Raw genomic sequence first — 458082 nt, forward strand, 5'->3', positions numbered from 1 at the left:
GTCGCCTCGAGGGCGTGCTTGTCGATCACCTGCGCCTGCGAGTAGGCGTCGAGCGGGCCGTTCACCTGCTTGCCGCCGAACCACTCGGCGTCCTCGGAGACGGTGATGTTCTGGGCCTTCAGCTGGTCGGTGACGACCCACCACGTGGCGGCCCCGGCTGCGACGAGGACGATGCCGGCGATGATCGACAGCAGTCCGACGGTGCGGACGCCTCGCGGACTGGTGGTGTGGGCGTAGGTCGGTTCGGACATGACGACTCCTCCTCCGTCGGGGTCTCGATGACCCGTTGGGCCGAGAGTAGGACGGCGAGGGGTTCGCCCGTGCCGGTCGCGTCAGCGGCGCGTGGCGATGATGAGGCTGGCGTCGGGGTCGATCAGCATCTCGACGGCGGCGAAGCGCTCGTCGGTGAGCCACTGCTCGCGGATCGTGTCGACCTGGCCGTCGACGATCGGCGGCCAGAACGCCGAGGGGACGAAGTCGTCGAGCACGGCGATGCCGCCGGGCTCGAGGAGGTCGGCCATCACGTCGATGCTGGCCATGACGTCGCGCACGTCCACGAACAGCAGGGAGAACGGCGCGTACTGCTCCAGCACGGTCCAGTCGCCGCACGTGACCTCGACGTTCGAGGCGTCGTGGAAGATGCCCTGCACGTCCTCGGCGAGGCCGGGATCGAGCTCGGCGGTGACGATGTGGGCGCCCTTCGGGGCTCCGCTGGACAGCCAGGCCGAGCCCACGCCGCAGCCGGTGCCGAGCTCGGCGAGGGTGCCGTGGCGCGAGGCGGCCAAGGTCGCCAGCAGTCGGCCCGTCTCGCTGCGGGTGGAGGTGATGAAGCCGCGGCGCCGGGACAGGTCCAGGGCGCGGGCGACCAGATCAGGGACCTCAGCCGGAGCGCTCATGAGGCCAGTGTTCCACGTGGCGGGCACGAAGGCGCCCGGGCTCACCCGCTGAGATCTGCGTGGGGTGCAGACGGCGGCCCGGACCCTGGTGTACAGTCGCGGCCATGCGGAAGCAGCTCGTACTCATCGCTTGCCGCGGCAGGACCTCCTAGGGCCACACCTGCCGCGGAGTTTCGGCGTTGGCTCGACGACTCTGCAGCAGATGTTCTGGACCAGGACCTGGTTCTCCTCCTCTGAAACGCTGACCGACGTCACCCGTCGCAGCACGTGGCCCCGCAGGGTCGTCGGTCCCGTCGGATCCCGCACCGACCACCACTGCCACTTCAGAGGAGCACTCATGTTCGACCCGATCATCGCCATGGAATGGGGACCCGCGCACCTGCGCGACGACGCCGATTTCGACGAGACGCCCGAAGACAACTGACGACCGGATAGCGAGACCCGAGTTTCAACATCTGAGATCGACGGTTCTAGGATGGACTCATGACCAGCACCTATTCCCTCGCGGTCGTCGCCGGCGACGGCATCGGCCCGGAAGTCACCGAGCAGGCCCTGAAGGTTCTCGACGTCGTCGCGCAGGGGTCCGGACTCACGTTCGACCGCACGGCCTACGACCTGGGCGCGCGCCGCTGGCACGCGACCGGCGAGACGCTGCCCGACAGCGTCCTCGAGGAGATCCGTGGGCACGACGCGATCCTGCTCGGCGCGGTCGGCGACCCGTCGGTCCCGTCCGGGGTGCTGGAGCGCGGACTGCTGCTGCGGCTGCGGTTCGAGCTCGACCACTACGTGAACCTGCGTCCCTCGAAGCTGTTCCCGGGCGTCCCCACGCCGCTGGCCGACCCGGGCGACATCGACTTCGTCGTCGTCCGTGAGGGCACCGAGGGACCGTACGTCGGCAATGGCGGCGCGATCCGCGTCGGCACGCCGCACGAGGTCGCCACCGAGGTCAGCCTCAACACGGCCTTCGGCGTCGAGCGTGTGGTCCGCGACGCGTTCGCCCGTGCGCAGGCGCGCCCGCGTCGCAAGCTGACGCTCGTGCACAAGAACAACGTGCTCGTCCACGCCGGCCACCTGTGGAGCCGCACGGTCGACGCCGTCGCGGCGGAGTTCCCCGACGTCACGGTCGACTACCTGCACGTCGACGCCGCCACGATCTTCCTGGCGACCGACCCGGCGCGCTTCGACGTGATCGTCACGGACAACCTGTTCGGCGACATCCTCACCGACCTGGCCGCCGCCGTCACCGGTGGCATCGGCCTGGCCGCGAGCGGCAACGTCAACCCCGACCGCACCGCCCCGAGCATGTTCGAGCCGGTCCACGGCTCGGCGCCCGACATCGCCGGCCAGTCCAAGGCCGACCCGACCGCCGCGATCCTCTCGGCCGGCCTGCTGCTCGACCACCTCGGCCACGCCGCCGAGGCGGCGCGCATCACCGCCGCCGTCGAGGCCGACATCGCCGCGCGCGACGGGCAGCCGCGATCCACGCAGGAGGTGGGGGAGGCCATCGCGGCGCGCGTGGCCGCGGAGGTATCGGTCGCCTGACGACCCCTCCCACCACTCCCGAAAGGACTATCGTGTCCGCCATGACCACCCCTGCGTTCACCCCCCGGATCGAGACCAACGCGAACGCACGCAGCGACGCCGAGCGCTCGGAGATCCTCGCCGATCCCGGGTTCGGCAACCACTTCACCGACCACATGTTCCTGACCGAGTGGACGCCGGACCGCGACTGGCACGACCCCCGCGTCGTGCCGTACGGCCCGCTGTCGCTCGACCCGGCCACGGCGGTGCTGCACTACGCCCAGGAGATCTTCGAGGGCCTCAAGGCCTACGCCCACGCCGACGGCTCGGTGTGGCTGTTCCGTCCCGAGGCCAACGCGGCCCGGATGCAGCGGTCGGCGCACCGCCTGGCGCTGCCCGAGCTGCCGGTCGAGTGGTTCATCGGCTCGGTGCGGTCGCTGATCGAGACCGACCGCGCGTGGGTGCCCACGGGCGAGGAGCGCAGCCTCTACCTGCGCCCCTTCATGTTCGCGTCCGAGGTCTTCCTGGGCGTCCGGCCCAGCCAGCACGTCACGTACTCGGTGATCGCGTCGCCCGCCGGCGCCTACTTCTCCGAGGGCATCAAGCCGGTCGACATCTGGCTCTCCAGCGAGTACAGCCGGGCGGGCGCCGGTGGCACGGGCGCCGCGAAGTGCGGCGGCAACTACGCCGCCAGCCTGCTGCCCCAGCAGGAGGCCGCGACGCACGGCTGCGCGCAGGTCGCGTTCCTGGACTCGGTGGAGCACCGCTGGGTCGAGGAGCTCGGTGGCATGAACCTGTACTTCGTCCACTCCGACGGCTCGATCGTCACGCCCGAGCTCAGTGGTTCGATCCTCGAGGGCATCACCCGCGACTCGATCCTGGCCATCGCTAAGGACCTGGGCCACGACGTCATCGAGCGCAAGGTCTCGATCGACGACTGGCGCGACGGCGTCGCCGACGGCACGATCACCGAGGTCTTCGCCTGCGGGACCGCCGCGGTGGTCACTCCGGTGGGCAAGCTCAAGTGGGACGGTGGCGAGGTCGTCAGCGCCGAGGGCGAGCCGGGCAAGGTCACGGCCGACATCCGCTCGGCACTGGTCGACATCCAGTACGGCCGCGCCGAGGACCGCCACGGCTGGATGACCCGCGCGGTCTGACCTCGGCCGAGCACGAGATGTGCTCCCTTTTCGACCTTTCAGCCCGGCTCAAACGTCGAAGGGGGAGCACATCTCGTTGCGGGGTCAGAACTGGACGGTGGGAGGAGCGTCCTGGCCGGCGGGAGCGTCGTAGAAGGTGCGCTCCTTCACGCCGGAGACGCCCGTGAAGAACATCCACGGGATCGTGCGCACCAGCTGGTTGAGCGCCCGCACGGCGTCGTTGTAGTACTGGCGCGCGAACGACAGCTTGTCCTCGGTGTCGCTCAGCTCGGTCTGCAGGTGCTGGAAGTTCGCCGAGGCCTTGAGGTCGGGGTACGCCTCGGCGACGGCCATCACGTCGACGAGCGCGCGCTCGAGGCGGGCCTCGGCGGCGGCGCGCTGCTCGACCGAGCCCGAGCGGGCGGCCTCGGTGACGCCGGCGCGGGCGGCGGTGACCTCCTCGAAGACGCCGCGCTCGTGGGCGGCGTAGCCCTTCACGGCGTTCACGAGGTTCGGGATGAGGTCGGCGCGACGGGTCAGCTGCACGTCGATCCCGCCGAGCGCCTCCTGGGCGGCGATGTCGGCCGTGCGCAGCCGGTTGAAGGCGACGACGCCGAACAGCACGAGGGCGACGACGATCGCGACGATGATCCAGATCAGCACGGGAACCTCCAGGAACGGGAACTGGTCGAAACTCTAGTGCGGCCGGGCCGCGGGGCGGAGGGGATCACCACGAGCCGCCCCCGCCTCCGCCGCCCCCGCCACCGCTGAAGCCGCCGCCTCCACCGCCTCCGCTCGACGAGGAGGAGACGCTCGCGGTGTAGGCGCCGATCGAGCTCGAGAGGGCGCTCTCGAAGCTGCTGAAGGCGGCCGCGCCGCTGGCGCCGACGACGCCGCCGCCGGTCGTGCCGCCGTACCAGATCGGAACGGGAGCGGGCAGGCCCGTCGCGGTCTCGTACTTGCGGGCCCACAGGTCGGCGACGCCAAACGCGACGGCGTAGGGGATGTAGGCGGTGTAGAGGTCCTCGCGCCCGCTGAAGTCGAAGCGGTCCTTGGCCCCGTCGGTGCTGAGGAAGCGCTCGAAGCCGCCGGCGCGCGACCACAGCTCTCGGCCCTCGCGGGTGCGCCGCCGGCCGACGCCGGGCAGCAGCACGCCGACCGAGCCGATCGCGAAGGCGGCGAAGGGCATCAGGTAGAGCCCGGTGATCCCGACGAACGTGCCGCCGAGCACCACGAGGATCGCGACCACGAACAGCACCCGCCACAGCCACTCGTGCGAGGCCGGGACGACGGTGCGGCTCGTGGTGCCCCAGGCGCGGGCGACGCCGGGCAGTGCGGTCTTGACGGCGGACAGGCGCTTTCCCGACTCGATCGAGCCGTCGGCCGTGAACGTGCGGCCCTCGCCGCGCAGGTCGAGCCCGGAGACGACCTCGCGGGCGACCGGGTCGAGCCGGTCCCACGTGGCGGGATCGACGTGACTCGTGACGGTCCAATCCTTGCCGTGCTGCCGCAGGTCGACGTGCTGCTGCTCGGCCAGGTGCAGCAGCGTGGCGGTCAGGGCGTGGCGGGGCACCCGCTCGTCGGTGACGTAGGCCGTCTGCACCGGACCGAGTCCTTCGGGCGGTTCGAACAGCACGGGGAGGCCGGGCACGCGCTCCCGCGTGGTGCGCTCCAGGAGGTAGCCCACGAGCAGGGCGACCGCGGAGATCAGCACGACGACGGCGAGGGCGGACAGCGACGAGCCCAGCATCCGATCCCAGCCGATCGACCAGGGGACGTGCGCGCGGTCGGGGGCGGGGGAGTCCATCGCGGCGCGCACCACCACGGCGGTGTGGGGCGCGAGGTCGGTGGCCGTGATGCGCAGCTCGCGGGAGCCCTCGCCCTCGACGGTGCACGGGCGCCCGTCGCCGATCGAGCACTCCAGGCGGTCGGTCGGCTGCGGCAGGGAGACGCGCAGGTCGGCCACGCTGATCGGCATGCTCCAGCCCGCGGCCACGACCTGCCAGACGAGCTCGGCGCGGTCGGACTCGCCGCCGGTCCAGCTGGCGCTCGAGTCGGCCAGGCTCTCGGGATTCGGACCCAGCACGCCGTCGATCCGGTAGTCGATCGTGTAGGTGTGGGTGCCGGCCGCCAGGTAGGTGTTCGGGTCGCCGATCTTGGCCACGCGGAAGCGCCGGCCCTGCTCCCAGGAGCGGCTGACGGGCACGGGCTCGCCGTCGAGGCGGATGCGCACGTCCTTCGGGTGGTACCGGACGGTGTGGTCGCCCTGGTCCGAGCGGTCCCAGTAGCGGAAGATGCCGTGGCGTCCCCACGGGAAGTCGGCGGTGATGGTCTCGCTCGCGTGCAGGGTGCCGTCCGCGTCGACGTCGTACGTCGCGCGGTACGACGTGATCGTCACGGGATCGGCGACACCGGTGCTGGAGGAGCCTCCCATCGTCGCGAGCGCGGGGACGAGCAGCAGTCCGGCGAGGATCACCGCGGTGACCAACCGGAGCACGAGACGGGCCATGGCGGGATACTAGGCGGAGCGGACCCCACCCCGAATGCAAAGTCTTGCAGTGCTGTGCAAGAATGTTCCCCATGTCCAAGGTCCTCACCACTCTTCCCGTCGGCGAGCGCGTCGGCATCGCCTTCTCCGGCGGACTCGACACGTCCGTCGCCGTCGCCTGGATGCGCGACAAGGGCGCCGTGCCCTGCACGTACACCGCCGACCTCGGCCAGTACGACGAGCCGGACATCTCCGGCGTCCCCGGACGCGCGATGGAGTACGGCGCCGAGCTGGCCCGGGCCATCGACTGCAAGCGCCCCCTCGTCGACGAGGGCCTGGCCGCCCTCGCGTGCGGCGCCTTCCACATCAAGTCGGCGGGCCGCACCTACTTCAACACCACCCCGCTGGGCCGCGCCGTCACCGGCACGCTGCTCGTGCGCGCGATGCACGAGGACGGCGTCAACATCTGGGGCGACGGCTCGACCTTCAAGGGCAACGACATCGAGCGGTTCTACCGCTACGGCCTGCTGGCCAACCCCGAGCTGCGCGTCTACAAGCCGTGGCTCGACGCCGACTTCGTCCACGAGCTGGGCGGCCGCACCGAGATGAGCCAGTGGCTCGTCGAGCACGGCCTGCCGTACCGGGACAGCCAGGAGAAGGCGTACTCGACCGACGCCAACATCTGGGGCGCCACGCACGAGGCCAAGACGCTGGAGCACCTCGACGTCTCGCTGGAGACCGTCGACCCGATCATGGGCGTGAAGTTCTGGGACCCGTCGGTGGACATCGACGCCGAGGACGTCACGATCTCGTTCGAGGAGGGTCGCCCCGTCGCCATCAACGGCACCCGGTTCGACGACCCGGTCGCGCTCGTCCACGAGGCCAACGTGATCGGCGGCCGGCACGGACTGGGCATGTCCGACCAGATCGAGAACCGCATCATCGAGGCCAAGAGCCGGGGCATCTACGAGGCGCCGGGCATGGCGCTGCTGTGGATCGCCTACGAGCGGCTGGTCAACGCGGTGCACAACGAGGACACCATCGCGAACTACCACGCGCACGGCCGCCGCCTCGGCCGGCTGATGTACGAGGGCCGGTGGCTCGACCCGCAGGCGATGATGCTGCGCGAGTCGATCCAGCGCTGGATCGCGTCGCTCGTGCACGGCTCGGTCACGCTGCGGCTGCGGCGGGGCGAGGACTACTCGATCCTCGACACCCAGGGCTCGCACTTCTCCTACCACCCCGAGAAGCTCTCGATGGAGCGCACCGAGAACGCCGTCTTCGGACCCACCGACCGGATCGGCCAGCTCACGATGCGCAATCTCGACATCGCCGACTCGCGCGCCAAGCTCGAGATGTACGCCTCGCAGCCGCTCGACCAGGGCCAGGTCCTGGTCGAGAACGGCACGCTGTTCGGCGATCTGCCTGCCGGTGGAGCCATGCGGATCGAGGCGAACCCCTCGGTCGAGGGTGACGAGGAGGTGGCTCTCGAGGCCGCCGCCATGGAGTTCGGGACGGACTGATCGCCATGATCAAGGTCGCCGTCACCGGTGCCACCGGGTACGCCGGCGGAGAAGTGCTGCGGCTGCTGCTGTCGCACCCCGAGGTCGAGGTGGGCGCGCTGACCGCGGCGTCCACCGCGGGCTCGCGGTTCGGCCAGCACCAGCCCCACCTGCTCCCGCTGGCCGACCGGATCGTCGCCGAGACCACCCCCGAGACCCTCGCCGGCCACGACGTCGTGTTCCTGGCGCTGCCGCACGGCGCGTCGGGCGCCGTCGCCGCGCAGTTACCCGATGACGTCCTCGTGATCGACTGCGGGGCCGACCACCGGCTCGAGAGCTCGCAGGACTGGGCCGACTACTACGGCGGCGAGCACGCGGGCACCTGGCCGTACGGCATGCCCGAGCTCATCACGGGCTCCTCGCGTCAGCGCGCGGCGCTGGCCGGCGCGCGGCGCGTCGCCGTGCCGGGCTGCAACGTCACCGCCGTGACGCTGGGCCTGCAGCCGGCGGTCGCCGCGGGTCTGGTCGAGACCACCGACCTCGTCGCCGTGCTGGCGAACGGGTACTCCGGCGCGGGCAAGTCGCTCAAGACGCACCTGCTGGCGTCCGAGGGCCTGGGCGCCGCGCTGCCGTACGCGGTCGGCGGCAGCCACCGCCACATCCCCGAGATCGCGCAGAACCTCACGAAGGCCGGTGCGCCCGAGGTGACGATCTCCTTCACGCCCACGCTGGTGCCGATGGCGCGGGGCATCCTGGCCACCGCCACCGCGCGGCTGGCCGAGGGCATCGACGAGGCGCAGGTGCGCGCCGCCTACGAGGACGCGTACGGCGACGAGCCGTTCCTGCACCTGCTGCCCGAGGACCAGTGGCCCACCACGGCCGCCACGCTGGGCGCCAACACGGCCCAGATCCAGGTCGCGGTCGACGAGCGCGCGGGTCGCCTCGTCACGGTCACGGCCATCGACAACCTCGTCAAGGGCACGGCCGGCGCGGCCGTCCAGTCGATGAACCTCGCGCTGGGTCTGCCCGAGACCACCGGACTCACCACGATCGGAGTGGCGCCATGAACGAGAACAGCACGGGCGTGACCGCTGCGCAGGGCTTCCGGGCCGCGGGCGTCACCGCCGGCCTCAAGGACTCGGGCAAGCCCGACATCGCGCTCGTCGTCAACGACGGTCCGTCGTCGGCCGCGGCCGCCGTGTTCACCTCGAACCGCTGCAAGGCGCACCCGGTGATCTGGAGCGAGCAGGCGATCAAGGGCGGCAGCGCCCGCTCGATCGTGCTCAACTCCGGCGGCGCCAACTGCTACACGGGACCCGAGGGATTCGCGGCCACGCACCGCACGGCCGAGCGCGTCGCCGAGCACCTCGGCATCGGTGCGATCGACGTCCAGGTCTGCTCGACGGGCCTCATCGGGCGCCTGCTCGACGAGCCCAAGGTGCTGGCCGGGGTCGACGCGGCCGTCGTCGCGCTCTCGCCCGAGGGCGGCGCCGACGCAGCGACGGCGATCATGACCACCGACACCGTCATGAAGCAGTCCGTCGCGCAGGGCGACGGCTGGGTCATCGGCGGCATGGCGAAGGGCGCGGGCATGCTCGCCCCGGCGCTGGCCACGATGCTCGTCGTCGTCACGACCGACGCCGACCTCGACGCGGCCACGCTCGACACCGCCCTGCGGACCGCCACGGCCCAGACGTTCGACCGGCTCGACTCCGACGGCTGCCAGTCCACCAACGACACCGTGCTGCTGATGGCGTCCGGTGCCTCGGGCGTCGCGCCGGAGGTCGCCGCGTTCACCGAGGCGCTCACCACCGTGTGCCGCGACCTCGCGCTGCAGCTGCTGGCCGACGCCGAGGGCGCCGACCACGAGATCGCGATCACCACGGTCAACGCCGCGAGCGAGCAGGACGCGCTCGAGGTCGGCCGGTCCGTCGCGCGCAGCAACCTGTTCAAGACGGCGATCTACGGCAAGGACCCCAACTGGGGCCGCATCCTGGCCTCGGCCGGCACCACGACCGCGGAGTTCGACCCGCTCGACCTCGACGTCGCGGTCAACGACGTGTGGGTGTGCCGCAACTCCGGCGTGGGGGAGTCGATCGACCTGGTCGACCTCGAGCCGCGCTCGGTCACGGTCACGATCGACCTCAAGGCAGGCGACCACAGCGCCACGATCTGGACCAACGACCTGACGCACGCCTACGTCCACGAGAACTCCGCCTACTCGACCTGAGGAAGCACCGATGAGTGACAACGAGATGAAGCAGTGGGCGCCCGAGGACTGGGCGGCCGCCACCACGAAGGCGGCCACGCTGGCGCACGCCCTGCCGTGGCTGAAGGCCTACCACGGCAAGATCGTCGTGGTGAAGTACGGCGGCAACGCCATGACCGACGAGCGCCTCAAGCGCGCGTTCGCGGAGGACATCGTCTTCCTGCGGCTGGCCGGCTTCAAGCCGGTGGTCGTGCACGGCGGCGGGCCGCAGATCAGCGCCATGCTCGACCGCCTCCAGATCGAGTCGGAGTTCCGCGGCGGCCTGCGGGTCACCACACCCGAGGCCGTCGAGGTCGTCCGGATGGTGCTCAAGGGCCAGGTCGGCCCCGAGCTGGTCGGCCTGCTCAACCAGCACGGCGACCTCGCCGTCGGTCTGTCCGGTGAGGACGGCGGCCTGTTCCGTGCCCAGCGCACCCAGCCGGTCGTCGACGGCGAGCCGGTCGACGTGGGCCTCGTGGGCGAGGTCGTCGGGGTGCGTCCCGAGGCCGTCATCGACCTCATCGACGCCGGTCGCATCCCGGTGGTCTCCACCGTCGCGCCCGACGCCGACGGCCAGGTGCTCAACGTCAACGCCGACACGGCCGCCTCGGCCCTCGCCGTGGCGCTCGGGGCCGAGAAGCTGCTGGTCCTCACCGACGTCGAGGGCCTCTACGCCGACTGGCCGAACAGCAGTGACGTCATCGGCGAGATCAGCCCCGAGTCGCTCGAGGCGATCCTGCCCGAGCTGGCCAGCGGCATGATCCCCAAGATGACCGCGTGCCTCAACGCCGTCCGTGGCGGCGTCAAGCGCGCCACCGTCGTCGACGGTCGCGAGGAGCACGCCGTGCTGCTGGAGATCTTCACCGACGAGGGCGTCGGCACCCAGGTGCTCGCCGGCGCACGGACCAAGATCCGCACCGCGATGTACACGACCAGTGCGAAGGAGAAGTCGTGAGTCTTCCTGAAGGAGTCGTGATCCACGGCCGCGAGCCCCGGCTCGGCGGCGCCGAGTGGACCGAGCGCTACCGCGGCGCGGTGATGAACACGTTCGGCGACCCGCAGCGCGTGCTCGTGCGCGGCGAGGGCTCCCACGTGTGGGACGCCGACGGCAACCGCTACCTCGACCTGCTCGGCGGCATCGCCGTCAACGTGCTCGGCCACGGGCACCCCGCGATCCTCGAGGCCGTCACGCAGCAGCTGCAGACGCTCGGCCACATCAGCAACTTCTTCGCGTCGGCGCCCCAGATCGAGCTCGCCGAGAAGCTGCTCGAGCTGCTCGGCTCCGACGGCCGCGTCTTCTTCGCGAACTCGGGCACCGAGGCCAACGAGGCCGCGCTCAAGGCCACCCGCCGCACGGGCCGCACCACGGTCGTCGCTGCCGAGGGCTCGTTCCACGGCCGCTCGATGGGCGCGCTCGCGCTGACCTCGAAGGCGGCCTACCGCGAGCCGTTCGAGCCGCTGCCGGGCGACGTCCGCTGGGTGCCGTTCGGCGACGCCGAGGCACTGGCCGCGGCCGTCGACGAGACCGTGGCCGCCGTGATCCTCGAGCCCATCCAGGGGGAGGCCGGCGTCATCGTGCCGCCGGAGGACTACCTCGCGGCCGCCCGCCGGATCACGTCCGAGCACGGCGCGCTGCTGTGGCTCGACGAGGTCCAGACCGGCATCGGCCGCACCGGCGACTGGTTCGGGCACACGCCGTCGGGGGTCACGCCCGACCTGGTGACCTTCGCCAAGGGCCTCGGCGGCGGCATCCCGATCGGTGCGTGCGTCGCGCTCGGGGAGGCCGCCACGCTGCTCGGCCCGGGCAACCACGGCACCACGTTCGGCGGCAACCCGGTCGCGGCCGCCGCCGGCCTGGCCGTCATCTCCACGATCGAGTCGCAGGGCCTGCTCGCGGCCACGCAGGCGCGCGGCGACCAGCTCGCCGACGGCCTCACCCGCCACGCGCGGGTCGAGGGCGTCACGGGTCGAGGCCTGCTGCGGGGCGTCGTGCTCAGCGAGCCGCGCGCGGCCGACGTGCAGAAGGCCGCGCTCGACGCCGGGCTCATCGTGAACGCCCCCACGCCCGACCGGCTGCGCCTCGCGCCGCCGCTCGTGCTGACCGAGGACGAGGCCGCCCACGCCGTGTCCACCCTCGGCGCGATCCTCGACGAGGTGCTCTCATGAGCGAGCGCCAGCGAGCGAGCATCGGCACGGGCATGGTGCCGCCGACGTACCCTGCACTTTCCACGGAGGTGGGATCATGACCCGGCATTTCCTGCGGGACGACGACCTGACTCCCGAAGAACAGGCTGAAGTGCTGGCGCTCGCCGCCGAGCTGAAGGCCGAGCCGTACTCGCGCCGCCCGCTCGCGGGACCCCAGTCGGTGGTCGTGCTGTTCGACAAGTCGTCCACCCGCACGCGCGTGTCGTTCGCGGTGGGCATCGCCGACCTCGGTGGCAATCCCGTCGTGATGGACACGGGCGTCACGCAGGTGGGTCGCGGCGAGCCGATCGCCGACACGGCGCGCGTCCTGGGCCGCATGGCCAGCGCCGTCGTGTGGCGCACCTACGCCCAGGACGGCCTCGAGCAGATGGCCGAGCACGCGGGCGTCCCGGTGGTCAACGCGCTCTCGGACGACTTCCACCCGTGTCAGATCCTCGCGGACTGGCTGACGGTGATCGAGCACAAGGGCGCGCTCGCCGGGCTCACGGTCGCCTACGTGGGCGACGGGGCCAACAACATGGGCCACTCGTACCTCCTCGGCGGCGCCACGGCGGGCATGCACGTCCGCGTCGGCGCACCCGAGGGCTTTCAGCCCGATCCCGCGATCGTCGCCGACGCCGAGCGGATCGCCGCCGGCACGGGCGGCTCCGTCGCGGTCACTGCCGACCCGGCCGCCGCCGTGGCCGGAGCCGACGTCGTCATCACCGACACGTGGGTCTCGATGGGCCAGGAGGACGAGAAGGCCGAGCGCGTCGCGCTGTTCGGCGCCTACTCGGTCACCGCGGACCTCATGGCCAAGGCCGACCCCGAGGCGATCGTGCTCCACTGCCTCCCGGCGTACCGGGGGCTCGAGATCGCCGCCGACGTCATCGACGGACCGCAGTCCGTGGTGTGGGACGAGGCCGAGAACCGCGTCCACGCCCAGAAGGCGGTCCTGACCTGGCTGCTGGAACGGTCATGATCCCCGGCACCAAGGCGTCCCGGCAGGCGCTCATCGTCGACCTGCTCGGCACGTGCGACGTGCGGTCGCAGGGCGAGCTCGTCGACCTGCTGCGCGAGCGCGGGGTCACCGCGACGGCGTCCACGGTGTCGCGCGACCTCGACGAGCTCGACGCCGTCCGCGTCCGCCAGGGCGACGGCAGCCTCGTGTACGCGGTTCCGGCCGAGGGCGGCGACCGCAGCGCCCGGGCCGCCTCCGACTCGTCCGCGGCGCAGGTCCGGCTGCAGCGCCTGCTGCGCGAGCTGCTCGTCTCGGCGCAGTCGTCCGCGAACCTCGTGGTGCTGCGCACCCCGCCCGGTGCCGCGCAGTTCCTGGCCTCCGCGATCGACCACGTGCAGATGAGCGAGACGCTCGGCACGATCGCCGGCGACGACACGGTCATGCTGATCTCGCGCGACCCGGCCGGCGGCGAGGCCCTCGCCGCCCACCTGAACTCCCTCGCCCGTAAGGTGCCCACCGATGACTGACTCCTCCGACCTCACGCCCGCCGTGCCCGGCTCCACCGACGTCGAGGCCGCCGACTCGCGACTCTGGGGCGGGCGCTTCGCGTCCGGACCCTCGCCCGAGCTGACCGAGCTCTCGCGCTCGACGCACTTCGACTGGCGGCTCGCGCCCTACGACCTGGCCGGCTCGCGCGCCCACGCGCGCGTGCTGCACTCCGCGGGCCTGCTGACCGACGACGACCTCGCGGCCATGATGGACGGCATCGCGTCGCTCGACGGCGACGTCCGCTCGGGCGCCTTCCGCCCCGAGCCGGGCGACGAGGACGTCCACTCCGCGCTCGAGCGAGGCCTGATGGAGCGCCTCGGCGCCGACCTCGGGGGCCGGCTGCGGGCCGGCCGCTCGCGCAACGACCAGGTCGCCACGCTCTTCCGCGCCTACCTGCGTGACCACGCGCGCCAGGTCGCCTCGCTCGTGCGCGAGCTCGTCGAGGCCATCGCCGGGCAGGCCGAGCGCCACCTCGGCGCGCCGATGCCCGGCCGCACACACCTCCAGCACGCCCAGCCCGTCCTGCTCTCGCACCACCTGCTGGCCCACGCCTGGCCGCTCGTGCGCGACCTCGACCGACTGCGCGAATGGGACGCCCGCGTCGGCTCCGAGTCGCCCTACGGCTCGGGCGCGCTCGCGGGCTCCTCGCTGGGCCTCGACCCCGAGGCGGTCGCGGCCGACCTCGGCTTCACCGGCTCGGCCGCGAACTCGATCGACGGCACGGCGGCGCGCGACTTCGTCGCCGAGTTCGCCTTCGTGGCGGCGCAGATCGGCGTCGACGTCTCCCGGCTCGCCGAGGAGATCATCCTGTGGAACACGAAGGAGTTCGACTTCGTCACGCTGCACGACGGGTACTCCACCGGGTCGAGCATCATGCCGCAGAAGAAGAACCCCGACATCGCCGAGCTCGCCCGCGGCAAGGCCGGCCGCCTGATCGGCAACGTGTCGGGCCTGCTGGCCACGCTCAAGGCGCTGCCGCTGGCCTACAACCGCGACCTGCAGGAGGACAAGGAGCCGGTCTTCGACTCGATCGACACGCTCGAGGTCCTGCTGCCCGCGTTCACCGGCATGGTGGCCACGCTCGAGTTCAACACCACGCGGATGGCCGAGCTCGCGCCGCAGGGCTTCGCGCTGGCCACCGACGTGGCCGAGTGGCTCGTCCGCCAGGGCGTGCCGTTCCGCGTCGCGCACGAGCTCTCGGGCGCGTGCGTCCGTGCGTGCGAGGAGCGCGGCATCGAGCTGTGGGACCTCAGCGACGACGACTTCGCGCAGATCTCGCCGCACCTGTCGGGCGCGTCCGAGCCCGGGGGAGTGCGCGAGGTGCTGACGCTCGCCGGCTCGATCGCCTCGCGCGACGGCCGCGGCGGCACCGCCCAGGCCCGCGTCACCGAGCAGCTCGCGGAGCTCCGCTCGCGGCTCTGAGGGTGGAGGATTCCCCTGTTGACAGGGGAATCCCTCACCTTGCGGGGAAACTTCCCCGCATCGTGACGGAAAACCCCGCACGGTCCGCTCACCAGCGGTTGCGCGCCTCCTCGGCCCAGCCGACCAGGCCGTCGAGCCGGTGCTCCACGCCCTTGCCTCCGCGGGCCCAGCCCGACCAGCGGCCGATGGCCTGGTGGGTACGCGACGCGATCACGCCCAGCTGGGTCGTGGCGACGCGGCGGTGGAACGGCGTCAGGGTGGCCTCGACGTCGGGTCCTGTGACGGTCCACGGCGATGCGGGGTCCTCGAGGTCGTACGACCACTGGAGGTCGTCGATCCAGTGGTGCAGGCGGCCGTCGACGAACAGGCCGTTCTCGGTCTGGCCGGTCCCGTCGGTCCACTTCCCACCGAGCTGCAGGCCCAGGCGCCGGCCGCCCACGTCGCCGCTCCCGGCACCCCAGTTCCACGTCATCCGGTAGGGCCAGACGCCGCGGCCGCGGTCGAGGACGCCCCAGCCGGCCACGACGGCCTCGCGCTCGCCGTCGACCTCGATCGTGCCGCTCAGCGGCCGGGCGGGGTCCTTCAGCGTGTACTGGAATCGCCGCGGGCTCCACGGCACGACCACCCCGAGCGCGTCGTCGCCGCCCTCGGCCTCCAACGCGACCGTGACCCGCTCGGATTGCACGCTGATGCGCGTGCCCCGGCCGTGGTCGGCGAAGGTCAGCGGTCCGCTCGACACGGTGATCGGCGGGAGGTCGTCGGACAGGCCCGGGCGCAGCGGCCCAAGCTTCGTCGTGTCGAGGCTGACCTCGTGCCGGCGCAGCCGGTCATACGCGTAGACCTGCGTGAGGTTCGCGTAGTCGAGGTCGGCGATCGTCAGGCCCAGCACGAACCGGCGGGTGACGATGCCCCAGTACTCCCAGCGCTTCGCCCGGCCGGTCCAGGGCAGGGCCGTGCGGTGCAGCGGGCGTCGCGTCCAGCCGACGGCGTCGGGGTTGAGGCGGCGGCCGACGGCGAGGTCGACGGGCTCGGCGATCTCGGACATGCCCCGAAGCCTAGGGGCAGCAGGGCGGGCCGGGAGCGGGACTCCGTTCAGTCGAGGAGGTAGCGCCGCTCGGGCCGTCCGGCGGTGCCGTAGCGGAGCCTGACGGTGGCGCGACCGGTGCTCACGAAGTGCTCGAGGTAGCGCCGCGCGCTGACCCTCGAGAGCCCGATCAGCTCGGCGGCCTCGGCCGCCGAGACCTCGCCCGCACCCTCCAGCGCAGCCAGCACCGACGCCGCCGTCTCGGCGCTCAGGCCCTTCGCCAGCGGCGCCGGACCGCCCGGCCCACCCCCGAACGCCCGGTCGATCGCCGACTGGTCCGGCTCGGACTCGGTGTGCAGCGACCGGATCGACTTCGCGACGGCGCGCAGGCGGTCGGCCAGCTCGGGGTACTCGAACGGCTTCACGAGGTACTGCTGCGCGCCACCCAGCAGCGCCGCGCGGACCACGTCGGCGTCGCGCTCGGCGGTCACCATGATGACGCCGACCTCGTGCCCCGAGGCGCGCAGCGCGCGCAGCACCTCGATGCCGTCCATGTCGGGCAGGTGGACGTCGAGCAGCACCAGGTCGGGGCGGAGCTCGGCCACCGCGCTCAGCGCGTCCGCTCCCGTGCCGGCGGTCCCGGCGATCTCGAACCCGTCGGTGCGCTCGACGAACCGCTGGTGGATCCGCGCCACCATGAAGTCGTCGTCGACGACGAGCACGCGGATCATGCGGCGCCGCCCACGAGGGGGAGACGCACCCGGAACGTGGCGCCCGGCCCGCCGGGGTCGAGGGTGGCCGAGCCCCCGCGACGCGTGGCGATGAGGCGCACGAGCGGCAGCCCGATGCCGCGGCCGCCGAGGACCTCGGGCTTCGTCGAGAAGCCGCGCGAGAAGATCGATCCGGCGATATCGTCCGGCACGCCGGGTCCGTCGTCGCTCACCACGACCTCGATCGTGCCATCGATCTCGGTCAGGCGGACGGCCACCTCGCGCCCGGCGCCGCCGCGGCAGGCGTCCACGGCGTTGTCGACGAGGTTGCCCAGCACGGTGGTGAGGTCGGCGGCCAGGCCCGGCTCCAGGGCTGGCACGTGCGAGGACGGGTCGATCCGCAGGTCCAGTCCGGCCTCGGCCGCCTGGCTGACCTTGGCGGCCAGCAGCGCGGCGACGGCCGGGTCGCGCACCGCGTCGCGCAGACTCGCGTCCAGCACCGCCCGCTCGCGCGTCAGCGTGCCCAGCAGGCTCGCCAGCTCGTCGTACTCGCCCAGCTCGACGAGGCCGGAGATCGTGTGGAGACGGTTCGCGAACTCGTGCGTCTGGGCGCGCAGCGCATCGGTGATCGAGAGGTTCGAGCTGAGCTGCTGTTCGACCTCGACGACGTCGGTGCGGTCGCGCATCGTCGTGACGCCGCCGATGCCCAGGCCCCGGCTGGACGCCGCGCGCCGGTTGACCACCAGCACCCGGTCGCCCGTGAGGACGACGGCGTCGCGGGTCTCGGCGTCGCCCCCGATCACCTCGGTCAGCGCGGCGTCGAGTCCCAGCGCGTCGAGCGGCTGCCCGACCGGGTCCCCCGTGACGCCGAGCAGCCGCCGGGCGGCGTCGTTCATGACGGTCACGACGCCGGAGTTGTCCACGGCGACGACGCCCTCGCGGATGCTGTGCAGCAGGGCGTAGCGGTGGTCGGCGAGCGTGGCGATCTCGTCGCCGGCGAGGCCGCGGGTGCGACGCTTCAGCAGCCGCGAGACGGCCCACGTGCCGAGTCCGCCCAGCAAGGCCCCGAGACCGAGGTACGGCGCGAGGTCGGTGGAGGAGTCCGCGATCCGGTCCCACCACGACGGGTAGGCCTGCTCGGCGACCGCGATGCCCACGAGCGTGCCGTCGTCGGCGATCACGGGCGCGTGCGCCGTCACGTAGGTCCGGCCGTCGTGCTCGACGTCGCCGCTCCAGCCGCGTCCCTCGCCCACGCGGCTCTCGCCGAGGTCGAGCGTGGTGCCCACCTCCGACGGCTCGGCCGCGGCGATCACGGTGCCGTCGGGGTCGGTCACCAGCACGTCGGTGGCGCCCGACAGCGCGACGGCCCGCTCGACGAACGGCGCGAGCGTCCGGGTGGCGGAGGGCTCGTCGATCGCGGTGCGGACGACCTCGCCGCCCGCGAGGTACTCCGCGACCGACCGCATCGCGCTGCCGCGCTCGTCGGTGAAGGCCGCCGTGCTCTGCCGGAACGAGATCACCGCCACGACGAGCAGCACGGCGGCGACGACCGCCAGCTGCAGCAGCAGCACCTGCCCGGCGAGCGTCAGCCGGCGCCGTCCGGGCGACACGTTCCGCATGACCACAATGACCAGAACCTCCTTTGGTTCCGCAATCGTGACCCACGCCACAAGGGCCCGCATGATCGGGGTGGAGCACGACGAGGAGGACCGATGATCAGGTGGGGAACGAGCGGCCGCCGTGGCCGCGCGCTGGGCGTGGGACTCGTGGCGACGCTGGTGCTGGCGATGCTCGCCGGCTGCGGGGTCACGCGAGCCGACGACGAGGACGCGTCCAACCGGCGCCTGCGCATGATGATCCCGAACAGCCCGGGTGGCGGCTACGACCTCACGGGTCGCGCCGGTGTGCGGGCGATGGAGGAGAACGAGCTCACCGGACGCTTCGAGGTCACCAACGTCATCGGCGCCGGCGGCACCGTCGCGATGCAGCGACTCATGAACGAGCGCGGCGCCGACGACCTGCTGATGACCATGGGTCTCGGCGTCGTCGGGTCGGTCTTCACGAACGGCTCCGACGCCACCGTCGACAAGGCCACGCCGATCGCGCAGCTGGTGTCCGAGCCCGAGGGCATCCTCGTGCCGAAGGACTCGCCGTTCCGCACGGTCCAGGACTTCGTCGACGCCTGGAAGAAGGACCCCGGCAGCGTCACGATCGGCGGCGGCTCGTCGCCGGGCGGACCCGACCACCTCTTCCCGATGCAGCTCGCGGACGAGCTCGGCATCGACGCGAAGGACGTCAACTACATCACGTACGACGGCGGCGGACCGCTCACGACGGCGCTCCTCGGCTCCAAGATCGAGGTCGGCATGTCCGGCCTCGGCGAGTTCGAGGGCCAGATCGAGGACGGCTCCCTGCGCGTGCTCGCCGTCTCCGGCGAGGAGCCGCTCGAGACCGTCGACGCGCCCACCCTCAAGGAGGAGGGCATCGACTTCAGCTTCATCAACTGGCGCGGCGTGCTCGCGCCGCCGGGGATCTCCGAGGAGACCCGCGCCGAGTACATCGAGCTGCTGACCGCCATGCACGAGACGCCCGAGTGGCAGGAGGCCCTCGAGCGCAACGGCTGGATCGACGACTTCACGACGGGCGACGAGTTCGGCACCTTCCTGGAGGAGCAGAACGACCGCGTCGCCTCGACCCTCGAGGAGCTGGGACTCGCATGACCGCCACCACGAACCCACCGGCACGCACGGTGGACCGGGCCCAGTACGGGCTCGCTGTCTTCGTCACCCTCGTCGGCATCGTCGTCCTCGTCGACGCGCTCGGGCTCGACGCCGGCTTCGCCGACCAGCCCGTCCAGCCGTACGCGTTCTCCTACGCGATCGGCAGCGTGCTCGTCGTCCTGGGCGTCCTGATGGCCGTCGCCACGTGGCGCGGTGACGTCGCCCAGCCCGAGGAGGGCGAGGACGTCGACCTCTCCGGCGGTCTCGACTGGACCACGCTGCTGCAGCTGGTCGCCGTGATCGTCGTCGTCGTGGCGCTGATCAACTGGCTCGGCTGGGCGATCATGGGCGCCTTCCTCTTCGCCGCCTCGGCGCGCATCCTCGGCAGCCGGCGCCTGCTGCTCGACGTCGGCGTGGGCATCGCCCTGTCCCTGCTGACCTGGTACGGCTTCTACGTCGGCCTCGGCATCCCGATCCCCGCGGGCGTCCTGGACGGAGTGCTCTGATGGAGCTGCTGCTGGAGGGCTTCGCGAACGCCCTGACCCCCGAGAACCTGCTGTACGCCGTCATCGGCGTGCTGCTGGGCACGGCCGTCGGCGTGCTGCCGGGCATCGGCCCGGCGATGACGGTGGCGCTGCTGCTGCCGATCACCTACAACGTCGAACCGGCGGGCGCGCTCATCATGTTCGCCGGCATCTACTACGGCGGCATGTACGGCGGCTCGACGACGTCGATCCTGCTGAACACCCCCGGAGAGTCCTCATCGGTCGTCACGGCGCTCGAGGGCAACAAGATGGCCAAGCGCGGGCGTGCGGCACAGGCCCTCGCCACCGCGGCGATCGGCTCGTTCGTCGCCGGCACGATCGGCTCGATCCTGCTCGTCGTCCTGATGCCCAGGATCGCCGACGTCGTGGTCGAGCTCGGTGCGCCGTCGTACTTCGCGATCATGCTGTTCGCGCTCTTCACGGTCACGGCCGTGCTGGGCTCCTCGAAGCTGCGCGGCTTCACCTCGCTCTTCCTCGGCCTGACGATCGCGCTGGTCGGCTCCCAGACGGGTCAGGCCCGGCTCACGTTCGGCCGGCCCGAGCTCGCCGACGGCATCGACGTCGTGGTCGTCGCGGTCGCGATCTTCGCCATCGGCGAGGCGCTGTGGGTCGCGGCCCACCTGCGCCGCCGCCCGCTGGAGATCATCCCCGTCGGGCAGCCCTGGATGAGCCGGGCCGACTGGGGCCGCTCGTGGAAGCCGTGGCTGCGCGGCACGGCGTACGGCTTCCCGTTCGGCGCCCTGCCCGCCGGCGGCGCCGAGGTCCCGACGTTCCTGTCGTACATCACCGAGCGTCGCCTCACGAAGCACCCCGAGGAGTTCGGCCAGGGCGCCATCGAGGGCGTCGCCGGCCCGGAGGCGGCGAACAACGCGTCGGCCGCGGGCACGCTCGTGCCGCTGCTGGCGATCGGTCTGCCGACCACCGCGACCGCCGCGGTCATGCTGCTGGCGATCCAGAGCTACGGCATCCAGCCCGGCCCGCAGCTGATGGACGCCGAGCCCGAGCTCGTGTGGGCCCTGCTGGCCAGCTTGTTCATCGCCAACGTGCTGCTGCTGGTGCTGAACCTGCCGATGGCGCCCATCTGGGCGAAGCTGCTGCAGATCCCGCGGCCGTACCTCTACGCCGGCATCCTGTTCTTCGCCGCGCTCGGTGCGTACAGCGTGAACTTCCAGGCGTTCGACCTCGGCATCCTGCTGGTGCTGGGCCTGCTCGGCTTCGCGATGCGGCGCTTCGGGCTCCCGGTGCTGCCGCTCATCATCGGTGTGATCCTCGGGCCGCGCCTGGAGGAGCAGCTGACCACCGCCCTGGCCATCTCGCAGGGTGACCTGAGCACCCTGTGGAGCGAGCCGGTGGCCGTCCTGGTCTACGTCCTCATGGCGGCGATCGCCGTGGTCATGGGGGTCGTGGCGTGGCGTCGCCGCGGGCACGACACGGACGAGATCGACCGCATGCTCGACCGCGCGGCGGTCACCGACCGCGACGACATCTGAGAGGAACGACGACATGACGATCGTGGTGGCCTACAGCCCCGACCAGTACGGACGAGCCGCGCTCGCCCACGGCGCCGCCGAGGCGACGCTGCGCAGCGAGGGCCTGCTCGTGATCAACGACACCCGCGGCGACTCGCTCGTGGACACGCGATTCGCGCACGAGGACGAGATCACGCAGGTGCGCGTGCGGCTGGCGACGCTCGGCCTCCGGGCCGAGGTGCGCCAGGAGGTCGTGCGCGACGTCGCCGAGAGCGTCGTCCGCGCGGCGACCGAGTCGGGCGCCAGCCTCATCGTGGTCGGCGTCCGGCACCGCAGCCCGGTGGGCAAGGCGCTGATGGGCAGCGTCGCCCAGCGGGTGATCCTCGACGCGCCGTGCCCCGTCCTGGCGGTCAAGCCGGACGAGGAGTCCGACGCGGTCTGAACCGGTTCGGGGTGGCTCGCGGCGGCGTGCCTACGATGACGCCGTCCCTGTTCCCGTCCCGGAAGCGAGATCCACGACCCATGGCCGAGGTCACCCTGCGCGCCCGCGACCTGTTGGGCCGCCTGCTGCACGGGCACGGCGTGGTCGCGCGGATCACCGAGGTCGAGGCCTACGGCGGCATCGAGGACCCCGCCTCCCACGCGTACGTCCGCACGCCGCGCTCGGAGATCATGTACGGACCGGCGTGGCGGCTCTACGTGTACCGGATCCACGGCCATCACGCGGCCAACGTCGTCACGGGACCCACCGAGAAGGCGGCCGCCGTGCTCATCCGCGCCGCCGAGATCGTCGAGGGGATCGAGCTCGCCCGCGAGCGCCGCGGTCCCGTGGCCGACGTCGCCCTGGCGCGCGGCCCCGGCAACCTCACGAAGGCGCTCGGGATCACCAGCGCCGATCTCGGCACCGACCTGCTCGATCCCGAGCCGGTGTCACTGGGGGAGCGGGTCGAGGATCCCGAGATCGTCGCCGGCCCTCGCGTGGGCGTCCGGCTCAACGCCGACGCGCCGTGGCGCTTCTGGGTCGCGGGCGACCCGACGGTGTCGGCCTATCGCCGGCACCCCCGGGCCTGACCCGCTCGTCTGCTCAGCGCAGGCACTTCGGCGTGCTGGTGGCCAGGTCTGTCGTGCGGACGACGCTGCCGTGCCGCAAGGTCACCTGGGCGCGCACCGGGCCCCGGTGGGCGTGGCCGCGCAGCGACGCGGCCGACCGGGTGAGCGCGAAGGGCGCGCGGGTGTCGGTGCCGACCACGCGGCTCCCGATGCCGAACGTGGTGGACGTGGCGAGGCCCTGCCCGCCGGTCACCCGCAGGGTCACCCGCGCCTTGCGCGCCGGTCCCTGACAGACGGCGTGCAGCCGCAGGGTGCCGGCCGCGCGACCGAGGCGGCGCCGCGAGTCGTGACGACCCGCCACGAGCGGCTCGATCGTCTCGAGGGCCTGGTCGGCCATCTGGGCCATGCCGGCGGTCGACGGGTGCAGCGGAGCGCCGTCGCCGTAGGCCTCGAGGCCACGGATCCACTGGTCGGCCGGGGCGGCGCAGGCCGAGTGCTCCTGCCAGCCCTCGATGTCGCGCATGTCGACGAAGGCGACCTTCTGCTCCTTCGCCACGCGTCCGACGGTGTCGCTGAGTCGGTCGATCATCGACTGCAGGTACGCGAGGTCGGCGTTGGTCGCGCGGAAGAGCGCGGGGCACGTCTCGGTCGGCACGTAGGTCCCGTACCCGACCGCGACGATCTGCGCCTTCGGTGAGCGCTTGCGGACGTCGGCGATGACGCGCCGATAGGTGTCGGCGAGCCCGTCGATCGCATCGTGGTACGGCTGCGTGGGCAGGGTGCTGCAGCCCTGGATCAGGCACGTCTGGGCCAGGCCGACCAGGCCCACGTCGTTGCCGCCCATGGTGCCGATCGTCACGAGCGTGGTGTCGCGGGTGAGCGCGTCGAGCTGGGGCGGCACGTCGCCGGCGGGCGTCGTCTGTGGGCTCCAGTAGTGCGCCGTCGTGGCCGAGCTGCAGCTCACGTCGGTGAAGCTCCTCGCGCCGATCTCGGCGGCGACGAGGCTGGGGAAGTTGTGGTCGCTGCGGGCACAGCCGCCGGGAACCTGCTCGGGGATGCCGGGGCCGGCGACGAACGAGTCGCCCATCGCGACGTACTTCTCGCCGGTCGCGGGATGGTGCCACGCAGGAGCGCGCTCGCCGGCGGAGGCGGGCAGCGCGCTGGCCAGGCCGGCCAGGAGGGCGAGGGAGGCGGCGACGGCCGACGAGCGACGGAAGGACTTCACGGGGGACTCCTCGAGGACGATGTGACCTGCGTCACGCGAACTCCGCGACGGTATCACCGTCCCCCGTCAGATCCAGCGGCGCAGCGGCTTCACGAGGTCGAGCGCCCAGGAGACGCCCACCGAGATCACGACGGTGGCGACGTAGATGACCGGGAGCCCCACGATGGGGCGGTCCTCGACGAGCGGGCCGAGGTCGGTCGTGACCCGCAGGGTGTGCAGGACGAGCGCGTGCACGAGGTAGATCCGGAAGCTCAGCTCGGAGAGCCGGCGGACGGCCGGCCACGCGGGTCCGGGTCCCCAGCTGCGCGTGGCGAAGAGCGCGAAGACGCCGATCGAGTACATCAGCACCGGCGGCTTGAGATTGTCGTAGGCGGCGAACACGTCGGGATCGCCGTGGCTGGCCGCCTGCCACACGGCGACGAAGGTCCACCCGAGGCCGGCCACCGCCAGCGCGAGCCACGCGAGGTACGGCACCCGCAGCCGGTCGCGGTAGTGGCTGATCACGAAGCCGAGGACGAACAGGCCGACGTAGCCCGTCGGCAGGGCCGCGAACGGTGACGGGTAGAGCGCGGGAAAGCGGTCGCCGAGGAACCAGGCGCCCCACCGCGGCAGCAGGTCGGCGACGAGCCACAGCACGAGGAACCACGTCAGCAGCTGGCGGCGCTGGGGCTCGGGACGGTCCGTCAGGGCCCGCAGCAGCGGCACCGTGAGGTAGATCCCGAGCAGGACGTAGACGAACCACAGGTGGTACGCGGCCGGGCCGCCCAGGAGCGCCCGCACGAGACCGGTCAGTCCCATCTCCCCGGGGTCGGTGAGGGTGCCGTTGACGCCGCGCGCGCCGTCCTCGCGCAGCAGCGCGTTCGCGAGGCCGTAGATCACGATCCACGTCAGCGTCGGGAGCGCGACGCGCAGGAACTGCGGCCGCAGCACGAAGCGGCGGACGGGGTCGAGCAGCAGCGCCCCCGACGTCATGAAGAAGCAGTTGACCGCGAAGCGCCCCAGCGAGTCGGCCAGGTTGCCGACGTTGAAGGCCGAGACCAGCTCGGGCGCCGAGTCGCGCCACACCACCACGACGATCGCCCCGGTGTGCAGCAGGATGACCGCGAAGGTCGCCAGCACCCGCAGGTGGTCCAGCTCGTGCCGGCGCGCGACTCTCGTGGCCGTGGTGCTCATGGCGGCACCTTAGAGGCCGGGCTCCGCCTGCTCCTCGGGTGCCCCGTCGCTCGCCTGCGGGATCTCGCAGACGCCGTCGACGCACACGGGCGCGTCGTCGTCGCCCACGATCTCGAACGGTCCGGTCACGCCGAGGCCTCCGCGACGGCCCGGTCGAGGACCTGGCGGAACGTCTCGGGGGCCTGCGCGCCCGACACGCCGAGGCGGCCGTCGAACACGAAGAAGGGGACGCCCGAGATGCCGTAGGCACGCGCCTGGGCGATGTCGGCCTCGACGTCGTCGGCGTGACGACCCGACTCGAGGGCCTCACGCAGCGCGTCGGCGTCCAGTCCCACCTCGGCGCCCAGCGCGACGAGCTCATCCACGCGGCCGACGTGGCGACCCTGCTCGAAGTACGCCGACAGCAGGCGCTCCTTGAGCTCGATCTGCTTGCCGTGCTCCTTGGCGAAGTGCAGCGCCTGGTGCGCGAGCAGCGTCTTGGTGTGGCGCAGCGCCTCGAAGTCGTACGACAGGCCCTCGTCGGCGGCCAGCGCGGTCATCTGCGTCAGCATCTGCTCGACCTGGCCGGCGTCCATGCCCTTGTGGTGCGCGAGGAAGTCGACCTCGCTGCCCTCGAAGTCGACCGGCGTGTCCGGGGCCAGCTCGAAGCTGTGGAACTCGACCTCGACCTCGCCGTCGAAGTCCTGCAGGGCGGACTCGAAGCGGCGCTTGCCGATGAAGCACCAGGGGCAGGCGATGTCGGACCAGATGTCGACCTTGACGGGACGTGCAGCGTTGTCGTTCACGTCGGTCCCAACGCCGGGGAGCCGTCGCGGCATTCCCGACGCGGGTGCGCGATACGCTCGGACCATGACCATCGCCGTCGCCTACCGACCCGACGACTACGGGCGCGCTGCGGTCCGCTGGGCCGCAGCCAAGGCCGAGGCCAACGACGAGAAGCTCGTCATCATCACGGTCAGCGAGATCGACCCCGAGTTCGACGAGCCCGAGGAGATCGACCTCTCGGAGTTCACCGAGCGGTTCGACCTCGAGGGCATCGACTACGAGGTCCGCCGCGCGGCCTCGCTCTCGGTCTCGGACGTCGTGATCGACGAGGCCGTCGACGCCGGCGCCGAGCGCCTCGTCATCGGCATCCGCAAGCGCACGCCCGTCGGCAAGATGCTCATGGGCCGCGTCACCCAGATGATCCTGCTCGACGCCCCGATGCCCGTCATCGCCGTCAAGCCCTGACGCGACCCCGCCACGTCACGGCGGCCACCCCGAGGCTGAACAGCCCGTCGACCGCGAAGTAGATGGCCACGACCCAGCGGATCGGCGCCCACAGGCCCCAGTCCGCGGCGACGGTGAGGAACACCACCGCCAGCGCGAGCTCGGTCAGGCCGTAGACGAAGCACGCGCCGGGGTGCTCGATCAGGAACCGGCGAAGGCCGCCGAGCGGCCCCTTCGTGATCTCCTCCCGCGAGAGCTCGGTGCGCAGGTCGCCCGCGGCGCCTCTCAGCCCGCGCGCGAGCATCTCGCGCTTCGAGAGGGGGCCGACGACCGTGACGGCCGGGGGTGGAGCCTCCTCCTCCAGCCACAGCGCCGCGGAGAGCGGGACGCCGACGGCGTCGGCGACGTCGGCCGCGAAGGACTTCTCGCCCGTCCCGGCGGCCTTGAGGCGCGCCACGAGCGCGTCGTCGAATCGGCGTCGCCGCGAGGGGAACCACAGGGTCACCCCACCCCGCAGCAGGGCGCGCGTCTCGGGATCGTGGAGCCCCGCGGTCAGCTCAGGAGGGACGCCCCGGTCCACGTGACACACGACGGTGCGACCGCCGTGCCGGACACGGATGATCGCGCCACGGCCGTCTCCCTCCCGGCTGAAGGACACGGCAGGCAGCTGCGACCGCAGCGTCACGTCCACGACGACCCCGGGGTCTGTGCTGAGCGTGTCGTGGATCAGCGTGAACCCGTCGACCTCGGCGACCTCCACGGTCGCGTCGCCGCGGTTGGCGATCGACTGGGCCTCCCCGCCGAGGTCCGGGTCGGTGCGGACGACGTGGACCAGCGTGAGCGGCAGGGAGTGGGTCTCGGCCTCCCACACGGTGCCCATGAGCTCATCGAGCTCCTCCGGAAGGTCGCCACCCGTGTGGTGCCGGCCGTCGCGATCCACCACGCCGTCGTCCACCAGCGCCACGGTGTCGAACCGGTGCACCAGTGAGCGGACCAGTCCCTGCCAGGGCAGGCTCGGCGGCAGGTCGTCGCTGCGCAGGACGAGCTCGTCCGCGTCGAGCGCCAGGCGAACCGTGTGCACCTCCGGCTGGCCTAGACGGGCCCCGTCGATCACGCCGCCTGCGATGCGCACGGAGTCCAGGTAGTCCAGGAGGTCGCGCGCGTCGATGGTCGAGCCGTCCGCGCGGACGGCCACGATCCCGACCTCGTGCGTCTCGGCAGGGGTGTTCACGCCCGAAGCCTAGTGAGGCCCCGGCGTTCCGCGCCGATAGCCTTGAACGCGTGACTACACACGTGATCGACGACCTGCAGGCGCGCGGCCTCATCGCGCACTCCACCGACCTCGACGCCCTCCGGGCCGAGATCGACGCGGGCCCGATCACCTACTACGTGGGCTTCGACCCGACCGCGCCGAGCCTCCACGTCGGCAACCTGCTCCAGCTCCTGACCGCGCGTCGCCTCCAGCTCGCGGGCAACCGGCCGCTGATCCTCGTCGGCGGCTCCACGGGCCTCATCGGCGACCCGAAGGAGTCGGGGGAGCGGATCATGAACTCCAAGGAGACGGTCGCCGACTGGGTCGAGCGGATCCGTGGCCAGGTCTCGCGCTTCGTCGAGTTCGGCGGGGACAACGGCGCCACGGTGGTCAACAACCTCGACTGGACGCAGCCGATGTCCGTGCTCGACTTCCTGCGCGACATCGGCAAGCACTTCCCGGTGAACCGGATGCTGGCCCGCGACGTCGTCGCCAGCAGGCTCGAGTCGGGCATCAGCTACACCGAGTTCAGCTACGTGCTGCTGCAGTCGATGGACTACCTCGAGCTGTTCCGCCGCCACGGCGCGGTGCTGCAGACGGGCGGCAGCGACCAGTGGGGCAACCTCACCGGTGGCGTCGAGCTGATCCGCCGTGCCGAGGGCGCCAGGGTGCACGCACTGTCGACGCCGCTCATCACCAAGGCCGACGGCACGAAGTTCGGCAAGACCGAGAGCGGCACGATCTGGCTCGATCCCGAGCTGATGAGCCCCTACGCCTTCTACCAGTCCTGGATCCAGGCCGAGGACTCCAAGGTGGGGGAGTACCTCAAGCAGTTCACGTTCTTGCCCGTCGAGGAGATCGACGCGCTGATGGCGGAGCACTCCGAGCGCCCGGGTGCCCGCGCCGCGCAGCGCCGGCTCGCGGCCGAGCTCACGACGCTCGTGCACGGGGAGGACGAGACCCGAGCCGCCGAGCTGGCCTCGGGCGCGCTCTTCGGGCGGGGTGACCTGGGGGACCTGCCCGAGTCCACGCTCGCGGCCGCGCTGCGTGAGGCAGGAGCCGTCGAGGTCCCGTCCGGCACCCCGCTGGTGGAGGCGCTGATCTCGTCCGGCCTCGCCGATTCCAAGTCGGCGGCTCGTCGCGCGATCGGCGACGGTGGCGCCTACGTGAACAACCAGCGGGTCGACGACCCCGAGCTGGAGCTGGGGGCCGAGCACCTGCTCCACGGGTCGTGGGTGGTGCTGCGCAAGGGCAAGCGGTCGGTTTCGGGGGTCCAGGTCGTGTGACCGCCCGAAACGACTGGAATTGCAGGTGTGACCCGGCACACCCACCCCCCGGTTTGCGCCCACGGGAGACGTGTGTGTAATGTTCTTCTTGTTGCTCCGCACGGCGGGGGAACGGGAAGCGCAGACCGAAGCGGTTAACGCCAGGAGCCCTGTGGGGAGCCGGAAACTGGCCGCGGGAAAACGTTGCGCTGGCATCGTGACCGAGCTGGGTTTGACGTGGTGGAAAACGGCGATGTAATGTGGATGAGCCCCTGTGGTTGTGCCGGTGACGGTGTGGTTGTGGGTGCGCGTCTGATCCTTGAGAACTCAACAGTGTGTCAAAAGTCGACGAATTTTTTTATCAGTACCCCGGCGACTCTGAAGGATTCCGGCTTCGGTTGGTTTCGCGCAGGGTTGCAGGGACAATTCCGACAATTAATGACTGTCCAGCAGTCAGATCTTGTCAGTGTTGAACTGTCTAGTTGTTGACCGTGATCTCTTCGGAGGTTGTGGGATTTTTTCAACGGAGAGTTTGATCCTGGCTCAGGACGAACGCTGGCGGCGTGCTTAACACATGCAAGTCGAGCGGTAAGGCCCCTTCGGGGGTACACGAGCGGCGAACGGGTGAGTAACACGTGAGTAACCTGCCCCATTCTTCGGAATAACCAGTGGAAACGCTGGCTAATGCCGAATATGACCATCGAAGGCATCTTCTGGTGGTGGAAAGCTCCGGCGGAGTGGGATGGACTCGCGGCCTATCAGCTTGTTGGTGAGGTAACGGCTCACCAAGGCGACGACGGGTAGCCGGCCTGAGAGGGTGATCGGCCACACTGGGACTGAGACACGGCCCAGACTCCTACGGGAGGCAGCAGTGGGGAATATTGGACAATGGGCGAAAGCCTGATCCAGCAACGCCGCGTGAGGGATGACGGCCTTCGGGTTGTAAACCTCTTTCAGCAGGGACGAAGCGAAAGTGACGGTACCTGCAGAAGAAGGACCGGCCAACTACGTGCCAGCAGCCGCGGTAATACGTAGGGTCCGAGCGTTGTCCGGAATTATTGGGCGTAAAGGGCTCGTAGGCGGTTTGTCGCGTCGGGAGTGAAAACTCAGGGCTCAACCCTGAGCGTGCTTACGATACGGGCAAACTAGAGGTATGCAGGGGAGAACGGAATTCCTGGTGTAGCGGTGGAATGCGCAGATATCAGGAGGAACACCGGTGGCGAAGGCGGTTCTCTGGGCATTACCTGACGCTGAGGAGCGAAAGCATGGGGAGCGAACAGGATTAGATACCCTGGTAGTCCATGCCGTAAACGTTGGGCGCTAGGTGTGGGGACCTTCCACGGTCTCCGTGCCGCAGCTAACGCATTAAGCGCCCCGCCTGGGGAGTACGGCCGCAAGGCTAAAACTCAAAGGAATTGACGGGGGCCCGCACAAGCGGCGGAGCATGCTGATTAATTCGATGCAACGCGAAGAACCTTACCTGGGTTTGACATATGCCGGAAACGCCTAGAGATAGGCGCCCCCTTGTGGTCGGTATACAGGTGGTGCATGGCTGTCGTCAGCTCGTGTCGTGAGATGTTGGGTTAAGTCCCGCAACGAGCGCAACCCTCGTCCTATGTTGCCAGCACGTCATGGTGGGGACTCATAGGAGACTGCCGGGGTCAACTCGGAGGAAGGTGGGGATGACGTCAAGTCTTCATGCCCCTTATGTCCAGGGCTTCAAGCATGCTACAATGGCCGGTACAAAGGGCTGCGAAACCGCGAGGTGGAGCGAATCCCAAAAAGCCGGTCTCAGTTCGGATTGGGGTCTGCAACTCGACCCCATGAAGTCGGAGTCGCTAGTAATCGCAGATCAGCAACGCTGCGGTGAATACGTTCCCGGGCCTTGTACACACCGCCCGTCACGTCATGAAAGTCGGCAACACCCGAAGCCGGTGGCCCAACCCTTGTGGAGGGAGCCGTCGAAGGTGGGGCTGGCGATTGGGACGAAGTCGTAACAAGGTAGCCGTACCGGAAGGTGCGGCTGGATCACCTCCTTTCTAAGGAGCATCTGGCCAGCTTTGTCTGGTCCAGGCGGACACCGTTCGTCAGCGAATGTCTGACGCGGGTCCAGCTCACTAGTGGATCGTCGATTATTTGACTTGCTGCCCGTCTCGGGCCGTCAGTACTGCTCTCCTTTTGGGGTGGGCGTGGAACCTCGGTCCTGGTGGTGGGTGGCAGCTCAGGCACACTGTTGGGTCCTGAGGGATCAGCATCTCTTGCTGGATCTCTCGGACCGTACATCTCCTCGAACCATCCGACCCTGTGGGGTGGGGCAGGCGGGGAACCGGGTACGGGACCGATCGTATTTTGAGAACTTCACAGTGGACGCGAGCATCTTTGTAGTAACAACAAGCTACTAAGTGCACATGGTGGATGCCTTGGCATCGAGAGCCGATGAAGGACGTTGGAGTCTGCGAAAAGCCCCGGGGAGTTGACAACCGAGCTGTGATCCGGGGATGTCCGAATGGGGAAACCCACTCAGAGGAAAGTCTGAGTACCTGCGCCTGAACACATAGGGCGTTTGGAGGGAACGTGGGGAAGTGAAACATCTCAGTACCCACAGGAAGAGAAAACAACAGTGATTCCGGTAGTAGTGGCGAGCGAAACCGGAAGAGGCCAAACCTTGGGTGTGTGATAGCCGGCGGGCGTTGCATCCAGGGGGTTGTGGGACCGCACTGACTGTTCTGCCGGACAGTCGAAGAGTCATAAACCATGAGTGAAGGTGAAGCTGACTGGAAAGTCGCGACACAGAGGGTGAGATCCCCGTAACCGTAAGCTCATGGCTCTTGTGCGTCATCCCGAGTAACACCGAACCCCTGAAATTCGGTGTGAATCTGGCGGGACCACCCGCTAAGCCTAAATACTCCTCGATGACCGATAGCGGACTAGTACCGTGAGGGAAAGGTGAAAAGTACCCCGGGAGGGGAGTGAAATAGTACCTGAAACCGTGTGCATACAATCCGTTGGAGCGGTTCCTTGTGAACTGTGACAGCGTGCCTTTTGAAGAATGAGCCTGCGAGTTAGCGTTGTGTAGCAAGGTTAAGGCGAGTGCCGTAGCCGTAGCGAAAGCGAGTCCGAATAGGGCGCTTGAGTTGCACGATCTAGACCCGAAGCGGAGTGATCTATCCATGGCCAGGTTGAAGCGCGGGTAAGACCGCGTGGAGGACCGAACCCACCTAGGTTAAAAACTGGGGGGATGAGCTGTGGATAGGGGTGAAAGGCCAATCAAACTCCGTGATAGCTGGTTCTCCCCGAAATGCATTTAGGTGCAGCGTTGCGTGTTTCTTGCCGGAGGTAGAGCACTGGATGGGCTAGGGGGCCTACAAGCTTACTGAACTCAACCAAACTCCGAATGCCGGTAAGTGAGAGCGCAGCAGTGAGACTGCGGGGGATAAGCTCCGTAGTCGAGAGGGAAACAGCCCAGACCATCAGCTAAGGTCCCAAAGCGATTGCTAAGTGGAAAAGGATGTGGAGTCGCAGAGACAACCAGGAGGTTGGCTTAGAAGCAGCCACCCTTGAAAGAGTGCGTAATAGCTCACTGGTCAAGTAATTCCGCGCCGACAATTTAGCGGGGCTCAAGCAATCCACCGAAGCTATGGGATTCACACATGAGGTAGGCCTTCGTGGTCCAGCCGTGTGGATCGGTAGGGGAGCGTCGTGTCGCGAGCGAAGCGGCGGGGTAACCCAGCCGTGGATGCGACACGAGTGAGAATGCAGGCATGAGTAGCGAATGAAGAGTGAGAAACTCTTCCACCGAATGACCAAGGGTTCCAGGGTCAAGCTAATCTTCCCTGGGTAAGTCGGGACCTAAGGCGAGGCCGACAGGCGTAGTCGATGGACAACGGGTTGATATTCCCGTACCGGCGTTGAATCGCCCATGCTGAATCCAGTGATGCTAAGTGCCCGAAACCGTACCTACCGTCTCTTCGGAGACCACGGTGCGGCAGAGCGCATGACCCGATCTGGTAGTAGGCAAGCAATGGTGTGACGCAGGAAGGTAGCTCAACCGTGGCGATGGTAGTCCACGGGTAAGGTCGTAGGGCGAGTGATAGGCAAATCCGTCACTCATATGCCTGAGAGCCGATGCCACCCACGTAGTGGAGTGTGAGTGATCCTATGCTGCCGAGAAAAGCATCTAGCGAGATTCAGAGCCGCCCGTACCCCAAACCGACTCAGGTGGTCAAGTAGAGAATACTAAGGTGATCGAGAGAATCATGGTTAAGGAACTCGGCAAAATGCCCCCGTAACTTCGGGAGAAGGGGGGCCGGATGCGTCATCGGACTTGCTCCGAGAAGCGTTGAAGGCCGCAGAGACCAGGCCCAAGCGACTGTTTACTAAAAACACAGGTCCATGCTAAGTCGAAAGACGCCGTATATGGACTGACTCCTGCCCGGTGCTGGAAGGTTAAGGGGACGTGTTAGCGCAAGCGAAGCACAGAACTTAAGCCCCAGTAAACGGCGGTGGTAACTATAACCATCCTAAGGTAGCGAAATTCCTTGTCGGGTAAGTTCCGACCTGCACGAATGGAGTAACGACTTGGGCGCTGTCTCAACCATGAACTCGGCGAAATTGCACTACGAGTAAAGATGCTCGTTACGCGCGGCAGGACGGAAAGACCCCGGGACCTTTACTATAGTTTGGTATTGGTGTTTGGTTCGACTTGTGTAGGATAGGTGGGAGACTGTGAAGCTCGGACGCCAGTTCGAGTGGAGTCATCGTTGAAATACCACTCTGGTCGTACTAGATATCTAACCTAGGTCCGTTATCCGGATCAGGGACAGTGCCTGATGGGTAGTTTAACTGGGGCGGTTGCCTCCTAAAATGTAACGGAGGCGCTCAAAGGTTCCCTCAGCCTGGTTGGCAATCAGGTTTCGAGTGTAAGTGCACAAGGGAGCTTGACTGTGAGAGTGACAGCTCGAGCAGGGACGAAAGTCGGAACTAGTGATCCGGCGCTGGCATGTGGAAGCGGCGTCGCTCAACGGATAAAAGGTACCCCGGGGATAACAGGCTGATCTTCCCCAAGAGTCCATATCGACGGGATGGTTTGGCACCTCGATGTCGGCTCGTCGCATCCTGGGGCCGTAGCAGGTCCCAAGGGTTGGGCTGTTCGCCCATTAAAGCGGCACGCGAGCTGGGTTTAGAACGTCGTGAGACAGTTCGGTCCCTATCCGCCGCGCGCGTAGGAAACTTGAGAAAGGCTGCCCCTAGTACGAGAGGACCGGGGTGGACGAACCTCTGGTGTGCCAGTTGTTCTGCCAAGAGCACGGCTGGTTGGCTACGTTCGGAAGTGATAACCGCTGAAAGCATCTAAGCGGGAAGCATGTTTCAAGATGAGGTTTCCCACTCCCTCGAGGAGGTAAGGCCCCCAGCAGACCACTGGGTTGATAGGCCGGAAGTAGAAGTGCAGCAATGCATGGAGCTGACCGGTACTAATAGGCCGAGGGCTTGTTTCTTACAAAGACCGCCACGCGTCCACTGTGAGGTTCCCGAGATATGATCGGGAACCACGAAGAACACGAGAGTGTTCTCCAAGGTTTGTTGATATCTCCATAGAGTTTCGGCGACCATGGCGAAGGGGAAATACCCGGCTACATTCCGAACCCGGAAGTCAAGCCCTTCAGCGCCGATGGTACTGCACTGGAGACGGTGTGGGAGAGTAGGACGTCGCCGGACAACCATTGATGCGCGAGGCCGCTCCCAACAGGGAGCGGCCTTGCTGCATTTCACCCCCCGACCACCCCCAACGAGCGGGTGGTCCTGCTGGCGCACGGGCCCCGACCCCGCCACAGTGGAGGGGCACACGAACACCCACCCAGCCGGGCGCCAGGCCAGGCACCCGAGAGGAACCCGCACCATGGCCCAGGACCGAAACCCCCGCAACGGCGGCAACAACCGCGGCGGCAAGCCCGGCAACAAGCCCGGCAACACCCGCGGCAAGCCCACCAGCAGCGGCCGCAACAGCGGCAAGCCCAGCTCCCGCGACGGCAAGCCCAGCTCCCGCGACGGCAAGCCCACCAGCGGCCCCCGCTCCGGCCCCGGCGGCCAGCGCTCCGGCCCCGGCCAGCGCTCCGGCCCCGGCTCGCGCTCCGGCGCCCCGCGCTCCGGCGGCCGCCCCAGCGCCCCCGAGCGCACCGCCGAGCAGAAGATCTACGACGGACCCCCCATCCCCGACGACGTCTCCGCCAAGGACCTGGACAAGCACGCCCGCCAAGAGCTCTCCGGCCTGCCCGACAAGCTCGCCGACAAGGTCGCCCGCCACCTCGTCATGGCCGGCACCCTCCTGCACACCGACCCCGAGACCGCCCACAAGCACGCCCTCGCCGCCCGCGCCCGCGCCATGCGCGTCGGCCTCGTCCGCGAAGCCACCGGCGAAACCGCCTACGCCCTGGGCAACTGGGCCGAAGCCCTCGCCGAATTCCGCGCCGCCCGCCGCATGACCGGCCGCCACATCTACGCCCCGATGATGGCCGACGCCGAACGCGCCCTCGGCCGCCCCGAGAAAGCCCTCGAATACGACAACCCCACCACCCGCGCCCACCTCGACGAACCCGGCAACACCGAACTGTCCATCGTCATCGCCGGCGCCCGCCGCGACCTCGGACACCTCGACGCCGCCCTCCACATCCTCGAAACCGAACCCCTCCACACCACCAACCGCTCCGACTGGGTCACCCGCCTCCGATACGCCTACGCCGACACCCTCCTCGCCACCGGCAACACCCAAGACGCCATCACCTGGTTCCACCGCACCGCCGGCACCGACACCCACCACACCACCGACGTCCACGACCGCCTCAAACAACTCGAAAACTAACCCGTCCACAGACGTCGCAGGGCCCACGCACGCCGTCCACAGGCAGTGCGTGGGCCCTGTCGTCGTTCCTCGTCGCCACGCGAGGCTGGGCGTCATGAACGACACCGACAACCAGGTCCTGCTCCGCGGGCGGGTGGCTGACGCCGCCGAGCCGCGGACCCTGCCCAGCGGGGACGAGCTCGTCTCGTTCCGCCTCATCGTCGAGCGCAGCGCGGCGGCCAAGCGTCGCTCGCGTCAGCTCGTCGACACCTTTGACTGCTCGGCGTGGACGTCGCGGCTGCGCACCAAGGCGCTGAAGCTGAAGCCGGGGGACCGGATCGAGGTCGAGGGCGAGCTCCGACGCCTGTTCTCCAGCCGGTCCGGAGGCGTCTCGAGCCGGGTGTACGTCGACCTCGGGTCGCTGACCCGGTTGCCCGAGACCCCGGTAGCCTCGACGGCATGACGCTGGCCGCGACCGACCGCCCGCTCGTCGCCTCCCACGACGCGGTACTGCTGGACCTCGACGGTGTCGTCTACCGCGGCGGGCATGCCGTCCCCGGCGCCGTGGAGGCACTGAACCAGGCGCGTGACGTGCGCCTGGCCTACCTGACCAACAACGCGAACCGGCCACCCGAGGCGGTCGCCGAGCACCTGCGCGAGCTGGGCCTGCATCCTGCGGTCGAGGACATCGTCACCTCGGCCCAGGCGATCGCCGGCGTCATCGCGCACGACGTCCCGCCGGGCTCCCGGGTGCTGGTGATCGGGGGAGAGGGGTTGCGCAGCGCGCTGCGTGCCCGCGGCCTGGAACCCGTCGACGATCGCCACGCCCCGGGACTGGCCGCGGTGGTCCAGGGCTACATGCCCGACCTCGGCTGGCGCGATCTCGCCGAGGCGGCCTACGCCGTGCAGGCCGGAGCGCCCTGGTACGCCAGCAACACCGACCTGACGATCCCGACCGCCGAGGGCATCGCGCCGGGCAACGGCGCCCTCGTCCACGCCGTCCGACTCGCCACGGGTCGTGAGCCCGTCGTGGCCGGCAAGCCGTACGCGCCCCTGTTCGAGGAGACGATGGAGCGCATCGCGCCCTCGTCCCCGCTGATGGTGGGCGACCGCCTCGACACCGACATCCGCGGCGCCAGGCAGGCGGGCATCGCCTCGCTGTTCGTCCTCACCGGAGTCAACACGCTGGTCGACGTCGTGAACGCCGACCCGCAGGAGCGCCCTGACCTCGTCGGGGCCGGCCTCGCCTCGCTCCACGAGCCGCACCCGGCCGTCGCCGTCGAGCGTGGGGCCGCCCGTTGCGGCGAGGCCGTCGCCGAGATCCACGACGGCGCGATCCGCGTGGCCCGGGAAGGGGCCGAGACGGAGACGCTCCGCGCGATCGTCGGACTCGGCTGGGCGTGCCGCGACGAATCGGGGCTCGACGTGACCGTCGATGAGAGGATCGACGCATGACGACCGAACCCACCGGCGACGGATCCGTGGAGGGCGTCGGCCCCGCGATCGACGAGGCCGTCGCGATGCTGGACACGCTCGGCGACCTCGAGGTGGCCCAGCACCCGCCGGTGTTCGAGGCCGTGCACCGCGTCCTGCGCGACCAGCTGGCCGGCTCGTCGGGGACCCGCGGGTGAGCCGGTGAGCCGCCGGGTGCGGCTCGACGCCGAGCTCGTCCGGCGCGGACTGGCGCGATCGCGCGACCAGGCGGCGTCGCTCATCGAGCAGGGCCGCGTGCTGGTGGGCGGGAACGCCGCCAGCAAGCCGGCCACGCAGGTGACCACCGACCAGGCGATCGTCGTGCGTGAGGGTGACGACCCGGGCTGGGCATCGCGCGGTGCCCACAAGCTGCTCGGCGCGCTGGAGGTCTTCGAGCCCCAGGGTCTGAGCGTCGCCGGCCGCCGCGCTCTCGACGCCGGTGCGTCGACCGGGGGATTCACCGACGTCCTGCTGAGGCGCGACGTCGCCGAGGTCGTCGCCGTCGACGTCGGCTACGGCCAGCTGGTGTGGTCGCTGCAGTCCGACCCGCGGGTTCACGTCTTCGACCGCACGAACATCCGCTCGATCGATGCCGAGCTCATCGGCGGGCCGGTGGACCTCGTCGTCTCCGACCTGTCCTTCATCTCGCTCACGCTCGTGATCCCGGCGCTGGCCTCGGTCTGCCGGGCCGAGGGGGACATGGTCCTCATGGTCAAGCCGCAGTTCGAGGTCGGGCGCGAGAACCTCGGCAAGAACGGCGTCGTCCGCGACCCCGAGCTGCATGCGAGCGCCGTCCACGGCGTGACGACCACGGCCTGGGCCAACGGCTGGGGGACCCGCGCGCTCGCACCGAGTCCGTTGCCGGGCCCCGCCGGGAATGTCGAGTACTTTTGTTGGCTGAGGACCGACGCCCCGGCGCCGGACGAGGAGATGGCGCGCGCAGCCGTCGCGGCCGGGCCTCTCGCGGCCCGGCACCCGAAGGAAGGAAGCGGATCATGAGGAGCGTGCTGCTCGCGGTCCACACCCAGCGGAACGGGGCCCCGAAGATCGCGGCCGACTTCGCCGCCTCCCTCCAGGAGGCCGGTCTCCAGGTCCGCGCCCTCGAGGGCGAGGCCGAAGCCCTGGAGGCGGCCGGCGCGGTCGACCTGGCGGTCGTTCCCGCCGCGTCCGGTGCCGCCCAGGACTGCGAGCTGACCGTGGTGTTCGGCGGTGACGGCACGATCCTGCGCGCGGCCGAGCTGTGCCGCGGCACCGGCACCCCGCTGCTGGGCGTCAACCTGGGTCACGTCGGGTTCCTCGCCGAGGCGGACGAGGAGGACCTCGCCGAGGTCGCCCAGCGTGTCATCGCCGGCGACCTCACCGTGGAGGAGCGCCTCACCGTCGACGTCCTGGTCCTGCAGGACGGAGAGGTGGTCGCCACCAACTGGGCTCTCAACGAGGCCTCGGTCGAGAAGGCGTCCCGCGAGCGCATGCTCGAGGTCGTCGTCGAGATCGACGGGCGTCCCGTCTCGCGGATGGGTTGCGACGGTGTCGTCTGCGCGACTCCGACCGGCTCGACCGCCTACAACTTCAGCGCCGGCGGTCCCGTGGTGTGGCCCGAGGTGTCGGCGCTGCTCATGGTCCCGATCAGCGCGCACGCCCTCTTCGCGCGGCCCATGGTCGTGTCGCCGGAGTCCACCCTCGCGGTCGAGGTCGTGGGACAGTCCGCCACCGGCGTGCTCTGGTGCGACGGCCGTCGCGCGTCCGACCTGCCGATCGGCGCGCGCGTCGAGGTCCGCCGCGGCGTCGAGACGGTGCGGCTCGCGCGCGTGCACCCGGCCTCGTTCGCCGACCGCCTCGTGCGCAAGTTCGAGCTCCCGGTCTCGGGGTGGCGCGGGTCCTCCGAGGCCTCCCGACGAGCCGCGGGAGAGCGCTGATGTGGCAGTCGCTGCGGCTGGCGTCCCTGGGCGTCATCGAGGAGGCCGAGCTCGACCTGGGCCCCGGCTTCACCGTGATCACGGGTGAGACCGGCGCCGGCAAGACGATGGTCGTGACGGCGCTCGGACTGCTGCGTGGCGAGCGTGCCGACTCCGCTCTCGTCCGTCGTGGAGCCGACCGCGCCCGCATCGAGGCCTCCGTCGTCGCGACGCCCGAGGTCGCCGCGCTCGTCGAGGAGGCCGGGGGCCAGGTCGACGACGACCTCGTACTGGCCCGCGTGCTCACGAGCCAGGGCCGCAGCCGCGCCCTCGCGGGCGGGTCGACCGTGCCGGCCGGACTCCTGTCGCGGCTCGCGGACTCGCTCGTCGCGGTGCACGGTCAGTCCGACCAGCAGCGACTCGTGCGGCCACAGGAGCAGCGCGGCGCCCTCGACCGGTACGCCGGGTCCGAGGTGTCCGACCTGCTCGCGCAGTACCAGCCCGACTACGAGCGCCTCCGCGAGCTGAAGGCGCGCCTGCACGACCTGCGAACGCACGCGGGGGAGCGCCTGCAGCGCCTCGACCTGCTGCGCCACGGCCTCGACGAGATCGACGCGGTCGACCCGCAGCCCGGCGAGGACGAGGAGCTCGTGCAGCGCGAGAACCGGCTCGCGCACGCCGAGGCGCTCGCGGCGGCCGCTGCCGGTGCGTCCGTCGCCCTGTCCGAGGACGAGCACTCCGCCGCTGCCGCGCTCGCCGCCGCGAAGTCCGTCGTCGACCCCGTCGCCGGGAACGACCCTCGGCTCGAGGCGCTTGCCGAGCGGCTGCGCCGCGCCGCGATCGACCTCACCGACATCGCGTCCGAGCTGGCTGCCTACGCCGCCGACGTGGACCTCGACCCCGCCGGCCTGGCCACCGTGCAGGAGCGACGCGCGTCGCTCACCGCGCTGCAGCGTCGGTACGGTCCGGGCCTCGACGACGTCATCGCCTGGGCGGACCGGGCCCGCGCCGAGGTGCTCGAGCTCGACCTCGACGACACCGCGATCGAACGACTCGAGACCGAGGCCGACGCCGCGCGCGATCGGGTGGTGGAGCTCGCCGGCCGGCTCACGCAGGCCCGCACCCGCGCTGCCGAGCAGCTGGCGGAGGAGGTCGGCCGCGAGCTCGCCGACCTCGCCCTGCCATCGGCGCGACTCGAGGTCCGCGTCCTGCCAGGCGAACCCGGACCGCACGGTGCGGACGACGTCGAGATCTGGTTCGCGGCCAACAGCGGCGCCGAGCCGCGCCCCCTCGCCCGCGCCGCGAGCGGCGGCGAACTGTCGCGCCTCATGCTCGCGATCGAGGTCGTGCTCGCGGGTCGCGACCCGGTGCCCACGCTCGTGTTCGACGAGGTGGACGCCGGCATCGGCGGCCGCACGGCCGTCGAGGTCGGCCGCCGCCTCGCCCGCCTCGCGCAGCACGCCCAGGTCATCGCGGTGACCCACCTGCCGCAGGTGGCCGCCTTCGCCGACTCCCACTTCGTGGTGAGCAAGTCCGACGACGGCACGGTCACCAGCAGCAGCGTGCTGCGCCTGGAGCACGACTCCCGGGTGGACGAGCTGGCGCGGATGCTTGCCGGGCTGGACGACTCGGCCGCGGCGCAGGAGCACGCCCGGGAGCTGCTCGAGCTCGCCCGCACTGCCTGAGGGTCACGTCACTTTCGAGGCCCGGATCGGCGTGTCGGGTGTGAACTCTCATGGAACGCGGGTTCCATGGAGGGCATCATGCCCATCTTGAAGCGCAGCAAGCGCGCCCTTCCCGACGGTCCCGGCGTGGTCGGCCCGGCGCGGCTGTGCCGCAATGCCGCCGACCTGTCCTCGGTGCGCTCGGGAGACGTCGTCGTCATCGACGTGGCCGACCTCGGCGCCGACACGGCCCAGTCGCTGGTCGAGCGCGGCGTCGCCGCCGTCCTCAACGTGTCCTCGTCCTCGTCGGGTCGCTACCCGAACCTCGGCCCGCAGGTGCTGGCCGCCGCGGGCATCCCGCTCGTCGACCGCGTGGGGGAGGTCGTCTGGCAGACGCTCCGCAGCGGCGACGTCGTGCGTGTGGACGAAGGCGCCGTCCACCTCGGTGAGACCACCGTGGCCACCGGCGTCGAGATGACCGAGTCGCGGGTCCGCGACCAGCTGGACGAGGCGTCCTCGGGGCTGTCCAGCCAGCTCGACTCGATCGTCACCAACGCGGCCGACACGCTGCGCCGCGACCGCGCGATGCTCCTCGAGGGTGCCGGCATCCCCGAGGTCTCCACCCCGATCAAGGGTCGCCCCGTGGTCGTCGTCACCGACGGTCCCGACGCGGCGAAGGACCTCAAGTCGATCCGCTCGTTCGTCCGCGACCACGACCCCGTGCTGATCGGCGTCGGCGACGGCGCCGGGCTGCTCATCGATGCGGGCCTGCGGCCGCACCTGCTGGTCGGGCGCGGTGACGAGCTCTCCGGCCGCATGATCGAGCGCTCGGGCGAGGTCGTCATCGTGTCGGCCTCGGGCCGGCTCGACCGTCCCGAGCAGTTCGAGGCCCACGGCCGTCAGCCGGTGGTCTTCACCGCGGCGGGGACGCCCGAGAACCTCGCCCTGCTGCTCGCCGACCAGAACGAGGCCGCGGTCATCGTGCAGGTCGGCGGGCCCTCGCGCCTCGTCGACATCGTCGACGGCGACACCGCCGACGCGGCCGGCACGTTCATCGCCCGGCTCCGCGCCGGCTCGCGCGTCGTCGACGCCCAGTCCGTGGCGTGGTTCGCGCGCCAGCGGCTGAGCTGGTTCGTCCCGCTGCTGCTCCTGCTGGCCGGCGTCATCGCCGTCGTGGCGGCCGTGGCCACCACCCCTCTCGGTCATGAGTGGCTCTCGCCCGTGACCGACCGTGTCTCCTCCTGGACCGAAGGACTCGTCTCGTGATCAACCTGCGCTACCACGTCATCTCCCTCGCGGCCGTGCTGCTCGCGCTCGCCGCCGGCATCGCGGTCGGGGCGGGGCTGCTCGACGAGAGCGACGCCGCCACGACGACGACCTCGTCCGACACCGCCGAGATCAGCCCTGCGCTGGCCGGCTTCGACGCGGGCTACGCGTCGATGACGGCTCCGGGCCAGCTGCGCGACAAGCTCAAGAACCGCACGGTGCTGCTGCTCACCACGCCCGGCGCGCGCGACAACGAGATCGACTCGCTCATCGAGAACCTCACCACCGCGGGCGCCCGGGTGACGGGCCAGGTCGAGCTCACCAGCAAGCTGCTGTCGCCGGCCAACCGCCAGTTCGCCGAGGGCGTCGCGGCCCAGTCCGACCCGGACGCGGCCTCCGAGGCGACCGACTACGGCAAGGTCGGCGCGGCGATCGCACGCGGCTACCTGACGAAGGGCGACGGCTCCCTGGACGAGACCGCCCGCACGATCCGCTCGGCGTTCACCGAGGGCGACCTGCTCGCCGTCGAGCAGGACCCCGAGGTCTCGGCCCAGCTGGCGCTCGTGGTGTCCGGACCCGCCGGATCGTCGTCCGGGGGAGAGGGCACGGTCGTGTCCAGCATGGTCGCCGGCCTCGACGCCGGCAGCCAGGGCGTGGCGGTCGTCGGGCCGGTCTCCTCGGGCGAGAACGGCGTCGTGAACGCCGTCCGCGGCAGCGACGCCGCTGCCAACGTCTCGACGATCGACGTCACCGACACGGGCACCGGCCGCGTCGCCTCGGTGCTCGGACTCGTGCGCGAGGCCGCCGGCCAGTCGGGTGCGTGGGGCACGTCACGGGCGGCCGACGGGCCCGTTCCGAACTGAGGCAGGATCAGGGGCTCGGGACCGTGGCGTTCGGCGCGGATGGTCCCGGGCCTCGGTCGGCGATGGTAGGCTGGAGTTCCGTGGAACCCAGAGTCGAACCCAGCCCCCGAGGCGGTTCCTCCACCCCCGGACGTTGCCGCAGGCACCGCCCGGTTCCGCATCCGAACCGGACCCACGGGAGTCATGTTGGCAACTAACGCCGTCACCAAGCACGTATTCGTCACCGGTGGAGTCGTGTCCTCCCTCGGCAAGGGCCTGACCGCCTCCAGCCTGGGGCGTCTGCTCAAGTCACGCGGCCTGCGCGTCACGATGCAGAAGCTCGATCCGTACCTCAACGTCGACCCGGGCACGATGAACCCGTTCCAGCACGGTGAGGTCTTCGTGACCGACGACGGCGCCGAGACCGACCTCGACATCGGCCACTACGAGCGCTTCCTCGACGAGGACCTCGTCGGCCGCGCCAACGTCACGACCGGTCAGGTCTACTCCGACGTCATCGCCCGCGAGCGCCGCGGCGACTACCTCGGGGACACCGTGCAGGTCATCCCGCACATCACGAACGAGATCAAGGACCGGATGCTGTCGATGGGCGGCCCCGACGTCGACGTGGTGATCCACGAGATCGGCGGCACGGTGGGTGACATCGAGAGCCAGCCGTTCCTGGAGTCCGCGCGCCAGGTCCGCCAGGAGGTGGGCCGCTCCAACGTCTTCTTCCTGCACGTCTCGCTGATCCCGTTCATCGGTCCCTCGGGCGAGCTCAAGACCAAGCCCACGCAGCACTCGGTCGCCGCGCTGCGCTCGATCGGCATCCAGCCCGACGCGATCGTCTGCCGGTCCGACCGTCCCGTGCCCGCGGGCGTGAAGCGCAAGATCTCGCTCATGTGCGACGTGGACGAGGACGCCGTCGTCACGGCGGTCGACTCGCCGTCCATCTACGACATCCCGAAGGTGCTGCACTCCGAGGGCCTCGACGCCTACGTCGTGCGCCGTCTCGACCTGCCGTTCCGCGACGTCGACTGGAGCGAGTGGGACGCGCTGCTGCGCCGTGTGCACCACTCCGAGGAGGAGGTCACGATCGCGCTGGTCGGCAAGTACATCGACCTGCCCGACGCCTACCTCTCGGTCGCCGAGGCCCTGCGCGCCGGCGGCTTCGCGAACGACGCCAAGGTGCGCCTGCGCTGGGTGCCGTCGGACGACTGCGCCACCGAGGCCGGGGCCGCCGAGCAGCTCGGCGACGTCGACGGCATCTGCGTGCCCGGCGGCTTCGGCATCCGCGGCATCGAGGGCAAGCTCGGCGCGCTGTCCTACGCGCGCAAGCAGCAGATCCCCGTCCTGGGCCTGTGCCTGGGCCTGCAGTGCATGGTGATCGAGTACGCCCGCACCGAGCTGGGCATCGAGGACGCGAGCTCGTCGGAGTTCGACCCCGCCACCGAGCACCCGGTCATCGCCACGATGGCCGAGCAGCACGAGTTCGTCGAGGGTGCGGGCGACCTGGGCGGCACGATGCGCCTGGGCCTGTACCCGGCCAGCCTCAAGGCCGGCAGCATCGTCCGCGAGCTCTACGGCTCGGACAAGGTCGACGAGCGTCACCGCCACCGCTACGAGGTCAACAACGCCTACCGCGACGACCTGGAGAAGGCCGGCCTGGTGTTCTCGGGCACGTCGCCGGACTCGACCCTGGTCGAGTTCGTCGAGCTGCCCCGCGAGGTGCACCCGTTCTACGTGGCCACCCAGGCGCACCCCGAGCTGCGCTCGCGTCCCACGCGCTCGCACCCGCTGTTCTCGGGCCTCATCGCGGCCTCGCTCAAGCGCAAGCTGGAGATGCGGCTGCCCGTCGAGGAATCGTGACCTCGCACCCCCGGCTGCCGGGGCGGATCGCCGCACCGGTCGAGGCCGGAGACGGCACGTGGCCGCAGGTGGGGTCCGAGGTCGGGTTCCAGAACCCGTACCTGACGCTGACGGTCGACACCATCGAGGCGCCGGACGGCTCGACCCATCCGCGCGTCGTGGTGCGGCCGCGGCGTGCCGTGGGCGTGGCCGCGGTCGACGAGGACGGTCGCATCCTGCTCGTCGAGCAGTACCGTCACCCGATGGGCCGCCGCATGCTCGAGATCCCCGCGGGGCTGATGGACGTCGAGGGGGAGGAGCCGCAGCAGACCGCGGCCCGCGAGCTGGCGGAGGAGACCGACCTGGTCGCCGGCACGTGGCGCGAGCTGATGCGGATCGCCCCCACGGTGGGCTACTCCACCGAGACGATCACCCTGTTCCACGCCTCGGAGCTGGTGCCGGTCGCCGAGGCCGAGCGCACCGAGCGCGAGGCCGAGGAGGCCGACATGGCGCACTGGTGGGTCGACCTCGACGAGGCCGTGGCAGCCTGCCTCGACGGTCGCATCTTCGACGCCAAGACCGTCGTGGCGATCCTGGCGGTGGCACGGGCGTGACCGACGGCGGTGCGGTCGAGCGGGTCGTGGCCGAGTACCTGTCCCACCTCGCGGTGGAGCGCGGCCTCGCCGAGAACACGCTGGCCTCGTATCGCCGCGACCTGCGTCGCTACACCGAGTTCCTGACGGGCGCCGGCGTCACGGAGCCCGCGGACATCGCCGAGGACCACGTCACGGCGTTCGCCGCCGCACTGCGCGAGGGCGACGAGGACCATCCCGCGCTCGGCACGTCGAGCGTCGCGCGCACGGTCGTCGCGGTCCGCGGCTTCCACCGCTTCTGCCTGCGCGAGCAGATCGTCGCCAACGACGTGACGGCCGCCGTGCGGCCGCCCAGGCCCGCGTCCCGGCTGCCGAAGGCGCTGCCGCTGGAGGACGTCGAGGCGCTGCTGACGGCGGCGGGGGAGCCCGGCACCGCCCTGTCGATGCGCGACCGTGCGCTGCTGGAGATCCTCTACGGCACCGGCGCGCGCATCTCCGAGGCCGTCGGTCTCGACGTGGACGACGTGGACCTCGAGCAGTCGTCCGTGCTGCTCACCGGCAAGGGCTCCAAGCAGCGCATCGTGCCGCTCGGGTCCTTCGCACGCGACGCCCTCGAGACGTACCTCACGAAGGCCCGTCCGCACCTCACCGCGACCGCCGGCAGCGGGCCCGCCGTGTTCCTCAACGCGCGCGGCGGCAGGCTGTCGCGGCAGAGCGCGTGGACGGTGCTGACGAAGACCGCGCGACGCGCCGGGATCGACGCCGACGTGTCGCCGCACACCCTGCGCCACTCGTTCGCCACGCACCTGCTCGACGGCGGTGCGGACGTTCGCGTGGTGCAGGAACTGCTGGGCCACGCGTCGGTGACGACCACCCAGATCTACACCCTCGTGACGATCGACAAGTTGCGCGAGACGTACGCGGCGTCCCATCCCCGGGCGCTGCGGTGAGCGGTACAGTGGCCGACATGCCCAGCACGGATCTCGGACCCACCGGTCGCCCGATGCCCGACCTCCCCGAGCCCGGACCGCGCACCACGCAGGGCCCCGCCGTCGTCATCTCGATGTGCAACCAGAAGGGCGGCGTCGGCAAGACCACGACCACGATCAACCTCGGCGCCGCGCTGGCCGAGACCGGCCGTCGCGTGCTGCTGGTCGACTTCGATCCGCAGGGCTCGATGACCGTCGGACTGGGCTACAACGCCCACGAGATCGAGCAGAGCATCTACCACGTGCTGATGGACCGCGAGCTCTCGATGAAGGAGATCATCCTCGGCACGTCGGTCGACAACCTCGACCTCGTCCCGGCCAACATCGACCTGTCGGCGGCCGAGATGCGTCTCGTCACCGAGGTGGGCCGCGAGCAGGTGCTCGCGCGCACCCTGCGCGACGTGCGCCACGACTACGACGTCATCCTCATCGACTGCCAGCCCTCGCTGGGCCTGCTCACCGTCAACGCCCTCACGGCCTCCGACGGCGTCATCGTGCCGCTGGAGTGCGAGTACTTCGCGCTGCGCGGCGTGGCGTTGCTCAACGAGACCATCGAGAAGGTGCGTGACCGCACCAACTTCGACCTGCGCGTCATCGGTCTGCTGGGCACGATGTTCGACAGCCGCACCCTGCACGGTCGGGAGGTCCTGCAGACGCTGGTCGACGGCTGGGGCGACGCCGTGTTCCACACCGTCATCCGCCGCACCGTGAAGTTCTCCGACTCCACGGTCGCCGGCGAGCCGATCACCGAGTACGCGTCCACGTCGCCGGGTGCCGAGGCCTACCGCCAGCTGGCGAGGGAAGTGCTGCAGCGGTGTCCCGACGCGTGAACCTGCCCGGTGCGGACGAGCTCTTCCGGCCGACCGCACCCAGTGGGCCCCGATCCGAGGAGACGCCTGCCGTGCCGCCGTCCGGCAGCGGCCGGGTCAAGCACGACGAGAAGATGACCGTCTACCTCACCAGCGACGAGCTGCTCGCCATCGAGCAGGCGCGCCTCGAGCTGCGCTCGGTGCTGGGTCGCAAGGTCGACCGCGGTCGTCTCGTGCGCGCCGCGATCGCCGGTGCGCTCGCCGACCTCGAGACCCGTGGGGCCGAAAGCGAGCTCGCCCGCCGGCTCGGCGAGGAATGAGCGCCGCGGTGTCCGTGACGGATCCGGCACCCGCGCAGGCGTCCGAGACGGGCTTCTCGGTCTCGCTCGGCAACTTCGAGGGGCCGTTCGACCTGCTGCTGCAGCTGATCTCCAAGCACCAGCTCGACATCACCGAGGTCGCGCTCTCGGTGGTCACGTCGGACTTCATCGCGTACACGCGCGAGCTCGAGGACGACCTCGAGCAGACCACGCACTTCCTGCTGATCGCGGCCACCCTGCTCGACCTGAAGACCGCGCGGCTGCTGCCGCAGGCCGAGGTCGAGGACGAGGAGGACCTCGCCCTGCTGGAGGCCCGCGACCTGTTGTTCGCCCGTCTCATGCAGTACCGCGCGTTCAAGGCCGTGGCGGCGATCCTCCAGGAGCGCTTCGAGAACCAGCTGCTGCGTCACCCACGCGCCGTCACGCTCGAGCCACGCTTCGCGACGCTGCTGCCCGAGGTGGAGATCCGCGCGACCCCGAAGGACCTCGCCGAGCTGGCCGCCGCCGCCCTCGCGCCGAAGGCGCCGCCGCTCGTGTCACTGGCGCACCTGCACGCCCCGGCGGTCAGCGTGCGCGAGCAGGCCCACCTCGTCGTCGACCGGCTCCGGCGCGAGCGCTCGCTGACGTTCCGCGCGATCGTCGCGGACGCGCCGGACGGCCAGACCAAGGTCGCGCGCTTCCTCTCGCTGCTGGAGCTGTTCCGTGAGGGAATGCTGTCGTTCGAGCAGGCCGTGCCGCTGGGCGAGCTGACCGTGCGCTGGACCGGCACCGACGACGGCGACATCGACGTGGGCGACGAGTTCGACGAGCCGACCCTGCCCGAGGAGGGCGACGCCGGGGACCCCGAGGTCCCGCCGGCCCCGACGACCGGAAGTGACGATGACCGAAACTGACGACCACGTGCCCGCCGAGGTGCCCGAGCAGGGTGTGACGGAGGAGAGCGTGACCGACGGGCGCCCGCCGGTCGAGCTGCGCCCCGCCCTCGAGGCCGTGCTGATGATCGCCGACGAGCCGCTCGACCACCTCGTGCTCGCGCAGGCCGTCGGCCACCCGCCCGCCGATGTCGAGCAGGCGCTGCGCGGGCTCGCCGCCGAGTACGCCGAGCAGGGGCGCGGCTTCGAGCTGCGCGAGCTGGCCGGCGGCTGGCGCTTCTACAGCCGTGAGGAGTTCGCCGACGTCGTCTCGGCGTTCGTGCTGGAGGGCCAGCAGGCCAAGCTGAGCCAGGCGGCGCTGGAGACCCTCGCGGTCGTCGCGTACCGCCAGCCGATCAGCCGCTCGCGGATCTCGGCGATCCGTGGCGTCAACGTCGACGGCGTGGTCCGCACGCTGGTGACGCGCGGTCTGATCGTCGAGCTGGGCAACGACGCCGAGTCCGGCGCGATCCTCTACGGGACGACGAACTACTTCCTCGAGCGGATGGGGCTGAGCGGGCTGGACGAGCTGCCCGAGCTCGCGCCGATGCTGCCCGACCTGGAGGACCTCGACGGCGAGCTGGAGCGCGTGGCGCAGCAGACCGCCGAGCGCGAGGCCGTGCCCGCCGAGGACGCTCCCTCCGTGGAGACCTCCGAGACCCCGGGAGGCGTCGGTGGCTGAGCCGATCCGTCTGCAGAAGGTGCTGGCCCAGGCCGGCGTCGCCAGCCGTCGGCGCAGCGAGGAGCTGATGGCCACGGGCCGCGTCGAGGTCAACGGCGAGGTCGTCACGCAGCTCGGCGCCCGCGTCGACCCCACCACCGATGTCGTGCGCGTCGACGGCGTGCGCATCCCGCCGCCGTCCGAGCACGCCTACGTGATCCTCAACAAGCCGCGGGGCATCGTCAGCTCGATGGCCGACGAGCAGGGCCGACCCGACCTGTCCGGTCTGCTGGCAGATCGCACCGACCGGCTGTTCCACGTGGGCCGGCTCGACACCGACACCTCGGGCCTGCTGATCCTGACCAACGACGGCGACCTGGCGCACCAGCTGGCGCATCCGTCGTTCGAGGTCACCAAGACCTACGTCGCCCTCGTCGACGGCAACGTCGCGGCCTCGATCGGTCGACGGCTGCTCGCGGGCGTGGAGCTGGAGGACGGCGTCACGGCCGTCGACCGCTTCGTGGTGCGCGACCGCAGCCGCGGCCGCAGCCTCGTCGAGCTCGACCTGCACAGCGGCAAGAACCGCATCGTCCGGCGCCTGCTCGACGCCGTCGGCCACCCCGTCGTGGAGCTCACGCGCACGGCGTTCGGGCCGCTGCGGCTGGGCGACCTGCGCGTGGGCGCGATGCGCGACCTGTCGCGCGACGAGCTCGGAGCGCTCTTCGATAGCGTGGAGGCATGAGTGCCGATCTGCCCGAACCCGTCGTGCCCGGACCGGTTCTGGTCATCGGCTGCGGCCTGATCGGCACCTCGGTCGCGCTCGGTCTGAGCGATCTCGGCGTCCGGGTGCACCTGCGCGACGCGCGACCCGCGAACGTCGAGCTGGCCGCCTCGCTGGGCGCCGGCACGCCCGATTCGGTGCAGGATCCGGCCCTCGTCGTGGTCGCCGTGCCTCCCGCCGCGGTCGTCGAGACCGCTCTGGCGGCGCTCGAGGAGTTCCCGTCGGCCGTGGTCACCGACGTCGCCAGCGTCAAGACCCACGTCTGCGCGGGCGTCACCGACCCGCGATTCGTCGGCGGCCACCCCATGGCTGGCAAGGAGCGCTCGGGCCCGATGGCCGGCTCCGGCCTGCTGTTCGAGGGTCGTGCCTGGGCCGTCGTCCCCACCGAGGGCACCGACCCCGAGGCCGTCGCGGTCGTCGAACGGGTCGCCACGGCGCTCGGCTCGGTCGTGCGGCGGATGGACGCGGCCTCCCACGACCGCGCGGTCGCCCTCGTCTCGCACGTGCCCCACCTCGTCTCCGCCCTGACCGCGGGCCTGCTCACCGAGGCCGAGGGCGATGACCTCCTGCTCGCCGGTCAGGGACTGCGCGACGTCATCCGCATCGCCGGCAGCGACCGGGGCCTCTGGGTCGACATCATCGGCAGCAACGCGGGCCAGGTCGGCGCGATCCTCGACGACCTCGCCGTCCGCCTCGACGACCTGCGCGCCGCCGTTCGCACCGCCGACGGCTCGGTGGGGGAGCACCTCGACCGCGGGCGGGCCGGGGTCGCCCGGGTGCCGGGCAAGCACGGCGCCCACCCGATCGCGCTCGCCGGCGTCTTCGTCTCGATCGACGACACCCCGGGCGAGCTCTCGCGACTCTTCGCCGACATCGGCGACGCGGGCATCAACATCGAGGACATGCGCATCGACCACGAGCTCGGCCGCCTCGTCGGCGTCGTCGAGGTCGTGGTGCAGGCCGGCGCCGCCGAGGACCTGCACACCGCCCTGATCGAACGCGGCTGGGCCGCCTTCCGCTGAGGAGACCAATGACCGACGTCATCGCCATCGACGGACCCTCCGGGTCCGGCAAGTCGAGCACCTCCCGTGGGGTGGCCTCACGGCTGGGCTACGCCTACCTCGACACCGGCGCGATGTACCGCGCGATGACGTGGGCGCTGCTTGAGCGGGGCGTCGACGTGCACGACCCCGCGGCGGTCGCCGCGGCCGCCCGGGAGGTCGTGCTGACCTCGGGCACCGATCCCGAGGCACCCACGATCGCCGCCGACGGCATCGATGTCTCCGAGCCGATCCGCGGCGACGCCGTCACTGCCGCCGTGAGCCCGGTCGCCACCGTCCCGCAGGTCCGCGAGCAGCTCGTGTCGCTGCAGCGCCAGGCGATCGCCGGGGCCACCGGCGGCATCGTGGTGGAGGGACGCGACATCGGCACCGTGGTGGCGCCCGACGCGACCCTGAAGATCTACCTCGTCGCCGACCCGGTCGCCCGCGCGAAGCGCCGTGCGCTCGAGCTCGGTGTGGAGGACGCGGAGGCGATGCGTGAGGCGCTGGCCCGTCGCGACGCGATCGACTCCAACCGCGCCGCGTCCCCGCTGGCGCAGGCCGACGACGCCGTCGTCGTGGACGGCACGGACCTCACGCTGGACGAGGTCATCGACCACATCGTGGGGCTCGCGCGCCGCTGAGTCCGGGGGAGCGAGGCGGATTGGAACGCGGCTGCTCGTTCTGGCAGAATGGGCGCTTGCGTCCGGATTCGGTGCGGCCCTCTCTCCCGCCGAGCCCGGCCCTCGATGAAGACCGGGCCTGCCCCACACGCCGGGTCGCCGTCACCACAGTTCGATTTCACAAGGAGACACCACACTCGTGGCAGTCAAGATTCGCCTCAAGCGGATGGGCAAGATCCGCACGCCGTTCTACCGCATCGTCGTCGCCGACAGCCGCACCAAGCGTGACGGTCGCGTGATCGAGGAGATCGGCACGTACAACCCGAAGACCGATCCGTCGACCATCAACGTCGACTCCGATCGCGCCCAGTACTGGCTCGGCGTCGGCGCGCAGCCGACCGAGGCCGTCGCGGCGATCCTCAAGCTCACCGGCGACATCGGTGGCGAGTCCACGCTCAAGCAGCCCGAGCCGAAGGCCGACAAGGCCGCGCTGTTCGACGCCGCCCTGAAGGACCTGCACGCCGAGCCCAAGAAGTCGGCCACCACCAAGGCCAAGAAGGCCGAGGCGAAGTCCGAGGACGAGCCGAAGGCCGAGGAGACCCCGGCCGAGGAGCCGAAGGCCGAGGAGACCCCGGCCGACGACGCGAAGGCCGACGAGGCCTGATCGTGTCCGCTCCCATGCAGGAGGTCGTCGAGCACCTCGTCGCCGGCATCGTCGACAACCCCGACGAGGTGACGGTCCGCGCGAAGCAGACCCGCCGCGGCGAGCTGTTCGAGGTGCGCGTGAACCCGAGCGACCTCGGCAAGGTCATCGGTCGCCAGGGTCGCACGGCCACGGCGATCCGCACCGTCGCATCGGCCATCGCCGGTGCCGACGGCGCGCGGATCGACTTCGTGGACGTCGACCGGCGCCGCTGAGCTCCAGCATGCGCGTCGTCGTCGGCCGGATCGGCCGTGCCCACGGCATCCGTGGCGACCTCGCCGTCGAGACCAGGACCGACGATCCCGAACGGCGTTTCGCCGTGGGCTCGTCGGTCCTGTGTCGTGACCGGGAGCTGACGATCACCGCCAGCCGTCCCCACTCGGGCAAGCTGCTCGTGACGTTCGCCGAGGTCCCCGACCGCACGGCGGCCGAGCAGCTGCACGGCGCCCTGCTCGAGGTCGAGATCGACCCCGACGAGGTCCCCGAGGACGACGACGCCTTCTACGACCACCAGCTGATCGGACTGGCGGTGCAGGTCGACGGAGCATCGCGCGGGCGCGTGCTCGACGTGCTCCACCTGCCGGCGCACGACACCCTGCTGGTCGAGGTCGACGGCCGCCGCGTCCAGGTGCCCTTCGTCGAGGCCCTCGTGCCCGAGGTCGACCTCGACGCCGGCACGGTCACGGTCGTCGACCGTCCGGGCCTGCTGAACCCCGAGGAAGCCGACGAGGTGCGCTAGTGCGCATCGACGCCCTCTCGATCTTCCCCGACTACTTCGCGCCGCTCGACCTGTCCCTGCCGGGCAAGGCCCGCCGCGCCGGACTGGTCGACTTCCACGCGCACGACCTGCGCGACTGGGCCCACGACCGTCACCGCACGGTGGACGACACGCCGTACGGCGGTGGCGCCGGCATGGTGATGAAGCCCGAGCCGTGGGGCGAGGCGCTCGACGCCGTCGCCACCGATCGGGCCGTTGTCGTCGTGCCCACGCCGTCGGGCGCGCCCTTCACCCACGCCGAGGCGGTCCGCCTCTCCACGGCCGAGCAGCTGGTGTTCGCGTGCGGGCGCTACGAGGGCATCGACCAACGTGTCCTCGACCACGCCGCCACCCGCTGGGACGTCCGCGAGATCTCCCTGGGCGACTTCGTCGTCAATGGGGGAGAGGTCGCCGCGCTCGCCATCATCGAGGCCGTCGTGCGCCTGCTGCCCGGCTTCATGGGCAACCCCGAGTCGCTCACGGAGGAGTCGCACGCCGACGGCCTCCTCGAGTACCCCGTGTACACCAAGCCCGCCACGTGGCGCGGTCTGGACGTCCCGCCGATCCTGCTGTCGGGGGACCACGGACGCATCGCCGCCTGGCGCAGGGACCAGTCCCGCCTGCGCACCGAGCAGCGTCGTCCCGATTTAACACGCGATCTCGGCGAGTAACACGCTCGTAACGACGCTGGAGGCCCCGCGTAATCGGGCCGCAGCAGGATCGGGTGCAGCGCCGCGGCAAGGGAGCTCCGGCCGCTGCTCACGTGTTACCTACTGCAAAGAGGTTGATATGGAACCCGGGACCATCTGGCTGCTGATCTGCGCGGCCCTTGTTCTCTTCATGACGCCCGGACTGGCGTTCTTCTACGGCGGACTCGTCAAGGCACAGAGCGTCATCTCGATGATGATGCTGAGCTTCGGCGCGATGGGCCTGGTCTTCGTGCTGTGGATCCTCTACGGCTACAACATGGGCTCGGCCGGCTCGGCCGACCTCATCGACGGCTGGCTGGCCAACCCGTTCTCGGACTTCGCCCTGCAGGACCTGGCGACCGGTGACGGTGCGTCCGGCTTGGCCGGCGTCGCGTTCGGCTCGACGTTCGCCGTCATCACGACCGCCCTGATCTCCGGCGCCGTCGCCGACCGTGCGCGCTTCTTCCCCTGGATGCTCTTCGCGGGCCTGTGGGCCACGATCGTCTACTTCCCCTCCCAGGGCTGGGTGTGGGGCTTCGACGACGAGGGCCTGACGGGTTGGATCGGCACCCTCGAGATCGGTGACGCGGTCCCGATCGACTGGGCCGGAGGCACGGTCGTCCACATCAGCGCCGGTGCCGCGGCCTTCGCCCTGGCGCTCGTGCTCGGCAAGCGCACCGTCGGCTTCGCCAAGGAGTCCGCCGAGCCGCACAACGTCCCGCTCGTGCTCATCGGCGCCGCGATCCTGTGGTTCGGCTGGTTCGGCTTCAACACCGGTGCCGCGGTCGACGTCAACACCGCTGCGATCATCTTCCTCAACACGATCGCCGCTCCCGCGGCGGGCGTCCTGGGCTACATCGTCGTCGAGCACTTCAAGGACGGGAAGCCGACCGCCGTCGGCGCCGCCTCGGGCATCGTCGCCGGCCTGGTCGCCATCACCCCGGCCGCGGCCAACCTGACGCCGTTCTGGGCGATCGTCCTCGGCCTGCTGGCCGGCGCGGTCTGCTGCTTCGCGATCGACCTCAAGTACAAGCTCGGCTACGACGACTCTCTCGACGTGGTGGGCCTGCACCTGGTCGCCGGCTTCATCGGCTGCCTGTACCTGGGCTTCTTCGCCACCGACACGGGCCTGTTCACGGGCGGCGACTTCGACCAGCTGATCGCGCAGATCATCCCGTCGGTGTTCGTCGCGGTCTTCTCCTTCGCGGTGGCCTTCGGCCTCGGCAAGGCGATCGACGCCACGATCGGCTTCCGCGTCACCGAGGACGAGGAGGTCGCCGGCCTGGACAACGTCCTGCACGGCGGCGCCGCGTACAAGTTCGACTGAGCACCCTCTGCTGCACCGCGGCGCCCCGTCCCCGATTTCCTCGGGGGCGGGGCGCTGTGGCATCATGGACTGCTGGTGCCGGACGGCTCTGCCATGAGGGAGTCCCCACGGCGCACCACACCCAACTTTTCGGCAACACGACATCCGCAGGTGACTTGTGGCACCGGCGAGGAGAGATCATGACGAACGTCATCGACCAGATCGCAGCGCAGAGCAAGCGCGACGACGTCCCCGACTTCCGCGCGGGCGACACCCTGAAGGTCCACGTCAACATCGTCGAGGGCAACCGCTCGCGTGTGCAGCTGTTCCAGGGCGTCTGCATCAAGGTGCAGGGCTCGGGCATCGGCCGGACCTTCACCGTCCGCAAGGTGAGCTTCGGCGTCGGCGTCGAGCGCACGTTCCCGGTTCACTCGCCCGTGATCGAGAAGATCGAGGTCGCCACCCGTGGTGACGTCCGTCGCGCCAAGCTGTACTACCTGCGCAACCTGCGCGGCAAGGCCGCCAAGATCAAGGAGAAGCGCGAGATCTGATCTCTCCCGCCGCTCGACGACCCCGTTCCCGTCAGGGAGCGGGGTCGTCGCCGTTCCGGGCTACGATCTGCGGGTGACCGAGCAGCCGAGGACGCGACGGCGCCGGCTGCCCCGGTGGCTCGACGCGCTCGTGCTGGTCGCCGGCACCCTGGCGCTGGCACTGCTGGTGCGAACCTTCGCGTTCCAGGTCTTCGTCATCCCGTCGTCGTCGATGGTCCCCACGCTGACGAAGGACGACCGCATCGCCGTGCAGAAGTGGTCCTACCGCGTGGGCGAGCCGCAGCGTGGTGACGTGGTGGTGTTCCGCGACCCGGGCGACTGGCTCGGGCCCCTCGAGCCGCCGGCCCCGTGGCAGCGCGGGCTGCAGGCCGTGGGGCTGTTCCCGCAGGGCGGGCACCTCGTGAAGCGCGTGGTGGGCGTCGCCGGTGACGAGGTCCGCTGCTGTGACGAGGCCGGGCGCCTGATGGTCAACGGCGAGCCGGTCGACGAGCCCTACCTGGCCGACCCGGCGGCCAACGTCGCGCAGCCGTTCCAGGTCACGGTGCCGCGGGGCAGGCTGTGGGTCCAGGGCGACAACCGGGCCGCGTCGAAGGACTCGCGGGCCCACCTCGACGAGGCCGGCGGAGGCTTCGTGGACACCGATCTCGTGGTGGGCCGGGTCGGCACGCGGATCTGGCCGCTCGACCGCATCGGGCGGGTCGCGCCGACCGACGCGTTCGACGACGTTCCGGCCCCGTGACGCGACCGACCGATGCGCGGTTCGCCCGGGACCAGCCGGTAGGCTCATCGAGTGCCTGAGGAGAAACGCCAGCTGCCGCTGTGGCAGGAGTCGATCCTCCTCGTCGCCACCGCCCTCGTCCTGGCCCTGATCGTCAAGACCTTCTTCTTCCAGGCCTTCTACATCCCGTCGGACTCGATGGTCCCGACGATGGTGAAGAACGACAAGCTGCTCGTGCAGAAGTGGTCGTACTGGAGCGGCGGACCCGAGCGGGGGGACATCGTCGTCTTCCGCGACCCGGGCAACTGGCTCGCGGGCGACGTCGACGAGTCCGCCAACGTCGTGCAGCGCGGCCTCGAGGTCGTCGGCCTGTTCCCGTCCGGCGGTCACCTCATCAAGCGCGTCATCGGCGTGGGCGGCGACCGGGTGGTCTGCTGCGACGCCGAGGGACGCACCACGGTCAACGGCGAGCCGATCGACGAGCCCTACCTGGCCGACCAGGACGTCAACGCCGACCAGACCTTCGACGTGAAGGTGCCGAAGGGCTACCTGTGGGTGCAGGGCGACAACCGGGGCAACTCGGCCGACTCGCGCGCGCACCTCGGCGAGCCCGGAGGTGGCTTCATCGCTGACGAGGACGTGGTCGGCAAGGCATGGTTGAGGGTGTGGCCGCTGAACCGCTTCGGGACGATCCCCGGGACCGACGCCTTCGACGAGGTCCCGTGAGCCCCGCGCCGTCGCTGCGCCACGAGCGCCGCCTGCTGCGCGAGGGCCGCACGGCGCTGGCCTGCAGCGACGAGGTCGGCCGCGGCGCCCTCTCCGGACCCGTCACGATCGGCATGGTCGTGGTCACCGAGCAGACCCGCACCGCGCCCCAGGGCGTGCGCGACAGCAAGCTGCTCACCCCGGCAGCCCGCGAGGCGCTGGTGCCGAAGATCCGCCGCTGGGCGCCCGCTCACGGCGTCGGTCACGCGACCCCCACCGAGATCGACGAGTACGGGATCATCGCCGCGATGCGGCTCGCCGGTCACCGGGCCCTCGCCCAGCTGGCCGTGCGGCCCGACGCGGTCCTGCTCGACGGCAACCACGACTACCTCAGCATCCCGGAGCAGGCTGCGCTGTTCGGCCCGCCCGGCCTCGCCGACGAGGTCCCGCCGGTCACCACGATGATCAAGGCCGACATGCGGTGTGCCGCGGTCGCGGCCGCCAGCATCCTGGCCAAGACCGCGCGCGACGCGATCATGGTGCAGCTGGCCACCGAGCACCCCGAGTACGGCTGGGAGCTCAACAAGGGCTACTCCGCGCCCGAGCACATCGCTGCGCTGGCGCAGCACGGTCCCACGCTGCACCACCGTCGCTCGTGGTCCCTGCCGGGCTGCGGTCCGGCTCCCGACGTGGCGGTGGCGATGACGGAGGCGGTGGTCTGATGAGCGCTGAGGATCTCGAGCGGTACGAGAACGAGATGGAGCTCTCGCTCTACCGCGAGTACCGCGACGTCGTCGGCATCTTCAAGTACGTCGTCGAGACCGATCGCCGGCTGTACCTGTGCAACGCCGTCGACGTGAAGGTCCGCTCCGAGTCCGGCGACGCCTACTTCGAGGTCACGATGGCCGACGCCTGGGTGTGGGACATCTACCGCCCCGCGCGCTTCGCCAAGCACGTGAAGGTGCTGACCTTCAAGGACGTCAACGTCGAGGAGCTGCAGGACTCCGACGTCAAGCTGCCTCCGGCCTGAGCGACCCATGACGACCGATCCCACCGCGCCTCCCGACGGGGCGCGGACCTTCGCCCACGTCCTGACGAACACGCTGGTCGCCAACGTGACGACGAGCTTCCTGTGGTTCGCGCTGACGTTCTGGGTCTACCTCGAGACGCGCTCGGTGCTCGCCACCGGCGTCGTCGGCGGCGCCTACATGTTGATGCTCGCCCTGTTCGCGATGCTCTTCGGCACGCTCGTCGACCGCCACCGCAAGCGCGACGTCCTGGTGGGCTCGAGCCTGGTCACGATGGCGGCCTTCCTCGCGGCGGGCGTGCTCTACGCCTGGGTCGGTCCCGAGGCGATCGTCGACATGACCGGTCCCTGGTTCTGGCTGTTCTCCGGCATCGTGCTCTTCGGCTCGGTCGTGGAGAGCATGCGCAACATCGCGCTCTCCACCCTGGTGACCCTGCTGATCCCCGCCGACCGGCGCGATCGCGCGAACGGCCTGGTCGGCACGGTGCAGGGGATCGCCTTCATCGTCACGAGCGTCTTCAGCGGTCTGGCGATCGGCCAGCTCGGCATGGGCTGGACGCTGGTGATCGCGAACGTCCTCACGGTGGCCACGGTCGTGCACCTGGCCTTCGTGCGGATCGCCGAGGCGCACCCGTCGACCTCCGGCGAGCCGACGCCGAAGGTCGACGTCCGGGGCGCGCTCGCGGCGATCGCGCTGGTCCCGGGCCTGTTCGCGCTGATCGTCCTCACGACGTTCAACAACCTCGTCTCGGGCGTCTTCATGGCGCTCATGGACCCGTACGGTCTGACCCTGTTCTCGGTGGAGGAGTGGGGCCTGGTCTTCGGCTTCGCCTCGACGGGCTTCATCGCGGGCGGGCTCGTGATCGCGCGCTGGGGACTCGGCTCGAACCCGTTGCGCACGATGCTGTGGGTGCTGGTCGCGATGGGCGTGCTCAACGCCACGTTCACGCTGCGCGAGTGGCCCTGGCTGTGCATCGCCGGCATCTGGCTGTTCCTGCTGATCGTGCCGGCGGTCGAGGCGGCCGAGCAGACCGTGATCCAGCGCGTGGTGCCCTTCACGAGTCAGGGCCGGGTGTTCGGCTTCGCGCAGGCCTTCGAGTCGGCTGCGGCTCCCGTCACGGCCTTCCTGGTCGCGCCGCTCGCCGAGTTCTGGATCATCCCGCTGCTGGAGTCCGAGGAGGGCGCCCGCCAGTGGGAGTGGCTCGTCGGCACGGGTGACGCGCGCGGGATCGCTCTGATCTTCTTCTTCGCGGGGCTGACCATGGTGGCGCTCGCGCTCGCCGCGTTCGGCACGCGCTCGTACCGGCTGCTCTCCGAGCGCTACCGGGAGGAGGCGGCGGCCGACGCGGCCGACGCCCGTCCACAGGCCTGACGGACCCCGCCGGGCTCGTCCACAGGCCCCGCGAGGGGCCTTCTCCGAGGCGTGCCGGACCGGAAGGCTCGGCGCATGACCTACGCACGGAACCAGGCGCTCGGCGCCTACGGCGAGCGCGTCGCCGCCGACCACCTGCGCCGCCTGGGCATGGTGATCCTCGCCCGGAACTGGACATGCCAGCACGGCGAGATCGACATCGTGGCGCGCGACGGCGACACACTCGTGGTGTGCGAGGTCAAGACGCGCACCACGGCCAGTCACGGCACGCCGCTCGAGTCGGTCTCCGACCGCAAGATCACGATGCTGCGGCGGTCCCTCTCGCGCTGGCTCGACGTGCACGAGGTCAGCCCCGACGGCGTCCGCATCGACGTGGTCACGGTGTGGGTCCCGCGCAGCGGCGGACCACGCGTCGAGCGGATCGCTGGGGTGGCGTGATGGCGGCCGTCCACTCGATCGCCCTCGACGGACTCGCCGGCCGTCCCGTCGAGGTGGAGGTCGACATCGCGTCCGGCCTGTCGGCCACGGTCGTCGTGGGCCTGGCCGACGTCACCGTGAGCGAGGCGCGCAACCGCGTGCGCTCCGCCGTGGTGAACTCCGGCACCTCATGGCCCGACACCAGGGTGACGATCAACCTCGCTCCGTCCAGCCTGCCCAAGAGTGGACCGCACTACGACCTCGCGATGGGGCTCGGGGTGTTCGCCGCGAAGGCCGTCGTCCCGCCCGAGACGCTCGCCGGAACGGTCTTCCTCGGCGAGCTCGCACTCGACGGGCGGCTGCGGCCCGTCCGTGGTGTCCTTCCGGCCACGCTCGCGGCCGCCGACGCCGGTTTCGAGAAGGTGGTCGTCCCGGAGTCGAACGTCAACGAGGCACGACTCGTCCCCTCGATCACGGTCGTCGGCGTGCGCTCCCTGCGACAGGTCGTGGCGATGCTGCGCGGTGACGAGGAGCCCGAGGACCCGCCCGTCCCACCCCTGAGCGAGGCCGGCGACGGCTGGAGCGGCGTCGCGCCGACCGGCGAGCTCGACCTCACCGACGTCGTCGGGCAGGACGACGCCTGCCTGGCCACGGTGATCGCCGCCAGCGGTGGTCATCACCTGCTGCTCACCGGGCCGCCCGGGGTCGGCAAGACGATGCTCGCGCAGCGGCTCCCGGCGCTGCTGCCCGACCTCGACCCGAACGACTCCCTCGAGGTCAGCGCGCTCCACTCGCTCGCAGGCGTCCTGCCGTCGGACCTGCCCATGCTGGTGCGACCGCCATTCCTCGAGCCGCACCACACGGCGAGCGCGGCGGCCGTGGTCGGTGGCGGCAGCCGGGTCGTCCGGCCGGGCGCCATGTCGCTGGCCCACCACGGGGTCCTCTTCCTGGACGAGGCGCCCGAGTTCGCCAGCAACGTCCTCGAGGCGCTGCGGCAGCCGCTCGAGAGCGGTCAGGTGGTGGTGTCGCGTGCGGCGCAGACGGCGGTCTTCCCGGCACGATTCCAGCTCGTGCTCGCCACCAACCCGTGCCCGTGCGGCCATGCCGGCTCGGTCATGCAGCGGTGCGAGTGCCCGGCCGCGACGCGACGCCGGTACGCCGACCGCCTGTCCGGGCCGATCCGGGACCGCATCGACATCCACCGCACGCTCGTCGAGCCCACGCGGCGCGACCTCGTCTCGGGCCTGGTGACCCGCCCCACGACCGCCGAGCTCGCCGGCCGGGTCGCCGAGGCCCGCCTCCGGCAGCGGACGCGACTCGCCGGCACGCCATGGCGCGTCAACGCGGCGGTCCCCGGCGTCGAGCTGCGCAAGGCCTGGCCCGCCGCGACCGACGCGACACGTCTGCTCGAGCAGCAGGTGCGGGGGCACAAGGTGACGCCCCGGTCGGCCGATCGGGTCCTGCGGCTCGCCTGGAGCATCGCCGACCTGTGCGAGCACTCTCAGCCGACGATCGAGGACGTCCAAGCGGCGCTCGACCTGCGGCGCGGGAGTGCCATCGGCGGCGAGCTCCTCGGACTGCTGGAGGCGGCATGACGAGGAGCCAGTCCCGCACCCGACTGATGCTGTCGCTCGTGGCGGAATCGGGTGACCCGCGGCTCGTCGCCTGGCGGGAGCGCTGCGACCCGGTCGAGCTGTGGCATGCGGTCGTCCGTGGCGCCCCGGAGATCCCCGATCGCTGGCACGCCGGCGCTGCGGACGCCGCCAGTCGCGTGGACGGGGTGCTGCGGCGCGCCGACGAGGTCGGCGCCCGCTGGGTGGTCCCGGGCTCGCCCGCGTGGCCGGTCGCGCTCGACGACCTCGACCAGGTCGAAGGCATCGGGCAGGTCACCGGTGCGCCACTGGGGCTGTGGGTGCGCGGCGGGGGAGACCTGACCTCGATCGCCGCGGCTCCGGTGGCGGTGGTGGGGGCTCGCGGCTCCACCACCTACGGCGCGGAGGTCGCCAGCGACATCGCGGCCGACTGCGCCGACCAGGGGCACGCCGTCGTGAGCGGAGCCGCGTTCGGCATCGACGCCTGCGCCCACCGCGGGGCGCTGCTCGGCGGCGGGCCGACGGTGGCCGTGATGGCGTGCGGCGTGGACGTCGAGTACCCGCGCACGCACGCGGCCCTCCTGCGCCGCATCGCCGAGGAGGGGCTCGTCATCAGCGAGTTCCCACCCGGCGCCGAGCCGCAGCGCCACCGCTTCCTCGTGCGGAACCGGATCATCGCGGCGCTCAGCGTGGGCGTGGTGGTCGTCGAGGCCGCACGACGCAGCGGCTCGCTCAACACCCTGCACTGGGCCGACCTCCTCGGCCGGACGACGATGGTCGTCCCCGGACCGATCACGTCGCAGGCCTCGTGCGGCACCCATCTCGCGGTGCGCGACGGCAAGGCGCTGCTCGTGACGTCGGGGCACGACGTCCTCGCGGACACCTTCGGGATCGTCGACGCCGATCTGCCCGCGATCGGTCCGGGAGCGCGCAGGGTGTGGCTCCGGCTCGGTGCCGAGCCCCAGCCCGTCGAGCAGCTGGCTCGGGCGCTGCGCCTCGGCACCGTCCCGGTCCTGCGGGCCCTGCGCGAGCTCGAGCACCACGACGTGGTGGCACGGGACGAGCGCGGATGGCGACGCGAGACGAGGGTGACGAACCGTGAGGGAGGGGTAGGTTGAACGGCGTGAACGACTCCCACGCGATGGATCCCGCCCGAGCCGACGAGGTCTTCGCCCACTGGGAGGAGAAGTACGGGTCGAGCGAGGGCGTCTGGTCCGGTCACGTCAACGCGGCCCTGGCCCACGTGGTCGCCGACCTGCCCGCGGGCACGGCGCTCGACCTCGGCGCGGGGGAGGGCGGCGACGCCCTCTGGCTCGCCGAGCGGGGCTGGGAGGTCACCGGCATCGACATCTCGCCCACCGCGCTCTCGCGAGCCGAGAGCGCGGCCGAACGGGCCGGCCTGAGCGAGCGGGTCACCTGGGTGGCTGCCGACCTCGAAACCTGGTCCTGCACCCGAGAGTTCGACCTCGTCACGGCCTCGTTCCTGCAGTCGGCCGTGGCGCTCGACCGCGGCCGGATCCTGCGGACCGGGGCCGACCGGGTCGCGGTCGGCGGCCACCTGCTCGTGGTCGCGCACGCCGAGGCGCCGCCGTGGGCTCACGACGGCGACCATGACCACCACGCGCGGATGCACTTCCCGACGCCCGAGGACGACCTGAAGGTGCTCGACCTGCCGGCCGACGAGTGGACCACGGTCGTCGCCGACGTCCGGGAGCGCACGGCGTTCGCCCCCAGCGGCGAGGAGGTCGTGCTGCGCGACGGCGTGCTGCTGCTCCGACGCAGCGCCTGACGCGCTCGACCTCAGGTGTGCAGGGGCGGGTCGTGGGGTCGCCCGTGCCCGAGCTGCTCGAGGGCATGGTCGACGATCTCGGACAGCACCTCGAGCCCTTCGCGCACCGCCCCGGTCGATCCGGCGAGGTTCACCAGGAGGGTGTGCCCGCTGATCCCGGCCGTGCCGCGCGACAGCGCCGCGTGCGGGGTCGTGCTCAGCCCGCGGGCGCGGATCGCCTCGGCGATGCCCGGCGCGGGCCGGTCGACGAGCGCGGCGGTCACCTCGGGCGTGTGGTCGTCGTCGGTGAACCCGGTGCCGCCCGTGGTGAGCACGAGGGCGCAGCCCTGGTCCACGAGGCGGCGCAGGACGTCACCGACCTCGGGACCGTCGGGGACGACGTGCGGACCCGAGACCTCGAAGCCGTGGGCCCGGCCCCACTCGGCGATCCGGGGGCCGGTGAGGTCCTCGCGCCGGCCGTCGGCGGCACGCGTGGACGAGACGACCACGCCGAGCAGGCGGGGCCGGGTGTCACTCATCGCGGGTCCAGTCGTGGGTGCCGCCAGTCTTGGCCTCGACGCGCACCTGGTCGATCACGGCGGTGTGGTCGACGGCCTTCACCATGTCGAACAGCGTCAGCGCCGCCACGCTGACGGCCGTGAGCGCCTCCATCTCGACGCCGGTGGGTGCCGTCGTGGCGACGGTCGCCTCGACCCGCACGCCCGACTCGAGGGCGCGGAAGTCGAGCGTGATCGCCGCCAGGGGGAGCGGGTGGCACATCGGCACGAGGTGCGGGGTCTGCTTCGCGGCCAGGATGCCGGCGATCCGCGCGGTGGCGAGGGCCTCGCCCTTCGGCAGGTCACCGCTCATGATCCGCTCGACGACGTCGGGCCGGGTGCGCAGCACGCCCGAGGCCGTGGCCTCGCGCCGCGTCGTGGCCTTGCCCGACACGTCGACCATGTGCGCGCTGCCGTCCTCGCGGTAGTGCGACAGCTCGTCCCCGGACCCGCTCGTGCTCATGCGATCCTCCACCACTCCACGGTATCGCCGGCGTCGAGCTCGGTGGTGTGCTCGGGGACCAGCACCAGCACGTCGGCCCGCGCGTAGGAGACCGCGAGGTGCGACCCCGCCTCGCCGACGAGGCTCACGCGACCGTCGTCGCCGAGCCGTCCCCGGCGTACCTGCAGTCGGCCGGGCGGCGACGTCAGCGGCTCGGCGAGGGCGGACGTGCCCGACGGGCGCCAGGCGACCCGGCCCGCCGCCTGGGCCAGCGCCGGGCGCAGGAACAGCTCGAACGACACCAGGACGCTGACCGGGTTCCCCGGCAGGCAGATGATCGGCACGTCGCGGTCGCCACTGCGGACCGTGCCGAGGCCCTGTGGTCCGCCGGGCTGGATGGCGACGTGGCCGAACCACGAGCCGGGCGTGCCCTCCACCACCTGCCGCACGACCTCGCGCGTTCCGGCGCTGACGCCACCGGTCGTGACGATGACGTCGTGCTCCACCGCGAGGCGGTCGAGCAGCTCACGCAGCAGCGCGGGGTCGTCGGGGACGACGTGCGTCGTGACCGGGAGGCCGAGGCTCACGGCGTGGGCGGCCAGGACGGAGGAGTTCGAGTCGGGGACGGCGCCCGTGACGAGCTCGGCCCCGGTGGCGACCACGGCGAGGCGCAGCAGCGGCGCGACCTCGACCTCCGCGACACCTGACACGACGAGCGCCCCGATCGCGGCGGGCGTCAGTGGCGCGCCGGCGTCGAGCACGGTCGCGCCGGCCTCGACGTCCGACCCGGCTCGCCGCAGGAAGGTGCCGGGCTCGACCGCCTCGCCGAACTCGACCAGGCCACCGCCCTCGACCGGACCGAAGTCGCCGGGGCGGGTGCGCTCGACGGGCACGACCGCGTCGGCGCCGGGCGGGAGGGGAGCGCCCGTCATGATCGGCGCCGCGGTGCCGGGATCGAGGCGGGGCGGAACGGCGTCGCCGGCCACGACGTGGGCGACCGTGGGCAGGGTGACCGGGGTGACGCCGGCACGGGCGAGGTCCTCGGCGTGGACGGCGAATCCGTCCATCTGGCTGTTGTCGAAGCCCGGCACGTCGAGCCGTGATCGCACCGGGGTGGCGAGCCGCCCGGCGAGGGCGGCAGAGACCGCGACCGTCTCGGGCGGGTCCGTGGCTCGACGCTGAGCGGCCGCGCGGACGAGGGTCGCCACCTCCCGGACGTGCTCGTCGACGGATCTGCCCATGGTTCCTCCGGTCCGATGACGCATCTGAGCCGCTATCGTGGCAGTCATGTCTCAGGTGCGCGTCTCTGATGCCGCTGACTTCTTGGGAGTCAGCACCGACACCGTACGACGTCTGATCGCCGCGGGCCGTCTGGCCGCGGCGAAGGACGACGCCGGCCGGACCGTCGTGGACGGCCGTGGGCTGGCCGAGTACGTCAGGAGCGAGGGCCGATCGGTCGCCGATCCGACGTCGGTCTCCCGCTCCGCCCGCAACCGCTTCGTCGGCATCGTGACGGAGGTGGTGAGCGACCGGGTGATGTCCCAGGTCGAGCTGCAGTGCGGCCCGCACCGGGTCGTCTCGCTCATCAGCACGGAGTCCGTCCGCGAGCTCGGTCTCGAGCCGGGAGTCGTGGCAGTGGCCGTCGTGAAGGCGACGAACGTCGCCCTCGAGACGCCGGGTGAGGGTCGATGAGGCGGCTCGGGGCCGTGCTGGTCGCGATCGCGGCGACGGGGTCCGCGTGCACGTCGAGCACGGACGCCGTTCAGGAGCGCACGCTCACCGTGTTCGCGGCCGCCTCCCTCGACCAGACCTTCACCGAGATCGCCGACCGGTTCGAGGGCGAGCACGACGGCGTCGAGGTCCGGCTGTCCTTCGGCGGCTCGTCCGACCTCGCCGCGCAGATCCTCGAGGGTGCGCCGTCCGACGTCTTCGCGGCGGCCGACGAGCGCACGATGGCACGGGTCACGGGGGCCTCCGAGGACGCGCTGGCGCCCGAGATCGTCGCGACCAACACGCTCCAGATCGCCGCGAGCCCCGACGGGAGCGTCGCGTCCGCGGACGATCTCACCGATCCAGGCACCAAGGTCGTCGTCTGCGCGCCCCAGGTGCCGTGTGGCGCGGCCACCCGGGTGCTGCTCGCGAAGAACGGCCTGAGGATCTCGGCCGTCAGCGAGGAGCAGTCGGTCACCGACGTGCTGGGCAAGGTCACCAGCGGCGAGGCGGATGCCGGGATCGTCTACCGCACGGACGTGGTCGCCGCGGGCTCCTCCGTGCGTGGCGTCGACGTGCCCGGAGCCGACGAGGTCGTCAACCGCTACCCGGCCGCGGCGCTCGATCCGGGCGACGACCTGGCGGCCGAGTTCGTCGCCTTCGCCTCCGGCCCGGAGGGTCGGCGCATCCTGTCCGAGGCGGGCTTCGGGGCACCGTGACGACCCGCACCGACGTCCCGCGCTGGACCGCGATCCCGGCCGCGATCGCCGTGGCGCTGCTCGGGCTGCCGCTCGTCGGCCTCGTGCTGCGGGTCGAGTGGGCCGACTTCCTGTCCCTCGTGACGACGGAGTCCTCGCGCGCGGCGCTGGCGCTCAGCCTGCGGACCGCGGCCGCCAGCACGGTGCTGTGCGTGCTGCTCGGGGTGCCGCTCGCGCTGCTGCTCGCGCGCAGCTCGGGACGCTGGGCGGCCGCTGTGCGCGCCGTGGTCCTGGTGCCGCTCGTCCTCCCGCCGGTCGTCGGGGGCATCGCCCTGCTGGCGACCTTCGGGCGGCGCGGGTGGCTCGGGGAGCACCTCGAGGCGCTCGGGATCGAGATCGCCTTCAGCACGCTGGCGGTCGTGCTGGCCCAGACGTTCGTGTCGCTGCCCTTCCTCGTGATCACGCTCGAGGGCGCGCTCCGGGCGGCGGATCCCGGATTCGCCGACGTGGCCGCGACGCTCGGTGCCTCGCCCGGACGGGTGCTGCGCCGGGTGACCCTGCCGCTCGTGGCGCCCGGTCTCGTCGCCGGCGCCGTGCTCTCGTTCGCGCGCGCCCTCGGCGAGTTCGGCGCCACGGTCACCTTCGCCGGCAGCCTGCAGGGCGTCACGCGCGCCCTGCCGACCGAGATCTACCTGCAGCGCGAGGTCGATCCCGACGCCGCGACCGCGCTCGCGTTCCTGCTCGTCGCCGTCGCGGTGGTCGTGATCGCCGTCGTTCACCGGCCCGGGCGGTCGCCGTGGTGAGCCTCGGCGTGCGCTTGCGAGATCCGGTGCGCGACGTCGACCTGGAGGTCGAGGTGGCGGCGGGGGAGACGCTCGCGGTCATGGGGCCGAACGGCGCGGGCAAGTCCACCCTGCTCGCCACCATCGCGGGCCTGCTGAGGCCGGCGGAGGCGGAGGTCGTCGTGGGCGACCGCGTGCTCGCGGGGGACGGCACGTGGGTGCGTCCGCACCTGCGCTCCGTGGCGCTGCTCGGTCAGCAGCCACGGCTGTTCCCCCACCTGACGGTCCGGCAGAACGTCGCCTTCGGGCTGCGCGGCGACCCCGAGGACGTCGAGCACTGGCTCGGGCTGGTCGGCGCGCGGGAGTTGGGCGACCGGCGCTCTCGCGAGCTGTCCGGGGGACAGGCCCAGCGCGTCGCCATCGCCCGCGCCCTGGCCGTGCGCCCGGACGTGGTGCTGCTGGACGAGCCCCTCGCGGCTCTCGACGTGGAGGCGGTCCCCGAGATCCGTCGTCTGCTGCGCCACGTCCTGGAAGGGAGCACGGCCGTGCTGGTGACCCACGATCCGCTGGACGCGCTGGCGCTCGCGGATCGAGCAGTCATCGTGGAGCGCGGCCGTGTGATGCACGAGGGGCCGGTCCGCGACGTGCTGGCCCATCCGCGCAGCGCGTTCGGCGCGGCCCTCGCCGGGGTGAACCTCGTGGACGGAGTCGCCCTCGCGGCCGACCGGATGAGGACGGCGGACGGCCGCGAGCTCACCGGCACGCCCACGGGTGGCCTTCTCGCCGGCGCGGGCGCCACGGCCACCTTCTCTCCGTCGGCGGTGGCCGTACACCGCGAGCATCCGAGCGGCAGCCCGCGGAACGTGCTGACCGGCACGGTCCTCGGCGTCGAGGTCCGGGGCACGACGTGCCGCGTCGAGATCTCGGGATGGCTCGCCGATGTCACCACCGCGGCCGTGGCCGAGCTCGAGCTCGAGCCGGGCCGCGAGGTCTGGCTGAGCATCAAGGCCACCGAGGTCCACCTCCACCCCGCCTGACCGCGCCTCCCGACGATCGCGCGACGCCGGTGCGAGAGTGGGGGAGTGAGTGACTTCTCCGAGGCCTGGGCGCGCACGCTGGCCGACTACGAGCGTCACCTCGTGCAGGAGCGCGACCTGTCCGACCACACCGTGCGGGCCTACCTGACCGACCTCGCGAGCCTCGCCGAGCACGCGACGCTGATGCGGGTGGACGACCCGTCAGGCATGACGATCCGGACCCTGCGCAGCTGGCTCGCGAACCTGCAGACGCGTGGCAAGGCGCGCACGACGATGGCCCGACGCTCGACCGCGGCGCGGGTGTTCACCGCGTGGATGGAGCGCACCGGCCGTGCCGCGACGGACGCCGGGGCCCTGCTCGCGGCGCCCAAGGCGCACCGGTCGCTGCCGCCCGCGCTCAGCCAGGCCGACATGCGCGGCGTGGTGGACGCGATCGTCGAGTCGATCGACGACGACAGCCCGGTGGGCCTGCGGGACCTCGCGGTGATCGAGCTGCTGTGGGCGACGGGCATCCGCGTGGGCGAGCTGGTCGGCGCGGACGTCGACGACCTGGACACGTCACGACGCGTCCTGCGCGTCATGGGCAAGGGCTCGAAGGAGCGGATGGTGCCGTACGGCGTTCCCGCGCAGGACGCCGTCGCCGCGTGGCTGGAACGAGGACGGCCCGCGCTCGCGGTGCCCGGCAGCGGACCCGCCCTCTTCCTCGGGGCTCGCGGCGGCCGCGTCGACGCGCGCGTGGTGCGCCGCATCGTGCACGACCGCGTGGCCGCCGTTCCCGACGCGCCGGACGTCGGTCCACACGGGCTGCGGCACACGGCCGCCACGCACCTCCTCGAGGGTGGGGCGGACCTGCGCTCCGTGCAGGAGTTGCTCGGGCACGCGTCCCTCGGGACGACGCAGATCTACACGCACGTCAGCGCCGACCGACTGCGCGCCGCGTACGCCCAGGCGCACCCGCGAGCCTGACTCACCGCGCGGCGAGCGGGTCGACGGGCCGCCCGTCGACGAGTCTCATGAAGTGCAGGTGGCAGCCCGTCGAGTACCCGGTCGAGCCGACGCGCCCCACGACGGTGCCGGCGCCGACGCGCTGGCCCGGGCGCACCGTGACCGACCCGAGGTGGGAGTAGGAGGTCGCGACGCCCCCGGCGTGCTCGACCTGCACCTGCAGGCCGTACCCGCCGCGGAACCCGGCGTGGCCGACCTCGCCCGCCGCCACCGCGGGGACGGGGGTCCCGCACGGCGCCCCGACGTCCACCCCGTCGTGCAGTTTCCGCACGCCCGTGACGGGGTGCACCCGCATCCCGAACGCGGACGTCACGGGACCGTCGATCGGCAGGTCGCCGGTGCCGACGTCCGGCGGCTCGGGGACCTCGCCGTCGGGGTCGATGAGACGGTAGGCGCCGGCGGTGGCGAGGAGGTCGGCCGGGTCGAGGTACTCGTCGCCGCGCAGCCGCCCCAGGTTCAGGCACGTGCGACGGCACGACGGGTGGTCGCCGAGGAGCCGCCCGATGGGCTGGCCCGCGGTGACCGCGTCGCCGACGCGCACGGACGGCGCGACGGGCTGGTAGGTGGAGCGCTCCCCGCCGTGCTCGATCGTGATCGTCCAGATCCCGGCGACGCGTCCCGCGAACGCCACCCGACCCACGGCGACGGCCCGGACCGTCTGACCGACGCGTCCGGGGATGTCGACACCGCGGTGCCCGGCCCCGTACTCGGACGACGGTGGGTCGAAGGGCCGCTCGATCGTGTGGTCGCCCAGCGGCCACGTCCACGGGGCGGCCACGGCGGGCGACGCGAGCACGAGGGTGAGCAGGAGCGGGGCGAGGAGGAGGGCACGGCGCATGCCCCGAGCCAACCGATCCGGGAGCCTGGGCGGAACCGCCGGCGTGGACCCTGTGGACCGCGCAACCCGGGCCGCACGACCCTGTGGAGATCGCCGCTTCGGCCCACCGTGGCACCGATTTCCTCGGGAGAGGGGCCGTGGACTAGACTTGGTTCGATCCGTCCACCGGACGGAAATTCGCGTGTCCTCTCCCGTGACGTGAGCAACCGAACGGGGCGCGATCCAGGTCCCATCCGTCGATGGGTGGCCCGCGTCGGACACCAGGGCGTCGCCGACCGGCGATGCGACAACTTGGTTTGAAAGGAAGTACGGCCATGGCCGTCGTCACCATGCGTCAGCTGCTCGAGAGCGGCGTCCACTTCGGGCACCAGACCCGTCGCTGGAACCCCAAGATGAAGCGATTCATCATGACCGAGCGCAACGGCATCTACATCATCGACCTCCAGCAGTCGCTGTCGTACATCGACTCGGCGTACGAGTTCGTCAAGAGCACCGTCGCCCGCGGCGGCACGATCCTGTTCGTCGGCACGAAGCGCCAGGCGCAGGAGCCCGTCGAGGAGCAGGCCAAGCGCGTCGGCATGCCCTACGTCAACCAGCGTTGGCTCGGCGGCATGCTCACCAACTACTCCACGATGTCCGCGCGCCTCCAGCGCATGAAGGAGCTCGAGGAGATCGACTTCGACGACGTGGCGGGCTCGAACCGCACGAAGAAGGAACTCCTTCAGATGCGTCGCGAGTACACCAAGCTCAACCGCACCCTCGGCGGCATCCGCGACATGGGCCGCGTGCCCAACGCCGTGTGGATCGTCGACACCAAGAAGGAGCACCTCGCGGTCGACGAGGCCAAGAAGCTCAACATCCCGATCGTCGCGATCCTGGACACCAACTGCGACCCGGACGACGTCGACTACCCGATCCCGGGCAACGACGACGCCATCCGCTCGGTGGGCCTGCTGACCCGCGTCATCGCCGACGCGGTCGCCGACGGCCTCATGTCGCGCGGTGGCGCCAAGACGGGCGAGGAGGCCCCGGGCCAGGAGCTCGGTGCCGAGGAGCCCATGGCCGACTGGGAGAAGGAGCTGCTCGCCTCGAAGGCCGAGCAGCCCGCCGAGGCCGCTGCCGCTGAGGCGCCCGCCGCCGAGGCCCCCGCCGCCGACGCGCCGGCCGCCGAGACCGCCGAGGCGCCCGCCGCCGACGCGGCCGAGGCTCCCGCCGAGTCCTGAGTCACTCCGACCATCTGCCGGCCCGACGCGATCCGTCGGGCGGGCACCACCAGAACCGAGGTTGAACATGGCAATCACTGCTGCCGATGTGAAGAAGCTCCGCGACGCCACGGGCGCGGGCATGATGGACGCCAAGAAGGCCCTCACCGAGGCTGACGGCGACTTCGACAAGGCCGTCGAGGTCCTGCGGATCTCGGGCGCGGCCAAGGCCGCCAAGCGCGGCGCCGAGCGCGAGGCCTCCTCGGGCCTCGTCGCCAACGCCGGCTCGGCCCTGGTCGAGCTCAACTCCGAGACCGACTTCGTCGCGAAGAACGACCAGTTCATCGCGCTGGCCGAGCGCCTGGCCACCGCGGCCGACGCCGCCAAGCCGGCGAACGCCGAGGAGTTCGCGCAGGTCACCCTCGACGACGGCAAGACCGTCGCCGAGACGATCAGCGCCCTCGCCGCCGTCATCGGCGAGAAGCTCGAGCTCGGTCGCGTCAGCGCCCTCTCGGGTCAGGTCGCCACCTACATGCACCGTCGCGCCAGCGACCTGCCGCCGGCCGTCGGCGTGCTCGTCGAGTACGAGGGCGACAACGTCGACGCCGCCCGCGGTGTCGCGATGCAGATCGCGGCCATGCGCCCGCGCTGGCTGACCCGTGAGGACGTCCCCGCCGACCTCGTCGCCAAGGAGCGCGAGATCGCCGAGGCCACGGCCAAGGAGGAGGGCAAGCCCGAGCAGGCCCTGCCCAAGATCGTCGAGGGTCGCGTCAACGGCTTCTTCAAGGAGAACGTCCTCCTGGAGCAGTCCAGCGTCACCGACAACAAGAAGACCGTGAAGGCCGTCGCCGACGAGGCCGGCATCACCGTCAAGGGCTTCAGCCACATCGAGGTCGGCGCCTGAGTCGCACCACGATCGTCGAGGGCCCCGCGGAGCGATCCGCGGGGCCCTCGTGCGTCTGCGGCGCGCGTCACAGCCCTCGCGCGATGCCCATGTCGGCTGCGCTCCGGGGCCGGTCATCGGATAATCTCGTACCCATGGCTCGCCGCGTACTCCTCAAGCTCTCCGGTGAGGTCTTTGGAGGAGGTGCGATCGGCATCGACCCCGACGTCGTCAACGACGCGGCCGCCCAGGTCGCCGCCGCCGTCCGTGACGGCGTGCAGGTCGCGATCGTCGTCGGTGGCGGCAACTTCTTCCGCGGGGCCGAGCTCAGCCAGCGGGGCATGGAACGTGCCCGCGCCGACTACATCGGCATGCTCGGCACCGTCATGAACGCGCTCGCGCTGCAGGACTTCATCGAGAAGCAGGGCGTCGAGACGCGCGTGCAGTCCGCCATCGCGATGGCCCAGGTGGCCGAGCCCTACATCCCGCGCCGCGCCATCCGCCACATGGAGAAGGGCCGGGTCGTGATCTTCGGCGCCGGCGCCGGCATGCCGTACTTCTCCACCGACACGGTCTCGGCCCAGCGCGCGCTGGAGATCAAGGCCGACGTCGTGCTGATGAGCAAGAACGGCGTCGACGGGGTCTACGACTCCGACCCGCGCCGCAACCCCGAGGCCCAGCGCTTCGACAGCCTGACCTTCAACGAAGCCCTCCAGCGCAATCTCCAGGTCGTCGACGCGGCCGCGTTCGCGCTGTGCATGGAGAACGAACTGCCCATGATGGTGTTCAACATGAACGACGAGGGCGCGGTCACCCGCGCCCTGCGTGGTGAGATGATCGGAACACTCGTCCACGCCTGAGGCATGGACACCCCCGACGATGCAACGGAGCATGACGTGATCGACGAGACACTGCGCGATGCCGAGACCCGGATGAAGAAGGCGGTCGAGCACACTCGCGACGAGTTCGAGGCCATCCGGACCGGACGCGCCCACCCGGCGATGTTCGCCCAGATCACCGCCGACTACTACGGCACGCCCACGCCGCTGCAGCAGCTGGCGGGCTTCCAGGTGCCCGAGGCGCGCACCGTCATCATCGCCCCCTACGACCTCGGCGCGAAGTCGGCCATCGAGAAGGCCATCCGCGACTCCGACCTCGGCGTCAATCCGTCCGACGACGGCAAGGTGCTGCGCGTGACGCTGCCCGAGCTCACCGAGGAGCGCCGCAAGGAGTACATCAAGCTCGCGCGCTCCAAGGCCGAGGACGGCCGCATCGCCGTGCGCGGCGTGCGTCGCAGCGCCAAGCAGGCGCTCGACAAGGCCGAGAAGGACTCCGAGATCAGCAAGGACGACAACACCGGGGCCGAGAAGCGTCTCGACGGTCTGACGAAGAAGCACGTCGACGAGATCGACGACGCGCTGAAGGCCAAAGAGGCAGAGCTCCTTGACGTCTGAGGGCCCGACTCCCGACTCGGCCGCCGCCAAGAAGACCGGGAGGGCCGGCCGCGACCTGCGCGCGGCCATCACGGTCGGCGTCAGCCTGGTCGCCCTGGTCCTGCTGTCCCTGTTCTGGGTCAAGGATCTGTTCGGCGTCGTCGCCGCTGTCGCGCTCGTCGTGGCGGCGCTCGAGATCGCCCGTGCGCTCGGCACGGCCGGCATCCGGGTGCCGCTGCCGCCGGTGCTCGTGGGCGGCGTCGCCATGCTCGTGGTGGCGTTCTACGACGACATGGACACCGCCGCGGCGGTCATGGCGCTCACCGTGATCGCGACGATGGCCTGGCGGCTGCGCTCGGGCAGCGACGGCTTCGTCCGCGACGCGACGGCGGGCGTCTTCCTGCTGTCCTACCTGTTCCTCATGGGCACGTTCGTCATGCGCATGCTCGCCGCCGACGACGGCCCGTGGCGCGTCGTGGCGTTCATCCTGGTGACGATCGCCTCCGACATCGGCGGCTACGCCGCGGGCGTCCTGTTCGGCAAGCACCCGATGGCGCCGACGATCTCGCCGAAGAAGTCCTGGGAGGGCTTCGCCGGCTCGCTGCTCGCGGGCATCGCGTGCGGCATCCTCGTGGTCGTCTACGCGCTCGAGGGCCCGTGGTGGGCCGGCCTGCTGCTCGGCGTCGCCGGAGTCTGCTTCGCCACTCTCGGCGACCTGTGCGAGTCGCTCATCAAGCGGGACCTCGGCATCAAGGACATGGGCGACCTGCTGCCCGGCCACGGTGGACTGATGGACCGGCTCGACTCGCTCATCGCCGTCGCGCCCGTCGCGTACCTGGTGATGTACCTGCTGGTCTGACCCATGACCGTCCTGCGTGACTACGCCGCCTCGGTGATCCAGCCGGCGCTGGGTCAGACGGCCGCCCTCTACGACGAGGTGGCCAGCCCCGACGGCACGCTGCGCACGTCGTGGAAGCGGCTCGCCGCCGAGGCCGTCGACCTGACCCTGCCCGAGCTCAACCGGGTGGGCGACGAGATCGCGCGGCTGCTCGCCGACGAGGGCGTGGTCTACACGCCCCCGGGCGCCGACCAGCAGGCGTGGCGACTCGACCCCGTGCCGCTCGTCATCGCGCCCGAGGAGTGGTCGGTCCTGGAGAAGGGCCTGGCACAGCGCGCCGAGCTGCTGAACGCGATCTCGCGCGACCTCTACGGCCCGCAGGAGCTGCTCGCGAGCGGCACGCTGCCCGCGAGCATCGTGTTCGGTCACAGCGGCTTCCTGCGCGTGGTGGCGCGGGCCAGCGCCGACCACCGCCGCCAGCTCGTCGTCACGGGCACCGACCTCGGGCGCACGCCGTCGGGGGAGTGGCAGGTCATCGCCGACCGCACGCAGGCGCCGTCCGGGATCGGCTTCGCGATGGAGAACCGCCGTGTCCTGTCGCGCGTGCTGCCCGTCGCCTACCGCGAGGCCGGCCTGCACCGGCTCGCCCCCTTCTTCCAGGCGCTGCGCGTGGCGCTGACGCAGGTGGCGCCCGACGGGCGAGAGCACCCGCGGGTCGTGGTGCTCTCGCCCGGTCCCACGTCCGAGACGGCCTACGACCAGGCGTTCCTCGCCACCACGCTCGGCTTCCCGCTCGTGGAGGGCAGCGACCTCGTCGCGCGCGACGGCGCGATCTGGATGCGCGTACTCGGCCGGCTGGAGCAGGTCGACGTGATCCTGCGTCGTGTGGACGCCGAGTGGAGCGACCCGCTCGAGCTGCGCGGCGAGTCGCAGCTGGGTGTCACGGGCCTCACGGAGGCGGTTCGGCGCGGAACCGTGACGGTCGTCAACGGGCTCGGCTCCGGTGTGCTGGAGAACGCGGCCCTGCTGCCGTTCATGTCCGCGATGTGCGAGCGCCTGCTGGACGAGCCGCTGCGGCTCTCCAACGTGCCCACGGTCTGGGCCGGCACCCCCGAGGGACGCGACCAGGTGCTCGACCGGCTCGAGGAGCTCGTGGTCCGCCGGATCGATCCGCCCTTCGTGCCCGAGGCGCTGACGCGCGAGCAGCTCGTCACCGCGATCCTCGCCGAGCCGTACCGCTACGTGGGCCAGGAGCGCGCGGCCGTGTCGGTCTCGCCCACGCTCGACCGCGGCCGCCTGCAGCCGCACGCGCTCACCCTGCGCGCGTTCACGCTGCGGCACGGCTCCAGCTACCGCCCGATGATCGGCGGCCTCGCCACGGCGGCACCCGTGGGCACCGAGTCCGACGAGGTCGGCGTCAGCAAGGACGTCTGGGTGCTCAAGGAGTCGCCGGACGAGCCCGACCAGGGACTGCTCGACTCGCTGCAGGTCGCCCATGTGCGGGCTCCCGTCACGCCGGTGCCGCGCGTCCTCGACGACCTGTTCTGGCTGGGCCGCTACGCCGAGCGCGTCGAGGACCTGCTGCGGCTCGCGATCGTCACGCACGAGCTCGCCGAGGACTTCCAGGGGCGCGCGCACTCCAGTGGCGGCCGCACCCTGTCCGTCGTCGCGCAGGTCCTGCGCTCGCTCAGCCCGTCGCCGTTCGACGCACAGGACTTCGAGGGCGACCTGCGGTCGCTGCTGCTCGACACCCGACGCCCCGGCTCCGTGGCCCAGACCGTGGCACGCCTCAAGGAGATCGCCCAGAGCGTCCGCGACCAGGTCTCGCCCGACCTCTTCCGCGTGTTCGGCGCGATGGACCGCGCCCGCGGCGCGCTGGCGGCCAACCCGCACGGCTGGCAGATCGGCGAGAGCGCGGGCCGCATGCTCACCGACGTGCTCGCCCTGCACGGCGTCACGGGCAACATGGTGCGCGACGAGGGCTGGCACCTCATGGAGATCGGGCGCGGCATCGAGCGCAGCCTCCAGCTGTGCCACCTCGTCGGCCCCACCCTGTCGGTGCGGCGCGGGATCGACGTCGATCGCGACGTGCACCTGGCGGTGCTGCAGGCGGCCGAGAGCGCGATCACGCACCGACGGCGTCACCGCGGGGTGGTCCGTGGCGCCTCGGTGCTCGACCTGCTGCTCCTCGACGAGACGAATCCCCGGTCGCTCGCCTTCAACCTGCGCGCCATCGACGCCTCGCTCGCGACCCTGCCGGGCTCCAGCGGGGCGAGCCGTCCTGAGCGGCTCGTGGACGACCTGCTCGAGGAGCTCGAGCGTCTCGACGTCGCGGCGCTCATGTCGATCGAGGGCGAGAGCCGGCCGAACTTCGTGCGGTTCGCGCAGGCCACCGCGCAGCAGCTGATGCGTCTGTCCGACGCGGTTGCCGAGGTGCACTTCGCGGCCGCGCCCACGCCGCGGGCGTTGGCGCTGTCGGCGGGAGGTGGCGCATGAGGTACCGGGTCTGGCACCGCACCACCTACACGTACGACGAGGACGTCTCGAACAGCTACGGCATCGCCCACGTCGTGCCGCGCTCCACGTCGTGGCAGCGAGTGGACGACGTCGACGTGCGGATCGAGCCGACCCCGGGCGACGCGTCGCGAGACACCGACTTCTACGGCAACGCGGTGACGTACTTCCAGGTCACCGAGCCGCACCGCACGCTCGTCGTCGACGCCACGAGCGAGGTCGAGGTGCAGGTGCCCACGTACGACGCCAACGCCCTCGCGACGCCGTGGGAGCTGGCGCGTCCGGGGGAGCGGCCCGACGTGCCCGACGCGTGGCGCGCGGTGGACTTCGCGCTCCCGTCGACCCTCGTCGACCAGACCGAGCAGGCCCGCGCGTACGCGGCCGAGTCGCTCACGGCCGGACGCCCGGTGGGCGAGGCCGTCACCGAGCTGATGCACCGCATCCATGCCGACTTCCGCTACGACAAGACCGCCACCACCGTCACCAGCAGGATCGACGACGTCTTCGAGCAGCGCGCCGGCGTCTGCCAGGACTTCGCCCACCTCACGCTCTCGTGCCTGCGCTCGCACGGGCTCGCCGTCGCCTACGTGAGCGGCTACCTGGCCACCACGCCGCCGCCGGGGCGCGAGCGGGTCGTCGGCGCCGACGCCTCGCACGCCTGGGCCGCCGTCTGGCTGCCCGACGGCAGCTGGCTCGCGCTGGATCCCACCAACGACCACTGGGCCGACGACCGCTACGTCACGGTGGCGCGGGGTCGCGACTACAAGGACGTGCCGCCGGTGAAGGGCATCATCTACACCGACGCGCGCTCGTCCTCGCTCGACGTCCAGGTGGACGTGGCACCGCTCGTGTGACCCACGCCCTGTGGGCTCGAAGTGGCGCGCCCGCGGCTGTCGGGGTTGGGTGGTTCCGTGCGTGCGTTCGAGTGTCGTCGGTGCGGCAACCCCCTGTACTTCGAGAACACCGCGTGCGTCTCGTGCGGTGCCGAGCTCGGGTTCTCCCGCGAGGAGCGGGCGATCGTCCCCGTCGACGAGCAGGGCCGCTACGTCGATGCCGAAGGACTCGTGTGGTGGCGCTGCTCCAACCGCGAGCTGGCCGCGTGCACGTGGCTGACACGCTTCGAGGGCACGCTGTGCTTCAACTGTGTGCTCACGCGGACCCGCCCGAACGACCATGACCCCGAGGGCATGCGGGCGTTCCCCGGGGCCGAGTCGGCCAAGCGACGGCTCATCGTCGAGCTCGACGCGCTGGAGCTTCCGATCGTCACGCGCGCGGAGGATCCCGAGAACGGGCTCGCCTTCGACCTGCTGTCCAGCGCGAACGAGCCGGTGACCACGGGACACCAGAACGGCATCGTCACGATCGACCTCGCCGAGGGCGACAGCGTGCACCGCGAGCGGCTGCGCCGTGACCTCGACGAGCCCTACCGCACGCTGCTGGGGCACTTCCGGCACGAGACCGGCCACTACTACGAGTCCCAGCTGGTTCAGGGCGACCTCATCGAGGCCGCGCGCGACCTCTTCGGCGACGAGCGCGCGGACTACCAGGAGGCCCTCGACCGGCACTACGCCGACGGCCCGCCGGCCGGCTGGACCGATCGCTACATCAGCGCCTACGCCACGATGCACCCGTTCGAGGACTTCGCCGAGACGTTCGCGCACGTGCTGCACATCGCCGACACGATCGACACGGCGCAGTCGTTCGGGCTGACGTCGGTGGACGTGGGCGCGTTCCGCTCGTTCCGCGACCTCGTCACGGGCGTCTGGATCCCGCTCTCGGTGGCCCTCAACCAGATCAACCGCTCGATGGGCAAGGACCCGCTCTACCCGTTCGTCATCGCCGGACCCGTGCTGGACAAGCTCGAGTTCGTCGCCGCGCTGTCGCCGCGCTTCCGCGCGCTCTGAGCCGTCCTCGCGCGGATTCGTTCCCGGTGGGCGCCGTCTGGGACACTGGGGACATGGCGAACGAGGTGAACGTTGCGGACGTGAATCCCAAGCCGTTGCCTCTCGTGATGGCACCGGCGCGTGGACGGGGCAAGCCCCCGCGGCACCTCGCCGACCTCTCGGGCGACGAGCGCAAGGCCGCCGCCGAGGAGCTCGGCCTCAAGCCGTTCCGGGTCAAGCAGGTGGCGCACCACTACTTCGCCCGCCACGAGCGCGATCCCGAGCACATGACCGACCTCCCGGCGAAGGAGCGCGACGCGATCGTCGGCGCCCTGCTGCCGCAGCTGCTGTCGCAGGTCCGCGTGCTCGAGGCCGACAAGGGCACCACTCGCAAGACGCTGTGGCGCCTGTTCGACAACGCGCTCGTCGAGTCGGTGCTGATGCGCTACCCCGACCGCGCCACCATCTGCGTCTCCAGCCAGGCCGGCTGTGGCATGGCGTGCCCGTTCTGCGCAACCGGCCAGGGCGGCCTGCAGCGGAACATGAGCACCGCGGAGATCATCGACCAGGTCGTCGACGCCGCGCACCAGATGGAGTCGGGCGCCGTCCCCGGCGGCCCCGGCCGCCTCTCGAACGTCGTGTTCATGGGCATGGGCGAGCCGATGGCCAACTACAAGGCCGTCATCGGTGCCGTCCGTCGCATGGTGGCGCCCGCGCCCGACGGCCTCGGCATGAGCGCCCGCAACATCACGGTCTCCACCGTCGGCCTCGTCCCGCGCATGCGCCAGCTCGCCGAGGAGGGCATCCCGGTCACCCTCGCGCTCAGCCTGCACGCGCCCGACGACGAGCTGCGCAACGAGCTGGTGCCGATCAACAACCGCTCCAGCGTCGCCGAGACGGTCGAGGCCGCGTGGAACTACGCGAGGACCACCAAGCGTCGCGTCTCGATCGAGTACGCGATGATGCGCGACATCAACGACCAGGCATGGCGCGCCGACCTGCTGGGCGATGTGCTCAACTCGTACGGCGACTGGGGCTGGGTGCACGTCAACCTCATCCCGCTCAACCCGACGCCCGGCTCGATGTGGACCGCCTCGCGCCGCGAGGACGAGCGCGAGTTCGTCCGCCGCCTCGAGGCCAAGGGCATCCCCACCACGGTCCGGGACACCCGCGGCTCCGACATCGACGGCGCCTGCGGCCAGCTCGCCGCCGCCGAGTAGGCACGTTCGCCGCGCGATGATCGGCGGTGACGACTGGCCGAAGGACCCGCGTCTTCATCCCTTCCGTGAGGCTGTCTGGGAGCTGTCCCGCGATGGCGTCATCGTCGGACACCTGATCTCGGACATCTGGCCGATGAGATCGCTTCCCCTCTTCTGGAAGCGCCAGGAGCACATGTGGTTCGCCCTCGTCTGGGCTGATGGGAAGGTCGACCGACCGAACGAGGACTACGGACCCGACTGGTGCACGGTGAGTGAGCTCGAGCAGGGCTTCCTCGACGAGGGTGGTGATCGGTTCGAGGCCCGCCCGCTTGAGGGTCAGGACCGTGACGCGTTATGGGATCGGCACAAGGACCTCATCTAGCAAGGTAGGTGCTTCGCGCTCGCGGGGATGGCCGCACCGTTCCAGCGTGCACGTGCGTTCCAGACATGGGTGGCGCAGCCGAGTGACCGAACGCCTTGGCGCCGTCGGGACCACACGGCATACTGGTGGTGTCTGGCGCGCTCTGCGTCAGGAAGTGAACCCGAGACCCGTCCGGACGGACGCGGCGCTCGGGCTTCGCGTTTCTCAGACGTCGCGCTTCTCGCTGATCACCGGCTGCACGCGCCGTCGCCAGTCGCCGCCGCGGGCCCAGCACCACGCGATGACGTCCGGAAGAGCCAGCAGCGGTTGCGACGCCAGCGTCTGGTGGCTGTAGGTGATCCCGGTGGCACGCCGCTCTTGAAGGGTCGAGGCGAGGACGCGGGCATCACGCGAGCGCAACGTCTCGTCCAGGTCGAGGGTCAGGTTCGCGGGGTGCCGCCGGCCGTCGCCAGTGCGACGATGCCGCGCAGCGCTCGCTCGCGCCGTGCGATCTCGGGCTCCGGCCCGCGACCCGCGTCCAGCACCACCGCGCTGACGCCGCTCTGGGTCAGTCCGCAGACTGCGCCAGCGATGTGGGTCCGACGCCTTGGACTCTCGTTCTTCCTGTGAATGGTTCGCTGACCGGGCAGTACCAGGGCATCGACGGTTCTGCGCGCCGCTGCGAGAGCAGAGGCAGGACATGCGACCGCGACGACGACATAGCCCTTGGCCTTGGTCTCGTCGATGAAGTACTGCGTGGTCACGGCACGAGCATGGCGAAGAGTGCCGACGGCTCTCGTCCGCCACGGCCCGCGTAGCCGACCCTCAGAGGCGGCCGGCGTCGTGCATCGTGATGGCGACCTGGACGCGGTTCGAGGCGTCGAGCTTGGCGAAGATGCGCGAGATGTGCGCCTTCACGGTGGCGAGGCTCATGAAGAGCTCGGCCGCGATCTCGGCGTTCGAGCGGCCCTGGCCGACGGCATGGGCGACGTCGAGCTCGCGCTCGGTGAGGGTGGCGACGAGGCGCTCCGCGGCGGTGCGTCGCTGGTCGGCACCGTCCGCCGTGATCTGGCGGATGAGGTTGGCGGTGACGGCCGGCGACAGGATCGGCTCGCCCGCCATGACTGACTGGATCGCTTGGACGATGCGCGGGGGAGGCGTGTCCTTCAGGAGGAACCCGGCGGCACCGGCGGCGAGGGCGCGCACGATGTGGTCGTCGGCGTCGAAGGTGGTCAGGACCACGACCTTCGGGGGAGAGGGCTCGGTGGTGATCACGCGGGTGGCCTCGATGCCGTCCATCACGGGCATCCGCAGGTCCATCAGCACGAGGTCGACGGGACGCTCGCGCACGGTGGCCACGGCCTCGCGCCCGTCGGACGCCTCGGCCACGACCTCGATGCCGGGGGCGCCGCCCAGGATGAGGCCCAGACCCGCGCGCACGAGCGGGTCGTCGTCGGTGAGCAGCACTCGAGTCACGCGATCCACGGCAACCACACTCTCAGGACGTGATGGCCGGCCACGACGGCGTGGTGCAGGCGGCCGCCGGCGAGCTCGGCTCGCTCGGCCAGACCCACGAGCCCGAGGCCCGAGGCGGGCAGGTCGGGAGCACGCCCTCCGGCCGGCAGCGGGTTCGACACCTCGATGACCAGGCCGTCGTCCGGACCGCCGGTGATCGCGAGGGCGACCCGCGCGTGCGGGGCGTGCTTGGACGCGTTGGTCAGGCCCTCCTGGACCGCACGGAAGGCGGTGCGACCGATGGACTCCGGCACGGTCGAGAGGTCGACCGACAGGTTGGAGTCGAGGTTCATCCCCGAGGCGCGGAAGTGCTCGACGAGGCCGTCGATGCCAGCGGCCGTGGGCTGTGGCGGCTCGGGGGCGCCGTCGCCCACGTCGTCGCGCAGGACGCCGAGCACCTCGCGCAGCTCCACGAGGGCCAGGCGCGAGCTCTGCTCGATGATGCCGGCGGTTTGGCGGATCTCCTCGGCGCCGAGGTCCTCACGGAAGGTGAGCGCCCCGGCGTGCATCGTGACCATCGAGATCCGGTGGGCCAGCACGTCGTGCATCTCCCGCGCGATGCGAGCCCGCTCGGCCGTGCGCGCCTGCGACACCCGGGCGGCCTGCTCGGCCTCGGCGCGCTCGGCGCGCTCCTGCAGCGTGGCCATCAGCTCGCGGCGCGAACCCACGTAGAGGCCCCAGCCGATCGTGAACCCGATGATCGTGATGACGAAGCCGACGTTGAGCAGCCACAGGCCCCGGTCGGTGGTGGGGTCGACGACCACGAAGACGAACGCCGAGACGAGGGTGGCGATGCTCACCGGGACGATCTCGCGCCACTGGCGCCGGGTGGACAGCGAGAACAGCGCCAGCGTGGCCGGACCGCCCGCCGTGGCCGCGAAGGCGCTGGCGACGTTCGTGACGAGGGCCACCGTGACCGGAAAGCGCCGGCGCCAGAACACCAGGACGAAGCACGCGAGTCCGACGAGGACGTCGAGCCACCACCACCAGCGCGCGTTCTCCCACTGCCAGGGGAACAGCGCCGACCACGCCACCGCGGAGATCGCGACAGCGACCAGGGTGCGCCACACGTGCCCCCAGAGGGACAGGGGAGGGGGCGGGGGCGTCACCGCCTCAGGATAGGCGCGACCCTCGGCGCGGCACCTCGGGCGAGGGGATGGCGCGCCCCCTACTTTCGGCTACCAGAACGAGCGTGTCGGCGTCTGTTGCGAGACCTCGGCACACGGCAGGGTGGAGTCATGATCGAAGTCCAGAACCTGTCCAAGTCGTACGGCGACTTCCGCGCCGTCGACGACGTCTCGTTCGTGTGCCGGCCCGGACGCGTCACCGGGTTCCTCGGGCCCAACGGCGCCGGCAAGTCCACGGCGATGCGGATGATCACCGGCCTGACCCGCCCCTCGGGCGGCACCGCCACCATCGGCGGCGCGAACTACGCCGACATCCCCAACCCCGGCACGCAGGTCGGCGTCCTGCTCGACGCCTCGGCCCAGCACGGCGGCCGCACCGGTCGCGAGGTGCTCGTGATCGGCGCCCGCGCGATGGGCCTGCCGATGTCGCGCGTCGACGAGATGCTCGCCCTCGTGGGTCTCACGCCCAAGGAGGCCAAGCGCCGCGTCCGCAACTACTCGCTCGGCATGCGCCAGCGCCTCGGCATCGCGCACGCGCTGCTCGGCGACCCGAAGGTGCTCATCCTCGACGAGCCCGCCAACGGCCTCGACCCGGCCGGCATCCACTGGATGCGCCAGCTGCTGCGCGAGTACGCGAACCGCGGCGGCACCGTCATGCTCTCGTCGCACCTGCTGCACGAGATCCAGATCATCGCCGACGACCTCATCGTCATCGGCCACGGCCGCATCGTGGCCAGCGGCACGAAGGACGAGCTGCTCCGCGCCGCCGGCACGCGGGTGCGGGCGCGCGACCAGGTCGCCCTGATCGGGGCGCTCGAGGCCGCCGGCCTCGAGGCGTCGGTCGCCTCCGACGCCGTCACCTCGACCGCGTCGCCCGAGGAGGTCGGCCTGGCCGCCGCGAAGGCGGGCGTGGCCCTGCTCGAGCTGCGCGAGGCCGACGGGGCGGGCCTCGAGGCCATGTTCCTGCAGCTCACCGCCGACGACCAGCGCGATGCCCTCGCCACCGAAGGAGCCCAGTCATGAGCACGACCACCACGAGCGGTTCGACGATCGACCTGTCGCGTCCCGCCATCCCCTTCTCCCGCGAAGTCAGGGTCGAGCTGCGCAAGATGTTCGACACCCGCGGAGGTCTGTGGCTGTTCATCATCACCGGTGGGCTGCTGCTGCTGGCCATGGTGCTCACGCTGCTCGTGCTGGCCCTGAACGACGACGTGACGATCACGGCGTCGGGCTTCTCCCAGATCATGACCATCCCGCTGTCGATCCTGCTGCCGGTGTTCGCGATCCTCTCCGTGAGCAGCGAGTGGAGCCAGCGCACGCACCTGACCACCTTCAGCCTGCAGCCCCACCGCGGCCGCGTCATCGGTGCGAAGTTCGCAGCCGTCACGCTGCTCGCCCTCGGTACGCTCGTCCTGGCGGCCGTCTTCGGTGCTCTCGGCAACGTCCTCTACGGCATGCTGACCGACCACGACGTCGTCTGGAACCTCACGGGCAAGGAACTACTCTGGACGGTCGTGCTGCAGCTGGCGTTCTTCTGGATGGCCTTCGCGTTCGCAATGCTGCTGTTGAACACGCCGGCGGCTGTGGCCAGCTTCTACGTCGTCGCGCTGATCCTGCCGCTCGTGGCGTACCCCATCCTGATGGCCCTGTTCGGCTGGGCGCGCGATCTGCTGCCGTGGCTGGACTTCAACTACGCGGCCACGCCTCTCATCGCAGGCGAGGACGTCATGGGCAACTCGGTCGACGTCGGGGCGCTGGAGTACCTGCGCTTCGCGTTCACGTTCTGCCTCTGGGTCGTCGTGCCCGGCGTGCTGGGCTACCTGCGGGTCCAGCGCACCGAAGTCAAGTGACGCGGAGCCGTCCGCGCGATGGTCGCTCGCTAGGTTGGGTCGCATGCCCGACCTGCTGACCATCGCGCGCGACGGCGACGTCGTCGTCCTCACCCTCCGCCGTCCCGACCGGCGCAACGCGCTCAACCTCGCGCTGTGCCGCGAGCTGCACGAGGCCGCCACCGAGGCCTTCGAGCAGGGAGCCCGCGTGCTCGTCGTGACGGGGGAGGGCTCGGCGTTCTGCGCCGGTGCCGACCTCGACGGCGTCTACGGCGACGAGTTCATCGAGGCCCTGTACCGGATGCTGCACCACCTCGCGCAGGTCCCCGTGCCGGTGATCGCGGCCGTCAACGGCCCCGCGATCGGCGCCGGCACCCAGCTCGCGATCGCGTGCGACCTGCGCGTGGTCGACGAGCGTGCCCGGTTCGCGGTCCCCACGGCGCGCAACGGCATGGCCGTCGACGCGTGGACGATCCGCACCCTGGCCGACCTCGCCGGCAGCGGCCGTGCCCGCCGGGTCATGCTCGCCGCCGACACGATCGACCGCGACGAGGCCCTCGCGTGCGGGCTGGCCGACCGGGCCGGCACCCTCGACGACGCGATCGCCTGGGCCCACGAGATCGCCCGGCTCGCGCCGCTCACGCTGGCGCACAACAAGCTCGTCCTCAACGGCTCGAGCCGCGACGACGAGCGCATCGAGCAGAGCTTCCGCGACGTCTGGGCCAGCCAGGACGTCAAGGAGGCGGCCCTCGCCCGCACCGAGAAGCGCGACCCGATCTTCAGGGGAAACTGATGGCACGCGTGCAGAGCATCGCCTTCCGCGCCCTCGACCGCCACGTGGTCGAGGGCCGCGCCGACGAGCTCGCGCTCGTCACGCCCTCCGGCTCGCTGTCCTACGCCCAACTGCTCCACGAGAGCGCCTCGCTCGCCGGCGGCCTGCGCGACCTCGGCCTGCGCGCCGGCGCGCCCGTGGCGCTGTCCGTCCCCGACCGCCACACCTGGGTCGTGAGCGTGCTCGCGATCGTGCGACTGGGCGCCGAGCCCGACCGTGAGGCCGGCTTCCGGATCGAGGGCGACCCGGCCACGATCCACACCGGTGACGAGAAGTACGAGCTCGAGCTCGTGCTGCGCGCCGGACGGGTCGATCCCGCTCGCGCCGAGATGCATGACGTCGGCGACTACGGCGAGCGCATGGAGCGCACGTACGGCGACGTGCTCGCCACGCTCCTGCACGGCGGCACCCTCACCTGACCGGCTCGCAGGGCTCGGCCCCGGGTTCGCCGGCCGGTGCCACAATGGACCCCATGAGTTCGCGGGTGGTCGTCCTGGGCTCGACCGGGTCGATCGGCACGCAGGCGCTCGACGTCGTGCGAGCCAATCCGGACCGGTTCGACGTGGTGGCGCTGGCCGCCGGAGGCGCCGATCCGGCGGCCCTGGCATCCCAGGCGCTGGAGTTCGGCGTGGAGCTGGTCGCCGTGGCCAATGCCACCGCCGCGCAGGACGTGCAGCTCGCGCTGTACGCCGAGGCGCAGCGGCGGGGCTGGTCGGCGGGGGAGTACCGGCTGCCGCGGCTCGTGGCCGGTCCCGATGCGGCCGTCGAGGCTGCGCGGGTGCCCGCCGACACCGTCCTGAACGGTATGACCGGCGCCGTGGGCCTGATGCCCACCCTGGCTGCCCTGGAGACGGGCGCCACGCTCGCGCTGGCCAACAAGGAGTCGCTCATCATTGGCGGCGAGCTCGTGCTCGACGCCGCCAAGCCGGGCCAGCTCGTGCCCGTCGACTCCGAGCACTCCGCGCTCGCGCAGGCGCTGCGCGGCGAGGACCCCGAGGACGTGCGCCGACTCGTGCTCACCGCGAGCGGCGGACCGTTCCGCGGTCGCTCGCGCGACGAGCTGCTCGACGTCACCCCTGAACAGGCGTCCGCGCACCCCACGTGGGACATGGGCCCCGTCATCACGATCAATTCCGCCACACTGGTGAACAAGGGCCTCGAGGTCATCGAGGCGCATCTGCTGTTCGGGATCGAGTACGACCGCATCGACGTCGTCGTGCACCCGACCTCGGTCGTGCACTCGATGGTCGAGTTCGTCGACGGCTCCACGATGGCCCAGGCCTCGCCGCCCGACATGCGCCTGCCGATCGCGCTCGGGCTCTCGTGGCCGCGGCGCGTCCCCGGCGCCGTGCCCGCCTGCGACTGGACGTCGCCCACCGCCTGGGAGTTCTTCCCACTCGACGACGAGGCGTTCCCCGCGATCCGCGTCGCCCGTCGTGCCGGAGCCTTCGGACGCACCGCCCCCGCCGTGTTCAACGCCGCGAACGAGGTCTGCGTCGACGCGTTCATGGCCGGCGACCTCGACTTCCTCGGCATCGTCGACACGGTGGCCGAGATCGTGGACGACCACCTCGCCGACCCGGAAGCGGCCACGGGTGACCTCTCCGTCGAGCGCGTCCTCGAGGCCGACGCGCGCGCCCGTGAGCGCGCCCGCGAGGTCGTCGCCGCCCGAGCAGGGGCGGCCCGCCGATGATGTACGCGCTCGGGGTCATCGTCTTCCTGATCGGCGTCGCGGTCTCGATCGCACTGCACGAGGTCGGGCACATGTGGCCCGCGAAGAAGTTCGGCGTCAAGGTCACGCAGTTCTTCGTCGGCTTCGGCCGCACCGTGTGGTCGGTCAAGCGCGGCGAGACCGAGTACGGCCTCAAGGCCATCCCGCTCGGTGGCTTCGTCAAGCTCGTCGGCATGCTCCCGCCCGAGCGCGAGGAGCGCGACCACGACGGCCACCTCGTCGTCCGCTCGTCCAACACCGGCCTGTTCACCCAGATGGCCACCGACGCCCGCGCCGCGGAGTACGAGGACGTCGATCCCGCCGACGAGGACCGCCTGTTCTACCGCAAGCCCTGGTGGCAGAAGGTCATCGTGATGGCCGGTGGGCCCACCGTGAACCTGCTCATCGCCACGGTGCTGTTCGCGATCTCGTTCATGGCGTTCGGCGTCCCCACCCCGACCACCACCGTCGGTCAGGTCTCGGACTGCGCCATCACCGACGCCGAGGTCGGCCGCGCGTGCACCGACGCCGACCCGGTCACCCCCGCGCGGCAGGCCGGCCTCGAGACGGGCGACGTGCTCACCACGTTCAACGGCGAGCCGCTCGACGACTGGACCGAGGTCACCACGCTGATCCGCCGCAACGGCGACCGCGAGGCCACGATCGGCTTCGAGCGCGACGGTGCCGAGCGCGAGGTCACCGTGAACACGTCGGTGCTGGCGCGCGCCTCGGTCGACGACCCGGAGCGGGTCGAGAACGTCGGCTTCCTGGGCGTCTCGCCCACCTTCGTCAACGAGCGCCAGGGACCCGTCTTCGTCATCGACCAGATGGGGGAGATGATCGGCGCCACGGCGAACGCCCTGGTGCACCTGCCCGCCCGCATGGTCGACGTCGCGAAGGCTGCCCTCGGTGCCGAGCGCGATGCCGAGGGTCCCGTCAGCGTCGTCGGCGCCAGCCGCGTGGCCGGCGAGCTCGTCACGTACAACGACCCCACGTGGGGCGAGCGCGCGCAGCGCATCATCGGATTGCTGGCGAGCCTCAACCTCTTCCTGTGGCTGTTCAACCTCATCCCCCTGCTGCCGCTCGACGGCGGGCACATCGCGGGGGCGCTGTGGGAGCAGCTGCGGCGCGTGTTCGCCCGCCTGCGGGGCAAGCCGGATCCCGGTTTCGTGGACGTCGCGAAGATGCTGCCGGTCGCCTATGGGGTTGGGCTCGTCCTTATAGTCATGGGTGTGGTCTTGATCTACGCGGACATCGTCAATCCGGTGAGGCTCTCGTGAGCGGGGTCGACCTCGGGATGCCCGAGGCGCCGCCGCCAGTGCTGGCTCCTCGCCGGCCCACACGCAAGATCAAGGTCGGCACCGTCGACGTCGGCGGCGACGCCCCGATCTCGGTGCAGTCCATGACCACCACGCTGACCTCCGACGTGAACTCCACGCTCCAGCAGATCGCCGAGCTCACCGCCGCCGGCTGCGACATCGTGCGCGTCGCGTGCCCCAGCCAGGACGACGCCGACGCGCTGCCCGCCATCGCGCGCAAGTCGCAGATCCCGGTCATCGCCGACATCCACTTCCAGCCGAAGTACGTCTTCGCCGCGATCGACGCCGGCTGCGCCGCGGTGCGCGTGAACCCGGGCAACATCCGCAAGTTCGACGACCAGGTCGGCGCGATCGCCAAGGCGGCCAAGGACGCGGGCGTCTCGCTGCGCATCGGCGTCAACGCGGGCTCGCTCGACAAGCGCCTGCTCGAGAAGTACGGCAAGGCCACGCCCGAGGCGCTCGTCGAGTCCGCCGTCTGGGAGGCCTCGCTGTTCGAGGAGCACGACTTCCACGACTTCAAGATCTCGGTCAAGCACAACGACCCCGTCGTCATGGTGCGCGCGTACGAGCTGCTCGCCGAGCGCGGCGACTGGCCGCTGCACCTGGGCGTCACCGAGGCCGGCCCCGCCTTCCAGGGCACGATCAAGAGCGCCACGGCGTTCGGCGCGCTGCTCAGCAAGGGCATCGGCGACACGATCCGGGTCTCCCTCTCGGCCCCGCCGGTCGAGGAGGTCAAGGTCGGCATCCAGATCCTGCAGTCGCTCAACCTGCGCCCCCGCAAGCTCGAGATCGTCTCGTGCCCGTCCTGCGGCCGCGCCCAGGTCGACGTCTACACGCTCGCCGAGCAGGTCACTGCGGGCCTCGACGGCCTCGAGGTCCCGCTGCGCGTCGCTGTCATGGGCTGCGTCGTGAACGGACCGGGGGAGGCCCGCGAGGCCGACCTCGGCGTGGCGTCGGGCAACGGCAAGGGCCAGATCTTCGTCAAGGGCGAGGTCATCAAGACGGTCCCCGAGAGCCAGATCGTCGAGACCCTCATCGACGAGGCGATGCGCATCGCCGAGACGATGGAGCCGGTCGAGGGCGGTTCGGCCTCGGTCTCCGTGTCCTGACAGCGAGTTGCAGCCGAAGTCCCGCGGGTAGTCTGGGTCACATGACCGAGGTGTGCGACCCGCCTGCCGCGACGTCCTCCTACGTGAGGCCGCTCGGTCGCGCCGACCTCGAGCTCATCCACGAGGTGCTCGACCGCGAGCCGCTCGTCGACATGTTCGTCCGCCACCGCGTGGACTCCACGCGCCTCGACCGCCGCTGGTTCGGCGCCGAGCTGTGGGGCTACTTCGAGGACGGCCAGGCGGTCTCGCTGCTGCACGTGGGCGCCAATGTCGTCCCGGCCCAGGCCACGCCCGCTGCCATCGAGGCCTTCAGCGAGCGACTGCTGACCCACGGCCACAAGCCGAGCTCGCTCGTCGGGACCGCCGCCACGGTGCTGCCGCTGTGGGACCGCGTGAAGGACGAGTGGGGCCCGGCGCGCTCACCGCGCCCGTCGCAGCCGTTCATGGTCCTCAAGCACGACAGCGACGTGCCGCTCGACCCGCGCGTGCGCCCGGTCCGGATCGACCAGGTCGACACGCTCTACCCGGCGTGCGTCGCGATGTTCACCGAGGAGGTCGGGGTCCATCCCGAGTCGGTGGGCTCGCCCAGCGGGTACCGCGCCCGCGTCACGCAGCTGGTGTCGATGGGCTGGTCGTACGCGATCATCGAGGACGACACGGTGCTGTTCAAGACCGAGGTCGGCGCCTCGACCGACACCGGCTGCCAGCTGCAGGGCGTGTGGGTGCACCCCGAGCTGCGCGGCACGGGCGTGGCCGCCCCGGCCCTCGCCTCCGTGATCCGTCAGGTGCGCCGCGCAGTGGCGCCCGCGGTCACCCTCTACGTCAACGAGCACAACACTCCCGCCCGCCGCACGTACGAGCGTGTCGGCTTCCGCCAGGTCGAGACGTTCGCCTCGATCCTGCTCTGAGAGGCACCATGTCCCGTCGCACCGATCTGGCGCTCGTCGCCGTCCCGTTCGCCGTCTCCGGCGTCATCCACCTCGTCCGTCCGCAGGTCTTCGAGCGGATCGTGCCGCGCTTCCTGCCGCGCCACCGCGAGATCGTCCTCGCGTCGGGCGTCGCCGAGCTGGTCTGCGCGGCCGCGGTGATCGCACCGCCCACGCGCCGCGTCGGCGCCATCGCGTCCGCCGGCCTGCTGGCGGCGGTGTTCCCGGCGAACGTGCAGATGGCGGTCGACGTCGTCGGCAGCCGCCGGACGTCCCCGGCGTTCAAGGCCGGAGTCCTGGCGCGCCTGCCGCTGCAGTGGCCGCTGATCCGCGCCGCGCTCCACCTCGCGCGCTCCTCCTGAGCCCGTCGGGCGGTCACGTCGCCCGTCGCGCCAGCCGATAGCCTCGTGCCATGCGCATGAGCCAGCTGTTCCTCCGTACCCTGCGCGACGATCCCGCCGATGCCGAGGTCCCGAGCCACAAGCTGCTCGTCCGCGCCGGCTACGTGCGTCGCGTCGCGCCCGGCATCTACTCGTGGCTGCCGCTGGGCCTGCGGGTGCTGGCGAAGGTCGAGGCGATCGTCCGTGAGGAGATGGCCTCCATCGGTGGCCAGGAGGTGCGCTTCCCGGCGTTGCTGCCGCGCGATCCCTACGAGGCCACCGACCGCTGGACCGAGTACGGCGACAACCTCTTCCGGCTCAAGGACCGTCGCGGCAACGACATGCTGCTCGGCCCCACGCACGAGGAGATGTTCACGCTGCTGGTGAAGGACACGTTCTCGTCCTACAAGGACCTGCCCGCGATCCTCTTCCAGGTCCAGACGAAGTACCGCGACGAGGCGCGTCCCCGCGCGGGCATCCTGCGCGGCCGCGAGTTCATCATGAAGGACTCGTACTCCTTCGACGTGAGCGACGAGGGCCTCGAGGCGGCCTACCAGGCGCACCGCGCCGCCTACATCCGCATCTTCGACCGCCTCGGCTTCGACTACGTCATCGTCCAGGCCGACTCCGGCGCCATGGGCGGCTCGGCGAGCGAGGAGTTCCTCGTGGTCTCCGAGACCGGTGAGGACACGTTCGTGCGCTCGCCCGGTGGCTATGCGGCCAACGTGGAGGCCGTCACGACGGTCGTGCCCGACGCGATCGCGTTCGAGGGCCTGCCCGCGGCGCACGTCGAGGACACGCCCGACACCCCGACGATCGAGACGCTCGTCGCCCACGCCAACGAGAAGCACCCGCGCCAGGACCGCCCGTGGACCGCGGCCGACACGCTCAAGAACGTCCTCGTCATGCTGCGCCACCCCGACGGCTCCACCGAGCCGCTCGCGATCGGCCTCCCCGGCGACCGCGAGGTCGACGCGAAGCGCCTCGAGACGCAGGTGGCGCCCGCCGAGGTCGAGCCGTTCGACGAGGCCGCGTTCGCGCAACACCCGGGCCTCGTGAAGGGCTACATCGGTCCCGCGGCGCTGGGCGCCGAGAGCACCACGGGCATCCGCTACCTGACGGACCCCCGCGTCGTCGACGGCACCAGCTGGATCACCGGCGCCAACGAGCAGGGCCGGCACGTGTTCGACCTCGTCGCGGGCCGTGACTTCGCGTCCGACGGCACGATCGAGGCCGCCGAGGTGCGCGCCGGCGATCCCGCACCCGACGGCTCGGGTCCGCTCGAGCTGGCGCGCGGCATGGAGATGGGCCACATCTTCCAGCTCGGCCGCAAGTACGCCGAGCGGCTCGGCCTGCAGGTGCTCGACGAGAACGGCAAGCTCGTCACGGTCACGATGGGCTCGTACGGCGTCGGCGTCTCGCGCGCCGTGGCGGCGGTCGTCGAGGGCTCGTACGACGACGCCGGCATCGTGTGGCCGAAGGAGGTCGCGCCCTTCGACGTCCACCTCGTGGTGGCCGGCAAGGATCCCGCCCTGTTCGAGGCCGCCGACGGCCTCGTCGCCGAGCTCGAGACGGCCGGCTTCGACGTCCTCTACGACGACCGCCCGAAGATGTCGCCCGGCGTGAAGTTCAAGGACGCCGAGCTGATCGGCGTCCCGACGATCGTCGTCGTGGGCAAGGGCCTGGCCGACGGCGTCGTCGAGGTGAAGGACCGCGCCACCGGCGAGCGTCGCGACGTGCCCGTCGGCGAGCTCGTCACGGTGCTCGCCGACCACGCCTGAGTCGCGCCTCCGCGCCGGCGCATCCCGGCGACGCGCCGGCCGGTGAGGCGTCTCGACAACACGTGTGCCGACCGACATGATCGCCTCCGACGCGCGAGGCCTTCGCGCCGGAGGAAGGGCACCGATGCGAGGCTCGATCATCTCGACAATGGCCGCTGGGTCCGTCCTGCTCGCTGCGGTGCTGGCCGGCTGCTCCGGCGCGTCCGAGCCCGACGGGCCGACGGTGATCGTGGTGGGCGACGTGGTGCCCGTGATGTCCGAGGACGACTACCGCGTCACGGGTTCGATCGCCGCGCAGCTGGACGGACGCGCCGCGACCTTCCAGGGCTGGGCTGCCGGGGGTGAGGAGATCTACGTCCGCCACGCTCACGCAGCCGACGGAGGTCCCGGGTACGACCCCTACGCCGTCGCCCTGATCGCGCGGGACTCGGGCACGGGCCGCGCCGAGGTGCTGTCCGACCGCGCCCGGCGCCAGGGGCCCGTCGACCGCGGCACCATCCCCGGCAGCGCGCTTCAGCTCGGTCCTGTCACGATCGACGGGGACCGGCTCCTCTGGGTCGAGTCGCCCAGCCGTGACCACGGCGACCTCCACGTGCTCGACCTGGGCGACGGCACGGACCGGCTCCTCGCGACGCGTTCGGTCAGCGTGCTCTCGCGTCCGGTCGTGGTGGGTGACGACGCCTGGTTCATCGCGTCGGACGCGAAGGACCCGGAGAGCATCCCGCGCATGAGCTCGCTCTACCGGGTGCCGCTCGACGCGAGTGCCCCGCCGCAGCGCGTCGCCGAGGACGCGACCGACGTCTTCGCCGACGTCGGAGGCAAAGTGCGCGTGTTGATCGGCGACCGGCTGATCGGCTGGGATCCTTCCCTCGGAGCCGAGGGACGGCTGCCCGGCGATGGCCTCGCGGGCACCTCGTTCGCGGCGAGCGAGGGCGTGTCGGCCGTGCTCGACCCGGAGGCGCACGAGATCCGCATCGACTCCGACCTCGGTGACCATCGGATCGACGCCGGCGACAGGAGCCTCGGCGCGCTCAACGCCACGGATCGCTGGGTCGCCTTCTCCGTCGAGCGCAACGGCGAGCAGCAGGCCCACCTGCTCGACCTGCGCCGGGGAGAGCTGAGGCGACTCGCCGACGCGCCCGTGCCGTCAAGTGCCAGGTTCGAGGACCACCAGTACGCCCTCGTGACCGCGTCCGGCCGTCTGCCCACGACCTTCCCGCTGATCGAGCTCGGCCCGGCCGACTGACCACCGCTCCGCGGCGCCAGATGTGTAGCGGTATCCACAGTTTTTCGGCCTGAACGCCGGGAGAACGGTGGATGCCGCTACAGATCCTGCTCGCCGGAGGCGAGAGAGTCAGTCGAGGCCGGGGAAGGGCTCGGGGTCGGCGCCCCAGCGGACCTGGGCGAGGGCGGCGGCGCGCAGGCCGCGGACGGCGCGGTCGCGAGCCCGGTCGCTCGTGGGGCCGACGAGTCGCACGCAGGCGGCGGCGATGCGGGTCTCCACGTCGCGCACCAGCGCTCGAGCGGCGCTCGCGTCGCGCGGATCGGTGACGTCGTAGGAGGGCTGGGTCGCCACGGGCGTCCCGCCGAGGTCCGTGACGGCGTCGGCCAGCCGGTCGCGCGTGGTCTCGTGGGCCGGCAGCGCGTCCTGCGCGGCCTCCTCGAGCGCGGGGAACCGCGCCCCGACGAGGGCGAGCACCCAGATCGCCTCGTGCTCGAGGGCCAGCCACTGCTGCGTCAGGCGCAGCTCGGTCGCGGTGCTCACGCCAGCGTCACCGCCTGCGCGAGCCCGGCCGACATCGACGCCAGCACCTGGGCGAAGTCGGGGGAGATCGCGGCGCGCGCGTCGGTGGCGCGGTGGCCCACGGCCGTGCGCAGCACCTCGGCGAGGTCGCCGTCTTCGGTGCCCGTGCCGGGCGTCGTGCCGAGCTGCTCCAGCTGGGCCGAGACCAGCGTCACGACCTCGGGGTTCCCGGCGCCTCGCGCGACCGCAAGCACGCGCTGCTGGTCCTCGACGACGGCCCGCATGAGCGAGGTGTCCTCGGGGCGGGGGAGAGGCTTGGGCGTGGCGCCCACGGCCCGCAGCGCGTCGTCGAAGGTGTCGGTGACGAACAGTCCTGCGAGGCCCACCGCGGCTCCGCCGGCGGCGGCGATGACGACGCGTCGGCTGCTCACGACCGCAGACTACCGACCTCGACCTCTTCGGTAGGGTGGGGCAGTACGGATGACAACTGAACAGGAGCACCCGATGACCACCCCCACCCCGGAAGGGATCTCGAGTCTCCTCGAACCCGTCACCACCTCCCTCGGCCTGGACCTCGACGAGGTCGAGCTGCTGGGCAAGGGCGAGCGTCGCCGCCTCCTGGTCGCCGTCGACCGCGACGGCGGCGTCGACATCGACACCATCGCCGCGGCCACGCGCGCCATCTCCGCCGCGCTCGACGACTCCGACGTCATGGGCGAGAGCCCGTACACGCTCGAGGTCGCGTCGCGTGGCGTCGACCGGCCCCTCGTCGAGGCCCGCCACTGGCGTCGCAACGCCGGTCGTGTCGTGGCCGTCGAGCTGACCGATGGCGAGCGCTTCGAGGCCCGCGTGGGCGAGAGCGATGCCACGGGCGTCGACCTGGCCGTCAAGGGCGACACCACCCGCTTCCCGTACGACGAGATCGTCAAGGCCGTCGTGCAGATCGAGCTGAACCGGAAGGACGTCTGATGGACATCGACATGTCCGCGCTGCGGATGCTGGAGCGCGAGAAGGGCATCAGCTTCGACCTCGTCGTCGACGCGATCGAGACCGCCCTGCTCTCGGCGTACCACAAGACCTCGGGCGCCCAGCAGCACGCGCGCGTCGAGCTGGACCGCAAGAGCGGCCACGTCACGGTGTGGGCGCGCGAGCGTCTGGAGACCCCGCCGTCCGAGGACGGCGAGACGCCCCCCGCCACGTTCACCGAGGAGTTCGACGACACCCCCGAGGACTTCGGCCGCTTCGCCGCCTCCGTCGCGCGCCAGCTGATCATGCAGCGCATCCGCGACGTCGAGGACGAGCGCAAGTTCGGCGAGTTCTCCGGCAAGGTCGGCGACATCGTCTCCGGCGTGATCCAGCAGGGTCGCTCGCCGGGCGACGTCTACATCGACCTCGGCTCGATCGAGGCCGTGCTGCCACTGAACGAGCGGGTACCCGAGGAGCGCTACGCCCACGGCGAGCGCATCAAGGCCTACGTCTACGAGGTCGAGCGCGGCCTGCGCGGTCCTCGCGTCAAGGTCTCGCGCACCCACCCGAACCTGGTGAAGCTGCTGTTCGCGCTCGAGTCGCCCGAGATCGCCGACGGCTCGGTCGAGATCGCGGCCATCGCGCGCGAGGCCGGTCACCGCACGAAGATCGCGGTGCGCGCCACCGCCGCCGGCGTGAACCCCAAGGGCGCCTGCATCGGCCCGATGGGCCAGCGCGTCCGCGCCGTGATGACCGAGCTGCACGGCGAGAAGATCGACATCGTCGACTTCAGCGAGAACCCCGCCGAGTTCATCGCCTACGCGCTGTCGCCCGCGCAGGTGAAGGGCGTCACGATCGTCGACGAGGCCACGCGCTCCGCGCGCGTGGTCGTGCCCGACTTCCAGCTCTCGCTGGCGATCGGCAAGGAGGGCCAGAACGCCCGTCTCGCAGCGAAGCTGACGGGTTGGCGCATCGACATCCGACCCGACACGGCACCCACGCCGGGTGGCGATTCGGCGTCGCCTCGGTAGAGCCGCTAGACTTGACGATGGTGATTCGTACGTGCGTCGGCTGCCGGCAGCGTGCGGAGAAGTCCACTCTGGTGAGAGTCGTCGCCGGACGGAGTGCCACGGGAGTCACCGTGGAGCCCGACCCAGACGGCACTCGACCGGGCCGCGGAGCGCATCTGCACCCCGCGGAACGGTGCCTGCAGCTCGCCCTCGACCGGCGGGCGTTCGTCAGGGCCCTTCGACTCGAAGGATCCCCGGACACCGACGCCCTGACCGATTGGGTGCGGAACCAGGCCCAGCGCAGAGCCTGACCACTGCGGCACCGACCGGTGTCGCTCGAAACGGAAATCGGAGCACACGCTCATGAGCACTCGATGAGTACTGCGCAATGAAGATGCACCGCGCAATGAGCCTGTACGTCTACAACTGATCCGTGCCTCCTTCGGGGCCGGATCCCTGAAGGAGAAGAGTGGCCGTAAGAGTCCACGAGCTCGCCCGCGAGCTCGGTGTTGAGAGCAAGGTCGTCCTGTCCACCCTCAAGGAGATGGGCGAGTACGTGAAGTCGGCGTCCTCCACCGTCGAGGCGCCGGTCGTGCGCCGTCTGAAGGAGGAGCACGGCGACCGCCTGCGCGAGCAGGGTTCGAAGAAGGCTGCCAAGAAGGCCGCCCCGGCGAAGAAGCCGGAGGCCCAGAAGGCGCCCGAGAGCACCACCCCCGAGTCCACGCCCGCCGAGGTCGCCGCATCGCCGGCCGCCCCGGCGGCGCCTGCTGCGCCGAAGCCGGGTCCGGCTCCGGCGCCCAAGCCGGCGGCACCCGCCCCGGCCGCGAAGCCCACCCCGGCACCCCAGCAGCCGTCGGCCCCCGAGGCCCCGGCCGCTGCTGCCGCGGAGGCTCCCGCCCCCGCGCCGTCGCGCACCCCCGGTCCCCGTCCGGGACCGGCCCCGCGCCCCGGCCAGGCCGGCGGCCTGCCCACCAGCGGTGGTCCCCGTCCGGGTCCGCGCACGCCGGCGGCCCGTCCGGGCAACAACCCGTTCTCGTCCAAGCAGGGCATGCAGCAGGAGCGGGCGCCGCGTCCGCCTGCGGCCCGTGAGGGCGGCGGCGCCCCGGCTCGTCCGGGCATGCCCCGTCCCAACCCGGCGATGATGCCCAAGCAGTCCGCGGTCGGTCCCGCCCGTCCCGGCGCTCGTCCCGGTCCCGGCGGTCGCGCCGGCGGTCCCGGTCGTCCCGGTGGCGGCGGTCGTCCCGGTGGCGGTGGCGGCGGAGCCCGTCCCGGCGGCTTCAGCGGTCCTCCCGGTGGCGGTCGCCCCGGCGGCCCCGGCCGCAACCAGCGCGGCGGCACCCAGGGTGCCTTCGGTCGCGCCGGTGGCCCGGTCCGTCGTGGACGCAAGAGCAAGCGCGCGAAGCGTCAAGAGTTCGACCAGATGCAGGCGCCGTCGATCGGCGGCGTGCGCGTCCGCAAGGGCGACGGGCAGGTCGTGCGCCTGGCCCGTGGCGCCTCGCTGACGGACTTCGCCGACAAGGTCGGCGTCGACGCGGCATCGCTCGTCCAGGTGCTGTTCCACATGGGCGAGATGGTCACCGCGACGCAGTCGGTCAACGACGAGACGCTGCAGCTGCTCGGCGAGGAGCTGAACTACGACGTCCAGGTCGTCTCGCCCGAGGACGAGGACCGCGAGCTGCTCGAGTCCTTCTCGCTGGAGTTCGGCGAGGACGCCGGCGACGAGAGCGATCTGGCGGCCCGTCCGCCGGTCGTCACCGTCATGGGTCACGTCGACCACGGCAAGACGAAGCTGCTCGACGCGCTGCGCAAGGCCAACGTCGCGGCCAAGGAGGCCGGCGGCATCACGCAGTCGATCGGTGCCTACCAGGTCACGACCGAGGTCGACGGCGCCGAGCGTGCGATCACGTTCATCGACACCCCGGGCCACGAGGCGTTCACCGCCATGCGTGCCCGTGGTGCCCAGGCCACCGACATCGCGATCCTCGTGGTCGCGGCTGACGACGGCGTCATGCCACAGACGGTCGAGGCGCTCAACCACGCCAAGGCCGCCGGTGTGCCGATCGTCGTCGCGGTCAACAAGATCGACAAGCCGGGTGCGGACCCGTCCAAGGTCCGTGGCCAGCTGACCGAGTACGGCCTGGTGCCCGAGGAGTACGGCGGCGACACGATGTTCGTCGACGTCTCGGCCAAGGCCGAGCAGGGCCTCGACACCCTGCTCGAGTCGATCGTGCTGACCGCCGACGCCGAGCTCGACCTGCGCGCCAACCCGGCGCAGAAGGCCGAGGGCCTGGCGATCGAGGCGCACCTCGACCGTGGTCGTGGCCCCGTGGCCACCGTCCTCGTCCAGCGCGGCACCCTGCGTGTCGGCGACTCGCTCGTGGCGGGTCCGGCCTTCGGCCGCGTCCGCGCCATGCTCGACGAGTTCGGCGACAACATCGAGGAGGCGACCCCGTCGCGTCCGGCGCTCGTGCTCGGCCTCACGGCCGTGCCCGGCGCGGGTGACAACTTCATGGTGGTCGAGGACGACCGCATCGCCCGTCAGATCGCCGAGAAGCGTGAGGCGCGCGAGCGCAACGCGCTGCTGGCCAAGCGCTCGGGTCGCCGCACCCTCGAGGACTTCATGTCCTCCATGGAGAAGGGCGAGACGGACGAGCTCCTGCTCATCCTCAAGGGCGACGGCGCCGGCTCGGTGGAGGCCCTCGAGGACTCGCTGGCCGGCATCGAGATCGGCGACGAGGTCGCACTGCGGGTCATCGACCGCGGTGTCGGCGCGATCACCGAGACCGACGTCAACCTGGCGGCGGCGTCCAACGCGGTCATCATCGGCTACAACGTCCGGCCCCAGGGCAAGGCGACCGAGCTGGCCGACCGCGAGGGTGTCGAGATCAAGTACTACTCGGTCATCTACCAGGCCATCGAGGAGATCGAGAGCGCGCTCAAGGGCATGCTCAAGCCGATCTACGAGGAGCAGCAACTCGGCACCGCCGAGATCCGCGACATCTTCCGGTCCTCGAAGGTCAAGGGCGGCAACATCGCCGGCTGCATGGTCACCAGTGGCTCGATCCGACGCAACGCCAAGGTGCGCATCGTCCGCGACGGGTCCGTCGTGGCCGACAACCTCGACGTGCTGTCGCTGCGCCGTGAGAAGGACGACGCGTCCGAGGTCCGCGAGGGCTTCGAGTGCGGTGTCGTGGTCTCGTACTCCGACATCAAGCTCGGCGACGTGATCGAGGCCTTCGAGCTGGTCGAGAAGAAGCGGGACTGACGATGGCGAGTCCTCGTCAGGCCAAGAAGTCCGATCGGATCAAGGAGATCGTGGCGACGATGCTCGAGCGGCGGGTCAAGGACCCGCGGCTCGGCTTCGTCACCATCACCGACGTGCGGCTGACCGGCGACGGTCAGCACGCCTCGATCTTCTACACCGTGATGGGCGACGAGACCGCTCGTGCGGAGACGGCCGCGGCGCTGGTCAGCGCCACCGGCCTGATCCGCTCCGAGGTCGGCAAGCAGCTCGGCGCGCGGCACACGCCGTCGCTGGAGTTCTTCCTGGACTCCGTTCCCGAGACGGCCCGCGAGATCGAGGACCTGCTGGCGAAGGCCCGCGAGTCCGACGCGCGGGTCGCAGAGCAGGCCCAGGGCGCCACGTACGCCGGCGACGCCGACCCGTACAAGCAGCGCGAGGACGAGGACGAGTCCACTGAGCAGTGAGGTTCCGCGGTCGCGGCACGGCTCGCCCCAGGGCGAGAGGCGTGCCGCGACCACGGAGTCCGGTCTCGTGGTCGTCGACAAGCCGATCGACTGGACGTCGCACGACGTCGTCGGTCGCACCCGCCGGCTCGCCGGCACGCGCAAGGTCGGCCACGCCGGCACCCTCGACCCGATGGCGACGGGCGTCCTCGTGCTCGGCGTCAACCGCGCCACGCGCCTGCTCGGGCACGTGGCGGGTGCCGACAAGGAGTACCTCGCCACGATCTCGCTCGGCGCGACCACCGTCACCGACGACGCGCAGGGTGAGGAGACCTCCGTCGCCGACGCCTCGGCGCTCGCGATCGACGACGTCCGCGCGGCCATGGAGCCGCTGACGGGCGCGATCGAGCAGGTGCCGTCGTCGGTCTCGGCGATCAAGGTCGACGGCCAGCGCGCCTACGCGCGCGTGCGGTCGGGCGAACAGGTCGAGCTCAAGGCGCGACCCGTCGTCGTCTCGACGTTCGAGCTGCTCGAGTTCGAGCCGGGGGAGCGTGCCGTCGCCCGTGTCCGCGTGGAGTGCTCGAGCGGCACCTACGTCCGCGCGCTCGCGCGCGACCTCGGTGCCGCACTCGGCGTGGGCGGTCACCTCACCAGCCTGCGTCGCACCCGCGTCGGCGGCTTCACGCTCGACCAGGCGCGCACCCTGGACCAGCTGGGGGAGCACTTCGAGATGGTCGGCCTCGACGACGCGGCGCGTGCCGCGTTCACCGCGGTCGAGCTCGACGAGGACCAGGCTCGCGACGTGCGGTACGGCCGCGCGCTGCCCGGGCTCTCGGTCCCGTCGGGCAAGCCGGTGGCGATGTTCGCGCCCGATGGCTCCTTCCTCGCGCTGTACGAGGCCGCGGGCTCCGGGGCGCGCCCGGTCGCGGTCTTCGTGTGAGACCACCTAGGCTGAGCGCCATGTCGCTCCGGTCGTCCCACCCCCGCGGTTGGCTCCGCCGGTTCCTCCTCGGCGCCCTCCTCGTGCAGGTCGGCGCCGTCGTCTCGCTGATGACGGCGACGTCGGTGCGCAAGCGCCTGCGCGGCAAGGGCACCGAGCCGCTGCCGCGCATCGAGGCCGACCACTTCACCATCGGCGGCGGCAACGAGGTCCAGGTCTACGTCTCCGGCGAGGCCCTCTACGACGACATGCTGACGGCGATCGCCGGCGCCCGGAAGCGGATCCTGCTGGAGTCCTACATCATCAAGGCCGACGCGATGGGGCGCCGCTTCCGTGCGGCGCTGCGCGAGGCGGCCGGCCGCGGCGTCGAGGTCTGCGTGGTCTACGACGGCTTCGCGAACCTCGTGGTCCCGCCGAGCTTCTTCCGCTTCGGCCACGGCGTGCGGATGATGCGCTACCCGATCCTGCCGCACCGGCTCGCGTTCTTCAGCCCTCGCGCGTGGGGCCGCAACCACCGCAAGATCCTCGTCGTCGACGACACGATCGGCTTTGTCGGCGGGTACAACATCGGCAGCCTCTACGCCGACGAGTGGCGCGACACGCACGTGGCGGTCACCGGGCCCGCGGTGTGGGACCTGGAGAACGCGTTCATCGACTTCTGGAACGACGTCCGGCCGCACGAGAGCATGACCGCGCTGTCGGAGTCCACGTGGGACCCGCACGTGCGCGCGCACCGCAACGTGCCGCGGCAGCTGATCTACCCGATCCGTGGGATGTACCTCGAGGCGATCGACCGGGCGACCGAGACGATCGAGATCACGCAGGCGTACTTCATCCCCGACCAGAACATCCTGCAGGCGCTCATCGACGCCAGCCGTCGCGGCGTGCAGGTGCGCATCCTCGTGCCGAAGGTCTCGAACCACGTGGTCGCCGACTTCGTCGCCCGTGGCTACTTCGGCCCCCTGCTCGACGCCGGCGTGGAGATCCTGCGCTACAGCGACCACATGGTGCACGCGAAGACGATGACGGTCGACGGCGAGTGGTCCACGATCGGCACCGCCAACATCGACCGGCTCAGCCTCACGGGCAACTACGAGATCAACCTCGAGATCCTCGACGAGGGCCTGGCGAAGGGGATGCGCCGCATCTTCGAGCGCGACGCCGAGAGCGCGCAGGTCCTCGACGCCGAGACGTGGCGCGAGCGCCCCACGATCGCCCGCCTCTACGAGCGCCTCATGCGCCCCTGGCGGCCGCTCGTCTGACCGTGCGGCGTTCATGAGAGTCCTCTCACGAACGTCTCACGGAGGCTTCACGGCCGGGCCCGAGAGTGGAGGCAACGACACTCGAGGAGGATGCATGAACAACCTAGTGCGCACCGGCATCGCGACCCTGGCCGGAACGATCGCCCTGACGACCGGAGGCGTCGTCGTGGCGCAGGCGGCCGTGGGCGGGCAGACCGACCCGGCCAAGCGCGAGGACGCCACCAGCAGCGTGGTGACCACGGTGGACGACGAGCCCACGCCGGATCCCGATCCGACGGCCGACCCCACCGCCGACCCGACGCAGAACACGCTGAAGACGACGGTGTCGGCGCAGACGACCTCGGCGACCGCCGGGGCCGACGACCCGACGGCCAACACGGTGCAGTCGCGTCAGACGGTGCAGACCCGCCCGAGCGCCCCGTCGCGCCAGACGGTGCAGACGAAGCAGTCGCGCCCGAGCGCCCCGTCGAAGCAGACGGCGCCGAGCAAGCAGACCGCCGCGTCGAAGCAGTCCGCCAACACGCGCGGCACCAACTGATGCCCACCCCCGCAGCGTCCGGCACCCCGGCGGCAGACCTGCCGCCGGGGCTCGTCGGGCTCTCCGAGCTCGGCGGCGGCGTCCACCACGAGGTGTGGCTCGCGTACGACGAGTCGCGCCTGGCGCCCGTCGTCGTGAAGATCCTGCGGCCCGAGCTGGTCCGCGACGCCGACGCGGTGGCGAGCACCCTGCGCGAGATCGAGGTGCTGTCGCAGCTGGCGCACCCGTCGATCGTGCGGCTCTACGACTTCGACGACGGCGCCGAGCGCCCGTACCTCGTCCAGGAGCATCTCGACGGCCCCACGCTGTCGGCCCTCATCTTCCGCGACGGTCCCGTGCAGCTGCACCAGCTGCTGCCGCTCGCGCTCGAGCTCGCCGGGGGAGTGCACTACCTGCACGCCCGTGGCCTGCTGCACCTCGACGTGAAGCCCAGCAACGTCATCATGGGCGCGCCGGCGAAGCTCATCGACCTGAGCCTCACGCTGGACCTCGACACCGCCGCCGCGCTGGACTACCCGGTCGGCAGCGACGAGTACATGCCGCCCGAGCAGTGCGACCCGGTCACGCACGGGCCGATCGGTCCGGCTGCCGACGTCTGGTCGATCGGCGCGACGCTGTACCGCGCGGCGGTCGGCCACCGCGCCTGGCGCTTCGGCGGCGACGACCGCTGGCCCCAGCTGAGCACGCCGCCCGCGCCGATGCCGGAGTTCGTCCCCGCGCCGGTGCGCGATCTCGTGATGGAGTGCCTCGCGTTCGACCCCGCCGACCGGCCCACGACGGTCGAGGTCGTGGAGCGGATCGAGCCCCTGCTCGCGGCGCTGCCCTCGGCGCGTCTCGCGGGCTTCAGCCTGCGTCGCTGAGCGCGCTCAGCCGGCCCGGTAGCCGACGCCTCGCACCGTGGTGACGAGCTCCGGGCCGAGCTTCTTGCGCAGGTACCCGACGTAGACGTCGACGATGTTCGAGCCCGGGTCGAAGTCGTACCCCCACACGTGCGAGAGCAGCTGCTCGCGCGACAGGGCCTGGCCGCGGTGGCGCAGCAGCACCTCGGCGAGGGCGAACTCACGGGCCGACAGATCGACCTCGCGGTCGCCGACGAACGCGCGTCGGCTGCGGACGTCGAGTCGCACGTCTCCGGCCGACAGGTCCTCGCTCACGACCGTCTCGGTGGTGGTGCGCAGCCGCAGGCGCACCCGCGCGACCAGCTCGGCGAAGCGGAACGGCTTGCTCATGTAGTCGGCCGCGCCGCCTTCGAGCGCCGCGACCGTGTCGGTGACGGAGTCGCGCGCCGTGAGGACGATGACCGGGAGCGTCGAGCGCTCCTCGCGCAGCCGCCGCAGGACCGTGTAGCCGTCCATGCCGGGCAGGCCGATGTCGAGCACGATGAGGTCGAACTCGCCGCTGAGCGCGTAGTCGAGCCCCGTGATCCCGTCGGCGACGACGGTGGGCGTGAAGCCCTCGGAGCGCAGGCCCTTGGCGACGAAGGAGGCGATGCGCTCCTCGTCCTCGACCACCAGGATCCGGCTCATGTCACCGATCCTGCACCCTCGGCAGGCGCAGCCGGAACACGGCCCCCGAGCCGGTGGGCGGATCGTCGAGGACGACCGTGCCGCCGTGCGCCTCGGCGATCGCGCTCACGATCGACAGGCCGAGGCCGAAGCCGTCGTGCGAGCCGGTGGTGGTGAAGCGGTCGAAGATCTCGTCGCGCAGCTCGGTCGGCACGCCGGGGCCCGTGTCGGCCACCCAGAGCTCGATCGAGCTCGAGGTCGCGCCGGAGCCGATCGTGATCGTGTCGCCGTCCTGCGTGTGCCGCACGGCGTTGTCGGCGAACTGGAGCAGCGCCTGCGTGATGCGCTGGCCGTCGAGCATGGCCTCGCCCACCGCGGACAGATCGGTGCGCCAGTCCCGGTCGGCGAGCGCTCGTGAGCGGGCGGCGACGCCCTCGCCCAAGGTCTGGAGGTCGACCGGCTCGAGCCGGATGAAGTCGGGACGTCGTGCCTTGGCCAGCACGAGCAGCTCGTCCACGAGGCGCGACATGCGGTCGATCTCGTCGAGCAGCAGCGCCTTCGTCTCGTCGACCTCGGCCGGGTCGTCCGGGTCCATGAGCTCGATGTGGCCGCGCAGGACGGTCAGTGGCGTGCGCAGCTCGTGGCCGGCGTCGTCGAGCATCTGCCTCTGGGTGGAGAAGGCGGCCTCCAGCCGGTCGAGCATGTCGTTGAAGGTGACCTGGAGGTCCGTGAGGTCGTCGTGTCCGGTGACCTCGAGCCGTTCGTCCAGGGAGCCCGCGCTGATGTCGCGGGCCGTGTCGCGCAGCCGGCTGAGGGGCTGCAGCAGGCGTCCGGCGAGCCAGGACGACGCGGCCAGCACCACCACGAGCGCGAGCAGGCCGACGAGCGCGTACGTGATGAGCAGGTCGTTGAGCTGCTCCGTGGCCTCGGTCCGGTCGCGGGTCACGACGAGCGCCGCGGCGGCATCACCCTGCTGCACCGGCAGCACACCCACCCGGTAGCGCTCGCCACCCGCGGTGAAGTCGCGCAGGCCGCCCGTCGCGCGCAGGTCCTCGACGAGCGCGGAGAACCGGGGCGAGTCGAGCAGGTTGCGGTCGGCGTCGCCGATGTACGACGGGCCACCCGTCGTGGGGAACATCCAGACGATCTCGCCGTCGTCGGGCAGCGTGCGTGCCAGGAACTCCGACAGCCGCGCGTCGGCCCCGACGGTCGGCTCGGTGGCGAACGCCGTGCGGAACTCGGCGAACTCCTGGCTGATGGCGGCGTCGATGCTCTGGTCGATCCGGCGCGACTCCACGACCCACATCGAGACGCCGGCGGCCAGCAGCGCGGCTCCGACGAGCAGCCCGATCGCGGCGATCAGGCGACTGCGGACGGAGAACGAGGGCCGGCCCGGCCTCACCACGCCCGGCTCCGCCGGCGCGACTCAGTCGTCGTCATCGGGGTCGTCACGGTCGTCGAGGTCATCGTCGTCATCATCATCGTCGTCGTCCACCCGGCGCGGCGAGGGCTTCACCTGGCTGGGCTCGGGCTGCGTCGGCGTCGCGGTGGTCGGCGTGGGGCTGGGGGTCGGGCTGGGCGTGGGCGTCGGGTCGACGGTCTCGCTCACGGCGGAGGGGTCGATGACGACCGGCTCGACCGTGCCGTCGGATCCCTGCGCCGGGCTCAGCCGGCCGACGAGCACGCCCCCGAGGACGAGGACGACGGCGCCGAGCAGGCCGGCGACGAGCAGGGAGCGGGGGGACATGCTCCCATTCTCGCGGTTCCGGCGCCGATGCGAATGAGGTCTCGATGAGAGTCCGTGCCCGCTCACCGGAACGCCGGCGCGCGCGGCGGCGGATCGACGGCACCCTTGCGCAGCATCGGCAGCACGCGGGCGGGCACCAGCTCGGACAGCACGATCACGCTGCTGGTGCGGGCCACGGAGCCCGAGCCGCTGATGTGCAGCAGCGTGTCCTTGAGGTCCTCGTGCGAGGTGGCGGCGATCTTGCAGACGATGTCGGCGTCGCCGCTGGTGATGAACGCCTCCAGCACGTTGGGCAGCGACTCGAGCTCCTCGGTGACGTCGGCGATCGAGCCCTGCACGATCTGCAGGGTCACGAAGGCCTGCACGGGGTGGCCGGCGGCGGCGAGGTCGATGTCGGGGGCGTAGCCGGTGATGACGCCGGCCTCCTCCATCTTGCGCAGCCGGGACTGCACGGTCGCTCGGGCGACGCCGAGGAGGCGCGACAGCTCGAGGTCGCCGACACGGGGGTGGGTGTGCATCGCGTCGATCAGGGCGACGTCCAATCGGTCCAACATGACCTGAGCCTAGCAATCTGACCAGTTCACGACCGTCCTTCCTGCGCGGAATGACAGGTATGACCACCTCCACGTGAGCCGGTTGCCCACTCGGCACCGTGGGTGTGTCCTGAGTCACATGAGCCTCGACCTCACGGATGCCGAACGCCTCGCCCACCTCGACCTCGAGCAGCTCCAGCAGCTCGTCGGACTCGTCGAGCACGACCCCTCGACCGATCCCTTCCCGGTGACCGGCTGGGACGCGATCGTGTGGAACGTCGGCAACGCGACGCAGTCGGCGCACTTCTTCATGTCGGCCTACCGGATGGACCTCGTGGCCTACTCCGGCCCCGAGACCGGCAACCGCGACCACCACGCCTTCGTGCTGGCCAGCGGCGCGGTCCGCTTCGTCCTGAAGGGCGGCGTCGACCCCGAGAGTCCGGTGCTGGACCACCACCGCCGACACGGCGACGGCATCGTCGACATCGCCCTCGAGGTGCCCGACGTGGACACGTGCGTCGAGCAGGCGCGGCGGCAGGGCGCGACGATCCTCGAGGAGCCCCACGACGTCAGCGACGAGCACGGCACCGTGCGGATGGCTGCGATCGCCGCCTATGGCGAGACTCGCCACTCGCTGGTCGACCGCAGCCGCTACTCGGGCCCCTACCTGCCCGGCTACGTCGAGCGGACGTCCACGATGAAGCGTCCCGAGGGCGCGCCGAAGCGCATCTTCCAGGCGCTCGACCACGTCGTCGGCAACGTCGAGCTGGGCCACATGGACGAGTGGGTCGACTTCTACAACCGGGTCATGGGCTTCACCAACATGGCCGAGTTCGTCGGCGACGACATCGCCACGGAGTACAGCGCCCTGATGAGCAAGGTGGTCGCCAGCGGCAACCACCGCGTGAAGTTCCCGCTCAACGAGCCCGCGATGGGCAAGAAGAAGTCGCAGATCGACGAGTACCTGGAGTTCTACGGCGGCCCGGGCGCCCAGCACCTGGCGCTGGCCACGAACGACATCCTCGCGACGGTCGACTGGCTGCGTGACGCCGGCGTCCAGTTCCTCGACACGCCCGACTCGTACTACACCGACCCCGCGCTGCGGGAGCGGATCGGCGAGGTCCGCGTGCCCATCGAGGAGCTGCAGCGTCGCGGCATCCTCGTCGACCGCGACGAGGACGGCTACCTGCTGCAGATCTTCACCAAGCCCGTCGGCGACCGGCCCACGGTCTTCTTCGAGCTCATCGAGCGCCACGGGTCGCTGGGCTTCGGCAAGGGCAACTTCCAGGCGCTGTTCGAGGCGATCGAGCGCGAGCAGGCCCGGCGAGGGAACTTCTAGGACGGTCGGACATGGCCCACTACCGCAGCGCGGGGCTGGTCCCGCCGAAGCGCCACACCCAGCACCGGGCGCCCGACGGCTCGCTCTACCGCGAGGAGCTGATGGGGGAGGAGGGCTTCAGCTCGGACTCCTCCCTGCTCTACCACGTGGGCGTGCCCTCGGCGATCGTCGAGGCGCGCACGTGGCAGCTGCCCGACCAGGCGACGACGCCGAACGAGCCCCTGCTCCCGCGGCACCTCAAGCTGCACGACCTGTTCACCGACGCCGAGCGCGACCTCGTGCGCGGCCGGCGGCTCGTGCTGGGCAACGGCGACGTGCGGATCTCGTACGCCGTGGGCGCCGAGGCCTCACCGCTCTACCGCAACGCCACGGGGGACGAGTGCGTCTTCGTCGAGGCCGGCAGCGGCGTGCTCGAGACCGTGTTCGGGCACCTCGCGTTCGGGCCGGGCGACTACCTGCTGGTGCCGCGCGCGACGACGCACCGCTGGGTGCCCGACGGCCCCGTCCGCGCCTACTGCATCGAGGCGAACAGCCACATCGGTCCGCCGAAGCGCTACCTCTCGCGCTACGGCCAGCTGCTGGAGCACGCGCCCTACTGCGAGCGCGACCTGCGTGGACCCGGCCAGCCGGAGGTGCGCGACGAGACCGACGTCGAGGTCTACGTGAAGCACCGTGGCTCGGGCCCGGGCGGGCTCTCGGGGTCGGTGCACGTCGTGCCCCGGCACCCGTTCGACGTCGTCGGGTGGGACGGCTGCCTGTACCCCTACGCGTTCAACGTCGCCGACTTCGAGCCGATCACCGGCCGTGTCCACCAGCCGCCGCCGGTGCACCAGGTGTTCGAGGGGAACAACTTCGTCATCTGCAACTTCGTGCCGCGCAAGGTCGACTACCACCCGCTGGCGATCCCGGTGCCGTACTACCACTCGAACGTCGACTCCGACGAGATCATGTTCTACGTCGACGGCGACTACGAGGCGCGCAAGGGCTCGGGCATCGGCAAGGGCTCGATCTCGGTGCACCCGGGCGGGCACTCGCACGGCCCGCAGCCCTCGGCGATCGAGGCGAGCCTGGGTGCCGAATCCTTCGACGAGCTGGCCGTCATGGTCGACACGTTCCGACCGCTCGAACTGGGCGAGGGCGGCCGCGCGGTGGACGACGGCGTCTACCACCTGTCGTGGGGGCGCTCGTGACGGCGGCGTTCGACGCGTTCTTCGACGACGCCGCGATCTTCCCGCCGGGCGACGCGCCCGTGGACGTCGCGGTCAAGGACCACCTGGCGCGCGCCGGAGCCGGGGACGGCGTGCACGTGGGACCGCTCGTGTGCGACGTCCCACGCCTGCCCGCGCTCCTCGACGCGGCGGTCCGTCCGGTGCGCGTCTCGGTGGTGGGCACCGCGGAGGAGCTCGCACCGGCGCTCCGCGCGCTGATGGGCACGCCCGTCGAGCCGGTCGCGGCCGAGGTGCGCGGACCGATCCACCTCCTGCCCGACCTGCCGGTGCACCAGATCGCGGTCGAGATGCCCTGGGGAGCGGGGTTCCGTGTTCCTCCGGGGGCGGTGCTGAAGCTGCGCTGCGGGGGCGCGTACGTGCCGACCCCGGAGGAGCTCGGGACCGCGATCGTCCACTGCGTCGAGCACGGCCGGCCGTTCAAGCTGACGGCCGGCCTGCACGCGGCGATCGCGCACGACGGCGCCCACGGCTTCGTCAACGTCATGGCGGCGGTCGTCGCGGCGCACCACGGCCAGGACCCCGTCCCGGTGCTCACGGCGGCGGCGGACGACCTCGACCTCGAGTCCCTGGGCGAGGCGCGCCGGCTGTTCCGCTCGGTGGGCACGTGCAGCATCGACGAGCCGCTGGGCCACCTGCGCGCGCTGGGCCTGCTGCGATGACGGACTTCGGGACGACGACGCTGCCGTACTGCAGCTTCACCGCCGACGATCTCGACGGACCGCGGGTGGGCGTGGGCGTCGGCGAGGGCGTGCTGGACCTGACCGGGCTCGCCCCGGCGCTGCTGCCGGACCTGGCCCCCCTGTTCGCCGACGGCACCCTCGATGCGCTGCTGGCGACCGACCGCGAGACGTGGTCGGTCGTCCGGACCGCCCTCCTCGAGCACGTCTCGGGCTCCCCGGAGGTGCGCGACGCGTCGGGCGTCGAGCTCCGCCTGCCCTTCACCGTGGCCGACTACGTGGACTTCTACGCCTCGCGCCACCACGCGACGAACGTCGGCCGGATCTTCCGTCCCGACGGCGAGCCGCTGACGCCGAACTGGAACCACCTGCCGATCGGCTACCACGGCCGCGCGGGCACGGTCGTCGTCTCGGGCACGCCCGTCCGGAGGCCCTCGGGCCAGGTGCGGTCCGCTGACGGCACGATCTCGTTCGGGCCGAGCGCGAGGCTCGACATCGAGGCCGAGGTCGGCTTCGTCGTCGGCACCGGCACGGCCCTGGGCGAGTCGGTGCCGATCGGCCGCGCCGAGGACCACCTGTTCGGCGTCTGCCTCGTCAACGACTGGTCGGCGCGCGACATCCAGGCGTGGGAGTACGTGCCGCTCGGCCCGTTCCTGGGCAAGTCGTTCGCGACGTCGGTCTCTCCGTGGATCGTGCCCTGGGAGGCGCTCGCGGACGCGCGGATCGATCCACCACGACCCGAGGCGGACCTTCAGGACTACCTGCTGCCGGCGGGACACGGACTGGACCTCGAGCTCGAGGTCGCCGTCAACGGGACGGTCGTGGCGCGACCACCGTTCCGGACGATGGGCTGGACGCCGGCGCAGATGCTGGCGCACCTGACCGTGAACGGCGCGTCGCTGCGCCCGGGCGACCTGTTCGCCTCGGGGACGGTGAGCGGACCCGAGCGCGACCAGGTGGGCTCGCTGCTCGAGCTGACCTGGAACGGGACCGAGCCGCTGCGGCTCGACGACGGCTCCGAGCGCGGCTTCCTGCGCGACGGCGACCGCGTCGTCATCGCTGCGGTGGCCCGCACACACGACGGCCGAACCCTGCAGCTGGGCGAGGTCGAGGGGATCGTGGCCTGACGGCCACGGGGAGGAGCGAGATGTTCGAGGAAGGGCAGTACTTCGCACCCGTCGTCAAGAAGGGCGACGGCAGCGTGTCCGTGGAGCTGGGGGAGGGCCACCCCGGCCTCGACGACCCGGTCTACCGGGAGCGGCGCGACCGCATCGCCACCGCCGCCGCGCAGTGGCAGCCCGGCGATCCGGCGCCGCTCATCGACTACACCGACGAGGAGCACGAGGTGTGGCGCGTGGTCTGCGCGGACCTGCACGCGAAGCACCGCACCTACGCGTGCCGTGAGTACCTCGACGGCAAGGAGGCGTTCGGCCTGCCCGAGGACCACGTGCCGCAGCTGCACGAGCTGTCGGAGGCCCTCGCGCCGCTGACCGGCTTCGCGTACCAGCCCGCGGCCGGCCTGGTGCCGCTGCGCGACTTCTACGGCGCGCTGGCCGACAAGAGGTTCTGGGCGACGCAGTACGTGCGGCACCACTCGGTCCCGCTCTACACGCCCGAGCCCGACGTGCTGCACGAGGTCGTGGGCCACGGCAACACGCTCGCCGACCGCCGCTTCACCGACCTCTACGAGGCCGCCGGCGCCGCCGCTCGACGGGTGGAGTCCGACGAGGCGCTCGAGTTCGTCAGCAAGGTCTTCTGGTTCACGCTCGAGTTCGGCGTCGTGCACGAGACCGACGGGCTGAAGGCGTACGGCGCGGGCATCCTGTCGAGCCCCGGCGAGATCGAGGAGTTCCGCCAGATGACGATCCGGCCGCTCGACCTGGCCGACATGGGCACCACCGACTACGACATCACGCACTACCAGGAGGTGCTGTTCGCGGCGTCGTCCTTCGGGCAGGTGGAGGACGTGGTGGGCGGCTTCTGGGACACGTGCACCGACGACTCGATCGCCGCGCTGAGGCTCGCTGCCTGAGAACGCCGAGGCGCCATGTGGCAAAGTGACGCCGTGGCGATCTGGAAGGCGGTCGAGGGAGCTCCCGACACCTCGGTGTCCGAGCCGACGGCCGTGACGATCGGCAACTTCGACGGCGTGCACCGCGGACACCAGTCCCTGCTGGCCGCCACGCGCGCGGTCGCCGGCGACGTCGCCACCCTCGCCATCACGTTCGACCCGCACCCGGTCGCGATCTTCGCGCCCGACCGCGCGCCGGCCCGGCTGACCACCCTGGAGCGCCGGATCGAGCTGCTGCACGAGCACGGCGCCGACCACGTGCGCGTCCTGGACTTCTCACGGGAGATGGCCGCCTGGTCGCCCGACGAGTTCGTGCGGGCCGTCGTGCTCGACCAGTGCCACGCCCGGGCGGTCGTCGTGGGGGAGGGCTTCCGCTACGGCAGCCGGGCCTCCGGCTCGATCGAGTCGCTCGCGGAGTCCGGGCGCGCCCACGGCTTCACCGCGCAGGCGTCCGCCCTGGCGGGCGACGACGAGGCCTTCTCCTCCACGCGCGTGCGCGCCGCCGTCGCCGCGGGTGACGTCGAGCAGGCCACGGTGCTGCTGGGCCGCCCGCACGAGGTCGAAGGGGTCGTCGTCGAGGGAGACCGCCGCGGTCGCGAGCTGGGGTTCCCCACGGCCAACGTGCCGGTCGACGACACCTACGCGGTCCCGCCGGACGGCGTCTACGCCACGCGACTGCTGCTGCCCGACGGCACGCGCCTGCCCGGCGCCACCTCGGTCGGCACCAACCCCACCTTCGAGGGGGTCCGCGGACGCCGCGTGGAGACCTACGTGCTCGACCGCGAGGACCTCGACCTCTACGGCTCGCGCGTGCGCGTGGAATTCGTCGCGCGGCTGCGCGAGATGGTGGCGTACACGACGCTCGAGGCGCTCGTGGAGCAGATGCACCGCGACGTCGCGGACGCCCGCGTGGCCCTGCGCTCCTGACCGTGTGGCGATTGGCACCCGTCGTGCCCGCGCTGGTACCCTGATGGTTGCCGTCGAACGGCCACGGACAGAGAGTGCCCCGGTGAACAGGCCCGGGCGCGCCGTGCAACGGACACTCCAAGGAGAAACGTGTCGAAGAAGACCGCTGCCCCCACGGTGGCAAACATGTCGAAGCAGGACATCATCGCCGAGTACGCGACCGCTGAGGGCGACACCGGATCCCCCGAGGTCCAGATCGCGCTGCTCACGGGCCGCATCTCGCACCTGACCGAGCACCTCAAGGAGCACAAGCACGACCACCACAGCCGTCGTGGCCTGCTCCTGCTGGTCGGCCAGCGTCGCCGCCTGCTGAACTACCTGCAGAACAACGACATCGAGCGCTACCGCTCGCTCATCGAGCGTCTCGGTCTGCGCCGCTGAGGACGCGGGCGGTCATCCCCACGGGGATGGCCGCCCGTTCCGCATGCACCACAACTGAAGAAGAACCCACGACGAGGCCGGCGACTGCTCGGTCCTCGGTAGTGGCCCTCGGAGCCTCGGGCGCCGCGGGCCTCGATCGAAGACCGGCACCGGCCCGGGTCCTGTATGCGGACCGCTCCGGCGCAGCCGTCCTCGTCCCGACGAGCAGGGGAGCACCCCTGCAGAAGGGACACACATGTCCGACATCACCTCCGTGGAGACCGTGATCGACAACGGTCGATTCGGTACCCGCACCATCCGTCTCGAGACGGGTCTGCTGGCCCAGCAGGCCGCCGGCTCGGTCTCGGCGTTCCTCGACGACGACACGATGCTGCTCTCGGCCACCACGGCCGGCAAGCACCCCAAGGACCACTTCGACTTCTTCCCGCTGACGATCGACGTCGAGGAGCGCATGTACGCCGCGGGTCGCATCCCCGGCTCGTTCTTCCGCCGTGAGGGCCGCCCCAGCGAGGACGCGATCCTCACGTGCCGCCTGATCGACCGTCCGCTGCGCCCGACCTTCAAGAAGGGCCTGCGCAACGAGGTCCAGGTCGTCATCACGGTCCTGGCCCTCAACCCCGACACCCCCTACGACGTCCTGGCGATCAACGCCGCCTCGGCGTCCACGCAGATCTCGGGCCTGCCGTTCACCGGTCCCGTCGGCGCCACGCGCGTCGCGCTGATCGACGGCCAGTGGGTCGCGTTCCCGACGCACAGCCAGCTCGAGGAGGCCGTGTTCGACATGGTCGTCGCGGGCCGCATCGCGGGCGACGACGTCGCGATCATGATGGTCGAGGCCGAGTCCACCGAGAACACGTGGGAGCTCGTCCAGTCGGGCGTCCAGGCGCCCACCGAGACGATCGTCGCCGGTGGCCTCGAGGCCGCCAAGGTGGCCATCCGTCAGCTGTGCGAGGCCCAGGTCGAGCTCGCGTCCGCGGCCGCCAAGCCGGTCCAGGACTTCCCGGTCTTCCTCGACTACGAGGACGACGCGTACGAGGCCGTCCGCGAGATCGCGACCGCCGACCTCACCGAGGCCCTGACGATCGTCCGCAAGGCCGACCGCGAGGAGCGCGAGTCCGAGATCAAGGCAAACGTCGTCGAGCAGCTCGGCGAGCGCTTCGAGGGTCGCGAGAAGGAGCTCGGCGCCGCGCTGCGCTCGCTGACCAAGTCCCTCGTGCGCGAGCGCGTCCTGCGCGACAAGGTGCGCATCGACGGCCGCGGTCTGGCCGACATCCGCGCCCTGTCCGCCGAGGTCGGCGTGGTCCCGCGCGTGCACGGCTCGGCGCTGTTCCAGCGTGGCGAGACCCAGATCATGGGCATCACGACGCTGAACATGCTCGACCTGGAGCAGAAGCTCGACACGCTCTCGCCCGAGACGACGCGTCGCTACATGCACAACTACAACTTCCCGCCGTTCTCCACCGGTGAGACCGGACGCGTGGGCTCGCCCAAGCGTCGCGAGATCGGCCACGGCGCGCTCGCCGGCCGGGCCCTGCTGCCCGTCCTGCCGTCGCGCGAGGAGTTCCCGTACGCGATCCGTCAGGTCTCCGAGGCGCTGAGCTCCAACGGCTCCACCTCGATGGGCTCGGTCTGCGCGTCCACCCTGGGCCTGCTGAACGCGGGTGTGCCGCTGCGCGCCCCGGTCGCCGGCATCGCCATGGGCCTGATCTCCGGTGAGGTCGACGGCGAGCAGCAGTTCGTCACGCTGACCGACATCCTCGGAGCCGAGGACGCCTACGGCGACATGGACTTCAAGGTCGCCGGCACGCGTGACTTCGTCACCGCCCTGCAGCTGGACACCAAGCTCGACGGCATCCCCGCCGACGTGCTGGCCGGTGCCCTGCAGCAGGCGCACGACGCGCGGCAGACGATCCTCGACGTCATGGCCGAGGCCATCAGCGAGCCCGACGAGATGAGCCCCTACGCTCCGCGGATCATCACGGTGAAGGTCCCGGTCGACAAGATCGGCGAGGTCATCGGCCCGAAGGGCAAGATGATCAACCAGATCCAGGACGACACCGGCGCGAAGATCTCGATCGACGACGACGGCACCGTCTTCATCGGCGCCGAGGGTGGCGACGCGGCCGAGGCCGCGAAGGCCGCGATCAACGCGATCGCCAACCCGACGATGCCCGAGGTCGGCGAGCGCTACCTCGGCACGGTCGTCAAGACGGTCGACTTCGGCGCGTTCGTCTCGCTGCTGCCGGGCAAGGACGGCCTGCTGCACATCAGCAAGCTGCGTGAGCTCAACGGCGGCCAGCGCGTCAACAACGTCGACGACGTCGTCAAGGTCGGCGACAAGATCCAGGTCCAGATCGCCGAGGTCGGCGATCGCGGCAAGCTGTCGCTGGTCCCGGTCGTGGAGAAGGCCGACGAGCCCGCCGAGGAGGCGCAGGAGTCCACCGACGCCTGATCGTCACCGCTCGACCCCGCGAGGCCCCGCACCGAGAGGTGCGGGGCCTCGTCCCGTTCGGGGGACCCCTCGTCGCCCCATCGGCCCCTGTGGTCGCGAGTTTGGGAGCGCTCCCAAAATTCTCTTGACAGCGGCGTGTGACGCGGACCACACTGCATGGGAGCGCTCCCATGACGGGTGGGGGACTGACGGAAGGCACGACGTTGAATCGCACACGACGGATCGCCGCCTCCCTTGCCGCTGTCGTCGCCCTGGGTGGCCTGGCCGCCTGCGGCGGGAGCGACTCGGGCGAGGACGGGGACGACATCACCTTGCGGGTGAACCTGTTCGGCAAGTTCGGCTACACCGAGGCGTACAAGAAGTTCGAAGAGGCCCACCCGGGCGTCAAGATCGTGGAGACGGCCGAGGGAGACCTCGGCAAGTACAACACCAAGCTCACGCAGCAGATCGCCGCCGGCGGCGACGCGGGCGACGTGGTCGCGATCGAGGAGGGCCAGACGGTCGCCTTCCTCGCGGCCACCGACAAGTTCGTGAACCTGCAGGAGAAGGGCGGCAACGACCTCAAGGACCGCTGGCTGCCGTGGGTGTGGGACAAGGCCACGACCGGCGACGGCAAGACCACGATCGGCTACGGGACCGACGTCGGCGGCCTGGCCATGTGCTACCGCCGTGACCTGTTCGAGAAGGCGGGACTGCCCACCGACCGCGAGGAGGTCGGCAAGCTCTGGCCCACATGGGACGACTTCATCGCCACGGGCAAGAAGTTCCAGTCCGGCATCGGCGACGACAAGGTCGGGTTCATCGACTCCTCGACGAACACCTACAACTCGATCCTCATGCAGCAGGGCGACCACACCTACTTCGACCGCGAGGAGAACCTGGTGTTCGACACCAACCCGGCGGTGAAGACGGCGTGGGACTACGCGGTGGAGATCACCGAGGCCGACCTGTCCGCGCAGCTCAAGGCGTTCAGCGACGAGTGGAACGCGGGCTTCAAGAACGGCTCGTTCGCCACCGTGGCCTGCCCCGCCTGGATGACCGGCTACATCAAGGACCAGTCGGGCGAGGAGAACGCCGGCAAGTGGGACATCGCCACGGTGCCCGGCGGCGGGGGCAACTGGGGCGGCTCGTGGCTCGCGGTGCCCCAGACCAGCAAGCACCAGGAGATGGCGCTCGAGCTGATCGAGTACCTCAGCGACGAGGAGGGCCAGATGCTCGCCTTCGAGGCCGAGGGACGCCTGCCCTCCCTGCCGGCCCTGTACGACCAGCCCGAGCTGAAGGACGCCACCAACGCGTACTTCAACGAGGCGCCCATCGGCCAGCTGTTCGTGGCCGGTGCCGAGCAGCTCGAGCCGGTCTTCCTCGGCACCAAGAACGTCCCCGTCCGCGACGCGGTCGAGAACGCCCTGCGCAGTGTCGAGAACGGAGAGGTCCCGCCCGCCCAGGGCTGGGACGACGCCTCAGCCGCAGCCGAGAAGGCCGCACGCTGACGCACCCCTGACGCGGCCGGTGTCCGCGCGTTCCTCCAAGGCGCGGACACCGGCTGCCCCTGTTCGGACACCGAGATCGGAGAGGATCAGCCATGGCAACCAAGCGACTCGCACGGCAGCAGGGCGCCGGCCTCGCGTTCGTCTCGCCCTACTTCGTCGTCTTCGCGGTGTTCGGCCTGTTCCCGCTCGTCTACACCGCCTGGGTGTCGATGCACGAGTGGACGCTGCTGGCCGGCAAGGTCGAGTTCATCGGCCTGGACAACTACCGCGAGCTGATGGGCGACACCGCCTTCTGGCGGGCCCTGGTCAACACCTTCGGCATCTTCGTGCTCGCCACCGTGCCCCAGCTGGTGCTGGCCACGGTGCTGGCCCAGATGCTCAACACGCGGCTGCGGGCGCGCACCTTCTGGCGGATGGGCGTGCTGCTGCCGAACGTGGCCTCGGTCGCCGCCGTCGGCATCATCTTCGGCCTGATCTTCGCCCGCGACTACGGCATCGCCAACTGGTTCCTGGGTCTGTTCGGTGTCGAGAACATCGACTGGCGGGCCCACCGCTGGTCGTCGTGGCTCGCGATCGCGACGATGGTCGACTGGCGCTGGACCGGCTACAACGCGCTGATCCTGCTCGCGGCCCTGCAGTCGGTGCCGAAGGAGCTCTACGAGGCGGCCCGGATCGACGGTGCCTCGGCGTGGCGGCAGTTCTGGTCGGTCACCGTGCCGATGCTGCGGCCCACCCTGATCTTCGTGACGATCATCGCCACGATCGGCGGCATCCAGCTGTTCACCGAGCCCTTGCTGTTCAACTCCGGTGCCAACGCCATCTCCGGCGGCAACCGCGGCCAGTTCCAGACCCTGGCGATGTACCTGGTCCAGCAGGCCTTCACCGGCCAGCGGTTCGGCTACGCGTCCACCATCGCCTGGGTCCTGTTCCTCATCATCGCCGTCGTGGCGGCGATCAACCTGCTGCTCCTGCGGCGCATCCGATCGGCGGACTGACATGAGCCTGAGCACGCGCGCCGGCGCCTCCACCCTGGTCATCCCGCCGGCGGACCGACCGCCCGTGACCTCCCGCGTCACCGGCGCCTCGCCGCTGATGTACGTGGCGCTCGCGTTCGTGGTGCTGCTGTCCGCCGCGCCGCTGTACTTCATGGTCGTCATGGCCTCGCGCGCCAACAGCGACATCCTGGGCATCCCGCCGCCGCTGCTGCCCGGCGACCAGCTGGCGACGAACATCGAGCGGGTCTTCGCCAACGCCGACGTCCAGTTCGCCGAGGCGCTGCTCAACACGCTGCTGGTGGCGACGGTCGCGACGATCTCGGTCGTGGTGACCTCCGCGCTCGCGGGCTTCGCGTTCGCCAAGCTGCGCTTCCGCGGCCGCAACGTCCTGCTCGTGATCGTCGTGGCCACGATGATGGTGCCGGTGCAGCTGGGCCTGATCCCGCTGTACATGCTCATGACGAGGCTCGGCCTCGCCGGCGGGCTGGCCTCGGTCACGCTGCCCTTCCTGGTGAGCGGCTTCGGTGTGTTCTTCATGCGCCAGTACGCCTCGCAGGCGATCCCCGACGAGCTGATCGAGGCCGCGCGCGTCGACGGCGCCTCCACGTTCCGGATCTTCTGGTCGATCGTGTTCCCGGCGCTGCGTCCGGCCGCGGCGGTGCTGGGCCTGCTGACCTTCATGGAGCGCTGGAACGACTTCCTGTGGCCGTACATCTCCCTCGACATCGACCACCCCACGGTGCAGGTCGCGCTCTCGCGCCTGTCCGGCGGGTACTACACCGACCAGGCGCTGGTCATGGCCGGGACGCTCATGGGCACCCTGCCGCTCGTCCTGGTGTTCATCGTGTTCGGCCGCCAGATCGTCGGCGGCATCATGGAAGGCGGACTGAAGTCATGAGCGCTCTGAGCCAGCGGTTCGACCCCGGGTTCGTGTGGGGCGCGGCCACCTCGGCGTACCAGATCGAGGGGGCCGTGAAGGAGGACGGACGCGGTCCGTCGATCTGGGACACGTTCGCCGCGCAGCCCGGTCGCACGTTCGACGGGCACACCGGCGAGGTCGCCGTCGATCACTACCACCGGTGGCCCGAGGACGTCGCACTCGTGCGCGAGCTCGGCCTCGACGCCTACCGCTTCTCGATCTCGTGGTCGCGCGTCCAGCCCGAGGGCAGCGGACGCGTCGAGCCGCGCGGCCTGGCGTTCTACGACCGGCTCGTCGACGGCCTGCTCGAGGCCGGGCTCGAGCCGTGGCCGACCCTGTTCCACTGGGACCTCCCGCAGGCGCTCGAGGACGCCGGCGGCTGGCCCGTGCGCGACACCGCCGAGCGCTTCGCGGACTACGCGCAGATCGTGGCCGACGCGCTGGGCGACCGCGTGCGGAGCTGGACCACGACGAACGAGCCCTGGTGCGCGGCCTTCCTCGGCTACGGCGCCGGGATCCACGCGCCGGGTCGCACCGAGCCCGCCGCGGCGCTCGCCGCGTCGCACCACCTGCACCTGGCGCACGGACTGGCCGTGCCGCGGCTGCGCGAGGGGCGTCCCGAGGCGCGCGTCGGGGTCACGCTGAACCTCTACGCGGTGTCCCCGGCCGACGACACGGGCCGCCACGACGACGCCGCGCGGCGCATCGACGGGCTCATGAACCGCTGGTTCCTCGACCCCGTGCTGCTCGGTCGCTACCCGCAGGACGTGCTGGAGGACGTCGCGGGCGTCGGTGGCACCGAGGCGATCCGTGCCGAGGACCTCGCCGTGATCGCGGCGCCGCTGGACTTCCTCGGCATCAACTACTACTCGCGGCACGTCGTGGCGGCGTCGCCGTGGCCCGGTGCCTCGGAGGTCGACTTCGTGAACCGCGAGTGGCCCAAGACCGCGTCCGGCTGGGACATCGACCCCGCAGGGCTCGGCGAGGTGCTGCGACAGGTGCACCGCGACTACCCGTCGATCCCGATCTACATCACCGAGAACGGCGCGGCCTTCGACGACCTCGAGGTCCGTGACGGCACGATCGACGACCAGGACCGCATCGACTTCGTCGCCGGTCACCTCGAGGCGCTCGCGGACGCGGTCGACGACGGCGTCGACGTCCGGGGATACTTCGCGTGGTCGCTGTTGGACAACTTCGAGTGGGCCGAGGGGTACGCGAAGCGGTTCGGCATCGTCCACGTCGACTTCGACACCCTGGTCCGCACCCCCAAGGCCAGCGCACGCTGGTTCGCCGAGCTCGCGCGGGCGAGCAGCACGAAGGAGAGGGCATGACTGACAGCCGCCAGCCGACGCTGGAGGAAGTGGCCCGGCTCGCCGGGGTCGGGCGCGGCACCGCGTCCCGGGTCGTGAACGGCTCGGAGCACGTGTCGCCCCACACCCGCGACGCCGTGGAGCGCGCCGTCCGCGAGCTCGGCTACGTGCCGAACCAAGCCGCGCGCGCCCTGAAGACCCGACGCACCGACACGGTCGCGCTGGTCATCGCCGAGGACGAGGAGCGCGTGTTCGCCGAGCCGTTCTTCGCCGGCCTGGTGCGAGGCATCTCGCGCTCGGTCGACGAGACCTCGCGGCGCCTCGTGCTCTCGATGGTCCCCGACGAGTCCCACCTCGCACGGCTCGGCCAGTTCCTCACGCCCCAGCACGTCGACGGGGTCATGGTGGTCTCGATGCACGACGCGCTGAGCCTGCCCGAGAGCCCCGACCTGCCGATCGTGCACGTCGGCCGGCCGCGCGACCCGCGTGCGTGCTTCGTCGACGTCGACAACGTCGGCGGTGCGCGTCAGGCCGTGGACCACATCGCCTCGCGCGGGCGGCGCCGCATCGCCACGATCACCGGCCCCCAGGACCTCGCATCGGGCCGCGACCGCCTCGCCGGCTACCGCGAGGCGCTCGAGGCCGCCGGACTGCCGTTCGACGACGAGCTCGTCGAGGCGGGCGACTTCAGCGACGCCAGCGGCGTGAGCGGCGCGGCCGCCCTGGTGGAGCGGCGCCCCGACGTGGACGCGATCTTCGCCGCGAACGACGTCATGGCGCTCGGCGCGCTGCGCGAGCTGGGTCGGCGGGGCCTGCGGGTCCCCGAGGACGTCGCGATCGTCGGCTTCGACGGATCGCCGGCCGCGGCCGCCTCGACGCCGGTGCTGACCACCGTGCACCAGCCGCTCGCCGAGCTCGGTGCGACGGCGGTCGACGTGCTGGCCCGCCGGATCGACGACCCCTCGGCCGAGCCGCGGTCGGTCGTCCTCCCGGCCGTGCTGCAGGCGGGTGAGACCGCATGAGCGCCGTGGTCTTCGACGGGGCCACCCGGGTGTACCCGGGCCAGGAGCGGCCCGCGGTCGACCACATCGATCTCGAGGTCAAGGACGGGGAGTTCCTCGTCCTGGTCGGGCCCTCGGGCTGTGGCAAGTCCACGACCCTGCGCATGCTGGCGGGGCTGGAGGACGTCGACGCGGGCAGCATCCTGATCGGCGACCGCGACGTCACGCGGGTGCCGCCCAAGGAGCGCGACATCGCGATGGTGTTCCAGAACTACGCCCTCTACCCGCACATGACGGTCGCTGAGAACATGGGCTTCGCCCTGCGGATCGCGAAGGTCTCCAAGGCCGACATCCGCAGCCGCGTGGCCGAGGCCGCCGACCTGCTCGGGCTCACCGACTTCCTCGACCGCAAGCCGAAGGCGCTCTCCGGCGGCCAGCGCCAGCGGGTGGCGATGGGGCGCGCGATCGTCCGGTCGCCGCAGGTGTTCCTGATGGACGAGCCCCTGTCGAACCTCGACGCGAAGCTGCGCGTGCAGACCCGCACCCAGGTCGCCGCCCTGCAACGACGACTCGGGACCACCACCGTCTACGTCACCCACGACCAGGTCGAGGCGATGACGATGGGCGATCGCGTCGCGGTGCTCAAGGACGGCGTCCTGCAACAGGTGGCGGCCCCGCGCGAGCTGTACGACCGTCCGGTGAACCTCTTCGTCGCGGGCTTCATGGGCTCGCCCGCGATGAACCTGCTCGAGCTGCCGATCAGCGACGGGGGAGTGGCCTTCGGCACGACGCACCTCGCGGTGCCGCGGCAGGCGCTGCTCGGCGCCAGCGGCAGCTCGATCGTCGTCGGCGTGCGCCCCGAGAACCTCGCGATCTCGGACCAGGGCCTGCCGATCGTCGTCGACGTCGTCGAGGAGCTGGGCTCGGACGCCTACCTCTACGGGCGTGCCGACGGCGTCAGCACTCCGGTGGTGGCACGCACCGACTGGCGCAACCCTCCGGTGAAGGGCACGCCCTCGCACCTGGCGGTCCTCGACCCCGAGCAGGTCCACCACTTCGACCCCCGAACGGGCCTGCGGATCGGTCGATAGCATCGGGGCCATGACACGCGTGGCGGTGCTGGGTGCGAAGGGCCGGATGGGATCGACGTCGGCGGCGGCGATCGAGGCGGCCGAAGGGCTCGACCTGGTGGCCGGCATCGACGTGGGCGACGACCTCGAGACCGTCGTCGAGGCGGACGCGGAGGCCGTGCTCGTCTTCACGACGCCCGACGTCGCCTTCGACCAGGCGCGCTGGTGCCTCGAGCGCGGCATCCACGTCGTCATCGGCACCTCGGGCTTTGGCGACGACCAGGTGGCACGGCTGCGCGAGCTCGTCGACGGGCGGTCGGGCGTCGGCGTCATCGTCGTCCCGAACTTCTCGATCGGCGCCGTGCTGATGATGCGCTTCGCGGCGCAGGCGGCGCCCTTCTTCGAGTCGGTCGAGGTCATCGAGATGCACCACCCCGACAAGGTCGACGCGCCGTCGGGCACGGCGGTCCGCACGGCCGAGGTCATCGCGCAGGCGCGACGCGAGGCCGGGTCGGACCCGCTGCCCGACGCCACCACCACCGACCCCGACGGGGCCCGCGGCGCCAAGGTCGAGGGCATTCCCGTGCACGCGGTCCGCGCGCGGGGCTTCATCGCGTCGCAGGAGGTCGTGCTGGGCGACCCCGGCGAGATCTTCAGCATCCGCCACGACTCGTCGAGCCGTGAGTCGTTCATGCCCGGCGTGGTCGCTGCGCTCCGCTGGATCCCGTCGCACCCCGGCGTCACGGTGGGGCTCGACGAGGTGCTCGGCCTGGAGTGAGGCCGCTCAGCCGGCGACGAGTCGCACGAGCGCGGTCGCCGCGGCCGCGGCGATGAGCATCGGCAGGAACGGCACCTTGCGCCACAGCAGCACGGCGGCGACGCCGAGACCGACGACGCGGGCGTCCACCACGACCTCGGAGCCCGTGCTGAACCCCTGCACGGCGACCAGTGCCGCGAGCAGCCCCACCGGGATGAACGCCGCCGCGCGCACGGTGAGCGGGTGCTCCAGCACGCGCTCGGGAACCGAGAGGCCCAGCAGCTTCAGCGCGTAACAGCCGACGGCGACGGCCAGCACGCCCCACCAGATCTCAGTCATCGGCGCCTCGCGCGGTGGTGGGGACGAACGTCAGGCCGACGAGCACGGCGACGACGCCGCCGATGATGATCGGGGCGCCCGGAGGGGTGAAGGGCACGAGCCCGAGGGCCACGGCGGCGGCCAGCAGCGCCAGCAGCCGGGCGGCCGTGGAGTCCAGTCGCGGCCACAGCAGGCCCAGGAACGCGGCGGCGACCGCGGCGTCGAGTCCGATGGCGCGTGGGTCGCCGATCCGCTCGCCCGCCACGGCGCCGACGAGAGTCATGAGGTTCCAGACCGCGAAGATCGACAGTCCGGTCCAGTAGAAGCCCAGCCGGGCCTGGCGCGGGTCGTCGCGCACGACCGACATCGCGGTGGACTCGTCGATCACCACGTGGGCCGTGCCCAGCCGTCTCAGGCCCTTGACCCGCAGGATCGGCGCCAGCGTGATGCCGTAGAAGGTGTTGCGCACGCCCAGCAGCACCGCGGTCAGCGCGCCCGTCAGCGGGGCGCCGCCCGCCGCGACCACGCCGAGGAAGGCGAACTGCGACGCGCCCGTGAACGCCAGCAGCGACAGCGCACACGCCTGCAGCACGGACAGGCCGCTCGTGGTGGCGAGCGCGCCGAAGGAGACGCCGTAGAGCCCGACGCCGATCCCCACGCCGAGGGAGTCGGCGACGACCTGCCGGTCGCTGGTCTCGTCGCTCACGTCAGCGTGGTGTGGAGTCGAACCTGCTTGAGTGGGCCGGTGGCGCCGGCGAACTCGCGATGGGCTCCGTCGGCGGCCCACCCGGCGTCGAGCAGCCACGCCCGCAGGGCGTCGTCGGCGGGGGAGACCCACCACACCGCGCGGCTGAAGCCGTCGGCGCGCACGGTGTCGACGCACGCGTGCAGGAGGCGCGAGCCGTGGCCCTGGCCGAGGTGCTCGGCGTCGACGACGAACTCGCCGATCTCGGCGTCGCGCACCTGGTCGGCGTCGGGATCGTGGCACGGGTGCACCAGGGCGAAGCCGCGCACCGTGGCGCGCTCCAGCGCGACGAGGGTGCGCATGCGCGCGTCACGGGGCGCGGTGATGAGCTGCGCCCACCGCTGCGCCATCTCATCGGTGTCGAGCGCGTCGAGCTCGGCCGGGTCGACGACCTCGCCGTACGCGCGCTCCCAGTGGGCGCGCTGGACCGCCGCGATCCGCGCCGCGTCGTCCGGCCACGCCAGCCGCACGGAGACGTCAGCACTCATCGAGCCACCGCCTTGGACAAGCCACGGTAGGGCGATGGCCCGACTCGACGCATGGAATGGTCCGCTCGCTGGCGCTCGCTCATCGCGAGAACGCCTCTCGCAGTCCGGAGGAGGCGCCGCCCTGCTCGAGGGCCGCGGCGAAGCGGTCGACGTTGCGACGGGTGGGCCAGGTGCCGAAGACGAGGGCGGCGAGCGCCGCGACGACGGTGACGAGCATGACGCCGCCCCCGATCAGCCCGGCGAGGCCGAGCACGGCCGAGATGACCAGCGGGACCTCGAGGACGAGGAACGCGCGGGCGATGTGCGAGGACAGCCGGCGCAGCGCGGTGTCGCGCGGATCGGGGTCGTCGGCGGCCAACGGCGCCGGACGCGACCACGAGCGGGCCACCCAGGCGCCCGCCACGAGGACCAGCGCGAACAGTGCCAGCGCGACCCACCAGCGGGCCGCCGGCTCGTCACCGCCACCGAAGACGACGAGCACGAGGGCGGCGAACAGGGCGGTGACACCGAGCTGGAGGGCGACGAATCGCCTCACGTCCGTGGGACTTGACGCAGTGGGTTCCGGCACGCGGGTCAGTATCTCACGGCGTTCGGACGGAACGTCGGCGCGCGTTGCTAGTCTGCCGACATGCAGGCCTACCTCGATCTCGTCCGCCGGATCCTCGACGAGGGAGTGGCCAAGGGCGACCGCACCGGCACCGGCACCCGCAGCGTCTTCGGGCACCAGATGCGCTTCGACCTCGCCGAGGGCTTCCCGGTCGTCACCACCAAGAAGGTGCACCTCAAGAGCGTCGTGGCCGAGCTCCTGTGGTTCATCGCCGGCGACACCAACACCCAGTACCTGCGCGACAACGGCGTCACCATCTGGGACGAGTGGGCCGACGACAACGGCGACCTCGGCCCGATCTACGGCTACCAGTGGCGATCCTGGCCCGCGCCGGACGGCCGCCACCTCGACCAGCTGCAGGCGGTCATCGCCGCGCTGAAGGCCGACCCGAACTCGCGCCGCCACATCGTCAGCGCCTGGAACGTGGCCGACCTCGACGCGATGGCCCTCGCCCCGTGCCACGCGTTCTTCCAGTTCTACGTCGCCGACGGCAGGCTCAGCTGCCAGCTCTACCAGCGCTCGGCCGACGTCTTCCTCGGCGTCCCGTTCAACATCGCCTCCTACGCGCTGCTCACGCAGATGGTCGCCCAGGTCACCGGCCTCGAGGTCGGCGAGTTCATCTGGACCGGTGGCGACTGCCACCTCTACGTCAATCACCTCGACCAGGCGCGCGAGCAGCTCACCCGTGATCCGCTGCCGCTGCCCACGCTGCGGCTCGACCCGTCCGTCACGGACATCGACGACTTCACGCTCGACTCGATCACGATCGAGGGCTACCGGTCGCACCCCGCCATCAAGGCGCCGATCGCGGTCTGACGCATGGCGGTCACGGTGGCGGTGGCGGTCGGGGAGAACGGCGTCATCGGGTTCGAGGGCGGCATGCCCTGGCCCCGCACGGGCGACATGCGCCAGTTCAAGGAGCTCACGTGGGGGCACCCGATCGTCATGGGTCGCGCCACGTACGAGTCGATCGGGCGGCCACTGCCGGGTCGCACCTCGATCGTGCTCACCCGTCGTGCGGGCTGGGACCCGGGCGACCCCGGCGTGATCGTCGCGGGCGACCTCGACACCGCGCTGGCGCGGGCGCGCGAGCTCGACGACCACGTGTTCCTCATCGGCGGTGCGGCCGTCTTCGGCGAGGCCCTCGAGCGCGACCTGGTCGACTCGATGGTGGTCACGCACGTGCCGCTGAGCCCGCCCGGTGACACGTTCTTCGCGCCGATCGACCCCGACCGCTGGACCGAGGTCGAACGCGAGCGGCACGCCGGCACGCCCGACTACGAGATCGCCACGTACGCCCGTCGCTGACCCCTTGTCGTGAGCCCGTCGCCGTCCGACACTGGCCGGGAGGACAGGAGTCAGCCATGGCACACGGCGACATCACGCACATCGACATCCCCGCGTCCGACCACGAGCGCGCGAAGGAGTTCTACGGCGCCCTCTTCGGCTGGAAGTTCCAGGAGTACCCGGGCTACGAGGGCTACCCCATGTGGCAGGCCCCCAACGAGATCAGCGGCGGGGGACTGGCGCCCCGCTCCGACGGCTTCACCCAGCCCCGCTCGTACGTCGAGGTCGACTCGATCGACGAGGTGCTGGCCACGGCGCGCAAGCACGGCGCCCGCGTGGTGATGGAGCGCCAGCCGATCTCCGAGACGAGCTGGTGGGCCATCTTCGAGGACCCCGACGGGAACGTCATCGGTCTCTACGAGGGCACCACCGACACCTCCGGCGGCTGACGGGTCAGAGCAGGATCGCGAGCTGACGCGACTGGGCCACGAGCCGGCCCTGGTCGTCCCACAGCTCGCCGTCCTCCTCGTGGAACCCGTCGGCGAGGTGACGGGTGCTGAACCGCGACGCCACCCAGGATCCGGGCTCGGGCAGCCGGTGGAAGTGCACCGTGAGCTGCACGGTCATCGACACGAGCGGGCCGAGCTCCATGACGGGCGGGGGACAGGCGTCGACCAGCAGGCCGAGGGCGGGCCAGTCGATCTCGGTGCCGCCGTCGAGGCGCTGCCAGACGTCGGTGGTGGGGTCGCCCGACGGCTGGCCGACCGACCAGCCCGGCGCCTGCGCCATCCGGTACTCGACGCGCCCGAACAGGCCGTCGCGCGGCATGCCGACCTCGCGCGGGTCGGGCAGCGTGCCGGGGTCGGGCAGCTCGGGAGCGGCGCCCAGCTCCTGCGTGGGACCGTGGTGGTCGCGCGCGAAGCTCGCGGTCATCCGGGCCAGCGGTCGCCCGTCGCAGGCCAGGTCGACGTCGACCGTCTGCACGCGGCGGCCCAGCTTCACCGGGGTGACCGTGAGGTCGGCGATCGTGCCGGCCTCGGGGGAGGCGAAGTAGGTGATGGCCGCCACCACGGGGCGGCCGACGTCGGCGTGGTCCATCGCCGTGCGCAGCATCGAGGCCAGGACCCACCCGCCGTTGGGCTTGCCGAGCGGGGTGTTCCAGCGATCGGTGACCTCCAGGGTCAGCCGTCCGGTGCCGTCGGGGGTCGCGATGGTGTCCTGCGGGTAGAAGTCGGTCACGGCCTCATCCTGCACGAGGGCACCGGCGCCGTGACGGTAACCTCGGAGCATGACGTCTCCGCTGGCGACCGAGGCCGCGCCGTTCGGCCGGCTCCTCACTGCGATGGCCACCCCGTTCACCCCGGACGGTGGCCTCGACCTCGATGCCGCCGCGGCGCTCGCGACGCACCTGGTCGAGATCGGCAACGACGGCATCGTCGTCTCCGGCACCACCGGCGAGTCGCCCACCACGACGGGTGAGGAGGACGGCCGCCTGCTGGCCGCCGTGCTCGAGGCGGTCGGCGACCGCGCCACGATCGTGGCCGGCGTCGGCACGAACGACACCCGCCACACCGTCGAGCTGGCCGAGCAGGCCGTCCGCATCGGCGCCCACGGCCTGCTGGTCGTGTCGCCGTACTACAGCAAGCCGCCGCAGGCGGGGCTGCTCGCGAACATCGACGCGGTCGCGGCCGCGGCCGGTGACACGCCGATCATGCTCTACGACATCCCCGGTCGCACCGGCGTCGAGATCTCCGAGGAGACGTACGTCGAGCTCGAGTCGCGACGCACCGTTCTGGCCGTGAAGGACGCCACCGGCGACCTCGCGCGCGCGGCGCGCCTGCGCGCGACCTCGCGCCTCGCCCTCTACTCGGGCGACGACGCGGTCAACCTGCCGTGGTTCTCCATCGGCGCCGCCGGCGTCGTCAGCGTCATCGCCCACGTGGCGGGCGCTCGCATCAAGGCGATGATCGAGGCCGTCGACGCCGGCGACCTCGTCCGGGCGCGCCAGCTCGACGACGAGCTGCTGCCGATCGTCGACGCGATCATGGGGCAGACCCAGGGCGCCATCGCCACCAAGGTCGCCCTGACCGAGATGGGGATCATCCCCCACGCAGGCGTGCGACTGCCGCTCACGCCCGCGACGGACGCCCAGGGCCAGGTCATCCGCACGGCACTGAAGGACGCAGGCCTCCTGGCGTGAGCCGGAGCAGCGTGCGCAACCGAAGGAATCCCATGACATCACCGAAGAACGCCGCTCTCCGCCCGGAGGTCGCGTCGTGACCCACATGCACACCGAGCTGCCCACCCCGCCGCCGCTCGCCCCGGGCGCCATGCGCGTCGTCCCCCTCGGAGGACTGGGCGAGATCGGCCGCAACATGACGGTCTTCGAGTTCGACGGCAAGCTGCTCATCGTCGACTGCGGCGTGCTGTTCCCCGAGGAGCACCACCCGGGCGTCGACCTGATCCTCCCGGACTTCACGCCGATCCGTGACCGCCTCGACGACATCGTCGGCCTCGTCCTGACCCACGGTCACGAGGACCACATCGGCGGCGTCCCGTACCTGCTGCGCGAGCGCGGGAACATCCCGGTCATCGGCTCGAAGCTGACGCTGGCCCTGCTGGCGCCCAAGCTCAAGGAGCACCGCCTCAAGGACGTGCCCACCCACGTCGTGTCCGAGGGCGACGTCGAGCAGTTCGGCCCGTTCGCGTGTGAGTTCGTCGCGGTGAATCACTCGATCCCCGACGCCCTCGCGGTGGCGATCAAGACCGCCGCCGGCGTCGCGCTGCACACCGGCGACTTCAAGATGGACCAGCTGCCGCTCGACGGCCGCATCACCGACCTGCGCGCGTTCGCGCGCCTCGGCGAGGCCGGCGTCGACCTGTTCCTCACCGACTCCACCAACTCGGAGGTGCCGGGCTTCACGACCGCCGAGAAGCAGATCACTCCGGCGATCGACGCCGTGTTCGCGCGCAGCAAGAAGCGCATCATCGTGGCCTCGTTCGCCTCGCACATCCACCGTGTCCAGCAGGTGCTCGACGCTGCCGTGAAGCACGACCGCAAGGTCGCCTACGTGGGCCGTTCGATGGTGCGCAACATGCAGATCGCGCGCGAGCTGGGCTACCTGAGCGTTCCGGACGGGGTCGTGGTCGACAAGATCGACGCGGCTCCGCCCGAGAAGATGGTGCTCATGTCGACCGGCTCGCAGGGCGAGCCGATGGCCGCCCTGTCACGCATCGCGAACCGCACGCACGACAAGGTGCACCTCGAGCCGGGCGACACCGTCCTGCTCGCCTCGTCGCTGATCCCGGGCAACGAGAACGCGATCTACCGCGTCATCGACGGACTGACCAAGCTCGGCGCGAACGTCGTGCACAAGGGCAACGCCCTCGTGCACGTCTCGGGCCACGCGTCCGCGGGCGAGCTGCTCTACTGCTACAACATCGTGCAGCCCTCGAACGTCATGCCGGTGCACGGCGAGATCCGGCACCTGCACGCCAACGCCGCGTTGGCGACGCAGACCGGCGTGCCGAACACGATCATCGCCGAGGACGGCTACGCGGTGGACCTCATCGACGGCCATGCCGAGATCGCCGGTGCCTACGACGTCGGCTACGTCTACGTCGACGGTTCCTCGATCGGCGACCTGACCGACTCCGAGCTCAAGGACCGCCGCACGCTCGCCGCCGAGGGCTTCATCTCGGTCATCGCGGTCGTGGACTCCGTCACGGGCAAGATCGTCAGCGGCCCCGAGATCCACGCCCGCGGTCTGGCCGAGGACGACTCGGTCTTCGACCAGATCCAGCCCAAGGTCGTGGCGGCGCTCGAGGAGTCGATCGCCGACGGCGCCCGCGACGCGGCGGCCCTGCAGCAGGTCATGCGACGGGTCATCGGCTCGTTCGCGGGTCGCCGACTGCGCCGGCGCCCGATGATCATCCCGATCGTCCTCGAGGCCTGAGGGACGGGCGAGACACCCGTTACCGAACCTCGCCCGCACCGTAACCGCGAGGAAACAGTCGCTCACGACTCTTGAGGCGTGAGGACTCGGATCATCGTGTGCAGCCACGGCACGACGTCGCACATCGGCCGGTCGGCCATCGCGTCGCTCGTCAACGCGGTCCGACGCCAGGCGCCGTCGTGCGAGGTCGTCGACGCGTTCGTCGACGTCCAGCAGCCGTCGCTGGCCGACGTCGTCGCCGAGACGTCGGGTCCGCGGATCATCGTGCCGCTGCTGCTCAACCACGACTGCGAGACGTCCCGCCTGATGAACGAGGTGGCCGCGACGGACCCGCTGGTCCGGGTGGCGCCGGCGATGGGTCCGGACTGGGTCCTGGCCGAGATCGGCGTTCGCCGGCTCATCGAGGCGGGCGCGAAGCCGTCGGACACGATCGTCATGGTGGCGCCGCACGCCGACGGCTCGCCGGCGCTCACCGACGTCTCGAAGGCGGCCCGCCTGCTGAGCGCTGTGTGGGGTGGGCCCGTGCACGTCGGCGTGGTGAACGGTGTCGGCACGCCGGTCGAGGACGCGCTCGACGTCGCCCGCGCCCACAACCGGCGGGTCGTCGTCTCGATGTACGCGCTGGCGTCGGGGGAGGGGGCCTCGGCGATCGGGCGGCTCGGCGCCGACGTCGTCACCGCACCCCTGCTGGGCGCCGGCGCCCCGGACCCGCGGCTCGTCTCGCTCGCGCTGGAGCGTGCCGACGTCCTGGAGACGCCCGGCGAGGTCGGGTCCGCGATCCGCTGACCCCGTCCCCGCTCGCGGCGTGGGTCCGTGAGAACTCTCAGGTTCTGGTTTAGCCTTGGGATCATGGCGACCCGAACGTCTTCCCCGCCGCGCAAGCGGCCGTCCGGCAGCCAGGCCCGCAAGAAGAAGCCCGCGGCGCGCAAGCCTCCTGCGCGCAAGCCGGCACCCCGCACGGGTCCTGGTCCCCTCAGTGCTGCCCTCCAGGGCGTCATGCGCGCCTCCACGGCCTTCTGGCTGGGGCTGGCGGGCGTGGTCGGCGCGATCGCGCGCAGCATCGGTCACGGTGCCCGCGAGCTCGACGCCGAGCAGCGCCGCGACGGCGTCGGCCTGGCGCTGGTCTCGCTCGCGCTCGTCACCGCCGCATCGGTCTGGTGGGACATCCCCGGAGGGGTCGGCGCCACCGTCCGCCGCATCACCACCGGCTCCGTGGGCGTGCTCGCGTGGGCCGTCCCCATCCTGCTGGCGGTGGTCGCCTGGCGCACGCTGCGCCATCCCGATCGCAACGGTCCGGCCGGCCGTCAGGCGATCGGCTGGGGAGCCATCGTGGGCGGCGTGCTGGGGCTCGTGCACCTCGCGCACGGCACTCCGCGCCCCAGCGATCCCGACATGTCCGAGGCCGGGGGAGCGGTGGGCTTCCTGTTCTCCGCGATCCTCGTCGACCTGCTCAAGACGGGCTGGGTGGTCGCGCCGATCCTCGTGCTCGTCGTGATCTTCGGCGTCCTCGTCGTCACCGCCACCCCCCTGTACGCCGTGCCCGAGCGCGTCTCGTCGCTGGTGAACCGCGCCCTCGGTCGCGACAAGGCGGTCGACCCCGAGCCCACCCCCGAGCCGGTCAAGAAGCGTCACCCGCGCACGGTCCCGGTCGTCGACGACGAGCCGTTCGAGAACCCGCTCGTCGACGGGCCCGACGAGGACCGTCAGGTGCCCGTCAGCCCGCCGCCGGTGCCCGTGCTCAGCGAGCCGGAGCCCCAGCCCGACCCGCGTCCCCTCGAGCCGCTGCCCGTCCGCGCGGAGCAGCTGGCCCTGTCGGGTGACATCGTCTACACGCTGCCGGAGCCGAACGCCCTCAAGGAGGGCACGCCGCCGAAGGCCCGCTCGGCCGCCTCCGACGAGGTCGTCGGCCGCCTCACCGAGGTGCTCGAGCAGTTCCAGATCGACGCCACCGTCACCGGCTACACCCGCGGCCCGACGGTCACCCGCTACGAGGTCGAGCTCGGCCCCGCGGTCAAGGTCGAGAAGGTCACTGCGCTGAGCAAGAACATCGCGTACGCCGTGGCCTCCAACGAGGTCCGCATCCTGTCGCCCATCCCGGGCAAGAGCGCGATCGGCGTCGAGATCCCCAACGTCGACAAGGAGATGGTCTCCCTCGGCGACGTGCTGCGCTCGAACAAGGCGCGCAGCGACCACCACCCGATGGTCATCGGCCTGGGCAAGGACGTCGAGGGCGGCTACGTCGTGGCCAACCTCGCGAAGATGCCCCACCTGCTGGTCGCCGGCGCCACCGGATCGGGCAAGTCGAGCTTCGTGAACTCGATGATCTCCTCGATCCTCATGCGCTCGACGCCCGACGAGGTCCGCATGATCCTCGTCGACCCGAAGCGCGTGGAGCTCAACGCCTACGAGGGCATCCCGCACCTCATCACGCCGATCATCACGAACCCGAAGAAGGCCGCCGAGGCCCTTCAGTGGGTCGTGCGCGAGATGGACCTGCGCTACGACGACCTCGCGAACTTCGGCTACCGGCACATCGACGACTTCAACAAGGCCGTCGCGTCGGGCAAGCTGCAGGCGCCTCCGGGCAGCGAGCGCGTCCTGACGCCGTACCCGTACCTGCTGGTGGTCGTGGACGAGCTCGCCGACCTCATGATGGTCGCCCCGCGCGACGTCGAGGACTCGATCGTCCGCATCACGCAGCTCGCCCGTGCCGCCGGCATCCACCTCGTGCTCGCCACCCAGCGACCCAGCGTCGACGTCGTCACCGGCCTCATCAAGGCCAACGTGCCGAGCCGTCTGGCCTTCGCCACCAGCTCGCTCGCCGACAGCCGCGTCATCCTCGACCAGCCCGGCGCCGAGAAGCTCGTGGGCCAGGGCGACGGCCTGTTCCTGCCGATGGGCGCGAACAAGACGATGCGCATGCAGGGGGCCTGGATCACCGAGGCCGAGATCGAGACGATCGTGACGCACTGCAAGGAGCAGCTGAAGCCCTCCTACCGCGAGGACGTCACGGCTCCGCAGCAGGCCAAGCGCGAGCTGGACGACGACATCGGCGACGACATGGACCTCGTCCTGCAGGCCGTCGAGCTGGTCGTCAACACGCAGTTCGGCTCGACCTCGATGCTGCAGCGCAAGCTGCGCGTCGGCTTCGCGAAGGCCGGACGCCTGATGGACATCCTGGAGAGTCGTGGCGTCGTCGGGCCGAGTGAGGGCTCCAAGGCGCGTGACGTGCTCGTCAAGCCCGACGACCTCGCCGACGTGTTGGCGAGCATCCAGGTCGGCTGAGCCACTAGGCTCGACGGACCAACGCGTTCACCCTCGGGGGTGAACGGTGACGCGAAAGGGAACGCTGCATGACCTACAACGCACCTCCGCCGCCTCCGTCCTCGGGGCCCTACGGCGGAGCGACGCCGCCGCCGAACAACCTCGTGTGGGCGATCCTCACGACGCTGTTCTGCTGCCTGCCGCTCGGCGTGGTCTCGATCGTCTACGCGGCGCAGGTCAACGGCAAGTTCGCCGCTGGTGACCTCGCCGGCGCCCAGGAGTCGTCGCGCAAGGCGAAGCAGTGGGCCATCTGGTCCGCCGTCGTCGGCGTCGTCGTGATCGTGATCTACATCATCGTCGTCGTGATCGCCGCGATGAGCGGCACGTCGACCTCGACGTCGAGCCTCTGATCTCGATCGACAGCCACCAGCGCCCCGCGCCCGCCGGACACGTCCGGCGGCGCGGGGCTCTGACGTTCGCGGGGGTGACCGTCGCCGGGCTCGCCGCCACGGCCGTGCTCGCCGCGGTCTCGCCCGAGGAGCCCGGGCACTACCCGACCTGCCCGTTCCTGGCCGTGTCCGGTCTCTACTGCCCCGGCTGCGGCAGCCTGCGCGCCGTCCACGCCCTCACCCGGGGCGACCTGGCGACGGCGTGGGACCGGAACCCGCTGGCCGTGCTGCTGCTCCCCGCGGTGCTGGTCGCCTGGGTCGCGTGGGGACTGCGCCTGTTGGGCCGTCGCGCGTGGCACCCCAGTCGCATCCCGGCCGCCTGGATCTGGGCGCTGCTGGGCGTCGTGCTGACCTACTGGGTCGCGCGCAACGTGCCCGGATGGACCTGGCTCTCACCTGCCTGAGCCATACTGAACCCCATGGACTCGTCTCGCCCGGCCGACAAGCCGAGCAACCTGAACGTCCCGAACGTCCTCACCGTGATCCGCATCCTCGGTGTCCCGGTGTTCGGCTGGCTGCTGCTCCACGACGGCGGGGAGTCCATCGGCTACCGCATCGCCGCGTGGGCCACGTTCGCGGTGCTGATGGCCACGGACAAGATCGACGGTGACATCGCCCGCAAGCACGACCTGATCACCGACTTCGGCAAGATGGCCGACCCGATCGCCGACAAGGCGCTCACGGGCATGGCCTTCATCGGACTGGCGATCATCTTCACCGACCAGCCGTGGGGCCCGGTGTTCTGGGCCGCCGTCATTCTCATGCTCGTGCGCGAGTGGGGGATCACCGTGATGCGCATGGTCATGGTGCGTCGTGGCTTCGTCATGCCGGCCGGACGCGGCGGCAAGCTCAAGACCGTCCTGCAGTCCTTCGCGATCGCCGGCTACTGCCTGCCGTTCGAGCTGTGGGACGGCGTCGTGCCGGCCGTGCTGCTCGCCGTCACCCACGTCCTGATGGCCGCGGCACTCGTCGTGGCCCTGGTCACCGGCGTGCAGTACGTGATCGACGCGCGCCGCCTGGCCGCCCAGCCCGCGGGCGACACCTCGCGGTGAGTCCGCTGGCCGACGCCGCGGCCGTCGTGGCCGACCTGCGCGCGGCCGGCCAGACCGTGGCCACTGCCGAGTCGCTCACCGGCGGCCTCGTGTGCGCCGCGCTCGTCGACGTCCCCGGTGCCTCCGCGGTCGTCCGCGGCTCCGTCGTGGCCTACCAGCCCGACGTGAAGGTCGAGGTCCTCGGCGTCGACGCGGCTCTCGTGGCCGAGCACGGCACCGTGAACGCCGCGGTCGCCGAGCAGCTGGCGCGAGGCGCGCGTGTGCGCCTCGGCGCCACGTGGGGGCTGGGCACCACGGGCGTGGCCGGCCCAGGGCCGGCCGAGGGGCAGCCGGCGGGCACGGTGCACGTCGCGGTGGCGGGCCCGGACGGGGTCACCTCGCGCCTGCTGCGGATCGACGGCGACCGCGACGCGGTGAGACGTTCGGCGGTCCGCGCCGTCCTGGCGGACCTGCACTATAGGCTGGGGAAGAACGACGGCTCGACGAGCGTTGAGCTCAACAGGGAAGGGTGATGGCGATGACCGCGATGCGTGAACTCATCGGTGACGTGCTGCGCGCGCGTCGTCTCGCCGAGGGCCTGACCCTGCGCGACGTCTCCGAGCGGGCCCGGATCAGCCTCGGCTACATCTCCGAGGTCGAGCGCGGGCAGAAGGAGGCCAGCTCCGAGCTGCTCGCCGCGCTCGCCCAGGCGCTCGAGGTTCCGCTCAGCAAGGTCCTGCTCGACGTCAGCTCGCTGCTCGAGCTGGAGGAGGCGGCCGACCTGGCCACCGTGTCGTCGATCGCCCGCGACGAGGCCCAGGCCTCCGCCGCGTGAGGCACAGCGAGTTCTGGCAGCGCATGGAGGCGGCCCTCGGGCCGGCCTACGCCGCCTCGTGGGCACGCCAACAGGCGATCGCCTCGCTCGACGGGCGCACCCCGGTCGAGGCGCTGGACGCGGGCGTCGACCCGCAGCGCATCTGGCGTGCGGTGCACGCCGCGCTCGACCTGCCGGCACGCGACCGTTGAGCTAGCGTCGAGGAATGAGCGAACTTCCCGACCTGACCGGCAAGCATGTCGCGATCATCGCGACCGACCACTTCGAGGAGTCCGAGCTCACGACCCCGCGCGACGAGCTGGAGGCAGCGGGGGCGGACGTGAGGATCTTCGCCCCGCACGAGGGCACTCTCCAGGCGATGGAGGGCGACGTCGACAAGACCATCTCGGTCCGCGTCGACGGCACGCTCGACGGCTTCCACCAGCAGTGGCCCGACGTGATCGTGCTCCCCGGAGGCACGGTGAACGCCGACCACATCCGCCAGGACGAGCAGGCGCGGGGGATCGTCTCGGCCGCACTCGAGTCCGGCCTACCGGTCGCTGCGATCTGTCACGCGCCGTGGCTGCTCGTCTCGGCCGACCTCGTGAAGGGCCGGCGGCTCACCAGCTACCCGAGCCTCGAGGTGGACATCCGCAACGCCGGTGGCGAGTGGGTGGACGAGACCGTGGTGGTCGACGGCAACCTCATCACGAGCCGCAATCCCGACGATCTTCCGGCCTTCGTCAGCGCGATCGGCGAGGCCCTGACCGCCTGAGACCTCGGTGCGAACGCCCCTTCCCGCGTGTGCCATCGCGAGGGGAGGGGCGTTCGGCGTGTCGCGCTTCCGTCGAACAGGTGTTCGGTCTAGGCTCGTCCACAGGCCGACGGTGAGGTCGGGCAGCATCCACAGGCGAGTCGACGAGGCTCACGAATGTCAGTGGGTCCGCCTACCGTCGAAGATGGCCCGCCACCCGACCGCCACGGTCGACGACACGAAGGACGCAGCATGCCTCCCAAGAGCAGCACCCCCTCGAACAAGGACATCGCCAAGGAGCGAGCCAACAAGGACAAGGCGATCGAGAACGCCCTGGCGCAGATCGACCGGTCGTACGGCAAGGGTGCGGTCATGCGCCTGGGCGATCAGGCACGGGCTCCCATCGAGGTCATCCCCACCGGCGCCGTCTCGCTGGACGTCGCGCTCGGCATCGGCGGACTGCCGCGTGGCCGCGTGGTCGAGATCTACGGCCCCGAGTCCTCGGGCAAGACGACGGTCGCGCTGCACGCGGTGGCCAACGCGCAGAAGGCCGGCGGCGTGGCCGCCTTCATCGACGCCGAGCACGCGCTCGACCCCGAGTACGCCCGCAAGCTGGGCGTCGACACCGACGCCCTGCTGGTGTCCCAGCCCGACTCCGGTGAGCAGGCGCTCGAGATCGCCGACATGCTGATCCGCTCCGGCGCGCTCGACATCATCGTCATCGACTCGGTGGCCGCCCTCGTGCCGCGCGCCGAGATCGACGGCGAGATGGGCGACAGCCACGTCGGTCTCCAGGCCCGCCTCATGAGCCAGGCGCTGCGCAAGATGACCGGCGCGATCAACGGCTCGGGCACGACGGCGATCTTCATCAACCAGCTCCGCGAGAAGATCGGCGTGATGTTCGGCAGCCCCGAGACCACCACGGGCGGCAAGGCGCTGAAGTTCTACGCCTCGGTTCGCCTCGACGTGCGCCGCATCGAGACGCTCAAGGACGGCACCGACATGGTCGGCAACCGCACCCGCGTCAAGGTCGTCAAGAACAAGGTCGCGCCGCCGTTCAAGCAGGCCGAGTTCGACATCATGTACGGCCAGGGCATCAGCCGCGAGGGAAGCCTGATCGACCTCGGCGTCGACGCGGGCTTCGTCCGCAAGGCCGGCGCCTGGTACACGTACGAGGGCGACCAGCTGGGCCAGGGCAAGGAGAACGCCCGCAACTTCTTGCGCGACAACCCCGACCTCGCCGACGAGATCGACAAGCGCATCAAGGAGCACCTGGGCATCGGGCCGCAGGTCGACCAGCCGGCCGATCCTGCCGTCGTCGTCGACGACCTCGCGGGCGACCTCTCGGCCGCCGACTTCTGATGATCGACCCCACGGATCCGGACGCGGATTCTCGGGCCGTCGTCGTCGCGGGCCGGACGATCGCGATGGATCGTCTGGCCGCGCGCGACCGCAGCCGCGGTGAGCTTCTCGACGCGCTCGCGCGTCGCAAGTTCCCCGAGGACGTCGCACACGTGGTCGTCGACCAACTCGAGTCCGAGGGACTGGTCGACGACGAGCGGTTCGCCCGCTTGTGGGTCGAGCAGCGCGGTCGCGCGAAGGGTCTGGCGCGGTCGGTGCTGCGGATGGAGCTGCAGCGCAAGGGCGTCGCGCCGGAGGTCATCGACGTGGTCCTGGCCGACGTCGATCCCGACCTCGAGCGTCAGGCGGCCCACCGTCTCGTGCAGCGCAAGCTGCGTTCGGTGGGCGGCCTTGACCAGTCCGTGCAGGTTCGGAGGCTCACGGCGATGCTCGCCCGCAAGGGCTACGCGCCGCAGGTCGCCTTCGACGTGGTCCGTGCCGAGCTCGACGCCGAGCACGTGGCGATCGAGTCGACCTGACGTCGGTCGCCCTACGCTGTCCGCGTGTTCACGTTCCGCCCCCTGGTCGACGCCGACCTGGGGGCGGTCGTGTCCTGGCGGCGCGAGCCGCACGTGCTGGCGTGGTTCCCCGACCGTCTCGAGGACATCGACCACGCACGTCGTCGCTACGGTCGGCGCCTCTCCGGTGACGACCCGGTGCGGATGTGGATCGCCGAGCTCGGGGGAGTCCCGGTCGGCTACCTGCAGAGCTTCGTCGTGGCCTCCGACGACGACCTCACGGTGCGCTGCCAGGACCCCGAGGCCGTCGCGTTCGACTACCTCATCGGCGACCCCGACCTGGTCGACAAGGGCCTCGGCACCGAGATGATCGAGCGGTTCTGCCGCGACGTGCTGGTGCCGGAGTACCCGGACGCCCCGCGGTTCCTCGCGGCGCCCGACGCCCGTAACCACCGGTCGATTCGCGTGCTCAGCAAGTGCGGCTTCGTCACGGGTCTGTGGATCCAGCCCGAGGGTGCTCCGTGGGCCGACGTGGTCTGCACCGCCCAGCGCGCGACATTCGATCCTACTGTCGAGTAACATCACCGTCATGCCCTCGACCTATGCGATGTACCGCAAGCTCTCGGCCCTGCCCAAGGGGCGTGCCGTCTTCGGTCAGCTCTTCTCCCGCGCGGCGCCCTACTTCGCGAGCGCGCACCTGCGCATCGTCGACATGCGTCCCCATCACGGCGAGGTCGTCGTGCCGCTGCGTCGCTCCACGAAGAACCACATCGGGACGGTGCACGCGATCGCGGCCTGCAACGGGCTCGAGGCGGCCATGGGGCTCCTGGCCGAAGCCACGTGCCCGCCGGACCACCGCTGGCTGCCGAAGGGCATGGACGTGAAGTACCTTGCGAAGTCGGACTCCGACGTGGTCTGCACGGCCGACAGCGACGCCACCGACTGGGCGGGCGGACCGGAGGTCCCGATCGCCGTCCGCGCCACGCGCGCCGACGGCACCGTGACCGTCGAGGGCACGATCCACCTGTGGGTGACGCCCAAGAAGTAGGGCGTCAGGCCAAGCTCGGCGCCGTGTGGGTGAGGCGACCGGCGCGCATCGTGGCCTCGACGCCCACGGCGCGCAGATGGGACGCGACCGCGGCCGAGTCGCCGACGGGCGTCAGCGGGTCGCGATCCAGCAGCACGACATCAGCCGGGCTCCCGACCGCGAGGGTGTCGCGGCCGTCCACGCTGGCGGCGAGCGCCTCGGCGGCGCTCAGGGCCTCGCCGGGGTTCCACGGCGCCCGCTCGTCGGCGGAGCGGTGGACGGCAGCCGCCATGGCCCACCACGGGTCCAGTGGCGACACCGGGGCGTCCGAGCCGAAGGCGACGGTGACACCGGCGTCGAGGAGTCCACGCAGCCGGAAGCAGCGGTCGGCGCGGTCGGCCCAGAGTCGGGCGGTCACGTCGCGGTCGTCGAGCAGGTGGCCGGGCTGGACGCTCGCCGTGACGCCCAGGCGTGCCATCTCGGCGATGTCGAGTCCGGTCAGCAGCTGCGCGTGCTCGATGCTGCCGACGGCGCCGGTGGCCGCGAACGCGGCGAGCGCCTCGTGGGCGGCCGCGTCGCCGATCGCGTGCACGGCCGCTCGGAAGCCGGAGCCGTGCGCTCGGGTCAGCAGCTCGATCAGCGCGGCACGGTCGTGGTTCTGCACGCCGCGGTCGGAGCCGCCGCCGTAGGGGTCGTGGCAGAACGCCGTCAGGGTGTTCAGCGAGCCGTCGGAGATGATCTTGAGCGGACCCACCGTGACCGGGCCATCGAGCGTGACGGGGGAGCCCGTGCGGAGCCCGGCGGCGATGACGTCGTCGAGGTACTCGGGGTACACGGCCGAGCGCACCCACAGCGCGTCCAGCCCTTGCGCGATGCGCTCGCACCAGATGGCGAGGGGTTCGGCCCACTCGAAGTCGACGATGCCGACGACGCCGCGCGAGGCGGCCTGGGCGATCGCGTCCGCCACGGCGCGGCCGCCGTCCTGGGCCGCGTTGCGCTCGACGACCTCGGCCATCAGGGCGAACCACGGCGCCTCGGTCAGCGGCCCGTCGCTCGGGGGAGCGCCGAGCGCCGAGAGGGCCGCGGAGTTCAGCCACCCGGTGTGGGCGTCGCCGCTGGTGAGGACGACGGGACGGTCGCCGGTCATGGCGTCGAGCTCGGCGACGGTGGGCTCACGCTCCCAGCCCGCGAGCCGGAAGCCGAACCCGAACAGCCAGTCGCCGTCGGGGACGGACGGCAGGTGCGCGCGGACGGTCTCGACCGCCGCCGTGGGGTCGGTCGCGTCCGAGACGTCGAGCCGCGTGCGGGTCTGCGCCCACTGGGTCAGGTGCACGTGCTGGTCCCACAGCCCGGGGATCGCCCAGCGGCCCTCGGCGTCGATCACGCGATCGCCCGGCTCGGGCCCTAGGTCCGGGCCCACGGCCACGATCGTTCCGTCGGCGACGCGGAGGCAGACCGGATCGCTCGGGGCCGCCGAGTGGACCGGCACGAGGCGCACGTCGCGCCAGAACACAGGTGTCACGGCGACATTGTGACCCGGCAACGCGGCCGGTCCTGCCTCGGGTCAGCGAACGGCGAGCGTGGCGTCGTCGGCACCCGCGTCACCCTGCACGGTGCGCGACTCGGTGAGGCGTCGCTGGGCGAAGCGGCCGAGCTGCTCGAGGCACAGGTTGAGGATGATGTAGATCGCTCCGAGGACCAGCGCGACCTGCAGGTGGTTGTCGAACTCCCGCCAGATCTGGCGTCCGGCGTAGGTCAGGCCGGGGGCCACGATGATGTAGCCCAGCGAGGTGTCCTTGAGCGCGACGATGCACTGGCTGATGATCGCCGGCGTCATGATCTTGATCGCCTGGGGCAGCTGGACGATGCGCATCACGGCGCTCTTGCGCATGCCCAGCGCGTAGGCCGCCTCGACCTGTCCCTTCGGCACGGCGTTGATGCCGGCGCGGAAGGTCTCGGCGAGCACCGAGCCGTTGTAGAGGATCAGGCCGATCACCAGGGGAGCGAGCAGCTCGATCTGGAAGCGGTAGAGCGCCCACAGGTAGGTGATGAGGATGTACAGCGGGACCGCGCGGAAGAACTCGACGACGACCCAGCAGGGCCACCGCACCCAGGCGTGGTCGGACAGCTTCCCGATGCCGAACAGCATGCCGAACACGAGGGCGCCCGCGATCGCCATGACTGCCGCCAGCAGCGTGTAGTAGAGGCCCTCGAGGATGAACTCGATGTAGGCCGGGGTGACGAAGACCTCCCACAGCTCGTAGTCGAACTGACCGGTGGACGCGAAGCGCCACACCACGAGGCCGAGGAACGCCGCGACGACCACGACGGTGACCACGGAGAGGATCTTGTGGCGCCGACGGGCGCGGGGGCCGGGGACGTCGAACAGCAGCGTGCTCATCGCGACTCCACCTTCCAGCGACGCTCGGCCCAGGAGGCCACGAGGGAGATCGCTGCCACGATGATGATGTACATCGCGGCGATCGTGAGGAACGCGGCCGTGCGCGAGCTCGGGTAGTCACGCAGCAGGCCTTGGAGGCGGAACGCGAGATCCGCAAGGCCGAGCGCGGCGACGAGGGACGTGTTCTTGGCCAGGGCGATGAACACGCTGGCCATCGGCGGTACCACGAGGCGGAACGCCTGGGGCAGGATCACCTGGGTCATCGTCATGCTGAAGGGCATGCCCACGGCTCGCGCCGCCTCGGCCTGTCCCAGAGGCACGCCGTTGATGCCCGACCGAAGCGCCTCGCACACGAACGCGGCGGTGTAGAGGCCGGCCGCGAGCGAGACGTTCCAGAAGAAGCCGAAGTCGATCCCCATGGCCGGCAGGCCGTAGTAGGTGATGAACAGCAGCAGGAGCAGGGGAGTGTTGCGGAACAGCGTGACGTACGCCGTGCCCACCACCCGCATCGCCGGGACCGGGCTGACCCGGGCCACGGCGACGAACGTGCCGAGGACGAGGGCGATGAGACCGCTGGCGAGAAACACTCGCAGCGTGACCCAGAAGCCCTTCAGGATCAGCTCCCAGCTGTCCTGGAGGAACGAGAAGTCCATCTCACCACCCTCGTCGTCGGTCGGTCGTCACGTCAGGCGCACTCGTCCAGCGTGGGCGGGTCGCCGGCGTCGGCGCCGCCCTTGCCCAGGGTCGCGTCGAACGCCTCGGCCCACGTGCCGTCCTCGAAGGCCGACGTCAGGCTGTCGTTGATGAACTGGCACAGCTCGGGGCTGTCCTTGCTGTAGCCGATGCCGTAGCGCTCCTCGGAGAAGGGCTCGCCGACGACCTTGAGCTCGTCGGGGTTCTCCGCGGCGTAGCCGAGCAGGATGGCCGCGTCGGTGGTGACCGCGTCGACCGAGCCGTTCTCGAGCTGACGGACGCACTCGGAGTAGGTGTCGAAGCCGGCCGGCGTGGCGCCGAACTCCTCCTCGACGGTCTTGATCGACGTGGAGCCGGTGACCGAGCAGACCTTCTTGCCCTTGAGGTCGTCCGGACCGTTGATCGAGTCGTCGTCCTTGGCGACCAGCAGGCTCTGGCCGGTGACGTAGTACGGGCCGGCCTGGCCCACGACCTTGCGGCGGTCGTCGGTGATCGAGTACGACGCGATGACGAAGTCGACCGTGCCGTTCTGCAGGAAGGGCTCGCGGTTGGCCGAGACGGCCTCGACCCACTCGATGTCCTCGGCCTTGATGCCGAGCTTGGCCGCGAGGATCTTGCCGATCTCGGGGTCGAAGCCGGACGGGGCGTCGTCGGTGGCGGTCTTGAAGCCGACGCCGGGCTGGTCGTACTTGACGCCGATCTTGACCGAGCCGGCCTCCTGGAGCTCGGCCATGCGGGTGCCGGCCTCGAAGTCCTGCTCCTCGACCTCGACGTCCGGGCCGGAGCCCTCGTCATCGCTGTTGCCCGCGTCGCCGCAGGCGCTCAGTGCCAACAGGCCGGCGGCCAGGACGGCCGCGAACCGTGTCCTTCGTGCTCTCATCTTTCGTCCTCCCCCTTCGGGATCGATGTTGCGAGATACGTCGTGATGCAGATCAGTGCTTGAGGATCTTGCCGAGGAAGTCCTTGGCGCGATCGCTCTGCGGGTTGGTGAAGAACTCGTCGGGCGTGTTCTGCTCGACGATGCGCCCGTCGGCCATGAAGACGACGCGGTCGGCGGCGGTGCGTGCGAAGCCCATCTCGTGGGTGACCACGACCATCGTCATGCCGCCCTTGGCGAGGTCGACCATGGTGTCGAGGACTTCCTTGATCATCTCGGGGTCGAGCGCGGAGGTGGGCTCGTCGAAGAGCATCACCTTGGGGTCCATCGCCAGGGCGCGGGCGATCGCGACGCGCTGCTGCTGGCCGCCGGACAGCTGCGACGGCAGCTTGCCGGCCTGGGCGCCGACGCCGACGCGGTCGAGGAGCTCGCGGGCGCGCTGCTCGGCCTCGGACTTGGACTTGCCCAGCACCTTGATCGGTCCGAGCGTGACGTTCTCGAGGACCGTCTTGTGGCTGAACAGGTTGAACGACTGGAAGACCATGCCGACCTCGGCGCGCAGCCGGGCGAGGGCCTTGCCCTCCTCGGGCAGCGGGACGCCGTCGATCTCGATCGTTCCCTCGTTGATCGGCTCGAGCCGGTTGATGGCGCGGCACAGCGTGGACTTGCCCGAGCCCGAGGGCCCGATCACCACGACGACCTCACCGCCGGCCACCTCGAACTCGATGTCCTGCAGCACGTGCAGGTCGCCGAACCACTTCTGGACGCCGTCCATGCGGACCATCGGCGTGGTGGTGTCTCCCATGACGTACCACCCAACCGCAGCGCCTCCGCCCGCGCAACTGTTGAACCCGGTGGGCCCGAGACCGCAACCGGATCGCAACCCGGACGCACGTGTCCGCGTCCGATCGCCCCACCAATTTTCACTGGCATCACGGGTCACATGAGTCTTGTCCGACACCCCGTAGCAAACCGGCAACAAATCTCTCCTACGATCTGCCCAACGCATCGAAGAGACGTGCGTCACGTTTCAGCCCGAGTGAGGACCCCTGCCTTGAGACCCGTTTCCCTCCGTCGCACCCTCAGTGCCGCGGCCCTGATCGCCCTGGGGCTCAGCGCCCTGGCGACCCCGGCCGTCGCCGATCCGCTCGTCCCCGAGACCCGTGAGCAGGCCCGCATCCTCGGTGGCGCCAGCGCCGGCGCCGACGTCACCTCCGAGGACGAGAGCAGCGGCTCCATCGCTCCCGGCGGCGTGCCGTTCGTGCCGATGGACTTCACCGCCCCGCTGGCGTTCGGCCAGGAGAAGGCCACGCCCAACGTCGAGCTCGTGAAGAACGTCCCGCTGCAGGAGGGCCAGGCGACGATGTCGAACCTGGCGTTCAAGGGCGACTACGTCTACCAGGGCAGCTACAACGGCTTCGTCGCCTACGACGTGAGCAACCCGGAGGACCCGCAGGTCGTCTCCAACACCATCTGCCCCGGCTACCAGGGCGACCTCTCGATCGCCGGCGACCTGCTGTTCTTCTCGGTCGACCAGCCGCGCAACGGGTCGGAGTGCGGCGCAGCCGCGGTCGCCTCCTCGAACGCCGCCGCGTGGGAGGGCATCCGGATCTTCGACATCAGCAACCCGGCCTCGCCGCAGTACGTCGGCAACGTGAAGACCCGCTGCGGCTCGCACACGCACACGCTCGTCCCCAAGCCGGGCGACGACAACAGCGTCTACCTGTACAACGCCGCGTACGACGTCTCGGCCTCGGCGTTCTACTGCAAGCCCCCGCACCAGCAGCTCGAGATCATCGAGGTCGACCTCGACGATCCGGCCGGCGCGCACATCGCCAAGGAGGTCTCGCTGTGGGACGCGGAGAACCCCGCGTTCACGACGGCAGACCGTGTCGACGGCGGCGCGAGCACCTCGGCCACGAACGGCTGCCACGACCTCACCGCCTACCCGGCGAAGGGTCTGCTCGCCGCGGCGTGCATGGGCGACGGTGTGATGGTCGACATCTCCGACCCGCTGAACCCGGCGGTCACCGAGCGCGTCCGTGACGAGAACTACGCGTTCTGGCACACCGCGCAGTTCAGCGATGACGCCAGCAAGGTCGTCTTCCAGGACGAGCTCGGCGGCGGCTCCTCGGCCACCTGCCTGCCCGGCACCCCGCAGTACCGCGGCGCCAACGCGATCTTCTCGATCGAGGGCGACGACCTGACCCTGCGCAGCTACTACAAGATCCCGCGCCGCCAGTCGACGCGCGAGAACTGCGTCGGTCACGAGGGCAACATCGTCCAGGTCGGCGACCGTGACGTCATGGTCCAGGCCTGGTACCAGGGCGGCGCCTCGCTGATCGACTTCTCGAACCAGACGAAGCCGCAGGAGATCGGCTACTTCGATCGTGGCTCGCTGGGCGAGAACAGCCTGGTCCTCGGCGGCTACTGGGCCGTCTACCACCACAACGGCTACCTCTACGGCTCGGAGATCGGCCGCGGGCTCGACGTCCTCAAGCTGAAGGGCGACGAGTTCGCCGACGCCGTCCGTCACCGCCAGGACGTCCGCAACCCCGCCACGCAGGAGCCCATCACGTGGGACTGGAAGACCGCCCCGGTCGTCCCGTCGCTCGGGTCGCTCCCCGAGGCCGAGGTCTCGCCCGCGAGCTTGCGCGCCGGCACCGACCGCGACGTCACCGTCTCGGTTCCGGCCGGCACGTTCGACGAGGGCGAGTACGTGGACGTGTGGAGCACGGGCGCCGAGCCCGAGGTCCTGGCCACGGGTCGCGCCGAGGCGGACGGCTCCGCCTCGCTCTCGGTGACCGTCCCGGCCTCGGCCAAGGTCGGCACGCGATCGTTCGTCGTCCGCGGCGACTCCGAGCTGGACGAGGCCCTGTACGCGGCCTCGGTCGAGCTGACCGCGGTCAGCACCTCGACGGCCCTGTCGGTCAGCCCGAAGTCGCAGGTCTTCGGCTCGAGCCCCGCCACGCTGACCGCCACGGTCACCGGTGAGGGCGCCGAGGGCACCGTGACGTTCAGCCACGGTGGCGGCGTCATCGCGAAGGGCGTGGCGCTGTCCGGTGGCAAGGCCAGCGTGAGGCTCCCGCGCGACTTCCCTGTCGCCAAGCGTCACGCGCTGCGCGCGGCCTTCGTGCCGTCGTCGTCGGGCAGCACGGCCTCGACGTCCTCGGTCGTCTCGTTCGACGTCCTCAAGGCGACGGCGAAGGTCAAGGCGGCCTCGGTCACCAAGGTGAAGGCCTCGAAGCGCGGCAAGCTCACGGTGAAGGTGACCGCCACGGGCACCACGCCGACCGGCAAGGTCACCGTCACCGTCGGCGGCAAGAAGGCGGCCGGCGTCCTGCGCAACGGCGCCGTGACCATCACGCTGCCGAAGCTGAAGGCGGGCACGTACCGCGCCACGGTCGCCTACGGCGGCAGCGCGTCGGTCTCGGCCCAGAGCGCCAAGGTGACGATCCGGGTCACCAGGTGACCTTGGCTCGTCGTGTCGTGGCCACGGTGGGCGTCGTCCTGACGCTCACCGTGGCCTCGGCCTGTTCCGGCGAGGAGGACCAGCCCGACGGTCCCGTCGTCAACGTGCCGGGCAAGGTGGGGGAGTCCAGTCGCACGGTCGACCCGGACGACCTCACGACCCCGCAGGACGACTACAACGAGGTCGACCGCGAGTTCGTGGAGATGATGGTCCCGCACCACCAGCAGGCGGTGGAGATGTCCGCGCTGGCGGCGAAGCACGCGAAGGACCCCGAGGTCGCCGGGTTCGCGCAGCGGATCAGCGACACGCAGCGCACCGAGATCGAGACGATGCAGAACTGGCTCCGTGATCGCGACCTGCCGGAGGCGCCCCTCGAGGCCACCGGTGAGCACGCCTCGCACATGCAGGGCATGCTCACGCCCGAGCAGCTCGACGAGCTCGCCGCGGCCCGCGGCACGGCGTTCGACAAGCTCTTCGTCCGCCGCATGATCGCCCACCACGAGGGCGCTCTCGCGATGGCCGACCGGGCGCTCAGCGACGGCATCGACACGACGAACCGCGGCTTCGCCGCCGACGTCGCCGCGTCGCAGTCCGCCGAGGTCGCGCGACTCCGACAGATCCTCGCGACGCTCTGAGCCTCGTCAGCGGAAGCCGCGGAACACGCCGTCGGGTCCGACGTGCGTGGCGAAGTCCTCCCAGTCGAGGTTGGCCAGCAGCGCCACGTTGATCTCGAGGCCGGCGATCTGGTCCGCCGCGGCACGCATCTGCGCGGGCGGGGAGGCGCCGTCGGCGAGGAGGACCAGCAGCGGGTGCCCGGCCTCGGTCATGGCTCGCCGGTCCGCGACGATCACGAGGCTGAGGCCCGTCGGGACGGGGTGCAGCGCCGCGAGGTCGGAAAGGGAGAGTCCTGCGGCATCCGAGTCGTCGACGATCGCGATGTTCGCGTACTCGTCCCGCTCCTCCTGGGCGCGCGTCACCGCCTCGGCGAGGAGGCGCTGCCACGCCTCCTCGTCCTCGAACCACGTGCGGACCAGGGGCGTGGAGCCGTTCGGATACTCGACCATCGCGCCACCGTAGCGTCGGTCGGACTCGGATGACCGCGTGTCGACTCTCGCGTCCGCGGCCCACGTACCATGGGACGGTCATGACGAAGACCTATGAAGTGCGCACGTACGGCTGCCAGATGAACGTCCACGACAGCGAGCGGCTGTCGGGTCTGCTGGAGACGGCGGGCTACGCCGCGGCACCATCGGGGGAGACCCCCGACCTCGTCGTGTTCAACACGTGCGCGGTGCGCGAGAACGCCGACAACAAGCTGTACGGCAACCTCGGCCACGTCGCGAGCCTCAAGGCGAAGAAGCCCGGCATGCAGGTCGCCGTGGGCGGCTGCCTGGCGCAGAAGGACAAGGACACGATCACCACGCGTGCCCCGTGGGTCGACGTCGTCTTCGGCACCCACAACATCGGCTCGCTGCCCGTCCTGCTGGAGCGTGCGCGCATTGCCGAGGAGTCCCAGGTCGAGATCCTCGAGTCGCTCGAGGTCTTCCCGTCCACGCTCCCCACGAAGCGCGACTCCGTGTTCGCCGCGTGGGTGTCGATCAGCGTGGGCTGCAACAACACCTGCACGTTCTGCATCGTCCCGGCGCTGCGCGGCAAGGAGCGCGACCGCCGCCCCGGCGACATCCTCGCCGAGATCGAGGCGCTCGTCGCCGAGGGCGTCGTCGAGGTCACGCTGCTGGGCCAGAACGTCAACAGCTACGGGGTCGAGTTCGGCGACCGCGAGGCGTTCTCGAAGCTGCTGCGCGCGTGCGGCCAGATCGAGGGACTCGAGCGCGTGCGCTTCACCTCGCCGCACCCGGCGGCGTTCTCCGACGACGTCATCGCCGCGATGGCCGAGACCCCCAACGTCATGCCCCAGCTGCACATGCCGCTGCAGTCCGGCTCCGACCGCATCCTCAAGGCGATGCGCCGCTCCTACCGCAAGGAGCGCTTCCTGGGCATCCTCGACCGCGTGCGCACGCAGATGCCCGACGCCGCCATCACCACCGACATCATCGTGGGCTTCCCGGGCGAGACCGAGGAGGACTTCCTCGAGACGATGGACGTCGTGCGGAAGGCGCGCTTCTCCAGCGCGTTCACGTTCCAGTACTCCCAGCGTCCCGGCACGCCCGCCGCCGACCTGCCCGACCAGCTGCCGAAGGCGGTCGTGCAGGAGCGCTACGAGCGACTCGCCGCCCTCGTCTCGGAGGTCGCGTGGGCCGAGAACCAGCGCCTCGAGGGCACGGTCGTCGAGCTGCTCGTCTCCGACCAGTCGCAGGCCGGCGGCCGCAAGGACGCCGAGACCCACCGCATGAGCGGCCGAGCCCGCGACAACCGCCTCGTGCACTTCACGCCGGGCGGCCACGACGTGCGACCGGGCGACCTCGTGGTGACCACGGTGACGAAGGCGTCGCCGCACCATCTCGTCGCCGACGACGCGCCGATCGAGGTGCGCCGCACGCGCGCCGGCGACGCGTGGGAGGCGCGCCAGGGCCGCACCTCGGTCTCGCCCGGCTCGGTGGGTCTGGGCATGCCGTCGGTCGGGGTCCCCGCCCCGCTGCCGCCGGCGCCCGCCTGCGCCGCCACCTGAGCCGGCGGCCGGCGGACGGTTTCCCCGGTTACGTGGGTTTCCTGTCACTGAGCGTGGGTTGCGAACCCCGGGGAGTGCATGAGAACCCCGGAAGGTCAGCGAGGGAGTGCGGAGCCGCCGTCCAGGGCCGCAGACCGAGAGCTGCGGCGCACTGAGCGTGGTTCCTTGTCACCTCCCGGGGATCGCAAACCCCGGGACGTGACAAGGAACCCACGTAACCGGGGAACCGGTCACGTGAGCGCGCCGTCTGCAGGCCCGAGTGAGGGTGGCCTCACTGGAACGTGCGAAACGTTGAGGTAATCTGAATCCGCTGATGAGGCCAATGTCGTCCTCGCCCAGTTCTTTCCCCTTGGCACCGACGACAGGTTCTTTCGATGGATCGTCCTCTCTTCTCGGCCGCGCCCCCGGCGCAAGGCCTCTATGACCCCGCCAACGAGCACGACAACTGTGGTGTCGCCTTCGTGGCCACCCTCACCGGCGTGCCCAGCCACGAGATGGTGCAGCACGGCCTGACGGCCCTGCGCAACCTCGACCACCGTGGCGCCGTCGGCGGCGAGCCCAACACCGGCGACGGCGCCGGCATCCTCATGCAGGTGCCGGACCGGTTCCTGCGTGGCGTCGCCCCGACCGAGCTGCCCGATCTCGGCCACTACGCCGCGGGCATGGCGTTCCTGCCGCGCGAGCGCGTCACCGCCGCGAAGGCCGACGTCGAGCGCATCGCCGCCGAGGAGGGTCTCGAAGTCCTGGGCTGGCGCGAGGTTCCGGTCGAGCCGTCGATCCTCGGCTCTATGGCCTACGCCGCGATGCCGGCCTTCGAGCTGTTCTTCGTCACCACGCCCGACCGCTCGGTCGCGGGCCTGGAGCTCGACCGCCTCACCTACGCGGTCAACAAGCGCGCGCACCACGAGGCGGGCGTCTACTTCCCGTCGCTGTCGTCGCGCACGCTCGTCTACAAGGGCATGCTCACGACCGAGCAGCTCGACGTGTTCTTCCCCGACCTGCTCGACGAGCGCATGGAGTCGGCGCTGGCCATCGTGCACAGCCGCTTCTCCACCAACACGTTCCCGAGCTGGCCGCTGGCGCACCCGTTCCGCTACTTGGCGCACAACGGCGAGATCAACACCGCCCGCGGCAACCGCAACTGGATGCGCGCCCGCGAGGCGCTGCTCGAGAGCGACCTGATCCCCGGCGACCTGTCGCGCCTGTTCCCCATCTGCAGCCCCGACGGCTCGGACACGGCCTCGCTCGACGAGGTGCTCGAGCTGCTGCACCTCGGTGGTCGCTCGCTGCCGCACGCGGTGATGATGATGATCCCCGAGGCGTGGGAGAACAACGCCGAGATGGATCCCGCGCGCCGCGCGTTCTACGAGTTCCACTCCACCGTGATGGAGGCCTGGGACGGCCCCGCCGCGGTGTGCTTCACCGACGGCACCCAGATCGGCGCGGTCCTCGACCGCAACGGCCTGCGCCCCGGCCGCTACGTCATCACCGAGGACGGCCTCGTCGTGCTCGCGTCCGAGGCCGGCGTGCTCGACATCGATCCCAAGACGATCACCCGCAAGGGCCGCGTCGAGCCGGGCAAGATGTTCCTGCTCGACCTCGCCGAGCACCGTGTCGTCGAGGACCACGAGATCAAGCGCTCGCTCGCGACCGAGCACCCGTACGAGGAGTGGCTGTACTCGGGCCTCGTGCGCTTCGAGGACCTGCCCGACCTCGAGCACATCGTGCATACGCACGCCTCGGTCGCCCGTCGCCAGCAGGTGTTCGGCTACACCGAGGAGGAGGTCCGCAAGCTCGTCGCGCCGATCGCGCGCACCGGGGCGGAGGCCATCGGCTCGATGGGAACGGACACCCCGATCGCGGCGCTGTCCGACCGCCCGCGCCTGCTGTTCGACTACTTCAGCCAGCTGTTCGCGCAGGTCACGAACCCGCCGCTGGACGCCATCCGCGAGGAGGTCGTCACCTCGCTCGCCGGCACCATCGGCCCCGAGAAGAACCTGCTCGACCCCAGCCCGGCCTCGTGCCGCATGCTGCAGCTGCCGTTCCCCGTGATCGACAGCGACGAGCTGGCCAAGATCCGCCACATGAACCGTGACGGCGACATGCCCGGCTTCAGCGTGCACGTCGTCCGCGGCCTGTACGACGTGCTCGGCGGGGGAGAGGCGCTCGCGAAGCGCCTCGACGAGATCTGCGCCGAGGTGTCCGACGCGATCGTCAACCGTGGCGCGCGCATCATCGTGCTGTCGGACCGTCACTCCAACGTCGACCTCGCCCCCATCCCGTCGCTGCTGCTGACCGGCGCCGTGCACCACCACATGGTGCGCGAGAAGCTGCGCACGCAGGCCGGCCTGCTGATCGAGGCCGGCGACGTCCGCGAGGTCCACCACGTGGCCCTGCTCATCGGCTTCGGCGCCACGGCGGTCAACCCGTACCTGGCGCTCGAGACCGCCGAGGACCTGGCCCGCGAGGGCGTCTACGTCGAGGGCGTCGACCCGACGAAGGCCGCCCGCAACGTGGCCTACGGCCTGGGCAAGGGCGTCCTGAAGGTCATGAGCAAGATCGGCGTCTCGACGGTCTCGTCGTACACCGGCGCGCAGATCTTCGAGTGCGTCGGCCTGTCGAACGAGGTCGTCGACCGCTACTTCACCGGCACGTCGAGCAAGCTCGACGGCGTCGGCCTCGACGTCATCGCCGACGAGGTCCACGCGCGCCACCTCAAGGCCTACCCGACGAAGGGCATCGCCGGTCCGCGCCGCCTGCTCGAGGTCGGCGGCGAGTACCAGTGGCGCCGCCAGGGTCCGGAGCACCTCTTCGACCCCGACACCGTCTTCCGCCTGCAGCACTCCACGCGCACGGGCCGGTACGACATCTTCAAGCAGTACACGCAGAAGGTGGACGACCAGTCCGGCCGCCTGATGACCCTGCGCGGCCTGATGAAGTTCAACTCGGACCGCCAGCCCATCTCGATCGACGAGGTCGAGCCGATCTCCGAGATCGTCAAGCGCTTCTCCACCGGCGCCATGTCGTACGGCTCGATCAGCCAGGAGGCGCACGAGACCCTCGCCATCGCGATGAACCGCCTCGGCGGCAAGTCGAACACAGGCGAGGGCGGCGAGGACCCCGAGCGCCTCTACGACCCCGAGCGCCGCTCGGCGATCAAGCAGGTCGCGTCAGGCCGCTTCGGCGTCACGAGCGAGTACCTCACGAACGCCGACGACATCCAGATCAAGATGGCCCAGGGCGCCAAGCCGGGCGAGGGCGGTCAGCTGCCCGGTCCGAAGGTGTACCCGTGGGTGGCCAAGACGCGTCACTCGACGCCGGGCGTGGGCCTCATCAGCCCTCCGCCGCACCACGACATCTACTCGATCGAGGACCTCAAGCAGCTCATCCACGACCTGAAGAACGCCAACCCGTCGGCCCGCGTCCACGTGAAGCTGGTCTCCGAGGTCGGCGTCGGCACGGTCGCGGCGGGCGTCTCGAAGGCCAAGGCCGACGTCGTGCTGATCTCCGGCCACGACGGCGGCACGGGCGCGTCCCCGCTGACGAGCCTCAAGCACGCCGGTGGTCCGTGGGAGCTCGGCCTGGCCGAGACCCAGCAGACCCTGCTGCTCAACGGGCTGCGCGACCGCATCGTCGTGCAGGTCGACGGCCAGCTCAAGACGGGTCGCGACGTCGTGATCGCCGCGCTGCTCGGCGGCGAGGAGTTCGGCTTCGCCACGGCGCCGCTCGTGGTCTCGGGCTGCATCATGATGCGCGTCTGCCACCTCGACACTTGCCCCGTGGGCGTCGCCACGCAGAACCGCTCGCTGCGCGAGAAGTACTCCGGCAAGGCCGAGTACGTCGTGAACTTCTTCGAGTTCATCGCGCAGGAGGTCCGCGAGATCCTCGCCGAGCTCGGCTTCCGCAGCATCGACGAGGCCGTCGGCCACGCGGAGGTCCTCGACGTCCGCGAGGCGATCGACCACTGGAAGGCCAGCTCGCTGAACCTGGCGCCCGTGCTGTTCCGGCCCGAGCTGCCCGAGGGCGCCTCGCTCCGCCGCACGGTGGAGCAGGACCACGGCCTCGACCGCGCCCTCGACAACGAGCTCATCGCGCTCGCGGGCGACGCGCTGGAGAAGGGCGAGCCCGTCCGGGCCCAACTCGAGATCCGCAACGTCAACCGCACCGTGGGCACGATGCTCGGTCACGAGGTCACCAAGCGCTACCGCGGCGCCGGCCTGCCCGACGACACGATCGACATCACGTTCCTGGGCTCGGCCGGCCAGTCGTTCGGCGCCTTCGTGCCGCGCGGCATCACGCTGCGCCTCGAGGGCGACGGCAACGACTACGTCGGCAAGGGCCTGTCGGGCGGCCGCATCGTGGTCCGCCCGCCGCGCGAGTCGCAGTTCGCGGCCGAGGGCCAGATCGTGGCCGGCAACGTGATCGGCTTCGGCGCCACCGGCGGCGAGATCTACCTGCGCGGCAAGGTGGGCGAGCGCTTCTGCGTCCGCAACTCCGGCGCCACGGCGGTCGTCGAGGGCGTGGGCGACCACGCGCTCGAGTACATGACCGGCGGCCGCGTCGTGATCCTGGGCCCGACCGGCCGCAACGTCGCGGCCGGCATGAGCGGCGGGTCGGCCTACGTGCTCGACCTCGACCACGACGTGGTCAACCCCGAGATGGTCGAGGTGCGCCCCGTGCCCGAGGCCACCGGTGCCGAGCTGGAGGCGATCGTGCGCCGCCACTTCGAGGAGACGGGCTCGGCCGTGGCCGAGCAGCTGCTCCGCGACTGGCCCGCGAGCCTGGCTCGCATCAGCGAGATCATGCCGGTCAACTACCGGCGGGTCCTGGAAGCGAAAGCCTCGGCGGAGTCGGAAGGACTCTCCGAGGACGAGACGACTGCACGCATGATGGAGGTGGCAGCCCGTGGCTGATCCCCGAGGTTTCATGACCACGCCCCGCAAGGTGGCCGAGCGCCGCCCCGTCGAGGAGCGGGTGAACGACTGGAACGAGGTCTATCCCGGCGGTGCCGGCCGAGCCCTGCTGCCGATCATCTCGGAGCAGGCCGGACGCTGCATGGACTGCGGCATCCCGTTCTGCCACCAGGGCTGCCCGCTGGGCAACCTGATCCCCGAGTGGAACGACCTGGTCTGGCGCGACGACTGGGAGGACGCGATCGATCGCCTGCACGCGACGAACAACTTCCCCGAGTTCACCGGGCGGCTGTGCCCGGCGCCGTGCGAGACGGCCTGCGTCGTGGGCATCAACCGCGACCCGGTGACCATCAAGAACGTCGAGGTCTCGATCATCGACAAGGCCTGGGACATGCACAACGTCAAGCCCGAGACGCCCGAGTGGCTGACCGGCAAGACGGTCGCGGTCGTGGGCTCCGGCCCCGCCGGCCTGGCCACCGCGCAGCAGCTGACGCGCGCCGGCCACACGGTCGCGGTGTACGAGCGCGACGACAAGGCCGGTGGCCTGCTGCGCTACGGCATCCCCGAGTTCAAGATGGAGAAGTCGCACGTCGACCGCCGCATCAACCAGATGCAGCGCGAGGGCACGGTGTTCCGCACCGGCGTCGCCGTCGGCGAGGCGATCACGGGCCAGCAGCTGCGCGAGCGGTACGACGCCGTCGTGCTGGCGATCGGCTCCACCGTCCGTCGTGACCTCCCGGCCCCCGGCCGCGAGCTCGCGGGCATCCACCAGGCGATGGACTTCCTGCCGCAGGCCAATCGCGTCGCGCTGGGCGAGACGGTCGAGGACCAGATCGTCGCCACGGGCAAGGACGTCGTCATCATCGGTGGCGGCGACACCGGCGCCGACTGCCTCGGCACCTCGATCCGCCAGGGCGCGCGCTCGGTCACGAGCCTCGAGATCATGCCGCGTCCCAGCGAGGAGCGGGCCGACGCCCACCCCTGGCCGACCTACCCGATGATCTACCGCGTCGCCTCGGCGCACGAGGAGGGCGGCGAGCGCGTCTACGCCGTCTCCACGAAGGAGTTCGTCGGCGACGAGAACGGCCACGTCAGCGGCCTGCACATCGTCGAGGTCGAGATGATCGACGGCCGCTTCCAGGAGGTCGAGGGCAGCGAGAAGGTCATCCCGGCGCAGCTCGTGCTGTTCGCGATGGGCTTCACCGGTCCCGAGACCGACGGCGTCGTCGAGCAGCTCGGCGTCGACCTCGACGAGCGCGGCAACATCAAGCGCGACCTCGACTACATGTCCAGCGTCGAGGGCGTCTTCGTGGCCGGTGACGCCGGTCGCGGCCAGTCGCTCATCGTGTGGGCGATCGCCGAGGGCCGCGGAGCGGCCGCCGGCGTGGACGCGTGGCTGACCGGATCGACCACGCTCCCCAAGCCGATCCCGCCCACGGCGCGACCGCTCACGGTCTGACCCGTCCGCTCCGGACCCGGCCGCGTGGGCGTGTGACTCGCGGTTGGGTTCGGAGCAGGACTAGGCTGGACGACGTGCGTAGAGCCAAGATCGTCTGCACCCTCGGACCCGCGACCGACACCGCCGAACGCATCCTCGAGCTGGCGATCGCCGGCATGGATGTGGCCCGGCTCAACATGAGCCACGGAGAGCAGAGCGACCAGCTCAAGCGCCTCGAGCGCGTGCGCCAGGCCGCCGACGCCACCGGCAAGGCCATCGCGGTCCTGGCCGACCTCCAGGGTCCCAAGATCCGGCTCGGCCGGTTCGCCGACGGCCCCCACGATCTGAGCTACGGCGACCGCTTCACGATCACCACGCGTGACGTGCAGGGCGAGCGCGACCTGTGCTCGACGACGTACTCCGGCCTGCCGGGTGACGTCGAGGCGGGCGACGAGATCCTCATCGACGACGGCAAGGTCCGCCTCCGAGCCACCGAGGTCACCGACACCGACGTCGTCACCACGGTCGAGGTGCCCGGCGCCGTCAGCAACAACAAGGGCATCAACCTGCCCGGCGTGAACGTCAGCGTCCCGGCGATGAGCGAGAAGGACATCGACGACCTCCGCTGGGCCCTGCGCGCCGGCGTCGACTTCATCGCGCTGTCGTTCGTGCGCAACGCCGCGGACGCCGCCGAGGTCCGCGCGATCATGGACGAGGAGGGCGTCCACCGCCCGATCATCGCCAAGATCGAGAAGCCGCAGGCCGTGGAGAACCTCGACGAGATCGTCGACGCGTTCGACGGCTTCATGGTGGCGCGCGGCGACCTGGGCGTCGAGCTGCCGCTCGAGGACGTGCCGATCGTGCAGAAGCTCATCATCGAGAAGGCGCGCCGCAACGCCAAGCCGGTCATCGTCGCCACCCAGATGCTCGAGTCGATGATCTCGGCCCCGCGGCCCACGCGCGCCGAGGCCAGCGACGTCGCCAACGCGGTGCTCGACGGCGCCGACGCGGTGATGCTGTCGGGCGAGACCAGCGTGGGCCAGTTCCCGATCCAGACCGTGCGCATCATGGCGAGGATCGTGGGCTCCACCGAGGACCACGGCCTGCCGCGGATGGCCGCGTTCACGTGGCAGCCCAAGACCACGACGGGCATCATCTGCCGCGCCGCCTCGCAGGTGGCCGAGTCGGTCGAGGCCGACCTCATGATCGCGTTCACCACCACGGGCGACTCGGCTCGCCGCATGGCGCGCTATCGCTCGTCGATCCCGGTGCTGGCGTTCACGCCGCACACGCTCGTGCGCAACCAGCTGGCGCTCACGTGGGGCGTCGAGACGTTCCTGACGCCCGAGATCAGCCACACCGACCAGATCGCGCTCCAGGTCGACCGCGAGCTCCTCGGCCAGCAGCGCTGCGAGCAGGGCCGCCGCGTGGTCATCGTGGCCGGTGCCCCTCCGGGCATCCCCGGCTCCACCAACGCCCTGCGCGTGCACAAGATGGGCGACGCGATCAACCGCGTCGTCGCGGCCTACGACCCCGAGGAGACCCCGCCGACCATCGCCTGACGGGGCGTCAGGGTGCCGAGAGCGGGACTCGAACCCGCACGCCCTTGCGGACAGTGGTTTTTGAGACCACCGCGTCTACCATTCCGCCATCCCGGCTCACCGTCGTGCCCGATAACCTTAGTGGGTGAACGACGCAGAACGCTCGACCGCCCCCGCGCCGCGCGTGGTGATCGCCGAGGACGAAGCCCTCATCCGGATGGACCTGGCCGAGATGCTCGCCGAGCAGGGCTATGACGTCGTGGGGGAGGCCGCCGAGGGGCAGGCCGCCGTCGACCTCGCCCGCGAGCACCGGCCCGACCTGGTGATGATGGACGTCCAGATGCCCGGCGTCGACGGCATCACCGCCGCGTCGCAGATCGCCGCGGAGCGGATCGCCCCGGTCGTCATGCTCACCGCGTTCAGCCAGCGCGAGCTCGTCGAGCGGGCCCGCGAGGCCGGCGCGATGGCGTACCTCGTCAAGCCGTTCACCGCCTCCGACCTGGTGCCGGCGATCGAGATGGCCCGCAGCCGCTACGCCGAGCTCCGGGCCCTCGAGTCCGAGGTCGGCGACCTGCAGGAGCAGCTCGCCACCCGCAAGGTCGTCGAGCAGGCCAAGGCGGTGCTGCAGGAGTCCCTCGGCCTGAGCGAGCCCGCGGCCTTCCGCTGGATCCAGAAGACGGCCATGGACGTGCGGCTGTCGATGCGTCAGGTGGCCGAGGCCGTCATCGAGAACGGGCCGTCTTTGCAGGGGTGACGACACCGAGTGTGGCAACGGTTACAAGTTGGCTACGAAACCTCCCAATCACGCATCATGCGAGATTTGGAAACGTCCGGCGACTAGGTTTCTTGTCACATCGCGCCGGGCGAACCGACCCGTGCGGATTACTCACACGGAGGATTGATGAAGCGCTCCACCACGACGCTCCGTCTGGCCGCACTGGCCAGCGCCAGCGCACTCGTCCTCGCCGCCTGTGGCGGCGGCGACGAAAGCTCTGACGACAACGACAAGGATGTGGCGAAGGGCGACGGCGAGTTCGTCGTCGGCTCGCTGCTCCCGCAGACCGGCAGCCTCGCCTTCCTCGGCCCGCCGGAGTTCGCCGGTGTCGACCTGGCCGTCCAGGAGATCAACGAGGCCGGTGGCGTCCTGGGCAAGGACGCGCGCCACGTCAAGGGCGACTCGGGCGACACCGACTCGGGCATCGCTCCGGCCGAGGCCGACAAGCTGATCAAGGCCAAGTCCGACGTCATCGTCGGCGCCGCGTCGTCGGGCGTCTCGATGACCGTCATCGACAAGATCCTCGGTGCGGGCGTCGTCCAGTACTCGCCGGCCAACACGTCGACGGACTTCGACGAGGGCAAGTACGCCGAGCCCGACCTGTACTTCCGCACCGCTCCGTCCGACGTCCTGCAGGGTGCCGTCATGGCCAACCTGCTGGTCGAGGACGGTCGCCAGAACGTCGCCATCCTGGCCCGCCAGGACTCGTACGGCGAGACGCTGGCCGAGCAGGTCAAGTCCGGCCTCGAGGCCGCCGGCTCGAAGGTCGCCGTCACGTCGTTCTACGGCGAGAAGGCTCCCTCGTACGATGCCCAGGTCGACGACGTCGCCGCCGCGAAGCCCGACGCCGTCGTGCTGATCGCGTTCGACGAGACCAAGAAGATCATCCCGCAGTTGGTCGGCAAGGGCGTCGGCCCGCAGGACGTCGCGACGTACTTCGTCGACGGCAACGTGGCCGACTACTCCGCCGAGTCGTTCGCGGCCGATCTGAAGGGTGTCAAGGGCACGGTCCCCGGCGCCGAGGCCACGGGCGAGTTCCGTGAGCGTCTGCTGGCCATCGACCCGAAGCTGAAGGACTACTCCTACGCGGCGGAGTCCTACGACGCGGTCATCACCTCGGCGCTGGCGGCCATCGCGGCCGGCAACGACTCGGGTGAGGCCATCGCGTCGGAGCTGGTCGAGGTCACGAAGGGCGGCGAGAAGTGCACCACGTTCAAGCAGTGCGCTGACCTGCTGGCCGACGACAAGGACATCGACTACGACGGTGTCTCCGGTCCGATCGAGATGAGCGACACGGGCAGCCCGACGTCCGCGTCCATCGGCATCTACGAGTACGACACGAAGGGCGGCTACGAGGCCGTCAAGTACATCGCGGGCGACATCTGAGTCGACTGACTCAGTCTCCGCACTAGGAGGGCCCGGGGCGCACGCCCCGGGCCCTTCGCCTGTCCCCGGGGCGCCGGTGGCCGGGGGAGCGGTGCAGGGTCAACCTCATCGACCTCTGATCCGGTTGATGAGGCACCGGGACCCGAGCGGAAGGGTTGACAGCTCACCGCTCTCGCAGGGGCCACGCGACAGCGCCCCGAGTCCGGCGGACTCGGGGCGCTTCGTCGTGCGGTGGTGCGGGGGTCAGCCGGCCTGCTTGCCCAGCGTGCCCAGGTACAGCTCGATGACCTTGGGGTCGTTGGAGAGCTCGCGACCGGTGCCGCTGTAGGCCGTGGTGCCCTGGTCGAGCACGTAGCCGCGGTCGCAGATCTGCAGGCAGCGACGGGCATTCTGCTCGACCATGATGATCGAGACGCCCGCCTGGTTGATCTTGCGCGTCTGGACGAACACCTCGTCCTGCATGACGGGGGACAGGCCCGCGGACGGCTCGTCGAGCAGCAGCACCGACGGATCCATCATGAGGGCGCGGCCCATGGCCACCATCTGGCGCTCGCCGCCCGACAGGGAGCCCGCGCGCTGCTTCGCGCGCTGGCCCAGCGTGGGGAACAGGTCGGTCACGAAGGCGAACCGGTCCTTGAACTTCGACGGGGCCTGGTAGCAGCCCATCTCGAGGTTCTCCTCGATCGTCAGGCTCGGGAACACGTTGTTCGTCTGGGGGACGAAGCCGATGCCCTGGCTGACCAGCACGTCGGCGCGCTTGTTGGTGATCTCCTCACCCTTCAGGGTCACCGTGCCGGAGTGGATCTTCACCAGGCCGAACAGCGCCTTGAGCAGCGTGGACTTGCCCGCGCCGTTCGGGCCGATGATGCCGACCAGCTCGCCGGGCTGGCAGTAGAGGTCGGCACCGTTGAGGATGTTCACGCCCGGCAGGTAGCCCGCGATCAGGTTGTCGGCGCGCACGACGGCGCCGTCGGCGCCCTCGGCGTGCTTGCGACGCTCCGACTCGGGGGTCTGGGGAGTGGGGATGGCGTCGCTCATTGGCTCTCCTCCGCGTCGATCTCGGACTCGACCTCGTGGGCCAGCTCGTCCTCGTCGAGCTCGCTCAGGTCGCTGTCGTGGTGGGCGCCCAGGTAGGCATCGATGACGCGCTGGTCGGCCATCACGGCTTCCGGCGTGCCCTCGGCGACGATCTGGCCCTGGGCCATGACGATGACCCAGTCCGAGATGTCGCGGACCATGTCCATGTCGTGCTCGACGAACAGGACGGTGCGGCCCTCGTCGCGGAGCGACTTCACGTGCCCGAGCAGGGACTGCTTGAGCGCGGGGTTCACGCCAGCCATCGGCTCGTCGAGCATGATCAGGTCGGGATCGACCATCAGTGCGCGCGCCATCTCGAGGAGCTTGCGCTGGCCGCCCGAGAGCGAGCCGGCGAAGTCCTCGCGCTTGGCATCGAGCTTGAACCGGGTGAGCAACTCGTCGGCACGAGCGGTGATCTCGTCCTCCTGACCGCCCCACAGTGCCTTGACGATCGCGGGGAAGAACTTCTCGCCGCGCTGGCCGGTGGCGCCGAGCCGCATGTTCTCGATGACCGTGAGCTTCGAGAGCACCTTGGTCAGCTGGAACGTGCGCACCATGCCCAGGCGCGCCACCTTGTAGGCGGGCACCTTGGCCAGCGAGTGGTCCTCGAAGGACCACGAGCCGGTGTCGGGGACGTCGAATCCGGTGAGCAGGTTGAACAGCGTGGTCTTGCCGGCGCCGTTCGGCCCGATCAGGGCGGTGATGACGCCGCGCTGGATCTCGATGTGCTCCACGTCGACGGCCTTGAGACCGCCGAACGTGCGGGTGATGTCGTCGCCGACGACGATCGGGTCGGGCTTCTTCACGCCCGGATCGTTCGGCAGGGCGGCGAGCGCCTCGCGGGCGCTGGTGATGTCAACGGGCATCGATCGCGATCTCCCTTCGGTCGCCGAAGATCCCCTGGGGTCGGAAGATCATCAGCAGCATGAGGCCGAGGCCCATGAGAATAAAGCGGATGAGGCTGGCCTGCGTGTCAGTCATGATCGAGGCCGGGATCAGCGGGTCGACGCCGGAGGTGGCCTGGCTGAAGAACTCGCCGAGGCCACTGATGAGGAACCAGAAGATCATGGAGCCGACGACGGGACCCAGCACGCGGGCCGCGCCACCGATCAGCAGCGCCGTGTAGGCGAAGAACGTCAGGTTGGTGCTGTAGTCCGAGGGCACGACCGACGCCTGCTTGAGCGCGTAGAAGATGCCGCCGAGGCCGCCGATCATGCCGCCGAGCATCAGCGCCTGCATCTTGTACAGGAACACGTTCTTGCCCAGCGAGCGCACGGCGTCCTCGTCTTCGCGGATCGAGCGCAGGACGCGGCCCCAGGGGCTGCGCATGAGGGCCCAGATCAGCAGGCAGCACAGCGCCACGACGGTCCAGCCGACCGTCATGGCCCACAGGTCGTTGCGACCCCACGAGGCGATGCCGATGTCGAGTCCGCCGGTGTACGGATTGAGGTCACGCCACCCGTCGGTGAAGCCGTTGAGGCCGTTGGAGCCGCCGAAGACCTTCTTGGTCTCGACGGCACCGAACACCAGGCGCAGGATCTCGGCCGCGGCGATCGTGACGATCGCCAGGTAGTCGGCTCTCAGCCTCAGCGTGGGGACACCGAGGACGAGCGCCAGCAGCAGCGAGGCGACCAGGCCGGCGGCGACGCCGACCAGCAGGGGCAGGTCCAGGCGGACCATGGTGACGGCGAGGCCGTAGGCGCCCACCGCCATGAAGCCGGCCTGGCCGAAGTTCAGCAGGCCCGTGTAGCCGAAGTGGACGTTGAGGCCGATGGCGGCGAGCGCGAAGACGATCGCCTGGGGGCCGAAGGCGTTGGAGAACGCCGCGTCGATGATGTTGCCGATGTCCATGGGTCAGCCGATCCTCTCCGCGCGGCCCAGGATGCCCTGTGGCCTGATGAGCAGGATGAGGATGAGCACGATCAGCGCGCCCACCTCCTTGATGGAGCTGGGCACGCCCAGCAGGGGGCCGACCTCGGTGATGACGCCGATGACGAGGGAGCCGATCACGGCGCCCCAGACGGTGCCGAGGCCACCGAGAACGGTCGCGGCGAACACCATGAGCAGGAGCTGGTAGCCCATCATGAAGTTGACCTGGCTGTTGACGCCGAGCAGGACGCCGGCCAGGGCCGAGAGGGCCGCGCCCATCGTCCAGACCGAGGAGATGACGCCGTCGACGCGCATGCCGGACGAGGCCGACAGGGCCGGGTTGTCCGAGACGGCGCGCATCGCCTTGCCCAGGCGGGTGCGGGACATGATCGTCGTGGTGATGACGATGGCGACGATCGCGATGCCCATGATCGCGATCTCCTTGTCCGACAGGTCGAACAGGCCGAAGTCACGCGCTCGCTGCGAGGTGTACTCGTTGTAGGAGCGGGTGCCGGCACCGAAGAAGAACTGGAACAGGTTGCGCAGCAGCAGGCCCAGACCGATCGAGACGATCATCATCGCGATGATGCCCGTGCCGCGAGATCGCAACGGTCTCCACAGCACGCGGTCCTGGCCCCAGCCGAAGACGCCGCCGATCGCGATCGTCAGCAGGCCGGCCAGGATGAGTGGCAGCCCGAAGGTGACGTTGAGGACGTACGCCGAGATGGCGCCGAAGGTGATGAGCTCGCCGTGCGAGAAGTTCGTCAGGCCCGTGGTGCCGAAGATCAGCGACAGGCCCATCGCGGCGAGCGCGATGATGAGGCCGTACTTGAGGCCCGAGACCACGCTGTCGACGAGGCGCTCGGCGAACGGGGTGGCCTTGACGACCTTGCCGTTCAGCGGGAACGCGACGTTCTGGCCGGACGCCAGGTTGACCTTCACCGTCAGGGTCTTCTTGCCCGTCAGCTTCACGCCCGCGGGGAGCGTGGACTCGTCGATCGAGACCTCGTACGTGCCCTTGCCGGGGATCGCGACCGCGGCCACGCCCTGGTCGTTGGTGACGGCGCTGCCGAGCTCGGAGCCCGAGTCGTCCGCGACGGTCACGGTGACGCCGGGGACGGGCGGCGGATCGTCGGCCGCCTTGCCGCCTTGCTGGTCGAGCAGCCGCACGCGGATCGCAGGACCCGTGACGGGGGCATCGGAGGCCGGCGCCGAGGCACTGGGTCCGGGTGTGGGGGACGTGGTCTCAGCCATTGCCGGATTCGCGAGAAGCACGAGTCCGGCAACGATCACCGAGAGCAGCGCCGCTGTTCGCAGTCGCACGCATTCTCCTGTCGCTGTCTGCGCACCGGGGTCAGGCACGCCAGAGTCGATCCCGAAGAGCATAGCGATCCGAGCGTTTCCCCGCCGGTCTCTCGCGGGTCCCTTTGGTAACAGTTCGGTTTCGATTGCGAGGTCGGACAGCCATTCACACGAGCCGAGGCGGAGGCGTAGGCTGTCGCCCGTCCCCGTCCGTCCCCCGCCCGGAGGTGCCACGTCGATGGCATTGCGTCAGCCCGTCGAGATTCGCGATGTCGAGGTCGACGACGCTTCCGCCCTGATCGCGCTGTGGGCCGCGTGCGCGGACGCCGTGACGGACGAGGGGTCCGAGGCCTACACGCAGCAGGCGCTGTGGCGCTGCCCGACCGAGGCCGAGGCCCGCGAGGCGATCGAGTTCAACGCCCGCGAGCACCGACGCCGCTTCTTCGTGGCGCTCGTGGGCGGTGAGATCGTCGCCGCGGCGACCGCCGACCTTGCCACCTTGAACCCGATCACGATGTCCAAGGTCATGATCGTGTCCGACCTCCAGGTGCGCCCCACCCACCGCCGCCGGTCGATCGCGTCGGGTCTGCTGGCCGTCGTGGCCGCGCACGCCGAGGAGCAGGACTGCGAGCTCGTGCTCGCCTCGTCCGCCGCCCACGCGCGCGAGCCCAACCGCTACCTCACGAAGCTGGGCTTCAACCAGATCGCCGTGCTGCGCGCGATCCCGGTCGGCAAGCTCAACGCCCGGCTGGCCGCGAAGGCCGCCGGCTCCCGCGAGACGGGCCGCCTGCTGGCCGTCCGCCGCTCGCTGCGCCGCCGCGCCGCCGTCCGCGGCTGACCTGTCGGCGCGGGCGACTAGGGTCGTCCCGTGGACCGACTCCTGCTGATCGACGGACATTCGGTGGCGTACCGCGCCTTCTTCGCCCTGCCCGTCGAGAACTTCGCGACCTCGACCGGCCAGAGCACCAATGCGGTGTTCGGCTTCACCTCGATGCTGATCAACGTGCTGCGCGACGAGCAGCCCACGCACGTGTGCGTCGCGTTCGACCTGTCGCGGCAGTCGTTCCGCACCGAGGAGTACGCCGAGTACAAGGCCAACCGGTCGAAGTCGCCCGAGGAGTTCTCCGGGCAGGTCGCCCTGGTCAAGGAGGTGCTCGACGCGCTCGACATCCGCCACGTCGACAAGGCGGGCTACGAGGCCGACGACATCATCGCCACCCTGGCCACCCGGGCCGAGGCCGCGGGGATGGAGGTGCTGGTCTGCTCCGGCGACCGCGACGCCCTCCAGCTGGTCACCGAGCAGACCACGGTGCTGTACCCGCGCAAGGGCGTCTCCGACCTCGCGCGGATGACGCCCGAGGCCGTGCAGGAGAAGTACGGCGTGCTGCCCGAGTTCTACCCCGACATCGCCGCGCTCGTCGGCGAGACCAGCGACAACCTGCCAGGCGTCCCCGGCGTCGGTCCCAAGACGGCGGCGAAGTGGATCAACGGCTACGGCACCCTCGAGGCGCTCATCGGGCGCGTCGACGAGGTGCCGGGCAAGGCGGGGCAGTCCCTGCGCGAGCACCTCGACTCGGTGATCCGCAACCGCCGCCTCAACGCGCTGGTGCGCGACCTCGACCTGCCGCTCGGCCCGGCCGACCTCACGATCGACACGGCGTTCGACCGCGAGAAGGTCCATACTGTCTTCGACTCCCTCGAGTTCACCGCCCTGCGCGAGCGTCTGTTCACCACGTTCCCCGGCGTCACCGAGGAGGTGCAGCCCGAGGCCGGCTTCGACCTCGAGGGTCGCGCTCTCGCGCCCGGCGAGGTCGCGGCGTGGCTCGACCAGCACGCCGGCGGCGACGTGGGCCTGCACGTCCAGGGCTCGTGGGGCCGCGGCTCGGGCGACGTCATCGCCCTGGCCATCGCCGCCGAGGACGAGGCCGCCTGGATCGATGTCGAGCAGCTCACGCCCGAGGACGACGCCGCCCTGGCCGCCTGGCTCGGCGATGCCGGCCGCGGCAAGGTCCTGCACGACGCGAAGGGCCCGATCCTCGCGCTCGCCGACCGCGGCTGGACCCTGCGCGGGCTGCGCGCCGACACCGCCGTCTCGGCGTACCTCGTCCGCCCCGACCAGCGCTCCTACGACCTGGCCGACCTCTCCGTGCGCTACCTCAAGCGCGAGCTGCGCGACGACACCGCCGACACCGGCCAGCTCTCGCTCGACACCGACGACGACGCCGAGGTCGCGATGCTGCGGGCGCGGGCCGCCCTCGATCTCGCGGCCGCGCTGGCCACCGAGGTCGAGCAGTCCGGCGGCACGCGCCTGCTGGCCGAGGTCGAGCTGCCGCTGGTCTCCACGCTGGCGCGGATGGAGCAGGCGGGCATCGCCGTCGACGACGATGCGCTGCTCACCCTCGAGTCCGAGTTCGCCGCCCGCGCGCAGGAGGCCGCGAACGGCGCCTACGAGGCGATCGGCGGCAAGGAGATCAACCTCGGCTCGCCCAAGCAGCTGCAGGTGGTCCTGTTCGAAGACCTGGGCATGCCCAAGACCAAGCGCACCAAGACCGGCTACACGACCGACGCCGACTCGCTCCAGCAGCTCTACGCCAAGACGGGCCACCCGTTCCTCGAGCACCTGCTCGCGCACCGCGACGTCACCAAGCTGCGCCAGACCGTCGAGACGCTGCGTCGATCGATCTCCGACGACGGGCGCATCCACACCACCTATGCGCAGACGATCGCGGCCACCGGACGGCTCAGCTCGAACGACCCGAACCTGCAGAACATCCCGATCCGCACCGCGTCGGGCCGCCGCATCCGCGAGGCGTTCGTCGTCGGCGAGGGGTACGAGACCCTGCTCACCGCCGACTACAGCCAGATCGAGATGCGGATCATGGCCGACCTGTCCGAGGACGCCGACCTGATCGAGGCGTTCAACTCGGGCGAGGACTTCCACACGGTGATGGCCGCGAAGGTCTTCGAGCGCGAGCCCGACGACATCGGCACCGAGCTGCGTGCCCGGATCAAGGCGATGAACTACGGGCTCGCGTACGGCCTGTCGGCCTACGGCCTGAGCCAGCAGCTGTCGATCTCCACGGGCGAGGCGCAGGGCCTCATGGACGACTACTTCCAGCGGTTCGGCGGCGTGCGCGACTACCTGCGCGGGCTGGTCGACGAGGCTCGCCAGACCGGCTTCACCGAGACGATCATGGGGAGGCGCCGCTACCTGCCCGACCTGCAGAGCGACAATCGTCAGCGTCGCGAGATGGCCGAGCGGATGGCGCTCAACGCGCCGATCCAGGGCTCGGCCGCCGACATCATCAAGGTGGCGATGCTGAACGTCGAGCGCGCCATCGACGAGGCGGGCCTCCAGTCGCGGATGCTGCTGCAGGTGCACGACGAGCTCGTGCTCGAGACCACGGCCGGCGAGCTCGACCAGCTCACCGATCTGGTGCGTCGCGAGATGGCGGCCGCGGCCGACCTGTCAGTGCCGCTCGACGTGTCCGTCGGCGTCGGTCGCTCCTGGCACGAGGCCGGTCACTGAGCCGTCCCGCGGGGGAGTGGGCCGCAGCAGCGGCCACACCAGCAGCAGGCCGGCCACCACGGCGGCCACGCTCGCCATCGTGACCACGAGGCCCACGATGTCGATCCGCCAGAACCACGCCACGGCGAACACCGTGGCCGACGCCGCCCACAGCAGGACGGCGACGCCGGTGGAGCGGCGCGCGAGCGCGTCGAACACCAGCAGGTAGACCACGGCCAGGAACGTGCCCGAGAGCGCGAACAGCCACAGGTCGTCCGCGACCTCGCGGTACTGGTCGCCGCCGACCAGGATCAGCGCGAGCTGCGGCAGCAGGGCGCTGCCCGCCACGACGGCGAGGCCCAGCACGCCGACCAGCCCGGCGGCGCGCAGGCGCGTGCGGTGGGAGGTGTCGCGGGCCATGCTCGGGAAGAACACGACGCTGACGAACTGCGGCAGGAACAGCGTGGACTTGGTGAGGATGAGCCCCGACGCGTAGAGGCCGCTGTCGTGGGCCTCGAAGCCGCCGCGTGCGATGAGCGCGTCGACGTTGCTGAAGGCGAAGTACGCCAGCAGGGTGGCCGCCGAGGCGACGGTCTCGAAGACGAGCGGACGCCGGCTGTGCACGTCGCCCGTGCCGGTGGCCCGGAGCAGCCCGGCCCCCAGGACCACGGGCAGCCAGGCACCGATCGCCAGGCCCATCATCGCGCTGGTGGCGGAGGGCTCGATGAGCAGTCCGGCGACGCCGCCGAAGAGCCGACCGAGGCCGTTGCCGACGTAGAGCGCGGCCAGCTTGCCCCACCGTCCGGTGCCCTGCGCGACGCCCAGCTGGGCGCCCGCGAGCGTCAGCGGCACGAGCATCGCCCCGCACCACACCACGGCGAGCACCGAGTCGAAGGAGAAGGCCGGCGTCAGCACCGGGCTCGACAGCGCGACGGCGAGGCCGACCGCGAGCGAGACGGCGAGCGCCACCCGCGAGGCGGTGTGGACGATCTGGACCGTGTGGTCGGGGTGGACAGAGATCCGGCGCGCGATCGAGGCCTGGAGGGCGAGCGCCACGACGTTCGCGATGAGGATGAGGCTCAGCAGCGCGGTGAGGGCGCCGAACTCCGCAGGAACGAGCAGCCGTGCGGCGACGAGGTTGAAGCCGTACGTCGCCACGTTCATCACCATCATCGCGACGGCGACGATCGTGCCGCTCGAGAGCGTGGCGCGCGCTGCCCGGTTCACGAGCTCGCTCCCCGGGCCTCGTCGGCGAAGCGCAGCACCTGGGGCATCATCCACGCCCACACCAGCGGTGCGGACTTCACGGTGAAGTGCAGGCCGTCCTCGTACAGCGGATCGCCGCCCAGCACGGGGTTGTACCCCTCGGCGCAGAACGCGGCGAACGAGTCGACGACGGGCACCTGGTTCTCGCTGGCCCACGAGGTGACCACGGAGTTGACCCGCTCGACGCGCTCGATGTCGTTGAGCTGCTGCATCTCGGTCTTGTCGAAGGCCGGGATGTCGTGGCAGGCCAGCGTCGACAGCGCGAGCGTGCCGGCGCCGTCGGCCTTGCGGTTCACCTCGTCGAGGGCGGTGCGGATCAGCTCGTCGTGCTGGGGCGTGCCGAACGTCGCGACCTCGTCGTCGTGGACGAGGTCGGACACGAACGTCTGCGGGACGAAGAACAGCAGGACGTCGGGCTTCTCGGCCTCGACCAGGGCGGGCCACTCCTTGCGCCAGTCCAGGCAGCTGCGGGTGGGCTCGTTGGCCTCGCCGTCCACGACCTTCTGCAGGGTGAAGGGGTCGCAGCCCAGGTGCGTGGTCTGACTCATCGAGAGCTGGCGGAACTCGTGGGTGGCGACGTTCTTGTAGATGCTGAACGGGATCGAGTTGCCCAGCAGCATCGTCGAGCGGCGCGCCTCGGCGGTGTACGGCTCCGGGGTCAGCTCGAGCGGAGGCAGGTCGGAGTGGGGACCGTAGCCGGCCAGCTCGGACTGCGGCGGCTGGGAGTGCGCGACGACGAAGGCGCTCGTCAGCACGAGGGGCGCGGCCATGATCGTGATCGCTCGCGAGACGCGCCGGGCGGAGGCGAAGAAGGGTCGCCGTCCCCGGATCGGCGCCTCGATGAAGCGGTAGGTGAGCCACGCCAGTACCACCGACACGCCCACCCGGACCACGTCGAGGGCGAGCCCGTCGAGTCCGGTGGTGCCCGAGTTGAGGTAGACGATGACCGGCCAGTGCCACAGGTAGAGGGGATAGCTGATGAGGCCGATCCAGCGGGGGACCGGGCTGCCGAGCGCGCGGTTGAAGGTGCCTGCGGTGCCGCTGGCGGCCGCAAGGATCGCGACGAGCGCGGCCAGGCAGACCAGCACGAGACCACCGCGGTAGACGGCCGCGGCCGACGAATCGGTGACCACCATGGCCGCCACGATGAGCGCCAGGGCGCCCCAGGCCGTGACATCGGTCAGCACCGAGGAGCGGCGCTCGCGGAAGGCGGTCCGACCCAGCACCAGGGCGGCGCAGACGCCGATCAGCAGCTCGAACGCCCGCGTGACGGTGCTGTAGTAGAGCGAGGTGATCTCGGTGCCGTTCGCGTACCCGTTGGCCATCGCGAGGGCCGAGGCGGCAGCGAGCGCCGCGAAGACGATCGACTGCCGGCGCCGGGCCCGGACCACGGCGCTGACGAGCAGCAGCAGCAGCGGGAAGACGAGGTAGAACTGCTCCTCGATCGACAGCGACCACGTGTGGCGGACCGGCGAGGGGAGCGAGAGCTGGTCGAAGTACTGCTCGTCGCCGAGCATGAAGCGCCAGTTCGAGACGTAGAACAGCGAGGAGACGATGTCCCAGGCGACCGCGGTGCGGCGGCCGGGGAGGGTCCAGATCCACGCGGCGACCGAGACGGCCAGCAGCACCGTGATGAGCGACGGCAGCAGTCGCCGCATGCGCGCGCCCCAGAAGCGGACGACGCTGATGCGGCCCCAGCGGTCCTGCTCGGCGACGAGGAGGTTCGTGATCAGGAAGCCCGACAGGACGAAGAACAGGTCGACGCCCAGCCAGCCGCCCTGGAGGAATCGCTCGTCGAGGTGGAAGACGAGGACGCCGATGATCGCGACCGCGCGCAGGCCGTCGAGGGCGGGACGGTAGGGCAGTCGCGCACGCAGCGCGGGAGTGGGAGCCGACATGAGGTTCGAGGCGGCGGGCGGGGCCCGCGGGTCTCAGCGTCCGTCGTCGAGGAGTCGGCGCCGCGCGCCGCCGTCGGAGTGGTCGTCACGGTCGGTGCCGCGCACCGAGCCACGCTCGTCGCGGTCGCGGTCGCGGTCGGAGTACTCGTAGTCATCCGCGTAGCCGTGACGGTCGCCGCGGGCGCGCTCGACCTGGTGCGTGAAGCCGAAGAGCATCGCGCCGACTCCGGCGATGCCCACTGCGGCGACGATGGAGGCGAGCGCCCCGTAGAGGTACTGCGTGTTGATCGGACCGCACACGCCGGCCTGGAACTTGTCCGCGGGCGGCTGCAGCGCGGAGCCGCACTCGAAGATCGCGCCCGAGCTGGTCTGGATCTCGGTGATGGGCGTCAGCAGCAGGTAGATCCCGTACGCCAGGAACGGGATCGCCGCGAGGATCGCCACCTTCGTCCCGAGGTTGGGGACGGGGCGAGAACGCACATCGGAGTCGTCGAGCATGTGACGCATACTACTATGGCGAACGCCGTGCGTACGCGCGGGTAACCAAGAGTTAGGGCTGTGTCTGTGCGCCGTGGGATCGTTCTCGCCGGAGGTCTCGGGACCCGCCTGCGAGCCGCGAGCGGCGACCTGCCCAAGCCTCTCGTCGAGGTGGGCGGAGAGCCTCTCGTCGCCCACCAGATCCGTCGCCTCGTCGCCGCCGGCGTCCCGGACGTGACCGTCGCCGTCGGGTACGGCGCCGACCAGGTCGTGCAGCTGCTGGGCGCCGGCGAGGCGTGGGGCGCGCGTCTGTCGTACAGCCGCGAGGACGAGCCGCTCGGCACCGGGGGCGCGCTCGCGCTCGCCGCGCGCGGCGCCGTCGCGCCCGGGGACACCGTGGTGGTGGTGAACGGCGACCTGCTCTCGCGGCACGACCTCGCCGCCCAGGTGCGCGTGTTCGAGGAGTCCGGTGCCGCCGTTCTCCTGCACGTGCGCGAGGTGTCCGACGCCCGGGCCTACGGCGTGGTGTCGGTCGACGGCGACCGCGTCACCGGGTTCCACGAGAAGCCCGCCGAGGCCGCACCGGGTCTCGTGAACGCCGGCACCTACGTGATGCGCGGCGAGGTCCTGCTCGGCCTGCCGGACACCGTCCCGCTGTCCGTCGAGGTCGACGTGTTCCCGCGCCTGGTCACGAGTGCCGACGTCCGCGCGCACCGCGACGACGCGGAGTTCCTCGACGTGGGGACGCCCGAGGCCCTCGAGCAGGCACGGCGGGCGTGGGCGTGACGGCGGCTCCGGCACGCGCCCGGGTCGCCTCGCTCGACGGCATCCGTGGCGGCTTCATGCTCCTCTTCATGGCCTACCACTTCGGCCTGACCGTCCTGGGCGGTGCCTGGACCGGCATCAACGTGTTCTTCGTCCTCTCCGGATTCCTCATCGCCCGGCTGCTCCTGGTCGAGCGTGAGCGCTTCGGGCGGGTCGACCTGCTGGGCTTCTACCGACGCCGCGCCCGCCGACTGCTGCCGGCGCTCATCGCCCTGCTGCTCGTCCTCGCGGTGTGGGGACTGGCGTTCGCCGACGACGCCGCGCGCCGCCAGCTGCGCGGCGACCTCGTGGCCACCCTCGGCTTCGTCATGAACTGGCGGCTCATCGCGCAGGCCGACCAGTACTTCGCCGAGTTCGGCTCGGCCTCGATGCTGCGCCACGCCTGGACCCTGTCGGTCGAGGAGCAGTTCTACGTGGTCGTCCCGCTGCTGCTCGCCGTGCTGGCGTGGCTGGGATCGCGCCGGATCGCAGCCGTCGTCCTGGTGCTGCTGGCCCTCGCCTCGGCGTGGTGGACCGCACAGGTCGGCGTCGGCGACGCCACCGCGCAGGCGCACGCCTACTACGGGACGGACACCCGCGTGCAGTCCCTCCTCGTGGGTGTCCTCCTCGCGTACCTCGTGGCGGGGACCGGAGCGGTGACCCGCCGCGTCCCGTCGCGGGGAGTGCTCGAGCCGGTTGCCTGGGCGTCGCTCCTCGGTCTGCTGACCGCGCTCGTCCTGGTCGACCCGATGTCGTCGCTGTTCTTCGAGCGGGGCGGCATCCTCGTGCAGTCGGCGATCGTGGCGGTGCTCGTGTGGGCATGCGTCGCCCGGCCCGACCTCTCGGTGCACCACGTCCTCGGCTGGCGGCCGCTGGCGTGGCTCGGGGAGCGCAGCTACGGGCTGTACCTCTACCACTGGCCCGTCAAGCTCTGGATCGAGCGCGGCGTGCCCCAGATCGGCACCGCTGCCGAGATCGTGGTCGGCTGTCTCGTCACGACCCTGCTGGCGTCGCTCAGCTATCGCTACCTCGAGCGGCCCGTGCTCGACCACGGCCTGCGCGGCCTCGTGCCGCGGCTGCGCCGGCCGGGCTGGCTGGCGGTCGTCGGTCCCGCGTCGGTCGTCGTGATGGCGGTGCTCGTCGGGCAGGTCCCCGCCACCGGACAGGCCGTCGCGGCGCGCGACGTGCCGCCCCTGCGTGCCGGCCAGCCCGCCTACGAGGCGGGGGAGGAGCCCACCCGCATCGCCGTGTTCGGAGACTCCCTGCCCGACCGGTTGGCCGACGTCTTTCCCGCGGAGCAGTACGAGGACCTCTCGGTGACCTCGCTCGCCGTGCCGGGGTGTGACCTGCTCGAGTCGCGCATCGCCTACCGCGAGCTCCAGCAGGACGACGAGTGCCGGGCCGCGAAGCGCGACTTCGGCGCGAACGTGCGCGAGGCCGACGTGGACACCGTGCTCGTGATGCTGCCGACGTTCGCGGCGATCCCGCATGAGGACCCCGCCGGCGAGCCGATCTGGCTCGAGTCGCCGCAATTCCGGCGTGAGGTGCTCGACGCCCTCGACCGCCTCCGGGAGGGCGCCGCCGAGTCCGGCACCACGATGCAGGTGGCCACCCTGCCGTGCCGCGACCCGCGCCAGATGGCGACGATCCCTGGCATCTCTACGTACGTCGCCGACCATCCCGAGGTCATCGACGCCACCGCCGAGCCCTCCGTCGTCAACGACTGGGTGCGGGCGTGGGCGCGTGCGCGCTCCGTGCCGCTGGTGGACCTCTACGACGTGCTGGGCTGCGGTGACGGGCCCGTGCAGGAGATCAACGACGTGACCCTCTTCAGCGACGGCCTGCACTTCGACGACGAGGCCGCGGCGATGGTGTGGACCTGGCTGGCGCCGACGGTGCGCGACCGGGCGCGGGAGGCCACGCGATGAGCTCGGTCTTCTCCCTGAGGAACAGCCAGGGCTCGCGCAGCGCGACCCTCGACGGCGTGCGCGGCCTGGCCGTCGTCGTCCTGCTGCTCTACCACTTCGGCGTCTCGGCCCTGCAGGGCGCGTGGGTCGGCATCAGCCTGTTCTTCGTCTTCTCGGGCTACGTGATCGTCATGATCATGCTCAAGGAGCACGCGCGCCGGGGCCGGATCGACGTGGTCGACTTCTTCCGGCGTCGCGCGCGGCGCCTGCTGCCGGCCCTGACGATCATGCTGCTGGCGATCGCCACGTGGGGGGTGCTCGCGGCGGATCACGCCACGCGTCGCTCGATGCGCGGCGACATCCTCGCCACGATGGGCTTCGTCATGAACTGGCGCCTGGTCCAGCAGGCCGACCAGTACTTCGTCGAGTGGGCCAACCCCTCCTTCCTGCGCCACGTGTGGACCCTCGCGGTGGAGGAGCAGTTCTACCTCGTCGCGCCGTTCCTGGTGATGGCGCTGATCCGCCTCGTCCACCGACGCTGGGCGCGCGTGGCCGTCGTCGCGTCGCTCGCCACCGCCTCGGCCGTCTGGACGGCCATGGTGGGCGTCGGCTCCACCGAGGCGCAGGCCCACGCCTACTACGGCACCGACACCCGCGTGCAGGCGCTGCTCGCCGGCATGGCGGTCGCCTTCGCCGTCGGGCCTGACCGCGACGGCCACCGGCCCGCCGACATGCGCCCGCGGGTCGCGGCCTTCTGGGCCTGGGCGGCCACGCTCACGTCGATCGCCTGCTTCTTCGTCGTGCCGCCGCTGTCGCCGTTCATGTTCGAGTCCGGCGGCATGCTCATGCTGGCGGCGCTCACGGCCGTCGGGCTGGCGGGCGCCGTCCAGGTCGGGCCGGGTCTGTTCCGCCGCGTCTTCACGGTGGCGCCGCTGGTCTACCTCGGCATCCTCACGTACGGGCTGTACCTGTGGCACTGGCCCGTGAAGCTGTGGCTCGACCGCTACGCGCCGGCGCTGCCCGTCGAGGGCACCCTCATCCTGGGCTCGCTCGTCACGCTGGCGCTGGCGGCGCTGAGCTTCCACCTCGTCGAGGTACCAGTCATGCTCGGCGGACTCGCGCGGCTCACCGGCGGGATCGATCGCGGCCGCGTGCTGGCGGTCGGCGCCACCGCGGCGGTCGTCCTCGCTGCGGTGCGGGTGGGCGACGTGCCCACCGTCGAGGAGGACCTCGAGGCGGGCCGGGTGCCGGCGCTCGTCGACGGCACCCCGACCTACGCGCCCCAGGACGAGACCGTGCGCACCGCGCTCTACGGCGACTCCGTCGCCCACTACCTCGCGCAGGGCTTCCCCGACCGCACCTTCTCCGACCTGCAGGTCACCGACCTGGCCACCGAGGGCTGCAGCCTGCTGCCGCTCACGATCCACTGGACGCCGCGCAATCAGGAGGAGGTCTCGGACGCGTGCCGCGAGGGCCGCGAGAACCTGACCGAGAACCTGCGCGACGCCGACGCCGAGGTCCTGGTGCTCATGGTGGGCTCGGTGCTGGGCGTGCCGCACGAGCGCGAGGACGGCAGCCTGCTCGAGGTCGACGATCCCGCCTACCGCGCGGCCGTGGAGGAGCAGCTCGACGGGCTGCTCGCCGACGCCCGGGCCGCCGACGTCCAGCAGGTGCAGCTGGCCACGCTGCCGTGCCGCGCCGACTCGATCGGCGACTACCAGATCGACGCGGAGGACGAGGACTGGTTCGACGAGCGTCCCGAGATCGCCGAGACGGTGGTCGATCCGCGCCGGATCAACGGCTGGCTCACCGCGTGGGCGGAGGCGAACGGGGTGCCCGTGCTCGACCTCTACGACGCCCTCGAGTGCCAGCGCGGCTTCGCCAAGGAGCGCCACGGGATCGAGGTCTTCCGCGACCAGCTGCACTTCTCCGAGGAGGCCACGCCGATGGTCTGGACGTGGCTCGCGCCCTCGATCCGGGAGCGCTGGCAGACCCGCGCGTGAACCCGCTCGGTTCACCCCAGAATCCGGTTACCAGCAGGTAGGCTGGTCGCCGCACGAAAGGCATTCATGGACACCTCCGCATTCTTCGACCGCGCCCCGACGCTCTTCCCCGGCGATCCGCAGGACACCGATCCGATCGATCCGTACTGGGACCAGGTCAAGGCCGACGTCACGGGCTTCACGTCCTCCAACGAGCTCGCGATGCTCAACCTGGCGGCGTCCCTGATGCCCGCCGACGAGGCCTACCTCGAGGTCGGCACCTTCAAGGGCCGGTCGATGTGCGGCACGGTCCGCGACAACGCCGACAAGGTCTTCTACGCCATGGAGAACTTCCTGGAGTTCGGCATGGCCGGCCAGGAGGCCCGCGAGGAGCTGATGGCCAACCTCGCGACGTACGGCGAGGGCGCCGACGTCCGCCTCCTCGAGGGCGACTGCTTCAAGCTGATGGCCGTCCCGAACATCCTCGACCGACCGGTCGGCGTCTACTTCTACGACGGCGAGCACACGCTGCTGGCGCACTACCTCGCGCTGGCCGTCGTCGAGCCGCTGCTGGCCGACGAGGCGCTCGTGCTGATCGACGACGCCACGTGGCCGGTCGTGCAGCGCGCCCACCGCCTCTTCCTCGACCGCCACCCGGGGTGGACGATCGACGCCACGTGGGACGCGAAGTCCGACGACGACCCGCGCTGGGCCAACGGCCTGCACGCGCTGACGTTCCGTCGCACCACGCCGACGGTGCTGAAGGGCCGCGACGAGTGGCTGCGCCGCTACCAGGTGCACGTGCAGAACCGGCTCAACCGGCTCGCGTGGAAGGCCGCGACGAAGTTCCCCGGCGTCATGAAGCTGGGCGCCCGCATCGTCATGGGCCGGTCGCGCGCGATCGAGCAGAAGCAGGACTGACGACCGACGCTCCGGCGTCCCGTCAGCGCGTTCCGAGGCGGCGCGATCGGACCAGCGCCGCGGCCACGATGGCCGCGGCACCGGCCGCGCACACCCCGACCAGCTCGTACGGGGTGTCGTGGAACCACAGCACCACCAGCACGCACTGCACGCCGAGGACGAGCCACGTGAACCGGCCGAGCCAGGGGCTGTCGAGGCCCATCTCGGCGAACAGCGACACCTGCACGAGCGCCCACAGCACGCCGAGGCCGACGCACGCCACCGCGAGTCCGCCGAACTCGGCGTACTCGGCGCCGCCGGCGAGCTCGACCCAGAACGAGGGGGCGACCGCGATCACGGCGACCCCGGCCAGGCCGAGCGCCAGGATCAGCAGCAGCGACCGGCGGAACGACCGGGCCGCTCCGGGACCTTGCATCCGGGGGACCAGCAGCAACGCCACGAACTGGGTGCCCCAGCCCATCGCGCGGCCGAAGGTGGCCGCGAGGGCGTAGCCGCCGGACTGGTGATCGTCGAGGTAGGCGCGCGCCAGCGTGACGTCGACGTTCGTCAGTGCGATGAACGCGCCGAGCGACATCGTGGCGCGGATGAGCTCCGTGCCCAGGCTCTGGTCCTCGGCGAGCGTGAGGTCCTCGCGGCACAGCCACGCGCCGAGCACCGCCACGGCGGCCGCGACGAGCAGCAGGAGGGCGAAGACCTGGGCGACCGAGAGGCCGAGCGCCGCGCCGCCGGCTCCGGCGGCGAGCCGCCCTCCGGCGGTGGCGACGTAGATCGCCGAGAGGGCCGCCAGCCGGTCGCGCCCGAGCAGGATGCCCTGGAACGCGCCGGTGAGGGTCATCGGGACCAGCGTCAGGCCCAGCCAGATGGCCGACCACGCGGTGTCGAGCCGGAACGCGTCGGCCAGCAGGGGAGCGGCGAGGATCGTCGCACCGGCGAGGGCCGTGCCCACCATGAGGGCGGTGCGCAGGCCGCGCGAGTCCGACGACGCGCCGGCCACGTGACGGGCCACGATGACCTGCAGCGCGCCGGCGGGCACCGCCAGCACGATGCCGTAGGCGGAGAGCGCGGAGAAGCCGCCGAAGTCCGAAGGACCGAGCGCGCGCGACAGGACGAGGACGAAGACGTAGCTCAGGAGATTGGCGACGGCCATCGTGACGCCGAGTGCCGCCCCGGCGCCCGGACGCGTGCGTGACGAGGGGGACGGACGGGGCATGGCGACCTCAGGCTACCGGGCTTCGTGACTCGCCGGTAACAGATGTGTGACGCGGGCTATATTGGACGACGCTGTGCCCGCGGCCGACCGGCCGGACCTCGAGGGAGTTCTCTGTGCGCCTGTTCACCCACTACCGCTTCGTGGTGGGCTCGGCGATCGTCGCTCTGGCGCTGGTCATCGGTCTCAACGGCTGGGGCACCTTCTACACCGACATCAAGCCCGAGATCTACATCCGCCCGTGGGCGATGCTCGGCCAGTACATGTCGTCGTGGACCGCCTCGCCGTACCTGGGCTCGCCGAACTTCAACGTGGGCCTCGCGCCGGTGCTGCTCGTGCTGTCCGCGCTGCGGGGGATCGGGCTGTCGCCCGAGATGGCGTTCAAGGTCTTCCACTTCGTGCTCTGGCTCGTGGCCGCGTGGGGCGCGGCCCGCCTGACGCGGGTCGTCGCGCCGCGCGTCGGGCGCTGGGGCGGGCTGCTGGCGGCCGTGCTGTTCCTCGCGAACCCCTACACGATCAGCGCCGGTGCCACACTGGCCATCGCGCTGCCGATGGCGCTGCTGCCGTGGCAGCTGCTGTGCCTCATCCACGGCCTGCGCCGCCCGGCCAGCTGGGCGTGGCCGGCGCTGTTCGGCCTCACCTTCTTCGCGATGAGCGGCATGAACGTCGCGGTCGTGCCGCTGCTGCAGCTGCTCGCCGTGATCCCGGTCGTCCTGGCGATCCGCGCCAGCGAGGGACTGCGCTGGGTCGACGCGCTGCTGGTGCTCGCGAAGTGCGCGCTCTTCGTCGTCGTGCTGTCGCTCTACTGGCTCGTGCCGGCGTTCGCCGCGCTCACCACGGGTGCCCAGATCGTCGAGGGCTCCGAGTCGCTCACGGGCATCGCGAAGGTCTCGTCGCTCACCGAGGTGCTGCGCGGGCTCGGCCTGTGGCCGCTGTACGGCTCCAGCTCGACCGGGCCCTGGGTGCCCGAGCACGCGGTCTACGTCGTCAGTCCGCTCATCATGGTGCTGACCGCGCTGTGGCCGGCGCTCGGCCTCACGGCGCTGGCCTGGGCACGGACCCGCGCCCGGGTGCTCGTCACCGTGGCCGTGTTCGGCGCCGCGGTCGTCATGGTCGGCGTGTTCCCCACCGAGGACGGCCCGGCGTCTCCCTTCGGCCTCCTCCTGGCCCAGCTGCTCGAGATCCCGGCGCTCTCCGCGTTCCGCACGACCAACAAGATCGGCGCGGTGCTCGTCGTCGCGATGACGATCGGCCTGGTCGTGGCGGTCGTGCACCTCGCGCCGCGCGTCTGGCGCTTCCACCCCGCGCGCACCGTGGTCGTGGTCGTCACCGCCAGCGTGTTCGCCGCCTGGTGCCTGCCGGCGCTGTCGGGCCGCCTCTACATCTCGCCGATCGACGTCCCCGACTACTGGCACGAGGCCGCGGCCTCGGTGGACGAGAGCACGCGTCCCGGCTCGGTCCTCGTGCTGCCCGGACAGGTCCGGCCGTTCTACCGATGGACCGAGGAGCGTCCCGACGACATCGTCAACGCGCTCATCGACCGGCGCGCGGTGCTGCCCGAGACCACGCCGAACGCCTCGCCGCCCGGCGTGAACTTCCTTGCCGCGCTCGACGGCTCGCTGCAGTCCGGCACGTCCACGGGCGCCGTCGTCTCCACGATGGCGCGCTACCTCGGCGCCGGGCAGGTGCTGCTGCGCAACGACGTGGTGTGGGAGAACACCGGCGGCGCGCGCCCGTCCGAGATGAACCAGCTGGTCGCCGGCGATCCTGGTCTCTTCGGCCGCGAGAACATCGGCGTGCCCGGACAGAACACGCTCTCGCCCGCGGAGGAGGACCCCTTCTTCCACGGTGAGCACCTGCTGCCGCCCGTGCAGATCTACGACGTCGGCGGAGCACGCGAGCCGCTGCGCGCCGTGCCGCTCGACGGACAGGTGATCGTCGCGGGCGACGGCTTCTCGTTCCCGGCGATGGCCGACGCGGGCCTGCTCGACGACTCGCCGCTCGTCCGGTACGCCCAGGACCTGTCGACCGACGACTTCAGCACGGCCCTCGACACGGTCGGCCGGATGGTGCTGACCGACACCAACGCGCGCCGCAGCGTGATCGCCAACCGGCTCACCGTCGGCCAGGGCCCGCTGCTGCGCGAGGACCAGGACCCGGGCGCCACCCGCACGCTCGGCACCGATCCCGAGGACCAGACCGTGCGCGTCGACTCGGTCGTCGAGGTCACCACGTCGCGCTCGGGCGGCACGTTCTTCGACCTGCCCTACGGCACGGGCGACTTCGCCGTCGACGGCGACCTCACCACCGGCTGGCGGTTCGGCGACTTCGGCACGGCCGCCGGTCAGCGCCTCGTCGCCACGTTCGACGAGCCCGTCACCCTCGACGAGGTCCCCGTGGCGCAGCTGCCCATCGGCGACGTGCAGATCGACGAGGTCACGGTGTCCGCGGGCGGTCGGAGCGACACCATCACCCTGCCCGAGAGCGGCCTGGCCACCGCGCGACTCGGCGGCGTCGAGACCGACGAGGTCACGCTCACCATCGACTCCACCCGCGGTGAGGGCTTCAACTTCGTGGGCATCGCCGAGATCGGCCTGGGCCAGTTGGCGCACGTCGCCGGCCGCACCCCGCTCACGCTCTCGAACACGTACGACGAGCTCGACGCCGACGACCGCCTGCGCTTCTCGCGCACGCCGCTCGACGTGCTGCTGACCCGTGTGCAGAACACGCCCTCCATCAACGACGACTCCGAGCGTGCGCTGAACCGCGTCGTCACCCTGCCCGACCGCCGCACCTTCGAGACGAAGGCGGACGTCCGCGTCAACGGCCCCGTCGAGGTCATGTACGACCGCGTCGAGGGTCGCGGCAAGGAGGTCGAGGCGGAGTCGAGCGGCTTCTACTTCGACAACCCCGTCTACCGCGCCTCGCGCGCCGCCGACGGCGACGCCGACACCGGCTGGGTGCCCGGCGGCAACACCCGCGGTGCCTGGTGGGAGATCCGCGGCGACGAGCGCCGGATCGAGCGCGTCGTCATCGACCAGGAGCCCGCGAGGATCCTCGACGACCAGACCCGCCACCGCGCCTCCCGCGTCACGGTCAGCGTCGACGGCCGCGACGTCGCCGAGTCCGAGATCGGCCTGGGGGAGACCACGATCGAGCTCGACGAGCCCGTCCGTGGCTCCGCCGTCCGGGTCACGATCGACGGCATCGCCGGCGACCCCTCGGGCGTCCCGCCCACGTTCCGCTCGATCGACACGGGCCTGCAGGTTCCGGAGGCCGACGAGGACGAGCAGCAGTGCCTGCCGGTCGCGCTCGCCGACGGGACCGGCCTGCTGATGCGGCCGCAGACCAGTCTGCTGGCGCGCAAGGACCAGCAGGGCACGCCGTGGGTCGGCTGCGACACCACGCGCCTCGAGGCGGGCGAGCACACGATCGACGCCAACCCCGCGTTCATCCTCGACTCGCTCCAGCTGAGCGACACCCGGGAGTCGCTCGAGCGCTTCGGCTCGCCGATCATCTCCGAGACCACCCGCGACGGTGACGCCCACCAGACGCTCGACGTCGAGGTCACGGACGGCCCCTACGCCGTCGTCACGGGCCAGAGCTACAACCCCGACTGGCGGGCCACCGCCGACGGGAAGGACCTGGGCGCCCCCGTCACGCTCGACGGCTTCTCCACGGGCTGGATCGTCGAGGACGGTGCCGCCGCCACGATCGACATCCGCTACGCCCCGCAGACGTGGGCCAACATCGCGCTCGGCGCGAGCGGCGTCGGCCTGCTCGCGGCCCTCGCGCTGATCGTCGCCGCCCTCGTGCGCCGCCGCCTGTTCGCGCTGCCCGACGGTCCGGCCGGGCCCACCACCCTGCGCCCGCGGTGGGCCTCGGCACCCGTGCTCGCGGTGACCGGCGTCGTCGGCGCCGGACTCCTGCTGGGCTGGGGCGGCCTGGCGGGCGCGCTCGTCGCCGTCGTGCTGACGTGGCTGCGGCCGGTCGACCCGCGCCGTCTCGTGTACCTCGGGTCGGGACTGGTGTTCGCCTCGATCCTGGCGCTGCTGGTCGTGCAGGCCCGGCGCGACGGGATCGGCGAGCTGTCCGCCGACGTGATCGCGGCCAGCCTGGTGCCGCACCACCTCGCGGGCGCGGGCCTCGTGCTGGCCGTCGCCGGCAGCCTCATCCTGCTCCTGCGGAGGGACGACGATGACTGAGCCCCTGGTGTCGGTGATCGTGCCGACGCGGAACAACGCCCGCACGATCGAGCGCTGCCTGGCGTCGGTGCGCGCGCAGGACCACCCGCACGTCGAGCTGATCGTGGTGGACAACCACAGCTCCGACGGGACCGATGACATCGCGCGGGGAATCGCCGACGTGGTCATCACGGCCGGTCCCGAGCGCAGCGCCCAGCGCAACCGCGGCATCCGCGCCGCCGAGGGCGTCTGGATCCTGTGGCTCGACAGCGACATGTACCTGCCCACCGACGCGGTCAGCGCCGCCGTGCGCACGGCCGCCGTCACCGACGCCACGGGCGTCGCGCTGCCCGAGCGCACGATCGGCGACGGCTTCTGGACGGCGTGCCGCGCGCTCGAGCGCGAGTGCTACCTCGACGCGCCGTGGCTGCACAACCCGCGCCTGTTGCGCCGAGCCGACATGCTCGCCGACGGGTTCCACGAGTCGATGTCGGGCCCGGAGGACGCCGACCTGCGCTTCCGCATCCGCGATGCCGGCGGCACCGTCGAGCTCGCGCCCGTCGTGGTCGACCACGACGAGGGCCGGCTGACCCTGCGCGACATCTGGCAGAAGCGCTACTACTACGGGCTCAGCCTCCCGGCGCTGGTCGAGCGTCACGACCGCGCGATGGCCGACCAGGGCTCCGGCGTGCTGCGTGCCTACGCCCAGAGCTGGCGCCGGCTCGCCCGTCGCCCCGTCCACGCGCTCGGCATGGCCGGCATGCGCGTGATGGAGGCCGCGGGCTACCTGTGGGGCGCCCGTGCGGGTCGTCGCCGGGCGCGGGTGTGAGGATCGACGGGTGACGCGCGAACTGTTGTGGGTGTCCCTGCCCGACCAGCGGCCGCGTCGCGAGCTCTTCTACATGTCGCTCCTGGGCGACACGCACGTCACCGCCCTGGCGCGCGACGAGCCGGTGGGTGACCTGACGTGGGTGCCCAGCACCTACCGCCGCCCGATCAAGCGCTTCATCGAGGCCGGCGCGTTCGCGTGGGTCAACGAGCTCCGCGACCAGGACCCGGCCGAGTTCGACTGGGTCGCCTCGCTCGAGCTGTGCTCGCTCGTCACCGGCCAGGCGTCGCGGTGGCGACGGCGCGGCACCGGACGGCGTCCGCTCCAGGCGGTCGTGACGTGGGAGAATCTCGCGCGCCAGCCGCTCTACCGCGTGCCGCCCTACCGCCAGGCGCTCGAGTCGTGCCGCGGAGCCGAGCTGCTGCTGTGCATGGTCGACGCCGCGCGCGACCACCTGCTGGAGAACCGCTTCGACGACGCGGTCATCCGCGTCGTGAAGCCGGGCGTGGACACCGAGATCTTCACGCCGGCCCACGACATCGCCGACCGCCCGCGGGTGGCGTTCGTCAGCCCGTTGGCCGAGAACAAGGGGATCGACCGCATCCTCGAGGCCATGCGCCTCGTGCGCCGCGAGATCCCCGAGGCCGAGCTCGTCGTCGCGGGCCGCGGGCCGCTCGAGGGCCTCGTGCGGGCCGCGGCGGACGACCCCGACGGCGGCGTCACGCTGATGGGCGGCCTCGACGCCGACGGCGTCGGCGACCTGCTGCGCAGCGCCACGGTCTTCACCACGGCGCCGCGGCCCACGTGGAAGTGGGAGGAGCAGTTCGGCCTCGCCTACGTCGAGGCCCAGGCGTGCGGTCTCCCCGTGGTCACGACGCGCTGCGGCAGCAACCACGAGGCGATCGCACCGGGCAATGACCTGCTCGACGTCGAGGGGTCCGACCAGGTCGAGGCCCTCGCGGCGTCGTTGGTCGGCTGGCTGTCCGACGCCGAGCGTCGCCGCCGGCAGGGCGAGGCCAACCGCGCGTGGGTCGTCGAGCACCACGACCTGCTGACGCAGTGCCGTCGCATGGGCGAGGCGTTCGCCGAGATGGAACGTCTGCACGGGGCGCGTTGATGAGGCGCGCGACCACGCCCACCGCCGTCGGCGGTCTGGTCGGCCTGCTGGCCGCCGTGGTGATCCTCGGCCCCACGCTGGCGCCGGGCTTCCAGCTCGGCTACGACATGGTGTTCGTCCCCGACCTCGGGTTCGGGGAGCGCACCCTCGGCGTCGACGGAGCCGTGCCGCGCGCCGTCCCGAACGACCTCGTCGTGGCCGTCCTGTCCACCGTCCTGCCCGGCTGGCTGGTCCAGAAGCTGCTGCTCGTCACGGTGTTCGTGGCGGCCGGCGCGGGTGCGGGTGCGCTGCTGCCGGGGCGCCGCGCCGCGGTGGCCGGTGCGCTCGTCGCCTGCTGGAACCCGTGGATCGCCGAGCGGCTCGCGATCGGCCACTGGGGCTACCTGCTCGGCTACGCCGCGCTGTTCTGGGTCGTCCGCACCGCGGGTCGCGTCCGCCGGGGCGAGTCCGCCGGGGGGTCGCTCGGCGTGGTGATGGCGCTGGCCGGGCTCTCCGGCTCCACCGGCGCCGTGCTCGCCGTCGTCATGGCCACCGCCGTGCTGCTGGCCGGGTCGCGGTGGCCGCGGGCCTGGCGGGCGTGGGGCTGGGCGATGCTCGTCTCGGTGCTGGTCGCGGCCTCGTGGTGGTTCCCGTTCCTGCGCTCCGACGCCTCCTCGTCGGCGGACTCCGCGGGCGTCGAGGCCTTCGCCGCCCGCGGCGACACCCCCTGGGGCATGGTCGGCTCGGTGCTGACCGGGGGTGGCATCTGGAACGAGGCCAGCTGGTTCGCCGAGCGGCAGAGCCTGCTGCTGTCGGGCGTCGCGCTGGTCGGCGTCCTCGCGGCAGTCGTGATCGCGTGGTCCGACGCACGGGTCCGGTCGCGCCCCGAATATCTCGGCGCCGCCGTCGCCGGCCTTCTCGGCCTGGTCGCGGGCGTCGCGGCCGGCCTGCCCGGAGGCCGGGAGCTCGTCTCCTTCCTCGTCCTCCAGGTCTCCGGTGGCGGACTCGTCCGCGACGGGCAGAAGTTCGCCGCACTGTGGATGGTCGCGGTGTCGCTGGCGGTGGGCCTGTGCGCCGCCCGTCTCGCCGCCACGGCGTCCCGGCGCGGTGCCGGACGCTGGATCGCCGGGGGACTGGCCGCCGCCACCGGCCTCGTCACCGTCGTCACGCTGCCGGGGCTCGCCTGGGGCGCCGGCGGCCGCTGGGGCTCGGTCGACTACCCCGTGGACTTCACGTTCGTCGCCGAGCGGCTGGAGCGGGCCGAGCCCGGAGCCGTCGCCGTGCTGCCGTGGACGCAGTACCGCCGGTACGGATGGAACGACGACCGCGTCCTGCTCGACCCGTGGCCGCGCCTGCTCCAGCGCGACGTCCGGGTCAACGACGCGCTGCCGCTGCGCGACGGCGTCGTGGCGGGGGAGGACCCCCGCGCGGCGGACGTCACACGCGCCCTCGGCGCACCGGGCGGCGACGTCCTCGCGGCACTGCGCGCCGTCGGCGTGCGCCACGTGCTCATCCAGCCCGACCAGCCCGGACCCACCCTCACGGCCCTGCAGCTGGCCGACGCCGACCTGCGCGTCCGCACGGAGTCCCTCGAGTGGTGGGACCTCGGCGACGAGGGGCTCGCCCCCGTGCCGGAGGCCGAGCCGATCGACCACCTCGGTCTCGCGCTGGGCGGCCTCGGCCTGCTCCTGGCCGCGGGCGGAGCCGCCCGTGCGGTCGTCCGGAGGCCGCGCGAGCACTCCTGAGGCGCCGTATCACGCGTGTGTCGTCTGCGGGACAAGCCGCCGGCGGGCTGCTAGGGTTACCGATAAGTATTCCTCGACTACGGAAAACAGGGGCACATGAGCGAGAACGCGGTCTGGACCATCGGCGGCAGCGCTGCCGGGATCATCCTTGGAATTCTCGCGGTCCTCGGCATCGTCGCGAGCCAGACCGCGGTCAAGCAGGATCAGACGCACTCGTCCGTCATCGCGTACGACGAGTCCTGATCGAACCGGGGTGACACACCCCACCATCGACGAACCCTCAGCGACGCCCGACGTCGCGCAACGGGTCAGAATCGCCGCCAGCACCTTGCTGGTGGCGATTCTTCCGTGGGTCGTCGCACCCGGGCGCACGCAGCCCGACACCAAGCTCGACCTCACGGTCGCCCCGTGGGACTACCTCGCGCGGGCGCTGTACGCGTGGAACTCGCACGCCGGCCTCGGTGAGCTGCAGAACCAGGCCTACGGCTACCTCTTCCCCCTCGGCCCGTTCATGGGTCTGGCCGACGCGATCGGCCTTCCCGGCTGGGCCGCCCAGCGCCTCTGGTGGAGCCTGATCCTGGTCGTCGGCTTCACCGGCACCTACCTCGTCGCCCGCCGCCTGCTGCGCCTGCGGCCCGACCTCGCCCTGCTCGCCGGCGCCCTCTACGCGATCGCCCCGCGCGTGGTCACCGTCCTGCCCGAGATCTCGGTCGAGGCCTGGCCGGGCGCCGTCGCGCCGTGGCTCGTGCTGAGCGCGTGGACGATGGTCCGGCCCTCCACCGACCGTGCTGCCCTCGTCCGGGCCGCCGCGGTCACGGGACTGCTCACCTTCGCCCTCGGTGGCGTCAACGCCACCGCGTCCGCCGTCGTGCTGCTCCTGCCGCTGGTGGTGCTGCTCACCGCCCCGAGGGCCGCTCGGCGCGGGCGAGCCGTCCTCGCGTGGTCCGCCGGGGTGCTCGGCGGCGCCGCGTGGTGGGTCGTGCCCTTGCTCGTGCTCGGCCGCTACGGCTACCCGTTCCTGGACTACATCGAGACCGCCCGGATCACCACGGCCGTGACCTCGGTGCCCCACGTGCTGCGCGGCGCCGACCACTGGATCGCCTACATCCTCGACGCGGAGTCCCACCCCGTGTGGCAGTCCGGCTGGGTCCAGGCGCAGGGACTCGTGGCGATCGTCGCGGGCATGGTCGTCGCCGGCGCCGGAGTCGCGGGACTCGTCGTCCTCGGTCGCGACCGCGAGCGCCGCGACGTCTCGCGGTTCCTCGTCGGCTCGGCCCTGCTCGGCACCGTGCTCATGGCGGTGGGACACGCCGGGATCGTCGGATCGCCGGTGTCCGGGCTCGTCCGCGACTTCCTCGACGGGCCGGGCGCAGCGCTGCGCAACGTGCACAAGGCCGACCCGCTGGTCCGGCTGCCGCTCGCCCTCGGCGCGGCGGTGCTGGTCGCGCACGGCCTCGGTCGCGTGCGACGGCTGCCGCGGGCGGCCACCGTGGTGGTGCTCGTGGCGGCCCTGCTGTCGCCCATGGCCTGGTGGTCGGGCCGCGGTGGGGACGCCAACAGCTACGACGAGATCCCGGCGACGTGGCGCGAGGCCGCGGCCGACCTCGACGCCCTGCACGCGCAGGACGGTGGCTCCACGCTCGTGCTGCCCGCCGCGCGCACGGCGGAGTTCACGTGGGGCAAGACCTCGGACGAGCCACTCGTCGCGCTGGCCGAGTCGCCGATCGTCACGCGACCCGCCGCGCCGCTGGGACACCCGGGCGCGACCCGGCTGCTCGACCGGATCGACGCGGCGGCCGCGTCGGGCGTGGCCCAGCCCGGACTCGCGGACCTGCTCGAGCGGATGGGCGTGGCGCGCGTCGTCGTCCGGCACGGGGTGCTGTCACTCGTACAGGCGTTGCCGGCCGACCGGGTCGAGCGCACGCTCGCCCGCTCCCCGGGATTCGCCGAGCACCAGCGCTTCGGGGACCTCTCGGTGTGGACGGTCGGCTCCGGCCCCACTCCGGTCGTCGAGTCGATGCCGGCCGACGGCGAGGTCGTCGTCGCCGGGGGTCCCGAGGCGCTGCACGACCTCACCGCGATCGGCCTGTCGCCGTGGGCGTGGACCTCGGTCTCGCCGGCGGCCGAGGACGCCGACGTGGTCACCGACACGCCCCGCTGGCGGCAGTTCAACAGTGGCCGCCCCGCCCAGCTCGCCTTCGGGCCGACCCTCGACGTCGACGACGACGGCCCCGTCCCGATCGGGTCGCGCGACCTCCCGCCCGCGGGCGACCGCACCACCCAGCCCGTGCGCGAGTGGCTCGGTCTGGCCTCGGTCGAGGCGTCCAGCTCGGGCGCCGACCCGTTCGCCGCCACGTGGTCGGGCACGGCCTCCGGACCCGCGGCCGCCCTGGACGGTGATCCGGGCACCGCGTGGCTGACCGACGAAACCACCGAAGGACGCCTGGCGCTCACGCTCGACGAGTCCTCGCCGCTGGGGGAGGTCACGGTGGCGCCTGCCGAGTCGACGCCCGCCACGGACCCCCTCACGCTGCGAGCGGTGCGCGCCGACGGCAGCTCGCGCGCCGAGGACGTCGACGCCGGCTCGGACTGGACCGCCGACTTCGGCGCCGAGGAGTTCACCCGACTCGAGGTCCTCCTGCCCGAGGCGCCGCGACCCGTGGTGCGGGGCATCGCCGAGGTCACCAGCTCGGAGCACGAGTGGGGCTCGCGCCTGCTCCTGCCCGGCGAGATCGATCCGCGTCGCACCGGCGTCCTGCTGAGCCCGCTGGAGGAGGACGCCGCGGCGCCGCGCTGGGCCTTCCGGTCATCCGCCGAGGCGCGCGTGCCGGTCGAGGTCACCGCCCGCGCCCGCCCGGGGTCCCAGCTGGAGTCGCTGCTCGACGCCCCGGCGACGTTCGCCTCCGAGGACCGTGCCGACCCCGACGACATCGCCTCGCGACCCGGCGCGGCGTTCGACCGCGACCCGACCACGTCGTGGCAGGTCCCGGACGGGCGCGACGCCGCCACCGTCGAGGTCACGCTGCCCGAGGAGACCCCGCTCGGTCGGATCACCACGGACGGGGTGGGCATCGCGTCGATCCGCGCCACGGTCGGCGGACGCGTGACCGTGCTGCCTCCGACGGGTGGCGTCGTGGAGGGCAGGGGCGACCGCGTCACCCTCACCGTCGTGCGCACGCCGGGGGAGGGCGCCTGGGCCGTGCCCGACCTCGACTTCGAGGCGATCGGCGAACCCACGCCCGTCCGCGTGCCGTGCTCGGCCGTGACGGTCGGCGGCTCGACCGTCCGTGTCGGCGGCGAGATCGCCCGCTCGCGCCTGGTGAGCGGCGACCCGTTCACCCTCCCGGCGTGCGGGGAGGACGAGGTCTCGGTCGGTCGCGGCGTCGTCGAGGTCCGTCCCGAGCTGCCGCCGGCGCTCCAGGTCGAGAGGATCCTGCTCGGCACGGTCGACTCCGCGGCGGGGGTGGGCCGTCCGGTGCGTGCAGAGGAGCAGAGTCCGGGACGCATCGTCGCCTCGCTGAGCGGGGGAGACGACGCCGTCATCGCCCTGACCCAGGGCGCGAACGCGGGATGGCGCGCCACCACGGCCGACGGCGACGAGCTCGAGCCCGTGACGATCGACGGCTGGCGGCAGGGCTTCCGCGTCCCCGCGGCCGTCTCCGGCGACGTGGTGATCGACTTCGCCCCGTCCACGGCGCACCGCTGGGGTCTGGCCACCGCGCCCGTGGCGCTCCTGCTGCTGCTCGGGGCACTCGTCGCGACGCGGCGCCGACGGCTGCCCGACGACACCTGGCCGGCGCCCGCGGACGAGCCCGATCGCCGGCTCGGCTGGGTGGTCTCCGGGGTCGTCGGTCTGCTCTGCGGCGGACCCGCGGGGCTGGCCCTCGTGGTGGTCGCATGGCTGCTGCCGCGCCGGTTCGTCGTGCCGGCCGCGATCGTCTCGATGGGGCTCGGCGCCGTGGCCATGGCCGCTCTGGGCGTCGTCGACCGGACCTCGGCCGGCACCGTGCTGGGTCAGCTGACGGGTCTGCTCACGCTCGCGCTGCTCGGTCGCGGGCTGTTCGATCCCGGGCCAGCGTCAGGATCGGCCGCTCGACCAGCAGCCACGACAGCGACGCCAGCGCCACGCTGAAGCCGACCGCCGCGTAGAGCACCCACCAGAATCCGGTGGCGAAGAGGGTGGCGCCCGTGACCTCGAACAGCACCTGCAGCACGACCAGGTGCCACAGGAACACGCCGTAGGAGATGTTGCCGAGCCAGCGCGTGACGCCCCAGCGGGCGACCTGGGCGGCGGGGGTGCCGGGGCGGGGCTCCTGCACGCACGCCGCCAGCAGCAGGAACGCGAACAGCGCGTAGAGCGCCTCCTTGACCACGGCCTGACCGACGGTCGGGGCAGCCAGGTCGCGCGGACCGGCGATCGGCGAGGACGCCAGCACGTAGGTGACGACGGCGAGCAGGACGAGCGTGGGCCGCGACCTCCAGACGGCGAGCACGCCGGGGCGCGTGGCGAGGGGGCCGACTCCGCGGCGGTGGCCCTCGGCCAGCAGCGCCACGACGGTGCCCGCCCCGAACCACGCCAGGTGGCCAAGCACGCTGGTCGCCAGCACCCCCGCGCCGCCGTCGGAGCCCGCGCGCGTCCACGCGGTGGCCACGGCCTGCGCGACGAGGCCGACCCCGCCGACCGCCAGGGTGAGGCCGACGAGCGTGCCCACGCCGCGCGAGCCGCGCCGCCAGAGCCCGCGGGTGAGCACCGCCCCGAGCAGCGGCACGAGGACGTAGAACGTCACCTCGGTCGTGAGGCTCCAGGTCTGCGTGAAGGACTGGTAGTACTCGCCCGTGTACCCCTGCAGCACCAGGACGTGCGCGGCGACCTTCCCGGCGCCGCCGCTGCCGGACCCGACGACCCACACGGCTGCGGCGAGCACGCCGGCGAGGGCCAGCCAGTAGGCCGGCAGGATGCGCGCGGCGCGGCGCACGGCGTACCGCGAGAGGGAGCCCGGCTCGCCCGCCACGCCGTCGAGCCCCCGTGCGATGGCGGGCCGCAGCAGCAGGAACGCGGAGATCGCGAAGAACACCGCGACGCCCGCGTCGCCGCGTGCGACGAGCCCTCCGACGAGGTCGATGTTCGCCGCTCCGGTCCAGAACGCGACGTGCGAGACCAGCACGAGACCCGCCGCGACGGCACGCAGGCCGTCGACGAGACGCAGGTGACCCATGGGCCCTCCGGGATGGTCGTACATCAGGTAGGTTGACGTCGCACTGCGCCCGGCAGTGCGACGCGTCACGTCTGGAGGCTAGTACGGATGACACAGCAGTCCCACCAGGTGTCAGCCGATCCCTCCGCGGTCGACGTCCGCCGCCCGGTGCTGCGTGCCCGTGCTCCGCTGCGCATCTCGTTCGCCGGTGGCGGCACCGACGTGGCGCCGTTCCCCGAGCGTGAGGGCGGCGCGGTCCTGTCGGCCACGATCTCGGCCTACTCCTACTGCACCTTGCGCCCGCGCACCGACGGACAGGTCACCATCAAGTCGCTCGACTACGGCTACTCGGTGGGCTTCAACGTCGACGACGACCTCGAGCTCGACGGCCAGCTCGACCTGCCCAAGGCCACGATCGCGCGGCTGCGCCAGTACCCCGGCGCCGTCCAGGCCACGGGCTTCGACCTCTTCATCCACACGAACGCCCCGCCCGGGTCCGGCCTGGGCTCCTCGAGCGCGGTGATGGTCGCCGTGATCGGCGTCGTCGCCCAGCACCTCGGCGTCGACCTCACCGAGTACGAGGTGGCCGAGCTGGCCTACCGGCTCGAGCGCGAGGACCTGCAGATCCCCGGCGGTGCCCAGGACCAGTACGCCGCGGCGTTCGGCGGCTTCAACTACATCGAGTTCACCGACAAGGTCGTCGTCAACCCGCTGCGCATCCGCGACTCGACGATCCACGAGCTCGAGCACAACATGCTGCTGGCCTACACCGGCAACACCCGCGTCAGCGACCACATCATCGACGACCAGGTGTCGCGGTACGAGCGAGGCGAGGAGGAGGCCCTCGAGGGCCTGCGCGCCCAGAAGGTGCTCGCCGAGGAGATGAAGCTCGCGCTCGTGCGCGGCGAGGTCGACACGCTGGGCCGTCTGCTGGGTCGCGCATGGGACGAGAAGCGCAAGATGTCCGACCGCATCGCCACGCCGCTCATCGACCAGGCGATCGAGAAGGCCCTCACGCTCGGTGCGCTCGGCGGCAAGGTCACCGGCGCCGGCGGCGGCGGCCACCTGGTCTTCATCTGTGAGTTCGAGCGGCGCCACGTCGTGGCGGAGGAGCTGACCCGCATGGGGCTGGCGGTCTCGGAGTTCACGTTCTCGAGGGAAGGACTGGTCACGTGGAGGGGACAGAGTTGACGATCGAGCACCAGCTGCACCGCGTCTCGGACGACGCGGTCGCGCAGGTCGTCGCGCAGCGCCAGACGCTGGGCATCGACGCCTGGGCCACCTTGGCGCGCGCCCTCGAGGAGCCCGCGCTCGTCGAGGCCGTCGACGCCGCGGGCCGGGCCGTCGTCGAGACGCTCCGGGCCGGCGGCACGATCCTGGTGGCCGGCAACGGCGGCAGCGCCGCGATCGCCAGCCACGTCGCGGCCGAGTTCGTCGGCAAGTGCATCCTCGATCGCGCGCCGCTGCCCGCGGTGTGCCTCGCGGACTCGCTCACCTCGATCACGGCCGTCGGCAACGACTACGGCTTCGACGACGTGTTCGTGCGGGGCGTCCAGTCCATGGGTCGTCCGGGCGACCTGCTGATCGCGATGTCCACGAGCGGGCGCAGCGAGAGCATCCTGCGCGCGCTCGACGCGGCCCGCGAGCGCGGCATCGCCACCGTCGCGCTGACCGGTGAGGGTGGTGGCGACCTGCCGGGCCGCGCCGACCACGTGCTGCACGTGCCCTCGGACTTCACGCCGCGCATCCAGGAGGTCCACATGCTGTGGGCGCACGCCTGGTGCGAGGCGGTCGACGTGCTGTCGCAGCCGACGTCCTGACCATGTGGACCGCCGAGGCGCTGCTCGGACGCGACACCGGCGAGATCCCGCCGCCGGACCGCGACGTCCCGTGGGACCTCGTGCTGCTCGACCGCGACGGCACCCTCAACGTGCACCGGCCGGGCTACATCGCATCGCCTGCAGAGCTGCGGCTGCGCCCCGGCGCCGCCCGTGCGGTGGGGCAGTTGACCCGCGCCGGCGTGCGCACGGTGCTCGTCACGAACCAGCGGGGGATCGCCACCGGGCTGCTCTCCGAGCAGCAGCTCGTCGACGTCCACACGGCCCTCGTCCAGCGTCTCGCGCGGGCGGGCGGACGGCTCGACGGGATCGAGGTCTGCCCCCACCAGACGGGCACCTGCGACTGTCGCAAACCGCTGCCGGGGATGCTGCTGCGGGCCCTGGCGCGGGCGCCGTGGGCCCGCCCCGAACGCGTCGTGATGGTCGGCGACCAGCCCAGCGACGAGGCCGCGGCGCACGCCGCGGGGGTCGCCTGGCTGGACGCGGGACCCGCGGGCGTGGGCAGTGCTCGCATCGCGGATGTACTCATCAGTAGGGATCCGCAACAAGACGGATTCGTGGTGCTACGCTCTCGCGAGAGGTAACTCACAAATACTGTTTGCAGCACCCTTAGACCGGAGGCACTTGTGCGGAAGTTTTCTCGTGGCGCGGTGGCGTTCCTGACGCTCGGAGCGTTCCTTCTGACGCTGGGCGTCGCGATGAAGGTGTACGCCTACGACCGCCTGGCCGTGGTCCCCAAGGACCAGAACACCCAGCAGGTCCTCGGTGACGACAACGCCAACTTCTTCGACGCCGACAACGTGGCCCCCGGCTCGGGCCCGATCTCCACCGTCGCGACCGTCATCGGCGATCCCGACCTCGCGTCGGAGGCCTCCGACGAGAACGACGGCGCCGACATCGGCGTCTTCACCAAGGGCCAGAGCACCGACAACAACGACCAGGCTCCGCCGATCGACTTCCTCGAGCAGACGTTCGCGATCGATCGCTTCACCGGCGAGGCCGTCCCGTGGTCGGGCAGCTCGCAGAACGGCGAGCCCATCGAGTTCGAGGGCCAGATCATCAAGTTCCCGTTCAACACGCAGAAGAAGAGCTACGAGTACTGGGACGCGACGATCAAGGCGCCCATGACGATGGAGTACGAGGGCACCGAGAAGGTCGAGGGCACCGACGGCTCGATCGACACCTACCGCTTCTTCGGCTCGGTCCCCGAGACCGAGTTCGGCGTCCGCGAGGTCCCGCGCGGCATCTTCGGCCTGGAGGACACCAACGCCGTCGAGGCCACCCGCACGTACGCCAACGAGCGCACCATCTGGGTCGAGCCCGAGACCGGCGTCATGGTGAAGATCCAGGAGGCCCAGAAGCAGTGGCTGAAGCTGGACGAGCCCGGCGCCGAGGACGTCGTCGCGATGGACACCGTCTCGGCGTCCACCCCCGAGACGGTCCAGGCCACGATCGACGACTACGGCTCCAAGGTCGGCGTCCTCAAGGCCGTCCGCACCTGGCTGCCGCTGGCCATCGGCGGCCTCGGCATCCTGTTCATCGTGGTCGGCATCGCGCTCGCGGTCCGGTTCCGCGGCAACCGCGACGCCGACGTGAACGACGACGCCTACGCGACCGCCTGACGGTCACCGGTACCGCAAGGGCCGCCGTCCCCTCCGGGGGACGGCGGCCCTTCGTCGTGTGCGGTGAGGAGTCTCAGGAGCGCGCGACGCGCTCGACCAGGTCGGTCAGCTCGTGGCCCGTGCGGTCCCAGTCGAAGCGCAGGGCGAACTCGCGTGCGGCGGCGCCGAGCTTGGCCCGCTCGTCGGGGTCGGCCAGCAGCCGGCGCAGCCCGGCGATGAACTCGTCGTCGGTGTCGACGAGCAGGCCCGTGTGGCCGTCCTGGACCGACTCCTGCGTGCCGCCGGCGTAGCGGAACGCCACCGTCGGCACCGCGTGGTATCCGGCCTCGAGGATGGTCAGGCCCCAGCCCTCCTTGATGGAGGGCATCGCCAGCGCAGCCGCCCCGGCGAGCAGGGCGTGCTTCTCGTCGTCGCTCACGTGGCCGTGGAAGACGACGCGGTCGCTGACGCCGGCGCGGCGCGCGTGCTCCACGAGGGAGTCCATCCAGTCACCGCCGCCGATGACGTCCAGCGCGATGTCGTCGAACTCGTCCTTCAGCGCCGCGACGGTGTCGATCGCGAGCTCGACGCGCTTGTGCGGCACGAGGCGGCCCAGGCAGGCCAGTCGCGTGCCCCGCTCGGGCTCGGGCTCCTGCTCCAGCACGTGGTCGGGGGCCTCGTTGCCGCTGTAGACCACCGAGACGCGCGCGGGGTCGACGCCCACGGCCGCCAACTCGCGCCGCGAGGCCTCGGACACCGTGACGTACTGCTGACGGCGGTACACGAAGGGCGCGACGCGCGACTCGAGGAACCAGCCGATCGAGGAGATCGGGCGCGGGAAGAAGGTGAACCACTGCTCGCGGTGCACGTGGTGCACGACGGCCAGCAGCGGCTTGGCGAAGACGAGGGGCGTCCAGAAGGGCACGCCGTTCTGGACGTCGAGGACGATGTCGTAGCTGCGGCGGCGGCGCCACACGTGCCACAGGCCCCGCGGGTAGACGGTGAAGCGGCCGCCGGCCCGGGCGAGGCGGAAGCCGTGTCGCTCGGCGTGGGGCGTCCCGCCGGGGAAGGAGGAGGCGAACAGGACGACGTCGTGACCGCGCTCTGCCATGGTCGCGGCGGTCCGCTCGGCGAACACCTCCGCGCCTCCGGCCTCGGGGTGCTCGAGGTCACGCCAACTGAGGATGGCGATGCGCAATCCGCTGATAGCGTGCTCTCCTGTCCGTGCGAGGGGTGAGGTGTCCGATGTCCTGTGAGGTGTGCTCCACACCGACGACGCCCGTGACCCTGCGGGACGGCGTCTCGGTGCTCGCGACCTGTCCGAAATGCTCTCACATCGAGCGCGATCCCAAGGCCGCTCCGGCGCATCCGCGCGACGTCGCCTACGGCGGCGACCCCGGCCTCGACCGGGTGCGGCTCGCCCTCACGTCGCGCACGCTGCGGCGGGCCGCTCCGTTGCGTCACGGGGCCCGCGTCTTCGAGATCGGCTACGGCGGCGGCGCCATGCTGCGCGGCTACCTCGACGACGGCCACCCCGTGGCGGGCTGCGATCCCGACCAGCTGCACGTCGACGTCGACCCGCAGGTCCGCGCGCGCGCCGAGCTGCACGCGTGCGGGATCGAGGAGGTCCCCGAGACCGCCGAGCCGGCCGACCTCGTCTACGGCGTCCACGTCGTCGAGCACGTGCAGGACGTGCACGCCCTGGCCCGCGCCGCGCACCGGCTGCTGAGCCCGGGGGGCCGCGTGCTCTTCCTGACGCCGGCGGCCGACAGCGCCTCCCTGCGCGCCTTCTCCGACGCCTGGTGGCTGCTGGAGGACCCCACGCACGTGCGCTTCTTCTCGGCCGACTCGATCACGCGGCTGCTCGACGCGGCCGGCTTCGCCGACGTGCGCGTGTCGCGGTCGCTGACGGACAACCTGACGATGGAGGGCGCCAGCCTCGTGCGGCGCCTCCGCCCTGCCGACCGCCCCGCGGGGGTGCTGGCGTCGCGCGCCACCCGCCTGCTCGCGATGGCGCTCGCGCCGGTCGCCCTCGTGCTGCGGATCGTGCGCCCGCGCTGGCGGCCCACGCTCGTCGTGACGGCCACGAGGCCCGTCCGATGAGGGGCGAGGGCATCGGCCGCTCGGTCCATCTCTTCCGGTCCTTCCTGGTCGAGCAGACCGAGCCACACCTCTTCTACGGTGCGCTCGCGCGCGACTCGGCCGACCTCGTCGAGCACGAGATGTCGCTGCAGGGGCGGCTCGTCGTCGACGTCGGCGCTGGCCCGCTCGAGTTCGCCGAGGAGTTCCGTCGCCGCGGCGCCCGCTACGTCGCGGTCGACCTCGACCCCGACGTCCCGGCGCTCGCCGACGGGGGAGTGGCGGCCGACGCCGCGGCCCTGCCGTTCGCCGACGGCTCGGCCGACCTGGTGTTCTCCTCCAACCTGCTCGAGCACGTCCGCGACCCCGAGGTCGTCGCCCGCGAGCTGGTGCGCATCGCCAAGCCCGGCGGGCTGGTGTTCCTCTCCTACACGAACTGGTGGTCGCCGTGGGGCGGCCACGAGACGTCGCCGTGGCACTGGCTCGGCGGCCGGCGCGCGATCGACCGGTACACCCGCCGTCACGGCCACCCGCCCAAGAACCGCGTCGGAGAGACGCTCTTCAAGCTCTCGGTCGCGTGGGGGATGCGATGGGCGCACCGGGCGCCGGGCGTGCGGGTCGTGTCCGCGCGGCCGCGCTACCTGCCGCGCTGGGCCTCGTTCCTGGTGCGCGTCCCCGTCGTCCGAGAGGTCCTCTCGTGGAACCTGCTGTTGCTGTTGCGACGAGATGGGCGCGAAGCTGCCGAACCGGGCGAACTCCGAGGTACCCTGTGAGATGAGTCCTACTCGCCAGTAGAAAGCTGGCGGACTCAGGCGAAGGGAAGCACGAATGCGCGCGTTGATTGCCGGCGGCGCCGGTTTCGTCGGATCGCACCTCGTGGAGCGGCTCGTCGATGCGGGACACGAGGTCGTCGTGGTCGACGACTTCAGCACGGGCCGACGTGAGAACCTCGCCGCCGTCGCGCACCAGGTCACGATCGTCGACGCTGACATCGCCGACGCGGCCGCGGTCGACGCGATCGAGGGTCCGTTCGACCAGGTGTACAACCTCGCCTCGCCGGCCTCGCCGGTCGACTACCACCGCCTTCCGATCCACACGCTGATGACGGGCTCGATGGGCGTGAAGAACACGCTCGACCTCGCCCACGCGCACGGCGCCCGCTACCTGCTGGCCTCGACCTCCGAGGTCTACGGCGACCCGCAGGTCCACCCGCAGCCCGAGACCTACCTCGGCCACGTGAACCCCGTCGGTCCCCGCTCGGTCTACGACGAGGCCAAGCGCTTCGGCGAGGCGATGACGGCGGCGTACCGCCGCGAGTTCGGCGTCGACACCAAGATCGTGCGCATCTTCAACACGTTCGGCCCGCGCATGCGCGTCGAGGACGGCCGCGCCATCCCGAACTTCGTCCACCAGGCGCTCACCGGCCGCGAGATCACCGTCGCCGGAGACGGCCACCAGACCCGCTCGATCTGCTACGTCGACGACCTCGTCGGCGGGCTCGTCGCGATGATGCAGTCCAGCGCCACGGGCCCGGTCAACCTCGGCAACCCCGAGGAGATCTCGATGCTCGACCTCGCCACGTGGATCCGCGACCTGGCCGAGTCCTCGTCGCAGATCGTGCACGTGCCGCGTCCCGTCGACGACCCGCAGATCCGCCGTCCCGACATCACCCTCGCGGGCGAGCTGCTCGGCTGGTCGCCCTCGACCACGGCCGAGATCGGCCTCAAGGCGACGATCGAGGACTTCCGCAACCGTCGCTAGGGTGGCGCCATGCACGCTGCCGACCGCCTGATCTCCTTCATCGACGCCTCGCCGACGCCGTTCCACGCCTGCGAGACGGCGGCCGCGCGGCTGACCGAGGCCGGGTTCACCGCGGTGGACCCGCGCGACGCCTGGCCCACCGCGGCGGGACGCCACTTCATCGTCTCGGGCGGCACGCTCGTCGCGTGGTCGACCGGTCCGGAGGCGCCCGCCCATGCCGGCTTCCGCATCGTCGGCGCCCACACCGACAGCCCGAACCTGCGGCTCAAGCAGCACCACGACGGCTGGCGCGACGGTCAGGCCACGGTGGCGCTCGAGCCGTACGGCGGCCCGCTGCTGGAGTCGTGGCTCGACCTCGACCTCGGCATCGCCGGCCGCATCGCGCTCAGCGACGGCACCACCCGCACCATCCGGGTCGACGAGCCGCTGCTGCGCGTGCCGCGGCTGGCCATCCACCTCGACCGCGACGGCTCGAAGCTCGACCGCCAGCGCCACCTCGACGCGCTCGCGGGCCTGACCCGCCGTCCGTTCCTCGAGGTGGTGGGGGAGCGCGCCGGGTTCGACGGCACGGCCGTCACGGGCTTCGACCTCATGACCTTCGATCTGCGCGCCTCGGGTCGCACGGGGCCCGACGGCGAGCTCGTCGCCGCCCCGCGACTGGACAACCAGGCCACGTGCTCGGCGGCCCTCGACGCGCTGCTGGGAGCGGTCGAGGCCGGCGACCCCACAGCGCGCCACGTCATGGTGCTGTTCGACCACGAGGAGGTCGGCAGCACCTCCGAGCGCGGCGCCGACTCGCCCCTGCTGTCCTCGGTCCTCGAGCGGATCGTGCTCGCCGCCGGCGGCGAGCGCGACGACGTCTTCCGCTCGGTCGCGGCGTCGGTCTGCGTCTCGGGCGACATGGCCCACGCGACGCACCCCAACCAGGCCGACAAGCACGAGCCGCTGCACCGCATCACGCTCGGCGGTGGTCCGGTGCTGAAGGTCAACCAGAACCTCCGGTACGCCACCGACGGCGTCGGCGCCGGGATCTTCGCCGCGGCGTGCACGGCCGCGGGCGTGCCGCTGCAGCGATACGTGCACCGCGCCGACCTGCCGTGCGGCTCCACGATCGGTCCGATCAGTGCTGCCAGGACGGGTATCCTGACGATCGACGTCGGTGCGCCGCAGCTCGCGATGCACTCCGCGCGCGAGGTGATGGCCGCGGCCGACGTCGAGTCGTACGGACGGGCGCTGCGCTCGTTCTTGATCTCGGACTGAATCGGGGAAACTCTCGTGAGGTGGGCCCTGCGTGCTCTCGCCTGTGGCGTGAGTGGTCTCGTGATGGTGACGGGACTCGTCGTGGCGACCCCGGCCGAGGCCGCACCCCGGGCGACGGTCAAGGTCTCGCGCACGTCGGTGATGCCGGGCGAGCGCTTCTCCGTGGTGGTGGCGTCGGGGACCCGGGTGCGGCGCCCCGTCGTCCTGAAGTACCGCGCCGGCTCCTCGTGGCGCAGCTTGCGCGCGACAACCGATGCGAGGGGCGTCCTGCGGACGACCACCGCCACCACGCGCGCCCGGGTCGACTACCGCGCCGTCCTCCCGGCGACGACCGTGCGCGGGAAGCGCCACCGCGCGCTCTCCACGAGGACGGTGACGGTCCGCACGGTGCGTCCCGCAGCGGACACGACCGTGCGGGTCACCGGGGGACAGGTCCGCGTCGCCGCGCGTGTCACGCCCGCGCGCACCGGCCGCAAGGTCAGCCTGCAACGCCGTGACGGCTCGACCTGGCGCACCGTCGTCGCAGGGCGTCCCGGCAACGCCGCCGGACGGGTGGACTTCGGCGTCGTGGGCACCCAGCGCGACCTGACGGGACGCGCGTTCCGGGTGGTCGCCGGACGCTGGAAGGGCGCGCCCCAGGTTTCGGGCGCCGCACAGGTCGTGCCGGCCCCGCCTACCTCGTCGCCGGACCCGACCCCGGACGAGCCGCTGGAGCAGCCGACCACCGAGCCCACGACCGAGCCCACCCCCACGACCCCGCCGCGCGTGACGTCGCTGGCCGTCGAGGTCCCCGGGCCGCGTGGCCCCGACGCCTGCACGCAGATCATCACCACGAAGACCGACTACGTGAAGGGGCGGCTGACGTTCCACGACCGGCGCGACGGCCGATTCACGACGGTGGCGGCCGGACTGCGCGTGCGGGGCAACTCCACCGCGTCGATCGAGCGCAAGCGACCGTACAAGGTCAAGCTCGACGCGAAGGCCTCGCTGCTCGGCCTGCCGGAGAGTCGGGACTGGGTGCTGCTGGCCAACCACTTCGACCGCTCGCTGCTGCGCAACGACGTCGCGATGCGCGCGGCGCGGATGCTCGCCGTCCCGTGGGCGCCCCACCTCGAGTCGGTCGAGCTGCGCATCAACGGCGCCCCTTGCGGCGTCTACCAGTTCGGCGAGGGCATCGAGACGCAGGACGGGCGCGTCGAGCTCGGCGACGGCGACACCCTGCTCGAGGCCGACACGAACGACGACGACGATCCCGAGTTCCGCACGGACCGCGGGCTGCGCGTCTTCCTCAAGGACGGCGACACGAACCATCCGGCCCGCGTGCGGCAGGCGTTCCAGGAGGTCGAGGACCTCCTCTACGACGAGTCCTTCCCCGAGAACGGCTACCGCGAGCGCATCGACGTGGACTCGTTCGTCTCCCTGTACCTCGTCAACGAGCTGACCAAGAACCTCGACGCGGGCTTCCGCAACAGCGTGTACCTCGTGATGCGGGCCGACGGCACGCTCGCGATGGGCCCGCCGTGGGACTACGACGTCTCGCAGGGGCTGTACGAGCTCGGCTACGCCGGCGACTCCCACCTGCCCTCGGGCTGGTGGATCGGCCGGCACTTCCACCCGCAGTTCCCCGACGACGGCTGGCGCCAGGCGCTGCTGCCGTCGCAGCTGTGGGCCGAGCCGGGTGGTCACTACTACAACCGCCTGCTCACCGATCCCTGGTTCGTCGAGCAGGTCCGCGCCCGCTGGCGCGAGGCCGCGCCGCAGCTGGCGACTCTCGCCACGCACGTCGACGAGGAGTCCGCCCGACTGCTCGAGAGCGCCACGGCCAACTTCACCCCGGTCGCCGACGGCGGGGCCGGTCAGCTGGTCTGGGCCGCGCCGGAGGAGATCGGCACGTGGACCACCGTCCTGCGCTTCGCGAGCGACCCGGACTCCGGCGTGGAGCCGGGGGAGGGCTGGCTGCGCGAGACCGCCCGGCTGCGGGACTGGATCGCCGGTCGCACCGCCTGGATGGACGAGCAGCTCGCCGGTTCCGACGGCTGAGCCGCCGGTTTTACGCGGCACCCGTGCGTGACGTAGACTGACAGTTGCGCTGGCTCCGGCATGCCCGGAATCCGGTGCACATCCTGTCCACACTCAATTCCATCCACTCGGAGCCCAACTACATGACTTCCGGCCTCGCAACTCCTTCTGCGGCCCCGCAGGTTGCGGTCAACGACATCGGCAGCGAAGAGGACTTCCTCGCCGCGATCGACCAGACCATCAAGTACTTCAACGACGGCGACATCGTCGACGGCACCATCGTCAAGGTGGACCGCGACGAGGTCCTGCTCGACATCGGCTACAAGACCGAGGGCGTCATTCCCTCGCGTGAGCTGTCCATCAAGCACGACGTCGATCCGAACGAGGTCGTCCAGGTGGGCGACTCGGTCGAGGCCCTCGTCCTCCAGAAGGAGGACAAGGAAGGCCGTCTGATCCTGAGCAAGAAGCGCGCCCAGTACGAGCGCGCCTGGGGCGACATCGAGAAGATCAAGGAAGAGGACGGCGTCGTCGAGGGCACCGTCATCGAGGTCGTCAAGGGCGGCCTGATCATGGACATCGGCCTGCGTGGCTTCCTGCCCGCGTCGCTCGTCGAGATGCGTCGCGTCCGCGACCTCGACCCGTACATCGGCCAGAAGCTCGAGGCGAAGATCATCGAGCTCGACAAGAACCGCAACAACGTGGTCCTGTCGCGCCGTGCGTGGCTCGAGCAGACGCAGTCGGCCGTGCGCCAGAACTTCCTCAACGAGCTCAAGAAGGGCCAGGTCCGCAAGGGCGTCATCAGCTCGATCGTCAACTTCGGCGCCTTCGTCGATCTCGGCGGCGTCGACGGCCTGGTGCACGTCTCCGAGCTGTCCTGGAAGCACATCGACCACCCGAACGAGGTCGTTCAGGTCGGCGACGAGGTCACCGTCGAGGTGCTCGAGGTCGACCTGGAGCGCGAGCGCGTGTCGCTGTCGCTCAAGGCGACCCAGGAGGATCCGTGGCAGCACTTCGCCCGGACCCACCAGATCGGTCAGATCGTCCCGGGCAAGGTCACCAAGCTCGTCCCGTTCGGTGCGTTCGTGCGCGTCGAGGAGGGCATCGAGGGCCTGGTGCACATCTCCGAGCTCGCCGAGCGTCACGTCGAGATCCCCGAGCAGGTCGTCCAGATCGGCGACCAGGTCATGGTCAAGATCATCGACATCGACCTCGAGCGTCGTCGCATCTCGCTGTCGCTGAAGCAGGCCAACGAGACCGAGGTCGCCGCCGAGGCCGACAGCTTCGACCCGACCCTCTACGGCATGGCGTCGTCCTACGACGAGCAGGGCAACTACATCTACCCCGACGGCTTCGATCCGGAGACCGGCGAGTGGCAGGAGGGCTTCGAAGAGGCCCGCGCCACGTGGGAGCGTCAGTACGCCGAGGCGCACGAGCGCTGGGAGGCCCACAAGAAGCAGGTCGCCGAGGCCGAGAAGGCCAACCTCGAGGCCGGCGAGGTGGGCGAGTACACGTCCGCTCCCGCCCAGGAGGAGTCGACCGGTGGCTCGCTGGCGTCCGACGAGGCGCTGCAGGCCCTGCGTGAGAAGCTGACCGGCGGCGAGTGATCTCCCGCTGAGCACGACGAAGGCCCCCGACCAGCTGGTCGGGGGCCTTCGTCGTCCTCGGAGTCGGTGTCGTCAGGAGTCATACGACGCACCGAAGGTGTCGCGGGCGTGGCTGCGCGGGCCGGGGCGGACGCCGAGTCCGTCGTGGTTGATGGTCGACCACAGTCCGGCGGCGAGCGCGGCGGCCGTCGTGGTCATCAGCAGGAGCAGGAGGATCATCATGGCTTTAATTCTGCTATCAGTGATATCCTGCCACCAGTGGCAGGAACGCCATGACCCGTCAAGATTCCGCCACATGCGATGGAAACCCGCCAGGAGGTCCCCATGACCAAGATCGCGATGATCGTCCCCGAGCTCGCCGAGCCCTTCGGCATGGGCGTGCTCGCCGAGGTCTGGGCCGAGCCGTACCACCCCGACGACGACAACCCGGTCTTCGAGTTCGTCGCGTGCACCCCGGTGCCAGGGATCGTCACCGGCACCTCGGGATTCGACTACGTCGTGCGACACGACCTGTCGGCTGCCGACGACGCCGATCTCGTGGCGGTGGCGGCCCAGCGTCACTACCGCGACGAGGACCCGCGCATCAGCGAGGTGCTGCGAGCAGCGCACGCGCGCGGGGCGACGATCATGGCCTCGTGCTCGGCCGCGTTCCATCTTGGGCACGCCGGGCTGCTGGACGGCCGTCGCTGCACCACGCACTGGCGCTACGGTCCGGAGCTCGCGGCCACGTTCCCCGAGGCGGTCGTCGACACCGACGTGCTCTACGTCGAGCAGGACGGGATCGTCACCGGCGCGGGCTCGGCCGGCGGCATCGACGCCAACCTGCATCTCATGCGTCAGTGGTACGGCTCCCGCGTCGCGGCCACGGCGGCCCGACGGATCGTGGTGCCGCCGCACCGCGACGGCGGGCAGGCGCAGTTCGTGCGGGCGCCGATGCCCACGATCGAGGCCGAGACGCTCGCTCCCGTGCTCGACTGGGCCCAGCAGCACCTCGCCGAGCCGCTCACCGTGGCCGCACTGGCCCAGCGCGCGCACCTCTCCGAGCGCACCTTCGCCCGCCGGTTCCGCGACGAGACGGGAACGACGCCCTGGCAGTGGCTGCTGGGTCGCCGGGTGGCGATGGCCGAGGAGCTCCTCGAGACCTCCGAGCTCTCGATCGAGCAGATCGCGACCCGCGTGGGCTTCGGCAACGCCGCGACGCTGCGCCACCACTTCGGCGCGGTCCGCGGCACCAGCCCCCAGGCGTACCGGCGCTCGTTCACGTGCATCGAGTCGGCCTGAGGCTGCTCAGAGCTCGGTGCGCCTGACCTTGCCGGTGGCGGTCCGGGGGAGCGCCTCGACGCGCTCGTACTCCTTGGGCCGCTTCGGCGGGGCCAGGCGCTCGGTGGCGGCCTCGCGCAGGGCGTCCTCCGAGGCGTCGCCGACGTGCGCTGCCACGACACGCTGGCCCCAGTGCTCGTCGGGCCGACCGAAGACCGCGATCTCGACGACGCCGGGGACCTCCACCAGCGCGGCCTCCACCTCGGCGGGGTAGACGTTCACCCCGCCGCTGATGATGAGGTCGGTGCGGCGTGAGTCGAGGTACACGTAGCCGTCGTCGTCGACGCGGCCGAGATCGCCCACCGTGAACGCCGGACCGCCGGCGGTGTCGCGCCAGGCGTTCGCCGTGCGCTCCTCGTCGTTCCAGTAGGCGAAGCGTCCCCACGGCGGCACGGCGCACCACAGCTCGTCCTCGTGGTCCACCGTGATCGTGCGGCCGGGCCGGGCGCGCCCTACGGTGCCCGGGTGCTCGGCCCACTCCGGTGCCGAGCACGCCGTGAACTGTCCTTCGGTGGAGCCGTAGAACTCCCAGACCACGTCGGTGCCGAAGAGCGCGTGCGCGCCGCGGCGGATCGGGTCGGGGCAGGGCGCGCCGGCGTGCGCCACGAGACGGAACGACGAGACGTCGATCGTGGCGCCGGCCTCCAGATGCGCCAGCAGCCGTTGAAGGTGCGCCGGGACGCAGAACATCGTCGTCGGCCGCAGCCGCGCGACGGCCTCGCAGAAGCCCTCGGGGGTGAACGTGGGCAGCACGGCCACGTCGCCGCCGGCCAGCGCCGTGCCGAGCGCGAACCGCAGGGGAGCGGAGTGGTAGAGCGGCGAGACCACGAGGTTGACGTCCTCGGCCGCAAAGCCCCAGAGGTCCCGCTCCTCCAGGACGGCCTGCTCGGCGTCGGTGACGTCCCAGAAGCCCGACCAGACGCCCTTCGGGCGCCCCGTCGTGCCCGAGGTGAAGTGCATCGGGCGGCAGCGCGGGTCGGGGTCGAGGTCGACGGGCTCGGGCTCGAGCAGCTCGGCGAACCGTACGAGCGAGTCCAGCACGAGGGCGGGGGAGACGTCGTCGAGGATCGGCTCGCGCTCGTGGGGCGTCAGCCGTGGGTCGAGGGGCACGGGGATGCGCCCGGAGGCGACGCAGGCCCACACCGCCGCCAGCAGCTCGACGCTGTTCGGCAGGCTCACCACGACCCGGTCCCCGCCCCGCACGCCGGCCGTCTCGAGTCCCGCCGCGAAGCGGCCCGCCAGGCGGCGCAGGTCGGCCGCGGGCAGCGCCACGGGCTCGCCGGTTTGGTGTGACATCGCTCATTCCTCTCGCGGGGGATCGTCGAAGCCTCTGGGATCTGCGTGCTCAGTATGGTTGACTGGCAGGCGGCCGTTCCCCCGACCCGCATTGGTTTCGATGACCCAGACCCCCAAGCCCGGACACCGGCGCAAGCCCGTCGTCCGCGACCCTTGGTACGTCCGTGCCCGCAAGCACGGAGCCCTGGCGACCGGTGTGGCCTCCCTCGGAGTGGCCGCCGTCGCGGCTCTCGGCACCTCCACGGTGAGCCTGGCCGAGTCTCCCGATGCCGCCGACGCCACCCCCGTCGCCCACGGTGACATCGTCACCGAGGCCCTCAGCGGCTCCGCTCCCGCGCGCGCCAGCCGCAGCAGCGCCGAGCGCCCGCCGCTCCCGTCGGCCGTCGAGGCCGAGGCGATGGTCGAGGGCTCGCTCTACGCGCAGAAGACCGTGCCGGTCCGTGCCGACGCCTCCGACGACTCACCGGTGCTGGCCACCGTGGCGAAGGGCAAGACCCTCCAGGTCACGGGCGAGACCCGCGGCGACTGGACGCAGGTCATCCACAACGACCTCCCGCGCTGGGTCTCCACCGAGCTCGTCGACGAGGAGGAGCCCAAGCTCGGCCCCTCCGAGGGCACGATCTCCACGGCCGCCTGCGCCCGTGGCTCCGCGGTCGAGTCGGGCCTGCAGCCCGACACCGTGCGCGTCTACCGCGCCGTCTGCGCGCGCTTCCCCGAGGTCGCCAGCTACGGCGGCCTGGCCGGCCGTGGCGAGCACGCCACCGGCCACTCGCTCGACATCATGGTCCGCGGCCAGCTCGGCTGGGACATCGCCGCGTTCCTGCAGGCCAACCGCACCCAGCTGGGCGTGGACTACCTGATCTACGAGCAGCGCATCTGGACCGTCCAGCGTGGGGGCGAGGGCTGGCGTGGCATGAGCGACCGTGGTGGCGCCACCGCGAACCACTACGACCACGTCCACGTGACCACCGTCGGCAACGCCGGCACCCTCTGAGCCCCGCGCGATGACACGTCGGGTCGGCCTGACCGGAGGCATCGCCTCGGGCAAGAGCACGGTCAGCGCGCGGCTGGCCGCGCTGGGCGCCACGATCATCGACTACGACCGGCTGGCCCGCGAGGTCGTCGCGCCGGGCAGCCCCGCGCTCGACCTCATCGCCCAGCGCTTCGGCGCCGGCGTCATCACCCCCGAGGGCACGCTCGACCGGCCCGCGCTCGGCGCGCTGGTCTTCGCCGACCCGGCGGCCCTGAAGGACCTCGAGGCGATCACGCACCCCGCCATCCGCGATCTCGCAGCCGAGCGGGAGCAGCAGGCGGGTCCCGACGGCATCGTCGTGCACGACAACCCGCTCCTGGTGGAGATGGGTGCCGCGGCCGCGTGCGACGTCGTCATCGTCGTGGACGCGCCCGAAGAGCTCCAGGTCGCGCGCATGGTGGGGGACCGCGGCATGAGCGAGGCCGACGCCCGCGCCCGCATCGCCGCGCAGGCGTCCCGCGAGCAGCGCAACGCCGCCGCGGACGTCCTCATCGAGAACACCGGCACCCGGGAACAGCTGAGCGCCCGGGTCGACGAGGTCTGGAGGGACCTGGTCGAGCCGGGCGCTCGATGAGCGCGACGCCGCTGCAGTAGCGTCCGCTCGGGAGTGACCGCTTACGCGGCCAGTTCGGGATCGGCGATCTCGCGCAGTCGCGCGATCGCCTGGCGCTCCACCTGACGCACGCGCTCGGCCGAGATGCCGTGGCGCTTGCCGATGTCGGCGAGCTTCTGCTGGCGACCGTCGAGCAGGCCGTAGCGGGCCTTGACGATGTCGGCCTCGCGGGCCTCCAGTCGGTCGACGAGAGCGAGCAGCTGGTCGCGGGCATCGTGGTCGAGCATCGCCAGGTCGGGGCCGGGCGTGCTGTCGCGGGCGATCAGGTCGCCGAGGCTGGTGTCGCCGTCCTCGTCCACGGGGGAGTCGAGGCTGACGTGGTCGCGGCCCCAGGCGAGCAGGTCGATGACGCGCTCGACCTCCATCCCGAGCTCGGCGGCGATCTCGGCGGGCTCGGGGTCGTAGCCCAGCTGGCGCTCGAGGTTGCGACGGGCGCCGGAGACCTGGTTCAGCTCCTCGACGACGTGCACGGGGAGGCGCACGACGCGCGCCTGCTGCGCGACACCACGGGTGATGGCCTGACGGACCCACCACGTGGCGTAGGTCGAGAACTTGAAGCCCTTGGCGTAGTCGAACTTCTCCACGGCGCGGATCAGACCCGTGTTGCCCTCCTGGATGAGGTCGAGCATCGGCATCTGCGCGCGTCCGTACTTGCGCGCGATCGACACGACGAGGCGCAGGTTCGCCTGGACGAACTCCTGCACGGCGCGGTCGCCCTCCTCGGCGATCCACTCCAGCTCCTCGCGCGAGGCGCGCTTGGGCGCGCCGCCCTTCGCACGTCCGATGCGGCCGGTCTCGAGCAAGTGGCGGGCGTACAGCCCGGCCTCGATCGTGCGGCTCAGCTCGACCTCGCGCTCGGCGTCGAGCAGCGGGGTGCGCGCGATCTCGGACAGGTACATGCCGACGCTGTCCTTGCCCTCGAATTCACGGTCTTCCACGGTGATCCTCCTGACGGTGGCTTCACCCGGTACAACGAACGCGGCAGCGCTGGTGTTCCGTTCTCAGGAGTTTCTTGGAATGGCGCCGGTCACGCGGGTCGCGGTGTCGATGATCCACGCCAGCTCCCAGGCCCGCTGACGCCAGGCGGCGTAGCGACCGCTGACGCCGCCGTGGCCGGCGGCCATCTCGGTGCGCAGCAGGACCGATCGCTCGGCCCGGGTGACCTCGCGCAGCCGGGCGACCCACTTGGCGGGCTCGACGTAGAGGACGCGGGTGTCGTTGAGCGACGTGCCGGCCAGGATCGCGGGGTACTCGATGTCGGCCACGTTCTCATAGGGCGCGTAACCCTTCATGTAGGCGTAGACCTCGGGATCGTGCAGCGGGTCGCCCCACTCGTCCCACTCGATGACCGTGAGCGGCAGCGAGGGGTCGAGGATCGTGGTCAACGGGTCGACGAACGGCACGTCGGCGAAGATGCCCGCGAACGCGTCGGGTGCGAGGTTCGCGACGGCGCCCATCAGCAGACCGCCGGCGCTGCCGCCCTCGGCGACCAGCCGGTCGGCGGACGTCCAGCCCTCGTCGGCGAGGTGACGGGCGCAGGCGACGAAGTCGGTGAACGTGTTCTTCTTGGCCAGCTGCTTGCCCTGGTCGTACCAGGCGCGGCCGAGCTCGCCGCCGCCGCGCACGTGGGCGACGGCGTAGACGAAGCCGCGGTCGAGCAGGCTGAGGCGCGAGATCGAGAAGTCGGGGTCGAGGCTGATCTCGTACGAGCCGTAGCCGTAGATCAGGCCCGGGGCACTGCCGTCGCGCGGCGTGCCGCGACGGCACACGATCGACAGCGGGACGAGGGCGCCGTCGTCGGCGCGCACCCAGGCGCGGTGCTGCTCGTAGTCCTGCGGGTCGAAGTCGCCCAGCACGGGCGCGCGGCGGCGCAGGATCCGCTCACCGGTGGCCGGCTCGAGGTCCCAGATGGTGGCGGGCTCGACGTAGGACGTGTAGCCGATCCGCAGGTAGCGCGGGTCCCACTCGGCGTTGCCGGCGAGGCCGCACGTGAACAGCTCGGCGTCGAACTCGAGCTCCTGCGGCGCGCCGATGCCGTCGTCGCCGATGTCCATGAGGGCCAGGCGCGTGGTGGCGTCGCGCCGGTACGAGACGGCGAGGTGGCGGGCGAACGCGTCGGCCGCCTCGAGGCGGACGTCATCGGACCCGGGGATGAGCACGCGCGTGTCGGTGGGGTCCTCCAGCGGCGCCAGGACCAGCTCGAAGTTCACGGCGCCGTCGTTGTGGAGGATCGCGAGCTGGTCGCGGCCGCCGACGACGACGTGCTCGACGGAGTAGTCGACGCCCTCGCGGCGCGGCCACACGACGGAGAACTCGCCCGTGGGGTCGTGCGCGTCGAGCAGACGGACCTCGGTGGTGATCTTGGACCCGACGGCGATCACCAGGAAGCGCTCGGAGCTGGTGCGGCCCAGGCCGACGAAGTAGCGCTCGTCGGGCTCCTCGAACACGAGCACGTCGTCCTCGGTGGAGCCGAGCTCGTGGCGCCACACGCGGTGCGGGCGCCAGGCCTCGTCGACCGTGACGTAGAAGAGGTGGCGGCCGTCGGCCGACCAGGTGGCGCCGGGCGCGGCGCCCTCGACGAGGTCGGGCAGGACCTCGCCGGTGGAGAGTCGCCGGACGCGGATCGTGTAGCGCTCGTCGCCCTGGGTGTCGACCGACCAGGCCAGCAGGTCGCCGTCGTCGGAGATGCTGAACGCGCCGAGGGAGAAGAACTCGTGCCCCTCGGCCTCCTCGTTCGAGTCCAGCAGCACCTCCTCGCCGGGCAGGGTGGCGCCGGGCTCGACGACGGGCGGCTCCCAGTCGTCGGGGCCGGCCAGCGGCACCCGGCAGCGGATGCCGTACTGACGTCCCTCGACCGTGCGGGAGTAGTACCACCAGCGGTCGTGGCGCACCGGGACCGACATGTCCGTCTCGAGCGTGCGGTCCTTGATCTCGGTGAAGACCTGCTCGCGGAGGTCGGCCAGGTGCGCCGTGGTGTCCTCGGCCCACGCGTTCTCGGCCTCGAGGTAGGCGATCGTCTCGGGATCGTCCTTGTCGCGCAGCCAGTCGTAGGCGTCGACGACCGTGTCGCCGTGGTGCGTGCGCTCCACCGGACGGCGGGGCGCGGAGGGGACGGTCGGCCGCTGGTCGGTCATTCCCCGACCGTACCGGCCGGCTGCGACACCGTCCCCGCATGGCCGGGAACCAGATCGGGGTCGTCCGCGCGCAGGGTCCGCACGGGGCCGACGGGGGTGTGCCGGGTCTCGAACCGCACGGTCACCAGGCCCATGCCGCGGCCCCACACCCAGCCGTCGCCGTGCTCGGCGTGGTGGACGTCCATGCCGGGCGACCAGTCGCGACGCGGCGCGGGGGCAGGAACCTCCTCGACCGGCTCGGGCAGCACGGGCTCGTCGTCGAGGACGTCCTCGGCGAACAGGTCGTCCTGCACCCAGTCGGCCAGTCCGCTGATGCCCACGCCCAGCAGCCGCAGGCCGCCGCCGGTGTCCGTGGCATCGAGCAGGCGTCGTGCGGTCTGGACGATCAGGCGCGTCTGGTCGGTGGGCCCGGGCAGGGTGAGCGAGCGCGTGTGGGTGGTGAAGTCGTGGTAGCGGACCTTCAGCGTGACGGTGCGGCCCGAGAGCTGTGCGCGACGCAGCCGCTCGGCGGTCTTGCGCGCGAGCGAGTCGCAGATCAGCCCCAGCTCGGCGCGGTCGACGATGTCGGTCTCGAACGTGTCCTCGGTGCTGACGGACTTGTTCTCGCGGTGCGAGCTGACGGCCCGGTCGTCGATGCCGCGGGACAGCCGGTGCAGCGAGGTGCCGGAGGCCGAGCCGAGCAGGTCGACCAGTTCCGCCTCGGAGTGACGCCACACGTCGCCCACGGTCGTGACGCCGATGTGCCGCAGCCGCGCCTCGGTGGCGGGACCGACACCGGCGATGACGCCGATCGGCATCGGCTCCAGCAGGTCGCGCTCCGTGCCCGGGGCGACGATGAAGGAGCCGTCCGGCTTGTCGATCTCGCTCGCGATCTTGGCCATGAGCTTCGACGACGCAACGCCCACCGATGCCGTGAGCCCGTCGGTCAGCCGCGTGACGTCGCAGCGCAGCTCGTCGACGAGCTGGGGCAGCCGGTCGGGGTCGAAGTCCTCGCCGGCCGCGAGGTCGACGAACGCCTCGTCCAGCGAGAGCGGCTCGACGGCGGGGGAGAGGGCGCGCAGCCGGTCCATGACGATCCGCGAGGCGGCGCGGTAGGCGTCGAAGCGGCCGGAGAGGAAGGCCGCGTGAGGACAGCGAGAGCGGGCCTCGGCCATGCTCATCGCCGAACGAACGCCGAACTTCCGCGCCTCGTACGACGCGGTCGAGACGACGCCGCGCTGGCCGATCCCGCCGACGATCACGGGCTTGCCCCGTAGGGACGGCTTGTCGCGCTGCTCGACCGAGGCGAAGAAGGCGTCCAGGTCCAGGTGCAGGATCGAGGCCGTCGGACGCATGCGCCCATTGTCACGCCGACGTCACGTCTCGCGGTCGTTCCCCCGCCGACACGGGCGCGTAACGCGCGGGATACGAGAGATTTCTAGCCTGACGGCACCATGAACGGTCTGCCCGGTCCCGCGGCCCTCGAGCGAGCGATCGCCGATCCGCCCGAGGTCCCTGATGTGCGTGAGGCCTCCGACCTCGCGGGACTCGACCGCCGGTCCGTTCGTGCGGAGGACCTGCTGGCGAACTCGGTCGCCGTCATCGCGCCCGCAGCCAGCGCCCTGAGCGTCCCGTTCGTGCTCCTCGCCGTGGTCGGGCCCGGCGCCTGGCTCAGCGCGGTGCTCGGATTCGGGCTGGCGCTGCTGCTGGCCGGGGTGTTCTCGCACTACGCGACCCGCATCGCCGCGCCCGGCTCGATGTACACGTGGGTGACGCGGTCGCTCGGACCCTGCGCAGGGCTGCTCGTGGGAGCGTCGATGCTGCTCGGCTACGCGATCCTGGTGGCGTTCGGCCTGTCGCAGACGATGCGCCGGTCGACGGACGCCGTCGCGTCGGCCGCCGCCTCCGCGCCCGCGCTCGGGGCCGGCTCCCAGTGGTGCATCGGCGCCGCGGTCGTGGTGGTCTGCCTGCTGGTCTCCGTGCGTGGCGTGCGGGTCGCGACCCGCTTGGCGCTGGTGGTGGAGTCGGCGCTGGTCGTGGGTCTGCTGGTCCTCGCCGGGCTCACGTTCGCGCGGGAGGGCGCACCGTCCCTCGCGATCCTGTCGCTCGACGGCGCCGATCCGTGGCGGGTCCTGCTCGGTGCCGTCGCGGTCCTGGGCATCACGGTGGGCTTCGAGTCGTCGGCGGCGCTCGGCGGCGAGGCCGAACGACCCTTCTGGAGCGTCCCGCGCGCGATGACCGGCGCGCTGCTGGTGGCCGCGGCGCTCTACGCCGTCGCGTTCACGGCCGTCGGCACCCTGACCGCCCCCGAGGGGGAGCGCCGTGGCGGTCCCGCGCAGTGGTGGTTCCCGGAGTCGGTGGACGCCCACGTCGCCGACGCCGCGCTGAGCTCGCTGCTGGCGGTCTCGTTCCTGGCGCTGACCCTCTGCGCGTGGAACGCGCTGGCGCGGGTGATCTTCTCGTTCGCCCGCGAGGGCGTCCTGCCTGCCGTGCTGGGTCGCACGCACGACCGGTGGGGGTCGCCCGTCGGGGCGCTGCTGGTGGTCGCGCCGGTCGCGATCGCTCCCGCAACCCTCACACTCGTCACAGGACGCCAGGTGGGCGTGCTGTCGATGGCGCTGCTCCAGCACGCCGTCCTCGTCCTGTTCGTGGCCTATGCACTGGTGGCCCTCGCGCTCCCGGTCTTCCTGCACCGCATCGACGAGCTGACGCCGGGGCCGCTGGTCCTCGCGGGTCTCGCCGCGGCGCTGACGCTGCTGCTGGCAGGACTCGCCATCGTGGAGGACGTGCGCGGGGGCGACCTCGGGGGGCTGACGCTCACGCTCGGCTCGCTCGGCTCGGGCCTGCTCTGGTTCGTCGGGCTGCGGTGGCTCCGGCCCTCCTCGCTGCGGCGGATGGGCATCCACGACGAGACGATCAGCACGGACCTGCTGGGCGCATGAGCGGATCGGGTCAGTCGTCGAAGGTGCCGCCCGCGGCCTTCCGCGGCCGTGAGCCCGGTGCGGTCGACAACGCCTTCGCGATCCTCGAGGAGGTGGCCCGATCGGGAGCCGGGGTGTCCGCGCGGGAGATCGCCGAGAACCTCGGCATGCCGCGCGCGACCGCCTACCGGATCCTCAAGCACCTCGTGCAGCAGGAGTACCTCGTGCGCAGTCCCGACCTGTCGGGCTTCGCACTCGGTCAGCGGGTGCGGGACCTCGCCCGAGGGACCGACTCCCTCGGGACGACGGTCGATCCCTGACGGCCGCGAGGTCAGGGCCAGCCGCGCAGCACGCGGGCCCGGACCGCCGTCAGCGGCAGGAGGCCCGTCTGGCCCCCGCGTGCCTGCATGGCACGCGAGTCGAAGGAGCGACGGCGGTTGTCGCCGAGCACCCAGAGGTGCCCCGGGGGCACCGTGACGTCGTAGGCCACGTTCGAGACGTCGATCGGGGGCTCCGCGAGGTACGGCTCGTCGAGCACGTGCCCGTTGCGCATCAGGGCTCCACCGGGCGCGCAGCATGTGATCCGGTCGCCGGGCAGCCCGAGCACGCGCTTCACCATCGCGTCCTGCGCGCCGACCTCGTCTCCCGCGGCGCCGGAGCGGGCGCGGTGGGCCTCGCGCCAGCTGCGCGGAGCCTCGAACACGACGACCTCGCCGCGGTCGGGGTGTCGCGCCCCGAGCGACGTCGTCAGCAGGGTGCTGCCGACGTCGTGGGTGGGCGCCATCGACGGAGAGGTGACCGTCGCGTGCCCGAGCAGTCCGGTGAGGAAGGACATCGCCAGGGTCGCGGCGAGGGTCGCGCCCGCCCACCAGCCCAGGTGGCGGGGACGACGCGAGGTCAGCTCGCGGGGCACGTCCGGGGCCCGTTGGTCTCGCACCACTCCCGGACCATCCCCTCCATGTAGCGCACCTCGGTGGTCTGCTCGGCGATGATGTGCGTCGCGGTGCTGTGGACGAACGCGTTCGACTGAACGGGCAGGTAGTCCTGCGACATCGTGATGGCACCCTCGTGGTGCTCGATCATCGCTCGGAGGAACGCCACCTGGGCGTCGGGCGTGGGGAGCGTCGCGATCTCGTCCACGCGCTCGGCCGCGATCATGCCCGGCATCGTGCCCGCCGTGTGGTCGTGATCGTCGGCGGCATCGTCCACGGGCTGCTGCCAGGCGCGCAGCCACGCCTTCATGGTCGTGATCTCGTTGCGCTGGTCCTGGATGATGAACCGGGCCGAGGCGCTGACGCGCTCGTCGAGGCCCGCATGACGGCGGACGTTCTCCGAGAGCTCGATGGCCTGCCGGTGGTGCAGGATCATGTCCCGCGCGAACGCGATGTCGGCCGCCGCCGGCGGCTCCGCCTTCTGCAGTCGGGGGAAGGTCTTCACGGTGCCCCACGGGCGCTCCACCGTGGGCCGGTCCGCCGCGGTCTCGGAGGCCTGGGTGCCGCCGAGCGCCACCTGCTGGGGTTGCGATCCGCAGCCGGTGAGGGCCAGCGTCGCCACCACGAGGGCGAGGGGGCGAAGGAGAGTCGTCACGCGCATGGGTGCTCCGTCGTCGAAGGGAGGGGGAGGGGGCCGGGACGCCACCCGCGCGGATGGCGTCCCGGCCCAAGGCTCAGCCGGTTGTCACTTCCTGACCACGTACTTCACCGCGGCGGTTCCCGACTTGACCGTGCCGCTTCCGGCGTACGACGCCTTCACGACGTACCCCTTCGGCTTCTTCGGTGCCGTGAAGGTGAGGTTGGTGCGACCCTTCACCAGGGTCAGCGTCCTCACGCTGCCGTTCACCGTGAGTCGCACCTTCCCGGAGACCGGCTTGCCGGCCGCGGTCACCGTGACGGCGACCTTGTTCTTCCGGCCGGGCTTCACGGTCTTGGCCGCCAGCCGCACCGCCACGCGCGGCGTCGCCTTGGCGACGGGCCGCGTGGTGGGCGCCGTCGTCGGTGCCGTGGTGGGCGCCGTCGTCGGGGCGGTCGTCGGCTCGGTCGTCGGCTCCGGGGTGGGAGCCGTCGTGGGCGGGGTGCCCCACACGACCGCGTCGGACTCGGCGACGCTCGACGGGAAGCCGGCGGCCGATGCGTTCACCTTGACCGAGATCGACGCGTTCATGTCGGCCTCGCTCAGGGTGTAGTCCTGACCCGTCGACACGGCCTCGCCGTTGCGGAACCAGGTGTACGCGTAGGTCAGGCTCTGGGCCGCACTGCGCCACGTGCCCGCGCTCGACGTCAGGACCTTGCCCACGGCGGGAACGACGGTCGCGGTGCTGTCGGCCTTGTCGGTGATCTTCGGCTTGACCGTGTTCTCCGGCGTGCACGGCTTCGTGACCGCGTTCACCGAGGAGAACGGACCGTTGATGCACTTGCGCGCATCCTTGATCGTCGGCTTCTGGGCGAAGAAGTCACGCGGGACCAGCTGGAACTTCTGCCAGTGGATCGGCATCGGCGACTGGTCCTCGTCCTTGTCGGTGTGGTGGAACCCGACGTTCACCCACGCGACCGGGTCGGTCAGCTCGTGGGTGTCGTTCGCGACGTAGTCGAGGATGGTCTGTCCCGGGCACCCCGCGTTGAGGTTGTCCGAGGCGTACTCCTCGCACGAGCGGTAGTTCGTGAACGACACCGCCGGCGACGTGACCGGGATCAGCGCGTTGGAGGTGTTGTTGTTCACGATCTCGTACGAGCGCGCGTGCCCGTCCTTGTTCTTGCTGTTGGGGTTCAGCACGCGCCACCAGCTGAGCTGGTCGTGGTCCTCGTTCTCGACCGAGGAGAAGGCCGAGCTCTTGACCGTTCCCGTGCCCTCGACGATCGGAGCGCGCGTCCCGGACCCGGGGCTGCTGAAGTCCCACTGCTCGACCGTCTGCCGCTCGGCCTTGTCGATGCCGAAGTCCACCTTGTAGATCGCGTTGTGCCAGTGCGAGCCCGCGTACGACTGGACCTCCTTGGTGGTGGTCTGGCCGCCCTGGGTCGACGTCACGGTGGACTTGCCCGACAGGGGCCAGCCGACCTTGGGGTTGGTGCCGAAGAACGCACCGGTCTGGCTCTCGGAGGCCCAGCCGGGTGCGATGTCGCCCGTGGCGCCGAGGCCGACGTCGATCTGACCGTGGTCGTCGAAGGAGACGCGCTGCTGGTACTCGTACCAGCTGATCTTCGAGATGGACGAGACGGCGAGGGTCGTGCCCTGGTCGGCGTACAGCGTGCCGCCGCCGATCTGGGTCTCCTGGGCGTGCGTCATGAGTCCCGTGGGGTCCTCCTGAACGCAGATGCCCGGGATCGTCCGCTCCACGAGACGTCCGCTGTACGTGAACGACTGGTCCACGTCGAGCGCCTCGCCGGAGCACACCTCGGGCCCCTGCGTCATCAGGTACTGCTTGCCGAACCCGTACGAGGTGATGTCGTTGTACTGCACGTGACCGGTGTCGTACGGCACGTTCAGCTGGGCGATGTTGAGCTGGTCGAGCACGCGCTTGTAGCCCGCGTACTCGTAGTCGCCCGTGGCCGGCTTGAACTCGATCTGCTCGAGGATGAGGCCCTTGATCGGGTGGATGCGCGCGCACATCCGCCACGCGGACCCGTTCTCCAGCTCCTTCTCGATGAGGCTGTCCGCACACGCCAGGGGCGACTCGGCGGCGGTCGCCGCCGTCGAGGGCAGGACCGAGACCAGGCCTGCCGTGAGGAGTGCGGTCGCGCCGGCGGCGACGATCCGCGTCAGTGTCTTCTTTCGCATCGGACTTCTCTCCCTGCTCACTGCGTGCGGACGATCTTCTGGGTGGACAGGTTCACGACGAAGTCGAAGGTGTTGAGGTACACCCCGGACGCGGTCGAGACCATCAGCTGGGCGCAGCGGTCCTCGCCGCACTCCTTGCCCTTGGCGGTGGTCTTGTTGAAGACCCACGAGCCGGCGACGTAGTCGACCTGGTCGGGATCGATGAGCGGGACGCCCATGTTCTCCTCGAACTCGGCCTTGAACGCCAGCTTCTCCTCGGACTCGACGGCGATCCGCATGGCCAGGTCCGCCTCGGTGGCCGAGGTCGGAGGCTGGGCCTTGGCCGACTTCGTGGAGTCCACGACCTTGCCGGCGCCGAGGTCCACGACCTGGTCGTAGGCGATGTCGTGCGTGTAGTCGTACAGCGCGACCACGGCCTTGCGGCCGGTGTAGTCGTCACCCAGGTCGGGCAGGTCGGCGTAGAGGAACTCCGGCCCCGCCTTCCCCCGCACGTCGGTCGCGTCCGCGGGGATGCTCGCGTCGGTGGACGCCACGTGGATGGCGTAGCCGGTCTCCTCCGCCGAGAGCGTGGCTCGGTCGGCGCCGAGCTTCGGCTTGCTGGTGGGCAGGTCGCCGTCGCCGACGACGGTGAACTTGCTGCTCTCGCCGGAGTCGGTGCCGCTCACGTCCTGTTGCGCCATGACGTAGGTCGTCGCGGCGGCGGTCAGTCCGAGGGCGAGTGCAGCGACGGCGACTTTGCGTGTCCTCCAGGGCACGCGCTGTGACGCATTCACATGGTCTCCTTGTGGGGCTGGTTGGGTGATCGACGCCGGAGGAGCCGGAGCCGTCGGGACCGGTCGGGGGAGCCGGTCCCTCGGTCCGCCGTGGTCAGGCGGGCCGAGGTCTGGGGGGGAGCGGCGCGGCCGCGCGTGGGTCAGCGCACGGTCGTCTTCCTGGTGAGGGAGGCGCCGCTGGTGGACGCGTCTCCGGCGTAGACGACGCGCACCGTCGCGCGGCCCTTGCGCAGGCCCTTGATCGTGAGGGTGCGGCTGCCGCGGGAGAGCGTCGTGCGGACGACCTTGGTCTTGCCGCCGGACTTGACCGTGATGGTGACCCGCCCGGTGCGCGACCCCTGCGAGGTGACCTTGGCCGTGACCTTCAGCCGTCCCTTGCGCAGCGGCTTCGCCGAGGCGCTCAGGCGGGTCGTGGCCCGGGCGACCGGACGCGCGGCGCTGGTGGCGCTCGCGCCGCCCGCAGGGTTGCTCGCGGTCACCACGACCGCGATCCGGGCGCGGGCGTCGGCGGGGGTGAGACGGTGGGACCGGCCGGTCGCGCCGGAGATGGCCTTGCCGTTGCGCGTCCACCGGAAGGCGTGGGAGGCCGCGGTGCTCCACGATCCGGTCGTGGCCGTGAGCGTGCTGCCGACGCGGGCGGTGCCGGACACGGTCGGCGGAGTCACCAGGACCGGTGCGACCAGCACGGGGGCGGCGCTGGTGATCGGTCCGAAGTCGGTGGACTCGGCGACGCCGGCGGTCCAGCCGGACCTCGACGCGGTGGCCCGCACGCGCAGCACCGAGCCGATGTCCTGGGTCGCCGTGGTGTAGCTGCTTCCGGTCCCGACCACCGTGTCGCCTCGCAGCCACTGGAGGGTCACGCTCGCGTCGGCCGGCGTCCAGCTTCCCGGGGTGGCCGTGAGCACGGAGCCCACGGTCGTGGACCCCGAGATCGCGGGCTTCGCGACGTTCGCGATCGTCTCGACCGGGGCCGTCCCACCCGTGACGAGTGCGGTGGACGCGCTCGTGGCCGTCTCCGTGGCCCCCTGCACCATCGCCACGGAGCGGACGGAGATGCGGTGACCGCCGTCCGCGTCGCGCAGTCGGTAGGTGGAGGTCGTCGCGCCGGCGATGACGGCGCCGTCACGCAGCCACTGGTGGCTGAACTCGACGCCCTGCGTCGGGTACCAGGTGCCACGGCTCGCGGTCAGCACCGAGCCCACGGTGGGAGTGCCCGAGATCGTCGGCACGGCGAGGTTCTCGCTGATCTGGGTCAGGTACGCGTCGGCGACGTACGTCTGCCCGGCGCCGAGCGTGATCGGCGTGGCCTGAGGCTTGTCGGGCTGGTTGTCGTACCACTCGCTGACGGCTTCGTTCTGGTTCTCGAACCACAGGATGTAGGAGCCGGGCTCCAGTCCGGTGAAGGCGTACCCTCCTGCCGACGAGTCGGCGACCGTCGCCTGGACGAACTCTCCGCTGAGTCGGTAGAGCGACACGTCGATGCCCGGCGCGATGACGTGTCCGGTCTCCAGGACGGTGCCGCGGATGACGCCCGTCGCCTCCGCGTGCGCGACCGACGAGGTGAGGGTCGCCAGGGCCGTCGTGGCGACGGCGGCTGCGGTGAGCTGGGACAGGACGCGAGTGACAGACATGCGGGGAAGTTCCTTCTGGCCGGGGTCGATTCGGCCATCAATCTGGTGGCGACGCGTTTCGCGCGGCGGTCGCGGCGGGAACTGGCGCGTTACGAAAGCGCCGTCGATGTGAAGGAGTCGCGATCGTGAATGAGACACCGAATGGGACTGAGGGGCCGCAGGGCCGTGACGGGCGTGTAAACATCAGGTCACCGGCGTCGGGAGCGGGGACGCGTGGCCCTACGCTGACGTCATGGTCGCCCCCGCCGCTCCGGTCGCACGCGTCGTGCGTGCCGGCTCCGTGAGCCTGTGGTCGACCCTCATCGCCGTCGGCGCGCACGTCTCCGGGAGCGGTCAGCCGCCCCCGGCCGTGGTGCTCGTGCCGGTCGTCGCCGCCGGGGCCGCGCTGGCCTGGTGGGCCGCCGCGCGGCGGATCGGATTCGCCGTCGCCCTCGGGCTGCTCGCGGTCCCGCAGGTCGTCGTCCACGTGCTGACGGGCTACGTCCACGGCCACGACGTGGTCCCGGGCGTGGGCATGCTGGTCGCCCACGTGCTCGGGCTCGGAGTCGTCGCGGCGGGCATCGCGCTGGCCGAGCGCCTCTGGTGGTCGTGGTGGCGTCACGTCACCTTCGTCCTGCGCCTCGTCCGTCCCGTCACGGCGCCGGTGCCGGTCGCGCTCGCGCTCCGTGGGGCCGAGCCGCTGCATCCGTCCGCTCTGCTCGAGCACATCGTGGTGCGGAGAGGTCCGCCCTTCTCCCGGGTCGTCACCGCCCCGGTCGCCCGCATCTGCGGGTGACTCCTCTCCGCCTGACCTCAGGCGGTTACCGAACCAGGAGAAGAACCATGTCCCTTGCCCCTCGTGCTGCCCGGACGGCAGCGCTCGCCCTCACGTCCTCGGCCCTCGTGGTCCTCGGCGCCGGAGCGGCCTCGGCCCACGTCTCGGTCACGCCGTCCTCGACGGCTGCCGGCTCCTACGCCGTGCTGACCTTCTCGGTCGGCCACGGCTGCGAGGCCTCGCCGACGACGCAGCTGACCTTCCAGATCCCTGAGGAGGTCATCGCCGTGACGCCGACGGTCAACCCGAACTGGACGGTCGAGAAGAAGATCGAGAAGCTCGAGTCCGCCGTCAAGGGGAGCCATGGCAGCGAGTACACCGAGCGCGTCGCGGAAGTCGTCTACACGGCCAAGACGCCGCTGGCCGACGGTCTGCGCGACACCGTCTCGTTGCAGCTGCCGCTGCCCGAGGAGGAGGGCGAGAAGCTCGTCTTCCCCGTGATCCAGACCTGCGAGAAGGGCGAGACCGCCTGGACGCAGACCTATGAGGAGGGTCAGGACGAGCCCGAGTCCCCGGCGCCGTTCATCACGACGACGGCCGCCGAGACCGACGGTCACGGCGGTCATGGCGACGCCGACGCCGACGCGGACGCGGACGAGACGGCCGAGGCCGGCTCGGGCTCCGACGCGCTGGGCTGGGCCGGCGTCGTGCTCGGCGCGCTGGGACTCGCGGCCGGCGGACTCGCGCTGGGTCGCACGCGGAAGCGCGCGTGACCTTCGCCCCACGCGCCCGGAGAGCACGGCTCGCCGCCGTGCTCTCCGGGCTGCTCCTGCTCCTGGTGTGGCCGGCCGCCGCGTTCGGCCACGCCACGCCGATCGGGAGCAACCCCGCGGACGGGCAGGTGCTGACGTCCTCGCCGAGCGAGCTCACCGTGTCGTTCACGGAGCCGGTGACGCTCGCGGGGAACGGCAACGCCGTGCTCGACGCCACGGGCGAGGAGGAGCCGGCGGAGTTCTCCGTGCGTGACTCCGTCCTCACGATCCGTCCCGAACAGCCCCTGCCGACGGGGACCCACGTCGTGACGTGGCGCGTCGTGTCGGCCGACTCCCACCCCGTCACCGGTGGGTTCACGTTCGCGGTGGGCGAGGCGACGCCCGGCGCGATCGGCGTGCCGGATTCCGAGGCCCAGCGCGAGCTCGTCGTGGGACGGTCGGTCGTCGAGGCTCTCCGCTACGCCGGTGTGCTCGGGCTCGCCGGGCTCGTCGCCTTCTCGCTCTTCGTGGTGCCCTCCTCCGTGCGCCGGGCGCAGGACGTCGAGCGACGCACGCGCGCAGCCACGCGGCGACTCGCCGCGCTCGCCGTCATCGCCTCCGTCCTGCTCGCACCCCTCACCGCCGTGTGGGAGTCGGGGGAGGAGCTGTCCGCGGTCGCGCGTCTCGACGCCTGGCGCGACGGACTGACCTCGTCCGCCGGCGTGGCCGCACTCCTGGCGCTCCTGGGAGTGGCGGCGGCGCTGCGCGGGCGATCGCGTGAGCCCGTGCTCGCCGCGGTCGGGGTCGCGCTGATGCTCTCCTCGCTCGCGCCGGTCGGGCACACCCGCAGCTACGGTCCTTGGTGGCTCGTCGTCCCGGCCGACCTCCTGCACGTGCTCGCCGGTGCGGTCTGGTGGGGCGGACTGATCGGCCTCGCGATCGTCCTCGCGTCGGGCTCGACCCTGCGGGTGCGGGAGCGCGCTGCCACCCTCTCCCGTTTCTCCGCCGTTGCCGGGGTGTCGGTCGTCGGGCTCGTCGCGGCGGGCATCGTCCTCTACTGGCGGGTCGCGGACTCGTTCTCGGCCCTGTGGGAGACCGGGTACGGCAGGTCGGTGATGATCAAGGCGCTCCTGCTCGTCCCCGTGGTCGCGGTCGCGGCTTGGAACCGTCGGTTCGTCGTGCGCCGCGTCTCCGGACGCGGCGCCGAGGCGGGGGCGCGCGTCCTCCGGCGCACCGTGGCCTTCGAGGCCGTCGTGATCGCCGGAGTGCTGCTCGCCACCGGCGTGCTCGTCGGGCAGACCCCGCCCCCGCGGACGGACACCGTCGTCAGGGACGTGCCGACCGTCCAGCGCGCGCAGCTCGAGCTGGAGGACTCCCACCGCGTCGAGGTCGTCGTGTCGCCCACGCGCCGCGGAGTGAACGCCGTGCAGATCGAACTGACGGACGGCGCGGGCCGCGTGGTGGACCTGCCCGATCCGCCACGCCTGCAGATCTCGCTCGAGGAGGGAGACGTCGGCCCAATCAACCGGCCGCTGACCCGAACGGGCCCGGGTCACTGGGAGGGCACCGCGGACCTCCCTCTGCCGGGCGCCTGGCGGCTGCTGGTGGCCGTGCGGCTGACCCGGTTCGACGAGCCCGTCGTGTCGACGGAGGTGCTGATCCCATGAGCGATCGACCGAGACTCACCCTGGCCGCCGCGAGCGCCGCCGTCGCTCTGGTCGTCGGGGCGGCTTCGCCCGCGATCGCCGATACCTCGATCGAGGGCATCGTGCCCCAGGGCGACGGGACCACCGTCCTCGTGGTCGCCGTCGAGGACGGCTGCGGCGACGCCCCGACCACCGGGTTGGCGCTCGAGGTGCCTGACGACGTGTCGCTGATCGATGCCACGGCGCCCGACGGGTGGACGCGAGTCCTCGACGGTCCGCGCGTGGAGTTCGCCGGTACCGGCATCCCGCCAGGACAGGCGACCGAGTTCCTCGTCACGGCGCGCATCGGCGAGGAGGCGGCTCCGGAGGTCGCGGTCGTGTCCGAGCAGCAGTGCGGGGACGGACGTGTAGGCGCTCGGTCCCAGCCGGCCTTCGAGGTGACGGCGGAGTCCGTCGACCCGCGGATGACCGTCCGGGAGCCGCCGACCGTCTCCCCGGGCGCCGACAGCGCCCAGATCGCGTTGGTGGTCGGGGCGTTCGTGCTCGCCGTTGCCGCAGGCACGGTCGTGGCACGGCGGCGGAGCGACCGGGACTAGCCCTCCGTCCACAGGGGCGGATCGGAGCCCGGCATCGTCCACAGGCCGCGGGGGAGGGGTTCAGCCGAGCCCCGTTCGAGCACGAGGGTCGGCTCATGACCGAATCCGTGTTCCGCGCCCACACCCACGAGGACCTCCTCAACGCCCTGCCCACCTTCTTCGGGTTCGTGCCCCGCGAGTGCGTCATCGGCATGGCGGTCTCGGGCCCGCGCTGCCGGTTCGGCTTCCGACTGCGGCACGACCTGCCCGAGCCGGGCGAGGAGGCCGCGCTGGCCGCCGAGCTCGCGCCGCACCTGCTGCGCAACGGGGACGAGGGCTTCTTCGTCTTCGGGCTCTCCTCCGACGCCGAGCGTGCCCGGACGATGGCGTTGGCGCTGCGCGACGCCCTGCCGCCCGGTCGGGACTGGCTGACGATCTGGGCCGACGACCACCGGCTCTGGGCCGATCTCCCGGAGGTCCCGCCCGAGGGCGAGCCGTACACGCTCGACGCCCACCACGAGGCGATCGTGCGCGCCGTCGCCGAGGGCCGGGTCATCGCACGCGACCGGTCCGACCTCGCCGCCGAGGTGGCGCCGGCACGCGACCCCCGCCGCCGCTGGCTCGACGCGGCGCACGACGAGGAGCTGGGGCGCTTCATGGCTCGAGCGCTGACCACGGATCCCGACGCGTTCCTCGCGGGGGAGCGCGCGGCCGTCGCGGAGCTCACCGATCGGTTCCTGGCGGGAGCGCACCTCACGGACGGCCAGCTCGTCGAGCTCTCGGTGCGCGCCTCGGGGCGGCAGGTCCGCGACACCGCGTGGCTGCGGATCACACGGGACAACGCTGGGCCGATGTACCAGCTGTGGGCGGCGGTCGCGCGCATCGCGGCCGAGGAGTTCGCGCCGGCGTCCCTGTGCCTCGCCGGGTTCTCGGCCTGGCAGATGGGCGACGGTGTCCGCGCCCGGTTCGCGCTGGAGCGTGCCCTCGTGCTGGAGCCCCACTACCGGATGGGCCAGCTGCTCCGCGGCGCGCTGGAGGCCGGGATGCATCCCGACCTCTGGGCCACAGCGGGCGCGCGGCCCTGATCCGCCCCTAGGCTGGCGACATGGGACAGGACGTCGAGGCCCGGGAGTTCACGGGCGAGGACCGGGCTCGGTACCGCGCCAAGGTGCGTCGCAACCTCGACGTGCTCGCCGCGATGCTGGGGCAGCAGGACTTCTCGGTGCCGGATCCGCACGTCGGCATCGAGATCGAGTTCAACCTCGTCGACGACTCGGGCGACCCGGCGCTGCGGAACTCCGAGACGCTCGACGCGATCGCGACCGAGGACTTCCAGACCGAGCTCGGCCAGTTCAACGTCGAGATCAACGTGCCGCCCGCCCCCGTGGCGGGCCGCGGACTGGCCGACATGGCCGAGCGCATGCGCGAGGACCTCAACGTCGCGCAGGGCAAGGCACAGAGCGTCGGCACCGGCCTCATGATGATCGGCATCCTGCCCACGCTGGACGCGCCGCACCTGACCCGCGAGGCGATCTCGGCGAACCCGCGCTACCACCTGCTGTCCGACCAGATCCTCACGGCGCGCGGCGAGGACATCCACCTGGTCATCAACGGCGTCGAGCGGCTGCGCACGACGATCGACACGATCATCGCCGAGGCCGCCTGCACCAGCACCCAGCTGCACCTGCAGGTCGAGCCCGACGACTTCGCGCCCACGTGGAACGCCGCGCAGGCGATCGCGGGCGTCCAGATCGCCGTCGGCGCGAACTCGCCCTTCTTCCTGGGCAAGCGACTGTGGCACGAGACCCGCATCGCCCTGTTCGAGCAGGCCACCGACACGCGCACCGACGAGCTGAAGGCGCAGGGCGTCCGGCCGCGGGTGTGGTTCGGCGAGCGCTGGATCACCTCGGTCTTCGACCTGTTCGAGGAGAACTCGCGCTACTTCCCGGCGCTGCTGCCGATCGTCGAGGACGAGGACCCGGTGGCCGAGATCGAGGCCGGTCGGATCCCGGTCCTGCCCGAGCTGCGTCTCCACAACGGCACCATCTGGCGCTGGAACCGCCCCATCTACGACGTCGTCGACGGCAAGCCGCACCTGCGCGTCGAGAACCGGCTGCTGCCCGCGGGTCCCACGGTCAAGGACACGGTGGCGAACGCGGCGCTGTTCTACGGCCTCGTGACCGCGCTGACCGAGCAGGAGCGTCCCGTCTGGAGCCAGCTGTCGTTCAAGGCGGCCGAGGAGGGCTTCCACGAGGCGGCCGCGGCGGGCATCGAGGCGCAGGCCTACTGGCCGGGCATCGGCACCGTGCCGGTGCGCGAGCTCGTGCTGCGCCACCTGCTGCCCCTGGCGCACGTGGGCCTCGAGCGTCGGGGCGTGGACGGCGCGGTCATCGACGAGTTCCTCACGATCATCGAGCGACGCTGTGTCACGGGGCGGAACGGCTCGACGTGGATGACCGAGCAGTTCGACCGGATCCACGAGCGTGGGAGCGACGTCTTCGACTCGATGCGGGCCCTCACGCGCCGCTACGCCGAGCACATGCACAGCAACGAACCGGTGCACTCCTGGCCCGTCGACTGAACCGGTACTCGTCCGTCTTGGGGACCGTGGCACACTGGTGCCAGAGGTTGACCGCAGGCCTCATTGTCATGCCCCGAACGACGTTGTGAGGTTGATGATCCGGTGACTCGTGCCGCCCAGACCGCGAAGGCAGCGACCACGAAGAAGGCGCCTGCACCGGCGTCCAAGAAGGCCGCGAGCGCGTCGGAGGAGGTCACCGACGCGAGTTCCGCCGTGAAGAAGGCCCCCGCCAAGAAGGCTCCGGCGAAGAAGGCCGCCGCCAAGAAGGCGCCCGCGAAGAAGGCCGCCGCGAAGGGTGGCGAGGTCGTCCTCGGCGACCAGGTCGATCTGGCCGACGTGCTCGAGACGAAGCCCGCGGTCGACGCCGACGGCAAGAAGGTCCTCCCGGACATCGCCGACGAGGTCTTCGAGAAGGACCTGAAGGAAGACCCCACGCTGAAGGAGGACGAGGAGGCCAGCTTCACGCTCTCCTCGGCCGACGACACCGACGAGCCCGCGGTCCAGGTGACCGTGGCCGGCGCCACCGCCGACCCCGTCAAGGACTACCTCAAGCAGATCGGCAAGGTCGCGCTGCTGACCGCCGCCGAGGAGGTCGAGCTCGCCAAGCGCATCGAGGCCGGCCTGTTCGCCGAGGAGAAGCTCGCGAAGTCCAAGCGCGTCGCGGACAAGCTCCGCGAGGAGCTCGACTGGATCATCATTGACGGTCGCCGCGCCAAGAACCACCTGCTCGAGGCCAACCTGCGACTCGTCGTCTCGCTGGCCAAGCGCTACACCGGCCGCGGCATGCTCTTCCTGGACCTGATCCAGGAGGGCAACCTGGGCCTCATCCGTGCGGTCGAGAAGTTCGACTACACGAAGGGCTTCAAGTTCTCCACGTACGCCACGTGGTGGATCCGTCAGGCCATCACCCGCGCCATGGCCGACCAGGCGCGCACCATCCGCATCCCGGTGCACATGGTCGAGGTCATCAACAAGCTGGCCCGCGTCCAGCGGCAGATGCTCCAGGACCTGGGCCGCGAGCCCACCCCGGAGGAGCTGGCGGTCGAGCTGGACATGACGCCCGAGAAGGTCGTCGAGGTCCAGAAGTACGGTCGTGAGCCGATCAGCCTCCACACGCCGCTGGGCGAGGACGGCGACAGCGAGTTCGGTGACCTCATCGAGGACTCCGAGGCGATTGTCCCGGCCGACGCCGTGTCGTTCACCCTGCTCCAGGAGCAGCTGCACGCCGTGCTCGACACCCTGAGCGAGCGTGAGTCGGGCGTCGTCTCGATGCGCTTCGGCCTCACCGACGGCCAGCCCAAGACGCTCGACGAGATCGGCAAGGTCTACGGCGTCACGCGCGAGCGCATCCGCCAGATCGAGTCCAAGACGATGAGCAAGCTGCGTCACCCGTCGCGCTCGCAGGTCCTGCGCGACTACCTCGACTGAGCCTCACTCCACGGCGAACGGCCCGCGACCTCACGGTCGCGGGCCGTTCTGCGTGTGAGAGTCGCGTGCGGAACGTCGGTCAGCGGAGGCGGCGGCGTACCGCGCGGGCGAGGCGACGGGCGGGGGAGACCGGGCCGGCGTTCGACCGGACCACGGGCGGGAAGCCCGGGTCGGCGGCCACGGCCGCGACGGCGGCGTCGAAGCGCTCGACCCCGCCTGCTGGACCGAACCCGTGCCGGAGCCCGTGACGCTCGAGGAATGCCGCGTAGGTGTCCCATCGCTCGCGGTGACCGTCGACGAGCGCGGACCAGTCGGCCTGCGCGAACAGGTCCGGCACCGAGACCTCGGACGGGTCGCGCTCGTCGAGCCGCACGAACGGGATGCGGTGGTACCGCGCCAGCTCGAGGGTGCGCGAGTCGTGCGCGAGCAGGACCGCGGGCGTGCCGGAGATCAACGACACGATCGTGCCGTGGATCCGCGTGCCGAACGCGAACCGCTGCCTGCGCAGGAACTCCTGCCACGCGGGGATGTTGAGCGGGAACACCGTGCGACCGGGAGCGAAGACCGGGTGCTCGGGGGAGAGCGGCAGTCGGGGGTCGTCGCCGGACAGCGACGTCCCGCGCAGCAGCAGCCGCAGCGTGTGGACGTCCTGGCCGATGTAGGTCAGGTGCCGGTGCCGCCGCAGGCTCTGCTCGAGGATCGGCCCCATCTCGGTCACGTAGGGAGAGATGGTGATCGCGATCGGGTCGTCGGCCGCGACGGCGTCGGGGAGCCGCAGCGGCAGCTCGGGGCCGTGGAGGAACATCGAGGGACAGCCGATGACGTCGACCTCGGAGTCGTCGAAGCCCAGGCCGACGAGGTACTCCTTGGTGAAGTCGCCGCGGACGCCGATCGACGGGCCGCGCTCCAGGACCGCACGGACGAAGCGCCGGGTGGCCTTCTCGACGGCCTCGCGCTCCGCGCGGGGCGCGTTGCCGTCGAGGTCGGCCTGCGCCCCGACCCCCAGCACGGTGAAGCCGGTGGTGAGCTGCTCGATCGCGGTCGACTGGCGGTCGAGGGCCTTGAGGTTGGAGGCGCGGAAGTGGTTGGCGAGCGGGAAGACCACGTGGTCGAACTCGCGGTTCACCCGCGCGGGGTCGGCGAACCACGGGCCCGTGGGCGCTGCGGTGACGTCGTCGCCGGGGTGCGTCAGGAGCCGCTCGGAGGCGTGGCTGAAGGCCAGGTTCCCGACGTTGTTGCCGATGAGGTTGCGCTCGAGGACGGTGGCGGCGTCGGCCGGTTCCAGCGTGGGGTGGTGGACCTTCAGGAGAATGCGCGCCACCCGCCGGACTATACCGACGCGGCGCCCGGCCGCCGCGGTCCCGTGACCCCACGCGGCCATGGGTTAGGCTGTCGCGACCGCTTGTTGTCGTCTCGGGGGAGTTCCACCGTGTCCGTCAGTCATCGACTTCGACTCGCGAGTGTCGCCGCCCTCGGTGCGCTCGTGCTGCCGCTCGTCGCCGCTTCCACCACGTTCGGAGCGGACGAGACCGAGGTCGCCGACCCCGCCGCGGCCGTCGAGCCGCAGGCGGCGCCGACGGAGGAGGCGCCCCGGGTCGAGACCCAGGCGGTGACCCCGCAGGCCGTCGCGCCGGCCGCCACCACGGTCCGCGGTCGCCCCTACGGCGCGGCCTACCCGGTCGAGGTCGAGGCCAACTTCTCGCGTCCGTACTTCGACCGCGGCGCCTCGAACCGCGACTACTCCCTGCTGAACGACCTCGAGCGCCTCATCCGCGGCTCGTACAAGACCCCGCAGGGCAAGTACAAGAGCAAGAAGCAGCGCCGCGCCACCTCGGTCTACGCCGCCAACTCGCGCATGGAGGACTCGGTCCGCATCGGCCGCGAGCTCGTCCGCGCCGCGAAGGCCGGCGTCAACGTGCAGTTCATCCACCCGAACGCGCACCTGTCGGGCGCCTCGAAGAAGCTGCGCAAGCAGCTGAACGCCACGAAGTACGGCAAGTTCCGCATCTGCTCCAACGGCAAGTCGATGGCCTGCCTCTCGCGTGTCAACGGCGCGATCATGCACTCCAAGATCGTCATGGTCAGCGACACCTACACGCGCAGCAACAAGCGCGCCAAGGGCGTCGTGTGGACGGGCTCGACGAACTTCGGCGGCCGCAGCGCCGAGCGCACGTACAACAACGGCAGCACGGTCTACAACGACAAGAAGCTCTGGTACCAGATGCGCGGCGTCTGGAAGGACATGTGGGCCGAGCGCCGCATCGGCTCGGACTACGGTCGCTACATCGCCAAGCGCAGCACGCGCTACGGCTACCGCACCGCCACCCGCGACGGCTACTCCAGCGCCTACGCCAAGCGCGGCCTGCTGTACTCGAACCTCTCGAACTACACGGTGCACGTCACGCCGCTGCGCGCGACGCCCACCAACGGCCGCGACCCGATCCTCAACATGCTGAACCGCATCGTCCCCGACGAGCAGTGCCGCATCCGCGTCATGGAGAACCGCTTCAAGTACCGCCGCATCGCGCTGGCGTACAAGCTGGCGGCGCTCAACAACGGTGGCTGCCGTGTGTCGGTCGTGGCCTTCAAGGACGACCTGAAGAAGAACTACCTCGAGCACTGCCGCCAGCTGCTGCGCGTGTGCAAGCCGATCCTCGACGTGCTCAAGACCTCGCGCACCGAGGTCGACGCGGCCTACGCGCAGATCCACGACAAGGCGATCCTGGTCGACGCGAAGCTCAAGCGGAACAAGATGAACCCCGAGGAGCGCCTGCCCGGTGGCGGCGTCTGGCCCAAGTCCGGTGCGCGCGTCAAGCTCGTGCTGGCCGGCTCGGCCAACCTGACGGGCTCGAACCTGGTGGCCAGTGACGAGATCACGACCATCACGACCGACCCCGACGTGTACGACGCCTACGTCGAGCACTGGCGCTCGGTCACCCAGACGAAGTCGTACGGCGTCTTCAAGTACTGAGCGACGAGAACGGCGCCGGACCCCTCGGGGTTCGGCGCCGTCGTCGTTCTCGGCTGGGGCGGGTGCGCCTCAGACCGTGAGTCGGTCGCTCTCGTCGTGGTAGTCCACGGCGATCTCGCGCAGTCGCGTCTCGTGCAGTCGGGCGTGGTGGCCGCAGAAGACCAGGTCGGCGCCCGAGGGCAGTTCGACGCGAACCAGCGCCTGCGCACCGCAGCGGTCGCAGCGGTCGGAGGCGGTGAGGGCGGGGAACTCGGCAGTGGCCGTCACGGTGTCCTCATTTCGTCGGGTGTCGTCGAACATCACCATGAATACTCCCTCATCCGGCCAAACGCGCGTCGGACGCGCCGAGGGGGCGTGTCACGTGCGATCCGGTGGGGTCGGCTCGATACCGTGAGAGCCGGGGGAATCGATGAGGAGGAACCGGACATTTCCACGTACGACGCACGCAATCTGCTCGTCCTCGAGGGGCTCGAAGCGGTACGCAAGCGACCCGGCATGTACATCGGCTCGACGGACACGCGCGGCCTCATGCACTGCCTGTGGGAGATCATCGACAACTCCGTCGACGAGGCGCTGACCGGTCACGGCGCGCACATCGACGTCCTGCTCCACGGCGACGGCTCGGTGGAGGTCCGGGACGACGGACGCGGCGTGCCGGTCGACATCGAGCCGAAGACGGGCCTCACCGGCGTCGAGGTCGTCTACACGAAGCTGCACGCGGGCGGAAAGTTCGGCGGCGGCTCGTACAACGCCACCGGCGGTCTGCACGGCGTCGGCGCCTCCGTCGTGAACGCGCTCTCGGCGCGCCTCGACGTCGAGGTCGACAAGGGCGGCGCCACGTGGGCCATGTCCTTCCGCCGTGGCGTGCCCGGCGTGTTCGCCGGCGACGGCGCCGACGCGGACTTCACCCCCGACAACACGCTGCGCAAGATCGGCAAGGTCGCGAAGGCGCGCACGGGCACGCGCGTCCGCTACTGGGCCGACCCGCAGATCTTCATCAAGGGCGCCAAGTTCTCGTACGAGGACCTCGTCGCCCGCGCCCGCCAGACCTCGTTCCTCGTGCCCGGACTGCGCCTGCGCATCCGCGACGAGCGCGCCGACGAGCCGCGCGAGGAGGACTTCTTCCACGAGGGCGGCATCTCGGAGTTCTGCGACTTCCTGGCGCCCGACGGGCCCGTCTCGGAGGTGCTGCGCATCCAGGGCGAGGACACCTTCGTCGAGACGGTGCCGGTGCTCGACGAGAAGGGCCACATGACGCCGCAGGACGTCGAGCGCACGCTCGGCGTCGACATCGCCCTGCGCTGGGGCACCGACTACGACACGGTCGTGAAGTCGTTCGTGAACATCATCGCCACGCCCAAGGGCGGCACCCACGTGTCGGGCTTCGAGCGCGGCGTCACCAAGACGTTCAACGAGGTCCTGCGGAGCTCCCGCATGCTCAAGAACGGCGATCCCGACGTCATCAAGGACGACGTGCTCGAGGGCCTCACCGCCGTCGTCACCGTGAACCTCGCAGAGCCGCAGTTCGAGGGCCAGACGAAGGAGGTGCTCGGCACCCCGCCGGTCACCCGCATCGTCAACAAGATCGTGGCGCGTGAGCTCAAGGCGTTCCTGACCTCCACCAAGACCGCGCAGAAGGCCAAGGCGCGCCAGGTGATGGAGAAGGTCGTCGGCGCGTCCCGCACGCGCCTGGCGGCCCGTCAGCACCGCGACACGCAGCGCCGCAAGAACGCGCTCGAGTCGAGCGCCCTGCCGGCGAAGCTCGCCGACTGCCGCAGCAACGACGTCGAGCGCTCCGAGCTGTTCATCGTGGAGGGCGACTCCGCGCTCGGCACCGCGAAGTCGGCGCGCGACGCCGAGTTCCAGGCGCTGCTGCCCATCCGCGGCAAGATCCTCAACGTCCAGAAGGCCAGCATCGGCGACATGCTGAAGAACGCCGAGTGCTCGTCGATCATCCAGGTGGTGGGCGCGGGGTCGGGCCGCACGTTCGATCTCGACGCCGCGCGGTACGGCCGGATCATCTTCATGGCCGACGCCGACTCCGACGGCGCCCACATCCGCTGCCTGCTGGCGACGCTGTTCTTCCGCTACATGCGTCCGATGGTGGAGGCCGGCCGTGTCTACACCGCGGTCCCGCCGCTGCACCGGATCGAGCTCGTCTCGCCGAAGAAGGGGCAGGACAAGTACATCTACACGTACTCCGACCCCGAGCTGCAGCGGAAGCTGGCCGAGCTGAAGAAGCGCAACATCCGCTGGAAGGACGCGCCTCAGCGCTACAAGGGCCTGGGCGAGATGGACGCCGACCAGCTGGCCGAGACCACGATGGACCCGCGCCACCGCACGCTGCGCCGCCTCACCGTGGACGACGCCGAGGCCGCCGCCGACGTCTTCGAGCTGCTCATGGGCAACGAGGTCCCGCCGCGCAAGGAGTTCATCATCCAGGGCGCCTACGAGATCGACTCCGAGCTCATCGACGCCTGAGCGGGGAGGATGGGTCCGTGCGGAGCCTGAGTCTCACCTCGCCGATCATGGCGGCGCCGATGGCCGGCGGGCCGACGACGCCGGCGCTGCTGCGCGCCGTCGCTGACGCGGGATCCCTCGGGTTCGTCGCGGCGGGCTACCGGACGGCGGCGCAGCTGGCCGAGGACGTCGCCGCGTCGCGCCCCCTCTCCGGCGACTTCGGGGTGAACCTGTTCGTCCCCGAGCGGGAGCCGGTCGACCTGGACGCGGTGCGGCGCTATCGCGACCTCATCGCCGCCGAGGTCGCGGCGACGGGGGCCGAGGTCGGTCCCGTGGTCGAGGACGATGACGACGAATGGGACGCGAAGGTCGATCTCCTGACCCGGGATCCCGTCCCGTGGGTGAGCTTCACGTTCGGGCTTCCCGACGTCGGCACCGTGCAGCGACTGCGCCGGGCCGGCTCGCGACTGCTCCTGACGGTCACCGACGTGGGCGAGGCCCGCGCCGCCGCCGAGCTCGATCCCGACGGACTGGTCGTCCAGTCGGCGGCGGCCGGCGGGCACCGCGGCACCTTCGACCAGCGCCGCGAGCCGGGGACCGAGGACCTGCCGTCGCTGGTCGGCGCGGTCGTCGCCGCGACCGGTGTGCCGGTGATCGCCGCCGGGGGAGTGTCCGGCGCTGCAGCGGTCCGGTCGGCGCTCGATGCCGGTGCCGAGGCCGTGGCGGTGGGCACGGCGCTGCTGCTGGCTGACGAGGCCGGCACCCGGCCCACTCATCGAGAAGCGCTCACGGACCCCGCGTCCACGACCACCACGATGCGGGCGTTCACCGGCCGGGTGGCACGCGGGATCCGCACCTCGTTCAGCGACCGGTACGACTCCACGGCTCCGCCGGCCTACCCGGCGATCCACCACCTGACGTCGCCGATGCGACGCCGGGCGGCGCAGCACGGCGACCGTGATCACGTGCACCTCTGGGCCGGAACCGGCTTCCGTCAAGGACGGGCTCTTCCGGCGCGCGAGGTCCTGGCGGCGCTGATCCCGTGAGAGACGCCGGTGGGCGGTCAACCGAATGACGACCGCTTTCCGTTGACCACCGACCGCTCCCGGGCGGGAGCGGTTGACAGCTCACCGCTCAGGCATGAGTCAGTCGACGGGGGTCAGCAGGCCGCTGTCGACGTCGTAGAGGAAGCCGCCGACCTCGACGGAGCCGGGGACGAGCGGGTGGCTGCGGACCTTGTGCACGTCGGCGCGGATCGTGGCCTGCTGGTCCTCGATGACACCGATTGACATCCACGAGGCGTCGGTGCCGGTGAACTCCGCGACGCGCTCCTTGACCTGCTCCTCGGTGGAGGAGGCCATGGCGCAGCGGGTGTGCTCGATGACCAGGACGCGCTTGACCTGCAGCAGGCTCACGCCCAGCACGATCGCGACGAGGACCTGGTCGGTGACGCGGCCGCCGGGGTTGCGCAGGATCTTCGCGTCGCCCTCCTGGAGGCCGATCATGGCGAGGGGATCGATGCGCGAGTCCATGCAGGTCACCATGAGGACGCCCGCACGGGCGATGCCGTCGAAGCCTCCCTCGTGGTCCTGGGCGTAGCGCCGGTTCGCTTCCAGCAGGTCGTCGAAAGAGGTGGTCATGAGGAGAAACTAGCGCGCCGGCGCAGGAGCAGCAGGGCGAGGGCCGCCGCGACGAACGCCGCCACCGCGGCGCCGGTGAAGACGGCCTGCAACTGCGCGATCCCGGCGTCGCGCATCGCCCCGTTGTAGGCGCGGCACGCGGTGGCCGAGCCGTTGCAGAGCTCCTCAATGGGCGGGATCCGCTCCACCGCGGAGTGGAACGCCCGCAGACCGAGCGTGGTCAGGGCGGAGATGCCGATCAGCATGCCCACCATCCGCGCGACAACGAGCAGCGCGCTCGCCAGGCCGTGCACGTCGTCAGCCGTGTGCTCGAGCAGCGCGGCGTTCACCGGCGCGATCGCGAGGCCGAAGCCGAGGCCGCACGCCGCCAGCACGATCGTCGACGTGAACGACTCGAGCGACTTCTGGTCCCACGTCGCCATGACGAGGAAGCAGCCGCCCGAGAGGGCGAGGGCGGCACCGGTCAGCGGCCCGGCCGGCAGGTGACGCAGCAGCCAGCCGCCGAGGACCGCGCCGACGGGCAGGGCGACGAGGAACCGCAGCAGCACGAGGGCGGCCTCCAGCTGGTCGTCGGGCGCGATCGTCAGGCGCGCGAAGAACGGGATGTCGACGAGCGCGGCGATCAGCGCGGAGCCGACGAAGAACGAGACCGCGATGGAGCCCCACGCAGGAGTGGCGGTGAGTGAGCCACGGGGGATGAGCGGGTGCGCCGCGTGCCGTCCGCGCCAGACGAAGAGACCGAGCGCGATCGCCGCGACCGGCAGCAGCACGATCGCGTCCTCGGACACGACGGCCTGCTCGGGCTCCGCGCTGGCGAACGTCAGGATGACGGCTCCGAGGGCCACCGTGAGCGCGGTGGCGCCCCACAGGTCGGTCTGGCGTGCCACCTCGCCCCATGCGCGCCACGCGAGCAGCGGACGGGCTGCGGTGGCCTGGCGCACCGCGAAGGCCACGAGCAGGCCGTAGCCGACGAGGGCGAGCGGCGTGAGCCACCGCGAGTCGCCGGCCACCGGCAGGAACGCCAGCCCGCTCGTGACACCGGTGGTGAGCCGCTCGGGCTCGAGCATCACCAGCAGGAGACAGCCACCCGCCAGCAGCGCCAGGAGCAGGCCGGGCACGTCCCAGCCTCGCTCGTGCTCGGCGGGGCGGTGACGCAGGAGGGCGGCGCCGATGAGGAGACCGACCGCCGCGTTGAGCCAGAAGATGTCGTGCCACGTGCCGAAGGCGAGGATCGCCGCGCCCCAGAGCGGGCCGACGACGCTGCCGAGCTCCTGGACGGCGCCGACGATGCCCAGCGGCAGCCCGCGCCGCTCGGCGGGCCACGTGTCGGCGATGAGCGCGAGGGTCGGCGGGATGAGCCCGCCCCCGCCGATGCCCTGGATCAGCCGTCCGAGCACGATCGTGGTGAGGTCGTAGCCCGCCGCCGTGATCACCGAGCCGATCGCGAAGATCACGAGGCAGCCGATCAGCACGGGAACCCGTCCGCGCAGGTCCGAGACCCGGCCGATGAGCGGCAGGACCGCCACGTAGCCGAGCAGGAACCCCGAGATGATCGGCGCGGCCCGCTGCAGCTCGGCGACCGTGAGGCCGGCGGCCGTCATCATGTCCGGCAGCGCCAGGACGACGACGTACGTGTCCGCGGCGGCGAAGCCGATGGCCACCGCCGCGAGCGCGAGCAGCCCGCGGGACGCGAGCTCCTTCATCGCCACCGGCTCAGGGAGCCTCGATGCCGGCGGGCTCGTCGCGCGGTTCCAGCCGCAGCGTGTAGGTCACGTCCTCGCCGCCGTAGAACGGGCCCGTGATCTTGGCGTCGTGCAGCTCGTCGTCGTCGGTGAGCCGGTACGTGACGTCGAAGTCCTCGGTCTTGTCGGCCGTGGGGATCAGCTGCGCGATGCGCTCGCCGGGCAGGTCGCCGGTGATCTCGGTGAGGACGAGGTCGCCGTCGCGGGACTGGTCGCCGGCCTCGACGTCCTCGGTGGCCTTCAGCAGGCCGGCGAGTCCGGAGTCGGCGTCGGTGCCCACCAGGTCGGCCGGGTCGGGTGCGCCGAGCGAGGCGGGGTCGAGGGGCGCCCAGACGGGCGAGAAGCCGGTCTTGGCGTAGGTCTTGCCGTCGACCGAGATCACCTCGGCCGCGAGGGTGGCGCCACCGGCGACCACCTTCACGTCGCCCTGGAAGGCGGGGGACTGGTCGCCGACGCCGTCCGCCGAGAGCAGCCCGCGCTGCCCGCTGGGCAGCTCCTTCGTGCTGAGGGAGATGTCGAACGACTCGGCCTCCGCCAGCGCCTGTGAGGCGGCGTCGAGGCGCTCGGCGGGGTCGCCGGAGTCGGAGTCGTCGCCGGTGCAGGCGGTCAGCAGCAGGGCGCTGCTCAGGATCGTCGCGGTCAGCAGTCGAGGAAACACGTCGGTCAGTCTGACACGTCTCGCGCCCCCGGCAAGGAGGCCGCGGCCGATGAGACGCCCGTGATCGGCTGGCCCACCGGAGTGCCTGAGGCGTCGCGCTTCTCCACCGGCTCGGGCAGGTCGACCGGCGAGCCGCTGGCCGCGGAGGCCACCGGGGTGCCGTCGCCGACCCACGCGAACACCAGGGCGTCCTCACCGCTCAGCAGGCGCTGGCAGCGGACGCCGCCGGTGCCGCGACCCTTGCCCGGGTAGATCGCGAACGGGCTCACCTTGGCCGAGCCGGCCTGCGTGCCGGGAAGCGCGTCGGAGCTGCCGGCCACCGTGACGACGTGGGCCGACTCGACGTCGGACACCGCGCCGAACGCGACCACGTGGGCACCGCCACCGAGCTTGACGCCGGCGACGCCGCCGCCGCTGCGGCCCTGAGGGCGCACGAGCGAGGCGGGGAAGTGCAGCAGCTGGGCCTCGGAGGTGACGAACGCCAGCTCCTCCTCGCCCGTGGTCAGCGGCACCGCGCCGACCACCTTGTCGCCGTCCTCCAGCCGGATGAGCTCCCACGAGTCGCGGTTGGAGAGGTGGTCGGGCTTGACCCGCTTGACGACGCCGTCGCGGGTGCCGAGCGCGAGCCCGGGCACGTCCTCGTCGAACGTCATGAGCGTGAGCGCGTCGCCGTCGAGGCTCAGCAGCTCGCCCAGCGGGACGCCGCCCTGGAGGCGGGGGGAGTCGGCCGTGGGCGGCAGTGCCGGCAGGTCGACGACCTCGAGGCGGTGGACCGTGCCAGCGGACGTGACGATGCCGACCTGGCCGCGCGCGGTGGCGCGGACGGCGGCGACCACGGTGTCGTGCTTGGCCCGGCGGCCGTGGTCGCCCAGCGGCTCGGCATCGGACGTCCGCGCCACGAGTCCCGTGGAGGACAGCAGCACCCAGCACGGGTCGTCGGGGACCTCGAGCGAACCGCCCTTGGCGATCGGCACGGGAACGCCCGCCGACTCCAGCAGCACGGTGCGCCGCGGCGTGCCGAACTGCTGGGCCATCTGGGCGAGCTCGTCGCCGACGACCGAGCGCAGCGTGCCCTCGTCGGCGAGGATCGCGTCGAGCTCCTCGATGAGGCGGCGCAGCTCGTCGGCCTCGCGCTCGAGCTCGAGCCGCGAGAACTTCGTCAGCCGGCCCAGCTGGAGGTCCAGGATGTAGTCGGCCTGCAGCTCGGAGAGGTCGAAGACGGACATGAGGCGCTGGCGCGCCTCGCCGCGGTTCTCCGAGGAGCGGATCAGCTGGATGACCTCGTCGATGTCGAGGATCGCGATCATCAGGCCGTCGACGAGGTGCAGCCGGTCCGCCGCCTTCGTGCGGCGGAACGTGGTGCGGCGGCGGACGACGTCGATGCGGTGCTCGAGGTAGACCGTGAGCATCTCGCGCAGACCGAGCGTGCGCGGCTGGCCGTCGACGAGGGCGACGGCGTTGATGCCGAACGAGGTCTCCAGCGGCGTCTGGCGGTACAGCTGCTCGAGCAGCGCCTCGGGGACGATGCCGTTCTTGATCTCGATCACCAGCCGCAGCCCGTGGGTGCGGTCGGTGAGGTTCTTCAGGTCGGAGATGCCCTGGATCTTCTTGGCCTGGACGAGCTTCTTGATCGACTCGATGACCTTCTCGGGGCCCACGTTGTAGGGCAGCTCGGTGACGACGATGCCCTTCCTGCGCGGCGTCACGTTCTCGATGCGGGTGGTGGCGCGCATCTTGAACGAGCCGTTGCCGGTGGCGTAGGCGTCGCGGATGCCGTCGAGGCCGACGATCTTGCCGCCCGTGGGCAGGTCGGGGCCGGGCACGAACCGCATGAGCGCGTCGAGGTCGGCGTCGGGGTGGTCGATGAGGTGGCGCAGCGCCTGGACGACCTCGATGAGGTTGTGCGGGGCGATGTTCGTGGCCATGCCGACCGCGATGCCGGACGCGCCGTTGACGAGCAGCTGCGGGATCGCGGCGGGGAGCACGGTGGGCTCCTGCAGACGGCCGTCGTAGTTCGGCTTGAAGTCGACCGTGTCCTCGTCGAGCGACGCGGTCATCGCCTCGGCCGCGCGGTCCATCCGGATCTCGGTGTAGCGCATCGCGGCGGGCGGGTCGTCGGGCGAGCCGAAGTTGCCGTGGCCGTCCAGCAGCGGCAGCCGCAGCGCCCACGGCTGGACGAGACGCACGAGCGCGTCGTAGATCGCGCTGTCGCCGTGCGGGTGCAGCTTGCCCATGACCTCGCCGACGGGGCGCGCGCTCTTCACGTGCGGACGGTCGTGGCGCAGGCCCATCTCGTCCATCGTGTAGAGGATGCGGCGTTGGACGGGCTTCAGGCCGTCGCGCGCATCGGGCAGCGCCCGGGCGTAGATCACCGAGTAGGCGTACTCGAGGAAGCTGGAGCGCATCTCGTCGCCGACGTCGGTGTCGAGGATGTGCTCCTCGAAGTCCACGGTCTCGGTGCTCGATCCAGTCACGCCGGCCATTCTCCCGCCCCGGCCCGCGCGGGGTGCGCCCGACCCGCCGCGTGCGGGGTAGGTTTGTGCCCGTGAGTGGCAGCGAACCGGTCGAGACGAGCCTGATGCCCCACCCGGTCCCCGCGTGGGAGGCCGACGTCCTGCTCAAGGACGGGCGCGTCGCTCAGATCCGCCCCATCGTCCCCGAGGACGCCCCGAAGTTCGTCGAGTTCTACGACCGCGTCTCGGCCGAGTCGAAGTACTTCCGCTTCTTCGCCCCGTACCCGCGACTGTCCGACCGCGACGTGCAGCGCTTCACCACCGTCGACCACTACAAGCGCGTCGCGTTCGTGGTGACGCAGCAGGACGACATCATCGCGGTCGGCCGCTACGACGCCGTCTCCGACGACGAGGCCGAGGTCGCATTCCTCGTCGAGGACGCCCACCAGGGTCGTGGCATCGGCCAGCTGCTGCTGGAGCACCTCGCCCAGGCCGGTCGCGAGCGCGGCTTCACCGAGTTCACCGCCGAGGTCCTGCCCGAGAACGTGCGCATGCTCCAGGTGTTCCGGGAGATGGGCTACACCATCAGCGGCACCCTCGAGGACGGCGTGCAGCGCCTCACCTTCGAGATCAACCCCACCGACTCCGCGCTCGGCGTCATGCGCTCGCGCGAGCAGCGCGCCGAGGCCGCCTCGATCGCCCGCATCTTCGGCGCCCGCAGCGTCGCCGTCGTCGGCGCCAGCCGCCGTGCCGGCTCGATCGGCCAGGCCATGGTCCGCAACCTCGTGCTGGGCGACTACGGCGGCACCGTCTACGCCGTGAACTCCCAGGCCGAGGCCGTCTCGGGCCTCACGGCCTACCCGACCGTGCGCGACATCCCGGGCGAGGTCGAGATCGCGATCGTCGCGGTGCCGGCCGAGCACGTCAACGACGTCGTCCTCGACTGCGCCGCCAAGGGCGTCCACGGCCTCGTGGTGATCTCGGCAGGCTTCGCCGAGGAGGGTCCCGAGGGGCGCGCGCGCCAGCAGGAGCTGCTGCACTCGTGCCGCATCCACGGCCTGCGCCTCATCGGCCCGAACTGCCTGGGCATCATCAACACGTCCTCCGACGTCCAGCTGAACGCCTCGCTGTCGGCCACGATGCCGCCCCCCGGCCGCGCGGGCTTCTTCTGCCAGTCCGGCGCCCTCGGCACGGCGATCCTCGAGACCGTCTCCGCGCGCGGCCTGGGCCTGTCCACCTTCGTCTCGGCCGGCAACCGCGCCGACGTCTCGGGCAACGACCTCCTGCAGTACTGGCAGCAGGACGACAGCACCGACGTCGTGCTGCTGTACCTCGAGTCCATCGGCAACCCGCGCAAGTTCTCGCGGCTGGCCCGCCGCGTCTCGGAGGTCAAGCCGATCGTCGCGGTGAAGTCGGGCCGGTCCACCCAGGGTGTGCCCGTCGGCCACACGGTGCGCCGCAGCTCGGCGCCCCAGCAGGCGGTCGACGCGATGTTCCGCCAGGCGGGCGTGATCCAGGTCGACAACCTCGACGAGATGTTCGACGTCGCCCAGCTGCTGGCCCACCAGCCGCTGCCGCGCGGCAATCGCATCGCCGTGGTCGGCAACTCCGACGCCGTGGGCCTGATCGTCACCGACGCCGCGAAGTCGCAGGGCCTCCAGGTCGCCCCGCCCATCGCGCTGGGCGCCACCGCCGGCGCCGAGGAGTTCGAGGTCGCCATCGAGGCCGCGCTCGCGCGCCCCGACGTCGACGCGCTCGTCGTGGTCTACACGCCGCCCATCACCACCGACAGCGACGCGGTGGCCACCGTGCTGGCCGCGATCGGCGAGCAGTCCGACAAGCCGATCGTCTCCACGTTCCTGGCCAGCAAGGGCATCCCGGTGCTGCTGCGCGTGCCCGACCTCGAGGGCGGCTCGGCCGGCCGCGGCTCGGTGCCGTCGTACGCGGCGCCCGAAGCGGCCGTGAAGGCGCTGGCCCGTGCCACGAACTACGCCGAGTGGGCCTCGCGCGACCACGGCGAGTACCACGTCGCCGCCGAGCACCGCTCCGGCGACGCGAAGGCCCTGATCCGCGACGTGCTGACGATCGCCCCGCGCGGCGCGGTGCTGTCCACCGAGCAGGTCCACTACCTGCTGTCCTGCTACGGCATCGACCTGTGGACCTGGACCAACGTGCACAGCAAGGAGGAGGCGATCGCGGCCGGCGAGCAGCTCGGCTGGGACGTCGTCCTCAAGGCCGGCAGCGAGCACCTGCGCGCCCGTCCCGACCTCGCGCACGTCTGGCGGGGCATCCACGACGCCGAGGACATGGCCGAGGCCTGGGACGAGATGACCACGTGGAGCGGCATCCGCGCCGACACCACGTTCTTCGTCCAGCGCTCGGCGCCCGACGGAGTCCAGGTCGCGTTCCGCGCCACGGAGGACCGTCTCTTCGGCCCGCTCGTGTCGTTCGGCATCGCCGGCGCCCCCAGCGAGCTGCTGGAGGACCGCAGCTACGGCATCCCGCCGCTCACCGACGTCGACGCCCGCACGATGGTCAGCGGCATCCGCGCGGCGCCGCTGCTGTTCGGCCACCACGGCAGCGAGCCCGTCGACGTCGCGTCGCTCGAGGACATCGTGCTGCGTCTCGCGGCCCTGAAGGACGACCTGCCCGAGGTGGTGTCGCTCGACCTCGAGCCGGTGCTGGTCAATCCCGACGGCTACACGGCCCTGAGTGCCCGCGCGAAGGTGATCCCGTCGTCCGACAGCCGCGGCGACTGGTACGTGCGGCGGCTGAGTCAGCCCGATGCGGCGACGGATACGCTGGGTCGGTGACCCGAACCACGGACCGCACGAAGGACCTGTACGAGTCGATCTCCCACAGTGGCTACTACCCGGAGATCGTGGCGGGCGCCCTCGAGGACGCCCTCGCCACCGAGCCCGTCGAGTCGTTCGTCGTGCACCACGAGCCCACGTTCGACCGTGAGGAGATCCGCCGACACATGTCGGTGCTGGTCCTCACGCCCACGCGCCTGCTGCTGACGCACACCGACGAGCACCCCGGCGACACGCTGCTGCCGAAGCCCTACACCTCCACCTCGGTCGAGGCGGTGCCGCTGTCGCGCGTCTCCGGCGTCGTCGTCACCCGCATGGTCTCGGCGCAGACACAGCAGCTGGAGGAGGCGCTCCTGACGATCGGCTGGGGCGCCGTGTCCCGGGTCGAGCTCGAGCCCGCCCGCTGCGACGACCCCGAGTGCGAGGCCGACCACGGCTACACCGGCTCGATCTCCGGTGACGACTTCTCGCTGCGGCTGAGCGCCGCCGCCGAGGGCGGTGCCGCCGTCGTCGGCCTGCTCGAGTTCGCCCGCGCGCTCACGGCCGCCACGACCGTCACCGAGGCTCGATGACCACGCCCCACGCCGGCATCCACGAGATCATGACCTCGGTGGGCGGCGCCCTCGGCGCGAGCGGCTTCACCGACGTCCTGGGACTCCCGCAGGCGAAGCGCTTCGTCGTCATGGTCGTCGACGGCCTCGGCCTCGACCTCCTGCGCGAGCACGCCGAGCTGGCGCCCTTCCTGTCGTCCTGCCTGAACATCGACGGCGTCCTCGCGGGCATCCCGTCCACCACGTCCGTCAGCCTCACGTCGCTCGGCACGGGCCTTCGGCCCGGCCAGCACGGGATGGCGGGCTACACGTGTCGCATCCCGGGCACCTCGCGCTTCCTCAACACGCTGCAGTGGGACGACCGGATCGATCCCGCCGAGTGGCAGCCGTACCCCACCGTGCTGAAGCAGCTGGCCGACGAGCGCATCGCGGTCACCGTCGTCAACGACGCGCGCTTCGAGCTGAGCGGCCTCACGCAGGTCAGCCAGCGCGGCGTGCCGTTCGTCGGCGTGCGCCACGCGTGGGACCGCCTCGCGGCCGTCGTCGAGGCCGTCGAGCGCGACGACCGCGCCCTCGTCTACGCCTACGAGTCCAGCGTCGACCACACGGGCCACGGCTCGGGCGTCGACTCCGAGGAGTGGCGCAAGGCGCTCGTCCAGGTGGACCGCGACGTCGCCGACCTGCGCGCGGCGCTGCCGCCCGACGTCGTGCTGCTGGTCACCGCCGACCACGGCATGGTCGACGTCCCCAAGGACGACCGCTTCGACCTCGTCGACCACCCCGAGCTGCGCGACGACGTCGTGCTGGTGGCGGGGGAGGCGCGGTTCCGGCACGTCCACACGCGCTCCGGCGCCGAGGCCACCGTGGCCGCGCGCTGGCGCGAGGCGCTGGGTGACCGCGTCGAGGTCCGCCTGCGCGACGACGCGGAGGAGTGGTTCGGCCCGATCGACCCCGCCGTCCGCGGGCGCTTCGGCGACGTCGTCGTGGCTGCACTCGACGACTTCGCGGTGTTCGCCTCCGACGCCTTCGCCGTCGAGCTGCTGCTGGGCGGCTTCCACGGCTCCATCACGGACCGCGAGCGCCGCATCCCGGTCCTCGTGGCGGGCTGACGCCGTGGCCGAACTGGTCTTCTACTCGGGCACGATGGACTCGGGCAAGAGCACACTGGCGCTCCAGCTCGATCACAACCACCGGGCGCGCGGCCGTGTGGGCCGCATCTACTCCTCGCACGACCGCGCCGGCGAGGCCACGCTGTCGAGCCGCCTCGGGCTGTCGACGTCCGCCGTCGAGGTCACCGAGGAGCTGGACTTCTGGGACGACGTCGTCGGCCAGCTGACCAGCGGCGCCCGCGTCGACTACCTCGTGTGCGACGAGGCGCAGTTCTACACCGCGCGCCAGGTCGAGCAGCTGGCCAAGGTCGCCGACGAGCTCGACCTCGACGTGTTCTGCTTCGGCATCCTCACCGACTTCCGCACGCGGCTGTTCAGCGGCTCACAGCGACTCGTCGAGCTGGCCGACCGCGTGCTGACGCTCCAGGTCGAGGCGCTGTGCTGGTGCGGCGCCCGTGCCACGCACAACGCCCGCACCGAGGACGGCGAGATGGTCACCGAGGGCGAGGTCATCGTGGTGGGCGACGTCGAGGATCCCGACCGCCCGACCCCGCAGGTCGGGTACGAGGTGCTGTGCCGTCGCCACCACCGCAAGCGGATGACCGCCGCGCGCGCGAAGGCCGGTGCGCTCTCGCCCGACGTCCTGCCCTTCGACTGAGGGCGGTGGGTCCTCAGTCCGAGGAGCCGCCGAACATGATCTCGTCCCAGCTGGGGACCGAGCGGCGCGAGTGCTTCTTGCGGGGCTTCGGGGTGTCGGGCACGGCAATGCGCTCCTCGAGCGCCTGGTCCTCCAGGTCCTCGACGACCTCCTCGACGGGCTCCTCGAAGACGGCCTGCTCGAGGGCCCGGCGGTCGCGCGCCTCCTTGATGGAGCGCACGAGCGGGGCGTGGTCGGGCTCCTCGGCGATGGCGCCGCCGAAGGCCTCGGGCGCGTCGGTGACGAGGTCGGCCAGCGCCATGTCGTGCTGGTCCTGCGTGGCGAGGTCGCCGACCAGGCCGCGGGCGGCGTCGTCGTCGGCGATCACGTAGCGGCTCTTGGGGTCGTAGAGGAACGACGCGGCGCCGTCCTGGAGGTCGACCTGGACGGTCCAGCGACCGTCCTCGCGACGCCAGGCGTCCCACTGGGCGTTCTCGGGGGCGATGCCGCGCTCGGCCAGGGCGGTGTCCGCCAGCTCGGCCAGGGCGACGGCGGGTCCGCCGACGTGCTTGCGGCGCACCGACGTGGCGCGTGCCGACTGGGCCATCCACTCGCGCTCGGCGATGACGGGCACGGCGAAGCCCTGCACCCGCTCGACCGTGATGCCGGCGGCCTCGGCGACCTCTTCGACCGACTCGCCGCGGCGGATGCGGGTCTGGATGTCTCGGGGGGTGAGCGAACTCTCCATCGGAATCTCCATCTGTCCGGAACGACTCGACCCTACGGGAGTGCGATCGACCAGCGTGGTGAGCCGGCGATCGATGCTGAGTCGGAAGCGTTCTCCGGTGGTCGCGTCACGGGCCACGAGGAATCGTCCGTCGTCGCTGAGTCCCACGGTCGCGAGTTCCCGCATGTTCGAGCCTCCCCGTGTCGCTGCTGCCACCGACTTCAAGGCTAGTGAACGGCCGCGACGATCCCGGGAGACGCGCCGTGTCCGGATGTGTTTTCCGAGACGCCGTCGGTCACTCGGCGAGGGCGTGACGCTGGGGGAGCGGACCGCGGAACCAGAGGGCGACCGAGGTGGTCATCAGCGCCGCCACGATGGGCAGCGTGAAGCCCACCGATGCGGACCACCGGTCGACCATGAGTCCCGCGATGGCGGCCCCCGCGGCGGTGCCGGCGGACATGCCGGTGGTGGTCCAGGTGAGGGCCTCGGTGAGGCGCGACGGCGGCACGCACAGCTCGACCAGGTGCACCGCCGTGATGAGCGTCGGCGAGAGCATGAGGCCGGCCAGCAGGAAGCCGACCGCGAGCAGCGCGATGTTCGGCGCGAAGGGCAGCGGGGCGAGGAAGACGAGCAGGCCGAGGGTCGACAGGCGCAGCCGTCGGACGGGGTCGGCCGGCGGCGCCAGCGCACCGATCACGAGGCCCGCCGCGAGGCTGCCCGCGGACCAGATCGCCAGGACGAGTCCGGCCGCGCCGGGACGGCCCTGCTCCTCGGTGAACGCGACCACGAGGACCTCGGCGGCGCCGAACAGCAGGCCGAGCCCGCACGCCGCCACGACCAGCGGACCGAGCAGGAACCACGGCAGGGGCTCGCGGGAACCCTCCGCCTGACGGCGGTGCGGCGGCTGGGTGGAGCGCTGGAGTGCCAAGCCCCAGGCGCCGACGAGCGCGGCGGCGCCGGCGACGGCGAGTCCGGACCAGTCGAGGACGCTGAGCGTGAGGACGGTGACGAGGACGGGACCGACGATGAAGACGACCTCGTCGAGCACCGCCTCCAGGGCGAACGCGGTCTGCAGGCGACCGCGGTCGGAGAGGTTGTGCGTCCACCGGGCGCGGACCATGTTGCCGGCCTGCGGCGCGCCGAGGCCGGCGATCACGGCGCCGATCGCGGCCACCCACAGCGACAGGTCGACCGTCGTGAGCAGGATCGTGATGCCCGACGCGAACAGCGCGCCGGCCGTGAGGAGCACGGGCGCCTGTCCCACGCGGTCGGCGAGCCGACCCTGGACGGGCGCGCAGATCGCCGACGTGACGACGTAGACCGCCATCAGCAGTCCGGCGGGCCCGTAGTCGCCGGTGCGTCCCGAGACCAGGAGCACGATGCCGAGCCCCGTCATGGACAGGGGCAGGCGTCCGAGGGCGCCGGCCGAGGTGAAGGCGGGCGCGCCGGGCGTCGACAGGATCGAGCGGTAGGCGGAGAGCATGACGGGACTCATCTTGGACCCACTCGCCGACGAACCGGGGACCGGCTCGCCCGAAGCGTGCCCGAAGGGGCCCCGTGGAAGACTGGCGGCATGGACGCACGCCCCTACGACGCCCTCCTGCTCGTCTCCTTCGGAGGCCCCGAGAAGCCCGAGGACGTGGTCCCGTTCCTCGAGAACGTGACGCGCGGCCGGGGCATCCCGAAGGAGCGTCTGGTCGAGGTCGGGGAGCACTACTTCGGCTTCGGCGGCAAGTCGCCCATCAACGACATCAACCGCGACCTGCTGGCCGCGCTGCGGGCCGACTTCGCCGAGCAGGGACTCGACCTGCCGGTCTACTGGGGCAACCGCAACTGGGACCCGTACCTGGCCGATGCGTTCGACCAGATGGAGGCCGACGGCGTCGAGCGCGTCGCGTGCTTCATGACCAGCGCCTACTCGTCGTACTCGAGCTGCCGCCAGTACCGCGAGAACCTCTTCGAGGTGTCGCACGACCGCCCGATCCGGGTCGACCGGCTGCGTCACCACTTCAACCACCCGGTCTTCGTCGAGCTGTTCACCGAGTACACGCGCGCGGCGCTGGCCGAGGTCGGTCCGGACGCGCGCGTCGTGTTCGTCACCCACTCGGTGCCCGACCAGATGAACGAGGCGAGCGGCGGCCCCGGCTGCGGCCTGTACGAGCGTCAGCACCTCTCGGTGGCCGGCCTCGTCGCCGAGGCGCTCGACCTGCCGACCTGGTCGCTGACCTACTGCTCGCGCTCGGGCCCGCCGAGCCAGCCGTGGCTCGAGCCGGACGTCAACGACCACCTCGAGGAGCTGGCCGAGCAGGGCGTCACCTCCGTCGTGCTGGTGCCGATCGGCTTCGTCGCCGACCACATGGAGGTCGTGTACGACCTCGACACCGAGGCCAAGGCGACGGCCGAGCGCCTCGGCCTGCGCTTCGCGCGCGCCGCCAGTCCCAACGCCGACCCGCGCTACGCGGCGATGGTGCGCGAGCTCCTGCTCGAGCGTGCCGCGGCCGAGCGCGGCGAGTCGCCGGAGCGTCCGGCACTCGGCGAGTTCGGGCCGAAGGCCGACACCTGCCCGGGCGACTGCTGCGTCAACCCGCGGTCGATGCGCCCGGTGCTGGCGTGACCGAGCTGCTCGACCTCGCGCGCCGGGTCGCGGCCGAGGCGGCCGAGCACGTCGCCGCGCAGCGTCCCGCCGGCCGGGTGGGCGTGGCGGGGACGAAGTCCAGCCCCACCGACCTCGTCACGCTGATCGACCGCTCAAGTGAGGAGCTCATCCGCGAGCGCATCCTCGCCGCCCGTCCCCACGACGCCTTCGTCGGCGAGGAGGGCCAGGACGTGCCCGGGACCTCGGACGTCGAGTGGGTCGTCGACCCGATCGACGGCACGGTCAACTTCGTCTACGGCATCCCGCGGTACGCGGTGGCGATCGGCGCCAGGGTCGGTGGCATCGACCACGTGGGCGTCGTCGTCAACATCGCCACGGGCGAGTCCTACGAGGCGGTGGCGGGGGAGGGCGCCTGGCGGGTCGACGAGGCCGCGCCGCGACGCCTGACGGGCCCGCCCGTCCTGCCGCCGGCCGAGATGCTCGTGGCCACCGGCTTCAACTACGTGCCCGAGGTGCGTGAGCACCAGGCGAAGGCGGTCGGCGCGATGCTGCCCCACGTGCGCGATGTCCGCCGGATCGGCGCGGCCGCGCTCGACCTCACGGACCTCGCGGAGGGGCGCCTGGACGCCTTCGTCGAGCAGGGCCTCCAGCGGTGGGACCACGCCGCGGCGGGACTGATCGCGCGCGAGGCCGGACTCGTCGTGACGGGCCTGGACGGTCCGCCGTCCGACCGCCTCGTGGTCGCGGCTCCCGCGGGCGGGATCGAGGAGTTCCTCGCGCTCGTCCGACGCTGCGGCTTCTGAGCCGCATCGGCGCCCTCCACGACTGGCGGAACGGCGGCTGCGGTGGGAATATCGGCGCCACCGGGCGGCTTGTGTCTTCCGGGTGCGCGCGAGTTGGACCCATGTGGTTGAATCTGCGCGTTCCACAAGAACACGACCAGAGTTCCACGAGAACCAGCATGGAGAGTTGATGGCAACCGATTACGACGCGCCCCGCAAGACCGACGAGGAGCAGTCCGAGGACAGCATCGAGGAGCTGAAGGCGCGTCGCCACGAGAAGAACTCGGGCAAGGTCGACGAGGACGAGGTCGAGGCGGCAGAGTCGTTCGAGCTCCCCGGCGCCGACCTGTCGCACGAGGAGCTCGCGGTCAAGGTCGTCCCCAAGCAGTCCGACGAGTTCACCTGCATGTCCTGCTTCCTGGTGCACCACCGCAGCCAGCTGGCCACCGAGAAGAACGGCATGGCGATCTGCAAGGACTGCGCCGACTGAGGTCCGCGCCCCGACGAACGCACGACGTCCGGCGTCGCCGCTCACGCGGCGGGCCGGACGTCTTCGTGTGTCAGGGGCGACGCGTCAGCGCTTGGCGTCCTTCGTCGACTTCATGCCCGGCGGCAGGCCGCCGGTGGACTTGAGCCAGTAGCTGGCCGCGCCGCGCCGGGCCACGGTGCGCACGATCTGCACGGTGGCGCCACCGATCGCGGCCCACGCCACGGCCTCCTTCGTGCTGAGCTCGGGGCTGCGCGTGTTGCGCGGGGGCTGACGGCCGGTGACCGCGCGCCAGGCCAGGTTGGACACGTACGGGGCGAGCGTGGCCGCGAGCAGGCCGGAGCCGGTGTCGAGCGCCCGCCAGGCGCCGCGGCCGCGTCCCTTCGAGACCTTGGCCTCGGCCTTCGAGGTGGTCCCGGCGTCAGGCGTCGCCTTCGTCGCGCGCTTCCTGGCCATCGATGGTCCTTTCGTCCGTGGGGTCACCGGTGTCGGTGGGAGCACCAGTCTGGCCCACGGCGCGACTCAGCGCGTCGGGACGGCGCGTCGACACGAGCCAGTAGGGCGTGGGATCGGCCGGATCGGCCACCTCCACGCGCACGCCGCGGTCGATCCACGGGCGGGTCAGGAGGAAGGCGCGATCGGTGCCGGCGCGGTCCAGGGCGGCCCGCCAGGACGCGGGGTCGAGGGCCTCGACGGTGCCGAGGTCGGGCGCCTCGAGGTGGGCGTCGCCCGCGCGCAGCCGGCCCGGCTCGGCCGTCACCAGCAGCGACCCGTACCTCCACAGGCCGGCCCCGACGATCAGGAGGGTCAGCAGGCCCACTCCGGCGGCGACGAACGGGCTGGTGGCCACGAGGAGCAGCCAGCCGACGCTTACGGAGGCGACGACGACACCGCCCCACCACAGGCCGGGGGCGACGAGGCGCTCGCGGTGACGCTCGGGGGTGTTCTGCACGGGTCCACTGTGCCTCACCCGAGCCAACCCGCCCGACCGCGGCCGACGTGCCCGCAGGGGTCTCGCGCCAGTATCGTCGCCACGTGACCGAGGTGCAGATCCGGCGACTCGACGCCGACGTCCCCCTTCCCGCGTACGCCCATCCCGCCGACGCCGGCGCCGACCTGGTCTCCACGGTCGACGTCGTCCTCGAGCCGGGGGAGCGCGCCCTGGTCCCCACCGGCATCGCCCTCGCGCTGCCCGAGGGCTTCGCCGGCTTCATCCATCCGCGGTCGGGCCTGGCGCTGCGGCACGGTCTGTCGGTCGTGAACACGCCGGGAACGATCGACGCAGGTTACCGTGGGGAGATCAAGGTGCTGCTGGTCAACCACGACCTGCGCGAGCCCGTCCACATCGCGCGGGGCGACCGCATCGCCCAGCTCGTGGTCCAGCGCGTCGAGCACGTGCGCTTCGTCGAGGTCGACGGACTGGAGGACTCCGTACGTGGCGAGGGCGGGTACGGTTCCTCGGGTGGTCACGCCTCGATCGGGGCATCGACGGAAGGAAGTCACTGATGTTTGGTCGCAAGAACGCCGGCGCGACCGAGTCCCCGGCCGCTGCTGCCGCTGAGCCCGTCGAGGTCGCCGGGCCGCGCGCCGACGGACCCTTCGACGTCACCGAGCGCCCCATCGAGTCGCCCGACGAGTACGTCGACCTGGGCTCGCTGCTGATCCGGATGCGTCCGGACATCGAGGTCCAGCTGCCCACCGAGGACGACGTCGTCACGGCCGTCCTGGTCACCTCCGGCGGCTCGGCCGTCGAGCTGCGCCCGTTCGCCGGGGCCCGCAGCGGCGGCACGTGGGACGGCGTCCGCGCCGACCTGCGCGAGGAGGTCGACAAGCGCGGCGGCACGATCACCGAGATCGACGGCCCGTTCGGCCCCGAGATCCTGGCCCAGTTCCCCGCCACCACCGCCGACGGCACCGCGGGCGTGCAGCCCGCTCGGTTCATCGGCATCGAGGGCCCCCGCTGGGTCGTGCGTGCCACGATCCTGGGCGCTGCGGGCCTGGAGTCCACCGACGAGGGCGTGTTCGTCGAGGTGCTGCGCGACCTGCGCGTGCGCCGCGGCGAGGAGCCGCGGATGCTGCGCGAGTCGCTGCCGCTGGTGATCCCCGCCGACGCCCAGCGCGTCGAGGAGGAGTAGGTCCCGTGCCCGGTGTCGTGTCGAAGTGGCTCGACCGGTTCTCGGTCGAGAGCCAGGAGGACTCCGAGCTGCGCGGCCGCGCCACCGCCGCGGGCTGCGCCGCGATCAAGGACGCCCCCGAGCGCGAGCGCGTCGACATCCACGGCGTGCTGCACGACGTCACGCTGCGCCCCGTCGGCGACGTGACGGCGCTCGAGGCCTCGCTGTACGACGGCACCGGCACGATCACGCTGATCTGGCTGGGACGCCGTCGCATCGAGGGCATCGCCGCCGGCCGCTCGCTGACCGCCACGGGCCGCATCGGCCACCGCGGCTCCGAGCGGGTCATGTACAACCCCGCCTACCGATTGGACTCCTGAGATGTCCGAGCCCCGCGAGGCGAACGTCGCCACCGTCGAGCAGGTGGTCCGCCAGCGCCTCGCGGAGGCGTTCGGAGGCGTCCGCGGGATCGTCGAGGCGGCCGTGCCGACGATCACCTTCACGCTCTGCTACCTGACGACGCGCGAGCTCAGGATGAGCCTCATCGTGGCGTCGGCGCTGACCGCCGTGCTGCTGATCGTGCGCGTGGTGCAGCGCTCCAACCCGCAGTTCGTCATCAACGCCATGGTCGGCATCGGCATCGCGGCGCTGTTCGCGTCGCGGTCGGGGGAGGCGCGCGACGTCTTCCTGCCGGGCATCATCTACAACGCCGGCTACGCCGTGGTGCTCGTCGCCACGGTCGTGATCGGCTGGCCGGCGATCGGCGTGATGATCGGCGCCCTCGTGGGCGACCTCTCCGGCTGGCGCCGCGATCCCGGCATGCGCAGGCTCTGCAACCGCCTCACGCTGCTGTTCGCGCTGCCGTGCGTGCTGCGCGTGCTGGTGCAGTACCCGCTCTACCTGTCCGACCAGATCGGCTGGCTCGGCACCTCGAAGGTGATCATGGGCTGGCCGCTGCAGATCGCCACGCTCGCCGCGATGGTGTGGCTGCTCAGTCGCAACAGCACGCCCGTCACCGAGATCGAGGACGAGACCCCGGCCCCGTAGGCGCTCTCAGCCCCGGTGGTTGGCCAGCAGGGCCGACAGCTCGCCCTCCGCGGCGGACGGGGTGACGAACAGCAGCTCGTCGCCGGCCTCGACCGTGCGGTCGGCCTCGGGCAGCAGCGACTGCTGCTGACGCAGGATGACCACGGGGTGCACGCCGGCGGGCCAGGTGATGTCTCCCAGCCGGCGGCCCACGTAGGCCGAGTCGGCCGGCACGGTCAGCTCGACGAGGTTCGTGTCGCTCTGGCGGAACGTGAACAGGCGGACGAGGTCGCCCACCGCCACGGCCTCCTCGACGAGGGCGGCCATGATGCGCGGCGTCGACACCGCGACGTCGACGCCCCAGGACTCCCCGTACAGCCACTCGTTGCTGGGATTGTTCACGCGCGCGACGGTGCGCGGCACCGTGAACTCGGTCTTGGCCAGCAGCGACATCACGAGGTTCGCCTTGTCGTCGCCGGTGGCGGCGATGGCGACGTCGCACGTCTGCAGCTGCGCCTCCTCGAGCGTGGACATCTCGCAGGCATCGGCCAGCAGCCACTGCGCGTCGGGCACGAGATCGCTGCGGATCGAGGTGGGGGACTTGTCGATCAGCAGGACGCTGTGACCGTGGTCGAGGAGCTCCTGGGCGACGGAGCGGCCGACGGCCCCGGCTCCGGCGATCGCGACGCGCATCAGTCCGTCTCCTTCGGTCCGGCCTCGAGCGCGGCGAGCGCGGTGTCCGCCTCGTCCGACACGAGGAACATGCTGAGGTAGTCGCCCTCCTGGATCACGGTGTCGCCCGTGACCTGCTGCCCGGTGCCCAGGCGCGTGATGTAGGCGACGCGCGCGCCGGTGTGGGCCTCGAGGGAGGCGACGGTGCGACCCACCCACGCGAACGGCGCGTAGGCGTTGTCGAGCTGCAGGCGCCCCGACGGGTCGCGCCACGCGGGCTCGGACCCGGCCGGGAGCAGGCGCCTGAGCATCTGGTCGGCCGCCCAGGGGACGGTCGCGACGGTGGGGATGCCGAGCCGCTCGTAGACCTCGGCGCGGCGCGGGTCGTAGATGCGCGCCACGACGTTGCCGACGCGGAAGACCTCACGGGCCACGCGCGCGGCGATGATGTTGGAGTTGTCGCCGCTGGAGACCGCTGCGAAGGCGTCGGCGCGCTCGATGCCGGCAGCCACGAGGACCCCGCGGTCGAAGCCCATGCCGGTGACGGTGTCGCCGGCGAACGAGGGTCCGAGGCGCCGGAACGCGTCGGGATTGGAGTCGATGACGGAGGTCGAGTGCCCCCGCGACTCCAGGCTCCGGGCGAGCGACGCACCCACGCGTCCGCACCCCATGATCACGATGTGCACACCGGCGACGGTACACCGGCCCGAACGGGTCTAGCATCGACCGCGTGGGAATGACCGGTGCGCTGAAGCGCGCCCTCATCGGACGGAAGCTGCGCACCTCGCAAATGGGGGAGACCCTGTTGCCGAAGCGCGTCGCGCTGCCCGTCTTCGCGAGTGACGCGCTCTCGTCCGTGGCCTATGCGCCGGACGAGATCTTCCTGACCCTGTCGATGGGCGGGCTCACGGCCTACGCCTTCAACTGGCAGATCGGCCTGGCCGTCGTCGTCGTGATGCTCACGGTCGTGGCGTCGTACCGCCAGAACGTGCGCGCCTACCCCAGCGGAGGCGGCGACTACGAGGTCGCCACGGTGAACCTCGGCCGCAACGCGGGCCTCACGGTCGCGAGCGCGCTGATGGTCGACTACGTGCTGACCGTCGCGGTGTCGATCTCCTCGGGCGTGCAGAACGCCGCCGCCGCCCTGCCGTTCCTCAAGGGCCACGAGGCCACCGCCGCGGTCGGGCTCGTCGCACTGCTGACGGCGATGAACCTGCGCGGCACCAAGGAGTCGGGCCGGGCGTTCGCCGTGCCGACGTACCTGTTCATGATCGCGATCGCGCTCATGGCCGGTTGGGGCTACGTCGAGTTCGCGATGGGCACCCTGCCCGAGGTGGAGAGCGCGCAGTACGACATCGCCGCCGAGGAGCCGTTCACCGGGGCGGTCAGCGGCATCGCGATGGCCTACCTGCTGGCGCGCGCCTTCTCGTCGGGCTGCGCCGCGCTGACCGGCGTCGAGGCGATCAGCAACGGCGTGCCGGCCTTCCGCAAGCCCAAGAGCCGCAACGCGGCCACCACGCTGCTGCTGCTCGGCACGATCTCGATCGCGATGCTGATGAGCATCATCGTGCTGGCCGACCTGATGAACCTGCGCTACGTCGAGGACCCGGCGCACCAGCTGCTGCTCAACGGCGAGCCCGTGGGGGAGGGGTACACCCAGGAGACCGTGATCGGCCAGCTGGCCGGGGCGCTCTTCCACGACGTGCCGCCGCTGTTCTACTTCGTCATCGCGTGCACCGGCGTCATCCTGGTGCTGGCCGCGAACACGGCCTTCAACGGCTTCCCGGTGCTCGGCTCGATCCTGGCCCGCGACGGCTTCCTGCCCCGCCAGCTGCACACCCGCGGCGACCGCCTCGCGTTCAGCAACGGCATCCTGCTGCTCGCCGCCGCGGCCGCCGTGCTGATCGTCGCGTTCGACGCCGAGGTCACGAAGCTCATCCAGCTCTACATCGTGGGCGTGTTCGTCTCCTTCACGCTGAGCCAGCTGGGCATGATCCGGCACTGGACCCGGCACCTGCTCACCGAGACCGATCCCGCCGAGCGGCGTCGCATGCAGCGCTCACGCGGCGTCAACGCCTTCGGCCTGGCGATGACCGCGACGGTGCTCGTGATCGTCCTCGTGACGAAGTTCCTCGCCGGCGCGTGGATCGCGATCCTGGCGATGATCGCGGTGTTCGTGGTGATGCGGTCGATCGCCGCCCACTACGACCGGGTCGCCGCCGAGCTGGCCGTCGACGACGCCGACGTCGCCCTGCCGGCGCGGGTCCACGGCGTGGTCCTGATCAGCAAGCTGCACAAGCCGGCGATGCGCGCGATCGCCTACGCCCGGCTGGCCGGCGCGAGCTCGCTCGAGGCCGTCGTCGTCGACCTCGACCCCGACGAGACCGCCGAGCTGACCCGCCGGTGGGACGAGCTGCGCGTCCCGATCCCGCTTCGCGTGCTCGACTCGCCCTACCGCGAGGTCGTGCGGCCGGTCATGCGCTACGTCAAGAACCGCCGAACGCAGAACCCGCGCGACCTGATCACCGTCTACATCCCCGAGTACGTCGTCGGTCGCTGGTGGGAGCAGGCGCTCCACAACCAGACCGCGCTGCGCCTCAAGGCCCGCCTCCTGTTCGTGCCGGGCGTCCTCGTCGTCAGCGTGCCGTTCCAGCTGGCCTCGGCGAAGCGCGTGGCCACGGGCGACTCGCACCCCACCGCCGGAGACGTGCGACGGGGCATCCGCCGGGAGGAGCGTCGATGAGCGACGCCGTGGTCACGGTCGGACCGGTCGCGCACGGGGGCCACTGCGTCGCGCGCCTCGACGGGCAGGTGGTGTTCGTCCGCCATGCGCTGCCCGGCGAGGTCGTCGAGATCCGCGTCACCGAGCGCTCCAAGCGGTTCCTGCGCGCCGACGCGGTGCAGGTGCTCGAGCCCTCGCCCGACCGCGTCACCCCGCCGTGCCCGCTCGCGGGTCCGGGGCTGTGCGGCGGCTGCGACTTCCAGCACGTCTCCGAGGAGGGTCAGCTGACGCTGCTGACCGACGTCGTCCGCGAGCAGCTGCAGCGGCTCGCCGGGCTCGACTGGGACGGTCGCGTCGAGGCGGTCGGCCCGCTGCTGGACTGGCGCACGCGCGTGGTGTGGTCGGTCGCCGAGAACGGCATGGCCGGCCTGCGCCGTCACCGCAGCCACGACGTGATCCCCGTCGAGTCGTGCCCCATCGCGCACCCCGACATCCCCGACGTCAGCCGCCAGCTGTGGGACGAGCCGCGCGTGGAGACCATCGCGTCCTCCACCGGGCAGCGCCTGCTGGTCACCGACGCCTCGATCGAGGACGACCTCGAGGCGCAGGTCGACGGCGTCGTCGCCTCCGACGGCACCGTGCGCGCCGGCACGGGCACGCTCGTCGAGGAGGTGCGCGGCCGACGCTTCTCGGTGAGCGGATCCGGCTTCTGGCAGGTCCATCCCGCCGCGGCCACCACCCTCGTGGAGGCCGTGCTCGCCGGCGCCGACGTCCGTCCCGACGACCGGGTGCTCGACCTCTACGCGGGCGCCGGGCTGTTCTCGGCGTTCCTCGCCGAGGCGTGTGCGCCGGGCGAGCTGGTGAGCGTCGAGGGTAACCGCCGCGCCTCGGCCGACGCGCGGGGCAATCTCGCCGACCTCCCGAACGCGTCGATCGTGCACGCCCCCGTCGAGCGCGCGCTGCGTCGCGGACTGCTCGGTGCGCGTGCCGACGTCGTCGTGCTGGACCCGCCGCGCACCGGAGCGAAGGAGGCCGTCCCCGCCATCGCCGCGCTGGAGCCTCGCCGCATCGTCTACGTGGCCTGCGACCCCGCCGCCCTCGCGCGCGACCTCGCCACCTTCGCCTCGCTCGGCTACCGCCTGGAGTCGCTGCGCGGCTTCGCGCTGTTCCCGATGACGCACCACGTCGAGTGCGTCGCGGTGCTTGCGCGGGCCTGACCCGTCCGGTTGAGTCACCCCCGTGACGTACGCCGATCCCCACGCCTGTCCCGCCTGCCGAGGCCCGATCGGCGGCGTCGACACCTGCCCGCGCTGCGGCTTCGTCCTCGGCTCGCCCGAGGCGCAGCGGCTGTGGGGCCTGTTCCTCGAGGCCGACCGGCTCGTCGCGCAGGGACGCGCGCGCCAGGGAGCCACGGCGGCCGAGGTGACCGCGCCCGTCGCCGCCACGCCCGCCGCGACCCCCACCTCCTCGATGCCCGCCGCAGTCGTGCCCCCGGTCCGCACGTGGTCGACCGGCTCGCTCCTGCTCGGCCTGGGCGCCGTGTGCCTCATCGTCGCGGCGATCATCTTCGCCACCGTGGCGTGGGGCTCGCTCGGCATCCTCGGCCGCGCGCTGATCCTGCTCGCCGTCACCGCGCTCGTCGGCGCGACGGCCTCGTGGGCCACGCGACGGGGTCTCGTCGGCACGGCCGAGGCGCTCTGGACCGTGTTCCTCGGCCTCGTCACGGTCGACTTCCTGGCCGCGGTCGCCGAGGGCCTCTTCGGCCTGTCCTGGTCGGACTTCGCCCTCGTCTCGGTGATCTGGACCGCCGTGCTCGTGGGCGCCGGCGTCGCCATCGTGCGGTGGGCTCGGCCCCGGCTGGACCGTGACCTGATCACCCCGCAGCTCGCGGGCGGGTTCGCGCCCTTCGTCAGCGCGCCCGCCGTGATGATCAGGCTCGGAGATCTGGGGGAGGGCGACCACTGGTTCTGGGCGGCGGCCGCCGCCCTGGTGCTGCCGCTGGCGGTCGTCGCGGTCGCCCATCGCACGCGCCTGCGCTGGATGCTGTGGCCCAGCGCCCTGCTCGCGCTCCTGCTCACGGCAGTGCTCGTCGTGCTCGCGATCGACTCCGCCCTCGGCGGCTCCCGTGTCCTCACGCCGAGTGACGCATTGCCGGCTCTCGTGCTCGCGGCAGTGGCCGTCGCCGGAGCGCGCCTGGTCCCGCCGCTGCGCGCCTGGCTGATCGCCTTCGCGGTCGTCGCCGTCCTGTTCCTGGTGGGCGTCGCGTTCGACGGCTGGGCGTGGAGCGCCGACCTCGACACGACCGCCGCGGGGCTCGTGGCGGTCGCCGTGGCCGTCGCTGTGCTCGCCGCGCTCGTCACCCGGCCCGACTTCTGGTCGCTCGGCGTGCGGTGGGGCGCGGTCGTCGCCGGCGCGGGCGTGCTTCTCTGGTGCGGCGCGGCGAGCACGGCCACCCTGGAGCGCACCGACCGGGCCGGCTGGTTCTCCTCGCCGCGCGATCTGTGGATCCGCCCGGCCGACATGACCATCACGGAGGGCTGGTGGGTCCTCGCGGTGGCGCTGCCGTTGATCGTCGCGTGGCTCGCCACCGCCCGCTGGCCGGCCCCGCGGCTCCTGCCGGACGAGTGGCGCGTCCCGGTCGCCGAGATCGCGGCGGGCGCCGCCGTCGTCACGGCTGTCGCGGCCTCGTCCCTGCCATTCCTCGTCCACGCGATCACGCTCGTGGTGGTGGGCGTCGTGCTCGCCGTGGTCCTGCGCACCGCTCGCTGGGAGCTGTCGATCGTCCCGGTCGCGGTCGTCGCTCTCGCGATGGTGGTGGTGCCGCTCGGCGGTCCGTCGACCGCGTGGGCCTGGGGCCTGGCCGCGGTGGGCGCCCTGGCATGCGGGGCGGTCGGCCTCGACGAGGACCCGCCGGGGCCCCGTCGCCTCGTCTCCGCGGGGGCGGCAGGACTGGCGGCGTTCGCGATCGTGGCGACCGTGGCCCAGGTGGCCGACCTCGCCGACGTCGCCCCCGAGGCCTGGGGCGTCGTGGTGTTCGGCGTCGCCGCGGGCCTGCTGCTGCTCACGCTGGCGCTCGACGAGCTGCCGTGGCACCGCACCGCCGTGGAGGTCGTCGTCGCGGCGACCCTGCTCGTGTGCGTGGTCCGCGACGGCGACGACCTCGCACGGGTCGCGCTGCTGCTGACGATCGGCGCGGTCGGGACCGCGATCGTGGGGCTGCTCGACGACGACCGCACGTACCTGCGCTGGGTCGCCCTCGGCCTCACCGGCGGCGCCTGGGTGGCGCGGCTCGCGGCCAGCGAGGTCGACACGATCGAGGCCTACACGGCGCCGTTCGCCGTCGCGGTCCTCGCAGCCGGCTGGTGGCGCCTGCGCACGGATCCCGAGAGCCGCACGTGGACCGCCCTCACGCCGGGTCTCGTGCTCGCGCTGCTGCCATCGCTGCCGCAGGCGCTCGACGAGCCGACGAGCCTGAGGGCCGCACTGCTGGCCCTCGTCGCCGCCGCCGTCCTGGGCGCGGGCGTCGTGCTGCGCTGGGGCGCCCCGGTGATCGCGGGTGCAGCGGTGCTGCTGCTGCTCGTGCTGGCGAACGTCGGGCCGAGCGCGCTCGGCCTGCCGCGGTGGATCCTGATCGCCGCCGCGGGACTGGTGCTGCTGCTCGTGGGTACGACCTGGGAGAAGCGCGTCGCGGAGGGTCGCGCCCTCGTCGCGCGCCTCGGCGCGCTGAGGTGAGGGTCACCTGAGCACGGCGCGCCGGGACATCATTTGATACCGTTTATCTTGACATCAAGATATCTGGGACTTAGGTCATCCTGATCGCCCGCGGGCGCTGTCGCGGGGGCAGGATGGGAACACCAGCGAAGGAGAAGCCCATGAGCGTCGACACATTCAAGGCCAAGGACTCCCTGTCGGTCGGGGACGCGTCTTTCGACTACTACCGGCTCGATGCGGTCCAGGGCGAGGGACTCGACGTCGCCTCCCTGCCGTTCAGCCTCAAGATCCTGCTCGAGGCGCTCCTGCGCACCGAGGACGGCGCGGACATCACCGCCGACGACATCAAGGCGCTGGCCTCCTGGGACCCGAAGGCGGACCCGAGCAAGGAGATCCAGTTCACGCCCGCCCGCGTGATCATGCAGGACTTCACCGGCGTCCCGTGCGTCGTCGACCTCGCCACGATGCGCGAGGCCATGGCCGACCTCGGCGGCGACCCCGCCAAGATCAACCCGCTCGCGCCCGCCGAGATGGTCATCGACCACTCCGTGATCGCCGACGTCTTCGGCACGCCCGAGGCGTTCGAGCGCAACGTCGAGATCGAGTACGAGCGCAACGGCGAGCGCTACAAGTTCCTCCGCTGGGGCCAGGGCGCCTTCAGCGACTTCCGCGTGGTCCCGCCGGGCACCGGCATCGTCCACCAGGTCAACATCGAGAAGCTCGCCCGCGTCGTGTTCACCCGCGACGCCGACGGCGGCGTCGTGGCCTACCCCGACTCCTGCGTCGGCACCGACTCGCACACCACGATGGTCAACGGCCTGGGCGTCGTCGGCTGGGGCGTGGGTGGCATCGAGGCCGAGGCCGCGATGCTCGGCCAGCCGATCAGCATGCTGATCCCGCGCGTCGTCGGCTTCAAGCTCTCGGGCGAGCTGCCCCAGGGCGCCACCGCGACCGACCTCGTGCTGACGATCACCGAGATGCTGCGCGACCACGGCGTCGTCGGCAAGTTCGTCGAGTTCTACGGCTCGGGCGTCAGCGCCGTGCCGCTGGCCAACCGCGCCACGATCGGCAACATGAGCCCCGAGTACGGCTCCACCATCGCGGTCTTCCCGATCGACGAGGAGACCACGAAGTACCTCGAGCTCACGGGCCGCACGGCTGAGGAGATCGCCCTGGTCGAGGCCTACGCCAAGGCCCAGGGCCTGTGGCACGACGCCGACCACGAGCCGCGCTACTCCGAGTACCTCGAGCTCGACCTGTCCGAGGTCGTCCCGTCGATCGCCGGCCCGAAGCGTCCGCAGGACCGCATCGAGCTGACCGACAGCAAGACCGCGTTCCGTGCGTCGCTGCGCGACTACGTCGACCACAGCGAGCAGCAGCTCAACGGCTACGACGAGGCCGTCGAGGACTCCTTCCCGGCGTCCGACACCCCGAAGACGTCCACGTACGCCAACGGCGGCGAGGGCCCGCACGAGCACGCCACCGGCGCGCCGGGCGAGCGCGTCCGCAACCCGCAGACCGTGACCCTCGAGGACGGCACCACGTTCGAGGTCGACCACGGTGCCGTCACCATCGCGGCCATCACGTCGTGCACCAACACGTCGAACCCGTCGGTCATGATCGGCGCGGGCCTGCTGGCCAAGAAGGCCGTCGAGAAGGGCCTGCAGCGCAAGCCGTGGGTCAAGACCACGCTGGCGCCCGGCTCGAAGGTCGTCACCGACTACTACGAGAAGTCGGGCCTCAACGTCTACCTCGACAAGCTCGGCTTCAACCTCGTCGGCTACGGCTGCACCACGTGCATCGGCAACTCCGGTCCGCTGATCCCCGAGGTGAGCGCCGCCGTCAACGAGGGCGACCTGGCGGTCACCGCGGTGCTCTCGGGCAACCGCAACTTCGAGGGCCGCATCAACCCCGACATCAAGATGAACTACCTCGCGTCCCCGCCGCTGGTCATCGCGTACGCGCTCGCCGGCTCGATGGACGTCGACCTGTTCAACGACCCGCTCGGTCAGGACGAGGACGGCAACGACGTCTTCATGAAGGACATCTGGCCGTCGCCGTCGGAGGTCGAGGACGTGATCGCCAGCGCGATCGACGCCGACACCTTCAGCCGCGAGTACGCCGACGTCTTCGCCGGTGACGAGCGCTGGCAGAACCTGCCGACGCCCGAGGGCGACACGTTCGCGTGGGACGAGGACTCCACCTACGTCCGCAAGGCCCCGTACTTCGACGGCATGGGCCTGGAGCCCGACCCGGTCACCGACGTCGACGGCGCGCGCGTGCTGCTCAAGCTGGGCGACTCGGTCACCACCGACCACATCAGCCCGGCCGGTGCCATCAAGAAGGACAGCCCGGCGGGCAAGTACCTGATGGACAAGGGCGTGCAGCCCCGTGACTTCAACTCGCTCGGCTCGCGCCGTGGCAACCACGAGGTCATGATCCGCGGCACGTTCGCGAACATCCGCCTGCGCAACCAGATCGCGCCCGGCACCGAGGGCGGCTTCACGCGCGACTTCACCGCCGACGGCGAGGTCACGTCGGTGTTCGACGCCTCGCAGAACTACCAGGCCGCCGGCGTCCCGCTGGTCGTCCTGGCGGGCAAGGAGTACGGCTCGGGCTCGTCGCGCGACTGGGCCGCCAAGGGCACCGCGCTGCTGGGCGTCAAGGTCGTCATCGCCGAGTCGTACGAGCGGATCCACCGCTCGAACCTCATCGGCATGGGCGTCCTGCCGCTGCAGTTCCCCGAGGGCGAGAACGCCGACTCGCTGGGCCTGACCGGTGAGGAGACCTTCACGGTCACCGGCATCACCGAGCTCAACGACGGCACCACGCCGCGCACGGTGAAGGTCAAGGCCGACGACATCGAGTTCGACGCCGTCGTCCGCATCGACACCCCCGGTGAGGCGAACTACTACCGCAACGGCGGCATCATGCCTTACGTGCTGCGCTCGCTGCTCGACTGAGCGTGCTGCGCTCGCTGCTCGACTGAGCGAACGCTCCCGGAACCGCCCGTCACCGTCTCGGTGGCGGGCGGTTCTGCGTCCCGCCGTGATGGGATGGGGGAGTGACGATCCACTCCGAGCACCCGTTCGTGCCCGCCGACCGCGACAAGGACGCCTTCCGGCGCCTGCGGGGACGGCTGCCGTTCCCGGTCACGGTGGTGGCGACGGGCACCGGTCGCGGCCGCGCCGGTCTCACGGTGTCGTCGCTGCTGCTCGTCGACGGCGATCCTCCGCGCATCGAGGTGTTCGTCGACCCGGACTCCGAGCTGGGGGAGTCGCTCGAGGTGGGCGCCCGCGCCGCGGCCAGCGTCCTGCAGGCGGGGGACGCCTTCCTCGCCGAGGTCTTCGCCGGCCTGGCGCCGGCTCCGGGCGGCATGTTCACGGTGGGCACCTGGGTCGACTCGGACTGGGGTCCGCGCCTCGACGACCGGTCGTGGTGCGGGTTCACCGTCGACGAGATCTCCGAGCTCGGCTGGTCGCTGCGGGTCACCGGCACGGTGCGGACGGTGGCCGTCGAGGCCGCCACCGGGGCCGCCCACGCCCGGGGCCGCTTCCACGATCTCGGCTGAGCGACGCGGCACGGCTGGTCGCGGGGCCGCGCTGGTCGGTCGTCGTTACGATGGAGCAATGGCTTCAGTGCTCAGCTCCGTGTCCGGTCCCGCCGATCTGCGGCGCCTGGACGACGAGTCGCTGACGCGGCTCGCCGCGGAGGTCCGCGAGCTGCTGATCGAGTCGGTCGCGGCCAACGGCGGACACCTCGGTCCCAACCTCGGCGTCGTCGAGCTGACGATCGCGCTGCACCGCGTCTTCGACTCCCCGAACGACAAGATCGTGTGGGACACGGGCCACCAGGCGTACGTGCACAAGATGCTCACGGGCCGCGCCGACCAGTTCGGCGACCTGCGCAAGGAGGGCGGCCTCTCGGGCTACCCCAGCCACGCCGAGTCGCCCCACGACTGGGTCGAGAACTCGCACGCCTCCACGTCGCTGTCCTACGCCGACGGCCTGGCCCGCGCCAACGCGGTGCAGGGCAAGGACGACCACGTCGTCGCCGTGATCGGCGACGGCGCCCTCACCGGCGGCATGGCGTGGGAGGCCATCAACAACATCTGCGCCGACAACTGTCGCCGGGTGGTCATCGTCGTCAACGACAACGGCCGCTCCTACACGCCCACGGTCGGCGGCCTGGCCAACCGGCTCACGCAGATCCGCACGAACCCGCGCTACGAGCCCGCGTTGAGCGCGATCCGCGAGCGGATGACCACCGGTCCGAAGGTCGCCGAGGTCGCCTACGAGGCGCTGCACGCGATCAAGAAGGGCTTCAAGGACGCGCTCGCGCCCCAAGGCATGTTCGAGGACCTCGGCATCAAGTACCTCGGTCCGGTCGACGGCCACGACCGCCGCGCGATGGAGCAGGCGCTCACTGCGGCCCGCAACTTCGGCGGCCCCGTGCTGGTCCACGCGATCACCACGAAGGGCCAGGGCTACGACATCGCCGTGGCCAACGAGAACGACCAGATGCACCAGGCGCACCCGTTCGACCGCTCCACGGGCGAGGCCATCAGCATCGCCCCGGCGGGCTGGACCTCGGTCTTCCGCGACGAGATCGTGCGCATCGCCGACGACCGCCCCGACGTCGTGGGCATCACCGCCGCGATGCTGTACCCCACCGGCCTGGACGCGTTCGCCGACAAGTTCCCCGACCGCGTGCTCGACGTCGGCATCGCCGAGCAGCACGCCGTCACGAGCGCGGCCGGGATGGCGATGGGCGGCCTGCACCCCGTCGTCGCGGTCTACGCCACCTTCCTCAACCGCGCCTTCGACCAGGTCCTCATGGACGTCGCCCTGCACCGCCTGGGCGTCACCTTCGTGCTCGACCGCGCCGGCGTCACCGGCGACGACGGCGCCAGCCACAACGGCATGTGGGACCTCTCGCTGCTCCAGCTGGTCCCCGGCCTGCACCTGGCCGCCCCGCGGGACGGCAGCCGCCTGCGCGAGCTGCTGCGCGAGGCCGTCACGATCGACGACGCCCCCAGCGTGGTCCGCTTCGCCAAGGGCCCGGTCGCTCCGGACCTCGAGGCGATCGACCGCGTCGGCACGGTCGACGTCCTGCACCGCAGCGAGGGCTCCGAGGTCCTCGTCGTCGGCGTGGGCACGATGGCCGCCACGGCCGTCGACGTCGCCCAGCGCCTCGAGGCCGAGGGCGTGCCCGCCACGGCCGTCGACCCACGCTGGATCAAGCCGCTCGACCCGGCCGTCCTCGACCTCGCGGCCGAGCACCGCCTCGTCGTCACGATCGAGGACAACGGCCGCCAGGGCGGTGTGGGCTCCACGATCCTGCACGCCGTGAGCGATCGTGGCCTCGACGTCCCGGTGCGCATCCACGCCGTCGAGCAGGAGTTCCTCGACCACGCCAAGCGCGACGTCATCCTGAAGCGCCTGGGCCTGACCGCCGAGTCGATCGCCGAGGACGCGCTCGGCCGGCTCCGGGAATTCTCCGAGGGTGACCGACGTTGACGCGGAAGTGGTTTTCACGACGACGTTCCGATGAGTACGAGCGCGACCCGATCCCGCTGATCGTCGCCCTCGACGGCTTCCTCAGCGCGGGATCCTCCTCCGTCCTCGCGGCGGAGCACCTGCGCACCGCCGACGCCGAGGTGGTCCACGAGTTCGATCTCGACTCGATGCTGGACTACCGCGCGCGGCGACCCCCGATCACGTTCCGGCGCGACCACTACGTGGACTACGTCGAGCCGGTCCTGCAGATCACCCGCCACCGCGATCGCGTCGGCACGCCCTACCTGCTGCTGGCCGGCCCCGAGCCGGACTTCGGCTGGGAGGCCTTCGCGGCCGAGACGATCGACGTCATCTCCGAGCTGGGCGTCCCGTTGACGGTGGGCCTCGGGGGAGTGCCGATGGGCGTGCCCCACACGCGGCCGCCGCTGCTGACGATGCACGGCACGCGCCCTGAGCTGGTCGACCGGAAGAACTTCTGGAACGCCGAGGTCTCGGTGCCGTCGTCCGCGCAGTCGCTGCTGGAGTACCGCATGCGCGAGCACGGCCTCGACGCGATCGGTTACGTCGTGCACGTGCCGCACTACCTCGCCCAGGTCGAGTACCCCACGGCGGCGCTCGCGCTGCTCGAGGCGGTCGGCCTGCGGCTGGGGCTCGACCTCGACCTCGAGGAGCTGCGCGCCCGCCAGCCCGAGTCGATCACCGAGATCGAGCAGCAGATCGCCGAGCAGGACGGTGAGCAGGTGCTGCACGGCCTCGAGGAGCAGTACGACATCTTCAGCCGCGGCGCGGCCGAGTCGCTGCTCGCCGACGACGCCAGCCTCCCCACGGGCGACGAGCTCGCCAGCCAGCTGGAACAGTTCTTGGCCAGGCAGCGCAAGGACGACCAGGGCTGACCCTCAGACCCGTCCTGTGACCACGGTTACCGCCACCGGGGGCCGCCGGCGCCCCGGTGGCGGAGCCGATCTTCGATAGGATCGCGATCGTGCCTGCCTCCGTGAACGAACTCGTCGAACTGCTCCAGATCGAACAGCTCGAGGTGAACCTCTTCCGCGGTGGACAGCCCCGCAAGTCGCGCCTGCAGCGCGTCTTCGGCGGCCAGGTGGCCGGGCAGGCCGTGAGCGCGGCCCAGCACACCGTCACCGACGGCAAGCACCTGCACTCGCTGCACGCCTACTTCATCCTGGGCGGCGATCCGAGCATCCCGATCATCTACGACGTCGAGAGCGTCCGCGACGGTCGCTCCTTCGCGACGCGCCGGGTCTCGGCGCGCCAGCACGGCGAGGTCATCTTCTACATGACCGCGTCGTTCCAGCGCGACGAGGAGGGCTGGGACCACCAGGACGTCCTGCCGCCCACGCCGGGTCCGGAGGACGCCACGTCGATGTTCGACCTGGTGAAGTACATCAGCCCCGACGGCGCCGAGCAGTGGAAGCAGGAGTGGGGCGGCTTCGACATGCGCTACGTCGGCGATCCGCGCCCGGAGGACGATCCCACGCGCCCGTACGTCCCCGTCGTGCAGCGGATGTGGTTCAAGGCCAGCGACCGGCTGCCCGACGATCCCGAGCTGCACCGTGCCGCGTTCACGTACTACAGCGACTTCAGCCTGCTGGGCGCGTCGCTCGTGCCGCACGGCCTGGTGATCAGCTCGCCGAAGGTCCAGCCGGCCTCGCTCGACCACGTCGTGTGGTTCCACCGCCCGTTCCGCGTCGACGAGTGGCTGCTGTACGACCAGACGTCCCCGTCGGCGTCGGGTGCACGCGGACTGAGCACCGCCCGCGTGTTCACGCAGGACGGCACCCTCGTGGCCACCGTGGCCCAGGAGGGCCTGATCCGGCCGGCGAAGCCGCGCGAGCAGCGCTGACCCCGCCGGGCCGGAGGGCGGTCAGGCCGGAGTGATCCGGCCGACGAGGTGCGGGACGGACTTCCGCGCGTCGCGAACGCCGAAGGTCGTCACCTCGCCCTCGGACTCGGTGCCGAACACCACGGTGGACGGCAGCAGGACGGGCTTCTTGAACTCGACGTCCACCGTGTAGGCGTCGGGCAGCCGGTTCTGCAGCGTGGCGAGGCTGTGCGCCTTCGTCCACATGCCGTGCGCGATCTGGCGCGGGAACCCGAACGCCTTGGCGGTCCACGGGTAGAGGTGGATCGGGTTCCGGTCGCCGGAGACCGCGCCGTAGCGACGACCGAGGTCGCTGCCGAGCTTCCGGTGCACGACCCCCTCCGGGGCCTCGACGCCGGCCAGCGGCGGCACCATGGGCTCGTCGCCACCGTGACGGCTGCGGAACAGGACGGTCATCGTCTCGTCCCACACCAGCTCGCCGCCGACGTGCGCCTCGCTGACCAGCGAGATGAGCCGGCCCTTCGGGTGCGGGTCGTCGGAGGTGGCGCGCAGCGACAGCTCGTAGATCTCCTCGCGGCCGATCGGACGGTGCTGCGTGATGCGGTTGCGCAGGTGCACCGCGCCCATCGGCGGGAACGGGAACGCCGTGTCCGTCATGAGGCTCAGGTGCAGCGTGTGGGCCGCGATGTGCGGGTAGGTCGCCGGGAGCGTGTCCGCGCGCGAGAAGCCGCAGACCTCGTTGTAGCGGTCGAGGTGGGCGAGGTCGGTGGCGACCCGCGTGCGCCGCAGCGTGACGTCGGGCAGACCGCCCTTCTCGTGCTTGATGCCCGGCAGCGTGCCGACGACCGGGATCGCCGGCAGCGCCGCCTTGAGCATGAGCGGCAGGCCCGCGGGGGCCTTCTCGTAGGTGCGGGTGCTCATGTCAGGCACCGAGGAAGCCCTGGCCGCACACGCGCACGACGTTGCCCGAGATCGCGGACGAGCCGGGGTGGCAGTACCAGGCGATCGCCTCGGCGACGTCGACGGGCTGCCCGCCCTGCGACAGCGAGCTGAGGCGGCGTCCGGCCTCGCGGATGCCCAGTGGCATCGTCTTGACCATGTCGGTCTCGATGAAGCCCGGCGCGATCGCGTTGACCGTGATGCCGTCGCCGGCCACCTGCGGGGCGAGCGCCTGGACGAAGCCGATGACGCCGGCCTTGGCCGTGCCGTAGTTGGTCTGGCCGTTGTTGCCCGCGATGCCGGCGATCGACGAGATGCCGATGACGCGACCGCCGGGGCGGATGAGCTTCTGCTCGAGCAGGTGGGCCGTGATGCGCTCGGGGGCGCCGACGCTGATGTCGACGACCTTCGCCCAGTTCTCGGACTTCATGTTCTTGAGGCGCTTGTCCCGCGTGATGCCCGCGTTGTGCACCACGAGGTCGACGCCGTCGCCGAGGCCGGCTGCGATCGTCTCGGGCGCGTCGTCGGCGGTGATGTCGCAGACGATCGACGAGCCGCCGAGCTCCTCCATCAGCGCGTCGAGGTCGGCCTGCAGCGGCGGGACGTCGAGGCCGATGATCGTGGCGCCGTCGCGGTGCAGGGTGCGGGCCATCGCGGCGCCGAGGCCACGCGAGGCACCGGTGACGAGGGCGACCTTCCCGGCCAGCGGGAGCGCGGGGTCGGCGGGGGAGTCGGCCTCGACGAGGTCGGTGGTGCCGAGGCGGACGACCTGGCCGTCGACGAACGCGGACTTCGGCGAGAGCAGGAACTGCAGCGTGGAGCCGATCGCGTCCTTCGACTCGGGCGTGACGTACACGAGGTTGGCCGTGCTGCCGTTGGCGCCGATCTCCTTGCCCAGCGAGCGCACGAAGCCCTCGAGGCCGCGCTGCGCGATGGCGGCGCCGACCGAGCCGGCGCGCTCGGGCAGCACGCCGACGACGACGATCTTGGCGCTGGACGCGAGACTGCGCAGGACGGGCGTGAAGAACTCCTGCAGCGCGACGGTGCCGGCGGCGGAGTCGATGATCGAGGCGTCGAAGACGAGGCCCTTGTAGCGACGACCCTCGGCGCGCACGGTGGTGGTGTCGATGCCGGCGCCCTTGAGCAGACCCGGGAGGGACTCGGCGACCAGGCCGGCGCCACCGATCAGGACGGGACCGTCGACCAGCGCGCCGCCGCGGTAGCGCTCCAGCTCCGGCGGATTCGGCAGGCCCAGGTTCTTCACCAGGAACTGACCGATCGGGTTCTGGACCATCGACTTGTAACGGTCGCTCATCGCAGGGTGTGTCCTATCTCTCGGATCTCTCAGATACCATCGGTATCTGAACGCGTTAAGGTGACTCTAGCCTGCACGACAGCGCCACGGCAAAGGAAAGCGACGAAGGTCGCAGACGAAAGGTTCCTCATGGCTGACAAGCCCTCCACGAAGGCCTCGAAGGCCGCCTCCCAGGACGCCGCCACCATCCGCCGCGTCGCCGTCATCGGCGGCAACCGGATCCCGTTCGCGCGGTCCAACACCGTCTACACGGGCGTCTCCAACCAGGACATGCTGACCGCCGCCCTCGACGGGCTCGTCGAGCGCTTCGGCCTCGAGGGCGAGCGCGCCGGCGAGGTCGTCGCCGGAGCCGTCCTGAAGCACGCGCGCGACTTCAACCTCACCCGCGAGGTCGTCCTGGGCTCCAAGCTCTCACCCGCGACGCCCGCCACCGACATCCAGCAGGCGTGCGGCACGGGCCTGCAGGCCGCGTTCCATGTCGCGAACAAGATCGCCCTGGGCAAGATCGAGTTCGGCATCGCCGGTGGCACCGACACCACGTCCGACGCGCCGCTGGCCGTCAACGACAAGCTGCGCAAGATCCTGCTGCAGGCCAACCAGGCCAACGCCAAGGGCGACAAGAAGGCCCTGCTGAAGCTGTTCGGCAAGATCCGCCCGAGCCACCTGGCGCCCGACCAGCCGCGCAACGCCGAGCCCCGCACGGGCCTGTCGATGGGCGACCACCAGGCCCTCACCACGCACGAGTGGGGGATCACCCGCGAGGCGCAGGACGAGCTCGCCGCGCGCTCGCACCAGAACCTCGCCGCCGCGTGGGAGTCGGGCTGGCAGGACGACCTCGTCACGCCGTACAACGGCGTCGAGCGCGACAACCACCTGCGTCCCGACTCCACGGTCGAGAAGCTCGCGAAGCTGAAGCCCGTCTTCGGCAGGCAGCTGGGCGAGGCCGCCACGATGACGGCCGGCAACTCCACGCCGCTGTCCGACGGCGCGTCGGTCGCGCTGCTGGCCTCGGAGGAGGAGGCCGCGCGTCGCGGCTGGGACGTGAAGGCGTTCCTCGTCGACTACGAGACGGCGGCCGTCGACTACGTCAACGGTGGCGAGGGCCTGCTCATGGCGCCCGCCTACGCGGTGCCGCGGATGCTCGAGCGCAACGGCCTGACCCTGCAGGACTTCGACTTCTACGAGATCCACGAGGCGTTCGCCGGCCAGGTGCTGTCGACCCTCGCGGCGTGGGAGGACGCGGACTTCTGCAAGCAGCGCCTCGGCCTCGACAGCCCGCTCGGCTCGATCGACCGCGACAAGCTGAACGTCAAGGGCTCGTCGCTCGCCGCCGCGCACCCGTTCGCGGCCACGGGCGGCCGCATCATCGCCAACCTCGCGAAGCTGCTGGAGGAGAAGGGATCGGGCCGTGGCCTGATCTCGATCTGCGCCGCCGGCGGTCAGGGCGTCGTGGCGATCCTCGAGCGCTGACGCACGAACGACAGCGGGGCCGGTGGCATCAGCCACCGGCCCCGCTTCGCGTCTGGGGGAGGGTCAGTCCGGGCGCTCGACGATGGCGCGCACCGACCGCTTCGCGAGGTCGAGGACCTCGGTCGTGGGCAGGTGCTCCATCGTGGGCAGCCCCGAGTTGAGCTCGCGGATCGAGCGCTGGAAGGTCACGAGGTTCAGGATGCCCAGGCCCTGCGTGTACATGATGTTCGCGATGAGCTCGGGGTCCTTGACGTCGAACTCGCCGGTGGCGTTGCCCGCCTCGATCGCCGACGTGATGTGGTCGAAGCAGCGGTTGATCGCCGCGCCCAGCTCGGTGAGCCGCTCGAGGCTGATCTGCTCCAGCAGCTCGGAGCCGCGGTGGCGCAGCAGGGACTGCGCGCAGTCGACGAAGGCCGGGTACTCGGTGCCGTAGGAGAGGAACTCCACGGTGATGGTGTCGATCCGCTGGCCCGGGGTCAGCTCGGGGTCGTCGGACTTGGCCAGCCGCGACTCGAGCTGGTTGAGGTAGTCCACCAGCGTCATCGCGAAGAGCTCTTCCTTCGTGGTGAAGTGGCGGTAGATGATCGCGCGGTTGATGCCGACGGCCCGGGCGATGTCCTCGATCTGCGCGTCCCGCATGCGTCGCTCGTCGAAGAGCGCGCGGGTCGCATCGAGGATCTCGCGCGTGCGTTGCGCCCTGCGCTCGACGATGGCCATGACACCGACCCTATCGGTCTGGTCCGCGTTTGCACCGGCCGCGTCGGCCCGCCGAGGCAGAAACTGTGAGGCAGGACACCGCTAGGGTGACGGCATGGGGAAGTTGGACATTCGTACGAAGCGGTGCCTCGTCACGGGAGCGGCCGGGGGCATCGGCGCCGCCACCGCGGTCGCACTCGGCCGGGAGGGGGCCCACCTGGTGCTCACCGATCTCCATTCCGCGGGACTCGAGCGGACGGCTGAGGAGGTGCGTGCCGCGGGCGGACGCGTGCTCATGGTGCGTGCCGTCGACCTGACCGACGCCGACGCCGTGCGCGGCCTCGCCGCCGAGGTCGGGGCGGAGGTGGGCGCGCTCGACGTGCTGCTCAACATCGCCGGCATCTCGATCTGGGGGACCATCGACCGGCTCCAGGAGGAGCACTGGCGCCGGCTCATCGACGTGAACCTCATGGGACCGGTGCACGTGATGTCGGCGTTCCTGCCCGCCATGATCGAGGCGCGCCGGGGGGGACACGTGGTCAACGTCTCGAGCGCGGCGGGGATCTTCGGCCTGCCGTGGCACGCGGCCTACAGCGCCAGCAAGTTCGGCCTCCGGGGCGTCTCCGAGGTGCTGCGGTTCGACCTGCGCCGCCACGGGATCGGCGTGAGCCTCGTGTGCCCGGGCGCGGTGGCGACGCCGCTCGTCGAGGGCCTCGAGGTGGTCGGCGTCGACCGCTCGGCGCCGTCGATCCAAGCCGTGGAGCGCCGGTTCGTGCGGCACGCGATCAGGCCCGACGAGGCCGCGGCCGCGATCGTGAAGGGGCTCGAGCGTCGGCGCTACTGGGTCTACACCTCGCGCGACATCCGCCTCGGCCACTACGCGCAGCGCTGGTTCCCGTGGGGGTACGAGGCGGTGATGCGGCTTCTCAACCGTAGCCTCACGCGGGCCGAGGCGAAGGCCACGGCCGGAGCGGGCCGATGAGGGCGCCCCGCGTCGCCCCGGGCGGCCGCCGCCAGCTCGGGCTCGTGAACTTCCTGCTCGGCAAGGCGCTGTCCCGAGGGGCCGGCGTCCGCGAGGCCCACCTGTTCACCACGCTCGGCCGCAACCGCTCGCTGTTCCGGGCCTGGCTCCTCTACTCAGGGGCCCTCATGCTGCGCGGCCGCCTGCCGCGGCGCGAGACCGAGGTCGTGATCCTGCGCGTCGCGCACCACTGCGACAGCGACTACGAGCGCCGTCACCACGTGCGGCTCGGCCGGCGCGCCGGACTGACGACCGAGGAGATCGAGCGCACGCGTGCCGACGGCCTCGAGGGCTGGAGGCCCTCGGACGCCGTGCTGCTCGCCGCCACCGACCAGCTGATCGCGCACGAGGGCATCGACGACGCCACCTGGGCTCGGCTGCGCGCCTACTGGGACGAGGCGCAGGCGATCGAGCTCACGCTGCTCGTCGGTCAGTACCGGGGCCTGGCCACCACGATCCGCACGCTCGGGATCGCGCCCGACCCCTCGACGGACTGAGACCCGGCGTCGTACGTTCGGACGACGACGGCAGGGGAGACGCGATGCACGACGTGACGTACTCGATGGGACTGACGCTCGACGGCTACATCGTCGGGCCGGACGGCTCCTTCGACTGGGGAGCGACGGACGAGACGATCACCGAGATCATGGAGATCTCGCTCGACGAGATCGCGGGCGTCTCCACGCACCTCATGGGCCGGCGGGTCTACGAGACGATGCTCTACTGGGAGACGGCTGCTGAGGACCCCGACCTGAGCGACCTGGAGCGTCGGTGGACCGAGCGGTGGAACCCGCTGCCGAAGGTCGTCCTCTCGCGCTCGCTCACCGAGGTGCAGGGCGCCGCGCGGCTGGCCACCGGCACGCTGCAGGAGGAGATCGAGCGGCTCAAGGCCGAGCCGGGCGACGGTGACATCGCGATCGGGGGCGCCACGCTGGCCGCGCAGGCCGCCGACCTCGACCTCATCGACGAGTACCGGCTGCGGGTGAGTCCGGTCCTGGTCGGCGGGGGCATCCCCTTCTTCTCGCACGGTCGCCGGCGGGTCGACCTCGACCTCGTCGAGAGCCGCGAGTGCGCCGCCGGGCTGATGTATCTGCGGTACCGCGTCAGGCGCTGACCGGCCCTCTCTCGCCGACGCGCGAAATGTCGGACCTCGCCCGTAGGCTCGACGCATGAGACCTGTCTCCGAGCTCACGCGGCAGGTGGCGCCGTTCGAGGTCGTCTCCGAGTACCAGCCCGCCGGCGACCAGCCCGCCGCGATCGCCGAGATCACGCAGCGCATCCAGGGCGGGACGAACGACGTCGTCCTCATGGGCGCCACCGGCACCGGCAAGACCGCCACCACGGCCTGGCTGGCCGAGCAGCTCCAGCGCCCGATGCTCGTCATGCTGCCCAACAAGACCCTCGCCGCGCAGTTCGCCAACGAGCTGCGCGAGCTGCTGCCGAACAACGCCGTCGAGTACTTCGTGTCGTACTACGACTACTACCAGCCCGAGGCGTACATCGCCCAGAGCGACACCTACATCGAGAAGGACTCCTCGATCAACGAGGAGGTCGAGCGGCTGCGCCACTCGGCCACGTGGTCGCTCCTCACGCGGCGCGACGTCATCGTGGTCGCCACCGTGTCGTGCATCTACGGCCTCGGCTCGGCGCAGGAGTACCTGAACCGCATGATCGGGTTCAAGGTCGGCGACGAGATGGGTCGCGACCACCTGCTGCGCACGCTCGTCCAGGCGCAGTACGTGCGCAACGACGTCAGCTCCACCCGCGGCACGTTCCGCGTGAAGGGCGACACTGTAGAGATCTTCCCCGTCTACCAGGAGATGGCGGTGCGGGTCGAGTTCTTCGGCGACGAGATCGAGCGCCTCATGACCCTGCACCCGCTCACGGGCGAGGTGCTCAGCGACGACCAGGAGCTCTACGTCGGCGCCGCCACGCACTACGCCGCCGGCCCCGAGGTGATGGCCCGGGCGATCGAGCGGATCAAGCTCGAGCTCGAGGAGCGCCTCGAGGTGCTCGAGCGCGAGAACAAGCTGCTCGAGGCCCAGCGCCTGCGCATGCGCACCACGTACGACCTCGAGATGATGGAGCAGGTCGGCACCTGCTCCGGCATCGAGAACTACTCCCTGCACATGGACGGCCGCCCTCCGGGCTCGGCCCCGAACTGCCTCCTCGACTACTTCCCGCAGGACTTCGTGCTCGTCGTCGACGAGTCGCACGTGACGATCCCGCAGATCGGCGCGATGTACGAGGGCGACATGAGCCGCAAGCGCTCGCTCGTCGAGCACGGCTTCCGGCTGCCCAGCGCGATGGACAACCGGCCGCTGAAGTGGCCCGAGTTCCTCCAGCGGATCGGCCAGACCGTCTACCTCTCGGCCACGCCGGGCGACTACGAGATGAACAAGGTCGAGGGCGACGTCGTCGAGCAGGTCATCCGCCCCACCGGCCTGATCGACCCCGAGGTCATCGTCAAGCCCACGAAGGGCCAGATCGACGACCTCATCGGCGAGATCAACGACCGCGTCGACCGCAACGAGCGCGTCCTGGTCACCACGCTGACCAAGAAGATGTCCGAGGACCTCACCGACTACCTGCTCGAGGCCGGCATCCGCACCCGCTACCTCCACAGCGAGGTCGACACGCTGCGCCGCGTCGAGCTGCTGCGCGAGCTGCGGATGGGGGAGTACGACGTCCTCGTCGGCATCAACCTCCTGCGCGAGGGCCTCGACCTGCCCGAGGTCAGCCTCGTGGCGATCCTCGACGCCGACAAGGAGGGCTTCCTGCGGTCGGGCCGCTCGCTCATCCAGACGATCGGCCGCGCGGCGCGCAACGTGTCGGGCCAGGTCATCATGTACGCCGACCGGATCACCGACTCGATGGCCTCGGCGATCGACGAGACCAACCGCCGCCGCGAGAAGCAGGTCGCCTACAACACGGCGAACGGCATCGACCCGCAGCCGCTGCGCAAGAAGATCGGCGACATCACCGACATGCTCGCCCGCGAGGACGAGGACACCCGCGCGCTGCTCGCCGCCACCGGCGACCACAAGCGCAAGGGCGCGGCGGTGCCGCTGGGCCAGCACACCAAGGACCTCGCCGACCTGCCCTCGGGCGAGCTCGCGGCGCTCATCGACCAGCTGTCCGACCAGATGCACCAGGCCGCGGCCGACCTGCAGTTCGAGGTCGCGGCACGCCTGCGCGACGAGATCGGCGAGCTCAAGCGCGAGCTGCGCGGCATGCTCGGCGCCGGCACCTGAATTGGCGCTGTCACCACCGTGCTGCGAGACTGTTCCGGCGGAGGGGAGTATTCCCATCACCGGCGTCTCGTCAGCACGGGGGTCATCGTCGACCACCCCGGGACGCCGGACCGGCTCGCTGCACAGCCCGGTGGAAGAGACCTCCGAGTCGTAGCCGACCCGGAGAGAACAGAGGACCGCCTGTGAACGTCAGCACGCTCGAGTGGGGTGTCACCATCGGGGTGACCATCGCCATCTTGCTGTTCGACATCATCGTCATCGCCCGCAAGCCGCACGAGCCCACCACCAAGGAGTGCGCGCTCTACCTGTCGTTCTACATCGGCCTGGCCGTCGCCTTCGGCGCCTGGGTCTGGTCGTTCCACGGCCACCAGTACGGCATCGAGTTCTACGCGGGCTGGCTCACCGAGTACAGCCTGTCAATCGACAACCTGTTCATCTTCATCATCATCATGAGCAGCTTCGCCGTCCCGCGGAAGTACCAGCAGGAGGCGCTGCTCGTCGGCATCATCCTGGCGCTGGTGTTCCGTGGCATCTTCATCGCGCTCGGCGCCGTGGCGATCAACGAGTTCTCGTGGGTGTTCTACATCTTCGGCGCCTTCCTGATCTACACCGCGATCAAGCTGGCCAAGAACGACGACGAGGACGAGGACGTCGAGAACGCCGTCGTCCGCTTCGCGCGCAAGCGCTTCAACCTGAGCGACACGTGGGACGGCCTCAAGCTGGTCGTCCGCGAGAACGGCCGTCGTGCGATCACGCCGATGGCGCTGGTCATCATCGCGCTCGGCACCACCGACATCCTGTTCGCGCTCGACTCGATCCCGGCGATCTTCGGCCTCACGCAGGAGCCCTACATCGTCTTCACCGCGAACGTGTTCGCACTGATGGGTCTGCGCCAGCTGTACTTCCTGCTGGGCGACCTGCTGCAGCGCCTCGTGTTCCTGTCGTACGGCCTGGCGTTCCTGCTGTTCTACATCGGCATCAAGCTGGTGCTGCACGCGCTGCACGAGAACGAGCTGCCGTTCATCAACGGCGGCGAGCCGGTGCACCACATCGGCCCGGTCCCGGTGCCCGAGGTGCCCACGCTGCTCAGCCTGGGCGTCATCATCGCGACGCTGACGATCACGGCCGTGGCCAGCCTCTGGTACTCCAAGAAGTACCCCGAGCGCGTCGGCGGCGGCCACTAGGAAGCGAGCCAGCCGCCGAGCGGCTGGGGGTCAGGGGATGTCGTGGGGCGGCAGGTCGTCCGGCGAGCCCACCTCCAGCCGCTCGCCCCGGCGGCGGCTCAGCAGGTACATCGGCACCGACAGCACGAGGCCGATGACCAGCAGCACGCCGGCGATCTCGTACTGCTCCGCGGGACGGCCCGACAGGGGAGTCACCAGGTAGACGCAGGTGATGACGCCGAGGATGGCGATCGGCGCCGCGGTCGAGAAGTGCGAGTGCTCCACGTGGTCCTTGCGCAGCACCAGCACAGCGGTGTTCACCACTGCGAAGACGGCCAGCAGCAGCAGGCTCGTGGTGCCGCCGAGGATCGCGACGGCCTCGGTGCTGGCGTTCGAGACGTACGTGATCAGGCCCAGCGCGAGGGCCGTCGTGAGCACGATGGCGGCCCATGGGGTCTGGCGGCTGCTCACCTTGGAGATGCTGCGCGGGATGATGCCCTGCTTCGACATGCCGTACAGCAGGCGGCTGGCCATCAGCATGTTGATGAGCGCCGAGTTCGCGACGGCGAACATCGAGATGAACGGCAGGATCTGGTCGATCGGGATGTCGGGGGCGCCGCGCTCGACCACGGTGACCAGCGGGGTGTCGTTGCCGGCCAGCTCGCCCACGGGCACGATCGCCACGGCGCAGATGGACACCAGCAGGTAGATCACTCCGGTGACGCCCAGGCCGGTCAGCATGATCTTGGGGAAGATGCGGTTGGGCTCGTGGCACTCCTCGGCCATGTTCACCGCGTCCTCGAAGCCGACCATCGCGAAGAAGGCCAGCGAGGTCGCCGTGGTGACGGCGAGGAAGACGTTCTTGTCGTCGGGCGTCTCGAAGGCGACGACGCGGCCCCAGTCGGCGTCGCCACCGGCGATCGCCCACAGGCCGACGAGGATGACCAGCAGCAGGCCCGAGAGCTCGATCAGCGTCAGCACGACGTTGGTCTTGACGCCCTCGCTCACACCACGCAGGTTGATCGCGGCCACGAGCAGCATGAAGCCCAGCGCGATCAGCATGATCTCGAAGTTCGAGGCCTTCCAGTCGATGCCGACGGCGAGGTTCGAGGCGAACGCGCGGGCGGCAGTCGAGGCCGACGTGATGCCGGAGCACATGACCGTGAAGGCCACCATGAACGTGAACAGGTGGATGCCGAACGCCTTGTGGACGTAGAGCGCGGCACCGGCGGCCTGCGGGTACTTGGTGACCAGCTCGAGGTAGGACAGTGCGGTCAGCAGCGCGACGCCGAACGCGACGAGGAAGGGCAGCCACGCGGCGCCGCCGACCTCGGCCGCGACCTGTCCGGTGAGGGCGTAGACGCCCGTGCCGAGGATGTCGCCGATGATGAAGAGCAGCAGCAGCTTGGGTCCGAGGACCCTCCTGAGCTCGGTGGGCTGGTCGTCGGTGCTGGTCGCCATGTCTCCCCCTCGTAGTTCCCTACAGGGTCGACCCGTGGGCCCGATCCGGCAACCCATGCCGGATCCGGACCCCTCGACGGACTATCGTGTGCGGGTGAAGTTGCTGCGGGGAATCCGCTCCAAGGTGTTGTCGTCGGTGGCCCGACGGCACGTCGCCAAGCGCGGGATCGACCTCGCCAGCTTCTCCTTCATCCCCGAGCCCACGAAGGCGCCGCTGCAGCGCATCGGTCTGGACCCCGTGCCCGAGATGGCCCGCATCCGCCGAGAGGAGCCGCTGCACCGGCTCGACCTGCCGTTCGACTTCACCGCCTACCTCGTCACGGGCCACGAGCAGGCGCGCCAGGTGCTCACGGCGCGCGACACCTACTCCACCGACATCCGGCACCTGTTCTCCGGGGACGGCCCGGCCACGTCGGACGACATCGGGGGACTCGGCTTCACCGACCCGCCCGTGCACACGCGGCTGCGCAAGATCATCACGCCCGAGTTCACGATGCGCCGCCTCGCGCGGCTGGAGCCGCTGATCGAGCAGATCGTCGACCGCGCCCTCGACGACCTCGAAGCGGCCGGTCCCGAGGCCGACCTGGCGGAGGTCTTCGCGTTCCCGATCCCGTTCAACACGATCTGCGCCCTGCTGGGACTCGACTACGAGGACACGCAGGCGTTCTCCAAGCTCGGCAGCGCCCGCTTCGACGCCACGAACGGGGGAGCGGCGGCCTTCGGCGCCGTCTCCGAGCAGCGCGAGTTCCTGTTCGAGGCGGTGGCCCGCCAGCGCAAGGAGCCCGGCCCCGGCCTGATCGGGCAGATCATCCGCGACGAGGGCGAGCTCATCAGCGACCGCGACCTCGCGGGTCTCGCCGACGGGGTCTTCACCGGCGGCTACGAGACCACCGCCGGCATGATCGCGCTCAGCACGATCATGCTGTCGCGCGACCCGGCCTACGCCGACCTCGTCCGCTCGGGCAACCGCGAGACGCTCGACCGTGTGATCGAGGAGCTACTGCGCTACTTCTCGGTGGTCCAGGTCGCGTTCCCGCGCTTCGCGAAGCAGGACATGGAGCTGTTCGGGACGCAGGTCAAGGCCGGCGACGTGCTCCTCGTGTCGCTCAGCGCGGCCAACCGCGACGAGGCCAACGCCGGCCTGGCCCCCGACACGTTCGACCCGCTGCGGATCCCGTCGAGCGGACACCTGGCCTTCGGCCACGGCATCCACCGCTGCATCGGCGCCGAGCTGGCTCGCATGGAGCTGCGCATCGCCCTGCCGAAGCTGCTGCGGCGGTTCCCCGACCTGCGCCTCGCGGTGCCGGAGTCCGAGCTGGAGTTCCGCCAGCTCAGCTTCGTGTTCGGGATCGAGTCCCTGCCCGTCACCCTCTGACGGTCACCAGCCGCGGGCGCGCCAGTCCGGAAGGCTCGGGCGCTCGGCGCCCAGCGTGGAGTCGTCGCCGTGGCCCGGGTAGAACCACGTGTCGTCGTCGAAGCGCGCGAAGATCTTCGACTCGACGTCGCCGCACAGCCGCATGAAGTCGTCGGGGGACCACGTGCGACCGACGCCGCCGGGGAAGAGGGAGTCGCCGGTGAACAGGTGGGTCACGCCGTCGGGGTCGTCGTAGACCAGCACGATCGAGCCGGGCGTGTGGCCCACGACCTCGATGACCTCGAGCTCGCACGAGCCGACGCGAACGCGGGCGCCGGTGCGGACCCGGACGTCGACGTCGACCGGCAGCTCGTCGGCGTCGTCCTCGCCGGCCACCGTCTCGGCACCGGTCGCGCGGACGACCTCCTCGAGGGCTCCCCAGTGGTCGGCGTGCCGGTGGGTCGTGATGACGCGGGCCAGGCCACCGTCGCCGATGAGCTCCAGCAGGCGCGGCGCCTCGGCGGCGGCGTCGATCAGCACCTGCTCGCCGGTGAGCGCGCAGCGCAGCAGGTAGGCGTTGTTGGCCATCGGTCCCACGGCGATCTTCGTGATCACCAGGTCGCCGGCCTCGCGGGTGTCGGGCGCGCCGCCGACCGTGACCTCTCCCGTGTACGTCATGCTCCCGACCCTACTCGTCGAGAGGTTTCTGTCAGGGCTCCTCAGTAGGCTTGTCGGGTGACCGATCGTCTCGTTGTGAGGGGTGCGCGCGAGCACAACCTCAAGGATGTCTCCGTCGATCTGCCCCGTGACTCCCTCATCGTCTTCACGGGGCTGTCCGGCTCCGGCAAGTCGTCGCTGGCCTTCGACACCATCTTCGCGGAGGGCCAGCGCCGCTACGTCGAGTCGCTGTCCGCGTACGCGCGCCAGTTCCTCGGCCAGATGGACAAGCCCGACGTCGACTTCATCGAGGGCCTGTCCCCGGCGGTGTCGATCGACCAGAAGTCCACGTCCCGCAACCCGCGGTCCACGGTCGGCACGATCACCGAGGTCTACGACTACCTGCGCCTGCTCTACGCTCGCGCGGGCCGCCCCCACTGCCCCACGTGCGGCGAGCCGATCGCTCGGCAGACGCCGCAGCAGATCGTCGACCGCATCCAGGCCGGCGAGGAGGGCACCCGCTTCCAGGTGCTCGCGCCGGTCATCCGCGGCCGCAAGGGCGAGTACCTCGACCTGTTCCGCCAGCTGCAGCAGTCCGGCTTCAGCCGGGCGATCGTCGACGGTGAGACGATCATGCTCGCCGACGAGCCGCCCAAGCTCGCGAAGCAGAAGAAGCACACGATCGAGGTCGTCGTCGACCGCCTCACCGTGAAGCCCTCCTCGAAGCAGCGCCTCACCGAGTCGGTCGAGACCGCGCTCGGCCTGGCCGACGGCATCGTCATCATCGACTACGTCGGCCTCGAGGAGGACGACCCGGCGCGGCGTCGCCGCTTCTCCGAGCGCCTCGCCTGCCCGAACGACCACCCGCTCCAGGTCGACGAGCTCGAGCCGCGCTCGTTCTCGTTCAACGCGCCCTACGGCGCCTGCCCCGAGTGCCACGGGCTCGGCTCGCGCAAGGAGGTCGACGCCGAGCTGCTCGTGCCCGACCCTGACAAGACCCTCGCCGAGGGCGCCATCACAGCGTGGACCTACACGCAGGTCTCCGACTACTTCCTGCGTCTCATGCGCTCGCTCGGCGACGAGCTCGGCTTCAACGTCGACACGAAGTGGAGCGACCTCAAGCCCGAGTTCCAGGACGCCCTGCTGAACGGGCACTCCACGAAGGTGCACGTCCAGTACAAGAACCGCTACGGCCGGCAGCGCTCGTACTGGGCCGAGTTCGAGGGCGCCAAGGCGTTCGTCGAGCGCCGCCACTCCGAGACCGACTCCGACACCAGCCGCGACCGCCTCGAGGGCTTCATGCGCGAGGTCCCGTGCCCGACCTGCAAGGGCACCCGCCTCAAGCCGGTCATCCTGGCCGTCACGCTCGAGTCCGAGCGGTTCGGCGCGATGAACATCGCCGAGGTCTGCCACCTGTCGATCGCCGAGGCGGCCGACTTCCTGCAGGACCTCGTGATGAACGACCGCGAGCGGCAGATCGGCGAGCGCGTCCTCAAGGAGATCCACGAGCGCCTGCGCTTCCTGCTCGACGTCGGCCTCGACTACCTGGCCCTCGACCGCGCGGCCGGCTCGCTGTCCGGTGGCGAGGCCCAGCGCATCCGTCTGGCCACGCAGATCGGCGCCGGCCTCGTCGGCGTGCTCTACGTGCTCGACGAGCCCTCGATCGGCCTGCACCAGCGCGACAACCACCGCCTCATCGAGACCCTCGTGCGGCTGAAGAACCTCGGCAACACGCTCATCGTCGTCGAGCACGACGAGGACACCGTGCGCGCCTCGGACTGGGTCGTCGACATCGGCCCCGGTGCCGGGGAGCACGGCGGCCAGGTCATCGTGTCCGGTCCGGTCGAGGAGCTGCTGGCCAGCCCCGACTCGCTCACCGGCGCCTACCTGTCGGGTCGCCAGTCGATCCCCGTGCCCGAGGTCCGCCGTCCGCGTGACAAGGGCCGCCAGCTCGTCGTGAAGGGCGCCCGCGAGAACAACCTGAAGAACGTCGACGTGGCGTTCCCGCTGGGCCAGCTGGTCTCGGTCACCGGCGTCTCCGGCTCGGGCAAGTCCACGCTCGTCAACGACATCCTCTACACCTCGCTCGCGCGCCAGATCTACAAGGCGCGCACGATCCCGGGTCGTCACCGCACGATCGAGGGCACCGAGCACGTCGACAAGGTCATCCACGTCGATCAGTCGCCGATCGGCCGCACCCCGCGGTCCAACCCGGCCACGTACACGGGCGTGTTCGACCACGTCCGCAAGCTGTTCGCGCAGACGCCCGAGGCGAAGATGCGCGGCTACCAGCAGGGCCGCTTCTCGTTCAACATCAAGGGCGGCCGCTGCGAGGCGTGCCACGGCGACGGCACGATCAAGATCGAGATGAACTTCCTGCCCGACGTGTACGTGCCGTGCGAGGTCTGCCACGGCGCGCGCTACAACCGCGAGACCCTCGAGGTCCGCTACAAGGGCAAGACGATCGCCGAGGTCCTCGACATGCCGATCGAGGAGGGCGTCGAGTTCTTCGAGGCCATCCCCGCGATCGCACGGCACCTGCGCACCCTCGTCGACGTCGGCCTGGGCTACGTCCGGCTCGGCCAGCCCGCGCCCACGCTGTCGGGTGGCGAGGCGCAGCGCGTCAAGCTGGCCTCCGAGCTGCAGAAGCGGTCCACGGGTCGCACGGTCTACGTCCTCGACGAGCCCACGACGGGCCTGCACTTCGAGGACATCCGCAAGCTGCTGATCGTGCTGCAACGCCTCGTCGCCGCGGGGAACTCGGTCATCGTGATCGAGCACAACCTCGACGTCATCAAGGCCTCGGACTGGATCGTCGACATGGGTCCCGAGGGCGGCAGCGGTGGCGGAACCGTCGTCGCACAGGGCACCCCGGAGCAGATCGCGGCGCACCCCGACTCGCACACCGGCCGGTTCCTCGCGCCGCTGCTGTCGTGACGGCGGGGGAGGGCCCGAGTCATGGCTGACCCGTCCACCTACCGTCCGCGGCCCGGTGAGATCCCCACCGACCCGGGGGTCTACCGGTTCCGCGACGAGCAGGGCCGCGTCATCTACGTCGGCAAGGCCAAGAGCCTGCGGCCGCGGCTGAGCTCGTACTTCCAGGACCTCGGGAACCTCCACCCGCGCACGCACCAGATGGTCACCACGGCCGCCTCGGTCGACTGGACGGTCGTCAACACCGAGGTCGAGGCGCTCGCGCTCGAGTACTCCTGGATCAAGGAGTTCGACCCGCGGTTCAACGTCAAGTACCGCGACGACAAGTCCTACCCGTGGCTCGCGGTCACGGTGGGCGAGGAGATCCCGCGCGTCCTGGTGATGCGCGGCGCCCAGAAGAAGGGCGTGCGGTACTTCGGCCCGTACGGCCACGCGTGGGCGATCCGCGACACCGTCGACACGCTGCTGCGCGTGTTCCCCATGCGCTCGTGCAGCGCCGGCGTCTTCAAGCGCGCCAAGGCCGCCGGGCGTCCGTGCCTGCTCGGCGACATCGGCAAGTGCTCGGCGCCCTGCGTCGGTCGCGTCTCGCCCGACGAGCACCGCGACATCGTCAACGACTTCCTGTCGTTCATGGGCGGCCAGACCGCCGGGTTCGAGCGCGGCATCGAGCAGCGCATGCGCGACGCCGCGGCCGATCAGGAGTACGAGCTCGCCGCCAAGTACCGCGACGACCTCATGGCGATGCGGCGCGTCCTGGAGAAGCAGTCGGTCGTGCTGCGCGACGGCACCGACGCCGACGTCCTCGGCTTCGTCGACGATCCGCTCGAGGTCGCCGTCCAGATCTTCAACGTCCGCGGGGGCCGCATCCGCGGACAGCGCGGCTGGGTGGCCGACAAGGGCGACGACGCCGGCCTGCCCGAGCTCGTGCAGAACGCCCTCATGACCCTCTACGCCGATGTCACGCCGTCGGCGATCCCGCGCGAGGTGCTCGTGCCCGAGCTGCCGGCCGACCACGACGCCGTCGCCGAGCTGCTCACCGAGCGACGCGGGGCGAAGGTCACGGTGCGAGTCCCGCAACGCGGCGACAAGCGCGCCCTGCTCGAGACGGTCGAGCAGAACGCCAAGCAGGCCATCGCCCGCCACAAGCTCAAGCGCTCCGGCGACCTCACCACCCGCAGCCGCGCCCTGGAGGAGATCCAGCTGGCGCTCGACCTGCCCACGCCGCCGCTGCGGATCGAGTGCTTCGACGTCTCGAACCTGCAGGGCACCGAGATCGTCGCGTCGATGGTCGTCTTCGAGGACGGCCTGCCGCGCAAGTCCGAGTACCGCCGGTTCACCGTGCGTCACGAGGGCCAGAGCGACGTCGCCGCCATGCACGAGGTCATCACCCGCCGGTTCGCCCACCACCTGCGCGCGGTCGAGCGCCAGGGCGAGGACGCCGAGCCGGGGATCGACCCCGAGACCGGCAAGCCGCGCCGGTTCGCCTACGCCCCGTCGCTGGTCGTGGTCGACGGTGGACCGCCGCAGGTCGCGGCGGCCCAGCAGGCCATGGACGCCCTCGGCATCACCGGCGTGGCGCTGTGCGGCCTGGCGAAGCGCCTCGAGGAGGTCTGGCTGCCCGACGACGAGGACCCCGTGATCCTGCCGCGCACCAGCGAGGGCCTCTACCTGCTCCAGCGCGTGCGCGACGAGGCGCACCGGTTCGCGATCACGCACCACCGCCAGCGCCGCAGCAAGTCGATGGTCGAGAGCCTGCTCGATCCCGTCCCCGGACTCGGCGAGACCCGCCGCCGCGCGCTCATGAAGCACTTCGGCTCGGTGAAGAAGCTGCGCGCCGCGACCGCGGAGGAGATCACCATCGTCCCCGGGATCGGCCCGGCTACGGCAGAATCCATCGTGGCGGCACTCCACGAGGGGGAGTCGCCGGCCCCGGCCGTCAACATGGCCACCGGCGAGATCCTGGAGGACGAGACCCGACCATGACCAAGCTCACCGAGTTCGTCCTCGTCACCGGGATGACCGGCGCCGGCCGCAGCACCGCGGCGAAGGCGCTCGAGAAGCTCGGCTACTACGTGGTCGACAACCTGCCCCCGGGCATGCTCAACGACCTCGTCAGCTCGGTCGACGCGGCCGAGGACATCGACCGGCTCGCCGTCGTCGTCGACTCGCGCTCCCGCACGTTCTTCTTCGGCCTCGTCGACGCGATCGAGTCCGTCCACGACCTCGGTGTCCGCGTGCGCACGCTCTACCTCGAGGCCGCCGACGAGGTGCTCGTCCGCCGCCAGGAGGCGGCGCGCCGGCCCCACCCGCTGAGCCGCCAGGGCCGCCTCATGGACGGCCTCGTCCGCGAGCGCGAGCTGCTGCGCACGATCCGCGGCCGTGCCGACCTCGTCATCGACACCAGCCGGCTCAACGTGCACCAGCTGGCCCACCGGGTCCGCCAGGCCTTCGAGGTGGAGGACGAGCGCGGCCTGCACGTCACGATCGTGTCGTTCGGCTTCAAGTACGGCATCCCGATCGACGCCGACATGGTCGCCGACATGCGCTTCCTGCCCAACCCGTTCTGGGTCGACGACCTGCGTCCCCTCAGCGGCCAGGACGAGCCCGTGCGCGAGTACGTCTACAAGCAGGAGCGGTCGCAGGAGTTCCTCGACCGCTACGTCGAGCTGCTCTCGATGATCACCAACGGCTTCCTGCAGGAGGACAAGCTCTTCCTCACGGTCGGCATCGGCTGCACCGGCGGCCGCCACCGCAGCGTCGCGATGGCCGAGGCCCTCTCGGAGCGACTTCGCACCCGCGACGTCCGGACGCTCGTCGTCCACCGCGACCTGGGACGCGAGTGACCACCGAGCGGGCCGGGGGGCCCGCCGTGGTCGCGCTCGGGGGAGGGCACGGCCTGGCGGCCACGCTGTCGGCGCTGCGGCACGTCACCAGTCGGCTCACCGGCATCGTCACGGTCGCCGACAACGGCGGCTCGTCGGGGCGCCTGCGCACCGAGTTCGGCATCCTTCCGCCCGGCGACCTGCGCATGGCGCTGGCGGCCCTGTGCGGCGACGACGACTGGGGCCGGGCGTGGGCCGAGATCCTGCAGCACCGGTTCGGCGGAGCGGGCCCGCTCGCCGGCCACCCCGTCGGCAACCTGCTGCTCGCGGCGCTGTGGGACATGGAGCGCGACCAGGTCGCCGGCCTCGATCTCGTGGCCGAGCTCCTCGGCGCGCGCGGCCGCGTGTTGCCGATGGCCAACGTCCCGCTCGACATCGAGGCCGACGTCGACTTCGGCCCGCCCGCCCGGATCGAGGTCGTGCGCGGCCAGGCCGAGGTCGCCACGACGCCCGGACGCATCCAGGCCGTCCGACTGGAGCCCGGCGACCCGCCGGCGTGCCCGCAGGCCGTCGCGGCGCTCGAGGCCGCCGACTGGGTCACGATCGGGCCCGGCTCCTGGTTCACCAGCGTCATGCCCACCCTCCTCGTGCCTCAGCTGCGCCAGGCGCTGCTGCGCACGCCCGCGAAGCGCGCCCTCGTGCTCAACCTCGTGGCGCAGCCGGGGGAGACCGAGCACCTGACGCCCGAGGAGCACCTCGAGGTGCTCGCGGCGCACGCGCCCGACCTGCGCCTCGACGTCGTCGTGGCCGACACCCGCGCCGCGCGCGACGTGGACGCCCTCACGCGGGCCGCCGCGCAACTGGGCGCGCGCCTCGTCACGGCCGACGTCCGCTCCACCGAGCAGGCCGACCAGCACGATCCGGCCGCGCTGGCCGAGGTCTTTGCCACCACGTTCGCCCCCGCGTCACCAGCCCGGGCATAGAGTGGCCCGAGCGGGCTACTCGGGACCGCTGGACTGGAGGCTGATGACGTAATGGCGATGACGGCTCAGGTGAAGGCGGAAGTGGCCCGCATCCCCGTGACGAAGGCGTGCTGCCGCAAGGCCGAGGTCTCGACGACGCTGCGCTTCTCCGGGGGCCTGCACATCGTCTCGGGCCGGATCGTGATCGAGGCCGAGCTCGACACCGCCGCCGCCGCGCGTCGCCTGCGTCAGGAGATCGCCGAGGTCTACGGCCACGAGAGCGAGATCATCGTCCAGCAGGGCGCCGGGGTCCGGAAGACCACGCTCTACGTCGTGCGCATCGCGCGCGGAGGCGAGCTGCTCGCCCGCCAGACCGGCCTCGTCGACGGTGGCGGCCGCCCCGTCCGCGGCCTCCCGCCGCAAGTCGTCTCGGGTCCCTCGTGCGACGCCGTCGCCGCGTGGCGCGGCGCGTTCCTGGCCCGCGGCTCCCTCACCGAGCCGGGTCGATCGTCCGCGCTCGAGATCGGCTGCCCCGGCCCCGAGGCCGCCCTCGCAATGGTGGGCGCCGCCCGGCGCGTCGGCGTCTCGGCCAAGGCCCGCGAGGTCCGCGGTGGCGACCGTGTCGTCATCCGCGACGGCGAGGCCATCGGCGCGCTCCTCACCCGACTGGGCGCCCACGAGACGCTGCTGGCGTGGGAGGAGCGTCGGATGCGCCGCGAGGTGCGCGCCACCGCCAACCGTCTCGCCAACTTCGACGACGCCAACCAGCGCCGCTCGGCCCGCGCGGCCGTCGCCGCCGGCGCTCGCGCCCAGCGCGCGCTCGACATCCTGGCGGAGGAGGTGCCCGACCACCTGCGCCTCGCCGGCGAGCTGCGGGTGCAGCACCGCGAGGCCAGTCTGGAGGAGCTCGGCCAGCTGCACGAGCCGCCGCTGACCAAGGACGCGATCGCGGGCCGGATCCGCCGCCTGCTGGCGATGGCCGACAAGCGGGCGCACGACCTCGGGATCGACGACACCGAGGCGGGACTCAACCCCGATCAGTACGCCGACGGTTGAGATCTCGCGAGCGGCGACGCCCGGTGCGATGTGACGGGCGCTCTCGGTAGGGTGAGGACGTAACGAGACTTCCACCCGGCAACCCAGGAGCAACCCGTGACTGTTCGCGTAGGCATCAACGGATTCGGCCGCATCGGCCGTAACTTCTTCCGCGCGGTTCGTGCCGCCGGCACCGACGTCGAGATCGTCGCCGTCAACGACCTCACCGACAACAAGACGCTGGCCACCCTGCTCAAGTACGACTCGATCCTGGGTCGCCTCGACGCCGACGTGAACTTCGACGACACGGCGATCTACGTGGGCGACCAGAAGATCGTCGCCTTCGAGGACCGCGATCCCGCGAACCTCGACTGGGCCTCGGTCGGCGCCGACATCGTCGTCGAGTCCACGGGCTTCTTCACCGATGCGACGGCGGCCAAGGCGCACATCGACGGTGGCGCGAAGAAGGTCATCATCTCGGCCCCGGCCAAGAACGAGGACATCACGATCGTCATGGGCGTCAACGACGACCTGTACGACCCGAGCGCCCACACGATCATCTCGAACGCCTCCTGCACCACGAACTGCCTCGCGCCGATGGCCAAGGCCCTCAACGACGGCATCGGCATCGAGCGTGGCCTCATGACCACGATCCACGCCTACACGCAGGACCAGAACCTGCAGGACGCCCCGCACAAGGACCTGCGTCGCGCCCGCGCCGCCGCCCTCAACATCGTCCCGACCTCCACGGGCGCCGCGAAGGCCGTCAGCCTCGTGCTGCCCGAGCTGAAGGGCAAGCTCGACGGCTACGCGCTGCGCGTCCCCACCCCCACCGGCTCGGCCACCGACCTGACGTTCACGGCCAGCCGTGAGACCTCGGTCGAGGAGATCAACGAGATCGTCCGCAAGGCCGCCGAGGGCTCGACGTACCTCAAGTACAACGAGGACCCGATCGTCTCCACCGACATCGTCACCGACCCGCACTCGTGCATCTTCGACGCGCCGCTGACCAAGGTCACCGGTGACCTCGTGAAGGTCGTCGGCTGGTACGACAACGAGTGGGGCTACTCCAACCGCCTCGTCGACCTGACGTCGCTCGTCGGCTCCTCGCTCTGAGGTCCTCCGTGAAGACGATCGACGACCTGGGCGATCTGAAGGGCAAGCGCGTCCTGGTCCGCAGTGACCTGAACGTGCCGCTCGACGGTGCCACCATCACCGACGACGGCCGCGTGCGCGCGAGCGTCCCGACGATCCAGCGGCTGCTCGACCAGGGAGCGCGCGTCCTCGTGGCCGCGCACCTGGGCCGGCCGAAGGGCGAGCCCGATCCGCAGTACTCCCTGGCGCCCGTCGCGGCGCGCCTGAGCGAGCTGCTCGGCCAGACCGTGCGCTTCGCGTCCGACACCGTCGGCGTCGACGCGCAGCGCACCGCCCAGGAGCTCAAGAACGGCGAGGTCGCCCTGCTGGAGAACGTCCGGTTCAACGCCGGCGAGACCAGCAAGGACGACGCCGAGCGCGGCGAGTTCGCCGACCAGCTCGCGTCGCTCGCCGACGTCTTCGTCTCGGACGGCTTCGGCGTCGTCCACCGCAAGCAGGCCAGTGTGTACGACGTCGCCGAGCGGCTGCCGTCGGCCGTCGGCGGCCTCGTGCAGGCCGAGGTCGAGGTGCTCCAGCGCCTCACCGAATCGCCCGAGCGGCCGTACGCGGTCGTGCTCGGCGGCTCGAAGGTCTCGGACAAGCTGGGGGTCATCGACCACCTGCTGACCAAGGCCGACACGCTCATCATCGGCGGCGGCATGGTCTTCACGTTCCTCGCGGCCCAGGGCCACGGGGTCGGCTCCTCCCTGCTCGAGCAGGACCAGATCGAGGTGGCGAAGGGCTACCTCGAGCGGGCGCAGGAGCTGGGCGTGTCGATCGTGCTGCCCACCGACGTCGTCGTGGCGCCGGAGTTCAAGGCCGACGCCCCGGCCACCACCGTCACGGTGGACGCGATCCCCGACGACCAGATGGGCCTGGACATCGGCCCCGAGTCGGCCGAGGCGTTCGCCGAGGTCGTGCGCGGTGCGAGGACGGTGTTCTGGAACGGCCCCATGGGCGTGTTCGAGATGGCGGCGTTCGCGGCCGGCACCCGCACGGTGGCGCAGGCGCTCACCGAGGTCGACGGCCTGTCGGTCGTCGGCGGCGGCGACTCGGCCGCGGCCGTGCGCCAGCTCGGCTTCAGCGACGACCAGTTCGGTCACATCTCGACCGGCGGCGGCGCGAGCCTGGAGTACCTGGAGGGCAAGACCCTGCCGGGCCTGGCGGTACTGGAGGAGAACGCATGAGCGAGCGCCAGCGAGCGAACATGAGGACACGAATGACGGCACTGCCACACTGCACTTCTCCCAAGGCGGTGGCGTCATGAGCCGTACGCCCCTGATGGCGGGCAACTGGAAGTCCAACCTGAACCACCAGGAGGCGGTGGTCCTGGTCCAGAAGCTGGCGTGGACCCTGTCGGACAAGAAGCACGACCACGCCAAGAGCGAGGTCGTCGTGATCCCGCCGTTCACCGACCTGCGCAGCGTGCAGACGCTGATCGACGGCGACAAGCTGCCGATCGGCTACGGCGCCCAGGACGTCTCGGCGCACGACGGCGGCGCGTACACGGGCGAGATCTCGGCGGCCATGCTGGCCAAGCTGGGCTGCTCGTACGTCGTCGTCGGCCACTCCGAGCGTCGTGAGTACCACGGTGAGTCGGACGAGCTCGTGAACGCGAAGGCCGCCAAGACGCTCGCGGCGGGCATGACGCCCATCGTGTGCGTCGGCGAGGGCCTCGAGGTCCGTCAGGCCGGCGAGCACGTGGCGTACACGCTGGCCCAGGTCGACGGCTCGCTGGCCGGCTTCACGGCCGAGCAGGTCGCCGGTCTCGTCATCGCGTACGAGCCGGTCTGGGCCATCGGCACGGGCGAGGTCGCCACTCCCGAGGACGCCCAGGAGGTCTGCTCGGCCATCCGTGGACGACTCGCGGAGACCTGGGGTACCGAGGCGGCCCAGCAGACACGTATCCTTTACGGCGGATCGGTCAAGGCGGCGAATGTGGCCGCGATCATGGCGAAGCCCGATGTCGACGGAGCGTTGGTCGGCGGGGCGAGTCTGGTCGCGGAGGAGTTCGCCGGGATCGCCCGGTTCTACGACATGCCAGACCTCCAGGGGTCCTGACCGAAAGGGAGCGACGTGGTCATCGCGTTCTCCGTGCTGCTCGCCCTGAGCAGCCTGCTCATGATCGTCCTCGTGCTGATGCACAAGGGCCGAGGCGGCGGTCTCTCCGACATGTTCGGCGGCGGCGTCTCGAGCTCGCTCAGCGGGTCGTCGGTCGCCGAGCGCAACCTCGACCGGATCACCATCGGCGTCGCCGTCGTGTGGGTCGTGTGCGTCTTCGCGCTCGGCCTGCTGCTGAAGGTCAGCAACTGATGGCCGCCGGAGCGATTCGCGGCAGCCGCATCGGCGCCGGCCCCATGGGCGAGGCCGAGCGTGGCGAGGCCGCACCGCGCCAGGCCGTCTCGTACTTCTGCACGAACGACCACGCGGTCACGCTGAACTTCGCCATCGAGGCCGAGGTGCCGGTGGAGTGGGACTGCCCGAAGTGCGGCATGCCCGCCAGCATGGACTCGGACAACCGGCCCGACGCGCCGAAGACCGAGCCCTACAAGACGCACCTGGCCTACGTGAAGGAGCGCCGCTCCGAGACCGAGGCCGCCGACATCCTCAAGGAAGCCCTCGACACCCTGCGCAGCAAGCGCAAGACCGGCGAGATCATCTTCTGAGCACCATCTGAGAAGGCCCGTCACCCTGCGGTGACGGGCCTTCGTCATGCCGGGCCGCCGGAAGAGGCGGTGAGCTGTCAACCTCAACGGAGCCCCATGCGGTTGACGGCCAACCGGGGAGCGCGGGGAAGGGTTGAGGACTCACCGCGCCCTCAGCGTCCCGGCTCAGCGCGGCAGCTTCGAGGCCGCGGCGGTGTCGAGGAACCACAGGGTCTCCTCGAGGCCGCGGGCGCCGGCGGCGGGCGCCTCGTCGATCGGGGTGCCGCTCATCGCCCTCGCGACGGCCTCGGCCTTGTCGGCGCCCGACACGACGAACCAGGTCGCCCGCGTGTGGTTGAGCGCCGGGTAGGTCAGCGTGATGCGCTGCGGCGGCGGCTTGGGGGAGTCGAGGACCTCGACGGCGCGACGCTCGGTCTCGTGCACCTGGGGGTGGCCGGGGAAGAGCGAGGCGATGTGGGCGTCCGGCCCGACGCCGAGCAGCACGACGTCGAACGGGTCCTCGGGCAGCGTCTTCGCGTAGGCGTCGGCGGCGTCGGCCATCGACAGGTCGCAGCCGTGCGCGGGCATGGCGTGCACGTGGTCGGCCGGGACGCCGAGGCGGTCGAGGAAGCCCTCGCGCGCCTGGCGGTCGTTGCGGTCCTCGTGGCCCTCGGGGACGAAGCGCTCGTCGCCCCACCAGTACTCGGCGCGGGTCCAGTCGGCGTTCTCGCCGGACAATCGGCCGTAGATCCTCCCGGCGATGGTGCCGCCAGTGAGCACGATCCGCGGCGGCCGGCCGGCGGCGGTGACCGACTGCACGCGGGCGGCCAGCTGGCGTGACACCGCGAGGGCGAGGTCGTTCGCGCTGTCGAAGATCTGGATCGTCATCGGCTCATCGGTCCTTTCCGGTGACCAGGTGCTGCAGGGTCTCGCCGTAGATCTCGTCGGCGTCGAGGCGGCGCAGGTCCTCGGCGAGCAGCTCGGGGATCGTGCGGCGTCGGATCGGCACGATGCGCGGCGACGATCCCGGCACGCTGAACTCGCAGGCCATCTCGTCGGTGCGCCGGATGTCGATGTCGCCCACGTCGGTGAAGAGCGTGACGCGCTGGATCTGCGAGCCGGAGTCGTCGTCGACGAACTCGATCGGCACTCCGAGGCGGCACTCGAGCCAGGCCTGCAGGAGCACGGCGACGGGGTTGATGTCGTCGGCCAGGATGCGGCCACCGGTGGCCGACCCCGAGGTCTGGTCGAGCGCGGCGGCCAGCAGGGCGCGCCACAGGGTGAGACGGGTCCACGCGAGGTCGGTGTCGCCCGGGTCGTAGCCGGGCGCGAGCTTGTGAAGCCACTGCACCGGCGCCGGCGTGCGCTCGGAGTCGGTGAGCCGGCGTCGAGCCAGGCGGCCGATCGGATCGAGCGACGGCTCCAGCGGGCCCACGCCGGGCCACCAGACGACCACGGGGGAGTCGGGCAGCAGCAGGGGGAGCACGGCGGACTCCGCGTGCTTCACGAGCGGGCCGGACATGCGCAGGAGCACGGACTCGCCCGGGGACCCGGCGCCGACGCGCACGCGAGCGTTGAGGCGCGGCTTGCCCCGCCCGTCGCCCAGGATCACGCCCAGGACGCGGGAGGGGTGCTCGTGCTGCAGCACGTTCGCGGCCTTCATCGCCTCGGCGACGTTCTCGTCGTCGGTGACGATGAGGAACGTGAGCACCATGTCCATCGCGGGACTGCCCGCGAGCGAGCGTCCCTTGGTCAGGGCCTTGGCCACCGACGCGGCGTTGGTGTCCTCGAGGGTCAGGTCCATCAGGGTCGCCTCCAGACGCGGCCGTCGCGAGCCAGCATGTCGACCGCGGACTGCGGGCCCCACGTGCCGGCCTGGTAGGTGTCGATCGTGCGCTTGCGCGACCAATGCTCGATCACCGGATCGAGGATCTTCCAGGACAGCTCGACCTCCCGGTGCTGCGGGAACAGCGGCGGGTCGCCGAGCAGCACGTCGAGGATGAGCCGCTCGTACGCCTCGGGGCTGCTCTCGACGAACGAGCCGCCGTAGACGAAGTCCATGTTGACGTCGCGGATCTCCATCGTGGTGCCGGGCACCTTGGCCCCGAACCGCATCGTGACGCCCTCGTCGGGCTGGATGCGCATCACGAGGGCGTTGTGCCCGAGCTCGGTCACGTCGTTGCTCTCGAAGGGCAGGTGCGGCGCCTTCTTGAACACGACCGCGACCTCGGTGACCCGCCGGCCCAGTCGCTTCCCGGTGCGCAGGTAGAACGGGACGCCGGCCCAGCGGCGCGTCTCGATGTCGAGGCGCAGCGCGGCATAGGTCTCGGTGAGGGACTTCGGATCGGTGCCCTCCTCCTCGAGGTACCCGACGACGGGCTGACCGCCCGCCCAGCCCTCGACGTACTGCGCGTGCGCCGAGTGCTTGTCGAGGTCGGCGGGAAGCCGCAGGCTGCGCAGGACCTTCTGCTTCTCGACCCGCAGGCTGGAGGCGTCGAACGCGACGGGCTCCTCCATCGCCACGAGGGCCAGCAGCTGGAGCAGGTGGTTCTGGATGACGTCGCGGGCGGCGCCGATGCCGTCGTAGTAGCCCGCGCGCGAGCCGATGCCGATGTCCTCGGCCATCGTGATCTGCACGTGGTCGACGTACTGGGCGTTCCAGACGGGCTCGAACATCTGGTTCGCGAACCGCAGCGCGAGGATGTTCTGCACCGTCTCCTTGCCCAGGTAGTGGTCGATGCGGAAGACCGACTCGGACTCGAAGACGTTGCCGATGAGCTGGTTGAGCTCCTTGGCGGACTCGAGGTCGTGCCCGAAGGGCTTCTCGATGACCACGCGGCGCCAGCCCGTGCCGGGCTTGGCCAGTCCGTGCTCGTCGATCTTGGACACGACGGTGGGGAACAGGCCCGGCGGGATCGACAGGTAGAAGGCGTGGTTGCCGCCCGTGCCCTGGCGCTCGTCGAGCTTCGTGAGGGTCTTGGCCAGCTCCTCCCACGCGTCGTCGTCGTCGAACTGCCCCGGGACGAACTTGATGCCGGCGGCCAGCTGCTTCCAGACGGTCTCGCTCCACTCGGTGCGGGCGCCGGCCTTGGCGGCCTTCTTCAGCAGCGCGGCGAACGTGCCGTCGCCCCAGTCGCGACGGGCGAAGCCGACGAGGCCGAAGCCCGGCGGCAGCAGGCCGCGGTTGGCCAGGTCGTAGATCGCGGGGATCAGCTTCTTGCGCGCGAGGTCGCCCGTGACGCCGAACATCACGACGGTGCAGGGTCCGGCGATCCGGGGAAGGCGGCGGTCGCGCGGGTCGCGCAGTGGGTTGGGGCTCATGCCAGGGCGTCCTTGATCGCGGCGAGTCCGGCCTCGAGGTCGTGCAGGTGCAGGCGCAGCACGGGCCGGCCCTTGTCGCGCAGCACCTGGGCGTCGCCCGCGGCCTGCGACTCGATGAACTGGCCGAGGGTGAAGTCGCGTCCGGGCACCGGCAGGTCCTCGGCCGGGTCGCACGTGACCTGCAGGAAGACGCCGACCGGTGTCCCGCCCTTGTGGTACTGGCCGGTGGAGTGGAGGAAGCGCGGGCCCCAGCCGAACGTCACCGGCCGGGAGAGGCGGGCGGCCAGCCGCGGCGCGAGGGACTCGAGGCCCTGGAGCGCCCAGCGGTCGAGGTACAGCTGCAGGGCGAGGTACTCGCGGTCGCCGACCTGCTGCAGCAGCTCGCCGATCGCGTCGGCCACGCTCGTGGCGGACGAGCCGTAGACGTCGGCGACGTCACCGCGGTGGTCGGGCTCGGGCAGCGAGGCGTCTCCGCCCAGCAGCTCGCGCGCGGCGGCCTTGGCGCTCTCGACGTCGGGCTGGTCGAACGGGTCGATCGAGAGGATCCGCCCGGCGACGGCCGTGGCGACCTCCCAGATGAGGAACTGACCACCCAGCGAGCCCTGCACGGCGGCCGACCACGGCTGGGACGGCAGGTCCTCGGTGCCGAGGTGGACGACGATCTCGTCGGACGTGACGGGGTCGCCGGGGGAGAGGGCGACGACGGGCAGGATGCCGGTCTCGTCCTTGCCGGTCGACTCCGCGACGAGCTGCTCGATCCAGTCGCCGAGCCCCCGGCCGTCGTGGTCGAACAGGACGACCTTGTCGACGCCCTCGCGCGCGGCGACGCCGAGGAGGGCGCCGAGCCGCAGTCCGTCGTTGGAGGCCGCGTCGTCCTCGAGATCGGCGACGACCTGGCCGGCCTGGTCGAGCAGCGCCGCGATGTCGGCGCCGGCCAGACCGCTCGGCACGAGACCGAACGCGGTGAGCGCCGAGTAGCGGCCGCCGACGTGCGGATCGGCCCGGAACACGCGGTAGCCCGCGGCCGTGGCCTGCTCGTCGAGCGGGGAGCCCGGGTCGGTGACCACGACGATGTGGGCGGACGGGTCGAGGCCGGCGTCGGTGAACGCCTGCTCGAAGATCCGGCGCTGGCTGTCGGTCTCGACCGTGCCGCCGGACTTGCTCGACACCACCACGACGGTCGACTCGAGGTCGTGGATCGCCGACCGCACCATGTCGGGCTGGGAGGAGTCGAGCACGTCGAGCTCGACGCCCTCGGCCGCGCAGATGACCTCGGGGGCCAGCGACGACCCGCCCATGCCGCACAGGACCACACGGCTCACGCCGCGCCCGCGCAGCTCGTCGCGCAGGGCGACGATGTCGGGGACGAGCGCGCGCGAGGACTCGTGCAGGGTCACCCACGACAGGCGGATCGCCGCCTCCGACTCCGCCTCGGGACCCCACAGGGTGGGGTCCTCGGCGAAGAGCCGTGACGCGAACCGCTCCGCGACGAGAGCCTCGACGGCACTCTCGACCGACTCGTGCTGGGGTGTCTGGATGCGGAGCCGGTTCGTCATCGTCAGTCCTTGTGGAGCTCGGCCTTGACGGTCTCGAGGAGCTCGGCCCACGAGTCGTCGAACTTCTGGAGTCCTTCGTCCTCGAGCTTCTCGACCACCTCGTCGTACGAGATGCCCTGGGCCTCGAGGTCGTCGATCACCTGCTGGGCCTCGGCCGCGCGTCCGGTGACCGTGTCGCCGCGAACCTCACCGTGGTCGGCGAAGGCCTCGAGCGTCTTCTCGGGCATCGTGTTGACGGTGCCGTCGACGACGAGCTCGGTGACGTACATCGTGTCGGGGTAGGCCGGGTCCTTGACACCCGTGGAGGCCCACAGCGGGCGCTGCGGGTGGGCGCCCTTCGCGAGCAGCTCCTTCGCGCGGTCGGAGCCGAAGACCTCCTGGTACGCCGCGTAGGCGAGCCAGGCGTTCGCCAGGGCGGCCTTGCCGCGCAGCGGGCTGTCCTCGGGGAGGCGCCCGTCGACCTCGGCGTCGACGCGGCTGACGAAGAAGGAGGCCACCGAGTGGATCTTCGACAGGTCGCGACCCTCTGCCGCGGCCTGCTCCAGTCCGTAGAGGTAGGCGTCCATCACGCCGCGGTAGCGCTCGAGCGAGAAGATCAGCGTCACGTTCACGCTGATGCCCTTCGCGATCGCGGCCGCGATGGCCGGCAGGCCCTCGCGCGTGGCCGGGATCTTGATGAGCAGGTTCTCGCGGTCGATCTCGCTCCAGAGCCGCTCGGCCATCTCGACGGTGCCGTCGGTGTCGCGGGCCAGGCCCGGCTCGACCTCGATCGAGACGCGGCCGTCGAAGCCGCCGGTGGCGTCGTGGACGGGCTTGAGCACGTCGCAGGCGTCACGGACGTCGGTCGTGGTGAGCGCGAAGACCGTGGCGTCGATGTCCGCGCCGGAGGCCTTGAGCTCGGCGACCTGCTTCTCGTAGCGCTCGCCCTTGGCCAGCGCCGAGGCGAAGATCGTCGGGTTCGTCGTGACGCCGACGACGCTGCGCTCCTTGACCAGGTCGGCGAGGTTGCCGGTCTCGATCCGCTCGCGGGAGAGGTCGTCGAGCCAGATCGACACCCCCGCGTCGCTGAGTGCCTTCAGTCGTTCGGTCATGTCGATCACTCCTGTGATGGTGTGTCAGTGGGTCGTGTCGGGGAGCACCGGTCCGGTCGGTCGCGCGAAGACCGGGACGCCCCCCTCGTGCTGTGCGGCCTGGATGGACTCCTGCGCGGCCGCCACCGTGGTGGCCGCGGTGATCCCGAACCGCTCGTAGAGCTCGCTGTAGTTCGCCGAGGCTCCGAAGTGCTCGAGCGAGACGATCCGCCCCGCGTCGCCGACGATGTCGCGCCAGCCGAACGCGACGCCGGCCTCGACCACGACACGCGCCCGCACGTGCGGCGGGATGACGCTGTCGCGGTACTCCTGGTCCTGCTCCTCGAACCACTCGCGGCACGGCATGGAGACGACGCGCGCCCCGATGCCCTGCTCGGCCAGCGTGCTGCGCGCGGCGACGGCCAGCTGCACCTCCGAGCCGGTCGCGACGATGATCACGTCCGGCGTGGCGTGGTGCAGGTCGGCGGGGGAGTCCAGCAGGACGTACGCGCCCTTGGCCACGTCGGAGGCCGGGGCGTACTCGCCGTCGCGCGGGAACACCGGCAGGTTCTGGCGGCTCAGCGCCAGGGCGGCCGGGCGGTGGTGGCGGTGCAGGATCGTCTTCCACGCCGCCACGGTCTCGTTGGCGTCCGCGGGACGGACGACGTCGAGGCCGGGAATCGTGCGCAGCGCGGCGAGGTGCTCGACCGGCTGGTGCGTGGGGCCGTCCTCGCCGAGACCGATCGAGTCGTGCGTCCACACGTAGGTGACGGGCAGCTCCTGGAGCGCGGCCAGGCGGACTGCCGGGCGCATGTAGTCGCTGAAGACCAGGAACGTGCCGCCGTACGGCCGCGTGGGGCCGTGCAGCGCGATGCCGTTCATGATCGATCCCATCGCGTGCTCGCGGATGCCGAAGTGCAGCACGCGGCCGTACCAGTCGCCGCTGAACTTCTTCGTCGAGTTCTGCGGCGGCAGGAAGGACGGCTGGTCCTTCGGGGTCGTGTTGTTGGAGCCGGCGAGGTCGGCCGAGCCGCCCCACAGCTCGGGCAGGTGCGGGGCCGCGGCGGACAGGAAGTCGCCCGAGGCGACGCGGGTGGCGACGCCCTTCTCGTTCGGCTCGTAGACCGGCAGGTCGGCGTCCCAGCCCTCGGGCAGCTCGCGCGACTGGAGACGGTCGAGCAGGGCCTTGCGCTCGCCGTTGGCGGTGACCCACAGGTCGAAGCGCGTCTGCCACTCCTCGCGGGCCTCGGCGCCGCGCTGGATCGCGCCGCGGGTGTGCTCGATGACCGCGTCGTCGACGGCGAAGTCGACCTCGGGGTCGAAGCCGAGCAGCTCCTTGGTGGCCTTGATCTCGTCGGCGCCCAGGGCCGAGCCGTGGGCTGCGCCCGTGTTCTGCGCGTTCGGCGCGGGCCAGGCGATGATCGTGCGCAGCACGATGAGGCTCGGGCGGTCGCTGACGGACTTGGCCGCGGCGAACGCGTCGGCGAGGGCGTGGACGTCCTCGCGGTACTCGCCTCCGCCGTGGGTCCAGTCGACCGTCTGCACGTGCCAGCCGTAGGCCTCGTAGCGCAGCGCGACGTCCTCGGTGAACGCGACGTCGGTGTCGTCCTCGATCGAGATCTTGTTGTCGTCGTACAGCACCGTCAGGTTGCCCAGCTGCTGCAGGCCGGCGAGCGAGGACGCCTCGCCCGACACGCCCTCCTGGAGGTCGCCGTCGGAGCAGATCGCGTAGATGTCGTGGTCGAACGGGCTCTCGCCCTGGCCCGCGAACGGGTCGAGGAGGCCGCGCTCGCGGCGGGCCGCCATGGCCATGCCGACGGCGTTGGCGACGCCCTGGCCGAGGGGACCGGTGGTGACCTCGACGCCCGGCGTGTGGCCGTACTCGGGGTGACCCGGGGTCTGGCTGCCCCACGTGCGGAGCGCCTTCAGGTCGTCGAGCGACATCGGGTAGCCGGCGAGGTAGAGCTGGATGTACTGGGTGAGGCTCGAGTGGCCGCACGAGAGCACGAACCGGTCGCGGCCGATCCACTGCGGATCTGCGGGGTCGTGCCGCATCAGCTTCTGGTAGATCAGGTAGGCCGCGGGCGCCAGGCTCATCGCGGTGCCGGGGTGGCCGTGACCGGCCTTCTGGACGGCGTCCGCCGCCAGCAGTCGCGCCGTGTTCACGGCGCGGTCGTCCACGTCCGACCAGTCGATCGTCGGTTCAGTGGCATGGGGGGTGTGGGTCACCGCGGCACTCCTGGGTCGTCACGAGGTTGGTCGAGCGAGGTCTGCGTCTCGAGCCTATCCGTCGGGCATTAGACTGTGCCACGTGACCGTCCTTCCGCATGCCTCCGACGAGCACACCCGTATCGATCGGCCCAGCCGCCGTGATGTGGTGCTCGCCTACGTGGCTCTCACCAAGCCTCGCATCATCGAACTGCTCCTGCTGACGACGGTTCCGGTGATGTTCCTGGCGCAGAAGGGCGTCCCCGACCTGTGGCTCGTCGTGGCCACCCTGATCGGCGGCTCCCTGTCGGCCGGATCGGCCAACGCGCTGAACTGCGTGGTCGACGCCGACATCGACCAGAAGATGCGCCGCACGTCGCGCCGGCCGCTGCCGCGCCACCAGGTCGGCACCCAGGACGCGCTGCGATTCGGCCTCGTCCTGGGCGTGCTGTCCACGCTCTGGCTCGGCCTCACGGTCAACTGGCTGTCGTCGGCGCTCGCGCTGGCCGCCAACGTCTTCTACGTCGTGGGCTACACGATGATCCTCAAGCGACGCACCACGCAGAACATCGTGTGGGGTGGCGCCGCCGGCTGCTTCCCGCCGCTCATCGGCTGGACCGCGGTCACCAACGAGCTGGCGTGGACCCCGGTCCTGCTGTTCCTCGTCGTCTTCTTCTGGACGCCGCCGCACTTCTGGGCGCTCGCCATGCGCTACCGCGAGGACTACGCCGCCGCCGAGGTCCCGATGCTGCCGTCGGTGACCACCTCGGCCGAGGTCGGTCGCCAGATCGTCCGCTACACGTGGGCCACCGTGCTGACCTCGGTGCTCGTGTGGCCGGTCGCCGACACGGGCTGGTTCTACCCGTCGATCGCGATCCTGCTGGGCATCGTCTTCCTGCTGGAGGCGTACGACCTGCGCTCCCGTGCCCGCGAGACCGAGGAGCTCTCGGTCATCAAGCCGATGCGGCTGTTCCACTTCTCGAACGCGTACCTGGCGCTGCTGTTCGTCGCCGCCGCGATCGATCCGTTCATCGGCTGAGCGACCCACGCGCCGTAGGCTCGGCACATGCGCGCCTTCCTCGCCTGGATCCTTCCCGCCGCCGCCACGTTCGCCGCGTGGTGGGTCTTCCTCGGGACGGACGAGGACGACCAGTACACGGTGCTGCAGGTCGCGGGTCTCGTCGTCGTCCTGGTCGCCATCGGCGTCGCCTGCGGCTGGCTGGCCCGTCGCACCGAGCTGCTGGGCGTGATCGTCTCCGCGGTCGTCGGTGTGGCCGCCGCGTGCTGGACCAGCTGGTCCGACGACGACAGCGGCATGTTCGCCGTCGGCTGGATCATGGTGGTCTTCGGGACGATCGTGGGCGCGGTCGTCGTCGTCACGGTCACGGCCGCCGCTCGCCAGCGGCGTGAGGGCCGTCGCCCCGCGCCGTGAGCGCCCGGATCGAGGTCGTCGAGCCCGACGACTGGGAGCGGTGGCGTGCCGTTCGCCTGCGTGCCCTCACCGAGGACGCTGCGGCCTTCGCCTGCAGCGCCCACGCCTGGCTCGAGGGCGGCGACACCGAGCAGCGGTGGCGTGAGCGGATCGCCGCGCCGGGCCGCCTCTACCTGGCCGCCGAGAAGGACCACGACGTCGCCATGATCGGGCTGGCGCCCGGCGACGAGCCCGAGCTGATCTCGATGTGGGTGGCGCCCGAGGCGCGCCGCGGCGGGGTCGGGCGAGCGCTCGTCGAGACGGTCGTCGCCGAGGCCGGAGGACGGCCACTGCGGCTGCGGGTCATGGCGGACAATGCCGCCGCGATCGCGTTCTACGAGGGCTGCGGGTTCGCGCTGACGGGTGCTCCGCCGGACGCCGAGGGCACCCTCACGATGCGACGGGACGTGCCACGATCCACCAGCGCGTGGCCAGCGCCAGCAGCACGGCCGCACCCACGAGGTGGGCCGCCACGAGCAGGATCGGCAGATCAGTGAAGTACTGCACGTAGCCGATCAGGCCCTGCGCGAGTCCGGCCCCGAGCACGAGCAGGCCGACCTTGCGCGCCTGGCCACGCAGCAGCACGATCGCGACGACCGTGAGGATGATGAACGTCCACACGCTCAGCGCGTGCACGCGGCTCCACCACACGGGGTCGAGGTCGTTGCGCGGTGCATCGGCGTCGCCGGCGTGCGGGCCGCTTCCCGTGACGATCGTGCCGAGGTAGATCGCCACGAGCAGCACCCCGTAGGCGATCCGCACGACCCAGGCGGCGCGCGGCGAGGCGGTGCCCTCGTCGGGACGCAGGCTCACCAGGAAGACCGTGGCCGCCACGACCAGCGCCATGGACAGGATCAGGTGCAGCGAGACGACCCACGGGTTGAGGTCGGTGAGCACGGTGATGCCACCGATGACGCCCTGGAACGGGATGCCGAGGGCGATGCCGAGCACCAGGCGCAGCTGCGTCCGCGTCGCGTCGGCCCAGCGCCACGTGGCGATCACGGTGCCGATCGCGATGACGATCAGCACGTAGGTCAGCGTGCGGTTGCCGAACTCGATGACGCCGTGCCAGCCGAGCGCGCCGTGCGGGACGAAGGACTCGTCGGTGCACCGCGGCCACGTGGGGCAGCCCAGGCCGGAGCCGGTGAGGCGGACGGCACCGCCCGTGAGGATGATCAGCGTGTTGGCGACGAGGTTGGCCCAGGCCCACTTCTCGACCGTCGCGCGCGACACGGTGCGCCGCGAGACAGCGCTCACTCCCATCGGAACCACCTTCCGGCGGCGGCCGCGGCCACGACGGACCACACGGCGAGCACCACCACAGCGAACGTACCGGGCGATCCGGTCATGAAGGCCTCCCGCAGACCCTCGCCGAGCGCCGCCGAGGGCAGCACGGAGAGGAGGTCGCGGACGGCCTCGGGGTACTGGGCCAGCGGCAGCAGGAGGCCGCCGCCGACGAGCAGCAGGACGTAGACGAGGTTGGCCAGCGCGAGCGTGGCCTCCGCCCGTAGCGTGCCGGCCAGCAGCAGACCCAGCCCGCCGAACGCGATCGTGCCGAGCAGACCCAGCACGAGCAGCCACAGCGTGCCCGCGACGGGTGCCTCGGGCCGCCAGCCGAGCGCGACCGCGAGGCCGCCGAGCACGGCGAACTGGGCGACCTGCAGGATCGCCACGGCGCCGACCTTGCCCGCGAGCAGTCCGCCGCGCGACAGGGGAGTGGCGCCGAGGCGCTTGAGCACGCCGTAGCGGCGCTCGAACGCCGTCGCGATCGCCAGGGACGTGAACGAGGTCGAGACGATCGCCAGAGCAAGCACGCCCGGGGCGAGCACGTCGAGCGGATCGTCGCCGTCGAAGAAGCGGTCGGAGCGCGAGCCCACCACGAGCAGCAGGACCGGGATCACGAACGTGACCACCATCTGCTCGCCGTTGCGCACCGTCAGCCGGAACTCCATCGCGGTCTGGGCCCACACGCGGCGGAGGCGCGACGCGGCGCCGGGCGCGGGGGAGAGGTCGAGGGCGGTCATCGCAGCTCCCGGCCGGTCAGCTCGAGGAACCGGTCCTCGAGGGTCTGGTGCTCGACGAGGACGGACTCGACCAGCACGTCGTGCGCCGCGCACCACCCGGTGATGCGGTGCAGGACGCCCGGGTCGACCTCGGTCGAGAGGACGTACTGGCCGGGCTCGGTCTCGACGACGACGGCGCCCTCGGGCAGCTCCTTGACGAGCGAGTCGGTGTCGAGGCCCGCGCGGGTGCGCAGCCGGATCGTGTTCTGGGCGCCGGCGGCGACGAGCTCGTCGGGCGTGCCCGAGGCGATCACCCGGCCGGCGTCGATGATGTGGACGTGGTCGGAGAGCTCCTGCGCCTCGTCCATGTAGTGCGTCGTGAGCACGGTGGTCACGCCGTGGCGACGCAGCTCGTCGACGAGGTCCCACGTGGCGCGGCGCGACTGCGGGTCGAGACCGGCGGTGGGCTCGTCGAGGAAGACCAGCTCGGGCCGGCCGACGATCGCCATGGCGAGCGAGAGCCGCTGCTTCTGGCCGCCCGACAGACGCCGGTAGGACGTGCGGGCGAACGACGCCATCCCGAGGCGCTCCACGAGGGCGTCGACCGGCATCGGGTTCGCGTAGAGCGACGCCATGTGGTGCAGCATCTCGCCGGCTCGGACGCCCAGCCAGGCCCCGCCGGACTGCAGCATGACGCCCACGCGAGGGCGCAGCTCGGCCGCCTGCGCGACGGGATCGAGGCCCAGGACGCGCACCTGCCCGGACTGCGGACGGCGGAAGCCCTCGCACGTCTCGATGGTGGTGGTCTTGCCCGCACCGTTGGGTCCCAAGATCGAGGTGACGGTGCCCGTCTCGACCCTCAGGCTCAGGCCGTCGACGGCGCGCACCTCGGCGTCGCCGCGCCCGTACCGCATGGCGAGGTCGCGAACCTCCACGGCGGGAGTCATCGTCGTCGAGGGCACCAGAACATTCTAGGTGTGGCAGGTTGAGGCCATGGACCTGCCCGTGATGCCGCCGCTGGCGCCGATGCTCGCCAAGTCCGCGAAGAAGGTGCCGCACGACGACGGCCACCTCTACGAGCCGAAGTGGGACGGGTTCCGGGCCATCGTGTTCCGCGACGGCGACGAGGTCGAGATCGCCAGCCGGTCGACGAAGTCGCTGACGCGGTACTTCCCCGACGTGGTCGAGGCGATCCGCGCGCACACGCCCGACCGGTGCGTGCTCGACGGCGAGATCGTCATTGCCCAGGACGGCCGGCTCAGCTTCGACCTGCTGTCGAACCGCATCCACCCCGCCGATTCACGGGTGACGATGCTGGCCCGCGAGACGCCTGCGTCCTTCGTGGCGTTCGACCTCCTGGCGCTGGGCGACCGCTCGTACGTCGACGAGCCGCTCTCGGTCCGTCGGCCGGCGCTCGTGGAGGCCTTGGCGCCCGCGCAGCCGCCGGTGCACGTCACGCGGGTCACGGAGGACCCCGACGAGGCCGAGCACTGGTTCACCACGTTCGAGGGCGCGGGGCTCGACGGGGTCATCGCGAAGCGGCTGGAGGGCGCCTATGCGCCGAACGGCCGCACAATGCTGAAGATCAAGCACGCGCGCACCGCCGACGTCGTCCTGGCCGGCTACCGGCTGCACAAGAACTCCACGGCCGAGCGTCCGCTGCTCGGGTCGATGCTGCTCGGGATCTACGCCGACGACGGCCGGCTCCAGCACGTGGGCGTGGCGGCGTCGTTCACCGAGGCGCGTCGGGCCGAGCTCGTCGACGAGCTCGAGCCGCTGCGGCTGGCGGAGGGGGAGAGCCACCCGTGGGACCGTTGGCAGGACGAGGCGGCGCAGGCCTCGGGCCGACTGCCCGGCGGGCAGAGCCGCTGGACCGGCACCAAGGACCTGTCGTTCGTGCCGCTGCGCCCCGAGCGAGTGCTCGAGGTCGCGTACGAGCACATGGAGGGCGAGGGCGACCAGGCCCGGTTCCGCCACATGGGCCGGTTCCAGCGCTGGCGCCCGGACCGCGAGCCCGAGTCGTGCACGTACGCCCAGCTCGAGGAGGTCGCCCGCTACGACCTCGGCGACGTGCTGCAGTGACTCACCAAGGCTCGAGGTCCTCGAAGTCCTGGTAGTCATCGAGCTCCTCGACCTCGAAGGTCGGCTGCTCGACCGGCGTCGGGTCGGTGTCGACGGAGGCCAGGAGGCCCGCGGTGACGAGCGCGAGCACGGCGACGGTCAGGACGACGAGCGCGGCGACGGCGTTGCCGCCGATGCCGGAGGGTCGCCGCTGGGCAACCGGCTGGGTCTGCCCGAGCGGCACGCGCTGCCCGTTGAGCAGCATCCACCCCTCCGGGACGCGCTCGCGCCGATCGGTGCTGCTGGGCGTGGGGACCCCCTGCACCTGCTCGGTCCAGGCCGAGCCGTTCCAGTAGCGACGTCCGCCGCTGCCGGCGGGATCGTCGTACCAGCCCGCGGGCGGCTGCTGCTGATTCACGCGCCGAGCGTAGCGAACCGCCCCGCCGGAGGGAGCCCGACGGGACGGCCCGTGACAGTGGAACGGGGTTCGTGGGAGAACATGACGTAACCCTCAGTTGCTCTGTCCCACTTTCCGCCCCGAAGCGCGACACGGCCCGGAGCCGCAAGAAAAACTGATGCTGGTGCAGCGCTGTTCGCTGGGCCTAGTGTGACGCCTGACACGTCCTACACGAACAGGAACAAGCCACATGCCCTCATCCCTCTCGATGCGGAGGAAGGCGGTGGTCGTGACGCTCGCGTTGGCGGCACCCGGTCTGCTCGCCGTGTCCGCCGTGCCCAGCGCCCTCGCCTCGTCCTCCTCGACGGCCACCGACGTGGTCCTCGAGCGCCTGCCCGACGAGGTCCCCGACGTCGTCGAGATCACCGTCCCGGGGACGAAGGAGCTCGATCGTCTCGTGGCGACCGGGGTCGACCTCGACCACGGCGTGGAGCAGCGGCCCGACGGCCTCGAGGTGCGCGCGATCATCACGCCCACGGAGGCCAAGGCCCTGCGCCAGGCCGGCTTCGAGACGGGCGAGACCCTCTACACGGCCGAGGACACCGAGGACGCGCTCGAGCAGCGCGCCGCGACGATCCGCGCCGCGAAGGCCGAGAACGCCGAGTTCGCGGACGAGGCGACGCACCCCGACGGGTCGGACGTCAAGATCACCCGCGCCGAGTACTTCACGTCGTTCGGCGTGCCGGTCCTCTCGGTGGAGGCCAAGTGGGCCGAGGGCCAGACCGCGACCACCACGCTCACCGTGGAGCGCGACAGCGGTCCCGGCACCGCGTTCGGCAGCGGCGGCACCCAGACGATCTCGCGCTTCGTCGACGCGAGCGTCTACCTCTACCACCGCGGCGCCAGCCCCACGACGGGCGCCGCCGCGCTGACCAGCCGTCCCGACCGCATCCGGATCACCAGCCCGACGGGAGACGTCGCGATCGCGAAGGTCACCGACTGGCTGCCCACCGGCGACGAGGCCGACCCGTTCAAGGGCGCGGGCTACCAGGAGGACTTCATCACGTCCTACCTCGACCCGACGCAGCTGTACGACCGCATCCGCCAGCTGGCGACCGACCACCCGGACCTCGCCGAGATCGTCGAGCTGCCGAACAAGACGAACGGCTACCGCCGTCACTCGCAGGCCGTCATCCCCGCCGGCACCGCGACGGCCGACAACCCGCGCCGCCTCGCGATCACCTCGAAGGCCTACGGCTCGGACGGCGGCAACGCCCTCTCGGTCCGGGTCGACCACCCGACGGCGGCCGACCAGGCCCTGACCGTCGCGGTCGACGGCTCGCTCGTCGTGGTGACGTCCGCGACGGACGGCTCCGGTGCGGCCACCAGCACGGCGGCCCAGATCGCCGCGGCGATCAACGCGCACCCCGAGGCCAGCACGCTGGTGTCGGCCGCGACCTACCGCGGGAACGCGGGAGCCGGGGTCGTCCCCGCGGCGACCGTGGCGCTCTCGGACTTCCTGAACGCGCCGGCCAACGTCTCGCGCGACCCGCATGCGGTCTACGCGATCAAGATCGGCAAGGTCCGCGACGGGTCGAAGCCGGGCGTCTTCTTCTACGCGCAGGAGCACGCCCGTGAGTGGGTGCCGCCGCTGGTCACGATCGAGACGGCCGAGCGCCTGCTGCGCAACTACGACTCGCACGCGGCCACGCGTGACCTCGTCGACAACCTGGAGATCTGGGTGCTCCCGTCGGTCAACCCCGACGGCGGTCACTACTCGTTCTACGACTTCAACTCGCAGCGCCGGAACATGACGATGCACTGCGGGACGACGGCGGGCGGCAACACCGACGCGAACGCGCGCAACCAGTGGGGCGTCGACGTCAACCGCAACTACGACGAGTACAGCTTCTTCGACGGCTACTCGGGCGCCTCCAACAACTGCAACGGCGACACCTACGCGGGTCCGTCCGAGCTGAGCGAGCCCGAGGCCAAGAACGTCGACTGGGTCGCCGCGCACCCGAACATGAAGTGGTCGATGAACGTGCACAGCTCGGGCAACTACTTCATGTGGTCGCCCGCCGCCTACCGGACGCCCGGACGCATCACCGCGCCCGAGCCCACGCTCGAGGAGGAGTCGCTGTTCCAGGGCGCCTCGTCGCGCATCCTCACCGCGATCAAGCGGCACCGCGGACTGTCGGTGACCCCGGCGCGCACCGGTCGCGTCGTGGACACCCTGTACTCGGCGGCCGGCAACTCCGGCGACATGCTCTGGTACAAGTACGGCATCTACGCCTGGGACTTCGAGGTCGGCTCGACCTTCCAGCCGCCGTTCGAGGCCGAGACGCCCACGGGCGCCGGCGCCCACCAGGAGGCGATGGAGTTCTCCAACGGCCTCGTCGAGATGCTGCGGATCGCTCGCGACCACGACACCGACACGGTCGCGCCCACCAGCGAGGTCAAGGTCACGTCCAGCGCGACCGAGGGCCAGGTCAACGTGGAGTTCGCCACGAGCGAGCCGGCGAGCGTGTTCTACACGACCGACGGCACGGTCCCGAACCTGCGGTCGACGATGTACGCCGCAGCGGGTCTGCGCGAGGGCGGCGAGCGCCTCCGCGTGGCCGAGGGCACCGAGGTCCGCTGGATCACGGTGGACGCCCGCGGCAACGTGGAGCGGGGCTTCGTCCCGGGCCGTGAGGGCAACTACCGCACGTGGGTGGCCGAGGTCGGGTACGAGGAGCCGCTCCCGGCGTCCTCCACGACCCTGACGCTCGATCGCGACGAGATCCGCGCCGGCCAGACCGGCGTCACCGCCGCCATCGAGGTGGCGGCCACGGGCGCCGGCGACCAGCCGGATCCCGAGGGCGTCGTCACGGTCTACGTCGGCGACGAGCCGGTCGGCTCGGCCGAGCTCGACGGCAGCGGGCGGGCGCAGGTCGCCCTCCCCGCGCTCAGCGCGGTCGGCAGCCAGCTGGTGACCGCGCGCTACGGCGGCAGTGCCGAGCTGGCGGGCAGCACATCGCTGCCGGTCGCGCTCAAGGTCGTGGCCGCGCCGGGTGTCCCGAGCGCCGCGGTGGCCCTGACGGTCTCGCCGAAGAGCATCACGGCGGGCAAGCGGGCGACGGCGAGCATCGCGGTGAAGGTCGACCGTGACGGCGACGTGACGGCCGGCAAGGGCGTCGTGGACGTCTTCGTCGACGGCGTCCGGCACCGGACGGTCTCGCTCGACCGCAACGGCCGCGCCACGGCGCCTCTCGGCCCGTTCGCCACGAGCGGTGCCCGGGTCGTCACGGCGACCTACCGGGGCACCCAGGACGTCGGCGCGAGCTCGTCGAGCCCCGTGGTCCTGCGCGTCACGAAGGCCTCCTCGAAGGTCGGCGTGAAGATCACGCCGCGCAAGGTCACGACCGGCACGCGCGCCCGGGTCACGGTCACGGTCAAGGCCCCCGGTGCCCACGTCCGCGGCAAGGCGCTCGTCAAGGTCGGATCGCGCTCCTACGTGGTCACGATCGACGCGAAGGGCCGCGGCTCGGTCAAGCTGCCGCGGCTGAGCAGCGGCACGAAGCGCGTGACGGTCTCCTACCTGGGCAACGCGCACGTGAAGTCCGCGAAGAAGGCGGTGAGGCTCACCGTCCGCCGCTGAGGTGACGCAGGAACGGGGGTCGGCCGCGCGGCGGTCGGCCCCCGTTCCGCGTGCTCAGTCGGTCCTCTTGCGCGACGGCTGCACGCGGCGGGGCTCGCCGGGCATCTTCGGGTAGTCCGGGGGGTACGGCATCTCGCCGAGGCCGTTCTCCTCGTCGCGGTCGTACCAGTCGAGCAGCGTCTGGATGGAGTGGTGGACGTCGTCGATCTCGCTCCACGGGTCCGTACGTTGCTCGAGAAGGCCGGGCACGGTCGTGAGGTTGAGCGTGCGCGGGTCGTCGACCTCGAACAGCTCCTCCCAGGTCAGGGGAGTGGACACGGGCGCGCCGGGCTTCGGTCGCAGGCTGTACGCGCTGGCGATCGTGCGGTCGCGGGCGTTCTGGTTGAAGTCGACGAAGATCTTCTCGCCGCGCTCCTCCTTCCACCAGGCCGTGGTGACGCCGTCGTCGCGGCGCTCCAGCTCGCGTCCGAACGCCAGCGCGGCATGGCGCACGTCCGTGAACGTCCACTTCGGCTCGATGCGCGCGAAGATGTGGACCCCGCGGTTGCCGCTGGTCTTGGCGAAGCCGCGGATGCCGATCTCCTCGAGCAGCTCCTTGGCAACCCGGGCGACGCGCTGCGCGTCGTGGAAGTCGGTGCCGGGCTGCGGGTCCAGGTCGATGCGGATCTCGTCGGGATGGTCCACGTCGGCACGGCGCACGGGCCAGGGGTGGAACGTGATCGTCCCCATGTGGGCAGCCCAGGCGGGCACGGCGATCTCGGTGGGGCAGATCTCGTCGGCGCGACGCCCCGAGGGGAAGTGGATGCGCACGGTCTCCAGGTATGGGGGAGCGCCCTTGGGCACGCGCTTCTGGTAGAACGCGTCGCCGTGCCCGTCGGCGCGCGTGGCCATCACCATGTCCTCGCGCACGCCCTTGGGCCAGCGCTCCAGGGTGGTCGGCCGCTCGCGCAGCGCGCGCATCAGCCCGTCGCCTACGGCGACGTAGAACTCGACCACCTCGAGCTTCGTGATGTCCGGCGTGTGGTCGGTCTTCTCGAAGATCACGCGGTCGGGACTGGAGACGCGCACGGTGCGCCCTCCGGCCTCGACCTCCGCTGCGGATGCCCCCATGGGCCGACCTTATGGCTAAACGGCGTGGTGAGGCGCGGCTCACTGAGGCGAGCCTTCGTTGAACGGGGGGAATCATTAACGTCACAATGGTGTTGTGAAAAGCATGCGCGTGAATCATGAGGTGTCGTCCGTCGACGACCTCTCCACGCGCGAGCGCGTCGCCGAGAGCATCCTGGAGAACGGTCCCAGCACCGCCACGACCCTCGCGACGCGGCTCGGACTCACTCCCGCGGCCGTCCGCCGCCACCTCGAGCACCTCGTCGAGCAGGGTCTCGTCGAGTCGCGCGAGGAGCGGGTCCGGGGCCAGCGCCGCCGTGGCCGTCCGGCCCGCGTGTTCGCGCTGACCGCCGCCGGTCGCGACACCTTCGCCCACTCCTACGACGACCTGGCCGCCGAGGCGCTGCGCTTCCTGCGCGCCACGGGTGGCGACACGGCCGTCATGGAGTTCGCGCGACACCGACTCGCCGATTTCCGCCAGCGCTACGAGCGACTGCTGCACGGGGTCCCGGTCGAGGACCAGGCCGCGGTGCTCGCCCGGGCGCTCACCGACGACGGCTTCGCCGCCTCCGCCAGCACCACCCCGCTCGGCGAGCAGATCTGTCAGCACCACTGCCCGGTGGCCCACGTCGCCGAGGAGTTCCCGCAGCTGTGCGAGGCCGAGACCGAGATCTTCGGCGAGCTGCTGGGATCGCACGTCCAGCGTCTCGCCACCATTGCCCACGGCGACGGGGTGTGCACCACTCACCTGCCCCGCGCCACCCAGACCACCACCAACGCTGTGTCTCCAACTGAAGGGGAGTCGTCATGACGACCACGAACGACACGACCTCGATCGAGGACCTGAACCCGGGACTGAAGGAGGTCGGCAACTACGAGTTCGGCTGGCACGACGCCGACGTCGCCGGCGCCAGCGCCCAGCGCGGCCTGAACGATGCCGTCGTCCGCGACATCTCGGGCAAGAAGAGCGAGCCCCAGTGGATGCTCGACCTGCGCCTGAAGGGCCTCAAGCTCTTCGATCGCAAGCCGATGCCGACGTGGGGCGCCGACCTCGACGAGATCGACTTCGACAACATCAAGTACTTCGTCCGCTCGTCGGAGAAGCAGGCCCAGTCGTGGGAGGACCTGCCCGAGGACATCAAGAACACGTACGACCGGCTGGGCATCCCCGAGGCCGAGAAGCAGCGCCTCGTCGCCGGTGTGGCCGCGCAGTACGAGTCCGAGGTCGTCTACCACTCGATCCGTGAGGACCTCGAGCAGCAGGGCGTCATCTTCCTCGACACCGACACGGCGCTCAAGGAGCACCCCGAGATCTTCGAGGAGTACTTCGGCACGGTCATCCCGGTCGGCGACAACAAGTTCGCCGCACTGAACACGGCCGTGTGGTCGGGCGGCTCGTTCATCTACGTGCCCAAGGGCGTCCACGTGGACATCCCGCTGCAGGCGTACTTCCGCATCAACACCGAGAACATGGGTCAGTTCGAGCGGACGCTGATCATCGCCGACGAGGACTCCTACGTCCACTACGTCGAGGGCTGCACCGCCCCGATCTACAAGACCGACTCGCTGCACTCCGCGGTCGTCGAGATCATCGTGAAGAAGGGCGCTCGCGTCCGCTACACGACGATCCAGAACTGGTCGAACAACGTCTACAACCTGGTGACCAAGCGCGCCACGTGCGAGGCCGGCGCCACCATGGAGTGGGTCGACGGCAACATCGGCTCCAAGGTCACGATGAAGTACCCGGCCGTCTACCTCATGGGTGAGCAGGCCAAGGGCGAGACGCTGTCGATCGCGTTCGCCGGCGAGGGCCAGTACCAGGACACCGGCGCCAAGATGGTGCACGTCGCGCCGAACACGTCCAGCTCGATCCTGAGCAAGTCCGTCGCCCGAGGCGGCGGCCGCACGTCCTACCGCGGCCTGCTCCAGGTCAACGAGGGCGCCTACGGCTCGGCCAGCACGGTCAAGTGCGACGCGCTCCTGGTCGACCAGATCAGCCGCTCGGACACGTACCCGTACGTCGACGTGCGCGAGGACGACGTGACCCTCGGCCACGAGGCCACCGTCTCCAAGGTCAGCGACGACCAGCTCTTCTACTTCATGCAGCGCGGCATGGAGGAGGACGAGGCCATGGCGATGATCGTGCGCGGCTTCGTCGAGCCCATCGCTCGCGAGCTGCCCATGGAGTACGCGCTGGAACTGAACCGACTCATCGAGCTGCAGATGGAGGGTGCTGTCGGATGACCGCAACCATCGAGGGAACCGACAACGGCCTGGCCGCCGCGCTGGAGCTGGACCACGTCCAGTCCCACCTGCACCCCGAGCCGTCGTACGACGTCGAGGCCCACCCCAAGCCCACGGGCCTGGAGGAGATCTGGCGCTTCACGCCGCTCAAGCGCCTGCGTGGCCTGCTCGACGGCACGCCGTCCGACGCCTGCCTGGAGTGGAAGGACGAGCTGCCCGCGGGCGCCTCGCTCTCCACGATCACCACCGACGAGGCCAAGGCCCTCGGCGGCATCGCCCCGCTCGACCGCCTCGCCGCGCTGGCCGTGCAGAACGCCGGCGGTGCCACGCTGCTGTCGATCGACGGCGAGCTCGACGCCCCGGCGCGCATCCGGCTCACCGGCCCCTCGGTCGAGGAGACCGTGTGGGGCCACATCGTGGTCAAGGTCGCGCCGTTCTCGAAGGCCACGATCGCGTTCGACCACGTCGGCTCGGCCACCTACGCCACGAACGTCACCTACGTGGTGGGCGACGGTGCCCAGCTCGACGTCGTCAACCTGGCCGACTGGGAGGACGACGCCGTCCACGCCGTGCAGAACGGCATCAGCGTCGGTCGCGACGCCACGGTGCGCTTCTTCGAGTTCACGCTCGGTGGCGACCTCGTCCGCTCGTCGACCAACGTCGACTACCGCGGACCCGGCGGCAGCGTCGACCTGCTCGGCATCTACTTCGCCGACGCGGGCCAGCACCTCGAGCACCGCCAGTTCGTCGACCACACGGCCCCGAAGACCCGCAGCAACGTCGAGTACAAGGGCGCGCTGCAGGGCCAGGACGCGCACACCGTCTGGATCGGCAACGTGTTGATCCGCAAGGTCGCCGAGGGCATCGAGACGTTCGAGCAGAACGACAACCTCGTCCTCACCGACGGCGCGCGCGCCGACTCGGTGCCGAACCTGGAGATCGAGACCGGCGACATCGCCGGCGCGGGCCACGCGTCCACGACCGGTCGATTCGACGACGAGCACCTGTTCTACCTGCAGAGCCGCGGCATCGACCCCACCGAGGCCAAGCGCCTCGTCGTGCACGGCTTCTTCAACGACATCATCCGCCGGATCGGTGTCGCGGACCTGCAGGAGCGCCTCATGTCCGCCATCGAGGACGAGCTGGCCGCCGTGGTCGGCAACCCGTCTGCGGTGTCGGCATGACCTTCCAGGAGGTCGCGAAGCTCGCCGACGTCCCCGAGGGCGCGGCGCTCGGCATCGAGTTCGAGGGCCACGACCTGGCCCTGGTGCGAGACGGTGACACCGTCTACTGCATCCAGGACTGGTGCTCGCACGCCGAGATCCCGCTGTCCGACGGCGACGTCGAGGGCTGCGAGATCGAGTGCTTCCTGCACGGGTCGCGCTTCGACCTGCGCACCGGCAAGCCGCTGGGCCTGCCGGCCACCGAACCGGTCCCCGTCTACCAGACCAAGATCGAGGGAGAGACCGTCTGGGTCGACCTCCCCAACCAAGGAGAGAACGCATGAGCACTCTGGAGATCAAGAACCTCCACGTGTCCGTCGACACCGAGGACGGCGCGAAGGAGATCCTCCGCGGCGTCGACCTGACCATCAACTCCGGCGAGGTCCACGCCATCATGGGCCCGAACGGCTCGGGCAAGTCCACGCTGGCCTACTCGATCGCCGGCCACCCCAAGTACCAGGTCACCGAGGGTGAGGTGCTGCTCGACGGCGAGAACATCCTGGAGCTGAGCGTCGACGAGCGTGCCCGCGCCGGCCTGTTCCTGGCGATGCAGTACCCCGTCGAGATCCCCGGCGTCTCGGTCGCGAACTTCCTGCGCACCGCGAAGACCGCCATCGACGGTGAGGCGCCCAAGCTGCGCACGTGGGTCAAGGACGTCAACGCCGCGCTCGAGCGGATGACGCTCGACCCGTCGTTCGCCTCTCGCTCGGTCAACGAGGGCTTCTCCGGCGGCGAGAAGAAGCGCCACGAGATCGCCCAGCTCGAGCTGCTCAACCCGAAGTTCGCGGTCCTCGACGAGACGGACTCCGGCCTGGACATCGACGCCCTGCGCGTCGTCTCCGACGGCGTCAACCGCTACTCGGGCCAGGGCGATCGCGGCGTGCTGCTGATCACGCACTACACGCGCATCCTGAACTACATCCAGCCCGACTACGTGCACGTCTTCGTCGCGGGCAAGCTCGCCGAGACCGGCGGCCGCGAGCTCGCGGAGCTGCTCGAGGCCGAGGGCTACGACAAGTTCACCAAGGCGGCCGTCTGATCATGGCCGGCTACGACGTCGAGGCGATCCGCAAGGACTTCCCCATCCTGTCCAGGACGATGGCGGGGGACCGCCCTCTGGTGTACCTGGACAGCGCCAACACGTCGCAGAAGCCGCGTCAGGTCGTCGAAGCCATCGAGCGTCACTACCTCGAGCACAACGCCAACGTCGCGCGGGCGATGCACCAGCTCGGTGCGGAGGCGAGCGAGGCGTTCGAGCTCGGTCGCGACAAGGTGGCGTCGTTCATCGGCGCGCCGCGGCGCGAGGAGGTCGTGTTCACCAAGAACGCGTCCGAGGCGCTCAACCTCGTGGCTCGCGTCCTCGGTGACGCGGGACGCGTGGGCGCCGGCGACGAGGTCGTCGTCACCCAGATGGAGCACCACTCCAACCTGGTGCCGTGGCAGCTGCTCACGCAGCGCACGGGTGCCGACCTGCGCTGGTACGGCGTCACGCCCGAGGGCCGTCTCGACCTCGACTCGCTCACGCTGACGGAGAGGACGAAGGTCGTCTCGGTCACGTGGGTCTCGAACATGCTCGGCACGATCAACCCGGTCGCGGAGATCGTCCGCCGCGCGCACGAGGTCGGCGCGCTCGTCGTCATCGACGCGTCGCAGGCCGTGCCGCAGCTTCCGGTCGACGTGGCCGCGCTCGGTGCCGACTTCGTGGCCTTCACGGGTCACAAGATGGTCGGCCCGACGGGCATCGGCGTCCTGTGGGGTCGCTACGACCTGCTCGCCGAGCTGCCGCCGTTCCTCGGCGGCGGCGAGATGATCGAGACGGTGTCGATGGAGGCCACGACCTTCGCCGCGCCGCCGCACCGCTTCGAGGCGGGCACGCCGCCGATCGCGCAGTCGGTCGGACTCGGCGCCGCCGTGGACTACCTCTCGGCGATCGGCATGGAGAACGTCGCCGCGCACGAGCAGCAGATCACGGCGTACGCGCTCGAGGCGATGAACGACCTGCCCGGCGTGACGATCGTCGGCCCCAAGGAGCCGGTCGACCGCGGGGGAGCGATCAGCTTCACGATCGACGGGGTGCACCCGCACGACGTGGCGCAGCTGCTCGACTCGCAGGGCGTCGCCGTGCGCGCGGGTCACCACTGCGCCAAGCCGTTGCACGCGTGCTTCGGGGTGCAGTCCACGACCCGTGCCTCGTTCTACCTCTACACGACCGAGGCCGAGATCGACGCGCTCGTCGCGGGGATCCGGCACACCCAGTCGTACTTCGGAGCCTGACCATGAACGCATCGAACGTCGACGCCCTGTACCAGGAGATCATCCTGGACCACTACAAGAACCCGCACGGTGCGGGCCTGCGCGAGCCCTTCGAGGCCGAGGTGCACCACGTGAACCCCACGTGCGGCGACGAGATCACGCTGCGCGTGCACCTCGAGGGCGGCCGGGTGGCCGACGTGTCCTACGACGCGGCCGGCTGCTCGATCAGCCAGGCCTCGGCCTCGGTCCTGAACGACCTCGTGGTCGGCCAGCAGGTCGACCACGCCCTGACCACACTTGACGCCTTCCAGGAGCTCATGCAGGGCCGCGGACAGGTCGAGCCTGACGAGGACGTGCTGGAGGACGGCATCGCCTTCGCGGGCGTCGCCCAGTTCCCGGCGCGCGTCAAGTGCGCCCTGCTGTCCTGGATGGCCTGGAAGGACGCCGTCGCCCAGGCTTCGGCCAAGGAGGAAGCATGACCGATCACAGCGATCTGCCCGACGTCGCCGTCGCCCCCGGCGCCACCACGCAGGAGGACGTCGAGGAGGCCATGAAGGACGTCGTCGACCCCGAGCTGGGCATCAACGTCGTCGACCTCGGCCTCGTGTACGGCGTCCACGTCGACGAGCACAGCAACGCGATCCTGCAGATGACGCTGACGTCCGCGGCCTGCCCGCTGACCGACGTCATCGAGGACCAGACCCGCGCCGCGCTCGACGGCCTGGTCAACGACTTCCGGATCGAGTGGGTCTGGATGCCGCCGTGGGGCCCGGACAAGATCACCGACGACGGCCGCGAGATGCTGCGCGCCCTCGGCTTCAACATCGGCTGACGCGCCACCGCATCCCTCCACTCTTGGAACGCGTTGCACCTTCCGCGCCCCTGAAAGCGTGCATCGCGTTCCAAAAGTGACGAGGGCGGACGATCGCCCCGCGATTGCGGGAGACTCGCTCCATGACAGAAGCCGCCCGCGCGTGGGAGCGTCTGCTGAGCGCCCTGAGCGCTTGGGCCACGGTCGCGGATCCCGAGCCCGGCCGGATCCGTGTCCGGTTCGTGGACGCGACCGGGTCGCCCCGGCAGGTCGAGATCGTGATGGGCCCCGAGAGCTGGGCCGACTGGGTGGACATCATGTGGGCGTCGCCGGAGCAGGGCGCGCGGGAGGTCAAGGAGACTCTTCTCGGACTCGACGAGCGGTACCGCTACCTGGTCTACGAGACCTATGGCCTGGAGCCTTCGGAGACCGAGGAGCTCCCTCCGGACGACGTCCTCGAGTGGCTCCGCGCTCACCCCAGAGGTGGCCGGTGGGTCGTACTGAACGAAGACGGGACCGTCCGCGACGAGTTCTGAGGCGCCAGGATTTCGCGCCACCGGTGCTGGGTCCGTAGACTGGCTCGGTGGACATGATCCGGCTGGAGTGACGCACGAGCACCTGCTCGACCCCGCGTCCTCGCCCCGTTCACCCCTCACGAAGGCTCTTCCATGATCACCGCTTCCCACGTGGAGCTGCGCTTCGGCGCGCGCGTCCTGATGTCCGACGTCTCCTTCCGTGTCACGAAGGGGGACAAGATCGGCCTGGTCGGGCGCAACGGCGCCGGCAAGACCACGTTGACGAAGATGCTGGCGGGCGCCGGCGGCGAGCCCGCGTCGGGCTCGATCACCCGGTCGGGCACCGTCGGCTACCTGCCGCAGGACCCCAAGACCGGTGACCTGTCGATCACGGCGCGCGACCGGATCCTCTCGGCGCGTGGTCTCGACGACGCCCTGCGCCGCATCCGCCAGGCCGAGAAGGACATGGCCTCGGAGGACTCCTCGGTCGCCGAGGACGCGATGCGCCGCTACGCGCGCGCCGACGCCGACTTCGGCGCCGCGGGTGGATACGCCGCGGAGGCCGAGGCCGCGACGATCTCGCACGCCCTCGGCCTGCCCGACCGGGTCCTGGAGCAGCCGCTGCAGACCCTCTCCGGCGGTCAGCGCCGCCGCATCGAGCTGGCGCGGATCCTGTTCAGCGACGCCGACACGATGCTGCTCGACGAGCCGACCAACCACCTCGACGCCGACTCGGTCGTGTGGCTCCGCGGCTTCCTGCAGACCTACTCCGGCGGGCTGATCATCATCAGCCACGACGTGGACCTCGTCGAGGAGACCGTCAACAAGGTCTTCTACCTGGACGCCAACCGCGCCACGATCGACATCTACAACATGGGCTGGAAGCACTACCTGCGCCAGCGCGAGTCCGACGAGGCGCGCCGCAAGCGCGAGCGCGAGATCACCACCAAGACGGCCGAGCGGCTCATCGCGCAGGGCAACAAGATGCGCGCCAAGGCCTCGAAGGCCTCCGCGGCCCAGCAGATGCTGCGTCGCGCGGAGCAGATGATGGCCGGCCTCGAGGACGTCCGCCAGGTCGACAAGGTCGCCAAGATCGACTTCCCGAAGCCCGCTCCGTGCGGCAAGACCCCGCTGATGGCGGAGGGTCTGTCGAAGTCGTACGGATCGCTGGAGATCTTCACCGACGTCGACCTCGCGATCGACCGCGGCAGCCGCGTCGTGGTGCTGGGCCTCAACGGCGCCGGCAAGACCACGCTGCTGCGCATGCTGGCCGGCACGCTGCAGCCCGACACCGGCGAGATCGTCCCCGGGCACGGCCTGAAGATCGGCTACTTCGCCCAGGAGCACGAGACGCTCGACCTGAGCCGGACCGTGCTCGACAACATGCAGCGGGCGGCGCCCGACCTGACCGAGACCCAGGCGCGCAGCGTGCTGGGCGCGTTCCTGTTCACCGGCGACGACTCCGACAAGTCGGCTGGGGTGCTGTCGGGCGGCGAGCGCACGCGACTGGCGCTGGCGGGACTCATCGTCTCGAGCGCCAACGTGCTGCTGCTCGACGAGCCGACCAACAACCTCGACCCCGCGTCGCGCGAGGAGGTGCTGGCCGCGATCCGCTCCTACGAGGGCGCCATCGTGCTGGTCTCCCACGACGAGGGCGCCGTGCGCGCGCTCGACCCCGACCGGGTGCTGCTGCTGCCGGACGGCGACGAGGACATCTGGAACGACTCGTACGCCGACCTGATCAGCCTGGCGTGACCTCGGCGGACGCCTTCGGGCGGCGCTCGCGCAGCTCGGCGCGGACGAAGAGGAAGTAGCCGACGACCGCGAGGCCGGAGAAGAACCACCACTGGATCGCGTAGAACAGGTGGGGTCCGGTGCCGAGGTCGGGCTGCGGCGGGCCGGTCAGGCCCTCCTGCTCGGGCGAGGTCAGTGCGACGTAGCCGGGCAGCGGCTCGGCGCCGAGGAAGTCGGTCCAGCGCTCGCCGTTCACGGCACGGACCTGGCCGTCGCGCGGCGTGGTGGCGGCCTGGTCGGCGGTGCTGGCGCGCTGCAGCCAGCCGGTGATCGTCACGCGACCCTGGCCGGCGGCCGGCACGTCGTCCGGAGCCGTGCCGTCGCGCGGTCCCGCGATCCAGCCGCGGTCGATCAGGACGACCTGACCGTCGGTGAGCCGCAGGGGAGTGATGACCTGGACGCCCGGGGCGCCGTCGCGGTGGGCGAACCGGACGGTGATCTCGCGCGAGCTGTCGAACGTGCCCGTGGCGGTGACCGTGCGGTACTCGAGGTCGGGGTCCCAGCCGTCGGCGAGGACGTCCTCGACCGGAGCGGGGTCGCCGGCGACGTTCGCCTCGACGATCGCGTTGTCGGCCTTGCGCTGCTCCCAGCGGTCGTACTGCCAGCCGCCCAGGACGTAGCACGTGACGGCCATCAGCACGACGAAGATCGCGAGCCCGATCCAGCGCGGGCTCACCAGGAAGCGCAGCACCTACTGGTCCAGTTGCTTGCGGTCGACGCCGAACGGTGACGGCCCGTCGCCGGAGCTCCGGATGGCGGAGTTGCCGATCACGACGGCGACGTACGGCAGGAACACGGCGCCGACGAGCAGGATCCAACGGGTCCAGTGATCGACCGCGACGAAGCCGATGAAGCAGGCGACGCGGACGGCCATCGAGATCAGGTAGTTGCGCTCGCGATGGTCGACCTGGGAGCTGTAGGGCTCGCGCGCACTCGTGATCGAGTGCACCTCTTCGGGTTCGCGCCGGGCCATGTCCCGAGTCTACGCCGTGGGTCCTGCACGGCACCCGCCGCCGGGTGGGACGATGAGCCCATGAGCAACCGCACCTATCGAGTCACCGAGATCGTCGGCACCTCCCCGGCGGGCGTCAGCGAGGCCATCGACAGCGGCATCGCGCGAGCGTCGCAGACCCTGCGGCACCTGGACTGGTTCGAGGTCGTGGGCATCCGCGGCCAGATCGTCGACGACGAGGTCGAGCACTACCAGGTCACCCTCAAGATCGGCTTCCGCCTCGAGGACGACGAGTAGGAACGGCTACGGCGCCGTCGTCACGTCGGCGGCGTCGGCCGCCTCGACCTCCTCGCGCGTGATGCCCATGAGGTACACGATCGCGTCGAGGTAGGGGACGTTCACCGAGGTCTGCGCCTGGTCGCGCACGAGCGGCTTGGCGTTGAACGCGATGCCCAGGCCCGCGGCGGCCAGCATGTCGAGGTCGTTGGCGCCGTCGCCGATGGCCACGGTGTTGCGCACGTTGATGCCGGCCTGCGCCGCGAAGTCGCGCAGCGCCTCGGCCTTGCCCGCGCGGTCGACCACGCGGCCCAGGACGCGGCCGGTGAGTGCGCCGCCGACCACCTCGAGGTCGTTGGCGGCGAAGTAGTCGATGCCGAGGTCGGCGGCGATCCGCTCGATGATCTGCGTGAAGCCGCCGCTGACCAGCGCGAAGCGGTATCCCAGACGCTTGAGCGTGCGGATCATCGTGCGCGCGCCGGGGGTGTAGGAGAGGTTCTCGTAGACCTCGTCGAGCGCCGCGGCGGGCACCCCCTGCAGCTGGGAGACGCGCTCGTGCAGCGACTCGGCGAAGTCGAGCTCGCCGCGCATGGCCCGCTCGGTGACCTCGGCGACGGCCTCCTCGCAGCCGGCGTGGGCGGCGAGCATCTCGATGACCTCGCCCTGGATGAGGGTGGAGTCGACGTCCATCACCACGAGCCGCTGCGCGTGCCGCAGGATGCCGTGCTCCTGCACGGCCACGTCGGTGCCGTGGTCGTGGGCGATCGAGGCCAGCTCGGACTGGAGCGCGTCGGGATCGGCGCCCGAGACCTCCATGCGGATCGCGGTGACGGGGTAGCGGGCCATCCGGACGATGCGGTCGATGTTGCCGCCGAGGGCGTTGATGCCCTTGGTCAGCGCGGCCATCGCCTCGGGTCGCAGCGGGGCGCCCAGCACGACCACCTGCGAGCGGCCCACCCGCCGGGGGCGGTTGTCGCCCGTGCCGTGGACGACCTCGACCTCGAGTCCCAGGTCGGCGCCCACGGCGTCGAGATCGGACTGGAAGCCCGGGAGCTCGCCCGGGGTGGTCACGAGGACGCTCAGCACGAGCCGGCCGCGCACGACCAGCTGCTCGACGTCGATGACCTCGACGTCGTGGGCGGCCAGGGCGGAGAAGACGCGACCGGAGACGCCGGAGCGGTCGGGACCGCTGAAGGTCACCAGCACCGTGGGCTCGGTCAGGTGCAGCGTGGGGACGTGTCCCGAGTCAGGCGTGCTCATCGTGTCGAGGGTATCGGCAGAACGTTGAGCCCAACCGATAGGTTGGTGGTGTGACCGCCGTGTTCGACCTGACCGACGTCACCATCGTGCGCTCGGGCAAGACTCTCCTCGACCGCGTCTCGTGGCGCGTGGAACCGGGGGAGCACTGGGTCATCGTGGGGCCCAACGGTGCGGGCAAGACCACCCTCCTGCAGGTGGCCTCTGCGAACATGCACCCCACGTCCGGGTCGGCGGAGATCCTCGGTGAGCGCCTCGGAGCGGTCGACGTGTTCGAGCTGCGCCCCCGGATCGGCCACACCAGCGCCGCGATCGCCGAGCGCGTCCCCGCCGGGGAGAGCGTCCGCAACCTCATCCTCTCCGCGGCCTACGCGGTCCTGGGTCGCTGGAACGAGGAGTACGACGACGAGGACCACCGCCGGGCCATGTCGATGCTGGCCGAGCTGGGGATCGCCCCGCTGGCCGACCGCACCTTCGGCACGCTGTCCGAGGGCGAGAAGAAGCGCGTCCTGCTGGCGCGCTCCCTGATGACCGATCCCGAGGTCGTGCTGCTCGACGAGCCGGCGGCCGGCATGGACGTCGGCGCCCGCGAGGACCTCGTCGAGAGCCTGGAGGCGCTGGCCTCCGACGAGCTCGGCCCGTCGCTCGTGATGGTGTCGCACCATCTCGAGGAGATCGCGCCCGGCTTCACCCATGCGCTGCTGCTGGCCGGCGGCGGCGTCGTGGCCTCGGGCCCCATCGCCGACGTCCTGACCTCGCAGAACCTGTCGACGGCGTTCCGCCAGCGCCTCGATGTCACGCACGACGCGGGACGATTCTCGGCACGACGCCCCCCGGTGCGCCGGCGGGCGAACTAGGAGGGCACATGGACTGGTTCGGGGACGACATCTGGCTCACGTGGGCTGCGCTCGGCGTGCTCATGGGCCTCATCGAGCTCGCCAGTGGCGAGCTGATCTTCCTCATGTTCGGCATCGCAGCCTTCTCGGCCGCCCTCGCCGCCGGCTTCGGGGCACCGATCGTGCTGCAGATGGCGCTCTTCGGCATCCTCTCGGTCGCGCTCCTGGCGCTCGTCCGCCCGCGCATCGCCGCCCGGGTCCACGACGGTCCCTCGCTGCCCCTGGGCCAGCACGGCCTCGTCGGGCAGCTGGCGATCGTCGACGAGCGGGTGAGCCGCCACGCCGGCCGCGTGGTCATCAACGACGTCCTGTGGACTGCTCGCCCGATCGACCCCGAGGCGACCTACGAACCTGGCGACGAGCTCCTCGTCGCCGACATCGACGGTGCGGTGGCCCGCGTCGTCCGGAAGGAGAGCTGAATGTTCGAATCCGCCCTCGTGATCTTCTTCGTCCTGCTGGTGGTCCTGCTGATCGTCACCGCAGCGATGAGCCTGAAGATCATCCCGCAGAACTTCGCGGGGATCGTCGAGCGACTCGGCAAGTACCGCACCACCCTGACCCCCGGGCCGCACCTGATCGTGCCGTTCCTCGACCGCGTGAAGTACCGCGTCGACCAGCGTGAGCAGGTCGTCTCCTTCCCGCCGCAGGGCGTCATCACCGAGGACAACCTGACGGTCGAGATCGACACGGTCATCCTCTACACGGTCAACAACCCGGTGGCGGCCACGTACGAGATCGTCAACTACATCGAGGGCATCCACCAGCTCACGACCACCACGCTGCGCAACATCATCGGTGGCATGACGCTGGAGCACGCGCTCACCAGCCGCGACCAGATCAACCGCACGCTGAGCGCCGAGCTCGACGCGGCCACGGGCCGTTGGGGCATCAAGGTCAGCCGGGTCGAGCTCAAGAGCATCGATCCGCCGCCGACCATCATCGACGCCATGGAGAAGCAGATGCGCGCCGAGCGTGACAAGCGCGCCGCGATCCTCACGGCCGAGGGCGAGCGCCAGTCGGCCATCCTGAGCGCCGAGGGCCAGAAGCAGGCCGCGATCCTCACCGCCGAGGGCCAGAAGCAGTCGGCGATCCTCACCGCCGAGGGCGAGAAGACCGCCGCGATCCTGACCGCGCAGGGCGAGGGCCGCGCCATCGAGACCGTCTTCCAGGCGATCCACGACGGCAACCCCGACCAGAAGCTGCTGTCCTACCAGTACCTGCAGACGCTGCCGAAGATCGCCCAGGGGCACAACGCCTCCACGTGGATCATCCCGGCCGAGGTCACCGCCGCGCTCAGCTCGATCGGCAACGTCGTCGGGTCGATCCCGGTCGACGGTGGCGGCTCGCAGAAGCGGGTCGACCTCGACGAGCCCGTCGAGACGGCGTCGTCCGGCCCGGCCGAGACGTCCAGCGCGGTCGAGGAGGCCATCCGGGCCGCCAAGCAGGCGGAGTCGCCGGTCTCCACGCAGGACGTGCCGCCCACGGACCAGCCGCCGACTGCGTGACCTCACGACTCCTCGTCCTCGGTGCCGCCGTGCTCGCCACGGTGGGCATCGTCATCGCATGGCTCGTGGTGGGCCGAGGCGGCGACGACGACCCCATCAGCGGGCCGGCGGCGCAGCAGGCCGAGGAGGTGCCCCTCGCCGAGGGCTCGACCACCGAGCCCGACGCGGACTGGGTCACCGAGACGGCCGCCGATCGGCAGATCCCGGTGCGCGCGATGCAGGCCTACGCGCGCACCGAGATCAGTCAGCGCGAGGCGGCGCCCGAGTGCAACCTCCGCTGGAACACCCTCGCGGGCGTCGGCTCGGTCGAGTCGGCGCACGGCACGCTGGGTGGCGCCGGCCTCGACGCGGCCGGCGTGCCGAGCAAGCGGATCATCGGTCCGCCGCTCAACGGCGAGAACGGCACGCGGGCCATCGAGGCGACGAAGGAGTCCACGGCCCTGCACGGTGACGAGGAGTGGGACCGCGCGGTCGGCCCGTTCCAGTTCCTCACCTCGTCGTGGGAGCAGTACGGGGCCGACGCGGACGGTGACGGCCGCGCCGACCCGCACGACATCGACGACGCGGCCCTGGGCGCCGCGAACCACCTGTGCGACCGCGAGCGCGACCTCGCCGGCGAGGGCTGGGTGCCGGCGGTGTTCGCCTACAACAACTCGATGGCCTACGTGAAGAAGGTCCGCGGCATCGCCGACAGCTACGCGAGGTAGCGCCGGCGACCCGGGTTCACCACTGCCAGGTGCCGTGGATGATGGCGCGACCCAGCGTCTTGAACGCCAGGTTGAAGCCGACGACGGCGGGGGAGGCCGACGAGTCCACGCCCAGCGTCTCCTCGCCGACGGCGTGCACCACGAAGTAGTAGCGGTGGGGCTGGTCGCCCTCCGGCGGGGCCGCGCCCATGAAGTTGAGGCCGCCGCCGTCGTTGCGCACGTGGAAGGCGCCGCCGGGCAGCGTCTCGTCGCTCGCGCCGGCGCCGGTGGCCAGTTCGGTGACGTCGGCCGGGATGTCGACGGCCACCCAGTGCCAGAAGCCCGACACGATCGGCGCGTCGGGATCGAAGCACGTGACGACGAAGGACTTCGTGCCTTCGGGGGCTCCGCTCCACGCCAGCTGCGGCGAGGTGTCGCCGTGCGCGTTGACCTGGTCCTCCTTGAGGGAGGCGCCGTCGGTCACGTCGTCGCTGGTGACGGTGAAGGACGCGGCGGCGGGCAGCAGCGGGTACGGATCGGGAGTCACGGGTCGGTCGAGGCTCATGCCACCTAACCTAGTGCGGTGGCCGACCTGATCGCACTCGATGACGCCCGCGACGAGCGGCTCCGCGACTACACCGACCTGCGCGACGTGCAGCTGCGAACGACCGTCGAGCAGGAGCGGGGGATCTACATCGCCGAGGGCGAGAAGGTGATCCACCGTGCGGTCGCCGCCGGGCACACGCCGAAGTCCCTGCTGCTCGCCCCGCGCTGGCTGGACAACCTGTCCGACGTCCTCGAGACGACCGACGCGCCCGCCTACGTGCTGAGCGAGAAGGCGATCGAGCAGGTCACCGGCTTCCACGTGCACCGCGGGGCGCTCGCGGCGATGCAGCGGCCGCAGGAGCGTGAGCCCCGCGAGGTGCTCGCCGCGGCCCGCCGCGTGCTCGTGGCCGAGGACCTCGTCGACCACACGAACATCGGCGCGATGATGCGCAACGCGGCGGCGCTGGGATTCGACGCCGTGCTGCTCTCACCGCGCTGCGCCGACCCGCTGTACCGGCGCTCGATCAAGGTGGCGATGGGTGCGGTGTTCTCGCTGCCGTGGGCCCGTCTCGACGACTGGTACGGCGCGCCCGCGCTGCTGCGGGAGCTGGGCTTCACGACCTACGCGATGACGCTGGCCGACGACGCGGTCAGCCTCGAGGACGTCGAGCCGGCGGAGCGCGCGGCGGTGATCGTCGGCTCCGAGGGGCCGGGACTGACCGAGCACTGGCAGCGCGAGGCCGACCACCGGGTGATCATCCCGATGGCGGCCGGCATCGACTCGCTCAACGTGGCGGCGTCGACGGCGATCGCCTGCTGGCACTTCAGTCGTCGCTAGGGTCCTCGCCCACGGGCCAGTCGTCGGGGTAGTCCTCGGCGAGCGACTTGTGCTGCTTGTAGAGCTTCTTGCGCGCCTTCTCGGGCACCCGGTCGCCGAAGACCGTGCCGAACAGATGGTCGGTCTCGTGCTGGAGGCAGCGGGCCAGGAGGCCGGTGCCCTCGAACGCGACGGGCTCGCCGGTGTGGTCGACGCCCGTGACCCAGGCGTGGTCGGGGCGGCCGCACTCGGTGAACGCGCCGGGCAGCGAGAGGCAGCCCTCGTCGGCGACGTCGAGCTTGCGGTCGGTACCGTCGGGGAGGCGGAGCACGGGGTTGCACACGACGCCCGTGATGCGCTGGTGGTCGGCGTCGGGGCAGTCGAAGACGAAGACCTTCAGGTTCTCGCCGACCTGGTTCGCGGCGAGGCCGACGCCCTCGGCGGCGTACATGGTGGCCACCATGTCGGCCACGAGGGTGGCGAGCTCGTCGTCGAACGCGGTGACGTCGCGCAGCTCGTGGTGCATGACCGGGGTTCCCCAGCGCGTGATGGGGCGGACGGAGCCACCGGTGGGCAGCGGGCGGGACTGGTCGGCGGAGGGCGTTTCGGGCACGCCTCAGCCTATCGACTGGCCGACACGCGCAAACGCTGGCAACTGACTCGTGTTTCAGATACTCTCGGTATGTGAAACTGTAAACGACAGTTTCCACTGAGTCTCCAATCACCGAGTCTTCAATCACCAAGGGAGTGAACGTGGCGGGTAGAGACCCCATGGCCTACGGACTTCGCGCACTGAACAAGCTGGCGGCCTCCGAGACGCTGGATCGCATCGGTCTGCGCAAGTTCGCCGAGCGGGCGGTCCACGGATCGACGAAGGCAGGATTCCAGGCGATCGGCGCGGCACAGCGCACGTTCACCAAGGTCTCCGGCAGCTCGCAGGGCAGTCGTGTCGAGTCGGCGCAGCCGTCCGGCGTGTTCGACCTGACGCCCACTGAGGACCAGCAGATGATGGTCGACGTCATCGGCGAGTTCGCCGCCGAGGTGCTGCGCCCCGGTGCCGAGCAGGCCGAGTCCGCCGACGACACGCCCAAGGAGGTGCTGGCGCAGACCTCCGAGTTCGGGCTCAGCCTCGTCAACATCCCCGAGGCTCTCGGCGGACTGGCCGAGCAGCGCTCCGCCGTCACCGGCGTCCTCGTCGCGGAGGCGCTCGCGCACGGCGACATGGGCCAGGCCGTCGCGTGCCTGGCGCCGTCGGCCGTCGCCACCGCGATCTCGCTGTGGGGCACCGAGGGACAGCAGCAGACCTACCTGCCGTCGTTCACCGACGGCGACGTCCCGGCCGCCGCACTCGTCGTGACCGAGCCGGTCCCGATGTTCGATCCGTTCACGCTCGCCACGGTCGCGAAGCGCGCCGAGTCCGGCTACGTCCTCAACGGCGTGAAGTCCGGAGCGGTCCGCGGCGCCGAGGCCGAGCTGCTGGTCGTCGCGGCCGACGTCGAGGGCCGTGGCCCGTCGATGGTCATCGTCGAGACCGGCACCGACGGCGTCGCCGTCGCGGCCGACCCGGGCATGGGCCTGCGGGCCGCCGGTCTCTCGCGCATCCAGCTCACGGACGTCCACGTGGCCGAGGACGCGATCCTCGGCTCGGCCGACGACTACCGCGAGATGGTCCGCCTCTCGCGGATCGCCTGGGCCGGCCTCGCGCTCGGCACCGGCCGCGCGGTGCTGGAGTACGTCAGCGAGTACGTGAAGACCCGTGAGGCGTTCGGCGAGCCGATCGCCCACCGCCAGGCCGTGGCCTTCACGGTCGCCGACATGGCGATCGAGCTCGAGGGAATGCGCCTGGTCACCCTGAAGGCCGCGTCGCGCGCCGAGCGCGGCGCCGACTTCGCCCGTGAGACCGCGCTGGCCCGCCGGCTGGCGGCCGAGTACGGCATGAAGATCGGCACCGACGGCGTGCAGATGCTCGGTGGCCACGGGTTCGTCAAGGAGCACCCGGTCGAACGGTGGTACCGCGACCTGCGTGCCGTCGGCGTGATGGAAGGAGCAGTCCTCGTCTGAGGGCGCAGCGATCATGATCTACCTCGAGACCCCCAAGAAGTTCCGCGGCTTCGTCCAGCAGGCGCACGACGTCGCGAACGAGTTCCTGCGCGCCAACTCGCGCAAGTACGACCTGGCCGAGCACAGCTACCCCAAGGAGCTCGACCTCCTGGCCTCGCTGATCGACGGCCTCAACGAGTCGGGCAACAGCACGGGCGCCGGTGCCGCCGGCGTGCGCGTCAAGGACGACACGAAGAAGAAGGACCAGGGCGTCCGCAACGCCACGAACATGGCATCGGTGCTCTCGGTCATCGAGATGTGCTGGGGCGACGTCGGCCTGCTGCTGTCGATGCCCCGCCAGGGGCTGGGCAACTCGGCGATCGCCTCGGTCGCCACCGACGAGCAGGCCGAGCGCTTCAAGGGCACGTGGGCCTCGATGGCCATCACCGAGCCCAGCTTCGGCTCGGACTCGGCGGCCATCAAGACCACGGCCATCAAGGACGGCGACCACTACGTCCTCAACGGCGAGAAGATCTTCGTCACGTCGGGCGAGCGGTCGGACTCGGTGGTCGTGTGGGCCACCCTCGACAAGTCGCTCGGCCGCGCCGCGGTCAAGTCGTTCGTGGTGCCCAAGTCGCTGCCCGGCATCCGGGTCGAGCGCCTCGAGCACAAGCTCGGCATCCGCGCCTCGGACACTGCCGTGATCGTGCTCGAGAACTGCCGCGTGCCCGCCGAGAACCTGCTCGGCAGCCCCGAGATCGACACGAAGCAGGGCTTTGCGGGCGCGATGGCCACGTTCGACAACACCCGGCCGCTCGTCGCCGGCATGGCCGTGGGCTGCGCCCGCGCGTCGCTGGAGGTCATGCGCGACCTCATCGAGCAGTCGGGCCTGGTCGTGGACTACGACCGCGCGCCGGCCCTCCAGCCGCACGTCGTGGCCGAGTTCCTCCAGATGGAGGCCGACTGGGAGGCCGCGCTGCTGCTGACCCTCGAGGCCGCCTGGATGGCCGACAACCGGCAGGCCAACTCGCTGCAGGCCTCGATGGCCAAGGCGAAGGCCGGCCGCGCGGGCAACCAGATCACGCTCAAGTGCGTCGAGCTCGCGGGCGCGCTGGGCTACAGCGAGACCGAGTTCCTCGAGAAGTGGGCGCGCGACTCCAAGATCCTCGACATCTTCGAGGGCACGCAGCAGATCCAGCAGCTCATCGTCGCGCGACGACTGCTGGGCCTGAGCAGCTCGCAGCTGCGGTGACCCGATGGGCCGCGATCAGGGACGCAGCAGCGCCTTGATCGCGGTCCGCTCGTCCATCGCCGTGTAGGCGTCGGCGACCTCGTCGAGGGCGAACGTGCGGTCGAAGACCGCGCCGGGCCGCAGGTCGCCCGAGAGCACCTCGGGCAGCAGCTCGTCGAGGTACGCGCGCACCGGCGCGACGCCGCCGGCGAGGCCCTGGTTGCGGCCGAACATCGCCGGGACGTTGAGCTCGACGCCGTGGGGGACGCCCACGTAGCCGACCGTGCCACCGGGGCGCAGCGACAGGAACGCCTGCTTCATCGACTCCTTCGTGCCCACGCACTCCAGCACGGCGTCGGCGCCGATGCCGTCGAGGATCTCGCGCACCTCGGCGGCGCCTTCCTTGTCGCGCTTCTCCACGATGTGGTCGGCGCCGAACGCGGTGGCGAGCGCCTGCCGGTCGGCGTGGCGCGACATCGCCACCACGGTGGAGGCACCGAGGCGCTTCGCGGCCAGCACCGCCGAGAGGCCGACCGCGCCGTCACCGACGACCACGACGGTGGAGCCGGCGGTGACGCCGGCGCTGACGGCCGCATGGTGGCCCGTGGGGAACACGTCGGTCAGCGCCAGGACGTGGGGCAGGAGGTCGTCGCCGACCTCGCCCGGGACGGTGGCGAGGGTGCCGTCGGCCTGCGGGACGCGGACCAGCTCGGCCTGGCAGCCGGTGTAGCCACCGCCGTTGACGCACGAGGTCTGCACGCCGTTGCGGCAGTGGACGCACGTGTTGTCGCTGTACATGAAGGGCGCGATGACGAAGTCGCCCACCGAGAGCGCGGAGACGTCGCTGCCGACCCGCTCCACGACGCCCACGTGCTCGTGGCCGATCTGGTGCGGTTCGGTCTGCGGCTTGTTGAGCCCACGGTAGGGCCACAGGTCGCTGCCGCACACGCACGCGGCCACGACGCGCACGATCGCGTCGGTGTCGGCCTCGAGGTCGGGATCGGGGAGAGTGTCGAGTCGGATGTCGCCGGGGGAGTGAAGGACTGTCGCGCGCATGCGTGCAAGGATGGCAGACATGAGTGAAAAGCCCGAAGTCGATTTCACCCCCGGCCCCGCCCCGACCGACCTCGTGATCGAGGACATCACCATCGGTGACGGCGACGAGGCGGTCAACGGCGGCGTCGTCGACGTCCACTACGTGGGCGTGGACTTCGAGACCGGCGAGCAGTTCGACTCCTCCTGGGACCGTGGCCAGTCGGCCCGCTTCCCGCTGCCCCAGCTGATCGGCGCCTGGCAGCAGGGCATCCCCGGCATGAAGGTCGGCGGCCGTCGCAAGCTCATCGCCCCGCCGGAGCTGGCCTACGGCCCCGCCGGCGGCGGACACCGCCTCTCGGGTCGCACGCTGGTCTTCGTGATCGACCTGCTCGGCGTCGGCTGAGCTAGATCTCGGCGAGCGCCTTCGCCACCCGCTGGGGCGAGATCGGCCCGACGGCCCGCAGCTCCTGCGCGAAGGTGCTCACCCGCAGCTCCTCGAGCATCCAGCGCACGCGTCGCACCGGCGGCGTGAGGCGCTGCCACGGGCGCAGGTCCTTCGTGCGCTCGTGGAACCGTGCCTCGAGGTCCCAGATCTCGCCGGCGTCCTTCGTGGACGTCAGGCGCTTGGCCGCGGCCCGCAGGTAGACCGCGAGCCGGCCCACCTGGTCGGCGCCCATGTCGCGGATGAACCCGGGGTGGACGAGCCACGAGACCTGCACGCGCACGTCCTCGGCGGCCTCGCCGGTACCGGGGTTCAGGTCGCCGAGTGCCTGGAACGCCGTGATCACCTGGCGCACGATCCGCTCCGTCAGCGGCACCGCATCGGCGCGCACGAGATCGCGCAGGGCGCGGTAGGCGGCCTCGTCGCGCACCGGACCGCCGTGCTGCACCACGAGGTGGTCCAGCGCCGTCAGCCACGACTCCTCGATGACGGCCGCCGCGTCGCCCTGCGGCGACGTGGACAGCAGCAGCTTGTCCTGCAGCGACAGCGCCCGCCCGACCGTGCTGAGCGGTGAGCCGGTGGACAGCGCGATGAGCCGCGCCGTGCCGTGCACGGTGGCGACGCGCTGCTCCGCCTCGGTGCGCAGCACCCGCAGCGCCACGCTGTCTCCCTCGTCGACGATCGCGGGGTAGCCGGTGACCTGACCGGCGGTGATGCTGACGGGCAGCTCGCCGAAGTCCCAGTCCTTGATGCCCGTGCGCTCCTCGCGCCGGGCGCGCTGCTGGAGGTCGCGGCGCAGGCGCGGCTCCAGCTCCCGCCGCAGCGCCTCCAGGTCCTTGCCCGAGGCCAGCTCCTTCTCGCCGTCGACCACGCGGAACGTGGGGCGCAGGTGCGCCGGCAGCGCCGCGGGGTCGATGAGCGAGGGGTCCACCTCGAGGGCGCGCCCCAGCTCACCGCGCAGGTCGCGCGACGTGTCCAGCGACGGCAGCACGCGCTCGGCGGACTGCGCGGCCGGCGCGAACCGCCGTCGCTCGGACTTGGGAAGTCCACGGATCAGCTCGGTGACCAGCTCGAGACGCCGGCCGGGCACGCCCCACGCGAACTCGTCGCCGTCGATCGTCAGCAGGTCGTCGACCGGCACCGTGATCGTGATGCCGTCGTCGGCGGCCTGCGGGTCGAAGCGGTAGGACACGTCGAGCACGGCGTCGAAGTCGGCGCTCTGCGAGGTCCAGGACGTCGGGAACGCCTCCGCGTCCACGTCGGTGCGGAACAGGTCGTCGGTGAAGTCGAGGATGCGCTTGTCGGGCTGCTTCTTCCACCACGCGTCGAAGTGGCGCACCGAGACGACGTCGGCGGGGACGCGAGCGTCGTAGAAGTCCACGAGGGCCTCGTCCTCGACCCGGATGCCGCGGGTGCGGACGCGCTCCTCGAGCTCCTCGATCGTCGCGAGCCGGTCCTGGTTGCGCTGCCAGAAGCGGTGATGGGTGCGCCACTCGCCGCCCACGAGCGCGTGCCGGATGAACAGCTCGCGGGCCAGCGGGGCGTCGTGCTGGGCGAGCATCACCGTGCGGTCGACCACGACGGGCAGGCCGTAGAGCGTGGACCGCTGGGTGGCCACGGCCGCGCCGCGCTTCGCCGACCAGCGCGGCTCGGAGTACTGGTGCTTCAGCAGGTGGCCGCCGGCCTTCTCGATCCACGCCGGGTCGATGCGGGCGTTGTCGCGCGCGAAGAGGCGCGAGGTCTCGACCAGCTCGCCGGCCATCAGCCAGCGTGGCGGCTTCTTCGCCAGGCCCGAGCCGGGGAAGACCATGAAGCGCGCACCACGGGCGCCGAGGTACTCGCGGGTCTCGGCGTCGCGCAGGCCCACGTGCGACAGCAGGCCGTGCAGGAGGGCGCGGTGGATCGCGTCGGCGTCGGGCTCGCTGCGGACCTTGCCCGGCTTGAGGCCGAGCTCGCGCACCGTGCGGCGCAGCTGGGAGTTCACGTCGGCCCACTCGCGCACGCGCAGGTAGTGCAGGAACTCGTCGTGGCACATCCGGCGGAACTTCGTGTGCGAGAGCTCGTCACGCTGCTCCTGCAGGTAGCCCCAGAGCTTCAACAGGCTCAGGAAGTCCGAGTCGGGCTGTCGGAAGCGCGCGTGCATCGTGTCGGCGGCCTGCTGCTTGTCGAGCGGGCGCTCACGCACGTCCTGGATCGAGAGTCCCGCCACGATGACGAGCACCTCGGGCAGGACGCCCAGCCGGTCGGCGGCCAGCACCATGCGCGCGTGACGGGGGTCGAGCGGCAGCTGGGACATCGTGCGACCGATCCTCGTCAGTCGATCGCCGCCGTCGAGCCGCGGAGCGAGCGCGTCGAGCTCGCGCAGCAGCGTGAGGCCGTCGGCGACGGCACGGTGGTCGGGCGCGTCGAGGAAGCCGAACTCCCGGATGTCGCCGAGGTCGAGCGCGGCCATCTGCAGGATGACGCTGGCGAGGTTGGTCCGCTGGATCTCGGGGTCGGTGAACTCCGGGCGGGACTCGAAGTCCTCCTCGTCGTAGAGGCGGATGCAGATGCCGTCGGCGACGCGGCCGCAGCGGCCGGCGCGCTGGGCGGCGCTGGCCTGCGAGATCCGCTCGATGGGCAGCCGCTGCACCTTCAGGCGGGCGCTGAAGCGGGAGATGCGCGCGAGGCCCGGGTCGACGACGTACCGGATGCCGGGGACGGTGATCGAGGTCTCGGCGACGTTGGTGGCCAGCACGATCCGTCGTCGCGGACCCGTCTGGAACACGCGCTGCTGCTCATGGGCGGAGAGGCGGCCGTAGAGGGGCACGACGTCGCCGAGCGACGTGCCTTCGAGGACCTCGGCGGTGTCGCGGATGTCGCGCTCACCGGGCAGGAACACGAGGACGTCGCCCTCGCGCGGCAGCTCGCGGACGGCGCTGACGATCCCGTCGATGACGTCGTCGTCGCGCTCGAGCGGGCGGTAGCGGACCTCGACCGGGTACGTGCGGCCGCTCACCTCGATGACCGGCACGGGTCGCTCGGGGGTGCTGAACAGCTGGGCGAACCGCTCGACGTCGATCGTGGCCGACGTGACGACGACCTTGAGGTCGGGGCGGCGGGGGAGCAGCTCGCGCAGGTAGCCCAGCAGGAAGTCGATCGAGAGTGACCGCTCGTGAGCCTCGTCGATGACGATCGTGTCGTAGCGCTGCAGGCGGCGGTCGTGCTGCAGCTCGGTGAGCAGCAGGCCGTCGGTGACCAGCCGGATGACCGTGTCGGGGCCGGAGCGGTCGTCGAAGCGCACGGCGTAGCCGACCTCGGCGCCCAGCTCGACGTCGACCTCCTGTGCGATGCGGGCGGCCACGGAGCGCGCGGCGATCCGGCGCGGCTGGGTGTGCGCGATCCGCTTCCGGCCGAGCTCGGCGAGGATCTTCGGCAGTTGCGTCGTCTTGCCCGATCCGGTCTCGCCGGCCACCACGACCACCTGGTGGTCGCGGAGGGCGTCACGGATCTCGTCGTGCCGGGCGGCGATCGGCAGGGCGGGGTCGAACTCGAGTCTCATCGCTCCCATCTTCACCGGAGGCCGATGGCGTCGGCGAAGAGGGCATACCCGACGAACGCGACGACGTCGAGGATGGTGTGTGCGATCACCAGCGGCATGACCCGTCCGGTGCGGTGGAACCACCACGCGAACACGACGCCCATCGCCGCGTTGCCGAGGAACTGGCCGAAGCCCTGGTACAGGTGGTAGCTGCCGCGCAGCAGGGCCGAGGTGGCGATGATCGCCGGCAGTCCCCAGCCGAACTGCTTGAGCCGGGGCATCAGGTAACCGACGACGATGACCTCCTCCAGCAGTGCGTTCTGCACGGCCGAGAGGATGAGGATGGGCACCGACCACCAGTACAGCTGCTCGGGGCTCGTCACGATGTCGGCGGTGATGCCCAGAGCACGGCCGCCGAAGTAGACCGCGAGCCCGGGGATGCCGATGACGGCCGCGAGGGCCGCGCCGAAGCCGAGGTCGCGCCACGGCTGACCGCGGTCGAGCCCGAGCCGCCGGAGCACCGGCGGAGCCTGGTCGAGGCTCAGCAGGTAGAGCGCGAGCGCGACGGGCACGAGCGCGAAGCCGATCGCCAGCAGCTGGTACGTGAGGTCGATCCAGGGGATCGCGTCGCGCGACTGGTTCAGGCTCGCGGTGGCGTCGCGCAACGAGCCCTCGTAGAGCTTGCGCAGCAGGCTGACGACCGCGTAGACGGCGGACTGGCCGAGGGACAGGCCGAGGACGATCCAGACCTCGGCGCGCAGGCGCCGGGGTGCGGTCGTCACAGGTCGTTCGTGTTGAACGTGTCGCACGAGTTCAGGTTGCCGGACTCGTAGCCCGTCGTGAACCAGCGCTGACGGGACTCGCTCGAGCCGTGCGTCCACGAGTCCTGGTTGACCCGGCCGCCGCCCAGCGTCTCCTGGATGTGGTCGTCGCCGACGGCGGCTGCGGCCGACAGTGCCGACTCGATGTCGGCCCGGGTCAGCGGCTGGATGAGCGCCGTGCCCTGCTCGTCCTGCGTGCTGGCCGCGTGGTGGGCCCAGACGCCGGCGAGGCAGTCGGCCATCAGCTCGATCCGGACGCCGCCGCTCTGCGGGCCCGTCTGGCCGTCCTGACCGCGGGCGAGGATGCCGAGGATGTTCTGGACGTGGTGGCCGTACTCGTGGGCGACGACGTACATCTGCGCGAGATTGCCGCCGTCGGCGCCGAACTGGCTGCTCAGCTGGTCGAAGAACGAGGCGTCGATGTAGACGCGCTCGTCGGACGGGCAGTAGAACGGGCCGGTCTGGTTGGAGGCGGTGCCGCACGGCGACTGCGTGGCGCCGGAGTAGATCACGGTCTGCGCCTCGCGGTACTGGCGGTTGATGTCGGCCGGCAGCGCGTCGGTCCAGTAGTCCTGGGCGCTGTTCACGGTGCCGACGATGCGGCAGACGTCGTTCTCGTTCGCGTCCGCGCCGGTCTGGCACTCGCTGACGTCGATCGACGAGGAGTTGCTGCCGCCCGTGAGGATCTGGTTGACGTCGAAGCCCGACGACGAGCCGCCGTCGAGCGGGTTGCCCCCGAGGAACGCGAACAGCAGCATCAGGACCAGGCCGCCGATGCCGCCGCCGATCACGGCGCCGCCCTTGCCGCCGGTGACCTGGCTCGTGTCGAGGCGTGCGCCCTCGTTGAACGTCATGCGCCAGATTCTAGGTGGAGATCGCCTGCGCGCCTCGCCGAGCGCGCGCGCCTAGGGTGTCGCCATGACGGATGTGATGAGCCCGGTGCTGCCGATGACGGGCGACGACGAGGCGCGGCGCGCGGGCCTGCGGCGCATGCGGACGCTGGCCACGTCGCTGCTCGTCGTCGCCGCGATCGTCTTCGCGCTGACGCACGGTCGCGACGGGGCGTGGGGATACGTGAACGCGGCGTCCGAGGCCGCGATGGTGGGCGCGATCGCGGACTGGTTCGCCGTCACGGCGCTGTTCCGCCACCCGCTGGGGCTGCCGATCCCGCACACGGCGCTCATCCCGCGGAAGAAGGACCAGCTCGCCGCGAGCCTGCAGGACTTCGTCTCGGAGAACTTCCTGCGCGAGGACGTCATCCGCGACCGGATCGCCGCCGCCGGCCCGGCCGAGCGTGTCGGCGCGTGGATCGGCGTGCCGGGTCGCGCGCACCGGCTCGTCGACGAGGGCGCTCGGGTCGCCTCGGACCTGCTCGGGCGGGTCAAGGAGGAGGACGTGCAGGCGGTGGTCACCGAGCTGATCGTGCCGCGCATGCTCGAGGAGCCGTTGAGCCCCGCGGTGGGCCAGCTGCTGGCGGAAGTCCTCGACGAAGGGGCGCACACGGGACTGGTCGACCTCGGCCTGGACGAGCTGCACGGCTGGCTGCAGCGTCACCCCGAGCGCATCACCGACCTGATCATCGCCCGCGCGCCCGACTGGGCCCCGCGCTGGGCGAACGCGCTGATCGCCGAGCGGCTGTTCCGCGAGGTGCTCACGTGGGTGGAGGACATCCGCGACGATCCGCGCCACGACGCCCGGATCGCGCTGGACCACTGGCTGGTCGCGCTCGCGCACGACCTGCAGCACGACCCCGAGGCGATGGCGCGGGCCGAGCGCCTCAAGGAGCGTCTGCTGACCCAGACGAAGGCCGCCACGACCGCCGTGAAGCTGTGGGACTCGTTCCGCCGCGGACTGATCGATGCGCTCGCCGCCGAGGACGGCGTGCTGCGTCGTCGGGTGGTCGAGGAGATCGAGACCCTGGGGGAGCGGCTGCAGTCCGACCCCGCCCTCGCCGCCCGCATCGACGGCTGGGCCGGCGACGCCGCGGCCTACGTGGTCGAGCACTACGGATCCGAGATCGCCACGGTCATCTCGGCGACGGTCGAGCGGTGGGACGGGCAGGAGACCGCCGAGCGCATCGAGCTGCACGTCGGCCGCGACCTGCAGTTCATCCGCATCAACGGCACGGTCGTCGGAGGCCTCGCGGGACTCGTCATCCACGCCGTCGCGCAGGTCCTGTGATCCACAGGTGTGGACGGCGGCTGTGGACGGCTTGTGGATCGGAGCGCGAGTGAGTGTGGACAACCTGTGGACGCGAAAATTCCTGCGGTGACTTCGAAAATGGCTCTTGTGTCGTGGGTCACGGTGCCCTAGAAATGACTCACGCACTCCTCCGGGAGAGCGGGAAGGAAGCCCCGACTCCCTCCACGTAGACGGCGCAAGCCCGACGCAGCACCCCTGGTGATGCAGGTGTGGGAAGGAACCTTACGGGCGACCGGAAACGAAGGCAGCCATCACGCACCATCGATCCGAAGGCCCCGGGAACTCATACTTCCCGGGGCCTTCTTCATGGCCTCGCGAGGGGCCTGATAGAGTTCACTGCTGTTGAACAACGCACCTGTCCGGGTGGCGGAATTGGTAGACGCGCTAGCTTGAGGTGCTAGTGCCCGGTTACGGGCATGGGGGTTCAAGTCCCCCCTCGGACACAGATTGACCAGATGGCTCTGACCAGCGGGAACGCGGTCAGGGCCATTTGTTGTTTCGGCCCCGGAACGCCTCCGATGTACACACCTCGCTCGCGATTGCGGGGCTCATCCCGGGCATAGGTGAGTTCGCCGACGGGGCCGATGCAGTCCTCTACCTCATCGAGGGGGACACCTCCAACGCCCTGCTCTCTGCCGCAGCCATGCTCCCTGGCGTGGGTGCCGCAGCGGGCGCCGCGAAGCTTGCGCGCCTTAGCGACGAAGTCACGCAGACGGCCGCAACCGCGGGTAGCAGGCTGGGCTGGAGCACCGGCCAGGACATTAATGCGCTGACCAAGGCAGGCGATGCGCCGGCATGGTCGACCGTCAGGGGGCGGTTCTGGAAGAACGAAGCCGCGAAACCGCAGATCGATAACTGGAGCGCGGCCAACCTCGACCGTATGAGGCGTGGGCTCGCACCGCAGCGATACAACCGCGACAAGGGCGGGCTAGAGTCCATGGAACTTAGCCATGAACCCATCCCGTACCGCGACGGCGGAACCAATGTTGTCCCGCGTTGGCCGCAAGACCATGCGAACGTCGATCCATTCAGATTCCCGGGGTACTGACCGTGACCGACCTTTCTGCCACCTTCGCCGAGCAGCAATCCAATGTCATCGAGTGGAAGGGTATGACGCTCCACGGACTTCTCGAGTTCGAGAGTGTGCCGGACCAACTCCGCCTTCAGTTCCTCGCATTCAAGCCACGCCCGGTGCAGGGCGTGCAGTTGCGTTGCCGCGGAGGCGAGTTGGAGATTGACGGAGTCAAGGCCACTGACTTCGTACTGTGGACGGACACGGCTCCTCAAACTGTCACTGTGACGGTTCACGCGACGGGGCGCAGCACCACGCTGAAGCTCTGGAACGTCTGGCGCGGCGGCCTCGACGTGACTCAAGCCTGGCTAGGCAACTCCGCAATTCAGGTCGATCGATCTGACGAACCAACAGCTTTGGTGCTCAGGTGCAGTGACGGCGAGGGCGAGCCTGACTTTGAGGACCTTGTGGTCGGGATTACCGCTGGGTGAGAGCGACGTGATCGCGCTCTGAGCAAGAAACCAGTCTGACGCGGTGCGGCACGTTGGCTCCCGCAGTCGGGTCCCCACAACGCGTGGTGTTGATCCGAGCGTCCGCGTGGTCTCGCCGTATGTGACATCCTCGACAACCCGACGAGAACGATAATGCGCCCGAACGGCACGATCCGCGTCTATCAAGATAAGGACTGGGTCGCCATCCGCGACTTGGGACCGATGCACGTTGTGAGGGTGATGGTTCGATGGCAATCGCGCCAGAGGTTACCGCCGCGGCCCGTCGGATTCTCGACGGGGACGACTCCGCAGTCGCAGCCGCGGCCCTTGAAGAAGCGCTTCACGCCTACCACCCCCATAAGGAGAAGTTCGAGGACTTCCTCGAAACGCTGTCCCTGTATGCGCCGTCGATGGAGCGTCCCTACACCGACCACCGTCAGCTTTGTGTGGCAATTCGGCAGTCAGCCATTGTGGTGACAACTGAACTGTGGTGCGCTGACGGAGGGATGTCGACCGTGCTCGCTCTAGTTCGCAGTCGGAGTCTTGCGAGCGTCCGGGAACGGCGCGGCGAACAGGCCATAGCCTGCCCGCCGGGGAGCAATGGGGTGACGACTACTCTCGACAACACGAACTGAAGATCGGTGCACCCCCAGGGGGCACAGTCCCGAGGTAACGGGACACAACGGTAGGTAACCGCGCAGTGGAATTGCAGGGAGAAACGGATTCTGCCTGGAATGCCAAGGGATCACGCTTGGGTTCAAGTCCCCCCTCGGACACACCTGCGAAGTGGCCCCTGATCTGCGCAAACGCAGACGGGGCCACTTTGCATGTGCGGCCGGAACGGTGGCGCCGTGTGCGGAGACCCAGCCCAAGGTCGCGGCGACCAGGAGCACCTCGAGCAAGGGAGTCCAGGCGTCCCTGCCTCGGGACTCGGCGAGTGGCCGGCTCTCCCACGGTCCGGGCGCCGTCACGATGACCCCCGTCAGCCCGATCAGGGTGAGCAGCCGACTGGAGCCGACGCCACCCCTGACCGCGACCCGAGCTTCGCTCCCCGCGCTCGCCCTGGGCGACGTGACGGCGGAGAGGCTGGCGTCCGCCGGCATCGAGCTCAGTGGCGATGCGACGGTTCTGTCCCGCCTCGCGGGCGTGCTCGATCCGGGCGACCCGGACTTCGCCATCGTGACTCCTGACAAGGATTGACGCTTGACGGGTCACTCGCCTACTCCGTCAGCCGCCAGCGGCACGTCTCGGGCGCCGGACCTCACCGTGGAGTGAAAGTCACTCGGTGTCCTCGAGCTGACGGCCCTCTCCGGCGACCCCGGTGATCAGGGGGTGCGCCCCGGATCGCGTTCGGCTCGGGCCAGCCAGGTGAGGGCCCGCACGCTCTCGACCGACCCGTGCTTCAGGCCCTGCGCGGCCTTCCGTGCGGTCGCGTACAGGTCGTCCGCCTCGGGACGTCCCTGGGCTCTCGCCTCGACGGCCAGCATGGACAGTGCCTCGACGCTGGCCCAGGAACCGGGCTTCAGCCCGGAGGCTGCGTCCAAGGCCTGTTGGAGTGCGGGACGTGAGTCATGACGCTGGGTGAACACGAGCATCTTCTCCTCGATCGATGGCCGGACTCTATCCGGTCGGGGAGTCGGAACCCGCACTCCTCGGTTGGCGGCGGCCGTCGAAGCCGACCATGCTTGACGGGTGACGACCTCCCGCGCGCTGGCCGACCTGGCGGCCGCGCACCACGTCGCCACGTCGTTCCGTGGCTCCGATCGCCAGATGGTGCAGGTGGACGACGACATCGTCGGGGCGGTCCTGGCCCAGCTCGGCGTCGACGCGAGTGGCCCGGAGGCGATCCGGCGTGAGCTCGAGGCGGTGCGCCAGAGGGAGGCGCGGGCCGCCCTCCCGCCGACGATCGTGATGACCGACGGCGCCACACGCGAGCTGGATGTCCCGGCGACGCTGGTGCTCGAGGACGGCACCTCGTCACGCGTGGAGCGCCTCTCCGACCTGCCGCTGGGGTGGCACCGACTGATGACGGACACCCAGGACGTGACCCTGATCGTCGCGCCGAGCCGGATGCCCGAGGTGCCGCGGACGTGGGGGTGGATGCTGCAGCTGTACTCGCTGAGCAGCGACCGGTCCTGGGGCATGGGGGACTACGGCGACCTCGCCGAGATGGCCCGGCGCGCCGGCACCGAGCAGGGCGCTGGGGTGCTGCTCGTCAACCCGGTCCAGGCGTTCGTGCCCTCGAAGCCGCTGCAGCGGTCGCCCTACTCCCCGTCCAGCCGGCGCTACGCCAACCCGCTCTACCTCCGGGTCACCGAGACGGCGGCGTTCCTCGAAGCGGACGAGACGACCCGGCGGGACGTGCTGGCGCTCAGGCCCGACTCCAGGACGGAGCTGATCGACTACGACGAGGTCTGGACCGCGAAGCTGGACGCTCTCGAGCTGCTCTGGGCGACCCGACCGCCGAACCAGGAGCAGATCGACCCTGACCTGAGGGCGTTCGCCACCTTCTCGGCCCTGGCGGAGCTGCACGGGGCCGACTGGCGCGAGTGGCCGGAGGCACTGCGGGACCCGGCCGGGGACGCCGTGGCCGAGGCGCAGGACTCGCTCGCCGATCGCATCGCCTTCCATGCATGGCTCCAAGGGCTGTGCCGGGAGCAGCTCGACACGGCGCGGGCGGCCGCACACGAGGCGGGCATGGCCGTCGGGATCGTGCACGACCTGCCGGTCGGCGTGGATCCGGGCGGCGCGGACGCCTGGGCGCAGCAGGACGCCTTCGCCTCCGACGTCCGGGTGGGGTGTCCGGCCGACGCCTTCAACCCGCTCGGCCAGGACTGGGGGCTGAATCCATGGCGCCCGGACCGGCTCGCCGCCTCGGGCTACGCGCCCTTCCGCGACGTCATCCGCAGCGTCCTGCGCCACGCCGACGGCATCCGTGTCGATCACATCGCCGGCCTCTGGCGACTGTGGTGGATCCCGCCGGGCGAGCCGGCCCACCGCGGCACCTACGTCCACTACGACGCGGACGTCATGCTGGGCATCCTGGCCCTGGAGGCGTGGAGAGCCGGCGCCATCGTGGTGGGCGAGGATCTCGGGACCGTCGAGGACGTGGTCACCGAGACGATGCACGAGCGCGGGATGCTGAGCTCGGCCGTGCTCTGGTTCGAGCGCGACTGGGAGGCGCCCGGCCAGCCTCACGTGCCGCCGGATCGGTGGGAGCCCGAGACGATGGCCAGCATCAGCACCCACGACCTGCCCACCGCCACCGGCTGGCTCCGGGACGAGCGCGTCCGCGTGCAGGCCGAGCTCGGCCTGCTGGCCGGGTCGGCGGAGGAGGCCTACGCCGAGGCCGCGGCCGATCGTGCAGCCATGCTCGACCTGCTCCGCGCCGAGGGCATCGACGAGGACGATCCCGTCGTCGCGCTCCACGCGGTGATCGCCCGTGCCGCGTCCCGCCTGGTCCTCAGCTCACCGGCCGACGCCGCGGGCCAGGTCCAGCAGCCCAACCTTCCCGGGACGGTCGACGAGTATCCCAACTGGCGGATCCGGCTCCCGATGGGCCTCGAGGAGTTCTTCGCCGACCACCGGGTACGTGCAAGCATTGCCCCCCTACAGGCCTCGCGGCCGTCCGTGTGACTCAACCCATCGAGGAGAACCTGTGCAGCCCTGGCCCGGATCGGCTTACCCGCTCGGCGCGACGTTCGACGGGACCGGCACCAACTTCGCCGTCTTCTCCGAGTCGGCCGAGTTCGTCGAGCTCTGCCTGTTCGACGAGTCCGGCAACGAGACACGCGTCCGCCTCGAGGAGGTCGACGGCTTCGTCCACCACGGGTTCCTGCTCGGGGTGGCCCCGGGACAGCGCTACGGCTTCCGGGTGCACGGCCCGTACGACCCCGAGCGCGGGTTCCGCTGCAACCCCGCCAAGCTGCTGATCGACCCGTACGCCAAGGCGATCTCGGGACCGGTCCAGTGGGACCGATCGCTGTTCGCGTACGACCTGGACGATCCCGAGCAGATGAACGAGGACGACTCGGCGGGACACGTGCCGTACTCGATCGTCATCAACCCCTACTTCGACTGGGCGAACGACCGGCTGCCGCGGACGCCGTACAACGAGTCGCTGATCTACGAGGCCCACGTCAAGGGCCTGACGATGACGCACCCCGACGTCCCGGAGTCCCTGCGTGGCACGTACGCCGGCATCGCGCATCCGTCCATCGTCGAGCACCTGAAGTCGATCGGCGTGACCGCGATCGAGCTGCTGCCCGTGCACCAGTTCCTGAACGACCACTACCTGGTCGAGAAGGGCCTGACGAACTACTGGGGCTACAACACGATCGGCTTCTTCGCGCCGCACGCGGACTACGCCGCCCACCCGGGCCGCCAGGTGGAGGAGTTCAAGGGCATGGTGCGGACGCTGCACCAGGCCGACATCGAGGTCATCCTCGACGTCGTCTACAACCACACGGGGGAGGGCAACCACCTCGGACCGACCCTGTCGATGCGTGGCATCGACAACTGCGCCTACTACCGGCTCGTCGAGGGCGACGAGCAGCACTACATGGACTACACCGGCACCGGGAACTCGCTGAACGTGCGCCACCCGCACACGCTCCAGCTCATCATGGACTCGCTGCGCTACTGGGTCACCGAGATGCACGTGGACGGCTTCCGCTTCGACCTCGCCGCGACCCTCGCCCGCGAGTTCTACGACGTCGACAAGCTCGCGACGTTCTTCGAGCTCGTCCAGCAGGACCCGGTGGTCAGCCAGGTCAAGCTCATCGCCGAGCCTTGGGACGTCGGTCCCGGCGGCTACCAGGTCGGCAACTTCCCGCCGTTGTGGTCGGAGTGGAACGGCCTCTATCGCGACACCGTGCGCGACTTCTGGCGCGGGGAGCCCGCGACGCTGGGCGAGTTCGCCTCCCGCATCGCCGGATCGTCCGACCTCTACCAGGACAACGGCCGGCGGCCGTACGCCTCGATCAACTTCGTCACGGCGCACGACGGGTTCACCCTCAACGACCTCGTGACCTACAACGACAAGCACAACGAGGCGAACGGCGAGGACGGCCGTGACGGTGCCGACGACAACCGGTCGTGGAACTGCGGCGTCGAGGGGCCGACCGACGACGAGGAGGTCCTCGAGCTGCGTCGCCGCCAGCGCCGCAACCTGATGGCGACCCTCCTGCTGTCCCAGGGCGTGCCGATGATCCTGCACGGGGACGAGCTCGGCCGGTCGCAGGGCGGGAACAACAACGTGTACTGCCAGGACAACGAGGTCAGCTGGGTCGACTGGGACTCGCGTGCGGAGGAGCGCGCGCTGCTGGAGTTCACCTCCGCACTGGCGGCCTTCCGCCAGCGTCACCCGATCTTCCGTCGCCGGCGGTTCTTCGAGGGCAAGCCGGTCCGCAAGGCCGACGAGCTGCGGGACATCGAGTGGTTCACCCCCTCCGGAGACGAGATGGAGGAGCAGAACTGGGAGGACGAGCTCGGCAAGTCCATCGCGGTGTTCCTGAACGGTGACGCGATCGCCGACCGCGACGCGCGCGGCATGCGGGTCACCGACGACTCGTTCGTGCTGGCGTTCAACGCCCACAGCGAGCCGGCGGAGTTCACCCTCCCACCCGAGGACTACGGCTCCGGATGGAAGGTCGTCGTGGACAGCTCGACCGGCTCGGTCGAGCAGCCGGGTGCCGAGACGCTCAGCGCCCTCGCCAGCTTCACGGCTCCGCCGCGTTCGCTCGTGGTGCTGCAACGAGTCGGCTCATGACCGCACCGTCGTCGACGTACCGGCTGCAGCTGCGGCCCGGGTTCGGCTTCGACGACGCGCGCGGGCTGGTGGTCCAGCTGGCGACGATGGGCGTGGGAGCGCTGTACCTGTCCCCGGTGCTGGAGGCGACGCCGGGATCGACCCACGGATACGACGTCGTCGACCCCGAGCGACTGCGCGACGAGCTCGGCGGCGAGCGCGCCTTCCGCGACCTCGTGGACGCCGCGCGCGAGGCTGGCCTCGGCGTCGTCGTCGACATCGTGCCGAACCACATGTCGGTCGAGGTGCCCGAGGCGAACCCGTGGTGGCTCAGCGTGCTGCGCGAGGGAGAGGCGTCCCCGTACGCCCACCACTTCGACATCGACTGGTCGCGCGGGCGCATCCTCGTGCCGATCCTCGCGAGTGACGCGGACGTGGCGCAGCTGTCGGTCGAGGGCGACCACCTCACCTACTTCGACCACCGCTTCCCGCTGGCCCCCGGCACCGGCCGCGGCACACCGCAGGAGGTGCACGCCCGCCAGCACTACGAGCTGGTTGACTGGCGCCGCGGCAACGCCGAGCTCACCTACCGCCGGTTCTTCGACATCACGACGCTGGCCGCGGTGACCGTCGAGCGCCCCGAGGTGTTCGAGCAGGCCCATCGGGAGATCCTGCGCTGGGTCGAGCGCGGCGACGTCACGGGACTGCGGGTCGACCACCCCGACGGACTCGCCGACCCCGGCGGATACGTGCGGCGCTTGCGGGAGGCCGCACCCGATGCGTGGATCGTGATCGAGAAGATCCTGCATCCGGGGGAGAGCCTGCCCGCCGGCTGGCCGGTCGACGGCACCACCGGCTACGACGCGATGCGCGAGGTGTTCGGCGTGCTGCTCGACCCCGCGGGAGAGCCCACGTTCACCGCCCTGGCCGACCGGCTCGGCGTGCCCACCGACTACGCGGCGGTCGAGGAGGACGCCCGGCGCATGGTCACGGACAAGATCCTGGTCGCCGAGGTGCGCCGGATCGCCGGGCTGGTCGAGGGGGTCGACGGGGAGGCGGCTCGGGCGGCCGTGGCCGAGACGATGATCGCGTTCGGCGTCTATCGCTCCTACCTCCCCGAGGTCGAGTCCTCGTGGGGCGAGGCGATCGCGAGGGCACGGTTCCGACGTCCCGCCCTCGGCGACGCGCTCACGGCCCTCGATCGTCAGGTCCGTGCCGACCCGGGCGGCGAGCTCGCGACGCGCATCCAGCAGACGTCCGGGATGGTCGTGGCCAAGGGAACGGAGGACACGACCTTCTACCGGTACACCCGCTTCGCCGCGCTCAACGAGGTCGGCGGCTCGCCGGACGTCTGGGGCGTCGGGGTGGAGGAGTTCCACCGGCTCGCCGCCGCACGCGAGGCGTCCCAGCCGACCGCGATGACGGCACTGACGACGCACGACACCAAGCGCTCGGAGGACACCCGGGCGCGCCTGGCCGTGCTCGCCGAGGTGGCCGACGAGTTCGCCGGGAAGGTCGTCGAGTGGACCGACCGCTGCGGCCTCGACGAGCCGGCGCTGAACCTGCTCGCGTGGCAGACGCTCGTCGGCGCCTGGCCGATCAGCGACGAGCGGCTCGCCGACTACCTGCTCAAGGCGGCGCGGGAGTCCAAGCTCCGCACCACGTGGACCGAGCCCGACGAGCCGTTCGAGGACGCTGTGGCGGAGTGGCCGCGCAGGGTCCGTGACGAGATCGGTGGCGAGATCGACGAGTTCGTCGCCCGCATCGAGGCGCCGGGATGGTCCAACTCGCTCAGCCAGAAGCTCGTCCAGCTGACGATGCCCGGCGTCCCCGACGTCTACCAGGGCACCGAGCTGTGGGACTTCTCGCTCGTCGATCCGGACAACCGACGTGAGGTCGACCACGGCCTGCGCCGCGAGCTGCTGGAGCGGGGAGCTCAAGGCGAGCTCCCCGAGGTCGACGCGTCGGGCACGGCCAAGCTGCTGCTGGTCCGACGCACGCTCCGTCTGCGTCGGGACCGGCCCGAGCTCTTTCGCGGCTACCGACCGCTCGCCGCTGACGGTCCTGCGGCCGACCACCTGCTGGCTTACGCACGCAGTGAGGACCTCGTCGTGCTGGCGACCCGACTGCCCGTGGGGCTCGAGCGCGACGGCGGGTGGGGCGAGACCACGCTGGAGCTCCCGGACGGGCCCTGGACCGACGCGCTCACCGGAGCCTCGGTCGACGCCGGGCAGGTGCGCGTGGCGTCCGTGCTCGGCCGCTACCCCATGGCACTCCTCGTCCGGGGTGAGGGCCGATGACGTTCACGGTCTGGAGTCCCGACCTCGAGCGGGTGCGCGTGCGGATCGGCGACGTCGATCACCAGATGCGACGGGCTGACGACGGCTGGTGGACGGCCGACGTCGAGGCGTCCGCCGGGACCGAGTACGCCTTCCTGCTCGGCGACGACGACACCCCGTTGCCCGACCCGCGCTCGACGTGGCAGCCGCACGGCGTGCACGGCGCCTCGCGCGTCTACGACCAGGATGCCTTCGCGTGGTCCGACCACGACTGGGCCGGACGCTCGCTCGAGCGCTCCGTGATCTACGAGCTCCACGTCGGCACCTTCACGCCGGGCCGGACCTTCGACACCGCGATCGAGCGCCTCGACCACCTCGTCGAGCTGGGCGTCGACCTGGTCGAGGTGCTGCCGGTCAACTCGTTCGACGGCACCGCGGGCTGGGGCTACGACGGCGTGCTGTGGAGCGCCGTCCACGAGCCCTACGGAGGACCCGACGGCTTCAAGCGGCTCGTCGACGCCTGCCACGCCCGTGGGCTCGGGGTCGTCCTCGACGTCGTCTACAACCATCTCGGTCCGTCCGGCGCCTACCTCGACCGATTCGGGCCGTATTTCGCCGGTCAGAGCGACTGGGGGCCGGGGCTCAATCTCGACGGGCCGCAGTCCGACGAGGTCCGCCGCTTCGTGGTCGACAACGCGATGATGTGGTTCGAGCAGTTCCACGTCGACGCACTGCGACTCGACGCCGTCCACGCCCTGGTCGACACGCGCGCGATGCCGATCCTGGAGGAGCTGTCGGCCGAGACCGCGCGGATGTCGGCCGTCCTCGGCCGGCCGCTCAGCCTCGTCGCGGAGTCCGACCTGAACGACCCTCGCACGGTGCGCCCGAGGTCGAGCCACGGACTCGGCATGGACGCCCAGTGGTCGGACGACCTGCACCACGCGCTGCACGTGCGACTGACCGGCGAGACCGACGGCTACTACGCCGACTTCGCCGCGCCGGGAGCCCTCGCCAAGACGCTGCGCGGCGCGTTCTTCCACGACGGGACCTGGTCGTCGTTCCGCGGCCGCACGCACGGCAGGCCCGTGGACGTCCACGAGCTCACCGGCACGTCGTTCCTGGCCTACCTCCAGAACCACGACCAGATCGGCAACCGCGCCACGGGGGATCGCATCTCGGCGACGCTCCCACCCGATCTCCAGGCGTGCGGCGCCGCGATCGTGCTGCTCGGGCCCTACACGCCGATGCTCTTCATGGGCGAGGAGTGGGCGGCCTCGACGCCGTGGCAGTTCTTCGCCTCGTTCCCCGATCCCGAGCTGGCCGAGGCGGTGCGCGCGGGCCGGCGCCGCGAGTTCGGGCGGCACGGCTGGGGCGAGTCCGAGGTGCCCGATCCGATGGACCCGGCCACCGTCGAGCGTTCCACCCTCGACTGGGACGAGCTCGCCGATCCCGAGCATGCGCGGATGCTCGACGTGTACCGCTCGCTCATCGCGCTGCGACGGCAGCACCCCGAGCTCTCGGACCCGTCCCTGAGCGACTTCACCGTCGACGTGGCGGACGACGACTCGTGGCTCGTGATGCATCGAGGCCGCTTCCGCGTCGCGTGCCGGTTCGGCGACGTGGCACCCCCCGTGGAGGGCGAGATCGTCCTCGAACACGAGCGGCTCACCGTCACCGCGACGGAGTAGTCCACGGCACACCGCCGGGTCCGCGTGTTGCGGGCAGTCGCGGGGTACACCAACGTTGGTGGGGCGAGCGAAGCCATCTACGCGTGGGGGAGTGCACTGCATGACAGCTCGAATCGGCATCGACGACGTGAAGCCGGTGTCCGGAGACGGCACCTATCCGTCCAAGGCGGTGGTGGGAGAGCACGTGCCGGTCACCGCGACCGTGTGGCGCGAGGGGCACGACGCCGTCGCGGCCGAGGTCGTGTGGCGAGGCCCGGGGGCGCGGCGCGACCGCACGTCCCGCCTGCGCGAGCAGGACCCGGGCACGGACACGTTCGGCGGCGTGATCGTCCCGGACTCCGTCGGGCTCTGGACCTTCCGCGTCGACGCGTGGAGCGACCCGTGGGCCACCGTCGTGCACGCCATCGAGGTGAAGCTGGCGGCGGGGCAGACCGCGGACGAGCTCGCGAATGATCTCGAGGTGGCGGCGCGCCTGCTGGACGAGGTCGCCGCGCGCAAGGAGCGCGCCAAGGACCGGCCGACGCTCGGGGGCGCCGCCACGGCGCTGCGCGACGCGAGCCTCCCGCTCGGCGCACGCACCGGGCCGGCCCTGGCCGACGAGGTCCGCCGGATCATGCACGACCACCCGGTCCGCGAGCTCGTCACGACGGGCCCCGAGCGCACCGTGTGGGTCGACCGCACCCGTGCGGCCTACGGGTCCTGGTACGAGTTCTTCCCCCGCTCGACCGGCGGCGTGGACGCGAAGGGCGTGCCCGTCCACGGCACCTTCGCGACCGCCGCCAAGGAGCTCGACCGGGTCGCCGAGATGGGCTTCGACGTCGTGTACTTCCCGCCGATCCACCCGATCGGCCGCGTCAACCGCAAGGGCCCCAACAACACGCTGACGCCGGGGCCGGACGACCCCGGCTCGCCCTGGGCCATCGGCGCCGCGGAGGGCGGACACGACGCGATCCACCCCGAGCTCGGCACGGAGGAGGACTTCGCCGCCCTCGTGGCGCGAGCGACCGAGCTGGGGCTGGAGGTCGCCCTGGACCTCGCCCTGCAGGTCGCGCCGGACCACCCCTGGGTGGCGGCGCACCCCGAGTTCTTCACGACGCTCCCCGACGGCACGATCGCCTACGCGGAGAACCCGCCGAAGAAGTACCAGGACATCTACCCGCTCAACTTCGACAACGCGCCGGACGCGATCTACGCCGAGATGCTGCGGGTGACGCTGCACTGGGTCGAGCGCGGGGTCCGGATCTTCCGGGTCGACAACCCGCACACCAAGCCGCCGAACTTCTGGGCGTGGCTGATCGACGAGGTCAAGCGCGAGCATCCCGACGTGCTGTTCCTCTCCGAGGCGTTCACGCGTCCGGCCCGCATGTGGGGGCTCGCGCGGCTCGGCTTCACCCAGAGCTACACCTACTTCACGTGGCGGACGACCAAGCAGGAGCTCATCGAGTTCGGCGAGGACCACCGGGACCGGTGGGACGAGGGTCGGCCGAACCTGTTCGTCAACACGCCCGACATCCTCCCCGAGCACCTGCAGGTCGGCGGCCCCGGCATGTTCGCCCTCCGGGCGGCACTGGCGGCGACTCTCTCCCCGACGTGGGGCGTCTACTCCGGCTACGAGCTGTACGAGCACGAGCCGCTCGGACCCGGCAAGGAGGAGTACCTCGACTCGGAGAAGTTCCAGCTGCGCCCCCGCGACTACGCGGCCGCGCTGGCCGAGGGCCGGTCGCTCCAGCCGTGGCTCACGCGGCTCAACGAGATCCGTCGCGCGCGCCCCGCGCTGCAGCAGATGCGCACGCTGCGGTTCCACGAGGTCGACCACGAGGCCCTGATCGCCTACTCGAAGCAGGATCCGGAGTCCGGCGACACCGTCGTGGTCGTCGTCTCGCTCGACCCGCACGAGTCGCGGGAGGCCACGATGTGGCTCGACCTGCCGAGCCTGGGCTTCGAGCCGGGCGAGCACCTGGTCGCCCACGACGAGGTCACCGGCGAGACGTACGACTGGAGCGACTCCAACTACGTGCGACTCGACCCCACGCGCGCCTGCGCCCACATCATCAGCCTGACCAGGAAGGGGGCCTGAGGTGAACGACGAGGTCCACGACGTCACGACAGCCCCGGACGCAGCCCTGGTCGGGCTGGAGGACACCCCGCACACCGGCGAGTCGATCGCCGACGACGGCACCCTCACCGAGCCCCAGGCCGACGAGTTCGCGCACGCCGAGCAGGCGCCCGACGACCCGGAGTGGTTCAAGCGGGCGGTGTTCTACGAGGTCCTCGTGCGAGCGTTCGCCGACTCCAACGGCGACGGCACGGGCGACCTGCGCGGCCTGGCCGGCCGGCTCGACTACCTCCAGTGGCTCGGCGTCGACTGCCTGTGGCTGCCGCCGTTCTACGCCTCACCGCTGCGCGACGGCGGCTACGACATCAGCGACTTCCGCGCGGTGCTGCCCGAGTTCGGCACCGTCGACGACTTCGTCCACCTCCTCGAGGAGGCCCACCAGCGGGGCATCCGGGTCATCACCGACCTGGTCCTCAACCACACCTCGGACGCGCACCCGTGGTTCCAGCAGTCGCGCAACGACCCCGACGGCCCCTACGGCGATTACTACGTCTGGCGGGACGACGACTCGGCGTACAGCGACGCGCGCGTGATCTTCGTCGACACCGAGTCGTCGAACTGGACCTACGATCCGGTGCGCGGACAGTTCTTCTGGCACCGCTTCTTCAGCCACCAGCCCGATCTCAACTTCGAGAACGAGGAGGTGCAGGAGGCCATGCTGGACACCCTGCGCTTCTGGCTCGATCTCGGGATCGACGGCTTCCGGCTGGACGCCGTTCCGTACCTGTTCGAGGAGGAGGGCACCAACTGCGAGAACCTCCCGCGGACGCACGAGTACCTCCGCCGGGTCCGGGCGACGGTCGAGGAGGAGTACCCGGGACGGATCCTGCTCGCCGAGGCCAACCAGTGGCCCGCGGACGTCGTCGAGTACTTCGGCGATCCCGCGGTCGGCGGCGACGAGTGCCACATGGCGTTCCACTTCCCGCTGATGCCGCGCATCTTCATGGCGGTGCGCCGCGAGTCGCGCTTCCCGATCTCGGAGATCCTGGCGCAGACGCCGCAGATCCCGTCCGGCACGCAGTGGGGCATCTTCCTGCGCAACCACGACGAGCTGACCCTCGAGATGGTCACGGACGACGAGCGCGACTACATGTACCGCGAGTACGCATCGGACCCGCGGATGAAGGCCAACATCGGCATCCGGCGCCGGCTGGCGCCGCTGCTGGAGAACGACCGCAACCAGCTCGAGCTGTTCACGGCACTGCTGCTGAGCCTGCCCGGCTCGCCGGTCCTCTACTACGGCGACGAGATCGGCATGGGCGACAACATCTGGCTCGGCGACCGCGACGCGGTGCGGACGCCGATGCAGTGGTCGCCCGACCGCAACGCCGGCTTCTCCCGGTCGGACCCGGGCCGCGTCTACCTGCCGCCGATCATGGACCCCACCTACGGCTACGAGGCGATCAACGTCGAGGCGCAGCAGGGCAACGCCGCGTCGCTGCTCAACTGGACGCGCCAGATGATCGCGGTGCGCAAGGAGCACACGGCGTTCGCGGAGGGCGAGTTCGTCGACCTCGGCGGCTCCAACCCCAGTGTGCTGGCGTACAAGCGCGTGTACGAGCGCGCCGACGGCGGGCTCGACGTGGTCCTGTGCGTCAACAACCTGTCGAGGTTCCCGCAGCCCGTGGAGCTCGACCTCTCCGAGCACCTCGACTGCACGCCGGTCGAGCTCACCGGCAGCGTGCGCTTCCCGCGCATCGGCGAGCTGCCCTACCTGTTGACCCTGCCCGGTCACGGCTTCTACTGGTTCCAGCTGGTGGAGATCGGCGACGAGGGCGAGAGGAGGAGCCAGATATGAGCGGACAGGACGAGCATCCGACCGTCCCGCGTGACGAGCTGGTGGCCCAGCTCGCGGCCGCCCTCCCGGCGTGGCTGCCGACCCAGCGATGGTTCGGCGGCAAGGACCGCGAGATCACCGCGGTGCACCCAGTCTCGTGGACCACCCTGCTCGAGGGCGACCCGTTGCTGCTGCACCTCGTGGTCCGGGTGGAGCAGGACGACCGTCGCGAGCTGTACCAGCTGCTCATCGGCAGTCGCCAGTCCCAGCTGCCGAACGTGCCCGCGCCGGCGTCGATCGGGCTCGAGGACGGTCTCACCTGCTACGAGGCGAGCGGCGATGCCGATCTGACGTCGTGCCTGCTCGACCTCATGGCCGAGGGGGCACAGGTCGAGGCGCTGACGTTCGAGCACGAGTCCGGTGCCGACCTCGCCACCGGCCTGCGCGCCCACCCCATCACGACCGAGCAGAGCAACACGTCCCTGGTCTACGGCAGCCAGTACATCCTCAAGCTCTTCCGCAAGCTGGTCCCCGGTGTGAACAAGGACCTGGTGCTGCATCGCGCCCTGCACGAGATCGGCTCGGAGCAGATCGCCGAGCCGCTGGGGTCGATCAGCGCCGAGGTCGACGGCGAGGAGGTCACGATCGGCATGCTCCAGCGGTTCATGCCCGACGCGGCCGACGGCTGGGTCATGGCGACGACCAGCGTGCGCGACTACCTGACCGATCCGACGGGACTGCCGCCCGAGGAGTCCGGCGGCGACTTCGCCGGCGAGGCCTACCGGCTGGGCAAGGCCGTCGCGACGGTGCACGCCGACCTGGCTCGCGCACTCGGCACCGAGGAGGTCGGTGAGGACAGGCTGCGCAGCGTGCTCGACTCGATGCTCGGCCGGCTCGAGCGGGTGTCCGCGCAGGTGCCGGAGCTGGCGCAGCACGCGGATGCCCTGCGCCCCGTGTTCGAGCGCATCCTGGACGCGCCCGTGCCGATCGCGACCCAGTTCATCCATGGCGACCTGCACCTGGGACAGGTCCTGAGGACGATCCACGGGTGGCTCCTGCTCGACTTCGAGGGTGAGCCCGCGGCCAGCCACGCCGAGCGCGCGGCCCTGGCCTCGCCCCTGCGCGACGTCGCCGGGATGCTGCGGTCGTTCGACTACGCCGCGCAGCAGCTGCTCGTCGGCCAGCCGGAGGACCCCGAGCGGGCCGCGGGCGCGATGGCCTGGGCGCGACGCAACCGCGACGCGTTCTGCGACGGCTACGGCAAGGTGGCCGGCCGGGACCCGCGCGAGAGCGCCGACGTGCTGCGTGCCCTCGAGCTCGACAAGGCGGTCTACGAGGTCGCGTACGAGCACGCCAACCGACCCGAGTGGCTGACCGTGCCGCTGGCATCGATCGCCCGGATCGTGACCGAAGGTGAGTGAGCCTGTGAGCGAGACCTCTGCGTGGCCCCCGTCCATCGGAGAGCTGGACCTGCACCTGATCGGCGAGGGACGACACGAACGGCTGTGGGACGTCCTCGGCGCCCACGTCACCACCCACGACTCCGAGGACGGCCCGGTGCGCGGCACGAGCCTCGCGGTCTGGGCGCCGCACGCGCGTGCCGTGCAGGTCATCGGCGACGTCAACGGCTGGCACGGTGACGAGCACGCCATGCGACCGCTGGGCGGCTCGGGCGTGTGGGACCTCTTCATCCCGGGGATGGGGGAGGGCTCCCGCTACAAGTTCCGCATCCAGGGTCCGGACGGCCACTGGCGCGAGAAGGCCGACCCGATGGCCTTCGGCACGGAGGTGCCGCCCGCCACGGCTTCGGTGGTGGTGGAGTCGCGCCACGCGTGGTCCGACGACACCTGGATCGCCCAGCGCGACGCGACGTCGTGGCTCGACGCGCCGATGAGCATCTACGAGGTGCACCTCGGCTCGTGGCGGCCCGGCCTCGACTACCGCGAGCTGGCCGGTGCGCTGGCGGACTACCTGGCCGAGACGGGATTCACGCACGTCGAGCTCATGCCGATCGCGGAGCACCCGTTCGGGGGATCATGGGGTTACCAGGTCACGTCCTACTACGCGCCCACGTCGCGATTCGGCTCGCCGGACGACTTCCGCTGGTTCGTCGACGAGCTGCACCGGCGCGGCTTCGGCGTCATCGTCGACTGGGTTCCGGCCCACTTCCCGCGCGACGAGTGGGCGCTGGCCCGCTTCGACGGCACCCCGCTGTACGAGCACCCGGACCCGCGCCGCGGCGAGCAGCCCGACTGGGGGACCTACGTCTTCGACTTCGGGCGCCCGCAGGTGCGCAACTTCCTGGTCGCGAACGCGCTGTACTGGCTGGAGGAGTTCCACCTGGACGGGCTGCGCGTGGACGCGGTCGCCTCGATGCTCTACCTCGACTACTCGCGCAACGAGGGGGAGTGGGTGGCCAACCGGCACGGGGGACGCGAGAACCTCGAGGCCGTCCAGCTGCTCCAGGAGCTCAACGCGACCGTCTACAAGCACCATCCCGGTGTCGTCATGGTGGCCGAGGAGTCCACCGCGTGGCCGGGCGTCAGCAGCCCCACCAGCAGCGGTGGCCTGGGCTTCGGCTTCAAGTGGAACATGGGCTGGATGCACGACACGCTCTCGTACCTGGGCCACGACCCCATCCACCGCTCCTACCACCACGGCGAGATGACGTTCTCGATCGACTACGCCTGGAGCGAGCACTTCATCCTGCCGCTGTCGCACGACGAGGTGGTGCACGGCAAGGGGTCGCTCTGGCAGCGGATGCCGGGCGACGAGTGGAACAAGGCGGCCGGCGTGCGCGGACTGCTCGCCTTCATGTGGGCCCACCCGGGCAAGCAGATGCTCTTCATGGGAGGCGAGTTCGGCCAGGCGAGCGAGTGGGCCGAGTCGAGCTCCCTCGACTGGGCCGCGCTCGACGATCCGCTGCACGCGGGCATCCTGCGCCTGGTCACCGACCTCAACACGCACTACCGCTCAGACCCCGCGTTGTGGTCGGCAGACTCAACGCCGGACGGGTTCCGCTGGATCGACGCCAGCGACACCGCCGGCAACGTCATCTGCTTCCTGCGCATCGGCTCGGACGGCTCGCAGCTGGCCTGCGTCGCCAACTTCTCCGGAGGACCCCACCACGACTATCGCGTGGGTCTGCCGCTCCCCGGCACGTGGACCGAGGTGATCAACACCGATGCCGAGATCTACGGCGGCTCGGGTGTCGGCAACCTCGGAGCGGTACAGGCCACCGACGAGCCGTGGCACGGCCAGCCGGCGTCGGCACTCCTGCAGCTGCCGCCCAGCGGCGTGCTGTGGCTGCAGCCGGAGGTCAAGGCCTGAGGGCGCTGCTGAGCGAGCGCAGGGTGTCGTCGACGACCCGGTAGAACGCCCAGCGACCGCGCTGTTCGCGGACGACGAGGCCTGCGTCCACGAGCTGCTTCATGTGGTGGGAGACCGTGGGCTGGGAGAGGCCGACCGGCTCGGTCAGGTCGCAGATGCACGCCTCGCGCTCAGCTTGGGCGGCGATGAGGGACAGCAGTCGGACGCGCGTCGGGTCGCCCAACGCCTTGAACATGCGCGCGAGGTGCTCGGCCTCGTCGACCTCGAGCGCTCCACCGGTGACGGGGGAGCAGCAGTCGACCTGGTCGATGACGGGGAGGGCACTGCGGACGGTCATGACCCCATTCTGGCAGACGTATTGACAAACGTCGATAGATAGATGAATCTCGATACATCGATGACCGTCGATCGAATGAGAAGGAGTCCGCCATGACCAGCGCATCGCCCACGAAGGAACAGCTGCTCGACGAGGTGCGCCAGCGCTATGCGCAGGCCGCCACGGCCGTCGGGGGAGGCAAAGCGACCGGTTGCTGCACGGGCGACGCGACGGTCGACGAGTCCTTCGGCGCCGCGCTCTACGACAGCACCGATCAAGAAGTGCTGCCCGCGGAGGCGATCGCGGCGAGCCTCGGCTGCGGCAACCCCACGGCGGTCGCCGAGCTGCGAGCGGGGGAGAAGGTCCTGGACCTCGGATCGGGCGGTGGCATCGACGTGCTGCTCTCGGCCCGCCGGGTGGGGGAGACCGGGTTCGCCTACGGCGTCGACATGACCGACGAGATGCTCGAGCTCGCTCGCGCCAACGCGGAGAAGGCCGCCGCGACGAACGTCGAGTTCTTGAAGGGGACGATCGAGGACGTCCCGCTGCCCGATGCCTCGGTCGACGTGGTGATCTCGAACTGCGTCATCAACCTGTCGGTGGACAAGCCGAAGGTGCTCGCCGAGATGTTCCGCGTGCTGGCTCCCGGCGGCCGCATCGGCATCTCCGACGTCGTCGCCGAGGACCACCTGACGTCCGACGATCGCGCCGATCGGGGCTCCTACGTCGGCTGCATCGCGGGAGCCCTGTCGAAGCAGGAGTACCTCACGGGGCTCGCCGCGGTCGGATTCGTCGACGCCGAGGTCGAGTTCACCCACGAGGCGGTCCCCGGCATGCACGGCGCGATCGTCCGCGCCACCAAGCCTGTCGCATGACCGCGACTCCACAGGCCGAGGCCGAGCGTCGGCTCGGCACCCTCGACCGATACCTGCCCGTGTGGATCGGACTGGCGATGATGGCCGGGCTCCTGGTGGGGAGGTCGGTGCCGGGCGTCGCCGACGCACTGGATGCCGTGACGGTGGGCGGGATCTCCGTGCCGATCGCGCTCGGCCTGCTCGTCATGATGTACCCGGTGCTGGCGAAGGTCCGCTACGACGAGGTCGGCCACGTCGCCCGCGACCGCCGCATGATGGCGCTGTCACTCGGGCTCAACTGGGTGATCGGCCCGGCGCTCATGTTCGCGCTGGCGTGGCTGTTCCTCCCCGACCTGCCGGAGTACCGCACGGGCCTGATCATCGTCGGGCTCGCCCGGTGCATCGCCATGGTGATCATCTGGAACGACCTCGCCTGCGGCGACCGGGAGGCCGCCGCGGTCCTCGTCGCGGTGAACTCCGTCTTCCAGGTCGTGGCGTTCGCCGGTCTGGGCTGGTTCTATCTCGACGTCCTGCCCGGCTGGCTGGGCCTGTCCACGACCGGACTGGACGTGTCCGCCTGGGAGATCGCGCGCAGCGTGCTGATCTTCCTCGGCGTGCCGCTCGCCGCCGGCTACCTCACGCGCCGGATCGGTGAGGCCCGCCGGGGCCGGAGCTGGTACGAGCGCGAGCTGCTGCCACGTCTCGGCCCCTGGGCGCTGTACGGGCTGCTGTTCACGATCGTCGTCCTGTTCGCCCTTCAGGGCGAGACCATCACGAGTCAGCCGTTCGACGTCGCTCGCATCGCCCTGCCGCTGGTCGTCTACTTCGCGCTGATGTGGGCCGGCTCGCTCGCCCTCGCTCGCGCCGTCGGACTGGGCTACCCGCGCGCCACCACGGTCGCGTTCACCGCGGCCGGCAACAACTTCGAGCTCGCCATCGCCGTCGCGATCGGCGTCTTCGGCGTGACCAGCGGTCAAGCGCTCGCCGGGGTGGTCGGCCCCCTCATCGAAGTTCCCATCCTCGTCGGACTGGTGTACGTCAGCCTCTGGGCGCGTCGCTGGTTCCCCGACACCACCGAAGGAGCACGTCCATGACCGAGCACGTCCCGCAGGTCGTCTTCGCCTGCGTCCGCAACGGAGGCCGCTCGGTCGCGGCCCGGGTGCTCACCGAGCACTACGCCCAGGGCCGCGTCGTCGCGCTGTCGGCGGGCACCCAGCCCGGCGAGCACATCCACCCGGAGGTCGCCGACGTCCTCGAGTCCCTTGGCCTGGACACCTCGGGCGAGCACCCTCAGCACCTGACGCGGGAGATGATCGCGGCCAGCGACCTCGCCATCACCCTCGGCTGCGGCGAGGAGTGCCCCTACGTTCCCGGCGTCACCTACCGCGACTGGCCGGTCGACGACCCGGGCGGACAGGACGAGGCGACCGTGCGGCGCATCGTCGCCGACCTCGACGCTCGGGTGCGGGCGCTGCTGGGCGAGCTCGCGCCTGACCTTTCGCTCGGCCCCAGCGTCCTGGCCTGAGCCAAAGCGGCGTGGCCTCGGCACGTTGGCCCTAGTCTGACTACGGCCGCGAGGCCCGGTGACGCGACGACGGCGGGGGAGATTCGATGACGGCTGGGGACGGGCATGTGCCTGTCGTGGCTGTCGTCTCGGCGTACCTCGCCGCCGGTGCCGCGCTGGGCTGGCTCGTGAACATGCCGTACGTCGCGCTCGGGGTCGGCTGGATGCTCGCTGCAGCGACCGCGGTCGCTGCAGCGATGAGTGTCATGTCGATCGGTGCTCGCCTCGGCTTCGCGGCGGCCGCGCTGGTGACCGGTTACCTGGCGTACGTCGCTCTCGGGCCGATCGCTGACGAAGAGAACGCCTACATCTTCATCGCGCTGCGGATGATGGCGGTGATCGGAGTCGTCTATGCCGTGGCGTTCGTCCTGGCGCAGCGGGGCTCCCTGGCGAGAAAGTCCGAGCGATCTGAGTTGCATGGATGAAGCGCCGCCCATGAGATCGAGGATCTGGAACCTCCTCCGGCCAGGAAAGGATCGGCCCACTCGCTCCTCGATCGCGTTCGGGCTGGTGTTCGCCGCCGTGGTGGGACTCGGCTCGTACTGGGAGTTCAGACAGTCGGCCGATGGCCCAAGGGAGATGGCCACGGTCATCGAACGGCAGAAAGCCGGGCCTGGCTACTGCCCGTCGGGTGGGCGCGGACGCTCTGACCCGAAATGGGACGTCACGTGGAGGTCCGAGAATCCTCCGCCCGGGCTACCGGCCGAGTTCACCGAAGAGGAAGTCTGCAACTGGAACGAGGTGGGCGAGAGGGTCGAGGTGATCAGGGTGCCGGAGGGACGTCAGACGAAGGTCTACCAGGACGTGGTCCACGGCGGACGAGAGTCGCTGGAGTTCGCGATGTGGACGTTCGGGATCGTTGCGGTCTTCTTCGCCCTGCCGATCTTCTGGCTCGGGTTCGGAGTGAGTCGGTGGCGGCAGCGTCGAGACGGACGACCGCACGCGCCGACTTCCGCTCGGGATGCGAAGCCGTCGAGTTCGCGTAGCGTCGCGGACATGACTGATCTGACACCGGAGAAGCTCGAGGCGATCCAGTTCGTCGTGAACCGCGTGGGTGCCTACCAGGACGGCGCACCCGGCGGCACGATCGGCGACGAGTTGCGCAAGGGCCTCGACGAGGCCGGATTGACGCTCGACGACCAGCATGTCGACAGCCTGGCGCGGGCGATCGACGAGGCGGACGGCACCGTCGACGTCGCGTCCGTCCTCGGCTGAGGTTCCCCTAGAGGTCGGCGCCGCGCTCTTCGACCACAGGCGCCACTCGACGACCCCCTGACTCCGACTGGACCTCACCCTCCGCCGATGGAGTCTGCTGGGGCTCGTCCTCAGACGCTCCGCGACCTTGGCGCTCCGGCCCCGAAGCCGTGTCCCAGGCCCGTACGGCAGCGCGCGCCACGACGCCGACGAGGAACACGATGGCGGCGATCGTCACCGACAGCGACGCGATCGAGACGCCGATCCCGAGGTTCGGGTGCACGTAGCAGTCGAAGCTGGTCGCATTCTCCGAGAACTCCGTGCCGTCCGGACAAGGCACGAGCTTGCGCTTGAGCGCCATGAGCACGCCGGTGAGCAAGGCGACGGAGGCGAAGACATACCCCGTCCAGACTGCCGTGTCGATCTCCGTGCGCGTCGGCAGGAAGCTGGGCTCTACTCGCGGCGTCTCGTCACTCACGCAGTGACCGTAGTTGCCCATGGGACGGCGTGTCCGGCATTCACGGCAACGGATCAACCGTCCCGGGAGAAAGTGCGTGCGCCGCGACCGCGGGTGCTGCGGGTCGGGCGCGTCCGTCTGCGTAAACTGGTCTTGTCAGAGCGTCGCTTCCCCCGCTGCCAGTCTTCTGGCGCTGCATCGCGCAGCCACGAGCCCGGGACGGCCGCTCATTCAGCTCGCTGGTCGTGCAGAGCAACCGATCAGGAGCCTTCGCAGGCTCCTGCTGCGCTGTCGTCCTGTGTGGTCAGCGTGTGATCAGAGGAGAGAAGCTTGGCCACTCGAGGCCGACGTCAGTCAGGCTCCACCGGGGCCGGCTCCCGCAACCAGCGGCGCGGACGCGCTGCCGGTAACGAGGGCATCATCCCCGTGCTCGCGCGCGCCGTGCGCGAGGTCGAGTCGGGTGTCCAGCGCGGACGCGCGACGCAGACGAACCGGACCAAGTTCCAGACCGTCGCCCTGCTGGCGCGCGAGGAGCGCACCCGCATCAAGACCGACGCGAGCATGAGCGAGCCCCAGCGGGCCGAGCAGCTCAAGCGGCTGGACGGCATCGGCACGATCCTCGCGAAGACGGCCGCCCTCGACACCTCGCTGCTGTCCCTGCTGGCCGAGGACGCCGCGGTGTCCGACGCCGCCAAGGACCTCAAGCGGGACATGCTGGCCGCAGCCGGAATGGAGGCTCCCGAGGAGCCGGAGGAGCCGGTCGAGGAGGACCCCACCCCGGCGCCCGTGTCGCGTCAGGTGGTGCCGCAGTCGGTCATCTCGCGCCGCCTCGCCGACCCGTTCCTCGCCCCGCAGTTCGAGACCGTCGAGCGTCGCACGCCGCCGCCGCGCCGGCTGGCCGGCTGGGAGCTCATCGGACCGCTGCTCTCGTCGTTCGAGCGCGCCGCCAGCGGCGCCCCTGCGTGCATGGATCTGCCGGAGCCCATCGACGTCCCCGTCCCCGAGGGCATGGAGCTGATGCGCCACCAGGCCGAGCTCGTCGCCGCGGCAGCGGACGGACACCGGACCTTCCTGCTGGCCGACGAGCCCGGACTCGGCAAGACCGCCCAGTCGCTGCTGGCCGCGCAGGCCGCGAACGCCTACCCGCTGCTCGTCGTCGTGCCGAACGTCGTGAAGGCCAACTGGGCTCGCGAGGCGAACATCTGGACCCCGCGGCACGCCTCCACCGTGATCCACGGCGACGGCGACACGATCGACGGCTTCGCGGACATCGTCATCGTCAACTACGAGGTGCTCGACCGCCACGTCGGCTGGCTGGGCGACCTGGGCTTCCGCGGCATGGTCCTCGACGAGGCGCACTTCATCAAGAACAAGTCGTCGCAGCGCTCGCAGCACGTCCTGCAGCTCTCCGAGCGGATCCGCGCCCGCACCCCGCGACCCCTGCTGATGGCCCTGACCGGCACGCCGCTGATCAACGACATCGAGGACTTCCGCGCCATCTGGCAGTACCTGGGCTGGATCGACGAGAAGAAGCCCCGTCCCGAGCTGATGCACGCGCTCGAGGAGACCGGCCTGACGCCGCTCGACCCCGGCTTCTTCCCAGCCGCGCGCTCCCGCGTCATCGACATGGGCATCGTGCGGCGCCGCAAGGTCGACGTCGCCGCCGACATCCCGGCCCGCCGCATAGCCGACCTGCGGGTCGAGCTCGACGACGAGGCCGGACGCTCGATCCGGGCGGCCGAGGCCGAGCTCGTCCGGCGGCTCGTCTCGCGGTACGAGCGCGCCATCGAGGCCCGCGACGAGAGGACCGACGGGATCGACCACGACCTCGTGCGCCGGATCGCCGCGTCGGAGCGCGAGGACTCCTCGAAGTCCGAGGAGAACGTCTTCACGATGATGCGGCGGATCGGTCAGGCGAAGGCGAGCCTCGCGGCGGACTACACGGCCCAGCTGGCGCACAGCGTCGGCAAGGTCGTCTTCTTCGCCAAGCACGTCGACGTCATGGACGTGGCCGAGCAGACCTTCGAGCAGCGCGGCCTGCGCTACTCGTCGATCCGCGGCAACCAGACGCCCTCGGCGCGCCAGAAGAGCATCGACGCCTTCGTCAACGACCCCGACGTCTCCGTGGTGGTCTGCTCGCTGTCGGCCGCCGGCGTGGGCGTCAACCTGCAGGTCGCCTCCGACATGGTCCTCGCGGAGCTGTCGTGGACCGACGCGGAGCAGACGCAGGCGATCGACCGCGTCCACCGCATCGGCCAGGACGAGCCCGTCACCGCGTGGCGCATCGTCGCGTCGCGCACGATCGACACCAAGATCGTCGAGCTCATCGACAGCAAGGCCGGCCTCGCCGCCCGCGCGCTCGACGGCTCCGACGAGGAGATCGCCGACTCGGCCGACCTGCAGCTCGAGACGCTCGTGGCCCTGCTGACCGACGCCCTGACGCCCGCCTGAATCATCCGAGCGGGGTGAGTTCCTCGTCCCGGCGCCGCGCCTAGCGTGACCGACAGGACCACCGAGAGGAACGACATCATGAGTGATCGACGGCCGTACGAGGGCTCGGCGAAGCAGGCGTGGACGTGGGGGATCGTCGGGTTCGGGGCGGTGATGCTGTTGAGCATCGGTGTCGTCCAGCTCATCCAAGGCTTCTCGGCGATCGCCGAGGACGAGGTCTTCGTCGTTGGCGCCGAGTACGCCTTCGCGTTCGACCTGACGACGTGGGGCTGGATCCAGGTCGTGCTGGGCGTGCTGGCCCTGGCCGTCGGTGCGGGCCTGCTCGGCAGCCGGAACTGGGCGCGCATCGGCGCGGTCATCATCGCGTCGATCGGCATCGTCGCCCAGTTCGCCTTCATGCCTTACTACCCGCTGTGGTCGATCGTGCTGATCGCCTTCAACGTCGCGGTGATCTGGGCCGTATCGACCCAGAGCGACCACGGCGAGTGATCGCCCCGAGCGCCGATTGCGCCCGGGGCTCGTGGGTACTCCACCGAGCAACCGATCGCTCAGGAGGCGACATGGCGGACATCACGGTGGACTCGCGACTCTTCGGACTCAAGGACGTCGACCTGCACGTCGACGACCACGGCGGTGAGGGACGGCCGGTCGTGCTGATCCACGGCTGGCCGCTGTCGGGGGAGTCGTGGAGCGAGCAGATTGGTGCCCTGACGGACGCGGGCCTGCGCGTGATCACCTACGACCGCCGCGGATTCGGCCGCAGCGACAAGCCCCGCACCGGATACGACTACGACTCGCTCGCCGACGACCTCGCCAGCCTGCTCGAGGCGCTCGACCTGCGGGACGTGTCCCTCGTCGGCTTCTCGATGGGTGGCGGCGAGGTCGCGCGCTACGTCGCCCGCCACGGCGAGGAGCGACTGCGCAGCGTCGTCTTCGCCGCCGCGGTGCCGCCGATGATGATGAAGGGGCCGAACAACCCGCAGGGCCCGCTGGAACCGTCCGAGGCGGCCGAGATGAGCGCCCAGCTGACGGCCGACCGCGGGACGTTCTTCGACGGGTTCGTGGACCAGTTCTTCGCGGCGAACGGCGAGGGCCCCGTACTGGTGACGCAGGCGCAGCGGCAGGACGCGCTGCGCCTGACGGCCATGGCCGACCAGCTGGCCGCGCTCGAGGCGATGCAGTCCTTCGGTCTCTCGGACTTCCGCGAGGACTTGAAGCTGATCACCGTCCCGACTCTCGTGCTGCACGGCGACGCCGACGGGATCGTGCCCTTCGAGGGCTCCGGACGTCGCACGCACGAGGCCGTGGCCCACAGCGAGCTGGTCCTCGTCCCCGGCGCGCCCCACGGCCTCAACGTCTCGCACGCCGACGAGTTCAATCGAGCCCTGGTGGACTTCCTGACTCGGTAGGTTCTGAGGATCGCCATCACGAAGAGGGGACGGCCATGACCTCCACGCAGGACTTCCAGGACTACCGCAGCCGCGACGCCGTCGGGCTCGCCGAGATGGTGCGGGCGGGGGAGATCAAGCGCGAGGAGCTGCTCGGGCTGGCGCGCGCTCGCGCCGCCGAGGTCAACCCGCGGCTCAACGCGATCGTGCGGGACGTCGAGCCTCCGGTGCCGGGCCCCGAGCCGGAGGGCGGCCGGCCGTTCGACGGCGTGCCGTTCCTGCTCAAGGACCTCCACCAGGACCTCGCTGGCGTCCCGACCAGTGGCGGCAGCCGGTCGCTGCGTGACGTTCCGGCGGCCGAGACCGCCGAGGTCGTGAAGCGTTGGATCGACTCCGGACTGGTCGTCTTCGGCAAGACGAACAGCCCGGAGTTCGGAGCGAAGGGCATCACCGAGCCGCACGTCTTCGGTCCCACGCGCAATCCGTGGAACACCGACCACACGCCCGGTGGCTCGTCCGGCGGCAGCGCGGCCGCGGTCGCCGCGGGCATCGTCCCCTGCGCGGCCGCGAGCGACGGCGGCGGCTCGATCCGCATCCCCGCCTCGGCGTGCGGACTCTTCGGCCTGAAGGTGAGCCGCGGCGTGATTCCGTTCGGCCCCAGCCACGGCGAGCCCTTGGGTGGCACCGCCACCGACGGCGTCGTCTCGCGCAGCGTGCGCGACACGGCGGCCATGCTCGACGTGCTCTCCGGCTCGACGAGCGTGTCGGCCTACCTGCCCGGCGGGCTGCCGGGCGAGGGCTTCGCCGCCGCGCTCGCCGAGGAGCCGCGGCGCCTGCGCATCGGCATGTCGTGGCAGAGCTCGATCAACCCCGACCCGCACCCGGAGGCCCGCGCCGCGGTCCAGCACGCGGCCGCGCTCCTGACCGAGCTGGGACACGAGGTCGTCGAGGTTCCGGTGCCCGTCGACGACGCGCGCCTGGCGCAGGATTTCCTGACCTCGTGGTTCGTCCACTGCGCCGTCTCCGTCGCCGAGGCGCGCGAGCTGTCGGGGCTCGGCGAGGACGCCTTCGAGCCCGACACGCGCGTGATGGCCGCGCTCGGCCGGGCCACCAGCGCCACCGACTACGTGCGCGCCGTCGAGGGGCGCCACGAGCACGTCCGTCGTCTCGCCGCGTTCCACGAGGACTACGACCTGCTCCTCACGCCGACCACCGCCACGCCGCCGCCGCGGATCGGCGCCTTCGACCTGCCGGCCCGGATCGAGCGGCTGCAGCGGGTGCTGCTGAAGGCGCGCGCGGGGTCGATCCTGCGGTTCACGCCGATCGTCGACCAGCTGATCAGCGAGAACCTCGGCTGGGTGCCCTACACGCAGCTGGCGAACCTCACCGGTCGTCCCGCGACCAGTGTGCCGCTGCACTGGACGCCTGACGGACTGCCGATTGGCGCGCAGTTCGTCGGCCCGCTCGGCAGCGACGCGCTCCTTCTTCAGCTCGCCGCGCAGCTCGAACGCGCGGCGCCCTGGTGGGACCGGGTGCCTCAGGGTGTCTGAGCCGCCTGCTGGCCGACCCGGATGGCCAGGAGCGCGGGATCGGTGTCGGTCGCGAGCAGGCGCAGGGTCGTGGCGCAGCCGCCGACGGCGATGACGATGGAGCTGATCCGCCAGATCGCCGGCTCCTGCACGCCGCCGACCTGCGCGAAGAGCCCCATCAGCGCCGGGAGCAGGAACGCCAGGTGGAACGTGCTGACATCCATGGCGCCTTTCCCGAAGACCGGACATCGCCAGTCTGCCGTCGGACGTGGGTCACGCGGCGCGACGGGGGTCGACGATGTCGGTCTCGATGATGATCGGAGGGCAGGGCAGATAGCGCTCGGTCCGTCGGACGGGCGCGTCGAGGTAGCGGTCGGCGAGGTGACCGTGACTCTTCATGTTGTGGTGACGGCGGCAGAGGCATCGCAGGTTCGACGCGGACGTCGCTCCGCCACTGTCGTAGGCCTCGGCATGGTCGAGATCGGTCTCGAACACCGGTGCGCGGCAGCCGGCGACCCGGCAGGTTCCGTCCCTCCACCGCAGTGCCCGGCGCAGGGACTCGGGTGGTCGATAGCTGAGGACCGTGGTGTCGAGCACCTCGCCGACGGGATCGAGGACGAGGCGCCTCAGGATCGTGTGCTCGGACTGCGCGAGCTCGCGGACCCACTCGGCGCCGACGGGCTCGCCGTCGTGGGTGAGGCCCGGCCCCTCGGTGAGGCTGATGAGGTCGGTGGCGGCGATGCTGATGGCGATCTCGGCGCGGATGTCGCTGGTGGTGCCGGTGCACGAGGTGAGCCAGTCGGCGACGAGGTCGGCCTGCTTCTGGTCGCGCGTGCGCGGGTCGCGAGCGCCGGTCTCGGGATCGACCGACGGGACCGCCCGGGCGGCCTTGCGGAGCCGCTCACCGATCGCGATGGCCAGGCCGGTGGGCAGCAGTGCGTTGAGCCAGCTGGTGCCGTCACTCTGGTGGGTGATGGAGACCCGGCGCTGCTGGAGCGCCTCCGCCGTCTCGGTGGCGACCTGCTCGGGCTCGAGCCGGGCGCGGAGGCGGCGCAGCCAGGCGCGCAGCTCGGTGATCGTGTGGGTGGCGGCGTACTCGGGTGCGGTCTGCTCGAGCATCGCCAGCGCCTCCGGCGTGCGGAGCCGCTCGGCGGTGTCGGCGATCGCGGACACTCGCACCCCGTCGATGTCGCCGACGCGGAAGGAGCTCCACACGCGAGGGGCCCTCTCCTTGAGGGTGGCGGCCTCGTGGACCATCGCCCACACCGTCTGCTCGGTGACGTGCAGGCCCTGGGCGAGCTCGAGGACGACCTCGCGGCGGGCGAGGTCCTTCGACAGCGGGATCTCGTCGGAGCGGTCGATCTCGGCGACCCGGCGCGCGTGGTGCGCGACGACCCAGTCCCACTCCTCGTGCTCGGCCACGGCGCGGGCGCGACGCACGAGGTCGCACACGTCAGCCACGCTCCCCGAAGTCATGCACCCAACCTAGTGGGCGGCACTGACAGAAACGCGCGACTCGTCAGGGGATGCCCTCGCCGCATTCCTCGTCGCTCTCGCTGCGGCCGCAGAGGCGGAAGGTCCAGTCGAGCTCTGTCTCGAAGGCCTCGCCGTCGAAGGTGTACTCCACCCGCGCCTTGCGGACGGTGGCACCGCCTTCACCGGTCGTGAGAACGACCATGAGCTCGGTGAACGGCGCGTCCGGCTCGGAGCTCGAGGGGCACTCGCGTGCCACGGCGGCCCCGACCGCCGGCTCGACCCGGACGCCCGTGGCGTGACCGGCCTCCTTCTCGGGAACGCCGGTCGCGCTGTAGATCGGGACCGCGCCGCCCTCGTGCGCGGCGCCCGTCACGCGGCGGACGACGAAGCGGGAGTCGAGGACTCCCTGCGCATCGATCAGCTCGGCCCCGGTGATGACGGCCTGGCCCGGACGGGTGAGGCACGTCGTGAAGCCACCCGAGTGGGCGGTCCAGGCCCCGGTTCCCCTCGGCGCGTACACGCCGAAGGCGCTGGGGCCACTCCCGAACGAGACGGGATCGAGATCCGGCGACCTGCGCTCGAGCGCGATCAGCAAGGCCGCGACCGTCGCAAGTGCTGCCGACAGTCCGAGCAGACGCCGCATCCCGAGACCCCTGAAGCTCACCAGCGAAGGCTGTCACGCCCGTGCCGTCACTGGACGGAAACCCGGGAATTCACCCGAAGCGTGGTCTGGTGCTATCTGACTACAGCGCACTAGAGTCAGCGACGAGAGCGCAGCGCGACACCACGCGCGGGACCAGGCCCGAGCTCACGGGGAACGGCCCTCCCACCGCCCGCCAGGGCAGCACGAACCCATGCCGTCGAGAGGCATCCCCATGTCCGAACCCCCCACCGTCGTCCTCGTCCACGGACTCTGGATGAGGCCGCGCAGCTGGAGTCACTGGAAGACCTACTACGAGTCGCAGGGCCTGACCGTCCTGACGCCCGCCTATCCCGGCTTCGAGATCGAGGTGGAGGCGCTCCGCGAGAAACCGCAGGTCATCGCCGACCTGACCGTGCCGGAGACTGTGGACCATCTGGCCTCGGTGATCGAGGCACTCGACGAGCCGCCGATCATCATGGGTCACTCCTTCGGCGGGACGCTCACGCAGCTCCTGCTGGCGCGGGGCCTCGGCGCCGCCGGCGTCGTCATCGACTCCGCGCCGACCGAGGGGGTCCGCGTGAGCCCGGTCTCGCAGGCGCGGTCGTTGCTGCCCGCGCTGAAGAGCCCCGCGAACATCCGCCGGGCCGTGGGCTTCACGCCCAAGGAGTTCCACTACGCGTTCACGAACACGCTCACGGCCGAGGAGTCGCGCGCGGTGTGGGACCGGTTCCACATCCCGGCGCCGGGGCGGTGGATCTGGGAGTACGGCCTGTTCGCGAACTTCAAGCCCGGCCACCAGGAGACGTGGGTGGACTACGCGGCCGACCGTGCGCCGCTGCTGTTCATCGCGGGGGAGCGCGACCACATCATGCCTCCCTCGGTGAACCGCTCCAACGCCAAGCACTACCGGAAGTCGCCGGCCCTCACCGAGTACGTGGAGCTGCCCGGACGCGACCACTGGACGTGCGCCGCACCCGGGTGGGAGGAGGTCGCGGACCGCGCCCTGGAGTGGGCGAGGGCGCACGCCGTCGCCCGCCCGGGGAGCGAGGATCCGAGTGCCGGAACCTGACTTCACGGCACGCGAGTCAGGCGTACTGTGCGGGTATGCCCATCAAGCTCGGGGGTGCACTGGCGTCGCGCGGCGAGGAGCCCATCGGCGCCTACTGCCCGATCGAGCGCGCGATGGCGGCGCTGCGCACGCGCTCGGCGATGCTCGTCCTGCGCGAGGCGTTCTACGGCGCCACGCGGTTCGACCAGTTCGCCGCGCGTGCCGGACTGACCGACGCCACCACGGCCGCGCAGCTGCGTGAGCTGACAGCTGTCGGGATCCTCGAGAAGCATCCGTACCGTGAGCCCGGCAGCCGTCTGCGTCACGCCTACGTGCTGACCGAGGCGGGCGCCGACCTGCTCCCCGCCGTGTTCGCGTTGCTGCAGTGGGGCAACCGGCACGACCCGCCGCCCTACCCGCCCGAGCTCAGCCACGACGGCTGCGGCGAGCCCGTCGAGATCGCCGTGAGGTGCGCGGCCGGGCACGCGGTCGGTGTCGACGACCTCCGCGTCACGGCGGCCGGCCCGTTCGGCCTCGGCGACCCGCGTGACCCCGACCCGTCCCGGAGGACCCGTGGCTGAGTTCGTGCCCGCCGTCGGCAACATCCTGAGCCTCATCGAGCGGAGGGACTGGACGCGGCTGGAGCGGAGCCTCTCGCCCGAGGTGCACTGGACCACCGCGGTCGAGGAGCACCTCTACGGCCCGGCCGAGGTCATCGCGTGCCTGCGCGGCGACCCCGTGCCCGGTCCGCCGGCTTACCACGACGTCGACGAGCGCGGCCTGCTCACGCGGTGGGTCGACAAGATGGGCTGACTTCCTCGGCGACGAGGACTATCTTGCGAGACATGGAGCCCGGGGAACTCCACGTCGTCCGGCACGGGGAGGGCCGCCCGGCGGTGGTGCTGCACGGTGCGGGAGTCGACCACCGCGAGGCCGAGGCCTGCTTCGACCCGATCCTCGAGGCTGCGGGCCTGCGCCGGATCTACCCGGACCTGCCGGGGATGGGTCGGTCGCCGGCTGCGGATGAGCTGCACTCGTCCGACGACGTCCTGCACCTCATGATCCGGTTCGTCCTGGCCGAGGTCGGACCCGAGCCGTTCCTCCTGGTCGGTCACTCGTGGGGCGCCTACCTGGCCCAGGCGATGGCGGCCCGGCTGTGGGACCAGGTGGCCGGGCTCGCCCTCGTCTGCCCGGTGCTCCCCGACGAGCAGGACGTCCCCGAGCACCGGCCCGTCGTGACGTCGAACGGGATCGGCGACCACGTGTTCCGGGGCTACTTCGTGGTGCAGACGCCCGAGATGTACGAGCGCTACGAGCGGTACGTGGCACCGGCCGCCGACCTCGTGGACGAGGAGGCGATGGAGCGCATGGGCGAGAACTGGGGTCTCTCCCTCGCGGCCAAGCCCTACCCGGGGCCGACGCTCGTCGTCGCGGGGCGGCGCGACTCGACCGTGGGATACGCCGCGGCGGCCGACCTGATGCACGTCCACCCGCGCGCGACGGTCGCGGTGGTGGACGAGGCCGGTCACGCGCTGCCGCACGAGGAGCCCGAGGTGCTGGGCGCCCTGATCCGGCAGTGGCTGGTCCGGGTGGAGCGCGCAAGGGTGTCGGGCTGAGCCCTAGTCGGGACGGAGTCGGTCGACCGCGGCCGCCACGTGACGCGACCGGGCTTCGGCGCTGCGTGCCTTGAGCAGTGGCAGCACCAGGTCGTACTGCTCGGTGCGACTGAGCTGACGGAAGACCGCAGCGGCCTCGGCGACCGCTGCGAGTGCCGCTCGGAGGTCGGACGGGACCTCGCCCGCGGACTGGGGTGCGTAGGCGGCGGCCCATCGGCCATCAGCGCGGGCTGCCTCGAGCGACGCGAGCCCGCCTGGCCGCATCTCGCCGGAGCCGGTCGATCCAGCCGTGGCACAGTGCGCCGTCGAGGGCGTCGCCGATCGTGATGAGCGGCAGGTCGGCGTGCTTGCGTCGGATGCGCAGCCAGGCCTCCGTCGCGGTGTCGTGATGCTCCTCGAGCCACGTGTCCCACGCCTGGCCGTCGGCGAACTCCAGCACGTCCATCGCCACATCGTCGCACCGGCGGGGTGCCGCGTTGTGTGCACCTATACCCTGTAGGCGAGGAACTACAGGAAGTAGATGGATGGACGCCCGCACCCCGCTCACGGCCGAGTCGCTCACCGAGACGGCTGCCGGCCTCGCCGACGAGCTCGGCCTCGACCAGGTCACCGTCTCGGAGGTCGCCCGGCGCGTCGGTGTGAAGCCGGCCAGCGTGTACTTCCACCTCCGCGGCACCGACGACCTGCGAGGTCGGGTCAGCACGCTCGCCCTGGCCGAGCTCGCGGACCGGCTCGGGCTCGCTCTCGCCGGTCGCGCCGGTCGTGACGCGTTGGGCGCCCTCGTCGACACGATCCGCACGTACGCGAACGACCACCCGGGCCGATGGGAGGCCACGCAGGTCCGCATCACCGCCCCGGACGCCGGGGCGCCGGGTGGTCGCGTGGCCGCGCTGATGCTGGCAGTCGTGCGCGGCTACGACCTCCCCGAGGCGGAGCTGACCCATGCCGTCCGCCTGATCGGCAGCACGATCAACGGCTTCGTCCGCCTGCACGTGAACGGCGGCTTCGACCGCTCCGAGCCCGACCCCGAGGCATCGTGGCTCCGCATGACCCAGGCGCTCGACAGCGCCCTGACCCACTGGCCCACCGACGAGGACACCACCCGATGACCGACCCCGACCTGCACGACGTCCCTTTGGCCGGCGAGCTGTTCCGCGGCGTGGTCGAGCTCGAGCACACCGCGACCGGCGTCCAGCCACACCGGCTGCCGGCGTGGGCACGGCGTCAGCTGCCCGACCCGCAGCTGCTCATGGCCGAGGCCCAGCCGTCAGGTGTCCGCCTCGTCATGCGGACGACCGCGTCGACGATCGAGCTGACCGCCCGTCCGACGCGCGTCGGCTACGTCGGAGCGCCCGCACGCCCCGCGGGGGTGTACGAGCTCGTCGTCGACGGCGAGCCGTTCGGGCGTGCCTCGGTCGACGGCGGAGACCTGCTCATGATCGACATGACCACCGGTGGTCGCGAGGTCACGCGCGGCGAGCCGGGCACGATCACGTTCGGCGACCTCCCGGCGCGATCCAAGACGCTCGAACTCTGGCTGCCCCACAACGAGCTCACCGAGCTGGTCTCGCTGCGCGCGGACGCCGCGGTGGAGCCCGTCGGCGCGTCCGGCCGTCGCGTCTGGCTGCACCACGGGAGCTCGATCAGCCACGGCTCCAACGCGCTGACGCCGACCGGCACGTGGCCGGCGATCGCCGCGGCGTCGGTAGGCGTGGACCTGGTGAACCTCGGCTTCAGCGGCAGCGCCCTGCTCGATCCGGCCACCGCGCGCACGATGCGCGACCTGCCGGCCGACGCGATCAGCGTGAAGATCGGGATCAATCTCGTGAATGCCGACCTGATGCGCGTCCGGGGATTCGTCGCGGCGGTGCACGGGTTCCTCGACACGATCCGCGAGGGCCACCCGCACACCCCGCTGCTGGTGGTCTCGCCGATCCTGTGTCCGATCCACGAGGACACGCCCGGTCCGGGCCTCCCTGACCCGTCCACGTTGGGCACGGACGCCGTGCGCTTCATGGCCACGGGGGACCCGGCCGACGTCGCGATGGGGAGGCTGACGCTTCGGGTCATCCGCGAGCAGCTGCGCCAGATCGTCGAGGCCCGCCGCGTGGACGACCCGCACGTGTACCTGCTCGACGGGCTCAGCCTCTACGGCGAGGCTGACGCCGAGGCGCACCCGCTGCCCGACGCGCTGCACCCGAGCGCCGAGACGCACCGGCTCATGGGCGAGCGCTTCGCGAGGCTCGCGCTGGCGCCGGGCGGTCCGCTGGGCTGAACCGCCCCGTCGCGGCACCGCCGAGCGCTAGCGTCGCGGTGTGAACGAGGAGATTTTCGAGCTGCTGGTGCGTCTGACGTGTGGGGAGGCCGCGGAGCCGCCGGTGCGCGGAACGGTCGCGCTCCATGGCGAGCGCTTCCGGGTCTGGAAGCACGGGGAGCGTCGTCGGGTGGAGCGGTCGAGGGCGAGCTGCGCTCGATCCGTGAGCCGGAGCGGAGCCTGGACTTCCCCGTGGGCGGAGGCGTTCCGGTGGAGAGCGGTCCCGGCGCGTTCGACCACGACGAGGAGGACGAGCCGTGGGTGCTGATCCGCCGGCCGGAGCTGGGCGAGCTGGACCTGCGCGAACGACGGCTCGACGGAACCGTGGTCCGGGGTCGGCGCTTCGGCCGGGAGACCGCGACCTTCACGCTCCGGGACCCGGAGGACGAGGAGCTCGGTCTCACGTACGTCCTCGACGTCACGACCGGCATGCCGTTCGAGATCCTCGAGGACGGCGAGGAGATCCTGCGCTGGCACGAGCTCGAGGTGGTCGACGCGATCGATCCGCAGCTCCTGAGGTGGGACGGCGAGGTCACGGAGAGCGGGTGGTTCGCCTACGTCGGCGTGGCTGTCGGGCCCGACGGGGAGGTGGTGTCCGACGGGCCCGTCCCCGATTCGCTGCGGCGTCACCTGCGCGAGAGCGCTCGCCGTGGGTCGGAGGTTCGGGACTCGCTCGCCGTGAACGGCCTTGTGGCGGAGGTGTCGTTCGAATTCGAGGACGTCGACGTCGTGGCAGACACGATCTGGATCGGCCTCGCGCCGCGCGCTCGCGTCTCCGTACAGGGCGCCGCGTCCCCGGACGACCTCGACTTCGAGGGGACGACCTGGATGACCGCGGATGGCTGGACGTGGACGATCCACGCCGAGGGGGTCGACGACCCCGGCCTCGAGAGCACCGTCCGCCAGCGGATCACCCGATGGCGGGAGCGTGAGACGCCATGAGAGCCGTGGTCCAGGATCGCTACGGCGGGACTGAGGTGCTGCGCGTCGAGGACGTGCCCGTGCCGTCGCCGGCCGCGGGGCAGGTCCTGGTCCGGGTCGCGGCGACGTCGCTGAACCTCAGCGACTGGGAGTGCCTGACCGGCTCACCGCTCTATGCGCGGATCGGCGGTCTGCGCGCGCCCGCGCGACCGACGCTCGGCTCGGACATCGCAGGGGTCGTGGAGCGTGTGGGCGAGGGCGTCAGACACTTCCGTCCGGGAGATCGGGTGTTCGGCGACAACCTCGCGCTCAAGGGCGGGTTCGCCGAGCTCGCACTCGCACCGGAGTCCGGGCTGGCGCCGCTGCCGCAGGGACTCGGCTTCGTCGAGGCCTCGACGATCCCGCAGGCCGGCGCGATCGCGCTCCAGGGGATGGCGAGGGTGCGGCCGGGCGCCCGCGTCCTGATCAACGGAGCAGGTGGCGGCTCGGGCACCTTCGCGATCCAGCTGGCGAAGCAGCGAGGCGCCCACGTCACCGCCGTCGACCATGCCTCGAAGCTCGACCACATGCGCTCGCTCGGCGCCGACGAGGTGATCGACTACGAGCGCGAGGACTTCACCCGCGGGCAGCCGAACGACCTCGTGCTCGACCTCGTCGCGCACCGCTCCGTCTTCGCGTACCGCCGTTCGGTCACGCGCGGAGGCACCTACCGCTGCGTCGGCGGCTCGGTCGGCACCCTGCTGCGGGTGCTCACGGCGGGATCGGTCCTCGGTCTTGCGACGGGTCGCTCCCTCGGCGTGCTCGTCGTGAAGGAGGGCCCGGAGCACTTCCTGCCGCTCGCGGACCTCGTCACCGCCGGCGACGTGCGGGTGCACGTGGACCGCACGTTCACGCTCGACGAGGTGCCCGAGGCGCTCGCGCACCTCGGCGCGGGTCGCGCCCTCGGCAAGGTCGTCGTCACGCCGTAGGGCGGGGTGAACGCACGAAGGGCGAGTCACCATCGGTGACTCGCCCTTCGACGGGGTGCTGCGGGATCAGACCCGGCGGACCTTGTAGGAGCCGGTCCAGATCTTGACCTTCTCGACGCTCTTGCCCGGACGGGGGGAGTGCCAGATCTTGCCGTCACCGGCGTAGATGCCGATGTGGTAGACGCCCGACCCGTTGTAGAAGCCGATCAGGTCGCCCTTGCGCTTGTCGCCCTTGGAGACCTTCTTGCCCTTCTTCATCTGGGCACCGGCGACGCGCGGCATGCTCTTCTTGACGGACTTCTTCACGGCGTACTTGACGAGGCCGGAGCAGTCGAAGCCGGACGGGCTCGAGCCGCCCCAGCGGTACGGGGTGCCCTTCTGCTTCGCGGCGGCGTTCATGATCTTCTTGCCGCGGATGATCGCGCGCTTGCGCTTGATCGCCTTCTTGCGCGCGATGACGTACTTCTTGCGCTTGAGCGCCTTCTTCTTCTTGAGGATGCGCTGCTTGCGGAGCTCGGCCGCGGTGGGCGAGCTGGTGGAGGAGGCGACCGCGGAGGTCGCGGCGGCGGAGGTGGTCACCGGGGCCGCCTGGGCGGCGGGAGCGGCGATGGACAGGACGGACGCGGCCATGGTGGCAGCGAGCACTCGTGCGACGTGTCGCATATGGGGGCTCTCCTTCAACGCCTTCGAGGAGAGACCTGTCGGGCTGGCAGTGAAGGTGTGCCCCACCGTGCGGTGGTGAGCCCCAAGTCGCGCGCTGGGCGCGACGCCGTGCTGGTTTCCCCGGCTCGCCGATTGAGATGCGTTGACTGGTCCCGTGAGCCTCGGCGAGTTCAGCGCGCTCACGACCTGGCCCGTTGGGGCCTCAGGGAGACTAGGCAGGCTTCTGGGGCGAACCCCAACCGGAGGGTTTCGGACGGAACGCGGAGTTACTCGACGTGCGACCTGCCGTTCCAGGGAAAAACGCGAGAGACGAAGATTGACCGACGTGACGCATCTCACGCGGGCCTCGCCTCGCTAGGCTCACCAGTCACACCGAACGAAGGACGCAGACATGGTGACCCTGGCTCCGGCCGCCGCCGGCAACTGGCGGGACATCACCCGAGTGAAGGCCGCGGAGACCCAGCGCGAGTGGGTCGCCGAGGCCGCGTACTACCTGTGCCTCTCGGCGGATGACGGGCTCTGGCGCTCGTACGCGGTCCAGGACGACGACGGCGCCGTGGTCGGCCACGTGATGTGGGCCGTGGACACCGACGACGGCAGTCACTGGATCGGCGGCCTCGTCATCGACGCCGAGCGCCAGGGGCAGGGTCTCGGTCGCGCCACCGTGCGGACGCTGCTCGACCTGTGGGAGCGCGAGGAGCCGTCGCTGTCGGGCACGGCGTACCGCGAAGCCGCGCTCTCGGTCGCTCCGGAGAACGAGGTCGCGCTGGGGCTCTACCGCTCGCTCGGCTTCGTCGAGACCGGGGAGCAGGAGGACGATGAGGTCGTGCTGCGGCGTCCGCGCTCCTGAGGCCTGTTCCCGGGCGCGCGGCGGGCGTACCGTGAGAGCGTGTCCGCGTCGCTGGCAGAGCGCGTGATCCGCAGGGTGGGCGAGAGCCCGGTGGCGGAGGCGATCGGGAACGCCCAGCAGCGGGTCTACGGGCCGTTGCTCGACTGGGCACGACGCAGTCCGCTCCACACCGACGCGTTCGGACACTCCGTGCACCCGCCGCTGACCGATGTCACGCTCGGCTGCTGGCTCAGCGCCACGATCCTCGACGTCGTCGGGGGCGAGAGCGCACGTCGCAGCGCCACGGTGCTTACCGCTGCGGGCCTGGCGGCCTCGGTGCCGACCGCCCTCGCGGGCGCGGGGGACTGGACCGAGCTGGCCGGCCCGGAGCGCCGCATCGGCGCGGCGCACTCGGCCGCCACCGACGTGGCCACCTTCCTCTTCCTCGGCTCGCTGGTCGCGCGGCTGCGTGGGCATGACGGGGCCGGAGCACGGTTCGCCCTCGCGGGGAACCTCGTGGCGGCGGGGGCCGGGTTCCTCGGCGGCCACCTGGCGCTCAGCCGAGGCACCGCCGACCGCGGCGCCTAGGACGGCGCCGGTCTCACGCGCCGGTGATGAGTTCCGGCGCTCCCTCCCGTCATACCTGTGACAGGACATGACGAGACGGAAGAGGATGACCATGAGTGTGGACACGCGAGTGGGGGAGCGGAGCGACATGACCGAGGTCGACGAGCCGACGTTCTCCGCGATGGTCGAACGGCACCGGCGAGAGCTGCACGTGCACTGCTACCGGATGCTCGGCTCGTTCGAGGACGCCGAGGACGCCGTGCAGGAGACGTTCCTGCGGGCGTGGCGACGGCGTGAGACCTACGAGGGGCGCTCCACGTTCCGCGCGTGGCTGTACCGGATCGCGACGAACGCGGCGCTCGACCTGATCGCGAAGCGGCGCCCCGAGCCCGCGACCGGTGGTGAGGTGCTGTGGCTGCAGCCGTACCCGGACCGGCTGCTCGACGAGCTGCGCGCGGACGAGTCCGAGGAGCCCGAGACGGCCGCGGTCGCCCGCGAGACGATCGAGCTCGCGTACATCGTCGCGCTCCAGCACCTGGCGCCGCGCCCGCGAGCCGCGCTGGTCCTGCGCGAGGTGATCGGCTGGCCGGCGAAGGACGTCGCCGAGCTGCTGGGCGACTCGGTGAACTCCGTGAACAGCGCGCTCCAGCGGGCTCGCGCGGGGATGCGCGAGCACCTCCCCGCCGAGCGGCAGGACTGGACCGGCGGCGCCGACGACGCGCAGACACGCGAGGTCGTGCGCCGCTACAGCGAGGCCTGCCTCGCCACCGACATCGACGCGATCGCCAAGATGCTGCGCGACGACGTGCGGTGCTCCATGCCGCCGACGCCCGGTGTGCAGATCGGTCGCGACGCGGTCGTCGCCGACTGGACCGCGGGCGGGTTCCCGGAGATGCGAGGCCTGCGGATCGTGCCGACCTCGGTCAACCGGCAGCCCGCCATCGGCGCCTACCTCTGGCGCGAGGCCGACAAGGCGTACCTGCCGCTGACCGTCGACGTGCTGCGTGTCGAGGACGGGCAGATCGCCGAGATCGTCACCTTCCACGACGACCAGTTCCCGCGGCTGGGGCTGCCCGAGCGCCTGGAGGAGTCGTGAGCCGCGCGGCGGTGGCGCAGGCCGTGCGCCCGCGGCTGGGCCGGGTCGCCCTCACCGGGATCGTCGCGACGGTCGTGGCGGCGGCCGTCACCACGGCCGGCGGCGCGCTCGCGAAGGCGGCGGGCGTCGACTTCGAGATCCCCGACGGTGGCGAGTCCATCCCGGTCGCCGGGTTCACGTCGGTGACGACCATGCTCTCGCTGGCCGGAGTCGCGATGGCGCTCGGGCTGGCTCGCTGGAGCCCTCGGCCGGCGGCGTGGTTCGTACGGGTCGCGGTGACGCTCACGGCGGTCTCGCTGGTGCCGCCGCTGGTGGTGGGCGCGAGCGCTGCGACGGCGCTGGCGCTGATCGCGCTCCACCTCGTCGCGGCGGCCGTGATGATCCCCGCGCTGGCGCGGTCGCTGCGCTAGTCGAGGTGCACGGCCAGCCAGTCCACAACGGACGGCAGGACGAGGTCGAGGCGCCGCAGCATGCCGTCGTGGTCGAGTCCCGGCACGACCTCGTACGGGATGCCGCGTGCGTCCAGATCGCTGCGGAGCTCGGCAGGGGAGAGGAACGACGCCACCAGGGCGTCCTCCTCTCCCCACCACGTGCGGAGGGGGCGGGCGAGGTCGGCCAGCGCGTTCCGCGGAAGCGCGGCGACGTCGTCCCAGAAGGCCTCGGCCGCCACGGGGTCGTAGGTCGCGAGGACCTCGGCCCAGGCATCGGGATCGTGCCGTGCCGCCTCGTTGCGGGCGCGCGCCCGGTCACCCATGCCGGCGAGGTCGGCGGTGAGAGGGAAGCCACCGCACGCCACGGCGACGACGCGCGGGCTGCTCAGCGCCAGTCGCACGGCCATGACCCCGTTCATCGAGTAGCCGAACGCGGTGTACGAGTCGACGTCCAGGTGGTCGAGGACCTGCTCGATGTCGGCGACGAAGCCGCTCATCGCGTAGCCGCCGGGCCGCTCGCTGGGACCGAAGCCTTGCGGCGACACGATCACCACGCGGAAGCGGTCGGTCAGGGGAGAGAGGTCGACGGCGGTCCAGTCGACGTTGAGCCGCGGCACGACCACGGCGGGTCCCTCACCGGACGACGTCCACCAGATTCCCTCGGGCACGTGGCCAGACTAGGCCGAGGCGATGTCGTCCAGCGCCGCGAAGTCGGCAGCGTCGAACCCGCCCTCGTCGAGGACGTCGCTCAGCGAGATCGAGTCGAGCTCGGCGACGATCGCGTCGGCCACGCGTCGCTCCAGCGCGACGAGCACGCCCTGGATGCTGCTTCCGACGGGGCAGGCCGGGTTGGGACCGTGGATGCCGAGCACCGGGTCGTCGCCCTGGAGGGCGCTCCAGACCTGCGCGAGGGTGACCGCGGCGGGGTCGACGGCCAGCTCCCAGCCGCCGTGCGCGCCGGGCCGCGACGCCGTGAGACCGGCCTCGCGCAGGGGGCCGAGCACCTTGCGCACGTGGACGGGGTTCACCGCCGTGCTGCCGGCGAGCTCCTCGGAGCCGACGGGGGTGGTGCGACCCGCCGCAGCACCGGCGGCGAGGTACGTGAGGACGTGCACTGCCACCGCGAACTGGGTGTTGGTCGAACGGGCCACGAGACCATCTTGCCATATCGCCACCATCATGACTACAGTTGCGAACGAATCGCCATCATCGTGACTACAGATCAGGAATGCTCATGACCATCGCCGTCACCGGTGCCTCCGGCCAGCTCGGCCGCCTCGTCGCCGACCAGCTCCTCGCCACCGTCGATCCCTCCGAGGTCGTGCTGCTCACGCGCGACCCCTCCAAGCTCGCCACCTACGCCGAGCGCGGCGCGATCGTCCGCGAGGCCGACTTCGGCCAGCCCGACGCCCTCGTCGAGGCGCTCGCCGGCGTCGACCGGATGCTGCTGATCTCGACCGACATCGTGGGCGCCCGCCTCGACGGCCACCTGGCCGCGATCGACGCCGCCTCCCGTGCGGGTGTCAGCCACGTCGCCTACACGTCGATCCCGGAGCCGACGCCCGACAACCCGTCCGGTGTCGTGCCCGACCACGCCGCCACCGAGGACGCGCTGCGCGCCAGCGGCCTCGCGTGGACGATGCTGCGCAACAACCTCTACGCCGAGATGCAGGTCGACACGATCCGCCAGGCGGCCGCCAGCGGCCAGCTGTTCGTGAACACGGGCGACGGCGGCGCCGCCTACGTCACGCGCGCCGACTGCGCCGCCGTGGCCGCGGCCGTGCTGACGGGCGACGGCCACGAGGGCGAGGTCTACGACGTGACCGGTCCCGCCGCGATCACCGCGGACGACTTCGCCGCGCTCGCCGAGCAGCTCGCCGGCCGGCCGATCGAGGTGCTCAACGTCGACGACGAGGCCTACCGGGGCGGACTCGTCGCCGCAGGCGTCCCCGAGGAGTTCGCGCCGTTGCTCGTCTCCTTCGGCACGTCGATCCGCCTGGGCAAGCTGGCCCGGGTGACCGACGTCGTCGAGCGCGTCGGCGGCAGCACGCCCACGCCGTTGGCCGACCTCGTGGGCGCCCAGGGCTGAATCCCGCGGACAGCGCGCGCATCCTGCGAAGATGGCCGGATGCGCGCGCTCGTCCTCGATTCCGCCCGGTCCCGTCCCGAGGTCCGCGACGTCCCCGAGCCCTCGGCGCCCGACGGCGGGGTCGTGGTGCGGGTCGTCGCGACCGGCCTGTGCCGCAGCGACTGGCACGCGTGGGCGGGGCACGACGACGGCGTCGCCTTCCCGCATGTGCCGGGCCACGAGCTGGCCGGGGAGATCGTCGAGCTCGGCCCCGACGTGCGCGACTGGCAGGTCGGCGACCGCGTCACCGTCCCGTTCGTCGCGGGCTGCGGCACGTGCGAGTGGTGCCTCGCAGGCGACGCGCAGGTGTGCCCCGACCAGGAGCAGCCCGGCTTCACCTACTGGGGCTCGTTCGCCGAGCGGGTGGTCGTCCACGCCGCCGACACGAACCTCGTGCGCATCCCCGACTCGGTCGACTTCGCCACCGCGGCAAGTCTGGGTTGCCGGTTCGCCACCGCGTACCGCGCCCTCGTCGGCCGGGCCCGCGTCGCCGAGGGCGAGTGGGTCACCGTGGTCGGCGCCGGGGGAGTCGGCCTGAGCTCGGTCATGATCGCCCGCGCGCTCGGCGCCCGGGTCATCGCGGTCGACCGGAACCCCGAGGCGCTCGGCGTCGCGACCGACCTCGGTGCCGAGCACGTCCTCCTGGCCGACGGCCGCGACGTTCCCTCCGCGGTCGCCGAGCTGACCGGAGGCGGCAGCCACGTCGCGGTCGACGCCGTCGGCAGCGAGCAGACCTGCGCCGACGCGATCCTCAGCCTCCGGCGCCGCGGTCGCCTCGCCCAGGTGGGACTCCTGCCCGCCATCGAGGGGCACCCGCGCGTGCCGATGGAGCGCGTCATCGGCTGGGAGCTCGACGTCCTCGGCAGCCACGGGATGGCCGCCGCCGACTATCCGGGGATGATGGCCCTCATCGAGCAGGGCGCCCTCCAGCCCCAGCGACTCATCGAGCGCACCATCGGCCTCGAGGAGACCGCCGAGCTGCTGCCGGTCTTCGACCGCGCGACGCTCGCCGGGATGACCATCATTGATCCGACGCGCTGAGGGCCCGCAGTCGCCCGTCGACCATGTGGTGAGCGCTGGTCAGGCGCGGCAGGATCCGCTGGTCGTGCGTCACCAGGATCGTCGCGGTGTGGTTCTCCTCGGTCAGCTGCAGCAGCAGGTCGACGATCTGGCCGCCGCGCTCCTGGTCCAGGGCGCTGGTCGGCTCGTCGACGATGAGGACCGACGGACGGTGCATCAGCGCGCGGGCGATGTTCACGCGCTGGCGCTGCCCGCCCGAGAGCTGGGCAGGCCGCTTGTCCCGGTCGCCCGCGAGGCCGACCGCATCCAGCAGCTCGGCGGCGCGCTCGCGGGTGGCGCGTCGCTCGGCGCGTCGCTTCGGGTCGGTCGTCAGCTCGTTCATCACGAGCAGCTGCTCGTACGCCGTCAGCGAGCCGAGCAGGTTCGACTGCTGGAAGACCAGGCCGATCTTCGTGCGCCGCAGCTCGGCCTTCTCGGTCAGGGTGAGGTCGGTGGTCTCGACGCCGTCGATGGTCACGGTGCCCCGGTCGGGGGTGATCAGGGTGGACGCGACGGCCAGCAGGCTGGACTTCCCGGAGCCGGAGGGACCGGTGACACCGGCCGTGCTTCCGGCCTCGACATGCAGGCTCGCGTCGTCGATCGCGGTCACGCGCGAGGCGCCGTCAGGGAAGGTCAGGGTGATGTGGGACAGGTCGATCATCGGTTGCTCCCCAGGGCGTTGAGGGGGTCGGTGCGGGTGATGGAGCGGGTGGCGAGTCCGGCGCCGGCGAGTCCGAGCGCGGTCATGATCACGCCGGGCAGCAGGGTCGTCAGCGGGCTGAGGACGAAGGGCAACGCGCTGCCGGCCACGGCGCCGAGCGCGGCGGTCACCGCGATGCCGGCGCTCACGCCGAGGAGCAGCACCACCGCCGCCTGCCCGAGGGCGTCTCGGGTGAGCATGCGGTTCGTCGCGCCGAGCGCCTTGAGCACGGCCACGTCGGGCTGACGCTGGATGCTCCACACGGTGAAGAACGCGCCGACGACCAGCGACGAGATCCCGAACAGCATCCCCACCATGAGCAGCAGCGAGCCGATCTCGGACCGGAACGACCCGAGCGCGGTCAGCGAGGACAGCACGCCCTCGGAGGTGGTGCCGGCCACGGCGTCGGCCGCCGCGAAGTCGGTGTCCGACGCGGAGACGGCCAGCACGGTGGCGAAGGGCGCTGGCTCGCCGGGGCGGGCGCCGACGTCCTGCCAGTCGCTCAGGTCGAGTCGCACGACCGGCAGGTGGGAGTACCAGGTGATGTCCGGCTCGGTCGCGACGACGAACGACTTCGCGCCGATGCGCACGTGGTCGCCCTTCTCGACGTCGAGATCCTCGGCGGTCTCGGTGCTCATCGTCACGTGACCGGGGGCGGGAGCCTGCACGGCCGACGCGCCCTGCGCGACGCCGAACGCGGTGACCGTCTCGTGCCGATCGCCCGCGGACACCCGTGTCGTGCTGATGCCCAACGGGTCGACGGCGGTCACGCCGTCGCGGCGCTCCCACGCGTCGGCCTGGCCGCGCGTGATCGCGGAGTCGGCGTAGGACGGCGACTGCGCATCCTCCGCCGAGAACACGATCCGGTCGGCCTGGAGCGAGGTGATGGCCGAGACGTTCTGCTGGGCCAGTCCTCCGGTGAGGCCGGCCAGGAAGGTGACGAGAATCGTGATGAGCGTGACGACGGTGGCGATGAGGGCGAAGCGCCCCTTGGCCACTCTCAGATCGCGCCAGGCGACGAACATGGGCGGGTCCTCCGGGCTGGGTCGGGCACGGGTCCTGATGACCTCGTGCACTGTCTCCACGGTGTCTCGTTTCCGGGGCCGGGCCATCGTGCGCGGGAACGCTTTCCCGGACCCGAAGGATGGACGGGAACTCCACCTTTCGTACGACGCCCGCGAGAACCGTGACGTCTAGACTGGAGCCGTGATGTGGGCGTGAGATCGCACGACGGACGCCGGGGGATCGGCTCGATCTCGGCGTGGCTCTCGCTGTCCCTGCACCTGCTGGTGGGCGCCCTGCTCACGGTGCTGGTGCTGACCTCCGCCGACGGCACGCGAGCCGAGAGCATCGCGGTGATCGCCCTGGCGATCCTGTTCGCCGCCACGTACGTCGTGGGCGTCTGGCCCGACGGCGCGCTGCCCGAGCCCGGCCGGTGGGGCTGGTGGTGGGTCGGCGCCCTGACCGTCGAGTGGCTCGTGCTGCTGGCGTGGAGCGTGGAGGCCACCTACCTGGCCTTCGCGCTGTTCTTCCTCTACCTGCGACTGCTCGGCACGGTGCGCGGCATCGTGGCGGTGGTGGTCGCCACGATCGTCGCCGTCGGCGCGTTCGGGCTGCACCGCGGGTTCGACGTCGCGGGCATCATCGGCCCTGCCCTCGGCGCAGGCGTCGCCATCGTCATCGGACTGGGCTATGAGGCACTGAACCGCGAGGTGACCCGTCGGCAGCGGCTCATCGAGGAGCTGACGCGCACCCGCGACCAGCTGGCGATCGCGGAGCACGCCGCCGGGGTCGTGGCCGAGCGGGAGCGGCTCGCGCGCGAGATCCACGACACCGTCTCGCAGTCGCTGTCGAGCGTCATCATGCTGCTGCACGCCGCCCAGCGCAGCGATCCCGGAACGCCGAAGGGGCGCGAGCGGCTCGAGCAGGCACGCGAGGCGGCCGCGGAGGCGCTGGCCGAGACCCGCGAGTTCATCCACGCCCTCACGCCTCCGGCCCTGCGGGACGGCGGCATCGGCGACGCGCTGGAGCGGCTGGGGGAGCAGACCCGCGAGACGACCGGCCTGCGTGTCGAGGTCGACGTGCCCTCCGACGGGCGGGCCGTGCCGACGCCGGTGGAGACCGCGTTGCTGCGGATCGCCCAGGGCGCGATGGCCAACGTCATCCAGCACGCGCAGGCCGAGCGCGTCGACCTGACGCTCACTCGCCTGGACGACGAGATCATCCTCGACGTGGTCGACGACGGGGTGGGCTTCGACGCGGAGACCCTGTCCACCCGCGACGGAGCGTCCCGGTCGTTCGGGCTGGCCGCGATGCAGGAGCGTGCGGCCGACCTCGGGGGACGGGTGGTCGTGGAGTCCCAGTCCGGCCGGGGCACGAGCGTCGTGGCGAGCTTCGCGGTGAGCCCATGAGCGTGCGCGTCCTGATCGTCGACGACCATCCGCTCATGCGGACGGGCCTGTCCGCGCTGTTCGAGACCGATCCGCAGATCGAGGTCATCGGCGCGGTGGGCACCACCGCCGAGGCCGTCACCGAGGCGCGGCGCGCGCGGCCCGACGTGGTGCTGATGGACCTGCAGTTCCAGCGCGTGTTCGAGGGCGCGGCCGCGACCCGCGAGATCCGCGCGCTGCCCGACCCACCCGCGGTGCTCGTGCTGACCAACTTCGACACCGACGCCGACATCATCGAGGCGATCGAGGCGGGTGCCGCGGGCTACCTGCTGAAGGACGCCGCGCCCGAGGAGATCACCGCCGCGATCCACGCCGCCGCCGCGGGCCAGACCGCGCTGTCGCCCTCGGTGGCGACGCGCCTGCTCGCCCGCATGCAGCGGCCCCACACGTCGCTGAGCGCGCGCGAGCTGGAGGTGCTGAGCCTCGTCGCCGCCGGCCACAGCAACACCGACATCGCCCAGCGGCTGCACCTGAGCGAGACCACCGTGAAGTCCCACCTCGCGCACATCTACCCGAAGCTAGGCGTCAGCTCGCGCACCGCCGCGGTGGCCGCCGCTCGAGAAGCGGGCATCATCGGCCGCGGTTGATGGCAGGCTCGTCCCCATGGCATCGAAGGCGGCGAGCATCTCCACGGCGACCGGAACCGACTGGACCGACTGGGACGCGTGGCTCACCGCGCAGGGGGCGCTGACCGTGCCTCATGCCGAGATCGCGCGGCTCGCGCTGCAGCGGGTGCACGATCTCGGCATCACGACGCACGCCGGCAACGGCAAGCCGTTCAACGACGGCTGGTGGTCCCAGACCATCGCGATCGAGTACGGGCACCAGCACGGCCTGCGCGAGAAGGGCCAGCTGGCGGCGGGGGACCACGCCGTGACGGCCTCGAAGAAGGTGGTCGGGTCGCTCGACGAGCTGCTCGAGCGGTGGTGCGCGGTCGTCTCGGGCCGCGAGGAGTTCGACGGCGTGGCCCTCGCGGCCGAGCCGCGGGTGAGGTCCACCGAGAAGTGGCGCTACTGGCGCGCCAAGCTCGCCGACGGATCGTCGGTGAACGTCGACATCTCCGCGGACCGGGTGGCCGTCCAGCACGCAGCCCTCGGCTCCGCCGAGGATCGCGAGCGGTGGCGGCCGTTCTGGAAGAAGCTGCTCGGCGAGCTCTGACGCTCAGTCGTCGAAGTACTCGGACATGAACGCGCTGACCCACGCCGGCTGACGCGCGTCGGTCGGCACGAACTCGACCATCGTCGGCTTGAGGTCGATCACGGGCGTGCCGTCCACGGCGTCCAGGCCGACCACGGTGAGCTCGCGTCCGTCGACCGCATCGATGCGGCAGCAGGTCACGCCGATCCGGTTCGGCCGTCGTGGCCCGCGCCCCGCGAAGATCCCCATGGTCGGGAGGTCGGCGCGCCCGCGGTACGGCTGCGGCTCACCGGGCTCGCTGGGCTCGTCGAACTGGTCGAACACGAACAGCACCTCCACGTGGGAGAAGCTCTCGAGCCCTTGGAGGCAGGCCTCCCCGAACCGCTCGTCGACGGTGATCGTGCTGTGGACCGCGCCCCACTGATCGGAGTGCTGCACGTCCGTCCGGTGGTTCCGGACGACACCGATCGGTCGGATCTCGAAGGTGCGCATGTCTCGTTCTAGCGCACCTCGGCGTTCACCTGCGGTGCGCGCTTCCGGCCTGCCACCCTCGACGGATGCACGCAACAGGCCCGACACTCCCTTCGTGGGGCGCGAGAGCAGCCATGGTCGTCGCGGCGCTCTCGGGCTTCGTCCTCGCCGTCTGGATGATCCTCTGTGCCGTCGCCTACGCGTCGAGCGACCGGCAGGTCCTCGGGGGCGTGGTCTTCGAGTCGGAGGTCAACGCCGCGTTCGTGCTGGTGACCGCCCTCGGATCAGGACTTGGTCTCTTGGCGGCTCTGCTCGGTCTGTCCGGGCTGCGGGTCGGACGGCTGGGGCGTACGCGGTGGGTGTGGGCGGTGACGTCGCTCGCGTCCCTCGCGTGGGCCTTCGCATCGGTCGTGGACGGTGGAGCGACCTTCTTGACCGTCTACCTGCTGTTGGCCACCGGCCTGGCGGCAGGCGTCGTCGCGCTCGCGCCGACATCTTGGTACGAAGATGTCGCCCCAGCGACCGAGAGGTAGAAAGACTCGTCCCCCGGGCCCCGTCCGGCGCGCGGACCGTGCGCAGAGCCGAACGTCGCCCACTGATAAAGTCGCCCCGAACCATCCTTTAACCACCGTCCTGTGAGGCGGAGAAGGAGGTCGGCTTGAGCACCGTCATGGATGCCACCGATGTCTCGCGTGCGCTGACACGCATCACCCACGAGATCCTCGAGAAGAATCGCGACGCCGAAGGTGTCGTCATCCTCGGGATCCCCACCCGCGGAGTCGAGCTCGCCGAGCGGATCGCCGCGAAGATGGCCGAGGTCGAGGGGACCACCATCGAGCCGGGCGCGCTCGACGTCACGATGTACCGCGACGACCTGCGCCTGAAGGCCCCGCGCGCGCTGGAGCACACCAACGTCCCCGAGGACATCGACGGGCGCGTCGTCGTCCTGGTCGACGACGTGCTCATGAGCGGCCGCACGATCCGGGCCGCACTCGACGCGCTCAGCGACCTCGGTCGCCCGAAGGCCGTGCAGCTGGCCGTCCTGGTCGACCGCGGCCACCGCGAGCTGCCGATCCGCGCCGACTTCGTCGGCAAGAACCTCCCGACCTCCAAGACCGAGAAGGTCCGCGTGCGGCTCGGTGACACGGACGGCACCGACGACTCGGTCACGATCGAGGGGAGCGACGCGTGAAGCACCTCCTCAGCGCCGGCGACCTGACCCGCGACGAGGCGGTGCGCATCCTCGACACCGCCGAGGAGCTGCTCAGCGTCGCCCAGCGCCCTATCAAGAAGCTGCCCACCCTGCGCGGCCGCACGATCGTCAACCTCTTCTTCGAGGACTCCACCCGCACGCGCATCAGCTTCGAGGCCGCCGCGAAGCGCCTCTCGGCCGACGTCATCAACTTCAGCGCCAAGGGCTCGAGCGTCAGCAAGGGCGAGAGCCTGAAGGACACGGCGCTGACGCTTCAGGCCATGGGCGCCGACGCGGTGGTCATCCGCCACCACGCCTCCGGCGCACCTCACCGCCTCGCCACCTCCGAGTGGACGCGCGGCGCGGTCGTCAACGCCGGCGACGGCACGCACGAGCACCCCACGCAGGCCCTCCTCGACGCGTTCACGATGCGCTCGCGCCTGGGCGACCTCGCGGGCAAGAACGTCACGATCGTCGGCGACGTCCTGCACAGCCGCGTCGCCCGCTCGAACGCGCTGCTGCTCGACACGCTCGGCGCGAACGTCACGCTCGTGGCCCCGCCCACGCTGCTTCCGGTCGGCGTCGAGTCCTGGCCGGTCGAGACCTCCTACGACCTCGACGCGAGCCTGGAGAAGGCCGACGCCGTCATGATGCTGCGCGTCCAGCGCGAGCGGATGAACGCCTCGTTCTTCCCCAGCGCCCGCGAGTACAGCCGTCGCTACGGGCTCGACGTCGCCCGCATGAACCGGCTGCCCGACCACGCGATCGTCCTGCACCCCGGACCCATGAACCGGGGCATGGAGATCAACGCCGACGTCGCCGACAGCGACCGCTCCGTCATCGTCGAGCAGGTCACCAACGGCGTGGCCGTGCGGATGGCAGTCCTGTACCTGCTCCTCGGTGGAGCCACTGAAGGAGAGAACGCATGAGCACGGTCATCAAGGGCGCCCGGGTCCTGGGCGCGGAGACCGCCGACATCCTCATCGAGGACGGGGTCATCACCGCGATCGGAGCCGACCTGTCCGGTGACGAGACGGTCGACGCCACTGGCCTGATCGCGCTGCCCGGCCTCGTCGACCTGCACACCCACCTGCGCGAGCCCGGCCGCGAGGACGCCGAGACCGTCCGCACCGGCACCCAGGCCGCCGCCCGCGGCGGCTTCACGTGCGTGTTCGCGATGGCCAACACCGAGCCCGTCGCCGACACGGCCGGCGTCGTCGAGCAGGTCTGGCGCCTCGGCCGCGAGCACGGCTTCGCCGACGTGCAGCCCATCGGCGCCGTCACCGTCGGCCTGGAGGGGGAGCGGCTCTCCGAGCTAGGCGCGATGGCCGACTCGGCCGCCCAGGTCCGCGTGTTCAGCGACGACGGCAAGTGCGTGAGCGACGCCGTCCTCATGCGTCGGGCGCTGGAGTACGTGAAGGCGTTCGACGGCGTCATCGCCCAGCACGCCCAGGAGCCGCGCCTCACCGAGGGCGCGCAGATGAACGAGGGCCCGCTGTCGGGCGAGCTCGGCCTCACCGGATGGCCCGCGGTCGCCGAGGAGGCGATCATCGCCCGCGACGTCCTGCTCGCCGAGCACGTCGGCAGCCGCCTGCACGTGTGCCACCTGTCCACGCGCGGCTCGGTCGAGATCGTGCGCTGGGCCAAGAGCCGCGGCATCGACGTCACCGCCGAGGTCACGCCCCACCACCTGCTGCTCGACGACGAGCTGGTGCGCAGCTACGACCCGATCTACAAGGTCAACCCGCCGCTGCGCAGCAAGGACGACGTCCTCGCCGTCCGGGAGGGTCTGGCCGACGGCACGATCGACATCGTCGCCACCGACCACGCCCCGCACCCCATGGAGGACAAGGAGTGCGAGTGGGGTGCCGCCGCCTTCGGGATGATCGGTCTCGAGACCGCCCTGTCGATCGTCCAGCAGACGATGGTCGACACCGGCGCCCTCAGCTGGGAGCGCGTCGCCGAGGTCATGAGCGCCACCCCGGCGCGCATCGGGCGTGTCGCACATCACGGCCGCCCGCTGGCGGTCGGCGAACCGGCCCACGTGGTGCTCTACGACCCGGCGGCCACGCGTACGATCGAACCCGCCGACACGGCCAGCCTGTCGCGCAACACCCCCTATGCCGGACGGGAGCTGCCGGGCCGCGTGGTCGCGACGTTCCTCGCCGGGAAGGCCACCGTCCTGGACGGACATCTCGTGGAAGGAATCGGTCAGTGACGCATCCCCCCGCCATCCTGGTCCTCGAGGACGGTCGCACGTTCCGCGGCCGCTCCTACGGCGCCACCGGCACCACCGTGGCCGAGATCGTCTTCAACACCGGCATGACCGGCTACCAGGAGACGCTCACCGACCCCTCGTACCGCGGCCAGATCGTCGTGATGACGGCCCCGCACGTCGGCAACACCGGCGCGAACGCCGAGGACTTCGAGTCCCGGCAGGTGTGGGTCGACGGATACGTCGTGCGCGACCCCGCCCGCCAGCGCTCGAACTGGCGCGCCGACCGCAGCCTCGACGACCTCCTCACCGACAGCGGCGTCGTCGGCATCAGCGGCATCGACACCCGCGCCCTCACGCGTCACCTGCGCGAGCGCGGCTCGATGCGGGCCGGCATCAGCACCGAGCTCGACGCCGAGGAGCTGCTGGCGCAGGTCACGGCCGCTCCCGAGATGACCGGGTCGAACTACCTCGCCGACGTCACCGTCCCCGAGGCGCACGTCGTGCCGGCCGAGGGCGACAAGAAGTACACGGTCGTCGCGCTCGACCTCGGCATCAAGGGCATGACCCCCAGGCTGATGGCGCAGCGCGGCATCGAGGTGCACGTGCTGCCCGCGACCTCCACGCTCGACGAGGTGCTCGAGCTGAACCCCGACGGCGTGTTCATGTCGAACGGCCCCGGCGACCCCGCCACCGCCGACCACCAGGTCGAGCTCGTGCAGGGCGTCCTCGAGCGCGGCACACCCTACTTCGGCATCTGCCTGGGCAACCAGATCTTCGGCCGTGCGCTCGGCCGTGGGACCTACAAGCTCAAGTACGGCCACCGCGGCGTCAACCAGCCCGTGCAGGACCGCACCACCGGCAAGGTCGAGATCACGGCGCACAACCACGGCTTTGCCGTCGACGCGCCCCTCGACGAGGACTTCGAGACGCCCTACGGCCCGGCCCGGGTCACCCACGTGTGCCTGAACGACGACGTCGTCGAGGGCATCGCCCTGCTGGACCGCCCCGGGTTCAGCGTCCAGTACCACCCCGAGGCCGCCGCGGGTCCGCACGACGCCGGCTACCTCTTCGACCGCTTCACCGACCTCATGGAGGCAGCCCGTGCCGAAGCGCACTGACATCGAGTCCGTCCTGGTCATCGGGTCCGGCCCGATCGTCATCGGCCAGGCGTGCGAGTTCGACTACTCGGGAACGCAGGCCTGCCGCGTGCTGCGCGAGGAGGGCATCCGCGTCGTCCTGGTGAACTCCAACCCGGCCACGATCATGACCGACCCGGAGTTCGCCGACGCGACCTACGTCGAGCCGATCACCCCCGAGTACGTCGAGAAGGTCATCGCCGCCGAGCGCCCCGACGCGCTGCTGGCCACCTTGGGCGGCCAGACCGCGCTCAACTGCGCCATGCAGCTGGACGCGGCGGGGATCCTGGAGAAGTACGGCGTCGAGCTGATCGGCGCGTCCATCGACGCGATCGAGAAGGGCGAGAACCGCGAGACCTTCAAGGCGATCGTCGAGGACCTGCCGAAGGAGTGGGGCGCCGAGGTGGCCCGCTCGGTCATCTGCCACACGATGGAGGAGTGCGAGGCCGGCGTCGAGACGCTCGGCGGCTACCCGGTCGTCGTGCGGCCCTCGTTCACGATGGGCGGCTCGGGCTCGGGCCTGGCGTACGACCACGACGACCTGCTGCGCATCGCCGGCTCCGGCCTGGCGCTGAGCCCCACCACCGAGGTCCTCCTGGAGGAGTCGATCCTCGGTTGGAAGGAGTACGAGCTCGAGGTCATGCGCGACACCGCCGACAACGTGGTGATCGTCTGCTCCATCGAGAACCTCGACCCGATGGGCGTCCACACCGGTGACTCGATCACCGTCGCCCCGGCGATGACGCTGACCGACGTCGAGTACCAGCGTCTGCGCGACATCTCGATCGGCGTCATCCGCGAGGTCGGCGTCGACACCGGCGGCTGCAACATCCAGTTCGCGGTCAACCCGGTCGACGGCCGCATCGTCGTCATCGAGATGAACCCGCGCGTCTCGCGCTCGTCGGCGCTGGCGTCGAAGGCCACCGGCTTCCCGATCGCCAAGATCGCCGCGAAGGTCGCCATCGGCTACACCCTCGACGAGATCCCGAACGACATCACGCAGGAGACTCCGGCGAGCTTCGAGCCCACGCTCGACTACGTCGTCGTCAAGGTCCCGCGGTTCGCGTTCGAGAAGTTCCCGGCCGCCGACGCCACGCTGACCACGCACATGAAGTCGGTCGGCGAGGCGATGGCCATCGGCCGCAACTTCACCGAGGCGCTGCAGAAGTCGCTGCGCTCGCTCGAGCGTCCCGATGCCGTGTTCTCGTGGGAGCGCGAATGGGTCGACCTCGACAAGGAGGCGCTCCTGAAGTCGGCGTCGGTGCCGCACGACGGCCGCCTGCGCGAGGTCATGGACGCGCTGCGTGCCGGGGCGACGCCCGAGGAGGTCTTCGAGGCCACCGCGATCGACCCGTGGTTCGTCGACCAGCTCGCGCTGCTCAACGAGGTCGCCGCCGAGCTCACCGCCGCCGAGCGCCTCACGCCCGAGCTGCTCCAGCACGCCAAGCGCCACGGCTTCTCCGACGCGCAGATCGGCCGGATCCGCGGCCTGTCCGAGGACGTCGTCCGCGGCGTCCGGCACGCGCTGGGCGTCCGTCCCGTCTACAAGACCGTGGACACGTGCGCCGCCGAGTTCTCGGCCAAGACCCCGTACCACTACTCGTCCTACGACGAGGAGACCGAGGTCGAGCCGCGCGAGCGCGAGGCCGTCATCATCCTGGGCTCGGGCCCGAACCGCATCGGCCAGGGCATCGAGTTCGACTACTCGTGCGTGCACGCGTCGCTCGCGCTGTCCGAGGCGGGCTACGAGACCGTCATGGTCAACTGCAACCCCGAGACCGTCTCCACCGACTACGACACCAGCGACCGGCTCTACTTCGAGCCGCTCACGCTGGAGGACGTGCTCGAGGTCGTGCACGCCGAGCAGCAGGCCGGACCCGTCGCGGGCGTCGTCGTGCAGCTCGGCGGCCAGACGCCGCTCGGTCTGGCCGCGGGCCTGAAGGCCGCCGGCGTCCCGATCGTCGGCACCCAGCCCGAGGCGATCGACCTCGCCGAGGAGCGTGGCGCCTTCGGCCGCGTGCTCACCGCCGCGGGTCTACCGGCGCCGAAGCACGGCACCGCCACCACGTTCGAGGGCGCGAAGCAGATCGCCGACGAGATCGGCTACCCCGTGCTCGTGCGCCCCTCGTACGTGCTCGGCGGCCGCGGCATGGAGATCGTCTACGACGAGGAGTCGCTCTCGACCTACATCGAGAACGCCACCGAGATCTCGCCCGACCGGCCGGTGCTGGTCGACCGCTTCCTCGACGACGCGGTCGAGATCGACGTCGACGCGCTGTTCGATGGCGAGGAGCTGTTCCTCGGCGGCGTCATGGAGCACATCGAGGAGGCCGGCGTCCACTCCGGCGACTCGGCCTGCGCGCTGCCGCCGATCACGCTCGGCAGCCTCGAGATCGACAAGATCCGCGCGTCCACCGAGGCGATCGCCCGCGGCGTCGGCGTGCACGGACTGATCAACATCCAGTTCGCGCTGAGCTCCGACACGGTCTACGTGCTCGAGGCCAACCCGCGCGCGTCGCGCACCGTGCCGTTCGTCTCGAAGGCCACGGCCACGCCGCTGGCGAAGGCCGCCGCGCGCCTCATGCTCGGCGAGTCGATCGCCGACCTGCGCGCGGCCGGCGTCCTGCCCGCCGAGGGGGACGGGGGCCGGCTGCCGGCCACCGCGCCCATCGCGGTCAAGGAGGCGGTGATGCCGTTCAACCGGTTCCGCACCTACGACGGTCGATATGTCGACACGCTGCTCGGTCCCGAGATGCGCTCGACGGGCGAGGTCATGGGCATCGACGCGTCGTTCGGCTCGGCGTTCGCCAAGAGCCAGTCGGCCTCGGGTGCTCAGAACGGCCTGCCCACCTCGGGCACGGTCTTCGTCTCGGTGGCCAACCGCGACAAGCGCCACATGATCTTCCCGATCAAGCGCCTGGCCGACCTCGGCTTCGAGATCCTCGCCACGAGCGGCACCGCCGAGGTGCTGCAGCGCAACGGCGTGCAGGCCACGGTGCTGCGCAAGCTCCACGAGGAGGGCTCGCAGGGCAGCACCGTCGTGCAGAAGATCAACGACCGCGAGGTCCAGCTGATCGTCAACACCCCGCACGGCCTCTCCAGCGGCGCCAACGCGCGCGTCGACGGCTACGAGATCCGCACGGCCGCGGTGGCCGAGGGCATCCCGTGCCTCACCACCGTGCAGGCGCTCGCCGCCGCGGTGCAGGGCATCGAGGCCGAGATCGCCGGCAGCATCGGCGTGCGGCCGCTGCAGTCCTGGGCGGAGACGGTCGCGCGATGAGCTTCGGCAGCCGCGCCCACGTGGCGATGCAGGCGTACGGTCCGCTGTGCGTCGGCATCGACCCCCACGCCCACCTCCTGGAGGAGTGGGGGCTGGAGGACTCGGTCGACGGGCTCGACCGCTTCGCCGCCACGTGCGTCGAGGCGTTCGCCGGCAAGGTGGCGTTCGTGAAGCCGCAGTCGGCGTTCTTCGAGCGGTTCGGCGCGGCCGGCGTCGCGATCCTGGAGCGCACGCTCCAGGACCTGCGGCACACCGGCACGCTGACGATCCTCGACGTGAAGCGCGGCGACATCGGCTCCACCGCCGGCGCCTACGCCGACGCCTACCTCGACGACGACGCCCCGATGGCGGCCGACGCGATCACCGTGAGCCCGTACCTGGGCTTCGGCTCGCTGACGCCGTTCTTCGCCGCCGCGGAGAAGAACGACGCGGGCGTGTTCGTGCTCGCGTTCACCTCCAACCCGGAGGCGATCCGCTACCAGGCCGCCACGACGTCCTCCGGCATGTCGGTGGGCGACGAGGTCCTGGTCGAGCTGGGCCACGCCAACGAGGGCGCCGACCCGATGGGGTCGTTCGGCGCCGTCATCGGCGCCACCGTGGCGCACCTGGACACCCAGCGCCTCGAGTTCAACGGACCGATCCTGGTCCCGGGCTACGGCGCCCAGGGCGGCACGGTCGACGACCTGCGCCGCCTCTTCGGCACCGTCACCGACCAGATCGTCCCGAGCACCTCGCGCGACGTCCTGTCCAAGGGACCGGACGTCACCGCCCTGCGCGCCGCGGCCGCCGCCACCAACGACGCCCTGTCCCTGCTCTGACGCCAGCCGTCACCAGCCGGCGCCGAAGCTGACGAACGAGGTCGGCCGGTCGGCGGTGGCCTCGGCGAGGGCCACGGCCGGGGGAGTGCCGGCGGCCATGAGACGGTGCACGTCCTGCAGGACCTCACAGGCCTCGTCGTCCGCCACCGCCGCGGGCGAGGCGATCACGCATCGTGCGCCGGCGTGCAGCCACGCGTTGACCATGCCGAGCGACTCCTCGGCCCAGCGCTGCGTCGAGCGACCCACCTCGCACGCCGAGAGGACGACGACCTCGGGCACCTCGGCCAGCTGGTCGAGGTCGTACCCGAACAGGGGGCCGTCGGCGAGGAGCAGCCCGGAGAAGAGCGGGTTCTCCACGGCGTGACGGCCGTGAGCCGACACGTGCAGGAGGTCCACCCGTCCGGCGAGCTCGAGGGTTCCCGCGACGGTCGCGTCGCCGTCGGTGAGAGCGACCGCGCCCGGCCAGCGCGCTGCCGACTGCTTGACCTCCTCGATCGCGCGCGGTACGCCCGGTCCTGCCACGAGGCCGGCGGAGCGAGGCTGGGGCAGCCCGCGGACGGCGAGCCAGCGAGTGGCGCCCGAGGCGACGGTGACGGGACGTCCGACCAGCCCGGGCAGCATCGACCACGGGACACCGGCGAGGATGCCGGCTTGCGCCAGGACGACCCGCCGGTCACCGATCAGGTCGAGCACCGGCTGCACGAGCGCGGCAGCAACGTCGGCCAGGCGCCGTTCGAGGCCGAGGCGCACGACCCGAGCCATCGCGTCGCCGAGCACGCTGGCGTTGACGTCCAGGTCGGCACGCAGACCCGCGAGCACGCGAACGAGTGGTGCGGACGGACCGAGGTCCACGAGTTGGCGCACGGCGTCGGTCACGACGAGCGCGAGCAGGCGGGCGTCGCCGTCCCAGAGGTAGCTGACGAGGGCGGTATCGGCACCGAGCGCGCGTTCGACGTCCTCGAGATCGCTGATCTGGTGCACCTCACCGGACCCCGCGTCGAGCCAGGCCCGCCGACGAACCCGCTCGCGCAGCTCGGCGAGCCGGCGGGCTTCCGCGGTGCCGGGCTCGGGCTCGGTGACGGTGAGGGTGCGGATCTCCATGAGGTCGGCCGCCGCTCGGTCGTCGCGGGGCGGCCGTACCGGCACGACCCGCGACGTGAGCGCTCGCGCCCTCTCCGACCACTCGAACACGACCTCGGGATCGCCGTCCGCCAGCGCGATGCGGATCCCGGTCGTCGCGAGGCCACGGCCGTGGCCGACGACCGAGCTCATCATGTCGAGACTGCCGAACGACGACTGCCAGTCGTGCAGGAGGTCGAGGCCGGTGCGCAGGTGCACGAGCGCCTCGGAGCTCCTGTCCGCCGCGAGCTCGAGATCGCACAGTGCCGCGCGTTCGAGGAGCCGCTCCGTGAGCGAGTCGGTCTCGCTTGTGCGGCCGCGCTCGAGCCGCGCGAGAGCGACGTCGACCTCGCCGATGCCCGTGGCCGCGCGGGCCGCGTTCAGGTCGAGGAGCTGAGCCTCGTGGTCCAGGTGGTGGCCCCGCAGGTCGCCCGCAAGCCGGTCCGTGCGCTCGAGCCACGCCGACGACACCGGAGCCAGACGTGCCTCGGCGACGGCGACGACCACCTCGGTGCGCAGGGCCCAGGACTCGCTGCCGATCCGGCGCAGGCGCTGGGCGGTGCGCCGGGCCAGACGCAGCGCCCGCTGCGGGTCGGTGGCGAGCATCGCCCTGGCCGCGACGAACTCGCACTCCGCCCGCATCTGGTGGTGGCGGTGTCGACCGAGGATCGCGGCGCTCGAGGTGAGCAGCGGGACGGCCTCACTCGACATGCCCGCGTGGATCAGCGCCTCCGCACGGTCCTGGTCGACGAGAGCGAGCCCGACCTGCGAGCCCTCCGCCAGCACCGGTCGCGCCTCCTCCATGAGGCGCAGGGCCGCCGCGAGGTCCCAGCGCCGCATCGCGGCATATCCGCGGTTGTGCAGCGCCGTGGCGTGCCCGATCGCGTCCCCGAGCTCCTCGAAGGCCGCGGCGGTGCGGGCGAAGTCGGCCTCCGCGGCGGCGAAGTCACCCACCCTCAGGCGCACCACCCCGAGGTCGTTCAGGCTGTTCGCGAGCTCGAGCGAGCCGTCGGGGAGGTCGTCGATCGACTGCTCGTACAGCGCGAGCGACCGCTCGTACTCACCGCGCCGCTGGTGCAGCGCCGCCTCCTGGCTCGTGATCAGGGCGGTGATCTCGGGGGAGTCGACCCCGGTCGCGTGCGCCTCCGCGCAGAGCTCCAGGCCCGCGTCCGGCTCACCCAGCTCGGCGACGACCAGGGCCAGACTGACGAGGATCCGCGCGCGGAGCTCGTCCGAGGGATCGCGCGTCAGCGCACGGCGGAACTCCCGGCGGGCCGATGCGAAGCGCCACTGATGAAGGTGCTCGAGGCCCCGGCGATGGAGTTCCTGCGCGGCGAGCATGCCTTCATCATGGTCGAGCGTCTGCCAGCTTGGCCACGATTGCGGTGTTCTGCTCCACGATCTTCTCCGACGACAGGGCCGGGGCGTCGGGCGCCGGAAGGTGTCGACCGATCCTTCGAGCCAGCTCGGCGGCGTACACGGGAGCCGCGAACGAGGTGCCGCTCCACACCGCGAAGCCCCCGCGGAAGTCGTCCGGATCGATCGCCTCGCGGTCGCGCTGACCGTGGCGGATGCGGGCCACCGGCTCCAGCCCACCCTGGAACGCCGGCATGGTGCTGACGAGCGAGGATCCTGGCCGGTGCACGCTGATCCAGGGGCCGGCGTTCGAGTACAGCGCGTCGGTCACGAGGTTCGGGTTCAGCGCCCCCACCGCGACGATCGGCGTGCTGCGCGGATCGTGCTTCACGATCTGCTCCGCACCGTCCCAGGGCGCGAAGGCGGCCGGGAACATCGGGCGCGTGGTGGCGTCGTTGCCCGCCGAGCACACGACCACGGTGCCCGTGCGGCCGATCGCCGCGAGGATCTCGTAGAGCGTGGGATCGAAGAGGTGGTCCACCGGCGTCTCGTGGTAGTAGCCGAACGAGAGATTCAGGACGTCGAGCGCCAGTCCCTTCTCGTCGCCCAGCCGCACGAGCTTCGCGATCTGCATGAGCACCGTGGCCAGGTCGGACTCGGGCGTCGTGCCGTCGGAGTCGAGCAGCCGCCACCAGTGGATGTCGGCGTCGGGAGCGCCCTGGTGAAGCAGTCCCACGATGAAGGTGCCGTGTCCCGACGCCTCGTCGAGTGAGCCGTCGAGCGGCCCGGACACGTCGCCGACCCGCTCGGGGTCGCTCTCGGCGTCGGTCCGGCCGATCGTCGCGCCCTCCAGCAGGCCGGAGCCGTCGTGGACCGCGGACGTGAACCAGGTGTGCTCGCCGCAGCCGGTGTCGACCACGCCGATCCGCGGCCGGCGCGGAGCGTCGGGGTCGTCGGGACTGCGCACCGGAGCAGGCCCCACGAAGGCCACCGGCTGACGACCACCGCTGCCCTGGTCGGCGTAGGACTCGATCGCGAAGGAGTTCCCCCGCGTGAGCGGATTGCCGCGCGTGAGCGGATTGCCGCGCGTGAGCGGGTTCCCCCGGGTGAGCGGATTGCCCCGCGTCAGGGGGTTGCCCCGGGTCAACGGGGAGGTCGTGAGGACGTGGTCGAGACCGATGCCCCGCAGGAGGTCACCCTCGGGGTTGCTGGCACGCGCCGCCTGAAGCAGGGTCCACGCGTCCGGCGGACGGGTGGGGGAGTTCTGCGTCGCGGCGATGATCACCCGGGCCAGACCGAGAGAGCCGGTGGCCCACGGGTAGCGCTCGACCCGGCTGCGACGCTCCTCCTCGGACTCCTCCAGCGTGATGCGGGGGTAGTCGGGATCCTCCTCGACGGTCCAGTCGAAGGGCCGAGCCGCCTCGCGCAGCACCTCGATCGCGGCCTCGACGTCGATCAGGGTGGAGATCAGCAGGCGGGTGCTGAGGTAGGCGGTGGCGTTGGCGCGGACGCCGTCGACCTGCGCGCCGGACTCCGCGGCGAGCAGTCGCCCCTGCTCCTCGGCGACGGAGCGGTGACGGGTCCACTCGTCGAACTGCTCCAGCCTCGGGACGCGACGCTCGTCGTTGTTCTCGGGGGCCATGTGGGTCCTCAGATCTCGAAGGTGGGGGTGGCGAGCTCGGTGTCACCCGAGAAGTAGATGCGGATCAGCCCGGCGGGCAGCGACTCGAACTCGAACCGGCCGTCGGTGACGTCGGCGGTCCAGGTCTGGTCGCCTGCGGTGAGGCGGGCGTGGCTGGCGCCGGCGCCGGTGACCCAGCCGTCCACGCGGCGGGTGGTCTCGTCGACCTCGGCCACGCGCAGCAGGATGGACGTCTCGTCGTGGGAGAACTCGATGGTGATGACGCCCGAGCCCCGGGTGCCCACCAGCTCGGTGCTGCGACCCAACAGGCTCAGCAGCTCGTAGTCGGCGTCGAGGTTCTCGGCGGCGATGGCCGCGATCATGGCGTCGGCCAGGTGGGCCGGCGGCGGATCGAGGTCCTCGTACATCGCTCGCAGATCGGTGAAGATCGGATCGCGCTCGGTCATGACGTGGCCCCCTCGCCGGAGATGACGGCCTTGAGCTTCTCGAGGCAGCGCCGACGCGTCGGTCCGATGCTGCCCACGGGCATGCCCAGGTCCTCGGAGATGTGCTGGTAGTCGGGACGGTCGTCGAAGGCGATCACCCGCAGCAGGCGCTGACAGCGCTCGTTGAGCTGGGCGACCGCCGACCACAGCCGGTGGCTCTCGTCGGCCTCGACCGCCTCGGACTCGGCGGCGGGGGAGCTGGGCAGGACGGGAGCGAGCAGCTCGTCGTCGGCCGGGTCCTCGCGCCGGTTCCGTGAGGCGACCCGCCACGCCTGGCGCCGGGCCGTGATGATGAGCCAGGACGACACCGCGCGGGGGTTCTCCACGGCGTCGGCCTTGCGCACGAGGGTCAGCCAGGTGAACTGGATGACGTCCTCGCAGACGTCCTCGTCGAGGCGGTACGCCCGCACGACGTGCCACAGCACGGGGGTCATCTCCCGGACGAGGTCGTCGATCGCTCCACGGTCCCCGTCACGCCAGCGGGCGAAGGCCTCGCCGGAGCGAATCCACGGGCCCTCGTCGGGAGCTGCTGGTTCGGGTGACTTCTCACTGGTCACGAAGTTCATTGTGCGCACATCCGAGACGAGGCAGGAAGAGGACGCGCTGATACACGCGGCGCACGGACCGCAGGAGCGAGGGCTCGCGCTAGTAACCTGTCGGGGTGCGACGACCCTCCCTGCTGCTGTCCGTGGTCCTCGGTCTCGCGACCCTGGCGGGCTGCTCCGGCGGGGGACCGTACTGCGACGCGGTCGACGCGGGGCGCGAGCCGCTGGCCACCTTCGGCGAGCAGAGCGACGCCGCCTTCTCCACCTACGCCGACGTCACGACGAAGATCTCGCGCGTCGCGCCGGCCGACGTGAAGAAGGAGTGGAAGTCGATCGCCGTGTCGACCAAGAAGGTCGTCATCGCGCACCGCACGTCCGGCCTGGCGCTGGAGGACATGAAGGACGAGGTGAAGGTGAACGCGCTGTCCAAGCAGGACATCGACCAGATCACCGCCGCCCACGAGGCCTTCAACGACACCAAGGCCGAACGCGAGGACGTGGTCGAGCACGTGCACGACGAGTGCGGCATCGACCTGTCGAAGAAGTGAGGAGACCATGGCACTTCCCGAACTGACCGACGAGCAGCGCCGAGCGGCGCTGGCCAAGGCCGCCGCCGCGCGCCAGGTGCGCGCCGAGGTGAAGAACCGCCTGCGGCACTCCGGCGCCAGCATCGCCGACGTGCTGGCCGAGGCCAAGCGCAACGAGGCCGTCGCCAAGATCAAGGTCCTCGACCTGCTCCAGAGCATCCCCGGCATCGGCAAGCTCACCGCGCAGCAGATCATGGCCGAGCTGAACATCGCCGAGAGCCGGCGCCTGCGCGGCCTGGGCACCAACCAGGCCAAGGGGCTCGTGGCCGAGATCAGTCGCCGTGGCTGAGCGCGGCCGGCTCATCGTCCTCGCCGGACCCACCGCGGTCGGCAAGGGCACCGTCGCGGCCTGGATCCGCGAGCACCACCCCGAGATCGCCATGTCGGTGTCGGCGACCACGCGCCCGCCGCGCCCCGGCGAGGTCGACGGCACGCACTACCACTTCGTCTCGCCTGAGGAGTTCGACCGGCTCGTCGACAACGACGGCCTGCTCGAGTGGGCCACCGTCCACGGCGTCAACCGCTACGGCACCCCGCGCGCGCCCGTGGAGAGGAAGCTGGCGCAGGGGGAGTCGGTGCTGCTCGAGATCGACCTGCAGGGCGCCCGTCAGGTGCGCGAGGCCCTGCCCGAGGCCTACCTCGTCTTCCTGGCCCCGCCCAGCTGGGACGAGCTGGTCAGCCGCCTCGTCGGACGCGGCACCGAGACCGAGGCCGAGCGCGAGCGCCGCCTGGCCACCGCGCGCGAGGAGCTGGCGGCGGTGTCGGAGTTCGACACCACCATCGTCAACACCGAAGTCGAGGAAGCGGGGCGCGAGTTGGTAGACTTGTTCAGATCACGCCCGCCAGCCGACCCTGCCGGGTGAACCTCGAAACTTCTGGAGATTCTGAGTGTCCACGACACGTTCTGCCGCCGAAGGCATCACCAACCCGCCGATCGACGACCTGCTCGAGAAGGCGGACTCCAAGTACAAGCTGGTCCTCTACAGCGCCAAGCGCGCCCGCCAGATCAACGCCTACTACTCCCAGCTGGGCGAGGGCCTGCTCGAGTACGTCGGCCCCCTGCTGGAGACCGAGGTCCAGGAGAAGCCGCTGTCGATCGCGCTGCGCGAGATCAACGCCGGCCTGCTGACCGTCGAGGACGTGCCGGCCGACGCCGTCGCGACCGAGACCCCCACCGAGGCCTGAGCCTTCCGGCGATGAGTCGCATCGTCCTCGGGGTCACCGGCGGCGTCGCCGCCTACAAGGCGGCGCTGCTGCTGCGACTCTTCACCGAGGCGGGGCACGACGTCCGCGTCGTGCCCACCGAGTCGGCGCTGGAGTTCGTCGGCGCCCCCACGTGGGAGGCCCTCTCCGGGAACCCCGTGCAGACGGGGGTCTTCGAGAACGTCCCCGAGGTGCCCCACGTGAAGCTCGGCCAGACGGCCGACCTCGTGGTGGTCGTCCCGGCCACGGCCAACACGCTGGCGCGCGCCGCGCACGGCCTGGCCGACGATCTGCTCACGAACACGCTGCTCACCGCCCGCTGTCCGGTGGTCATGGCCCCGGCCATGCACACCGAGATGTGGGAGCACCCCGCCACGGTCGCCAACGTCGCCACGCTGCGCGATCGCGGCGTCCTGGTGATCGAGCCCGACTCGGGCCGTCTCACCGGCGCCGACACCGGCCCGGGCCGGCTGCCCGAGCCCGACGCGATCTTCGCGATCTGCCAGCAGGTCCTCCAGGGTCGCCCGCACGACCTCGCCGGCCAGCACGTGGTCGTCTCGGCCGGCGGCACCCGCGAGTTCCTCGACCCGGTCCGGTTCCTCGGCAACCGCTCGTCCGGCCGCCAGGGCATCGCCCTCGCCGAGGCGGCGCTCGCCCGCGGCGCCACCGTCACCCTGGTCGCCGCCAACGTCTCGGTCCCCGTGCCCGCGGGCGTCGACGTCGTCCGCGTCGTCACCACCGCCGAGCTCCGCGAGGCCGTGCTCAAGGCCGCCGAGTCCGCCGACGCCGTCGTCATGGCCGCCGCCCCGGCCGACTTCCGGCCCACCGCCTTCGCCGACGCCAAGATCAAGAAGCAGGCCGACGGCGTCGCCCCCACGATCGAGCTCACCGAGAACCCCGACATCCTCGTCGAGCTCGTGCGCACCCGTTCCGGTCGCTCGCCCGTGATCGTCGGGTTCGCTGCCGAGACCGGCGACGCCAACGGGTCGGTCCTCGACCACGCCCGCGCCAAGATGGCGCGCAAGGGCTGCGACCTGCTGGTCGTCAACGACGTCGGCTCCGAGCGCACGTTCGGCCAGCCCGACAACGAGGTCACGATCCTCACGGCCGAGGGTGCCGAGCACCCGGTGCCCCGCGCAGCGAAGGCCGAGATCGCCCACGCGATCTGGGACGCGGTCGTCCAACGCGTGGAATGAACGGGCCCCGTCACCACCCGCCCACTACAGTCGTCACGACGTCCAGCACGTCGTAGTCCATCAGCCAGAGAGGTAACCGTGAGCCGTCTTTTCACCTCGGAGTCCGTGACCGAGGGTCACCCGGACAAGATCGCCGACCAGATCAGCGACAGCATCCTCGACGCCCTCCTCGCGCAGGACCCGAAGAGCCGCGTCGCCGCGGAGACGTTCGTGACCACGGGCCTCGTGCTCGTCGGCGGCGAGGTCACCACCGAGGCGTACGCCGACATCGCGCGGATCGCGCGTGACCGGGTGCTCGAGATCGGCTACGACTCCTCGACGAAGGGCTTCGACGGCGAGTCCTGCGCGGTGCAGGTCACCCTCGACGCGCAGTCGCCCGACATCGCGCAGGGCGTCGACAAGGCCGAGGAGGCCCGCCTCGGCGGCGCCACCGACCCGCTCGACCTCCAGGGCGCCGGCGACCAGGGCCTCATGTTCGGCTTCGCCTGCGACGAGACCCCCGAGCTCATGCCGCTGCCGATCACGATCGCGCACCGCCTCTCCGAGCAGCTCACCAAGGTCCGCAAGGACGGCACGCTCCCGTACCTGCGTCCCGACGGCAAGACCCAGGTCACCATCGAGTACGACGACGACGACAAGCCCGTCCGCGTCGAGGCGATCGTCATCTCCACGCAGCACGAGGAGGGCGTCGACCTCGAGCACCAGCTCCCGTCCGACCTGAAGAAGCACGTCATCGACGAGGTGCTGAGCCAGTACGACATCGACGCGTCGAGCTACAAGTCGCACATCAACCCCACGGGCAAGTTCGTCATCGGCGGCCCCATGGGCGACGCGGGCCTGACCGGCCGCAAGATCATCGTCGACACCTACGGTGGCTACGCCCGTCACGGCGGCGGCGCCTTCAGCGGCAAGGATCCGAGCAAGGTCGACCGCTCGGCCGCCTACGCGATGCGCTGGGTCGCCAAGAACATCGTCGCCTCGGGCCTGGCCACCAAGGCCGAGGTCCAGGTCGCGTACGCGATCGGCGTGGCCCACCCGGTCGGCTTCTACGTCGACACGTTCGGCACCGAGGTCGTCCCCGTGGACACGATCCGTCAGGCGGTCCTCGAGGTCTTCGACCTGCGCCCCGCCGCGATCGTCCGCGACCTCGACCTGCTGCGCCCGATCTACGCCGAGACGGCCGCCTACGGTCACTTCGGCCGCCCCGGCCTGCCGTGGGAGAGCACCGACCGCGCCGACGCCCTGCGCGCCGCCGCCGGGGTGTGAGCGATGTCAGCTCCGGCTGGTAGAACAGCCGAGTGAGTGAAGCACAGCGGCGTGTCGCGAGGATCCTCGTCGACACGCCGCTGTCGCATCTCGACCGCCCGTTCGACTACGCGGTTCCCGACGAGCTGGCCGACGGCGTCGTCCCCGGCTGCCGGGTCAAGGTGCGCTTCGCGGGACGGCTGGTCGACGGCTTCGTCCTCGAGCTGGCCGACGGCTCCGAGCACGAGGGCAAGCTCGCCCAGGTCGCCAAGGTCGTCTCCTCCGAGCCCGTCCTCGCGCCCCAGACGGCCCACCTGGCCCGCACACTGGCCGACCGCTACGCCGGCACCGTCGCCGACGTCCTGAGGCTCGCCATCCCGCCGCGGCATGCGCGGGCCGAGGCGCACCCGCCGTCCGACCCCGCGCCCACGCCGCCCGACATCGGCAGCGCCTCGTGGCACGCCTACCTGCACGGTGCGACGTTCGTCGAGGCCCTCGCGAAGGGGGAGTCGCCGCGTGCGGTGCTCAACGTGCTGCCGCGCCACGAGCCCGAGCGCGCCGTCGCGGAGGCGGTCTCCGCCGTCGTCCGATCGGGTCGTGGAGCGGTGGTCTGCGTCCCCGACGTCCGCGACGCCACCCGCTGGCACGAGGTCTTCGCCGAGGCGCTCGGACCGGACGCCCACGTCGTGCTCACCGCGGCCGACAAGCCGGCCGCGCGCTACCGCAGCTTCCTGCGCGTCACGCGCGGCGAGGTCCGGGTCGTGCTGGGCACCCGGGGCGCCGCCTACGCACCGGTGAAGGACCTGGGCCTCGTCGTGATCTGGGACGACGGCGACGATCTGCACGCCGAGCCGCGAGCGCCGTACCCGCACACCCGCGAGGTGCTGCTCACCCGCGCCATCAAGGCCGGTGCGGGCGTCCTCATCGCGGGGCACGCCCGCACCGCCGAGGCGCAGTCACTCGTCCAGCAGGGCTGGTGCGCCGAGATCGTCGCCGACCAGTCCTCACGGCGCCGCGAGTGGCCGCTCGTCGAGGTCACCGACGGCACCGAGCACGGTGCGGCCTCGGCCCGGCTGCCCGCGGCCGTGTTCCAGGCCGTCCGCAACGCCGAGGGCCCGGTGCTGGTCCAGGTGCCTCGTCGTGGCTACCGCGCGTCGCTGGCATGCCAGGACTGCCGCACGCCGGCCACGTGCCCGCAGTGCCACGGCCCGCTCCTGCAGCACCGCGCCGACGCCCCACTCGTGTGCCGCTGGTGCGCCACCGAGGTCCCGGCCTGGCGCTGCGGCGAGTGCGGCGGCACCCGCCTGCGCGCCCCCGTGGTCGGGCAGCTGCGCACCGCCGAGGAGTTCGGGGCAGCGTTCCCCGACCGCACGGTGCTGACCTCCGGCGGCAGCGCCGTGCTCGACCACGTCGAGGGCGACGGCTCACCGCTCGTCCTCGCCACGCCCGGCGCCGAGCCCACGGTCTCCGGTGGCTACGCGGTGGTCGTGCTGCTCGACACGTGGCTCATGCTCGGCCGCGACGACGTCCGCGTCGTCGAGGAGTCGCACCGCCGCTGGTTCAACGCGCTCGCCCTGGCGGCGTTCGGCGCGCGAGCCGTCGCGGTGGGGGACTCCACGGTCCTGCAGGCGCTCGTGCGCGCCGATCCGGTCACGGTCGCGGCGCGCGAGCTCACCGACCGTGCCGAGACACACCTCCCGCCCGTGGGCCGGCTCGCCACCGTCGACGGACCCGAGGACGTCATCGGCGTCCTCGCGAAGCGGGACTGGCCCGCGTTCGTCGACGTGCTCGGCCCCGTGCCGGTCGAGCCCGGCCGCGAGCGACTCATCCTGCGCGTGCCCCGCCGCGAAGGTCTCGCCCTCGCCACCGTGCTCAAGCAGCTCGCGGCCGAGCGCAGCGCGGCCAAGGAGCCGCCGGTGCGGATCCAGATCGACCCCGTCGCGTTCTGAGCGCTCCCGACCGACGACCTAGACTCGCCGGGTGAGAATCGTCTTCGCCGGGACCCCGGCCACCGCCGTGCCGACGCTCGAGGCGCTCGTCGCCAGCCGCCACGAGGTGGCGGCGGTGATCACGCGTCCCGACGCCCGCGTCGGCCGGGGCCGCTCGCTGCAGCCGTCGCCCGTCGCGGTCGCCGCCGAGGCGCACGGCATCGACGTCCTCAAGCCCGCCTCGACCTCCGATCCGGAGTTCCTCGAGGCGCTCGCAGCCACGCAGGCGCGGCTGGGCGTGATCGTCGCGTACGGCGCCCTGCTGCGTCGCGACGTGCTGGACGCGCTCGAGCTCGGCTGGATCAACCTGCACTACTCGGTGCTGCCGGCCTGGCGCGGTGCCGCACCGGTCCAGCGCTCGATCATGGCCGGCGACGAGATCACCGGCGCCACGGTCTTCAGCCTCGTCGAGGCGCTCGACGCCGGCCCCGTGCTCGGCACGATCACCGAGCGGATCCGCGAGGACGACACCACGGGCACGCTGCTCGACCGCCTCTCCGACCAGGGCGCCGTGCTGACCGTCGACGTCGTCGATCACATCGAGGACGGCGACATCGGCGCGGTGCGCCAGCCCGAGGACAACGTCTCGTACGCCCACAAGCTGACCACCGAGGACGCCCGCATCGACTGGAAGCGCCCCGCCTTCGCCGTCGACCGGCACATCCGCGGCTGCACGCCCACGCCCGGCGCGTGGACCGAGCTCGACGGGGCCCGCGTCAAGGTCGGTCCGCTGACGATCTCCGAGGAGTCCACGCTCGAGCCCGGCGTCGCCGCGATCGGCAAGCGCGAGGTCCGGGTGGGCACGACCACGACCGACGTCCTCCTGGGCGAGGTCCAGCCGCACGGCAAGAAGGCGATGCGCGCAGCGGACTGGGGCCGCGGCCTCGGAGGAGCGACCGAGGTGGTGTTCGGATGAGCGCCATCACCGATCCCCGCGAGGTGGCCTTCGAGGTCATGTCGGCCGTCCGCACGCGCGAGGTCTACGTCAACCTGCTGCTGCCGACGCTGCTGAAGGACCTCTCCGACCGGGACGCCGCGTTGGCGACCGAGCTGACCAGCAACACGATCCGCCACCAGGGCACGTACGACGCGATCATCGACAGGGTCGCCACCGGCACCGTCCACCCCGCGGTCCGCGACGCCCTGCGGCTCGGCGTGCACCAGCTGCTGGCGATGCGGGTGCCCCCGCACGCGGCGGTCGACACCACGGTCAACCTGGTCCGCCGGCGGATCGGGCACCGACCCGTCGGCTTCACGAACGCGGTGCTGCGCAAGATCGGCCAGAAGGACCTCGACACCTGGATCACCGAGCTGACCGCCGGTCTCGACCGGCACGCGGCGCTGGCGATCCGGTACTCGCACCCGACGTGGGTCGTCGCGGCGCTCGAGGACGCGGTGGGCCCCGACCAGCTGGAGGAGCTGCTCGCCGCCGACAACGTGCCGCCGCACGTCACGCTCGTCGCCCGTCCCGGCCTGATCGACCCGAGGTCACTGCCCGGCGAGACGGGACGGCTGAGCCCGTACGCCCGGATCATGACCGGCGGCGGCGACCCGGGCTTCGTGCCTGCCGTGCGCGACGGACGCGCCGGGGTCCAGGACGAGGGCTCGCAGATGGTCGCCATCACCACGGCCGAGGCGCCCGTCGAGGGCTACGACACGCACTGGCTCGACCTCGCCGCCGGCCCCGGCGGCAAGGCCGCGCTGCTCGGTGCGCTGGCCGCCGAGCGTGGCGCGAGCCTCGTGGCCAACGAGGTCCAGCCGCACCGGGCCGAGCTCGTCCGGCAGTCCGTGCGCGCGCTCAGCAACGTCCAGGTCGTCGTCCACGACGGCCGCGAGGGCCCGTGGGAGGAGGAGTCCTTCGACCGCGTGCTCCTCGACGCGCCGTGCACCGGACTCGGTGCGCTCCGTCGTCGGCCGGAGGCCCGCTGGCGCCGCCGTCCCGAGGACGTGCCCGAGCTCGTCGAGCTCCAGCGCCAGCTGTTGACGCGCGCGCTCGACCTCGTCCGGCCCGGGGGAGTGGTGGGCTACGCGACGTGCTCGCCGCTGCCCGCCGAGACCCGCGAGGTCGTCGAGGCCGTCACCGCCGAGCGCTCCGACGTCACCGTCGAGTCCGAGCACCACTGGTGGCCGCACACCGACGGCACCGACGCCATGTACCTGGCCCTGCTGCGCCGATCCTGACCGATACGCTCGGCCCCATGCGCATCACGCCGAGCCTGCTCAACGCCGACTTCGCGAACCTGGCGGGGGAGGCGGCCCGGATCCCCACGGCCGACTTCCTGCACATGGACGTCATGGACAACCACTTCGTGCCGAACCTGACGCTCGGCGCCCCCGTGATCGAGGCCCTCGCGAAGGCCGCGACCCAGCCCATCGACGCGCACCTGATGATCGAGGACCCCGACCGCTGGGCCCCGCAGTTCGTCGAGGCCGGCGCCTCCAGCGTCACGTTCCACGTCGAGGCCGCGAAGGCCCCGGTGCGGCTGGCCCGCGAGCTGCGCGCCCAGGGCGCTCGTGCCTCGATGGCGCTCAAGCCCGCGACGCCCATCGAGCCCTACGAGGACCTGCTGCCCGAGCTCGACATGGTGCTGATCATGACCGTGGAGCCGGGCTTCGGTGGCCAGCGGTTCCTGGACCTGTGCCTGCCGAAGATCCGCCGCACCCGCGCCCTGCTCGACAAGGTCGGCGGCGACATCTGGCTGCAGGTCGACGGCGGGGTCTCGCTGGAGACGATCGAGCGCTGCGCCGAGGCCGGCGCGGACACCTTCGTGGCGGGCTCGGCGGTCTACGGCGCCGACGATCCAGGCGCCATGGTGGAGCGCCTGCGTGAGACGGCCGTCGGCGCCTGTCACTGAGCCGCTAGACTTCCCCCGTACGAGCAATTCGCTCGCGTGCTCCGGGGTCGGTGCAAGTCCGAACCGGCGGTGACAGTCCGCGACCCGAGGTCCTCTCGCAGGGCCGAGGTTGAACCGGTGGAATTCCGGTACCGACGGTGAAAGTCCGGATGGAAGGCGCACGCTGCTCGGCCGCCCCGTGCGTCCGAGCCGTCCCCGGTGTGTCGTGAGCCCGACCGCAGGGAGACCGGTGGCCAGTCAGACCGAGACCGACGCGATGCGTCGCGCGATCGACGCGGCCCGCACCGTGGGCCGCACGCTGCCCAACCCGCAGGTGGGCTGTGTCCTGCTCGACGCGGACGGCGCCGAGATCGCCACGGGCGTCCACCGCGGCGCGGGCACCCCGCACGCCGAGGTCGACGCGCTCGCGCAGGCCGGCGACCGCGCCCGCGGCGCCACCGCCGTCGTCACCCTCGAGCCCTGCGACCACACGGGCCGCACCGGCCCGTGCACGCAGGCGCTCATCGGCGCCGGTGTCGCCCGCGTCGTGTTCGGCACCACCGACCCGGCCGAAGGTGCCGGGGGAGCGAAGGCGCTCGTCGAGGCGGGCGTCGAGGTGGAGGGCGGCGTCCTCGCCGACGAGACCGACCACCTCGTTCGCTTCTGGGCGCACCGCCACCTGCACGGCCGCCCGTTCGTCACGTGGAAGTACGCGGCCACGCTCGACGGGCTCAGCGCGGCTCCCGACGGCACCAGCAAGTGGATCACCAGCCAGACCGCGCGCCGCGACGTGCAGCGCTTCCGTGCCGAGTGCGACGCGATCATGGCCGGCACCTACTCGGTGCTGTCGGACGACCCGCGCCTCACGGTGCGCGACGAGGACGACAAGCCGCTGCCGTACGACCAGCAGCCGCTGCGCGTCATCGTCGGCGAGTCCAAGATCCCGGCCTACTACCGCGTGTTCGACCGCGTCGCGCCCACACGCCAGATCGCCTCGCGCGACCCCCACGAGGTGCTCGCCGAGCTGCAGGCCGAGGGCATCCACCACGTGTGGCTCGAGGGCGGTCCCCGCCTGGCGGGCGCGTTCTGGGGCGAGGGCCTCATCGACCGTGTCATCGGCTACATGGCCCCGGCCATGCTCGGCTCCGGCCGCGCCGCCCTCGAGGGCGAGGCCACCACGCTGGCGGACATCCGCCCCATCGACATCACCGACCTGACGATGGTCGGCCCCGACATCCGCATCATCGGCACTCCCGGCCGGATGCCCAGAGAGGACATGGACTGATGTTCACCGGACTGGTGGAGGAGAAGGGCACCGTCGTGGCCCTCGAGGACCTCGGCGACTCCGTGCGGATCACGATCCGCGGCCCGGTCGTCACGTCGGACGCGGGCCACGGCGACTCGATCGCCGTCAACGGCTGCTGCCTGACCGTGATCGACCCCACCGAGGACACGTTCAGCGCCGACGTCATGCGCGAGTCGCTCGTCCGCACGAGCCTGGGCGACCTGGCGCCCGGCGCCGAGGTCAACCTCGAGCGCGCGATGCAGGCCGGCGCCCGCATGGGCGGCCACATCGTGCAGGGCCACGTCGACGGCACCGCCACCCTCCTCGACCGCACGCCCAGCGAGCACTGGGAGGTCGTGCGGTTCAGCCTGCCGGCCGAGCTGGCCCGCTACGTCGTCGACAAGGGCTCGATCACCGTCGACGGCACGTCGCTCACGGTCGTCGAGGCCGGCGACGACTGGTTCAGCGTCTCGCTGATCCCCACCACTCTCGCCGACACCGTGCTCGGCACCCGCAAGCCCGGCGACCGCGTCAACCTCGAGGTGGACGTCATCGCCAAGTACGTCGAGCGCCTGCTCGAGAAGGGAGCTCACTCATGAGCGAGGAGCAGTACACCGGGGTCCGCCTCGACAGCATCGAGCGCGCGATCGCCGACATCCGCGACGGCAAGGCGATCGTGGTCGTCGACGACGAGGACCGTGAGAACGAGGGCGACATCATCTTCGCCGCGTCGAAGGCGACGCCCGAGCTGATGGCCTTCCTGGTCCGTCACTCCAGCGGCCTCATCTGCGCGCCGGTCGTCGGCGAGATCCTCGACCGCCTGGCGATCCCGCTGATGACCCCGCACAACCGCGACCGCCTCCGCACGGCCTACACGGTCTCGATCGACGCACGCGACGGTGTCACGACCGGCATCTCGGCGAGCGACCGCGCCCGCACGTGCCGCGTGCTGGCCGACTCGGCCACCGAGCCGTTCGAGCTCGTCCAGCCCGGGCACATCGTGCCGCTGCGCGCGAAGCCGGGCGGCGTGCTGGAGCGTGCCGGCCACACCGAGGCCGCGGTCGACTTCGCCCGCCTGGCCGGCCTGACGCCCGCCGGCGTCATCGGCGAGGTCATGAACGACGACGGCACCCTCAAGCGCGCCCCCGAGCTGCGCGCGTTCGCCGACGAGCACGACCTCGCGCTCGTGTCGATCGCCGACCTGCAGGTGTACCTGCGCCTGCACGAGTCCCAAGTCTCGCGCCTCGCCGACTCCCACCTGCCCACCGAGTTCGGCACCTTCCGCGCCCTCGGCTTCCGCGACCGCATCGACGGCGCCGAGCACATCGCGCTGGTCCACGGCGAGCCCGGCACCGAGGACGTGCTGGTGCGCCTGCACTCCGAGTGCCTGACGGGCGACGTCTTCGGCTCGCGTCGCTGCGACTGCGGTCCCCAGCTGGAGGCCGCCATGACGCAGGTCGTGGCCGAGGGCGCCGGCGTGGTCGTCTACCTGCGCGGCCACGAGGGCCGGGGGATCGGCCTGCTGCACAAGCTGCGCGCCTACGAGCTCCAGGACCAGGGCCAGGACACGGTCGACGCGAACCTCTCGCTCGGCTTCGGCGAGGACGAGCGCGACTACGCCGCCGGCGCCCAGATCCTGCGCGACCTCGGCGTCACGTCGGTGCGGCTGCTGACGAACAATCCCGACAAGTCCACGCAGCTGGAGCAGTACGGGGTCAAGGTCGCCCAGCGGCTCCCCGTGGTCATCGCGCCCACCCCCGACAACCTGCGGTACCTGCAGACGAAGGCCGCCCGCATGGGTCATGACCTGCCGGACCTGCAGCTGGACGAGGAGAACTGAGATGGCCGGACACGGAGCACCCGAGCTGAAGGTCGACGGCAGCGGCGCCAAGGTCGCCGTCGTCGCCTCGAGCTGGCACACCGAGGTCATGGACGGCCTCCTCGGCGGCACCGAGCGTGCGCTCGAGGAGGCGGGCGTCACCGACGTCACCGTCCTGCGCGCGCCCGGCTCGTTCGAGCTGCCGATCATCGCCCAGGCCTGCGCGAAGGCCGGATACGACGTGGTGGTGGCGCTCGGCGTCATCATCCGCGGTGGCACGCCGCACTTCGAGTACGTCTCCGCCGCCACCACCGACGGTCTGTCCCGCGTCGCGCTCGACACCGGCGTGCCGGTCGGGTTCGGCCTGCTCACGTGCGACACCGAGCAGCAGGCGCTCGACCGCGCCGGACTGCCCGGCTCGCCCGAGGACAAGGGCCGCGAGGCCGCCGAGGCCGCGCTGTCCGCATGGGTGACCGTCCGGGGCCTGACGCCCCGCCGATAGGCCCCGCCGATAGGATGGCCACGATGAAGACGTTCGATGGCCTGTTCGCGGAACTGTCCGAGAAGGCCGCCTCCCGCCCCGAGGGCTCGCGCACCGTCGCCGAGCTCGACGCGGGCGTGCACGCGATCGGCAAGAAGCTCGTGGAGGAGGCCGCCGAGTCGTGGATGGCCGCCGAGCATGAGGGACCTGCGCGTGCGGCCGAGGAGCTCAGCCAGCTGCTGTACCACGCGCAGGTGATGATGATCGCCGCTGGCATCTCCCTCGATGACGTCTACTCCCACCTCTAGGAATCCCCACATGCTCAAGGTCGCCGTCCCCAACAAGGGCGCCCTCGCCGAGGCCGCTGCCGCGATGCTCACCGAAGCCGGGTACCGCCAGCGCCGCCACGCCAAGGACCTCGTCAGCGTCGACACCGACAACGACGTCGAGTTCTTCTACCTCCGTCCGCGCGACATCGCGATCTACGTCGGCGAGGGCACCCTCGACGTCGGCATCACGGGTCGCGACCTGCTGCTCGACTCCGGCGCGAAGGCCGACGAGGTGATGGAGCTCGGCTTCGCCGGGTCCACCTTCCGCTTCGCCGCCCCCGAGGGCCAGATGACCAGCGAGTCCGAGCTGCAGGGCCGCCGGATCGCCACGTCGTACCCCGGCATCGTCCGCGCGCACCTCGAGCGGCTGGGCATCGACGCCCAGGTGGTGCGGCTCGACGGCGCCGTCGAGACGTCGATCAGGCTCGGCGTCGCCGACGCGATCGCCGACGTCGTCGAGACCGGCACCACGCTGCGCCAAGCAGGTCTGGAGGTCTTCGGCGACCCGATCCTCACGTCCGAGGCCCTGCTGGTCTCGCGGTCGGCCTCCGAGCAGCCCGAGGGCTTCGCGGTCTTCCAGCGCCGCCTGCAGAGCGTCATCGTCGCCCGCACCTACGTGATGATGGACTACGACATCCGCGTCCAGAACGTCGACGAGGCCGTGCGCCTCACGCCCGGCATCGAGTCGCCCACGGTCTCGCCCCTTCATCGCGAGGGGTGGGTCGCGGTCCGGGCGATGGTCCCGCGCGACGCCACCCAGAAGATCATGGACGAGCTGTACGCCCTCGGCGGCCGCGGCATCCTCGTCACGGACATCCTGTCGTGCCGGATCTGACGATGAGCGAGTCCACCCGCCGCACGTTCCGGCCCACCGGCGTCATCCTCGTCATGTGGGCGGCGGCGGTCGTGCTCGCGATCCTGGCGCTCGTGATCGGCCTGCGGCTGCCCGAGGACTACAAGTTCACCACGTCGCAGACCGTGACGATCTGGGTGCTGATCGGCTTCGTCGCGCTGTTCGCGCTGTTCGTCACGCTCAGCCGCGTCACCGCCGACGAGCAGGGGCTGACCTTCGTCAACGGCTGGCGCCGCCGCTCGCTCGCCTGGGACGAGATCGCCCTCGTGTCGATGCGCCCCGGCGCCCCCTGGCCCACGCTCGAGACGAAGGACGGCCAGCGCTTCGCGCTCTTCGCGATCCAGGGCAGCGAGGGCGACCCGGCCCGTGCGGCCGTGAGCTGGCTCTCCGGCCACGTGCGATGAGCCACGGCGACAGCTTCGGCGGAGGTCGCTCGCTGGCCGAGCCGGCGTTCCCCGACGACGACGGCGGGCTCGACCCCTCGCTCGACCTCACCGACGACACCACGGTGCTCGCCACGATCGGGACGGCGCGCGTGTTCGTCCCGGTGGTGGCGGTGCTGGGCGAGCTGGCCACCGATGGGAGCGACAAGAACTCCGACATGGCCGCCGTGCTGATGACGGGTGCCGACGGCCGCACGGCCCTGCTCGCGTTCACGTCGCTGGAGACGATGAGCCGCTGGAACCCCGAGTCGCGGCCCGTTCCCGTCCACGGTCGCGATGCCGCGCGCGCGGCGCTGGCTGATGGCGCCTCGGCCATGCTGCTCGACCTCGGCCAGCCGACGTTCGGCGTCATCGAGACCGAGGACCTCGAGCACGTGGCCGCCGAGCACGTCCTCGTGCGCACCCCCGCGGGCACCGCGTGGATCGAGCCGGTCGGCGGATCAGTCGACGAGGGGTGACACCCCCGCGAGCGGCACCGTGACGTGGATGTTCCCGTCGTGCCGCTCCACCCGCGCGACGAAGCCCGCGCGTCCCACGGTGCGCAGCAGGGTGTCGTTCGAGGTGGCCGTGACGAAGGTCAGTCGCTCGGCACCGAGGGCCCGCGCCCGTCCTGCGCCCTGCTTGACGAGCATCGTGCCGACGCCGCGCCCCTGCCACGCGTCCTCGACGAGCAGGTGGAACGTCCAGCGGTGCTCGACCCGCTCGATCAGGCCGTGCCCCACGAGGTCGAGGCCCGACTGCACGACGATCGCCACCCCGCTGTCGGGCATGACGAGCCGGCGGGCCATCCGCGTGGTCATCGGCATCCGCAGCGGCACCTGGTAGCGGTGGTAGAGCGTCTCGGCGCTGCAGCGCTGGTGGAGCGCGGCGACCGCGTCGATGTCGGCCAGGGTGGCCGGCCGGACGAGAGGGAGGGGATGGCGCTCGGCGGGCTGGAGCAGCGGCACGTCCATCCCGGCGTCGCTGACGAGCGACAGCAGCGCCTGCGCGCGCGACCGCTCCGTGGGGGTGAACGGCACGGCTCGGCTGATCCGCAGGCTCGTGCCGTTGCGCCGCCGGAGGTCGAGCACGTCGTGCCCGCGGTAGTCCAGGACGTCCGGGGGAGTCGTGCCCAGCAGATCGCGCAGGACGCTCTCGACGTCGCGTCCGGCCTCGAGCACCTCGTGCACGCCCCGCAGGTAGCGCGTGGCCTCGTCGTCGAGCGCGTCCGGCCCGGTGCGCGTCACCGCCACGCGACCGCCGCCGGCCTTCTCGAAGACCTCGGCGAGCTGCAGGTCGGTCATGCCCTCGGGCGCGGTCACCACGAACTCGTCCGTGACCGTGGGATCCCCGGGGAAGACCTGCATGCTCGCGATGTTCACCTCGGCCCGGCCGCACGCCAGGGCGATCTCGGCCAGGATGCCCGGCCTGTCCTCCAGGGTCGTCCGCACGCGCCACATCATGGATCGAGTGTGCGCGCGTCGGATGACGGCGGTGTTTCGTGCCGATTGACCTGTCGAGTCAGTTGAACAGGTCGCCCAGGATGCCGCTGCCGCCCGAGGAGCCGCCGGAGGAGCCGCTCACGCCGCTGTCCCACTCGCTCGGCTGGACGACGACGAAGCCCGGCCCGTGGTAGCGGTACTGGAAGGCCTCGCCGGACCCGCCCCTGAGCATCGACTTCATGTTCATCGAGTTCACGACCTGGGGCTGCAGCGACGACGACCACGCGACGGCGGCGTTCACGTCGACGTGCGTGGGCTGCTGCGCGCAGTCGAGCACGACGGGCTGTCCGACGGCGTGCAGCGCGACGGTGCCCGTGCCCGAGAGCTCCATGTTGAACAGACCGCCCGTCATCATGTTCGCGCCCTTCAGCCGCTTGATGTCCCAGCGCAGCGAAGCGTCGAACGCGAGCAGGTTGTGGCCGCTCACGCTGAGCGCGTCACCGTCGAGGTGCACGAGGAAGACGAAGCCGGCCGTGTCGGCGAAGAAGACCTCGCCCTGCCCGGAGACTCGCATCAGCGGGACGTCGTCGCCGCTGACGGCCTTCTTCAGCAGCCGGCCCATCGAGCCCGCGCTCTCGTGGTGAAAGGCCACCGCACCCTGGAAGGCGACCATCGCGCCCTTGACCGCAAGAACGTCCTCGCCCAGCGAGACACGCAGCATCTGCGGGTTCTGGACGACGAAGCGCTCGGTCGTCTGCTTCTCGAGGTTGGACTGGGCGAAGAGCTCACTCTGCATGGCCGACACGGTAGTCGTGATCCACGACGCACCGGGTCGAGTTCGTCGGGGAAGGTTTCGGCTGCTATGCTTGTTGATCGAAGTGGAGGTCACTCCCACCTGCCGGGTTCACGGATCCGGGGGTCACCCGCAGTGAGTCGTTCTCGAACGATTCACCGCGCGCGGCACCGTATGGTGCGAGTGGTGGCTTTCGCTTCGACGGAGGCCACCTTTTTCGTGTCCTCCAAACCCGATCTCAGGAGGATCCATCAGCACAGATCTGCGCGTCAACGAGCGCATTCGCGTACCGGAGGTCCGTCTCGTCGGACCGAGCGGTGAACAGGTCGGCATCGTCCGCATCGAGGATGCCCTGCGCCTGGCCGCCGAGGCCGATCTCGATCTCGTCGAGGTCGCCCCTCAGGCCCGGCCCCCGGTCTGCCGCCTCATGGACTTCGGAAAGTTCAAGTACGAAGCCGCCCAGAAGGCGCGCGAGTCGCGACGCAACCAGACGAACACGGTCATCAAGGAGATGAAGCTCCGCCCGAAGATCGACCAGCACGACTACGACACCAAGAAGGGTCACGTCGTGCGGTTCCTGAAGGCCGGAGACAAGGTCAAGATCACGATCATGTTCCGTGGCCGCGAGCAGCACCGACCCGAGCTCGGGTTCCGCCTGCTGCAGAAGCTGGCCGCCGACGTCGAGGATCTCGGCTTCATCGAGTCGAACGCCCGCCAGGACGGTCGCAACATGACGATGGTGCTCGGCCCTCACAAGAAGAAGTCCGAGGCGCAGGCCGAGGTCAAGGCCGAGAAGGCCGAGACCACCGCCGCGCGCGAGGCAGAGCGTGTCGCCGAGGCCGAGGCCGAGAAGGCGCACCGCGAAGAACACCAGAAGAACGCGACGGAGAAGAAGCCGCGCCGTCGCTCCGAGAACCTCGACCCAGACATGGAGGCATAACCGTGCCGAAGTTCAAGCCCCACTCGGGCATGAAGAAGCGCGTCAAGATCACCGGCAAGGGCAAGCTCCGCCGCGAGCAGACCAACCGCCGCCACCTCTTGGAGGTCAAGTCCTCGACCCGGAAGCGCCGCCTCGCCGGCACGACCGAGGTGTCGAAGGCTGACACCAAGCAGGTCAAGAAGCTGCTCGGTCTCTGAGCGCCCCGAACTTTTCGTAGATTTTGAAGGAGTAACACTGTGGCACGCGTCAAGCGTTCGGTGAACGCGCAGAAGAAGCGCCGCGAAGTCCTCGAGCGGGCCTCCGGCTACCGGGGCCAGCGCTCGCGCCTGTACCGCAAGGCCAAGGAGCAGGTCACCCATTCGCTGGTCTACTCGTACAACGACCGCAAGGCCAGGAAGGGCGACTTCCGTCGCCTGTGGATCCAGCGCATCAACGCGGCTGCCCGCGCGCAGGGCATCACGTACAACCGCTTCATCCAGGGCCTGAAGGCCGCCGAGGTCGAGGTCGACCGCAAGATCCTCGCTGATCTCGCCGTCAACGACATCGCGGCGTTCAACGCCCTCGTCGAGGTCGCCAAGGCGAACCTCCCCGAGGACGTCAACGCTCCCAAGGCCGACTCGGCCGTCTGAGCTCCGGCTCAGCAGCACACGTGGCGAGCCCCGGCGATCTGACCGTCCGCTCAGGACGGGTCAAGACCGCTCGGCGGCTCGCCACGCGTGCGTTCCGGGCCAAGACCGGCGAGTTCCTCGCCGAAGGCCCCCAGGCAGTGCGAGAAGCGCTCACCGAGGGCGGCGTGGTGATCGAGGTGTTCGCCACCGTCGACGCCACGGAGCGATACCCCGAGCTGGTCGGGCTCGCCGAGACCTGGCACGTCGTCACCGACGACGTGGTCGAGGAGATCGCCGACTCCGTCACCCCGCAGGGCCTCGTGGCCCGCTGCCGATCGATCCTCACCACCCTCGACGACGTCCCCGAGGACGCCCGCCTCGTCGTCGTGTGTGCCGAGATCCGCGACCCCGGCAACCTCGGCGCCGTCATCCGCTGCGCCGATGCCGCCGGTGCGGCGGCCGTCGTCGTGGCCGGCGACAGCGTGGACCCGCTCAACCCCAAGGTGGTGCGCTCCACCGCCGGCTCGCTCTTCCATCTCCCGATCGCGGTGGAGCGCGACGTCGAGGCGACGATCGCCGAGCTCCAGCGACGCGGCTGCCAGGTGCTGGCCGCCGACGGCGCGGGGGACACCGGGCTGTTCGACGACGACCTCGACCTGGCCGCGCCCACCGCGTGGCTGATGGGCAACGAGGCACACGGCCTGCCCGCGCAGTGGTCCGCGGCGGCCGACCGCGTGGTGCACGTGCCGATCCTGGGCCGGGCCGAGAGCCTCAATCTCGCCACGGCCGCTGCGGTCTGTCTGTACACCTCGGCGCGTGAGCAGGGCTAGGCTCCTGCCGTGCCGTTCGAAGAGTTCCCCGACGGGATCATCGTCGCGGACGCCGACGCCCGGGTCACCCTGGCGAACCGGTGGGTCCGCTACTGGGCCCGTGCGGTCGGCGATGAGATGCTGGGCATGCATCTGCGCGACGCCGTGCCGTTCGACGACCTCGCCGGCAACAGCTGGTTCGACTCGGTGCAGCCCTACGACGGGCTCGCCATCCGCAGCCGGATCAGCGAGTCGTCCTGGTACTCCCCGCGAGGCAGCGAGTACCTGATCACGGCCTCGCTCGTGCGCGAGCGCCCGGCGGGCAAGGTCGTCAAGGTCATCGTCAGCATGCGCAACGCCCGCGTGCGCCTGCAGCGCGACCGCGAGAAGTCCGACATGGTCGCCACGGTGGCGCACGAGCTGCGATCGCCGCTGACGGGCATCAAGGGCTTCTCCGCCACGCTGCTGAGCCGCTGGGACGCCTTCACCGAGGAGCAGCGCCTCTTCATGCTGCAGACGATCGACGCGGACGCCGACCGGTTGAGCCGCCTCATCACCGAGCTGCTCGACGCCGCCCGCATCGACGCCGGTCGTCTGTCGCTGCGCACCGAGCCCGTGCGGCTCGACGAGCTGGCGGACCGGGTGCTCGGCTCGGTCTTCAGCGCCTCCGAGACCGCGCCGACGGCGCGCGTCGACGGCGAGGCGCCCGTGGTCTGGGACGACGCCGACCGTGTCACGCAGGTGCTGACGAACCTCATCGAGAACGCGATCCGGCACGGCGAGGGCCTGCGCGAGGTCGTCGTGTCGAGCGAGAAGCGTGGCGAGCTCGAGGGCGTCGCCGTGCGCATCGTGGACAACGGCCAGGGCATCCCCGAGGAGTCCCGCGTCCGCATCTTCAGCCGCTTCTGGCGGTCGGGGCCGGGCGCCGGCAGCGGCCTGGGCATGTTCATCGTGCGCGGCGTCGTCGACCAGCACGGTGGCTCCATCGTCATCGAGGACGCCGAGGGCGGGGGAGCGTCGATCTGCGTGTGGTTCCCCATCAACGAGCCGGACACCCTCACGTCCTGACGCGCCGATAGACTGGAGGGCGTGTCTGCGCCCAACTCCGACTACGACCCCGTCGAGGTGACGCCCCTGCGCGCCGACGAGGTCGAACGCATGCGTGACGAGGCCCTCGCGGCCATCGCCGCCGCCGATTCCCTCGACGCGCTCAAGCAGGTGCGCATCGACCACACGGGCGACCGCTCGCCGCTCGCGCTGGCGAACCGCGAGATCGGTGCCCTGCCGCCGGCCGCGCGCAAGGACGCCGGCCAGCGCGTGGGCCAGGCCCGCGGCGCCGTGAACCAGGCGCTCGCCGCCCGCACCGCCGAGGTCGAGGCCGTCGAGTTCGAGCGCCGCCTCGCCGCCGAGACCGTCGACGTGACCCTTCCTGTCGACGTCGAGCCCGTCGGCGCGCGCCACCCGATCACCACGATCCAGGAGCACGTCGCCGACATCTTCGTCGCGATGGGCTGGGAGGTCGCCGAGGGACCCGAGGTCGAGGCCGAGTGGCTCAACTTCGACGCGCTCAACCTCGGTCCCGACCACCCCGCGCGCACGATGCAGGACACGTTCTGGCTCGACCCCGAGTCGGCCGCGATGGTGCTGCGCACCCACACCTCTCCGGTGCAGGCGCGCACGATGCTCACCCGCAAGCCGCCGATCTACGTCGTGTGCCCCGGGCGGGTCTACCGCACCGACGAGGCCGACGCGACGCACATGCCGGTCTTCCACCAGGTCGAGGGCCTGGCGATCGACAAGGGCCTGTCGATGGCGCACCTCAAGGGCACGCTCGACCACTTCGCGCGCGCCGTCTACGGCACCGAGATCACCACCCGGTTCCGTCCCTCGTACTTCCCGTTCACCGAGCCCAGCGCCGAGGTCGACCTGCTCTGCTACGTGTGCCACAACGATCCGGCCGAGGTCGCCTCGTGCCGTACGTGTGGCGGCGAGGGCTGGGTCGAGTGGGGCGGCTGCGGCGTCGTGAACCCGCGCGTCCTGGTCGCCTGCGGGGTCGATCCCGAGGAGTACTCGGGCTTCGCGTTCGGCATGGGCCTCGACCGCACCGTCACCAGCCGTTACGACATCGCCGACCTGCGCGACCTGTGGGACGGCGACGTCCGCTTCACCGAGCCCTTCGGAGTTGGTCTCTGACATGCGTGTTCCCGTGGAGTGGCTGCGGTCGCTCGTCGAACTTCCTGCCGATGTCACCACCGAGCAGCTGGCCGACCGGCTGACGATGTACGACCTCAAGCTCGAGGAGATCCTCGGCGGCGGCCTGTCAGGACCGTTGACAGTCGGTCGCGTGCTGGCGATCTCGCCCGAGGAGCAGAAGAACGGCAAGACCATCAACTGGTGCCGGGTCGACGTCGGCGCGCACAACGACCCGTCGGTGCCCGACGCCCCGGGTGAGGACGTGCCCTCGCGCGGCATCGTCTGCGGTGCGCACAACTTCGGCGTCGGCGACCTCGTCGTCGTGTCGCTGCCGGGCACCTACCTGCCCGCGCTCGGCTTCGAGATCGGCTCGCGCAAGACCTATGGTCACGTCTCCGACGGCATGATCTGCTCCACCTCCGAGCTGGGGCTGGCCGAGGACGAGACCACCGCGAAGGGCATCGTCGTGCTGCCCCCCGGCTCGGCCGAGCCCGGCGACGACGCGATCGCCCTGCTCGGCCTGGGGGAGCAGACCCTCGACCTCGAGGTCAACCCCGACCGTGCCTACGCGCTGAGCCTGCGCGGCGTGGCCCGCGACGCCGCCCTGGCGTTCGACGTGCCGTTCTCCGATCCCGCCGACCGTGAGGTGCCGTCCGCGGACGCGCCCGCGTATCCGGTCCGGGTCGAGGACCCCGAGGGCTGCCCGGTGTTCACGACGCTCGTCGTCGAGGGCATCGATCCCGCCGCCACCACGCCCGCGTGGATGGCCAAGCGGATCACCGACGCCGGGATGCGCCCGATCTCGCTCACGGTCGACGTGAGCAACTACGTGATGCTCGAGCTCGGCCAGCCCAACCACTGCTACGACCGCGCCAAGATCGACGGGGACATCGTCGTGCGTCGCGCCGCGGCGGGTGAGCGGATCACGACGCTGGACGACGTCGACCGCGCCCTCACCCCGGACGACCTGCTCGTCGCCGACTCCAGCGGCCCGATCGGCATCGCCGGCGTGATGGGCGGCGCCCACACCGAGATCGACGCCAGCACCACCGACGTCGTGGTCGAGGCCGCGTACTGGGACCCGGTCACGATCTTCCGCGCCGTCAAGCGGCACAAGCTGCCGTCCGAGGCCGCGAAGCGCTACGAGCGCGGCGTCGACCCGCAGCTGCCGCTCGTGGGCGCCACGCGCGTCGCCGAGCTCCTCGTCGAGCTGGCCGGCGGCACCCTGGCGCCCGGCGCCACGGTCGTCGGCACGGCTCCGGGCCGCGAGCCCGTCTCGTTCCCCGTCGACCTGCCCGCGCGGATCAGCGGCCTGCCGATCACGCCCGAGCAGGCGCAGGACACGTACGAGCGCAACGGCTGCACGGTCACGCGCGAGGCCGACCGGTTCACGGTCACGCCTCCGTCCTGGCGCTTCGACCTCAACGACCCCTACGACTTCGTCGAGGAGGCGCTGCGCACCGCCGGCTACGAGAACGTGCCGTCGGTGCTGCCCACGCCCACGGGCGGTCGCGGGCTCTCGCGCGAGCAGGAGCTGCGCCGCCGCGTCGGCCACGTGCTGGCCGGGGCCGGTCTGGTCGAGGTCACCACGCTGCCGTTCGTCGGTCCAGCCGACCTCGACAGGCTGGGCCTGCCCGCCGACGACTCGCGCCGCGACCTCGTCCGGCTCGCGAACCCGCTGTCGGCGGAGGAGCCCGGGCTCACGCCCACGGTCCTCATCGGCCTGCTGCGCGCCGCATCGCTGAACATCGGACGCGGACACGAGTCGGTCGCGCTGAGCGAGATCGGTCGCGTCTTCAGCGCGAAGCCCGGCAGCCCCGCGGCGCCGATCCTGGGCGTCGACCGTCGCCCTACCGACGAGGAGCTCGCCGCCCTCGACGCGGCGCTGCCCGAGCAGCCCCGCCACGCCGGCTTTGTGCTGGTGGGGGAGCGCACCCGCTCCGGCTGGGCCGGGCCGGGTCGCGCCGTCGCCTGGACCGACGCGCTCGCGATCGCCCAGCTCGTCGCGGCGAACCTGCACGTCGAGCTCACCGTCGAGGCCGCGACGCTCGCGCCGTTCCACCCCGGTCGCTGCGCGAGCCTGAGCATCGACGGCACGGTCGTCGGTCACGCCGGCGAGCTGCACCCGAAGGTCGCCGAGGCCCACGGACTGCCCGGTCGCGTCGCTGCGGCCGAGCTCGACCTCGACGCGCTCATCGCCGCGGCTCCGGCCATCGGTCCGAAGCCCCACTTCTCGGCCTTCCCGGTGGCGAAGGAGGACTTCGCGTTCACGGTCGCGAGCGACCTCCCCGCCGGCGAGCTGGAGTCGGCGATCGCCGGCGCCAGCCCCCTGCTGGAGTCAGTGCGGCTGTTCGACGTGTACACGGGCGACCAGGTCGGCGAGGGCCGCAAGTCCCTCGCCTTCAAGGTGCGCCTGCGCGCCGAGGACCGCACGCTCACGGACGCCGACATCAAGGCCGCCCGCGAGCAGATCGTCGCGGCCGCCGCGACACTCGGAGCCGAGCTGCGCTGACCGGGGCGCGGGGCGCTCTCGAGTGCTTGGATGGTCGTATGACCGATCTCACGAACGTTCGGATCGAGCACGACCTGCTCGGAGAACGTGAGGTACCGGCGGACGTCTACTGGGGCGTGCACACCCTGCGCGCCATGGAGAACTTCCCGATCACCGGTGTCCCCATCGCCATCAGTCCCTACCTGCCCCAGGCCCTGGCCGCCGTGAAGGAGGCCGCCGCCGAGGCGAACCACGACCTCGGCCTGCTCGACGACGAGCGGCACGCGGCCATCGTCCAGGCCTGTCAGGAGATTCGGCACGGCGCCCTGCACGACCAGTTCGTCGTCGACGTCATCCAGGGCGGCGCGGGCACCTCGACGAACATGAACGCCAACGAGGTGATCGCCAACCGGGCGCTGGAGATCCTCGGTCACCCGCTCGGCGACTACGACCGCCTGCACCCGAACGAGCAGGTCAACCTCAGCCAGTCGACGAACGACGTCTATCCCACCGCCGTGAAGATCGCGGTCATCAACGCGACGCACGACCTGATCGCGGCGATGGGCGAGCTCGAGTCCGCGTTCGCGGAGAAGGCCGTCGAGTTCCACGACGTGCTGAAGATGGGCCGCACCCAGCTGCAGGACGCCGTGCCGATGACGCTCGGCCAGGAGTTCGGCACCTACGCGCTGATGATCGCCGAGGACCGCACCCGACTGCGCGAGGCGGTCATGCTGCTGCACGAGATCAACCTCGGCGCGACGGCGATCGGCACCCAGCTGAACGCCCCCGACGGCTACGTGCCACTCGCGCGCCAGCACCTCTCGCGGATCACGGGGCTCCCGCTCGTCACCGCCGTCGACCTCATCGAGGCCACGCAGGACTGCGGCTCGTTCGTGCAGATGTCGGGCGTGCTCAAGCGCGTCGCGGTGAAGCTCTCGAAGATCTGCAATGACCTGAGGCTGCTGTCGTCCGGCCCGCGCGCCGGACTCGGCGAGATCAACCTGCCGGCGCGTCAAGCGGGTTCGAGCATCATGCCCGGCAAGGTGAATCCGGTGATTCCCGAGGTCGTCAACCAGGTGGCGTTCCAGATCATCGGCCACGACGTCACCGTCTCGATGGCCGCGGAGTCGGGCCAGCTGCAGCTCAACGCGTTCGAGCCGGTGATCTGCTACTCGCTGTCGGCCGGTCTCTACCGCCTGCGGACGGCGATCACGTCGCTCACCGAGAACTGCGTCAAGGGCATCACCGCGAACCGTGAGCACCTCGCGATCGAGGTGGCCAACTCGATCGGGCTGGTGACCGCGCTGAACCCCTACCTCGGCTACCAGACTGCGACCGAGTTGGCCAAGGAGGCGCTGGCGTCGGGCCGGGGCGTGGCCGAGCTGGTGCTGGAGAAGGGCCTGCTGCCGAAGGACGAGCTGGAGCGCATCCTGCGACCCGAGACGCTGGCGCACCTCGGGCCGAAGCCGGCCGACCGGTCCGGCGGCGTCTGAGCCGCGACGGGCTCGTGGCGGCAGGGGTGTACCCTGCTGCCATGAGCACGTTCGTGATCATCATTCAACAGCGCGTCTGAAGCAGAACCTCAGACGCGCCGCCTCCCGTACCCGGGAGGTTTTTTTGTGGCCACACCCAGACACCAGGACGATCCATGAGCACCACCTTCGGGAAGCACGACCCCGCGGACTTCCACGTCTACGACACGACGATGCGCGACGGCGCCCAGCAGGAGGGTCTCAACCTCTCGGTGCAGGACAAGCTCGCCATCGCCCAGCACCTGGACGACCTCGGCGTGGGCTACATCGAGGGCGGCTGGCCGGGCTCGAACCCGAAGGACACCGAGTTCTTCGCCCTGGCCGCCAAGGAGCTGGACCTGCGCCACGCGACGCTCGCGGCGTTCGGCTCGACGCGTCGCGCCGGCGTCGCCGCGGCCGACGACGCGCTCGTGGGTGCGCTGCGCGACTCGGGCGCCTCGGTGGTGACGGTGGTGGCCAAGAGCCACGACCAGCACGTGCTCCGCGCGCTGCGGACCACGCTGGAGGAGAACCTCGCGATGGTGCGTGACACCGTGACGCACCTGCGTGGTGAGGGCCAGCGCGTGTTCCTCGACCTCGAGCACTTCTTCAACGGCTACCTCGACAACCGCGACTACGCGCTGGAGGTCGTGCGGGTGGCCGCCGCGGCCGGTGCGGAGGTGGCGGTGCTGTGCGACACGAACGGCGGCATGCTGCCCCACCAGGTGGGCGAGATCGTGGCTGACGTGCGCGACAGCACGGGCGCGCGCCTGGGCATCCACGCGCACAACGACACCGGCTGTGCGGTGGCCAACTCGATCGAGGCGGTGCGGGCAGGCGCGACCCACGTGCAGGGCTGCATCAACGGCTACGGCGAGCGCACGGGCAACGCCGACCTCGTCACGTGCGTGGCGAACCTCGAGTTCAAGCTCGGCATGAGCGTGATGCCCGAGGGCGTGCTGGCCGACGCGACGCGCATCTCGCACGCGATCAGCGAGATCACGAACTACCCGCCGGTGGCGCGCCAGCCGTACACGGGCGTCTCGGCGTTCGCGCACAAGGCCGGCCTGCACGCGAGCGCGATCCGTGTGGATCCCGACCTGTACCAGCACATGGATCCCGCGCTGGTGGGCAACGACATGCGCCTGCTGGTCTCGGAGATGGCGGGCCGCGCGACGATCGAGCTGAAGGGTCGCGAGCTGGGCTTCGACCTGTCGGGCGACCACGACCTGCTGACTCGCATCACCGATCAGGTGAAGCAGATGGAGCAGGAGGGCTACACGTTCGAGGCGGCCGACGCGTCCTTCGAGCTGCTGCTGACCGAGGCGGTCACGGGCGTGCGCCCGGCGTACTTCGACGTGGAGTCGTGGCGGGTCATCGCCGGCTCGGCGGGCGACGGCGGTGCCGAGGCGATCGTCAAGGTCGTGGCGGGCGGCGTGCGCCACGCGGTGGTGGGGGAGGGCAACGGTCCGGTCAACGCCCTCGACCACGCGCTGCGCCAGGCGATCGAGCGGATCTACCCGGACGTGGCGCAGTTCCACCTCATCGACTTCCGCGTGCGGATCCTCGATCAGGGGCACGGCACCGACGCGGTGACGCGCGTGCTGATCGAGACGACCGACGGCAAGAGCTCGTGGGTGACCGTGGGCGTGGGCCCGAACATGATCGAGGCGTCGTTCGAGGCCCTCGTGGACGCGCTGACGTTCGGCCTGCGGTCTCACGGGGTCGCGCTGCCGTAGGTTGCGGGCTCGTCGAGGAAGCGGTCGTCGAGGTGACCGTGGGACTTCATGTTGTGGTGCTTCCGGCAGAGGCACCTGAGATTCCGCGCGGAGGTCTCGCCGCCTGAGTCGTAGTCCTTGGCGTGGTCGAGATCGGTCTCGAACACCGGGGCCCGACAGCCCGCGACCCGACAGGTGCCGTCCCTCCAGTGGAGTGCCTGCCGCAGGGACTCGGTGGGTCGGTAGGCCAGGACCGTCGTGTCCATGACCCGGCCGACGGGGTCGAGTACGAGTCGGCGGAACACCGTGTGCTCGCTGGCGGCGAGCTCGCGGACCCACGCCGCGTCGAGCGGCTCTCCGTCGCGGGTGAGGCCGGGCCCCTCGGTGTACCCGACGAGGTCGGTGGCGGCGATGCTGATCGCGATCTCGGCGTGGATGTCGGTGGTGGTGCCGGTGCAGGACGTGAGCCACCGGCCGAGGATGTCGGCCTGTTTCTGGTCGCGCGTGCGCGTGTCCCGCACGCCGGTCTCGGGATGGATCCCGGGCTCGGCCTTCGCCGCCCGGCGGAGTCGTTCGGCCGCGGCGATCGCGAGTCCGGTGGGCAGCAGGGCGTTGAGCCAGCTGGTGCCGTCGGTGTTGTGGGTGACTGAGACGCGACGCTCCTCGAGGGCCTTCGCCGTCTCCACCGCGGTCTCCTCGGGCTCGGCCCGGGCGCGGAATCGGCGCAGCCACGTGCGGAGCTCGCCGAGTGTGTGCGTGGCCGCGTAGCCGATCACGGAGCGCTCGAGCCGGGCCCAGCTCTCGCGCTCGACGAGACGCTCGGCGGTGTCGGCGATCGCGCTCGCCCGGCCGGCGTCGAGGTCGCCGCTGCGGAACGCCTCCCAGACCAGTGGTGTGCGCTCCTGCAGGGTCTCGGCCTCGAACACCACGGCCCAGACGCGGCGTTCGGTGACCTTCAGCGCCTGCGCGATCTCGAGCGTGACCTCGCGGCGGGCCAGATCCTTGCTCAGGACGATCTCGTCGGAACGGTCAATCTCGGCCACGCGCCGGGTGTGGTGCTGGGCGATCAGCTCCCACTCCGCGAACTCCGCCCGAGCGCGGGCACGACGCGCCGCGTCGAAGGCGCGAGCCGGGAGTTCCGAGGTCATGCACCGAACCTAGTGAGACCCTCGGACACCGGTCCGGGGCGGCTGCACGACCGCGATCCGCACTGAAATCCGAGGAACGGCGGACGGTGCACGCATCCGCTGGGAGACTCGAGCCATGGGGTTCGTGCTCAAGACGCTCAGCGTGCTCATGATCCCGGTGATGCTGGTGGCGTTCGTCGTCGAGGCGCGCACGGGCCTCGTGATCGCGGGCGTCACCTTCCTCGTGACATGGCTCGCGTTGGAGTTCGGACTTGTCGACATCGCGGCGGACCGTGCATGGTCCAAGGACGACACGAGCGAGGAGGAGTCACCACAGTGACGGACGACCTTCCGCGTGCGGAGTACGACGGACCTGGCTGGGTCAGTCAGCTCGTCCTCGCGCTGGGCGCCCTGACGCTCGCGGTCTTCTTCCTCATCAGCCCGACCCGGACCGGTCTCGGACGGTGGGCCATCCCGGGGGCGTGGGTGATCTTCGCCGCGTTCCATCTGTGGCGCTCTCTGCGCCTCCGACGGGAGGCGCTCGCGCGCGATGCCGCCCGACGGCGCTGGCAGGCGACCAGTCCCCACTTCCGCTCCCCGACAGACCACGAGGACGCTCGATGACCCTGCACTTCGACCTGGTACGCGCAGAGACCGCGTGGCTCGAGGCGAGCCAGGACCCGCGCTCGTTCGGCAGGACCCTCACGGTCGGACCGCCCGGGTTCGAGGCCTACGCGCGTGTCCTGACGCTTCCGGACCCGGCACACGACGGTCAGCAGGAGGCCGACGTCGCCGACGAGGTCTTCGACGCCGCCCCCGTCGAGTCGGATGTCGTTGTCGAGACCGTGGAGCTCCTGGCCGCGGGGTCCGGACTCGACGACCTGCGCTTCCTGATGTGGGACGGCTACCCGTACGACCCGGCCCTCCCGGCGGTCGACCGCATCGACCTCATGCGTCTGCGCAGCTGCGCAATGGCGACCGGGTCGCTCGCGGACTTTCGCACCTGGACGACCTCCGGCCGCGAACGTCACTTCCCACCGGCGTTCGTCTGGCCGACGGACCGCTCATGGTGCGTGGCGTACGACGTCGACTCGCGCTTCGCCGGTGTTGCGGGGACGGTCGATGGCATCGAGCGTGTCGTGGCGGAGTCGAAGCACCCCGTGGTCCGCGACGATCGTCGGGTGATCCCGGCGATGTACCACTAGGACCGCGAAGCCGGCTGGAAGAGCTCGACGAGGTTCCCGTCCGGGTCGGCAACCAGGACCTGCTGGCCGCCGGGGCCGCTGACGACGTCGGTCAGCAGGATGACACCGCCGGCGTCGAGCCGCTCGACCTCTGCGGCGAGGTCGTCGACGACCACGTGAATGCGGTTCCGCCCAGGAACGTCGGCGTCCGGCGGTGTGGCACGCGCGCCCGAGCTGCCCGGCCCGGACAGGAGCACGCGGAGCGAGCCGCGAGCGACGTCGGCGAAGGGCGGCGCCGGGTGGCTCAGCAGGGTGAAGCCGAGCTGGTTCGTGTAGAAGTCGATCGCCGCCTCGACGTCGCTCACGATGTAGCGGACGCAGCCGTGGGTGTCGACACTCATGTGCTCACGATGCGCCGTTCCGCTGCCACGGGCAAGGGATCAGTCCCCAGGCGCGGCCGCGACGTCCTCGATGAGCTCGAGCGCCGGGTCCCACCAGCGGAGGCGGTCGGCGAGGAGCTCGCGCGGGGTCTCGGAGGACTGCAGGACCTCGAAGGCCGTCGGGACGAGCCGCTGCGGGACGCGCCGGGCCAAGGTGACGTGCGGGGTCCAGACCGGGTGGCGCAGTGCCGGCACCAGCTCACGGATCCTGGCCACGGCGGCAGCGAGCTCGCGCTCGGGCTCGACGAGGTGCGCGATCGTGTAGCGCGGTCCCTGACCGAAGAGGACGAGTCCGCGGACCTCGATCCGGGCGGGGAGCAGTGGTGCGATGGCGTCCCGCGCCACGGAGACGACCGCGGGGTCGACGGCGACCGCGGCCACGACGGTGGCGTGCGGTGCGTTCGTCATGGACTTGTGGTCCGCCTGCGACGGCAGGCCCACCGCCCGGAGCGCCTCCCACTGGGCCTCGACGGCACCGGCGGACGCGGCGTCGAAGCTCAGCTCCAGGGCTTGATCGGGCACACGGGGAGGATAGGTCAGGCGCCGCGAGCTCCCGAGGCCCCGGCCTCCAGGAGTCGGGTCAGGAGCCGGGGAAGCTGCTCCAGCGCCTCCTCGCGGGTCGCCTCTTCCCACGAGGCCGCCTCCGCGGCGTCGCCGTGGAGTTGGAGAGCGTGGAAGGTCTCGCGAAGGCTCAGCCCTTCGAGCCGCGCCGTGAAGCGCTCGCCGAAGTCCAGCACGAGGTCCGTACAGGCCCACTCCTCGTCGCCGTCCTCATACGCCTGCGGCAACGCCGGGAACCGGGCGCTGAACTCGTCGTGGGCCGCGCAGTAGATCACTCCGTCGTCCGCACCGTCCCCTTGCCCTCGCGCGAATCCGGCCGGCTCGAGAAGAGGGTCCAGCGCGGCCCGCACCCGGTCAGCGAAGTCCATGAGCCGATTGTCGCGCAGCGTTCCTGAGGGCCTCCAGCGTGCGTCGGACGTCGGCGTCGGTCGTCGACCAGTTGCTCACCGAGATGCGCAGGACCGCGCGTTCGCGCCAGACCGAGCCGGTGGTCCACGCGGTGCCGTCCTCCCACATACGGCGCACGACGTCCCGGGTGCGGGTGTCGTCCCCGAAGGCCGCGCAGACCTGGGTGAAGACGACGTCGTTGAGGACCGTAGCGCCCTCGATCTCGGCGATGCCGTCGGCGAACGCACGCGCGTGCCCGACCATCCGGTCGACGAGCTCGGCGACGCCGGTGCGGCCGAGGGAGCGCAGCGCGGCCCACACCGTGAAGGCGCGGGCGCGGCGGGAGAGCTCGGGGACCTTCTCGAACGGGTCGCCGGCCTCGTCGCGGATCAGGTAGGCACCGTGCATCGACATCGCGGCGCGCAGGGCGGCGGGGTCGCGCACGATCGCGAGCCCGCAGTCGTAGGGCACGTTGAGGGTCTTGTGGGCGTCGGTCGCCCAGGAGTCCGCGGCCTCGTAGCCGCGGACGAGGTGCCGGTGGGTCGGTGTGGCGCCCGCGAACAGGCCGAAGGCCCCGTCGACGTGCACCCACGCGCCGTGGTCGTGTGCGGCCGCGATCGCCTCCTCGAACGGGTCGAAGGCGCCGGAGTGGACGTTGCCCGCCTGGAGGGACACGACGGTCGGTCGGTCGTCCTCCTCGAGTCGCGCTCGCAGCGCCGCGGGGTCGATCCGGCCCTGGTCGTCCGCTGGCACGAGCTCGGGCGCGCCCAGTCCGAGATAGCGCAGCACGAGGTCGACCGAGTCGTGCCGCTCCTCGCCGGCCAGCACGCGGACGCCGGGCGACCCGAGCAGCCCGCGCGTGCCGACGTCCCAGCCGGCCCGTGTGAGGACGGCGTCACGAGCGGCGGCGAGGCACGTGAAGTTGGCCATCGTGCCGCCGGTGACGAAGCCGACGGCCGCCTCGCGCGGGAGGCCGAGCAGGTCGAGGACCCAGCTCTCGGCGATGTCGTCCGCCGCCGTGGCCGATGGCGTGACGGTCCGCAGTCCGGCGTTCTGGTCCCACGCCGACGTCAGCCAGTCGGCAGCCAGCGCGGCCGGGTGGGTGCCGCCGATGACGAACCCGAAGAAGCGACCCGACGGCATCGCCGTGAGTCCCGGCCCTGCCGCTTCGGCGAGCAGGTCGACGACCTCGACGGGATCGGTCGGTCCCTCCGGCAGCTCCGGGCCGAGCGCCTCGATCACGTCCGCGACGGACGAGGCCGGCGGGACCGGCCGGTCGGGCAGCCCGGCCAGCCAGGACAGCGCGTGCTCGTGTGCGCGGGCCAGGGCCTTCGAGGCGTCGGGGGACGGCTCCATCTCGTCAGGATGACCCACGGCGCGGGCCCCGTCCAGACCCGTGCAGACCGGTCTCTTGACGCGGACCCGGTGCAGGGCGGTCACTAGGAGAAGGCCTCGGACGAGGCGCGGAGGTGGCGATGGAATCCGGCGACGGGCACGCGAAGGTCCACGAGACGAACCTGACGCAGGCGGAGTCGTGGAACGGCCCCGGCGGCGCCTACTGGGCCGCGCACGCCGACCGGTTCGACCGCGCGGTGGCCGACTTCCAGGATCGATTCGAGGCCGCCGTCTCGGTGCGGCCCGGCGATCGGGTCCTCGACGTCGGGTGCGGGGGTGGCCTGACGACGCGTCGTGCGGCACGCGCGAGCATCGACGGCGACGTGATCGGCGTGGACCTGTCGCGCGAGCTGCTCGACGTCGCCCGCCGCCGCGCTGATGCCGAAGGCGTCCGCAACGTGAGCTTGGTCCGCGCCGACGCGCAGGTGCACGCGTTCGAGCCGGACCACTACGACGTGGTCCTCTCGCGCACCGGCTCGATGTTCTTCGGCGACCCCGTCGCCGCGTTCGCGAACCTGCGGACCGCCACGCGTCCCGGTGGACGCCTGGTGCTGCTGACGTGGCAGCCGCCCGACCGCAACGAGTGGATCAGCGGGACGCTCGGCGTGCTCGGTGGGACGCCCGGACCCACGGCGGACCTCGACGCTCCGGGCATGTTCTCCCTCTCGAGGCCCGAGCGGATCCGCGAGGTGCTCGGTGCCGCCGGGTGGGCGCAGGTCTCAGTGGAGGGGCTCGAGGGTCGGGAGTGGTTCGGCAAGGACGTGGACGACGCCCTCGGCTTCCTCCGCGGGCTCTTCGCGTGGCTCCTGGACGAGCTGCCCCAGGACGAGCGCGCGGCCGCGGTCGATCGGCTTCGCCAGAGCCTCGCCGAGCACGCCGGCCCCGACGGGGTGGACTTCGGCTCGGCCGCCTGGCTGGTCACGGCACGAAAGGAGACCGACGATGAGTGCTGACTCGCCGTCGTTCCACGCGGTCGACGCCTCCTCCGACGCGGCGCAGCTGGCCGCGCTGATGGCGCTCGACGTGCAGGCGCAGCTGCCGTCGATCCTGCGGCTGCACGCGTGGCTGCTGGAGGCGCTGGACCCGCTGCCGGGGATGGAGGCCTTGGACGTGGGCTGCGGCACCGGCGAGGACATCCGTGGGCTCGCGGTGTCGGTCGCGCCGACGGGATCGGCCACGGGGGTGGACCCGAGCGAGACGATGCTGGCCGAGGCGCGTCGGCGAGGCGAGGCCTCCCGCAACCCCGCGCGGTTCGTCCAGGGATCGGCCGAGGCGCTGCCCCTCGACGACGCCTCCGTCGACCTCGTGCGCAGCGAGCGCGTGCTCCAGCACCTCGTGGATCCCGCGGTGGCGGTGGGTGAGATGGCCAGGGTCCTGCGGCCCGGCGGCCGGATCGGCCTGATCGACACCGACTGGCGAACGCTCGCGACGTGGCCCGGGGACCCGCACCTGACGGCGGCGTGGCACGAGGGCTGGGGCGGTGTCACTTCTCCCGAGGCCGGCGCCCAGCTGCTCGATCTGGTTCTTCGTCACGGGTTCGTCGATGCCCGCGTCACCACCGAAGTGCTCATGCTGCGCCCGCGCCAGCTGGACCTGCCGCCGGTCTCGTTCGTCGTCGAGGCCGCCGCCCGTCGAGCCGCTGCGGCGGGGGAGGGGGCCGACTGGCGCCGTCAGCTCGAGGAGAGCGCCGCCCGCGGCTCCTTCGTCTTCGCGGTCACCCTCTACGCCGTCGTCGCGACGCGAGTTCTGTAGCGGTGCCCACCGAATTTCTGCCGTTCCGCGCGAAAAAGGGTGGGTACCGCTACACATCTCGCCCGGGTCACTCCGGGGGAGCGGTGCGGGAGAAGCGGATCTCCTCGATGTCGAGCCGGGCCTGGACCTGGCGCAGGACGATGTCGTCGATGCGGCGCTCGTCGCGCAGCTGCACGAGCGCGTCGCGGCGGCGGGCGAGGAGAGCGAGCGACAGGCTCGTGTACTGGCCGTGGTGCTCGACCACGGGGTCGCCGTCGACGCCCGCGGCCTTCACGAGGCGGCGCTGCTTGTCGAGCTCGTGCCGCACCCTGGCCGTCACGAGATCGCCGACGCCGAGCTCGAGAGCGGTGTCGTCGATGGCCTCGATCGCCGCGTCGAGGGTGAAGAGCTCGGCGAGCTGGATCTCCTCGGCGACCGAGTCGTCGGCGGGCAGGCGGGCGAACCGGACGATTGCGGGGAGCAGCAGCGCCTGGAGGAGGCTCAGCATGATGACACCGCAGGCGATGAGCACGATGAGGTCGCGGTCGGGGAACGGGGCGCCGGACTCCACGGTGCGCGGCACGGCGAGGATCGCCGCGAGCGAGACGGCCCCGCGGAAGCCGGCCGCCGCGCTCACGGTGCGCTGGCGTGCGCTCACACGCCGTGCCCGCTGCGCAGGACGGCGGTCGACCGTGCGGATCGCGTAGGGCGTCGTGTAGGTCCACACCCAGCGCACGCCGATGACGACCGCCGCCACCAGGAGGATGTCCAGCAGCGCCCGACCCATCGACTCGCTGGAGAGGTTGCGGAACGCCGACTGCGCCTCGAGACCGATCAGCACGAACAACGCGCTGCTCAGCACGGTCGTGGCGAGCGACCAGAACGGGACGACGAGGTGCCTCGTGGCGGCACCGGTGATGCGGGGTGCCACCTGGCTCAGGAAGAGTCCGCACGCGACGACGGCCAGGACGCCCGAGGCCTCAATGGACTCGGCCGCGAGGAACGCCGCGAAGGGGGTCACCAGGATGGCGATGCCCTCGAGCATGGGGTCGTCCATCCGGCGGCGGATCTGCCAGCTGAGGAGGCCGACCAGGCCGCCGGCCAGGACACCGCCTCCGTACGAGAGCACGACGAGCCAGGTGACGTGGAGCCCGGTGAGGTGCTCCTCGCCGACGGTCACCCCGACGGCGAGCCCGTAGAGGACCAGCGCGGTGCCGTCGTTGACGAGGCTCTCGGCACGAAGGGTCGTGACGGTGCGGCGCGGGAGGTTGCGGGCCAGGACGCCGACGGCGGTCGCGTCAGTCGGCGCGAGCGCCGCGCCCAGGACCCATGCGGGTCCCCACGCCATGCCCAGCACGTAGTGGGCGGTGGCTGCGACGGCCCCCGCCGTGACCACCACCAGTGCGGTGCTGGTCAGCACGACGACGCGCAGGTTGTTCCGGATCTCCCGCAACGAGGTCGTCAGGCTCTCCCAGAACAGCAGAGCGGGAAGGAAGACGAGGAGGATGATCTCCGGCGGCAGATGCGCGTGGCGCAGGTGCGGGACGAACCCGATGAGCACGCCGGCGCCGACCAGCAGGATGGCGGGGGCGATCGGGTAACGGCTGGCGAGCGCGCCGCACGCCACGAGCGCGACTCCCAGCAGGACGACCATCTCGAGTCCGAGCACGGGTCAATCTTCACCCCGAGGCGCAACTCGCGGGGTCAGAAGGGGCGCGACGGGTATCCCGTGTCGAAGTGCATGTAGTCCGGCACGTCGATGTTCTGCCAGATCCAGCCCTCGCGATCGAAGAGCCGCCAGACCAGACCCTTCTCGAGGATCTTGCCTCGGCCTGGGGTCCGCTCGGCGTGGCGAGCCGAGGGCGTCCAGCAGTCGCATCGCAGGTCCATCCACGGGTTCTCGAGCGGATTGATGTCCACCGCGCGCCCGTTCGCGTGGGGCGAGTCCTTGAACGGCGCGTTGATCTGGTCGGCGCGACGGCAGTTGAAGGCCGAGGTGTTGTCCGCCGACAGACTCCTGGCCACGTCGCCGCCGTAGGCCTCGACGCCCTTCATCTTGCGGATCGGGAACTTCCTCTCGTAGAGGCGGTCGAAGATCCGCTGGATGCTCGGCGCGACGTCGGCGTTGACGATCAGGTGGCCGCGGCGCGTGCGGTCTGCGAAGTCGACGAAGTTCAGGTCGACCCGGCGAAGCTGGTCACGACGCTGGATCGGGCACTCCGGGCGCACCATGCCGGCCGCGACGATCCGGTCCCACTGTGCCGGGGGAACCTCACGGATCCGCGAGGCCGGCGGGGGAGCGGGCGTCGTGGCGGTGGGTGAGGGAGCGGGCGTCGTCGCGGTCGAGGTGGTGCTGGCACTGGGCGTGGGCTCGTCGTCCGAGCCGCTGCAGCCGGCGAGCAGCGCCAAGGCCAGCACCGTGCCCAGGACGGCGGGAAGTCGGGAACGCATCCCCGCGAGTCTGACGCACCCGTCGCCTCGGCGCGAGCCCCTCGACGAATCCGCGGACAGCACACGCCCCCGGATCTAGGGTGACGGATGTGACGACGACGACGGAGCAGACCGGGCTCGGACGCATGGCCTTCCTGGGGATCGGCGTCGTCGTGTCCACCGTGGCGAACTACCTGGTCGCGTACGCGATCTACGACTCCTCGTACGGGTCCGCGTTCTTCCTGGACGACGACGTCCGCAGCACTGCGGTGGGGCTCCCGCTGTTGGCCGGAGCCGTGATGGGCTGCGTCCAGGCCCTCGTGCTGGGCGCCCGCGCGACCCTGGCTGCCGCCATCGTCGCGCTGCTCATCGGGTTCATGGCCGTGCATCCCATGGTGACCGGGGCGCTGGTCGCCGCGGGCGTCGCACTCGGCTGCAGCCTGGCGCGCGCTCTCTCCACTTTTGGAACGCGTTGAACCGTTCTGGGTGAACGAACGGTTCAACGCGTTCCAAAAGTGGGGAGGGGTGAGTGACGGCCTGCCGTCCCGGGTACACCCCCGGCATGAGTCTCTCCATCGGATGCACCCTCATGTGCGAGCAGTCCCCGCCGACGAGCCTGGTGACGTACGCCCGGAAGGCCGAGGAGGTGGGGTTCCCGTTCGCCGTCATGAGCGACCACTTCAACCCGTGGCTGGACGAGCAGGGCCACAGCCCCAACGCCTGGGTGACGCTCGGCGCGGTCGCCCAGGCGACGCAGGCGCTGGAGCTCATGACCTACGTGACGTGCCCGATCGGTCGCTACCACCCGACGGTGGTGGCGCAGCAGGCCGCGACCCTCGGTGTCCTGAGCGGCGGTCGGTTCTCGCTGGGCCTGGGCGCCGGCGAGAACCTCAACGAGCACGTGGTCGGCGAGGGCTGGGACCCGGTCAACGTGCGCCACGAGGCGTTCTCCGAGGCACTGCAGATCATCAACGAGCTGTTCGACGGCGGCTACGTGAACTTCGTGGGCGACCACTACCGGGTCGACTCGGCGAAGCTCTGGGACCTGCCCGAAGTGCGGGTGCCCATCGGCGTCGCCGTCAGCGGCCCGCAGTCCATCGAGGTCGCCGCTCCGTGGAGCGACTTCATGATCGCGGTCGAGCCCGACGCCGACGCCGTCGCGAACTACGACGAGGCGGTCGGCGCGAACGCCCCGGCGCGCAAGGTCGGTCAGCTGCCGATCTCGTGGGACTCCGACCGTGAGCGGGCGGTGACGCGAGCCCACGAGCAGTTCCGCTGGTTCGCCGGCGGCTGGAAGGTCAACGCCGAGCTGCCCGGCCCGTCCGCGTTCGACGCCGCCACGCAGTTCGTGCGGCCGGAGGACGTCGCCGACCAGATCGCGTGCGGCGACGACATCGGCGCCGTGGTCGAGGCCGTGCGGCCGTTTGCCGAGGCGGGCTTCACGGACCTCGCGCTCCTGCAGATCGGCGACGAGGGCCAGGACCGGTTCTTCGAGGCCGCGCCCGAGATCCTGGCCGCGCTGCAGCAGGAGTTCGGCGACTGATCAGTCCGACTGGCGCAAGTCCTGCGCCAGCATCACGATGATGCCGCTGGGCCCGCGGACGTAGGTGAGCCGGTAGATGTCCTCGTAGGTCGCCACGCCGCGGAGCGGGTGGCAGCCGTGACGCGCCGCGATCTCGAGCGCGGCATCGAGGTCGGGGACGGAGAAGGCCACGCGATGCATGCCGATCTCGTTCGGCTGCGTCGGCTCCGTCTCGATCGCGTCGGGGTGGAGGTACTCGAAGAGCTCGAGCCGGCTGACGCCGTCCGGCGTCTGGAGCATCGCGATGTTCGCGTGGTTGCCGTCGAGGCCGACGGCCGTGTCGGTCCACGAGCCGCTCACCGTGTCGCGGCCGAAGACCGTCAGCCCCAGGTCGGTGAAGAAGGCGATCGCCGCCTCGAGGTCGCGCACCGCGATGCCGACGTTCTCGAGCTTGATGTCCATGCGCTGCACGCTACCGAGAACGTGGCCGACGGGTCAGCGGACCGGGTAGCAGAGGTGGAGTACCCGCTCGGCCCGGATCACGACGTCGGGTTCGGTCAGGAGGTGGGGCGCGTCGATCGGTCCGAAGAAGCGACGGCCGGATCCGAGCACGACGGGGACGACGTCCATGCGCACCTCGTCGACCAGGCCCGCGGCCAGCGCCTGCCCGCCGACGTCGCCGGCGGCGATCTCGACGACACGCCCGCCGGCCAGCTCCTGGGCCTGGGCCACCGCCGCCTCGATGCCGTCGACGAAGTGGAACGGTGCGTCGGTGTTCCAGTCCGCGGGTGCGGGTCGGTGCGTCACGATGACCACGTGGTCGATCCCGCTGGGAGGCGTGCCGTCCCAGCCGTCGGTGAGGTCGAAGACTCGTCGCCCGGTGACCGTCACCCCGATCTCGTCCCAGTAGGGCCGGACGTGGTCGAACGAGGCCTGCGTCACCTTCAGGAAGCCGCTGTCGTCCAGCGGTACGTCACCGATGGTCAGCCAGTCGAACAACGGGCCGGGATCGTCGTTCGCGTCGGCGATGAAGCCGTCCACCGACACCGACCCGTACAGAACGACCTTGCCCACGGCGTGCTCCTCTGCGTTGACGTGCGTTCACGCTAGCGTGACGGCGGCCTCTCTCCGTCGCGCCACGGCGGGTCGGCGCCGGGGCGGGAGACGGTGATCGCTGCGGCCGCCACGGCGGCGTGTCCGAGGGACTCCAGCTCGTCGGCCGCGAACGACGTCCGGTCGGCCCAGCCCCGCCGCAGCAGCTCGGCCAGCAGCGTTCCCATCCAGGTGTCGCCGGCGCCGATCGTGTCGGCGACCTCGACCGGCGGAACCCGGACCTCGACCTCGTCGGACCCGGAGCAGAGCAGCGCCGACTCCCCGCCCCGAGTCAGGGCCGCCAGCGCGGGTCCATGACCGGCCAGGAGCCGCAGGACCGAGAGCGGGCCTCCCGAGTCCTCGGCCAGCACGTCGGCGTCCTCGTCGCTCAGCTTCACGAACCGGCTGAGGGCGGCGAGCTCGAGGACGCGCTCGCGGAGCAGTGGGACCGACGGCGCGAGCGCGGGCCGGACGTTGGGGTCGAAGCCGACCGCCCGACCGGCAGCGTGCGCGCGTCGGACGAGGTCGAGGACGGCGTCGGCGCCGGGCGCCATCCACGCACCGATCGAGCCGACGTGGACGAGGTGGAAGTCCTCCGGGTCGGGCAGCTCGTTCGGGTCCCAGCGGAGGTCGAACTCGTACGTGGCCGAGCCGTCGGCGCCGATCGTCGCGGTCGCCGACGCGGTGGGCAGGGAGACGTTCGCGTTCGCCAGCGTCACGCCGCTCTCGGCGAGATGAGCTCGGATCAGCGCACCGAAGTGGTCGTCGCCCACGTGAGCGGCGAGCGTCGTGTCGATGCCCTGACGCGCCATGGTCACCGCCACGTTCAGCGGCGAGCCGCCAGGATGCTCGGCGACGCTGCCGTCGGCCCTGCGCGTGACGTCCACCAACGCCTCGCCGATGACGAGGGCCCGGGGCACGCGCGCCGCGCTCATCTACGGAGTCGCCTGCCGGGTCATGGGGACGTGGTCGATGCCGGCCTCCATGAAGTGCGGGCCGGTGGTGACGAAGCCGAACGAGCCGTACCAGTTCTCGAGGTAGGCCTGGGCGCCGAGCCGGATCTCGGTGTCGCCCCAGCGGTTCACGACCTCGCGGACGAGGGCGCCCGAGAGGCCCTGGCCGCGCGCCTCCTTCAGGGTGGCCACGCGGCCGACCTTGCGGACGCCGTTCGACAGGTAGGTGCGCAGGTAGGACTGGACGAAGCCGTTCGCGTCCGCGATCCACAGGTGGGTGCAGTCGTCGGCCAGGTCGACGCCGTCGACGTCGGGCTCGTCGCACTGCTGCTCGACCGCGAAGACGACGTCGCGGATGCGCCAGATTTCATAGACCTCACGGGCGCTGAGCTCGGGGCCGGGACGTGCGGTGATCGTGGGGGTCGTCACGGGTTGACGATAGTCGGCTGGCCGAGCAGCTGCTCGACGTGCTCGAGGAGCCTCGCGCGCAGTGGGGCCGCCGCCTCGGTGAACCCGCGTTGGCGGCGGACGTACTCGGCCTTGCCCTCGGGCGTCTCGATGCGGATGGGCTCGTAGCCGAGGTCCGCGAGGTCGTAGGGGGAGGCCTTCATGTCGACCTCGCGCACGGCCAGCGCGAGCTCGAACGTGTCGAGGACGATCGTCGCCTCGACGAACGGCAGCAGCCGGAACGCGATCCGGTAGAGGTCCATCGTCGCGTGGAGGCAGCCGGGCTGCTCGCGGTCGAGCTGGTGCTCACGGCCGAGCACCTCGACGTTCAGCGGGCGCGCCTCGTCGGTGAAGAAGCGGAACGCGTCCACGTGCGTGCAGACGAGCCGGTTCGACTCCACCACCTCGTCCGTGCCGGCGGCGCCGAGCCGCAGGGGAGCGGGATGTCGGCGGTCGTCGGCTTCGCGGTAGACCATCGCCCACTCGTGCAGGCCGAAGCAGCCGGTGCGCGGGGACCGGGCAGCCGTTCGTGCCAGCAGCTCGCGGGTCCACCGCAGCCCCGAGAGCCGCTTCCCCAGCCGGGAGGCGTCCACCGTCGCGACGCCGTCGGACTCGACGTAGGCCCCCAGCGCGGCGTACTCGGGTGCATCGGCCAGACCGACGCCGAGCCCCGGGTGCCAGCGCTCGAGCGCGCCCGGGGACAGGTTGTAGTACTCGAACAGGAAGTCCGCGACGGGGTGCTTCTCGCCGTCGGCCCGCCGTGCCAGGTGGGGTGCCGTGTGCCGCCGGGCGCGTTCACGGTGCGCCTCGGCAAGTGGCAGCCATGCGGATCGGCTCAGGACCTGCATGATCCGCAGGTGCCGAAGATCTCCAGCGTGTGGGAGACGTCGGCGAAGCCGTTCTCCTCGGCGACCCGGTCGGCCCAGCGCTCGACCGTGGGGCCCTCGACCTCCACCGTGCGACCGCACGCGCGGCAGACGAGGTGGTGGTGGTGACCGCGGCTGCACTGGCGGTACAGCGTCTCGCCGTCATCGGAGCGCAGCGCGTCGATCTCCTCGGCGTCGGCGAGCGCTTGCAGGGTGCGGTAGACCGTGGACAGGCCGACGTTCTCGCCCCGCGACGCGAGCATCGCGTGGATCTGCTGCGCGGAGGAGAACCCGTCGAGGTCCTCCATCAGCTCGGCGACGGCTCGGCGCTGGCGGGTGTTGCGGGGTGCCTCAACCACGAGGTGCCTCCTGTCGGGTGCGGACGTGTGTCAGTGCGTGGGCCAGGGCGGTCACGACGAACACGGCGAGGGCGATCACGACGATCGTGGGGCCCGGCTGGGTGTCGATCTGGTAGCTCACGAGCAGGCCGGTGACCGCCGAGAACAGCCCGATCGCCATGGCAGCGAGGTGCGTGGAGCGAAAGCTGCGGGTGACCTGCTGGGACGCCGCGACCGGCACCACCATGAGCGCCGAGACCAGCAGCAGCCCCACCGTGCGCATCGCGACGGTGATCGTGACCGCGGCCAGCACGGCGATCAGCATGCCGTAGAGCCTCACCGGGATGCCCATGACGCGCGCCTGGGACTCGTCCTGGCACACGGCGAACAGCTGCGGACGCAGGGCGATCGTCGTGGCGATCACGACCAGGCCGAGAGCGACGACGATCACGAGGTCCGTGCGGCTCATCGTGATGATCGAGCCGAAGAGGTACTGGTTGAGCGTGGCGGCGGACTCGCCGGCGAGGTTCGTCAGCAGCACGCCGCCCGCGAGGCCTCCGTAGAAGAGCATCGCCAGCGCGAGGTCCCCGCTGGTGCGGCCGACGCTGCGCAGGATCTCGAGCAGGATCGCGCCGCCGACGGCCACGACGATCGCGGTGGTCAGCGGAGCGACGCCCGTCAGCAGGCCGAGCGCGACGCCGGTGAGCGCCACGTGGCCGAGACCGTCGCCGAGCAGGGCCAGGCGCCGCTGGACGACGAACGTGCCCACGGCCGGTGCCGACAGGCCCGTGACGATCGCCGCCACGAGCGCGTACTGCATGAAGGAGTAGGAGAGGACGCTCATGCGGCGCCTCCCGGGAGCGGTCCCTCGGCGGGCACGGGACGCGTCACGGCGGGCTCGCTGCTGTGCGCGTGGTCGTGGGCGTGGTCGTGCGTGCCGGGCCCCTGCGCCGGTCCCTCGTACTCGACGAGTCCGGAGTCCAGGTGCACGGCGCGGTCGACGAGCGGCGCCAGCGGGCCGAGCTCGTGGGCGACCATGACGATCGCGGTGCCGCGCTCGTCCAGCTCGCCCAGCAGGTCGGCGAAGACCTCCGCGCTGTGCGCGTCGATGCCGGCCATCGGCTCGTCCATGACGACGAGGTCGGGGTCGGCGACCAGGGCGCGAGCGATGTGCGCGCGCTGCTGCTGGCCACCGGACAGGTGGGTGAGGGGCTGTTTCGCGAGGTGGGCAAGCCCCACGCGCTCGATGAGCTCGGCCGCGGCGGCCCGGTCGGCGCGCGACGGCCAGCCGAAGCGCGGCCGGCGCGACAGCGCGCCGCTCACGACGACCTCGGACACGGTGGCCGGGACGCCGGAGAACACCTCGGGACGCTGGGCCATGTAGCCGACGCGCTGGTGGTCGCGGAACTGGTCGAGGGGCGTGCCGAAGAGCCGGACCGAGCCGCGGTGCGGCAGCAGGCCGACGAGTGCGCGCACGAGCGTGGACTTGCCCGAGCCGTTCGCCCCCAGGATGGTCACGAACTCGCCCGGCATGACTCGCAGGTCGACCCCGCGCAGCACCTGAGTGCCGGCGAGGTCGACCCGGACGCCCGTGGCGTCGATGACGGGGGTGGAGGGGTCTGTCACTGGCAGCCGTTCGCCTTCACCAGTGCCTCGAGGTTCTGCCTCATGAGGGAAACGTAGTCCTCGTCGGCCGTCTCGTCCGACAGGCCCTCGATCGGGTCGAGCACGGCGGTGGCCGCACCGGTCTCGCGGGCGACCGTCTCGGCGAGCGCCGACGACGCCAGTCGCTCGGTGAACACGGTCGTCAGACCGTGCTCCTTGACCTGCTCGGTGATCTCCGCGAGCGCCGCCGTGGTGGGCTCGGACTGCGGGTCGATGCCGCTGATCGGCACCTGCGTGAGGTCGTACGCGTGGGCGAGGTGGCCGAACGCCGCGTGCGACGTGACGAACTCGGTGCGCTCGCACGAGGCGAGGCCCTTCGTGAAGTCGGCGTCGAGCGCCTCGAGCTCGGCGATCAGCTCATCGGCGTTCGCCTCGAAGGTGGAGGCCTGGTCGGGGTCGGCCTCGACCAGCGCGTCGCGCACGCCCTCGGCGGCGGTCACCATGTTCGCCGGGTCGAGCCACACGTGCGGATCGATGCCGCCGTGGTCGTGGTCGTGCCCCTCGTGGTCCTCGTCGTGGTCGTGGTCGTGGTCGTGGTCCTCCTCGTCGGCGATCTCCTCGACGCCGGCGGCCAGGTCGACCGCGGTGGCCGAGTCGCGGTCGGCGTCCTCGACGGCGTGGTCGACGGCCTCCTGGAAGTGGGTGAGGTAGACGACGACGTCGGCCTCGTTGACGTCGACCACCTGCTTGGCGGTGAGCTCGAGGTCGTGGGCCTCGGCGCCGGGGGAGGTCAGGGTCTCGACGGAGACGCTCTCGCCGCCGATGCGCTCGGCGAGGAACGCGGCGGGGTAGAACGACGCGACGACCGAGGTGCGACCGTCGTCGTCACCCGATCCGGCGCACGCGACGAGGGTTCCGGCGAGGAGGGCGGTGCAGGCGGCACCGGCAAGCAGCTTCATGACAACCATTCTCAAGAAAAGTGAGAACGGTTGTCAAATCAGAGCCGGCCCCCCGTGGTCGGGTCGAACACGTGCACCTGCGAGAGGTCCAGCGGGGACAGCCGGATCTCGCTGCCCTTCTCGGGCGGGTTGCGCCAGTCGGTGCGCGCGACGAGGTTGTCCGTGAGGCTCTCGGTGTGCCCGTAGAGGTACGCGTCGGCGCCGGTCTCCTCGACGACCGAGACGGTGATCGGCAGCCCCTGCTCGCTGATGCCGAGGTTCTCGGGCCGCACGCCGATGGTGACGACGGGCCCGGCCTGCGCGAGGACCGACCGCTCGATCGGCACCACGGCGTCGCCCAGCCGCACGCCGCCATCGACGACGGGCAGGTCGAGCAGGTTCATCGCGGGGGAGCCGAGGAAGCCGGCGACGAAGACGTTGGCTGGGTGGTCGTAGATCTCGCGCGGCGTCGCCACCTGCTGCAGGACGCCGGCCTCCATGACCGCGACGCGATCGCCCATCGTCATGGCCTCGACCTGGTCGTGGGTGACGTAGACCGTCGTCGTGCCGAGCCGGCGCTGGAGCGCGGCGATCTGGGTGCGGGTCTGCACGCGCAGCTTGGCGTCGAGGTTCGACAGCGGCTCGTCCATCAGGAAGACCTGCGGCGAGCGGACGATGGCGCGGCCCATCGCCACGCGCTGCCGCTGGCCACCGGAGAGCGCCTTGGGCTTGCGGTCGAGGTAGGGCACGAGGTCGAGGATCGTGGCCGCCTCCTCCACCCGGGTGCGCACCTCGGCCTTCGGGATCCCCGCGATCTTCAGCGCGAAGCCCATGTTCTCGGCCACGGTCATGTGCGGGTACAGCGCGTAGTTCTGGAACACCATCGCGATGTCCCGGTCCTTCGGCGCCAACCGCGTGACGTCGCGGTCGCCGATGAGGACGCGACCGGAGTCGACGTCCTCGAGTCCCGCGAGCATGCGCAGGGTCGTGGACTTGCCGCAGCCGGACGGACCGACCAGCACGAGGAACTCGCCGTCCTCGATGGCCAGGTCCATCGCGTCCACGGTCGGCCGCTCCTGGCCGTCGAAGATGCGGGTCGCCTGGTCGAACGTCACCGATGCCACGGTGCTGCTCCCTTCGTCGGGGTCATGGTCACCACGGCTGCCAGTCCGGCTTGTGGGCGACCGTGAAGCGGTAGTAGTCGAGGAGCCGCAGCTCAGACGCCGCGTCGGGGTCGACGACGAACGTCACGTGCGGGTGCAGCTGGAGCACCGAGGCGGGGCAGAACGCGCTCACGGGGCCCTCCACCGCGGCCGCGACGGCTGCTGCCTTGGTCGCTCCGGTCGCCACGAGGACGACGTGGCGCGCGTCGAGGATCGTGCCGAGGCCCTGCGTCAGCACGTGGACTGGCACCTCGTCGACCGAGTCGAAGAAGCGCGCGTTGTCCTGCCGGGTCTGCGGCGTGAGTGTCTTGGTGCGGGTGCGCGACGCGAGCGACGAGCCGGGCTCGTTGAAGCCTATGTGGCCGTCCGTGCCGATGCCGAGCAGCTGGACGTCGATGCCGCCGGCGGCCGCGATGGCGGCCTCGTACCGTGCCGCCTCGGCGGGGACGTCCTTGGCCTCGCCGTCGGGTCCGTCGACCTCGATCCCCGCGCGGTCGGTGAAGTCGCGGCGGATCACCGAGTGGTAGCTCTGCGGGTGCGACCGCGGCAGGCCGAGGTACTCGTCCAGGGTGAACGCACGCACGCCGTCGAACGACAGGGTGCCCGCGTCGCGCCGGCGCAGCAGCTCCTCGTAGACCGGCAGCGGCGACGAGCCCGTGGCCAGCCCCAGCACCGCGCCGGGGTGCACGTGCCCGGAGATCGCGTCCGCCGCGACCTCGCCCGGGCTGGACGTGATGACGACCTCCATCAGACCCGCACCCCCTCGGCGACGAGGAGGGCGGCGCCGCGGGTGCCGACGGCGACGTCCTCGGGCAGCCAGCGCACGCGGTCGGCGACCGGGACGGCGCGGCCGACCACCGTGTGGTCGTCGTGGTCGAGTCGGGCGGTCACGGCCCGGCGCAGCGCGGGGTTGCGCGAGACGACCCCACCCGTGACGAGGATCAGGGCGACGTCAGGCGCGTAGGCCAGCAGCGTGATCGCGTGCGCGATGCCGGCGGTGAGGTCGGCGGCCGTGCGGACGGCGACGGGGTCGCCCGCCGCCGCGGCGTCGAGGAGCTGGCGGGCGGTGCCACTCCACGTGCGCCGCATCCCGCTGCCGGAGGCGTAGAGCTCGAGACAGCCCGTCTGGCCGCACGGGCAGGTCGGACCGCTGCGGTCGAAGACCAGGTGGCCGATCTCGCCGGCCATCCCGGTGGCACCGGCGCGCAGCCGGCCGTCGAGGACGAGTCCCGCGGCCAGGCCCGTGCCGATGTTCAGCAAGGCGTAGTCGTCGACGCCGGGATCGTGCCGCGCCACCCAGCCGCCAGCGCCGAGCGCGGCGGTGTTGACGTCGTTCTCGACCCCCACCGGGCCGGACGTGAGCGAGCGCAGGGTCGGGAGCAGGTCGAGCGGCTCGGCGCCGAGGCCGAGGTTCACGGCGTGCGAGACGGCGCCCCGGCTGACGAACCCCGGGATGCCGACGCCGATGCCGGCCACCTCGGCGTCGGGTCCGACCTCGGCAGCGAGGGAGTGCACGGCGGCGGCGATCCCGGCGCGGATGCCCGACGCGCCGGGCTCGGTGCGGTGACGCACCTCGGCCAGGGCGGGCCCGGTGGGGTCGCCGGGGGAGACCGCCACGGCCTTGACGGACGTGCCGCCGATGTCGAGGCCCACAAGGATCGGGGTCACGAGACCTCACCCCTCAGCGCCCGCGACAGGGCGGCCAGCAGGGCGGCGGACGAGCCCATCGTGCACACGACGTCGGGGCGGCCGGCCAGTCGCGGGTCGGGCCACGCCAGCTCGACGAGACGGGCCTGGGGGTTCGCCTCGAGCTGCTGCGCTACCCACGCCCAGACGTCGGGATGAGCCGTGGCGCGACGGGTGACCACGAGGACCTCGCCGCCGAAGGGCCCGACACCGTCGAGGTCGCGCGCGGTCAGGTCGACCACCTCGGCGTCCACGTCGAGGCGGCCCCAGTCGGTCCAGCCGACCGCCGGGTTGGTGCCGGTGTCGATGCGCACCACGGTGGCGCGGCCGTGCAGGGGAGCCACGCCGAGCCGCGACACGACCTCGGACGCGACCTTCTCGGCGGCCACGCGACCGGCCTCGACGGCGCCCGCCTCGACGGGACGCCGCTCCGACCACGTGGCGCGCAGCCGCTCGACCCGGGCGGCCGCGTCGCGGAGTCGCCCGCGGTCCAGCGTTCCGGACTCGACGGCGGCGACGACCGCGTCGACGGCCTCCGCGAGCGCACGGGGCTCCGCGGACGCCTCCGGTCCGAGGCACAGCAGGTCGGCACCGGCCGCCAAGGACGCGACCGCGGCGCCACCGAGTCCCAGCGTGCCGCTCGCGCCCGCCATGTCGAGGGCATCGCTGACGATCACGCCGTCGTAGCCGAGCTCCTCGCGCAGCAGTCCGGTGAGGACAGCCGGGCTCAGCGTGGCGGGTCGGTCCGGGTCGAACGCGGCCAGCACGACGTGCGAGGTCATGATCGAGGCGGCACCCGCGGCGATCGCCGCGCGGAACGGCACCAGCTCACGCTCGTGCAGGACCTCGGCGGACGCGTCGACGCGGGGGAGCGTGAGGTGGGAGTCGGCGCTCGTGTCGCCGTGGCCGGGGAAGTGCTTCACGCTGGCCGCGACGCCCACCGAGGCGAGGCCCTCGACGAACGCGGCGACGTGGCGGGCCACGAGGCCCGGGTCGGCGCCGAAGCTGCGCGTCCCGATGACGGGGTTGGCCGGGTTGCTGTTCGCGTCGGCGCACGGCGCGAGGTCGAGCCACACGCCCGCCTCGCGGAGCTCCGCCCCGATGCCGGCGGCGATCGTGCGCGTGAGCTGGACGTCGTCCACGACGCCGAGCGCCGCGTTGCCCGGGTGGGGGCTGCCGTCGGCCATGTGCAGCCGCGTGACGTCGCCACCCTCCTCGTCGAGCGCCAGGACCCGCGTCGGATCGAGCGCCGCGACGGCGCGCGCGACCGGCCGGACGTCGCCGTCGGCCGGCAGGTTGTCCCCGTAGAGGCAGATCCCCGCCAGGCCGCCCTCGAACGCCGGACCGAGCCACGCGGGCACGTCGGGCCCGTGGAAGGCCGCCAGCATCACGCCGTGGGCGTCGGCGCGCACGGAGCCGCTCATCCCTTCACCGCCCCCGAGACGAGGCCGGACGTCATCCGGCCCTGCACGATCATGAAGAAGACGATCACCGGGACGGCGACCATCGTCGCGCCGGCCATGACGCCGGGCCAGTCGATGGCCTCGTTCGAGACGTCGGACAGCCCGCGCAGCCACAGCGGCAGCGTGCGGTTGGACGGATCCATCACGACCACCGCGAGGGTGAACTCGTTCCACGCCTGGAGGAAGCCGTACACGCTGGCGGCGACCAGGCCGGGAGCCAGCAGCGGGAAGGTGATCGTGAAGAACGCGCGGGTGCGGCTGCAGCCGTCCACCATCGCCGCCTCCTCGAGATCGATCGGGACGCCGTCGGCGAAGCCGCGCAGCATCCAGATCGTGAACGGCAGGATCATCGCGACGTAGAGCAGCCCGAGACCGCCGACGGTGTTGTAGAGCCCGGCGTCGCCGAGCATCTTGTACTGGCTGATGAACAGCGCCTCGGGCGGGATCATCTGGATCGCCAGCACGACGAGGATGAACTGGACGCGCCCGCGGAAGCGGAAGCGCGAGATCGCGACGGCGCCCAGGAACGCACACAGTCCGGCGCAGACGACGGCGAGCAGCGTGACCGTGATGCTGAGCTTGAACGAGTCGAGGAACGCGTCGTCGAAGACTCGGGCGAAGCCCGAGCCGGTGAGGTCGCGCGGGAACCACGCGGGCTCGGGGGAGCGCAGCCGGTCGGCCGGCTGGAACGCGCTGTTGAGGATCCAGTAGACGGGGAACACCCACACGACCGCGATCACGATCGCCAGGGCGCCCCACAGGCGTCGGCTCAGGGTGCGGCTCATCGGGACTCCCTCAGCAGGGCGCGGACGTAGCCGGCGGTCAGGACGAGCGTCAGCACCAGCACGAACATCGCCAGGGCGGACGCCATGCCGTAGTCGCTCTGGCCGATGCCGAGCGTGTAGATGTACGTGCCGAGCAGATGGGTCTTGCTCGGGGTGCCGCCGACGCCCTGCAGGTAGTAGATCTGGGCGAACACGCGCAGGTCCCACACGACCTGCAGCAGCAGCGTGATCGTCAGGACGGGGCGGATCGTCGGGTAGACGATGTGCCGGAAGCGCTGCCACGGGCTGGCGCCGTCGAGCTCGCCGGCCTCGAGGGCGTCCTCCGACACCTGGGTCAGTGCCGCGTAGACGGTGAACATCACGAACGGCACGCTCATCCACACGACGATCACGGTGGCGACGAAGTAGAACGACCACGGGTTGGTCAGCCAGTTGTGGCCGTCGAAGGACTCGAAGCCCAGCTTGACGAGTGTCCAGTTGATGACGCCGTACCGGGTGTCGAAGAGCCACTGCCACGAGGTCATCGCGGCGATCACCGGCATCGCCCACGCGAGCAGCATCGCGATCTGGAGCGTCAGCCGGGGGCCGCGGGACACGCGTCGCAGCAGCAGGGCGATCGCGATGCCGAGCAGCATCGTGACGGCCACGTTGACCGCGCAGAAGGCCAGCGACCGGCCGACCACCGCCCACATCTGGGCGTCGGTGAACAGGTCGACGTAGTTGTCCAGGCCCACGAAGGGCGCCGGCTGGCCGAACTGCTGGGCCCGGCCGTACTCCTGGAACGACATCACGACCTGGCGCACGAGCGGGTATCCCATGGCGATCGCGAGGATCACCAGCGACGGCACCAGCAGTGCGTACGGTCCGACCCGACGGGTCATCGTCTGTGTGCTCATCGTTCCCTCCCTCCCCTGCGCAGTGTGTTCGTGGCAGGCGGTGGGGCCCGGCCGATCGACCGGGCCCCACCGGCTCCTTCAGTGTCGAGGCGTCACTTGTTGAGCTCGGCCTCGAGCTTGGCGTCCGTGGCCTTCGCGACGGTGGCGACGTCCTCGCCGCTCGCGATGGCCCCGAAGAACTCCTCCATCACGCTCGACGTCTCGACCGCGGCCCAGTTGGGCGAGGTCGGCGTGAGCTTGGAGTTGCTGGCCGCCTCGACGGCCGCGGTGGCGAACTCGTCGTCGCCCATGAGGGACGTGAACTCGTCGTTCGCCGGGCCGAGGCCGTTCTTGGCGAGCAGCTGCTGGTAGTCGTCGCTGTAGATCAGCTTGAGCACGTCGAAGGCCAGGTCCTGGTTCTTCGACTTGGCCGACACGGCGATGTTCGAGCCGCCGGCGAAGACCGGGGCCGCGTCGCCGTCGACGCCCGGCAGCGCGAACGCGCCGAGGTCCTCGGCCTTGTCCTCGGCCACCGACCAGCGGGCCCAGCTGGGCGCCATGAACATCGCGGCCTCGCCGTTGTTGAACGGGGTCCAGGCCTCCTCGTCCTTGCCGTCCTTCGGCGCCGTCGTGGCGTCCTGGGCCAGCTGCTGCCACTGCTCGAGTCCCTTCACCGACTCGGCAGAGGACAGCTTGCCGACCCACTGGTCGCCCTCCTGGACGGCGATGTCGCCGCCGTGCGCGAAGACCCAGCTGATGCCGTTGCGCCAGTCTTGGCCGGGCAGCCAGAAGCCGCTGTACTTGTCGCCGCCCTCGGTCTTCAGCTTCGCGGCGGCGGTGCTGAAGTCGGCGAGCGTCTTCGGCGGCTCCAGTCCGGCGTCCTTGAGGGCCTTCTTGCTGTAGAAGACGTAGCGCGAGCCCCAGTAGTACGGCACGGCGTAGAGCTTGTCGTCCCACGTGCCGGCCTCGACGAACGACTCCGGACCCATCGAGCCGAGCTCGTCGGCCTTGTCGGTGAGGTCGGTGAACGCGCCGATGCTGGTGAACGAGGCGGCCTGGGTGTTGCCGATCTCCACGACGTCGGGCGACTTGTCGCTCGGCAGCGCGGTGTTGAGGCGGGTCAGCAGCTCGCCCCAGTCGATGCGCTCGATCTTGAGGGTCTTGCCGTCGTGCTCGGCGGCGAACTCCTTCTCGAGCCAGTCGGACGCCTCCTTCGGGGTGTCCTCCTTGCCGGCGAGCCAGAGCGTGATGGTGTCGGACCCGGAGTCGGACGACCCCTCGTCGTCGCCGCTCCCGCACGCGGCGAGCGCGCTGAGGGCGAGTCCGGCCACGGCCGCGCTCGCCGCGAACTTGCGGAGCTTCATGATGTGCCTCCCATGAATGGTGGTGGTGGAGTGTTCGGCGCGGCGCACCTCACACGACTCCCAGCTCGCGATGGCGCACCAGCGCCGCCGCCCCGGTCAGGACGAGCTCGTCGTGGGCGACCAGGCGGATCCTGATGCGCTGGGCGACGAAGGGGAGACTCTGGCGCGCGACGGCCGCGCGTGCTGCCTCCAGCACGGGTCCGTCGAGCAGGTCGGTCGGTCCGTGCAGGACGACGTCGGCGATGCCGAGGGTCGTCACGATCGGCGTCAGGACCGAGCCGAGGAGGTCGCCGACGTGGCTGCGGGCGGCGTCTGAGCCGGCGGCGCGCAGCGCGGGCGCGCTGAGCAGCGTCTCGAGGCAGCCGCGGTTGCCGCAGGCGCAGGCGGCGCCGTCGGGATCGACGACGATGTGGCCGATCTCGCCGGCCGAGCGCAGCGGACCGGCCACCGGGTGGCCGTCGACGAGGATCCCGCCGCCGACGCCCTGGCCGATCGTGACCATCAGCAGGCCGGCGTCGTCGCCGTCGCCGAAGGCGCCCTCGGCGACCGCGGCGATGTTGGCGTCGTTGCCGACACACACGGGCAGTCCGTGGCGCTCGGCCAGCGTGGCGGCGAGGGGGACGTCGTCCCAGGCCAGGTTCGGGGCCTGCAGCACGACGCCGGCCTCGTCGTCGATGATGCCCGGGGTGCCGACGCCGATGCCGAGCACGCGACGTGGAGCGCGCTCGACGAGGCGGGCGACGAGTCGGGAGACGTCGTCGACGGCGTCGGCACCGCGGGAGAAGGGGGCCTGCTCGCGCAGGAGGACCCGGCCGTGGAGGTCGACGACGGCGCCGTCGAAGCCGGAGTCGTCGGAGAGGTCGACGGCCACGATGACGGGCGCGCTCTCCGAGATCGCCACGAGGGTGGCGGGCTTGCCCAGGTGCGTGCCGGGGCGGGCGCCGATGTCGTCGACGAGCGACTCGGCGAGCATCTCGGCGACGAGGTCGGAGACGGTCACGCGGGTGAGACCGGTCTCGCGCGCCAGGTCGGCCCGTGTGGTGGGGCCCTGGTCCACGAGGTGCTGCAGCAGCAGGGTGCGGTGGTGCCGGCGGGTGTCGGCCGGACGCACCTTGCCCACGGCTCGGCGGTTCACTGTGGTCGTCGTCACGCAGTTAGTGCACCAAACTAACTAAGTCTCGTCAAGGGGTTCGAGCAGACTCGTTCGCGGTCGGGGGTATCGTGGATCGCTGACCTCGGGCGCGCGTTGTCACGACGACGCGCAGTGGCCCGCCGACATCCAGCCGGACAGGATTTCCTTCCCATGGCATCAGTCATCGACACCGTCATCAGCCTGTGCAAGCGCCGCGGCTTCGTCTACCAGTGCGGCGAGATCTACGGCGGCACCCGCTCCGCGTGGGACTACGGGCCCCTGGGCGTCGAGCTCAAGGAGAACGTGAAGCGCCAGTGGTGGCGCTCCATGGTGCAGAGCCGCGACGACGTCGTCGGCCTCGACTCCTCGGTGATCCTGCCGACCCCCGTCTGGGAGGCCTCCGGCCACCTCGCCGCCTTCGTCGACCCGCTGGTCGAGTGCCTGCAGTGCCACAAGCGCTACCGCCAGGACCACCTCCAGGAGGCGTACGCCGAGAAGCACGGCCTCGACGATCCCGACGCGGTCGAGATGTCCACCCTCGTGTGCGCGAACTGCGGCACCCGCGGCGAGTGGACCGAGCCGCGCATGTTCAACGGCCTCCTCAAGACGTTCCTCGGCCCGGTGGAGTCCGAGGAGGGCCTGCACTACCTGCGCCCCGAGACCGCGCAGGGCATCTTCGTGAACTTCTCGCAGGTCATGACCTCCTCGCGCAAGAAGCCGCCGTTCGGCATCGGCCAGATCGGCAAGAGCTTCCGCAACGAGATCACGCCGGGCAACTTCATCTTCCGCACGCGCGAGTTCGAGCAGATGGAGATGGAGTTCTTCGTCAAGCCCGGCGAGGACGAGGAGTGGCACCAGTACTGGATCGACACGCGCCTGAAGTGGTACACCGACCTCGGCGTGAACCCCGACAACCTGCGCCTCTACGAGCACCCGGCCGAGAAGCTCTCGCACTACTCCAAGCGCACGGTCGACATCGAGTACCGCTTCGGCTTTGCCGGCTCGGAGTTCGGTGAGCTCGAGGGCGTCGCGAACCGCACCGACTTCGACCTGTCGACCCACGCCCAGCACTCGGGCCAGGACCTGTCGTACTTCGACCAGGCCAACAACGAGCGCTGGACGCCCTACGTCATCGAGCCCGCGGCCGGCGTCAACCGCTCGCTGATGGCGTTCCTCGTCGACGCGTACACCGAGGACGAGGCCCCGAACGCCAAGGGCGGCGTCGACAAGCGCACCGTGCTGCGCCTCGACCCGCGCCTGTCGCCGGTCAAGGCCGCGGTGCTGCCGCTGTCGCGCAACGAGGCCCTGTCGCCGAAGGCGCGCGACCTCGCGGCCGAGCTGCGCCAGAACTGGAACGTCGACTTCGACGACGCGCAGGCCATCGGCAAGCGCTACCGCCGCCAGGACGAGATCGGCACGCCGTACTGCATCACGGTCGACTTCGACACGCTCGAGGACGACGCCGTGACGATCCGCGAGCGCGACTCCATGTCGCAGGAGCGCATCGGCCTGGACCAGGTCAGCGGGTACCTCGCGTCGCGCCTCGTCGGTTGCTGAGCATGCGGGCGCTCGCCGCCGCGGCCCTGCTGCTCGCGCTCTCAGCTTGCTCGGGCGGTGAGGACCCGGCGCCGCAGGAGGCCCCGGCCCCCACCGAGACGGCTCTGGGGAAGTCGCTCGCGGTCGACTACCCGCCGGACGGCGCCGAGGACGCCACCGCGCTCACCCTCGGCGTCGCCGGCGTGACCAAGGCGCCCGCCCGCGACCTCGCCCTGTTCGCCGTGCCCGACGGCATGCAGGCGTACTACGTTCGAGTCGTGATGGGCAATCGCGGCCCCGCCGACGCGGCGTTCCCCGAGGGCGCGCCGTGGTGGGTGCGCGCCGCGGGCGACGTGCTCGTCCCGGCCACGCCCGCCCCGTCCGGCCTCTCCACGTGCAAGGCGCCGAGACTGGGCGCCACGCTGGCCGCCGGCCGGACGGTGCGCGGCTGCCTGCTGTACTTCGTGCCCGAGGGCACGGCGGTGGAGTCGGTCGACTTCCAGCCCGGCGACGTGACGACGGCGGTGCGATGGCTGTCCTGACGCGGGGCCTCGACCTCGGGCGCGTCCACGTCGACGTGCCGGTCGTGCTCGCCCCCATGGCCGGCGTCACCAACGTCGCGTTCCGACGTCTGTGCGCCGAGCAGGGCGCCGGTCTGTACGTGTGCGAGATGATCACCAGTCGCGGGCTCGTCGAGGGCGACCGGGTCAGCCTGTCGATGCTGACGTTCGCCGAGGGCGAGCAGGTGCGGTCGGTGCAGCTCTACGGCATCGATCCCGACACCGTCGGCCGCGCCGTGGAGATCCTGTGCGCCGACCACGGCGTCGACCACGTCGACCTCAACTTCGGCTGCCCCGTGCCCAAGGTGACCCGCAAGGGCGGCGGATCCGCGCTGCCGTGGAAGGCCACGCTGCTCGGCCAGATCCTGACGAAGGCCGTGAAGGCGGCGGAGCCCTACGGCGTGCCCGTCACGATGAAGACCCGCAAGGGCATCGACGACGACCACCTGACGTACCTCGACGCCGGCCGCATCGCGCAGGACACCGGCGCCGCCGCGATCGCGCTGCATGGCCGCACCGCCGCCCAGCACTACAGCGGCCGCGCCGACTGGAGCGCGATCGGCGAGCTCAAGGCCGCCGTCGACATCCCGGTGCTGGGCAACGGCGACATCTGGGAGGCCTCCGACGCCCTCGCGATGGTCGAGCAGACCGGCTGCGACGGCGTCGTCGTCGGCCGCGGCTGCCTCGGTCGTCCGTGGCTCTTCCGCGACCTGGCCGCGGCGTTCGACGGCCGCACCGTCGCGACGCTGCCGAACCTCGGCGAGGTCATGGACGTCATGCGACGCCACGCCCAGCTGCTGGGGGAGTGGCTCGGCGAGGAGCGCGGCAGCATCGAGTTCCGCAAGCACGTCGCGTGGTACCTCAAGGGCTTCCCGGCGGGCTCCAGCGTGCGCGACCGTCTCGGCCACGTGAGCTCCTACCGCGCCCTCGACGAGCTGCTGTCCGAGCTCGACCCGACGGTGCCGTTCCCCGTCGCCGAGCTCGGCGTGCCGCGCGGCCGTCAGGGCTCGCCGCGCAAGGTCGTGCTGCCCGAGGGCTGGCTGGACTCGCGCGAGATGTCCGGCGCCATGGACGCCGGCGCCGAGAGCGACATCAGCGGCGGCTGAGCCTCCGCGCCGCTCGCGCGCGCTCGACCTCGTCGAACGTGATGGCGCGGGCGACGTCCTCGTCGAGGTGGTGTGCCTGGGCCGAGACGGGCCCGTCGGGCGTGTGCACCTTGACGGTCGCCACCTTGAAGCGCCGCTGGACCGGGCCCTGGGAGAACTCCACGGACTGGACCTTGTGGTGCGGGACCACCGAGCGGTGTCGCGTGATCCACCCGGTGGCGGTCGTGACGGTGTGGTCGGTGGCGGCCAGCCAGCGGTAGCGCCAGCCGATCGGCGCGAAGATCCGCGAGCGACTGGTCGGCCGGACCCGGGGCCCGGTGCCGCGGTCGGGATCGGGCACGAGCTCGTCGACGATCCGGCGGGCGAGGTCGCGGTCGGCGATCGGCAGCAGGGTCGTCGAGGAGACACCGCCGCTCTCGTCGCTGGCCGCGCCGTAGCCCGCCACGTCCACGTCGAGGCGGCACCACGTGTACCGGCGCCACACGATCGGCTCGACCACGCCGATGCCCTGCACGCGGTCGAACGGGATGGTCTGCGAGCTGCGGCTGAGCAGGCCGCGCTCGATCCGCAGACCGCGCGGATGGCGCGAGAGCGTGAAGTCCCACTGGGCGATGATCCGATTCGTGATCATCTGCCCGATGCCCCACAGCGTGGGGACGAGGATGGCCAGCAGCGCCCACCCCGTCTCGGTGAAGACCGCGAAGACGATCGAGGCGATCGCCGCGAGGACCGTGCCGACGAAGTCCAGCGACAGCAGCGTGCCGAGGATGATCCGGTCCGGGGGCACGACGTGCAGCACCTGGCGGTGCTCCTGGGGCACGGGCTCACCGTCCTCCGCGTGCTCCTCGGGGGCGCCGTGGGCGCGCTCGAGCAGGAGCCGGCGCAGCCGTCGCGACTCGGCGAGCGTCAGGAAGCGCAGTCGCGTGCGCGAGTCCGAGCCGCCGGCCATCTCGATCGTCAGCTCCGACAGTCCCACGAGGCGTGCCACGAGCGGCTCGTTGATGTCGACGGACTGGAGTCGCTCGAACGGGATGCGGCGCGACGACTTGAACAGGACGCCGCGCTCGACGCGGATCTCCTCGTCGTCGATGACGTAGCGGGTGAACAGCCAGCTGACCCAGCCGGCCGCAGCCCCCAGCAGGAATCCCGCGGGCAGGCTCGCGAGCGCCCACCAGTTCGGGTCCTGGAAGTCGAAGGCCTGCCACGACAGCGCCACCGCGACGCCCGCGCCCCAGATGAGCCCTTGGAGCAGGGCGGTCAGGGGGTGGGTGCGGTGCGCCTCAGACGCCGGCGCCATGGCCCTCACCGAGGTCGGTCAGCCGGTCGCGCAGGCGCTTGGCCTCGTCGAGCGGGACGCCGGGGATCTCCGCGGCGGTGGAGGTCGAGGCGGTGTGCAGCGTGACGGTGCCGAAGCCGAACGCGCGGGCCACCGGACCGGACTGCACGTCGACGAACTGCATGCGGCCGTAGGGCACGACGACGAGACGCCGGAACATGATGCCGCCGCGGACCACGAAGTCGTCCTCGGCCTCGGCGTAGCCCCAGCTGCGGCGGTTCCGCGGCGCCCACCACCAGATCCAGGCGATCAGGCCGAGCCCGAGTGCGGCGGGCAGCCACAGGACGGGGGCCCAGCCGCCCATCGAGTCGCGGAGCGGGAGCCACGCGCCCACCGAGACGAGCACGAGCACGAGACCGCAGGCCGTGCCGATGAGTCCGCGCGCCGTGGCGAGCTGGGGCGAGACCGGGGTCCACTGGCCCTCGGGACTGGTGAACAGGTCCTGACGCATGCGCTCCACCCTAGGGTGGGCCGTCCGAGCGTGTACGGTCCCGTCTCGTGGGACACCTCATCAGCGCCGCGGCGGTCGTCGACGTCGACGTGGACCTCGAGCCCGGCTGGGTCGAGGTCGAGGACGGCCTGATCACGGCGTCCGGCACGGGCGCCCCGCCGCGTGACCCCGACGAGCACCACGATGGCATCCTGGCCCCGGGCCTGATCGACGCGCAGATCAATGGCGCCTACGGGGCGGACTTCGCGGTCGCCACCGATGAGGAGTGGGAGCGAATCGTCGACGAGCTCGCGGCCACGGGCGTCACGGCGATCGCCCCGACGTTCATCACGGCCCCGGTCGAGGACCTCGCGGAGCAGCTGCGCGGGTATCGCCGCCAGCGCGCACGCCTGGCCGGCCGTCCCGGTGCGACCCGGCTGCTCGGCGCCCACGTCGAGGGGCCGTTCATCGCCGCCGCGTGCAAGGGAGCGCACGACGAGTCCTTCCTCGTCGATCCCACCGCCGAGCGCATCGACGCGCTGCTGGCGGCCGGGGGAGCGGACCTCGGCTACGTCACCCTCGCGCCGGAGCGTGTGGGAGCGATCGAGGCGATCCAGCGGCTCGTCGCGGCGGGAGTCCGCGTCAGCATCGGGCACAGCGACGCCGACGACGTCACCGCCACCCGCGCGGTCGACGCCGGCGCCACCCTCGTGACCCACCTCTACAACGCCCAGCGCGGCCTGCGGCACCGCGACGGTGGGGTCGTCGGCGTGGCGCTGACCGACCCACGACTGACGCCCGGACTGATCGCCGACCTG

Annotated in this window: 447 protein-coding genes, 2 tRNA genes, 3 rRNA genes, 1 pseudogene and 1 riboswitch (2 of these 454 running past the window's edge); of the genes and pseudogenes, 313 read left to right on the forward strand and 140 right to left on the reverse strand. The window is 71.2% G+C overall.

Annotation, left to right across the window (positions count from 1 at the left end; genetic code table 11):
* Together O3S82_RS06060 and O3S82_RS06065 are read right to left on the reverse strand one after the other, a co-directional pair.
* Positions 1–251: the 5' portion of an aromatic ring-opening dioxygenase LigA gene (locus tag O3S82_RS06060; RefSeq protein WP_269306332.1), read on the reverse strand. 184 nt of this gene lie to the left of the window's left edge; only the first 251 of its 435 coding nucleotides appear in the window; its start codon is at positions 249–251; its stop codon lies off the left edge, out of view.
* Between the two features lie 81 nt (positions 252–332).
* Positions 333–896, reverse strand: a complete 564-nt coding sequence (locus O3S82_RS06065; RefSeq protein ID WP_179425304.1) for an O-methyltransferase — start codon at positions 894–896, stop codon at positions 333–335.
* Between the two features lie 202 nt (positions 897–1098).
* Here O3S82_RS06065 and O3S82_RS06070 point away from each other — a divergent pair, with 202 nt between their 5' ends.
* Genes O3S82_RS06070 through O3S82_RS06080 form a run of 3 tightly spaced genes read left to right on the forward strand, consistent with a single transcriptional unit; the run spans position 1099 to position 3574 of the window.
* On the forward strand, positions 1099–1320 hold the full coding sequence (locus O3S82_RS06070) for a hypothetical protein (protein ID WP_179425302.1): 222 nt from the start codon (positions 1099–1101) through the stop codon (positions 1318–1320).
* Between the two features lie 59 nt (positions 1321–1379).
* Positions 1380–2438 (forward strand): 3-isopropylmalate dehydrogenase, encoded by a 1059-nt coding sequence (locus O3S82_RS06075; protein ID WP_269306335.1) that lies wholly within the window; start codon positions 1380–1382, stop codon positions 2436–2438.
* 41 nt (positions 2439–2479) lie between these two features.
* Positions 2480–3574: a branched-chain amino acid aminotransferase gene (locus O3S82_RS06080; protein ID WP_269306338.1), complete on the forward strand. Its 1095-nt coding sequence runs from the start codon at positions 2480–2482 to the stop codon at positions 3572–3574.
* Between the two features lie 84 nt (positions 3575–3658).
* On the opposite strand, the gene O3S82_RS06085 is transcribed toward O3S82_RS06080, so the two are convergent.
* Both O3S82_RS06085 and O3S82_RS06090 read right to left on the reverse strand, forming a co-directional pair.
* Positions 3659–4216 (reverse strand): LemA family protein, encoded by a 558-nt coding sequence (locus O3S82_RS06085; protein WP_269306340.1) that lies wholly within the window; start codon positions 4214–4216, stop codon positions 3659–3661.
* 64 nt (positions 4217–4280) lie between these two features.
* Positions 4281–6062, reverse strand: coding sequence for a DUF2207 domain-containing protein (locus O3S82_RS06090; protein WP_269306342.1), 1782 nt, complete (start codon positions 6060–6062; stop codon positions 4281–4283).
* Between the two features lie 71 nt (positions 6063–6133).
* Between O3S82_RS06090 and argG the strand changes: the two genes are divergently transcribed.
* From argG to argH, 8 genes are all read left to right on the forward strand, one after another.
* Positions 6134–7564: an argininosuccinate synthase gene (gene argG, locus O3S82_RS06095; protein WP_179425294.1), complete on the forward strand. Its 1431-nt coding sequence runs from the start codon at positions 6134–6136 to the stop codon at positions 7562–7564.
* A gap of 5 nt (positions 7565–7569) precedes the next feature.
* Positions 7570–8610 (forward strand): N-acetyl-gamma-glutamyl-phosphate reductase, encoded by a 1041-nt coding sequence (argC, locus tag O3S82_RS06100; RefSeq protein WP_269306344.1) that lies wholly within the window; start codon positions 7570–7572, stop codon positions 8608–8610.
* On the forward strand, positions 8607–9773 hold the full coding sequence (gene argJ / locus O3S82_RS06105; protein ID WP_269306346.1) for a bifunctional glutamate N-acetyltransferase/amino-acid acetyltransferase ArgJ: 1167 nt from the start codon (positions 8607–8609) through the stop codon (positions 9771–9773). The genes argC and argJ overlap by 4 nt, the downstream gene beginning before the upstream one ends.
* Before the next feature lie 10 nt (positions 9774–9783).
* Positions 9784–10746 carry an acetylglutamate kinase gene (argB, locus tag O3S82_RS06110; protein ID WP_179425288.1) on the forward strand — a complete coding sequence of 321 codons (963 nt, stop codon included), beginning with the start codon at positions 9784–9786 and terminating at the stop codon, positions 10744–10746.
* A complete protein-coding gene (locus O3S82_RS06115; protein ID WP_442864704.1) occupies positions 10743–11957 on the forward strand; it encodes an acetylornithine transaminase in 1215 nt (404 codons plus the stop codon). Before argB ends, O3S82_RS06115 begins: the two co-directional genes overlap by 4 nt.
* A 76-nt stretch (positions 11958–12033) precedes the next feature.
* Positions 12034–12957 (forward strand): ornithine carbamoyltransferase, encoded by a 924-nt coding sequence (argF, locus tag O3S82_RS06120; protein WP_269306349.1) that lies wholly within the window; start codon positions 12034–12036, stop codon positions 12955–12957.
* Entirely contained in the window at positions 12954–13463 is a 510-nt protein-coding gene (locus O3S82_RS06125) for an arginine repressor (protein ID WP_269306351.1), read from the forward strand. Before argF ends, O3S82_RS06125 begins: the two co-directional genes overlap by 4 nt.
* Complete coding sequence (gene argH / locus O3S82_RS06130; protein WP_269306353.1) at positions 13456–14907, forward strand: argininosuccinate lyase; 1452 nt, start codon at positions 13456–13458, stop codon at positions 14905–14907. The genes O3S82_RS06125 and argH overlap by 8 nt, the downstream gene beginning before the upstream one ends.
* Before the next feature lie 88 nt (positions 14908–14995).
* Here the strand turns inward: argH and O3S82_RS06135 are convergent, their stop codons facing one another.
* Genes O3S82_RS06135 through O3S82_RS06145 form a run of 3 tightly spaced genes read right to left on the reverse strand, consistent with a single transcriptional unit; the run spans position 14996 to position 18260 of the window.
* A complete protein-coding gene (locus O3S82_RS06135) occupies positions 14996–15952 on the reverse strand; it encodes a DUF2804 domain-containing protein (protein ID WP_269306355.1) in 957 nt (318 codons plus the stop codon).
* Positions 15953–15999: 47 nt separating this feature from the next.
* Complete coding sequence (locus O3S82_RS06140) at positions 16000–16662, reverse strand: response regulator (RefSeq protein WP_179425278.1); 663 nt, start codon at positions 16660–16662, stop codon at positions 16000–16002.
* On the reverse strand, positions 16659–18260 hold the full coding sequence (locus O3S82_RS06145) for a sensor histidine kinase (protein ID WP_269306357.1): 1602 nt from the start codon (positions 18258–18260) through the stop codon (positions 16659–16661). Before O3S82_RS06145 ends, O3S82_RS06140 begins: the two co-directional genes overlap by 4 nt.
* 93 nt (positions 18261–18353) lie before the next feature.
* Between O3S82_RS06145 and O3S82_RS06150 the strand changes: the two genes are divergently transcribed.
* From O3S82_RS06150 to O3S82_RS06170, 5 genes are all read left to right on the forward strand, one after another.
* A complete protein-coding gene (locus O3S82_RS06150; protein ID WP_269306359.1) occupies positions 18354–19361 on the forward strand; it encodes a Bug family tripartite tricarboxylate transporter substrate binding protein in 1008 nt (335 codons plus the stop codon).
* Positions 19358–19867 carry a tripartite tricarboxylate transporter TctB family protein gene (locus O3S82_RS06155; protein ID WP_269306361.1) on the forward strand — a complete coding sequence of 170 codons (510 nt, stop codon included), beginning with the start codon at positions 19358–19360 and terminating at the stop codon, positions 19865–19867. The genes O3S82_RS06150 and O3S82_RS06155 overlap by 4 nt, the downstream gene beginning before the upstream one ends.
* Entirely contained in the window at positions 19867–21396 is a 1530-nt protein-coding gene (locus tag O3S82_RS06160; protein WP_179425270.1) for a tripartite tricarboxylate transporter permease, read from the forward strand. The genes O3S82_RS06155 and O3S82_RS06160 overlap by 1 nt, the downstream gene beginning before the upstream one ends.
* A 13-nt stretch (positions 21397–21409) precedes the next feature.
* Positions 21410–21817, forward strand: coding sequence for a universal stress protein (locus tag O3S82_RS06165; RefSeq protein ID WP_269306363.1), 408 nt, complete (start codon positions 21410–21412; stop codon positions 21815–21817).
* An 80-nt stretch (positions 21818–21897) separates the two neighbouring features.
* Positions 21898–22446, forward strand: coding sequence for a DNA-3-methyladenine glycosylase (locus tag O3S82_RS06170; protein ID WP_179425266.1), 549 nt, complete (start codon positions 21898–21900; stop codon positions 22444–22446).
* Positions 22447–22459: 13 nt separating this feature from the next.
* Here O3S82_RS06170 and O3S82_RS06175 read toward each other — a convergent pair whose 3' ends face one another.
* The 3 genes from O3S82_RS06175 to O3S82_RS06185 form a co-directional block, all read right to left on the reverse strand.
* Complete coding sequence (locus O3S82_RS06175) at positions 22460–23650, reverse strand: SGNH/GDSL hydrolase family protein (protein ID WP_269306366.1); 1191 nt, start codon at positions 23648–23650, stop codon at positions 22460–22462.
* A 66-nt stretch (positions 23651–23716) separates the two neighbouring features.
* Positions 23717–24823 (reverse strand): acyltransferase, encoded by a 1107-nt coding sequence (locus O3S82_RS06180; RefSeq protein ID WP_269306368.1) that lies wholly within the window; start codon positions 24821–24823, stop codon positions 23717–23719.
* Positions 24824–24948: 125 nt separating this feature from the next.
* A complete protein-coding gene (locus O3S82_RS06185) occupies positions 24949–25608 on the reverse strand; it encodes a DsbA family oxidoreductase (RefSeq protein WP_269306371.1) in 660 nt (219 codons plus the stop codon).
* Between the two features lie 64 nt (positions 25609–25672).
* On the opposite strand from O3S82_RS06185, the gene O3S82_RS06190 reads away from it, so the two are divergent.
* A complete protein-coding gene (locus O3S82_RS06190) occupies positions 25673–26053 on the forward strand; it encodes a universal stress protein (protein WP_179425258.1) in 381 nt (126 codons plus the stop codon).
* On the opposite strand, the gene O3S82_RS06195 is transcribed toward O3S82_RS06190, so the two are convergent.
* Entirely contained in the window at positions 26043–27263 is a 1221-nt protein-coding gene (locus O3S82_RS06195) for a hypothetical protein (protein ID WP_269306373.1), read from the reverse strand. The two genes, O3S82_RS06190 and O3S82_RS06195, sit on opposite strands and share 11 nt — an antisense overlap.
* A gap of 50 nt (positions 27264–27313) precedes the next feature.
* Between O3S82_RS06195 and tyrS the strand changes: the two genes are divergently transcribed.
* From tyrS to O3S82_RS06385, 38 genes and pseudogenes are all read left to right on the forward strand, one after another.
* On the forward strand, positions 27314–28570 hold the full coding sequence (gene tyrS / locus O3S82_RS06200; protein ID WP_269306375.1) for a tyrosine--tRNA ligase: 1257 nt from the start codon (positions 27314–27316) through the stop codon (positions 28568–28570).
* Positions 28571–29069: 499 nt separating this feature from the next.
* Positions 29070–30588, forward strand: a 16S ribosomal RNA gene (locus O3S82_RS06205).
* Positions 30589–30937: 349 nt separating this feature from the next.
* A 23S ribosomal RNA gene (locus O3S82_RS06210) occupies positions 30938–34044 on the forward strand.
* Between the two features lie 103 nt (positions 34045–34147).
* A 5S ribosomal RNA gene (gene rrf / locus O3S82_RS06215) occupies positions 34148–34264 on the forward strand.
* The 16S, 23S and 5S rRNA genes sit together here, the layout of an rRNA operon.
* Positions 34265–34445: 181 nt before the next feature.
* The gene (locus tag O3S82_RS06220) at positions 34446–35405 is read left to right on the forward strand and encodes a tetratricopeptide repeat protein (RefSeq protein WP_269306376.1); all 960 of its coding nucleotides are present in this window, start codon (positions 34446–34448) and stop codon (positions 35403–35405) included.
* A 94-nt stretch (positions 35406–35499) separates the two neighbouring features.
* Positions 35500–35847: a single-stranded DNA-binding protein gene (locus O3S82_RS06225; protein WP_269306378.1), complete on the forward strand. Its 348-nt coding sequence runs from the start codon at positions 35500–35502 to the stop codon at positions 35845–35847.
* Positions 35844–36839 (forward strand): HAD-IIA family hydrolase, encoded by a 996-nt coding sequence (locus O3S82_RS06230; RefSeq protein ID WP_269306380.1) that lies wholly within the window; start codon positions 35844–35846, stop codon positions 36837–36839. Before O3S82_RS06225 ends, O3S82_RS06230 begins: the two co-directional genes overlap by 4 nt.
* Positions 36836–37015 carry a hypothetical protein gene (locus tag O3S82_RS06235; RefSeq protein ID WP_179425242.1) on the forward strand — a complete coding sequence of 60 codons (180 nt, stop codon included), beginning with the start codon at positions 36836–36838 and terminating at the stop codon, positions 37013–37015. The genes O3S82_RS06230 and O3S82_RS06235 overlap by 4 nt, the downstream gene beginning before the upstream one ends.
* Positions 37016–37019: 4 nt before the next feature.
* Positions 37020–37856, forward strand: a complete 837-nt coding sequence (locus tag O3S82_RS06240) for a TlyA family RNA methyltransferase (protein WP_269306382.1) — start codon at positions 37020–37022, stop codon at positions 37854–37856.
* The gene (locus tag O3S82_RS06245) at positions 37853–38773 is read left to right on the forward strand and encodes an NAD kinase (protein WP_179425237.1); all 921 of its coding nucleotides are present in this window, start codon (positions 37853–37855) and stop codon (positions 38771–38773) included. Before O3S82_RS06240 ends, O3S82_RS06245 begins: the two co-directional genes overlap by 4 nt.
* Positions 38773–40437, forward strand: a complete 1665-nt coding sequence (recN, locus tag O3S82_RS06250; protein WP_269306385.1) for a DNA repair protein RecN — start codon at positions 38773–38775, stop codon at positions 40435–40437. The genes O3S82_RS06245 and recN overlap by 1 nt, the downstream gene beginning before the upstream one ends.
* Positions 40438–40515: 78 nt before the next feature.
* On the forward strand, positions 40516–41682 hold the full coding sequence (gene steA / locus O3S82_RS06255; protein ID WP_179425233.1) for a putative cytokinetic ring protein SteA: 1167 nt from the start codon (positions 40516–40518) through the stop codon (positions 41680–41682).
* Positions 41679–42545, forward strand: coding sequence for a copper transporter (locus O3S82_RS06260; RefSeq protein WP_179425231.1), 867 nt, complete (start codon positions 41679–41681; stop codon positions 42543–42545). The genes steA and O3S82_RS06260 overlap by 4 nt, the downstream gene beginning before the upstream one ends.
* 183 nt (positions 42546–42728) lie before the next feature.
* Positions 42729–44387: pseudogene (locus O3S82_RS06265) on the forward strand (CTP synthase); the annotation flags it as partial.
* A 2-nt stretch (positions 44388–44389) separates the two neighbouring features.
* Positions 44390–44986: an NUDIX domain-containing protein gene (locus O3S82_RS06270; RefSeq protein ID WP_179425226.1), complete on the forward strand. Its 597-nt coding sequence runs from the start codon at positions 44390–44392 to the stop codon at positions 44984–44986.
* On the forward strand, positions 44983–45915 hold the full coding sequence (gene xerD / locus O3S82_RS06275; protein WP_269306391.1) for a site-specific tyrosine recombinase XerD: 933 nt from the start codon (positions 44983–44985) through the stop codon (positions 45913–45915). The genes O3S82_RS06270 and xerD overlap by 4 nt, the downstream gene beginning before the upstream one ends.
* Positions 45916–45932: 17 nt before the next feature.
* Positions 45933–46784, forward strand: a complete 852-nt coding sequence (locus tag O3S82_RS06280) for a ParA family protein (protein ID WP_179425224.1) — start codon at positions 45933–45935, stop codon at positions 46782–46784.
* A complete protein-coding gene (locus O3S82_RS06285; protein ID WP_269306393.1) occupies positions 46769–47083 on the forward strand; it encodes a hypothetical protein in 315 nt (104 codons plus the stop codon). Before O3S82_RS06280 ends, O3S82_RS06285 begins: the two co-directional genes overlap by 16 nt.
* 8 nt (positions 47084–47091) lie before the next feature.
* Positions 47092–47976: a segregation and condensation protein A gene (locus O3S82_RS06290; protein WP_442864707.1), complete on the forward strand. Its 885-nt coding sequence runs from the start codon at positions 47092–47094 to the stop codon at positions 47974–47976.
* Positions 47963–48676 carry an SMC-Scp complex subunit ScpB gene (gene scpB, locus O3S82_RS06295; RefSeq protein WP_269306396.1) on the forward strand — a complete coding sequence of 238 codons (714 nt, stop codon included), beginning with the start codon at positions 47963–47965 and terminating at the stop codon, positions 48674–48676. The genes O3S82_RS06290 and scpB overlap by 14 nt, the downstream gene beginning before the upstream one ends.
* On the forward strand, positions 48669–49397 hold the full coding sequence (locus O3S82_RS06300; RefSeq protein ID WP_179425216.1) for a pseudouridine synthase: 729 nt from the start codon (positions 48669–48671) through the stop codon (positions 49395–49397). The genes scpB and O3S82_RS06300 overlap by 8 nt, the downstream gene beginning before the upstream one ends.
* Positions 49394–50458 carry a prephenate dehydrogenase gene (locus O3S82_RS06305; RefSeq protein ID WP_269306399.1) on the forward strand — a complete coding sequence of 355 codons (1065 nt, stop codon included), beginning with the start codon at positions 49394–49396 and terminating at the stop codon, positions 50456–50458. The genes O3S82_RS06300 and O3S82_RS06305 overlap by 4 nt, the downstream gene beginning before the upstream one ends.
* Positions 50459–50466: 8 nt before the next feature.
* Entirely contained in the window at positions 50467–51120 is a 654-nt protein-coding gene (gene cmk / locus O3S82_RS06310; protein WP_179425212.1) for a (d)CMP kinase, read from the forward strand.
* Between the two features lie 178 nt (positions 51121–51298).
* Entirely contained in the window at positions 51299–51763 is a 465-nt protein-coding gene (gene rpsP, locus O3S82_RS06315) for a 30S ribosomal protein S16 (protein WP_179425210.1), read from the forward strand.
* 14 nt (positions 51764–51777) lie between these two features.
* On the forward strand, positions 51778–52017 hold the full coding sequence (locus O3S82_RS06320) for an RNA-binding protein (RefSeq protein WP_179428187.1): 240 nt from the start codon (positions 51778–51780) through the stop codon (positions 52015–52017).
* Positions 52018–52025: 8 nt separating this feature from the next.
* A complete protein-coding gene (rimM, locus tag O3S82_RS06325) occupies positions 52026–52541 on the forward strand; it encodes a ribosome maturation factor RimM (RefSeq protein WP_269306401.1) in 516 nt (171 codons plus the stop codon).
* Positions 52541–53230 (forward strand): tRNA (guanosine(37)-N1)-methyltransferase TrmD, encoded by a 690-nt coding sequence (gene trmD, locus O3S82_RS06330; RefSeq protein ID WP_179425205.1) that lies wholly within the window; start codon positions 52541–52543, stop codon positions 53228–53230. Before rimM ends, trmD begins: the two co-directional genes overlap by 1 nt.
* Before the next feature lie 118 nt (positions 53231–53348).
* The gene (locus tag O3S82_RS06335; protein WP_179425203.1) at positions 53349–54575 is read left to right on the forward strand and encodes an ammonium transporter; all 1227 of its coding nucleotides are present in this window, start codon (positions 53349–53351) and stop codon (positions 54573–54575) included.
* A 179-nt stretch (positions 54576–54754) separates the two neighbouring features.
* The gene (rplS, locus tag O3S82_RS06340; RefSeq protein ID WP_179425201.1) at positions 54755–55105 is read left to right on the forward strand and encodes a 50S ribosomal protein L19; all 351 of its coding nucleotides are present in this window, start codon (positions 54755–54757) and stop codon (positions 55103–55105) included.
* Positions 55106–55178: 73 nt separating this feature from the next.
* Complete coding sequence (gene lepB, locus O3S82_RS06345) at positions 55179–55844, forward strand: signal peptidase I (RefSeq protein ID WP_269306404.1); 666 nt, start codon at positions 55179–55181, stop codon at positions 55842–55844.
* A gap of 51 nt (positions 55845–55895) precedes the next feature.
* A complete protein-coding gene (gene lepB, locus O3S82_RS06350) occupies positions 55896–56549 on the forward strand; it encodes a signal peptidase I (RefSeq protein ID WP_269306406.1) in 654 nt (217 codons plus the stop codon).
* On the forward strand, positions 56546–57250 hold the full coding sequence (locus O3S82_RS06355) for a ribonuclease HII (RefSeq protein ID WP_269306408.1): 705 nt from the start codon (positions 56546–56548) through the stop codon (positions 57248–57250). The genes lepB (O3S82_RS06350) and O3S82_RS06355 overlap by 4 nt, the downstream gene beginning before the upstream one ends.
* On the forward strand, positions 57250–57558 hold the full coding sequence (locus O3S82_RS06360; protein WP_179425193.1) for a DUF2469 domain-containing protein: 309 nt from the start codon (positions 57250–57252) through the stop codon (positions 57556–57558). The genes O3S82_RS06355 and O3S82_RS06360 overlap by 1 nt, the downstream gene beginning before the upstream one ends.
* 7 nt (positions 57559–57565) lie before the next feature.
* Positions 57566–58927 (forward strand): MFS transporter, encoded by a 1362-nt coding sequence (locus O3S82_RS06365; RefSeq protein ID WP_179425191.1) that lies wholly within the window; start codon positions 57566–57568, stop codon positions 58925–58927.
* Between the two features lie 75 nt (positions 58928–59002).
* Positions 59003–59365: a YraN family protein gene (locus O3S82_RS06370; protein WP_179425189.1), complete on the forward strand. Its 363-nt coding sequence runs from the start codon at positions 59003–59005 to the stop codon at positions 59363–59365.
* Positions 59365–60939: a YifB family Mg chelatase-like AAA ATPase gene (locus tag O3S82_RS06375; RefSeq protein ID WP_269306411.1), complete on the forward strand. Its 1575-nt coding sequence runs from the start codon at positions 59365–59367 to the stop codon at positions 60937–60939. Before O3S82_RS06370 ends, O3S82_RS06375 begins: the two co-directional genes overlap by 1 nt.
* Positions 60936–62054, forward strand: a complete 1119-nt coding sequence (dprA, locus tag O3S82_RS06380) for a DNA-processing protein DprA (protein ID WP_269306413.1) — start codon at positions 60936–60938, stop codon at positions 62052–62054. Before O3S82_RS06375 ends, dprA begins: the two co-directional genes overlap by 4 nt.
* A 5-nt stretch (positions 62055–62059) precedes the next feature.
* The gene (locus O3S82_RS06385) at positions 62060–62725 is read left to right on the forward strand and encodes an SAM-dependent methyltransferase (protein ID WP_269306415.1); all 666 of its coding nucleotides are present in this window, start codon (positions 62060–62062) and stop codon (positions 62723–62725) included.
* 11 nt (positions 62726–62736) lie between these two features.
* On the opposite strand, the gene O3S82_RS06390 is transcribed toward O3S82_RS06385, so the two are convergent.
* Genes O3S82_RS06390 through O3S82_RS06400 form a run of 3 tightly spaced genes read right to left on the reverse strand, consistent with a single transcriptional unit; the run spans position 62737 to position 64944 of the window.
* Positions 62737–63243 carry a MogA/MoaB family molybdenum cofactor biosynthesis protein gene (locus O3S82_RS06390; protein WP_269306417.1) on the reverse strand — a complete coding sequence of 169 codons (507 nt, stop codon included), beginning with the start codon at positions 63241–63243 and terminating at the stop codon, positions 62737–62739.
* On the reverse strand, positions 63236–63724 hold the full coding sequence (gene moaC / locus O3S82_RS06395) for a cyclic pyranopterin monophosphate synthase MoaC (RefSeq protein ID WP_269306419.1): 489 nt from the start codon (positions 63722–63724) through the stop codon (positions 63236–63238). The genes O3S82_RS06390 and moaC overlap by 8 nt, the downstream gene beginning before the upstream one ends.
* The gene (locus O3S82_RS06400; protein ID WP_269306421.1) at positions 63721–64944 is read right to left on the reverse strand and encodes a molybdopterin molybdotransferase MoeA; all 1224 of its coding nucleotides are present in this window, start codon (positions 64942–64944) and stop codon (positions 63721–63723) included. Before O3S82_RS06400 ends, moaC begins: the two co-directional genes overlap by 4 nt.
* 46 nt (positions 64945–64990) lie before the next feature.
* Between O3S82_RS06400 and O3S82_RS06405 the strand changes: the two genes are divergently transcribed.
* The 5 genes from O3S82_RS06405 to O3S82_RS06425 are packed head-to-tail and all read left to right on the forward strand — an operon-like array spanning position 64991 to position 68896.
* On the forward strand, positions 64991–65395 hold the full coding sequence (locus O3S82_RS06405; RefSeq protein ID WP_179425171.1) for a TOBE domain-containing protein: 405 nt from the start codon (positions 64991–64993) through the stop codon (positions 65393–65395).
* Positions 65392–66132 (forward strand): molybdate ABC transporter substrate-binding protein, encoded by a 741-nt coding sequence (gene modA, locus O3S82_RS06410; protein ID WP_269306424.1) that lies wholly within the window; start codon positions 65392–65394, stop codon positions 66130–66132. Before O3S82_RS06405 ends, modA begins: the two co-directional genes overlap by 4 nt.
* On the forward strand, positions 66129–66914 hold the full coding sequence (locus O3S82_RS06415; protein ID WP_269306426.1) for an ABC transporter permease: 786 nt from the start codon (positions 66129–66131) through the stop codon (positions 66912–66914). The genes modA and O3S82_RS06415 overlap by 4 nt, the downstream gene beginning before the upstream one ends.
* An 8-nt stretch (positions 66915–66922) precedes the next feature.
* Complete coding sequence (locus tag O3S82_RS06420; RefSeq protein ID WP_269306428.1) at positions 66923–67930, forward strand: sulfate/molybdate ABC transporter ATP-binding protein; 1008 nt, start codon at positions 66923–66925, stop codon at positions 67928–67930.
* 45 nt (positions 67931–67975) lie between these two features.
* On the forward strand, positions 67976–68896 hold the full coding sequence (locus O3S82_RS06425) for a tyrosine recombinase XerC (protein WP_269306429.1): 921 nt from the start codon (positions 67976–67978) through the stop codon (positions 68894–68896).
* Between the two features lies 1 nt (position 68897).
* Here O3S82_RS06425 and O3S82_RS06430 read toward each other — a convergent pair whose 3' ends face one another.
* Positions 68898–69773, reverse strand: coding sequence for a peptidoglycan DD-metalloendopeptidase family protein (locus O3S82_RS06430; protein ID WP_269306431.1), 876 nt, complete (start codon positions 69771–69773; stop codon positions 68898–68900).
* 314 nt (positions 69774–70087) lie between these two features.
* Here O3S82_RS06430 and rpsB point away from each other — a divergent pair, with 314 nt between their 5' ends.
* From rpsB to O3S82_RS06480, 10 genes are all read left to right on the forward strand, one after another.
* Positions 70088–70996 (forward strand): 30S ribosomal protein S2, encoded by a 909-nt coding sequence (rpsB, locus tag O3S82_RS06435; RefSeq protein WP_179425153.1) that lies wholly within the window; start codon positions 70088–70090, stop codon positions 70994–70996.
* Between the two features lie 67 nt (positions 70997–71063).
* A complete protein-coding gene (gene tsf, locus O3S82_RS06440) occupies positions 71064–71879 on the forward strand; it encodes a translation elongation factor Ts (RefSeq protein ID WP_179425151.1) in 816 nt (271 codons plus the stop codon).
* Positions 71880–72013: 134 nt separating this feature from the next.
* On the forward strand, positions 72014–72718 hold the full coding sequence (gene pyrH, locus O3S82_RS06445; protein ID WP_269306435.1) for a UMP kinase: 705 nt from the start codon (positions 72014–72016) through the stop codon (positions 72716–72718).
* Between the two features lie 3 nt (positions 72719–72721).
* Entirely contained in the window at positions 72722–73312 is a 591-nt protein-coding gene (gene frr, locus O3S82_RS06450) for a ribosome recycling factor (protein ID WP_395487264.1), read from the forward strand.
* A complete protein-coding gene (locus tag O3S82_RS06455; RefSeq protein ID WP_179425147.1) occupies positions 73302–74150 on the forward strand; it encodes a phosphatidate cytidylyltransferase in 849 nt (282 codons plus the stop codon). The genes frr and O3S82_RS06455 overlap by 11 nt, the downstream gene beginning before the upstream one ends.
* A 3-nt stretch (positions 74151–74153) precedes the next feature.
* The gene (locus O3S82_RS06460) at positions 74154–76625 is read left to right on the forward strand and encodes a circularly permuted type 2 ATP-grasp protein (RefSeq protein ID WP_269306439.1); all 2472 of its coding nucleotides are present in this window, start codon (positions 74154–74156) and stop codon (positions 76623–76625) included.
* Positions 76622–77497 (forward strand): transglutaminase family protein, encoded by an 876-nt coding sequence (locus tag O3S82_RS06465; RefSeq protein ID WP_269306441.1) that lies wholly within the window; start codon positions 76622–76624, stop codon positions 77495–77497. The genes O3S82_RS06460 and O3S82_RS06465 overlap by 4 nt, the downstream gene beginning before the upstream one ends.
* A gap of 57 nt (positions 77498–77554) precedes the next feature.
* Complete coding sequence (locus tag O3S82_RS06470; RefSeq protein WP_269306443.1) at positions 77555–78547, forward strand: zinc-binding metallopeptidase family protein; 993 nt, start codon at positions 77555–77557, stop codon at positions 78545–78547.
* Positions 78548–78654: 107 nt separating this feature from the next.
* Positions 78655–79746, forward strand: coding sequence for a 23S rRNA (adenine(2503)-C(2))-methyltransferase RlmN (rlmN, locus tag O3S82_RS06475; protein WP_269306445.1), 1092 nt, complete (start codon positions 78655–78657; stop codon positions 79744–79746).
* A 16-nt stretch (positions 79747–79762) separates the two neighbouring features.
* Positions 79763–80107, forward strand: coding sequence for a hypothetical protein (locus O3S82_RS06480; protein ID WP_269306447.1), 345 nt, complete (start codon positions 79763–79765; stop codon positions 80105–80107).
* Between the two features lie 204 nt (positions 80108–80311).
* Here the strand turns inward: O3S82_RS06480 and O3S82_RS06485 are convergent, their stop codons facing one another.
* The 4 genes from O3S82_RS06485 to O3S82_RS06500 all read right to left on the reverse strand — a co-directional run bounded on the left by O3S82_RS06485 (position 80312) and on the right by O3S82_RS06500 (position 82710).
* On the reverse strand, positions 80312–80506 hold the full coding sequence (locus tag O3S82_RS06485; RefSeq protein WP_269306449.1) for a hypothetical protein: 195 nt from the start codon (positions 80504–80506) through the stop codon (positions 80312–80314).
* Between the two features lie 20 nt (positions 80507–80526).
* A complete protein-coding gene (locus tag O3S82_RS06490) occupies positions 80527–80850 on the reverse strand; it encodes a hypothetical protein (RefSeq protein WP_269306451.1) in 324 nt (107 codons plus the stop codon).
* Between the two features lie 61 nt (positions 80851–80911).
* Positions 80912–81562, reverse strand: a complete 651-nt coding sequence (locus tag O3S82_RS06495; protein ID WP_269307045.1) for a response regulator transcription factor — start codon at positions 81560–81562, stop codon at positions 80912–80914.
* Positions 81559–82710 carry a histidine kinase gene (locus O3S82_RS06500; protein ID WP_179425137.1) on the reverse strand — a complete coding sequence of 384 codons (1152 nt, stop codon included), beginning with the start codon at positions 82708–82710 and terminating at the stop codon, positions 81559–81561. The genes O3S82_RS06495 and O3S82_RS06500 overlap by 4 nt, the downstream gene beginning before the upstream one ends.
* A gap of 129 nt (positions 82711–82839) precedes the next feature.
* Between O3S82_RS06500 and O3S82_RS06505 the strand changes: the two genes are divergently transcribed.
* From O3S82_RS06505 to O3S82_RS06555, 11 genes are all read left to right on the forward strand, one after another.
* Positions 82840–83751: an ABC transporter ATP-binding protein gene (locus O3S82_RS06505; RefSeq protein WP_269306455.1), complete on the forward strand. Its 912-nt coding sequence runs from the start codon at positions 82840–82842 to the stop codon at positions 83749–83751.
* Positions 83748–84578 carry a hypothetical protein gene (locus tag O3S82_RS06510; protein ID WP_179425126.1) on the forward strand — a complete coding sequence of 277 codons (831 nt, stop codon included), beginning with the start codon at positions 83748–83750 and terminating at the stop codon, positions 84576–84578. The genes O3S82_RS06505 and O3S82_RS06510 overlap by 4 nt, the downstream gene beginning before the upstream one ends.
* A 43-nt stretch (positions 84579–84621) precedes the next feature.
* Positions 84622–85350: an enoyl-CoA hydratase gene (locus tag O3S82_RS06515; RefSeq protein ID WP_269306457.1), complete on the forward strand. Its 729-nt coding sequence runs from the start codon at positions 84622–84624 to the stop codon at positions 85348–85350.
* Positions 85350–85808, forward strand: a complete 459-nt coding sequence (locus O3S82_RS06520) for an AMP-binding protein (protein WP_269306459.1) — start codon at positions 85350–85352, stop codon at positions 85806–85808. Before O3S82_RS06515 ends, O3S82_RS06520 begins: the two co-directional genes overlap by 1 nt.
* 53 nt (positions 85809–85861) lie before the next feature.
* A complete protein-coding gene (gene dxr, locus O3S82_RS06525) occupies positions 85862–87082 on the forward strand; it encodes a 1-deoxy-D-xylulose-5-phosphate reductoisomerase (protein ID WP_269306461.1) in 1221 nt (406 codons plus the stop codon).
* Positions 87079–88380: a M50 family metallopeptidase gene (locus tag O3S82_RS06530; RefSeq protein WP_269306462.1), complete on the forward strand. Its 1302-nt coding sequence runs from the start codon at positions 87079–87081 to the stop codon at positions 88378–88380. Before dxr ends, O3S82_RS06530 begins: the two co-directional genes overlap by 4 nt.
* Before the next feature lie 17 nt (positions 88381–88397).
* Entirely contained in the window at positions 88398–89528 is a 1131-nt protein-coding gene (gene ispG / locus O3S82_RS06535) for a flavodoxin-dependent (E)-4-hydroxy-3-methylbut-2-enyl-diphosphate synthase (protein ID WP_269307046.1), read from the forward strand.
* A 41-nt stretch (positions 89529–89569) separates the two neighbouring features.
* On the forward strand, positions 89570–90436 hold the full coding sequence (locus tag O3S82_RS06540) for a GNAT family N-acetyltransferase (protein WP_179425120.1): 867 nt from the start codon (positions 89570–89572) through the stop codon (positions 90434–90436).
* An 8-nt stretch (positions 90437–90444) separates the two neighbouring features.
* A complete protein-coding gene (locus O3S82_RS06545; RefSeq protein WP_179425118.1) occupies positions 90445–90816 on the forward strand; it encodes a DoxX family protein in 372 nt (123 codons plus the stop codon).
* 50 nt (positions 90817–90866) lie between these two features.
* The gene (locus O3S82_RS06550) at positions 90867–92615 is read left to right on the forward strand and encodes a proline--tRNA ligase (protein ID WP_269306463.1); all 1749 of its coding nucleotides are present in this window, start codon (positions 90867–90869) and stop codon (positions 92613–92615) included.
* A gap of 148 nt (positions 92616–92763) precedes the next feature.
* Positions 92764–93861 (forward strand): hypothetical protein, encoded by a 1098-nt coding sequence (locus tag O3S82_RS06555; RefSeq protein WP_269306465.1) that lies wholly within the window; start codon positions 92764–92766, stop codon positions 93859–93861.
* 108 nt (positions 93862–93969) lie between these two features.
* Here the strand turns inward: O3S82_RS06555 and O3S82_RS06560 are convergent, their stop codons facing one another.
* A complete protein-coding gene (locus O3S82_RS06560) occupies positions 93970–94380 on the reverse strand; it encodes a DUF4439 domain-containing protein (RefSeq protein ID WP_269306466.1) in 411 nt (136 codons plus the stop codon).
* Positions 94377–94790 (reverse strand): hypothetical protein, encoded by a 414-nt coding sequence (locus tag O3S82_RS06565; protein WP_269306468.1) that lies wholly within the window; start codon positions 94788–94790, stop codon positions 94377–94379. Before O3S82_RS06565 ends, O3S82_RS06560 begins: the two co-directional genes overlap by 4 nt.
* A 73-nt stretch (positions 94791–94863) precedes the next feature.
* Here O3S82_RS06565 and rimP point away from each other — a divergent pair, with 73 nt between their 5' ends.
* The 9 genes from rimP (at position 94864) to O3S82_RS06610 (ending at position 103622) form a co-directional block, all read left to right on the forward strand.
* The gene (rimP, locus tag O3S82_RS06570; RefSeq protein WP_269306470.1) at positions 94864–95328 is read left to right on the forward strand and encodes a ribosome maturation factor RimP; all 465 of its coding nucleotides are present in this window, start codon (positions 94864–94866) and stop codon (positions 95326–95328) included.
* Positions 95328–96356 carry a transcription termination factor NusA gene (nusA, locus tag O3S82_RS06575; protein WP_179425108.1) on the forward strand — a complete coding sequence of 343 codons (1029 nt, stop codon included), beginning with the start codon at positions 95328–95330 and terminating at the stop codon, positions 96354–96356. The genes rimP and nusA overlap by 1 nt, the downstream gene beginning before the upstream one ends.
* 17 nt (positions 96357–96373) lie before the next feature.
* Positions 96374–96646 carry a YlxR family protein gene (locus O3S82_RS06580; protein WP_269306473.1) on the forward strand — a complete coding sequence of 91 codons (273 nt, stop codon included), beginning with the start codon at positions 96374–96376 and terminating at the stop codon, positions 96644–96646.
* A 158-nt stretch (positions 96647–96804) separates the two neighbouring features.
* The gene (gene infB / locus O3S82_RS06585) at positions 96805–99600 is read left to right on the forward strand and encodes a translation initiation factor IF-2 (RefSeq protein ID WP_179425104.1); all 2796 of its coding nucleotides are present in this window, start codon (positions 96805–96807) and stop codon (positions 99598–99600) included.
* Between the two features lie 2 nt (positions 99601–99602).
* Positions 99603–100043 (forward strand): 30S ribosome-binding factor RbfA, encoded by a 441-nt coding sequence (gene rbfA / locus O3S82_RS06590; protein ID WP_269306475.1) that lies wholly within the window; start codon positions 99603–99605, stop codon positions 100041–100043.
* 67 nt (positions 100044–100110) lie between these two features.
* Positions 100111–100962, forward strand: a complete 852-nt coding sequence (gene truB / locus O3S82_RS06595; protein ID WP_269306477.1) for a tRNA pseudouridine(55) synthase TruB — start codon at positions 100111–100113, stop codon at positions 100960–100962.
* A 20-nt stretch (positions 100963–100982) separates the two neighbouring features.
* Positions 100983–102224, forward strand: coding sequence for a phospholipase D-like domain-containing protein (locus O3S82_RS06600; RefSeq protein WP_269306479.1), 1242 nt, complete (start codon positions 100983–100985; stop codon positions 102222–102224).
* 94 nt (positions 102225–102318) lie between these two features.
* On the forward strand, positions 102319–102762 hold the full coding sequence (locus O3S82_RS06605; RefSeq protein ID WP_269306481.1) for a hypothetical protein: 444 nt from the start codon (positions 102319–102321) through the stop codon (positions 102760–102762).
* A complete protein-coding gene (locus O3S82_RS06610; protein ID WP_269306483.1) occupies positions 102762–103622 on the forward strand; it encodes a serine/threonine-protein kinase in 861 nt (286 codons plus the stop codon). Before O3S82_RS06605 ends, O3S82_RS06610 begins: the two co-directional genes overlap by 1 nt.
* A gap of 6 nt (positions 103623–103628) precedes the next feature.
* On the opposite strand, the gene O3S82_RS06615 is transcribed toward O3S82_RS06610, so the two are convergent.
* From O3S82_RS06615 to O3S82_RS06630, 4 genes are all read right to left on the reverse strand, one after another.
* The gene (locus O3S82_RS06615) at positions 103629–104288 is read right to left on the reverse strand and encodes a response regulator transcription factor (protein WP_179425094.1); all 660 of its coding nucleotides are present in this window, start codon (positions 104286–104288) and stop codon (positions 103629–103631) included.
* 1 nt (position 104289) lies between these two features.
* Positions 104290–105672 (reverse strand): sensor histidine kinase, encoded by a 1383-nt coding sequence (locus O3S82_RS06620; protein ID WP_179425092.1) that lies wholly within the window; start codon positions 105670–105672, stop codon positions 104290–104292.
* Positions 105673–105693: 21 nt separating this feature from the next.
* The gene (locus O3S82_RS06625; RefSeq protein WP_269306485.1) at positions 105694–106014 is read right to left on the reverse strand and encodes a hypothetical protein; all 321 of its coding nucleotides are present in this window, start codon (positions 106012–106014) and stop codon (positions 105694–105696) included.
* A 62-nt stretch (positions 106015–106076) separates the two neighbouring features.
* On the reverse strand, positions 106077–106568 hold the full coding sequence (locus O3S82_RS06630) for an Lrp/AsnC family transcriptional regulator (RefSeq protein ID WP_179425088.1): 492 nt from the start codon (positions 106566–106568) through the stop codon (positions 106077–106079).
* A gap of 118 nt (positions 106569–106686) precedes the next feature.
* Here O3S82_RS06630 and hppD point away from each other — a divergent pair, with 118 nt between their 5' ends.
* The 15 genes from hppD to dapB all read left to right on the forward strand — a co-directional run bounded on the left by hppD (position 106687) and on the right by dapB (position 123228).
* Positions 106687–107886 carry a 4-hydroxyphenylpyruvate dioxygenase gene (gene hppD, locus O3S82_RS06635; protein WP_269306488.1) on the forward strand — a complete coding sequence of 400 codons (1200 nt, stop codon included), beginning with the start codon at positions 106687–106689 and terminating at the stop codon, positions 107884–107886.
* A gap of 11 nt (positions 107887–107897) precedes the next feature.
* Complete coding sequence (locus O3S82_RS06640; RefSeq protein WP_179425084.1) at positions 107898–109076, forward strand: homogentisate 1,2-dioxygenase; 1179 nt, start codon at positions 107898–107900, stop codon at positions 109074–109076.
* Positions 109061–109774: a hypothetical protein gene (locus O3S82_RS06645; RefSeq protein ID WP_269306490.1), complete on the forward strand. Its 714-nt coding sequence runs from the start codon at positions 109061–109063 to the stop codon at positions 109772–109774. Before O3S82_RS06640 ends, O3S82_RS06645 begins: the two co-directional genes overlap by 16 nt.
* Complete coding sequence (gene fahA, locus O3S82_RS06650; protein WP_269306492.1) at positions 109771–110919, forward strand: fumarylacetoacetase; 1149 nt, start codon at positions 109771–109773, stop codon at positions 110917–110919. The genes O3S82_RS06645 and fahA overlap by 4 nt, the downstream gene beginning before the upstream one ends.
* Positions 110920–110939: 20 nt before the next feature.
* Complete coding sequence (locus tag O3S82_RS06655; RefSeq protein ID WP_269306494.1) at positions 110940–111824, forward strand: phenylalanine 4-monooxygenase; 885 nt, start codon at positions 110940–110942, stop codon at positions 111822–111824.
* A gap of 33 nt (positions 111825–111857) precedes the next feature.
* Positions 111858–112790 (forward strand): bifunctional riboflavin kinase/FAD synthetase, encoded by a 933-nt coding sequence (locus O3S82_RS06660; protein WP_269306495.1) that lies wholly within the window; start codon positions 111858–111860, stop codon positions 112788–112790.
* Between the two features lie 165 nt (positions 112791–112955).
* Positions 112956–113210 carry a 30S ribosomal protein S15 gene (gene rpsO / locus O3S82_RS06665; RefSeq protein WP_179425074.1) on the forward strand — a complete coding sequence of 85 codons (255 nt, stop codon included), beginning with the start codon at positions 112956–112958 and terminating at the stop codon, positions 113208–113210.
* 235 nt (positions 113211–113445) lie between these two features.
* Entirely contained in the window at positions 113446–115662 is a 2217-nt protein-coding gene (locus O3S82_RS06670) for a polyribonucleotide nucleotidyltransferase (RefSeq protein WP_179425066.1), read from the forward strand.
* A gap of 203 nt (positions 115663–115865) precedes the next feature.
* Entirely contained in the window at positions 115866–117152 is a 1287-nt protein-coding gene (locus O3S82_RS06675) for an ABC transporter substrate-binding protein (protein ID WP_218845803.1), read from the forward strand.
* 92 nt (positions 117153–117244) lie between these two features.
* The gene (locus O3S82_RS06680; protein WP_179425062.1) at positions 117245–118147 is read left to right on the forward strand and encodes a carbohydrate ABC transporter permease; all 903 of its coding nucleotides are present in this window, start codon (positions 117245–117247) and stop codon (positions 118145–118147) included.
* A gap of 1 nt (position 118148) precedes the next feature.
* Positions 118149–119045 (forward strand): carbohydrate ABC transporter permease, encoded by an 897-nt coding sequence (locus O3S82_RS06685; protein WP_269306497.1) that lies wholly within the window; start codon positions 118149–118151, stop codon positions 119043–119045.
* Complete coding sequence (locus tag O3S82_RS06690) at positions 119042–120400, forward strand: GH1 family beta-glucosidase (RefSeq protein WP_179425058.1); 1359 nt, start codon at positions 119042–119044, stop codon at positions 120398–120400. Before O3S82_RS06685 ends, O3S82_RS06690 begins: the two co-directional genes overlap by 4 nt.
* Entirely contained in the window at positions 120397–121401 is a 1005-nt protein-coding gene (locus tag O3S82_RS06695) for a LacI family DNA-binding transcriptional regulator (RefSeq protein ID WP_179425056.1), read from the forward strand. Before O3S82_RS06690 ends, O3S82_RS06695 begins: the two co-directional genes overlap by 4 nt.
* Positions 121398–122471 (forward strand): ABC transporter ATP-binding protein, encoded by a 1074-nt coding sequence (locus O3S82_RS06700; protein ID WP_179425055.1) that lies wholly within the window; start codon positions 121398–121400, stop codon positions 122469–122471. The genes O3S82_RS06695 and O3S82_RS06700 overlap by 4 nt, the downstream gene beginning before the upstream one ends.
* A 10-nt stretch (positions 122472–122481) precedes the next feature.
* A complete protein-coding gene (gene dapB, locus O3S82_RS06705; RefSeq protein WP_269306500.1) occupies positions 122482–123228 on the forward strand; it encodes a 4-hydroxy-tetrahydrodipicolinate reductase in 747 nt (248 codons plus the stop codon).
* Positions 123229–123234: 6 nt separating this feature from the next.
* On the opposite strand, the gene O3S82_RS06710 is transcribed toward dapB, so the two are convergent.
* The 4 genes from O3S82_RS06710 to O3S82_RS06725 form a co-directional block, all read right to left on the reverse strand.
* Positions 123235–123546, reverse strand: a complete 312-nt coding sequence (locus O3S82_RS06710) for an AzlD domain-containing protein (protein ID WP_179425053.1) — start codon at positions 123544–123546, stop codon at positions 123235–123237.
* Positions 123539–124231, reverse strand: coding sequence for an AzlC family ABC transporter permease (locus O3S82_RS06715; protein ID WP_179425052.1), 693 nt, complete (start codon positions 124229–124231; stop codon positions 123539–123541). The genes O3S82_RS06710 and O3S82_RS06715 overlap by 8 nt, the downstream gene beginning before the upstream one ends.
* Positions 124228–124758 carry a GNAT family N-acetyltransferase gene (locus tag O3S82_RS06720; protein ID WP_179425051.1) on the reverse strand — a complete coding sequence of 177 codons (531 nt, stop codon included), beginning with the start codon at positions 124756–124758 and terminating at the stop codon, positions 124228–124230. Before O3S82_RS06720 ends, O3S82_RS06715 begins: the two co-directional genes overlap by 4 nt.
* A gap of 79 nt (positions 124759–124837) precedes the next feature.
* Positions 124838–125293 (reverse strand): hypothetical protein, encoded by a 456-nt coding sequence (locus tag O3S82_RS06725; protein ID WP_269306503.1) that lies wholly within the window; start codon positions 125291–125293, stop codon positions 124838–124840.
* Between the two features lie 93 nt (positions 125294–125386).
* Between O3S82_RS06725 and O3S82_RS06730 the strand changes: the two genes are divergently transcribed.
* The 3 genes from O3S82_RS06730 to O3S82_RS06740 are packed head-to-tail and all read left to right on the forward strand — an operon-like array spanning position 125387 to position 127101.
* Positions 125387–126181, forward strand: coding sequence for a thymidylate synthase (locus O3S82_RS06730; protein WP_269306505.1), 795 nt, complete (start codon positions 125387–125389; stop codon positions 126179–126181).
* Positions 126182–126184: 3 nt separating this feature from the next.
* Entirely contained in the window at positions 126185–126673 is a 489-nt protein-coding gene (locus O3S82_RS06735) for a dihydrofolate reductase (protein WP_269306507.1), read from the forward strand.
* A gap of 56 nt (positions 126674–126729) precedes the next feature.
* On the forward strand, positions 126730–127101 hold the full coding sequence (locus tag O3S82_RS06740; protein ID WP_269306509.1) for a VOC family protein: 372 nt from the start codon (positions 126730–126732) through the stop codon (positions 127099–127101).
* A 4-nt stretch (positions 127102–127105) separates the two neighbouring features.
* Here O3S82_RS06740 and O3S82_RS06745 read toward each other — a convergent pair whose 3' ends face one another.
* Positions 127106–127942, reverse strand: a complete 837-nt coding sequence (locus O3S82_RS06745; RefSeq protein WP_269306511.1) for a thioesterase family protein — start codon at positions 127940–127942, stop codon at positions 127106–127108.
* Between O3S82_RS06745 and dapA the strand changes: the two genes are divergently transcribed.
* The 15 genes from dapA (at position 127941) to O3S82_RS06820 (ending at position 139827) form a co-directional block, all read left to right on the forward strand.
* Positions 127941–128852 (forward strand): 4-hydroxy-tetrahydrodipicolinate synthase, encoded by a 912-nt coding sequence (gene dapA, locus O3S82_RS06750; RefSeq protein ID WP_269306513.1) that lies wholly within the window; start codon positions 127941–127943, stop codon positions 128850–128852. The genes O3S82_RS06745 and dapA overlap by 2 nt on opposite strands.
* A gap of 76 nt (positions 128853–128928) precedes the next feature.
* Complete coding sequence (locus O3S82_RS06755; protein ID WP_269306515.1) at positions 128929–130608, forward strand: ribonuclease J; 1680 nt, start codon at positions 128929–128931, stop codon at positions 130606–130608.
* A 78-nt stretch (positions 130609–130686) separates the two neighbouring features.
* Positions 130687–131394 (forward strand): sirohydrochlorin chelatase, encoded by a 708-nt coding sequence (locus O3S82_RS06760; RefSeq protein WP_179425044.1) that lies wholly within the window; start codon positions 130687–130689, stop codon positions 131392–131394.
* A 63-nt stretch (positions 131395–131457) separates the two neighbouring features.
* Complete coding sequence (locus O3S82_RS06765; RefSeq protein WP_269306517.1) at positions 131458–133893, forward strand: FtsK/SpoIIIE family DNA translocase; 2436 nt, start codon at positions 131458–131460, stop codon at positions 133891–133893.
* 68 nt (positions 133894–133961) lie between these two features.
* Positions 133962–134282 carry a CD225/dispanin family protein gene (locus O3S82_RS06770; protein ID WP_269306519.1) on the forward strand — a complete coding sequence of 107 codons (321 nt, stop codon included), beginning with the start codon at positions 133962–133964 and terminating at the stop codon, positions 134280–134282.
* A gap of 74 nt (positions 134283–134356) precedes the next feature.
* A complete protein-coding gene (locus O3S82_RS06775) occupies positions 134357–134725 on the forward strand; it encodes a DUF2752 domain-containing protein (RefSeq protein ID WP_269306521.1) in 369 nt (122 codons plus the stop codon).
* A gap of 15 nt (positions 134726–134740) precedes the next feature.
* The gene (locus tag O3S82_RS06780) at positions 134741–135373 is read left to right on the forward strand and encodes a CDP-alcohol phosphatidyltransferase family protein (RefSeq protein WP_269306522.1); all 633 of its coding nucleotides are present in this window, start codon (positions 134741–134743) and stop codon (positions 135371–135373) included.
* Positions 135370–135885, forward strand: coding sequence for a CinA family protein (locus O3S82_RS06785; protein WP_179425029.1), 516 nt, complete (start codon positions 135370–135372; stop codon positions 135883–135885). Before O3S82_RS06780 ends, O3S82_RS06785 begins: the two co-directional genes overlap by 4 nt.
* Positions 135886–135890: 5 nt before the next feature.
* Positions 135891–136187 carry a helix-turn-helix domain-containing protein gene (locus tag O3S82_RS06790; protein ID WP_179425027.1) on the forward strand — a complete coding sequence of 99 codons (297 nt, stop codon included), beginning with the start codon at positions 135891–135893 and terminating at the stop codon, positions 136185–136187.
* Positions 136184–136378: a DUF3046 domain-containing protein gene (locus O3S82_RS06795; protein ID WP_179425025.1), complete on the forward strand. Its 195-nt coding sequence runs from the start codon at positions 136184–136186 to the stop codon at positions 136376–136378. Before O3S82_RS06790 ends, O3S82_RS06795 begins: the two co-directional genes overlap by 4 nt.
* Before the next feature lie 14 nt (positions 136379–136392).
* Positions 136393–136941 carry a type 1 glutamine amidotransferase domain-containing protein gene (locus O3S82_RS06800; protein WP_179425024.1) on the forward strand — a complete coding sequence of 183 codons (549 nt, stop codon included), beginning with the start codon at positions 136393–136395 and terminating at the stop codon, positions 136939–136941.
* A gap of 231 nt (positions 136942–137172) precedes the next feature.
* Entirely contained in the window at positions 137173–138282 is a 1110-nt protein-coding gene (gene recA / locus O3S82_RS06805) for a recombinase RecA (RefSeq protein WP_179425022.1), read from the forward strand.
* The gene (locus O3S82_RS06810) at positions 138282–138800 is read left to right on the forward strand and encodes a regulatory protein RecX (protein WP_269306528.1); all 519 of its coding nucleotides are present in this window, start codon (positions 138282–138284) and stop codon (positions 138798–138800) included. Before recA ends, O3S82_RS06810 begins: the two co-directional genes overlap by 1 nt.
* A 24-nt stretch (positions 138801–138824) precedes the next feature.
* Positions 138825–139358: a GNAT family N-acetyltransferase gene (locus O3S82_RS06815; protein ID WP_179425018.1), complete on the forward strand. Its 534-nt coding sequence runs from the start codon at positions 138825–138827 to the stop codon at positions 139356–139358.
* Positions 139359–139368: 10 nt separating this feature from the next.
* Positions 139369–139827, forward strand: coding sequence for a hotdog fold domain-containing protein (locus O3S82_RS06820; protein ID WP_269306531.1), 459 nt, complete (start codon positions 139369–139371; stop codon positions 139825–139827).
* A 4-nt stretch (positions 139828–139831) separates the two neighbouring features.
* Here the strand turns inward: O3S82_RS06820 and O3S82_RS06825 are convergent, their stop codons facing one another.
* The 5 genes from O3S82_RS06825 to O3S82_RS06845 are packed head-to-tail and all read right to left on the reverse strand — an operon-like array spanning position 139832 to position 144561.
* Positions 139832–141328, reverse strand: a complete 1497-nt coding sequence (locus O3S82_RS06825) for an amidohydrolase (protein ID WP_269306533.1) — start codon at positions 141326–141328, stop codon at positions 139832–139834.
* Between the two features lie 42 nt (positions 141329–141370).
* Complete coding sequence (locus tag O3S82_RS06830; RefSeq protein ID WP_269306535.1) at positions 141371–142207, reverse strand: amino acid ABC transporter permease; 837 nt, start codon at positions 142205–142207, stop codon at positions 141371–141373.
* Positions 142204–142860, reverse strand: a complete 657-nt coding sequence (locus O3S82_RS06835; protein ID WP_269306537.1) for an amino acid ABC transporter permease — start codon at positions 142858–142860, stop codon at positions 142204–142206. The genes O3S82_RS06830 and O3S82_RS06835 overlap by 4 nt, the downstream gene beginning before the upstream one ends.
* Positions 142861–142892: 32 nt before the next feature.
* Positions 142893–143780, reverse strand: coding sequence for a glutamate ABC transporter substrate-binding protein (locus O3S82_RS06840; protein ID WP_179425007.1), 888 nt, complete (start codon positions 143778–143780; stop codon positions 142893–142895).
* 52 nt (positions 143781–143832) lie between these two features.
* Positions 143833–144561 carry an amino acid ABC transporter ATP-binding protein gene (locus O3S82_RS06845; RefSeq protein ID WP_179428165.1) on the reverse strand — a complete coding sequence of 243 codons (729 nt, stop codon included), beginning with the start codon at positions 144559–144561 and terminating at the stop codon, positions 143833–143835.
* A 270-nt stretch (positions 144562–144831) separates the two neighbouring features.
* On the opposite strand from O3S82_RS06845, the gene O3S82_RS06850 reads away from it, so the two are divergent.
* Entirely contained in the window at positions 144832–147249 is a 2418-nt protein-coding gene (locus O3S82_RS06850) for an Ig-like domain repeat protein (protein WP_269306539.1), read from the forward strand.
* Positions 147246–147884 carry a DUF305 domain-containing protein gene (locus O3S82_RS06855; RefSeq protein WP_269306541.1) on the forward strand — a complete coding sequence of 213 codons (639 nt, stop codon included), beginning with the start codon at positions 147246–147248 and terminating at the stop codon, positions 147882–147884. The genes O3S82_RS06850 and O3S82_RS06855 overlap by 4 nt, the downstream gene beginning before the upstream one ends.
* A 6-nt stretch (positions 147885–147890) precedes the next feature.
* Here the strand turns inward: O3S82_RS06855 and O3S82_RS06860 are convergent, their stop codons facing one another.
* Positions 147891–148313 (reverse strand): DUF6924 domain-containing protein, encoded by a 423-nt coding sequence (locus O3S82_RS06860; RefSeq protein WP_269306543.1) that lies wholly within the window; start codon positions 148311–148313, stop codon positions 147891–147893.
* A gap of 80 nt (positions 148314–148393) precedes the next feature.
* Here O3S82_RS06860 and miaB point away from each other — a divergent pair, with 80 nt between their 5' ends.
* The 4 genes from miaB (at position 148394) to pyk (ending at position 157791) form a co-directional block, all read left to right on the forward strand.
* Entirely contained in the window at positions 148394–149878 is a 1485-nt protein-coding gene (miaB, locus tag O3S82_RS06865; RefSeq protein WP_269306545.1) for a tRNA (N6-isopentenyl adenosine(37)-C2)-methylthiotransferase MiaB, read from the forward strand.
* A gap of 374 nt (positions 149879–150252) precedes the next feature.
* Positions 150253–154791 (forward strand): glutamate synthase large subunit, encoded by a 4539-nt coding sequence (gltB, locus tag O3S82_RS06870; protein WP_269306546.1) that lies wholly within the window; start codon positions 150253–150255, stop codon positions 154789–154791.
* Positions 154784–156250 (forward strand): glutamate synthase subunit beta, encoded by a 1467-nt coding sequence (locus tag O3S82_RS06875; protein ID WP_269306548.1) that lies wholly within the window; start codon positions 154784–154786, stop codon positions 156248–156250. Before gltB ends, O3S82_RS06875 begins: the two co-directional genes overlap by 8 nt.
* Before the next feature lie 74 nt (positions 156251–156324).
* Positions 156325–157791, forward strand: a complete 1467-nt coding sequence (gene pyk, locus O3S82_RS06880) for a pyruvate kinase (protein ID WP_179424994.1) — start codon at positions 156325–156327, stop codon at positions 157789–157791.
* Between the two features lie 13 nt (positions 157792–157804).
* On the opposite strand, the gene O3S82_RS06885 is transcribed toward pyk, so the two are convergent.
* Positions 157805–157887, reverse strand: a tRNA-Leu gene (locus O3S82_RS06885).
* A 28-nt stretch (positions 157888–157915) separates the two neighbouring features.
* On the opposite strand from O3S82_RS06885, the gene O3S82_RS06890 reads away from it, so the two are divergent.
* Both O3S82_RS06890 and O3S82_RS06895 read left to right on the forward strand, forming a co-directional pair.
* Complete coding sequence (locus O3S82_RS06890; protein WP_269306550.1) at positions 157916–158524, forward strand: ANTAR domain-containing response regulator; 609 nt, start codon at positions 157916–157918, stop codon at positions 158522–158524.
* A gap of 147 nt (positions 158525–158671) precedes the next feature.
* Positions 158672–159931, forward strand: coding sequence for an ABC transporter substrate-binding protein (locus O3S82_RS06895; protein ID WP_269306552.1), 1260 nt, complete (start codon positions 158672–158674; stop codon positions 159929–159931).
* 243 nt (positions 159932–160174) lie between these two features.
* On the opposite strand, the gene O3S82_RS06900 is transcribed toward O3S82_RS06895, so the two are convergent.
* Genes O3S82_RS06900 through O3S82_RS06915 form a run of 4 tightly spaced genes read right to left on the reverse strand, consistent with a single transcriptional unit; the run spans position 160175 to position 164131 of the window.
* A complete protein-coding gene (locus tag O3S82_RS06900) occupies positions 160175–160969 on the reverse strand; it encodes an ABC transporter ATP-binding protein (RefSeq protein WP_269306554.1) in 795 nt (264 codons plus the stop codon).
* Positions 160966–161874, reverse strand: a complete 909-nt coding sequence (locus O3S82_RS06905) for an ABC transporter ATP-binding protein (protein ID WP_269306555.1) — start codon at positions 161872–161874, stop codon at positions 160966–160968. Before O3S82_RS06905 ends, O3S82_RS06900 begins: the two co-directional genes overlap by 4 nt.
* On the reverse strand, positions 161864–162859 hold the full coding sequence (locus tag O3S82_RS06910; protein WP_269306557.1) for a branched-chain amino acid ABC transporter permease: 996 nt from the start codon (positions 162857–162859) through the stop codon (positions 161864–161866). The genes O3S82_RS06905 and O3S82_RS06910 overlap by 11 nt, the downstream gene beginning before the upstream one ends.
* 3 nt (positions 162860–162862) lie before the next feature.
* Positions 162863–164131, reverse strand: coding sequence for a branched-chain amino acid ABC transporter permease (locus O3S82_RS06915; RefSeq protein WP_269306558.1), 1269 nt, complete (start codon positions 164129–164131; stop codon positions 162863–162865).
* A gap of 286 nt (positions 164132–164417) precedes the next feature.
* On the opposite strand from O3S82_RS06915, the gene O3S82_RS06920 reads away from it, so the two are divergent.
* Positions 164418–165017 carry a GNAT family N-acetyltransferase gene (locus tag O3S82_RS06920; protein ID WP_269306560.1) on the forward strand — a complete coding sequence of 200 codons (600 nt, stop codon included), beginning with the start codon at positions 164418–164420 and terminating at the stop codon, positions 165015–165017.
* Positions 165018–165047: 30 nt separating this feature from the next.
* Entirely contained in the window at positions 165048–167708 is a 2661-nt protein-coding gene (polA, locus tag O3S82_RS06925) for a DNA polymerase I (RefSeq protein ID WP_269306562.1), read from the forward strand.
* Here polA and O3S82_RS06930 read toward each other — a convergent pair.
* From O3S82_RS06930 to O3S82_RS06940, 3 genes are read right to left on the reverse strand one after another with little or no spacing between them, the layout of a single operon-like run.
* Complete coding sequence (locus O3S82_RS06930; RefSeq protein WP_269306564.1) at positions 167649–168914, reverse strand: lipopolysaccharide biosynthesis protein; 1266 nt, start codon at positions 168912–168914, stop codon at positions 167649–167651. The genes polA and O3S82_RS06930 overlap by 60 nt on opposite strands.
* Positions 168911–170851: an acyltransferase family protein gene (locus tag O3S82_RS06935; protein ID WP_269306566.1), complete on the reverse strand. Its 1941-nt coding sequence runs from the start codon at positions 170849–170851 to the stop codon at positions 168911–168913. Before O3S82_RS06935 ends, O3S82_RS06930 begins: the two co-directional genes overlap by 4 nt.
* 33 nt (positions 170852–170884) lie before the next feature.
* Positions 170885–171349, reverse strand: a complete 465-nt coding sequence (locus O3S82_RS06940) for a hypothetical protein (protein ID WP_269306568.1) — start codon at positions 171347–171349, stop codon at positions 170885–170887.
* A gap of 60 nt (positions 171350–171409) precedes the next feature.
* On the opposite strand from O3S82_RS06940, the gene O3S82_RS06945 reads away from it, so the two are divergent.
* From O3S82_RS06945 to O3S82_RS06960, 4 genes are all read left to right on the forward strand, one after another.
* Entirely contained in the window at positions 171410–172114 is a 705-nt protein-coding gene (locus tag O3S82_RS06945) for a nucleotidyltransferase family protein (protein WP_269306570.1), read from the forward strand.
* Positions 172105–174060: an acyltransferase family protein gene (locus O3S82_RS06950; protein ID WP_269306571.1), complete on the forward strand. Its 1956-nt coding sequence runs from the start codon at positions 172105–172107 to the stop codon at positions 174058–174060. The genes O3S82_RS06945 and O3S82_RS06950 overlap by 10 nt, the downstream gene beginning before the upstream one ends.
* A complete protein-coding gene (locus O3S82_RS06955) occupies positions 174057–176042 on the forward strand; it encodes an acyltransferase family protein (RefSeq protein WP_179424970.1) in 1986 nt (661 codons plus the stop codon). The genes O3S82_RS06950 and O3S82_RS06955 overlap by 4 nt, the downstream gene beginning before the upstream one ends.
* A gap of 66 nt (positions 176043–176108) precedes the next feature.
* Complete coding sequence (locus tag O3S82_RS06960; RefSeq protein WP_269306573.1) at positions 176109–176942, forward strand: class I SAM-dependent methyltransferase; 834 nt, start codon at positions 176109–176111, stop codon at positions 176940–176942.
* 22 nt (positions 176943–176964) lie between these two features.
* Here the strand turns inward: O3S82_RS06960 and O3S82_RS06965 are convergent, their stop codons facing one another.
* Positions 176965–178152, reverse strand: a complete 1188-nt coding sequence (locus O3S82_RS06965) for a lipopolysaccharide biosynthesis protein (protein WP_269306575.1) — start codon at positions 178150–178152, stop codon at positions 176965–176967.
* A 113-nt stretch (positions 178153–178265) separates the two neighbouring features.
* Here O3S82_RS06965 and O3S82_RS06970 point away from each other — a divergent pair, with 113 nt between their 5' ends.
* From O3S82_RS06970 to O3S82_RS06995, 6 genes are all read left to right on the forward strand, one after another.
* A complete protein-coding gene (locus O3S82_RS06970; protein ID WP_269306577.1) occupies positions 178266–182354 on the forward strand; it encodes an alpha-(1->3)-arabinofuranosyltransferase domain-containing protein in 4089 nt (1362 codons plus the stop codon).
* Positions 182347–183162 (forward strand): glycosyltransferase family 2 protein, encoded by an 816-nt coding sequence (locus tag O3S82_RS06975; RefSeq protein ID WP_179424963.1) that lies wholly within the window; start codon positions 182347–182349, stop codon positions 183160–183162. The genes O3S82_RS06970 and O3S82_RS06975 overlap by 8 nt, the downstream gene beginning before the upstream one ends.
* A gap of 10 nt (positions 183163–183172) precedes the next feature.
* The gene (locus O3S82_RS06980; RefSeq protein ID WP_269306579.1) at positions 183173–184279 is read left to right on the forward strand and encodes a glycosyltransferase family 4 protein; all 1107 of its coding nucleotides are present in this window, start codon (positions 183173–183175) and stop codon (positions 184277–184279) included.
* Positions 184279–186003: a hypothetical protein gene (locus O3S82_RS06985; protein WP_269306582.1), complete on the forward strand. Its 1725-nt coding sequence runs from the start codon at positions 184279–184281 to the stop codon at positions 186001–186003. The genes O3S82_RS06980 and O3S82_RS06985 overlap by 1 nt, the downstream gene beginning before the upstream one ends.
* Before the next feature lie 96 nt (positions 186004–186099).
* Entirely contained in the window at positions 186100–186246 is a 147-nt protein-coding gene (locus tag O3S82_RS06990) for a hypothetical protein (RefSeq protein ID WP_153302813.1), read from the forward strand.
* Between the two features lie 91 nt (positions 186247–186337).
* The gene (locus O3S82_RS06995; RefSeq protein ID WP_269306585.1) at positions 186338–190135 is read left to right on the forward strand and encodes an alpha-(1->3)-arabinofuranosyltransferase domain-containing protein; all 3798 of its coding nucleotides are present in this window, start codon (positions 186338–186340) and stop codon (positions 190133–190135) included.
* On the opposite strand, the gene O3S82_RS07000 is transcribed toward O3S82_RS06995, so the two are convergent.
* Entirely contained in the window at positions 190035–191288 is a 1254-nt protein-coding gene (locus tag O3S82_RS07000; RefSeq protein ID WP_269306587.1) for an acyltransferase family protein, read from the reverse strand. The two genes, O3S82_RS06995 and O3S82_RS07000, sit on opposite strands and share 101 nt — an antisense overlap.
* Positions 191289–191306: 18 nt before the next feature.
* Here O3S82_RS07000 and O3S82_RS07005 point away from each other — a divergent pair, with 18 nt between their 5' ends.
* The 4 genes from O3S82_RS07005 to O3S82_RS07020 all read left to right on the forward strand — a co-directional run bounded on the left by O3S82_RS07005 (position 191307) and on the right by O3S82_RS07020 (position 194658).
* On the forward strand, positions 191307–192389 hold the full coding sequence (locus tag O3S82_RS07005; RefSeq protein ID WP_269306588.1) for a GHMP family kinase ATP-binding protein: 1083 nt from the start codon (positions 191307–191309) through the stop codon (positions 192387–192389).
* Complete coding sequence (locus O3S82_RS07010) at positions 192371–193018, forward strand: D-sedoheptulose-7-phosphate isomerase (protein WP_179424953.1); 648 nt, start codon at positions 192371–192373, stop codon at positions 193016–193018. Before O3S82_RS07005 ends, O3S82_RS07010 begins: the two co-directional genes overlap by 19 nt.
* A 2-nt stretch (positions 193019–193020) precedes the next feature.
* Entirely contained in the window at positions 193021–193620 is a 600-nt protein-coding gene (locus tag O3S82_RS07015; protein ID WP_269306590.1) for a D-glycero-alpha-D-manno-heptose-1,7-bisphosphate 7-phosphatase, read from the forward strand.
* Positions 193621–193686: 66 nt separating this feature from the next.
* Complete coding sequence (locus tag O3S82_RS07020; RefSeq protein ID WP_179424949.1) at positions 193687–194658, forward strand: DUF3068 domain-containing protein; 972 nt, start codon at positions 193687–193689, stop codon at positions 194656–194658.
* 73 nt (positions 194659–194731) lie between these two features.
* Here O3S82_RS07020 and O3S82_RS07025 read toward each other — a convergent pair whose 3' ends face one another.
* Positions 194732–195835, reverse strand: coding sequence for a glycosyltransferase family 4 protein (locus O3S82_RS07025; RefSeq protein ID WP_179424947.1), 1104 nt, complete (start codon positions 195833–195835; stop codon positions 194732–194734).
* 83 nt (positions 195836–195918) lie between these two features.
* Between O3S82_RS07025 and O3S82_RS07030 the strand changes: the two genes are divergently transcribed.
* The 6 genes from O3S82_RS07030 (at position 195919) to rpsA (ending at position 203360) form a co-directional block, all read left to right on the forward strand.
* The gene (locus O3S82_RS07030; protein ID WP_269306592.1) at positions 195919–196740 is read left to right on the forward strand and encodes a class I SAM-dependent methyltransferase; all 822 of its coding nucleotides are present in this window, start codon (positions 195919–195921) and stop codon (positions 196738–196740) included.
* The gene (locus tag O3S82_RS07035; protein ID WP_218845782.1) at positions 196737–197489 is read left to right on the forward strand and encodes a class I SAM-dependent methyltransferase; all 753 of its coding nucleotides are present in this window, start codon (positions 196737–196739) and stop codon (positions 197487–197489) included. The genes O3S82_RS07030 and O3S82_RS07035 overlap by 4 nt, the downstream gene beginning before the upstream one ends.
* 55 nt (positions 197490–197544) lie before the next feature.
* Complete coding sequence (locus O3S82_RS07040; RefSeq protein ID WP_179424945.1) at positions 197545–198477, forward strand: NAD-dependent epimerase/dehydratase family protein; 933 nt, start codon at positions 197545–197547, stop codon at positions 198475–198477.
* 9 nt (positions 198478–198486) lie between these two features.
* On the forward strand, positions 198487–199737 hold the full coding sequence (locus O3S82_RS07045) for a M18 family aminopeptidase (protein ID WP_269306594.1): 1251 nt from the start codon (positions 198487–198489) through the stop codon (positions 199735–199737).
* A gap of 63 nt (positions 199738–199800) precedes the next feature.
* On the forward strand, positions 199801–201777 hold the full coding sequence (locus tag O3S82_RS07050; protein ID WP_269306596.1) for a CotH kinase family protein: 1977 nt from the start codon (positions 199801–199803) through the stop codon (positions 201775–201777).
* 122 nt (positions 201778–201899) lie between these two features.
* The gene (gene rpsA / locus O3S82_RS07055) at positions 201900–203360 is read left to right on the forward strand and encodes a 30S ribosomal protein S1 (protein WP_179424933.1); all 1461 of its coding nucleotides are present in this window, start codon (positions 201900–201902) and stop codon (positions 203358–203360) included.
* Positions 203361–203432: 72 nt separating this feature from the next.
* Here rpsA and O3S82_RS07060 read toward each other — a convergent pair whose 3' ends face one another.
* Positions 203433–203582, reverse strand: coding sequence for a hypothetical protein (locus tag O3S82_RS07060; protein WP_179424932.1), 150 nt, complete (start codon positions 203580–203582; stop codon positions 203433–203435).
* Positions 203583–203684: 102 nt separating this feature from the next.
* Between O3S82_RS07060 and O3S82_RS07065 the strand changes: the two genes are divergently transcribed.
* A complete protein-coding gene (locus O3S82_RS07065; RefSeq protein ID WP_269306599.1) occupies positions 203685–204641 on the forward strand; it encodes a helix-turn-helix domain-containing protein in 957 nt (318 codons plus the stop codon).
* A 6-nt stretch (positions 204642–204647) separates the two neighbouring features.
* Here O3S82_RS07065 and O3S82_RS07070 read toward each other — a convergent pair whose 3' ends face one another.
* Positions 204648–205976 (reverse strand): class I adenylate-forming enzyme family protein, encoded by a 1329-nt coding sequence (locus O3S82_RS07070; RefSeq protein ID WP_269306601.1) that lies wholly within the window; start codon positions 205974–205976, stop codon positions 204648–204650.
* Between the two features lie 100 nt (positions 205977–206076).
* On the opposite strand from O3S82_RS07070, the gene O3S82_RS07075 reads away from it, so the two are divergent.
* Both O3S82_RS07075 and coaE read left to right on the forward strand, forming a co-directional pair.
* The gene (locus tag O3S82_RS07075; protein WP_179424926.1) at positions 206077–206970 is read left to right on the forward strand and encodes an SH3 domain-containing protein; all 894 of its coding nucleotides are present in this window, start codon (positions 206077–206079) and stop codon (positions 206968–206970) included.
* A 10-nt stretch (positions 206971–206980) separates the two neighbouring features.
* On the forward strand, positions 206981–207583 hold the full coding sequence (gene coaE / locus O3S82_RS07080; RefSeq protein WP_269306603.1) for a dephospho-CoA kinase: 603 nt from the start codon (positions 206981–206983) through the stop codon (positions 207581–207583).
* 41 nt (positions 207584–207624) lie between these two features.
* On the opposite strand, the gene O3S82_RS07085 is transcribed toward coaE, so the two are convergent.
* The 3 genes from O3S82_RS07085 to O3S82_RS07095 form a co-directional block, all read right to left on the reverse strand.
* Entirely contained in the window at positions 207625–208521 is an 897-nt protein-coding gene (locus O3S82_RS07085; RefSeq protein ID WP_269307047.1) for a sigma-70 family RNA polymerase sigma factor, read from the reverse strand.
* Between the two features lie 102 nt (positions 208522–208623).
* Positions 208624–210756: a S9 family peptidase gene (locus O3S82_RS07090; protein WP_269306605.1), complete on the reverse strand. Its 2133-nt coding sequence runs from the start codon at positions 210754–210756 to the stop codon at positions 208624–208626.
* Positions 210753–212090, reverse strand: a complete 1338-nt coding sequence (locus tag O3S82_RS07095) for a DNA polymerase IV (RefSeq protein WP_269306607.1) — start codon at positions 212088–212090, stop codon at positions 210753–210755. The genes O3S82_RS07090 and O3S82_RS07095 overlap by 4 nt, the downstream gene beginning before the upstream one ends.
* 99 nt (positions 212091–212189) lie before the next feature.
* On the opposite strand from O3S82_RS07095, the gene O3S82_RS07100 reads away from it, so the two are divergent.
* Together O3S82_RS07100 and O3S82_RS07105 are read left to right on the forward strand one after the other, a co-directional pair.
* Complete coding sequence (locus tag O3S82_RS07100) at positions 212190–213677, forward strand: APC family permease (protein ID WP_269306609.1); 1488 nt, start codon at positions 212190–212192, stop codon at positions 213675–213677.
* Entirely contained in the window at positions 213674–213976 is a 303-nt protein-coding gene (locus O3S82_RS07105) for a helix-turn-helix domain-containing protein (protein WP_179424920.1), read from the forward strand. Before O3S82_RS07100 ends, O3S82_RS07105 begins: the two co-directional genes overlap by 4 nt.
* Before the next feature lie 11 nt (positions 213977–213987).
* On the opposite strand, the gene lepB (O3S82_RS07110) is transcribed toward O3S82_RS07105, so the two are convergent.
* The 5 genes from lepB (O3S82_RS07110) to O3S82_RS07130 all read right to left on the reverse strand — a co-directional run bounded on the left by lepB (O3S82_RS07110) (position 213988) and on the right by O3S82_RS07130 (position 219831).
* Entirely contained in the window at positions 213988–214569 is a 582-nt protein-coding gene (lepB, locus tag O3S82_RS07110; protein ID WP_269306612.1) for a signal peptidase I, read from the reverse strand.
* Complete coding sequence (locus O3S82_RS07115) at positions 214554–215249, reverse strand: DUF305 domain-containing protein (RefSeq protein WP_269306614.1); 696 nt, start codon at positions 215247–215249, stop codon at positions 214554–214556. Before O3S82_RS07115 ends, lepB (O3S82_RS07110) begins: the two co-directional genes overlap by 16 nt.
* 84 nt (positions 215250–215333) lie before the next feature.
* On the reverse strand, positions 215334–217427 hold the full coding sequence (locus O3S82_RS07120; RefSeq protein WP_269306616.1) for a copper amine oxidase: 2094 nt from the start codon (positions 217425–217427) through the stop codon (positions 215334–215336).
* A 17-nt stretch (positions 217428–217444) separates the two neighbouring features.
* Positions 217445–218200, reverse strand: coding sequence for a hypothetical protein (locus tag O3S82_RS07125; protein WP_179424912.1), 756 nt, complete (start codon positions 218198–218200; stop codon positions 217445–217447).
* A gap of 140 nt (positions 218201–218340) precedes the next feature.
* Positions 218341–219831: a hypothetical protein gene (locus O3S82_RS07130; protein ID WP_269306618.1), complete on the reverse strand. Its 1491-nt coding sequence runs from the start codon at positions 219829–219831 to the stop codon at positions 218341–218343.
* Positions 219832–220063: 232 nt separating this feature from the next.
* Between O3S82_RS07130 and O3S82_RS07135 the strand changes: the two genes are divergently transcribed.
* From O3S82_RS07135 to O3S82_RS07165, 7 genes are all read left to right on the forward strand, one after another.
* On the forward strand, positions 220064–220606 hold the full coding sequence (locus O3S82_RS07135; RefSeq protein WP_179424908.1) for a hypothetical protein: 543 nt from the start codon (positions 220064–220066) through the stop codon (positions 220604–220606).
* 47 nt (positions 220607–220653) lie between these two features.
* Positions 220654–221358 carry a YcnI family copper-binding membrane protein gene (locus tag O3S82_RS07140; protein WP_269306620.1) on the forward strand — a complete coding sequence of 235 codons (705 nt, stop codon included), beginning with the start codon at positions 220654–220656 and terminating at the stop codon, positions 221356–221358.
* Complete coding sequence (locus tag O3S82_RS07145; RefSeq protein ID WP_269306622.1) at positions 221355–223004, forward strand: copper resistance CopC/CopD family protein; 1650 nt, start codon at positions 221355–221357, stop codon at positions 223002–223004. Before O3S82_RS07140 ends, O3S82_RS07145 begins: the two co-directional genes overlap by 4 nt.
* Positions 223001–223579: a DUF1775 domain-containing protein gene (locus O3S82_RS07150; RefSeq protein ID WP_269306624.1), complete on the forward strand. Its 579-nt coding sequence runs from the start codon at positions 223001–223003 to the stop codon at positions 223577–223579. The genes O3S82_RS07145 and O3S82_RS07150 overlap by 4 nt, the downstream gene beginning before the upstream one ends.
* Before the next feature lie 95 nt (positions 223580–223674).
* The gene (locus tag O3S82_RS07155; RefSeq protein ID WP_269306626.1) at positions 223675–224643 is read left to right on the forward strand and encodes a DUF4192 domain-containing protein; all 969 of its coding nucleotides are present in this window, start codon (positions 223675–223677) and stop codon (positions 224641–224643) included.
* A gap of 20 nt (positions 224644–224663) precedes the next feature.
* Entirely contained in the window at positions 224664–226139 is a 1476-nt protein-coding gene (locus tag O3S82_RS07160) for a glutamate--cysteine ligase (RefSeq protein ID WP_269306627.1), read from the forward strand.
* Between the two features lie 102 nt (positions 226140–226241).
* The gene (locus O3S82_RS07165) at positions 226242–227567 is read left to right on the forward strand and encodes an RNA polymerase sigma factor (RefSeq protein ID WP_331283485.1); all 1326 of its coding nucleotides are present in this window, start codon (positions 226242–226244) and stop codon (positions 227565–227567) included.
* 79 nt (positions 227568–227646) lie between these two features.
* Here the strand turns inward: O3S82_RS07165 and O3S82_RS07170 are convergent, their stop codons facing one another.
* Positions 227647–228888 (reverse strand): polysaccharide pyruvyl transferase family protein, encoded by a 1242-nt coding sequence (locus tag O3S82_RS07170; protein ID WP_269306631.1) that lies wholly within the window; start codon positions 228886–228888, stop codon positions 227647–227649.
* Positions 228889–228996: 108 nt separating this feature from the next.
* On the opposite strand from O3S82_RS07170, the gene O3S82_RS07175 reads away from it, so the two are divergent.
* A complete protein-coding gene (locus O3S82_RS07175; protein ID WP_179424891.1) occupies positions 228997–230538 on the forward strand; it encodes a phospholipase D-like domain-containing protein in 1542 nt (513 codons plus the stop codon).
* Between the two features lie 69 nt (positions 230539–230607).
* Here O3S82_RS07175 and O3S82_RS07180 read toward each other — a convergent pair whose 3' ends face one another.
* Positions 230608–230838 carry a DUF7455 domain-containing protein gene (locus tag O3S82_RS07180; RefSeq protein ID WP_179428152.1) on the reverse strand — a complete coding sequence of 77 codons (231 nt, stop codon included), beginning with the start codon at positions 230836–230838 and terminating at the stop codon, positions 230608–230610.
* 54 nt (positions 230839–230892) lie between these two features.
* On the opposite strand from O3S82_RS07180, the gene O3S82_RS07185 reads away from it, so the two are divergent.
* Together O3S82_RS07185 and O3S82_RS07190 are read left to right on the forward strand one after the other, a co-directional pair.
* Complete coding sequence (locus tag O3S82_RS07185) at positions 230893–233019, forward strand: DNA gyrase/topoisomerase IV subunit B (RefSeq protein WP_442864715.1); 2127 nt, start codon at positions 230893–230895, stop codon at positions 233017–233019.
* 17 nt (positions 233020–233036) lie between these two features.
* Positions 233037–234044, forward strand: coding sequence for a nitronate monooxygenase (locus tag O3S82_RS07190; RefSeq protein ID WP_269306638.1), 1008 nt, complete (start codon positions 233037–233039; stop codon positions 234042–234044).
* A 99-nt stretch (positions 234045–234143) separates the two neighbouring features.
* Here O3S82_RS07190 and O3S82_RS07195 read toward each other — a convergent pair whose 3' ends face one another.
* From O3S82_RS07195 to O3S82_RS07210, 4 genes are read right to left on the reverse strand one after another with little or no spacing between them, the layout of a single operon-like run.
* Entirely contained in the window at positions 234144–234638 is a 495-nt protein-coding gene (locus O3S82_RS07195) for a beta-class carbonic anhydrase (protein ID WP_269306640.1), read from the reverse strand.
* Entirely contained in the window at positions 234635–236341 is a 1707-nt protein-coding gene (locus tag O3S82_RS07200) for an MFS transporter (protein ID WP_269307048.1), read from the reverse strand. The genes O3S82_RS07195 and O3S82_RS07200 overlap by 4 nt, the downstream gene beginning before the upstream one ends.
* Before the next feature lie 10 nt (positions 236342–236351).
* Positions 236352–237038 carry an LppX_LprAFG lipoprotein gene (locus O3S82_RS07205; protein WP_179424883.1) on the reverse strand — a complete coding sequence of 229 codons (687 nt, stop codon included), beginning with the start codon at positions 237036–237038 and terminating at the stop codon, positions 236352–236354.
* Positions 237039–237043: 5 nt separating this feature from the next.
* Positions 237044–239512, reverse strand: a complete 2469-nt coding sequence (locus O3S82_RS07210) for a DNA gyrase/topoisomerase IV subunit A (RefSeq protein WP_395487333.1) — start codon at positions 239510–239512, stop codon at positions 237044–237046.
* A gap of 71 nt (positions 239513–239583) precedes the next feature.
* Between O3S82_RS07210 and O3S82_RS07215 the strand changes: the two genes are divergently transcribed.
* Genes O3S82_RS07215 through O3S82_RS07230 form a run of 4 tightly spaced genes read left to right on the forward strand, consistent with a single transcriptional unit; the run spans position 239584 to position 244622 of the window.
* Entirely contained in the window at positions 239584–242304 is a 2721-nt protein-coding gene (locus O3S82_RS07215; RefSeq protein WP_269306643.1) for a bifunctional acetate--CoA ligase family protein/GNAT family N-acetyltransferase, read from the forward strand.
* On the forward strand, positions 242301–242876 hold the full coding sequence (locus O3S82_RS07220; RefSeq protein ID WP_269306645.1) for a DUF5998 family protein: 576 nt from the start codon (positions 242301–242303) through the stop codon (positions 242874–242876). The genes O3S82_RS07215 and O3S82_RS07220 overlap by 4 nt, the downstream gene beginning before the upstream one ends.
* On the forward strand, positions 242873–243964 hold the full coding sequence (locus tag O3S82_RS07225) for an alkaline phosphatase family protein (protein ID WP_179424868.1): 1092 nt from the start codon (positions 242873–242875) through the stop codon (positions 243962–243964). The genes O3S82_RS07220 and O3S82_RS07225 overlap by 4 nt, the downstream gene beginning before the upstream one ends.
* Positions 243965–243968: 4 nt before the next feature.
* Complete coding sequence (locus O3S82_RS07230) at positions 243969–244622, forward strand: thymidine kinase (RefSeq protein WP_179424866.1); 654 nt, start codon at positions 243969–243971, stop codon at positions 244620–244622.
* Positions 244623–244635: 13 nt separating this feature from the next.
* Here O3S82_RS07230 and sepH read toward each other — a convergent pair whose 3' ends face one another.
* Both sepH and O3S82_RS07240 read right to left on the reverse strand, forming a co-directional pair.
* Positions 244636–245514, reverse strand: a complete 879-nt coding sequence (gene sepH / locus O3S82_RS07235) for a septation protein SepH (RefSeq protein WP_179424864.1) — start codon at positions 245512–245514, stop codon at positions 244636–244638.
* Positions 245515–245623: 109 nt separating this feature from the next.
* Positions 245624–246823 carry an MFS transporter gene (locus O3S82_RS07240; RefSeq protein WP_269306648.1) on the reverse strand — a complete coding sequence of 400 codons (1200 nt, stop codon included), beginning with the start codon at positions 246821–246823 and terminating at the stop codon, positions 245624–245626.
* 78 nt (positions 246824–246901) lie between these two features.
* Between O3S82_RS07240 and O3S82_RS07245 the strand changes: the two genes are divergently transcribed.
* The 3 genes from O3S82_RS07245 (at position 246902) to O3S82_RS07255 (ending at position 249196) form a co-directional block, all read left to right on the forward strand.
* Entirely contained in the window at positions 246902–247942 is a 1041-nt protein-coding gene (locus tag O3S82_RS07245) for a ferrochelatase (protein ID WP_269306649.1), read from the forward strand.
* Positions 247939–248727 carry an inositol monophosphatase family protein gene (locus O3S82_RS07250; RefSeq protein ID WP_269306651.1) on the forward strand — a complete coding sequence of 263 codons (789 nt, stop codon included), beginning with the start codon at positions 247939–247941 and terminating at the stop codon, positions 248725–248727. The genes O3S82_RS07245 and O3S82_RS07250 overlap by 4 nt, the downstream gene beginning before the upstream one ends.
* A gap of 169 nt (positions 248728–248896) precedes the next feature.
* The gene (locus O3S82_RS07255) at positions 248897–249196 is read left to right on the forward strand and encodes a DUF4193 domain-containing protein (RefSeq protein ID WP_078698323.1); all 300 of its coding nucleotides are present in this window, start codon (positions 248897–248899) and stop codon (positions 249194–249196) included.
* Positions 249197–249280: 84 nt separating this feature from the next.
* On the opposite strand, the gene O3S82_RS07260 is transcribed toward O3S82_RS07255, so the two are convergent.
* Positions 249281–249649, reverse strand: coding sequence for a DUF4235 domain-containing protein (locus O3S82_RS07260; RefSeq protein WP_179424857.1), 369 nt, complete (start codon positions 249647–249649; stop codon positions 249281–249283).
* Positions 249615–250145, reverse strand: coding sequence for a DUF3093 domain-containing protein (locus O3S82_RS07265; protein WP_269306654.1), 531 nt, complete (start codon positions 250143–250145; stop codon positions 249615–249617). The genes O3S82_RS07260 and O3S82_RS07265 overlap by 35 nt, the downstream gene beginning before the upstream one ends.
* 83 nt (positions 250146–250228) lie before the next feature.
* Here O3S82_RS07265 and dut point away from each other — a divergent pair, with 83 nt between their 5' ends.
* Genes dut through O3S82_RS07285 form a run of 4 tightly spaced genes read left to right on the forward strand, consistent with a single transcriptional unit; the run spans position 250229 to position 252354 of the window.
* On the forward strand, positions 250229–250699 hold the full coding sequence (gene dut / locus O3S82_RS07270) for a dUTP diphosphatase (RefSeq protein ID WP_269306655.1): 471 nt from the start codon (positions 250229–250231) through the stop codon (positions 250697–250699).
* On the forward strand, positions 250699–251328 hold the full coding sequence (locus O3S82_RS07275) for a DUF3710 domain-containing protein (RefSeq protein ID WP_179424850.1): 630 nt from the start codon (positions 250699–250701) through the stop codon (positions 251326–251328). Before dut ends, O3S82_RS07275 begins: the two co-directional genes overlap by 1 nt.
* 5 nt (positions 251329–251333) lie before the next feature.
* Positions 251334–251687: an OB-fold nucleic acid binding domain-containing protein gene (locus O3S82_RS07280; protein ID WP_179424848.1), complete on the forward strand. Its 354-nt coding sequence runs from the start codon at positions 251334–251336 to the stop codon at positions 251685–251687.
* Between the two features lies 1 nt (position 251688).
* Positions 251689–252354, forward strand: a complete 666-nt coding sequence (locus O3S82_RS07285) for a DUF3159 domain-containing protein (RefSeq protein ID WP_269306656.1) — start codon at positions 251689–251691, stop codon at positions 252352–252354.
* A gap of 6 nt (positions 252355–252360) precedes the next feature.
* Here O3S82_RS07285 and O3S82_RS07290 read toward each other — a convergent pair whose 3' ends face one another.
* Positions 252361–253026, reverse strand: a complete 666-nt coding sequence (locus O3S82_RS07290) for a potassium channel family protein (RefSeq protein ID WP_179424844.1) — start codon at positions 253024–253026, stop codon at positions 252361–252363.
* Complete coding sequence (locus O3S82_RS07295) at positions 253026–253676, reverse strand: potassium channel family protein (protein ID WP_218846626.1); 651 nt, start codon at positions 253674–253676, stop codon at positions 253026–253028. Before O3S82_RS07295 ends, O3S82_RS07290 begins: the two co-directional genes overlap by 1 nt.
* A gap of 65 nt (positions 253677–253741) precedes the next feature.
* Between O3S82_RS07295 and O3S82_RS07300 the strand changes: the two genes are divergently transcribed.
* From O3S82_RS07300 to O3S82_RS07335, 8 genes are all read left to right on the forward strand, one after another.
* Positions 253742–255748 (forward strand): APC family permease, encoded by a 2007-nt coding sequence (locus O3S82_RS07300; RefSeq protein ID WP_179428146.1) that lies wholly within the window; start codon positions 253742–253744, stop codon positions 255746–255748.
* The gene (locus O3S82_RS07305) at positions 255745–256944 is read left to right on the forward strand and encodes a class I SAM-dependent RNA methyltransferase (protein WP_269306659.1); all 1200 of its coding nucleotides are present in this window, start codon (positions 255745–255747) and stop codon (positions 256942–256944) included. The genes O3S82_RS07300 and O3S82_RS07305 overlap by 4 nt, the downstream gene beginning before the upstream one ends.
* 22 nt (positions 256945–256966) lie before the next feature.
* A complete protein-coding gene (locus O3S82_RS07310; RefSeq protein ID WP_269306661.1) occupies positions 256967–259459 on the forward strand; it encodes an SCO7613 C-terminal domain-containing membrane protein in 2493 nt (830 codons plus the stop codon).
* A gap of 140 nt (positions 259460–259599) precedes the next feature.
* Positions 259600–262401 carry an aconitate hydratase AcnA gene (gene acnA / locus O3S82_RS07315; protein ID WP_269306663.1) on the forward strand — a complete coding sequence of 934 codons (2802 nt, stop codon included), beginning with the start codon at positions 259600–259602 and terminating at the stop codon, positions 262399–262401.
* Positions 262402–262502: 101 nt separating this feature from the next.
* A complete protein-coding gene (locus O3S82_RS07320; RefSeq protein ID WP_269306665.1) occupies positions 262503–263009 on the forward strand; it encodes a flavin reductase in 507 nt (168 codons plus the stop codon).
* Positions 263010–263067: 58 nt separating this feature from the next.
* The gene (gene dxs, locus O3S82_RS07325) at positions 263068–264957 is read left to right on the forward strand and encodes a 1-deoxy-D-xylulose-5-phosphate synthase (protein ID WP_179424832.1); all 1890 of its coding nucleotides are present in this window, start codon (positions 263068–263070) and stop codon (positions 264955–264957) included.
* Positions 264954–265850 carry a proteasome assembly chaperone family protein gene (locus O3S82_RS07330; RefSeq protein WP_269306668.1) on the forward strand — a complete coding sequence of 299 codons (897 nt, stop codon included), beginning with the start codon at positions 264954–264956 and terminating at the stop codon, positions 265848–265850. The genes dxs and O3S82_RS07330 overlap by 4 nt, the downstream gene beginning before the upstream one ends.
* Positions 265851–265939: 89 nt before the next feature.
* On the forward strand, positions 265940–266818 hold the full coding sequence (locus tag O3S82_RS07335) for an acyl-CoA thioesterase (protein WP_179424828.1): 879 nt from the start codon (positions 265940–265942) through the stop codon (positions 266816–266818).
* Positions 266819–266839: 21 nt separating this feature from the next.
* Here the strand turns inward: O3S82_RS07335 and O3S82_RS07340 are convergent, their stop codons facing one another.
* Complete coding sequence (locus O3S82_RS07340; protein ID WP_269306670.1) at positions 266840–267718, reverse strand: MaoC/PaaZ C-terminal domain-containing protein; 879 nt, start codon at positions 267716–267718, stop codon at positions 266840–266842.
* Position 267719: 1 nt separating this feature from the next.
* Positions 267720–269051, reverse strand: coding sequence for a 3-oxoacyl-ACP reductase (locus O3S82_RS07345; protein ID WP_179424824.1), 1332 nt, complete (start codon positions 269049–269051; stop codon positions 267720–267722).
* A gap of 129 nt (positions 269052–269180) precedes the next feature.
* On the opposite strand from O3S82_RS07345, the gene O3S82_RS07350 reads away from it, so the two are divergent.
* Positions 269181–270521 carry an acetyl-CoA C-acetyltransferase gene (locus O3S82_RS07350; RefSeq protein ID WP_269306673.1) on the forward strand — a complete coding sequence of 447 codons (1341 nt, stop codon included), beginning with the start codon at positions 269181–269183 and terminating at the stop codon, positions 270519–270521.
* 63 nt (positions 270522–270584) lie between these two features.
* Here the strand turns inward: O3S82_RS07350 and O3S82_RS07355 are convergent, their stop codons facing one another.
* A complete protein-coding gene (locus O3S82_RS07355) occupies positions 270585–271238 on the reverse strand; it encodes a TetR/AcrR family transcriptional regulator (protein WP_179424820.1) in 654 nt (217 codons plus the stop codon).
* A gap of 94 nt (positions 271239–271332) precedes the next feature.
* On the opposite strand from O3S82_RS07355, the gene O3S82_RS07360 reads away from it, so the two are divergent.
* From O3S82_RS07360 to O3S82_RS07380, 5 genes are all read left to right on the forward strand, one after another.
* Positions 271333–272199, forward strand: coding sequence for an SDR family oxidoreductase (locus O3S82_RS07360; RefSeq protein ID WP_269306675.1), 867 nt, complete (start codon positions 271333–271335; stop codon positions 272197–272199).
* A complete protein-coding gene (locus O3S82_RS07365; protein WP_179424816.1) occupies positions 272196–272735 on the forward strand; it encodes a carboxymuconolactone decarboxylase family protein in 540 nt (179 codons plus the stop codon). The genes O3S82_RS07360 and O3S82_RS07365 overlap by 4 nt, the downstream gene beginning before the upstream one ends.
* A gap of 44 nt (positions 272736–272779) precedes the next feature.
* Positions 272780–273352, forward strand: a complete 573-nt coding sequence (locus O3S82_RS07370) for a dihydrofolate reductase family protein (RefSeq protein ID WP_179424814.1) — start codon at positions 272780–272782, stop codon at positions 273350–273352.
* Positions 273353–273407: 55 nt separating this feature from the next.
* The gene (gene uvrB, locus O3S82_RS07375) at positions 273408–275492 is read left to right on the forward strand and encodes an excinuclease ABC subunit UvrB (protein ID WP_269306678.1); all 2085 of its coding nucleotides are present in this window, start codon (positions 273408–273410) and stop codon (positions 275490–275492) included.
* 182 nt (positions 275493–275674) lie between these two features.
* A complete protein-coding gene (locus O3S82_RS07380; protein ID WP_179424810.1) occupies positions 275675–276676 on the forward strand; it encodes a TerC family protein in 1002 nt (333 codons plus the stop codon).
* A gap of 30 nt (positions 276677–276706) precedes the next feature.
* On the opposite strand, the gene O3S82_RS07385 is transcribed toward O3S82_RS07380, so the two are convergent.
* Complete coding sequence (locus O3S82_RS07385; protein ID WP_179424808.1) at positions 276707–278116, reverse strand: APC family permease; 1410 nt, start codon at positions 278114–278116, stop codon at positions 276707–276709.
* 94 nt (positions 278117–278210) lie between these two features.
* Here O3S82_RS07385 and O3S82_RS07390 point away from each other — a divergent pair, with 94 nt between their 5' ends.
* Positions 278211–279491 carry a cytochrome P450 gene (locus tag O3S82_RS07390; RefSeq protein ID WP_269306680.1) on the forward strand — a complete coding sequence of 427 codons (1281 nt, stop codon included), beginning with the start codon at positions 278211–278213 and terminating at the stop codon, positions 279489–279491.
* A gap of 3 nt (positions 279492–279494) precedes the next feature.
* On the opposite strand, the gene O3S82_RS07395 is transcribed toward O3S82_RS07390, so the two are convergent.
* Positions 279495–280148 carry an MBL fold metallo-hydrolase gene (locus tag O3S82_RS07395; protein WP_179424804.1) on the reverse strand — a complete coding sequence of 218 codons (654 nt, stop codon included), beginning with the start codon at positions 280146–280148 and terminating at the stop codon, positions 279495–279497.
* Positions 280149–280205: 57 nt separating this feature from the next.
* On the opposite strand from O3S82_RS07395, the gene uvrA reads away from it, so the two are divergent.
* The 10 genes from uvrA to O3S82_RS07445 all read left to right on the forward strand — a co-directional run bounded on the left by uvrA (position 280206) and on the right by O3S82_RS07445 (position 291680).
* A complete protein-coding gene (gene uvrA / locus O3S82_RS07400) occupies positions 280206–283064 on the forward strand; it encodes an excinuclease ABC subunit UvrA (protein WP_269306683.1) in 2859 nt (952 codons plus the stop codon).
* Positions 283065–283085: 21 nt separating this feature from the next.
* Complete coding sequence (gene uvrC, locus O3S82_RS07405) at positions 283086–285044, forward strand: excinuclease ABC subunit UvrC (RefSeq protein WP_179424800.1); 1959 nt, start codon at positions 283086–283088, stop codon at positions 285042–285044.
* The gene (rapZ, locus tag O3S82_RS07410; protein WP_179424798.1) at positions 285041–285904 is read left to right on the forward strand and encodes an RNase adapter RapZ; all 864 of its coding nucleotides are present in this window, start codon (positions 285041–285043) and stop codon (positions 285902–285904) included. The genes uvrC and rapZ overlap by 4 nt, the downstream gene beginning before the upstream one ends.
* On the forward strand, positions 285901–286866 hold the full coding sequence (locus tag O3S82_RS07415) for a gluconeogenesis factor YvcK family protein (RefSeq protein ID WP_179424796.1): 966 nt from the start codon (positions 285901–285903) through the stop codon (positions 286864–286866). The genes rapZ and O3S82_RS07415 overlap by 4 nt, the downstream gene beginning before the upstream one ends.
* A gap of 51 nt (positions 286867–286917) precedes the next feature.
* Complete coding sequence (whiA, locus tag O3S82_RS07420; RefSeq protein WP_179424794.1) at positions 286918–287901, forward strand: DNA-binding protein WhiA; 984 nt, start codon at positions 286918–286920, stop codon at positions 287899–287901.
* Between the two features lie 96 nt (positions 287902–287997).
* The gene (gene gap, locus O3S82_RS07425) at positions 287998–288996 is read left to right on the forward strand and encodes a type I glyceraldehyde-3-phosphate dehydrogenase (protein ID WP_179424792.1); all 999 of its coding nucleotides are present in this window, start codon (positions 287998–288000) and stop codon (positions 288994–288996) included.
* Between the two features lie 8 nt (positions 288997–289004).
* Positions 289005–290201, forward strand: coding sequence for a phosphoglycerate kinase (locus O3S82_RS07430; protein ID WP_269306687.1), 1197 nt, complete (start codon positions 289005–289007; stop codon positions 290199–290201).
* Between the two features lie 76 nt (positions 290202–290277).
* Positions 290278–291075: a triose-phosphate isomerase gene (gene tpiA / locus O3S82_RS07435; RefSeq protein WP_179424782.1), complete on the forward strand. Its 798-nt coding sequence runs from the start codon at positions 290278–290280 to the stop codon at positions 291073–291075.
* 15 nt (positions 291076–291090) lie between these two features.
* A complete protein-coding gene (secG, locus tag O3S82_RS07440) occupies positions 291091–291327 on the forward strand; it encodes a preprotein translocase subunit SecG (RefSeq protein WP_179424780.1) in 237 nt (78 codons plus the stop codon).
* Positions 291324–291680 (forward strand): RNA polymerase-binding protein RbpA, encoded by a 357-nt coding sequence (locus O3S82_RS07445; RefSeq protein ID WP_395487673.1) that lies wholly within the window; start codon positions 291324–291326, stop codon positions 291678–291680. The genes secG and O3S82_RS07445 overlap by 4 nt, the downstream gene beginning before the upstream one ends.
* A 165-nt stretch (positions 291681–291845) precedes the next feature.
* On the opposite strand, the gene pgl is transcribed toward O3S82_RS07445, so the two are convergent.
* The 6 genes from pgl to tkt are packed head-to-tail and all read right to left on the reverse strand — an operon-like array spanning position 291846 to position 299835.
* Complete coding sequence (gene pgl, locus O3S82_RS07450) at positions 291846–292547, reverse strand: 6-phosphogluconolactonase (RefSeq protein WP_179424776.1); 702 nt, start codon at positions 292545–292547, stop codon at positions 291846–291848.
* A gap of 4 nt (positions 292548–292551) precedes the next feature.
* Positions 292552–293463, reverse strand: coding sequence for a glucose-6-phosphate dehydrogenase assembly protein OpcA (locus O3S82_RS07455; protein WP_179424774.1), 912 nt, complete (start codon positions 293461–293463; stop codon positions 292552–292554).
* Positions 293463–294980, reverse strand: coding sequence for a glucose-6-phosphate dehydrogenase (gene zwf, locus O3S82_RS07460; RefSeq protein ID WP_179424772.1), 1518 nt, complete (start codon positions 294978–294980; stop codon positions 293463–293465). Before zwf ends, O3S82_RS07455 begins: the two co-directional genes overlap by 1 nt.
* On the reverse strand, positions 294977–296536 hold the full coding sequence (locus tag O3S82_RS07465) for a glucose-6-phosphate isomerase (protein WP_179424770.1): 1560 nt from the start codon (positions 296534–296536) through the stop codon (positions 294977–294979). Before O3S82_RS07465 ends, zwf begins: the two co-directional genes overlap by 4 nt.
* 2 nt (positions 296537–296538) lie before the next feature.
* Positions 296539–297627 carry a transaldolase gene (gene tal / locus O3S82_RS07470; RefSeq protein WP_269306692.1) on the reverse strand — a complete coding sequence of 363 codons (1089 nt, stop codon included), beginning with the start codon at positions 297625–297627 and terminating at the stop codon, positions 296539–296541.
* Between the two features lie 24 nt (positions 297628–297651).
* Positions 297652–299835: a transketolase gene (gene tkt / locus O3S82_RS07475; protein ID WP_179424766.1), complete on the reverse strand. Its 2184-nt coding sequence runs from the start codon at positions 299833–299835 to the stop codon at positions 297652–297654.
* An 82-nt stretch (positions 299836–299917) separates the two neighbouring features.
* Between tkt and O3S82_RS07480 the strand changes: the two genes are divergently transcribed.
* The 3 genes from O3S82_RS07480 to O3S82_RS07490 are packed head-to-tail and all read left to right on the forward strand — an operon-like array spanning position 299918 to position 301782.
* Positions 299918–300853 carry a heme o synthase gene (locus O3S82_RS07480; protein WP_179424764.1) on the forward strand — a complete coding sequence of 312 codons (936 nt, stop codon included), beginning with the start codon at positions 299918–299920 and terminating at the stop codon, positions 300851–300853.
* Positions 300854–300880: 27 nt separating this feature from the next.
* Positions 300881–301246, forward strand: coding sequence for a hypothetical protein (locus O3S82_RS07485; RefSeq protein WP_179424762.1), 366 nt, complete (start codon positions 300881–300883; stop codon positions 301244–301246).
* Positions 301243–301782, forward strand: a complete 540-nt coding sequence (locus O3S82_RS07490) for a GNAT family N-acetyltransferase (protein ID WP_179424760.1) — start codon at positions 301243–301245, stop codon at positions 301780–301782. The genes O3S82_RS07485 and O3S82_RS07490 overlap by 4 nt, the downstream gene beginning before the upstream one ends.
* On the opposite strand, the gene O3S82_RS07495 is transcribed toward O3S82_RS07490, so the two are convergent.
* Genes O3S82_RS07495 through O3S82_RS07505 form a run of 3 tightly spaced genes read right to left on the reverse strand, consistent with a single transcriptional unit; the run spans position 301676 to position 304250 of the window.
* Entirely contained in the window at positions 301676–302548 is an 873-nt protein-coding gene (locus O3S82_RS07495; protein ID WP_179424758.1) for a COX15/CtaA family protein, read from the reverse strand. The two genes, O3S82_RS07490 and O3S82_RS07495, sit on opposite strands and share 107 nt — an antisense overlap.
* The gene (locus O3S82_RS07500; protein ID WP_269306695.1) at positions 302539–303309 is read right to left on the reverse strand and encodes an ABC transporter permease; all 771 of its coding nucleotides are present in this window, start codon (positions 303307–303309) and stop codon (positions 302539–302541) included. Before O3S82_RS07500 ends, O3S82_RS07495 begins: the two co-directional genes overlap by 10 nt.
* The gene (locus O3S82_RS07505; protein WP_269306697.1) at positions 303306–304250 is read right to left on the reverse strand and encodes an ABC transporter ATP-binding protein; all 945 of its coding nucleotides are present in this window, start codon (positions 304248–304250) and stop codon (positions 303306–303308) included. Before O3S82_RS07505 ends, O3S82_RS07500 begins: the two co-directional genes overlap by 4 nt.
* Positions 304251–304281: 31 nt before the next feature.
* Here O3S82_RS07505 and O3S82_RS07510 point away from each other — a divergent pair, with 31 nt between their 5' ends.
* Positions 304282–305370, forward strand: a complete 1089-nt coding sequence (locus O3S82_RS07510) for an ATP-dependent DNA ligase (protein ID WP_179424754.1) — start codon at positions 304282–304284, stop codon at positions 305368–305370.
* 1 nt (position 305371) lies between these two features.
* Here O3S82_RS07510 and O3S82_RS07515 read toward each other — a convergent pair whose 3' ends face one another.
* Positions 305372–305767: a DUF2510 domain-containing protein gene (locus O3S82_RS07515; protein ID WP_218845777.1), complete on the reverse strand. Its 396-nt coding sequence runs from the start codon at positions 305765–305767 to the stop codon at positions 305372–305374.
* Positions 305768–305996: 229 nt separating this feature from the next.
* Between O3S82_RS07515 and O3S82_RS07520 the strand changes: the two genes are divergently transcribed.
* The gene (locus O3S82_RS07520) at positions 305997–309389 is read left to right on the forward strand and encodes a M14 family zinc carboxypeptidase (RefSeq protein WP_269306699.1); all 3393 of its coding nucleotides are present in this window, start codon (positions 305997–305999) and stop codon (positions 309387–309389) included.
* Positions 309390–309443: 54 nt separating this feature from the next.
* On the opposite strand, the gene O3S82_RS07525 is transcribed toward O3S82_RS07520, so the two are convergent.
* Positions 309444–310499 (reverse strand): DNA polymerase domain-containing protein, encoded by a 1056-nt coding sequence (locus tag O3S82_RS07525; RefSeq protein WP_269306701.1) that lies wholly within the window; start codon positions 310497–310499, stop codon positions 309444–309446.
* 103 nt (positions 310500–310602) lie between these two features.
* Here O3S82_RS07525 and O3S82_RS07530 point away from each other — a divergent pair, with 103 nt between their 5' ends.
* The 10 genes from O3S82_RS07530 (at position 310603) to abc-f (ending at position 319297) form a co-directional block, all read left to right on the forward strand.
* On the forward strand, positions 310603–311307 hold the full coding sequence (locus O3S82_RS07530) for a helix-turn-helix transcriptional regulator (RefSeq protein ID WP_269306703.1): 705 nt from the start codon (positions 310603–310605) through the stop codon (positions 311305–311307).
* Complete coding sequence (gene sufB / locus O3S82_RS07535; protein ID WP_179424746.1) at positions 311304–312740, forward strand: Fe-S cluster assembly protein SufB; 1437 nt, start codon at positions 311304–311306, stop codon at positions 312738–312740. Before O3S82_RS07530 ends, sufB begins: the two co-directional genes overlap by 4 nt.
* Positions 312737–313924: a Fe-S cluster assembly protein SufD gene (sufD, locus tag O3S82_RS07540; protein ID WP_269306705.1), complete on the forward strand. Its 1188-nt coding sequence runs from the start codon at positions 312737–312739 to the stop codon at positions 313922–313924. Before sufB ends, sufD begins: the two co-directional genes overlap by 4 nt.
* Entirely contained in the window at positions 313921–314247 is a 327-nt protein-coding gene (locus tag O3S82_RS07545) for a Rieske (2Fe-2S) protein (protein ID WP_179424742.1), read from the forward strand. The genes sufD and O3S82_RS07545 overlap by 4 nt, the downstream gene beginning before the upstream one ends.
* A complete protein-coding gene (gene sufC, locus O3S82_RS07550; RefSeq protein WP_179424740.1) occupies positions 314244–315002 on the forward strand; it encodes a Fe-S cluster assembly ATPase SufC in 759 nt (252 codons plus the stop codon). Before O3S82_RS07545 ends, sufC begins: the two co-directional genes overlap by 4 nt.
* A gap of 2 nt (positions 315003–315004) precedes the next feature.
* The gene (locus O3S82_RS07555; RefSeq protein WP_179424738.1) at positions 315005–316237 is read left to right on the forward strand and encodes a cysteine desulfurase; all 1233 of its coding nucleotides are present in this window, start codon (positions 315005–315007) and stop codon (positions 316235–316237) included.
* 2 nt (positions 316238–316239) lie between these two features.
* Positions 316240–316695: a Fe-S cluster assembly sulfur transfer protein SufU gene (gene sufU, locus O3S82_RS07560; RefSeq protein ID WP_179424736.1), complete on the forward strand. Its 456-nt coding sequence runs from the start codon at positions 316240–316242 to the stop codon at positions 316693–316695.
* Positions 316692–317048 (forward strand): metal-sulfur cluster assembly factor, encoded by a 357-nt coding sequence (locus O3S82_RS07565; RefSeq protein ID WP_179424734.1) that lies wholly within the window; start codon positions 316692–316694, stop codon positions 317046–317048. The genes sufU and O3S82_RS07565 overlap by 4 nt, the downstream gene beginning before the upstream one ends.
* A gap of 122 nt (positions 317049–317170) precedes the next feature.
* Positions 317171–317563 (forward strand): hypothetical protein, encoded by a 393-nt coding sequence (locus O3S82_RS07570; protein ID WP_269306709.1) that lies wholly within the window; start codon positions 317171–317173, stop codon positions 317561–317563.
* A gap of 132 nt (positions 317564–317695) precedes the next feature.
* Complete coding sequence (abc-f, locus tag O3S82_RS07575; RefSeq protein ID WP_179424732.1) at positions 317696–319297, forward strand: ribosomal protection-like ABC-F family protein; 1602 nt, start codon at positions 317696–317698, stop codon at positions 319295–319297.
* Here abc-f and O3S82_RS07580 read toward each other — a convergent pair.
* Both O3S82_RS07580 and O3S82_RS07585 read right to left on the reverse strand, forming a co-directional pair.
* Positions 319284–320027, reverse strand: a complete 744-nt coding sequence (locus O3S82_RS07580; RefSeq protein ID WP_269306711.1) for an SURF1 family cytochrome oxidase biogenesis protein — start codon at positions 320025–320027, stop codon at positions 319284–319286. The two genes, abc-f and O3S82_RS07580, sit on opposite strands and share 14 nt — an antisense overlap.
* Positions 320028–320309 (reverse strand): DUF3099 domain-containing protein, encoded by a 282-nt coding sequence (locus O3S82_RS07585; protein ID WP_179424728.1) that lies wholly within the window; start codon positions 320307–320309, stop codon positions 320028–320030. It abuts the gene before it with no gap.
* Positions 320310–320369: 60 nt separating this feature from the next.
* On the opposite strand from O3S82_RS07585, the gene O3S82_RS07590 reads away from it, so the two are divergent.
* Positions 320370–320585, forward strand: a complete 216-nt coding sequence (locus O3S82_RS07590) for a dodecin (protein ID WP_179424726.1) — start codon at positions 320370–320372, stop codon at positions 320583–320585.
* 6 nt (positions 320586–320591) lie between these two features.
* On the opposite strand, the gene serB is transcribed toward O3S82_RS07590, so the two are convergent.
* A complete protein-coding gene (gene serB, locus O3S82_RS07595) occupies positions 320592–321824 on the reverse strand; it encodes a phosphoserine phosphatase SerB (protein ID WP_269306716.1) in 1233 nt (410 codons plus the stop codon).
* A gap of 50 nt (positions 321825–321874) precedes the next feature.
* Here serB and O3S82_RS07600 point away from each other — a divergent pair, with 50 nt between their 5' ends.
* Genes O3S82_RS07600 through O3S82_RS07615 form a run of 4 tightly spaced genes read left to right on the forward strand, consistent with a single transcriptional unit; the run spans position 321875 to position 324929 of the window.
* Positions 321875–322678: an ABC transporter ATP-binding protein gene (locus tag O3S82_RS07600; protein WP_179424722.1), complete on the forward strand. Its 804-nt coding sequence runs from the start codon at positions 321875–321877 to the stop codon at positions 322676–322678.
* A gap of 8 nt (positions 322679–322686) precedes the next feature.
* Positions 322687–323136: an NfeD family protein gene (locus O3S82_RS07605; protein WP_179424720.1), complete on the forward strand. Its 450-nt coding sequence runs from the start codon at positions 322687–322689 to the stop codon at positions 323134–323136.
* Entirely contained in the window at positions 323137–324222 is a 1086-nt protein-coding gene (locus tag O3S82_RS07610) for an SPFH domain-containing protein (protein ID WP_269306718.1), read from the forward strand.
* Positions 324219–324929, forward strand: coding sequence for a lytic transglycosylase domain-containing protein (locus tag O3S82_RS07615; protein ID WP_269306720.1), 711 nt, complete (start codon positions 324219–324221; stop codon positions 324927–324929). The genes O3S82_RS07610 and O3S82_RS07615 overlap by 4 nt, the downstream gene beginning before the upstream one ends.
* 16 nt (positions 324930–324945) lie before the next feature.
* Here O3S82_RS07615 and O3S82_RS07620 read toward each other — a convergent pair whose 3' ends face one another.
* Positions 324946–325473: a YbhB/YbcL family Raf kinase inhibitor-like protein gene (locus O3S82_RS07620; protein WP_269306722.1), complete on the reverse strand. Its 528-nt coding sequence runs from the start codon at positions 325471–325473 to the stop codon at positions 324946–324948.
* A gap of 18 nt (positions 325474–325491) precedes the next feature.
* Here O3S82_RS07620 and O3S82_RS07625 point away from each other — a divergent pair, with 18 nt between their 5' ends.
* On the forward strand, positions 325492–326292 hold the full coding sequence (locus O3S82_RS07625; RefSeq protein ID WP_269306724.1) for a TrmH family RNA methyltransferase: 801 nt from the start codon (positions 325492–325494) through the stop codon (positions 326290–326292).
* Here O3S82_RS07625 and def read toward each other — a convergent pair.
* Complete coding sequence (gene def / locus O3S82_RS07630; RefSeq protein ID WP_269306726.1) at positions 326279–326884, reverse strand: peptide deformylase; 606 nt, start codon at positions 326882–326884, stop codon at positions 326279–326281. The genes O3S82_RS07625 and def overlap by 14 nt on opposite strands.
* A gap of 158 nt (positions 326885–327042) precedes the next feature.
* On the opposite strand from def, the gene O3S82_RS07635 reads away from it, so the two are divergent.
* Positions 327043–328332 (forward strand): acyl-CoA dehydrogenase family protein, encoded by a 1290-nt coding sequence (locus O3S82_RS07635; protein ID WP_269306728.1) that lies wholly within the window; start codon positions 327043–327045, stop codon positions 328330–328332.
* Positions 328333–328345: 13 nt separating this feature from the next.
* Positions 328346–329563, forward strand: coding sequence for an acyl-CoA dehydrogenase family protein (locus O3S82_RS07640; protein ID WP_269306730.1), 1218 nt, complete (start codon positions 328346–328348; stop codon positions 329561–329563).
* Positions 329564–329578: 15 nt separating this feature from the next.
* On the opposite strand, the gene O3S82_RS07645 is transcribed toward O3S82_RS07640, so the two are convergent.
* A complete protein-coding gene (locus O3S82_RS07645; protein ID WP_269306732.1) occupies positions 329579–330598 on the reverse strand; it encodes a zinc-binding dehydrogenase in 1020 nt (339 codons plus the stop codon).
* Between the two features lie 19 nt (positions 330599–330617).
* Between O3S82_RS07645 and O3S82_RS07650 the strand changes: the two genes are divergently transcribed.
* Positions 330618–330980 (forward strand): FKBP-type peptidyl-prolyl cis-trans isomerase, encoded by a 363-nt coding sequence (locus O3S82_RS07650; protein WP_179424703.1) that lies wholly within the window; start codon positions 330618–330620, stop codon positions 330978–330980.
* A 1-nt stretch (position 330981) separates the two neighbouring features.
* On the opposite strand, the gene hrpA is transcribed toward O3S82_RS07650, so the two are convergent.
* The 3 genes from hrpA to ypfJ are packed head-to-tail and all read right to left on the reverse strand — an operon-like array spanning position 330982 to position 336214.
* A complete protein-coding gene (gene hrpA / locus O3S82_RS07655; RefSeq protein WP_269306736.1) occupies positions 330982–334560 on the reverse strand; it encodes an ATP-dependent RNA helicase HrpA in 3579 nt (1192 codons plus the stop codon).
* An 11-nt stretch (positions 334561–334571) separates the two neighbouring features.
* A complete protein-coding gene (locus O3S82_RS07660) occupies positions 334572–335321 on the reverse strand; it encodes a CPBP family intramembrane glutamic endopeptidase (protein WP_269306738.1) in 750 nt (249 codons plus the stop codon).
* Complete coding sequence (ypfJ, locus tag O3S82_RS07665) at positions 335318–336214, reverse strand: KPN_02809 family neutral zinc metallopeptidase (protein WP_179424697.1); 897 nt, start codon at positions 336212–336214, stop codon at positions 335318–335320. Before ypfJ ends, O3S82_RS07660 begins: the two co-directional genes overlap by 4 nt.
* Before the next feature lie 64 nt (positions 336215–336278).
* Here ypfJ and O3S82_RS07670 point away from each other — a divergent pair, with 64 nt between their 5' ends.
* From O3S82_RS07670 to O3S82_RS07695, 6 genes are all read left to right on the forward strand, one after another.
* Positions 336279–337541: a DUF445 domain-containing protein gene (locus O3S82_RS07670; RefSeq protein WP_269306741.1), complete on the forward strand. Its 1263-nt coding sequence runs from the start codon at positions 336279–336281 to the stop codon at positions 337539–337541.
* A 378-nt stretch (positions 337542–337919) separates the two neighbouring features.
* Positions 337920–338005, forward strand: a tRNA-Leu gene (locus O3S82_RS07675).
* Between the two features lie 212 nt (positions 338006–338217).
* A complete protein-coding gene (locus tag O3S82_RS07680; RefSeq protein WP_269306743.1) occupies positions 338218–338610 on the forward strand; it encodes a hypothetical protein in 393 nt (130 codons plus the stop codon).
* 2 nt (positions 338611–338612) lie between these two features.
* Entirely contained in the window at positions 338613–339065 is a 453-nt protein-coding gene (locus O3S82_RS07685) for a hypothetical protein (protein ID WP_269306745.1), read from the forward strand.
* A gap of 248 nt (positions 339066–339313) precedes the next feature.
* The gene (locus O3S82_RS07690) at positions 339314–339700 is read left to right on the forward strand and encodes a hypothetical protein (RefSeq protein ID WP_269306747.1); all 387 of its coding nucleotides are present in this window, start codon (positions 339314–339316) and stop codon (positions 339698–339700) included.
* A 361-nt stretch (positions 339701–340061) separates the two neighbouring features.
* Positions 340062–340265 carry an alkyl sulfatase C-terminal domain-containing protein gene (locus O3S82_RS07695; protein WP_269306749.1) on the forward strand — a complete coding sequence of 68 codons (204 nt, stop codon included), beginning with the start codon at positions 340062–340064 and terminating at the stop codon, positions 340263–340265.
* A gap of 125 nt (positions 340266–340390) precedes the next feature.
* Here O3S82_RS07695 and O3S82_RS07700 read toward each other — a convergent pair whose 3' ends face one another.
* Positions 340391–340552, reverse strand: coding sequence for a hypothetical protein (locus O3S82_RS07700; RefSeq protein ID WP_269306751.1), 162 nt, complete (start codon positions 340550–340552; stop codon positions 340391–340393).
* 205 nt (positions 340553–340757) lie between these two features.
* On the opposite strand from O3S82_RS07700, the gene malQ reads away from it, so the two are divergent.
* The 8 genes from malQ (at position 340758) to glgB (ending at position 356004) form a co-directional block, all read left to right on the forward strand.
* Positions 340758–342701 (forward strand): 4-alpha-glucanotransferase, encoded by a 1944-nt coding sequence (gene malQ, locus O3S82_RS07705; RefSeq protein WP_269306753.1) that lies wholly within the window; start codon positions 340758–340760, stop codon positions 342699–342701.
* Between the two features lie 22 nt (positions 342702–342723).
* Positions 342724–344835: a glycogen debranching protein GlgX gene (gene glgX, locus O3S82_RS07710; RefSeq protein ID WP_269306755.1), complete on the forward strand. Its 2112-nt coding sequence runs from the start codon at positions 342724–342726 to the stop codon at positions 344833–344835.
* Positions 344832–347114 (forward strand): malto-oligosyltrehalose synthase, encoded by a 2283-nt coding sequence (gene treY / locus O3S82_RS07715; RefSeq protein ID WP_269306756.1) that lies wholly within the window; start codon positions 344832–344834, stop codon positions 347112–347114. Before glgX ends, treY begins: the two co-directional genes overlap by 4 nt.
* Positions 347111–348781: a malto-oligosyltrehalose trehalohydrolase gene (gene treZ, locus O3S82_RS07720; protein ID WP_269306758.1), complete on the forward strand. Its 1671-nt coding sequence runs from the start codon at positions 347111–347113 to the stop codon at positions 348779–348781. Before treY ends, treZ begins: the two co-directional genes overlap by 4 nt.
* A gap of 100 nt (positions 348782–348881) precedes the next feature.
* The gene (locus O3S82_RS07725) at positions 348882–350858 is read left to right on the forward strand and encodes a maltotransferase domain-containing protein (protein ID WP_269306761.1); all 1977 of its coding nucleotides are present in this window, start codon (positions 348882–348884) and stop codon (positions 350856–350858) included.
* 1 nt (position 350859) lies between these two features.
* The gene (gene treS / locus O3S82_RS07730; protein ID WP_179424554.1) at positions 350860–352695 is read left to right on the forward strand and encodes a maltose alpha-D-glucosyltransferase; all 1836 of its coding nucleotides are present in this window, start codon (positions 350860–350862) and stop codon (positions 352693–352695) included.
* Positions 352692–354095 (forward strand): maltokinase N-terminal cap-like domain-containing protein, encoded by a 1404-nt coding sequence (locus tag O3S82_RS07735; RefSeq protein ID WP_269306763.1) that lies wholly within the window; start codon positions 352692–352694, stop codon positions 354093–354095. Before treS ends, O3S82_RS07735 begins: the two co-directional genes overlap by 4 nt.
* Before the next feature lie 4 nt (positions 354096–354099).
* Positions 354100–356004, forward strand: coding sequence for a 1,4-alpha-glucan branching protein GlgB (glgB, locus tag O3S82_RS07740; protein WP_269306765.1), 1905 nt, complete (start codon positions 354100–354102; stop codon positions 356002–356004).
* On the opposite strand, the gene O3S82_RS07745 is transcribed toward glgB, so the two are convergent.
* The gene (locus tag O3S82_RS07745) at positions 355994–356341 is read right to left on the reverse strand and encodes an ArsR/SmtB family transcription factor (RefSeq protein WP_179424551.1); all 348 of its coding nucleotides are present in this window, start codon (positions 356339–356341) and stop codon (positions 355994–355996) included. The two genes, glgB and O3S82_RS07745, sit on opposite strands and share 11 nt — an antisense overlap.
* A 92-nt stretch (positions 356342–356433) precedes the next feature.
* Here O3S82_RS07745 and arsM point away from each other — a divergent pair, with 92 nt between their 5' ends.
* The 5 genes from arsM (at position 356434) to O3S82_RS07770 (ending at position 359953) form a co-directional block, all read left to right on the forward strand.
* Positions 356434–357195, forward strand: a complete 762-nt coding sequence (gene arsM / locus O3S82_RS07750; protein ID WP_179424550.1) for an arsenite methyltransferase — start codon at positions 356434–356436, stop codon at positions 357193–357195.
* Complete coding sequence (gene arsB / locus O3S82_RS07755) at positions 357192–358268, forward strand: ACR3 family arsenite efflux transporter (protein ID WP_269306769.1); 1077 nt, start codon at positions 357192–357194, stop codon at positions 358266–358268. Before arsM ends, arsB begins: the two co-directional genes overlap by 4 nt.
* A complete protein-coding gene (locus O3S82_RS07760; RefSeq protein WP_269306771.1) occupies positions 358265–358699 on the forward strand; it encodes an arsenate-mycothiol transferase ArsC in 435 nt (144 codons plus the stop codon). Before arsB ends, O3S82_RS07760 begins: the two co-directional genes overlap by 4 nt.
* Before the next feature lie 116 nt (positions 358700–358815).
* Entirely contained in the window at positions 358816–359163 is a 348-nt protein-coding gene (locus O3S82_RS07765) for a hypothetical protein (protein ID WP_269306774.1), read from the forward strand.
* A 10-nt stretch (positions 359164–359173) separates the two neighbouring features.
* The gene (locus O3S82_RS07770; RefSeq protein ID WP_269306776.1) at positions 359174–359953 is read left to right on the forward strand and encodes a hypothetical protein; all 780 of its coding nucleotides are present in this window, start codon (positions 359174–359176) and stop codon (positions 359951–359953) included.
* Between the two features lie 7 nt (positions 359954–359960).
* On the opposite strand, the gene O3S82_RS07775 is transcribed toward O3S82_RS07770, so the two are convergent.
* Positions 359961–360410 carry a hypothetical protein gene (locus O3S82_RS07775; RefSeq protein ID WP_269306778.1) on the reverse strand — a complete coding sequence of 150 codons (450 nt, stop codon included), beginning with the start codon at positions 360408–360410 and terminating at the stop codon, positions 359961–359963.
* Positions 360411–360719: 309 nt separating this feature from the next.
* Between O3S82_RS07775 and O3S82_RS07780 the strand changes: the two genes are divergently transcribed.
* From O3S82_RS07780 to O3S82_RS07795, 4 genes are all read left to right on the forward strand, one after another.
* Complete coding sequence (locus O3S82_RS07780) at positions 360720–362840, forward strand: DEAD/DEAH box helicase (RefSeq protein WP_269306781.1); 2121 nt, start codon at positions 360720–360722, stop codon at positions 362838–362840.
* A 78-nt stretch (positions 362841–362918) separates the two neighbouring features.
* The gene (locus O3S82_RS07785; protein WP_269306783.1) at positions 362919–363329 is read left to right on the forward strand and encodes a DUF7144 family membrane protein; all 411 of its coding nucleotides are present in this window, start codon (positions 362919–362921) and stop codon (positions 363327–363329) included.
* A gap of 71 nt (positions 363330–363400) precedes the next feature.
* Complete coding sequence (locus tag O3S82_RS07790; protein WP_179424543.1) at positions 363401–364249, forward strand: alpha/beta fold hydrolase; 849 nt, start codon at positions 363401–363403, stop codon at positions 364247–364249.
* 35 nt (positions 364250–364284) lie between these two features.
* Positions 364285–365778 (forward strand): amidase, encoded by a 1494-nt coding sequence (locus tag O3S82_RS07795; RefSeq protein ID WP_269306787.1) that lies wholly within the window; start codon positions 364285–364287, stop codon positions 365776–365778.
* Here O3S82_RS07795 and O3S82_RS07800 read toward each other — a convergent pair.
* From O3S82_RS07800 to O3S82_RS07810, 3 genes are read right to left on the reverse strand one after another with little or no spacing between them, the layout of a single operon-like run.
* Positions 365766–365981, reverse strand: a complete 216-nt coding sequence (locus O3S82_RS07800; protein WP_179424541.1) for a hypothetical protein — start codon at positions 365979–365981, stop codon at positions 365766–365768. The genes O3S82_RS07795 and O3S82_RS07800 overlap by 13 nt on opposite strands.
* A gap of 49 nt (positions 365982–366030) precedes the next feature.
* Complete coding sequence (locus O3S82_RS07805; protein ID WP_269306790.1) at positions 366031–367233, reverse strand: HNH endonuclease signature motif containing protein; 1203 nt, start codon at positions 367231–367233, stop codon at positions 366031–366033.
* 43 nt (positions 367234–367276) lie between these two features.
* Positions 367277–367897 (reverse strand): hypothetical protein, encoded by a 621-nt coding sequence (locus tag O3S82_RS07810; protein WP_269306793.1) that lies wholly within the window; start codon positions 367895–367897, stop codon positions 367277–367279.
* 211 nt (positions 367898–368108) lie between these two features.
* On the opposite strand from O3S82_RS07810, the gene O3S82_RS07815 reads away from it, so the two are divergent.
* From O3S82_RS07815 to O3S82_RS07830, 4 genes are read left to right on the forward strand one after another with little or no spacing between them, the layout of a single operon-like run.
* Positions 368109–368945, forward strand: coding sequence for an alpha/beta hydrolase (locus tag O3S82_RS07815; protein ID WP_269306794.1), 837 nt, complete (start codon positions 368109–368111; stop codon positions 368943–368945).
* Positions 368946–368980: 35 nt separating this feature from the next.
* A complete protein-coding gene (locus tag O3S82_RS07820) occupies positions 368981–369505 on the forward strand; it encodes a winged helix-turn-helix transcriptional regulator (RefSeq protein ID WP_179424537.1) in 525 nt (174 codons plus the stop codon).
* Positions 369498–369737, forward strand: coding sequence for a hypothetical protein (locus O3S82_RS07825; RefSeq protein WP_179424536.1), 240 nt, complete (start codon positions 369498–369500; stop codon positions 369735–369737). Before O3S82_RS07820 ends, O3S82_RS07825 begins: the two co-directional genes overlap by 8 nt.
* A 32-nt stretch (positions 369738–369769) precedes the next feature.
* Positions 369770–370540 carry an alpha/beta fold hydrolase gene (locus tag O3S82_RS07830; protein ID WP_269306797.1) on the forward strand — a complete coding sequence of 257 codons (771 nt, stop codon included), beginning with the start codon at positions 369770–369772 and terminating at the stop codon, positions 370538–370540.
* A 3-nt stretch (positions 370541–370543) separates the two neighbouring features.
* Here the strand turns inward: O3S82_RS07830 and O3S82_RS07835 are convergent, their stop codons facing one another.
* Positions 370544–370804 carry a YdeI/OmpD-associated family protein gene (locus tag O3S82_RS07835; RefSeq protein ID WP_269306799.1) on the reverse strand — a complete coding sequence of 87 codons (261 nt, stop codon included), beginning with the start codon at positions 370802–370804 and terminating at the stop codon, positions 370544–370546.
* On the reverse strand, positions 370761–370985 hold the full coding sequence (locus O3S82_RS07840) for a YdeI/OmpD-associated family protein (protein WP_269306800.1): 225 nt from the start codon (positions 370983–370985) through the stop codon (positions 370761–370763). Before O3S82_RS07840 ends, O3S82_RS07835 begins: the two co-directional genes overlap by 44 nt.
* A gap of 79 nt (positions 370986–371064) precedes the next feature.
* Between O3S82_RS07840 and O3S82_RS07845 the strand changes: the two genes are divergently transcribed.
* The 4 genes from O3S82_RS07845 (at position 371065) to O3S82_RS07860 (ending at position 374743) form a co-directional block, all read left to right on the forward strand.
* Positions 371065–371649 (forward strand): TetR/AcrR family transcriptional regulator, encoded by a 585-nt coding sequence (locus O3S82_RS07845; RefSeq protein WP_269306802.1) that lies wholly within the window; start codon positions 371065–371067, stop codon positions 371647–371649.
* The gene (locus O3S82_RS07850; RefSeq protein WP_269306804.1) at positions 371646–372815 is read left to right on the forward strand and encodes an SGNH/GDSL hydrolase family protein; all 1170 of its coding nucleotides are present in this window, start codon (positions 371646–371648) and stop codon (positions 372813–372815) included. Before O3S82_RS07845 ends, O3S82_RS07850 begins: the two co-directional genes overlap by 4 nt.
* Positions 372816–373064: 249 nt before the next feature.
* Complete coding sequence (locus tag O3S82_RS07855) at positions 373065–373796, forward strand: hypothetical protein (protein ID WP_269306806.1); 732 nt, start codon at positions 373065–373067, stop codon at positions 373794–373796.
* Positions 373793–374743 (forward strand): NAD(P)-dependent alcohol dehydrogenase, encoded by a 951-nt coding sequence (locus O3S82_RS07860; RefSeq protein ID WP_269306808.1) that lies wholly within the window; start codon positions 373793–373795, stop codon positions 374741–374743. The genes O3S82_RS07855 and O3S82_RS07860 overlap by 4 nt, the downstream gene beginning before the upstream one ends.
* A gap of 66 nt (positions 374744–374809) precedes the next feature.
* On the opposite strand, the gene O3S82_RS07865 is transcribed toward O3S82_RS07860, so the two are convergent.
* On the reverse strand, positions 374810–375373 hold the full coding sequence (locus O3S82_RS07865; protein WP_179424530.1) for a C40 family peptidase: 564 nt from the start codon (positions 375371–375373) through the stop codon (positions 374810–374812).
* Between the two features lie 424 nt (positions 375374–375797).
* Here O3S82_RS07865 and O3S82_RS07870 point away from each other — a divergent pair, with 424 nt between their 5' ends.
* The 4 genes from O3S82_RS07870 (at position 375798) to O3S82_RS07885 (ending at position 378308) form a co-directional block, all read left to right on the forward strand.
* Complete coding sequence (locus O3S82_RS07870; protein ID WP_269306811.1) at positions 375798–376256, forward strand: GNAT family N-acetyltransferase; 459 nt, start codon at positions 375798–375800, stop codon at positions 376254–376256.
* Between the two features lie 39 nt (positions 376257–376295).
* Positions 376296–376823 carry a hypothetical protein gene (locus O3S82_RS07875; protein ID WP_179424528.1) on the forward strand — a complete coding sequence of 176 codons (528 nt, stop codon included), beginning with the start codon at positions 376296–376298 and terminating at the stop codon, positions 376821–376823.
* A 91-nt stretch (positions 376824–376914) separates the two neighbouring features.
* Positions 376915–377898, forward strand: coding sequence for an RNA polymerase subunit sigma-70 (locus O3S82_RS07880; RefSeq protein WP_269306814.1), 984 nt, complete (start codon positions 376915–376917; stop codon positions 377896–377898).
* Complete coding sequence (locus tag O3S82_RS07885) at positions 377895–378308, forward strand: DUF6069 family protein (protein ID WP_269306816.1); 414 nt, start codon at positions 377895–377897, stop codon at positions 378306–378308. Before O3S82_RS07880 ends, O3S82_RS07885 begins: the two co-directional genes overlap by 4 nt.
* Here O3S82_RS07885 and O3S82_RS07890 read toward each other — a convergent pair.
* On the reverse strand, positions 378305–378997 hold the full coding sequence (locus O3S82_RS07890; protein WP_269306817.1) for an alpha/beta fold hydrolase: 693 nt from the start codon (positions 378995–378997) through the stop codon (positions 378305–378307). The two genes, O3S82_RS07885 and O3S82_RS07890, sit on opposite strands and share 4 nt — an antisense overlap.
* Before the next feature lie 9 nt (positions 378998–379006).
* Positions 379007–379480 carry an Rrf2 family transcriptional regulator gene (locus O3S82_RS07895; RefSeq protein ID WP_269306819.1) on the reverse strand — a complete coding sequence of 158 codons (474 nt, stop codon included), beginning with the start codon at positions 379478–379480 and terminating at the stop codon, positions 379007–379009.
* Between the two features lie 77 nt (positions 379481–379557).
* On the opposite strand from O3S82_RS07895, the gene O3S82_RS07900 reads away from it, so the two are divergent.
* Both O3S82_RS07900 and O3S82_RS07905 read left to right on the forward strand, forming a co-directional pair.
* Positions 379558–380418 carry an SDR family oxidoreductase gene (locus O3S82_RS07900; protein WP_269306821.1) on the forward strand — a complete coding sequence of 287 codons (861 nt, stop codon included), beginning with the start codon at positions 379558–379560 and terminating at the stop codon, positions 380416–380418.
* Positions 380419–380457: 39 nt separating this feature from the next.
* Positions 380458–381498: a zinc-dependent alcohol dehydrogenase family protein gene (locus O3S82_RS07905; protein ID WP_269306823.1), complete on the forward strand. Its 1041-nt coding sequence runs from the start codon at positions 380458–380460 to the stop codon at positions 381496–381498.
* Here O3S82_RS07905 and O3S82_RS07910 read toward each other — a convergent pair.
* Both O3S82_RS07910 and O3S82_RS07915 read right to left on the reverse strand, forming a co-directional pair.
* On the reverse strand, positions 381479–382177 hold the full coding sequence (locus O3S82_RS07910; protein WP_269306826.1) for an ABC transporter ATP-binding protein: 699 nt from the start codon (positions 382175–382177) through the stop codon (positions 381479–381481). The two genes, O3S82_RS07905 and O3S82_RS07910, sit on opposite strands and share 20 nt — an antisense overlap.
* Positions 382174–383301, reverse strand: coding sequence for an FtsX-like permease family protein (locus tag O3S82_RS07915; protein WP_269306828.1), 1128 nt, complete (start codon positions 383299–383301; stop codon positions 382174–382176). The genes O3S82_RS07910 and O3S82_RS07915 overlap by 4 nt, the downstream gene beginning before the upstream one ends.
* Before the next feature lie 132 nt (positions 383302–383433).
* Between O3S82_RS07915 and O3S82_RS07920 the strand changes: the two genes are divergently transcribed.
* Genes O3S82_RS07920 through O3S82_RS07930 form a run of 3 tightly spaced genes read left to right on the forward strand, consistent with a single transcriptional unit; the run spans position 383434 to position 385824 of the window.
* Positions 383434–384627, forward strand: a complete 1194-nt coding sequence (locus tag O3S82_RS07920) for a sensor histidine kinase (RefSeq protein WP_269306829.1) — start codon at positions 383434–383436, stop codon at positions 384625–384627.
* Positions 384624–385253 (forward strand): response regulator, encoded by a 630-nt coding sequence (locus tag O3S82_RS07925; protein WP_269306831.1) that lies wholly within the window; start codon positions 384624–384626, stop codon positions 385251–385253. The genes O3S82_RS07920 and O3S82_RS07925 overlap by 4 nt, the downstream gene beginning before the upstream one ends.
* Positions 385254–385269: 16 nt before the next feature.
* Positions 385270–385824 (forward strand): hypothetical protein, encoded by a 555-nt coding sequence (locus O3S82_RS07930; RefSeq protein WP_269306833.1) that lies wholly within the window; start codon positions 385270–385272, stop codon positions 385822–385824.
* A gap of 3 nt (positions 385825–385827) precedes the next feature.
* Here the strand turns inward: O3S82_RS07930 and O3S82_RS07935 are convergent, their stop codons facing one another.
* On the reverse strand, positions 385828–386295 hold the full coding sequence (locus O3S82_RS07935) for an SAM-dependent methyltransferase (protein ID WP_179424517.1): 468 nt from the start codon (positions 386293–386295) through the stop codon (positions 385828–385830).
* A gap of 113 nt (positions 386296–386408) precedes the next feature.
* Between O3S82_RS07935 and O3S82_RS07940 the strand changes: the two genes are divergently transcribed.
* The 7 genes from O3S82_RS07940 (at position 386409) to pyrF (ending at position 394918) form a co-directional block, all read left to right on the forward strand.
* The gene (locus O3S82_RS07940) at positions 386409–386807 is read left to right on the forward strand and encodes a hypothetical protein (RefSeq protein ID WP_269306835.1); all 399 of its coding nucleotides are present in this window, start codon (positions 386409–386411) and stop codon (positions 386805–386807) included.
* 125 nt (positions 386808–386932) lie between these two features.
* Positions 386933–387466 carry a bifunctional pyr operon transcriptional regulator/uracil phosphoribosyltransferase PyrR gene (pyrR, locus tag O3S82_RS07945; protein ID WP_269306837.1) on the forward strand — a complete coding sequence of 178 codons (534 nt, stop codon included), beginning with the start codon at positions 386933–386935 and terminating at the stop codon, positions 387464–387466.
* Positions 387463–388395 (forward strand): aspartate carbamoyltransferase catalytic subunit, encoded by a 933-nt coding sequence (locus O3S82_RS07950; RefSeq protein WP_179424515.1) that lies wholly within the window; start codon positions 387463–387465, stop codon positions 388393–388395. Before pyrR ends, O3S82_RS07950 begins: the two co-directional genes overlap by 4 nt.
* Positions 388392–389684 (forward strand): dihydroorotase, encoded by a 1293-nt coding sequence (locus tag O3S82_RS07955; protein WP_269306839.1) that lies wholly within the window; start codon positions 388392–388394, stop codon positions 389682–389684. The genes O3S82_RS07950 and O3S82_RS07955 overlap by 4 nt, the downstream gene beginning before the upstream one ends.
* Positions 389681–390802, forward strand: coding sequence for a glutamine-hydrolyzing carbamoyl-phosphate synthase small subunit (carA, locus tag O3S82_RS07960; RefSeq protein ID WP_179424513.1), 1122 nt, complete (start codon positions 389681–389683; stop codon positions 390800–390802). Before O3S82_RS07955 ends, carA begins: the two co-directional genes overlap by 4 nt.
* Positions 390786–394100: a carbamoyl-phosphate synthase large subunit gene (carB, locus tag O3S82_RS07965; protein WP_179424512.1), complete on the forward strand. Its 3315-nt coding sequence runs from the start codon at positions 390786–390788 to the stop codon at positions 394098–394100. The genes carA and carB overlap by 17 nt, the downstream gene beginning before the upstream one ends.
* The gene (gene pyrF / locus O3S82_RS07970; RefSeq protein WP_179424511.1) at positions 394097–394918 is read left to right on the forward strand and encodes an orotidine-5'-phosphate decarboxylase; all 822 of its coding nucleotides are present in this window, start codon (positions 394097–394099) and stop codon (positions 394916–394918) included. The genes carB and pyrF overlap by 4 nt, the downstream gene beginning before the upstream one ends.
* Before the next feature lie 9 nt (positions 394919–394927).
* On the opposite strand, the gene O3S82_RS07975 is transcribed toward pyrF, so the two are convergent.
* Genes O3S82_RS07975 through O3S82_RS07990 form a run of 4 tightly spaced genes read right to left on the reverse strand, consistent with a single transcriptional unit; the run spans position 394928 to position 400077 of the window.
* A complete protein-coding gene (locus O3S82_RS07975; RefSeq protein ID WP_269306842.1) occupies positions 394928–397378 on the reverse strand; it encodes a CHAT domain-containing protein in 2451 nt (816 codons plus the stop codon).
* Positions 397379–397385: 7 nt separating this feature from the next.
* Positions 397386–399035 carry a S8/S53 family peptidase gene (locus O3S82_RS07980; RefSeq protein ID WP_179424509.1) on the reverse strand — a complete coding sequence of 550 codons (1650 nt, stop codon included), beginning with the start codon at positions 399033–399035 and terminating at the stop codon, positions 397386–397388.
* Between the two features lie 8 nt (positions 399036–399043).
* Positions 399044–399481, reverse strand: a complete 438-nt coding sequence (locus O3S82_RS07985; protein WP_179424508.1) for a hypothetical protein — start codon at positions 399479–399481, stop codon at positions 399044–399046.
* Positions 399478–400077, reverse strand: coding sequence for an RNA polymerase sigma factor (locus O3S82_RS07990; protein WP_269306845.1), 600 nt, complete (start codon positions 400075–400077; stop codon positions 399478–399480). Before O3S82_RS07990 ends, O3S82_RS07985 begins: the two co-directional genes overlap by 4 nt.
* A 104-nt stretch (positions 400078–400181) precedes the next feature.
* Between O3S82_RS07990 and O3S82_RS07995 the strand changes: the two genes are divergently transcribed.
* The 18 genes from O3S82_RS07995 to O3S82_RS08080 all read left to right on the forward strand — a co-directional run bounded on the left by O3S82_RS07995 (position 400182) and on the right by O3S82_RS08080 (position 414786).
* Positions 400182–400613 carry a hypothetical protein gene (locus O3S82_RS07995; protein ID WP_179424506.1) on the forward strand — a complete coding sequence of 144 codons (432 nt, stop codon included), beginning with the start codon at positions 400182–400184 and terminating at the stop codon, positions 400611–400613.
* A gap of 7 nt (positions 400614–400620) precedes the next feature.
* The gene (gene mihF / locus O3S82_RS08000) at positions 400621–400941 is read left to right on the forward strand and encodes an integration host factor, actinobacterial type (RefSeq protein WP_179424505.1); all 321 of its coding nucleotides are present in this window, start codon (positions 400621–400623) and stop codon (positions 400939–400941) included.
* Entirely contained in the window at positions 400934–401515 is a 582-nt protein-coding gene (gene gmk, locus O3S82_RS08005) for a guanylate kinase (RefSeq protein WP_179424504.1), read from the forward strand. Before mihF ends, gmk begins: the two co-directional genes overlap by 8 nt.
* A 25-nt stretch (positions 401516–401540) precedes the next feature.
* On the forward strand, positions 401541–401837 hold the full coding sequence (gene rpoZ, locus O3S82_RS08010) for a DNA-directed RNA polymerase subunit omega (protein WP_179424503.1): 297 nt from the start codon (positions 401541–401543) through the stop codon (positions 401835–401837).
* Between the two features lie 11 nt (positions 401838–401848).
* The gene (coaBC, locus tag O3S82_RS08015; protein WP_179424502.1) at positions 401849–403051 is read left to right on the forward strand and encodes a bifunctional phosphopantothenoylcysteine decarboxylase/phosphopantothenate--cysteine ligase CoaBC; all 1203 of its coding nucleotides are present in this window, start codon (positions 401849–401851) and stop codon (positions 403049–403051) included.
* 78 nt (positions 403052–403129) lie between these two features.
* On the forward strand, positions 403130–404317 hold the full coding sequence (metK, locus tag O3S82_RS08020) for a methionine adenosyltransferase (protein WP_179424501.1): 1188 nt from the start codon (positions 403130–403132) through the stop codon (positions 404315–404317).
* 32 nt (positions 404318–404349) lie between these two features.
* The gene (locus O3S82_RS08025) at positions 404350–406245 is read left to right on the forward strand and encodes a primosomal protein N' (protein WP_269306850.1); all 1896 of its coding nucleotides are present in this window, start codon (positions 404350–404352) and stop codon (positions 406243–406245) included.
* Between the two features lie 31 nt (positions 406246–406276).
* Positions 406277–407200, forward strand: coding sequence for a methionyl-tRNA formyltransferase (fmt, locus tag O3S82_RS08030; RefSeq protein WP_269306852.1), 924 nt, complete (start codon positions 406277–406279; stop codon positions 407198–407200).
* Positions 407197–408465 carry an RsmB/NOP family class I SAM-dependent RNA methyltransferase gene (locus O3S82_RS08035; protein WP_269306854.1) on the forward strand — a complete coding sequence of 423 codons (1269 nt, stop codon included), beginning with the start codon at positions 407197–407199 and terminating at the stop codon, positions 408463–408465. Before fmt ends, O3S82_RS08035 begins: the two co-directional genes overlap by 4 nt.
* Positions 408466–408482: 17 nt before the next feature.
* Positions 408483–409139, forward strand: a complete 657-nt coding sequence (rpe, locus tag O3S82_RS08040; protein ID WP_179424498.1) for a ribulose-phosphate 3-epimerase — start codon at positions 408483–408485, stop codon at positions 409137–409139.
* 33 nt (positions 409140–409172) lie between these two features.
* A riboswitch (FMN riboswitch) is annotated at positions 409173–409304 on the forward strand.
* A 64-nt stretch (positions 409305–409368) separates the two neighbouring features.
* Positions 409369–410403: a bifunctional diaminohydroxyphosphoribosylaminopyrimidine deaminase/5-amino-6-(5-phosphoribosylamino)uracil reductase RibD gene (gene ribD, locus O3S82_RS08045; RefSeq protein WP_269306857.1), complete on the forward strand. Its 1035-nt coding sequence runs from the start codon at positions 409369–409371 to the stop codon at positions 410401–410403.
* Positions 410403–411002 carry a riboflavin synthase gene (locus O3S82_RS08050; protein WP_269306860.1) on the forward strand — a complete coding sequence of 200 codons (600 nt, stop codon included), beginning with the start codon at positions 410403–410405 and terminating at the stop codon, positions 411000–411002. The genes ribD and O3S82_RS08050 overlap by 1 nt, the downstream gene beginning before the upstream one ends.
* The gene (locus O3S82_RS08055) at positions 410999–412243 is read left to right on the forward strand and encodes a bifunctional 3,4-dihydroxy-2-butanone-4-phosphate synthase/GTP cyclohydrolase II (protein WP_269306862.1); all 1245 of its coding nucleotides are present in this window, start codon (positions 410999–411001) and stop codon (positions 412241–412243) included. The genes O3S82_RS08050 and O3S82_RS08055 overlap by 4 nt, the downstream gene beginning before the upstream one ends.
* 1 nt (position 412244) lies before the next feature.
* Positions 412245–412724, forward strand: coding sequence for a 6,7-dimethyl-8-ribityllumazine synthase (gene ribH / locus O3S82_RS08060; RefSeq protein WP_179424495.1), 480 nt, complete (start codon positions 412245–412247; stop codon positions 412722–412724).
* A 23-nt stretch (positions 412725–412747) separates the two neighbouring features.
* Positions 412748–413011 (forward strand): phosphoribosyl-ATP diphosphatase, encoded by a 264-nt coding sequence (locus O3S82_RS08065; RefSeq protein ID WP_179424494.1) that lies wholly within the window; start codon positions 412748–412750, stop codon positions 413009–413011.
* Between the two features lie 10 nt (positions 413012–413021).
* Entirely contained in the window at positions 413022–413867 is an 846-nt protein-coding gene (gene hisG, locus O3S82_RS08070) for an ATP phosphoribosyltransferase (protein WP_179424493.1), read from the forward strand.
* A gap of 2 nt (positions 413868–413869) precedes the next feature.
* Complete coding sequence (locus tag O3S82_RS08075) at positions 413870–414289, forward strand: PH domain-containing protein (RefSeq protein WP_179424492.1); 420 nt, start codon at positions 413870–413872, stop codon at positions 414287–414289.
* Positions 414286–414786, forward strand: coding sequence for an SseB family protein (locus O3S82_RS08080; RefSeq protein ID WP_179424491.1), 501 nt, complete (start codon positions 414286–414288; stop codon positions 414784–414786). Before O3S82_RS08075 ends, O3S82_RS08080 begins: the two co-directional genes overlap by 4 nt.
* Here O3S82_RS08080 and O3S82_RS08085 read toward each other — a convergent pair.
* Both O3S82_RS08085 and O3S82_RS08090 read right to left on the reverse strand, forming a co-directional pair.
* The gene (locus tag O3S82_RS08085; protein ID WP_269306867.1) at positions 414769–415758 is read right to left on the reverse strand and encodes a GNAT family N-acetyltransferase; all 990 of its coding nucleotides are present in this window, start codon (positions 415756–415758) and stop codon (positions 414769–414771) included. The genes O3S82_RS08080 and O3S82_RS08085 overlap by 18 nt on opposite strands.
* 70 nt (positions 415759–415828) lie before the next feature.
* The gene (locus tag O3S82_RS08090; RefSeq protein ID WP_179424489.1) at positions 415829–416545 is read right to left on the reverse strand and encodes an AIM24 family protein; all 717 of its coding nucleotides are present in this window, start codon (positions 416543–416545) and stop codon (positions 415829–415831) included.
* Positions 416546–416822: 277 nt separating this feature from the next.
* On the opposite strand from O3S82_RS08090, the gene infC reads away from it, so the two are divergent.
* The 9 genes from infC (at position 416823) to cimA (ending at position 426833) form a co-directional block, all read left to right on the forward strand.
* The gene (gene infC, locus O3S82_RS08095) at positions 416823–417482 is read left to right on the forward strand and encodes a translation initiation factor IF-3 (RefSeq protein WP_269307049.1); all 660 of its coding nucleotides are present in this window, start codon (positions 416823–416825) and stop codon (positions 417480–417482) included.
* Positions 417483–417484: 2 nt separating this feature from the next.
* Positions 417485–417679 (forward strand): 50S ribosomal protein L35, encoded by a 195-nt coding sequence (rpmI, locus tag O3S82_RS08100; RefSeq protein ID WP_179424488.1) that lies wholly within the window; start codon positions 417485–417487, stop codon positions 417677–417679.
* Between the two features lie 39 nt (positions 417680–417718).
* Positions 417719–418111, forward strand: coding sequence for a 50S ribosomal protein L20 (gene rplT, locus O3S82_RS08105; protein WP_269306870.1), 393 nt, complete (start codon positions 417719–417721; stop codon positions 418109–418111).
* 20 nt (positions 418112–418131) lie between these two features.
* Positions 418132–418920, forward strand: a complete 789-nt coding sequence (locus O3S82_RS08110; protein WP_269306872.1) for a TrmH family RNA methyltransferase — start codon at positions 418132–418134, stop codon at positions 418918–418920.
* A 9-nt stretch (positions 418921–418929) separates the two neighbouring features.
* On the forward strand, positions 418930–419967 hold the full coding sequence (locus O3S82_RS08115; RefSeq protein ID WP_269306874.1) for a sensor histidine kinase: 1038 nt from the start codon (positions 418930–418932) through the stop codon (positions 419965–419967).
* A gap of 21 nt (positions 419968–419988) precedes the next feature.
* Entirely contained in the window at positions 419989–421092 is a 1104-nt protein-coding gene (gene pheS / locus O3S82_RS08120; protein ID WP_269306876.1) for a phenylalanine--tRNA ligase subunit alpha, read from the forward strand.
* A 1-nt stretch (position 421093) separates the two neighbouring features.
* On the forward strand, positions 421094–423604 hold the full coding sequence (pheT, locus tag O3S82_RS08125) for a phenylalanine--tRNA ligase subunit beta (RefSeq protein ID WP_269306877.1): 2511 nt from the start codon (positions 421094–421096) through the stop codon (positions 423602–423604).
* Between the two features lie 38 nt (positions 423605–423642).
* Positions 423643–425076, forward strand: a complete 1434-nt coding sequence (aspA, locus tag O3S82_RS08130; protein WP_269306879.1) for an aspartate ammonia-lyase — start codon at positions 423643–423645, stop codon at positions 425074–425076.
* A 155-nt stretch (positions 425077–425231) separates the two neighbouring features.
* Entirely contained in the window at positions 425232–426833 is a 1602-nt protein-coding gene (gene cimA, locus O3S82_RS08135) for a citramalate synthase (RefSeq protein ID WP_269306881.1), read from the forward strand.
* Here the strand turns inward: cimA and O3S82_RS08140 are convergent.
* The gene (locus O3S82_RS08140) at positions 426812–427960 is read right to left on the reverse strand and encodes an HNH endonuclease signature motif containing protein (RefSeq protein WP_269306883.1); all 1149 of its coding nucleotides are present in this window, start codon (positions 427958–427960) and stop codon (positions 426812–426814) included. The genes cimA and O3S82_RS08140 overlap by 22 nt on opposite strands.
* A 115-nt stretch (positions 427961–428075) precedes the next feature.
* Between O3S82_RS08140 and O3S82_RS08145 the strand changes: the two genes are divergently transcribed.
* The 3 genes from O3S82_RS08145 to O3S82_RS08155 are packed head-to-tail and all read left to right on the forward strand — an operon-like array spanning position 428076 to position 429144.
* Entirely contained in the window at positions 428076–428279 is a 204-nt protein-coding gene (locus O3S82_RS08145; RefSeq protein ID WP_269306885.1) for a hypothetical protein, read from the forward strand.
* A complete protein-coding gene (locus tag O3S82_RS08150; protein WP_269306887.1) occupies positions 428276–428563 on the forward strand; it encodes a hypothetical protein in 288 nt (95 codons plus the stop codon). Before O3S82_RS08145 ends, O3S82_RS08150 begins: the two co-directional genes overlap by 4 nt.
* Positions 428560–429144 (forward strand): hypothetical protein, encoded by a 585-nt coding sequence (locus O3S82_RS08155; RefSeq protein WP_269306889.1) that lies wholly within the window; start codon positions 428560–428562, stop codon positions 429142–429144. Before O3S82_RS08150 ends, O3S82_RS08155 begins: the two co-directional genes overlap by 4 nt.
* Here the strand turns inward: O3S82_RS08155 and O3S82_RS08160 are convergent.
* From O3S82_RS08160 to O3S82_RS08175, 4 genes are read right to left on the reverse strand one after another with little or no spacing between them, the layout of a single operon-like run.
* Entirely contained in the window at positions 429141–429524 is a 384-nt protein-coding gene (locus O3S82_RS08160) for a VOC family protein (protein ID WP_269306891.1), read from the reverse strand. The two genes, O3S82_RS08155 and O3S82_RS08160, sit on opposite strands and share 4 nt — an antisense overlap.
* A 39-nt stretch (positions 429525–429563) precedes the next feature.
* A complete protein-coding gene (locus tag O3S82_RS08165) occupies positions 429564–430085 on the reverse strand; it encodes a 2'-5' RNA ligase family protein (protein ID WP_269306892.1) in 522 nt (173 codons plus the stop codon).
* A gap of 14 nt (positions 430086–430099) precedes the next feature.
* Entirely contained in the window at positions 430100–430492 is a 393-nt protein-coding gene (locus O3S82_RS08170; RefSeq protein ID WP_269306894.1) for a hypothetical protein, read from the reverse strand.
* Positions 430479–431867, reverse strand: a complete 1389-nt coding sequence (locus O3S82_RS08175) for a pyridoxal phosphate-dependent decarboxylase family protein (RefSeq protein ID WP_269306895.1) — start codon at positions 431865–431867, stop codon at positions 430479–430481. Before O3S82_RS08175 ends, O3S82_RS08170 begins: the two co-directional genes overlap by 14 nt.
* A gap of 119 nt (positions 431868–431986) precedes the next feature.
* Between O3S82_RS08175 and O3S82_RS08180 the strand changes: the two genes are divergently transcribed.
* Positions 431987–432859, forward strand: coding sequence for a class I SAM-dependent methyltransferase (locus O3S82_RS08180; RefSeq protein ID WP_269306896.1), 873 nt, complete (start codon positions 431987–431989; stop codon positions 432857–432859).
* Positions 432849–433658 (forward strand): methyltransferase domain-containing protein, encoded by an 810-nt coding sequence (locus tag O3S82_RS08185; RefSeq protein WP_269306898.1) that lies wholly within the window; start codon positions 432849–432851, stop codon positions 433656–433658. Before O3S82_RS08180 ends, O3S82_RS08185 begins: the two co-directional genes overlap by 11 nt.
* A 67-nt stretch (positions 433659–433725) precedes the next feature.
* Here the strand turns inward: O3S82_RS08185 and O3S82_RS08190 are convergent, their stop codons facing one another.
* Together O3S82_RS08190 and O3S82_RS08195 are read right to left on the reverse strand one after the other, a co-directional pair.
* Positions 433726–435306, reverse strand: coding sequence for a Na+/H+ antiporter (locus O3S82_RS08190; protein ID WP_269306900.1), 1581 nt, complete (start codon positions 435304–435306; stop codon positions 433726–433728).
* 35 nt (positions 435307–435341) lie between these two features.
* Positions 435342–436088 carry a M15 family metallopeptidase gene (locus O3S82_RS08195; RefSeq protein WP_269306902.1) on the reverse strand — a complete coding sequence of 249 codons (747 nt, stop codon included), beginning with the start codon at positions 436086–436088 and terminating at the stop codon, positions 435342–435344.
* A gap of 89 nt (positions 436089–436177) precedes the next feature.
* On the opposite strand from O3S82_RS08195, the gene O3S82_RS08200 reads away from it, so the two are divergent.
* The gene (locus tag O3S82_RS08200) at positions 436178–436543 is read left to right on the forward strand and encodes a hypothetical protein (protein ID WP_269306904.1); all 366 of its coding nucleotides are present in this window, start codon (positions 436178–436180) and stop codon (positions 436541–436543) included.
* Between the two features lie 86 nt (positions 436544–436629).
* Positions 436630–437610, forward strand: a complete 981-nt coding sequence (locus O3S82_RS08205; RefSeq protein ID WP_269306906.1) for a TIGR03557 family F420-dependent LLM class oxidoreductase — start codon at positions 436630–436632, stop codon at positions 437608–437610.
* Here O3S82_RS08205 and O3S82_RS08210 read toward each other — a convergent pair whose 3' ends face one another.
* From O3S82_RS08210 to O3S82_RS08290, 17 genes are all read right to left on the reverse strand, one after another.
* Positions 437611–438051: a VOC family protein gene (locus O3S82_RS08210; protein WP_269306908.1), complete on the reverse strand. Its 441-nt coding sequence runs from the start codon at positions 438049–438051 to the stop codon at positions 437611–437613. It lies immediately after the preceding gene.
* A 33-nt stretch (positions 438052–438084) separates the two neighbouring features.
* A complete protein-coding gene (locus O3S82_RS08215) occupies positions 438085–438663 on the reverse strand; it encodes a dihydrofolate reductase family protein (RefSeq protein WP_269306909.1) in 579 nt (192 codons plus the stop codon).
* Positions 438664–438695: 32 nt separating this feature from the next.
* Entirely contained in the window at positions 438696–439616 is a 921-nt protein-coding gene (locus O3S82_RS08220) for a PfkB family carbohydrate kinase (protein WP_269306911.1), read from the reverse strand.
* Complete coding sequence (locus O3S82_RS08225) at positions 439617–440063, reverse strand: GNAT family N-acetyltransferase (RefSeq protein WP_179424464.1); 447 nt, start codon at positions 440061–440063, stop codon at positions 439617–439619. It abuts the gene before it with no gap.
* On the reverse strand, positions 440060–440929 hold the full coding sequence (locus O3S82_RS08230; RefSeq protein ID WP_179424463.1) for a 3-methyladenine DNA glycosylase: 870 nt from the start codon (positions 440927–440929) through the stop codon (positions 440060–440062). The genes O3S82_RS08225 and O3S82_RS08230 overlap by 4 nt, the downstream gene beginning before the upstream one ends.
* A complete protein-coding gene (locus O3S82_RS08235) occupies positions 440917–441306 on the reverse strand; it encodes a Fur family transcriptional regulator (protein ID WP_179424462.1) in 390 nt (129 codons plus the stop codon). The genes O3S82_RS08230 and O3S82_RS08235 overlap by 13 nt, the downstream gene beginning before the upstream one ends.
* Positions 441299–442129, reverse strand: coding sequence for a metal ABC transporter permease (locus tag O3S82_RS08240; protein WP_179424461.1), 831 nt, complete (start codon positions 442127–442129; stop codon positions 441299–441301). Before O3S82_RS08240 ends, O3S82_RS08235 begins: the two co-directional genes overlap by 8 nt.
* Positions 442126–442911, reverse strand: a complete 786-nt coding sequence (locus O3S82_RS08245; protein ID WP_269306919.1) for a metal ABC transporter ATP-binding protein — start codon at positions 442909–442911, stop codon at positions 442126–442128. Before O3S82_RS08245 ends, O3S82_RS08240 begins: the two co-directional genes overlap by 4 nt.
* Complete coding sequence (locus tag O3S82_RS08250) at positions 442908–443849, reverse strand: metal ABC transporter substrate-binding protein (RefSeq protein ID WP_269306920.1); 942 nt, start codon at positions 443847–443849, stop codon at positions 442908–442910. Before O3S82_RS08250 ends, O3S82_RS08245 begins: the two co-directional genes overlap by 4 nt.
* 38 nt (positions 443850–443887) lie before the next feature.
* Complete coding sequence (locus tag O3S82_RS08255; protein ID WP_179424459.1) at positions 443888–444952, reverse strand: ABC transporter ATP-binding protein; 1065 nt, start codon at positions 444950–444952, stop codon at positions 443888–443890.
* Between the two features lie 28 nt (positions 444953–444980).
* Positions 444981–445739, reverse strand: a complete 759-nt coding sequence (nagB, locus tag O3S82_RS08260; protein WP_269306921.1) for a glucosamine-6-phosphate deaminase — start codon at positions 445737–445739, stop codon at positions 444981–444983.
* Positions 445739–446659: an ROK family protein gene (locus tag O3S82_RS08265; RefSeq protein ID WP_269306923.1), complete on the reverse strand. Its 921-nt coding sequence runs from the start codon at positions 446657–446659 to the stop codon at positions 445739–445741. Before O3S82_RS08265 ends, nagB begins: the two co-directional genes overlap by 1 nt.
* Complete coding sequence (locus tag O3S82_RS08270) at positions 446656–448101, reverse strand: glycoside hydrolase family 3 N-terminal domain-containing protein (protein WP_269306925.1); 1446 nt, start codon at positions 448099–448101, stop codon at positions 446656–446658. Before O3S82_RS08270 ends, O3S82_RS08265 begins: the two co-directional genes overlap by 4 nt.
* Positions 448098–448925, reverse strand: coding sequence for a carbohydrate ABC transporter permease (locus O3S82_RS08275; protein ID WP_179424455.1), 828 nt, complete (start codon positions 448923–448925; stop codon positions 448098–448100). Before O3S82_RS08275 ends, O3S82_RS08270 begins: the two co-directional genes overlap by 4 nt.
* A complete protein-coding gene (locus O3S82_RS08280; protein ID WP_218845754.1) occupies positions 448922–449821 on the reverse strand; it encodes a carbohydrate ABC transporter permease in 900 nt (299 codons plus the stop codon). Before O3S82_RS08280 ends, O3S82_RS08275 begins: the two co-directional genes overlap by 4 nt.
* A gap of 92 nt (positions 449822–449913) precedes the next feature.
* Entirely contained in the window at positions 449914–451164 is a 1251-nt protein-coding gene (locus O3S82_RS08285) for an extracellular solute-binding protein (RefSeq protein WP_179424454.1), read from the reverse strand.
* Between the two features lie 49 nt (positions 451165–451213).
* On the reverse strand, positions 451214–452314 hold the full coding sequence (locus O3S82_RS08290; protein WP_269306928.1) for an ROK family transcriptional regulator: 1101 nt from the start codon (positions 452312–452314) through the stop codon (positions 451214–451216).
* A gap of 153 nt (positions 452315–452467) precedes the next feature.
* On the opposite strand from O3S82_RS08290, the gene O3S82_RS08295 reads away from it, so the two are divergent.
* Genes O3S82_RS08295 through dusB form a run of 3 tightly spaced genes read left to right on the forward strand, consistent with a single transcriptional unit; the run spans position 452468 to position 455498 of the window.
* A complete protein-coding gene (locus tag O3S82_RS08295; RefSeq protein WP_269306930.1) occupies positions 452468–453853 on the forward strand; it encodes a glycine--tRNA ligase in 1386 nt (461 codons plus the stop codon).
* A gap of 2 nt (positions 453854–453855) precedes the next feature.
* A complete protein-coding gene (locus tag O3S82_RS08300; RefSeq protein WP_269306932.1) occupies positions 453856–454374 on the forward strand; it encodes a hypothetical protein in 519 nt (172 codons plus the stop codon).
* Positions 454362–455498, forward strand: coding sequence for a tRNA dihydrouridine synthase DusB (gene dusB, locus O3S82_RS08305; RefSeq protein WP_269306934.1), 1137 nt, complete (start codon positions 454362–454364; stop codon positions 455496–455498). The genes O3S82_RS08300 and dusB overlap by 13 nt, the downstream gene beginning before the upstream one ends.
* Here dusB and O3S82_RS08310 read toward each other — a convergent pair.
* Both O3S82_RS08310 and O3S82_RS08315 read right to left on the reverse strand, forming a co-directional pair.
* Positions 455485–456795, reverse strand: coding sequence for a PH domain-containing protein (locus tag O3S82_RS08310; RefSeq protein WP_269306936.1), 1311 nt, complete (start codon positions 456793–456795; stop codon positions 455485–455487). The two genes, dusB and O3S82_RS08310, sit on opposite strands and share 14 nt — an antisense overlap.
* Complete coding sequence (locus O3S82_RS08315; protein ID WP_179424448.1) at positions 456779–457285, reverse strand: PH domain-containing protein; 507 nt, start codon at positions 457283–457285, stop codon at positions 456779–456781. Before O3S82_RS08315 ends, O3S82_RS08310 begins: the two co-directional genes overlap by 17 nt.
* A 47-nt stretch (positions 457286–457332) precedes the next feature.
* Here O3S82_RS08315 and nagA point away from each other — a divergent pair, with 47 nt between their 5' ends.
* Positions 457333–458082, forward strand: partial view of an N-acetylglucosamine-6-phosphate deacetylase gene (gene nagA / locus O3S82_RS08320; RefSeq protein ID WP_269306939.1) — the 5' portion only. 399 nt of this gene lie beyond the right edge of the window; 750 of the gene's 1149 nt are visible here — the first part of the coding sequence; it begins with the start codon at positions 457333–457335; its stop codon lies beyond the right edge, outside the window.

The organism is Aeromicrobium sp. HA (assembly GCF_027171405.1).
GTDB lineage: Bacteria > Actinomycetota > Actinomycetes > Propionibacteriales > Nocardioidaceae > Aeromicrobium > Aeromicrobium tamlense.

Bases quoted from the DNA above. Each gene is read 5' to 3' on its own strand.
- O3S82_RS06745 (WP_269306511.1), bottom strand. From the start codon at position 127,942: ATGCTCCGAGGTTACCGTCACGGCGCCGGTGCCCTCGTGCAGGATGAG.
- O3S82_RS06165 (WP_269306363.1), top strand. From the start codon at position 21,410: ATGACGATCGTGGTGGCCTACAGCCCCGACCAGTACGGACGAGCCGCG.
- O3S82_RS07245 (WP_269306649.1), top strand. From the start codon at position 246,902: ATGGACGCACGCCCCTACGACGCCCTCCTGCTCGTCTCCTTCGGAGGC.
- O3S82_RS07500 (WP_269306695.1), bottom strand. From the start codon at position 303,309: ATGACCGCCCTCGACCTCTCCCCCGCGCCCGGCGCCGCGTCGCGCCTC.
- rpsB (WP_179425153.1), top strand. From the start codon at position 70,088: ATGGCCGTCGTCACCATGCGTCAGCTGCTCGAGAGCGGCGTCCACTTC.
- O3S82_RS07355 (WP_179424820.1), bottom strand. From the start codon at position 271,238: ATGGCCATCGTCGAGCGCAGGGCGCAACGCACGCGCGAGATCCTCGAT.
- O3S82_RS06975 (WP_179424963.1), top strand. From the start codon at position 182,347: ATGACTGAGCCCCTGGTGTCGGTGATCGTGCCGACGCGGAACAACGCC.
- O3S82_RS08210 (WP_269306908.1), bottom strand. From the start codon at position 438,051: ATGGACATCAAGCTCGAGAACGTCGGCATCGCGGTGCGCGACCTCGAG.
- O3S82_RS06505 (WP_269306455.1), top strand. From the start codon at position 82,840: ATGATCGAAGTCCAGAACCTGTCCAAGTCGTACGGCGACTTCCGCGCC.
- O3S82_RS06405 (WP_179425171.1), top strand. From the start codon at position 64,991: ATGTCTCAGGTGCGCGTCTCTGATGCCGCTGACTTCTTGGGAGTCAGC.
- O3S82_RS07565 (WP_179424734.1), top strand. From the start codon at position 316,692: ATGACCGATCACAGCGATCTGCCCGACGTCGCCGTCGCCCCCGGCGCC.
- nusA (WP_179425108.1), top strand. From the start codon at position 95,328: ATGGACATCGACATGTCCGCGCTGCGGATGCTGGAGCGCGAGAAGGGC.
- serB (WP_269306716.1), bottom strand. From the start codon at position 321,824: ATGAGCACGCCTGACTCGGGACACGTCCCCACGCTGCACCTGACCGAG.
- O3S82_RS07735 (WP_269306763.1), top strand. From the start codon at position 352,692: ATGAGCGGACAGGACGAGCATCCGACCGTCCCGCGTGACGAGCTGGTG.
- O3S82_RS08075 (WP_179424492.1), top strand. From the start codon at position 413,870: ATGAGCGAGTCCACCCGCCGCACGTTCCGGCCCACCGGCGTCATCCTC.
- O3S82_RS06610 (WP_269306483.1), top strand. From the start codon at position 102,762: ATGCCCACCCCCGCAGCGTCCGGCACCCCGGCGGCAGACCTGCCGCCG.
- O3S82_RS07155 (WP_269306626.1), top strand. From the start codon at position 223,675: ATGACCGAATCCGTGTTCCGCGCCCACACCCACGAGGACCTCCTCAAC.
- O3S82_RS07075 (WP_179424926.1), top strand. From the start codon at position 206,077: ATGACCCAGACCCCCAAGCCCGGACACCGGCGCAAGCCCGTCGTCCGC.
- O3S82_RS07795 (WP_269306787.1), top strand. From the start codon at position 364,285: ATGACCTCCACGCAGGACTTCCAGGACTACCGCAGCCGCGACGCCGTC.
- O3S82_RS06680 (WP_179425062.1), top strand. From the start codon at position 117,245: ATGGCAACCAAGCGACTCGCACGGCAGCAGGGCGCCGGCCTCGCGTTC.
- O3S82_RS07785 (WP_269306783.1), top strand. From the start codon at position 362,919: ATGAGTGATCGACGGCCGTACGAGGGCTCGGCGAAGCAGGCGTGGACG.
- O3S82_RS06305 (WP_269306399.1), top strand. From the start codon at position 49,394: ATGAGTGCCGATCTGCCCGAACCCGTCGTGCCCGGACCGGTTCTGGTC.
- miaB (WP_269306545.1), top strand. From the start codon at position 148,394: ATGACGAAGACCTATGAAGTGCGCACGTACGGCTGCCAGATGAACGTC.
- dxs (WP_179424832.1), top strand. From the start codon at position 263,068: ATGGCTTCAGTGCTCAGCTCCGTGTCCGGTCCCGCCGATCTGCGGCGC.
- O3S82_RS06910 (WP_269306557.1), bottom strand. From the start codon at position 162,859: ATGGACATCGGCAACATCATCGACGCGGCGTTCTCCAACGCCTTCGGC.
- treZ (WP_269306758.1), top strand. From the start codon at position 347,111: ATGACGTTCACGGTCTGGAGTCCCGACCTCGAGCGGGTGCGCGTGCGG.
- O3S82_RS07105 (WP_179424920.1), top strand. From the start codon at position 213,674: ATGAGCGGATCGGGTCAGTCGTCGAAGGTGCCGCCCGCGGCCTTCCGC.
- O3S82_RS06720 (WP_179425051.1), bottom strand. From the start codon at position 124,758: ATGAGTGCTGACGTCTCCGTGCGGCTGGCGTGGCCGGACGACGCGGCG.
- nagB (WP_269306921.1), bottom strand. From the start codon at position 445,739: ATGGAGGTCGTCATCACGTCCAGCCCGGGCGAGGTCGCGGCGGACGCG.
- O3S82_RS07985 (WP_179424508.1), bottom strand. From the start codon at position 399,481: ATGACCGAGCGCGATCCGATCTTCACCGATCTGCGAGCGATGTACGAG.
- O3S82_RS06520 (WP_269306459.1), top strand. From the start codon at position 85,350: ATGGCACGCGTGCAGAGCATCGCCTTCCGCGCCCTCGACCGCCACGTG.
- O3S82_RS08155 (WP_269306889.1), top strand. From the start codon at position 428,560: ATGACCCTGCACTTCGACCTGGTACGCGCAGAGACCGCGTGGCTCGAG.
- O3S82_RS07690 (WP_269306747.1), top strand. From the start codon at position 339,314: ATGGCAATCGCGCCAGAGGTTACCGCCGCGGCCCGTCGGATTCTCGAC.
- O3S82_RS07465 (WP_179424770.1), bottom strand. From the start codon at position 296,536: ATGACGAACCGGCTCCGCATCCAGACACCCCAGCACGAGTCGGTCGAG.
- O3S82_RS06900 (WP_269306554.1), bottom strand. From the start codon at position 160,969: ATGAGCGACGCCATCCCCACTCCCCAGACCCCCGAGTCGGAGCGTCGC.
- O3S82_RS08050 (WP_269306860.1), top strand. From the start codon at position 410,403: ATGTTCACCGGACTGGTGGAGGAGAAGGGCACCGTCGTGGCCCTCGAG.
- O3S82_RS06480 (WP_269306447.1), top strand. From the start codon at position 79,763: ATGATCGGCGGTGACGACTGGCCGAAGGACCCGCGTCTTCATCCCTTC.
- O3S82_RS07255 (WP_078698323.1), top strand. From the start codon at position 248,897: ATGGCAACCGATTACGACGCGCCCCGCAAGACCGACGAGGAGCAGTCC.
- O3S82_RS07035 (WP_218845782.1), top strand. From the start codon at position 196,737: ATGAGGGGCGAGGGCATCGGCCGCTCGGTCCATCTCTTCCGGTCCTTC.
- O3S82_RS07005 (WP_269306588.1), top strand. From the start codon at position 191,307: ATGACACAGCAGTCCCACCAGGTGTCAGCCGATCCCTCCGCGGTCGAC.
- O3S82_RS08300 (WP_269306932.1), top strand. From the start codon at position 453,856: ATGCGGGCGCTCGCCGCCGCGGCCCTGCTGCTCGCGCTCTCAGCTTGC.
- O3S82_RS07340 (WP_269306670.1), bottom strand. From the start codon at position 267,718: ATGAGCACCCGCACCTACGAGAAGGCCCCCGCGGGCCTGCCGCTCATG.
- O3S82_RS08145 (WP_269306885.1), top strand. From the start codon at position 428,076: ATGGGGTTCGTGCTCAAGACGCTCAGCGTGCTCATGATCCCGGTGATG.
- O3S82_RS07350 (WP_269306673.1), top strand. From the start codon at position 269,181: ATGGCTGACAAGCCCTCCACGAAGGCCTCGAAGGCCGCCTCCCAGGAC.
- argB (WP_179425288.1), top strand. From the start codon at position 9,784: ATGAGTGACAACGAGATGAAGCAGTGGGCGCCCGAGGACTGGGCGGCC.
- hisG (WP_179424493.1), top strand. From the start codon at position 413,022: ATGCTCAAGGTCGCCGTCCCCAACAAGGGCGCCCTCGCCGAGGCCGCT.
- gltB (WP_269306546.1), top strand. From the start codon at position 150,253: ATGGATCGTCCTCTCTTCTCGGCCGCGCCCCCGGCGCAAGGCCTCTAT.
- O3S82_RS06960 (WP_269306573.1), top strand. From the start codon at position 176,109: ATGGACACCTCCGCATTCTTCGACCGCGCCCCGACGCTCTTCCCCGGC.
- sufU (WP_179424736.1), top strand. From the start codon at position 316,240: ATGAACGCATCGAACGTCGACGCCCTGTACCAGGAGATCATCCTGGAC.
- ispG (WP_269307046.1), top strand. From the start codon at position 88,398: ATGCCCGAGGCGCCGCCGCCAGTGCTGGCTCCTCGCCGGCCCACACGC.
- cmk (WP_179425212.1), top strand. From the start codon at position 50,467: ATGACCGACGTCATCGCCATCGACGGACCCTCCGGGTCCGGCAAGTCG.
- O3S82_RS08270 (WP_269306925.1), bottom strand. From the start codon at position 448,101: ATGAGCGGCTCCGTGCGCGCCGACGCCCACGGCGTGATGCTGGCGGCC.
- O3S82_RS06770 (WP_269306519.1), top strand. From the start codon at position 133,962: ATGACCTACAACGCACCTCCGCCGCCTCCGTCCTCGGGGCCCTACGGC.
- O3S82_RS06615 (WP_179425094.1), bottom strand. From the start codon at position 104,288: ATGAGCCGGATCCTGGTGGTCGAGGACGAGGAGCGCATCGCCTCCTTC.
- O3S82_RS06320 (WP_179428187.1), top strand. From the start codon at position 51,778: ATGCAGGAGGTCGTCGAGCACCTCGTCGCCGGCATCGTCGACAACCCC.
- O3S82_RS07455 (WP_179424774.1), bottom strand. From the start codon at position 293,463: ATGGACCTGACCCTCGAGGACACCAACGCCGCGTCGGTGGCCAAGGCC.
- rpsA (WP_179424933.1), top strand. From the start codon at position 201,900: ATGACTTCCGGCCTCGCAACTCCTTCTGCGGCCCCGCAGGTTGCGGTC.
- O3S82_RS06155 (WP_269306361.1), top strand. From the start codon at position 19,358: ATGACCGCCACCACGAACCCACCGGCACGCACGGTGGACCGGGCCCAG.
- dapB (WP_269306500.1), top strand. From the start codon at position 122,482: ATGACACGCGTGGCGGTGCTGGGTGCGAAGGGCCGGATGGGATCGACG.
- O3S82_RS07790 (WP_179424543.1), top strand. From the start codon at position 363,401: ATGGCGGACATCACGGTGGACTCGCGACTCTTCGGACTCAAGGACGTC.
- rplS (WP_179425201.1), top strand. From the start codon at position 54,755: ATGACGAACGTCATCGACCAGATCGCAGCGCAGAGCAAGCGCGACGAC.
- sufB (WP_179424746.1), top strand. From the start codon at position 311,304: ATGACGACCACGAACGACACGACCTCGATCGAGGACCTGAACCCGGGA.
- O3S82_RS06235 (WP_179425242.1), top strand. From the start codon at position 36,836: ATGACGACCGAACCCACCGGCGACGGATCCGTGGAGGGCGTCGGCCCC.
- O3S82_RS07865 (WP_179424530.1), bottom strand. From the start codon at position 375,373: ATGGCCGCGTCCGTCCTGTCCATCGCCGCTCCCGCCGCCCAGGCGGCC.
- O3S82_RS07910 (WP_269306826.1), bottom strand. From the start codon at position 382,177: ATGATCGACCTGTCCCACATCACCCTGACCTTCCCTGACGGCGCCTCG.
- sufC (WP_179424740.1), top strand. From the start codon at position 314,244: ATGAGCACTCTGGAGATCAAGAACCTCCACGTGTCCGTCGACACCGAG.
- O3S82_RS07880 (WP_269306814.1), top strand. From the start codon at position 376,915: ATGAGTGTGGACACGCGAGTGGGGGAGCGGAGCGACATGACCGAGGTC.
- uvrB (WP_269306678.1), top strand. From the start codon at position 273,408: ATGAGACCTGTCTCCGAGCTCACGCGGCAGGTGGCGCCGTTCGAGGTC.
- fahA (WP_269306492.1), top strand. From the start codon at position 109,771: ATGACGGACTTCGGGACGACGACGCTGCCGTACTGCAGCTTCACCGCC.
- O3S82_RS07860 (WP_269306808.1), top strand. From the start codon at position 373,793: ATGAGAGCCGTGGTCCAGGATCGCTACGGCGGGACTGAGGTGCTGCGC.
- O3S82_RS08280 (WP_218845754.1), bottom strand. From the start codon at position 449,821: ATGAGCACACAGACGATGACCCGTCGGGTCGGACCGTACGCACTGCTG.
- O3S82_RS07085 (WP_269307047.1), bottom strand. From the start codon at position 208,521: ATGTACCTGTCCGAGATCGCGCGCACCCCGCTGCTCGACGCCGAGCGC.
- O3S82_RS07290 (WP_179424844.1), bottom strand. From the start codon at position 253,026: ATGCGCGTCGCGATCGCCGGAGCCGGGGCCGTCGGCCGCTCCGTCGCC.
- O3S82_RS06245 (WP_179425237.1), top strand. From the start codon at position 37,853: ATGAGGAGCGTGCTGCTCGCGGTCCACACCCAGCGGAACGGGGCCCCG.
- O3S82_RS07870 (WP_269306811.1), top strand. From the start codon at position 375,798: ATGGTGACCCTGGCTCCGGCCGCCGCCGGCAACTGGCGGGACATCACC.
- pheT (WP_269306877.1), top strand. From the start codon at position 421,094: ATGCGTGTTCCCGTGGAGTGGCTGCGGTCGCTCGTCGAACTTCCTGCC.
- O3S82_RS08035 (WP_269306854.1), top strand. From the start codon at position 407,197: ATGAGCGCCATCACCGATCCCCGCGAGGTGGCCTTCGAGGTCATGTCG.
- O3S82_RS07670 (WP_269306741.1), top strand. From the start codon at position 336,279: ATGACGGATGTGATGAGCCCGGTGCTGCCGATGACGGGCGACGACGAG.
- O3S82_RS06065 (WP_179425304.1), bottom strand. From the start codon at position 896: ATGAGCGCTCCGGCTGAGGTCCCTGATCTGGTCGCCCGCGCCCTGGAC.
- O3S82_RS07060 (WP_179424932.1), bottom strand. From the start codon at position 203,582: ATGATGATCCTCCTGCTCCTGCTGATGACCACGACGGCCGCCGCGCTC.
- O3S82_RS06465 (WP_269306441.1), top strand. From the start codon at position 76,622: ATGAGGTACCGGGTCTGGCACCGCACCACCTACACGTACGACGAGGAC.
- abc-f (WP_179424732.1), top strand. From the start codon at position 317,696: ATGATCACCGCTTCCCACGTGGAGCTGCGCTTCGGCGCGCGCGTCCTG.
- O3S82_RS08275 (WP_179424455.1), bottom strand. From the start codon at position 448,925: ATGAGCCGCACCCTGAGCCGACGCCTGTGGGGCGCCCTGGCGATCGTG.
- recA (WP_179425022.1), top strand. From the start codon at position 137,173: ATGCCTCCCAAGAGCAGCACCCCCTCGAACAAGGACATCGCCAAGGAG.
- O3S82_RS06580 (WP_269306473.1), top strand. From the start codon at position 96,374: ATGGTGATTCGTACGTGCGTCGGCTGCCGGCAGCGTGCGGAGAAGTCC.
- O3S82_RS07620 (WP_269306722.1), bottom strand. From the start codon at position 325,473: ATGAGCCTCGACCGACCCGTGACTCCCGATCCGTACCCGCTGCTGCCC.
- O3S82_RS06920 (WP_269306560.1), top strand. From the start codon at position 164,418: ATGGCATTGCGTCAGCCCGTCGAGATTCGCGATGTCGAGGTCGACGAC.
- rimP (WP_269306470.1), top strand. From the start codon at position 94,864: ATGACCACCCCCACCCCGGAAGGGATCTCGAGTCTCCTCGAACCCGTC.
- O3S82_RS07015 (WP_269306590.1), top strand. From the start codon at position 193,021: ATGTGGACCGCCGAGGCGCTGCTCGGACGCGACACCGGCGAGATCCCG.
- O3S82_RS08180 (WP_269306896.1), top strand. From the start codon at position 431,987: ATGGAATCCGGCGACGGGCACGCGAAGGTCCACGAGACGAACCTGACG.
- O3S82_RS06710 (WP_179425053.1), bottom strand. From the start codon at position 123,546: ATGACTGAGATCTGGTGGGGCGTGCTGGCCGTCGCCGTCGGCTGTTAC.
- hppD (WP_269306488.1), top strand. From the start codon at position 106,687: ATGAGCCTCGACCTCACGGATGCCGAACGCCTCGCCCACCTCGACCTC.
- argJ (WP_269306346.1), top strand. From the start codon at position 8,607: ATGAACGAGAACAGCACGGGCGTGACCGCTGCGCAGGGCTTCCGGGCC.
- O3S82_RS06550 (WP_269306463.1), top strand. From the start codon at position 90,867: ATGCGCATGAGCCAGCTGTTCCTCCGTACCCTGCGCGACGATCCCGCC.
- O3S82_RS06835 (WP_269306537.1), bottom strand. From the start codon at position 142,860: ATGGACTTCTCGTTCCTCCAGGACAGCTGGGAGCTGATCCTGAAGGGC.
- O3S82_RS07640 (WP_269306730.1), top strand. From the start codon at position 328,346: ATGATCTACCTCGAGACCCCCAAGAAGTTCCGCGGCTTCGTCCAGCAG.
- O3S82_RS06640 (WP_179425084.1), top strand. From the start codon at position 107,898: ATGGCCCACTACCGCAGCGCGGGGCTGGTCCCGCCGAAGCGCCACACC.
- O3S82_RS06955 (WP_179424970.1), top strand. From the start codon at position 174,057: ATGAGCTCGGTCTTCTCCCTGAGGAACAGCCAGGGCTCGCGCAGCGCG.
- cimA (WP_269306881.1), top strand. From the start codon at position 425,232: ATGAGCACCACCTTCGGGAAGCACGACCCCGCGGACTTCCACGTCTAC.
- O3S82_RS07525 (WP_269306701.1), bottom strand. From the start codon at position 310,499: ATGGGGGCATCCGCAGCGGAGGTCGAGGCCGGAGGGCGCACCGTGCGC.
- O3S82_RS06090 (WP_269306342.1), bottom strand. From the start codon at position 6,062: ATGGCCCGTCTCGTGCTCCGGTTGGTCACCGCGGTGATCCTCGCCGGA.
- O3S82_RS07610 (WP_269306718.1), top strand. From the start codon at position 323,137: ATGTTCGAATCCGCCCTCGTGATCTTCTTCGTCCTGCTGGTGGTCCTG.
- O3S82_RS06390 (WP_269306417.1), bottom strand. From the start codon at position 63,243: ATGAGTGACACCCGGCCCCGCCTGCTCGGCGTGGTCGTCTCGTCCACG.
- O3S82_RS07135 (WP_179424908.1), top strand. From the start codon at position 220,064: ATGGTCGCCCCCGCCGCTCCGGTCGCACGCGTCGTGCGTGCCGGCTCC.
- O3S82_RS07275 (WP_179424850.1), top strand. From the start codon at position 250,699: ATGTTTGGTCGCAAGAACGCCGGCGCGACCGAGTCCCCGGCCGCTGCT.
- O3S82_RS07845 (WP_269306802.1), top strand. From the start codon at position 371,065: ATGGACGCCCGCACCCCGCTCACGGCCGAGTCGCTCACCGAGACGGCT.
- O3S82_RS06670 (WP_179425066.1), top strand. From the start codon at position 113,446: ATGTCCGACATCACCTCCGTGGAGACCGTGATCGACAACGGTCGATTC.
- O3S82_RS06840 (WP_179425007.1), bottom strand. From the start codon at position 143,780: ATGAGAGCACGAAGGACACGGTTCGCGGCCGTCCTGGCCGCCGGCCTG.
- O3S82_RS06375 (WP_269306411.1), top strand. From the start codon at position 59,365: ATGGCGGCCGTCCACTCGATCGCCCTCGACGGACTCGCCGGCCGTCCC.
- O3S82_RS06220 (WP_269306376.1), top strand. From the start codon at position 34,446: ATGGCCCAGGACCGAAACCCCCGCAACGGCGGCAACAACCGCGGCGGC.
- O3S82_RS07590 (WP_179424726.1), top strand. From the start codon at position 320,370: ATGAGCAACCGCACCTATCGAGTCACCGAGATCGTCGGCACCTCCCCG.
- O3S82_RS06370 (WP_179425189.1), top strand. From the start codon at position 59,003: ATGACCTACGCACGGAACCAGGCGCTCGGCGCCTACGGCGAGCGCGTC.
- O3S82_RS08185 (WP_269306898.1), top strand. From the start codon at position 432,849: ATGAGTGCTGACTCGCCGTCGTTCCACGCGGTCGACGCCTCCTCCGAC.
- O3S82_RS08250 (WP_269306920.1), bottom strand. From the start codon at position 443,849: ATGAAGCTGCTTGCCGGTGCCGCCTGCACCGCCCTCCTCGCCGGAACC.
- arsM (WP_179424550.1), top strand. From the start codon at position 356,434: ATGACCAGCGCATCGCCCACGAAGGAACAGCTGCTCGACGAGGTGCGC.
- O3S82_RS06460 (WP_269306439.1), top strand. From the start codon at position 74,154: ATGACCGTCCTGCGTGACTACGCCGCCTCGGTGATCCAGCCGGCGCTG.
- hrpA (WP_269306736.1), bottom strand. From the start codon at position 334,560: ATGAGACTCGAGTTCGACCCCGCCCTGCCGATCGCCGCCCGGCACGAC.
- O3S82_RS07745 (WP_179424551.1), bottom strand. From the start codon at position 356,341: ATGACCGTCCGCAGTGCCCTCCCCGTCATCGACCAGGTCGACTGCTGC.
- O3S82_RS07800 (WP_179424541.1), bottom strand. From the start codon at position 365,981: ATGGATGTCAGCACGTTCCACCTGGCGTTCCTGCTCCCGGCGCTGATG.
- O3S82_RS06360 (WP_179425193.1), top strand. From the start codon at position 57,250: ATGAGCGCTGAGGATCTCGAGCGGTACGAGAACGAGATGGAGCTCTCG.
- O3S82_RS07485 (WP_179424762.1), top strand. From the start codon at position 300,881: ATGCGCGCCTTCCTCGCCTGGATCCTTCCCGCCGCCGCCACGTTCGCC.
- O3S82_RS06935 (WP_269306566.1), bottom strand. From the start codon at position 170,851: ATGTCGGCTCCCACTCCCGCGCTGCGTGCGCGACTGCCCTACCGTCCC.
- O3S82_RS07650 (WP_179424703.1), top strand. From the start codon at position 330,618: ATGAGTGAAAAGCCCGAAGTCGATTTCACCCCCGGCCCCGCCCCGACC.
- O3S82_RS07835 (WP_269306799.1), bottom strand. From the start codon at position 370,804: ATGCGGCCAGGCGGGCTCGCGTCGCTCGAGGCAGCCCGCGCTGATGGC.
- pgl (WP_179424776.1), bottom strand. From the start codon at position 292,547: ATGACGATCCAGATCTTCGACAGCGCGAACGACCTCGCCCTCGCGGTG.
- O3S82_RS06125 (WP_269306351.1), top strand. From the start codon at position 12,954: ATGATCCCCGGCACCAAGGCGTCCCGGCAGGCGCTCATCGTCGACCTG.
- steA (WP_179425233.1), top strand. From the start codon at position 40,516: ATGCCCATCTTGAAGCGCAGCAAGCGCGCCCTTCCCGACGGTCCCGGC.
- O3S82_RS06225 (WP_269306378.1), top strand. From the start codon at position 35,500: ATGAACGACACCGACAACCAGGTCCTGCTCCGCGGGCGGGTGGCTGAC.
- pyrF (WP_179424511.1), top strand. From the start codon at position 394,097: ATGAGCTTCGGCAGCCGCGCCCACGTGGCGATGCAGGCGTACGGTCCG.
- O3S82_RS06735 (WP_269306507.1), top strand. From the start codon at position 126,185: ATGGCGGTCACGGTGGCGGTGGCGGTCGGGGAGAACGGCGTCATCGGG.
- rlmN (WP_269306445.1), top strand. From the start codon at position 78,655: ATGGCACCGGCGCGTGGACGGGGCAAGCCCCCGCGGCACCTCGCCGAC.
- O3S82_RS08090 (WP_179424489.1), bottom strand. From the start codon at position 416,545: ATGCAGAGTGAGCTCTTCGCCCAGTCCAACCTCGAGAAGCAGACGACC.
- O3S82_RS07585 (WP_179424728.1), bottom strand. From the start codon at position 320,309: ATGGCCCGGCGCGAACCCGAAGAGGTGCACTCGATCACGAGTGCGCGC.
- modA (WP_269306424.1), top strand. From the start codon at position 65,392: ATGAGGCGGCTCGGGGCCGTGCTGGTCGCGATCGCGGCGACGGGGTCC.
- O3S82_RS06820 (WP_269306531.1), top strand. From the start codon at position 139,369: ATGCCCTCGACCTATGCGATGTACCGCAAGCTCTCGGCCCTGCCCAAG.
- O3S82_RS06940 (WP_269306568.1), bottom strand. From the start codon at position 171,349: ATGCTCGACGACTCCGATGTGCGTTCTCGCCCCGTCCCCAACCTCGGG.
- O3S82_RS07195 (WP_269306640.1), bottom strand. From the start codon at position 234,638: ATGACCACCTCTTTCGACGACCTGCTGGAAGCGAACCGGCGCTACGCC.
- dxr (WP_269306461.1), top strand. From the start codon at position 85,862: ATGAGTTCGCGGGTGGTCGTCCTGGGCTCGACCGGGTCGATCGGCACG.
- rapZ (WP_179424798.1), top strand. From the start codon at position 285,041: ATGACCAAGCTCACCGAGTTCGTCCTCGTCACCGGGATGACCGGCGCC.
- O3S82_RS08315 (WP_179424448.1), bottom strand. From the start codon at position 457,285: ATGCGTCAGGACCTGTTCACCAGTCCCGAGGGCCAGTGGACCCCGGTC.
- O3S82_RS07150 (WP_269306624.1), top strand. From the start codon at position 223,001: ATGAGCGATCGACCGAGACTCACCCTGGCCGCCGCGAGCGCCGCCGTC.
- O3S82_RS07760 (WP_269306771.1), top strand. From the start codon at position 358,265: ATGACCGAGCACGTCCCGCAGGTCGTCTTCGCCTGCGTCCGCAACGGA.
- O3S82_RS06655 (WP_269306494.1), top strand. From the start codon at position 110,940: ATGTTCGAGGAAGGGCAGTACTTCGCACCCGTCGTCAAGAAGGGCGAC.
- O3S82_RS06080 (WP_269306338.1), top strand. From the start codon at position 2,480: ATGACCACCCCTGCGTTCACCCCCCGGATCGAGACCAACGCGAACGCA.
- argG (WP_179425294.1), top strand. From the start codon at position 6,134: ATGTCCAAGGTCCTCACCACTCTTCCCGTCGGCGAGCGCGTCGGCATC.
- O3S82_RS07805 (WP_269306790.1), bottom strand. From the start codon at position 367,233: ATGACTTCGGGGAGCGTGGCTGACGTGTGCGACCTCGTGCGTCGCGCC.
- whiA (WP_179424794.1), top strand. From the start codon at position 286,918: ATGGCGATGACGGCTCAGGTGAAGGCGGAAGTGGCCCGCATCCCCGTG.
- O3S82_RS07975 (WP_269306842.1), bottom strand. From the start codon at position 397,378: ATGCTCGCCGCGCAGGAACTCCATCGCCGGGGCCTCGAGCACCTTCAT.
- dapA (WP_269306513.1), top strand. From the start codon at position 127,941: ATGACGTCTCCGCTGGCGACCGAGGCCGCGCCGTTCGGCCGGCTCCTC.
- O3S82_RS07830 (WP_269306797.1), top strand. From the start codon at position 369,770: ATGGAGCCCGGGGAACTCCACGTCGTCCGGCACGGGGAGGGCCGCCCG.
- O3S82_RS07770 (WP_269306776.1), top strand. From the start codon at position 359,174: ATGAGATCGAGGATCTGGAACCTCCTCCGGCCAGGAAAGGATCGGCCC.
- O3S82_RS08170 (WP_269306894.1), bottom strand. From the start codon at position 430,492: ATGGACTTCGCTGACCGGGTGCGGGCCGCGCTGGACCCTCTTCTCGAG.
- O3S82_RS07240 (WP_269306648.1), bottom strand. From the start codon at position 246,823: ATGAGTCCCGTCATGCTCTCCGCCTACCGCTCGATCCTGTCGACGCCC.
- O3S82_RS06700 (WP_179425055.1), top strand. From the start codon at position 121,398: ATGAGCGCCGTGGTCTTCGACGGGGCCACCCGGGTGTACCCGGGCCAG.
- dprA (WP_269306413.1), top strand. From the start codon at position 60,936: ATGACGAGGAGCCAGTCCCGCACCCGACTGATGCTGTCGCTCGTGGCG.
- O3S82_RS08175 (WP_269306895.1), bottom strand. From the start codon at position 431,867: ATGGAGCCGTCCCCCGACGCCTCGAAGGCCCTGGCCCGCGCACACGAG.
- O3S82_RS06365 (WP_179425191.1), top strand. From the start codon at position 57,566: ATGACGACCGATCCCACCGCGCCTCCCGACGGGGCGCGGACCTTCGCC.
- O3S82_RS08140 (WP_269306883.1), bottom strand. From the start codon at position 427,960: ATGACCTCGGAACTCCCGGCTCGCGCCTTCGACGCGGCGCGTCGTGCC.
- O3S82_RS06140 (WP_179425278.1), bottom strand. From the start codon at position 16,662: ATGATCCGCGTGCTCGTCGTCGACGACGACTTCATGGTGGCGCGGATC.
- ribH (WP_179424495.1), top strand. From the start codon at position 412,245: ATGGCCGGACACGGAGCACCCGAGCTGAAGGTCGACGGCAGCGGCGCC.
- O3S82_RS07555 (WP_179424738.1), top strand. From the start codon at position 315,005: ATGGCCGGCTACGACGTCGAGGCGATCCGCAAGGACTTCCCCATCCTG.
- uvrC (WP_179424800.1), top strand. From the start codon at position 283,086: ATGGCTGACCCGTCCACCTACCGTCCGCGGCCCGGTGAGATCCCCACC.
- O3S82_RS06915 (WP_269306558.1), bottom strand. From the start codon at position 164,131: ATGGCTGAGACCACGTCCCCCACACCCGGACCCAGTGCCTCGGCGCCG.
- dusB (WP_269306934.1), top strand. From the start codon at position 454,362: ATGGCTGTCCTGACGCGGGGCCTCGACCTCGGGCGCGTCCACGTCGAC.
- O3S82_RS06965 (WP_269306575.1), bottom strand. From the start codon at position 178,152: ATGCCCCGTCCGTCCCCCTCGTCACGCACGCGTCCGGGCGCCGGGGCG.
- O3S82_RS07530 (WP_269306703.1), top strand. From the start codon at position 310,603: ATGCGCGTGAATCATGAGGTGTCGTCCGTCGACGACCTCTCCACGCGC.
- O3S82_RS07520 (WP_269306699.1), top strand. From the start codon at position 305,997: ATGCCCTCATCCCTCTCGATGCGGAGGAAGGCGGTGGTCGTGACGCTC.
- O3S82_RS06685 (WP_269306497.1), top strand. From the start codon at position 118,149: ATGAGCCTGAGCACGCGCGCCGGCGCCTCCACCCTGGTCATCCCGCCG.
- O3S82_RS07300 (WP_179428146.1), top strand. From the start codon at position 253,742: ATGACCGGTGCGCTGAAGCGCGCCCTCATCGGACGGAAGCTGCGCACC.
- O3S82_RS07095 (WP_269306607.1), bottom strand. From the start codon at position 212,090: ATGCGTCCGACGGCCTCGATCCTGCACCTGGACCTGGACGCCTTCTTC.
- O3S82_RS07050 (WP_269306596.1), top strand. From the start codon at position 199,801: ATGGTGACGGGACTCGTCGTGGCGACCCCGGCCGAGGCCGCACCCCGG.
- aspA (WP_269306879.1), top strand. From the start codon at position 423,643: ATGACCGATCTCACGAACGTTCGGATCGAGCACGACCTGCTCGGAGAA.
- rimM (WP_269306401.1), top strand. From the start codon at position 52,026: ATGCGCGTCGTCGTCGGCCGGATCGGCCGTGCCCACGGCATCCGTGGC.
- O3S82_RS08195 (WP_269306902.1), bottom strand. From the start codon at position 436,088: ATGCGTTCCCGACTTCCCGCCGTCCTGGGCACGGTGCTGGCCTTGGCG.
- O3S82_RS07090 (WP_269306605.1), bottom strand. From the start codon at position 210,756: ATGACCGACCAGCGGCCGACCGTCCCCTCCGCGCCCCGCCGTCCGGTG.
- O3S82_RS07930 (WP_269306833.1), top strand. From the start codon at position 385,270: ATGGCATCGAAGGCGGCGAGCATCTCCACGGCGACCGGAACCGACTGG.
- O3S82_RS07905 (WP_269306823.1), top strand. From the start codon at position 380,458: ATGCGCGCGCTCGTCCTCGATTCCGCCCGGTCCCGTCCCGAGGTCCGC.
- tpiA (WP_179424782.1), top strand. From the start codon at position 290,278: ATGAGCCGTACGCCCCTGATGGCGGGCAACTGGAAGTCCAACCTGAAC.
- rpe (WP_179424498.1), top strand. From the start codon at position 408,483: ATGCGCATCACGCCGAGCCTGCTCAACGCCGACTTCGCGAACCTGGCG.
- O3S82_RS08285 (WP_179424454.1), bottom strand. From the start codon at position 451,164: ATGAAGCTCCGCAAGTTCGCGGCGAGCGCGGCCGTGGCCGGACTCGCC.
- O3S82_RS06800 (WP_179425024.1), top strand. From the start codon at position 136,393: ATGAGCGAACTTCCCGACCTGACCGGCAAGCATGTCGCGATCATCGCG.
- O3S82_RS07495 (WP_179424758.1), bottom strand. From the start codon at position 302,548: ATGGGAGTGAGCGCTGTCTCGCGGCGCACCGTGTCGCGCGCGACGGTC.
- O3S82_RS07395 (WP_179424804.1), bottom strand. From the start codon at position 280,148: ATGACGTACACGGGAGAGGTCACGGTCGGCGGCGCGCCCGACACCCGC.
- O3S82_RS08080 (WP_179424491.1), top strand. From the start codon at position 414,286: ATGAGCCACGGCGACAGCTTCGGCGGAGGTCGCTCGCTGGCCGAGCCG.
- O3S82_RS06430 (WP_269306431.1), bottom strand. From the start codon at position 69,773: ATGCGCCGTGCCCTCCTCCTCGCCCCGCTCCTGCTCACCCTCGTGCTC.
- O3S82_RS06280 (WP_179425224.1), top strand. From the start codon at position 45,933: ATGCCCAGCACGGATCTCGGACCCACCGGTCGCCCGATGCCCGACCTC.
- O3S82_RS06170 (WP_179425266.1), top strand. From the start codon at position 21,898: ATGGCCGAGGTCACCCTGCGCGCCCGCGACCTGTTGGGCCGCCTGCTG.
- O3S82_RS08230 (WP_179424463.1), bottom strand. From the start codon at position 440,929: ATGCAGGTCCTGAGCCGATCCGCATGGCTGCCACTTGCCGAGGCGCAC.
- O3S82_RS06180 (WP_269306368.1), bottom strand. From the start codon at position 24,823: ATGAGCACCACGGCCACGAGAGTCGCGCGCCGGCACGAGCTGGACCAC.
- O3S82_RS06510 (WP_179425126.1), top strand. From the start codon at position 83,748: ATGAGCACGACCACCACGAGCGGTTCGACGATCGACCTGTCGCGTCCC.
- O3S82_RS08240 (WP_179424461.1), bottom strand. From the start codon at position 442,129: ATGAGCGTCCTCTCCTACTCCTTCATGCAGTACGCGCTCGTGGCGGCG.
- O3S82_RS06160 (WP_179425270.1), top strand. From the start codon at position 19,867: ATGGAGCTGCTGCTGGAGGGCTTCGCGAACGCCCTGACCCCCGAGAAC.
- acnA (WP_269306663.1), top strand. From the start codon at position 259,600: ATGAGCGTCGACACATTCAAGGCCAAGGACTCCCTGTCGGTCGGGGAC.
- O3S82_RS08065 (WP_179424494.1), top strand. From the start codon at position 412,748: ATGAAGACGTTCGATGGCCTGTTCGCGGAACTGTCCGAGAAGGCCGCC.
- O3S82_RS06810 (WP_269306528.1), top strand. From the start codon at position 138,282: ATGATCGACCCCACGGATCCGGACGCGGATTCTCGGGCCGTCGTCGTC.
- O3S82_RS07360 (WP_269306675.1), top strand. From the start codon at position 271,333: ATGGGGAAGTTGGACATTCGTACGAAGCGGTGCCTCGTCACGGGAGCG.
- O3S82_RS07820 (WP_179424537.1), top strand. From the start codon at position 368,981: ATGCCCATCAAGCTCGGGGGTGCACTGGCGTCGCGCGGCGAGGAGCCC.
- O3S82_RS07850 (WP_269306804.1), top strand. From the start codon at position 371,646: ATGACCGACCCCGACCTGCACGACGTCCCTTTGGCCGGCGAGCTGTTC.
- O3S82_RS07940 (WP_269306835.1), top strand. From the start codon at position 386,409: ATGGTCGTCGCGGCGCTCTCGGGCTTCGTCCTCGCCGTCTGGATGATC.
- O3S82_RS07115 (WP_269306614.1), bottom strand. From the start codon at position 215,249: ATGCGCGTGACGACTCTCCTTCGCCCCCTCGCCCTCGTGGTGGCGACG.
- O3S82_RS06625 (WP_269306485.1), bottom strand. From the start codon at position 106,014: ATGTCCCCCCGCTCCCTGCTCGTCGCCGGCCTGCTCGGCGCCGTCGTC.
- O3S82_RS07815 (WP_269306794.1), top strand. From the start codon at position 368,109: ATGTCCGAACCCCCCACCGTCGTCCTCGTCCACGGACTCTGGATGAGG.
- O3S82_RS07370 (WP_179424814.1), top strand. From the start codon at position 272,780: ATGCACGACGTGACGTACTCGATGGGACTGACGCTCGACGGCTACATC.
- scpB (WP_269306396.1), top strand. From the start codon at position 47,963: ATGACCGAAACTGACGACCACGTGCCCGCCGAGGTGCCCGAGCAGGGT.
- O3S82_RS07385 (WP_179424808.1), bottom strand. From the start codon at position 278,116: ATGGCGACCAGCACCGACGACCAGCCCACCGAGCTCAGGAGGGTCCTC.
- pyrH (WP_269306435.1), top strand. From the start codon at position 72,014: ATGGCTCGCCGCGTACTCCTCAAGCTCTCCGGTGAGGTCTTTGGAGGA.
- O3S82_RS06895 (WP_269306552.1), top strand. From the start codon at position 158,672: ATGAAGCGCTCCACCACGACGCTCCGTCTGGCCGCACTGGCCAGCGCC.
- mihF (WP_179424505.1), top strand. From the start codon at position 400,621: ATGGCACTTCCCGAACTGACCGACGAGCAGCGCCGAGCGGCGCTGGCC.
- sepH (WP_179424864.1), bottom strand. From the start codon at position 245,514: ATGCGGGAACTCGCGACCGTGGGACTCAGCGACGACGGACGATTCCTC.
- zwf (WP_179424772.1), bottom strand. From the start codon at position 294,980: ATGAGCCCCAACCCACTGCGCGACCCGCGCGACCGCCGCCTTCCCCGG.
- argF (WP_269306349.1), top strand. From the start codon at position 12,034: ATGACCCGGCATTTCCTGCGGGACGACGACCTGACTCCCGAAGAACAG.
- coaE (WP_269306603.1), top strand. From the start codon at position 206,981: ATGACACGTCGGGTCGGCCTGACCGGAGGCATCGCCTCGGGCAAGAGC.
- O3S82_RS07225 (WP_179424868.1), top strand. From the start codon at position 242,873: ATGACCACGCCCCACGCCGGCATCCACGAGATCATGACCTCGGTGGGC.
- recN (WP_269306385.1), top strand. From the start codon at position 38,773: ATGTGGCAGTCGCTGCGGCTGGCGTCCCTGGGCGTCATCGAGGAGGCC.
- O3S82_RS07285 (WP_269306656.1), top strand. From the start codon at position 251,689: ATGTCCGAGCCCCGCGAGGCGAACGTCGCCACCGTCGAGCAGGTGGTC.
- O3S82_RS06540 (WP_179425120.1), top strand. From the start codon at position 89,570: ATGACCGAGGTGTGCGACCCGCCTGCCGCGACGTCCTCCTACGTGAGG.
- sufD (WP_269306705.1), top strand. From the start codon at position 312,737: ATGACCGCAACCATCGAGGGAACCGACAACGGCCTGGCCGCCGCGCTG.
- O3S82_RS07260 (WP_179424857.1), bottom strand. From the start codon at position 249,649: ATGGCCAGGAAGCGCGCGACGAAGGCGACGCCTGACGCCGGGACCACC.
- O3S82_RS06740 (WP_269306509.1), top strand. From the start codon at position 126,730: ATGGCACACGGCGACATCACGCACATCGACATCCCCGCGTCCGACCAC.
- O3S82_RS06545 (WP_179425118.1), top strand. From the start codon at position 90,445: ATGTCCCGTCGCACCGATCTGGCGCTCGTCGCCGTCCCGTTCGCCGTC.
- argC (WP_269306344.1), top strand. From the start codon at position 7,570: ATGATCAAGGTCGCCGTCACCGGTGCCACCGGGTACGCCGGCGGAGAA.
- O3S82_RS07200 (WP_269307048.1), bottom strand. From the start codon at position 236,341: ATGAAGGAGCTCGCGTCCCGCGGGCTGCTCGCGCTCGCGGCGGTGGCC.
- rbfA (WP_269306475.1), top strand. From the start codon at position 99,603: ATGGCGAGTCCTCGTCAGGCCAAGAAGTCCGATCGGATCAAGGAGATC.
- O3S82_RS06730 (WP_269306505.1), top strand. From the start codon at position 125,387: ATGCAGGCCTACCTCGATCTCGTCCGCCGGATCCTCGACGAGGGAGTG.
- O3S82_RS06530 (WP_269306462.1), top strand. From the start codon at position 87,079: ATGATGTACGCGCTCGGGGTCATCGTCTTCCTGATCGGCGTCGCGGTC.
- tsf (WP_179425151.1), top strand. From the start codon at position 71,064: ATGGCAATCACTGCTGCCGATGTGAAGAAGCTCCGCGACGCCACGGGC.
- O3S82_RS06690 (WP_179425058.1), top strand. From the start codon at position 119,042: ATGAGCGCTCTGAGCCAGCGGTTCGACCCCGGGTTCGTGTGGGGCGCG.
- frr (WP_395487264.1), top strand. From the start codon at position 72,722: ATGGACACCCCCGACGATGCAACGGAGCATGACGTGATCGACGAGACA.
- O3S82_RS07840 (WP_269306800.1), bottom strand. From the start codon at position 370,985: ATGGACGTGCTGGAGTTCGCCGACGGCCAGGCGTGGGACACGTGGCTC.
- O3S82_RS07130 (WP_269306618.1), bottom strand. From the start codon at position 219,831: ATGTCTGTCACTCGCGTCCTGTCCCAGCTCACCGCAGCCGCCGTCGCC.
- O3S82_RS08205 (WP_269306906.1), top strand. From the start codon at position 436,630: ATGAGTCTCTCCATCGGATGCACCCTCATGTGCGAGCAGTCCCCGCCG.
- O3S82_RS07305 (WP_269306659.1), top strand. From the start codon at position 255,745: ATGAGCGACGCCGTGGTCACGGTCGGACCGGTCGCGCACGGGGGCCAC.
- O3S82_RS08160 (WP_269306891.1), bottom strand. From the start codon at position 429,524: ATGAGTGTCGACACCCACGGCTGCGTCCGCTACATCGTGAGCGACGTC.
- O3S82_RS07100 (WP_269306609.1), top strand. From the start codon at position 212,190: ATGAACGGTCTGCCCGGTCCCGCGGCCCTCGAGCGAGCGATCGCCGAT.
- O3S82_RS06860 (WP_269306543.1), bottom strand. From the start codon at position 148,313: ATGGTCGAGTATCCGAACGGCTCCACGCCCCTGGTCCGCACGTGGTTC.
- O3S82_RS06780 (WP_269306522.1), top strand. From the start codon at position 134,741: ATGGACTCGTCTCGCCCGGCCGACAAGCCGAGCAACCTGAACGTCCCG.
- O3S82_RS07900 (WP_269306821.1), top strand. From the start codon at position 379,558: ATGCTCATGACCATCGCCGTCACCGGTGCCTCCGGCCAGCTCGGCCGC.
- O3S82_RS07345 (WP_179424824.1), bottom strand. From the start codon at position 269,051: ATGAGCGACCGTTACAAGTCGATGGTCCAGAACCCGATCGGTCAGTTC.
- O3S82_RS08310 (WP_269306936.1), bottom strand. From the start codon at position 456,795: ATGGCGCCGGCGTCTGAGGCGCACCGCACCCACCCCCTGACCGCCCTG.
- O3S82_RS06145 (WP_269306357.1), bottom strand. From the start codon at position 18,260: ATGCGGAACGTGTCGCCCGGACGGCGCCGGCTGACGCTCGCCGGGCAG.
- O3S82_RS06845 (WP_179428165.1), bottom strand. From the start codon at position 144,561: ATGGTCCGCATGGACGGCGTCCAGAAGTGGTTCGGCGACCTGCACGTG.
- O3S82_RS06830 (WP_269306535.1), bottom strand. From the start codon at position 142,207: ATGAGCACGCTGCTGTTCGACGTCCCCGGCCCCCGCGCCCGTCGGCGC.
- O3S82_RS07925 (WP_269306831.1), top strand. From the start codon at position 384,624: ATGAGCGTGCGCGTCCTGATCGTCGACGACCATCCGCTCATGCGGACG.
- O3S82_RS06070 (WP_179425302.1), top strand. From the start codon at position 1,099: ATGTTCTGGACCAGGACCTGGTTCTCCTCCTCTGAAACGCTGACCGAC.
- O3S82_RS06190 (WP_179425258.1), top strand. From the start codon at position 25,673: ATGACCATCGCCGTCGCCTACCGACCCGACGACTACGGGCGCGCTGCG.
- O3S82_RS06335 (WP_179425203.1), top strand. From the start codon at position 53,349: ATGGAACCCGGGACCATCTGGCTGCTGATCTGCGCGGCCCTTGTTCTC.
- O3S82_RS06400 (WP_269306421.1), bottom strand. From the start codon at position 64,944: ATGGGCAGATCCGTCGACGAGCACGTCCGGGAGGTGGCGACCCTCGTC.
- O3S82_RS06990 (WP_153302813.1), top strand. From the start codon at position 186,100: ATGAGCGAGAACGCGGTCTGGACCATCGGCGGCAGCGCTGCCGGGATC.
- treY (WP_269306756.1), top strand. From the start codon at position 344,832: ATGACCGCACCGTCGTCGACGTACCGGCTGCAGCTGCGGCCCGGGTTC.
- O3S82_RS08055 (WP_269306862.1), top strand. From the start codon at position 410,999: ATGAGCGAGGAGCAGTACACCGGGGTCCGCCTCGACAGCATCGAGCGC.
- O3S82_RS07180 (WP_179428152.1), bottom strand. From the start codon at position 230,838: ATGTTCGACGACACCCGACGAAATGAGGACACCGTGACGGCCACTGCC.
- O3S82_RS06150 (WP_269306359.1), top strand. From the start codon at position 18,354: ATGATCAGGTGGGGAACGAGCGGCCGCCGTGGCCGCGCGCTGGGCGTG.
- O3S82_RS07645 (WP_269306732.1), bottom strand. From the start codon at position 330,598: ATGCGCGCGACAGTCCTTCACTCCCCCGGCGACATCCGACTCGACACT.
- O3S82_RS07935 (WP_179424517.1), bottom strand. From the start codon at position 386,295: ATGCGCACCTTCGAGATCCGACCGATCGGTGTCGTCCGGAACCACCGG.
- arsB (WP_269306769.1), top strand. From the start codon at position 357,192: ATGACCGCGACTCCACAGGCCGAGGCCGAGCGTCGGCTCGGCACCCTC.
- O3S82_RS06600 (WP_269306479.1), top strand. From the start codon at position 100,983: ATGTCGCTCCGGTCGTCCCACCCCCGCGGTTGGCTCCGCCGGTTCCTC.
- O3S82_RS06135 (WP_269306355.1), bottom strand. From the start codon at position 15,952: ATGTCCGAGATCGCCGAGCCCGTCGACCTCGCCGTCGGCCGCCGCCTC.
- O3S82_RS07570 (WP_269306709.1), top strand. From the start codon at position 317,171: ATGACAGAAGCCGCCCGCGCGTGGGAGCGTCTGCTGAGCGCCCTGAGC.
- O3S82_RS06630 (WP_179425088.1), bottom strand. From the start codon at position 106,568: ATGTTGGACCGATTGGACGTCGCCCTGATCGACGCGATGCACACCCAC.
- O3S82_RS07545 (WP_179424742.1), top strand. From the start codon at position 313,921: ATGACCTTCCAGGAGGTCGCGAAGCTCGCCGACGTCCCCGAGGGCGCG.
- O3S82_RS07120 (WP_269306616.1), bottom strand. From the start codon at position 217,427: ATGCGAAAGAAGACACTGACGCGGATCGTCGCCGCCGGCGCGACCGCA.
- O3S82_RS07700 (WP_269306751.1), bottom strand. From the start codon at position 340,552: ATGCTGGCCGTCGAGGCGAGAGCCCAGGGACGTCCCGAGGCGGACGAC.
- O3S82_RS08220 (WP_269306911.1), bottom strand. From the start codon at position 439,616: ATGAGCGCGGCGCGCGTGCCCCGGGCCCTCGTCATCGGCGAGGCGTTG.
- O3S82_RS06790 (WP_179425027.1), top strand. From the start codon at position 135,891: ATGACCGCGATGCGTGAACTCATCGGTGACGTGCTGCGCGCGCGTCGT.
- O3S82_RS06555 (WP_269306465.1), top strand. From the start codon at position 92,764: ATGGCCGCTGGGTCCGTCCTGCTCGCTGCGGTGCTGGCCGGCTGCTCC.
- O3S82_RS08295 (WP_269306930.1), top strand. From the start codon at position 452,468: ATGGCATCAGTCATCGACACCGTCATCAGCCTGTGCAAGCGCCGCGGC.
- O3S82_RS06515 (WP_269306457.1), top strand. From the start codon at position 84,622: ATGCCCGACCTGCTGACCATCGCGCGCGACGGCGACGTCGTCGTCCTC.
- O3S82_RS06605 (WP_269306481.1), top strand. From the start codon at position 102,319: ATGAACAACCTAGTGCGCACCGGCATCGCGACCCTGGCCGGAACGATC.
- coaBC (WP_179424502.1), top strand. From the start codon at position 401,849: ATGAGTCGCATCGTCCTCGGGGTCACCGGCGGCGTCGCCGCCTACAAG.
- O3S82_RS07605 (WP_179424720.1), top strand. From the start codon at position 322,687: ATGGACTGGTTCGGGGACGACATCTGGCTCACGTGGGCTGCGCTCGGC.
- O3S82_RS07045 (WP_269306594.1), top strand. From the start codon at position 198,487: ATGCACGCTGCCGACCGCCTGATCTCCTTCATCGACGCCTCGCCGACG.
- O3S82_RS07295 (WP_218846626.1), bottom strand. From the start codon at position 253,676: ATGGGGTGCGGACGCGTGGGTGCGTCGCTCGCCCGGAGCCTGGAGTCG.
- O3S82_RS07955 (WP_269306839.1), top strand. From the start codon at position 388,392: ATGAGCACGGTCATCAAGGGCGCCCGGGTCCTGGGCGCGGAGACCGCC.
- O3S82_RS07070 (WP_269306601.1), bottom strand. From the start codon at position 205,976: ATGTCACACCAAACCGGCGAGCCCGTGGCGCTGCCCGCGGCCGACCTG.
- O3S82_RS07725 (WP_269306761.1), top strand. From the start codon at position 348,882: ATGACAGCTCGAATCGGCATCGACGACGTGAAGCCGGTGTCCGGAGAC.
- moaC (WP_269306419.1), bottom strand. From the start codon at position 63,724: ATGAGCACGAGCGGGTCCGGGGACGAGCTGTCGCACTACCGCGAGGAC.
- O3S82_RS06075 (WP_269306335.1), top strand. From the start codon at position 1,380: ATGACCAGCACCTATTCCCTCGCGGTCGTCGCCGGCGACGGCATCGGC.
- ypfJ (WP_179424697.1), bottom strand. From the start codon at position 336,214: ATGACGTTCAACGAGGGCGCACGCCTCGACACGAGCCAGGTCACCGGC.
- O3S82_RS06695 (WP_179425056.1), top strand. From the start codon at position 120,397: ATGACTGACAGCCGCCAGCCGACGCTGGAGGAAGTGGCCCGGCTCGCC.
- O3S82_RS07635 (WP_269306728.1), top strand. From the start codon at position 327,043: ATGGCCTACGGACTTCGCGCACTGAACAAGCTGGCGGCCTCCGAGACG.
- argH (WP_269306353.1), top strand. From the start codon at position 13,456: ATGACTGACTCCTCCGACCTCACGCCCGCCGTGCCCGGCTCCACCGAC.
- O3S82_RS07980 (WP_179424509.1), bottom strand. From the start codon at position 399,035: ATGGCCCCCGAGAACAACGACGAGCGTCGCGTCCCGAGGCTGGAGCAG.
- O3S82_RS07040 (WP_179424945.1), top strand. From the start codon at position 197,545: ATGCGCGCGTTGATTGCCGGCGGCGCCGGTTTCGTCGGATCGCACCTC.
- O3S82_RS07365 (WP_179424816.1), top strand. From the start codon at position 272,196: ATGAGGGCGCCCCGCGTCGCCCCGGGCGGCCGCCGCCAGCTCGGGCTC.
- O3S82_RS07065 (WP_269306599.1), top strand. From the start codon at position 203,685: ATGACCAAGATCGCGATGATCGTCCCCGAGCTCGCCGAGCCCTTCGGC.
- O3S82_RS07510 (WP_179424754.1), top strand. From the start codon at position 304,282: ATGGACCTGCCCGTGATGCCGCCGCTGGCGCCGATGCTCGCCAAGTCC.
- O3S82_RS06985 (WP_269306582.1), top strand. From the start codon at position 184,279: ATGAGGCGCGCGACCACGCCCACCGCCGTCGGCGGTCTGGTCGGCCTG.
- O3S82_RS06905 (WP_269306555.1), bottom strand. From the start codon at position 161,874: ATGCCCGTTGACATCACCAGCGCCCGCGAGGCGCTCGCCGCCCTGCCG.
- tal (WP_269306692.1), bottom strand. From the start codon at position 297,627: ATGACCGAACGACTGAAGGCACTCAGCGACGCGGGGGTGTCGATCTGG.
- O3S82_RS06230 (WP_269306380.1), top strand. From the start codon at position 35,844: ATGACGCTGGCCGCGACCGACCGCCCGCTCGTCGCCTCCCACGACGCG.
- O3S82_RS07160 (WP_269306627.1), top strand. From the start codon at position 224,664: ATGGGACAGGACGTCGAGGCCCGGGAGTTCACGGGCGAGGACCGGGCT.
- O3S82_RS07140 (WP_269306620.1), top strand. From the start codon at position 220,654: ATGTCCCTTGCCCCTCGTGCTGCCCGGACGGCAGCGCTCGCCCTCACG.
- rpsO (WP_179425074.1), top strand. From the start codon at position 112,956: ATGTCGAAGCAGGACATCATCGCCGAGTACGCGACCGCTGAGGGCGAC.
- O3S82_RS06765 (WP_269306517.1), top strand. From the start codon at position 131,458: ATGGCGACCCGAACGTCTTCCCCGCCGCGCAAGCGGCCGTCCGGCAGC.